Origin of the sequence: Streptomyces yunnanensis, from assembly GCF_029011865.1 — a bacterium.
In the GTDB taxonomy this organism is placed as follows: domain Bacteria; phylum Actinomycetota; class Actinomycetes; order Streptomycetales; family Streptomycetaceae; genus Streptomyces; species Streptomyces yunnanensis.
The window spans coordinates 2790079-3251451 of the sequence record NZ_CP095749.1 but is presented as its reverse complement, the minus strand read 5'-3'; the positions used below and the strand labels follow the sequence as shown (position 1 = coordinate 3251451).

Genomic DNA, 461373 nt, shown 5'->3' with positions numbered 1-461373 from the left:
GCTGTCGGCCTGGGCCGAGCGGATCGCCACCGAACTCGGCGGCGACGCCAAGGGCGCCGGCTACCACTTCCTGTGCGAGCTGAAGGTCGACGGCCTCGCGGTCAACCTCACCTACGAGCACGGCCGCCTCACCCGCGCCGCCACCCGGGGCGACGGCCGCACCGGCGAGGACATCACGCCCAACGTCCGCACCATCGCCGAGATCCCGCACCGCCTCCAGGGCGACCGGGTCCCCGAGCTGGTCGAGATCCGCGGGGAGGTCTACTTCCCGATGGAGAAGTTCCTGGAGCTCAACGAGCGCCTGGTGGCCGACGGCAAGCCGCCGTTCGCCAACCCCCGCAACGCCGCGGCCGGTTCGCTGCGCCAGAAGGACCCCAAGGTCACCGCCACCCGCCCGCTGCACATGGTGGTGCACGGCCTCGGCGCCCGCGACGGCCTGGCGATCGACCGCCTCTCCGAGGCGTACGACCTGCTCAAGGAGTGGGGCCTGCCCACCGCCACGCACAACCGCGTGGTGGACTCCCTCGCCGCGGTACGGGAGTTCATCGCCCACTACGGCGACCCCGAGACCCGCCGCACGGCCGTCGAGCACGAGATCGACGGCGTCGTGGTCAAGCTCGACGAGATCCGGCTCCAGGGCCGGCTGGGCGCCACCTCGCGGGCGCCGCGCTGGGCGATCGCCTGGAAGTACCCGCCGGAGGAGGTCAACACCAAGCTGGTGGACATCCGCGTCGGCGTCGGCCGCACCGGACGGGTCACGCCGTACGCGGTCGTCGAGCCGGTCACCGTGGCCGGTTCCGAGGTGGAGTTCGCCACCCTGCACAACCAGGACGTGGTCAAGGCCAAGGGCGTCCTGATCGGCGACACCATCGTCATCCGCAAGGCGGGCGACGTCATTCCGGAGATCCTCGGCCCGGTCGTCGACCTGCGGGACGGCACCGAGCGGGAGTTCGTGATGCCCGCCGAGTGCCCCGAGTGCGGCTCGGCGCTCCAGCCCGCCAAGGAAGGCGACATCGACCTGCGGTGCCCCAACGCCCGGTCCTGCCCCGCCCAGATCCGCGAGCGGCTGTTCTACCTCGCCGGCCGCAAGTGCCTGGACATCGAGAACTTCGGCTATGTCGCCGCCACCGCCCTCAGCCAGCCGCTGGAGCCCGCCGAGCCGCCGCTGACGGACGAGGGCGGCCTGTTCGACCTCTCCGTCGAGGAGCTGCTGCCCATCAAGTCCCATGTCCTCGACCCGGACACCGGCCTGCCCAAGCGCGACCCGAAGACCGGCGAGGAGAAGGTCGTCACCTTCTTCGCCAACCAGAAGGGCGAGCCGAAGAAGAACACCCTGGCCATGTTGGAGAACATCCAGGCGGCCAAGGAGCGCCCGCTGGCCCGGATCCTCACCGGGCTGTCGATCCGTCACGTGGGCCCGGTGGCGGCGCAGGCGCTGGCCCGGGAGTTCCGCTCGATCGACCGGATCAGGGAGGCGAGCGAGGAGGAACTGGCGGCCGTGGAGGGCGTCGGCGGCACCATCGCCGCCTCCCTCAAGCAGTGGTTCGCCGTGGACTGGCACCAGGAGATCATCGAGCGCTGGCGGGCCGCGGGCGTCCGTATGGAGGAGGAGCAGTCGGGTGAAACGGGCCCGCGTCCCCTGGAAGGCGTCACCGTCGTGGTAACGGGCACACTTCAGTCACACACCAGAGATGGCGCGAAAGAAGCGCTACAGGCTCTTGGTGCGAAGGTGACCGGATCCGTTTCCAAGAAGACCGGATTCGTAGTGGTGGGCGACAACCCCGGTTCGAAGTACGACAAAGCCATGCAGTTGAAGGTCCCCGTGTTGGACGACGACGGCTTCGCTGTGCTGCTGGAGCAGGGTCCCGAGGCGGCACGAGCGGTAGCTGTCACTCCGCCTGAGGAGGAGTGAGGTGTCACCCCATCGGCGCATACCAGATTGATCTGGGAGGCCGGGTCGCATTCGGGCAACCGCTGCGGATCGCTGCCCGCAGCGGCCTTCCGCGTCCTACTGTTGACGTGTGCGCCTGCCGTGGCGCGGGCACAGCCGGCTGTGAGAGGGATCGGAATGAAACCGACCGACAGCGCCGCTCCGGCGTCGCGGCTCCGCCGGCTTGTGGTGCCCGCGTTGCCCGCGGCCATCGTCATGGCGGCGGGCGTGGTGCTCGCCGCCGGTGTGCTCCACTCGCTCGGCGACGGCGAGCCGTTGTTCCCCGCCGGAGCCATCGGCTGGTCGCTGGCGGTCCTGACCGGCGTCATCGTCGGCCATCTGGTCGCCCTCGGCCGGGACCGGTGGTGGGGCGGCACCGGTTCCGGGGCGGCCCTCGCCCTCGCCGTGCTCCTGCTCTACGGCTGGGTGCCGGCCATCCTGGTCAGCCTCTCCGTCGTGGTCCTGGTCGGCGCCGCCCGACGGCAGCGCTGGCGACAGGCCGTGGTCCACGGGGCAGTTGACCTCCTCGGCATCGGCGCCGCGGCGCTCGGCCTGGTCGTCTGCGGGGTGCAGCCCAGCGTCCGTCGGCCCTGGACGCCCGATGCCTGGGACCTCTCCGTCCTGCCCGAGGTCCTCGTGATGGCGGGGAGCTATCTCCTCGTCAGCCGGGGGCTGCTGTGGTGCAGTCGGCTGCCGCTCGGTGGCGGCCTGCCCGCCATCGCCCGCCCTGCGGTGGTGCGGCAGGCCCTGGTCGGCATCGCCCTGGTCGGCATCTCCCCGCTGATCGCGGTGTGCGCGGTGGGCGCCCCGCTGCTGCTGCCGCTGTTCGCGGTCCCGCTGATCGCGCTGGACTCCACCCTGTGGATAGCCAGGGCCCGTGCCGAGGAGCAGCTGCGCGACCCGCTCACCGGCCTGCCCAACCGCCAGTGGTTGCTGGAGCGCACCTGGACGGCCCTGGACGAGGCCGAGCGGGCCGGCACCCGTGCCGCCCTCGTCCTCATCGACCTCGACCGCTTCCGCTCCGTCAACGACACCCTCGGGCACCTCGCCGGCGACCGCCTGCTGCTCCAGATCGCCGACCGGCTGCGGCACGCCCTCCCGCGCGGCGCCGAGGCCGCCCGGCTCGGCGGCGACGAGTTCGCCGTCCTGCTGCCCGCCACCGACTCCCTCACCAGCTCCCAGCGGGTCGCCCGCAACCTCGTCGCGGCCCTCAGCTCCCCGCTGGACCTCGACGGACTGACCCTCGTGCTCGAAGCCAGCGCGGGGGTCGCGGTCTTCCCCGAACACGCGCTGGACGCCGAAGGGCTGCTGCGCCGCGCCGACGTGGCGATGTACCAGGCCAAGCGGGACCGCAGCGGCGTCGAGCTCTACGAGGCCAAGCGGGACGGCAACACCCCCGACCGGCTCGGCCTGCTGGGCGATCTGCGGCGCGCCCTGGACGCCGGCGACGTCGAGCTGCACTACCAGCCCAAGGTCCGCTTCGACGGCCATGTCTCCGGACTGGAGGCGCTGGTCCGCTGGGTCCACCCGGACCGCGGCCGGGTCCCCCCGGACGAGTTCATCGCCATCGCCGAGTCCTCCGGCCTGATGCCCCGGCTCACCGAGTACGTCCTGGAGACCGCGCTCGCCCAGGTGGCCCGCTGGCGCGCGATGGGCCTGGAGGTCCCGGTCGCGGTGAACGTCTCACCGCGCGACGTGCACTCCCCGGGCTTCGCCGGCGCGGTCGCCGCCCGGCTCGCCCGACATCGCGTCCCACCCGGCGCCCTCCAGTTGGAGATAACCGAGCACGTCCTCCTGGAGGACCCGCAGCGGGCCGCCGACACCCTGGCCGGGCTCACCGCGCACGGCGTGAAGATGTCCCTGGACGACTTCGGCACCGGCTACAGCTCCCTGGTCCACCTGCGGCGCCTGCCGGTCAGCGAGCTCAAGATCGACCGCTCTTTCGTGGCCCGGCTGGCCGTCGACACCGAGGACGCCGAGATCGTCCGCTGCACCCTCGACCTGGCCCACTCGCTGGGCCTGCTGGTCGTCGCCGAGGGCGTCGAGGACGACGAGACCTGGGAGCGGCTGCGCGACCTGGGCTGTGACGCCGTCCAGGGCTGGCTGGTGGCCGCCGCCATGCCACCGGACGAGACCACGGCCTGGTTGCGGGCCCGTGGTGAGCACGGGTGGCGCCGTGCGTCGGAGACGTCCGCCCTCACGGCGGAGAAGGCAGCCGAGCGCCCTTCGGGACAGGTCCTGAACTGACCCGGCCACCGGCCGTCCCAACTCCCCGCTCCGACACCACCGCCCAAGCCCAGAGCCCGACCCAGGACCCGAAACCGGATCCTGACCCGGAACCAGACCCGGAGCCGAAACCGGACCAGCCCGCGCCGGACCAACCGGCATCGCACCAGCCGGCCCCGGCCGACTCCGCACCGGACCAGTCGGCCCCGGCCGACCCCGCACCCGAGCGACCCGCGCCGGACGCCCCCGGACCGGGCCTGCCGGCGCCGCGGGAACCGGGTGCGCCCGGCTCCAGAACAAACGATCCGCCAGCCGGTGCTCCGGGCGAGGCGGAGCCGCCGGACGCCCCCCGGCCCCCGGCGGCGGCCGGCTGACCGCCACCGCCACGGGGCCGTCGGGCGGTCCCGCCGGACCGTCCGACGGCCCCGCGGAACGCTCCGTTGCAGCGGTCCGGCGAAAGCGTTTCGCGGCGGCGTTCCCCTACGCCATAGGATTGGGCCGGAATACTCCTGCGGAGAATTCGCCTAGAAATCTCCTTCCGGAACACTCCGCCCAGAACACTCCACCGAAAACACCAGAGGATCGCTGCATGCCTGGCATCACGCGCGAGGAGGTCGCCCACCTCGCCCGGCTGGCACGTCTGGAGCTGAAGGACGAAGAGCTCGACCACTTCGCCGGACAGCTCGACGACATCATTGGCGCGGTCGCCCGCGTCTCCGAGGTCGCCGGTCAAGACGTTCCGCCGACCTCCCACCCGCTGCCGCTGACCAATGTCATGCGGTCGGACGAGGTCCGTCCGTCGCTCACCCCCGAGCAGGCGCTCTCCGGCGCCCCCGCTCAGGAGCAGCAGCGTTTCAAGGTGCCGCAGATCCTGGGGGAGGAGTGATCATGGCAGACCTGATCAAGCTCACCGCCGCAGAGATCGCGGCGAAGATCGCCGCCGGCGAGCTCACCGCCGTCGAGGTGACCGAGGCCCACCTGGCCCGCATCGAGGCCGTCGACGAGAAGGTGCACGCCTTCCTGCACGTGGACCGCGAGGGCGCGCTGGCCCAGGCCCGCGCCATCGACGAGAAGCGGGCCCGCGGCGAGAAGCTCGGCCCGCTGGCCGGTGTCCCGCTCGCGCTGAAGGACATCTTCACCACCCAGGACATGCCGACCACCGTCGGCTCGAAGATCCTCGAAGGGTGGATGGCGCCCTACGACGCCACGCTGACCAAGAAGCTCAAGGACGCCGACGTCGTCATCCTCGGCAAGACCAACATGGACGAGTTCGCCATGGGGTCGTCGACGGAGAACAGCGCCTACGGGCCGACCGGCAACCCCTGGGACCTCACCAAGATCCCCGGCGGCTCCGGCGGCGGTTCCTCCGCCGCCCTCGCCTCCTTCCAGGCCCCGCTGGCCATCGGCACGGACACCGGCGGGTCGATCCGTCAGCCCGCCGCCGTCACCGGCACCGTCGGCGTCAAGCCCACCTACGGCGGGGTCTCCCGCTACGGCATGGTGGCCTTCTCCAGCTCCCTGGACCAGGGCGGCCCGTGCGCCCGCACGGTGCTGGACGCGGCGCTGCTCCACGAGGCCATCGCCGGCCACGACCCGCTGGACTCCACCTCCATCGACGCCCCGGTCCCGCCGGTCGTCGAGGCGGCCCGCAACGGCAGCGTGGACGGGATGCGGGTCGGCGTCGTCAAGCAGTTCCGCGGCGAGGGCTACCAGCCCGGCGTGCTCCAGCGCTTCGACGAGACGGTCGCGCTGCTCACGGAGCTGGGCGCCGAGGTCGTCGAGCTGGACTGCCCGTCCTTCGACCTGGCACTGGCCGCGTACTACCTGATCGCGCCCTCCGAGTGCTCCTCCAACCTCGCCCGCTTCGACGCCATGCGCTACGGCCTGCGGGTCGGCGACGACGGCACGAAGTCCGCCGAGGAGGTCACCGCGCTGACCCGCGAGGCCGGCTTCGGCCCCGAGGTCAAGCGCCGCATCATGCTCGGCACGTACGCGCTCAGCTCCGGCTACTACGACGCGTACTACGGCAGCGCCCAGAAGGTCCGCACGCTGATCACCCGCGACTTCGAGCGGGCCTTCGAGCAGGTCGACGTGATCATCTCGCCGACCACGCCGACCACCGCGTTCCCGATCGGCGAGCGCACCGACGACCCGATGGCGATGTACCTCGCCGACGTGTGCACCATCCCCGCCAACCTGGCGGGCAACGCCGCCATGTCGCTGCCCTGCGGACTGGCTCCCGAGGACGGGTTGCCGGTGGGGCTGCAGATCATCGCCCCGGCCATGGCCGACGACCGGCTGTACAAGGTCGGCGCCGCGGTCGAGTCCGCGCTCACCGGGAAGTGGGGCCACCCGCTCATCGAGGAGGCCCCGGCCCTGTGAGCGGAGCTGTCAACGACCTGCTGGAGGAGACGCTGTGAGTGGAAAGCTGGCCAAGGCCAAGAACTTCAAGAAGTCCAAGCCCGGCACCTACCTGTCCATCGGCACCACGCTGTTCGGCGCGGTGAGCGTCGTCAAGCAGGCGAAGAAGGCCAAGGGGGAGCAGGACATGCTCCAGCTGGTCGACGCCGTCGTCTCCGCCGCCGCCATCGTCACCGGTGTCGCCCTGCTCGTCCGCGAACTGCGTCGTCTCAACGACGACGACGTCCTCGCGGGCTGAGCGGCGCCGGACCTGAGAGGTTAGTTTCACCGTGACTGTCACCGACCTGGTGCCGTACGAGGACGCGCTGGCCACCTACGACCCCGTGATGGGTCTGGAGGTGCACGTCGAACTCGGTACCAAGACCAAGATGTTCTGCGGGTGCGCAACCACCCTGGGCGCCGAGCCCAACGCGCAGACCTGCCCCACCTGCCTGGGCCTGCCCGGCTCCCTCCCGGTCGTCAACGCGACCGGCGTGGAGTCCGCGATCAAGATCGGCCTGGCACTGAACTGCTCCATCGCCGAGTGGTGCCGCTTCGCCCGGAAGAACTACTTCTATCCGGACATGCCGAAGAACTTCCAGACCTCCCAGTACGACGAGCCGATCGCCTTCGACGGCTACCTCGACGTGCAGCTGGAGGACGGCGAGGTCTTCCGCGTCCACATCGAGCGCGCCCACATGGAGGAGGACACCGGCAAGTCCACCCACATCGGTGGGGCGACCGGCCGGATCCACGGCGCGCGGCACTCGCTGCTGGACTACAACCGTGCCGGCATCCCGCTCATCGAGATCGTCACCAAGCCGATCGAGGGCGCCGGCGAGCGGGCCCCCGAGGTCGCCAAGGCGTACGTCGCCGAGCTGCGCGAGCTGATCCGGGCGCTGGGCGTCTCCGAGGCCCGCATGGAGATGGGCCAGATGCGCTGCGACGTGAACCTCTCGCTGCGCCCCAGGGGCACCGAGAAGTTCGGCACCCGCTCGGAGACCAAGAACGTTAACTCGCTGCGCTCCGTGGAGCGGGCCGCCCGGTACGAGATCCAGCGGCACGCCGCGGTGCTCTCCTCCGGCGGCACGATCATCCAGGAGACCCGGCACTTCCACGAGGACGACGGCTCCACCACCTCGGGCCGGGTCAAGGAGGAGGCGGAGGACTACCGCTACTTCCCCGAGCCCGACCTGGTGCCGGTGGCCCCGTCCCGTGAGTGGGTCGAGGAGCTGCGGGCCACCCTGCCCGAGCTGCCGCGGGTCCGCCGCAACCGGCTGCGCGAGGAGTGGGGCGTCTCCGAGCTCGACATGCAGTCGATCCTCAACGCCGGGGCGGTCGACCTGATCGTCGCCACCGCCGACGCCGGCGCGGACGCCGCCGCGGCCCGCAAGTGGTGGATGGGCGAGCTGGCCCGCCGCGCCAACGAGGACGGGGTGGAGCTGGCCGCGCTGCCGATCACCCCGGAGCAGGTCGCCCGGGTCGCCGCGCTGGTCGCCGACGGCTCGCTCAACGACAAGCTGGCCCGGCAGGCCATCGAGGGCGTGCTGGCCGGCGAGGGCGACCCGGACGCGGTCGTCGAGAAGCGCGGGCTGAAGGTCGTCTCCGACGAGGGTGCGCTCGGCACCGCCGTGGACGAGGCGATCGCCGCCAACGCCGCCATCGCCGACAAGATCCGCGGCGGCAAGGTCGCCGCGGCCGGTGCCCTGGTCGGCGCGGTCATGAAGGCCACCCGCGGCCAGGCGGACGCGGCCCGCGTGCGCGAGCTGATCCTGGAGAAGCTGGGCGTCGAGGGCTGATCCCGTGGAGCCCCGTAGGGGAGGGGCGAACGGATCCCGTAGGGGATGCGGGCGCCCCCTACGGGGCCACAACGGATCCACGGATCCCTGGATTCCCGAGCCCGCCACCAGTGGGTCGTGAGCGGCCGCCCTTCCACCTGGAGGGGCGGCCGCTTCCGCATACTGGCGCGAGGGTCCGAACTTCCTCCGTCACGGCGGAATGCCGCGCCCCTCCCCGGTGCTGTCACTGGAAAAGGATCAAGGGGAGCAACGCTCGCCGGAGAGTGGAGGAGTGAGCGATGGCGCAGCAGGACACCACCGCACCGGAGCCCCGGGAGGTCGCCGCGCGGCTCGGCCGGGTCGGGGTCTGGCACGGCGGGATCGGCCGGTTGTCGGCCGCGGCGGAACGGGAGTTCGCGGCGGAGGTGGAGCGGCTGGGGTACGGCGCGCTGTGGTTCGGTGAGGCGCAGGCCACCAAGGAGGCGTTCGCGCACGCCGGGCTGCTGCTGGCCGCCACCGAGCGGCTGACCGTCGCCACCGGCATCGCCAACATCTGGGTCCGGGACGCCACCGCGATGAACGCCGGCGCACACACCCTCGCCGAGGCGTACGACGGCCGGTTCCTGCTGGGCCTGGGCGCCAGTCACGCCCCGCAGGTCAACGGCCGCGGCCACACCTACGCCAAGCCGCTCGCCGCGATGCGCTCCTACCTGGAGGCGATGGACGAGGCCACGTACGAGGGCCCGGTGGCCACGCCGCCCGCCCGGGTGCTCGCCGCGCTGGGCCCCAAGATGGTGGAGCTGGCGGGGGAGCGGGCCGCGGGCGTGCACTCGTACTTCGTCACGCCCGAGCACACCGCCGGCGCCCGCGAGATCCTGGGCGGCACCCCGCTGCTCGCGCCCGAGCAGGCCGTCCTGCTGGAGACCGACCCGGCGACCGCCCGCGCCCTGATCCGCGAGCACCACCTCGGCTTCTACCTGGCGCTGCCCAACTACGTGAACAGCCTGCGACGGCTGGGCTTCGACGACGACGACTTCACCGGCGGCGGCAGCGACCGCCTGGTCGACGCGATCGTGGCCTGGGGCGACGTGGACGCGATCCGGCGGCGGGTGCGGGAGCACCACGACGCGGGCGCCGACCATGTGGCGCTCCAGCCGATCGTCGCCGACCGCGGCCTGGGCCTCGACCAACTCCGGGAACTGGCACCGGCGTTGCTGGATCAGTGACCGAGGGGTCGGTGGCCGAGGGGTCAGTGGCCGAGGCGGGCCAGGGCGGCGAGCGGATAGCGCTCGCCGGCCACCGCGCCGTCGGGCACCGCCGCCCGGAGCCGCTCCACCTGCTCCGGGCCGAGCACGAGGTCGGCCGCGGCCGCGTTCTCCTCCAGATAAGCCCGGCGCTTGGTACCGGGGATCGGCACGATGTCCTCGCCCTGGGCGAGCAGCCAGGCGAGGACGGCCTGCGCCGGTGTGCAGCCGAGGGACTCGGCGACGGCGCGGACGGCACGCACCAGCGCGAGGTTGTGCGCGAGGTTCTCGTCCGCGAACCGCGGCCACCGGCGCCGGGCGTCGTCGGCGGTGAGGTCGTCGAGGGAGGTCAGCGCGCCGGTCAGCATCCCGCGCCCGAGCGGTGAGTACGCGACGACGCCGATGCCCAACTCCCGGCAGGTGGCCAGCATGTCGCCCGCCAGCACTTCCCGGGTGAAGAGGGAGTGCTCCAGCTGTACGGCGCTGATGGGGTGGACGGCATGGGCCCGACGCAGCGTCTGAGGGCTCACCTCGCTCAGCCCGAGATGGCGCACCGAACCCTCCGCGACCAGCTCCGCCATGGCGCCGACCGTCTCCTCGATGGGGACGGCCGGGTCGCGGCGGTGCATGTAGTAGAGGTCGATCCGGTCCGTCCCCAGGCGGCGCAGCGAGGCGTGGCACGCCGTGCGCACCCAGGCGGCCGAGGTGTCGACCTCGTTCACCCGCCCCGTCGCCGCGTCGTGCCGCAGCCCGAACTTGGTCGCGACGACCAGCCCGTCCCGCACGGTGGCCGGCCGGCCACCCAACCACCGCCCGAGGAACTCCTCGTTGGCGCCCCGCCCGTACGCGTCCGCGGTGTCGAGCAGGGTCACCCCGAGCTCGACCGCCCGGTCGAGGGTACGGAGCGACTCGGCGTCGTCCGGCACGCCGTACGAGGTCGACATCCCCATGCAGCCGAGTCCGAGCGCGGAGACGGTTGGTCCGTGGGAGCCGAGCCGCCGCCGCTTCACGGCCGCGCCGCGACGTCGGCGAGGAACGCCCCCCACGCATCGGCGTCGAGCGTGAGCACGGGCCCGCCGGGGTTCTTGGAGTCGCGGATGTGGATGGTGAGGTGGGGGCCCGGAGAGGCGGCTACTGTGACGCAGTTGCCGCCTGCACTGCCGCTGTAACTGGACTTGCGCCAGTCGTAGGCGGCTTCGAGGCAGTTGCCGCCTTCGTCGCTGCTGTGGCTCGACTTGCGCCAGGCGCGGGCGACTTCCAGGCAGTTTCCACCCTCGTCGCCGCTGTAGCTGGACTTGCGCCAGTTGTAGGCGGCTTCGAGGCACGCGCCGCCCTGATCGCTGCTGTAGCTGGACTTGAACCAGGTCAGATCGTCCGAGGTGTGTGGAGCAGCTGCGCTGGTCATGACCCTCCTAGCAGATCGTCCAGCAGGCTCATGGTCTCCTCGGGTGTGAGAGCCTGCGAGCGCAGCATTCCATACTTTTGTTGGAGCTCACTGACCCGATCAGGGTCTTCGTGGAGGAAGCTGGTCAGCTGCCCTTCGACGTAGGCCAGGTGATCGTGATCGGGTGTCTCCAGCAGGATCATTGGTCCCGCAAGTCCAGCGTGATTTGCTCGACTTGTCGGCACGACCTGCAACCCGAGGAAGGGAAGCTCTGCGCATTGCCGCAGGTGTCGGATCTGGTCCCGCAGAACGTCGGCTCCTCCGACGGGTCGGTGCAGGATCACTTCCTCCAGGATGAAGTTCATCATCGGCGGGGGCTTGCGGGTCAGGGCCCTCTGCCGACTGAGTCGACCTGTCACCCATTCCTCAAGCTGCTCCGCGTCAATCGGTGGATAGAGGCAGTCGAAGACCGCGCGTACATACGCTTCGGTCTGCAACAGCCCAGGTACGACCTGGTTTTCGTACCACAGCAGTGTCAGCGCCTCCTCCTCGTACTCCAGATAGTCCTGTACGAATGCCGGCAGCTTCTCCCTAACCGGCACCTTCGCCACCGCAACCGCCAACGCCCCCTTCGTGTCGAGGATTTCGTCGAACGCCTCGGCCAGGTCGATCTTCAGCGCTCTGCGGCCCTGCTCGATTGAGCCGATGGTGTCCTCGTGGACGCCCGCCGCCTCGGCCAGTGCCGGTTGCGTCAACCGGGCCGCCCTGCGGAAGTGGCTCAACTGGGCGCCGATCACGTGCCATGACGTGATCCGCTTCGGTTTGTTCGGCTGGTGCATGCCGCTTGCCTTCCCCCCGTCGTGACCGACTGATGCGACGCGAAGTCGTACATCGCATCTGTACGAAATCACGCTGTGGTCCAGCGTAATCACGCCCAGTGACAGTGGGGTCATGCAAGAGGAGATTCAGGTCGTGCGGATCCGGACGGCGCGCTATCGGCGGGAGCGCCGTTCCGTGTCGCTGGCCAGGGAGTTCGCGCGCATGGCGCTCGCGGACTGGGACCGGAAGGACAGGGCGGACGACATCGTGCTCTGCGTGAGCGAACTGGCCACGAACGCGTTGCTGCACGGCGTACCGCCGGGGCGCGAGTACCGGCTGTGGCTGGCGCTGGGGGCGGTGGACGGCGTGCTGCGGGTCGAGGTGCACGACAGCGGGGGCGGCGAGCCGCGGGTGCCGGAGCGGGGTGGCGCGTGGACCGAGGAGTGCGGGCGCGGGCTGCTGCTGGTGGCCGCGCTCGCGGACGCCTGGGGCGTCGAGGGGCGGGTGCCCGGCAAGGTCGTGTGGTGCGAGTGGTGGCCGGAGGGGGCCGGGCGTCTCGCGTGACGGGAGACGGATCGCGAGCCGTTTCCAAAGTCGTCACCCCGATACCTATCGCATGTCATGGTCGCCCACTACCGTCCCGGTCGCACCATCTCAATGGGCTGACCGAAGACCATAGGAAGGCCATTGACTGTCGACTGGGAGGTCGGGCGTGGCACCGGAGGTATCTCGTAGGCGGGTACTGGGAGTTGGCGCGGCGGCGGCCGGCGCGGCGGTGGCCGGGTCGCTGCTGCCGCCGTCGCTCCAGCAGGCGCTGGCGCAGGACGCGGCCCACCCCGTGCGGCAGCGCGGGGGCGGGCTCCGCGAGATCGAGCACGTCGTCGTCCTGATGCAGGAGAACCGTTCCTTCGACCATTACTTCGGCATGCTGCGCGGGGTCCGCGGCTTCGGCGACCGCAACGCCGTCGAGCTGCCCGGCGGGCGGAGCGTCTTCGAGCAGCCGGGGCCGCTGGGCGTCCGGCACGTGCTGCCCTTCTCGGTGCGCGACGCGGCCGCCGCACAGAAGAAGGACCTCCAGTACATCGGGAATCTGGACCACAGCTGGGAGGGCGGCCACCGGGCCTGGAACGGCGGCTGGATGAACAACTGGATCGCCGCCAAGTCGTCCGCCACGATGGCGCACTACGACCGCCGGGACGTCCCGCTGCACTACGAGCTCGCCGACACCTTCACGGTCTGCGACGCGTACCACTCCTCGATCCACTCCTCCACCAGCCCCAACCGCAACCACCTGGTCAGCGGCTGGACCGGCTTCGAACCGGGCAACGGCAAGCGCGCGGTGGGCAACGACGCCTACGACGAGGACAAGCACACCGGCTATACCTGGACGACCTACCCCGAGCGCCTGGAGAAGGCCGGCCACAGCTGGCGGGTCTACCAGGAGTGGGACAACTTCACCGACAACAACCTGGAGTTCTACGCCTCCTTCAAGGCGGTCGCGCACAAGGCCCTGGCCAAGGTGGACGGGGTGCACAACATGACCGCCTACTACGGCAGGCTGGCCGGCGCGGGCGAGGCCGAGCGCACCCGGCTGGCGGGCCTCCTGGAAGAGGGCGTCAAGGCGCTGAGCCGGGCCGAGCGCAGTCTGTTCGAGCGGGCGTTGCGGCGCGGCGAGCCGCAGTCCACCGCCGCCGCGTTCGCCGCCGACGTGGCGAGCGGCAAGCTGCCCGAGGTGTCCTACATCGTCCCGTCCGCGGCCGACTCCGAGCACCCCGGCGCGTCCTCGCCCATCGAGAGCGCCACCCTCGTCTACAAGATCCTGGACGCGCTCGGCAGCCACCCGGAGGTCTGGCGGCACACCGCCCTCTTCCTGACGTACGACGAGAACGACGGGTTCTTCGACCACGTGCCGCCGCCGGTGCCGCCGGCCGGGACGGACGGGGAGTTCTGGGAGGGACAGCCGGTCGGGCTCGGGATGCGGGTGCCGATGCTGGTCATATCGCCCTGGACGGTGGGGGGTTACGCCTGCTCGCAGGTGTTCGACCACACCTCGATCACCCGCTTCCTGGAGCGCTGGACCGGGGTGCGGGAGCCCAACATCGGCGCCTGGCGGCGGACCGTCTGCGGCGACCTGACCGCCGCCTTCGACTTCTCGCGGCGCCGGAAGCAGCCGGCGGTCCACCGACCCGGCCCGATCCCCCCGTTCAGCGGCCGGTGGAAGCCGAATCCGCCACTCCACCAGGCGCTGCCCGAGCAGGAGACCGGCACCCGGCCGGCCCGGGCGCTGCCCTATCAGCCGGACGCCGACGGCGGCTTCGACCCGGGCGCCGGCACCTTCCGGCTGGCCGTCCGCAACGGCGGCCCCGCCGCGGCGCACCTGGCGCTCCACCCGTACGCCAAGGAGTTCGACGCGCCCCAGCACCGCGACGTGCGCCGGCCGGCGGAGTGGGCGGTGCCGGTCAAGGGCGGCGCCTACCGCTTCACGCTGACCGGGCCCAACGGCTTCCGGCGGGAGTTCGCCGGCAGCGCCGCGGGCGCCGCCGCGGCCGTCCGGATCAGCACCCGGATCGACGTCGCGCGGCGGGAGCTGCACCTCACCCTCGTCAACCCCGGCACCACCGACCTGACCGTCACCCTGACCCCGCTCGCCTATGCGCACACCGCGCCCCGGACGCTGACCGTGAAGGCCGGCGGCACCCGCACGGTCGCGCACACCGCGGACGAGGCGCACGGCTGGTACGACCTGGGGCTGAAGATCGCCGAGGACGACTCCTTCCACCGCCGGCTGATGGGGCACGTGGAGAACGGCGAGGAGTCGGTCACCGGCTGAGGGACCGGCTGATTGAGGAACCGGCTGAGGCGCGGGGGCCGCGAGGGCGGGGGAGCGGAGCGCGGGGGGCGGTGCGGAGCGGGGAGAAAGTCCGTTAAGGGGCTTTTGCCCGGGCATAACCGCCCGATAAACAGGCCGGGTTGCCTTCTGCGCCGCCTCTGTGGGGAAGTCCACAAAGAGGACAAAGGATCTTTCCGGGCTGGCACCCTGCACTCGGACGCGGGACCGTCGCGCTGGTAAGCGGCGCCGGGTGGCCCCGCGCCGCCCGTCCCGCACACCTCTGTCCGTCCGCGTTCGGCACCCCCCGCTCCCGGGAGCTTTCGGCGCACGACCCGACCCGGGAAGCAGCCTGTGACCGCTCTGGCCCGCTGGTGCCTCAGGCGCCGCCTCGTGGTGATCCTCCTCTGGCTGGCCGCGGTCACCGGGACGGCCGCCGCCGCGGGCCTGGCCGGATCCGCGTACTCCACCGACTACGGAGTCCCCGGCACCGAATCCGGGCGGGCCGGCGCCCTGCTGGCGAAGGCGTTCCCGGACCGCGCAGGGGACACCGACACCATCGTCTGGCACACCGCCACCGGGAGCGTCCGCTCCGCCGCGGTCCGCGCGACCATGGCGCACACCCTGGCCGAGGTCGCCGAGCTGCCCGGCGTCGCCGGCGTGCAGAGTCCCTACGGCCCCGGCGGCGGCCGGCAGATCAGCCACGACGGCCACACCGCCTACGCCTCGGTGAGCTTCCGCAGCGCGCCCGATGACCTGCCCGCGGCCCAGGCCCGCGCGGTCGTCAGCACCGCCCGGGCGGCGGCCGGCAACGGCCTCCAGGTCGAGCTGGGCGGTGCCGGGATCGCCGTCACCCAGGCGCCGCAGGAGCGGCTGCCGGAGCTCATCGGGCTGGTCGCGGCGGCCGTGGTGCTCTTCCTCGCCTTCGGGTCGCTCGCCGCGACCCTGCTGCCGATCGTCACCGCGTTGGCCGCGGTCGGCACCGCCGCCGCCGGCATCAGCCTGCTCGGCCACGTCATGACCGTCGCCGACTTCGCCCCGATGCTGGGCACGCTGATCGGCCTCGGCGTGGGCATCGACTACGCGCTCTTCATCGTCACCCGCCACCGCAAGGGACTGCGCGCCGGACTCTCCGTCCAGGAGTCCGCCGAACGCGCCGTGGCGGTATCCGGGCGCGCGGTGGTCTTCGCCGGTGCCACCGTCTGCATCGCCCTGCTCGGCATGCTCACCCTGCGGCTGGGCTTCCTCAACGGGGTCGCGCTGGCCGCCTCGCTCACCGTCGTGCTCACCGTGGCCGCCTCCGTCACCCTGCTGCCCGCGCTGCTCGGCGTGATCGGGACCCGGGCGCTGGGCCGGCGCGAGCGCCGCCGGCTGGCCGCCGAGGGGCCGCGGCCCGACCGGCGCACCGGCCCGGCCGCCCGCTGGGCCGGCTTCGTCGCCCGCCACCCCAAGCTCCTCGGCGCCGCCGCGTCCGCCGTGATGCTCACTCTGGCGCTGCCCACCCTCGGCCTCCACCTGGGCACCTCCGACCAGGGCAACGACCCGGCCACCGCCACCACCCGCAAGGCGTACGACCTGCTGGCGGACGGCTTCGGGCCCGGATTCAACGGGCCGCTGACGCTGGTCGGTTCGCTCGACGGCGCCACCGACCGGCTCGCCTTCGACAAGCTTCCGGGCACCCTCCGGGACACCCCCGGCGTCGCCCAGGTCAGCGGCCCGGAGTTCGGCGCCGGCCACGCCACCGGCGTGATCACCGTCGTCCCGGACAGCGCACCGCAGTCCCAACGGACCTCCGACCTGGTCGACCGGCTGCGCACCGACGTGCTGCCGGCCGCCACCGACGGCACCACGCTCCAGGTGCGGGTCGGCGGGGTCACCGCCGGCTACGACGACTTCGCCGACGTCATCGTCGGCAAACTGCCGCTCTTCCTGGGCGCCGTGATCGGCCTGGGCTCCGTCCTGCTGCTGCTCGCCTTCCGCAGCATCGGCATCCCGCTCAAGGCCGCGCTGATGAACCTCGCGGCCGTCGCCGGCGCCTTCGGGGTCGTCGTCGCGATCTTCCAGTGGGGGTGGGGGAGCGAGGCACTGGGGCTGGGCAGCGCGGGTCCCGTCGAGCCGTTCCTGCCGGTCATCATGATCTCGGTGCTGTTCGGGCTCTCCATGGACTACCAGGTCTTCCTGGTCAGCCGGATGTACGAGGAGTGGCGGCGGACGGGCGACAACCGGCGGGCGGTACGGGTCGGGCTCGCCGAGACCAGCAGGGTGATCAACTCGGCCGCGGTGATCATGATCGCGGTCTTCGGGGCCTTCGTGCTCAGCGGTGACCGGATCATCGCCATGTTCGGCATTGGCCTCGCCGCGGCCGTCGCCCTGGACGCCTTCGTCCTCCGCACGCTGCTGGTCCCCGCCCTGATGCACCTGCTGGGCGGCGCCAACTGGTGGCTGCCGGCCTGGCTGGACCGCCGGCTGCCGCGCCTGAGCATCGAACCGCCGCCGGAGCCCGCCGCGGCCGCCCCGCCGGCGGACGACCGGCCGCCGGTGGCGGTCTGACGCCCGCAGCCCGGGCCGGGCCGATTCTCATCGGTCTCTCAGACACGGCACCTACGGTCGCGCCCATGGGAACGACGACCGACAAGCGAACCGACGACGCGACGACCGACCAGCCGACCAAGGACGCCACGACCAAGGACGCCACGGCCGAGGAGACCGCGGCCGAGAAGCGGACCGACGAGCCGCCGGCCGAGGGCGGGACGACCGCCGCCGCTGACACCGCCGCCGCTGACGCCGCCACCGCGGACGCCGCCACCGACGACGCCGCCGCAACCGCCGACGACACCGCCGACGACGCCGACACCCCCGAGGAGCCCGCCGCCTCGGCCGCCGCCGGGGCCGGTGCCGTGGTCGCCGCCGGCCTCGGCCTGGCCTCCGTCACCGGCACCTGGCTCGGCACCCTGCTCGCCGAACGGCAGACGGTGCTGGGCCAGATCAAGCTCCAGTCCGGCAAGGTCACCGACCAGATAGGCGCCGTCTACGGCACCCCCTGGCACACCACCGCCCTGGTCAACGGGGTGTTCGCGGTGCTCGCCATGCTCGTCGCCGCGGTGGTGCTGACCGGGCGCCGCCCCACCTGGGTGCGGGCCGTCGCCTGGGGCGGACTGGCACTCGGCCTGCTCGGGCTGCTCATCTCGGCGGGCATGTACCTCGACCTGTTCGCGAGCCTGCCCAGCCTCCCTAAGGCACCCGGCGGCGGCGCCTGAGCCGCGCATAAGGGCAACGGCGGGCGCGCCTAAGAGGTCCTAACAGAAGTGGTTGATCATGTGACTGCTGGCCTATTTGCTCGTTGGTCTGGTCGTGGGGAAACGTCAGTCGCGGCCGTGGATCGTGTCGGATGAACTGTGGGCGTTGGTCGAGCCGTTGCTGCCCAAGCCGGGGCCGAAGCTGGTTGAGGGGCGGCCGAGGGTGCCGGACCGGCAGGCGTTGTGCGGGATCCTGTTCGTGCTGCACACCGGCATCCAGTGGGAGTACCTGCCGCAGGAGCTGGGCTTTGGTTCGGGTATGACCTGCTGGCGGCGGCTGGCCGCCTGGAATGCCGCCGGGGTGTGGGACCAGCTGCATGTGCTGCTGTTGAAGAAGCTGCGGTCGGCGAAGAAGCTGGACTGGTCCCGGGCGGTGATCGACTCTTCCCATGTGCGGGCGGCCCGTAGGGGCCCAAAAGCGGTCCCAGTCCGGTCGATCGCGCACGGCCGGGCAGCAAGCACCACGTCGTCACCGACGCTCGGGGCATCCCGCTCGCGGTGTCGCTGACCGGCGGCAACCGCAACGACGTCACCCAGCTCCTGCCTCTGCTCGACAAGATCCCCCCTGTCGCCGGGGTTGTCGGCCGGCCCCGTCACCGGCCCGACGCACTGTTCGCCGACCGTGGCTACGACCACGACAAGTACCGGCGTCTGCTGTGGCAGCGCGGCATCCGTCCCGTGATCGCGCGGCGAGGCGAGCCACACGGCTCCGGCCTGGGCGTCTTCCGATATGTCGTCGAACGAACCATCGCCTGGCTGCACGGCTTCCGTCGCCTGCGCATCCGATGGGAGCGACGGGACGACATCCATGAAGCCTTCCTCGGACTCGCTACATGTCTCATCACCTACAGACACGTCCAACGCCTTTGTTAGGACCTCTAAGGCCCCTGAGGCGGTCCTGAGCATTTCTCGGCCCGCAGCGGACCTGGACGCCGGTTTCTAAGGCCCGGGCCGCCCGCCGCCCCCGGATCACCAGCCCGGTGACCCTCCCAAGATCAGGCAGTCTCCCGATGTGGCGGACCCCCCTCGGCAACGAGAGTGGAGGCCATCGGCGCCGGCCAATCGGACCGGCGCCCCACCGCCTCACCCCAAGGGGAGACACCGTGTACGCCTCCGAACTGGAACTCTGGGTCCGCTACGAGGAACTGCGCCGCCAGGCCGATCGTCGCCGCCTGGTGCGCCAGGCCGTCGAGGGGGCGAAGGACACCGCCCGCTCCGGGAGCGAGGAACCCGAAGGGCGGGTGAGAGCGGCCCGGGCCCGGCGGGGGCGCGTGCGGCGCGCCGCCGCCTGACCCGCAAGCCCCTACGGACCAGCGGGAACCGCCATGGGTGTGCCCGAAACCACTGCCGGACCGTCGGATCCCTGTGCGATGCTCGGCAGCGTGGAGAGCAGAGCCATCAGTCCCGTTTTCGTCGGCCGCGCGGCCGAACTCGCCGAGCTGGGCGACGCGCTGGCGCGGGCCGCGGCGTCCCGCGAGCCCCAGGCCCTGCTGATCGGGGGCGAGGCCGGGGTCGGCAAGACCCGTCTCGTCGAGGAGTTCTGCGAGACGGCCCGCGTCCGCGGCGCACAGGTCGCGCTCGGCGGCTGCATCGAAATCGGCTCCGAGGGGCTGCCGTTCGCCCCCTTCTCCTCGATCCTGCACACCCTCAACGCCCACCTACGGGACGAGCTGGCCGCCGCGGTCCACGGCCAGGAGGAAGAACTGGCACGCATCCTCCCGGAGTTGGGCGAAACGGCCAGGGAGTCCCGGGACAAGGAGACCGGCCGGGCCCGACTCTTCGAACTGACCGCCCGCCTCCTGGAGCGGCTCGCCGCCCACCGCACCCTCGTCATCGTCATCGAGGACCTCCACTGGGCCGACCGCTCCACCCGCGAGCTGCTCGCCTACCTCCTGCGGGCCCTCCACGACGCCCACATCCTCCTGGTCGTCACCTACCGCTCCGACGACATCCACCGCCGCCACCCGCTGCGCCCGTTCCTCGCCGAGATCGACCGGATGCGCACCGTCCGCCGCATCGAGCTGGACCGCTTCAACCGCGACGAGGTCCGCTCCCAGATCGCCGGGATCCGGGGCAGCGAACCCGCGGAGGACACCGTCGACCGGGTCTTCAAGCGCTCCGAGGGCAACGCCTTCTTCGTCGAGGAGCTGGCCCGCAGCCTCGCCGACGGCTGCCTCTACGGCCTCAGCGACCCCCTGCGCGACCTGCTGCTGGTGCGCGTCGAGGCGCTCCCCGAGGACGCCCAGCGGGTGGTGCGGATCGCCGCCGAGGGCGGCTCCACCGTCGAGCACGAACTCCTCGCCGCCGTCTGCCGGATGCCCGAGGACGACCTCATCGAGGCGCTCCGGGCCGCCGTCGGCAGCAACACCCTCCTGCCCACCCAGGACGGCACCGGCTACCGCTTCCGGCACGCCCTGGTCCGCGAGGCCGTCGTCGACGACCTGCTGCCCGGCGAGCGCACCCGCCTCAACCGCCGCTACGCACAGGCCCTGGAGACCGACCCGTCGCTGGTCCGCTCCGAGGTCTGCGCCACCCGGCTCGCCAGCTACTGGTACAAGGCGCACGACGCCGCCAAGGCGCTGCCCGCCGTGCTCGCCGCCTCCGTCCAGGCCCGCCGCCGGCACGCCTACGCCGAGCAACTCCGGCTGCTGGACCGCGCCCTGGAGCTGTGGGACGACGCGCCCCCCGAGGTGCGCCAGAGCGTGCGCCCGGCCGACTACGCCGAGGCGTACCCGGCCTGCGGCTGCGACGACGACGCCCTCCGCTTCCTGGACCTGCTCGCCGAGATCGCGGTGGCCGCCCGGCTGTCCGGCGACAGCGAGCGGGCCTTCACGATCACCAAACGCGCCCTGCGCGCCCTGCGCACCGAGAGCGACCCTTCCTCAGGCTCTCCACACGGTTCGAGCAAGGGGGACCCCCTTCGCATGGCCTGGTTCCTGGTGCAGCGCTCCCGCCTGTGCCAGGGCACCGGCCGCGGCGACGGCTGGGAGGACCTGGGCAAGGCCCAGGAGCTGATGCGCGGGCTGCCGCCGTCCTCCGTGCACGCCACCGTCACGGCCGCCGTCGCCAGCTGGCAGATGCTCCACGAACCGGGCCCCGGCACCTTCACCACCGCCGAACGCGCCGTGGAGCTCGCCCGGTTGGTCGGCGACGAGGAGGCCGAGCTGAACTCCCGGGTGACGCTGGCCGGGCTGCGGGTGGACGCCGGCGACGTCGAGGGCGGCCTCGACGAGTTCCGCACCGTCCTCGACCGGGCCGTCGAGCGCGGCTACTTCGCCGTCATCGGCCGCGGCTACGTCAACCTCCCGGGCACCCTCGAAGGCGTCGGCCGGTCCCACGAGTCCGTGGCGGTCACCGAGCGCGGCGTCGAGCTGACCACCCGCTACGGCCTGAAGAACAGCACCAGCTGGGTGCTGAGCAACCGCGCCGAATCGCTCCAGTCGCTGGGCCGCTGGGCGGAGGCCGGCCGGGCCGCCGCCGACGCCCGCCGGTTCGCCATGGACCACCGGGCCATCGCCCTGGCCGCCAGCCGGCTCACCGACCTGGCCCTGGACGAGGGCGACCTCGCCGCCGCCGAGCGCGAACTGGCCGTCGCCCGGGAGCACTACGGCACCCACGACCCCCAGCCGCAACACGCCCTGCCCATGGCGCGGCACGCCCTGCGGCTCGCCGCCCGCCAGGGCCGGATCCTGGACGCCCGCGCCATCCTCGTCCAGGCCGCGCTGGACGCCGGCTTCGCCCCCGGCCTGCACCGCTTCGCCTGGCCGCTGCTGTGGTCGGCCACCGCCGCCGAGTCCGACGCCCGCGGCCTGCCCGCCGCCGGGCCCGACCGGCCCGCGATCCTCGCCCGCATCCGGGACGTCGCCAAGCGGCTGGCCCGGCTCTCCCCGGTGTGGGACGCCCACGGCGCGGCGGTCGAGGCCGAACTCCGCCGCGCCGAGGGCCGGGAGTCCCCCGACGCCTGGGCCGAGGCGGTCGCCGCCTTCGAACGGCTGGAGCGCCCGCACGAGCTGGCCTGGTGCTGCTGCCGCTGGGCCGAGTCGCTGCTGCACGGCACCGAGCGGGCCACCGTCGGACTCGACGGCCGGACCCCGCGGGAGGCCGCCGTGCTGCTGCTCGGCCAGGCGCACACCGCCGCCGTGGAGATGGGCGCCCGCCCGCTGATCGGCGAGCTCGAACTCCTCGCCCAGCGCGCCCGGATACCCCTGCCCGGACAGTCGGCCCCCGGTGCGGCCCGCACCGCGCCCGGCTCGCCGCCGCCGGCCGCGCCCGCCGAGTCGCTGGGCCTGACCCCCCGCGAGCGGGACGTGCTCCGCCTCGTCGCCGACGGCCGCAGCAACCGCCAGATCGCCGACGCGCTGTTCATCTCGCCGAAGACCGCCAGCGTGCACGTCTCCAACATCCTCGCCAAGCTGGGCGTCTCGGGCCGCGGCGAGGCCGGCGCGGTCGCCCACCGGCTGCGGCTGTTCGCCGAGCCGGCCCCGGACGAGGAGCCGGCCCCGGTCAAGTAGCCGTCGTCGGCGTCCAGCGGGCGGACGGACCCCGGGTTCCGTCCGCCCAGGGGATCAGCTCACCTCCAGGCGGAGAATCCGGTCGTCCCCCTTGTGAGGCGTGCCCCGGCCGTCCGTATTGCCGGTGACCAGCCACAGCGCCCCGTCGCCGGCCGCCACCACGGTCCGCAGCCGCCCGTACTCGCCGGTCAGGAACGCCTGCGGCGCGGCCACCGGCTTCGTCCCGTTCAGGGCGATCCGCCACAGCCGCTGCCCGCGCAGCGACGCCATCCACAGCGAGCCCTTGACGTACGCCAGCCCGCTGGGCGAGGCGTCCGCGGGCTTCCACACCAGCACCGGATCGGCGTACCCCGGGGGCACCGCACCGCCCTTCCGCTTCCCCTCGACCTGCGGCCAGCCGTAGTTCCGTCCCGGTTCGATCAGATTGAGCTCGTCCCAGGCGTCCTGCCCGAACTCCGAGGCCCACAGCCGCTTGTCGGCGTCCCAGGCGAGCCCCTGGACGTTGCGGTGCCCGTAGTCGTACACCACCGAGTCCGGCTCCGGGTTGCCGTGCGCCGGCTCGCCGTCCGGGGTCATCCGCAGGATCTTCCCGGCCGGGGACTTCTTGTCCTGGGCCAGCGGCTTGTCACCGGTCTCGCCGGTGCCCGCGTACAACATCCGGTCCGGGCCGAACGCGATCCGCCCGCCGTTGTGGAACCGGCCCTTGGGGATGCCCTTGAAGATGGTGTTGGGCGCGCCCAGCTGGTTGCCCGGTTGGCGCCGCTCGTCGTAGATCATGCGCGCGATGCGGTTGTCGGACGCGGTGGTGAAGTACGCGTACACCTGGTGGTCGGTGCCGAACGACGAGGAGACCGCGAGCCCCAGCAGCCCGCCCTCGCCTCCGGGGGCCACCCCCGGCACCGACCCCAGCCCGGTGACCTTCCCGCCGTGCGCGGCGACCCGGACAATCCGCCCGGTGTCCCGCTCGCCGACCAGCAGGTCCCCGCCGGGCAGCGGCGCCACGCCCCACGGCGACTTCAGCCCGGTGGCCACCGTCCCGGTGACCCGCACCGTGCCCTTGGCGGGCGGCACCACCACGGACGAGGACGGACTCGGCGACGCCGTCCCGGCACGCCCACCGGGCCCGGCGGACCCGCCACCACCCGCGGCCGGCCCCCCACCGGACGAGCACCCCGCCACTAGCAGCAGCGAAGCGGCGGCCAACACGGCGATCCGGGAACGGCGTTGCACGGCAGAAGTCCTCTCGTCGGCAGGCGGGACAAGGACACCACATCCCCCGCACCCACCCCCTCACCCGAGCTTCCACTCACCGCAATTCCACCCACTCACGGGAGGTGACGGGCCTGCGGGGCTGGGGTGTCCGGACGTAAAGCGCAGCAGTCCGGACACCCCCAGCCCCGCAGGCCCGTCACCGCACCCAACAACCCCCGCGCCGCAGGCGCACAAGTCAAACCCCCACGGCGGGCACGCCGACAACGTGGGAAACCCGCAAGCGCAGCGACAACGTGGGAAACCCGCCCAGCGCAGCGACAACGTGGGAGGCCAGCGAACCGCAGCGCCTCAGTACCAGGACTCCCGCGCCGGCGGCAGCGACGCGATCTCCCGCAGGTCCTCGGGGGCCAGCACCAGCTCCGCCGCCTTGGCGTTCTGCGCCGCCCAGCGCTCCTTCTTCGTGCCCGGGACGGGGACCACATGACGCCCCTGCGCCAGCACCCAGGCCAGCGCGACCTGACCGGGGGCGGCCCCGTACCGGGCGCCGACCCGACGCAGCCCGGCCACCACCGGCTGGTTGGCGGCCATCATCTCCGCGGTGAACCGCGGGTGCCGGGCCCGTATGTCCTCCGGTTCGAAGCCCTGCCCCGGGGTGAGGGTGCCGGTCAGGAAGCCGTTGCCCAGCGGCATCGCCGCCAGGAACCCCACCCCGCGCGACTCGCACCACGGCAGCAGCTCCGCCAGCGCCGCCGGCGACCACACCGACAGCTCCGCCTGCACGCTGCTCACCGGGAACACCTGCTGGACGCGCTCCAGTTGACGCAGCGTCCCGGCGTGCAGCCCCCCACCGGGCGGCCCGCCCCGTCCGCCCGGCGCCGCCCGGCCCGTCCGCAGGGTGCGCGGCGTCCGCGCCGCGCGCGCCCCCACCGCGCAGAGCCCCAGCGACCGCACCTTCCCCACGGCCACCAGCTCCGCCATCGCCCCCCAGGTCTCCTCGATGGGCACCTCGGGGTCCGCGCGGTGCAGTTGGTAGAGGTCGATGTGGTCGGTCTGCAGGCGCCGCAGCGAGGCGTCGCAGGCACGCTTGATGTAGCCGGGCCGCCCGTTGGCGACGATGTGCTGGTCGCCGGCGAGCAGCCCGCACTTGGTCGAGACGAAGGCGTCCCGGCGCCGCTCCTTGAGCACCCGTCCGACCAACAGCTCGTTGGTGAACGGGCCGTACATGTCCGCGGTGTCCAACAGGCTGCACCCCCGGTCGAGCGCGGCGTGCAGCGCCCGCAGCGACCCCTCCTTGCTGCGCTGCGACTCGCTGTACCCCCAGCTCATCGGCATGCAGCCGAGGCCGATCGCGCCCACCTCCAGGGCCGCCGCGCCGATTGTCCTGCGCTCCACCTGGTCGTGCCTCCGTCCCCTCGCCCCCGATCAAGGGCCAGACCAAACTAACGTCTGAACCAAACGTCTCTTCGCATAGCCTCGGGCCATGGCAACCGCAGACCCGCACCCGACCCCCGGCGACGTGTGGCTCCCGATCCCGCCCGGTGAGATCGACGGCCTTCCCGACGGCCTCAACTACGTCCACTGGGACGCCGGTCCCGACTACCCGGCCGACCCCGCCCGGTGCGTCTTCTACGCCGTCCCGTACATGAAGGCCGCCGACGTCTGTCTGCGCCCGCTGACGCGGATGCGCCGGGTGCGCGTGGTGCAGGCCCTCACGGCCGGGATCGATCACCTGCTCCCCGGGCTGGAGCACATGCCGCCGGGTGCGCAGTTGTGCAACGCCCGGGGGCTGCACGACGCCAGCACCGCCGAGTTGGCGCTCACCCTGACGCTGGCGTCGCTGCGCGGCGTGCCGGACTTCGTCCGGGCACAGGACGCGGGCGCGTGGCGGCCGGACTACCGTCCGGCACTTGCCGACAAGTCGGTCCTCATTGTGGGCTATGGTTCGATCGGCAGTGCCATCGAGGACCGGCTCACACCCTTCGAATGCGCGCGGGTCATGCGCATCGCGCGCACCGCCCGTGACACTGTGCGCGGTCCGGTGCATCCACTCTCCGAGCTGACCGCCCTCCTGCCCACCGCGGACGTCGTCATCCTCGCCACTCCGCTCACCGCGCAGACGCGTGGCCTGGTCGGACGCGATTTCCTGGCCCGGATGAAGGACGGCGCACTCCTGGTGAACGTCGCCCGGGGAGCGATCGTCGACACCGCCGCGCTGCTCTCCGAGGTCGAGTCGGGACGGCTCTGCGCGGCCCTCGACGTCACCGATCCGGAACCCCTGCCCGCCGACCATCCGCTGTGGCACGCTCCCGGCGTGCTCGTCACTCCACACGTCGGCGGCCCCAGCTCTGCCTTCCTGCCCCGTGCGAAGCGGCTACTGCGCGGTCAATTGGCGCTTTTCGCGGCCGGCGAGCCCGTCCGGAACGTCGTCGCCGCGGCACCGGAATCCACAGTGGATCGCTCTACGAGGCCGTAGGACTGCTCTCCGTGTCTATAAATCCCTAGGTTGTCACGCTCTGTAGAGGCACTATGTCCCTGAGTGACGGATCTGGTGTATCGTCCCGAGCGGGGATGCGCCGGGATCGTCACGGCGCGACACGAAAGATCCGGAACCGAGGGGGGCGACGGGCGATGTACTGCCGATGGATGATCCGCGAGACACGCGATCCACGAGCGCCCGCAGCAAGGCCGACGGGACCCCGGACGCACCGCTCCCGACGCGGCCCGGCCCGGAAGAACGGGAGAGCACGGTGAGCGCCCCGGGGGCGATGCTCTCCAGGTCGCCCGTGCAGACCGGCGGTGCGCCGAACCCGGTGCCCCAGGTCACGCTGGCCGTCGTCTGCGGCGGCTACGCGGTCGGCTCCGCGGTGGGCTGGGGATCACCGCGCATCGCCGCGATCATGGGGGACTTCGGGCTCAGCTTCGCCGCCCTCGTCGCCGCCGTCTCCTGCGGCCTGTACGCCCGCAGGTACTCCACGCCCTTCCGCCCGGCCTGGGTCCTGTTCGCCCTCTCGTCCGGGATGGCCGGCCTCGGCAACGGCGTCTGGGGCTGGTACGAGGTCTTCCAGGGGTCCGCCGTCCCCAGCCCCTCCCTGGCCGACTTCTGCTTCCTGCTGTTCGCGCCGCCGGCCATCGTCGGCCTGCTGGTGCTCGCCAAGCGGCCGGTGACCAAGGCGGGTTGGGTCTGCCTCGGGCTCGACGCCTGGCTGATCGCCGGCTCGCTGCTCACCCTCTCCTGGAGCCTCGCGCTCGCGCACACCGCGCACTTCCAGGGCCGCACGGTCGCCCAGAGCGCCCTCTCGCTGGCCTATCCGCTGCTGGACATCGTGCTCGTCAGCATGGTCCTGGCACTGCACTTCCGGCGCTCCTCGGTGCACCGCTCGGCGATCAACACCGCCATCGCCGCGCTGGCGCTGACGGTGCTGTGCGACGCGCTGTTCAGCTCCCCGCTGCTGCACGACCACTACCGCTCCGGCCAGATCCTGGACGCCGGCTGGTTCGCCGGCTCGATGCTCTTCGCCTACGCCCCGTGGGTGGGCCGCCGGTCCGGCGCGGAGAGCGAGGCCCCGGACCCGCGGCAGGCGGCCCGCCGTCCGCAGCCGCCCGGCAGCCGCCCGATCGCGGGCTCGCTGGCCGCCCTGACCCCGTATCTGGCCGCCGCCGTCTGCACCTTGGGCATCCTCACCAACGTCCTGGACGGGCGGCGCATCGACCGCGTGGTGCTCTTCACCGGCTGCACGGTCGTGCTCGCCCTCGTCGTCCGGCAGGGCATCATGCTGCTCGACAACATCACCCTCACCCAGGAACTGGCGCAGAAGGAGAACCACTTCCGCTCCCTGGTGCAGGGCTCCAGCGACGTCATCATGATCGCCGCGCCCACCGGCGTGCTGCGGTACGTCAGCCCCGCCGCCGCCGGGGTCTACGGCCGCGACGCCGAGGAACTGGTCGGCGCCGAACTCGCCTCGCTGATCCACCCCGAGGACCTGGGCCGGGTGGTCCACGAGGTCCGCCGGTTCCTCGCCGCCTCGCCCGAGGTCGAGCCGACCACCCGGATCGAGTGCCGCTTCCGGGCCGGCGGGCAGCGCGCCGGCGGAGGGGGCACCTCCCGCTCGAGCGAAGCCGAGAGTGGGGGAAGGTGGCTGAACGTCGAGTCCACGGTCAACCGCCACCACGGCGGCCTGATCTTCAACTCCCGCGACGTCACCGAGCGCGTCCGGCTCCAGGCCCAGCTCCAGCACAACGCCTCGCACGACGCGCTCACCGACCTGCCCAACCGCGCGCTGTTCACCGAGCGGGTCACCAAGGCCGTCACCGGCCGCCGGGCCAGCGACCACGACACCGCCGTGCTCTACATCGACCTCGACGGCTTCAAGCAGGTCAACGACACCATCGGCCACCAGGCGGGCGACGAGCTGCTGATCCAGGCGGCCCGCCGGCTCGCGGAATCGGTGCGGGCCGGCGACATAGCGGCCCGGCTCGGCGGCGACGAGTTCGCCGCGCTCATCACCGGCGACGGCACCCGCGACCGCGCGGCCCGGGAGTACCGCATCCTGGAGATCGCCGACCGGCTCCGGCTCCGGCTCTCCGAGCCCTACCGCATCGACGGCCGGGACGTCCGGGTCGCGGCCAGCATCGGCGTGGCCTTCGCCGAACCGGGCGTCAGCCCGGCGGGCCTGCTGCGCAACGCCGACCTGGCGATGTACCGCGCCAAGCAGGCCGGCAAGGGCCGGGTGGAGCTCTACGCCCCGCAGATGCAGGACGAGGTCGCGCACCGCGCCGAACTCGCCGGCAAGCTCCGCACCGCCCTCCAGGACGGCGAGTTCGCGCTGCTGAACCAGCCGGTGGTCGAGCTGGCGAGCGGCCGGATCACCGCGGTCGCCGCGCACGCCCGCTGGCGGTCCGCCGAGGGCATCCTCTTCACCCCGGCCGAGTTCCTCCGGGTCGGCGACCGCGGGCGGCTCACCGACGAGGGCGGCGAGCGCGCCGCCGAACTCGGCCGCTGGCAGCTGGAGGAGGCCGTGGAGCAGGCCGCCGCCCGGCAGCGCGCCGGCCACCAGGTCCCGGTCGCCGTCCGGCTCTCCGCCCGGCGCCTGCTGGACCGCGCGCTGACCCCCAAGGCCATCGAGGCACTGCTCGCCCGGCACGGCCTGCCCACGGGCGCGCTCGTCCTGGAATTGTCCGAAAGCGACCCCCGGGTCCCGCTGGACGACCTGGAGCGCCGGCTGGTCGCGCTGCGCCGGCTCGGCGTGCGGACCGCGCTGGACGGCTTCGGCAGCGGGTACGCCGCGATGAACGCGCTGCGCCGGCTCCCCATCGACGTCCTGCGGCTGGACCGCGGGCTGATCGACGGGGTGGTGGAGTCCCCCCGGCTGCACAAAATCACCGCCGGGCTGCTGCGGATCGCCTCCGACCTCGGCATGCAGTCGGTCGCGGAAGGCGTGGACCTGCCCGAACAGGTGTTGGCACTGCGCTCGATGGGGTGCACCCACGGCATGGGACTGGCCTTCTCCGGTCCGCTGGACGAGCATCGGCTGCGCCGCGCGCTGACCCGTGGCAGCTACCCGGTGCCGGACCTGACCGGCCCGGGGCGGGCGGTGGTGCTCAGCGGCAGCCGTCCCGTTCGGCACGGTGCCGCGGCCGGAGAGGCGGAGACATCCCCCGTTGCGCCCAAATAGTGAGACCTCCGTCCCACCCACTTGACACTCGGTGCACGGGAGGGGGAGGGTCAGTGCCATGCGCACCCGAATTCTCGTACTTGGAAAGCGCGTCGGCTGAAGCTGGGACCCTGACGAACCCGGCTGACCACACCGACGCGCTCCCCTCGCTTGCCTCACGGCACGAGGGGTTTTTTGTTGCATCGCAACCTCACAAATCCCGCCAAAACCCTCAGCTTCGAGAAGAGACGCAGATGACCGAGCAGGCCACCGGGGCCCACCATCCGCAGCCGCGGGCCCGTAACTCCGGCGGATCGCACCAGCCCGCGACCGTCGAGCACGTCACGGGCGCGCAGTCCCTCATCCGTTCGCTGGAGGAGGTCGGGGCCGACACCGTGTTCGGCATCCCCGGCGGTGCGATCCTCCCGGCGTACGACCCGATGATGGACTCCTCGAAGGTCCGGCACGTGCTGGTGCGGCACGAGCAGGGCGCGGGACACGCCGCCACCGGATACGCCCAGGCCACCGGCAAGGTCGGGGTCTGCATGGCGACGTCCGGGCCGGGCGCCACCAACCTCGTCACCCCGATCGCCGACGCGCACATGGACTCCGTGCCGCTGGTCGCGATCACCGGTCAGGTCTCGTCCAAGTCGATCGGCACGGACGCCTTCCAGGAGGCGGACATCTGCGGCATCACCATGCCGATCACCAAGCACAACTGGCTGGTCACCGACCCGGCCGACATCCCCAAGACGATCGCCGAGGCGTTCCACGTCGCCTCCACCGGCCGCCCCGGCCCGGTCCTGGTCGACATCGCCAAGGACGCCCTCCAGGCACAGACCACCTTCGTCTGGCCGCCGCAGACCGACCTGCCGGGCTACCGCCCCGTCACCAAGCCGCACGCCAAGCAGATCCGCGAGGCCGCCCGGCTGATCGCCGAGTCCAAGCGCCCGGTGCTCTACGTCGGCGGCGGCGTCCTGAAGGCCGGCGCCACGGCCGAGCTGAAGGTGCTCGCCGAGCTGACCGGCGCCCCGGTCACCACCACCCTGATGGCGCTGGGCGCCTTCCCCGACAGCCACCCGCAGCACCTCGGCATGCCGGGCATGCACGGCTCGGTCACCGCGGTCGCCGCGCTGCAGAAGGCCGACCTGCTGATCACCCTCGGCGCCCGCTTCGACGACCGGGTCACCGGCAAGCTGGACTCCTTCGCCCCGTACGCCAAGGTCGTGCACGCGGACATCGACCCGGCGGAGATCGGCAAGAACCGCGCCGCGGACGTGCCGATCGTCGGGGACGCCCGCGAGGTCATCGCCGACCTGATCGTCGCGGTCCAGGCCGAGCACGAGGCGGGCCACAAGGGCGACTATGCGGCCTGGTGGAAGGACCTCAACCGCTGGCGGGAGACCTACCCGCTGGGCTACGACCTGCCCGACGACGGCAGCCTCTCCCCGCAGCAGGTCATCGAGCGGATCGGCAAGCTCGCCCCGCCCGACACGATCTTCGCCGCGGGCGTCGGCCAGCACCAGATGTGGGCCGCCCACTTCATCCACTACGAGCGGCCCGCCACCTGGCTGAACTCCGGCGGCGCCGGCACCATGGGCTACGCCGTGCCCGCCGCGATGGGCGCCAAGGCCGGCAAGCCGGACCGCACCGTCTGGGCGATCGACGGCGACGGCTGCTTCCAGATGACCAATCAGGAACTGGTCACCTGCGCGCTGAACAACATCCCGATCAAGGTCGCGATCATCAACAACGGCGCGCTGGGCATGGTCCGTCAGTGGCAGACCCTCTTCTACAACCAGCGCTACTCCAACACCGTGCTGCACAGCGGCCCCGAGGACATCAACCCGCAGGCCAAGGGCACCCGTGTGCCGGACTTCGTCAAGCTGGCCGAGGCGATGGGCTGCGCCGCGCTGCGCTGCGAGGACCCGGCCGAGCTGGACAAGGTCATCGAAGAGGCCAACGCCATCAACGACCGCCCGGTGGTGGTCGACTTCATCGTCCACGAGGATGCCCAGGTGTGGCCGATGGTCGCCGCCGGCACCTCCAACGACGAGGTCATGGCCGCCCGGGGCGTGCGTCCCGACTTCGGCGACAACGAAGACGACTGACCCAGGACGTCACGGACGCACGGAAGAAGAGAGAAGACGACATGTCCAAGCACACGCTCTCCGTCCTGGTGGAGAACACCCCCGGCATCCTCGCCCGGATCGCCGCGCTGTTCTCCCGCCGCGGCTTCAACATCGACTCGCTGGCGGTGGGGGTCACCGAGCACCCCGACATCTCCCGCATCACCATCGTGGTCAGCGTCGAGAAGCTGCCGCTGGAGCAGGTCACCAAGCAGCTCAACAAGCTCGTCAACGTCCTGAAGATCGTCGAGCTGGAGCCGGGCTCGGCCATCCAGCGCGAACTGGTCCTGGTGAAGGTCCGCGCCGACAACGAGACCCGCTCCCAGATCGTCGAGATCGTCCAGCTCTTCCGCGCCAAGACCGTGGACGTCTCGCCGGACGCCGTGACGATCGAGGCCACCGGGTCCAGCGACAAGCTGGAGGCGATGCTCCGGATGCTGGAGCCCTTCGGCATCAAGGAACTGGTGCAGTCCGGCACCATCGCGATAGGCCGTGGCGCCCGGTCCATCACCGACCGCTCGCTGCGCGCGCTGGACCGTACGGCCTGATTCCGGCGGTCCGTTCGGACCGTATGCCGAGACCCCCCGACTTTTCCCTCCTCGCCCGACGTACTGTGTGGGCACCCCGCTAGATCCAAGGAGAAAACCGAAGTGGCTGCCGAGCTGTTCTACGACGACGACGCCGACCTGTCCATCATCCAGAACCGCAAGGTCGCGGTCATCGGTTACGGGAGCCAGGGGCACGCCCACGCGCTGTCCCTGCGCGACTCGGGCGTCGACGTGCGCGTCGGTCTGCACGAGGGCTCCAAGTCGAAGGCCAAGGCCGAGGAGCAGGGCCTGCGCGTGGTGACGCCGGCCGAGGCGGCGGCCGAGGCGGACGTCATCATGATCCTGGTGCCGGACCCGATCCAGGCCAAGGTCTACGAGGAGTCCATCAAGGAGCACCTCAAGGACGGCGACGCGCTGTTCTTCGGGCACGGCCTGAACATCCGCTACGGCTTCATCAAGGCCCCGGCCGGCGTGGACGTCTGCATGGTCGCCCCCAAGGGCCCCGGCCACCTGGTCCGCCGCCAGTACGAGGAGGGCCGCGGCGTGCCGTGCATCGCGGCCGTCGAGCAGGACGCCTCCGGCAAGGCGTTCGACCTGGCGCTCTCCTACGCCAAGGGCATCGGCGGCACCCGCGCCGGCGTCATCAAGACCACCTTCACCGAGGAGACCGAGACCGACCTGTTCGGTGAGCAGGCGGTGCTCTGCGGCGGCGCCTCGGCGCTGGTCAAGGCGGGCTTCGAGACCCTGGTCGAGGCGGGCTACCAGCCCGAGATCGCCTACTTCGAGTGCCTCCACGAGCTGAAGCTGATCGTGGACCTCATGTACGAGGGCGGCCTGGAGAAGATGCGCTGGTCGGTCTCCGAGACCGCCGAGTGGGGCGACTACGTCACCGGCCCGCGGATCATCACCGACGCCACCAAGGCCGAGATGAAGAAGGTGCTCACCGAGATCCAGGACGGCACCTTCGCCAACAACTGGATGGCGGAGTACAACGCCGGCCTGCCGAAGTACAACGAGTACAAGAAGGCCGACGAGAACCACCTGCTGGAGACCACCGGCAAGAAGCTGCGCAAGCTGATGAGCTGGGTGGACGACGAGGCGTAAGCCGTGGGACAAGGGGGTCGCGACACTGCTCGCGGCCCCCTCGTCCATATGTCGCCGCACCACCTTGTCCACCGCGTAGAACCACGCATGAGTGATCCTTACGCTTCGGCACAGACCGTGCCGTGCCCCGCCACTACACTGCTCGTCACAAGCGCGTCAGGCTCACAGCGTCGTGCGTCTTCCACGCGGCATTCCCCCCTACCGCCTTCGGCCGTCGGGACGGCCGTCGTCCCCCACTGCCCCCAGGGCATGGGCGGTACCTCCAGCGGACCAGATGAGGACTGAAGACCACGTGAGCACTGCCAACCCGGGTAAACCCGTTGTACTGATCGCCGAGGAGCTCTCGCCGGCCACCGTCGACGCCCTCGGCCCGGATTTCGAGATCCGGCACTGCAACGGCGCCGACCGCGCCGAACTGCTTCCCGCCATCGTCGACGTCGACGCCATCCTCGTGCGCAGCGCGACGAAGGTCGACGGCGAGGCGATCGCCGCCGCCAAGAAGCTGAAGGTCATCGCCCGGGCCGGCGTGGGCCTGGACAACGTCGACGTCTCCGCCGCCACCAAGGCCGGCGTGATGGTCGTGAACGCCCCGACCTCCAACATCGTCACCGCCGCCGAGCTGGCCTGCGGTCTGCTGGTCGCCACCGCCCGCAACATCCCGCAGGCGAACACCGCGCTGAAGAACGGCGAGTGGAAGCGCAGCAAGTACACCGGCGTCGAGCTCAGCGAGAAGACCCTCGGCGTGGTCGGCCTCGGCCGGATCGGCGTGCTGGTCGCCCAGCGGATGTCCGCGTTCGGCATGAAGGTCGTGGCCTACGACCCCTACGTCCAGCCGGCCCGCGCCGCGCAGATGGGCGTCAAGCTGCTGACCCTGGACGAGCTGCTGGAGGTCTCGGACTTCATCACCGTCCACCTCCCCAAGACCCCCGAGACCATCGGCCTGATCGGGGACGAGGCGCTGCACAAGGTCAAGCCGAGCGTCCGGATCGTCAACGCCGCCCGCGGCGGGATCGTCGACGAGGAGGCGCTGGCCGGCGCGCTCAAGGAGGGCCGGGTGGCCGGCGCGGGCCTCGACGTGTACGCCGTCGAGCCCTGCACCGACTCGCCGCTGTTCGCGTTCGACCAGGTCGTGTGCACCCCGCACCTGGGCGCCTCGACGGGCGAGGCACAGGAGAAGGCCGGTATCGCGGTCGCCAAGTCGGTGCGGCTGGCGCTCGCCGGCGAGCTGGTCCCGGACGCGGTCAACGTCCAGGGCGGCGTGATCGCCGAGGACGTCAAGCCCGGGCTGCCGCTGGCCGAGCGGCTGGGCCGGATCTTCACCGCGCTGGCCGGCGAGGTCGCCATGCGCCTCGACGTCGAGGTGTACGGCGAGATCACCCAGCACGATGTGAAGGTGCTCGAACTCTCCGCGCTCAAGGGCGTGTTCGAGGACGTCGTGGCGGAGACGGTGTCCTACGTCAACGCCCCGCTCTTCGCGCAGGAGCGTGGCGTCGAGGTGCGGCTGACCACCAGCAGCGAGTCGCCCGAGCACCGCAACGTGGTCACCGTGCGCGGCACCCTCGCCAGCGGCGAGGAGGTGTCGATCTCCGGCACGCTCGCCGGCCACAAGAACGTCCAGAAGGTCGTCGCGGTCGGTGACCACTCCATCGACCTGGCGCTCGCCGACCACATGGCGTTCCTGCGCTACACCGACCGCCCCGGCGTCGTCGGCACCGTCGGCCGGATCCTGGGCGAGGCGGGCATCAACATCGGCGGCATGCAGGTCGCCCGGGCCGACGTCGGCGGTGAGGCGCTGGTCGTGCTGACGGTCGACGACACCATCCCGGCGAACGTGCTGTCGGAGATCTCCGAGGAGATCGGCGCGACCTCGGTGCGCGCGGTGAACCTCACCCACTGAGCCTCCGGCTCTCGTGGTTCCACGGGCCCGGTCCCCGCTTCGGCGGGGGCCGGGCCCGCGGCCGTCGGGACGAAGTACGGGGCGCGTGCAGGGGGTGGCACCGGTGTCCGCGCGGGTCGACGACGCATACCGCGATTCACTCGAATGGGTTAGGGGTGGCCCGCCGGGGCCCGGTGCCGGCGGGTCCGCCGAGTCGCCGGGTCGGCGTGACCGGCGCGCAATGGGATCTGTGCGCGCGGGCAGCCGGTGCGCACGGAAGGAGGCGGGACGCCATGAACGCACCCGTGGGGGACACCCCGCAGAGCCTGACCGGACTGCACGTGGTGGACGCGGAGGGCGCCAAGCTCGGCCTCGTCCAGCAGGTGTACCGGGACGACGCGACCGACGAGCCCGAGTGGATCACCGTACGGACCGGGCTGTTCGGGCTGAAGGAGACCTTCGTGCCGCTGGCCGGGGCCCGGCGGGTCGGCGACGAACTGCACCTGCCGCACACCAAGCACACGATCAAGGAGACGCCGCGGATCGACGCCCACGGCCATCTCGACCCGTCCGAGGAGGACCGGCTCTACCGCCACTACGGGCTGATCGGCCCGGGGCCGAGCCGGGACACCGGGGCGCCGGGGGCGCCGGGCCCGTCTGAGACCGGTGGCACGGGCGGTGCCGCCGGTGCGGAGGGCGGCCCCGCGGGGTAGACCGGTCGGGTCCGCCGGGGCCGCCGCGGACGTCGGGACCGCCCGCGCCGGCCGGTACATCCGTGTAAGACGCTTGTCTGGTACGGGTGTACGGCCGGAGGTGGGGTGCCCGCATGGGACACCGCGAAGATCTGTTGGAGGGCGCCAAGCGGTGCCTCGTGGAGAAGGGGTACGCGCGCACCACCGCCCGCGACATCGTGGCCGCCTCCGGCGCCAACCTCGCCTCCATCGGCTACCACTACGGCTCCAAGGACGCCCTGATGCGCCAGGCGGTCATCGCGTCCAGCGAGGAGTGGGGCACCGGGATGGTCGCACTGGCCCCGGCCGACCGGGAAGCGTCGGCCGAGGACGCCGATCCGCTGGCGCGCTTCGCCGCCACCTGGGACACCGTGCTGCACCGCATCGCCACCGAGCGGGAGTTCATCGCCGCCCAGGTCGAGGTGCTCGGACTGCTGCCGCGCGACGAGGGACTGCGCGAGGCGATCGGCGAGGTGCTGCCGGAGGGCGGCGAGGGGCTGGTCGCGATCTTCGAGGGGGTGCCGGACACCGAGGTCGGCGCCACGGCCGCCCGGATCGTCGGCCCCTTCTACCAGGCGCTGCTCACCGGCCTGATGGTGCAGTCGCTGGTCCGGCCGGACGCGATGTCCACCGGCGCCGACCTGGCGGAGGCGGTGCGCCGGGTGACGAAGGGCGAGGTGCTCGGCCCGGACGGGCAGGAGCGCGGGGCGGCGCGGGCCGAGGACGGGGCGTAGCCCCGGCCCGCGCCGGCCGGCTCACTTCCCGGGGCGGGTCAGCAGCAGCTCGGTGTTGTGGTCGGCAGGGGTGCCGATCTTGGCGTCCGGCGTGGCGTACGGGTCGTTGTACGACAGCTCGCGGTAGAGGGCGGCGAGCCCGGCGTCGGAGGTGTCGGTGACGTCGGCGACGTACGGCGCGGCGGACTCGATCAGGGTGGTGAACAGGGACAGCGTGCCGTCGCCGTTGTCGGCCAGCTCGATGATCCGGGCGTGCTGCGGGAAGTCGACGTGGGAGGCGGTGTTGATCTCCCAGAAGGCGCGTTCGGGCACCGCGTGGCCGTGCGGGGTGATGCGGTTCTCGTGGGTGTGGCCGTTCACCCAGGCGACCACGTTCGGGTAGCGCTGGAGCAGGTCGACCAGGGCCTTGCCGTCGTGCCGGGCCTCGAAGGGCCGGTAGGGGTCGGGCAGCAGATTGCCCATGCTGGCGCTGGTGTGGTGGCTGAACAGGACGATCAGACAGTCGCCGCCGCTGCCGCGCACCGTGCGGCCGTCGGTGTCGTACCAGCGGCTGCTGTGCGACTGCAGGACCGACTCCAGCCAGTGCAGCTGGGCCGTGCCCAGCGAACCGTCCGCCCAGCCCGCGCGGTTGGTGGTGTCCAGGCTGACTCCCAGGACGCCCTCGGCGAGCGGGAAGGTGTAGTACAGCCGGCCGCTCTCCGCCGCGTCGGAGGTGAAGCCGTGGCCGACCGGGCCCGCGCCGGTGTAGGCCGGGTCCAGATGGGCCTTGGCGAACTCGGTCGGGGTGAACGGGTGGCGCCGCTCGTCCGGGGTGATCTTGCGGATCGCGCCGCCGCCGGACAGCAGCGAAGCGAGCAGCGTCGCGGCCTGCGCCGGGTCGTGCTTGAGGGCGTCCGAGAGTCGGGCAGCGGTGGCGTCGTCGCACCCCTCCAGCTTCCGGTCGCCGGTGTACAGCGAGCCCAGCAGGCCGAGGTCGGGCAGGGTGCCCTCGATGCTGTCGTCGTGGTTGCCGACCGTGGTGTACCAGGGGACGGACAGGCCGGGCGCGCTGAACGGGCGGGCCGCGCCGGACAGGAAGCCCGGTATCTGGGGCAACCCCTTGGCCTTGTAGGCGTCCTGGAGCGTGGACTCGGGGTTCCAGTACGCCGCGTTGCCGGAGTTCTGCACGCCTTCGTAGCGCCGCGGGTCGCCGCTGCCGGGGGTGATCCGGCCGCCGCTCATCACCGTCAGATACCAGTCGAGCTCGATCCGCTCGTGGTTGTCGGTGTTGTCGCCGGTGGCCATCACCGAGCCGAACGGCATCCCGGTGTACGGGCCTTGGCGCACCGCGTTGACCCGCTCGACCAGCGAGGAGGCGCCGCGCACGGTCAGCGCCTCCTGCGGGCGGTGCGCGCTGTCGTTGAACCGGGCCAGATACTCGAACCGGACCGGCGACTCGACGTCCGCCAGGTGCAGGTCGGTGAACTGCACGAAGGAGGCGAGCCCGGTCCGGCGGTCGTCCCGCCCCGCGCCCGCGCCGGCCAGGTCGCCGCGTACCACCAGCGGCCAGCCCGGACCGGCCACCAGCCTCTTGTACGCCCCGGTGCCGACCGGGCGGGCGGCCTGCTCCAGCGTGGTGCCCCGGGTCCGCACGGCCCGCGCCGCGGTGACCGCCAGCGCCCGGTCGTACGAGGCCGCCGACCACAGCGCGGCACCCGCCGCCACGGCGGACATTCTCGACACGAATTGTCGGCGGTTCATCCCGTGCATCAAATCCCCCTGGGGCAGCGGTACATGGCGGCAGGCAGGGGTGCCCCGAGAACCCGTCCGGCAGTCGGGCACCCTCGGACGGCGCACACGCTACTTGTCGGTAGCGGTCGTTAACAGGCCCTGTGCACAACGGGTTCATGGACATCAGGTGGCGTCCCGGTGCACTCCGGGGCATCCTGCGGCGCTTTCGCGGAGGCGCCGCCAACGCCCAACTCCCGGCGCCGAGTTCGCCGTGCTCCCCGCCCCACCCGGCCCTCGCCTGGCCGGTCCCGCTCTAGAGCCGCGCCGCCTTGAGTGCCATGTGGAGCAGCAGCCGGTCCGCGCCCTCGTCCAGGTCGAGGCCGGTCAGCTTCTCGACCCGGGCCAGGCGGTAGTAGAGCGTCTGGCGGTGGATGCCCAGCTGCTGGGCGGTGCGGCCGGCCTGGCCCGCGCAGTCCAGGAACGCCTCCGCGGTACGGGCGAGTTCGGCGTGCGCGGGGGCCAGCAGCGGGGCGACGGACGGGTCGGGCGCGGCGGCCGGGAGGGCGGTCAGCAGGCGGTAGGCACCGAGTCCGTCCCATGCGGCGACCGGGCCCAACCGGGGTTCGGCGCGGGCCGCGCGGGCCGCGTCCAGGGCCTGCTGCCAGCTCGCCGGCAGCTCGGCCAGCTCCCGGGTGGCGAGGCCGATCCCGGCGGCGCCCCGGGTGGGGCGGGTCCCGGCCGGGCCGCCGGCCGCCGGGCCGGCCGCCGCCCGCGGGGAGCGCAGCAGATGGTCGGCGGCCGTGTGGGCCGGGGCCGGCGAGCCGGTCTGGCGCAGCCGGACGAGCCCGGCCAGCGCGGACTCGGCGGCGCCGGGGCCCGGCCGGTCCGGGCGGCCGGCGTCCCCCGCGGGCAGCGGGCAGGCGGCCAGCAGCCCGGGCAGGCTCGGCAGCGGAGCGGTGTCGGTGGCGGCGGTGTCCCAGGGGAGGACCGCCACCAGGGTGAGCGGGGTGCCGGGGGTGAAGCGCAGGGTGTCCCGGAGGGCGTCCCGCAGCGCGGCCGCAGCGGCGGCCCGGCCGGCGGTCCGGGAGGTCAGCAACTCCCGCAGCACCTGGGCGAGTTCGGAGCCGGCCCGGGACTCGTCGGCCAGCAGGGCGCCGATCCGTGCGGCGGTCTCCATCGCCTGGGCCATCCGGGGGTCGGGCGGGGTGCCGGCGCCGCCCAGCGCCAGGTCGGTCAGATGGCCGTCGTCCAGCAGCCAGACGTAGCCGTGCACCACTCCCCGGTGCCGTACGGGCAGACAGATCCGGCCTTTGAACACCCCCGCCGCCGGGTCCGGGGGGATCCGCAGCGGGGACGTGGCGCGGGCGATCCCGAACGCCTCGAACCACGCCCGCACCGCGGCCGAGGACCGCCGCTGGAGGATCGAGCGGGTCCGTACCGGGTCCATGACCTCGTCGTCCTCGCCCTCGTGCGCGCCGAACGCGATCAGCCCGAAGTCCCGGTCCTCCAGTGTCGCCGGCGCCCCGAGCGCCGCCGAGATCTCGTCCACCAACTGCTGGTAGTCACCGCGCACCGCCGCCCGACCCCTCTCCCGTCACTGCCGTCACCTGCCTCCCATTCTCATACATCTGTCTGAGATGCCGGCCACGAAGGCGTGACAGCTGTCGATGGCCGGAAAGTGGCGAGATCCTTAAATTTCAGGTGGCTCATCTTGCCGCCGCGACCGCCCGATCGGCGCCCGCCGGCATTTGTCATCCTGAATCGTGGAGGTGCCCCATGCTGGGTCCCGTGCTCCTCGCCGCCGCGCGCAGCGACAGCATCCGCCGCGTCGTCGCGGCCGCTCCGGTCACCCGACCGGTGGTCGACCGGTTCGTCGCCGGCGAGCGCCTGGACGAGTCGATGACGGCGGTACGGAATCTGGCCGCCCGCGGCATGGAGGTCACCCTCGACCACCTCGGCGAGGACATCACCGACCCGGCCGAGGCGCTGCGCAACCGCGACGCCTACCTCCAGCTGGCCGCGGCGCTCAAGGAACTGGGACTGGGCGCCAAGGCCGAGATGTCGGTCAAGCTCTCCGCCTTCGGGCAGGCGCTGCCCGGCGGGCACGACCTCGCGCTGCGCAACGTCACCCCCGTGGTCGAGGCCGCCGCCGAAGCCGGCACGACCGTGACGCTGGACATGGAGGACCACACCACGGTCGACTCCACCCTCGCGATCCTCGGCACGCTGCGCGAGCGCTTCCCCCAGACGGGCGCGGTGCTCCAGTCGTACCTCTTCCGCACCGAGGACGACTGCCGGGCCCTGGCCGGGGAAGGCTCCCGGGTGCGGCTGGTCAAGGGCGCCTACAAGGAGCCCGCGGCGGTCGCGTTCCAGGACAAGCGGGAAGTCGACCGGGCCTACGTGCGCTGCCTGAAGATCCTGATGGCCGGGCAGGGCTACCCGATGATCGGGTCCCACGACCCGCGGATGGTCGCCATCGCCCAGGAGCTGGCACACCGCAACGGCCGCAAGCCCGCGGACTACGAGTTCCAGATGCTGTTCGGTATCCGCGAGGCGGAACAGCAGCGGCTGGTGGAGGAGGGCCACCGGATGCGGGTCTACATCCCCTACGGGACGGACTGGTACGGCTACTTCATGCGCCGCCTCGCCGAGCGCCCGGCCAACCTCGCGTTCTTCCTGAGGTCGCTCGCCACCCGCGGCTGACGGAACCGGGACTGCCCGCGGCGGATGTCCGCCGCGGGCACCCCGCTGACCGGCTCATTTGGGACGGGGTTTACCGTCTCTTTTGATGCTATATGGGTAGACCCTGGACAGGAGGATCCTCCCTGGACGGCGCCACCGGCAGCCGGCCACCCGCCGTGGCAGCGGCCTCGGCACGACCGACGTACACCGACGTACGACAACACACCGACATACGACAACGAAGTGATCGCATACCGGCGGTCACGAGCGTGACGATCGCAAGCGTAAGGAGACACGGCCACCATGGACGCTGTGACCCAGGTCCCCGTGCCGGTGAACGAGCCGGTGCACAGCTACGCCCCGGGCAGCCCGGAGCGCTTCCGCCTGGAGGCCAAGCTCAAGGAGCTGGCCGGCAACCCCATCGAGCTGCCCATGACCATCGGCGGCAAGCAGCGGATGGGCGGCGGCGAGCGCTTCGACGTCGTACAGCCGCACCACCACTCCGCCCGCCTGGGCACCTACGCCAACGCCACCGTCCAGGACGCCCAGGACGCGGTCGACGCCGCGCTGGCCGCCGCTCCCGCCTGGCGCGCGATGTCCTTCGACGACCGCGCCGCGATCATCCTCAAGGCCGCCGACCTGCTGGCCGGCCCCTGGCGCGAGACGATGGCCGCCGCCACCATGCTCGGCCAGTCCAAGACCGCCCAGCAGGCCGAGATCGACACCCCCTGCGAACTGGTCGACTTCTGGCGCTTCAACGTCCACTTCGCGCGCCAGATCCTGGCCGAGCAGCCCCCGGTGAACGCCCCCGGCGTGTGGAACCGCTCGGACCACCGCCCCCTGGAGGGCTTCGTCTACGCGATCACGCCCTTCAACTTCACCGCGATCGCCGGCAACCTCCCCACCGCCCCCGCCCTCATGGGCAACGTGGTGGTCTGGAAGCCGTCCCCGACCCAGACCCTCGCCGCGGTGCTGCTGATGCGCCTGCTGGAGGAGGCCGGCCTGCCGGCCGGCGTCATCAACCTCGTCACCGGCGACGGCAAGGACGTCTCCGAGGTGGCCCTGACCCACCCCGACCTGGCCGGCATCCACTTCACCGGCTCGACCAGGACCTTCCAGTACCTCTGGAAGACCGTCGGCACCAACATCGAGAAGTACCGGACCTACCCGCGGCTGGTCGGCGAGACCGGCGGCAAGGACTTCATCGTCGCCCACCCGTCGGCGGACCGGGCCGTGCTGAAGACCGCCATGACCCGCGGCGCCTTCGAGTTCCAGGGCCAGAAGTGCTCCGCGGCCTCCCGCGCCTACGTCCCGGCGTCCCTGTGGAACGCCGGCTTCAAGGAGGAGTTCGCCGCCGAGGTCGACGCCCTGACCATGGGCGACGTCACCGATCTGGCGCACTTCATGGGTGCCGTCATCGACGAGCGCTCCTTCGCCAAGAACAAGGCGGCGATCGACCGCGCCAAGGCCGACCCGACCGTCGAGGTCGTGGCCGGCGGCACCTACGACGACAGCGTCGGCTACTTCGTCCGCCCGACGGTCCTGGTCTCCACCGACCCGGAGAACGAGATCTTCAAGGACGAGTACTTCGGCCCGATCCTCGGCGTCCACGTCTACGACGACACGGTCGAGGGCGGCTACGAGGCCATGCTCGACCAGATGGAGTCCGCCTCGGCCTACGGCCTGACCGGCGCCGTCATCGCCCAGGACCGCGCCGCGGCCGCCACCACCTGCGAGAAGCTGCGCTTCGCGGCCGGCAACTTCTACATCAACGACAAGCCCACCGGCGCCGTGGTCGGCCAGCAGCCGTTCGGCGGCGGGCGCGCCTCCGGCACCAACGACAAGGCCGGCGCCAAGCAGAACCTGATGCGCTGGACCTCCACCCGCTCCATCAAGGAGACCCTGGTCCCGCCGACCGACTACCGCTACCCGCACATGGGCTGACGCCCCCTCGCACACCCGCGGCCCGGTACCCCTTGGGGGTGCCGGGCCGCGGCCGTCGTGGCACCGTCGATCCAGTCCAGGAAGCGCCCCGGAACCGCGCCCGGACCGCCCCGCGCGTGATCGCCGTCTCAAATAGTAGGAAGCCCAAGTAATTGTGCAGACAGCACGGCCCGGCTGTCCTAGCTTTGTAGGAGCCGAACGTATCGCTGCATCCAGCGAATGCGGATGAGGCCCGACGCGCCCGCGCAGGTGACCCCTGCGGCGCTTCAGGCCCCCGCCCCTCCGGCCGTTCTCGCACCACCCCGACCCCTCATTCTTCGACGCCCCCCGCTTTCCGTTCTCGGGGCTTTGGCATGGGAGACGCGCATCATGGCCGACACCACCGTCCGCAGGACCCGTCACTCCTCCCGTCAGACCAACGACGCCGACCGCCGCAACGCCGCGGCCGCCCTCCAGCGCGCACTCGACCGCCGCGACAACGGCGGCGCCAGCGGTCACTGAGCCCGCTCGACCCGCACATGCGCCGGGGGCGCCCGGGACGTGGTCCCGAGCGCCCCCGGCGCGGTGGTACCGGTCAGCCGCGGCGGCGGGAGCGGGTGACCTCGAAGTGGTCGACGCGCTCACCGGACTCCGCGAGGGCGGTGACCTTCATCCGGGGACGGCTGCCCGGGGTGACCTCGACGGCGATGAACGAGTAGCCCGTGTAGCGGACCCGGGACCACTCGACGGTCTCCTTGGCCTTCGCCTGGCCCTTGGTCCAGTGGTAGGTGTCCACATGGTCCAGGTCCTTCACATGACCCTCGTAGCTGTCCGGCACGGGGAAGTCGTAGAGGGACTTCCCGGCGCCGCCGGCCGTCACATAGACGATGCCCTCGTGCGCGGAGTCCACGGTCTCGCCGATCGGCACCTTCTTCGACACCCGGCCGCCCTTGATGGCGTCGGTGCGCTCGTAGACGTGGTTGTGGCCGTTGACCACCAGGTCCACCTGGTGCTTCTCGAACAGCGGCAGCCAGGCGTCGCGGACCCCGCCCTCCGAGGCGTGCGAGTTGGTGGTGGAGAACGCGCAGTGGTGGAAGAAGACGACGAGGAAGTCGATGCCCGCGGTGGCCCGCAGCTCACCCAGTCGGCGGTCCAGCCAGCGGGTCTGCCGGCCCTGCGTGTAGCCGGCGTTGGCCGGGATCTCGTAGGAGACGTCGTTGGCGTCCAGGGCGACGACGGCGACGTTGCCGTAGGTGAAGGAGTAGACGCCGGGGGCCCGCTCCGGGTCCGGGCCGTTGGTCGGCAGCGACCAACGGGCGGACTGGCCGCCGTAGCCGTTGGGGGAGTACCACGCCTCCATGTCGTGGTTGCCGGTGGTCACCATCCACGGCACCGACTTCGCCACCGTCTCGGTCTGGGCGAGGAACTGGTCCCAGGCCCGGGCGTCGTAGGTGTCGTGCTCGGAGCCCTGGCCGTCCGGGTCGGCGTAGCAGATGTCCCCCGCGTGCAGGTGGAAGGACGGGTTCTGGCCCAGGATCAACTGGTCGTTGGCGAGCGCGTGGTAGCTGACGCCCTGGTCGCCGAAGGCGGTGAAGACGAAGCTCTCGGCGCGCGCCGGAGCGGTGCGGAAGGTGCCGACGGTGGAGAAGTGACGCGGGTCGGCCGGGTCGAAGCCGTCGTGGCCGACGCCGTAGTAGTACGTGGTCCCCGGCCGCAGGCCGTCGAGGGCCGCGTGCAGGTAGTACTGGTCGACCGCCGGGAGCTTGGCGGTCAGCGCCGGGGTGTGCAGGTGGCGCACCTCGGCCTGGACCTTGCGACCCAGGTCCCACGGCTTCAGGCCGACCCGCAGATAGGGCCGCCTGACCGCGAAGGGCACCTGCCAGCCGACCCGCATCTGGGTCCGCGGGTCGGCGCCGAAGGCGAGGTGCCGGCCGAACGGGGCCACCAGGTGGCCGTCGACGGCGGTGGTGGCGGGCGCGGACAGCAGCGTCGGCCCGGCGGCCTGCGCGGCCGGGGCGGCCAACAGGCCGGCGCCGGCGACCATGCCGGCGGTGACCGCGGAGCTGCGCAGCAGCCCCCGGCGGGTCAGCTTGGTGCGGAGGTACTCGTGCTGCTCGGGCATGGTCATCCGGGCCGCGAGCTGCTCCGGTATGCCGACGCGGGGCGTGTGCGAGGGCAGGGGGCGCTCCCGCCGGGGGTGTGCAGTCATGTGGCCGAATCTGGCAGTTCGCGCCTACGGGCTCGGGGCGCCGGGGTGAACGGGGGATGGCCGGCGGTCGAGCGCCCGGCGGCCATGTCCGCATGTCGGACGATGCGTGTCAATCATTGGGACGAGGAGTAGGGTCCAGGCATGTCTCGCAGCATTCGCCTCGCAGTGATCCCCGGTGACGGAATCGGCCAGGAAGTCGTGGCGCAGGGCCTCAAGGTCCTGACCGCGGTCCTCCCCGAGGACGTCAAGCTGGAAACCAAGGAATACGACCTCGGGGCCAAGCGCTGGCACCGCACCGGCGAGACCCTGCCGGACGAGGAGCTCGCGTCGCTCAAGGAGCACGACGCGATCCTGCTCGGCGCGATCGGCGACCCGACGGTGCCGTCCGGCGTCCTGGAGCGCGGACTGCTGCTCAAACTCCGCTTCGCCTTCGACCACTTCGTCAACCTGCGCCCCTCGAAGCTCTTCCCGAACACCGCCACCCCGCTGGCGGGCCGCCCCGACATCGACTTCGTCGTCGTCCGCGAGGGCACCGAGGGCCCCTACACCGGCAACGGCGGCAGCCTGCGCACCGGCACCCCGGCCGAGGTCGCCACCGAGGTCAGCGTGAACACCGCCTACGGCGTGGAGCGGGTGGTCCGGGACGCCTACGAGCGCGCCAACGCCCGCCCGCGCAAGAAGCTGACCCTGGTCCACAAGAACAACGTGCTGGTCTACGCCGGCCACATGTGGAAGAACATCTTCGACACGGTCGGCCAGGAGTACCCCGAGGTCACCACCGACTACCTGCACGTCGACGCGGCGACGATCTTCCTCGTCACCCAGCCCGAACGGTTCGACGTGATCGTCACCGACAACCTCTTCGGCGACATCCTCACCGACCTCGCCGCCGCGGTCACCGGCGGCATCGGCCTGGCCGCCTCCGGCAACATCAACCCCACCGGAGCGTTCCCCTCGATGTTCGAGCCGGTGCACGGCTCCGCGCCGGACATCGCGGGCACCGGCAAGGCCGACCCGACCGCCACGATCCTCTCCGTCGCGCTGCTGCTGCGCCACCTCGGCCACGAGGAGCAGGCCGCCCGCATCGAGACGGAGGTCGCCGCCGACCTGGAGGCCCGCGGCGACGCGCCCCGCACCACCGACGAGATCGGCGACGCGCTCGCGGCACGCGTAGCGGGCTGACGCCCGACGCACCACGCAGCACCACCTCAGCGCCGGGCCGACCAGGGCCCGGCGCTGTCCGCATGGGCCCCGCTCCCGCCCCGGGCCCCGGCCCCCCTGTGCTACCGGCGGGTCGGGTGCCACCATCTGACGCGGGCGCGCACGCCGGTTCCGACGGCGGACGCCCACGAGCGATAATCGGACGAGGGGCCGCCGTCCGGCGGGAAACTCGGACGTCCCAGTAACGACCGGTACGACCGAGCCACCCGCAGTGCGCGCGGCCGCTCCCAACCGCACCGGTGCCGCGAGCGGGGACCCTCCCCGGCCCGAGGGCCGGGCCGGTGCCCTTTCCCCGGCTCGCGCGGGGAGAGACCCTCCGGCAACGCAGGCATCGGACCACGCAGTGAAGGACACGGATACATGACGACGCCCACGATCGAGCTCAAGCCTTCCTCGCACCCGCTGCCCGCGGCGGAGCGGGAGCAGATCCTGGCGGCCCCCGGCTTCGGCCGCCACTTCACCGACCACATGGTGACGATCAAGTGGACCGAGGGCCGCGGCTGGCACGACGGGCAGCTCGTGCCGTACGGTCCGCTCGCCCTCGACCCGGCGACCAACGTCCTGCACTACGCACAGGAGATCTTCGAGGGCCTCAAGGCGTACCGCCAGCCCGACGGCAGCGTCGCCACCTTCCGTCCGGACGCCAACGCCCGCCGCTTCCAGGCGTCCGCCCGCCGACTGGCCATGCCGGAGCTGCCGGTCGAGACCTTCGTCGAGGCATGCGACCTGCTGGTCCGGCAGGACAAGGACTGGGTGCCCGCGCACGGCGGCGAGGAGTCGCTCTACCTGCGGCCGTTCATGATCGCCACCGAGGTGGGGCTGGGCGTCAAGCCCGCCAACGAGTACCTCTTCGTCGTCATCGCCTCGCCGGCCGGCGCGTACTTCCCCGGCGGCGTCAAGCCGGTCTCCATCTGGCTGTCCGAGGACCGGGTCCGGGCCGTCCCCGGCGGCATGGGCGACGCCAAGACCGGCGGCAACTACGCCGCCTCGCTGCTGGCCCAGGCCGAGGCCGCGGCCCGCGGCTGCGACCAGGTCGCCTACCTCGACGCGGTGGAGCACACCTGGGTCGAGGAGCTCGGCGGGATGAACCTCTACTTCGTCTACGGCGCCGCGGACAACGAGAAGCCGGTGATCGTCACCCCGCAGCTGACCGGCTCGCTGCTCCCCGGCGTCACCCGCGACTCCCTGCTCTCCGTCGCCCGCGACCTGGGCTTCGAGTCCGAGGAGGGGCGGATCTCCATCGACCAGTGGCAGAACGACTCCGCGGCCGGCACGCTCACCGAGGTCTTCGCCTGCGGCACGGCCGCCGTGATCACCCCGGTCGGCACGGTCAAGCGCGAGGGCGCCGAGTGGACCCAGTCCGGCGGCGAGCCGGGCAAGGTCACGCTGAAGCTGCGCGAGGCGCTGCTGGACATCCAGCGCGGGGTGACCGCCGACGAGCACGGCTGGATGCACCGCATCGGCTGAGCTGAGCGGTGCCCCGCGGGCCCGCCCGTACGCACGACCGAGGCCGCCCCGGCAGGACGCCGGGGCGGCCTTTTCCGTCCCGCCCCTGGGGGGCGGCGGCTCAGCCGACCTCCACCGGCGTCTCCTGCGCGGCGGGGCCGTCGGCCGCGCGCAGCGGCGGGACCGGGCGCGGCTGCCGGGAGACCAGGGCCAGGTAGACCACGGCGGCGGTGGCGGCGGCGAGCAGGAAGCTCATGTCGATCCCGCCGGTGTACTTCAGCAGCGGGCCCTCGTAGGGGGAGCCCACGCCCAGCAGGCCGACCACGGAGCCCAGCGCCCAGGCGACGGTGGCCTGGACGTTCCAGCCCGACCTGAACCAGTACACGCCGCCGACCGTGCCGCGGTTGTAGACCTGGAGCGAGTCCGGGTCGTAGACGCCGCGGCAGCGGACGAACCCGATCACGGTGATGACCGCCCACGGGGTGCCGATGGCGGTCATCAGGAGGACGAAGGACGTCATCGCGTTCTGCGCGTCCCACAGGAAGTGGCCGACGTAGACCAGCGCGGTGGAGACCGCGGCGACGACGTAGGTGGCCTGGGTGCGGGTGGCGCGCGGCAGGATCGCGTCCAGGTCCAGGCCCATGCTGTAGAGCATCAGACCGGAGTTGCCTGCGGAGCCGGCCGAGGCGTTGAGCAGCAGGAAGATCAGGTACCACAGGGGCGCGCCGGCGACCAGCGGGCCGGCGTAGTCCGAGCCGGCGCCGACCGCGAGCGCGCTGAACGTCCCGAACAGCTGCGGCACCAGCAGCCCGAGGACCAGGCCCAGGTAGGTGGCGCCGAAGACCGCCCTGGAGCTGTGGCGGCGGGGGGAGATGTAGCGGCTGTAGTCGCCGAGCAGGGTGATGAAGGCGATCGGGCCGCTCAGGCCGGCCGAGACCGCGGAGAGCAGCCAGGTCTGCCAGTAGCCGCCCAGGGCGTAGTGGACGCCGGGGATCGGGGCGGTGGTGAAGTGGTGCGCGAAGGCGAAGACGCCGATCACCAGCAGGATCGTCAGGCCGATCGAGAGCACCTTGCTCAGCCGCAGCAGCACCTTGTAGCCGTAGACCGCGCCGATGGCGGTGGCGGCGGCCAGCACCGCGTACACCACCGTGTACGCCGCCCCGTCGGCGGGCAGCCCGACCAGGCGGTGGAGGCAGCCGACCATGGCGTCCCCGCCGACCCAGAGCGTCAGCGCGGTGTAGCCGAGCGAGAGCAGCAGGCCGATCACCGAGCCGACGAGCCGGCCGCGGACGCCGAAGAAGGCGCCGCTGCTGGTGGAGAGGTTGGTCGCGCTGCGCAGCGAGACCAGGGCGAGCGGCGCGGTCAGCAGCGCGCCGACCAGGGTGCCGGCCGCGAGGGAGGTGACCGAGCCCCAGAAGCCGAGGCCGAAGGAGACCGGCAACCAGCCGAAGATCACAACGCCGAGTGCGAGGTTCGAGCCGAGCAGGATGGAGACGAGGTCGCGAGGGCTGCTGCTGCGCTCCTCGTCCGGGATGGTGTCGACTCCGCGTTGTTCTATCGGCATGAGGGCTCCCCTGAGAGGCCGGAACAGGTGTGAGAAGCGGTGCTGGGCGCGGTGCTCCGTCGTGGACAAGGGCTTCGTTCGGCAGTGCCTACGAAGCGGGTGCTCGCTGCTGCGAGATCATTTGAGTGATGCTCTAAAAATGATCAGTTCAAGCCATGTTCTAGAGCGACGCTCAATATGAGGCACCCGTCCTGCCTAGGTCAATGGTTTCGGAATGATGAATTCCAAGTTAGAGTGATGCTCAATTCGAGCGGGAGGAAGTGACAGGATGCGGCTCACCCCCACGGAGCGCGACCGGTTGTTGCTGTTCGGTGCGGCCGAGCTGGCGCGGGCGCGTCGGGCTCGCGGCCTGAAGCTGAACGTTCCCGAGGCGACCGCGTTGATCGCGGACACAGTCTGCGAGGCGGCGCGGGACGGGCGTCGCCTCGCTGAGGCCATTGAGGCGGCGCGGAGTGCGTTGGGTCCTGAGGATGTGTTGCCGGGGGTGGCGGATGTGGTGACCGAGGTGCATGTGGAGGCCGTTTTTGATGACGGTTCCCGGCTTGCGGTGGTCACGGATCCGATCGGCAGCGAACCCACCGCGGCGCCCGGCGGGGCGACGCCGGCGCCCGGCGCCGTGCTGCCCGGCCCGGCCGACCCCGAGCCCGGGCCCGCCGTGGTGATCGCGGTGCGTAACACCGCGACCGTGCCGATCAGCGTCACCTCGCACTTCCACTTCTTCGAGGCCAATCCCCGGCTGGAGTTCGACCGCGCCGTCGCCTACGGCATGCGGCTGTGCGTCCCGGCCGGCTCGTCGGTGCGGTTCGACGTCGGCGGGTCCTCGGAGGTCGGCCTGGTGCCGATCGGCGGCGACCGGATCGCGATCGGCTTCGCCGGGCTGGTCGACGGCCCGCTCGACGCGCCGGGCGCCAAGAACGAAGCGCTGCGGCGGGCCGCCGCCTGTGGCTACCTGGGAGCTTAAGGAGCAGGCATGAGCCCGAGCATCGATCCTTACGAGTACGCCGCCGTGCACGGTCCGCGGGCCGGTGACCGGGTGGTCCTCGGTGACTCCGGGCTGGTGGTCCGGGTGGAGTCCGACTCGCAGAAGCCGGGCGAGGAGTTCCTGGCCGGCTTCGGCAAGACTGCCCGGGACGGGATGCACCTCAAGGCCGCGTCGCTGCGCGAGACCTGCGACGTGGTGATCAGCAACGTCCTGGTCATCGACGCGGTCCAGGGCATCCGCAAGACCTCCATCGGCATCCGCGAGGGGCGCATCCACGCCATCGGGCGCGCCGGCAACCCCGACACCCTCGACGGGGTGGACGTCGTCGTCGGCACCGGCACCTCCATCGTCTCCGGCGAGGGCATGATCGCCACCGCCGGTGCCGTGGACACCCACGTCCACCTGCTCTCCCCGCGGGTGATGGAAGCCTCGCTGGCCTCCGGCGTGACCACGATCATCGGGCAGGAGTTCGGTCCGGTCTGGGGCGTCGGCGTCAACTCTCCCTGGGCGCTGCGCCACGCGTTCAGCGCTTTCGATGCCTGGCCGGTCAACATCGGCTTCCTGGGCCGTGGTTCGTCCTCCGGTCAGGCGCCGCTGGTGGAGGCGCTGGCCGAGGGCGGTGCCCTGGGTTTCAAGGTGCACGAGGACATGGGTGCGCACGCCCGCGCGCTGGACACCGCGTTGCGGGTCGCCGAGGAGTACGACGTCCAAGTGGCCCTGCACTCCGACGGGCTGAACGAATGCCTGTCGGTCGAGGACACCCTGCGGGTCCTGGACGGCCGGACCATCCACGCCTTCCACATCGAGGGCTGCGGCGGTGGGCATGTCCCCAACGTGTTGAAGATGGCCGGTGTCCCCAACGTCATCGGTTCCTCGACCAACCCCACCCTGCCCTTTGGTCGGGATGCGGTCGCCGAGCACTACGGCATGATCGTCTCGGTGCACGATCTGAAGACCGATCTGCCCGGTGACGCGGCCATGGCCCGGGACCGTATCCGTGCCGGCACCATGGGCGCGGAGGACGTGCTGCACGACCTCGGGGCGATCGGCATCACCTCCTCCGACGCCCAGGGCATGGGCCGGGCCGGCGAGACCGTCCGCCGCACCTTCGCCATGGCCGGCAAGATGAAGGCCGAACTCGGGCCCCTGCTTGCCCGTGACGGGGAGGCCGGCGACGGCGCCTACGACGACAACGCTCGGGTACTGCGCTACATCGCCAAACTCACCATCAACCCCGCCATCGCCCACGGCCTCTCCCACGAGATCGGATCCATCGAAGTCGGCAAGATGGCCGACATCGTGCTGTGGAAACCCCAGTACTTCGGCGCCAAACCCCAACTCGTCCTCAAATCCGGCTTCCCCGCCTACGGCGTCACCGGCGACCCCAATGCCGCCACCGACACCTGCGAACCGCTCGTGCTCGGCCCGCAGTTCGGGGCGCACGGCGCGACCCCGGCGGAGATCTCGGTGGCCTTCGTCGCCGGCGCCGCGCTCGCGCAGGGCAACGACGGAATGCCCACCCGCCGACGCCGGGTCGCCGTCCGCGGCACCCGTGGCATCGGCCCCCGCAACCTGATCCACAACGCCCGGGTCGGCGACGTCCAGGTCGACGAACGCAGCGGACTGGTCACCCTCGACGGCGACCCGATGCGCTCCGAACCGGCCGACACCGTCTCACTGTCCAGGCTCTATTTCCTCTGACGAGACCCCGCTGACGAGACCCCTCCGGCGAGATGCTCGCCGGCGAAGATCCCTCCGACGACGCCCGGGCCGCCGCACCACCCGCTCCGTAACACCGTTACAGAAACACCGTTACAGACGCGACCGGTGCGGCGCCCACCCCGCCCTTCCTTCCGCTCCGCGACCCCGCGCGCACCCCGAGGACCGAGGACCCCGTATGAACACGCCCGCCGCCGACGGCTTCCGCATGCCCCCCGAGTGGGCCCCGCACGAGCGCACCTGGATGGCCTGGCCCGGCCCCAACTTCACCTTCGGCGCGGAGGGCGACGAGACGCTCGCCGAGGCCCGCCGTGCCTGGGCCGCGGTCGCCCGCGCGGTACGGCAGTACGAGCCGGTCACCGTGGTCGCCGGCCCCGGCCAGCTGGACGGCGCCCGCGCCCTGCTCGGCGAGGACGTCGAACTCGTCGAGCGCCCCCTCGACGACGCCTGGATGCGCGACATCGGCCCCACCTTCCTCACCAACGACCAGGGCGAACTGGCCGCCGTGGACTGGGTGTTCAACGGCTGGGGCGCCCAGGAATGGGCCGCCTGGGACCGCGACGCGAAGATGGCCGAACAGGTCGCCGGCCTCGCCGGGGCCCGCCGCTACGCCACCTCCCTGGTCAACGAGGGCGGCGGCATCCACGTCGACGGCGAGGGCACCGTGCTGCTCACCGACACCGTGCAGCTCGACCCCGGCCGCAACCCCGGCCGCACCAAGGAAGAGGTCGAGGCCGAGATCCACGCCCACCTCGGCACCACCAAGGCGATCTGGCTGCCGCGCGGCCTGTACGCCGACTACGGCCAGTTCGGCACCCGCGGCCACGTGGACATCGTCGCCGCCTTCGCCCGCCCCGGCGTGGTGATGGTCCACACCCAGCCCGACCCCGACCACCCCGACCACGCCATCTGCAACGAGATCGTCAAGGTGCTGCGCGCGTCCACCGACGCCCGGGGCCGCCGACTGGAGGTCGTGGAGATCCCGGCCCCCACCGTCATCGAGGCGGACGGCGAGCTGGTCGACTACTCCTACATCAACCACCTGCAGTGCAACGACGGCATCGTGCTGTGCGCCTTCGACGACCCGCGCGACGAGGAGGCGGCCGCGATCTTCCGCCGGCTGTTCCCCGGGCGCACCGTCACCCTGGTGGACGCCCGTACGATCTTCGCAGCGGGTGGCGGTATCCACTGCATCACCCAGCAGCAGCCGAAGGTCTGATGCACCCCTGAACGACCCAGCCCGAACCGACCCCGGAGGTCACCGTGTCCGGTCCCGTACGCCGCCCCCGACGGCGGCTCAGCCAGCCGCGCGAACAGGTGCTGGCCGCGGCGATGGCCACCATCGCCGCCGAGGGACTGGACCGGCTCACCATGGCCGGACTGGGCCGCGAGGTCGGCATGAGCAGCGGCCACATCCTCTACTACTTCGGTACCAAGGACGAGCTGCTGCTCCAGACCCTCCAGTGGAGCGAGGAGCAGCTCGGCGCCGAGCGCCGGGCCGCCCTCGCCCGCCGGGTCTCCGCCCGGGAGCGACTGGACGCCCTGATCGACCTCTACCTCCCCGAAGGCCACCGCGACCCGCGCTGGACGCTGTGGCTGGAGGTCTGGGTCCGCTCCCAGAACGCCGACGAAGAGACCCGCGAACGCCAGCTCGACCTGGAGCTGGCCTGGCACCGCGACCTCGTCGCCCTGCTCGTCGAGGGCGCCTCCAAGGGCGAGTTCCGGCCCGTCGACGCGGAGCGCTTCGCCACCCGCACCCGGGCCCTGCTCGACGGCTTCGGCACCCACCTCGTCGTCGGCCTCCCCGGCACCGACCGCGACCAGGCGCGCGACGAGGTCCGCCGCTTCCTGGACGAATCGCTCACCCCGACCGCGGACTGACGACCACCGCACCGGCCCCCGCGGACCCCACCGCACCGGCCCCGCGGACCCCACCCGCCGCCCGCCGCCCACGGCCGTGACCGCAACGCACGCAAGTACGCGCGATCGTTGCCGCCCCGGCCCTTGCCGACGGGCCCGCTCTCGGCGACCGTGATCGGCTATGGGACGAGAGCAATGGAAGAAGATCTGGGTCGGCTCGGCCGGCAACATGGTCGAGTGGTTCGACTGGTTCGTCTACGCCAGTTTCGCGGTGTACTTCGCCGACGCGTTCTTCCCCAAGGGGAACGACACCGCCAACCTCATGAACACCATGGGGATCTTCGCCGTCGGCTTCTTCATGCGCCCGGTCGGCGGCTGGCTGCTCGGCCGGGTCGGTGACCGCCGGGGCCGCAAGGCCGCGCTCACCCTGACCGTGACCCTGATGTCCGCCTCGGCCATCCTGATCGCCGTCGCCCCGACCTACGCCGTCGCCGGCTACGGCGGCATCGCCGTCCTGCTCGTCGCCCGCATGCTCCAGGGCCTGTCGGTCGGCGGCGAGTACGCGGCCAGCGCCACCTACCTCACCGAGGCGTCCGCACCCGAACGCCGCGGCTTCGCCTCCAGCTTCCAGTACGTGTCGATGACCGCCGGCCAACTGCTGGGCCTGGCACTGCAGATCATCCTCCAGCGCAGCATGTCCGAGCAGGCACTGCACAGCTGGGCCTGGCGGATCCCGTTCATCGTCGGCGCGCTCGGCGCGGGCATCGTCTTCTACCTGCGCCGCAACATGCTGGAGACCGACGTCTACGCCGAGGACGACACCCGGACCGACCCCGACCGCGGCACCATGAAGGCACTGTGGGCCCACAAGCGCGAGGCGTTCCTGGTCATCGCGCTCACCATGGGCGGCACGGTGGCGTACTACACGTACACCACCTACCTCACCAAGTACCTCTCCGGCACCGCCGGACTGTCCAAGCCCACCGCCTCCCTGGTGAGCTTCTGCGCACTGTTCCTCTTCATGTGCCTCCAGCCGCTGGCCGGCAGGCTGTCCGACCGGATCGGCCGCCGCCCGCTGCTGATCACCTTCGCCCTCGGCTCGACCTTCCTGACCGTGCCGATCATGACGCTGCTCCAGCACGCCGGCTCCTTCTGGCCGGCCCTGGGCCTGTCGCTGCTGGCACTGGTCGTGGTCACCGGCTACACCTCGATCAACGCCTGCGTGAAGGCCGAACTGTTCCCCACCGGCATCCGCGCGCTGGGCGTCGCCCTGCCGTACGCCATCGCCAACGCCCTCTTCGGCGGCACGGCCGAGTACGTCGCCCTGTGGTTCAAGAACGGCGGTATCGAGTCCGGCTATTACTGGTACGTCTCCGGCTGCGCGGCGGTCTCGCTGGTCGTCTACCTGACGATGCGGGAGACCCGGACGATCGACCTGCACCGGGTCGGCAAGGAGACCGACGACGGCACCGGCGAGCGGGTGCTCGCATCCTGAGACGGAGCAACGGCGGGGGCGGTCATGTGCCAGACTGCCCCCGTGCTCTCGTTCGCCATGATTATTGGCAGCAGGCGCGCCGGTCCGCAGTGACCGCCCGTACGACCCGAGTACGGCGCGGCCATCGTCGTCCCAGACCCGCGCGCAGACCTCTCGCACCCGCGAGAGGTTTTTTCGTTTCCGGCCCACCTGCTCGCCGGAGGCGGAGCGCGAGGGAACATGGAGGGACGGTGGAACCGGTTATTCCGGTAGACCGAGACCCGACAGGAGCCAGACCAGCATGACGGACGTTCCCGAAGCCGCCGTTCCCGACGCCTTCCACGTATTCGACACCACGCTGCGCGACGGCGCACAGCGCGAGGGCATCAACCTGACCGTCGCCGACAAGCTGACCATCGCCCGGCACCTGGACGACTACGGCGTCGGCTTCATCGAGGGCGGCTGGCCCGGCGCCAACCCACGGGACACCGAGTTCTTCCAGCGCGCCCGCGCGGAAATCGACTTCCAGCACGCCCAACTGGTCGCCTTCGGCGCCACCCGCAAGGCCGGCGTCCGCGTCGAGGACGACCCCCAGGTCGCCGCGCTCCTGGAGTCCGGCGCCCCGGTCATCACGCTGGTCGCCAAGTCCCACGTCCGCCACGTCGAACTGGCCCTGCGCACCACGCCCGAGGAGAACCTCGCGATGGTCCGGGACACCGTCGCCCACCTGCGCGCCCACGGCCGCCGCGTCTTCCTCGACTGCGAGCACTTCTTCGACGGCTACGCACTGGACCCGACCTACGCCAAGGAGGTCGTGCGCACCGCCAGTGACGCCGGCGCCGACGTCGTGGTGCTCTGCGATACCAACGGCGGGATGCTGCCGGCACAGGTGACCGCGGTGGTCCGCACCGTCCTCGCCGACACCGACGCCCGGCTCGGCATCCACGCCCAGGACGACACCGGCTGCGCGGTCGCCAACACCCTGGCAGCCGTGGACGCCGGCGCCACCCACGTCCAGTGCACCGCCAACGGCTACGGCGAACGGGTCGGCAACTCCAACCTCTTCCCGGTCGTCGCCGCCCTGGAACTCAAGTACGGCCGACAGGTCCTGCCGGCCGGCAAGCTCGCCGAGACCACCCGCATCTCGCACGCCGTCGCCGAGGTCGTCAACCTCACCCCCTCCACCCACCAGCCCTACGTCGGGGTCTCCGCGTTCGCCCACAAGGCCGGGCTGCACGCCTCCGCGATCAAGGTGGACCCGGACCTCTACCAGCACATGGACCCGGCGCTCGTCGGCAACACCATGCGGATGCTGGTCTCCGACATGGCCGGCCGGGCCTCGATCGAGCTCAAGGGCAAGGAACTCGGCATCGACCTGGGCGGCGACCGGGAACTGGTCGGACGGGTCGTCGAGCGGGTCAAGGAACGGGAGCTGGCCGGCTACACCTACGAGGCCGCCGACGCCAGCTTCGAACTGCTGCTGCGCGCGGAGGTGGACGGCAAGCCGCTGCGCTACTTCACCGTCGAGTCCTGGCGCGCCATCGTCGAGGACCGCCCCGACGGCACCCACGCCAACGAGGCGACCGTGAAGCTCTGGGCCAAGGGCGAGCGGATCGTGGCCACCGCCGAGGGCAACGGCCCGGTCAACGCGCTGGACCGCGCGCTGCGGGTGGCCCTGGAGCGGATCTACCCCCAGCTGGCCTCGATGGAGCTCGTGGACTACAAGGTCCGCATCCTGGAGGGCGCCCTGGGCACCGGCTCGATCACCCGGGTCCTGGTCTCCACCAGCGACGGCCGCGGCGAGTGGTCCACGGTCGGCGTCGCCGAGAACGTCATCGCCGCCTCCTGGCAGGCACTGGACGACGCCTACGCCTACGGCCTGCTGCGCGCGGGGGTCACGCCGCAGGCGTGAGCCCCGCGGCGCGTAACAGCGCCGCGGTTGTCCACGGTTGTCCACAGGCACCGGCGACGGTCGGTGCGGAGCGTTACCTTCACCGCATGCGTGGTGGAGGTGGGGGAGGGGCCTCGCCACGGGGTGGGGGAGGCTCCTTTGCCTTTCGGGGCCGGGGGTGGGGGAGTCCGTTGGGCGGGGACCACCTGGTTGGGGAGAGGGAGGGGCCCTGCCAGGAAAGCGGCGAGGGCCCCGGCGGCGTCTCTTGCCGGGGCCCTCCGCATAGCCGTTGCCAGGTGTCAGGCGGCCTTGACCGCCGAGATGTCGAAGGTCAGCTTGACCTTGTCGCTGACCATGACGCCGCCGGTCTCCAGGGCCGCGTTCCAGGTCAGGCCCCACTGGGAGCGGAGGATCTCGGCGCTGCCCTCGAAGCCGACGCGCTGGGCACCGTAGACGTCGGTGGCGGCGCCGTTGAACTCCAGGTCGATGGCGAGCGGGCGGGTGACGTCCTTGATCGTCAGGTCGCCGGTGACGCGGTACGTCTCGCTGTCGAGCTGCTCGACCGCGTGGGAGCGGAAGGTCATCAGGGGGAACTGCTCGGCGTCGAAGAAGTCGGCGCTCTTGAGGTGGCCGTCGCGGTCGGCGATACCGGTGTCGATGCTGGCGATCTTGACGTCGATGTGCGCGGTGGACGCGGCCGGGTTGCCGCCGTCCAGCTTCAGCACGCCCTCGTGCTCGCCGAAGGAGCCGCGGACGTTGGTGACCATGGCGTGCCGGACGGTGAAGCCGATGCTGCTGTGGGCCGGGTCGATGGTGTAGTCGCCGGTCAGGGCGGCCAGCGCGGGGTCCGCGTCCAGCACGGCGGCAGCGGCGGGAGCGGGAGCGGCGGTGGGGGCGGCGGTGCGCTTGCGGAACAGGGACATGACTTCTCCTCGGGGGACGGGGCGCGGGCGGGGCCTCGGCGGTCGAACGAACGACGTTGTTTAACGTTCAACGAGATTCACCGTAGCGGCATCTCGTTCAACTTTCAACCTTTCCGTTCCGGGATTCCTTCGAACGGGTGGCACTCGTGCCCCCGGCGCGCGGTCATTGCCGCCCTGCGCGGCCCCGTGCTAGACCATCGGGAACTCCCAAGTGCGCAGCGCCACACCCCAGTTGACGCCACGGAGAGGAGCGACCATGTCGCCCGCAGCCACCCCGTCCGCCTGGTCGCGCCGCGGCCTCCTGGCCGCCTCCGGTGCCGGCGCACTGACCCTCGCGCTCGGCACCGCCGCCGCACCGGCGTGCGCCGCACCGGCAGCCACCGCCCCCGCCGACCCGTACGCCACCCTCCGCCGCCGCTGGTGCGACCTCGCCCTCGGCACCGGCTACGACCCCACCGCCGCCCCCTACGCCACCGCGCTCAAGGAGACCGGCGACCTGGCCGGCACCTTCCACCGCACCATGCGTCCGGCCGCCGACTCCCTCTGGCCGGACAGCCCCTACGACCCGCCGTCCGGCATCACCCGCAGCTACAGCCGCCTCGCCACCATGGCGCTGGCCTGGGCGCAGCCCGGCACCGGCCGCACCGACGACCCCGACCTCGCCACCGCCGTCCGCACCGGCCTGGACCACCTCGACCGCACCGTCTACCACCCCGCCACCACCCCCTACGGCAACTGGTGGGAATGGCAGATCGGCACCCCCAGACTCCTGCTCGACACCCTCGCCGTCCTCGACGAGCACCTCCCCGACGGCGCCGGCGACGCCCTCCGCACCCGCTGCCTCGCCGCCGTCGACCACTTCGTCCCCGACCGCGCGCTCGGCGCCTACACCGGCACCAGCACCGGCGCCAACCGCGTCGACCTCTGCCGGGTCGTCGCCCTCCGCGGCGTCCTCGGCCGCGCCCCCGCCAAGATCGCCCTGGCCCGCGACGCCCTCTCCCCGGTCTTCCCCTACGTCACCCAGGGCGACGGCCTCTACGCCGACGGCTCGTTCGTCCAGCACACCTGGGTCGCCTACTCCGGCACCTACGGCGCGGTCCTCCTCGACGGCCTCGGCCGTCTCTTCACCCTGCTGCGCGGCTCCACCTGGGAGGTCACCGACCCCAACCGGCAGATCATCCTCGACAGTGTCGAGCACGCCTACGCCCCGCTGCTCCACGACGGCCTGGTCATGGACAGCGTCAACGGGCGCGCCGTCAGCCGCGGTTACCTGCGCGCCGACGAACGGCACCTCCTGCACAGCGACCACCGCCACGGCCACGCCCTGATCGCCGCCATCGCCCTCCTCGCGGACGCCGCCGCCCCCGCCGAACGCGACCGCTGGCACGCCATGATCAAGGGCTGGATCGCCCGCGACCGCACCCTGCCGATCCTCACCGACCGCCAGTACGCCGTCGCCGACCTCGCCCGCCTCGCCGCCGTCGACGCCGGCCCCGCCCCCGCCGCCCCCGAACCCGTCGGCCACCGCCTCTTCCCCGCCATGGACCGCGCCGTGCACCGCCGCCCCGGCTGGACCGCCGGCCTGGCCATGGCCTCCGACCGCATCACCCACTACGAGAACGGCAACGGCGAGAACCGGCACGGCTGGCACACCGGCTCCGGAATGCTCTACTGGTGGCCCGCGGGCCGGGCCGGCGACCAGTACACCGACGCCTTCTGGCCCACCGTCGACCCCTACCGGCTCCCCGGCACCACCGTCTCCACCCAGCAGCTCGCCGACAACGAGGGCGGCGGCTGGGGCGAGCCCAAACCCGCCGCCCGCTGGGTCGGCGGCACCACCGACGGCAGCTACGCCGCCCTCGGCCAGGACCTGCGCGGCCTGGCCTCCACCCTCACCGCCCGCAAGTCCTGGTTCGCCCTCGCCGACTGCGTGGTCTGCCTCGGCGCCGGCATCACCGCCCGCGACGGCGTCCCCGCCGAGACCGTCGTCGACAACCGCAACCTGGGGGAGCGGGGCACCGCCGCCCTCACCGTCGACGGCGTCCGCCGGCCCACCGCCCTCGGCCGCACCACCGTCCTGCCCCGCGCCCACTGGGCCCACCTCGCGGGCCACGGCGGCTGGGTCTTTCCCGGATCGCCCGGTGGCGCCCGCCTCCACGTCCTGCGCGAGGACCGCACCGGCCGCTGGTCCGACATCAACACCACCTCCACCACCGACCCGTACACCCGCCGCTACCTCACGCTCTGGCACGACCACGGCACCGACCCCACCGATGCCGGCTACGCCTACCTGCTGATGCCCGGAGCCACCCGGAGCGCCCTCGCCGCCCGCGCCGCCGACCGGCACTGGCTGACCGTCCTCGCCAACGACCCCGACCGCCAGGCGATCGCCGTGGACCCGCTCGGCGTAACCGCCGCCAACTTCTGGCGGGCCGGCACCGCGGGCCCGCTCGCCGCCGACGGCCCCGCCAGCGTGCTGATCCGCGAACGGCGCGCCCCTGGCCGGACCGGCCGCACCGCGACCCTGTGCGCCGCGGCCCCCACCCGCACCGGCGATCCCCTCCGGATCACCTGGTCCCGGCCGGTTCGCGCGGTCCTCCGGCACGACCCTTCCGTCGAGGTGCGGGGCACCGGCGACACCCTGCGGTTGCGGTTGACGCCCGGCACCGCCTGTGCCACGCATACCTGCACGGTGCTGCTGCACTGACCGCTCGCGGGCCGCGTCAAACCGTCGACCGGGCACAACATCACCCGGCTGGCGTTTGTCGGCACCGTACAGACGCTGGACACCGCGTCCACCCCGTCACAGCCCGGTCCTCGGGCCTCGGGCAGCGGGGTTCTGTACCGCCTGCCCACGAAATCGCGTCCGACGTTGTACGAAACCGACATCGGTGTAGGGGGCCTCGCCCACGTACCGTCGATACATGACCACTGTCGAAGATGTGCCCGCCGGCGCCAACGATGCCCGCGGGCGCGTCGCCGAACTGCACGCGATCCGTGAGCAGGTGCGGCGAGGCCCCAGCGAGCGAGCCACCGAAGCGCAGCGAGCCAAGGGCAAGCTGACGGCGCGCGAGCGGATCGACCTGCTGCTGGACGAGGGTTCCTTCAACGAGGTCGAGCCGCTGCGTCGGCACCGCGCCACCGGCTTCGGCCTGGAGGCCAAGAAGCCGTACACGGACGGTGTGATCACGGGTTGGGGCACGGTCCACGGCCGGACCGTCTTCGTCTACGCACACGACTTCCGGATCTTCGGCGGCGCGCTGGGCGAGGCCCACGCCACGAAGATCCACAAGATCATGGACATGGCCATCCAGGCCGGTGCCCCCCTGGTCTCCCTCAACGACGGCGCCGGTGCCCGCATCCAGGAGGGCGTCTCGGCGCTGGCCGGGTACGGCGGGATCTTCCAGCGCAACACCAAGGCGTCCGGCGTCATCCCGCAGATAAGCGTCATGCTCGGCCCGTGCGCCGGCGGCGCGGCCTACTCGCCGGCCCTGACCGACTTCGTGTTCATGGTCCGGGACACCTCGCAGATGTTCATCACCGGCCCCGACGTGGTCCGTGCGGTGACCGGCGAGGAGATCACCCAGAACGGTCTGGGCGGTGCGGACGTGCACGCCGAGACCTCCGGGGTGGCGCACTTCGCCTACGACGACGAGGTCACCTGCCTCGAAGAGGTCCGCTACCTGCTCTCCCTGCTGCCGGCCAACAACCGGGAGAACCCGCCGGTGGTGGCCTGCGAGGACCCCGCCGACCGCTCCGGGGACGCGCTGCTGGACCTGGTCCCGGCCGACGGCAACCGCCCGTATGACATGCGCAAGGTCATCGAGGAGATCGTCGACGACGGCGAGTACCTGGAGGTCCACGAGCGCTGGGCCACCAACATCATCTGCGCGTTGACCCGCTTCGACGGCCGGGTGGTGGGCATCATCGCCAACCAGCCGCAGTCGCTGGCCGGCGTCCTGGACATCGAGGCGTCCGAGAAGGCCGCCCGCTTCGTCCAGATGTGCGACGCGTTCAACATCCCGCTCGTCACGCTGCTGGACGTCCCCGGCTTCCTGCCCGGCGTCGACCAGGAGCACGGCGGCATCATCCGGCACGGCGCCAAGCTGCTGTACGCGTACTGCAACGCCACCGTGCCGCGCATCTCCATCGTGCTGCGCAAGGCGTACGGCGGCGCCTACATCGTCATGGACTCCCAGTCCATCGGTGCCGACCTGACGTATGCCTGGCCCACCAACGAGATCGCCGTGATGGGCGCCGAGGGCGCAGCCAACGTCATCTTCCGCAAGCAGATCGCCGAGGCCGACGACTCCGACGCCATGCGCACCCGCATGGTCAAGGAGTACAAGTCCGAGCTGATGCACCCCTACTACGCGGCCGAGCGCGGCCTGGTCGACGACGTCATCGACCCCGCCGAGACCCGCCACACCCTCATCCGCGCCCTGGAAATGCTGCGCACCAAGCACGCGGACCTCCCGGCCCGCAAGCACGGCAACCCGCCGCAGTAGTCCACCGCCACCCCCTCATCCGTCCACGGAGAATCGAGACCGCTGTGAATGCTGCCCAGCGCAGTGCCGCCGCCGCTCCCATCCGCGTCGAGAAGGGTCAGGCCAGCGAGGAGGAACTCGCCGCCCTGACCGCCGTCCTCCTGGCCCGCGCCGCCCACCGCCCCTCGGCGGCCACCACCGGCCCGCGCCCCACCGCCGCCCGCTGGCGCCGACTGGAGCGCCAGATGGGCTTCCACGGCGCTACCAGCTGGCAGCGCTGACCCGGTACGAACGTTCGCGCCGAGGCGGCGGCCCCACACCTCGGGTGGGAGCCGCCGCCTCGGCGCTCTACGACGCCCCGTGCGACACCCCGGCGTTCCGCAGCCTGCCCGGGGCGTACGCGGCCGGGAACGACGAACGGGCGGCGCAAGGCCCCAACACCCGCCCCGGCAACGGCATCTGACGCACGGCCCGATGCACCGGCCATGCGCAGCCCGACATGCGGACGACGTGCGGACCGACGTGCGGACCGACGCGCGGACCGACGTGCGGATCGATGCGCGGACTGGTGCGCAGCCCGGCGCGCGGGCGGTCGTGCCCGCCGGCCCGCCCACCGGTACGCCGGGCGGGAACGGACCCGTACGGGACGCCGCTCCGCAGCCCCTACGGGATGACACATCCCCCGGAGGGGGACTGCCCGTGACGGCGGCGCTGCATGCCGCGCTGGAGCTGGTCGCGGTCTCCCTCGCGCTGCTCCTGACCGCGATCGGCGGGAACCCTGCGCTGACCGCTGACCGCTGACCGCTGACCGCTGACCGCTGACCGCTGACCGCTGACCGCTGACCGCCGGCCACGACACGCATGCGAAGGCCCCCGCACCTGGCAGGTGTGCGGGGGCCTTTCGCGATGCGGCGCCGAGGCCGCGTGTCCGGCCGGGACCGGTACGGACCCGCGCCGGGAGGACGTCAGCGCAGCCGGGCCATCAGCGCGTGCTCCACGAGCGTGATCAGCGCGCTCTTGGCCTCGCTGCGGTGCCGCGCGTCGGTGGTGATGATCGGCGCGTCCGGGCCGATCTGGAGCGCCTCCCGGACCTCGTCCGGGGTGTAGGGCTGGTGCCCGTCGAAGCCGTTGAGGGCGATGACGAAGGGCAGGCCGCTGTTCTCGAAGTAGTCGACGGCCGGGAAGCAGTCGGCGAGCCGTCGGGTGTCGACGAGGACCACCGCGCCGATGGCGCCGCGGACCAGGTCGTCCCACATGAACCAGAAGCGGTCCTGGCCGGGCGTGCCGAACAGGTAGAGGATCAGGTCCTGGTCCAGGGTGATCCGGCCGAAGTCCATGGCCACGGTCGTGGTCGTCTTGTCCGGTGCGTGCGTGAGGTCGTCGATGCCCGCCGATGCGGAGGTCATCACGGCTTCGGTGCGCAGCGGGTTGATCTCTGAGACGGCCCCGACGAACGTGGTCTTGCCCACGCCGAAGCCGCCCGCCACCACGATCTTCGCCGAGGTGGTGGAGCGGGCTGCACCGCTAGAGCTTGCGAAGTCCACTGAGCACCCTTTCGAGCAGTGTCACATCTGGCTGTCCGCCGGCGGTCTCGTCCCCGCCGGGCTGATGGATGGCGACGAGTCCGGCCTCCGCCAGGTCGGCGACGAGGATCCGGGCGACGCCGAGGGGGATGGAGAGGAGGGCCGAGATCTCGGCCACTGATTTGATCTCACGGCAGAGGTGGCAGATGCGTTGGTGCTCCGGCAGCTGGCCCTGCAGCTTCGCGGGGTCGGCGGTCGTGCTGACCAGCGCCTCGATGGCGAGCTGGTAGCGCGGCCGGGTCCGGCCTCCGGTCATCGCGTACGGCCGCACGAGCGGGTTGTTCGCGCCCCCGGTGGGGGCGGTGGGCTCGGGCCTGGGCCGCGGCGGCTGCACCGGCTGGATGCGCGGCGCCTGCGGCTGGTCGTACGGCGAGGGCTCGGACGGCGGGGGCCCGTAGGGCCGGGAACCGTACGGGCCCTGCTGCTGAGCGGGACGCTGCGGCGGCTGCGGCGGCTGGGGCCGCTGCGGCCTGCGGCTGGGCGCAGACGGGAAGTTGAAGCGGTTGTGATGGGTCTCGCCCTGGGGACCGGACTGCTGTCCGGATCCATACGGGTAGCCGTTCGGGGGCGTTGCCACGTCTCCTCCTCCAACTTGCCTGTCTGACGCCGGTCGCGCCACCGAACCCTATGGTGCGGTGGCGGGAAACGCACTGCCTGTCTGCTAGTTGAGAAGGCTGCCCTGCAGTTCTGCGCGCAGATCGGGCGTCAGGACGGTGCCCGCACGGTCGACCAGCAGGGCCATCTCGTAGCCGACGAGGCCGATGTCGCACTCCGGGTGCGCCAGTACGGCCAGCGACGATCCGTCGGAGACGGACATGATGAAGAGGAAGCCGCGCTCCATCTCCACCACGGTCTGGTTGACGCTCCCGCCCTCGAAGATGCGGGACGCGCCGGAGGTCAGCGACGTCAGGCCGGAGGCCACCGCCGCCAGCTGATCGGCTCTGTCACGAGGGAATCCCTCGGACATCGCGAGGAGGAGACCGTCCGCGGAGACCACGACCGTGTGGGACACCCCGGGGGTGTTGTCCACGAAGTTGGTGATCAACCAGTTCAGATTCTGCGCCGCCTGGCTCATCGGGCTCACACTAACGCTCCTGATCGTAGGTGCTGCCGGGGCCGAAGCCCTGTTGGTCATTCTGGGGGACCCCCGAGGAGGGATCCGTGCCGGTGCCGGCGCTACGCCCCTGCTGGACACCGCGGCGCAGATTGCTCAGCCTGCCGCGGACATCCTCCGGAGCGCGGGAGACCTGGGGGCCGCCCTGCGCGCTCTGCTCCGCGGTGCCCTCGACCAAATTGGCCTTGGGCACCCGTCGGGGGAGGCCGGAAGCGGTGACCCCGCCCGCCGTCGGCTGGCGCAGTCGCCCCGCCCGCTGCCAGCGATCGTCGTTCTCGCTGCGCCAGACGGAGCCTTCGCCCTGGCCGGTCTCCGGTGCGGGCTCCTGCTGACCGTGCGGCGAGCTGGCTCCGCGGCGCGGAAGGCCAGCGTCGGTCAGCGAGTGGATCACGCTCTCGGTAGGGCCGGGACGCTCGAATGTTACGCGCTCAGACGCATCAGCGGGAGCGGCAGGTGGATTCCGGTCAGATTCCGCTTCGGTTCCGAAGTGGCCCTCGTGCGCAGGGGGTTCGGCCCAGCCGTCGAACCGGCCGCCGTCCTGCGGGGCGTAGGGGTACTGGCCGGTGGTCTCCGAGAGCGTCGGGTCGCCGAACGCCTCGCCGCCGAAGGAGCGGTCGTCGTACAGCGGCAGGCCGGGCTCCGCATAGGACGCGGGGTACTCGTGGTGGCCGTCGACGGGCAGCTCGTCGCGGAACAGCGGCCGGTTGTCGACCGGTTCGGGCGCGGGGTGCCCGGCGGCCGTCTGGGCCTCCAGGGCCGCCCGGCGCTCCTCGCGCAGCAGGGAGCGGCCCACCGGGTCCAGTCCGGCCGGGGCACCGGGGTGCCCGTGGAAGCCGTCGTCGAAGCCCAGTTCGGCGGCGGTGCGGTGACCGTCGTCGTACGTCGCCTGCTGGTGCTCGGGGACGATCCGGGAGACGGTGAAGGTGTCGTCGAACTGCTCGTCGCCGCCACCGCCGTGGGTGATCGCGTCCGGCAGCATGACCAGCGACGTGGTGCCGGCCTGCTCGCCCGAGGGGCGCAGCTGGACCCGGATCCCGTGCCGGTCGGCCAGCCGGCCGACCACGAACAGGCCCATCCGCTGCGAGATCGCGGCGTCCACGCTCGGCGGGTTGGCCAGCTTGTGGTTGATGTCCGCGAAGTCCTCGGAGGTCAGCCCGATGCCCTTGTCGTGGATCTCGATCATGATCCGGCCGTCGGGCAGCCGGGTAGCGGCCACCTTCACCTTGGTCTGCGGGGAGGAGAACGTGGTGGCGTTCTCCAGCAGCTCGGACAGCAGGTGGATGAGGTCGGTCACGGCGGTGCCGTGGATCTCGCTCTCCGGGACCCCGCTGAGCTCGACCCGCTCGTACGACTCGACCTCGGACGTCGCCGCCCGCAGCACGTCGATCAGCGGCACCGGCTGGTTCCACCGGCGGCCCGGCTCCTCGCCCGCGAGGATCAGGAGGTTCTCTCCGTTGCGGCGCATGCGCGTCGCGAGGTGGTCGAGCCGGAAGAGGTTCTCCAGCTGGTCCGGGTCGGCCTCGTTGTTCTCCAGGTGGGTGATCAGCTCCAACTGGCGCTCGATCAGGCCCTGGTTGCGGCTGGAGAGGTTGGTGAAGATCGCGTTGACGTTGCCCCGCAGCAGCGCCTGCTCGGCGGCCAGCCGGACCGCCTCGCGGTGCACCTGGTCGAAGGCGCGGGCGACCTCGCCGATCTCGTCGGTGGTGGCGATCGGGATCGGCGCCACGCGGGTGTCGACCCGGCCCGGGTCGGTGCGGGAGAGCTGGTCGACCAGCATCGGCAGCCGCTGCTCGGCGACGCCGAAGGCCGCGTTGCGCAGCTCCCGCATGTTGCGGCTCATCCGGCGGGCCATCAGCCCGGCCACCACGAACGCGATGATCAGCGCGGCCAGCACGATGGCGGCGTCCTGGAAGGTGGACCACTTGGCGTCCGAGGAGATCTGCGCGGCCTCGTTCACCGCCTTGTCGGCCAGGTCCTTCTCGATGCCCCGGTACATGTCGAACTTGCCGGTGGCGGCCTGGAAGAACGCGTCCGGGGTGACGCCCTTGAGGGCCAGCACGTCCGGCGAGGCGCCGGAGGCTATCAGGGCGCTCATCTGGTCCGGCGACGGCGGGGCGTGGAACGTCTGGCCGGCCGCCTGCGCCTGCGACTTCGCGCGGGCGATCTGCTGCTGCGCCGCCTGCTGGAGCTTGCCGGCGTCCGCCTTCAGCCGCGCCACGTCGTCGGGCGTACCGCCGGAGGTGTACTCGCCGATGGCGATGCCCTCCAGGTAGCGGTACGACGCGAACGCGGTCAGCTGGAGCTTGTGCTCCTTGCCGCCCTGCGGGGACGCCGGGTCGACCAGGAGGTGGGTGCCGATGGAGCGGGTCAGCGACTCGGCGGCCTTCGCCAGTGCGACCGCGTACACGGTGCGCCCGTAGGAGGTGATGTTGCCGGTGCCGAGACCGAGTTCGTTGGCGAACTCCATCAGCGGGTGCTGGATCTCGACGTAGCCCTCTTCGGTCTGCACGCCCGTGAGCTTGGAGGTGAAGGCGACCTGCCGCAGCTGCGCCAGCTTGGGCTCGGTCTTCTGGAACAGCGCCATCCGGCGCTTGAGGCCCGGCTCGTCCGGCATGCTCTTGGCGGCCTCGTGGAACGCCTGCGCGGCCGTGTCCGTCGCGTCCCGCGCCTCCTGGACGACCGGGTCGTCCTGCCGGCCCTTGAGGAGCGGGGCGGCGGTGCGGTCCCGCTCGTCGATGAGCGCGTTGCTGTAGGAAAGCGCGGCGCGCACGAGCTTCGCGGTGTTCTCGGCGTTCTGGGCGTCCTGCCAGGTGCCGAAGGAGTTGTCGACCCGCAGCCCACCGAAGACCAGGGCGACCAGGACCGGGATCAGCAGAATGGCGTTCAGGCGGGTGGCCACCCGCCAGTTGCGCGGGGAGTACTTGCCGCCGCTGACCGGAGGCTTCGCGACCGGACTCTCGGAAGCGTCGGAAGCCGGCGCGCCACTCTCGCGTGGTGGCGGCGTGAAGTTGCCCCGCCGCGGTTCCTGCGGCTCGGGGCTCGTCGTGCTTCGCCTCACTCGACCAACAACCTCTCGGCGACGGCACGGGATTGCAGTGCCGTTTCTTCTGGGCGTTACTACTCCGGAGTTCAGCGAATTTCAGCACGTCAGGGCTGTGCGTTCCAAACACCGGACAGAGCCGAAGCGGCTCTGGAAAAGCGCCAGATAAAAGGGGCGTTAAGGGCGAGGCGCGGCAAAAGGCGGGAGAAATGTGAGCGCAGCGAAGCCGGTCATGCGCGTGCGGTATCGAAAGCCGGCCGATTCACTGTCGAAACGTTATGAAGCCCTGGACGGGCGTGTCGAAGGACACAGATCACCGCCCGGGCAGCGGGAACCGCTCCAGGGCAGGGGTGATGACCCCCCGGTGACAACTGCCGTACGGCCCACGCCGGATAGCGGGCGGGCCGTCCGGCCGTCACTACTGCAGGCGGGCCATCAGCGCGTGCTCCACGAGCGTGATGAGCGCGCTCTTGGCCTCCGCGCGGTGCCGCGCGTCGGTGGTGACGATCGGGGTCCCCGGCCCGATCTGGAGCGCCTCCCGGACCTCGTCCGGGGTGTGGGGCTGCTGTCCCTCGAAGCCGTTGAGGGCGATGACGAAGGGCAGGCCGCTGTTCTCGAAGTAGTCGACGGCCGGGAAGCAGTCGGCCAGTCGCCGGGTGTCGACGAGGACCACCGCGCCGATGGCGCCGCGGACCAGGTCGTCCCACATGAACCAGAAGCGGTCCTGGCCCGGCGTACCGAACAGGTACAGGATCAGGTCCTCGTCCAGGGTGATCCGGCCGAAGTCCATCGCCACGGTCGTGGTCGTCTTGTCCTGGACGTGGCTGAGGTCGTCGATCCCCGCCGACGCGGAGGTCATCACGGCCTCCGTGCGCAGCGGGTTGATCTCCGAGACCGCGCCGACGAACGTGGTCTTGCCCACGCCGAAGCCGCCCGCCACCACGATCTTCGCCGAGGTGGTGGAGCGGGCCGGGCTCGGGGCGGTGCCGCCGTCAGAGCTTGCGAAGGCCACTGAGCACCCTCTCCAGCAGGGTCACGTCCGGCGTGCCGCCCGCCTCGCCGCTGCCGCCCGGCTGGTGGATCGCCACCATCCCGGCCTCCGCCAGGTCGGCCACCAGGATGCGCGCCACGCCGAGCGGGATGTGCAGCAGCGCGGAGACCTCGGCCACCGACTTCACCTCGCGGCACAGGTGGCAGATCCGCTGGTGCTCGGGGAGCAGGCCGGGCAGCTGGGACGGGTCGGCCGTGGTGCTGACCAGCGCCTCTATGGCGAGCTGGTAGCGCGGCCGGGTCCGGCCTCCGGTCATGGCGTACGGGCGCACCAGCGGTTGGTCACCTTCGCTCCCGTACGGCGCTGGGCTGTAGGCGCCGTACGGGCCGGAAGTATGGGGCGGCGGGGTCATGGGTCCTCCGGACGGGACAACTGACGTGTCGTCGGGTTGGGCCGGTGGGGGGTACGGCGTGGATGGATGAGGGGTTACCGGGTGCGGTGCGGCGCTGCGGACGCCGCGGGCACTCAGTTCAGCAGACTGCCCTGGAGTTCCGCACGGAGATCGGGCGTCAGGACGGTGCCCGCACGGTCGACCAGCAGGGCCATCTCGTAGCCGACGAGGCCGATGTCGCACTCCGGGTGCGCCAGTACGGCCAGCGACGATCCGTCGGAGACGGACATGATGAAGAGGAAGCCGCGCTCCATCTCCACCACGGTCTGGTTGACCGTCCCGCCCTCGAAGATGCGGGAGGCACCAGAGGTCAGCGACGTCAGGCCGGAGGCCACCGCCGCCAACTGGTCGGCGCGGTCACGAGGGAACCCCTCGGACATCGCGAGGAGCAGTCCGTCCGCGGAGACCACCACCGTGTGGGACACCCCGGGGGTGTTGTCCACGAAGTTGGTGATCAACCAGTTCAGATTCTGCGCCGCCTGGCTCATCGGACTCAACTAACGCTCCTGCTGGTGAGTGGGATCGACAATGCCGTGGTTGCCGGTGGACGACGTCCCGGCCTGCCGGCCCTGCTGGATGCCCCGGCGGAGATTGGTCAGCCGGCCGCGCACGTCGCTGGGCGCGCGGGAGACCTGCGGACCGCCCTGCGGGGCCTGCTGCTGCGCGGTGCCGGCGACGAGATTGGCGCGCGGCACCCGGCGGGGCAGCCCGGACGTGGTGACCCCGCCCGAGGCCGGCTGGCGGATCTGCTCCGCCTGCCGCCACGTCTCGTCGTTCGGCGAGGTCCGCCACTGTGCGCCGGCGTCGGCCGGGGCGCCCTCGCGGGCGGCACCGCCCGCCGGCGCACCGGCGGCCGGCACGCCGCCGGCGGGCGTGTCACCCGGCGCGGCGCCGTCCTGGCCACCGTCGCGGCGCGGCAGCGGCGGCACACCGGCGGCGGCCGCCGCCGGAGTGTTGAACCAGTTGGACTCGATGGTGTCGAAGATCGGCGTGCGGTCGTCGACGGGGCGGGCGTCCGTGGTGCCGAGCGGGTCGCCGCGGAGCGGACCGCTCAGCGGGTCGCCGAGCGGGTCCTCGTCCGCCGGGGCCCGTCCGACGTCCGGCTGCCGGACCTGCCCGGCCGGCTCCGCGCGCCCGTTCGCGGGCCGCGGGAACTGTCCGGTGGTCTCGAACTGTCCGGTGTCGGCGTCGGGCCGGGGGAACTGCCCGGTGGTCTCGAACTGTCCGGTGTCGGCGTCGGGCCGGGGGAACTGTCCGGTGGTCTCGAAGTGCCCGGTGTCGGCGTCCGGCTGCGGGAACTGCCCGGTGTCGCCGGGCCGGCCGGCCGCCCAGGTCGGCTCGCGGTCCGCGGCCGGGGCCGGGGCCGGGGCACCGTCCCGACCCGCGCCGGGCCGCGGCGCGCCGAAGTCGGGCCGGGCGAACGCGGCGGTGTCACCGGGGCCGGCGGCCGGCGCGGGCCGCCGGAAGGGGCCGGTGGTCTCCGGCTCCTCGTGGCCCCGCGGCCGGTCCTGCGCCTCGCGGGGCGTCATCGGCCAGTCGTCGTCGGCGCCGCGCTCCCGGCGCACGCCCAGGGGCGCGTCGCCCGTCTGCCCGGCGTCCGCGGGAGCCGCTCCGGCCCCGCCGCCCGGCAGTTCGGCCGCCGCGTTCCGGGTCGGCAGCTGCGGCCGCTCCTCGCGTCCGGGCAGGCCGGCGGGCGGCGCCACGGTCGGGGTGCGGCCGTCCTCGGCGCCGCGGCCCGCCTCCGCGCCACGGACCGGCAGTGCGGGCCGCGCCCCGGCGGCGTCACCGCCCAGACCCGGCGCGGACGGTGCGGTACGGCCGCCGGGAGCCGGCGAGCCGAAGGCGTTCGGGGCGCCGCCCGGGCCACCGCGGCCGGGCAGCGCGGCCCGCCCGCCGGGGCCGGAGCCGACCTGGCCGCGCGGCTGCAGCCCGGCCAGTCGGCTGCTGGGCGCGCCGCCGCCCTCCCCGGGGCTCTTGGCGGTGCTGGGCGCCGGCTTCTTGCCGCCCTGGGCGACGTCGACCGGCAGCATGACCAGCGCGGTGGTGCCGCCGGAGTCGGACGGCCGGAGCTGGATGCGGATGCCGTGCCGCAGGGACAGCCGGCCGACCACGAACAGACCCATCCGCCGGGACACCGAGACGTCCACGGTCGGCGGGCTGGCCAGCCGCTCGTTGATCGCCGACAGGTCCTCGGGGGAGAGGCCGATGCCGGTGTCGTGGATCTCGACCAGGACGCGGCCGTCGGGCAGCGCGTGGCCGGTCACCTTGACCTTGGTCTGCGGCGAGGAGAACGAGGTCGCGTTCTCCAGCAGCTCGGCGAGCAGGTGCACGAGGTCGTTGACGACCCGGCCGGCGACCTCGGTCTGCGGGACCGCGTTCAGCTCGATCCGCTCGTACTGCTCCACCTCGGAGGCGGCGGCCCGCAGGACGTCGACCAGCGGCACCGGACGGGTCCACCGGCGGCCCGGCTCCTCACCCGCGAGGACGAGGAGGTTCTCGCCGTTACGGCGCATGCGGGTGGCGAGGTGGTCGAGCTTGAAGAGCGAGGAGAGCTGGTCCGGGTCGGCCTCACGGGACTCCAGTTCGGAGATCAGCGAGAGCTGACGCTGGATCAGACCCTGGGAGCGGCGCGAGAGGTTGGTGAACATCGCGTTGACGTTGCCCCGCAGCAGCGCCTGCTCGGACGCCAGCCGGACCGCCTCGCGGTGCACGTCGTCGAAGGCCGCGGCCACCCGGCCGATCTCGTCCCGGCTGTGCACACCGACCGACTCCACGGAGGTGTCCACGTCCTGCGGGTCGGACTCGGACAGCTGCTTGACCAGCTCCGGCAGCCGGTCCTGGGCGACCTTCTGCGCGGTGTCCTGGAGCCGGCGCAGCGAGCGGACCATGGAGCGGGCCACGACGAACGCGCCGACCAGCGAGACGCCGAGGACCAGCAGGATCACCGCGCCGTTGAGGATCGCGTCCTGGGTCGCGGCGTTGCGCAGCTCGCGGGACTTCTGCTCCATCTCGGAGAGCAGCGAGGTCTCGATCCGCGACATCTCGTCGATCTTGACGGTGTCGGAGTCGTACCAGTCCAGGTACTTGTACTCCTGGCTGCGGATGCCGTTCGTGCTGGCGAAGGCCCGGTGCGCGAAGGCGTACGCGGCCTTGATCTCGTCGTTGTTGCCGTCCAGACCGCGGGTGAGGGCACCGGCGTTGCCGTTGTAGATCTGGGAGAAGCGGTCCCGGGCGGCCTTCTCGTTGTCCTCGGCGCTGCGGCCGGCCTGCCGGTCGTTGGCGGACAGCTGCGGGCCGCCCGAGTGCGCCAGACCGGCGCTGACCAGGGCACGCTGGATCGACGCGTACTCCTTGGCGGAGGAGAACGCCGCCAGGGCACGGGTGCTGCGGATCATCTCCGGGTTGCTGGTGGCCTGCGCCATGTCCTGCGAGAGGTCCAGCAGGGAGGCGATCAGCTGGTTGTAGTCGGTGACGGTCCGCGCGACGTTGTTGTCGTCCTTGTAGGCGTTGGCGCGGATCTCGTTGAGGGTGTTGAGCTGGCGGCCGATCTCCAGGACGGTCGCCCGGACGCCGGCCATGGTGGCGTCGTCGGGCTTGATGTCGCCGGTGGCCTGGTTGAAGGAGACCTTGGCGCGGTCGGTGGCCTCGCGCGGGGCCACCACGCTGGCGTCGTCCTTGACGTTGCCGGTGCCGGCCAGCGGGCCGGCCGACTTGTCGCGCTCGACCTGGAGGGCGTCGGCCAGCTCGGTGGCCTGCCGGGTCATCTCGGTGAGCAGCTGCATCTTGTCGAGCTGGTCGATGTTGTCCAGCTCGGTGTTGACGCGCAGGGCACCCAGGGTCGTCGCGGCGACGACGGGGAGCGCGAGCAGCGAGACGAGCCGGGTGCTGATGCGCCAGTTGCGCAGCGCTATTCGACTGCCGGGCCCGCTGGGGCTGTTCTTGGGCTTGCCGCCGTCCGCGGCGTCATCACCCGGAGTCTGGCCGCGGTCTGTCCCGCCGCGCAGCTCCGGGTCCGCCGCAGCGTTGCCATCCCTCTTGAAACGTCCCTGCACTAGCGTCGCAACCTCTGGACCAGGCGTCCCACCGCGCCAACGGCGGGACGGTGTCGAGTCGAAGGGGGACCGCGAAGTCCCCCGTGGCGGTCGTGATGACCGGCGGGCCATCCCCCTCTGGCCGAGAGAGCGGCACCACCGCGCGGCGCTCCTTCGCGCCTCTGCGCGCCGGCGAAAAGTGCGGCGGTCCGTGGAATTCCAGCACAGTGCCGGATCTCCAACAAGAGCGGAGCCGGTCACCGTGACATGGGTGACGCAATGTACGGAATGCGTTACGAACGGTAGAAGGCGGCCCGCACGATTTCGGACTTTTACCCGCGAGTCGACCACCCTCACCCCTTGTCCCAGGTGCGGTGATCAGGAGCGGAACATGCGGTTCAATCCGGCAATGTCCGTTTCGACCATGGATGTTGATCAAGGGAAATGCGGCATATGTCACACCCTTCGTGAGGAAACTCACAGGAAGATCGCCGACTTTCCCGCTGAACCGCAGGGAATAGCGCGCTTAGCCTGACGCTTTACACAGTTGCGTAAAACGACAACGCGCAGAAATGCAACGTTCGGCAACTCTTCCCGACCAGACGCGAGGCATACCGCAGTGAAGACGACGATGATGTTCCGCAACATAGCCAACCCGCGGCGCACCACCCTGGCCCATCTGGCGGACGCCGAGGAGCTCGGCACCCTGGAGGCCCCGGAGCACACCGTCGACCTGCCCCGCCAGACCGCCAATCCGCGCCGTACCGTCCTGAACGATCTCCCGAAGCAGGACGTCACGGCCTGAACGGACGGCGATGCGTACAGGCCCCCGCGATAGCCTGGAGTGTCAACTCCGGCCAATGATCATGAGGGGCAGCGGCAACCCGTGCGCATCGCCAGATTCTCCATCGACGGCAACGTCGGCTTCGGCGTCCTCGAAGGAGACGAACTCGACGTCATCAAGGGGCATCCGTTCGCGGAATTCGAGCGCTCGGGCCAAAAGGTCCCCCTCGACAAGGTGCGGCTGTTGCCGCCGGTCCTCCCCAACAAGGTCGTGGCGATCGGCCGCAACTACGCCGAACACGCCGCCGAACTGGGCAACGAGGTCCCGGACACGCCGGTCACCTTCTTCAAACCGTCGACGTCGGTGATCGGGTCCGGCGACCCCATCACCTACCCCTCCTTCTCCCAGGAGCTGCACCACGAAGCGGAGCTGGCCGTCGTCATCGGCCGGATGTGCCGCGAGGTGCCCCGCGAGCGGGTCAAGGACGTCATCCTCGGCTACACCTGCGCCAACGACGTCACCGCGCGCGACGTCCAGCGCCGCGAGAAGCAGTGGGCCCGGGCCAAGGGCTTCGACAGCTCCTGCCCCCTGGGCCCCTGGATCGAGACGGACCTCGACCCGAGCGACCTCACCATCCAGTGCACGGTCAACGGCGAACAGCGCCAGCTCGGCCGCACCAGCGAGATGGTCCGCCCGATCGAGGACCTGATCGTCCACATCACCGAGGCCATGACGCTGCTCCCCGGCGACGTCGTCCTCACGGGCACCCCGGCCGGGGTCGGCCCGCTCAACGTCGGCGACGTGGTCGCCGTCACCATCGAAGGCATCGGCACTCTCACCAACAAGGTGATCAAGCGTGGCTAACGCGACCCCCGGAACCCCCGTCCGCGTACGTTTCTGTCCCTCCCCGACCGGCAACCCGCACGTCGGCCTGGTCCGTACCGCCCTGTTCAACTGGGCCTACGCCCGGCACACCGGCGGCCAGCTGGTCTTCCGCATCGAGGACACCGACGCGGCCCGCGACTCCGAGGAGTCCTACAACCAGCTGCTGGACTCGTTCCACTGGCTCGGCTTCGACTGGGACGAGGGCCCCGAGGTCGGCGGCCCGCACGCCCCCTACCGCCAGTCGCAGCGGATGGACCGCTACAAGGACGTCGCCGAGAAGCTGCTCGCCGCCGGCCACGCCTACCACTGCTACTGCACCACCGAAGAGCTCGACGCCCGCCGCGAGGCCGCCCGCAAGGCCGGCAAGCCCTCCGGCTACGACGGCACCTGCCGCGAGCTGACCGCCGAGCAGAAGGCCGCCTACGAGGCCGAGGGCCGCGCCTCGATCGTCCGCTTCCGGATGCCCGACGCGCCCATCACCTTCACCGACCTGGTCCGCGGCGAACTGACCTTCACCCCGGAGAACGTCCCGGACTACGGCATCGTCCGCGCCAACGGGGCCCCGCTCTACACCCTCGTCAACCCGGTCGACGACGCCCTGATGGGCATCACCCACGTCCTGCGCGGCGAGGACCTGCTCTCCTCCACCCCCCGCCAGATCGCCCTCTACCGGGCCCTGATCGAGCTGGGCATCGCCTCGGCCGTCCCCGAGTTCGGCCACCTGCCCTACGTCATGGGCGAGGGCAACAAGAAGCTCTCCAAGCGCGACCCCCAGGCCAACCTCAACCTCTACCGGGAGCGCGGCTTCCTCCCCGAGGGCCTGCTGAACTACCTGTCCCTGCTGGGCTGGTCGTTCTCCGCGGACCAGGACATCTTCACCATCCCCGAGATGATCGAGAAGTTCGACATCGCGGACGTCAACGCCAACCCGGCCCGCTTCGACCTCAAGAAGGCCGAGGCGATCAACGCCGAGCACATCCGCCGGCTCGACGTGAAGGACTTCACCGCGGCCTGCGAGCCCTGGCTGAAGGCCCCCTTCGCCAACTGGGAGCCCGCGGACTTCGACCAGGCCGCGTGGCAGGCGATCGCCCCGCACGCCCAGACCCGCCTGACCGTCCTCTCCGAGATCACCGCCAACGTCGACTTCCTCTTCCGCACCGAGCCGGTCGACGACGAGGCGTCCTGGACCAAGGCGATGAAGGGCGACCCGGCGGCCCTGCTCACCACTGCCCGCGCCAACCTGGAGTCCGCCGACTGGACCGCCGGCCCCGAGCCCCTCAAGCAGGCCGTCCTCGCCGCCGGCGAGCAGCACGGCCTCAAGCTCGGCAAGGCCCAGGCCCCGGTCCGGGTGGCCGTCACCGGCCGCACCGTCGGTCTCCCCCTCTTCGAGTCCCTGGAGATCCTCGGCAAGGAGCGCACCCTCGCCCGCATCGACGCGGCCCTGGCCAAGCTGACCGCCTGACCTGACCGCACCCGAGGAACCCCGGGCCCGGAAGCGACCACGCTTCCGGGCCCGCCCCCGTTCCCGGCCACCCGGCAGCTTTCCCCCGCCCACCCGGCGCAGCTTTCCCCCGCCCACCCGGCCCGGCGTTCCCCTTGCCTCGCCCCGCCCACCGCCCGTTAGATTCCCGGCATGCCCCTCCGTGCCGTCCTCTGGGACATCGACGACACCCTCTTCGACTACACCGGGTCCGACCGCGCCGGCGTGCTGCGCCACCTGCGGGCCGAGGGGCTGCTGGCCGCGTACGGCGGCGAGGCGGCGGCGCTGGCCCGCTGGCGGCGCGCGATGGAGACCGAGTTCGCCCGCTTCCTCGCAGGCGAGCTGTGCTTCCTGGAGCACCGCAGGGCCCGCGCCCGGACGTTCCTGGGCGCCCCGCTGAGCGACACGGAGGCGGACGCCTGGTTCGCCCGCTACCTCGCCCACTACGAGGCGTCCTGGGAGCTCTTCCCGGACTCCGCGCCGGCCCTGGAGGCACTGGCCCCCCTGGTGCGCCAGGCGGTGCTCTCGAACTCCTCCACCGCCAACCAGGAGCGCAAGCTGACCACCCTGGGCATCCGCGAGCACTTCGAGGCCGTGCTGTGCGCCGACGGCCTGGGATACGCCAAGCCCGCCCCGGAGGCGTTCCGGGGAGCCTGCGCATCCCTCGGGCTGCCACCGGCCGAGGTGCTCTACGTGGGTGACCGTCTCGACGTCGACGGCCTGGGCGCCCGGGACGCCGGCCTGGCGGCCGTGTGGCTGGATCGCGCGGGTGCCGAGGAGCAGCCGCCGCCGGGGGTGCGCCGGATCCGAGGTCTGGCCGAGCTCCCCGAGTTGGTGCGCGGGGTTATCGGTTTTGGAGCACCCTCCGCGATCAGGTAATGTTCTTCCTGCGCCGCCCGAGAGGGCCGAAAGGCCCGGACCGGAAAGCGCAGATCAAGGCAAGGCCCCCCACCGGGGGTTGCACTTTGATGGCCTATGGTGTAATTGGCAGCACGACTGATTCTGGTTCAGTTAGTCTTGGTTCGAGTCCAGGTAGGCCAGCTCGCAGAGCTCATCTGCAAGGCCCCCGTTGTGTAGCGGCCTAGCACGCCGCCCTCTCAAGGCGGTAGCGCCGGTTCGAATCCGGTCGGGGGTACAGATCCTTCTCGGGGAGGCAGTCCGGGTCGCACCCACTGTCACTCACGCAGGATCGCTAGGGCCCCCGTTGTGTAGCGGCCTAGCACGCCGCCCTCTCAAGGCGGTAGCGCCGGTTCGAATCCGGTCGGGGGTACTGGTCTACACCACCATGGCCTATGGTGTAATTGGCAGCACGACTGATTCTGGTTCAGTTAGTCTTGGTTCGAGTCCAGGTAGGCCAGCTCGCAGAGCTCATCTGCAAGGCCCCCGTTGTGTAGCGGCCTAGCACGCCGCCCTCTCAAGGCGGTAGCGCCGGTTCGAATCCGGTCGGGGGTACGTCCAAGAAAGGCCCTCCGCGTCATGCGGAGGGCCTTTCTGCTGTTCCCGTATGGCAACTCTGGTCGGCGCCCAACGGCCTTGTGCGGCAGGGCGGTTGGCGCTCGGCGGGGGTGGCGGCCCGCGGCGGACGGGCAGTTGGGCGAGCGGGGCGGCGCGTCGGGGAGTGCGCCGGCCGGCCGCCGCGGGGGAGCGGAGCCGGCCGGCGGGGCTCAGCCGCCGTTGCGGCGCAGGCCCTCGGAGAGGCGGGCGGCGGCGTCGATGACGGCCTGGGCGTGCATCCGGCCGGGGTGGCGGGTCAGGCGCTCGATCGGACCGGAGACGGAGACGGCGGCCACCACGCGGTTGGAGGGGCCACGGACGGGCGCCGAGACCGAGGCCACGCCCGGCTCCCGCTCGCCGATCGACTGGGCCCAGCCGCGGCGCCGTACGCCGGACAGCGCGGTGGCGGTGAAGCGGGCGCCCTGGAGGCCCCGGTGCAGCCGCTCCGGCTCCTCCCAGGCCATCAGGATCTGGGCGGAGGAGCCGGCCTTCATGGTCAGTGTGGAGCCCACCGGGACGGTGTCCCGCAGTCCGGACAGCCGTTCCGCCGCCGCCACGCAGATCCGCATGTCGCCCTGGCGGCGATAGAGCTGGGCGCTCTCGCCCGTCACGTCGCGCAGGTGCGTGAGCACCGGTCCGGCCGTCGCCAGCAGGCGGTCCTCGCCGGCCGCCGCGGACAGCTCGGAGAGCCGTGGGCCCAGGATGAACCGGCCCTGCATGTCCCTCGCCACCATCCGGTGGTGTTCCAGTGCCACGGCCAGCCGGTGGGCCGTGGGTCGTGCGAGCCCGGTCGCCGCGACCAGCCCGGCGAGGGTGGCCGGACCGGACTCCAGAGCGCTCAAAACCAGAGCTGCCTTGTCGAGAACGCCGACGCCGCTAGAGTTGTCCATGCAACGATACTTGCGTCTCACAGTGTGAAACGCAAGTTCAATTTTCCATGGAAGTCGTCACTCTGTAGATGCGGCCCTCGACCAGGGTCCGGCGTCAGGCCCGCAGGGGATATGGAGCGGGTCACCGCGCACAGACGAGCAAGGCCGGCACAGTGGCCGGCCGGAGGGAAAGCGATGGGACGGACACTCGCGGAGAAGGTCTGGGACGACCACGTCGTCCGGCGCGCGGAAGGCGAGCCCGACCTCCTCTTCATCGATCTGCACCTGCTGCACGAGGTCACCAGCCCGCAGGCTTTCGACGGCCTCCGCAAGGCCGGCCGCCCGGTGCGGCGGACGGACCTGACCATCGCCACCGAAGACCACAACACCCCGACCCTCGACATCGACAAGCCGATCGCCGACCCGGTCTCGCGCACCCAGCTGGAGACCCTGCGCAAGAACTGCGCGGAGTTCGGCGTCCGGCTGCACCCGCTGGGCGACGTCGAGCAGGGTGTCGTCCACGTCGTGGGGCCGCAGTTGGGGCTGACCCAGCCCGGCACCACCGTCGTGTGCGGTGACAGCCACACCTCCACCCACGGCGCGTTCGGCGCGCTGGCGTTCGGCATCGGCACCAGCCAGGTCGAGCACGTCCTGGCCACCCAGACGCTGCCGATGGCGCCGTTTCGGACCATGGCGATCACCGTGGACGGCGAGCTGCCCGACGGCGTCACCGCCAAGGACCTGATCCTGGCGATCATCGCCAGGATCGGCACCGGCGGCGGCCAGGGCTATGTCATCGAGTACCGCGGCTCGGCCATCGAGAAGCTGTCGATGGAAGCCCGGATGACCATCTGCAACATGTCGATCGAGGCGGGCGCCCGGGCCGGCATGATCGCCCCCGACCAGACCACCTTCGACTACCTCCAGGGCCGCGACCACGCCCCCGAGGGCGAGGACTGGGACGCCGCCGTGGCGTACTGGAAGACGCTGCGCACCGACGACGACGCGGTCTTCGACGCCGAGGTCGTCATCGACGCCGCCTCGCTGGCGCCGTTCGTCACCTGGGGCACCAACCCCGGCCAGGGTGCGCCCCTTTCGGCGAACGTCCCCGACCCGGCTTCGTACGAGGACCCCTCGGAGCGGCACGCCGCCGAAAGAGCCCTGGAATACATGGGGTTGACGGCCGGTCAACCGCTGCGCGAGATCTCCGTGGACACCGTCTTCGTAGGTTCGTGCACCAACGGCCGCATCGAGGACCTGCGCTCGGCGGCCTCGATCCTGGAGGGCCGCAAGGTCGCGGACGGGGTGCGGGTGCTGATCGTCCCCGGCTCGGTGCGGGTCGCGCTGCAGGCCGTCGAGGAGGGGCTGGACAAGGTCTTCACCGCGGCCGGCGCCGAATGGCGGCACGCGGGCTGCTCGATGTGCCTGGGCATGAACCCCGACCAGCTGGCGCCCGGTGAGCGCTCCGCGTCCACCTCCAACCGCAACTTCGAGGGCCGGCAGGGCAAGGGCGGCCGCACTCACCTGGTCTCCCCGCAGGTCGCCGCCGCAACGGCGGTTCTCGGCCATCTGGCCTCACCGGCCGACCTGGCCGGCCAGTCCGACGTCGCTACGCCCGCGGGAGTCTGAACCATGGAAGCTTTCACCACCCACACCGGCCGGGCCGTCCCGCTGCGCCGCAGCAACGTCGACACCGACCAGATCATCCCTGCCCACTGGCTGAAGAAGGTCACCCGCGACGGCTTCGAGGACGGGCTGTTCGAGGCGTGGCGCAAGGACCCGGAGTTCGTCCTCAACCAGGAGGCGTACAAGGGCGCGACCGTCCTGGTCGCGGGGCCCGACTTCGGCACCGGCTCCTCGCGCGAGCACGCCGTCTGGGCGCTGCAGAACTACGGCTTCAAGGCCGTCGTCTCCTCGCGGTTCGCGGACATCTTCCGCGGCAACTCCCTCAAGAACGGCCTGCTGACGGTGGTCCTGCCGCAGGAGACCGTGGACCGGCTGCAGAAGCTGGTGGAGTCCGACCCGACCGCCGAGGTGACGGTCGACCTGGTCAACCGCGAGGTCCGTGCCGAGGGCGTCACCGCCGGCTTCGAGCTGGACGAGAACGCTCGTTGGCGGTTGCTGGAGGGTCTGGACGACATCAGCCTCACCCTTCGGGAGGAGTCCGCCATCGCCGCCTACGAGGCGAACAGGCCCTCGTTCAAACCGCGTACCATCGAGGTCTGACCTCGGGTTTTATGGCTCAAAGGCTTATTGCGTACGATGCGCCCCCTGTGCAGTTGGCAGGGGGCGCATCGGCTTGTGGAGCCGGGCGTTGAGGCCCCGTGAAGCGACAACTCGCCGCAGATGGCACAATTAGCGCATGGAACGCGACGACCAACTCAAGCTCTACGGTTTCGTCGCCGACCGACTCAAGGACGCACACGCAAGGGTGCGGACACTGCAAGTCCCGGAGGGCGTACGGATGGCGCTGACCCGGAAGCTGCTCGTCATCACGGCCGCGGCTAAACACGATCTTGCGGACGCGGCAAGGCGTCTGGAGTGGTTCATGAGCGACCTTGACGAAGGTCGTTATCCCGAAGATGTGCATGCCGATGGAAGTCCGTGAAGGTCGAGTCCGTTGCGGCACAAGGGTGATTAGCCCGTTTCGTGTTTGATTTGCGGTATATATCTGCCTAACGTGCGAAAAAGCTTGGAAACTTTCGTTCCAGCAATGTCTCCGAAGGGGAAGACGTGAACAAGGCGCAGCTCGTAGAAGCCATTGCCGACAAGCTCGGTGGCCGCCAGAACGCCGCGGACGCGGTGGACGCCGTACTGGACGCAGTCGTCCGTGCAGTTGTCGCGGGCGACCGCGTTTCGGTCACCGGTTTCGGCTCGTTCGAGAAGGTGGACCGCCCGGCCCGTTACGCGCGTAACCCGCAGACGGGTGAGCGGGTGCGGGTCAAGAAGACCTCGGTGCCCCGTTTCCGCGCCGGTCAGGGCTTCAAGGACCTGGTGAGCGGCTCGAAGAAGCTCCCCAAGGGTGGCGAGGTCGCCGTCAAGAAGGCGCCCAAGGGCAGCCTGACCGGCGGCGCGGCCATCAAGAAGGCCGCGGCGAAGAAGGCCGTCGCCAAGAAGGCCGCTGCCAAGAAGGCGGCGCCCGCGAAGAAGGCCGCGGCGAAGAAGGTCACCGCGAAGAAGGTCACCGCGAAGAAGACCACGGCGAAGAAGGCGGCGCCCGCGAAGAAGGCCGCCGCGGCGAAGAAGGCCACCGCGGCGAAGAAGACCACCGCGAAGAAGGCCACGGCGAAGAAGACCGCGCCGGCCAAGAAGGCCACGGCGAAGAAGGCCCCTGCCAAGAAGGCCACGGCGCGCAAGACCACCGCCAAGAAGACCACCGCCCGCAAGCGGTAATTCCACAGCGGCAACCCAACGCCAGGCGCCGGGCCGGTCTCCCTCCGGGGAGCCCGGCCCGCGGTGCGTGCCCACCAGGGTCGCCGTCTACCCTTGCCCCATGCAGGCCACCGCGTACACCTACGACGAGACGACCCGCTCCGGCAGCGTGCTGCTGGACGACGGGACCCCGCTGTCCTTCGACGCGGCGGCCTTCGACGCCGGCGGCCTGCTCCTGCTGCGCCCCGGTCAGCGGGTGCGCATCGAGGTCACCGGCGAGGGTGACGCCCGGCGGATCGTCCTCGTCACGCTCCAGACGCTCTGACCTGCGGCGGCACCACACCGCCCGGAGCGCCCGACAGATCCCCGGCGCCGAGGATGCCGACGCGGCCCGGCGCGCTCAGCACGGTCGCCCACTCCGCCCAGCCCGGCACCCGCGGGGCCTGCCGCGCGGTGTGCGGGCCGACCCCCAGGGCCAGCGCGGCCCGCAGGTCCTCCCCGGTGTCCACGTCCTGGCGCACCGACGGCACGTCCGGCGCGGCGATCTCACGCGCCCCGGAGGCCAGGTGACGGGCCCGGGAGGGGCCACCGAAAGCCGGGTCCAATTCCGTACCGGAAGTCGCCGACAGAAGTGTTGTCCCGATTTCCGCCGCATCCGCGAGAAATGCCCGCGGAAATAGCGCGGCGGAATGGAGCACCGTCGCCAGCTCGGCCGGGCGGAGCGCCGGGAGATCGGCGTTCAGCGCGGCGACCGGTGCACCGGGCCGCCGGGCCCTTACCACGGCCGCGCCATGGGCCAGTGCGGCATTCAGTCCGTTGGCCGGAGCGTCCGGCACGATGCGCGCCCCCAGTGCCGCCAAGTGCTCCCCGGCCACCGGATCGTCCGTGACAACCGCCACATCCCGCACGTCCGCGCAGGCCAGCGCGGCGGCCACGGTGTCCAGCGCGAATGCCAGTGCCAACTTCGGCCGGAACTCCTCGCCGGCGGCCACGGAGAGCCTGCTCTTGGCCCGCACCAGCGGTTTCAGCGGCACTACGAGGCTCCAGCCCACATCCGCTCCGTCTCTTCGCATCGGGATCATTCTCACCTGCCGCCGGAACCTTTCCGGAGTGGCGGGGTTACGGTGTTCTCGACATAGCGGGTACTCGGGGCGACACTTGTGCGGCTGCCGGCTCGCAGCAGCTTCGCAGGTCCCACAAGGAGGGTGTCCCAGTGTCCCGCCGCAGAATCGGCTTCTGGTACCGCTTGGCCGCGGTCATCTGCAAACCGCCGCTCTTGGTTCTGTTCAAGCGGGACTGGCGGGGAATGGAGCACATTCCGGTCGACGGCGGTTTTATTACCGCGGTCAACCACAACTCGTATCTTGATCCGCTCTCCTATGCGCACTATCAGTACAACACCGGGCGGGTCCCCCGATTCCTCGCCAAGGCCGGACTCTTCAAGAGCGGCTTTGTCGGCCTGATGATGCGCGGAACGGGACAGATCCCGGTCTACCGCGAAACCACCGACGCGGCCACCGCCTTCCGGGCCGCCGTGAACGCCATCGAGAAGGGCGAATGCGTCGCCTTCTACCCCGAGGGCACCCTCACCCGTGACCCCGCGCACTGGCCGATGCAGGGCAAGACCGGCGCCGCCCGGGTCGCCCTGCTGACCAAGGCCCCGGTCATCCCCGTCGCCCAGTGGGGCGCCAACGAGGCGATGCCGCCCTACGCCAAGGAGAAGAAGCTCCAGCTCTTCCCGCGCAAGACGCTGCGGGTCAAGGCCGGTCCGCCGGTCGACCTCAGCGAGTTCTACGGTCAGGAGCCCACCGCCGAGGTGCTGCGCGCCGTGACCGAGAAGATCATGGCCGCCATCACCGCGGAGCTGGCGGGCATCCGCGGCGAGACCGCGCCGGCCGAACCGTTCGACTACCGCAAGGAAATCGCCAGGGAGCGGCGGGCCGCCCGCGAGGCCGCCCGGGCAGCCGCTGCCGCCGAGGCGGCCCGGACCGGCGACGCCGTCCTGGAACCGGCCGAGTCGGCCGCACCGGCCGCCCCCTCGCAGCAGGTCCGAAGCAACTCGCAGGCACAGGAGGATGAAGGCAAGTGACGCGCTGCGCCGTCTTCGGCACGGGGTCCTGGGGCACCGCATTCGCGATGGTGCTCGCCGACGCGGGATGCGAGGTGACCCTGTGGGGGCGCAGAGCGACCCTCGTCGACGCCATCAACACCGGCCGCACCAACCCGGACTACCTGCCGGGCGTCGAGCTGCCCGCGGGCGTACGGGCCACCACCGACCCCGCCGAGGCCGCCCGGGGCGCGGACTTCACCGTCCTCGCCGTGCCCTCCCAGACGCTGCGCGCCAACCTCGCCGAGTGGGCGCCCCTGCTGCCCTCCGACACGGTCCTGGTCTCGCTGATGAAGGGCGTCGAACTGGGCACCGCCAAGCGCATGAGCGAGGTCATCGAGGAGGTCGCCAAGGTCCCCGCGGAACGCGTCGCGGTGCTGACCGGCCCCAACCTCGCCAAGGAGGTCGCCGCCCGGCAGCCCGCCGCGGCCGTCGTGGCCTGCGTCGACGAGTCCGTCGCCCAGCGCCTGCAGACCGCCTGTCACACCGCGTACTTCCGCCCGTACACCAACACCGACGTGGTGGGCTGCGAACTGGGCGGCGCGGTCAAGAACGTCATCGCGCTCGCGGTCGGCATCGCCACCGGCATGGGCCTGGGCGACAACGCCAAGGCGTCCCTGATCACCCGCGGGCTGGCCGAGACCACCCGGCTCGGCCTGGCGATGGGCGCCGACGCGCACACCTTCGCGGGCCTGGCCGGCATGGGCGACCTCGTCGCCACCTGCTCCTCGCCGCTCTCCCGCAACAACACCTTCGGCACCAACCTCGGCCGCGGCATGTCCCTGGCGGAGACCATCGCGGTCACCAAGCAGACCGCGGAGGGCGTCAAGTCCTGCGAGTCCGTGCTGGATCTGGCCCGCCGGCACGGCGTCGACATGCCACTCACCGAGACCGTGGTGGAGATCGTCCACGAGGGCAAGCCGCCGCTGGTGGCCCTCAAGGGGCTGATGTCCCGCAGCGCCAAGCCCGAGCGCCACTGACCGCCCGCTCGTCACCCCGCCCCCGCCCCGCCGGGCCACCGATGGCCGCCGCAGCACTGCCGCGGCCCCTACCAGCAGGTACCCTCAAGCCGATATGAGCAGCGAGACCTCCTCCCACAAGCCCCGCGTCGCCGTCGTGTTCGGCGGCCGCAGCTCCGAGCACGCCATCTCCGTGGTCACCGCCGGAGCCGTGCTGGCCGCCATCGACCGCGACAAGTACGACGTGCTGCCCATCGGCATCACGCCCGACGGACGCTGGGCGCTGACCGCCGACGACCCCGCGCGGATGGCGATCACGGACCGGACGCTGCCCAGCGTGGCCGACCTCGCCGAGGGCGGCGACGGCACGGTGGTGCTCTCCGCCGACCCCACCTCCCGTGAGGTCGTCTACAGCGAGCCGGGAGCGGTCCCCAAGGCGCTCGGCGAGGTCGACGTCGTCTTCCCCGTGCTGCACGGCCCGTACGGCGAGGACGGCACGCTCCAGGGCCTGCTGGAGCTGTCCGGGGTGCCCTACGTCGGCTCCGGCGTGCTCGCCTCGGCCGTCGGCCAGGACAAGGACTACATGAAGCGGGTGTTCGCCTCCTTCGGGCTGCCGGTCGGCCCGTACGAGGTCATCCGCCCGCGCGAGTGGGAGAACGACCCCGCGGCGGCCCGCAGGAAGATCGTGGACTTCGCCGGGGAGCACGGCTGGCCGCTGTTCGTGAAGCCCGCCCGGGCCGGCTCGTCGATGGGCATCAGCAAGGTCGACGACCTGGCCGGGCTCGACGAGGCGATCGAGGAGGCGCGGCGCCACGACCCCAAGATCATCGTGGAGTCGCTGCTGCGCGGCCGGGAGATCGAGTGCGGGGTGCTGGAGTTCGAGGACGGCCCGCGGGCCAGCGTCCCGGCCGAGATCCCGCCGGTCACCGCCCACGACTTCTACGACTTCGAGGCCAAGTACATCGACTCGGCCGCCGGCATAGTGCCGGCGCCGCTGACGCCCGGGCAGACCGCCGAGATCCAGGAGCTGGCGATCGCGGCCTTCGAGGCGGCGTCCTGCGAGGGCCTGGTCCGCGCGGACTTCTTCCTCCAGGACAACGGCGAGTTCGTGATCAACGAGATCAACACGCTGCCCGGCTTCACGCCCATCTCGATGTACCCGCGGATGTGGCAGGAGAGCGGCGTCAGCTACCCGGAACTCATCGACCGGCTGCTGCAGGCGGCCCTGAGCCGCTCCACGGGGCTGCGCTGAACGGCCCCCGGGGGGCGGGCGAACGGATCCCCTAGGGGACGGGTGCGCCCCTTGCGGGGCCCAACGCGGCCGGGGCGGGCGGTATTCCGGTGTGCGGCCGGGCGCGGCGACGGCAGTGGTCCGTGGCGGCGGCGGTCGGTACGCCGCCGGGCCGGACGGCCGCGCGGGCACCGCGGTACGGGCCCGCTGCGTACGCGCCGGCTAGATCCCGGCCGGAATGGCCTGCCCCACCGCGCTCGCGAGATCGGGCAGCACGTTGACCTCCGGGGCGTACTTCCCCGGCACGGTCACCTCGACGTAGACCTTCCGCAGCACCGTCGTGAAGCGGTAGCCGTCGTCCTGCTTCTCGAAGAGCCACTCGACGCCGTCGACTTCCGCCGAGTCGGGGTTGGGGTTGTAATGTTCACTCCCGTGCCTGAGCACCTCCGGCTTGGGCACCCCGCAGCGCAGCACCACGGCAGGATCGCCCCATATGGCAGTGAAGTCCGAGACCGGCTCGGCGGTACCCCGTTCCAGCCCGTCCACGGTCCGCGGCAGGTCCCGGTGGAGTGCCCGGCAGTGTTGTGCGGCCTCATCCGTCGGGGACGGCGCGGCCACCTCCGGGGCGGACGAGCAGCCCGCCACCGCGGACACCGTGGCGAGCAGGGGCAGGGCGGCCAGGTACCGGTGTCTCGCGCGTATCACCCGGCCGAGCATACGGGGGAGCTAGATATGGACCACCGGGCAGGTGAGCGTCCGCGTGATGCCTTCCACTTGCTGGACCTTCGCGACCACCATGCGGCCCAGCTCATCGACAGTGTCCGCCTGCGCGCGCACGATGACGTCATAGGGGCCGGTCACGTCCTCGGCCGTCAGGACGCCGGGGATCTTCGCGATCACCTCCGCCACCGCCGAGGCTCTGCCGACCTCGGTCTGGATCAGGATGTAAGCCTGTACCACGGAACCTCCAGGCGGCTACGAGGATCATGTGGGAAGAAGGGACGCTACGGTACCGCGTCACCGAGCGGAGCGGGGAGACCCGCGCGGTGAACAGGGCCAGCGCGGCGCAGTCGTCAGCCACGTACGGACCGTCCGTACACATGGGAAGGGCAACAGCATGAAGGGCACCGTGGGCGAGCTGGGGGAGTTCGGGCTTATCAGAGAGCTCACCTCCCGGCTCACCTCCACTCCCGCCGTACGGATCGGGCCGGGGGACGACGCCGCGGTGGTCACCGCGCCGGACCGCAGGGTCGTCGCCAGTACCGACATTCTCCTCGAAGGACGGCACTTCCGCCGCGACTGGTCCACCGCCTACGACGTGGGTCGCAAGGCCGCCGCGCAGAACCTCGCCGACATCGCGGCGATGGGCGCGGTGCCCACCGCGATCCTGCTCGGCCTGGTCGTCCCCGCCGAACTCCCCGCGACCTGGGCCACCGAGCTGATGGACGGGCTGCGCGACGAATGCCAGGTGGCCGGCGCCGCGGTGGTCGGCGGGGACGTCGTCCGGGGTGACACCATCACCGTCGCCATCACCGCCCTCGGCGACCTGCGCAACCAGGAGCCGGTGACCCGGGCCGGCGCCCAGCCCGGCGACGTGGTCGCGGTCACCGGCTGGCTCGGCTGGTCCGCCGCCGGCCACGCGGTGCTCACCCGCGGCTTCCGCTCCCCGCGCGCCTTCGTGGAGGCCCACCGCCGCCCCGAACCGCCCTACCACGCCGGCCCGGCCGCCGCGGGGCTCGGCGCCACCGCCATGACCGACGTCAGCGACGGCCTCGTCGCCGACCTCGGGCACATCGCCGAGGCCAGCAAGGTCCGCATCGACCTGCGCTCGGCCAGCATCGACATCCCCTCGCAGATGTCCGACATCGGCACGGCGGTCGGCGTGGACCCGATGCAGTGGGTGCTCAACGGCGGCGAGGACCACGCCATCGTGGCCACCTTCCCGCCCGACGTGAAGCTGCCCGCCCGCTGGAAGGTGATCGGCGAGGTCCTCAACCCCTCGGCGCTGCCCCAGGTGACGGTGGACGGCGCCCCCTGGGCGAAGGCCGGCTGGGACCACTTCGGCGACAACGGGGACGCCGAGTAGATTCGCGGCATGCAGACACCTCCCCGCGTGCTGACCGTCGCCGGCTCCGACTCCGGCGGCGGTGCGGGCATCCAGGCCGACCTGAAGACGATGCTGGCGCTGGGCACCCACGGCATGAGCGTGCTCACCGCCGTCACCGCCCAGAACTCCCTGGGCGTCCAGGGCGCGTGGGAACTGCCCGTCGAGGCGGTGCGCGCCCAGTTCCGCAGCGTCGTCGACGACATCGGCGTCCAGGCCGTGAAGACCGGGATGCTCTCCTCGGCCGCGCTCGTGGAAACCGTCGCGGAACTGCTCGCCGAGCTCACCGTCCCGGTCGTGATCGACCCCGTCGGCGTCTCCAAGCACGGCGACGCCCTGCTCGCCGCCTCCGCGCTGGACGCGGTCCGCAGCAAGCTGCTGCCCACCGCGACGGTCGCCACCCCCAACCTCGACGAGGTGACACAGCTCACCGGTATACGGGTGCACACCGCGGACGGGATGCGCCGGGCCGCCGACGCGATCCTGGCGTGCGGGCCGCGGTGGGTGCTCATCAAGGGCGGCCACCTGCCGTCCGACGCGGCGGACGCGGCCGGCGACGCGGTGGATCTGCTCACCGACGGCAGCCAGGAGCACTGGCTGCGCGCCCCCCGTCACGACAACCGGCACACCCACGGCACCGGATGCACCCTCGCCAGCGCCCTGGCCGCCCGGCTCGCCCAGGGGGACACCGTCCCGCAGGCCGCCGCGGCGGCGAAGGAGTACGTCACCGGCGCCATCGCGGCCGGCTTCCGGCTGGGCGCGGGCATCGGACCCGTCGACCACGGGTGGCGGCTGCACGGCGGGCACTGACCACGGGGCGGGCACCGACCGTGGTGCCCCCGGGGCTACCGGAGCAAGGGCGGTCTCCCGGAGCAACGGCAGAAGCCGGCCCACCGAGGTGGACCGGCTTCACAAGCAACCGGAGGGGCTGCGCTACGGCTAAGTCGTCAGCGCGAGACCTTGCCGGCCTTGATGCACGAGGTGCAGGCGTTCAGCTTCTTCGGCGTGCGCCCGATCACTGCACGCACCGTCTGGATGTTGGGGTTCCAACGACGGTTGGTACGGCGATGCGAGTGCGAGACACTCTTGCCGAAGCCCGGCCCCTTGCCGCAGACGTCGCAGTTGGCAGCCACGGGTCACTCCAAAGACTTCAGATGCACTTACGGTGAGAACCCATCGGGCCGAGTGCATGGCCGTGCCGGCGCCGACGGGAGAGGAATGGCCCGATTTTCATCGGGCAACCGGAGCAGCATACAACGGCCGCTCCCTCTGGACGAAACTATCACGCACCCTCCGGCCCCCGCCCCGGCCTCCCCACCGGACCGCGACTACTGTGCGGGTGCATCCCGCGACCCTCCAGGAGGACGACGTGCCCTACCCGCTCGACGCCGCCGCCGTCCGCACCTGGTGCGGGTTGGCCCTGGAGGCGCTCGGACGGGAACGGGAGCGGATCGACGCGATCAACGTCTACCCGGTCGCCGACGGCGACACCGGCACCAACCTCTACCTGACGCTGGAGTCGGCCGCCCGCGCGGTCGAGGCCGCCTTCGACGGCCACGGTTCCGCCGGCACCGCGCCCGCGCTCGCCGACGCCGTGGGCGCCATGGCGCACGGCGCCCTCATCGGGGCGCGCGGCAACTCCGGCACCATCCTGGCCCAGCTGCTGCGCGGCATGGCCCAGGTACTGGTCGCCGCCCCGGCCGGGGAGACGGGCGCCGCGGAGGCACTGCGGCGGGCGCTGCGCCGGGCCGCGACGGCGGCCTACGAGGCGGTCGCACACCCCGTGGAGGGCACCGTGCTGACCGTGGCGACCGCCGCGGCCGGCGCCGCCGAGCGGACCGCCGGCGGGGCCGCCGGGGTCGCGGAGGTCGCCCGGGCCGCCCACCGGGGCGCGGCCGAGGCGCTGGAGGCCACTCCCGGCCAACTCGCGGTGCTGGGAAAGGCGGGGGTGGTGGACGCCGGCGGCTGCGGGCTGGTGGCCCTGTTGGGCGCGCTCGCCGACGCCCTGTCCGGGGAGGTCACCGCCGTCCCCGTCGCCGTACGGGCCGGCGGCCCGCCGCCCGAGCCGTTCGGCTGCGCGGTGGCAGGCGCGGGGGACGCGGCGGCGGAGGGCTGCGCCGACCCGCATGCCGGCGGCCCCGCCTTCGAGGTGATCTACCTGCTGGAGGCCGGGGACGCCGAGGTGGACCGGCTGCGGGCCCGGCTCGACCGGCTCGGCGACTCGCTGGTGGTGGTCGGCGGGGACGGGCTGTGGAACGTCCATGTGCACGTCGACGACGCCGGGGCCGCGGTGGAGGCCGGCATCGAGGCCGGCCGGCCGTACCGGATCCGGATCACCCACTTCGGCGCGGGCCCGCGGGGCAAGGAGCCCGCGCTGGCGGCCCGGGCCGTCGTCGCGGTGGTGCCGGGCGCCGGGCTCGCCGGGCTCTGCGCCGAGGCCGGCGCGACGACGGTGACGGTGCGCCCCGGGGAGCCGCCGGCCAGCGGCGAACTGGTCCAGGCGATCCGGCAGGCCCGCGCCCGCGAGGTGATGCTGCTGCCCAACGACCCCGAGCTGCGGCACACCGCGGCGGCCGCCGCAGAACAGGCCCGGGCCGAGGGCGTACGGGTCGCCGTCATCCCCACCCGCTCCGCCGTCCAGGGCCTCGCCGCGCTGGCGGTGCACGAGCCGGGCCGCAGCTTCGACGAGGACGTGGTCGCGATGACCGCGGCGGCCGGCGCCACCCGCTACGCCGAGCTGGCCGTCGCCGAGCACCAGTCCTGGACGATGGCCGGGGTCTGCCAGGCCGGGGACGTGCTCGGCCTGATCGACGGCGATGTCGCGGTGATCGGGCCCGACCTGGCCCGTACCGCGATGACGGTGCTCGACCGGATGCTCTCCGCCGGCGGCGAACTGGTCACCCTGGTTCTCGGCGCGGACGTCCCCGAGGCGCTCGGCGAACGGCTGGAGCGGCATGTGCGCGCACGCCATCTGGCGGTGGACACCGTCGTCTACGAAGGCGGCGAATACGCGGCGCCGCTGTTGATCGGCGTGGAATAGCGCGCCGTACCGGGTATCGAGAAGGCCGCCCGGAATGCCGTCCGGTTCCGGAATTCCCGGCCGCGGAAAGCGGCGTCGGTGGCTCGTTGTCAGTGGCGTGGTGTGCAATGGAACGCGTGGCAGCGCTCGACGAACCCCTGAAGAAAATCCTCGGCGGCACCACCGCGAAGGTCCTGGCCGAACACCTCGGCCTGGAAACGGTCGGCGATCTGCTGCACCACTATCCGCGGCGCTATGCCGAGCGCGGTGAGCTGACCCGGCTCTCCGACCTGCCGCTGGACGAGCACGTCACGGTCGTCGCCCAGGTCGCCGACGCCCGCGTCCTCACCTTCAACCACGGCCGCGGACAGCGGCTGGAGGTGACCCTCACGGACGGCAGCGGCCGGCTCCAGCTGGTCTTCTTCGGCAAGGGCATCCACAAGCCGCACAAGGACCTGCTGCCCGGGAGGCGCGCGATGTTCGCGGGCAAGGTCTCGGTCTTCAACCGCAAACTCCAACTGGCCCACCCCGAATACGAACTCCTCGACCGGGACGCCGACAACGGCGTCGTCGACGCCTTCGCCCATCAGCTCATGCCGATCTATCCGGCGTGCCAGCAGATGGCCTCCTGGAAGATCGCCAAGGCGGTGGACGCGGTGCTGCCCAGCGCCCAGGACGCGGTGGACCCGCTGCCCCCGGGGCTGCGCGAGGGCCGCGCCCTGATCCCGCTCACCGAGGCGCTGCTGAAGATCCACCGTCCCGGCACCAAGGCCGACATCGCCGACGCCCGGGCCCGGCTGAAGTGGGACGAGGCGTTCGTCCTGCAGGTCGCGCTCGCCCGCCGCCGCTTCGCCGACTCCCAACTCCCCGCCGCACCAAGGAAGTTGACCCCGGGCGGCATCCTCGACGCGTTCGACGCCCGGCTGCCCTTCACGCTCACCGAGGGCCAGACGAAGGTCAGCCGGGAGATCTTCGACGACCTGGCGACCGAGCACCCGATGCACCGCCTCCTCCAGGGCGAGGTCGGCTCCGGCAAGGCCCAGCCGCTGGACGCCCTGGTGCTCACCCCGCGCGGCTTCCGCCCCATGGGAGAGATGGCGCTGGGCACCGAAGTGGTGGTGCCCAGCGGCGGGACCGCCCTGGTGGACGGGGTGTTCCCGCAGGGCGAGCGGGAGGTGTGGCGGCTGGTGCTGTCCGACGGCAGCACCGTCGAGTGCGACGACGAGCACCTGTGGATCGTCGCGTCCCGGGCCACGGGGGAGCGGGTGCTGACCACCCGCGCGCTGCGGGCCGACCTGCTGGACGACGACGGCCGGCCGCGCTGGTCGATCGCCCCGGCCACCCCGGTCGACCTCGACGACGGCGGCCCGCGCCCGCTCGACGCGTACGAGCTGGGCCGCACCGTGGGCGCGGGCGGCGCCGCGCCGGCCGGCCGCGCCGTCCCCGACGCCTACCGCAACGCCCCCGTCAAGGACCGCCGGGCGCTGCTCGCCGGCCTGTTGGACGCCGGCGGCGAGCCCCTCGGCACCGACGCTGCCGCCCGGGTCTTCCGCGCCGCCCCGGCCCCGTTGGCCGCCGACCTCGCCTGGCTGGCGCGCTCCCTGGGCGGCACGGCCCGCAGCGCCCCGGCGGCCGGCGGCGGTCACGACGTCACGGTCGCGGTCCCCGAGGAACCCGAGGAAGGCGCCGGCGGCGACGCCTTCCGGCGCACCGTCCTGGCCGTCGAGCACGTCGGCCGCAGGCCCGTCCAGTGCATCAGCGTCGCGCACCCCTCCCACGCCTATGTGACCGACCACTTCACGGTCACCCACAACACCATGGTCGCGCTGCGCGCCATGCTCGGCGTCGTCGACAGCGGTGGTCAGGCGGCGATGCTCGCCCCCACCGAGGTGCTGGCCCAGCAGCACCACCGCTCCGTCACCGAGATGATGGGCGACCTGGCCGAAGGAGGGATGCTGGGCGGCGCGGAGCGGGGCACCAAGGTGGTGCTGCTGACCGGTTCGATGGGCGCCGCGGCCCGCCGGCAGGCGCTGCTCGACCTGGTCACCGGCGAGGCCGGCGTCGTGATCGGGACGCACGCGCTGATCGAGGACGTGGTGCAGTTCCACGACCTGGGCCTGGTGGTCGTCGACGAGCAGCACCGCTTCGGTGTCGAGCAGCGCGACGCCCTGCGCTCCAAGGGCAAGCAACCGCCGCACCTGCTGGTGATGACCGCGACGCCGATCCCGCGGACGGTCGCCATGACCGTCTTCGGCGATCTGGAGACCTCGGTGCTGGACCAGCTCCCCGCCGGCCGCTCGCCGATCGCCAGCCATGTGGTGCCCGCCAAGGACAAGCCGCACTTCCTCGCCCGCGCCTGGGAGCGGGTCCGCGAGGAGGTGGCCGCCGGCCACCAGGCGTATGTGGTCTGCCCGCGGATCGGCGACGACGAGGAGCCCCCCGCGCCCAAGGGGAAGAAGGCCAAGGACCCGGCGGCGCAGCCGAGTTCACCGGAGGACCTGGCCGAGAAGCGCCCCCCGCTGGCCGTCCTCGACATCGCCGAGCAACTGGGCAAGGGCCCCCTCGCCGGCCTGCGGGTGGCGGTGCTGCACGGCCGGATGGCCCCGGACGACAAGGACGACGTGATGCGCCGGTTCGCCGCCGGCGAGTTGGACGTACTGGTCGCCACCACGGTCATCGAGGTCGGCGTCAACGTCCCCAACGCCACCGTCATGGTGATCATGGACGCGGACCGCTTCGGCGTCTCCCAGCTCCACCAGCTCCGCGGCCGGGTCGGCCGTGGCGCGGCACCCGGCCTGTGCCTACTGGTCAGCGAGATGCCCGAGGCGAGCCCGGCCCGCGCCCGGCTCGCCGCGGTCGCCGCCACCCTCGACGGCTTCGAACTCTCCCGCATCGACCTGGAACAGCGGCGCGAGGGCGACGTCCTGGGCCAGGCGCAGTCCGGCGTCCGCTCCTCGCTGCGGATGCTCGCGGTCATCGACGACGAGGAGGTGATCACGGCGGCCCGTGAGGAGGCCACCGCCCTGGTCGCCGCCGACCCGGAGCTGACCGGCTGTCCCGAACTGCGGACCGCGCTGTCGGCCCTGTTGGACGACGAACGGGAGAGCTATCTGGACAAGGGCTGAATCCGGACAAAGGTCGAGCCGTGGGCACCGGCCGACCGCACCCGGCCCGTGAGAACGATCACGGTCGGGCGGTGCCGGGGGCGGACCCGCCCCGCGGGGGACGGACATATCGTGGGAGAGCGGAGTCCACCGGGCCCCGCCCCTCTCCGACCACGCTCAACGTAAGGACGGGCCCATGACCCGCGTGATCGCCGGCAAGGCCGGCGGCCGCCGCCTCGCCGTACCACCGGGCAACGGCACCCGCCCGACCTCCGACCGCGCGCGCGAGGGCATGTTCTCCACCTGGGAGTCGCTCGACGGCCCGCTGGCCGGTGCCCGGGTGCTCGACCTCTACGGCGGTTCCGGCGCGGTCGGCCTGGAGGCGCTCTCCCGCGGCGCCGCGCACGTCCTGCTGGTCGAGGCCGATCCCCGCGCCGTCCGCACCATCCGGGAGAACGTCAAGGCGGTCGGCCTGCCCGGCGCGGAGGTCCGCCCCGGCAAGGCCGAGCAGACCGCCGCGACCCCGGCCCCCGGCGAGCCGTACGACGTCATCTTCCTGGACCCGCCGTACGCGGTCGGCGACGCCGAACTCCGCGAGATTCTGCTCACACTCCGTGGTCAGGGGTGGCTTGCCGCGGAGGCACTCGTCACCGTGGAGCGGAGCACCCGGGGCGGCACGTTCACCTGGCCGGACGGATTCGAAGCGATCAGGGCCCGTCGCTACGGCGAGGGGACGCTTTGGTACGGTCGCGCCGCTTCGGCTTCCGCCGAACCGACGTCAGCAACCCTGTCATGAACGGACCGGAGAGCGAGGAGACGAAGTTGCGCCGCGCCGTCTGTCCGGGGTCCTTCGACCCCATCACCAACGGGCACCTGGACATCATCGCCCGGGCCTCCAAGCTGTACGACGTCGTCCATGTCGCCGTCATGATCAACCAGTCCAAGCAGGGCCTGTTCACGGTCGAGGAGCGGATCGACCTGATCCGGCGGGCCACCGCCGATTACGGCAACGTCGAGGTCGAGGCGTTCCACGGCCTGCTCGTCGACTTCTGCAAGCAGCGCGACATCCCGGCCATCGTCAAGGGCCTGCGCGCGGTCAGCGACTTCGACTACGAACTCCAGATGGCCCAGATGAACAACGGCCTCTCCGGGGTGGAGACGCTCTTCGTGCCGACCAATCCCACCTACAGCTTCCTCTCCTCCAGCCTGGTCAAGGAGGTCGCGGCCTGGGGCGGCGACGTCTCCCACCTGGTCCCGCCGTTCGTCCTGGAGGCACTGACCGAACGGCTCCGCAAGAAGCCGTGACCCGGTACCCGGTGCGGTAGGACCGACCCTGTTCTGACGGATCGTCAGTAGGTGTCGGGACGGGGGCTCCTGGCCGTACAGTCGTCCCGTTCCGTCCTTACGATCCTGCAGAGAGTGGCGAGTCCAAGGTGGACGTCCAGAAGAAGCTCGACGACATCGTCGCAGCCGTCGGCAGCGCCCGGTCCGTGCCCATGTCGGCCTCGTGCGTGGTCAACCGCGCCGAGCTGCTCGCCATGCTGGAGGAAGTGCGCGGCGCGCTGCCCGGTTCCCTGGCCCAGGCGCAGGAACTCCTCGGCGGGCGCGAGCAGATGGTGGAGGAGGCCCGCGCCGAGGCCGAGCGGATCATCGAGTCCGCGCACAGCCAGCGCGGTTCGCTGATCTCGGACACCGAGGTGGTCCGACAGGCCCAGGACGAGGCGGACCGCGTCCTGGCCGAGGCCCGTCAGGAGGCCGAGGAGATCCGCATCCAGGCCGACGACTACGTCGACAGCAAGCTCGCCAACTTCGAGGTCGTGCTCACCAAGACCATCGGCGCTGTCGACCGCGGCCGGGAGAAGCTGCTCGGTCGCGGCCCCGGCCTCGACGAAATGGGCCACGAGGACGTCGAGGCCCCCGAGCGCAGCGCCGACCCGGAAACCCTCAAGCAGCGCGCCGACACCTATGTGGACGCCAAGTTCGGTGCCTTTCAGGCCGTCCTGACCAAGACCCTGGAGGCGGTCGGCCGCGGCCGGGACAAGCTCCAGGGCGCCCGCCCGATCGACGAGCTCGCCGACCACCTCGCCGCCCAGAGCGACCCGCACACCGCCGCCCCGCCGCAGGCCGACGCGGACTACCTCGCCGGCCTGGCGGGCGTCACCCCGCTCCAGGAGGCCCCGCAGGCGGTGCCCCAGGAGGCGATCCACGACCCGCAGCCCGGCTACTACGACGGCCAGGCCGTCGCCTACCAGCAGTCGGACGGCTACTCCTACCAGCAGCACACGGAGCAGGTCCCCTACGCCCAGCACCAGGACCTCTACGGCTACGACTGGCAGCAGTCGGCCGGCCAGGTGCCGCAGCAGGGCTATGACGCGGGCGTCGGCTACCAGCCGTCGCAGCTGCCCCAGCAGCCCCAGCACGTTCCCCAGGCCCCCGGCACCCAGCCCGCCGCCCTGGACGAGACCAGCCTCTTCGACACCAGCCTGATCAACCTCGACCAGCTGCGGCAGTACGAAGAGGGCCGTCACTAAGCACCGCCGGCCTCCGTGGCCGAGGGGCGACGGGGCGGATTGGGCCTATCGGGGGCCGTCCAGTATCCTGGCTGTTCGGTCGCGTGTATGCCCGCGATCACTGCTGCCCGCACGCCGGATACCGGCCGTGGGCGGCTGATACCGCAGTACAGAAAGCAGGAAAGCCATCAACGCCCGCCTCGACCACCGTTCCCCGCTCGTGTTCGACACACGCGAGCTGGGCCGTCGTCCCGGCACGCTCAAGCGGCTCTCCCGCTCCGTCGAGGCCCCCGCGGACCTCGGCAACGAGATCATCGGAGCGCCCGAGGGCGAGCCGATCGAGCTCGACCTCCGCCTGGAAGCGGTCATGGACGGGGTGCTTGTCACAGGTACCGCCCGTGCGACCGTGAAGGGGGAGTGCGTAAGGTGTCTGGAGCCGCTAGAGCGAGTGCTCGAAGCGGACTTCCAGGAGCTGTTCACCTACCCCGACGCCGACGTCCGGACTGCTGAGTCCGGCGACGACGCCGAGGACGAGGAGGACACGTTCTACATCGAGGACGATCTGTTCGACCTCGAACCCGTGCTGCGGGACGCGGTGGTGCTGGCACTGCCGCTGCAGCCGGTGTGCCGGGAGGACTGCCCGGGCCTGTGTTCCGATTGCGGAGCGCGGCTGGCGGACGACCCGGACCACCACCACGACGCCGTCGACATGCGCTGGGCGGCACTGCAGGAACTCGTCGGGTCCAACCAGGACCACGAGATGGACAATGAACCCCGCGACGGCGGGGATGAACCTCAGGAGAAGTAGCCGTGGCTGTTCCGAAGCGGAAGATGTCGCGCAGCAACACGCGCCACCGCCGGTCGCAGTGGAAGGCTGCGGTCCCCACCCTGGTTGCGTGCGAGCGCTGCCAGGAGCCGAAGCTGCAGCACATCGCGTGCCCGAGCTGCGGCACCTACAACAAGCGCCAGGTCATCGCGGTCTGAGCGGCTGGTGACAGGCACTGTGTCTAGCCCGAAGAAGGCAGAAGACAGCCCTTCCTCACCCCGCAAGCGCGGTGAGGAAACGGCACCGGCGGACACGGCCTCGTCCCTCTCGCTTCTGGAAGGGCGGCTCGGGTACACACTTGAGTCCGCCCTTCTGGTGCGTGCGCTGACGCATCGCTCGTACGCCTACGAGAACGGCGGTCTGCCCACCAACGAGCGGCTCGAATTCCTCGGGGATTCGGTCCTCGGCCTGGTGGTCACGGACACGCTGTACCGCATCCACCCCGACCTGCCGGAAGGCCAGCTGGCCAAGTTGCGGGCCGCGGTGGTCAACTCGCGGGCGCTCGCCGAGGTGGGCCGCGGCCTCGACCTCGGCGCCTTCATCCGCCTCGGACGGGGCGAAGAGGGTACGGGCGGCCGGGACAAGGCGTCCATCCTCGCCGACACCCTGGAAGCGGTGATCGGCGCGGTCTATCTCGACCAGGGCCTCGACGCGGCCGGCGAGCTGGTACACCGGCTCTTCGACCCGCTCATCGAGAAGTCCTCCAGCCTGGGCGCCGGCCTGGACTGGAAGACAAGTCTCCAGGAGCTCACCGCGACCGAGGGCCTCGGGGTCCCGGAATATCTGGTCACCGAGACCGGCCCGGACCACGAGAAGACCTTTACTGCTGCTGCCCGCGTCGGTGGTGTCTCGTACGGCACCGGCACCGGCCGCAGCAAGAAGGAAGCCGAGCAGCAGGCGGCCGAGTCCGCATGGCGCGCGATCCGCGCGGCGGCGGACGAGGCGGCAGGGAAGGCGCCGGAAGGCGACGACCCGGCTCAGGCTTCCGGCGACACCCCGTCGCCGACACACTGAACCACCGCTTCTGACCCCTCCCGGGTGGCCACACGGCCGCCCGGGAGGGGTCAGAGGTCTTTCCGGAGTCCCCTGACTCCGCCTTGTTTCCCCCCTTTCCGCGAGGACCGTGAGGAGCGCCCGTGCCCGAGCTGCCCGAGGTCGAAGTCGTCCGCCGCGGCCTTGCGCGCTGGGTCAGCGGCCGCACCATCGACACGGTCGAGGTCCGCCACCCGCGCGCCATCCGCCGGCACACCGCCGGCGCGGAGGACTTCGCCGCCCGGCTCACCGGGCTGCGGGTCGGCCCGGCCCGCCGCCGCGGCAAGTACCTCTGGCTCCCGGTGACCGGCGGCGGCCCGGCCGCCCAGAGCGCAGCCGAGGGCATCGCCCCGGTCGTCACCCCGTCCGTCACCCACGGACTGGCGATCCTCGCCCACCTCGGCATGAGCGGACAACTGCTGGTCCAGCCGCAGGACGCCCCCGACGAGAAGCACCTGCGGATCCGGATCCGCTTCACCGACGCCGACACCCCCGCCGAGGCCGCCGGCACCGAACTGCGCTTCGTCGACCAACGCACCTTCGGCGGCCTCTCGCTGCACGACACCGTGCCCGGCGACCCCGACCTGCTGCCCGACGTGATCGCGCACATCGCCCGGGACCCGCTCGACCCGGCCTTCGACGACGCCGCCTTCCACGACGCGCTGCGCCGCCGCCGGACCACGATCAAGCGTGCGCTGCTCGACCAGACCCTGATCAGCGGCGTCGGCAACATCTACGCCGACGAGGCGCTGTGGCGCTCCCGGCTCCACTACGACCGGCCGACCGCCACCTTCACCCGGCCCCGCACCGCCGAACTGCTCGGGCACGTCCGGGACGTGATGACCGCCGCGCTGGCCGTCGGCGGCACCAGCTTCGACAGCCTCTACGTCAACGTCAACGGCGAGTCCGGCTACTTCGAGCGGGCCCTGGACGCCTACGGCCGCGAGGACGAGCCCTGCCGCCGCTGCGGCACGCCCATCCGGCGCCGCCCCTGGATGAACCGGTCCAGCTACTTCTGCCCGCGCTGCCAGCGCCCGCCGCGGCCGCACTGAGCCGGCCCGGGGGCCGGCGGCACCCGGCTCAGAAGCCGAACTCCTGGGCCCACCACGGGCCGCCCGGACCGAAGTGGGCGCCGACCCCGAGGGCCTTGTACTCGCAGTTGAGGATGTTGGCGCGGTGCTCGGGGTCGTCCATCCAGGAGGCCATCACCGCCCGCGCGTCGGACTGGCCCCGGGCGATGTTCTCCCCGCCCAGGTCCGCTATGCCCTGGTCGCGGGCCCGGTCCCAGGGCGTGTGGCCGTCCGGATCGGTGTGGCCGAAGAACCCGCGCCGCGCCATGTCGTCGCTGAACCGCTCGGCCAGACCGGCCAGTTCGCGGCTGGCGGTGACCGGTGAGCAGCCGGCCCTGGCACGTTCCTGATTGACCAGCGAGACCACCTCGGCCTCGGCCGCGGCCTCGGTGCCGCCGCCGGCGGTCGGGGCGGCGGTCGGGCCGGCGGTGGGGGTCGCCGTCGGCCGAGGCGCGGTGGTGGTCGGTCCGCCGGTGGGTTGCGCGGACGGTCGCCCGCCGGTCACCGGGGACGGCGGTGTGGGCGTGGGCGCGGCGGTCCGGGACGCCGACGGCGTGGCGCCGGGCGAGGGCGGAGCCGTGGTGGAGGGGGCCCGTCCGGCGCCCCGGGACGCGCCGGTCCCCTCGCCCCGGCCCGCCACGTCCGTCGGTGCGGGCGCCGGTGCGGTGGAGCTCTCCTGCGGCCGGGCGTCCGGCAGCACATCGGCACGGACCCGGTCGGCGCGGCCGCCGCCCACCTCGAACCGGCCGCCGCCGGGGACGAGTCCGGACGCGACCGCCACCGCGCCCATCGCCACCGCGGCGGAGGCTCCGAGCAGTCCGGTGCGCACCGGTGCGGTCCGGCGGGCCGCGCGATGGCCGCGATGTCCGGCGGGCGCGGCCACATCCGTCGGTCCGTCAACAGGCCCCGTACGAGGGCGTTCCGGAGCGTGGGGAGCAGAGCGTCGATGGCGGCCCATCCGCACAAGTTCCTTCCGTGCAGCGTCACGTGCCTCACCCGAAAGGGTGAGTCCTCGCTGTCGGGGGACTGTACGCCATGACGTACGGGGCGGATGTGCTTGCTGAGCAATTGGCCGGTTAACGTGCACACATGGAAGAGGAAGTGCGGATGACCGCGTGGGTACGCGGGCGGGTCCAGGGAGTTGGGTTCCGCTGGTTCACCCGAGCGAACGCTTTGCGCATCGGCGGGCTCGCCGGTTTCGCGGTCAATCTCGGCGACGGACGGGTCCAGGTCGTCGCCGAGGGGGCGAAGGACCGCTGCGAGGCGTTGCTGGAGTGGCTCCGCACCGGGGACACGCCCGGGGACGTCGACGGTGTCACTGAGATTTGGGCCACGCCGCGGGGCGGCTACGACGGCTTCGAGATCCGCTGATCGCCCTGGAGAGCGCCGCCCGGACGGCCGCGCCGGGTGCTCCCGCGGGTGTGCCTTCGTGAGCTGCTTACAGGAGATAAGCGCTGGTGGTTGCCAACTCGGCCGACCCGTGCAAGGCTGCCGCTGTACGGATGATCTCCACGCCCCGCGGGACCTTTCTGGAGAGTGGGCGCCATGCCCTGGCGACCGCGCACTCTCAGGTGCCCGAGGATACGGGGCGTGATCGTGTTGACCCTCCATCCGTTTGGTGAGACTCTGGAATCCCCGCGCACCTTAGCTGTTTGGCATTGAGTACACCTGGAGAATGACAAGCACCGCGGGTGCGAATCCCTCACGACCCACACCGCTTCGGTCGGTCACTCATTGTGGAGGACCATCCATCATGGCAAAGGCGCTTCTCGGTTACGTCGGCGGCTCCGACCCCCGAGTCCTCGCCGAGATGCGACGGCTTCAGCAGCGCGTCCAGGACCTCGAATCCGAACTCATTCGGATGCAGGCCGAGAACGACATGCTCTCCGCTGCCGCGCGTCGCGACGATTCGGTGCTCGACATCGACGTACCCCAGGCGGAGCCCGCGCTCACCTGACCCCGACCAGGGTCGGACGGGCTGCACGCCAGCCGCTTGAGGCACCGCATGCTTCAAGATCTGCACGCTTCAAGATCTGCACTGCAAGATCTACAAGGGACGCTTCGGCGTCCCTTCGTCGTTCCCCCGTTCCGTGTGCCGTCCTCGGTGATTCTCCCGCCCCTGCGCCGCACGCTGTTTCCGCATGGGCCGGATGGCATGCCGCCCTCCGGTCACTTGCGTCCCGCGGTGTATCCCCAGCCCCTCGGTGCCGTCCTTACCGCATGATGTGCCCCTCCCTTTACCCGGTGAAACCGGCGGGTTGCATTGCCCGGTGAAGGGGAGGAGAACGGCGGTCGATACCCGGGGGTCGTACCGGGCCGTGGCGGTTGCCGGAATGTTGCGGAGAGGTGGCGGGGAGCGGCCGGTAGAGTTCAAAGGCGTGCATCTGAAGAGTCTGACCCTGCGAGGCTTCAAGTCCTTCGCCTCCGCCACGACGCTCCGTTTCGAACCGGGCATCACCTGCGTCGTGGGCCCCAACGGTTCCGGCAAGTCCAACGTCGTGGACGCGCTGTCGTGGGTCATGGGGGAGCAGGGTGCCAAGTCGCTGCGCGGCGGCAAGATGGAGGACGTCATCTTCGCCGGGACGACCGGGCGGCCGCCGCTCGGCCGCGCCGAGGTCTCCCTGACGATCGACAACTCCGACGGCGCGCTGCCCATCGAATACGCCGAAGTCACCCTCACCCGGATCATGTTCCGGAACGGCGGCAGCGAGTACCAGATCAATGGCGACACCTGCCGGTTGCTGGATATCCAGGAACTCCTCTCGGATTCCGGAATCGGCCGAGAGATGCATGTGATCGTCGGCCAGGGACAGCTCGATTCCGTGCTGCACGCCGATCCGATGGGCCGCCGGGCGTTCATCGAGGAGGCGGCCGGCGTGCTCAAGCACCGCAAGCGCAAGGAGAAGGCGCTGCGGAAGCTGGACGCGATGAAGGCCAATCTCGCCCGCGTCCAGGACCTGACCGACGAACTGCGGCGGCAGCTCAAACCGCTGGGGCGGCAGGCCGCGGTCGCCCGGCGCGCCGCCGTCATCCAGGCCGATCTGCGGGACGCCCGGCTGCGGCTGCTCGCCGACGACCTCGTTACGCTGCGCCGGGCGCTGGCCGCCGAGATCGCCGACGAGGCGGCGCTGAAGGAGCGCAAGGAGGCCGTCGAGGAGCGGCTGCGCGCCGCCCAGCAGCGGGAGGCGACGCTGGAGGCGGAGGCGCGGGCCCTGGCCCCGCGGGTGCAGCGGGCCCAGCAGACCTGGTACGCGCTGTCCCAGCTCGCCGAGCGGGTGCGCGGCACGGTCTCGCTGGCCGAGGCCCGGGTGCGCAGCGCCGCGGCGGCCCCGCCGGAGGAGCGGCGCGGCCGGGACCCCGAGGACATGGAGCGGGAGGCCGCCCGGATCCGCGAGCAGGAGGCGGAGTTGACCGCCGCGCTGGAGGCGGCGAGCCGGGCGCTGGAGGACACCGTCGAGCACCGGGCGGCGCTGGAGCGGCAGTTGGCGGACGAGGAGCGGCACCTGCGGGACGCCGCCCGCGCCCTGGCCGACCGGCGCGAGGGGCTGGCCCGGTTGACCGGGCAGGTCACCGCCGCCCGCGGCCGGGCCGGGTCGGCGCAGGCGGAGATCGGTCGGCTGGCCGAGGCCCGGGACGCCGCCCGGACCCGGGCGGTCGCGGCCCAGGAGGAGTACGAGCAGCTCAAGGCCGAGGTCGACGGGCTGGACGCGGACGACGAGGAGATCACCGGGCGGTACGAGGCGGCCCGACGGGAGCTGGCGGCTGCCGAGTCCGCGCTGACCGCCGCGCGGGAGGCGCTGACCGCGGCCGAGCGGGAGCGCGCCGCGACCGCCGCCCGGCACGACGCGCTCGCCCTCGGGCTGCGCCGCAAGGACGGCACCGGTGCGCTGCTGGCCGCCGCCGACCGGATCGGCGGGGTGCTCGGACCGGCCGCCGAACTGCTGACCGTCACCCCGGGCTTCGAGGTCCCGGTGGCGGCCGCGCTCGGCGCCGCGGCGGACGCGGTCGCGGTCACCGACCCGGCCGCCGCGGCGGAGGCGCTGCGGCTGCTGCGCAAGGAGGACGCGGGGCGGGCGGCGATGGTGCTGGGCGGCAGCCGGCCGACGCGGGTGCCGGCGCCGGCCCGGGCCATGGAGGCCGAGGAGGCCGTGCCGGTGGCGGCGGTGGAGGGCGTCGAGCGGGCCGGCGGGGAGCCGGTCGCCGGGGCCGGCGGGGCCGGGATGCCGGGGACGGCCGGCGGTCCCCGGCCCGCCCATGAACTCGTCCACGGGCCACGGGAGTTGACCGCCTCGGTGGCACGGCTGCTGCGCGACGTGGTGGTGGTCGGGATGCTGGCGGAGGCCGAGGAGCTGATCGCGGCGCGGCCGGAGCTGACCGCCGTCACCGCGGAGGGCGATCTGCTCGGGGCGCACTTCGCCCAGGGCGGTTCGGCGGGGGCGCCGAGCCTGCTGGAGGTCCAGGCGTCCGTCGACGAGGCGGCGGCCGAGCTCACGGAGCTGGCGGCCCGCTGCGACGCGCTGACCGAGGCGCGGCGCGCGGCGGAGCTGCGGCGTACCGAGTGCGCGGCGCTGGTCGAGGAGCTGGACGCCCGGCGGCGCGCGGCCGACCGGGAGAAGTCGAAGGTCGCCGGGGACCTGGGGCGGCTCGCCGGGCAGGCTCGGGCCGCCGCCGGGGAGGCGGAACGATCCGCCGCGGCCGCCGCCCGGGCCGAGGAGGCGCTGGCGCGGGCCACCGAGGAGGCGGAGGAACTGGCCGCGCGGCTCGCCGCGGCCGAGGAGGACCCGGGCGCGGACGACGAGGAGCCCGACACCTCCGTACGCGACCGGCTGGCCGCCGACGGGGCCAACGCCCGGCAGACGGAGATGGAGGCCCGGCTCCAGGCGCGGACGCACGAGGAGCGGGTCAAGGCGCTCGCCGGGCGGGCGGACTCGCTGGACCGGGCGGCGCGGGCGGAGCGCGAGGCGCGGGCGCGCGCCGAACGGCGGCGCGCCTGGCTGCGCCACGAGGCGGCGGTGGCCGGGGCGGTGGCCTCGGGCGCGCGGCAACTGCTGGCGCACGTCGAGGTGTCGGTGCTCCGGGCCGAGGAGGAACGGGCCGCCGCGGAACGGGCCAAGGACGCGCGGGAGCGGACGCTGGCGGCCGAGCGCGAGCAGGGCCGGGAGCTGACGACGGAGCTGGACAAGCTGACCGATTCGGTGCACCGCGGCGAGGTGCTCGGCGCGGAGAAGCGGCTGCGGATCGAGCAGTTGGAGGGCCGGGCGCTGGAGGAGCTGGGGGTGGAGCCGGCCGCGCTGGTGGCGGAGTACGGTCCCGATCAGCCGGTCCCCCCGGTGCAAGCACCGGCTCCACTGGAGCGGCTGACTCCGCGCGGCCTTGCTGCGCCGGCCGAGGGCGAGGCGCTGCCCGATGACCCCTTGCACCCGCGGAACCAGCCGGTGCCGTACGTCCGGGCCGCGCAGGAGAAGCGGCTCAAGGCAGCCGAGCGGGCGTACCAGCAGCTCGGCAAGGTGAACCCGCTCGCGCTGGAGGAATTCGCGGCGTTGGAGGAGCGGCATCAGTTCCTCAGCGAGCAGCTTGAAGACTTGAAGAAGACCCGGACCGACCTGCTGCGGGTGGTCAAGGAGGTCGACGAGCGGGTCGAGCAGGTCTTCACCGAGGCGTACCGCGACACCGCGCGGGAGTTCGAGGGGGTCTTCGCGCGCCTCTTCCCGGGCGGCGAGGGGCGGTTGGTGCTGACGAACCCGGACGACATGCTGGCGACCGGGGTGGACGTGGAGGCGCGGCCGCCGGGGAAGAAGGTCAAGCGGCTCTCGCTGCTGTCGGGCGGTGAGCGGTCGCTGACCGCGGTGGCGCTGCTGGTGTCGATCTTCAAGGCGCGGCCCAGCCCGTTCTATGTGATGGACGAGGTCGAGGCGGCGCTGGACGACACCAATCTGCAGCGACTGATCCGGATCATGGAGGAGCTCCAGGAGAGCTCCCAGCTGATCGTGATCACGCACCAGAAGCGGACGATGGAGGTCGCCGACGCGCTCTACGGCGTGTCGATGCAGGGCGACGGCGTCTCGAAGGTGATCAGCCAGCGGCTGCGCTGAGCCGTTCGGCGGCCCGTCGCGGCGGGTCCGTGAACCCGCCTTTCTGCACCCCCTGAAGATCAATTCAGAACTTGAATGAAGCATGCGGCGGTCGGGTGAGAAAGACGTCAGCTTTGGGGTATTGACTTCGAAACTTAAAGGCATAGTCTCTGCAACGTTGCTTTTACCTTCAAGTGGTGGGTACCTCCAACGTGTGCACCACTTGTAGGGCCAGCCCCCTACGCCCGGCAGCGCAGCCGGGCCACTGGAGTTCACGTTGACCAGCACCGCGCAGCCGACGGTCCCGGAAGGCCGCAAGGCCCAGCCGGACCACCTCGGCCATGTCATCTTCATCACCGCGGCTGCCGCGATGGGCGGCTTTCTCTTCGGCTACGACAGCTCCGTCATCAACGGCGCCGTCGAGGCGATCCGCAGCCGCTACGACGTCGGGTCCGCCGTCCTCGCGCAGGTGATCGCCATCGCCCTGATCGGCTGCGCCATCGGCGCCGCCACCGCCGGCCGGATCGCCGACCGGATCGGCCGGATCCGGGTCATGCAGATCGCCGCGGTGCTCTTCACCATCAGCGCCATCGGCTCCGCGCTGCCGTTCGCCCTGTGGGACCTGGCGATGTGGCGTGTCCTGGGCGGCATCGCGATCGGTATGGCCTCGGTCATCGGCCCGGCCTACATCGCCGAGGTCTCGCCGCCCGCCTACCGTGGTCGGCTCGGCTCCTTCCAGCAGGCCGCCATCGTCATCGGCATCGCCATCTCCCAGCTCGTGAACTGGGGCATCCTCAACCTGGCCAACGGTGAGCAGCGCGGCAAGATCGCCGGCCTGGAAGCCTGGCAGTGGATGCTCGGCGTGATGGTCATCCCCGCGATCCTCTACGGCCTGCTCTCCTTCGCGATCCCCGAGTCGCCGCGCTTCCTGATCTCCGCCGGCAAGCTCGACCGCGCCAAGGAGGTGCTCGGCGAGGTCGAGGGCCACACGGTGGACCTCGACGCCCGGGTCACCGAGATCCAGGACGCGATGCGCCGCGAGCACAAGTCGACCTTCAAGGACCTGCTCGGCGGCAAGGGCGGCTTCCTGCCGATCGTCTGGGTGGGCATCGGCCTCTCCGTCTTCCAGCAGCTGGTCGGCATCAACGTCGCCTTCTACTACTCCTCGACGCTGTGGCAGTCGGTCGGCATCAACCCGGAGGGCTCGTTCTTCTACAGCTTCACCACCTCGATCATCAACATCGTCGGTACCGTGATCGCGATGATCTTCGTCGACCGGATCGGCCGCCGCCCGCTGGCGCTGATCGGCTCGGCCGGTATGGCCGTCGCGCTCGCCCTGGAGGCGTGGGCCTTCTCCGCCAGGACCGCGGCCGGCACCCTGCCGTCCGCCGAGGGCACCGTGGCGCTGATCGCCGCGCACGGCTTCGTCCTCTTCTTCGCGCTCTCCTGGGGCGTCGTGGTCTGGGTCCTCCTCGGCGAGATGTTCCCCAACAAGATCCGTGCCGCCGCGCTGGGCGTCGCCGCCTCCGCGCAGTGGATCGCCAACTGGGCGATCACGGCCAGCTTCCCCAGCCTCTCGGACTGGAACCTGTCCGGCACCTACGTGATCTACGCGGTCTTCGCTCTGCTCTCGATCCCCTTCGTGCTCAAGTTCGTGAAGGAGACCAAGGGCAAGGCGTTGGAGGAGATGGGCTAACCCCCCCCGCCAGCCCTCTCCTCAGTTCTCGCTGCTGCCCCGGCTCACCCGAGCCGGGGCAGCGGTGGTTTTCGCGGCCGGACGCACCGGGGGCCCTAGGGCCTGTCGTCAAACTCCCGCCTGCCTCGCGGCGTCTGGCACGCACGCTCTCTGCGTTGTCGGGCTCATCCCGGTACGCCCGGTACCGGGATGACCCTCCGCCTTGAGATCGCACGCACCAGACGCCGCGAGGCCCGCCCTCCGGGCGAACGACGGGAGTTCGACGACAGGCCCTAGCCAAGGAGTCGGCTGCCGTCGGGTATCTCCACCCAGCGGCGGGGTGGGCCGGCCACCGGTGCCGGGTCCGTCACCCGCAGGCCGGCCGCCGCGGAGGCGTACCCCAACTCGCTCGCGCCGTACATGTCCTTCGGCCGGGACCAGCTCCAGAAGCGGTAGTGCCAGTGCCCCTCGGGCTCGTCCCCGTACGGCGGGAGGCCGATCTCCTCGGTCAGCGCGGTGCGGCCGTCGCGGGAGAGCGTGCCGAAGGTGCCGCCGGCGGGGTTGACGTACAGGCCGTAGGCGGCGGTGCCCACGGAGAGGGCGTCCAGCAGCCGGTCGGTGCCCAGCAGGTACGAGGACGGCTGGAGCAGCACACAGCCGCCGGGCACCCCCGTCACCCCCACCCGGCGGTGGGACTCCTCGGCGTCGTGCGCGTCGAAGCCGTAGGGGGCGGTGGTGCCGGGGTCCGCATCGGCGTCCGGGGCGAGCACCGGGCAGTCGCGCGGGTCCCGGCCCAGCCGCCGGACCGCCTCCGCCTCGTCGATCCCCGCCACGAACGCCACCGAGGCGCCGTCGGTGTGCACTCCCCGGAACACCGCCGCCTGCTCGTCCGCCGCCCGCTGCGCGGCGCGCTCCTCGGGCGTCAGTGGCACCGCTCCCGGCAGCCCGGCGAACAGCGGGGCCAGGGCGCAGGTCAGCGCCAGACGGCCGGGGGAGCGGCCGGCGACCTGCGGGCTCCAGGCGTCGGCGCCGGCCCGCAGCAGCAGCGCGGCGTTCTCCTCGGCGCCGTGGCAGACGGCGTGCCACAGCGGGGTGCAGCCCTGTGCGTCCGGCGCGTCCACCGCCGCGCCGCGGTCGAGGAGCGTGGCGACGGCCTTGGGGGAGCCGTGGGCCGCGACCAGGTGCAGCGGGGTCTCCTGGGGGTGGCCCGGCACGAGGGCCCGCGGATCGGCGCCGTTGGACAGCCGGGCCAGCACCAGCGCGGTGTCCCGCCAGTGGAACGGGGCCAGCAGCTCCCAGTCGCCGCGCGCGGGGTCCGGGGCGGGCGGGGACCACGGCCGCGGCGCGCACTCGGGCGGCGGGGCCAGGATCTCCGCCGGGCCCGGGCCGACGGTGAGGAACCCCCGCGATTCCTCACCCGTCGTCGGTGGGGCCGGCGGCGCGGCGTCCGGCCAGATCTCCAGCGCCTCGCCGGCCGCCGCCCGCAGCGGCCCGGTGTCGAAGACGGTGACCGTCTCGGGGACCTGCTCGTCCGGCCACTCGACCACGAGTTGGGTGGCGCCGGCGGGCGGCAACTGCGAGAGGTGCAGCTCCAGTTCGTAGTGGAAGGCGCCGCCGGAGCCGCCGCCCAGCCGCAGCGTCGGGTGCGGCGGCCCGGCCGTCGGCAGCGGCGCGCCGTCGAGCGTGGTGACCTTCCGCCCGTCGGCCAGCAGCAGTCCGCAGCGCAGCGCCCCGTCGCGCGTCCCGCCGTACGGCGAGGTCCGGCCGCCGGGTCGGATCCGTCGCAGGAAGACCGAGAGCCGCATCGTCACCGACCGCGGCCAGACCTCCCAGCCGGTGAGCACGATCCGCACGTCCGGGCCGGCGCCGGCCTCGGCGACCTGCGGGAGCCGCGCCGGGACGAACCAGTGCGAGGGCGCGAACTCCTCGTCCTCCACGGGCGCGTAGGCGCGCAACTCCAGGGTCTCGTCAGGGGGTTCAGGTGGGGGAGGGGATGCGGGCAGACCGTCGAAGAAGCTCATGCATCGATCGTGGCACCCGGCACTGACAATCGGCGTGCCCTGCGCGCCGCCCGGCGCGCGTCACTCCCTCAGCCGTGGCAGCACCTTCTGTGCGAACAGCCGCAGCGACCGCCATCCCTCCTCGACGGGCATCCCGCCGCACAGCGGATGCAGGATCAACGTGCCCCGGGCGCCGTCCTCTTGGGCCAGTTCGACGCAGTCGTCCGGCGTGACGATCCGGTACACGCCCTCCGCGCGCAGCGCCGCGGCGTCCCGCGCGGCGGAGCGCACCGCGGAGCGGCTCCCGGCGGACTGCCACGCCGCATACCTCTGTGCCTCGTACAGCAGGTGGTCGCCGTGCTCGGCCCAACTCCGGTCGGGATCCTCGGAGATGTGCAGCAGGAAGGTGCGCGGCGGCGGCTGGAGCACCCAGCCGTCGGTCCCGGCGGCGGCGCACTGCTCGTGGTAGTAGCGCTCCAGCTCTGGCAGGTGGGCGCTGGGGAAGAGCGGCAGTCCCAGACGGGCCGCGCGCCGGGCCGCGGGCCGCGAGGCGCCCCCGACGAGCAGCGGCGGATGCGGCCGGGAGTACGGGCGCGGGGTGACCTGGACCGTGCGCCCCTGGTAGGTGAACGGCTCGCCGGTCCAGGCGTTGAGCAGTGCTTGCAGCACCTCGTCCTGGAGGGCGCCGCGGTCACGCCACTCCTTGCCGTGTGCCGCGTACTCCTCGGGCCGGTAGCCGAGGCCGGCGACGGTGACCAGCCGGCCGCCGCCGAGCAGATCGAGCACCGCGATGTCCTCGGCCAGCCGCAGCGGGTCGTGCAGCGGGGTGATCAGGGCGGAGACGGTGACGCCGATCCGGCGGGTGGTGCCGAGGACGGCGCCCGCGAAGGCGAGCGGGGAGGGCATCCAGCCGTTGTCGGTGGCGTGGTGCTCCTCGGTCTGGATCATGCCCAGGCCGTGCTCGTCGGCGTACCGGGCCATCTCGACGGCGGCCCGGTAGCGGGCGGAGAGGTCCGCGGGCGCGGCCGGTGGTCCGGCGAGGTTGATGCGCAGGACCGTGGTGGGTGCGGTGGTGCCGGCAGACATGACAGGTCCCCTTCGCCAGAGCAGGTGGCGAAGGGGACCGTAGCTGACGATACGTCAGACCGCCAGGTTCATGGTCGGGAACCGGCCGCGGCTCAGCCGACCTCGACGGCCGCCGGCTCCTCGTCGGCCTCGGGGGCCGGCGCCGCGGCGGGGGTCTCCGGGGCGGCCGGCAGGACCGCGAAGATCACCGCGGCGATCAGGATGGTGGCCGCCCAGCCCAGGCCGTTCTCGCCGATCCAGGTGCCGGCCAGCGGGCCGGTGAACCACTGCACCTTGGTGAAACACAAGCCCGCGACCAGCGCGACCGCCCAGGCCGTCATGGCCTGCCAGCAGAAGCCGCCCTTGTACCAGTAGCGGCTGGTCCGGTCGATGTTCATCAGGCTCTCCGCGTGGTAGCGGACCGCCTTCTTGCGGCGGCGGAGCATGTCGATGCCGTAGACGCCGATCCAGGCGGAGAAGGAGACCGCGAGCAGCGTCAGGAAGGCGATGAACTGCCCCACGAAGTCCTTGGCCACCAGCATCATGAACAGCCCGCCGATCAGGCTGATCGCGGCGTTGATGCTGACCGCCAGGGCGCGCGGCAGCTTGACGCCCATGGTCTGCGCGGTGAAGCCCGCGGAGTACATCGACAGGCTGTTGATCAGCATCATGCCGATCAGCGCGGTGATCAGGTACGGGATCGCGATGGCCGACGGCAGCACCTGGCCCAGGAAGGACATCGGGTCGGTGTTCTGGTTGGCCAGCTCCGGGTTGGAGACGGCCATCACGCCGCCCATGACCACCATCGGGACCAGCACCAGGGCGGCACCCGAGACGGTGGTGCCGACGATCTTCTTGCCGGACGCGGAGTGCGGCAGGTAGCGCGCGAAGTCCGGACCGGTGGGCACCCAGCTGAGACCGCCGGCCGCGATGGTGCCGATGCCCGCGATCATCATGGCGCCGCTGCCCGGCGACTTGGCGAAGATGGCGCCCCACGGCATCTCGACGATCAGGTAGACCAGGACGACGACGCTGATGAGGCTGAAGAGGTACGTGGAGTACTTGTTGCAGACGTTGAGCGCCTTGCGGCCCATGCCGCTCACCAGGAAGGTGCAGGCGACGAAGCCCAGCAGGGTCACCACGACCAGCACGTTGTTGGTCTTGATGCCGAACACCAGGCGGAGCACGGTCAGGATCGCGTAGGCACCGCTTACCGCGTTGATCGTCTCCCAGCCGAAGCGGGCGACCCACAGGATCGCGCCCGGGAAGTAGTTGCCGCGCACGCCGAAGGCGGCCCGGGAGAGCATCGCGCCCGGCGCGCCGCCCCACTTCCCGGAGACCGACAGCAGGCCGACGATGCCGAACGAGATGGTCGACGCGATCGCGGCGACCACCAGCACCTGCCAGAAGTTCAGACCGTTGTTGATCACCAGTGAGGCGCCCATGGTGAGCAGCAGCACGCTGATGTTGGCGGCCACCCAGGTCGGGAAGAGCTCCCGGACCCGGCCCCGGCGTTCGTGGTCGGGAACCGGCTCGATTCCGCGGGTCTCGACGGCGCCGTCGACTTCCGGGGTGGACGTGGGTGCGGACGTGGTGCTGGTGCCCATGGGTGCGGCCGTCTCCGTGCGGGGGTCTGGGGGGCACCCCCGGGGAGGAGGTGCAGGCAGCGGCTGTGGTGCCTGGCCAGAAAGTGGTTGCCAGGACTCTACGCGCGTTGCGCAGCCGTCCACCATCGTACTTTGGTCCAACTTCCACTGGTCCGCCCCCTTGGACCCCTTGACGATGACACGGAATCGGCGATCCTGTCGATGAATCCAGTCACACCCCCCTGATCAGGACATACGAGACGTGATGGACTGCCTGGCAGGCGAACCGGAGACTCCTCTTCCGTACTTGCCGACGGTTCCGCACCCCGCACAGAGCCCGTCGGAGAGATGCATGTCTCGTTTGAGCGCCGCTGACCGGCCACCGTCCGGACGCCGAACGGCGGGATAACGACGCCCCGGGCATGAGGCACCGGAATTGGTGCAAGGTGATCCCGATGAACGACAGCGACCACCCGCAGGAGGCCGATGTGCCCGGCAAGACGTGCCAGTGGTGCCAGGGCACCGGCTATGTGTCCCAGGCCCTGGCCTACGCCCCCGGCGTCGATCCGTTCCGGGGCCCCTACGAGACCGTCCAGCGGGCCGGCGAGTGCCGGCACTGCCGGGGGTCGGGGACATACGACTCGCACCGCGACCCCACGCTGGAGCGCTGGCGCCCGGAGGAGCGCAGGGAGTCCTGAGGCGGAGCACCGAGGAGCCCCGGGAGCCGGGGCGGCCCCACCGGGACCCGGGGCGGAACCCCGCGCGCGCGGGGCCGTCCCCGGTGGGGCGTGGCTGATACTGGAGGGGTTATGGAAACCGTCATCCTTGCTGTAGTCATCGCCGTGGTCGTGCTCGGCGCGATCAGCGGGCTCGTCGTCAGCGGCCGCAAGAAGAAGCAGCTGCCGCCGCCCCCGCCGGCCACCACCAAGCCCTCCGTCACCGCGCCCCCCGCCGAACCGCAGGTCGGCGAGGAGGCCGAGACCCCACGCGACGAAGAACGTCGCACCATCGAAGAAGTCGAGCTGCCCGCCGCCGAGGCCCCCGCGGCCGAGGCCGAGGCACCCGTCGCCGAGCCGGAGGCGCCCGCGGCGCCCGCCGTCGAGGTCCCCGAGCCGACCGCCGGCCGCCTGGTCCGGCTGCGCGCCCGGCTCGCCCGCTCCCAGAACACCCTCGGCAAGGGCCTGCTGACCCTGCTGTCCCGCGAACACCTCGACGAGGACACCTGGGAGGAGATCGAGGACACCCTCCTCACCGCGGACGTCGGCGTCGCCCCCACCCAGGAACTGGTCGAGCGGCTCCGCGAGCGGGTCAAGGTGCTCGGCACCCGCACCCCCGAAGAACTGCGCCGGCTGCTCCGCGAGGAGCTGCTCGCGCTCATCGGCACCGACACCGACCGCACCGTGCACACCGCCAACGGCATCGGCAACGGCGGCGACGAGATCCCCGGCGTCGTGCTGGTCGTCGGCGTCAACGGCACCGGCAAGACCACCACCACCGGCAAGCTCGCCCGCGTCCTGGTCGCCGACGGCAAGTCCGTGGTGCTCGGCGCGGCCGACACCTTCCGTGCCGCCGCCGCCGACCAGCTCCAGACCTGGGGCGAGCGGGTCGGGGCCCGTACGGTCCGCGGCCCCGAGGGCGGCGACCCGGCGTCCATCGCCTTCGACGCGGTCAAGGAGGGCATCGCCGAGTCCGCCGATGTCGTCCTGATCGACACCGCCGGCCGGCTGCACACCAAGACCGGCCTGATGGACGAGCTGGGCAAGGTCAAGCGCGTCGTCGAGAAGCACGGCCCGGTCGGCGAGGTGCTGCTCGTCCTCGACGCCACCACCGGTCAGAACGGCCTGGTGCAGGCGCGGGTCTTCGCCGAGGTCGTGGATATCACCGGCGTGGTGCTCACCAAGCTCGACGGCACCGCCAAGGGCGGCATCATCATCGCCGTCCAGCGCGAACTGGGCGTTCCGGTCAAGCTGGTCGGCCTGGGCGAGGGCCCGGACGACCTGGCGCCGTTCGAGCCCGAGGCGTTCGTGGACGCGCTGATCGACTGACCCGGCCGGCTGAGCCAGCGGCACGGCATGACGGCGGCGGCCCCCGCCACCCGCGGACGACGGGTGACGGGGGCCGCCGCCGTTCCCCGGGGCCTGTCGCACCTTCCCGGCCGCCCCGGTCGGAGCGCCCGCAGCGCACGGATCAGGCCAAGCCGGTGGGCCGGCGCCACCCGTGCAGACATCCGGCCAATGCGGAACGGCGCCGCACCGGCCCCGCGCGGCAGGCGGTGGGCCGACGGCGAAACGATTTGCCCTCGTTCAGCGGACAGGCGGCCCGGCAGGGGCGACGGCCGCCCGGCCCGCCGCCCGGTTGCACACATACGCCAGCGCCCCCAGCAGCAGCCGGGCCTGCGGCGGCCGGCCGGCGGTGTCCAGGGTCGGCGGGCGCAGCCAGCGCATCGGCCCCAGACCGCCGAAGTCGGACGGCGGCGCGGTGATGTGGTCACCGGGGCCCAGCGGGCGAAGGTCCAGATCCGCGTCGTCCCACCCCATGCGGTAGAGGAGGTCGGGGAGCGCCGCGGCCGCCCCCGGGGCGACGAAGAACAGCGCGCGCCCGGTGGGCGCGGCGGCCACCGGTCCCAGCGGCAGGCCCATCCGCTCCAGCCGCACCAGCGCGCCCCGGCCCGCGTCCTCCGGCACGTCGAGGACGTCGAAGGTGCGGCCCACCGGGAGCAGCACCGCCGCGCCCGGCGTCTCGGCCCAGGCGGCCAGCGCCTTCTCCAGCGTCGCGCCGGCCGCCAGCTCCCGGCCGAAGGAGAGCGGATGGGCGCCCGGGGACGGGCAGTCCGGGACACCGCACGAACACTCCGTCCGGCCGCCGGCCCGGACCGCGCGGGCCCCCGGGACGACGTCCCACCCCCACAGCCCCGTGTACTCCGCCACCGCGGTGCCCCCGGCCGAGCGGATGCGGCGGCGCGACCCGGAACGGAGGTCCAGGATGCCGCCGATCGTGAAACCCATGCCCCCTCCAACGGGTGGTGCGTACGAGTGGTTACGAGTCGGGGAGTTGACGAGGAGACGGTTCTTCACGCTGGTGTTCACGCTCCGTCGGCGGTCCGCGGTGCCGGTGGTGTCGCGTCGTATGTCGGGTGGTGCGATGCGGTGTGCACGCCCTGGCGCGCTCCGTTCCGCCTCTCCCCGTACGACCTGTGTCAAGTCAATCGCGAGAGGCGGTCGGGGAGTTCCACCGAAGGGGTGGCGAATGGTGGCGTTTCCGCAATCGACCTCCCGACGGGCGTGATCGTAGGATTACTTTCGGTGCACGAACCCGGAGAGGCACCCTTCGCACTGGTATGCCGGTGGCAACGTCCGTGCGGGCGGCGGCCGGAGGTGTGGCCGGATTCCGCGGTCGGGTAGATGTAGCGCGGAACGGGCGCCGCAACAGGCGGCATCCTGTGGGGGATTCGCGGACGAGCGCTATCGGAAGGGGGGCATCCCTGTGGGCGGCATGGACGGCACCGCCGGCTCCACCAGCACGAGCGGCACGGACGCCGTCAAGCGGCCCAACGCACAGTTGGGCTCGTGGTTCATGCGCAGCGGCTGGTCCAAGGGCGAGCTGGCCCGGCAGGTCAACCGCCGGGCGCGCCAGATGGGCGCCCACCACATCAGCACCGACACCTCCCGGGTGCGTCGCTGGCTGGACGGCGAGCAGCCCAGGGAACCCATCCCGCGGATCCTCTCCGAACTCTTCTCCGAACGCTTCGGCTGCGTGGTCGGCGTCGAGGAGCTCGGGCTGCGCTCGGCGCACCAGTCCCCGTCCGTCTCCGGCGTGGACCTCCCCTGGGCCGGCCCCCAAACGGTCAACCTCATCAGCGAGTTCACCCGCAGCGACCTGATGCTGGCCCGCCGCGGCTTCCTGGGCACCTCCCTCGCGCTCGCCGCCGGCCCCACCCTCGTCGAGCCGATGCAGCGCTGGCTGGTGCCGGTGCCCGTCGCCCCGGGCGAGGTCCCCGCGCAGCTCGACCGGGCCCGCCGCCCGGCCCGGCTCTCCCGGCCCGAACTGGAGCTGCTGGAGGCCACCACCGCGATGTTCCGGCAGTGGGACGCCCAGTGCGGCGGCGGCCTGCGGCGCAAGGCGGTGGTCGGCCAGCTCCACGAGGTCACCGACCTCCTCCAGGAGCCCCAGTCGCCCGAGGTGTCCAAGCGGCTGTTCAAGGTCGCCGCCGAACTCGCCGAACTGGCCGGCTGGATGAGCTACGACATCGGCCTCCAGCCGACCGCCCAGAAGTACTTCGTGCTCGCGCTGCACGCCTCCAAGGAGGCCGGCGACCGCCCCCTGGGCTCGTACATCCTCTCCAGCATGAGCCGGCAGATGATCCACCTCGGCCGGCCCGACGACGCCCTGGAGCTGATCCACCTCGCCCAGTACGGCAGTCGGGAGACCGCCACCCCCCGCACCCAGGCGATGTTGTATGCGATGGAGGCCCGCGCCTACGCCGGCATGGGCCAGCCCAGCAAGGTCAAGCGGGCGGTGCGGATGGCCGAGGACACCTTCTCCGACATCGCCCCCGGCGAGACCGAGCCGGACTGGATCCGCTTCTTCTCCGAGGCCGAGCTGAACGCCGAGAACGCCCACTCCTACCGCGACCTCGCCTATGTGGCCGGCCGCAGCCCCACCTACGCCTCGCTCGCGGAACCGGTCATGCGGCGCGCCGTCGAACTGTTCGGCAAGGACCCCGAGCACCAGCGCTCCTACGCCCTCAACCTGATCGGCATGGCCACCGTCCACCTGCTCCAGAAGGAGCCGGAGGCGTGCGCCGTGATGGCCCAGCAGGCGATACCGTTCGCCCGCCAGGTCCGCTCCGAACGGGTCAACACCCGGCTCCGCAAGACGGTGGACACCGCGGTCCGGGAATTCGGGACCGTCAGCGAGGTGATCCAGCTCAGCGACGAGCTCTCCCGCCAGCTCCCGGAGACCGCCTTCGCCGGCTGACCCGACCGCTCGCCGGATCCCTGAGGATCTCGGAATTCATCGGCGCGTAACACGGAGGACCACTTCGTCACCCCGGTGAAACACCGGCAAGGTTTGGCCGAAACGGCGCCGCGACACTCTCATCGCGAAGCCGGCCCACCCCACACCCGCACGGGCCGCATCGACGACGAGGAGACGCCGATGCCCCCAGGCATCCTTACGCTCGCAGACGGCCTCGCGGAGAAAGCCACCCTCAGTCCCGCCAACACCGGGTTCATGCTCATCTGCTCCGCGCTGGTGATGCTCATGACGCCCGGCCTGGCGTTCTTCTACGGCGGCATGGTCCGGGTCAAAAGCGTCCTGAACATGCTGATGATGAGCTTCATCAGCCTGGGCATCGTCACGCTCCTGTGGGTGCTCTACGGCTTCGGGCTCGCCTTCGGCACCGACACCGGCGGCATCATCGGCTGGAGCAGCGACTTCGCCGGCCTCGGCCACATCGGCCTGACCCAGCTGTGGGGCACCACCACCATCCCCGTCTACGTCTTCGCCGTCTTCCAGCTGATGTTCGCGGTGATCACCCCCGCGCTGATCAGCGGAGCCCTCGCCGACCGGGTGAAGTTCACCGCCTGGGCGCTGTTCATCGCGCTGTGGGTGACCGTCGTCTACTTCCCCGTCGCCCACTGGGTGTGGGGCGACGGCGGCTGGCTGTTCAAACTGGGCGTCATCGACTTCGCCGGCGGCACCGCGGTGCACATCAACGCCGGTGCCGCGGCGCTCGGCGTGATCCTCGTCGTCGGCAGGCGCATCGGCTTCAAGAAGGACCCGATGCGGCCGCACAGCCTGCCGCTGGTGATGCTCGGCGCCGGTCTGCTGTGGTTCGGCTGGTTCGGCTTCAACGCCGGCTCCTGGCTCAACAACGACGACGGCGTGGCCGCGGTCGCCTTCGTCAACACCCAGGTCGCCACCGCCGCCGCGATGCTCGGCTGGCTCGCCTACGAAAAGCTCCGGCACGGCTCGTTCACCACCCTCGGCGCGGCCTCCGGCGCGGTCGCCGGACTGGTCGCCATCACCCCCGCCTGCGGCGCGGTCAGCCCGCTCGGCGCCATCGCGATCGGCGTGATCGCCGGGGTGCTGTGCGCCATGGCCGTCGGCCTCAAGTACAAGTTCGGCTACGACGACTCCCTGGACGTCATCGGAGTCCACCTCGTCGGCGGCATCGTCGGCTCGCTGCTGATCGGGCTGTTCGCCACCGGCGGCGTGCAGAGCGACGCCAAGGGCCTCTTCTACGGGGGCGGCTTCGGCCAGCTCGGCAAGCAGACCGTCGGCGTGGTGTGCGTCCTGCTGTACTCGCTGGTCGTCTCCTACGTCCTTGCCAAGGCCATCGACCTGGTGATGGGCTTCCGGGTCGGCGAGGACGAGGAGATCACCGGCGTCGACCAGGCCGCGCACGCCGAGACCGCGTACGACTTCGCCGGCGCGGGCGGCGGCACGACGGCCCGCAGGACCACGGCCCTGGGCGAAGCCCCGACCAAGAAGGTGGACGCGTGAAGCTCATCACGGCAGTAATCAAGCCGCACCGGCTCGACGAGGTGAAGGACGCCCTGCAGGCGTTCGGCGTGCACGGCCTGACCGTCACCGAGGCCAGCGGCTACGGACGGCAGCGCGGGCACACCGAGGTGTACCGGGGGGCCGAGTACACCGTCGACCTGGTGCCCAAGATCAGGATCGAGGTGCTCGTCGAGGACGCGGACGCCGAGGAGCTGGTGGAGGTCGTGGTCAAGGCCGCCCGCACCGGCAAGATCGGCGACGGGAAGGTGTGGAGCGTCCCCGTCGAGGAGGCCGTACGGGTGCGGACCGGGGAGCGCGGACCCGACGCGCTGTGAGCCGCAGGCCGAGGGCGGCGGGGTGCGGCGGAAGCGCCGCGGGGGACAACACGACCGAGGAGAGCCCGAGTTGACCGAGAGCGTCGAACCCACCGCACACCCCGCCGCCACGGCCCCGGTGGACGCACCCGGCGGCTACCCCGCCGCCCGGCTGCGCCTCCTCCGGGACGACGGCACCGCCGGCCCCGACCGCCGCGCCGCCCTCGCCCGGCTCACCGACGACTGGCTCGCCGCCCTGCTGGCCGAGGCGTCCGCCCCTGCCTCCAACGGCCGCGCCGCCCCCGGCCCTGCCGCTCCGGGCACCGCACTGGTCGCCGTCGGCGGCTACGGCCGCGGCGAACTGTCCCCCCGCAGCGACCTCGACCTCCTGCTGCTGCACGACGGCCGCGTCGCCCCCGGCGACCTCGCCGGCCTCGCCGACCGCCTCTGGTACCCCGTCTGGGACCTCGGCCTGGACCTCGACCACTCCGTCCGCACCCCCGCCGAGGCCCGCCGCGCCGCCCGCGACGACCTCAAGGTGCAACTGGGCCTGCTCGACGCCCGCCACATCGCCGGCGACCCCGCACTGACCGCCGCGCTCCGCACCGCCGCCTACGCCGACTGGCGGGAATGCGCCCCCCGGCGGCTCCCCGAACTCCGGGACCTCTGCCAACAGCGCGCCGCCCGCCAGGGCGAACTCCAGTACCTCCTCGAACCCGACCTCAAGGAGGCCCACGGCGGCCTGCGGGACGCCACCGCACTGCGGGCCATCGCCGCCTCCTGGCTCGCCGACGCCCCCCGCGGTGGACTGGAGGCCGCCCGCACCCGGCTCCTGGACACCCGGGACGCCCTCCACCTCACCACCGGGCGCGCCACCGACCGGCTCTCCCTCCAGGAGCAGGACCAGGTCGCCGGCGCCCTCGGCCTGCTCGACGCGGACGCCCTGCTCCGCCGGACCTACGAATCCGCCCGCACCATCGCCTACGCCGCCGACGTCACCTGGCGCGAGGTCGGCCGGGTGCTGCGCGCCCGATCCGTCAAACCGGTGCTGCGCGGGCTGCTGCACGGCCGCACCGCCGACCGCGGCGAACGCTCACCGCTCGCCGACGGCGTCGTCGAACTCGACGGCGAGGCGGTGCTGGCCCGCACCGCCCGCCCCGAACGCGACCCCGTCCTGCTGCTGCGCGCCGCCGCGGCCGCCGCCCAGGCCGGACTGCCGCTGGCCACCCACGCCATCCGCCGCTGCGCCGCAGCCCACGCCGCCGCACCGCTGCCGGTGCCCTGGCCGGCCGAGGCCCGCGAGCAACTGGTCACCCTGCTCGGCGCCGGCGCGCACACCGTCCCGGTATGGGAGGCCCTGGAGGCCGAGGGCGTCATCGCCCGCCTGCTGCCCGACTGGGAGCGCGTCCGCTGCCGCCCCCAGCGCAACCCCGTGCACACCTGGACCGTCGACCGCCACCTGGTCGAGACCGCGGTCCGCGCCGCCGCACTGACCCGCCGCGTCCACCGGCCCGACCTGCTGCTGGTCGCCGCCCTGCTGCACGACATCGGCAAGGGCTGGCCCGGCGACCACGCGGTGGCCGGCGAGACCATCGCCCGCGACGTGGCCGCCCGGCTCGGCTTCGGCCCCGGCGACACCGAGGTGATCGCCGCCCTCGTCCGGCACCACCTGCTGCTCATCGAGACCGCCACCCGACGCGACCTGGACGACCCGGAGACCGTCGGCGCGGTCGCCGACGCCGTCGGCAGCCCCGGCACCCTGGAACTCCTGCACGCCCTCACCGAGGCCGACGCGCTCGCCACCGGGCCCGCCGCCTGGAGCTCCTGGCGCGCCGGCCTCGTCTCCGGCCTCGTCCAGCGCGTCGCCGACCGGCTCGCCGGGGAGCCCGCGCCGGACCCGCGCGGCACCGACGCCCCCACCGCCGAACAGGAGCGCCTGGCCGTCGAGGCCGCGCGCACCGGCGGCCCCGTCCTGGCCCTGCACACCCGCCCGGAGACCGCACCGCCGGACGCCGCCCCGGCCGACGCCGACCCGGAACCGGTCGGCGTGGAACTCCTCATCGCCGTCCCTGACCAGCCCGGCGTGCTGCCCGCCGCGGCCGGCGTGCTGGCCCTGCACCGCCTCACCGTCCGCGCCGCCGACCTGCGCACCCTGGACCCCATCGGCCAGGGCCCGGTGCTGCTGCTCAGCTGGCGGGTGGCCGCCGAGTACGGCTCGCTGCCCGAGGCCGGCCGGCTCCGCGCCGACCTGGTCCGCGCCCTGGACGGCTCCCTGGACGTCCCCGGCCGCCTCGCCGAACGCGAACGCGCCTACGCCCGCCGCTCCCGCGCCGCCCTGGCCCCGCCGCCCCGCGTCACCATCGTCGCCGGCAGCTCCCGCACCGCCACCGTCATCGAGGTCCGGGCCCAGGACGCGCACGGACTGCTGCATCGGATCGGCCGGGCCCTGGACGCGGCGGGGGTCGCCGTGCGCAGCGCCCACATCAGCACGCTGGGCGCCAACGCCGTGGACGCCTTCTACGTCACGGGGCCGGACGGGACGCCGCTGCCCGACGCGGTGGCCCACAAGGTGGCCGAGGCGGTCGAGGCCGCGCTCCAGTGACACCGGGCGGGGTGCGCTCCGGGGCGCGCCCCACCGGCGGCCGGAGCACGGGGCGGGCGCGGGCCAGAGCGGGTTCGCTTGCGGGGCCCGATACCCTAGAACCCGACTGGACCTAAGCCCCCGACCCCGAGGATCGACGACCGCCGTGTTCGATACGCTTTCCGACCGCTTGGCGAGTACTTTCAAAAACCTCCGGGGCAAGGGCCGCCTGAGCGAGGCGGACATCGACGCCACCGCGCGGGAGATCCGGATCGCCCTGCTGGAAGCCGACGTCGCGCTGCCGGTCGTCCGCGCCTTCATCAAGCAGGTCAAGGAGCGCGGGCTCGGCTCCGAGGTCAGCCAGGCGCTGAACCCGGCCCAGCAGGTCATCAAGATCGTCAACGAGGAGCTCATCGGCATCCTCGGTGGCGAGACCCGGCGCCTCCGCTTCGCCAAGCAGCCGCCGACGGTGATCATGCTGGCCGGTCTGCAGGGTGCCGGTAAGACCACCCTCGCCGGCAAGCTCGGCCGCTGGCTCAAGAGCCAGGGGCACTCGCCGCTGCTGGTCGCCTGCGACCTCCAGCGCCCCAACGCCGTCAACCAGCTCCAGGTCGTCTCCGAGCGCGCCGGCGTCGGCTTCTACGGCCCCGAGCCGGGCAACGGCGTCGGCGACCCGATCCAGGTCGCCAAGGACTCGATCGAGTACGCCCGCACCAAGCAGTTCGACGTCGTGGTCGTCGACACCGCCGGCCGCCTCGGCATCGACGCCGAGATGATGCAGCAGGCCGCCGACATCCGCGACGCGGTCAGCCCCGACGAGGTCCTCTTCGTCGTCGACGCGATGATCGGTCAGGACGCGGTCAACACCGCCGAGGCGTTCCGCGACGGCGTCGGTTTCGACGGCGTGGTGCTCTCCAAGCTGGACGGCGACGCCCGCGGTGGTGCCGCGCTCTCCATCGCGCACGTCACCGGCAAGCAGATCATGTTCGCCTCCAACGGCGAGAAGCTGGACGACTTCGACGCGTTCCACCCGGACCGCATGGCGTCCCGCATCCTCGGCATGGGCGACATGCTCTCGCTCATCGAGAAGGCCGAGCAGACCTTCAGCCAGCAAGAAGCCGAGAAGATGGCGGCCAAGCTGGCGAAGGGCCCCAAGGAGTTCACCCTCGACGACTTCCTGGCCCAGATGGAGCAGGTCCGCAAGATGGGCTCCATCTCCAAGCTGCTCGGCATGCTGCCCGGCATGGCGCAGATGAAGGATCAGATCAACAACCTCGACGAGCGCGAGGTCGACCGCACGGCCGCCATCATCAAGTCGATGACCCCGGCCGAGCGCCAGGACCCGACGATCATCAACGGCTCGCGCCGGGCCCGCATCGCCCGCGGTTCCGGTGTCGACGTCAGCATGGTCAAGAACCTCGTCGAGCGGTTCTTCGACGCGCGCAAGATGATGTCGCGGATGGCCCAGGGCGGCGGCATGCCCGGCATGCCCGGCATCCCCGGCATGGGGGGCGGCGCCGCCCGGAAGAAGAAGCAGATCAAGCAGGCCAAGGGCAAGCGCAAGAGCGGCAACCCGATGAAGCGCAAGGCCGACGAGGAGGCCGCGGCGGCGCGCCGCGAGGCGGCCGCGACCGGCAACCCGCTCGGCCTGCCGCAGGCCGGCCAGGAACCGCAGAACTTCGAACTCCCCGAAGAGTTCAAGAAGTTCATGAACTGAGCGGCACCCGCACCACCCGACGAGCCCCCGGCCACTCCTCCGTGGCCGGGGGCTCGTCCGTCGCGTTCCGGGACAGGCCCTAGCGGGTCCGCGCGATCAGATACCGGAAGACGTTCGCCATCCAGAGCGTCCCGTCCCCCCGCTGATACGGATGGAGCGCCTCGACCAGTTCCTTCTCCACCTGCCGCGGCCCGGCCACCTCCAACGCCCCGTCGAACAGGCCCGTCGACAGCATCCCGCGCACCGCGCTCGCCATGTCCGCGTACCCGAACGGGCAGGCCACCCGCCCCGACCCGTCGGGCCGCAGCCCCGTCCGTTCCGCCAGCTCCTCCAGGTCGTCCCGGCCGGCCGGCCGCCAGCCCGCGCCGAAAGCCGGCGCCGGGGCGGCGAGCCGCTGCGCCACCCGCAGCACGCCGGCCGCCGCACACCGCTCCACCGGGCCCCAGCCGCCCAGCACCACCGCGCTGCCCCGCTCGGCCAGCGCGGTCGCCGCGGTCAGCGCCGCGGCCAGCTCCTGCGCACCGCCGCCGCAGCCCACCGGGTGGAACGCCGTGATCACGGTGAACGCCGCACCCTTGGGTGCCGCGTCCGCCAGCCCGCCGCTGACCAGCCGGGTGACCTCCGGCATGCCGTCCGGCGTGAGCCGCTCGCGCGCCAGCTCCAACCGGCGCTCGTCCGCGTCCACACCGCTGACCTGCGCCCCGCGCGCCGCCGCGAGCAGCAGCGCCAGCCCGGACCCGCAGCCCAGCCCCAGCAGCCGGGTGCCGGGCCCGATGCCCAGCCGGTCGTACGCGGCCTCGTAGAGGGGTACCAGCATCCGCTCCTGGATCTCCGCCCAGTCACGGGCGCGGGTGCCGGTCGGCGCGGCCGGGCCGTCATCGTGCACGGGCCCGGTGTTCGGAAGCTGGTGCCGCACGAGCGTGGGAGACATCGATAGCGCCCCTATTCGCCGAGAACCCGAAGCTGATCAGTACCGTCCGCCCCCGTGTTTCCGAGCGTTGTGCGCCCCCGCGATCCAGACAACTGCGCATCCGACCGGGCGTCCAGAGGGTGCGCCGGGGTTTGGCTCCCGCGCGCCCCTGTGTGCGCCGCCCACCGCACTCCCGGAGCGCCGTTCCAGGGTGCCCCGGGGAGTGCCGTCCCGCCACGGCAGCGGCGCCGCCCGTCGCCCCGGCCCTCGCCTCCCGCGTGTCGCCGCCGGATCCCGCTGTCCTACGGTGGACGGGTGGGGTCGGTGCCCACGGGGTTTCGTACCACCGGTAACATCACCGCGCGTCCGGCGCCCTGACATGCGGCGGGCTTACGCCATGTGGCGTACGCGGGGGTACGCGCCCTACGTACCGGCTTGCCGCCCCAGGGGCGCCTTCTCCGCAGATCGGCGTACCGGGCACGGGCCACGCCCCATGCCCGGAAACTGACCGGTACGTGCAAATTATTTGGGATGCCCCGGAATCGGAACACTGGGAGACCCCGGCTCGTTGTCACGACGTGAGCACGACACCGCCTGTTCTCGCCGCCGAGCTGGCGCTCGCGTGGGCCGACATTCAACGGCACCACCCCGAGCTGCCGGACCTGGCCGCGCCCGAATCCCTGATCGGAGAGTCGTCGTCCGCCTGTGGCGCCGAGCTCTCCTTCGAACGGCTGCTCCATGAGGCAGTCCACGGCATCGCCGCCGCCCGCGGCATCCGCGACACCTCCCGGGCAGGCCGCTACCACAACCGCCGGTTCCTGGCGATCGCCGAGGAGCTGGGCCTGGACCACACCGACGAGCCGCATCCCAGCAGCGGCTTCTCGCTGGTCACGCTCAACCCCGAGGCGAGACGGCGCTACCGCCCCACCATCGAGCGGCTCACCAGAGCCCTCAAGGCCCACAGCGCCGCCACCGCCACCGACACCACCCGCAGCTTCCGCGGACCGGCCGCCCGGCACGGCTCCTCCGGGGGCGGCGTCCGCGTCAAGGCCGTCTGCGACTGCGGGCGCAATGTGCGGGTCGTCCCCTCCGTACTGGCCCAGGCGCCGATCGTCTGCGGCGGCTGCGGCAAGCCCTTCCGGATCCCCGAGGTGGCCGCGGTCGGCTGACCCTCGGGCGTGTGGCACAATTGCCTGCTGTACTCGACAGTCGCACAGGACCCCTCTCTCCTCCGGCTGACGCGTCCATCGGGGCCCCGAGTACCGCAACCCCACGTGGCATCTCGTTGTGCCCCACCACGTCAAGACCAGGAGACACCACTCCAGTGGCAGTCAAGATCAAGCTGAAGCGTCTGGGCAAGATCCGCTCGCCTCACTACCGCATCGTCGTCGCCGACTCCCGCACCCGCCGGGACGGCCGCGCCATCGAGGAGATCGGCCTGTACCACCCGGTGCAGAACCCCTCCCGCATCGAGGTCGACGCCGAGCGCGTCGCCTACTGGCTGGGTGTCGGCGCGCAGCCGACCGAGCCCGTGCTGGCCATCCTCAAGGTCACCGGCGACTGGCAGAAGTTCAAGGGCCTGCCGGCCCCGGCGCCGATGAAGGTCGCCGAGCCGAAGGCCGACAAGCGCGCCCTCTTCGAGGCCGCCGCCAAGGCTTCCGGTGACGAGCCGAAGGGTGAGGCCATCACCCCGAAGGCGAAGAAGGCCGACAAGAAGGCGGACGAGGCCGCGGCCGAGTCCACCTCCGAGTCCACCGAGGACTGAGCGTGCTTGAGGAGGCCCTTGAGCACCTCGTCAAGGGCATCGTCGACAACCCCGACGACGTGCAGGTAGCCTCGCGCACCCTGCGCCGCGGGCGCGTGCTGGAGGTCCGGGTCCACCCCGACGACCTCGGCAAGGTGATCGGCCGCAACGGCCGGACCGCCCGCGCACTGCGGACCGTCGTCGGCGCCATCGGCGGCCGGGGCATCCGCGTCGACCTCGTCGATGTCGACCAAGTTCGCTGATCAAGTTGAACACCGGCTCGGGCCGGGGAGGGCCTTCGGGCCGTCCCCGGCCCGCGTCCGTATGTGAGGCTGGAACCACCGCGACCCCGTCGGATCCAGCACCGTCACCATCCATTGAGGAACCCCGACGTTCCTCGGCCACCTCCGCGAAAGCGGCGGCGGCCTAGCCGCAAAGAGGAGCACAGTGCAGCTGGTAGTCGCCCGGATCGGCCGCGCCCACGGCATCAAGGGCGAGGTCACCGTAGAGGTGCGCACCGACGAACCGGAACTCCGGCTCGCCCCGGGCGCCGTCCTCGCCACCGCCCCGTCCGCCGTCGGGCCGCTGACCATCGCCACCGGCCGGGTCCACAGCGGCCGGCTGCTGCTGCGCTTCGAGGGCGTCGCGGACCGCACCGCCGCCGAGGCGCTGCGCAACACCCTGCTGATCGCCGAGGTCGACCCCGAGGAACTCCCCGAGGATCCCGAGGAGTTCTACGACCACCAACTGATCGACCTCGACGTCGTCACCCGCGACGGCACCGCCGTCGGCCGGATCAGCGAGGTCTCCCACCTGCCCTACCAGGACCTGCTGATCGTGGCGCGCCCCGACGGCAGCGAGGTGATGATCCCGTTCGTCAGCGAGATCGTGCCCGAGATCGACCTGGAGGAGCAGCGCGCGGTCATCGACCCGCCGCCGGGACTCCTCGACGAGGCCCAGGCCGAGATCGCCTCCGCCCGCGAGGACAGCTGATGCGGCTCGACGTCGTCACGATCTTCCCGGAGTACCTCGAACCGTTGAACGTCTCGCTGGTCGGCAAGGCCCGCGCCCGCGGACAGCTCGACGTGCGCATCCACGACCTGCGGGAGTGCACCCACGACAAGCACCACACGGTCGACGACACCCCCTACGGCGGCGGCCCGGGCATGGTCATGAAGCCCGAGCCGTGGGGCGAGGCGCTGGACGGCATCCTGGCGTCCGGCGAGGGGGAACCCGTCCTCGTCGTCCCCACCCCCAGCGGTGTCCCGTTCACCCAGCAGCTCGCCGTAGAACTCTCCGCCAAGCCCTGGCTGGTGTTCACCCCGGCCCGCTACGAGGGCATCGACCGCCGCGTCATCGAGGAGTACGGCGACCGCCTGGACGTCCGCGAGGTGTCCATCGGCGACTACGTCCTGGCCGGCGGCGAGGCCCCGGTTCTGGTCATGGTCGAGGCGATCGCCCGGCTGCTGCCCGGCGTCCTCGGCAACGCCGCCTCCCACCAGGACGACTCCTTCGCCCCCGGGGCCATGGCCGACCTCCTGGAAGGCCCCGTCTACACCAAGCCCCCGGAGTGGCGCGACCGCACCATCCCCGAGGTGCTGCTCAGCGGCCACCACGGCAAGATCGCCCGCTGGCGCCGCGACGAGGCGTTCCGCCGCACCGATCGCAACCGCCCCGATCTGATCGAGCGCGCCGACCCCGCCGCCTTCGACAAGAAGGACCGGGAGATCCTCTCGATCCTGGGCTGGGCACCGGGCGAGGACGGCCGATTTGGGCGGACGAGTCAGTCCGTGGAAGAATGAGCCGCTGCTGTCTGCGCCCGGTGTGCGCCCCTGCCACAGGGGGAACGACGTCCGCCCGGCAGCTCGGCAGTACATCAACCTTTCCGAATGATTCCGCTGATGACCTGTGGCATCAGCGAAGAAAGCAGTAGGTCATGCACCTTCTCGACTCCGTCGACTCCGCCGCACTGCGCAGCGACATCCCGGCCTTCCGCCCGGGTGACACCGTCAACGTCCACGTCCGCGTCATCGAGGGCAACCGCTCCCGTGTGCAGCAGTTCAAGGGCGTCGTCATTCGCCGCCAGGGCTCCGGCGTGCGCGAGACCTTCACGGTCCGCAAGGTCAGCTTCTCGGTCGGCGTGGAGCGCACCTTCCCCGTGCACACCCCGATCGTCGAGAAGATCGAGGTCGTCACCCGCGGTGACGTCCGCCGCGCCAAGCTGTACTACCTCCGCGAGCTGCGCGGCAAGGCCGCCAAGATCAAGGAGAAGCGCGAGCGCTGAGCCGCGCCGCACCGGGCAGCGGAAATCCGCCCCGGTGCACCGCGAGGCCACGCTCGCGACCGGCGTCCGGGCCCGGCCGGATAGGCTCTGGGCCCCATGGACACCGACGCACAGCTCACGGAGCGCGACCCCGCTTCGGACCCCGCTCAGGGGCCGGAGCGACGGTCGCGCTTCGCGCGTTTCCGGTCCCGGGCGGCGCAGCTGCGGTACCGGCCGGTCACCCTCCTCGTGCTCTGCCTGGCCTTCCTGTTCCTGCTCAGCACCTTCGTCGCGCAGCCGTTCCTGATCCCCAGCACCTCCATGGAGAACACCCTGCGGGTCGGCGACCGGGTCCTGGTGAACAAGCTGGCGTACCGTTTCGGCGCCGGCCCGCAGCGCGGCGACGTCATCGTCTTCGACGGCACCGGATCTTTCGTTCACAGGGAGCAGGGGGAGAATCCCGTCACGGGACTGCTGCGCAGGGCAGGCGCGGCGCTGGGCCTGGCCCGCTCCGACGACACCGACTACGTCAAGCGCGTCATCGGCGTCGGTGGAGACCATGTGACCTGCTGTGACAAACGGGGGCGGATCGACGTGAACGGTGAGCCGGTGACCGAGGGCTATCTCCATCCCGGGGACACGCCCTCCGCCGTCCCCTTCGACATCGTGGTGCCGGCGGGCCGGCTCTGGGTCATGGGCGACCACCGCTCCCGGTCCAGCGACTCCCGCGACCACCTCGGCCAGCCCGGCGGCGGCACCGTCCCGGTCGACAAGGTGATCGGCCGCGCCGACCTGATCACCTGGCCGGTCGGCCGCTGGAGCACCATCGACACCCCGGGGTCCCTGGCCCGTATACCGGCCCCGGCAGGCCCCCATGGGTAACCGCGGACGCCCCCGCCACGGGCGCGAGGACGCCACCGAGGGCGCGATGCACGGCGGCACCGCAGAGGACGACCACGGGTCCGGCACCCGCCCGGTGACCGGCGGGCGGGCCGAGCGCCGCCGCCAGGCCAAGCGCATCAAGCGCCGCCGACGCCGCTCCTACCTCAAGGAGATCCCGATCCTGATCGGGGTGGCGCTGGCCATCGCGCTGGTCCTGAAGACGTTCCTGGTGCAGGCGTTCGTCATCCCGTCCGGCTCCATGGAGCAGACGATCAAGATCGGCGACCGGGTGCTGGTCGACAAGCTCACCCCGTGGTTCGGCGCCACGCCGCACCGCGGCGACGTCGTGGTCTTCAAGGACCCCGGCGGCTGGCTCAAGGGCGAGCAGAACCAGTCGGCCGGCAACCCCGGCCCGATCAACGGCCTGTTGACCTTCATCGGGCTGCTCCCGTCGGCCAACGAACAGGACCTGATCAAGCGCGCGGTCGCGGTCGGCGGCGACACCGTCCGCTGCTGCGACACCAAGGGCCGGGTGACGGTCAACGGCACCCCGCTCACCGAGCCCTACGTGCACCCGGGAAACCCGCCCTCCCAGCTGAAGTTCACGGTGACCGTCCCCACCGGGCGGATCTTCGTCATGGGCGACCACCGCTCCAACTCGGCGGACTCGCGGTACCACCTGGACGAGCCGTACCACGGCACGGTCTCGGTGGACAACGTCGTGGGCCGGGCCGTGGTCATCGCCTGGCCGTTCGGCCACTGGCGGTTCCTCGAAGAGCCCGACACCTTCGCCACCGTCCACGACGCGCCGGGCGCGAAGGCGGCGGCGGGGGACGCAGCGCATAGGGTGTCCTCCGAGAGTTTGACCGTACTCCCGACCCCTGCGGAACTCCCGCTCGTTATGGGAGTGGTGGGCCTGCACCGGTTGACGGGCAGGCGAGAGCGCGGAGTGAGGAGCAGATGTGGGGGACTTGGCGGTCGGCGCGCGGTCCGGAACCGAAGAGCCCGAAGAGCCGGCAGGTCGCGGTGAGTCCGCGCGGCAGGCGACGAGTTCCGTACATCAGCCACAGGCGCAGTCAGGCGGGTCCGCGTCGGGCCTGCCGCGCACGGATCCATCGAAGCAGTCGGACGCAGCGGCCGACGAGGAGGCGACCGGCAGCGTGACCAAAGGCAAGAAGCCGCGTGCCTTCTGGAAGGAGCTGCCGATCCTCATCGGCATCGCGCTGCTCCTCGCCCTGCTCATCAAGACGTTCCTGGTGCAGGCGTTCTCCATCCCGTCCGACTCCATGCAGGACACCCTCCAGCGTGGCGACCGGGTGCTGGTCGACAAGCTGACGCCGTGGTTCGGCTCCAAGCCGCAGCGCGGCGAGGTCGTCGTCTTCCACGACCCGGGCGGCTGGCTCAACGAGACGCCCACCCCGCAGCCCAACCCCGTCCAGAAGGTCCTCAGCTTCATCGGCCTGATGCCCTCGGCCGAGGAGAAGGACCTGATCAAGCGGGTCATCGCGGTCGGCGGGGACACCGTCGAGTGCCAGGGCGTCGGCCCCGTCAAGGTCAACGGCAAGGCCCTCAAGGAAGACTCCTACGTCTACCCCGGCGCCACCCCGTGCGGCGACCGTCCCTTCGGCCCGATCCACGTCCCCAAGGGCCGGATCTGGGTGATGGGCGACCACCGCGACGACTCCCTCGACTCCCGCTACCACCAGAACCTCCCGGGCAACGGCACGGTCTCCGAGAACGAGGTCGTCGGTCGCGCCTTCACCATCGCCTGGCCCATCAACCGCTGGGCAACCCTTCCGGTACCGGACACCTTCGACCAACCCGGGATCAACAAGGCAATGGGTGCGGCTCCGGCGGCCCTGGGCCTGGTCGGCGCGGTTCCGCTCGTGATCTGGCGTCGCCGGAGGCTGACCGCAGCGCGTAACCCCAGGTAAGGTGCCGTCCCGGATCTTCGACGCGGGCGTGTCCCGCGGGGCGGGAGCGCTGGGATGAGCAGCAGTACGGAACGTACGACGGACGGCCACGGCCGGACCACGGGCAGTGTGCTGTCCGGTCTGGCCGTGGCCGTCGGCTGTGTGCTGTTCCTGGGCGGCTTCGTCTGGGGGGCGCTGATCTACCGCCCGTACACGGTGCCGACGGACTCCATGACGCCCACCATCGCCGCCGGCGCCCGGGTCCTCGCCGAGAAGGTGAACGGCTCCGAGATACGCCGGGGCGACGTCGTCGTCTTCAAGGACGCCTCCTGGGGCGACCTGCCGATGGTCAAGCGGGTCGTCGGCGTCGGCGGCGACACGGTCGCCTGCTGCAGCAAGAAGGGCCTGCTGACGGTCAACGGAACCCCCGTCGAGGAGCCGTACCTGCAGGGCGACGGCCCCGCGTCGCCCACCCTTTTCCAGGCCATCGTCCCCACCGGCCAGCTCTTCCTCCTCGGCGACCACCGCAACGTCTCCCTCGACTCCCGCGTCCACCTCACCGACGGTGACCACGGCTCCGTGCCGCGCAGCGCCGTGGACGCCCGGGTCGACGCCCGCGCCTGGCCGCTCGGCAGTGTCGGCATGCTCCAGCGTCCCGAGAGCTTCGCCGCGCTCCCCGGGGGCACCTCCCAGCCGGGACCGCTCCGCCCCATCGTCCTGGCGGTCGTCGCCGGTGCCGTGCTCATCCTTGGTGGTGCGGCATACGGGCCGATCGCACGGCGGAAGGGACGCGGACGTGGATGAGCGGGAGCGGGAGCAGGACCGGGGGCAGGCGCCGGAACGGGACGGGGCGGCCGGCGGAGCCGCTGGGGAGTCCGGCCTGACCCGCGAGGTGGCTGGGGACTGTCGGACCGTCGAGGCCGATGAGGCCATCGAGTCCGCTGAGCCGCCTGCCGCCGTCGAGGGCACGAGGGCCGCTGAGGTCGGCGGGGCCGATCGGGCCACCGCCGTGCGCCAGGTCTCCCGCGTAGTGCTGCTCGACTCCCAGGACCGCATCCTGCTGCTCCACGGCTTCGAACCGGACCGTCCGACCGAGACCTGGTGGTTCACCCCCGGCGGCGGCCTGGAGGGCACGGAGACCCGCGCGGAGGCGGCCCTCCGCGAACTCGCCGAGGAGACCGGCATCACCGAGGCCGCCCTCGGGCCCCTCCTGTGGAAGCGTCGCTGCGCCTTCCCCTTCGACGGGCGACGCTGGGAGCAGGACGAGTGGTACTACCTGGCGCGGACCGACCGGACCGCCACCGACACCGCCGGCCACACGGACCTGGAACGACGCAGCGTGTCCGGACTGAAGTGGTGGACCTCGGAGGAACTGTCGGTGTCGCATGAGACGGTGTATCCGACCAGACTCGCCGAGCTGCTGCGCACACTGCTCGACGAAGGGCCCCCGAGTGCGCCGGTGCTCCTGGAGACCGAGAGGGTCTGACGCACAATAGGGGGACGCACGGCTGAAGGGGATCTGCCATGAGCGCCGAGGACCTCGAAAAGTACGAGACCGAGATGGAGCTGAAGCTCTACCGGGAGTACCGCGACGTCGTCGGGCTGTTCAAATACGTGATCGAGACCGAGCGTCGCTTCTACCTCACCAACGACTACGAGATGCAGGTGCACTCGGTCCAGGGTGAAGTGTTCTTCGAGGTCTCGATGGCCGACGCCTGGGTCTGGGACATGTACCGACCAGCCCGGTTCGTCAAGCAGGTGCGGGTACTCACGTTCAAGGACGTGAACATCGAAGAGCTGAACAAGAGCGATCTGGATCTTCCGGGGAGCTGAGCCCCTCGGCGGCACGGAGCCGAGCCTCCGGCGCGGGCCCGCTGGTTCGGCCGGCCCGGCGCCGGCCGCTGCAGGCTGCCCGGCCGCCGCCGCGCGTCGCCCTGACGGGTGAGGGAGTTATCCACAACCATGCGGTTATCCACCAAGATCCAATAGATCCGGGTGGAGGCGTCACAGTCGGTGCCGGAGGTGGTACCGCATGAACGCCACACAGGCCGGCCGCCAGGCCGTGGACACCGCACGCACCGCACCGCACACACCGGGGAACGCCGATCCGGCAGCCCACCACCGCGACCGCGGTGGCGGGACGGCGGCCGGGACCGGCGGGACCAGGGCGGGGACGCGCGGATCAGGCGCCGATCCCCACGGGCCAGGGGCCGCGTGCCGCACGTCCGGGACCCCGGGCCCGGGCCCCGGCGCGCGGCATCGCAAGCGGCGAAGGCACCCGGAAGACCGGTCCCCGACGACGGCCCGGGAACGGCCCCCGACAGCCGGGGAGAGGCCCTCGACGGCGACCGGGAAGCAGCCCGCGACGCCACGAACGACGGACACGGCGCAGACGGTGTCCGCACCGCAGACCGCGCGCCCGGCACAGCCCACGCGGCCGGCCCCACCGACCACGTCCCGCAGCGCCCTCGGCCGCTACGGCGAGGATCTGGCCGTCCGGCGGCTCACCGAAGCCGGCATGCGGATCCTCGCCCGCAACTGGCGCTGCCGCCACGGAGAGATCGACATCGTCGCCGTCGATGGTGACGCCCTGGTCATCTGCGAGGTCAAGACCCGCCGCGCCGGCTGGTACGAACACCCCATGGCAGCCGTCCGCCCCGAGAAGGCCACCCGGCTGCGCCTACTGGCCGAACGCTGGCTGGAACGGCACGGCGGCCCACCACCCGGCGGCGTACGCATCGACGTCATCGGCATCCTGCTGCCCGCCCGCGGCGCCCCCGTGGTCGAACACGTACGAGGGGTGGCGTGATGGGATTCGCCCGCACCTGCTCCGTCGCCCTCGTGGGCGTCGAAGGAGTCGTCGTCGAGGTCCAGGCCGACCTGGAGCCCGGCGTGGCCGCCTTCACCCTCGTCGGACTGCCTGACAAGAGCCTGGTCGAATCCCGGGATCGAGTCCGGGCAGCCGTCGTCAATTCCGGCGCCGAATGGCCGCAGAAGAAGCTCACCATCGGCCTCAGCCCCGCATCCGTCCCCAAGAGCGGCAGCGGCTTCGACCTCGCCGTGGCCTGCGCCGTCCTCGGCGCCGCCGAACGCCTCGACCCCCGCGAGCTCACCGACCTGATGATGATCGGCGAACTCGGCCTCGACGGCCGCGTCCGCCCCGTCCGCGGCGTGCTGCCCGCCGTCCTCGCCGCCGCCGACGCCGGATACCGCCAGGTCGTCGTGCCCGAACAGACCGTCGCCGAAGCCTCACTCGTCCCCGGCGTCTCCGTCCTCGGCATCCGCAGCCTGCGGCAACTCATCGCCGTCCTCGCCGACGAACCGGTCCCCGACGAGGAAAACCCCCTCGACGAAGGCCGCCCCGACCCGCTCCTGGCCGGCCTCGTCATGCCCGGCACCGGCGTCACCGCGGGACTGCCGCACGGCGACCACCTCCCCGACCTCTCCGACGTCGCGGGCCAGCACGACGCCCGACGCGCCCTGGAGGTGGCCGCCGCCGGACGCCACCACATCTTTCTGAAAGGCCCACCGGGCGCAGGCAAGACCATGCTCGCCGAACGCCTCCCCGGACTGCTGCCGCCCCTGACCCCCAAGGAATCCCTGGAGGTCACCGCCGTCCACTCGGTCGCCGGCACCCTCCCGCCGGGCCAGCCACTGGTCCACCGCCCGCCCTACTGCGCCCCGCACCACTCCGCGACCATGGCCTCCCTCGTCGGCGGCGGGACCGGCCTGCCCCGCCCAGGGGCCGTCTCGCTCGCCCACCACGGCGTGCTGTTCCTCGACGAGGCCGCCGAATGCAGCCCACGCGTCCTGGACGCACTCCGCCAACCGCTCGAATCCGGCCACATCGTCGTGGCCCGCGCCGGCGGCATGATGCGGATGCCCGCACGCTTCCTGCTCGCCCTCGCGGCCAATCCCTGTCCGTGCGGACGTCACGGCACCACCGCCGGCGGCTGCGAGTGCCGGCCCTCCTCGATCCGCCGCTACCGCGCCCGACTCTCCGGGCCGCTGATGGACCGGGTCGACCTACGGATCTCCGTGGAACCGGTCGCCCGGTCCGAACTCATCGCACTCGGCCGCGCCGCCGAATCCACCGCCGCCGTCGCCGAACGCATCCGCGCCGCCCGCGAGCGCGCCACGGCCCGCTTCGCCGGCACGCCCTGGCAGACCAACAGCGAGGTACCGGGCCACGAACTGCGCACCCGCTGGCCGGTCCACCCCGGCGCCCTCGCCCAAGCCGAACGCGACCTGGAATGCGGCCTCCTGACCGCCCGTGGCCTCGACCGCGTTCTGCGCGTCGCCTGGACCGCCGCCGACCTCGCCGGCCGCGACCGCCCGACGAAGGAGGACGTCAACTGGGCGCTGGAACTCCGCACGGGGGTACGACGCGGCGCGGTGACGACGGGACAGTCGACGACAGGAAGGGCGACGGGGGGAACGGCAGTGGGGACACGAGCGCACGACGGCGCAAGGGCCGGGGCCGGAGGGGGCCCGGGGGCGGCGACACGACCCAGCGACCGAGCGAGAGCCGCCGCACGGGAGAAAGCACGGACCGCACCGGCTCATACCGCTGAGGCGGGAGAGGAACCGGACACCGGGAGCAGGGGCTCGGAAACGGGCACGGCCGGCGCAGGAACGTCACCGGTGACAGCACCGGGGGAGAGGCTGCGAAAGACGCCGGACTCCCGCCCGCGGATCGCCCTCGCCCCCGCCCCGGACGGCCGAGGTGAACGATGAACACCATCGACGAATGGGGCTTCGTCACAGGTGAGGAGGAGCCGAAACCGGTAACCGACCCGCAACCGGTACCCAAGCCTCAGCCAGCGACGGGGACAGGACCGGGAACGGGGGCGGAGACCGGCGGACCCTGCCCCACACGCCGTGCACGCGCAGACGCCGACCGCGCCACGACCACGCCCATCGAGCGCCCGACGGCAAGGCCCACCACACCCCGAAAGCCCCGCGCACACCGCCCGGCACCCACCGCGCACGAATCCTACGAACCACAGCGAGCGGCCCGCGCCGCCCTCACCCGCATCCTCGAACCCGGTGACGAAACCGCCGGCCGCTGGCTGCGCGAGATGGGCCCGGTGGCCCTCTGGCACGCTCTCTCCCAGGATGACGTGCCCCCGCCCCTCGGCGCCAGCCTCACCAAGATCGTGGGCCTCCGGCTGCGCGCCGCGCGAGCCCGCCCCGCAGCCGACCTCGCCGCCGTCGCCGCGCTCGGCGGACGCTTCATCTGCCCCGGCGACGACGAGTGGCCCGGCCAACTGGACGACCTCGGAGACGCCCGCCCCATCGGCCTCTGGGTCCGCGGCACCGCCAACCTGCGGATCTGGGCGCTGCGCTCGGTCGCCGTGGTCGGAGCACGCGCCTGTACCGAATACGGCGCCCACCTCGCCACCAGCCTCGGCGCCGGACTCGCCGACCGCGGCTGGACCATCGTCTCCGGGGCCGCGTACGGGATCGACGGCGCCGCCCACCGCGGCGCGCTCGCCGCGGACGGGGCGACCGTCGCCGTGCTCGCCTCCGGCGTGGACCACCCTTATCCGCGCGGACACACCGAGTTGATCGACCGGATCGCCGAACAGGGCCTGCTCGTGGCCGAGTTGCCGCCCGGCGACCACCCCACCCGGAGCCGCTTCATCCAGCGCAACCGCGTCATCGCCGCCCTCACCCGCGGCACGGTCGTCGTGGAGGCCGAACTCCGCAGCGGCTCACTGGTCACCGCACGGCGCGCCCTGGCCCTCGGACGCTTCACGATGGGCATGCCGGGTCCGGTCACCAGCGGACTGTCCGCCGGGGTGCATCAACTCCTGCGCGGCGAGGCGGCGGTGGTCACCGACGCCGACGAGGTCATCGAGCTCGTCGGCAGCATCGGAGACCTCGCCCCCGAGCGCCGCGGCCCGACCCTCGCGCACGATCTGCTGGACCCGGTCGCCCGCCGCGTGCTCGAAGCGCTGCCCGCCCGCGGCGGTGCCGATACCGAACACGTCGCGCGGGAGTCGGGCACGCCCCGCGACCTCACCCGGGGCAAGCTCTTCGAGCTGCAGTCCTTCGGATTCGTTCAAAGGTGCGGTGAACGCTGGGAGTTGGCCCGTCGCGTCAACTCGACCGAAGGTTCCCGGCGAGGCGGTACTTGACCTGGCGCGAACGGGTGAAAGGGTGAGGGGAATGACCGCAGAATCCAGATTTGCCGTGGTTCGGCGCGTGCGGCCGACCCGTTGGAGCGCGACGGCACGGCACAACGTACGCACGGGTTCCCGCACGCCAGGCCGGCGCGTCCGCCCGCACCGCCCGCCAGGCGGGCGCCCCCGGCGGACGCGCCCCCGGGACTCCTTCCGGGTGCCGCCGTGTCGCGCGAAGTAACCCTGAGGTGCGGGCAGCGGAACGTATCTGCGCACACCCAACCCGCCTTCCTCGCACACCGCGACGCCGCGGTCACGCTACGCTCACGACAGTTCAAGCCTCATACATCCACCCACCCCCGTCTCGGCAGAACGGCTCAAGGCGACGAATGCCCCAGCACACCTCCGGGTCTGACCGCGCGGCAGTACCACCCGCCGCGCGCGGCAGCGTGCGCCCCGCCCCGCCCTCCTCGGTCGACGAGCTGTGGCGCTCCTACAAGGCATCAGGCGACGGACGCCTGCGGGAACAGCTGATCCTGCACTACTCGCCGCTGGTCAAATACGTCGCCGGCCGGGTCAGCGTCGGCCTGCCCCCCAACGTCGAGCAGGCCGACTTCGTCTCCTCCGGAGTCTTCGGACTGATCGACGCCATCGAGAAGTTCGAGCCCGAACGCTCCATCAAGTTCGAGACCTACGCCATCACCCGCATCCGCGGCGCGATGATCGACGAACTGCGTGCCCTGGACTGGATTCCCCGATCGGTGAGACAGAAGGCCCGTGCCGTGGAGCGCGCCTACGCGACCCTCGAAGCGCAGCTGCGCCGCACGCCGACCGAGGCCGAGGTCGCCGGCGAGATGGGCATCCCGCTGGAGGAACTCCACGGCGTCTTCAGTCAACTGTCCCTGGCGAACGTCGTCGCGCTCGAAGAACTGCTTCACGTCAGCGGCGAGGGCGGTGAGCGCCTCAGCCTGATGGACACCCTGGAGGACACCGCCGCCGAGAACCCCGTCGAGATCGCCGAGGACCGCGAACTGAGACGGCTGCTGGCGCGCGCCATCAACACCCTGCCCGACCGTGAGAAGACCGTGGTCACCCTCTACTACTACGAGGGCCTCACCCTCGCTGAGATCGGCAACGTCCTCGGCGTCACCGAGAGCAGGGTCAGTCAGATCCACACCAAGTCCGTCCTCCAGCTCCGCGCCAAGCTGGCGGACGTCGGACGCTGAGGGCCGGGCGCCCGGGACGCGAGCGTCGAGCCGAAGCCGGCGACGGCTGCGAGGGGGCTACGTGCGGGTGCTGTGCGGGGTGGCTTCCGGGCGACCGGGCTAGGGGGACGAACGGACTACCGGACTAGGGGCGACCGGACTACTGCTGGGGCACGGCGATTCTCGGGCCCATCGGACGGATCGGGCCTGGAGTGGTGGGTGGGGCAGCCCATGCGACCAGCGGGGGAGGGGAACGAGGTGCTGCTTGCCGCCCTTTGCATCCTTGATCGCCCCGCGGGTGACAGGCCGATGAGGAGTCGACGGCCGCACTGGCACCGATCTGTGTCGCGATGCGGAGTGCCACGGCGAGGATGCCATCCGTAGAGTGGTGACGTGCCCAGGATTCGAGCGGCCTCGGTGGCCGAGCACCGGACGATGCAGCGCGGCGCCCTCTTGGACGCCGCCCGCACCTTGTTGTCCGAGGGCGGAACGGAGGCGCTGACCTTCCCTGCCCTCGCCGAGCGCACGGGACTCGCGCGCTCCTCCGTATACGAGTACTTCCGCTCCCGAGCGGCTGTCGTCGAAGAACTGTGTGCAGTCGACTTCCCCGTATGGGCCGCGGAAGTCCAGGCGGCGATGGAGGGCGCCGAGACGCCTGAGGCGAAGGTCGAGGCGTATGTGCGCCGGCAACTGGCACTGGTCGGTGACCGACGGCACCGCGCCGTCGTCGCCATCTCCGCCGGAGAACTGGACGCCGGGGCGCGGGAGAAGATCCGCGCCGCGCACGGCGGACTGATCGCCATGATCGTCGAGGCGCTGGCCGCCCTCGGCCACGCCCAACCCCGCCTCGCCGCCATGCTGCTTCAGGGCGTCGTCGACGCCGCGGTCCGTCGTATCGAACTCGGAGCCGCCGAGAACCCGGAAGAGATCACCGAGGCAGCGGTGGCCATGGTCCTCAACGGGGTGCGCGGCTGAAGAGGGGACGCAGCTGAAGCCTGGCGCGGACTTGAGGGGCGGCCTGGGGGGCTGGGCCGGGTGCGTGTCGGTCCTAGGGGTGGCTTGTGGTGCGGGTGTTTCTCCGGGGGCGGGCGGCCTCTCTGCCCCAGGGGCCCCGCCCCCCCCGCCCCCTCCCCACCCACCCCGCTCCTCCTCCACCACCCCTGTCAGCCGGCAGCCAGCAACCAGTAGCTCGAAATGGTCTGCTAACGCGTATCGCGCACCGCATGGCGGGGCCCGTAGGGCACGGTAAACCGGGCCCTACGTTCGTACCGTTCGCATAGGCATCGCCCCGCTCTTCACCACCCTTCTTTACGCGCCGCTCTTCACCGCCGCCCTCGCGCCGCATCGCCTCCGCCGCCTTTGCCTGATCGCAGCCCAACGGCTGGGGCTGCGAAGTCGGGCTCGCCGGCTCCCCTCTGGTGGGCGACGGAGCCGCCCCAAGGCCCACAGCGCAGCGCCCGCGAGCGTGATCGCTCCGAGTAGGGCCGCGCCCGTGGTTCCTGCCGACACGTTCGTCGTTTCGTGGGCCGTTGGCGCAGGACGCTCACGATGCGGACGGGATGGTCCGACTGTCGGGACGCCTCTCGGTAAGGGGATACCGAAGATGGGGAGCAGTCGTGAGGGTCCGTTGCGGAACGCGGTTGGAGGCATGAGCGAGAGAGGGTCCAGGTAGGCCGTACCGCGGCGCAGGCCCCAGTGGAGGCAGGGAGCACGGCAGTGGTAGGGGCCGTCCTCCAGCATGCCGACCGGCTGGCCTGCGGCGACGCGTTGGCCTTTGCTGGCGGTGGCGCGGACCGGTTCGTACGTGGTGTGCAGGGGAGGGTGACCCGAGCCGGACACCTCGATGGTGAGGACACCGCGGCCGGCGACCGTGTCGACGAATGCGATCTGTCCGGGCGTGGCGGCCCTGACGACTGCGCCGTCGGATGCGGCCAGGTCTACGCCTCTGTGCCCCGCCGCCCATGGGGTTGGGGGAGGTTCCCAGCTGCGTAGCACCGCGGGTCGTGTGCCGGCAGGACCGTCGACGGGCCAGGAACGCTCTGGCGTCGGAGCCGTTGGTCCGGGGCCCAGCGCCGCTTCGGCATACGGCGCCGCAGCCTCGGCCACCCCCGTTGTCACTTCGATCGTGCCCGCCCCCACCGCGGGTACGACCACGACATGCAGGGCGCACATGGCGAGGGCAGGAAGCCAGCGCCGTCCGGCGGCGGCGCTGCCGTCACGAGCCACGGACGGTGCCCGTTTCGCCGTCGCCTGATCCGACGCCGACGCCGACGCCGACGCCGACGCCGACGCCGACGCCGACGCCGACGCCGACGCCGACGCTGGTCCTGGCCCTGGTCCTCTTCCCGTTCCTGTTTCGAATCCCGTTTCCGATCCTGGTGCCATCTCCTGCTCCTGCTCAGGCCCCCGTCCGGCGGCCGTCGGCCCAGGAGACGGGACTTCCGCAGGCGGGTCCGGTGATGGTGCCGACGCTCGGCCCGTGGGCGGTGGGCCCTGGCGGTCCCGTGGGTGCGGGTGCGGGTGCGAGGGCGGTTGACGGGGATGGGGCACGTGGGGCTGGCGGGGGCGTTGGTCAGGGGGTGGCTTCTGGCGGGTGTGCTGGTCGGGCTTGTGGGCGGAGCGTCGTGGGCGGAGCACGATCTGTCGTCGGGAGGGTGGGCGTGTGGTGAGGGGGCGCCGCCTTGCGGGGCCGGTGAGTCGTCGCATGTGTTGACCATGGCGGATGCGGGACCGGCGCGCGGATCTTGGTCAAAAGCTGTGGACGACGGGCCGATTGTGGATAACGGCGTCACCCCTGCAGGGCGCGAAATGGTGCGTGTCGCCCGGTGCATCGCCCGTCCCGTACACTTCTGATGGCGATCCGGGTCACCGGGTCGACTTCGCACGCCCCGCCACCAGTGCAGCAGTCCCATTCGGGCAGCACGTCGGCCGCGCTCTCGGTCCTCGGAAGGTTCCACCCGGTTCCTCCCTGGCAGGCGCGTCGGGGCGTCAGGCACTGCGACCGACCGGTCGTGGTGGAACCGAGAAAACAAGGAGTACGGCCATGGCCGTCGTCACGATGCGGGAGCTGCTGGAGAGCGGCGTCCACTTCGGGCACCAGACCCGCCGCTGGAACCCGAAGATGAAGCGCTTCATCTTCACCGAGCGCAACGGCATCTACATCATCGACCTGCTCCAGTCGCTGTCGTACATCGACCGCGCCTACGAGTTCGTCAAGGAGACCGTCGCCCACGGCGGCTCGGTGATGTTCGTCGGTACGAAGAAGCAGGCCCAGGAGGCCATTGCCGAGCAGGCGACCCGCGTGGGCATGCCCTACGTGAACCAGCGCTGGCTCGGCGGCATGCTGACCAACTTCTCGACCGTCTACAAGCGTCTGCAGCGCCTCAAGGAGCTCGAGCAGATCGACTTCGAGGACGTGGCCGCCTCCGGCCTCACCAAGAAGGAGCTCCTGGTCCTCTCCCGCGAGAAGGCCAAGCTGGAGAAGACCCTCGGTGGTATCCGCGAGATGCAGAAGGTGCCCAGCGCCGTCTGGATCGTGGACACCAAGAAGGAGCACATCGCCGTCGGCGAGGCGCGCAAGCTCAACATCCCGGTTGTCGCGATCCTCGACACCAACTGCGACCCGGACGAGGTCGACTACAAGATCCCGGGTAACGACGACGCGATCCGCTCCGTCACCCTGCTCACCCGCGTGATCGCCGACGCCGTCGCCGAGGGCCTGATCGCCCGCTCCGGCGCCGCCACCGGCGACCAGAAGCCGGGCGAGAAGGCCGGCGAGCCGCTCGCCGAGTGGGAGCGCGACCTGCTCGAGGGCGACAAGAAGTCCGACGACGAGGCCCCCAAGGCCGAGGCCCCGGCCGCCGAGGCCGAGAAGCCGGCCGAGCAGGGCTGACCTCAAGACCGGTTGATGACGGCGGGGGAGGGCGCCACAAGCGCCTCCCCCGCCGTCCACCCGTAGATCTTTCGACTTCCGCGATTCCGAGAAGAGATTCACAGACCATGGCGAACTACACCGCCGCTGACGTCAAGAAGCTCCGCGAGCTCACCGGCGCCGGCATGATGGACTGCAAGAAGGCCCTGGAAGAGGCCGAGGGCAACGTCGACAAGGCCGTCGAGGTCCTGCGCGTCAAGGGTCAGAAGGGCGTCGCCAAGCGCGAGGGCCGCTCCGCCGAGAACGGCGCTGTGGTCTCCCTGATCGCCGACGACAACACCTCCGGCATCATCCTCGAGCTGAAGTGCGAGACGGACTTCGTCGCCAAGGGCGAGAAGTTCCAGTCCGTCGCCAACGCCCTGGCCGCGCACGTCGCCAAGACCAACCCGGCCGACATCGAGGCTCTGCTCGCCTCCGAGATCGAGGCCGGCAAGACCGTCCAGGCGTTCGTCGACGAGGCCAACGCCAACCTCGGCGAGAAGATCGTCCTGGACCGCTTCGCGCAGTTCACCGGCGGTTACGTGGCGGTGTACATGCACCGCACCATGCCCGACCTGCCGCCGCAGATCGGTGTCCTTGTCGAGCTCGACAAGGAGAACGCCGAGGTCGCCAAGGGCATTGCGCAGCACATCGCCGCCTTCGCCCCGAAGTACCTCTCCAAGGAGGACGTCCCGGCCGAGGTCGTCGAGGCCGAGCGTCGCGTCGCCGAGGAGACCACCCGCGCCGAGGGCAAGCCCGAGGCCGCCCTGCCGAAGATCGTCGAGGGTCGCCTCAACGGCTTCTTCAAGGACGCGACGCTGCTCGGTCAGCCGTACGCGCTCGACAACAAGAAGTCCGTCGAGAAGGTCCTCCAGGAGGCCGGTGTCACCCTGAAGCGCTTCTCGCGCATCAAGGTCGGCATCTGAGCCTGCCGCGACGGCAGCGAATGACCTACGGCCCCGCTAGGGTCGTACGCAGTCGGCCGCTCATCGGTCGGCCGCAGATGTGACGAGGAGGCCATTGCCGGACAGGGATCTGACCAGACCCACGGCAATGGCCTTCTTCGTATGTGCACGAGGAGAGCTCAATGAATCACGGTGCCGACGGCGCGGACACACACAAAGCCGGGAACGGCGGCAGGCGCCGCTTCCTTCTGAAGCTGTCGGGCGAAGCCTTCGCCGGTGGCGGCGGACTGGGTGTCGACCCCGATGTCGTGCACGCCATCGCCCGCGAGATCGCCGCGGTGGTTCGTGACGGCTATGAGATCGCCATCGTGATCGGCGGCGGCAACTTCTTCCGCGGCGCCGAACTGCAGCAGCGCGGTATGGACCGGGCCCGTTCCGACTACATGGGCATGCTCGGTACGGTCATGAACTGCCTGGCCCTCCAGGACTTCCTGGAGAAGGAGGGCATCGACTCCCGCGTTCAGACGGCGATCACCATGGGCCAGGTCGCGGAGCCGTACATCCCGCTGCGCGCGGTGCGCCACCTGGAGAAGGGCCGGGTCGTCATCTTCGGCGCCGGTATGGGCATGCCGTACTTCTCCACCGACACCACCGCCGCCCAGCGCGCCCTGGAGATCGACGCCGAGGCGATGCTGATGGGCAAGAACGGTGTGGACGGGGTCTACGACTCCGACCCCAAGCAGAACCCGGACGCGGTCAAGTTCGACGCCCTCGAATACGGCGAGGTCATCACGCGCGACCTGAAGGTCGCCGACGCCACGGCCATCACGCTGTGCCGGGACAACAAGCTCCCGATCCTCGTGTTCGAGCTGCTCGCCGAGGGGAACATCGCGCGTGCGGTGAAGGGTGAGAAGATCGGCACGCTCGTCAGCGATCAGAACACCCGGGCCTGACGGCCTCAACTGCCGTGATTCCGTGCGGGCGTCGGCCCGTACGGGCGGCAACCCCCGGTCGTGGGAAGACCTCGGTACGGGGATGGACAACCGCCTGCCGGTCGGACACCGTGCAGGAGAAGACGCGCGGCAGGGGCGAGGCTCTGCTTCTTACCGAAAAGACCAGGAGCAAGTGGTGATCGAAGAGATCCTCCTCGAGGCCGAGGAGAAGATGGAGAAGGCCGTCGTGGTCGCCAAGGAGGACTTCGCCGCGATCCGCACCGGGCGTGCGCACCCGGCGATGTTCAACAAGATCGTGGCGGACTACTACGGTGCCATGACGCCCATCAACCAGCTGGCGTCGTTCTCGGTGCCGGAGCCGCGGATGGCCGTGGTGACCCCGTTCGACAAGAGCGCGCTGCGCAACATCGAGCAGGCGATCCGTGACTCGGACCTCGGCGTCAACCCGAGCAACGACGGCAACATCATCCGTGTGACGTTCCCGGAGCTCACCGAGGAGCGCCGTCGCGAGTTCATCAAGGTCGCCAAGAACAAGGCCGAGGACTCCAAGATCTCGATCCGCAGCGTGCGGCGCAAGGCCAAGGAGTCGCTCGACAAGCTGGTCAAGGACAAGGAGAGCGGCGAGGACGAGGTGCGCCGCGCCGAGAAGGAGCTCGACGACGTCACCGCGAAGTACGTCGCGCAGGTGGACGAGCTCCTCAAGCACAAGGAATCCGAGCTCCTAGAGGTCTGATGAACGAGTCATCCTGGGGGACCCCGCCCGGCGCCGGCCAGTGGGGACCGCCCGACCACGGATCGGCCGCCTCGCTGCGTGGGGCGGCGCCTCCCGTCCCGGCGGGTCCCGTGCACGACGGGGGCGGCGCGGCGCAGACTCGGCCCATGCCCATCGTGCCCGAGCCGGGCGGACACCAGGATGACCATCGGGACATCCGGGATGACCGGGACAACCCGGAGCACCGGGGGGCTGCTCGCCTGAGCGGCCCCCTGTTCCGCGACGACAGGCCGCAGGAGCCCATGCCCACCTCGCTCCCCGGGTCCGACAGTGACCCAGTGAAACCGCAGAAGAAGAGCGCGGGGCGCAATCTGCGCGCCGCCATAGGGGTCGGCGTCGGACTCGGCGCCGTCATCCTTGCGTCGCTCTTCGTCTACAAGCCGGTGTTCATCGGCGTCATAGCGATCGCTGTCGTCGTGGGCCTGTGGGAACTGACCTCGCGGCTGGCGGAGCGCAAGGACATCCGGGTGCCGTTGGTCCCGCTCGCGATCGGCGGCACCGCCATGGTGATCGCCGGATATGTGCGCGGCGCCGAGGGCGCATGGGTGGCCATGGCGCTCACCGCGCTCGCCGTCCTCGTCTGGCGGATGACCGAGGCGCCCCAGAACTACCTCCGGGATGTCACAGCCGCGGTCTTCTCGGCGTTCTACGTCCCGTTCCTGGCGACGTTCGTCGCCTTGATGCTGGCCGCCGCGGACGACGGGCCGCAGCGGGTGCTGACGTTCCTGCTGCTGACGGTCGTCAGCGACACCGGGGCCTACGCGATCGGCTGGCGCTTCGGGAGGAAGAAGCTCGCGCCGCGGATCAGCCCCGGCAAGACCCGTGAGGGGCTCGTCGGCGCGGTCCTCTTCGCGATGGTGGCCGGCGCGCTGTGCATGCAGTTCCTGATCAAGGACGGCGCCTGGTGGCAGGGGCTGCTGCTCGGCGTCGCCGTCGCGGTCAGCGCCACTCTCGGCGACCTCGGCGAATCCATGATCAAGCGGGATCTGGGCATCAAGGACATGGGCACCCTGCTGCCCGGTCACGGCGGCATCATGGACCGGCTGGACTCCCTGCTGCCCACCGCCCCGGTGGTCTGGCTGCTGTTCGTGATCTTCGTGGGATCGGGCTGAGCGCCGCCGGTTACCCTTGAGGGGCGCGTCGCTCGTTCGCGGCGCGCCCTTTCCGTCCCCGCGACCGCGGGGGTGATCCGTGAGGTCTCCTGGTTCCGGCCCCGTCCGGACCCTGGTTCCGCGTCGGCGGAAGCCGCCCGGCCTCGTTGCACAGAGGAGTTTCCGCCCATGGCACGCCCGGCCCCGGGAGAACTGACGTTTGTCGCCCCCCGCGGCGCCAAGAAGCCCCCTCGTCACCTCGCCGACCTCAGTCCGGCCGAGCGCCGGGAGGCGGTGGCCGCGATCGGTGAGAAGCCGTTCCGCGCCAAGCAGCTGTCGCAGCACTACTTCGCCCGCTACGCGCACGACCCGGCGGAGTGGACCGACATCCCCGCGGCGGCCCGCGAGAAGCTGGCGGCGGAGCTGCTGCCGGACCTGATGTCGGTGGTGCGGCACATCTCGTGCGACGACGACACCACCCGCAAGACCCTGTGGCGGCTGCACGACGGCACCCTCGTCGAGTCCGTCCTGATGCGGTACCCGGACCGGGTCACCATGTGCATCTCCTCGCAGGCCGGCTGCGGCATGAACTGCCCGTTCTGCGCCACCGGACAGGCCGGTCTGGACCGGAACCTCTCCACCGCCGAGATCGTGCACCAGATCGTCGACGGGATGCGGGCGCTGCGCGACGGCGAGGTCCCCGGCGGTCCGGCGCGGCTGTCCAACATCGTCTTCATGGGCATGGGGGAGCCGCTCGCCAACTACAAGCGGGTGGTCGGCGCCATCCGGCGGCTGACCGACCCCGAGCCGGACGGCCTGGGCCTCTCCCAGCGCGGCATCACCGTCTCCACCGTCGGGCTGGTCCCGGCGATGCTGCGGTTCGCCGACGAGGGCTTCAAGTGCCGCCTCGCGGTGTCGCTGCACGCGCCCGACGACGAGCTGCGGGACACCCTCGTACCGGTCAACACCCGCTGGAAGGTCCGCGAGGTGCTGGACGCGGCGTGGGAGTACGCCGAGAAGTCCGGCCGCCGGGTCTCGATCGAGTACGCCCTGATCCGCGACATCAACGACCATGCGTGGCGCGGTGACCTGCTGGGGCGGCTGCTCAAGGGCAAGCGGGTCCACGTCAACCTCATTCCGCTCAATCCGACGCCGGGCTCGAAGTGGACCGCCTCGCGGCCCGAGGACGAGCTGGCGTTCGTGCGGGCCATCGAGGCACACGGCGTGCCGGTGACCGTCCGGGACACCCGCGGCCAGGAGATCGACGGCGCCTGCGGGCAGCTCGCGGCCTCGGAGCGCTGAGCCACCCGCTGGTACGGTGTCGTCGAACACACGCACATTCCGACAGGGGAGCGCCACAGCGCTGAGAGTGCGGAGACGTCGTAGCCCTACGGCGCCCGCAGACCCTTGAACCTCGCCCGGGTCATTCCGGGTAGGAAGTTCGGTCGTCACTCATGCTGTTGCGCCCCGCCCACCGTCCGTTGCCGAACGTCACCGACGCAGAACGCAGCGGGCACCGGGCGGGGCCGCGTCTCTTCCTGGCCAGCCAGGAGGAAATCAGTGAGCACCACCAGCAGGATCACCGCGGCAGCGCTCGCCGCCGCGGCCGGCATGACCGCACTCGCCGGGTGCGGCAGCTCGGGAAACAGCGGCAGCGCGGACGCCAAGACCGTCACGCTCGTCAGCCATGACTCGTTCAACGCCTCCAAGTCCGTCCTGGCCGCCTTCGAGAAGGAGAGCGGCTACAAGGTCAAGATGATCAAGGGCGGCGACGCCGGCGAGGCCGTCAACAAGGCGATCCTGTCCAAGGACAATCCGCAGGGCGACGTCTTCTTCGGGATCGACAACGCGCTGCTCTCGCGCGGTCTGAACGCCGGCCTCTTCACCCCCTACAAGGCCCAGGGTCTCGACAGCGTCCCCGCCGACCTCCAGCTCGACAAGGACGCCCACCGGGTCACGCCCCTCGACTACGGCGACATCTGCGTCAACTACGACCGCGCCTACTTCACCGCGCACAAGCTCACGCCGCCGCAGAGCTTCGACGACCTGCTCAAGCCGCAGTACAAGGGGCTGCTCGTCACGGAGAACTCCGCCACCTCCTCTCCGGGGCTCGCCTTCCAGCTCGGCACCATCGCCACCCACGGCGGTGGGGGCACCTCCCGCTCGAGCGAAGCCGAGAGTGGGGGAAGCTGGTCGGACTACTGGAAGAAGCTCAAGGCCAACGGTGTCGAGGTCGTCAACAGCTGGGAGCAGGCGTACAACGAGCGCTTCTCGGGCTCCGCGGCCGGCAAGGGCAAGGGTGACAAGCCACTGGTGGTCTCCTATGCCTCCAGCCCGCCCGCCGAGGTGATGGGCAAGACGCCGGCACCCAAGGAGGCCCCGACCGGCGTCGCGACCGGCACCTGCTTCCGGCAGATCGAATTCGGCGGTCTGCTCAAGGGCGCCAAGAACGAGAAGGGCGGCAAGGCGCTGCTCGACTTCCTCCTGTCGAAGAAGTTCCAGGAGGACATGCCACTGCAGATGTTCGTCAACCCGGCACGCAAGGACGCCAAGGTGCCGGAGCTGTTCACCCGCTACGGCGCGAACATCGACAAGCCGGCGACGCTCGCACCGGAGACGATCAACAAGAACCGTGACCAGTGGATCAAGCAGTGGTCCTCGCTCGTTCTGAAGTAGCCCCCACCCACCGAAGGGGGCCCGCGCGCGGAACGGCGGCGCGGCTCGGCCTGATGGCCCTGCCGCTCGTCTTCTTCGGCCTGTTCTTCGCCTACCCCGTCGTCGAGATCGTCGGACGGGGGGTGAAGGACGGCGGACAGTGGCAGCTCGGCAGGTTCGGGACCGTCCTCAGCGACCCGGACATCCTCCACGTGCTGTGGTTCACCCTGTGGCAGGCCGCCGCCTCGACCGCGTTGACGCTGCTGGTCGCCCTGCCCGGCGCCTACGTCTTCGCGCGCTTCGACTTCCCCGGCAAACAACTGCTGCGGGCGGCGGTGGCGGTGCCGTTCGTGCTGCCGACCGTCGTCGTCGGCGCCGCCTTCCTTGCGCTGGTCGGCCGGGGCGGCCTGCTCGACGAGCTGTGGGGCGTGCGGCTGGACACCTCGGTGTGGGCGATCCTGTTGGCGCACGTCTTCTTCAACTACGCCGTCGTCGTGCGGACCGTCGGCGGGCTGTGGGCCCAGCTCGACCCGCGGCAGGAAGAGGCGGCCCGGGTCCTGGGAGCCGGACGGTTCGCCGCCTGGCGGAAGGTGACGCTGCCCGCGCTGGGACCGGCCGTGGCCGCCGCGGCGCTGATGGTGTTCCTCTTCACCTTCACCTCCTTCGGTGTCGTGCAGATCCTGGGCGGTCCCACCTTCTCCACCCTGGAGGTGGAGATCTACCGGCAGACCGCCGACTTCCTGGATCTGCCCACCGCAGCCGTACTGACCGTGATCCAGTTCGCCGCCGTACTGGGGCTGTTGGCGCTGCACGCCTGGACGGTACGGCGCCGCGAATCCACCCTGCGGCTCGTCGACGCCTCCCTGACCGCCCGCCGGCCGCACGGCCCCGGCCAGTGGGCGCTGTTGTGGGGCACGCTCGCGGTCATCGCCGTGCTGCTCGTCCTGCCGCTGGCCGTGCTCGTCGAGCGGTCCTTCGCCGGGCCCGACGGCTACGGCCTGGCCTTCTACGAGACGCTGCGGTCCGCGGCGTCCGCCGACAGCACCTTCGCCGTCGCCCCCCTCGACGCCCTCTGGAACTCCCTCGCCTACGGTGCCGCGGCCACCGGGATCGCGCTGCTGGTCGGCGGTCTGGCGGCGGCCGCGCTGACCCGCTCCAGGCCGGAGCCCGGGCCGTCCGGACGGACACCGGTGATCACCCGGCTCCTGCGCGGTTTCGACGGGCTGCTGATGCTGCCCCTCGGCGTGTCGGCCGTGACCGTCGGCTTCGGGTTTCTGATCAGCCTCGACAAGCCGCCGCTGGATCTGCGGTCCTCGTGGTGGCTGGTGCCGCTCGCCCAGGCCCTGGTGGGCGTGCCGTTCGTGGTCCGCACGATGCTGCCCGTGCTGCGTGCGGTCGACAGTCGACTGCGGGAGGCGGCGGCCGTCCTCGGCGCCTCGCCCTGGCAGGTCTGGCGCGAGGTGGACCTGCCGATGGTGCGGCGGGCGCTGCTCATCGCGGCGGGCTTCGCGTTCGCCGTGTCGCTCGGCGAGTTCGGCGCGACCGTCTTCATCGCACGGCCGGACCAGCCCACCCTGCCGGTGGCCGTGACACGGCTGCTCAGCCGCGCGGGGGAGTTCAACTACGGCCAGGCAATGGCCCTTTCGACCATCTTGATGGTGGTGTGCGCGGCCGCCCTGCTGGCCCTGGAGCGCCTTCCCATCGACCACTCCGGGGAGTTCTAGATGACGGCACAGGCCCCGACCGCGGCACCGCACATGCTGCGACTGGACGGCGTCACCGTCCGCTTCGGCATGCCCGGCACGGCCCCCGCCCTCGACGCGGTCGACCTCGGCGTCGCCGCGCACGAGATCGTCTGCGTCCTGGGCCCCAGCGGCAGCGGCAAGTCCACCCTGCTCCGGGTGGTGGCCGGGCTGCAGCACGCCGACGAGGGCACGGTCCTGCTGGAAGGGCGCGATCAGGCGGCGATCCCCACCCATCGGCGCGGCGTCGGTTTGATGTTCCAGGACCACCAGCTCTTCCCGCAGCGTGATGTCGCGGGCAATGTCGCCTTCGGGCTGCGGATGCGGCGAACCCCCCGCGCCGACCAGGAGCGCACCGTCACCGAACTTTTGGACCTCGTCGGGCTGCCGGGTGCCCAGCGCAGGGCCGTGGCCTCGCTGTCCGGCGGCGAGCAGCAGCGGGTCGCGCTGGCCCGCGCACTCGCCCCGAGCCCACGCCTGCTGATGCTGGACGAGCCGCTCGGGCAACTGGACCGAGGGCTGCGCGAGCGCCTCGTCGTCGAACTGCGGAGGCTCTTCCGCGAGTTGGGGACGACGGTGCTCGCCGTCACCCATGACCAGGGGGAGGCGTTCGCACTCGCCGACCGGGTCGTGGTGATGCGGGACGGTCGGATCGCGCAGAGCGGCACCCCGCTGGAGGTCTGGCAGCGGCCCGCCACTGCGTTCGTCGCCCGCTTCCTCGGCTTCGACAACGTGGTCGAGGCGACCGTGCAGGGCGAGGCCGCCGCCACCCCGTGGGGCAAGGTGCCGGTGCCGGCCGGCACTCCGGACGGCCCCTGCCGGCTGCTCGTGCGCCCGGCCGGCGTCCGGCTGACCTCGGCTGCGGACGGCCTGCCCTGCACGGTCGAGGCCCGGACGTTCCGCGGCACGCATGTCGCGCTGTTGCTCCAACCGTCGGGCGGGCCGCAGATGGACGCGGCGTGCCCACTCCATGAGGCACCGGAGACGGGAGACCGGGTGGGGATCTCGTTCGCCGCCGAGGACGTGGTGGTGCTGAAGGCCGCCGCGGACTAGCCGTGCCGCGTTGCGCCGCTGTGCCATGGATCGCTCCTGAAGGATCGGGCGCCATCGAGGTCTGTCGTCACTTTCCCGTCCGCCCCGCGCGACGACGGGAAGGTGACGACAGGCCCTAGGCGCGTGAGGGAGGGGCGGGGCGTCGGCCTTGCGGGACGACCAGCCCCAGTTCGTAGGCGAGGATCACCGCCTGAGCGCGGTCACGGAGGCCCATCTTTGTGAAGAGTCGGTTGATGTGGGTCTTGACGGTGTGATCGGTGATCGTCAGCCGGGTGGCGATCTCCGCGTTGGACAGTCCCTGGGCGATGTGGACGAGCACCTCCACCTCACGGCCGGTCAGCTCCTCCACCGTGCGTACGGGAACAGGTGCCGACCGCTGCTTGACGAACTCCGCGATCAACCGCTTGGTCAGCTCGGGAGCCAGCAGCGCATTGCCCTCCGCCACGACCCTTACGGCATGCAGCAGTTCGGGAAACGTGGTGTCCTTCAGCAGGAACCCGCTCGCCCCGGCCGCCAGCGCGTCGTACACATACTCGTCGAGCCCGAACGTCGTCAGCATCAGCGCCTTGGTGGCACCACCGGACGCCCGGGTGATCTCGCGGGCGGCCTCGATACCGTTCTTGTGCGGCATCCGGATGTCGAGCAGCGCGAGGTCCGGACGCTGCTCGGCGGCGATCCGGACCGCCTGGACACCGTCCTCGGCCTCGCCCACCACCTCGATGTCGTCCTGGGTGCCCAGGAGATTGACGAACCCGGTGCGGACGATGGCCTGGTCGTCGGCCACGATTGCTCTGATCACCACGGGAGTTCCGCCTCCACGAGAAAGCCGCCGTCCGGGCCGGGGCTGGCGGTGAGCTTCCCGCCGAGCAGCGCCGCCCGCTCCTGCATACCGGCCAGGCCATGACCGGAGTGGACGACGCCCGGCTGGCCCGGCCCGTCGTCCGCGATCCGCACCGCCAGCCGGTCCGGCCGGTAGTCGATCTCCACCACCGCCTGTGCCCCCGGGGCATGCCGGCGCACATTGGTCAGCCCCTCCTGCACGATGCGATACGCGGACAGCTCACAGGACGTCGGCAATTCGACCCGGTCTCCGCTGATCCGCAGTTCCACCTCGCCGCCCACCGACCGGTGCTGCGCTATCAGATCACCCAGCGCTTCCAGCGTCGGCTGCGGTGCCGTACCGGTGCGGTCCTGAGGGTCCGTCCGCAGCACACCCAGCAGCCGGCGCAGTTCGGTCATCGACGCGCGGGCGGACGCGGCGATCTGCTGGAAGCCCTCGCGAGCCTGCGGCGACAGGTCCGGCGTGGTGTAGGTGGCGCTCTCCGCCTGCACCGCGATCACCGAGACCGAGTGCGAGACGACGTCGTGCAACTCGCGGGCGATCGCCGCCCGTTCGGCCTCGGCGGCCTGCCGCCGCTCCATCGCGAGGACCCGGGCCTGCGCTGCCGCCCGCTCCCGCTGCGTCTCCTCGCGCGCGCGTACCGCGTCACCCATCGAGACAGCCGCCAGGATCGCGACGGTCAGCACGAACCACTCGGCGAGCAGATCGAGGGAGTACGACCTCGGGTGCCAGGAGACGATGTGCCAGACGTTCACCGCGAGGGAGAGCACCGAGCCGCCGCCGACGAGCAGCGCCGGATGCGCCACGCGGTGGCGGCCGAGGGTGTAGCACGCCATGAGGCCGCTGACGGTCGCCGCGATATAGAGGTCTGTCCCGGCGGCGAAACTGACCAGGGCCGCTGCGGCCGAGAGCGCAGCGGTGGCCGGATGGGAACGCCGCCACGCCAGCGCTGCCGCGGACAGCAGCACGCCGAGCGCGATCACCAGTGAGTGCCGCGGCACGACCAGCAGCTCCACGGCCGCGAACGCCGTGAGCGCCCCGCCGGAGGTCCAGGGATAGAACGGCGACGCGACCCAGGTGCGCAGCCGCTGCCGGAGAGAAGTGCTCATGCCGCTATTTTTTCGGCTCGCGGTGGCGGCCGCATCGCAGCACGGGTTGATCCACGATCGGCATGTCATGCCACGGGTTGACGCCGAAGTTAGGTTGCTCGTTTGACGCCCCGTGATCCGACCGTCCATAGCCTCGTGATCAAGGCGAGGACGGGAGCGTCATGAAGAGTCAACTTGCTTTTCGGAAAAGGGACTTGGCGTCGTGTCGTGCGTCGCTGCGGGCTGTGCGCGCACCGTGGCGTTCGGACGGTGGGAACCGCGGACACAGGAACCACGAGGTATGGGGATGGAGCGCGTGCGCGGTCGCCGCGCTCGGCCTCGGATTGCTCACCAGCCTTCCGCCGCACCGCACGTGGGGTCTCATCGCGGCGGCCGGTTACGGCTGCGCCGCGGTGGTCACGGCGCTCCGCGCGAGACGGTGGGGCACGCCGCGCGCCCCCACGATCAGCACTCGACTGCCCCTGGCGTTTGCCGTGGTGGGGACGGTGGGCCTGCCGCTTCTCCTTCTCGTACTGGCCGGCAGCGCACAGCTCGAAGTGGCGGTCGTCCAGCGCTCGGGCGACCTGCTGCTGCATTCCGGCAGTCCCTACATACCCGCGCCTGCCACCGTCGCCGACTACAACCCGTACCTGCCGGGCATGGCGGTCTTCGGCCTGCCGCACGCGCTGTTCGGTGACGGGCCGTTGACGGACGCCCGATGGTGGATGGCCGGAACGTTCTTCTTGTCGACGGCCGGCGCGGTGAACATGCTCGTCCGCAGCGCTCGGGCCGCCCCCGATCGCCGGACGGGGCCTCGCGGTGCATCCCGCCGAGACAGCGTGTCTGCCGCGCTGTGGCTGGCGGTCTGCCCTCTGGTGGCCCTGCCGCTGGTCGTCGGCGGCATCGACCTCCCGGTCATCGGCCTGATGTGTTGGGGACTGGCCACGGCCGGCCGCGGAAAGCCGGTGCGCGCGGGGCTCCTGCTGGGCATCGCGGCAGCGCTGAAGTGGACGGCCTGGCCTGCCGTGCCGGTCGCCCTTGCCCTCGTGGCCACCCGCTATGGCCGACGTCAGGCCCTGACCTGTGGCGCCACCGCCATGCTCGCGGTAGCGACAGCGGTGCTCCCCTTCCTGCTGATCGACCCCCGTGGCTTCGCCGAGAACGTCCTGGCGTTCCCACTGGGGTTGGGGACGACGGCATCACCTGCCGAAAGCCCGCTGCCCGGGCGACTCCTGGCCGCCTACGTCCCCGGCGGGACGCTCGTCGCGATGGTGCTGCTCGCGGTGGCGGCCCTCGGCGTCGCCGCGTCGCTGCTGATCCGGCCGCCGCGGACGGTGTCGGCGGCGGCCGATCGCCTGGCGATGGGGCTCGCGCTCGCCATGGCACTGATGCCGGCCACCCGCTTCGGGTACCTCGTCTATCCCCTGGTGCTCTGGGCATGGCCGCGCCTGGCGCATGCCACGGCCGGATCACGCACGCCGGCCGGTCACTGCTCGCCGTCCCGGCCCCTGGTGGACTCCGCAACGTGGGCCGCCCCACCCCGGCACTCCCGACCCGGCGCAGTTGCCCATCCGCACCAGTGTCGGACCGACGACCGTGAACGTCGCTGCGGCGAACGACCTTTGAGCGGCCCTGCACAGATCGCGGACGGGGCGGGCCGGAAGCGAGCCGACCCCGAACCTGGAGAGGAGACGGCTCCATGAGCCGCACGCTGATCGTCACCAACGACTTCCCGCCTCGCCAAGGCGGTATCGAAACCTTCGTCCATGCCATGGCCACCCGCTTCCCGCATGATGCGGTGGTCGTCTACACGTCGTCCGAACCCGGGGCGCCGGCCCATGACGCCGCATTGCCCTTCCCGGTGATCCGCGATCCGGCACCGATGCTGCTCCCCACGCCCCGCATCACGTCCCGTGCCGCTGCTCTCGCCCGCCGATACGCATGTGACAGCGTGTGGTTCGGGGCCGCGGCGCCGCTCGGACTGATGGCCGCGCGACTGCGGCGGGAAACGGGAGTGGCCAGGATCGTGGCCACCACACACGGCCACGAGGTCTGGTGGGCACGCACCCCTGGGGCTCGTTCGCTGCTCCGTAGGATCGGTGCGGCGACGGATGCGGTGACGTACCTCGGTGCGAGCACCCGGGTACCGATAGCGGCCGCAATCGGGCCCGCCGCCGCGGGCCGCATGGCGCGACTCGTCCCCGGAGTCGATTCCGAAGCATTCCGCCCCGGGCTCGACGGGCGTGCCGTGCGCGAGCGCTACGGCCTCGCCGGCCGGCGGGTGATCCTGTGCGCGGCCCGGCTCGTGCCGCGGAAGGGTCAGGACACATTGATCCGCGCGCTGACGCAGATTCGTCGCCGGGTGCCCGACGCGGTGGTGCTGCTCGTCGGCGGCGGCCCCTATGAACCGCGACTGCGCAGGCTCGTCACCGCTGAGGCCCTGGACGAGGGCGTGGTCTTCGCGGGCGCCCAGCCGCACTGGACCCTCCCGGCGTTCTACGTCGCGGCCGATGTCTTCGCGATGCCGTGCCGCACCCGGCGGCGCGGACTCGAGGTCGAGGGGTTGGGAATCGTCTTCCTGGAGGCGGCGGCCGCCGGACTCCCCGTACTGGTCGGCGATTCGGGAGGTGCACCCGATACCGTCCGCGACGGGGAGACGGGGCACGTCATCGACGGTCGAAGCCCGGATGCCGTGGCCGAGCGGCTGATAGCCCTGTTGACCAACCCGGAAGCCGCGCGGGCGATGGGAGAGAAGGGACGGGCCTGGGTGGCGGAAGAGTGGGGCTGGGACCGTTCCTACGAACGGCTGGCACAGTTGCTGGCCAGAGATCCGTGAGCGATCGCGGGGGCCGGGGACCCCGCCGTCCCACTCCGGCGCCGGCGACGCTGGAGAGGACCGTGCGCCCGACCGCGTACGACGGGCCGTGGCGAGGGGACTCACCCTCGGCGCCGGCAACGGCTCACACTGCCGCCTGACGCGCCCCCTCCGAAGAAGAGCCCTCGGCGCCGGCGGGCTTGCCGTCGTCCGGACCCATCCAGCTGGACTCCTGCCCCGACACGCTTTCCCGGTCCGCCCCCGATGCCGGATCGGCACCCGTATCCGTACCCGGTGCCGCCTTCCGTACCTGCTGATCCGCACCCTGTTCCGGGGCCGTCTCCGGCTCGCCGAACCAGGCGACAGCGACGGCCCCGGCCACAGCGACCACGAAACCGAGGATCGCCATCCAGGCGAAGCCCGGACGAGAGGAGTCCCCCAGCCACAGCACGCCGAGGATGCCGGGCACGACGGTCTCGCCCACCACCAGAGCCGCCGTGGCCCCGTTCACCGAACCGATCTGCAGGGCGACCGTGTGGAGATACATGCCGCCGATGCCCGCGACCAGGATCGCGTACAGCGCCGGATCGCCGAGGAGGGAGGGCAGATGGAACGGGTCCACACCGTTCAGCACGCGTACGCCGACGCCGAGCGCGCCGAAGCCCAGGCCGGACAGCAGACCCGCGAGGATCGCCGCCCGTCCACCGAGCAGCCGCACGATAAGGGTGCCTCCACCGATGATCACGACCGAGGCCACCAACAGCCACCAGTGGGTGCCGATCGGGGTATGGCCGCTGCCCTCCGGCCCGGCGGCGGTCGCCAGCAGCACCAGCGCCGAGCAGACCACGCCGATGGAGACCCATTCGTTACGGGTGAGCCGGATGTTGAGGAGCTTGATGCTGAGTACGGCCGTGATCACGAGGTTGGCGCTGATCACGGTCTGCGAAAGGAACAGCGGCAGCAGCCGCGCGGCGAGCGCACCCAGCCCGAAGCCTATGAAGTCCAGCACGGTGCCGACCATGAATTCCCAGGTCACGGCTGCCTTGGCGGTGGACGACAGGCTGGGGCCGCCGTGCTGGGTGACGGCGCCACCGGTTGCCTTCGCAGCCTCCCGGCGCGCGGACTTCCGCGAGCCCACCGCCTGAAGGACCGAACCGGTGCCGTAGCAGACGGACGCTGCTATGGCCGTGAGAAGGCCGATGATCACCGAGGGCTCCGTTCGCGTGCTGCATTACCTGTTCATTACCTGGCTTGGCAGACGCGCATTTCGGGATGTGAGTTGCCTCGGTGGGCGAAAAGTTCTCCAGCCGACGAGGGCCGGGGTACAGAACGCCCGACCGTGGCGGGCTCCGGACGAGGCTCCCCGTCGGCTCCCGGGGCTCCTGCGCGGCCGCCGGGAACGGCAACCGGGGAGCGACTTTCAGCGATGGTCGTCAGGGTCGGTCGCGGTAGAGGCGAGGTGGCTCAGCGCCTCCGGGACATCGTCGACGGAGTCGACCAAAGCGATCCGGGCCGTCATCGGGTGTCCGGTCGCCAGCGTCCGGAGCAGGGGCCAGGCAGGCAGCGTCTCCGTCCAGTACGCGCGGTCCACCAGCACCATGGGGGTCGGTCCACTGCCCGACCGGTAGTAGTTGAGGGTCGCGGCGTCGAAGACCTCCTGCACGGTCCCCGCCGCGCCGGGCAGGAACACCACGCCGGCGTTGGACCGAGCCAGCAGCCCCTCCTCGCGCAGCGCGTTCGCGAAGTACTTCGCGATGTGGGTGGCGAAGGCATTCGGAGGCTCGTGCCCATAGCACCAGGTGGGCATGGCGATGGACGATCCGCCGCCCGGCCGGTTCCGGAGCACTTCGTACGCGACGCTCGCCCATGCCGTGACCGAGGGCCTGAAGTGCGGGGTCGTGCAGAGGAGGTCCAGCGCTTCGTCGAGCATGGTGTCCTCGAACGGCGCCGCGTACGCCCCGAGGTTCGCCGCCTCCATCGCACCGGGGCCGCCGCCGGTCGCGATGGTCAGGCCCGTGCGGCCGAGCCGGCGCCCCAGCGTGGCTGCGCCCGCATAGGCAGCGGAGCCGCGCTCCATGGCGTGCCCGCCCAGGACCCCCACCACGCGTGCCCCGGCGAGATATTCGTCGAGGGCGTCGGAAACGGTGTCGTCATGAATGCTGCGCAGCATGCCGGCGACCACATCGCCGGTCGCCTTCGTCTCCTGATACCAGCGGTAGGTGCGCGCATCCGGGGTGGCGCCGTAGCCGGCGTCGAGCAGTCCCGCGAAGAGCTCGTCCGGGGTGTAGAGCGTGCCGCGATACGGGTCGAACGCCAGGCCCGGAGCCGGCGGGAAGACCAGGGCGCCACCGGCGCGCACCTTCACGGCGGCGTCCGGTTCCATCGCACACCCGAGGAAGACGGAATCCGTGGTGTCCGTGGCGAGCAGGGCGAACGTACGGTCCGTCAGGTCGAGGGAGCGGATGCGATATCCGGCGAGCCTGCCGGTCGCGGCGACCCGGTCGAACTCCGCGAGCGCGTTGATCTCGCGGCCGTGCTCCTGGGAACCGAGGGGCACCGGGGGCTCGGCGCTCGACTGCACATCCGCCATGCTAGGACCGCAGGGACTTCACCAGGGGGCCGAGCAGACCGTCTTCGGCGGCGGCGTCGAGGGCGGTGCGCAGAGCACTGTCGTACGTCGGGCGCGCCCTGCTCCGCATCTCGCGGCCCTCGTCGGTGATCACGCTGTAGACGCCGCGCCGATCGTCGGGGCACAGGTCCCGGCGGGTCAGGCCGGACGACTCCAGACGCGAGGCGAGTCGGCTGACCGAACTCTGGTTGAGGCCGATCAGATCGGCGAGTTCCTGCATTCGCAGTTCGCCGTCCTCCGAATCCGCGAGACGAGCCAGCGCGCGGTACTCGGAGAGGCCGAGTCGGTGGTGCTGTTGCAGGGCCTTCGCCAGCTCCTGCTCGATGCGTGTGTGCAGTGCTCCGAACCGGTCCCAGTGCTCCGCATCCATCGTTTCCGCTCTCTTCATGTTCTCTTCTGGTGTCTGGCCGATCCGGCGTTGCTCTCCGGCGTTCCGAGGCGTTTCCCACTGAGCTCTTGACAGCAGCGTACATGCGCCTGAAACTTATGTATGTGCATGCAAGAGAGTGCGCACATGGAAATGCGAGGGGGAGCGTTATGTCGTCGACGGATGTCACGGAAGCGGGAAGCGCCCAGGAGATCCAGCGGATCGCGACCACGCCGGACTGGTATGAGCCGTACAAGATTTCACAGGCCATCAAGGCCGGCGGGCTGATCCACGTATCCGGTCAGGCGGGGTTCGATGAGCAGGGGCGGACCGTCTCGGACGACTTCCTGGCCCAGGGGCGTCAGGCGTTCGCGAACGTCGAACGGGTCCTTGCCGAGGCCGGGTCGTCGCTCGCCGATGTGGTGAAGGTCGGCATCTTCGTCACGGACATGGCCGCCGACCTCGCCCATGTCATCACCCTGCGCGAGGAGTTCCTGTCCGAGCCCTATCCCGCGGACACCTTGCTCGAAGTCTCGTCGCTGGCCCAGCCGGAGTGGCGAATAGAGGTCGAGGTCACCGCCCTCGCCCGCTGACGGCCGGGCGCGCATCCCCGTCGGTCGCCGGTCGCCCCACACCGCGCTACGTGGCTCCGTCCCGGCCGGGCGCGCCCCGACCGACCGACGCCCTTCACTCGGCCCGGCACCGCGGCTCGACACCGGGAGAGGTCCCGGCGTCCGCTGTCGCCGACACCGAAGGAACCCGGACTGGCCGGGCCTCGCCGAGCCGCCAACCCAACGGCCCCACAGGCCCCAGTAACGGCACCTACCGCATCCGCCGCATCCACGGCATCCACCGCGTCGTGTCACAGCCTGCTCGAGCCGCCCTGCCCACCCACCGGACGGCCGCCTCAACGCCCGACTTCAACCCACCAGACCGAGCAGGCCCAGCAGGGCTCCTTCTACGTTTCCTCTGGCTGCTTCGCCGCCTTCTCCGGCCGGGTCGGCTCGCCCCCGCGGCCACACGAGCGCATCACCATGGTTTCCTGTCGCACCCCGTCACACCAGCAGGAGGCACCCGGCAAAACATCGAACGGCGCACGCACAGGGAGGAACGCACACGGAGAAACGCGCAGAGGGGAACACGCAGGGGGAACGGACAGACCCAGCACCGGACTTCGGCACATCACGTTCCGGCGGTCCCCGTTGTCCTGCCGTCCTTCACTACACGGCCTTTCGCGGAGCAGCCCTACGACACACAGACCCATGACACACAGCCCTATGCCGCGTCACAACTCGCAACATCGCCCTTCGATACTGCGGACCAGGTGGCACCGGGCATCACCACGTCCACGAATGCCGCCTCCACGAATGCCGCCTCCACGAATGCCGCCTCCACGAATGCCGCCTCGACAAATACCGCCTCGATAAATACCGCCTCAAAGAGGCACCGCTTCAAGGAACAGCGCCTCAAGGAATGTCGCCTGAAGGAGAACGTCGGCTGGAGGAACGTCGCTTCACGGGACACCGCCGCAGACATCAGCGGCTTGCGCACACTCCCCTGTGCCAGCAGCCGCCCAACCCAAGTGCAACGTACGGGAGCCGGCGCGCCCGAGCTCTGCACGCCGCGACTCAATGCACCAGCGGAAGCGTTGCCATCTCGGCGACGGTCCAGGTCAGGGGGCCGAGGACGAGCACGAGGGCCGTGGTGCGGAGGGCCGTGGCGCGGTGGAGGACGAAGGCGGATGCGCCCAGCCGTCGCAGGGCGGCCGTGCTGCGGGCGCGGGCCGCCCGGGATTCGAGGGCGGAGCTCAACGCGCTGACGGTGACGCAGGCAAGGACGACCGCCGCGCCGATCGCGGTGAACGGACCGAGAGGACGGGAAGGAGCGGCTTGGTGCAGCACGCCGGCGGCGTAGACGCCGGAGGCGACCGCGCAGAGGACGCCGAGAGGGCGGCCCAGCCGGTGCGACTCCTCCTGGAGGACGCGCCCGGACAGCAGGCGCAGTGCGCCGGGACGGCCTGCGCACAGCAGTTGGCCGGACAGATAGACCAGGCCGGGGCCGGCCAGTACGAGACCGATGGCGGCGAGGGCCCAGCCGGCCAGGACGCCCGGCGGGCTGCCGATCAGCCGACCGGAGAGGGGCAGCAGTCCGCCGGCGGCGGCGCCGGCGGGGCTGGTGTACGCCTCGGTGGCCAGACCCGCCGCGGCCAGGGCGACACCCCAGGGGAGACCTGAGGGGGCTTCGGTGGTCGAAGGAGTGTCGGTGTCGACGACGCCCGCTTCGGTGCGGGGCCGGAGCGAGAAGGCGGTGGCCACGGCTGCGGTCAGCGGGATGACGGAGATCAGCATGAGGGCGCCGATCCACGGCAGCGGGTGACCGGCGCCGAGCAATCCGGAGTCGATGGCGTGGGAGCCGGTGCCGGAGGCGGCGGTGCCCAGGTCGCCGCGGAGGGCCAGGAAGACGACGAGCGAGAGGAGGACGCCGAGGGCGCAGAAGAGGGCGGTGGAGGTTGCGGCGAGCAGGGTGAGCCGGAACGGGCCGAGGCCGGCGGCGGCCATGCCGCGCTGCAGCCGGGCGGCCGGGTCCGTACGGGCCACGGACACCGCGAGTTGCGCGGTGGCGGCGAGCGGGGCGGCGCACCACAGGAGCCGGGCCAGGGAGTCGCCGGCCGTGGCGGGGTGGGCGGCGGCGTGGCCCAGGGCGGCCAGCACCAGGAAGCCGGTGCCGGCCGCGGCGGCGGTGACGAGGAGACGGCGCAGCAGGACGAGGGGGTGGGTGCCGCGGGCTAGACGGAGAGCGAGCACGCTGCCCTGCTTTCCTCATCGGAGGCGCCGGCGGTCTCGGGAACGGCGCCCGAGCGGCGGCCGTCCAGCAGCGCGATGGTCCGGTCGGCGAGGGCGGCGACCTTGGGGTCGTAGGTCGCCAGGACCACGGTGATGTGGTGCGAGCGGGCCGCGGTGGTCAGGGTGCGCAGTACCTGGGTGCCGTCGGCGCTGTGCAGGGGAGCCGTGGGTTCGTCGGCGAAGAGCACCTGCGGGGTGGTGACCAGGGCGCGGGCGATGGCGACGCGCTGGCGCTGGGACTGGTCGAGTCGCCCGGGGCGGCGGCGGGCGCACATGCCCACGTCGAGGCGTTCCAGCCACTCGATGGCGGTGTGCTTGGCCGCGCGGTGGCCGGCGCCGCGCAGCAGGAGCGGGAGGGCGGCGTTCTCCCAGGCGCTGAGTTCGGGGACGAGGTGGGGTTCGGTGTCGATCCAGCCGAACCGGTCGAGACGCAGCCGTTCGCGGCTGGGAGAGGAGAGGGTGTGGACGGGGGAGCCGTTGAACCAGATCTCGCCCTCGGTCGGGACGAGCTGTCCGGACAGGCATTTGAGGAGCGTGGTCTTGCCGCTGCCGCGGGGGCCGGAGACGGCAAAGATCTCGCCTTCGCGGACATCGAGGGAGACATCGGCGAGGGCGACGGTGGCGCCGTGTGTGTGGTGCAGGCCGTGGGCCCGGAGAACGTCGTTGTCAGGCGGGGCCACCATCTGCACACCTCTCGCTTGTTTCGCTGCTCGCTTCCCCCGGCGGGGGGAACGACCACGGAGGGTATCGGTCACCAGCACGGTAAGGAATCGCATCCTCGGTCATTTGTGGCTCGGCAGCCACAACGGCCCAGATTCACTCGTATGGATGGGAACGAGCGAATCCAGGCCGTCGGATGTGCAGTTGTGCACTGGTGTTCAGTTGTTCAGCTATCCACTGGCGCACCAGGAGGTGACGCGATGATCAGAGCTTGGTCCACGCCTCGGTGAGGACGGAGCGCAGGATCTGCTCGATCTCGTCGAAGACCGGCTGGTCTGCGATCAGCGGCGGGGCCAGCTGGATGACCGGGTCGCCACGGTCGTCGGCGCGGCAGTAGAGGCCGTTGTCGTACAGGGCCTTGGAGAGGAAGCCGTAGAGGACGCGCTCGGTCTCCTCGTCGTTGAAGGACTCCTTGGTGGCCTTGTCCTTCACGAGCTCGATGCCGTAGAAGAAGCCGTTGCCGCGGACGTCGCCGACGATCGGCAGGTCGTGCAGCTTCTGCAGGGTGCTGAGGAAGTTGCCCTCGTTCTTGAGCACGTGCTGGTTGAGGCCCTCGCGCTCGAAGATGTCGAAGTTCGCGAGCGCCACGGCCGAGGAGACCGGGTGGCCACCGAAGGTGTAGCCGTGCAGGAAGGTGTTGTCACCCTTGTAGAACGGCTCGGCGAGGCGGTCGGAGATGATGCAGGCGCCGATCGGGGAGTAGCCCGAGGTCATGCCCTTGGCGCAGGTGATCATGTCCGGGACGTAGTCGAACTTGTCACAGGCGAACATCGTGCCGAGGCGGCCGAAGGCGCAGATGACCTCGTCGGAGACGAGCAGCACGTCGTACTGGTCGCAGATCTCGCGGACCCGACGGAAGTAGCCGGGGGGCGGCGGGAAGCAGCCACCGGCGTTCTGCACCGGCTCCAGGAAGACCGCGGCGACGGTCTCCGGGCCCTCGAAGAGGATCTGCTGCTCGATCTGGTCGGCGGCCCAGCGGCCGAAGGCCTCGGGGTCGTCGCCGTGGATCGGGGCGCGGTAGATGTTGGTGTTCGGGACCTTGTGCGCACCGGGGACCAGCGGCTCGAAGGGGGCCTTCAGGCCCGGCAGGCCGGTGATCGACAGGGCGCCCTGCGGGGTGCCGTGGTAGGCGACCGCGCGGGATATGACCTTGTGCTTCATCGGCTTGCCGGTGAGCTTGAAGTACTGCTTGGCGAGCTTCCAGGCGGTCTCGACCGCCTCGCCGCCACCGGTGGTGAAGAAGACCTTGTTCAGGTCGCCCGGGGCGTAGTTCGCCAGGCGCTCGGCAAGCTCCACGGCCTTGGGGTGGGCGTAGGACCACACGGGGAAGAAGGCCAGCTCCTGGGCCTGCTTGTAGGCGGTCTCGGCGAGCTCGACCCGGCCGTGGCCGGCGTTGACCACGAAGAGGCCGGCGAGGCCGTCGATGTAGCGCTTGCCCTTGTCGTCGTAGATGTTGGTGCCCTCGCCGCGCACGATCGTGGGCACGGGGGCGTTCTCGTACGACGACATGCGGGTGAAGTGCATCCACAGGTGGTCGTACGCCGTCTTGGAGAGGTCGGCGCTCATTGCTATCTCGTTCCCCAGGTGTAGGTCTGCTTCCGGAGCTTGAGGTACACGAAGCTCTCGGTGGATCGGACGCCGGGAAGCGTGCGGATCCGCTTGTTGATCATTTCCAGAAGGTGGTCGTCGTCCTCGCAGACGATCTCGATGATGAGATCGAAGGAGCCTGCCGTCATGACGACGTATTCGACCTCCTCCATGGTCGTCAGGGCGTCGGCCACGGGGTCGAGGTCGCCCTCGACGTTGATGCCGACCATTGCCTGCCGGCGGAGACCGACCGTGAGGGGGTCGGTGACCGCGACGATCTGCATCACGCCTTGGTCGAGCAGCTTCTGTACGCGCTGCCGCACCGCCGCCTCGGACAGGCCCACGGCCTTGCCGATCGCGGCGTACGGACGGCGCCCGTCCTCCTGGAGCTGCTCGATGATCGCCAGGGAGACGGAGTCGATCGACGGAGTGCCGTTTCTGTCACGAGTGGCCACGTCCTTCACTGTGCACGAGGTTCGACGGTATGGCAACCCCAAAGCGATGAAATCAGTTGTTGATCGAGGAAGATTTCACGGATTTCGTTGTTCGAGCCGTGTGGGTGTGTTGAAAACGTGGCTCCCGCGGATAGTGTGGGGTCGCAACCACCGGACATCTGACATTGAAGGGGGCGCACAGTGACCACCGCACTGCGTCGTCTGCGCAACTACATCGACGGGGAGTTCCGGGACGCCGCCGACGGGCGGACCACGAAGGTGGTCAACCCGGCCACGGGCGAGCCGTACGCCACCGCCCCGCTCTCCGGCGCCGCGGACGTGGACGCGGCCATGGCGGCCGCGGAAGCCGCGTTCCCCGCCTGGCGCGACCTGATCCCGGCCGAGCGCCAGAAGGTCCTGCTCAAGATCGCCGACCGCTTCGAGGAGCGCGCCGAGGAGCTGATCGCCGCCGAGTCCGAGAACTGCGGCAAGCCGATCGCCCTGGTCCGCTCCGAGGAGATCCCGCCGATGGTGGACCAGATCCGCTTCTTCGCGGGTGCCGCCCGGATGCTCGAAGGCCGCTCGGCCGGCGAGTACATGGACGGCTTCACCTCCATCATCCGTCGTGAGCCGGTGGGTGTCTGCGCGCAGGTCGCGCCCTGGAACTACCCGATGATGATGGCCGTGTGGAAGTTCGCCCCGGCGCTCGCCGCGGGCAACACCGTGGTCATCAAGCCCTCCGACACCACCCCCGCCTCGACGGTGCTGATCGCCGAGATCATCGGTGGTGTCCTGGACGAACTGGGCCACTCCCGCGGTGTGTTCAACGTCATCTGCGGCGACCGGGAGACCGGCCGCCTGATGGTCGAGCACAAGGTCCCGGCGATGGCCTCGATCACCGGCTCGGTGCGCGCCGGCATGCAGGTCGCCGAGTCCGCGTCCAAGGACCTCAAGCGGGTCCACCTGGAGCTCGGCGGCAAGGCCCCGGTCGTGGTCTTCGAGGACACCGACATCGCCAAGGCCGTCGAGGACATCGCCACCGCCGGCTACTTCAACGCCGGCCAGGACTGTACGGCCGCCACCCGTGTGCTCGTCCAGGAGTCCATCCACGACGAGTTCGTCGCCGCGCTGGCCAAGGCCGCCTCGGAGACCAAGACCGGTGCGATCGACGACGAGGACGTGCTCTACGGCCCGCTGAACAACGCCAACCAGCTGGCGCAGGTCAAGGGCTTCATCGAGCGGCTGCCCGCGCACGCCAAGATCGAGGCCGGCGGCGAACAGGTCGGCGAGAAGGGCTACTTCTTCGCCCCGACCGTCGTCTCGGGCCTGAAGCAGGACGACGAGATCGTCCAGAACGAGGTCTTCGGCCCGGTCATCACCGTGCAGTCCTTCGCCGACGAGAAGCAGGCGGTGGAGTGGGCCAACGGCGTCGAGTACGCCCTGGCCTCCTCGGTGTGGACCAAGGACCACGCCCGCGCGATGCGGATGTCCAAGGCCCTCGACTTCGGCTGCGTGTGGATCAACACCCACATCCCGCTGGTCGCCGAGATGCCGCACGGCGGCTTCAAGAAGTCCGGCTACGGCAAGGACCTGTCCGCCTACGGCTTCGACGACTACACCCGGATCAAGCACGTGATGACCTCGCTGGACGGCTGAGTCGACCGGCACCCACCGGGGGATCCCCACCGTCGAGCGGCACGGAACGCTCGACACACCGTCGCGGGCGGAGGCCCGGCAATGGACGCTCTGTCTCTTGCCGCCTCCGCCCGCGGCACGTGAGAGTGCTCGCCATGGCTGATCTTTCGCGGCGTTCGCTGCTTCGGGGCATGGGCGGAATCGGTGTGACCGGGGCGCTGGCCGCCATGACGGGATGCGGGGTGCCGCCGGCGTACGTCGAGGCCGCCGACCGCGAGGCCCCGGACCGCTCCGCCCGCGAGCGCAAGCTGGTCTTCGCCAACTGGCCGCTCTACATCGACGTCGACGACCGCGACCCGCAGCGCCGCCCCACGCTGGACGGGTTCCAGAAGCGCACCGGGATCTCCGTGACGTACACCGAGGAGATCAACGACAACGACGAGTTCTTCGGGAAGATCAGCCCCGCGCTGATGAACCACCAGGCCACCGGGCGCGACCTGGTCGTCATCAGCGACTGGATGTGCGCCCGGTACGTCCGGCTGGGCTGGGTCGAGACGATGGACCGCGGGGCCCAGCCGAACGTCGCCCGGTACCTCGATCCACTGCTGCGCGATCCGCACTTCGACCCCGGCCGCACGCACTCGGTGCCCTGGCAGTCGGGGATCACCGGCATCGCCTACAACCGCAAGAAGCTGGGCCGGGAGATCAAGCACACCTCCGACCTGTGGAAGGACGACCTGCGCGGCCGGGTCACCCTGCTGTCCGGGATGGACGAGGCGTTCGCCATGCTGCTCCAGGGCAACGGCGTGGACATCACCCGCTGGACCGCCGCCGACTTCCACCGGATGATCGACCAGGTGCGCGCCCTGGTCCACAAGGGCCACATCCGCCGGTTCACCGGCAACGACTACATCAAGGACCTGGACTCCGGCGATGTGCTCGCCGCGCAGGCGTACTCCGGCGATGTGATCCAGCTGAGGGCGGACAACCCGGACATCGAGTTCGTGGTCCCCGAGGAGGGCGCGGAGCTGTGGGCGGAGAGCATGATGATCCCCAACCTCGCGGCCCACAAGCGGAACGCCGAGCGGCTGATCGACTACTACTACCAGCCGGAGGTCGCCGCCGAACTGGCCGCGTGGGTCAACTACGTCTGCCCGGTGCCGGCCGCGCGTGAGGTGCTCGCCTCGTCCAAGGACAAGGAACAGGCCCAACTCGCCGCGGATCCGCTGATCTTCCCCGACGGGGCGATGCGCAAGCGGCTGGCCATCGCGCGGGACGTCACGGCCAAGGAGCGGCCCGAGTTCGCCAAGGCGTGGAACGGGATCGTGGGGCTGTAGCCGCTGGTGGGGGTCGTGGTCGGGGTGGGGGTGGGGCGGTGGTCGAGGTGATCAACTGGCCTGCCAGACTTGGCGGTTATGTCGATCTCTGCGATGCAGTCGAAGCTCCCGGAGCCGTCCGGGCTGTCCGGGCCGTGTGGGGCGTCCGAGTCGTGCGCGTCGTCCGGGGGCCGGATCTCGCCGGTCGTGACCCTGGGGCTGTTCGCCGCCTGGGCGTTGCACGACGCCGAGGAGGTGGCCTTCGGGCCGCGCTGGGTGCGGGAGAACGTACCGGCGCTGCGCAAGCGGTTCCCGCAGGTGCCCGAGCAGGTCTGGCGGGCCGTGGAGGGCGTCACCGAGCGGGAGTTCGCCGTGGCGGTGACGGTGATGGCGGGCATCGTGGCCGCGGCGTCGGCCAGCGGGTACCGCACCGGCGGCCGGTCCGCGTTCTTCCAGGCCACGCTGGACGGCTTCGGGCTGCACGGCCTGATGCACCTCGCGCAGGCCGCCGTGGTCCGCGGCTACACGCCCGGGGTCGCCACCTCGCCGGTGCTCGTCATCCCGTTCACGCTCTGGGCCCGCGGTCGGCTGCGGCGGGCCGGTCGGCTGCGGCCGACGACCCCGGGCAGCGTGGCACGGGGGATCGCCGCCGCGGCGGCCGCCACCGTCGTCTCGCACACCGTGGCGCGGCAACTGGTCAAGGAGTGAGGACGACCGGGGGTTCGGTCCGGCCCTCGGCGGGGCGGGTGCGCGGCTGAGTCCCCGTCGCCGCCGAACCTAGGCCGACCGCCGACCGCCGACCGCCGACCGGCACCCGCCAGCGGGCACTCGCCAACCGGCAAGTGGGAAGCGGGAGTTCCGATGCCGAGGCGGTACGTGCCGCGGGCGGCCGCCGCCCAGTCGCCACGGGCGTCGCCCAGCCGCTCCGGCTGCCGCCCGGAGGCCGGTCAGGCGTGCCGGCCCGCCGCGTAGGCGTCGATCTCGGCCGCCAGCCGCGCCTTGGCCGGGTCGTCCATGAACGACGCGGTGACCGCGTTCTTGGCGAGGGCGGCGACCCCCGCGGCGTCCAGGCCCAGCAGACGGGCGGCGACGGCGTATTCGGTGTTGAGGTCGGTGCCGAACATCGGGGGGTCGTCGCTGTTGATGGTGACCAGGACGCCGGCGTCCACCATCTCCTTGATCGGGTGCTCCTCCAGGGTGCGCACCGCGCGGGTGGCGATGTTGGAGGTCGGGCAGACCTCCAACGGGATGCGGTGCTCGGCGAGATGGGCCAGCAGCTTCGGGTCCTGGGTGGCGCTGGTGCCGTGGCCGATCCGCTCGGCGCGCAGGGAGGTCAGGGCGTCCCAGATGGTGCCGGGGCCGGTGGTCTCGCCGGCGTGCGGGACGGAGCGCAGCCCGGCGGCGATGGCCCGGTCGAAGTACGGCTTGAACTGGGGCCGCGGGACGCCGATCTCGGGGCCGCCCAGCCCGAACGAGACCAGGCCCTCGGGCTGCAGCTCGCAGGCGATCCGGGCGGTCTCCTCGGCGGCCTCCAGGCCCGCCTCGCCGGGGATGTCGAAGCACCAGCGCAGCACCACGCCCAACTCGGACTCGGCCGCCTTCCGGGCGTCCTCGATGGCCTCGACGAAGGCCGCGTCCGGGATGCCGCGGCGGACCGAGCTGAAGGGCGTGATGGTCAGCTCGGCGTAGCGGATCTGCTGGCGGGCCATGTCGCGGGCGACCTCGTACGTCAGCAGGCGGACGTCCTCGGCGTCGCGGATCAGGTCCACGACGGAGAGGTAGACCTCGATGAAGTGGGCGAAGTCGCGGAAGGTGAAGTAGTCGGCGAGCGCCTCGGGGTCGCTGGGCACCGTGGAGTCGGGGTGCCGGGCGGCCAGCGCGGAGACGATCCGCGGCGAGGCCGAGCCGACGTGGTGGACGTGCAGCTCCGCCTTGGGCAGGCCCGCGATGAAGGTGTCGAGGTCGGACAACGGTTCCTCCTGGGTGAGGGTGCGCGGGGGTGGGGTGCGCAGAGCGGACGATGCGGTGTGGTCATCGTAGGGCGGGGGCCCGGGCGGTCGTGGGGCCGGTGGGGGAGCCCCGTGCGGGGCGCTCGGCCGGCCGCGGCGACCGGTGCCGGCCCGCCGCCGTGCCTCACCCCTGGCCGGCCCGGCCGGCGTCCCCCTCCGACAGTCGCTGGCGGGCCTCCATCAGGGCGAAGCCCAGGAGGTTCAGTCCGCGCCAGCGCGCCGGATCCGCGGCGCGGTCGTCGTCGGCGGCGAGGCCGATGCCCCATATCCGGTCCACGGGGCTGGCCTCCACCAGGACGCGGGAACCGGTGCCCAGCAGGAACTCCCGCAGCTCCGGATCCTGGCCGAATTTGTGAAGGCTGCCCTCGACGATCAGGTCGAAGCGGCGCTGCCGCCAGACCTCCTCGTCGAAGCCGCGGACCGTGCGCCCGGCGTCCTTGGCCTGCTTGGGGTGGGTGGCGGCGAGGGCCCGGCGCTCGGCGTCCGCGTCGTCGAACAGCCGGGCCTTGCCGGCCATCATCCAGTGCTCGGCGGTGGCGTAGCGGACGCCGTCGACGGTGAAGGGGGAGGGCCACCACTGGCTGAAACAGCTCGCTCCGATGCCGCCGCCGCGGGGCGGGCGATGCCCCCAGAAGTGGACATACTTGACCCGCTGGCCGGTGGCGGTCAGTGCGATCAGCTCCGTCACCGAGCGCGGTCCGTCGGCGGTGCGAGCGGCGGTGGTCCCCGTGTCGTCGTGCATCATGCCGGGATTCTGTCAGCGGGCACTGACAACGTGTCGGGGGGCCGGGCCACTGAATTCGCAGAATTCGTTGCGTAACCAAAAGGCAACAACGGAATCACTTGTTGGTCGCCTTCTGCTCTGTCAGGATCGGCCATCGATTCCGGTAATAGCTACGCCTGGTAGTGCCCTGAGCGGCCCCGGCGCCCGGCGGAGGAGAGCACCATGGACCAGCGATCCGAAGTGACCGAACGATTCGCCGAGGGCGCGCAATTCATCGCCGGGAGTCTTCGGAGCGGCACCTCCGGCCGCACCCAGGACGTCGTCGACCCGGCCACCGGCGAGACCGTCCTGCGGTACGAACTCGCAGGTACCGGCGATGTGGACGCCGCGGTGGCGGCTGCCGCGCGGGCCTTCCCGGCCTGGGCCGGGGCGACGCCCGGCGAGCGTTCCGACACCCTGCACCGCTTCGCCGCTGCGCTCGCCGAGGACGCCGCGGACCTCGCCGCCGCCGAATCCCTGAACTGCGGAAAGCCCATCAAGCTCAGCGAAGAGTTCGACGTTCCCGGCACGATCGACAACGCCGCGTTCTTCGCCGGTGCCGCCCGCCATCTGGAGGGCAAGGCGGCCGCGGAATACAGCGGCGACCACACCTCGATGATCCGCCGGGAGCCGGTCGGCGTGGTCGGCTCCATCGCGCCCTGGAACTATCCGCTCCAGATGGCCGCCTGGAAGGTGCTGCCGGCCATCGCCGCGGGCAACACCATCGTCCTCAAGCCCGCCGAGATCACCCCGCTGACCTCGCTGCTGTTCGCGCAGGCCGCGCAGCGCGCCGGGCTCCCCGACGGCGTCCTCAACATCGTCTCCGGCGCCGGCCGGGACGCCGGTGAGCACCTGGTGGGCCACCCCGACGTCGCCATGACCTCCTTCACCGGCTCCACCGCCGTGGGCAAGCGGGTCGCCGAGATCGCCACCGGCACCGTCAAGCGGCTCCACCTGGAGCTCGGCGGCAAGGCCCCGTTCGTGGTCTTCGACGACGCCGACCTGGAGGCCGCGGTCCACGGGGCGGTCGCCGGCGCCCTGATCAATACGGGCCAGGACTGCACCGCGGCCACCCGCGCCTACGTCCAGCGCCCGCTCTACGACGCGTTCGTCAGCGGCGTGGCGGACCTGATGGCGACCGTGCGGCTGGGCGACCCGTTCGACCCGTCCACCGACCTCGGGCCGCTGATCTCGCACACCCAGCGGGACCGGGTGGCCGGGTTCGTCGAGCGGGCCCGCGGCTACGCCACCGTGGTCACCGGCGGCGAGGCGCCCCAGGGGGAGCTGGCCAAGGGCGCCTACTACCGGCCGACGCTGATCGCCGGCGCCGCCCAGGACAGCGAGATCGTCCAGTCCGAGATCTTCGGCCCGGTGCTGGTCGTGCTGCCCTTCGACAGCGACGACGAGGGCCTCGCGCTGGCCAACGACACCCCCTACGGGCTGGCCGCGTCCGCCTGGAGCCGGGACGTCTACCGCACCGGCCGGGCCACCCGCGAGCTCAACGCCGGCTGCGTGTGGATCAACGACCACATCCCGATCATCAGCGAGATGCCGCACGGCGGTGCCAAGGCGTCCGGCTTCGGCAAGGACATGTCGGCGTACTCCTTCGAGGAATACACGCAGGTCAAGCACGTGATGTATGACATCACCGGGGTCGCCAGGAAGGACTGGCACCGGACGATCTTCGGGGACCGCGGCTGACCCCGCCCTGGGGGCGCCCCTCCCACGGGCGTCCCACCCGCCCGCGGCCGGGGCCGCGCACCACCGCCACCACCGGCCGCACGCCGGGCACACCCCTGAAAGGCCACGCGCATGGAGCACCACGAGCAGCCCGCCCCCGCGGCACCATCGGCCCCGCACGCCCCCTTCTCGACGGCCGAGCTCACCGCCCTGCGCCGCAGCCTGACCACCGGCCGGCTCGCCATGACCCGCCGCTCGCTGCTCCGGGCCGGCGGGGCCCTGGCGGCCGTGGTCGGCGGCTCCGCGGCCCTGTCGGCCTGCGGCATCGCCCCCGCCGGCCGCACCGACGCGGCACTGACCGTGGACCACTCCACGGCGGAGAAGCGGCTGAACTTCTCCAACTGGACCGAGTACATGGACGTCAGCGACGACGGCAGGCGCCACCCCACGCTGGACGCCTTCCAGCGGCGCACCGGCATCGCCGTGACGTACACCGAGGACATCAACGACAACGACGAGTTCTTCGGCAAGATCCAGGCGCAGCTCGCCAACGGCCAGGACACCGGGCGCGACCTGATCGTCCTCACCGACTGGATGTGCGCCCGGATGATCTCGCTCGGCTGGATCCAGCCACTCGAAGCGGACCGCCTGCCGCACGCCCGGGCCAACCTCGCGGCGCAGTTCCGCAACCCCACCTGGGACCCGGGCCGCAAGCACTCCTACGTCTGGCAGAGCATCCCCGCGATCATCGCCTACAACGCCAGGGCCACCGGCGGCCGGAGCGTCGACTCGATCAGCCAGCTGCTGGAGGACCCGCAGCTCAAGGGGCGGGTCGGCTTCCTCTCGGAGATGCGCGACACCGTCGGGCTGACCCTGCTCGACATGGGCAAACGGCCCGAGGACGTCACCGCCGACGACTACGACGCCGCGCTCGCCCGCCTCCAGAAGGGCGTCGACACCCAGCAGATCCGCCGCTTCACCGGCAACGACTACACCAACGACCTGGACAAGGGCGACCTCGCCGCGTGCGTCGCCTGGTCCGGGGACGTCGTCCAACTGCAGAGCGACAACCCCGACATCCGCTACGCCGTCCCCAAGGCCGGCTACATGACCTCCACCGACAACCTGATGGTGCCCAGCAAAGCCCGCCACAAGGGGAACGCCGAACGGCTCATCGACTACTTCTACGAGCCGAAGGTGGCGGCCCGGCTCGCCGCGTACATCAACTACGCCTGCCCCGTCGACGGGGTGCGCGCGGAACTCGCAAAGATCGACCGGGAGTTGGCGGAGAACCCGCTGATCCTGCCGGACGAGGAGATGACCGCCCGGTCCCACTCCTTCCGCGCCCTGAACCCTGCGGAGAACAGGGTGTTCAACCAGAAGTTCTCCGACCTCACCGGTGCCTGAGCCGGTCCCGACGGCGCCCGGCCGCACACCGGGCTGGCCCGAGCCGTTCTGCCCCCTTACGACCCACGGGACGACCCATATGACCACCACCTCGACCCCCCAGAGCAGCGGCGGCGACGTCCGCCTGCACCGGATCAGCAAAACCTACGGCTCCTTCACCGCCGTCCACCCGCTCGACCTCACCATCCCCGCCGGGTCCTTCTTCGCGCTGCTGGGCGCCTCCGGCTGCGGCAAGACCACCACCCTGCGCATGATCGCCGGCCTGGAGGAGCCCACCACCGGGACGGTCGAACTCGCCGGTCAGGACGTCACCGCCCTGCCGCCCTACAAGCGCCAGGTCAACACCGTCTTCCAGAACTACGCGCTCTTCCCGCACCTGGACATCTACGAGAACGTCGCCTTCGGACTGCGCCGCCGCGGCATCAAGTCCGTCAAGAAGCAGGTCGAGGAGATGCTCGACCTGGTCCAGCTCGGCCCGATGGCGCGCCGCAAGCCGCAGCAGCTCTCCGGCGGCCAGCAGCAGCGGGTCGCGGTCGCCCGCGCGCTGATCAACCACCCCGAGGTGCTGCTGCTGGACGAACCGCTGGGCGCCCTCGACCTCAAGCTGCGCCGCCAGATGCAGCTGGAGCTCAAGCGCATCCAGACCGAGGTCGGCATCACCTTCGTGCACGTCACCCACGACCAGGAGGAGGCCATGACGATGGCCGACACCGTGGCCGTGATGAACGGCGGCCGGGTCGAACAGCTCGGCGCCCCCGCCGAGTTGTACGAGAACCCCGCCACCACCTTCGTCGCCAACTTCCTGGGCACCTCCAACCTCATCGAGGCCGAGGTCACCGAGGCCGGCGGCACGGAACTCGTCCTGACGGCCGGCGGCGCCACGCTCCGGCTGCCCACCCGGCGATGTAGCACCCCGGCCCGCAAGGGCGAGAAGGTGCTGGTCGGCTTCCGCCCGGAGAAGGTCGTCCTGGCGCACGCCGACGACGCCGCGGCGATACCCGAGGGCCACAACCGGATGGCCGGCCGCGTGAAGATCGCCAGCTTCATCGGCGTCTCCACCCAGTACGTCGTCGACGTCCCCGGCGTCGGCGAACTCTCCGTCTACGAGCAGAACATCGGGCGGGACGGCCGCCTGGTCCCCGGCGCCGACATCGTCCTGCACTGGGAGCCGGAGCACACCTTCGGCCTCGACGCCGACCAGTCCCTGCTCGCCGGGACCGTGGGCGACGCCGGCGCGGACCTCGACGAGGAGGCCGCATGAGTTTCCTGAGTCAACCTCTATGCCGCGACGGGTGTGTCGGCACTCGTGTTGATCTTCCCGTTGGCTTGGTGAGTGGCGGGGTCGTAGCAGGCTCCGTCGCGCCAGCAGGCCCAGATCACGCGGAGCCAGGCGCGGGCCAGGATGCGGATGGCGTGGGGGTGTCGCTTCTTGCGGGTCCTGGCGTCGGTGTAGATCTTCGCAGCCCAGTCGCTGCCGTGTCTGCTGTTGTCGGCGAACGTCGTGACGGCCAGGCGTGCGCGGCGGTTGGTCGCGTAGCGGAAGGCGACGGTGCGGGACTTGCCGGAGGCTTTCGTGACCGGGACGACTCCGGCTTCGGCGATGAACTGCTCGCAGGTCTGGGAGCGTTCGAGGATCGGGCCGAGTTCGCCGATGATCTGGGCGAGGTTGATTTTGCCGATCCGCGGCATGGTCGCGAACAGCGGTGCGTAGGGGTGGGCCTTGACGGCCTCGGTGATGGCCTTGTCCAGCGCGCGGAGGGTGGCACGGGTGCCCTGGACGAGCTGGACCTGGATGCGGATGAGCTGTTCGACGGCGGCCGGGCTGAGCCGGGACGCAGCCGAGGGTGCCGAACGCAGACGCTCGATGAGGAAGCTGCCGGGCTTGTTGCCGGAGTAGCCATGGCGTTTGCACCAGGCTTGAAGCCGTCCGGCGGTGAGCTTGGAGGCGGCGGCCGGGGTGGGGTAACGCTCCAGGAAGGCCAGGGCGATGTCGCTGTCGAGTTCGTAGAAGACGGCCTTTCCGCCGGGCCAGTGGGCGTCCAGCGACGCGGCGAGCTGGTTGACGGCGGCGACCTTGGCCTCGATGTGGTCGGCGCGCTGGCGGGTGAGCGCCTGCAGGTCCAGCGTGGCCTGGTCGGTGGGCTCCAGGCGGGGCAGGAAGTGCCCGTCGGTGCGCAGGTAGTCGGCGAGTTTCATGCTGTCGCCCGCGTCCGTCTTGGCCTTGGCGGCACCCCAGCGCGGCCGCATCGCGTGGAAGGCGTTCGGGTGCACCGGCACCACCGGGTGACCGGCGGCCAGCAGCCGGTCGACGACCAGGCCGCGGGTGGTCTCGATGGCCACCGGAAGATCCGCCGGAGCCCCGTATCGGGCCAGGCGGGCCAGCGTCTTGGTGATGCCTTCCTCGGTGTGTGCCAGTTCCCACCGGTCCACGCGGGCGCCGAGGTGGTCCATGACGGTCACGTCGTGGGTCTCGGTCGCCCAGTCCCATCCGATGAACACGAAAGAAGTACTCCAGTGTCGTGCGCGGAGCACCTGCTCGGTGATGAGGACGTCTGCCGGGAGCTCATTAATCGGCCCTCTGCGGGGCGTGTCCCTGAAGCCGATCAGACGGCCTCGGGCCCGGCAGGGCCGGCGGAACTCATGCTGGCCGTCCAACGGCTCGCACCACTGGCCGTACCCCGCCGGGACCGAGAGGTCACAACCCTACCCATGAGGGCTGCAGAAGGGATGGTCCTCTAATGAGCACCACCGAAGCCCCCGCGCCACCGGAGGCGCCCGCCGAGGACGCGGCGCTACCGATCCGCAAGACCCCCACCCGCAAGCGCCTGGTCCCCTACTGGCTGCTGCTCCCCGGCATCCTCTGGCTGGTCGTCTTCTTCGCCGCCCCGCTCGTCTACCAGGCGTCGACCTCCCTCCAGACCGGGTCCCTCGAAGAGGGCTTCAAGGTCACCTGGCACTTCGCCACCTACTGGGACGCGCTGGCCGAATACTGGCCGCAGTTCGTCCGCTCGGTCGGCTACGCGGCGATCGCCACCGTGCTCTGCCTGCTGCTCGGCTACCCCCTGGCGTATCTGATCGCCTTCAAGGCCGGCCGCTGGCGCAACCTCGTGATGATCCTCGTCATCGCCCCGTTCTTCACCAGCTTCCTGATCCGCACCCTGGCCTGGAAGACGATCCTGGCCGACGGCGGCCCGGTGGTCGGCGCGCTCAACGCGCTGCACCTCCTGGACGTCACCAGTGCCCTGGGCATCACCGAAGGGCACCGGGTGCTGGCCACCCCGCTGGCGGTGGTCTGCGGTCTGACCTACAACTTCCTGCCGTTCATGGTGCTGCCCCTGTACACCTCGCTGGAGCGCATCGACCCGCGGTTGCACGAGGCCGCCGGCGACCTCTACGCCCGCCCGGCCACCACCTTCCGCCGGGTCACCTTCCCGCTGTCCATGCCCGGCGTCGTCGCCGGCACCCTGCTGACCTTCATCCCGGCCGCCGGCGACTACATCAACGCCGAGTTGCTGGGCTCCACCGACCAGAAGATGATCGGCAACGTCATCCAGTCGCAGTTCCTGCGGGTCCTGGACTACCCGACCGCCGCCGCGCTCTCCTTCATCCTCATGGCGGCCATCCTCGCCATGGTCACGATCTACATCCGCAAGTCCGGGACGGAGGATCTGGTCTGATGGCGGCAACCGACACCCCCGCGAAGGACCCGGCCGCAACCACGGCCACCGCCCCGGCGCCCCGGCGCACCTCCGGCAAGGGCCTGCGCTGGCTGCGCCGCAACCTCGTCACCCTGGCGGGACTGGCCACGCTGGCCTATCTGGTCCTGCCCAACGTCGTGGTGATGGTCTTCTCCTTCAACAAGCCCAACGGGCGCTTCAACTACCAGTGGACGCGGTTCTCCACCGACGCCTGGACCGATCCGTGCGGCGTCGCCGACATGTGCGGCTCGCTCGGGCTGAGCCTGGAGATAGCCGTCTGGGCCACCGTCGGCGCGACCGCCCTCGGCACCATGATCGCGTTCGCGCTGGCCCGCTACCGCTTCCGGGCCCGCGCGGCCGTCAACACCCTGATCTTCCTGCCGATGGCGATGCCCGAGGTCGTCATGGCCGCCTCCCTGGCCACCCTCTTCCTCAACATGGGCATCCAGTTCGGCTTCTGGACGATCCTGATCGCGCACATCATGTTCTGCCTGAGCTTCGTCGTCACCGCCGTCAAGGCCCGCGTGATGAGCATGGACCCGCGGCTCGAACAGGCCGCCCAGGACCTCTACGCCACACCGGTGCAGACCTTCCTGCGGGTGACGCTGCCGATCGCCGCGCCCGGCATCGCCGCCGGCGCCCTGCTCTCCTTCGCGCTCTCCTTCGACGACTTCATCATCACGAACTTCAACGCCGGCTCCACCGTGACCTTCCCCATGTTCGTCTGGGGATCGGCACAGCGGGGCACACCCGTTCAAATCAATGTCATCGGTACGGCGATGTTCCTGGTCGCCGTGCTCTGCGTGTTCGCCGGCCAGATGGCCGGAAACCGACGTAAGCGCAGTAAACGCAGCTAGAGGAGCTGAGAACCATGGCACGAGCTGCCATGAAGACCTCGGGGGTCTCCCCCGTCCATGCGCTGGCCGACGCCGCCCTCACGCCGTTCTGGCTGGAGGACCCGGCCCGGCCGGACACCGAGCCCGCCCTCGTCGGCGACGAGCACTGCGACCTGCTGGTCGTCGGCGGCGGGTACTCAGGACTGTGGACCGCGCTGCTCGCCAAGGAGCGCGACCCGCAGCGTGACGTCGTCCTCATCGAGGGCCAGGAGGTCGGCTGGGCCGCCTCCGGCCGCAACGGCGGCTTCTGCGCCGCCTCCCTCACCCACGGGCTGGGCAACGGACTGGCCCGTTGGCCCGGCGAACTGACCAAGCTGGAGGAGTTGGGCGCCCGCAACCTCGACGCCATCGAGGACGCGGTCGCCCGCCACGGCATCGACTGCGACTTCGAGCGCACCGGCGAGATCGACGTCGCCACCGCCCCGCACCAGGTCGCCGAACTCCACGAGATGGCCCAGGAAGCCGAGCAACTGGGCCTGACCGGCTACGAGTTCCTCGACCGCGACGCGGTCCGCGCCGAGGTCGCCTCGCCCACCTTCCTGGCCGGCCTGTGGGACCGCACCGGCGTCGCCATGGTGCACCCGGCCAAGCTCGCCTGGGGCCTGAAGCGGGCCTGCCGCTCCCTGGGCGTGCGGATCTACGAGCACACCCCCGGTACCCGACTGTCCTCGCGCGGCGCGGGCGTCGCGGTCCGCACCCCCTACGGCCGGGTCTTCGCCCGGCACGCGGCGCTGGCCACCAACGCCTTCCCGTCGCTGGTCAAGCGGCTCCGCCCGTTCGTCGCGCCGGTCTACGACTACGCCCTGATGACCGAGCCGCTCACCGAGCAGCAGCTCGCCGCCATCGGCTGGAAGAACCGGCCCGGCCTGAGCGACAGCGCCAACCACTTCCACTACTTCCGCATCACCGCCGACCACCGCATCCTGTGGGGCGGCTACGACATCATCTACCACTACGGCGGCGGCGTCCGGGCCGAGTACGACCACCACCCGGACACCTACCGCAAGCTGGCCGAGCACTTCTTCACCTGCTTCCCCCAGCTGGAGGGCATCCGCTTCACGCACACCTGGGGCGGCGCGATCGACACCTGCTCCCGCTTCTCGGCCTTCTTCGGCACCGCCCACGGCGGCCGGACCGCGTACGCGCTCGGCTACACCGGGCTCGGCGTCGGCGCCACCCGCTTCGGCGCGGAGGTGATGCTGGACCTGCTGTCGGGGGAGCGCACCGAGCGGACCGAGCTGGAGATGGTGCGGAGCAAGCCGCTGCCGTTCCCGCCCGAGCCGGTGCGTTCGCTGGGCATCGGCATCACCCAGTGGTCCATGACCCGCGCCGACGAGAACGGCGGCCGGCGCAACCTGTGGCTCAAGGCGATGGACAAGGTCGGCCTGGGCTTCGACAGCTGATCCGCCGAGCCTGACGACGCCCGTCCGGGGCGGGCGGCCCGCGCGGTCGCCCGCCCTCGCCCGGATCGGATCGGTCCGGGCACGGACGGTGTTAGCCAACCGTTAGTGGATCAACAGTCGCCCCGGGCAGATTGGTGGTGCGGCGGAAGACCGCCCACCCGACCACGAGGGGGACACCCACCATGTCGCACCGCAGCACGCTCCGCCGGGGCCGCACCGCCGTCGTCGCCGGCCTGATCGCCACCGCCGCGCTCGGCCTCACCGCCTGCAACGGCACCGGCGGCTCCGACGCCGCCCCGGCCTCGTCCGTCTCCGCCGCGGACCCCGGCTCCCAGGGCGGCAGCACCGGCTCCCAGGGCTCCGGCGGCACCACCGGCGGGTCGGGCGGTGCGGCCACCGCCTCCGCGCACAGCAGCGGCGGCACGGGCGGCAGCGGCGGGCACGGCGGCCGCAAGGGCCAGTCCGGCGACCGGCTCGGCCACTGCACCACCGACGGGCTGCAGGCCGGCTGGGGCTCGGAGGGCGGCGGCGTGCCGGACATGAAGAGCGACCAGCAGCAGACCGCCGCGGTGTGGCTGAAGAACATCAGCGGCACCCCGTGCAGCATCTCCGGCTTCCCGGGCGTCCAGATCAAGGGCACCGACGGCACCACCTGGGATCTCCAACGCTCGGCCAAGAAGCCGGAGTCGAAGGTGCTGAAGCCGAACGCGCACACCACGTTCACCCTCACCCTGCTGCCCAGCACCCGCGCCGACGACAAGAAGGTCGAGCCCGGCCAGGTGCTGATCACCCCGCCGAACGAGAAGAAGCACTTCCAGCTCCAGTGGCCCTTCGGCGGCGCCATCCTGGACCAGTCCGGCGCCACCCACCCGGGCACCTTCGTCAACCCCGTCAACGTGCCGTAGCCGACGCGCGGCGATCGTCCGCGCGGTGAGTCGAGGCGCGGTGAGGCGAGGTGGCGATGCGTCAGGTGATCGTCCGGAGTGGGGTTGCGTCGCGTGCGGCGGGGCGCGGGGCGGGTGGTCGAGAGCCGTGCCCCTCGCCGGTCCCGGCGGTGTCAGCCGGCGCCGCCCCCGGACCCGTATTCCGGCCGCCGGTCCGGCCGCCGGCCTGGCCGCCGGTCGGTCCGCCCCACCGGTCGCACACCACGCACCACAGCGGCAGCAGCACTCCCGCCAGGCACCAGCCACCGAGCACGTCCAGCGGCCAGTGGTAGCCCTGCCGCACCAGTCCCAGCCCGACCCCCGCGTTGAGCAGCCCGGTCGCCACCGCGACCAGCCGCGCGGCGAGGGCCGCGGCATCGCGCCGACCGCTCCGCCGCCGCGCGGCCCGGTCGCCCCGCCGTCCCGCGTACGCCCGGATCAGCAGCAGGGCCACCAGCCCGTACGCCACCGCCGCCGTCGCACCGTGTCCGGACGGATAGAACCCCTCGTGCGCCCCGGCCATCCGGGGCGGTCCCGGCCGGTCCAGCCACACCTTGAACGGGACGACGAGCGCCGGCACCGCGGCCAGGGCCCCCAACGCGGCGACCGGCGGCAGCCACGCCCGCACCGGACCGCCCGGCCCGTTGCCCGCCCCGCGGCGCAGCCGCCACAGCACCCACCCCGCCGCCACCAACAGCACCGGCAGCGCCACCGTCGTATTGCCGAGATCGGCGAGGAACTGCGCGAGCGGCCCGGGAACGGCGCTCGCCGCCACCTCGCGGCCCAACCGCTCGTCGAGCCCGCGCACCGCCCCGTGGGCCGCCACCTGCCAGGTGACCAGCGCGAAGAGCAGCGCACTGCACAGCGCGACGAGCCCGCACCGCCGCGCCGACCACGCACCACGAGCGGGATCAGGGGAATCATCGGGACCGTCGGGATCACGGGAACGGCGTGCCCGACCGACGAGCCGCCCCCTCACAGAAGACACCCCACATCGTAAAAAGGCAGCCGCTCCGGAACAGGGGGGGTGGTTCCGGAGCGGCTGTGGGGACCGGTGTGCCGCGCGCCCCGGGGGGTCTGGGGCGGGCGGACATCCGATCGGTGAGGTTTCCCGGAGCCCCTCGTGCCACGGGTCCCGGTGGTGTGCGCGAGGGCACGGCCAGGTCGAAGCCGGGAAAGCGCCGACCGGGCATCACCCGCAGTCCCCTGCGGGCGGGGTGTTTCTCTCATCTGCAGAAACCGTACGGCACCGGAAGCGCGCCCCGTAAGCCGCATCACGTGCCCGCCATTGCCCCCGCACATCTTCTTCACGCCCTCCGTGCGCCCCCTGCAGCCCCGTCGCACGCCCGTCCGAGGGGGCGGCAGGTGAACGGGGCACGCGCGAACGGGACATGTGAACGGGGCGCGGCCCGGGACACGGCCTCCGCCGTGCCCCGGGCCGCGCCCGGAAGGTTCCCGCTCGGCTCACCGCCGCGCGGGGTCGCCCGCTCAGAGGGTGCCGAACGCCGCCTCGAGGATGTCCAGGCCCTCGTTCAGCAGGTCGTCGCCGATCACCAGCGGCGGCAGGAAGCGCAGCACGTTGCCGAACGTGCCGGTCGTCAGGACCAGCAGACCCTCCTGGTGGCACGCCTTGGCGAGCGCCCCGGTGACCTCCGGGTTCGGGTCCTTGGAACCGGACTTGACCAGCTCGATCGCGATCATCGCGCCGCGGCCGCGGACCTCGCCGATGATGTCGTACTTCTCCTGCATCGCGGTGAGGCGGCCCTTCATGACCTCCTCGATGTGCTTGGCCTTGGCGTTCAGGTCCAGCTCGCGCATGGTCTCGATCGAGCCGAGCGCGGCGGCGCAGGCCACCGGGTTGCCGCCGTAGGTGCCGCCCAGGCCGCCCGCGTGCGCGGCGTCCATGATCTCGGCGCGACCGGTGACGGCCGCCAGCGGCAGGCCGCCCGCGATGCCCTTGGCGGTCGTGATGAGGTCCGGCACGACGCCCTCGTCCTCACACGCGAACCACTGGCCCGTACGGCAGAAGCCGGACTGGATCTCGTCCGCGACGAAGACGATCCCGTTCTCCTTCGCGAAGTTCGCGATGGCCGGGAGGAAGCCCTTGGCCGGCTCGATGAAGCCGCCCTCGCCGAGCACCGGCTCGATGATGATCGCCGCGACGTTCTCCGCGCCGATCTGCTTGGTGATCTGCGTGATCACCTGGTCGGCGGCCTCCTGCGCGCAGTTCTCCGGGCCGGTCAGCCAGCGGTAGGGGTAGGCCAGCGGCACGCGGTAGACCTCGGGCGCGAACGGGCCGAAGCCGTGCTTGTACGGCATGTTCTTCGCGGTCAGCGCCATCGTCAGGTTCGTGCGGCCGTGGTAGCCGTGGTCGAACACGACGACCGCCTGGCGCTTGGTGTACGCACGGGCGATCTTGACGGCGTTCTCGACGGCCTCCGCGCCGGAGTTGAACAGCGCCGACTTCTTGGCGTGGTCGCCCGGCGTCAGCTCGGCCAGCTGCTCACAGACCTCGACGTAGGGCTCGTACGGCGTGACCATGGCACAGGTGTGGGTGAAGTCCGCGAGCTGCGCGGTGGCCCGGCGGACCACGGCCTCCGCGCTGTTGCCGACCGAGGTCACCGCGATACCGGAGCCGAAGTCGATCAGGGAGTTGCCGTCCACGTCCTCCAGGACACCGCCGCCCGCGCGCTTGACGAAGACGGGCAGCACGGCGCCGACACCGGCGGCCACCGTCTTCTGCTTGCGGGCCCACAGCTCCTGGGACTTGGGGCCGGGGATCGCGGTGACGACGCGACGCTCCTGGGGGAGGGCGGGCCCTCCGGACAGTTCGGTCATGGCAGTCTCCTGGGGGTGGAACACGGACGTACAGAGGTCTTGTTCTCGCAGGTTAGGGGCGGTGGGTCGGGTCTGGCATGTTCCGTTCGGGAGAAGTGCGCGTGTTGCGTTGTCCGCACCGGACATAGCGACGGGGCGCGGCCAGTAAATTGAGCGGCGGCACGCCCGGCGACGGCGCGCCCGCGCGGGCATGACAACGACAGGCCGGCGAACCGACGCGGCAGGCCACGTCTCAAGGGGGACAAGGGGCACCGGATGGACACCGAGGGCACGCAGGACGCACAGCACACCGCCGCAGCTCCGCCGTCCGGCGGAGCACACCGAATCGAACCCGCAGTGCCGCGTCCCGCGGTTCCGCGCACGCCGCCGTCACCCGCCGTTCCGCCGGGGGCACCGGCCATGCCCACTGCCCCGCCCGCCGTTGCCGGCCCCCCGGGAGGGCAGTCGGCGCTGCTCAGCTGGCTGCGCACGCCGCGGCCGTCCGCGCCGCCCGGGATCTGGACGTACGGACATCGGCCCCGAAGGGCGGAGGAACCCGACCGGGTGCCTGCCCGGCAACTGATCAGTGGGGCGATCATCTCGTTTTTGTGCGGGTGGCTGCTGTGGTCCTTGCTGTGGAACGGATATCTCGGCCCCTACTGGTACTGGCCTCTCCAACTCCTCCGGCCGGACTCCTGGGCCGCGGCGCGCACGTCCGGAGACCGCACGGCGTTCCTGGTGGCCAGCAACGCCTACTACGGGCTGTGGATCCTCGGGATCGCGTTCGTCTTCGGTCGTCTCGGTCGTTGGCCCGAGCTGATCCGCCGGTTCATCACGCCTCTGGTCCGCCGCCTCCGCGACCGTGCCCCCGCGGCCGCGCCCGAACCGGCCAGTGATCCGGCGCAGTGGCCCGAACTCCGGGCGCACGGCGCGCCGGACGCCGCCGACCGGCTCACCGCCGAGGCCCGCGGCGGCGCGATGAACGACGTGGACGTGGCGCGCATCGGCCGGGCGTGGCGTTCGGTGCGGGCCGGCCGGAACTCCCTGGCCTCCTTCACCGACACCGTTCTGCGGCACGGCGCCGCGGCCTGCGCCCATCCCTCGGGGCAGCGCGACCTGGCCCGTCGTACCGCCCGGCACGACCTGCTCGCGCACCAGGTCCGGATCGGCACCGCGGCCGACCACCCGCGCAATCCGTACCAACACCGGGGCTGCGGCTGCGCGCTGGAGCCCCGGGTGCTGGGCACCTCGCTGCTGGCCGTCGGGCCCGCCGGGAGCGGCAAGACCACCCGGCTGGTGCGTCCGGTCGTGGAGGCGATGTGCCTGCAGGCGCTGGCCGGGCAGTGCGCGGTCGTCGCGGTCGGCCCGGCCGGGTCCGCGCTCGGTCCCGACGACGCGTTCGACGTGGTGGTCCGGATCGGTCGCCCCGATCCGGACTGCGACCTGGACCTCTACGGCGGCACCACCGATCCCGACGAGGCGTCCGGCATCCTGGCCGAGGCGCTGGTCGGCGACCTCGCCGAGCAGCTGCCCGGCGGCGACAGCCGGCGCGCGGCGACCGCCCTGGCCCAGCTGCTCGGCCCGTTCCGCGCCGCCCACGGCCGCTTCCCGACCGTGCCCGAGCTGCGCGAACTGCTGGACGGTGCGCCGTCGGCGGTGACCGCCCTGCGCACCGCGCTGGAGGCGTCCGGCGATCAGACCCTGCTGCGCGAACTGGACGCCCGCGCCCGCCAGTCGGAGCGCCCCGGCGATGTCGCCCTCCTCCTCGCGGACCGGATCGCGCTCCTGGACCGCCCCGCCTTCGCCGCCTTCTTCGACCCCACAGGGTCCACCCGGCAGGTCTCGCTACGCGCCCTGGACCACCCGCTCCGGGTCCGCATCGAGCTGCCCGAGCGCGGCCACGCCGAGGCGTCCCGGATCCTCGCCCGGCTGGTCCTGGCCCAGTTCGCCGAGTGCGCGGTGGCCCGTGCCGACCGCTCCCTGTTCGCCTGCCTGGTCCTCGACGAGGCAGCGCACACCATCACCGCGGAGGCGCTGCGCGGCCTCCAGCGCCTCCGCTCGGCCAACGCCGGGGCCGTGCTGACCCTGCGGTCGCTGGACGACGTGCCCGAGGCGCTGCGCAGTGCGCTGCTCGGCTCGGTCGGCTGTCGGATGGCGTTCGCGGGCGTCACGCCCTGGGACGGGGCGCCGTTCGCCGAGGTGTGGGGCAAGGAATGGGTGGAGACACGTGATGTGACGGACCGTCAGATCATTGCGCACGGCGCCGGGATGAAGGCGTTCCACATCGTCCGTCAGCTGGTCACCGGCAAGGCGGCGACCTCCAAGGCCATCACCGTCCGCACCGTCGAGCGCGAGCGATGGTCCGCGTCCGACCTTGCGAACGCGCTGCCGGCCGGGCACGCGGTGCTGTCGGTGACCACGGTCGACGGGGAGCACGCCCCGCCCGTCCTCGTCGACCTCCGCTCCTGACCACCCCCGTCCCCTTCCCCGGGGCGAGGCGCGGCCCTCGGCCCGGAGGGGAAGGGGAGGAAAGGGAGGAAGGGGAGGGCGGAGGGGCCGCAGGGTGCTCCGTCATCCGTCGTGATCCGTCCGTCGTCGGGGAGTGTTCGCGAAACCGTCCGTTGAGGCAGAATCGGCAGCAGCCGTTCATACGGGGCGGCGTACACGCCAGCCGTTCATACGGGCGGCGCGGACGATCGGCGGGAGTCGGCAGGAGGCCGGCAGGGGTACTCGGCAGCCGGTCGCGGTCGTGCCGTCCGCCGGAGCCATCGAAGGTCCCATGCCGCACACCCTCGCCTCCCTGGTCAACCACACCGCGCTCAAGCTGACCGTGCTCGCGGGCCAGGACCAGCTGAACGTCCCGGTGCGCTGGGCGCACGCCAGCGAGCTGATCGACCCGGTGCCGTACATGGAGGGCGGGGAACTGCTGCTGATCACCGCGCTCAAGCTGGACGCGGAGGATCCGGAGACCGCGGACCGGTATGTGCGGCGGGTCGCCGAGGCCGGCGTGGTCGGGCTGGGCTTCGCGGTCGGGGTGAACTACGAGGGGGTGCCCGAGGCGCTGGTCGAGGCGGCGCGCCGGCACCACCTGCCGCTGCTCGCGGTGCCGCGCCGGACGCCCTTCATCGCGATCAGCAAGGCGGTGTCGGCGTCCGTGGCGGCCGACCAGTACCGCGCGGTGACCGCCGGTTTCGAGGCGCAGCGGGAGCTGACCCGGGCGGCCCTCAGCGCCGAGGGGCCGGCCGAGCTGCTGGCCCGGCTCGCGGCGCACCTGAACGGCTGGGCGGCGCTCTACGACGCGTCCGGAGCGGTGGTGGCGGCCGCCCCCGAGTGGGCGGCGCGGCGGGCGGCCCGGCTCGCCGAGGACGTGGCGCGGCTGCGCGAGCGCCCGGCACCGGCCAGCTCCGTCGTCAGCGACACCGACGGCGACGACCGGGTGGAGCTCCAGTCGCTGGGCACCGGGCGCCGGGCCCGCGGGGTGCTCGCCGTGGGGACCGGCGCGTCGCTGGGTACCGCCGAGCGGTACGCGGTGAACTCGGCGGTCGCGCTGCTGACGTTGACCACCGAGCGGTCCCGGGCGCTCCAGGACGCCGAACAGCGGCTGGGCGACGCGGTGCTGAAGATGCTGCTCGCGGGCGAACCCGACCACGCCAGGGCGGTGGCCGGGCGGCTCTACGGCGGGCTGCTGGACGCCCCGTTCCGGATGGTGGTGGCCGAGCCGGTGCCCGCCGACGACCAGCCGGCCTCCCCCAAGCTCCCGGCCTCGTTCGAGCCGGGGGGACCCCCCGCGCCGTCGGGCGCCGGCGCCGCGCCCGTCCTGGACGCGCTCGCCGACGCCATGGAGTCCGCCGCCGCCCGCACCGGCGAGGCGGTGCTCGCCGTACCGGACGGCGGCCGGCTGATCGTGCTGGTCACGGACGGCGGCGCGGCCGCGGACGCCTGCGCCGCGTTCGCCGCCGAGGCCGAGGCCCGCCTCGGCGCACAGCCGCGCCCGCGCGGCCGGAACTCCCGGCCCGGCACCGGCCGGGAGGGCGACGGCGTGGCCATCGGCCTCTCCGCCCCCACCGGTCCGATGGCCGCCGCCCATGCCTACCGCCAGGCCGAGCAGGCGCTCTCCGTCGCCCGCCGGCGCGGCCGCACCCTGGTGGAACACGAGGACGTGGCGGCCGGCTCGGTGCTGCCGCTGCTCGCCGACGACGCGGTACGGGCCTTCGCCGACGGCCTGCTGCGCGCGCTGCGCGAGCACGACGCGACCGGGCGCGGCGACCTGGTGGCGTCCCTGCGGGCCTGGCTCGCCCGGCACGGCCAGTGGGACGCGGCCGCCGCCGACCTGGGCGTCCACCGTCACACCCTGCGGTACCGGATGCGGCGGGTGGAGGAGATCCTGGGCCGCTCGCTGGACGACCCGGACGTCCGGATGGAGCTGTGGCTGGCGCTGAAGGCGACGTCGGAGCGGGCGGGGGAGTAGGACGCGCCGGTGACGGGCCGGCGCGGCGGCCCGGTCGCACCGCCAGGGGCCGTCCGGCCTGCGAAGTCGTGTCGCTGCGGGGTCCTGGACTCCACCACGGAGAGACGCCCCCGCGGATTACGCCGCTTCGGACAAGCGTCAGGAGGGCGTCGCACCCCTACGGTGGGCTGCAGAGTCCACGCCAAGCCGCTCCCAGAGCTGCGCGCGCACCACCCACCATCACTGAAGGGCCGGGATCCACTGTGCCGAACACTGCTGCAGCCCCCACCGCCTTCTGGCTCGCCGGCCGTGAGGCCACCGGCGAGACCACCTTCGATGTCACCTCCCCCTGGGACGGCCGCCTCGTCGGCACGGTGAGCGTGCCCACCGAGGCCCAGGTCGAGGAGGCCGTCGCCGCCTCCGTCGCGGTCCAGGACGAGCTGGCCGCGACCCCCGCCCACGTGCGGGCCGCTGCCCTGGACCACGTGGTGCGCGGGCTGGTGGAGCGCACCGAGGAGATCGCCCAGCTGATCTCCGCGGAGAACGGCAAGCCCATCAAGTGGGCGCGCGGCGAGGTCGGCCGGGCCGTCTCCGTGTTCCGCTTCGCGGCCGAGGAGGCCCGCCGCTTCAACGGCGGCGAGGCGCAGCGCCTGGACACCGACGCGGGCGGCGCCGGCCGGCTCGCGCTGACCCGCCGCTTCCCGCGCGGCACCGTCCTGGGCATCGCGCCGTTCAACTTCCCGCTGAACCTCTGCGCCCACAAGATCGCCCCGGCCATCGCCGCCGGCGTCCCGATCATCCTCAAGCCGGCCCCGGCCACCCCGCTCTCCGGCCTGATCATCGGTGAGCTGCTGGCCGGCACCGACCTGCCCGCCGGCTCCTGGTCGATCCTCCCGGTCCCCAACGACCGCATGGAGGCGCTGGTCCAGGACGAGCGGCTGCCGGTCATCTCCTTCACCGGCTCCGACACGGTCGGCTACGCCATCCTCGACTCGGTGCCGCGCAAGCACTGCACCCTGGAGCTGGGCGGCAACGGCGCGGCCGTCGTCCTGCCCGACTGGTCCTCCGAGCAGGACCTGGACTGGGCGGCGCAGCGCATCGCCACCTTCTCCAACTACCAGGGCGGCCAGTCCTGCATCTCGGTGCAGCGGGTCATCGCCGACGCCTCGGTCTACGACCGACTGGTGGCCAAGGTCGTGGAGCGGGTCGAGGCCCAGGTCACCGGCGACCCGACCGACCCGGCCACCGAGGTCGGCCCGCTGGTCAGCGAGGCCGCAGCCCAGCGCGTGGAGTCCTGGGTGGACGACGCCGTCGAGCGCGGCGCCAGGCTCCTCACCGGCGGCAAGCGCGACGGCGCCTCGTACGCGCCGACCGTGCTGGAGAACGTGCCGGCCGGCGCCACCCTCGCCACCGAGGAGGTCTTCGGCCCGGTGCTCACCCTCCAGAAGGTCGACGGGGTGGACGCGGCGTTCGCAGCCGTCAACGACTCCAAGTTCGGCCTCCAGGCCGGCGTGTTCACCCACGACGCCAGGACCGCCTTCCGCGCCCACCGCGCGCTGGAGGTCGGTGGCGTGGTCATCGGCGACGTGCCGTCCTACCGCGCCGACCAGATGCCCTACGGCGGCGTCAAGCAGTCCGGCGTCGGCCGCGAGGGCGTCCGCTACGCCATGGACGACTACACCTACGAGCGGGTCCTGATCCTCACCGGACTGGACCTGTAAGGCGCCGGGAAATCCCGGAACCGGGCGGGCCGGTCGCCCCGGCCCGCCCGCACCCCCTGTGATCCGGCCTGGTCCGGTGGACAGCGACGGCCATCCCTTGGGCCGTACCGCCCGCCAGGTCCCGGCCGGCGCACCCCCCGGCGCCGGCCCCCCTCGCGCGGCGCGCTCCGGCACCCTGTTTCCGGAGCGCGCCGCGTTCCCCGTTGCCGGCACTGCCCCCCGCCAGCCCGGACTTCAGACGCTACGGCCCCGTTCCGCCCCGGATCCTCCTGACCGAGGCGGATGCGGGGCCGTACCGGCGGGGGGAGGAGCCGCCCCGCGCGTACAACCAGCGCGGTATGCCGCACCCCCGCCGGAAGGCCGCCCGGCGCCGCGCGTCGCGCCCTTGGCGGGGACCCTCCCCCATGTCTTAAGGACATGGGGGGTACCCCCATCCCGGCCTCCGCTCCGCTGGTGCAACCCGCGCGGATCGGGTACTTGTCACAAGTAGCACTGCCCGGCGGCCGACCGGTCCGCCGGCAGAACTCCCGATCCGCGGCGAGGTGAGCTCCTGATGACCGCTCCGTCCATCCGCAACGTTTCCGAGCGCGAAGCCCGCCAGGTCGCCGAGGCGGCCCGTGAGCAGGACTGGCACAAGCCCAGCTTCGCCAAGGAGCTGTTCCTGGGGCGCTTCCGGCTCGACCTCATCCATCCGCACCCCACCCCCGCGGTGGACGACGTCCGGCGCGGCGAGAAGTTCCTGGCCACGCTGCGGGAGTTCTGCGAGACGGAGATCGACGGCGCCCGCATCGAACGGGAGGGCCGCATCCCGGACGAGACCGTCCGCGGCCTGAAGGAACTGGGCGCCCTCGGCATGAAGATCGACCCCAAGTACGGCGGTCTCGGGCTCACCCAGGTCTACTACAACCGCGCCCTCGCCCTGGTCGGCTCGGCCAGCCCGGCGATCGGTGCGCTGCTCTCCGCGCATCAGTCGATCGGCGTACCGCAGCCGCTGAAGCTCTTCGGCACCCAGGAGCAGAAGGAGACGTTCCTGCCGCGGCTGGCCCGTACGGACATCTCGGCGTTCCTGCTCACCGAGCCCGACGTGGGCTCCGACCCGGCCCGGCTGGCGACTGCCGCGGTCCCCGACGGGGAGGACTACGTCCTCGACGGCGTGAAGCTGTGGACCACCAACGGCGTGGTCGCCGACCTGCTGGTGGTGATGGCCCGGGTGCCCGCCTCCGAGGGGCACAAGGGCGGCATCACCGCCTTCGTCGTCGAGGCGGACTCGCCCGGTATCACCGTCGAGAACCGCAACGCCTTCATGGGCCTGCGCGGCCTGGAGAACGGCGTCACCCGCTTCCACCGGGTGCGGGTCCCGGCCGCCAACCGCATCGGCCCCGAGGGCGCCGGCCTGAAGATCGCCCTGACCACGCTCAACACCGGGCGGCTCTCGCTGCCCGCGATGTGCGCCGGCACCGGCAAGTGGTGCCTGAAGATCGCCCGCGAGTGGTCCGGCGCCCGCGAGCAGTGGGGCCGCCCGATCGCCAAACACGAGGCGGTCGGCGCCAAGATCTCCTTCATCGCGGCGACCACCTTCGCCCTGGAAGCCGTCGTGGACCTCGCCTCCCAGATGGCCGACGAGAACCGCAACGACATCCGCATCGAGGCCGCCCTCGCCAAGCTCTACGGCTCCGAGATGGGCTGGCGGATCGCCGACGAACTGGTCCAGATCCGCGGCGGCCGGGGCTTCGAGACCGCCGACTCGCTCGCCGCCCGCGGCGAACGCGCCGTCCCGGCCGAGCAGACGCTGCGGGACATGCGGATCAACCGGATCTTCGAGGGCTCCACGGAGATCATGCACCTGCTGATCGCCCGCGAGGCGGTGGACGCCCACCTGTCCGTCGCCGGCGACCTCATCGACCCCGACAAGTCGCTGGCCGACAAGGGCCGGGCGGCCGCCAAGGCCGGCGGTTTCTACGCCCGCTGGCTGCCCAAGCTCGTCGCCGGCCCCGGCCAACTCCCGCGCACCTACCAGGAGTTCGGTGAACTGGCGGGCCATCTGCGGTACGTCGAGCGGACCTCCCGCAAGCTCGCCCGGTCCACCTTCTACGCGATGTCCCGCTGGCAGGGGAAGATGGAGACCAAGCAGGGCTTCCTCGGCCGGATCGTCGACATCGGCGCGGAGCTGTTCGCGATGAGCGCGGCCTGCGTCCGGGCCGAGCACCTGCGGCTCACCGGCGCCCACGGCCAGGAGGCGTACCAGCTGGCGGACGCCTTCTGCCGGCAGGCCCGGATCCGCGTCGAGGAACTGTTCCACCGGCTGTGGACCAACACCGACGAACTGGACCGCAAGGTCGTCTCCGGCGTCCTCGGCGGTCGCTACACCTGGCTGGAGGAGGGCGTCGTCGACCCCAGCGGCGACGGTGCCTGGATCGCCGAGGCCGCCCCCGGCCGGAGCACCAAGGACAACGCCCGCCGGCCCTTCCGGTAAACCCGCACCGCTTCGTACGGGCGGCCCGCGCGTCGCCCGTACGGGGTGCGGGCGCCCTCGGTGGCCGGGGCACCGTGCCGACCGGCCACAATGGACCACATGACGGACAGCCTCGCCCACCCGCACCTGCGCTTCGAGCCGGCCGCCGGCCACCCGGCCGGCCCCCGGGAGATCGTGATCCTCGGCTCGACCGGCTCGATCGGCACCCAGGCCATCGACATCGTGCTGCGCAACCCCGACCGGTTCCGGGTCACCGCGCTCGCCGCGTCCGGTGGCCGGGTCGAGCTGCTGGCCGAGCAGGCGCACCGGCTGCGGGTCGCCGCCGTCGCGGTGGCGCGCGAGGAGGCCGTGCCCGCGCTCCGCGAGGCGCTGGCCGCGCGCTACGGCGCGGGCGAGGTGCTGCCGGAGATCCTCGCCGGTCCCGACGCGGCCACCGAGCTCGCCGCCGCCGGCCCCTCGGAGTGCCACACCGTCCTCAACGGCATCACCGGCTCCATCGGCCTCGCCCCCACCCTCGCCGCCCTGAAGGCCGGCCGGGTGCTGGCCCTCGCCAACAAGGAGTCGCTGATCGTCGGCGGCCCGCTGGTCAAGGCCGTCGCCAAGCCGGGCCAGATCATCCCCGTCGACTCCGAGCACTCCGCGCTCTTCCAGGCGCTGACCGGCGGCACCCGCGCCGAGGTCCGCAAGCTGGTGGTCACCGCCTCCGGCGGCCCGTTCCGCGGCCGCACCCGGCGCGAACTGGCCGGCGTCACGCCCGAGCAGGCGCTGGCCCACCCCACCTGGTCGATGGGTCCGGTCGTCACCATCAACTCCGCCACCCTGGTCAACAAGGGCCTGGAGGTCATCGAGGCGCACCTGCTCTTCGACGTCCCCTTCGACCGCATCGAGGTCGTCGTCCACCCGCAGTCCTACGTCCACTCGATGGTGGAATTCACCGACGGCTCCACCCTCGCCCAGGCCAGCCCGCCCGACATGCGGATGCCGATCGCGCTGGGCGTCGGCTGGCCCGACCGGGTCCCCGACGCGGCCCCCGGCATCGACTGGACGAAGGCCCGGACCTGGGAGTTCTTCCCGCTCGACGAGGAAGCCTTCCCGTCCGTGCCGCTGGCCTGCCGGGTCGGTGAACTGGGCGGTACCGCCCCGGCCGTCTTCAACGCCGCCAACGAGGAGTGCGTCGAGGCGTTCCTCACCGGCGGGCTGCCGTTCACAGGGATTGTGGATACGGTCGCCGCAGTGGTCGACGAGGGACTGGCATCCGGAGCGGTGATGAAGCAGCAGCACGACGGAGCCCGGCCCTCCGGCACGTCCGGCGGTGGAACCTCCCTCACCGTCGCGGACGTCCTGCAGGCCGAGACCTGGGCGCGCGCCCGCGCCCGCGAACTGGCCGCCGCGGCGGCACGCACCCCATCGGAGGCTCGCGCATGACGACCTGGATGACCATTCTCGGCATAGTCGTCTTCGTCGTCGGCCTGCTGTTCTCCATCGCCTGGCACGAGCTCGGCCACCTCACCACGGCCAAGATGTTCGGCATCCGCGTGCCGCAGTACATGGTGGGCTTCGGGCCGACGCTCTTCTCCCGGAAGAAGGGCGACACCGAGTACGGCGTCAAGGCGGTCCCACTGGGCGGCTACATCCGGATGATCGGCATGTTCCCGCCCGGTGACGACGGGAAGCTGCAGGCCCGCTCCACCTCCCCGTTCCGCGGCATGATCGAGGACGCCCGCTCGGCGGCCTTCGAGGAGCTCCAGCCCGGCGACGAGCACCGGCTGTTCTACACGCGCAAGCCGTGGAAGCGCGTCATCGTGATGTTCGCCGGGCCGTTCATGAACCTGGTCCTGGCCGTGGTGATCTTCATGAGCGTGCTGATGGGCTTCGGCATCAACACCCAGACCACCCAGGTCGGCTCGGTCTCCGACTGCGTCATCTCGGCCTCCGCCAAGACCGACAAGTGCCCGGCCGGCGCCAAGGACTCCCCGGCCAAGGCGGCCGGCCTGCGCGCCGGCGACAAGATCGTCACCTTCAACGGCCGCGCCGTCCCCGACTGGGGCACCCTCCAGGAGCAGATCCGCAGGACCACCGGACCGGCGACCCTCGGCGTCGAGCGGCACGGTGCCAAGGTGACCCTGCAGGCCGACCTCATCGAGAACAAGGTCGCCAGGACCGACGGCCACGGCGGCTACGTCCCCGGCGAGTACGTCACCGCCGGCTTCCTCGGCTTCACCCCGGCCAGCGGCATCGTCCAGCAGACCTTCGGCCAGTCCGTGGACCGGATGGGCAACATGGTCACGCAGGGCGTGCAGTCGCTGGTGCAGGTCCCCGGCAAGATCCCCGACCTGTGGAACGCGGTCTTCAACGGCGCCGAGCGCAAGCAGGACTCCCCGATGGGCGTGGTCGGCGCGGCCCGGGTCGGCGGCGAGGTCTTCTCCCTGCACATCCCGCCGGAGCAGCGGGTGGCGACCATGCTCTTCCTGGTCGCCGGCTTCAACCTCTCGCTGTTCCTGTTCAACATGCTGCCGCTGCTGCCGCTGGACGGCGGCCACATCGCCGGCGCCCTGTGGGAGTCGCTGCGGCGGGCCTTCGCCAAGGTCGTCCGGCGCCCCGACCCCGGCCCCTTCGACGTCGCCAAGCTGATGCCGATCGCCTACGTCGTCGCCGGGATCTTCATCTGCTTCACCCTGCTGGTGCTGGTCGCCGACGTGGTGAACCCGGTGAAGCTGACATAGCCCCGTCGTCCGTGAATCGTCCGGCCGGGCACGCTGCCACCGTATGGGCGTGCCCGGCCGCCCCCTTTCGAGGGGCGTCAGGGTTCGATGTGCTTCCGGCAACCCGGGTGCCGTAGGCTCGATGACCGGAGCCCGCCGAATCCGGGCCTTGATCCATACCTTGGGGTTGCTCGCCAGATGACTGCCATCGCACTGGGAATGCCGGACGTACCGACCAAGCTTGCCGACCGCCGGGTCAGCCGCAAGATCCAGGTCGGTACGGTCGCCGTGGGCGGAGACGCACCGGTCTCGGTGCAGTCGATGACGACCACCCGGACCTCCGACATCGGCGCCACGCTCCAGCAGATCGCCGAGCTGACGGCCTCCGGCTGCCAGATCGTCCGGGTCGCCTGCCCCACCCAGGACGACGCCGACGCGCTCTCGGTGATCGCGAAGAAGTCGCAGATCCCGGTGATCGCGGACATCCACTTCCAGCCCAAGTACGTCTTCGCCGCGATCGACGCCGGCTGCGCCGCGGTCCGGGTCAACCCCGGCAACATCAAGCAGTTCGACGACAAGGTCAAGGAGATCGCCAAGGCGGCCTCCGACGCCGGCACCCCGATCCGGATCGGCGTCAACGCCGGCTCCCTCGACCAGCGCCTGCTCAAGAAGTACGGCAAGGCCACCCCCGAGGCCCTGGTCGAGTCCGCCCTGTGGGAGGCGTCCCTCTTCGAGGAGCACGGCTTCCGCGACATCAAGATCTCGGTCAAGCACAACGACCCGGTCGTGATGGTCAACGCCTACCGCCAGCTCGCCGCCCAGTGCGACTACCCCCTCCACCTCGGCGTCACCGAGGCCGGCCCGGCCTTCCAGGGCACCATCAAGTCGGCGGTCGCCTTCGGCGCCCTGCTCAGCGAGGGCATCGGCGACACCATCCGGGTCTCGCTCTCCGCGCCGCCCGTCGAAGAGGTCAAGGTCGGCATCCAGATCCTGGAGTCCCTCAACCTCCGCCCCCGCCGCCTGGAGATCGTCTCCTGCCCGTCCTGCGGTCGCGCCCAGGTCGACGTCTACAAGCTCGCCGACGAGGTCACCGCGGGCCTGGAGGGCATGGAGGTCCCGCTCCGGGTCGCCGTCATGGGCTGCGTCGTCAACGGCCCCGGCGAGGCCCGCGAGGCCGACCTCGGCGTCGCCTCCGGCAACGGCAAGGGCCAGATCTTCGTCAAGGGCGAGGTCATCAAGACCGTCCCCGAGTCCAAGATCGTCGAGACCCTGATCGAAGAGGCTATGAAGATCGCCGCGCAGATGGAGGCCGACGGCGTCGCCTCCGGCGAGCCGGTCGTCACCGCCGCCGGCTGACCGCCGCCGCACCCGCCGCACACGAGCCCCGCCGCCCACCCCGGGCCGCGGGGCTCGCGCCCGTCCGCCCCAAGGGAGCCCGGGTGCCCCCGCGTCGGTGGAGGTACAGTGCCAGGACCTGCTCCCGCCTGGCCTCCCAGGCCCCACAACGGTGAGGCTTTCCGACACGTGCTGACGACCACCGCCCTCAAGGTCCTCGAACCGGGAGAGCTCGAAGCGGCCCTCGCGGTCCTGGACCGCGAGCCGGTGGCCAACGCCTTCGTCGCCGCCCGCGTCCAGGTCGCCGGCCTCGACCCCTGGCGGCTCGGCGGCGAGATGTGGGGCTGGTACGTCGGCGGCCGGCTGGAGTCCCTCTGCTACTCCGGCGCCAACCTCGTCCCCGTCTGCGCCACCCCCGAAGCCATCCGCGGCTTCGCGGACCGCGCCCGCCGCCAGGGCCGCCGCTGCTCCTCCATCGTCGGCCCCGCCGGCCCCACCGCCGAACTCTGGTCACTGCTGGAACCCCACTGGGGCCCGGCCCGCGAGATCCGCGCCCACCAGCCGCTGATGGTCACCCGCGCCCCGTCCACCGAGGTCGCGCCCGACCCCTACGTCCGGCGGATCCGCAAGGACGAACTCGACGTGATCATGCCCGCGTGCGTGGCGATGTTCACCGAGGAGGTCGGCATCTCCCCGCTCGCCGGCGACGGCGGACTGCTCTACCAGGCCCGGGTCGCCGAACTCGTCGGCGCCGGCCGCTCGTTCGCCCGCATCGAGGACGGCAGGGTGATCTTCAAGGCCGAGATCGGCGCCGCCACGCCGCTCGCCTGCCAGATCCAGGGCGTCTGGGTCGATCCCGCGTACCGCGGCCGGCGCCTGTCCGAACCCGGGATGGCCGCCGTGCTCCGCTACGCCCTCCACGACGTCGCCCCGGTCGTCAGCCTCTACGTCAACGACTACAACACCGCAGCCCGCGCCGCCTACCGCCGAGTGGGCTTCGAGGAAGTCGGCGCGTTCATGAGCGTACTTTTCTGAGGCCCGGCCTTGTACGCTCCGAGCATGGATGACGTCGCGGTCGGCCCCCTCGATCTCGCCGCTCGCGTGGACGACGCGTTGGCCGTGCAGGCCCTCGCATTCGGGCTCAGCGACGACGAGATCGCCGTCCGCCGCCACATCGTGCTGCGCCACCTCGGCTGCCGCGGCGCCCGCGCCCTCGGCGCCACCACCCCCGCCGGCCGGCTCATCGGCTTCGTCTACGGCATGCCCAACGACCGCGCCTACTGGTGGTCCACCGTCGTCGAGCCCTACCTGTGCAGCCAGGGCCTGGACCACTGGCTCGACGACTCCTTCGTCATCACCGAGCTGCACGTCCACCCCGCCTACCAGAACCACGGCATCGGCCGCACCCTGATCACCGCCATCACCGACGACGCCGCCGAACCCCGCAGCATCCTCTCCGCCATCGACACCGAGAGCCCCGCCCGCGGCCTCTACCGCTCACTCGGCTACCAGGACATCGCCCGCCGGGTCCTCTTCCCCAGCGCCCCCACCCCCTACGCCGTGATGGGCGCCCCCCTTCCCCTGCAACGCCGCTGATCGGACCACGGCGGGAGAGCCGGCAACGCGGCAGGCAGGCCCAGCGCAGCGGATACGTATTTCCTTGGGCCACACCCCTCCGGCTAACCTCCAGGGAGTCACCTTTCTTACGCAGGAGAAACTCCCATGGCCCACGCCGCACAGGTCCAGCGCATGTCCCGCTTGATGTTCAAGACATTGCGCGACGACCCGGCCGACGCCGAGGTGCTCAGCCACAAGCTCCTGGTGCGCGCGGGCTTCGTGCGCCGCACCGCCGCCGGTGTCTGGTCCTGGCTGCCGCTCGGCAAGAAGGTCCTCGCCAACATCGAGCGGATCGTGCGCGAGGAGATGGACGCCATCGGCGGCCAGGAGGTCCTGCTGCCCGCCCTGCTGCCGAAGGAGCCCTACGAGGCGACCGGCCGCTGGGAGGAGTACGGCGCCGAGCTGTTCCGCCTCAAGGACCGCAGGGGCGGCGACTACCTCCTCGGCCCGACCCACGAGGAGATCTTCACCCAGCTGGTGAAGGACCAGTGCACGTCCTACAAGGACCTGCCGGTGATCCTCTACCAGATCCAGACCAAGTACCGCGACGAGGCCCGCCCGCGCGCCGGCATCCTGCGCGGCCGCGAGTTCCAGATGAAGGACTCGTACTCCTTCGACACGGCTGACGAGGGCCTGGCCGAGTCCTACGCGCTGCACCGCGCCGCGTACCAGAGGATCTTCGAGCGGCTCGGCCTGGACTACCGCATCTGCGCCGCCATCGCCGGCGCCATGGGCGGCTCCAAGTCCGAGGAGTTCCTGGCCCCGGCCGCGGCCGGCGAGGACGTCTTCGCCGACTGCCCGAGCTGCGACTTCGCGGCCAACACCGAGGCGATCACCTACGAGCTCAAGCCGGTGGACGCCGCCGGCGCACCCGCGCTCGAAGAGATCCCCACCCCGGACACCCCCACCATCGAGACGCTCGCCGCGCACCTCGACGTGTCGGCCTCCGCCACCCTGAAGAACCTCCTCGTGAAGGTCAACGGAGAGATCGTCGCCGTGGGCGTGCCCGGCGACCGCGAGGTCGACATGGGCAAGGTCGAGGCGCACTTCGCCCCGGCCGTCGTGGAACTGGTCACCGCCGAGGACTTCGTGGGCCGCGACGACCTCGTGCGCGGCTACGTCGGCCCGCAGGGCCTGGAGAAGGTGACGTACCTGGCCGACCCGCGCGTCGCGCCCGGCACCGCCTGGATCACCGGCGCCAACAAGGAGGGCCTGCACGCCAAGAACGTCGTCGCCGGGCGCGACTTCGAGGTCGACGCGTACGTCGACGTCGTCGTGGTGCAGGAGGGCGACCCCTGCCCGAACTGCGGCACCGGCCTCAAGCTGGACCGCGCCATCGAGATCGGCCACATCTTCCAGCTGGGCCGCAAGTACGCCGACGCCTTCCAACTCGACGTGCTCGGCCAGAACGGCAAGCCGGTCCGGGTGACCATGGGCTCGTACGGCATCGGCGTCTCGCGCGCCGTCGCCGCGCTGGCCGAGCAGCACGCCGACGACAAGGGCCTGTGCTGGCCCCGCGAGGTGGCCCCCGCCGACGTGCACGTCGTCGCCGCGGGCAAGGCCAAGCAGACCGAACTCGCCCTGGACGTCGCCGACCAGCTCGGCGCCGCCGGCCTGCGCGTCCTGGTCGACGACCGGCCCGGCGTCTCGCCCGGCGTCAAGTTCACCGACGCGGAGCTGATCGGCGTGCCGACCATCGTGGTCGCCGGCCGCCGCGCCGGCGAGGGCGTCGTGGAGGTCAAGGACCGCCGCACCGGCGAGCGCGAGGAGCTGACGGTCGCCGAGGCCGTCGCCCGCCTCAGCGCCTGACCGCGCAACGGCAACGGGCCGGCCGGGGCACCCGCCCCGCCGGCCCGTTCCGCTGTCCGGCGTGCCCGGTCGGCGGCTACACGTAGGCCGCGAACTCCAGCAGCGACTCGCCGCGCCGCCGGTCACCCGACACCGACTCCCGCACCCCGGCGCGCACCGCCCGGTACAGCGTCCAGTCGCGCAGCCGCTCCCGGTCCACGTCCAGCGAGTCGGCCAGTTTGGCCACCCGCCGGCGGGCCACCGCGGCCGCCCCCGACCCGGCCAGCAGATCCTCGAACCGGTCCAGCACCAACCGCGCCAGGTCGTACGCCCGCTCGCCCACCAGCGGCGCCGGCCCGACCGCCAGCCACGGCGCCCGCTCCCCGGCCAGCACCTTGCCCTGCCGAAACGCGCCGTGCAGCACGAACTCCTCCGCCGCCCCGGCCGGCAGCGACCGCCCCAGCTCCAGGGCCTCGTCCACCAGCGGCCCGGCACCCGCCGAGTCCCCGGCGGCCCGGAGCCGCTCGGCGTCCGCCGCGACCCGCTCCGCCACCGTCGCGAACGGATGCCCCGCCGGCGGCGCCACCCACAGCCGGCGCACCGTGCCGGCCGCCTCCAGCAGCGCCTTGGCCTCCGGCAGCGACCGCAGCGACACCGACCCCTGCAACCGCTCCAACAGCAGCGCGCCGCTGGCCTCGTCGGACCGCAGCAGTCGCACCGCGCCCCAGCCGTCCCACACCCGCAGCGCCGCCGCCTCCTGCGCGGCGGCCCGCCCCGGCACCGGGAACTTCAGGGCCGCCGGCGTGCCGTCCTGCTGCCGCACGAACGCCACCAGACTGCTGCTACCACCCGGCGCGTGCACCCGATCCAGCGTCAACTCCCAGGAATCCAACCGCTGTTGGACCAGTTCCGGCAGCGCCGCCAGCCAGGCCCGGACGGGGCCCTCCGGATCGCCGCCGAGCGCGCTCACCAAGCGTTGCGGCGGTTCGATGGGTGCCGTTGCCATGCCTGAGCTGTCCTTATCGTGGGGGAGTCGCCGCGGTCGCGGCCGGTCGTTCAGAGCGCGTTTGCGTCGGGGCCCGCGGCGCCCGACGGGGTGGGCGCCGCGGCCCGCTCCACGAGCCCAGGGAAGGCTACGCCGCTGCCCCGCCAGCGCACCGCGCGCACCGCCGCCTCGCGCAGCGCCGCCGCCGCCTCCTTGCGGTGCGCCCCGCCGGCGGCCCGGACCAGGTCCGCGTAGACGGCCGCCACCCGGTCCTCCAGCTCCGCGGCCAGCCGCGCCGCGGCGGGCGCGTCCGGCACCGGGAACGGCAGCTCGTAGGCGGCGGCCGCGGCCTGCGGCGCGCCGCCGAGCTCCCGCACGGTGCGGCGCAGCGCGTCCCGCCGGGCCCGATGCGCGTCGTACGCGCCCTGTGCCTCCGTACGGCGCCCGGCCCCGATCCGCCCGCCGACCACGCCGTACCCGTACACCGCGGCGTGCTCGGCCGCCAGCGCGGCCTGCGTCGCGGCCAGTTCGTCCCGGTCGCGATCCCCGTCGCGCTGCGTGCGTGTCCTCGTCATGGCCCGTTCTTTCTCTCTGGTGCGGGGGTGCGTCGCGGTCGGCTCCGCGCCCTACGTTGCGGGCTGCTGCTGTCGCCGCGTGGCGGTGGTCGGGTGGCCCGGACGGCCCAGGAGGGTGTGCCTCCTGCGCGGCGCCGGTCCCGGCGGCTCCCGCCTCACTACGCCTCGGTCAGGAGGTACGCATGGGCCGCCCCGGCGGCCGCGACCGAGGCGAGCAGCCGGGCGAGTTCGGGCGGCGCGGACACCAGCGCCGCGGTGCGGGAATCCGCGAGCGTGCGTTCGGCGTCGGCCAGCGCCGCGCGGGCGCTCCGCTCGTCGGCCGGCACGCCGGGCGCGCTGTCGGAGGCGGCGGAAGCGGTCGACGCCGTGGACGCCGTGGACGCCGAGGGCGCCGCGGACGGCGCACCGGAGGTGAACGCCTCGATGTGGTGGGCGACTTCGTCCCGGAGCACCCGCAGCCGCGCCCCCAGCCCGGGATGCGCCGCGAGCGTCGCGTCGTACCGTGCGAGCAGTGCCCTGCTGTCCCGGGCCGCGTGCGTCCGCACCCGCTCCGCGGCGGCCGAGCGCTCGGCCGCCTCCGGGGCGGGCCGGGCCTCGTCGGCGCAGCCGGAGAGCAGCGCCGCACCTCCCAGGGCGGCGCCGGCCAGCAGGGTCGTTCTGCGTGTGAGCGCCACTTTCGGCACGTTGCACTTCCCGGGGTCTTCCGTAGTGATCACCGCAGGCGAGGGTATCCGTGACCCCCCACCGAATCGTCAGTACCCCGCCGGAACCGATAGGCTTTGACCCGACACGCGACCTAACCACAACAGCACACGCGGCCGAGGAGTCACCCGGATGAGCACCACCCAGAGCGAGAGGCTGCGCGGACTGCTTGAACCGCTCGTCGCCGCGCGAGACCTGGATCTGGAAGAGATCGAGGTGACACCGGCAGGCAAGAGCCGAGTGCTGAGGATCGTGGTCGATTCCGACGAGGGCGTCCAGCTGGACGAATGCGCCGAGCTGAGCCGCGAGGCGTCCAAGGTCCTGGACGACACCGACGCGATGGGCGGCGCCCCGTACACCCTTGAGGTGACCTCGCCGGGCGCCGACCGGCCGCTGACCTCGCCGCGGCACTACCGCCGCGCCGTCGGCCGCCTGATCAAGGCCCGCCTCCACGAGGGCGGCGACCTGGTCGCACGGATTATCGCCATGGACGACAGCGGACTGGACCTCGAGGTGCCGGGCGTCAAGGGCCGCAAGCCGACCGCCCGCCGGGTCGAGTTCGCGGAGATCGCCAAGGCGCGGGTCGAGCTGGAGTTCAACCCCAGGCCCGCGCGGCCCGCCCAGCGCGAGCAGAACGACGAGATCGACAAGAACGACGAGAACGACGAGAACGACGAGAACAAGGAGGAGGCGTAGCCGTGGACATCGACATGAGTGCCCTGCGGGGTCTGGTGCGGGAGAAGGAGATCTCGTTCGACCTGCTGGTCGAGGCGATCGAGTCGGCCCTCCTCATCGCGTACCACCGCACCGAGGGCAGCCGCCGCCGGGCGCGCGTGGAGCTGAACCGCAACACCGGCCACGTGACGGTGTGGGCGAAGGAGGACCCGGAGGACCTGGAGGAGGGTGCCGAGCCGCGCGAGTTCGACGACACCCCGTCCGGCTTCGGGCGGATCGCGGCGACCACCGCCAAGCAGGTCATCCTGCAGCGGCTGCGGGACGCCGAGGAGGAGATCACGTTCGGCGAGTACGCCGGGCGGGAGGGCGATGTCGTCACCGGCGTCGTCCAGCAGGGCAAGGACCCCAAGAACGTCCTGGTCGACATCGGCAAGCTGGAGGCCATCCTGCCGGTGCAGGAGCAGGTCCCGGGCGAGGAGTACACGCACGGCACGCGGCTGCGGTCGTACGTCGTGCGCGTCGTCAAGGGCGTCCGCGGCCCCTCGGTCACCCTGTCGCGCACCCACCCCAATCTGGTGAAGAAGCTGTTCGCCATGGAGGTGCCGGAGATCGCCGACGGTTCGGTGGAGATCTCCGCCATCGCGCGGGAGGCCGGCCACCGGACGAAGATCGCGGTGCGTTCGACGCGCTCCGGGCTGAACGCCAAGGGCGCGTGCATCGGCCCGATGGGCGGCCGGGTGCGGGCCGTGATGGCCGAGCTCAACGGCGAGAAGATCGACATCGTCGACTGGTCGGACGACCCGGCCGAGCTGGTGGCGCACGCGCTGTCGCCGGCCCGGGTCAGCAAGGTCGAGGTCGTGGACATGGCGGCCCGCTCCGCGCGGGTGACGGTTCCCGACTACCAGTTGTCGCTGGCCATCGGCAAGGAAGGGCAGAACGCCCGGCTCGCGGCGCGGCTCACGGGCTGGCGGATCGACATCCGTCCGGACACCGAGCACGCGCCGGCGCAGGGCTGAGCCACCGGCACAACGGGCCGCGGCGGACGAAAAGAAGTGGTGCCGCGGCGGCCCGCGCGGAATTCTTGAGCAGCGGATCGGGCTTTACCCCATCGGGGTGGAGCGGCCGTGGGGAGGTAGACTTAAGCAGTGTCTGGCCGGACGCATGCCCGCGCATGCCCTGAGCGCACGTGTCTGGGGTGCCGGGAGCGAGCGGCCAAGGGCGATTTGCTGCGCATCGTGGAGATCGAGGGCGAGTGTGTCCCCGATCCTCGCGGTACGCTGCCCGGCCGGGGTGCTTATGTGCACCGGACACAGGTCTGCCTCGACCTGGCGGTTCGCCGCCGGGCGTTTCCCCGGGCCTACCGGGGCCGCGGCCCGTTCGACACGGCGGAGTTGCGCCGGTTCATCGAAGGGGGCGCGGGTTGAGCAGCCGGCATGGCGATAACGCACAGCAAGAAACGCACAGCGCACGGAAAACCGTGCGGTCAGGTACCTCGCGAGTCGGAAGTAGGTCGAGATTGCGATGAGCACTCGATGAGTACGCGATGAGTACGCCCATGAAGTAGCGACGGTCCGGTGGACACCCGGACCTAGAAGGAGCGAAGTGGCTAAGGTCCGGGTTTACGAACTCGCCAAGGAGTTCGGTGTTGAGAGCAAGGTCGTCATGGCCAAGCTCCAAGAACTTGGTGAATTCGTCCGTTCGGCGTCCTCGACGATCGAGGCGCCGGTTGTTCGCAAGTTGACCGACGCTTTCCAGGCGGGCAGCGGCGGCGGCCGTTCCGCCGGCAAGCCCGCGGCGCCGCGCAAGTCGGCCCCCGCGAAGCCGTCCGCGCCCACTCCGGCGCAGGCGGCGCGTCCGGCTGCCCCGAAGCCGGGCGCCCCCAAGCCGGGCCCCGCGGCCCCGGCTGCCCCGGAGGCCCCGGCTGCTCCGGCAGCCCCGGAGGCCCCGGTGACCCCCGTGGCTTCCAAGCCTGCCGCCGGCCCCACCCCGGGTCCGCGGCCTGCCCCGGCCCGTCCGGCGGCGCCCAAGCCCGGCCCGGCCGCGCCCGCGCAGCCGGAGTTCCAGGCCCCGCCGTCGCCGGCCCCCGCAGCCCAGGGCCCCCGCCCGAGTGCTGCTCCGGGCCCGCGTCCCGGCGGCCGTCCCGCGCCCGGCCAGGGCCAGTCGCGCGGCAATGCCCCGCGTTCCGGTGGCCAGTCGGCGCGTCCCGGTGGGCCCCGTCCGGCCGGTCCGCGCCCGGGCAACAACCCCTTCACCTCCGGTGGCTCCACGGGCATGGCCCGTCCGCAGGCCCCGCGGCCCGGTGGCGCCCCGCGTCCCGGCCAGCCCGGTCCCCGTCCGCAGGGCGGCGGCCAGGGTGGTCCGCGTCCGCAGGGTGGCGGCCAGGGCGGCGCGCGTCCGACCCCCGGTGCCATGCCGCGTCCGCAGGGTGCGGCGCCCGGTGGTGCCCCGCGTCCCGGCGGCGGTAACCGCCCGAACCCGGGCATGATGCCGCAGCGTCCGGCTGCCGGCCCGCGTCCGGGCCCCGGCGGCGGCGGTCGCGGTCCCGGCGGTGCCGGTCGCCCCGGTGGCGGCGGCGGTCGTCCCGGTGGCGGCGGTGGCTTCGCCGGTCGTCCCGGTGGCGGCGGCGGTGGCGGTCGTCCGGGTGGCGGCGGCGGTTTCGCCGGTCGTCCCGGTGGCGGCGGTCCCGGTGGTGCCGGTGGTGGCGGCGGCTTCGGCGGTCGTCCCGGCTTCGGCGGTCGTCCGGGTGGTCCCGGTGGCCGTGGTGGCACGCAGGGTGCGTTCGGCCGTCCCGGCGGTCCGGCGCGTCGTGGCCGCAAGTCGAAGCGGCAGCGCCGCCAGGAGTACGAGGCCATGCAGGCCCCGTCCGTGGGCGGCATCATGCTGCCGCGCGGCAACGGCCAGACCGTTCGCCTCTCGCGCGGTGCCTCGCTGACGGACTTCGCGGAGAAGATCAACGCCAACCCGGCGTCGCTGGTCCAGGTCATGCTGAACCTGGGCGAGATGGTCACCGCGACCCAGTCCGTCTCCGACGAGACGCTGCAGCTCCTCGCCGGCGAGATGAACTACAACGTCGAGATCGTCAGCCCGGAGGAGGAGGACCGCGAGCTGCTCGAGTCCTTCGACATCGAGTTCGGCGAGAACGAGGGCGGCGAGGAGATGCTGGCCTCGCGTCCGCCGGTGGTGACCGTCATGGGTCACGTCGACCACGGTAAGACCCGCCTGCTGGACGCGATCCGCAAGACCAACGTGGTCGCGGGCGAGGCCGGTGGCATCACCCAGCACATCGGTGCCTACCAGGTCACGACCGAGGTCAACGACGAAGAGCGTCGCATCACCTTCATCGACACCCCGGGTCACGAGGCGTTCACCGCCATGCGTGCCCGCGGTGCGAAGTCGACCGACATCGCGATCCTCGTGGTGGCGGCCAACGACGGTGTCATGCCGCAGACGATCGAGGCCCTGAACCACGCCAAGGCGGCCGACGTGCCGATCGTGGTCGCGGTCAACAAGATCGACGTCGAGGGCGCCGACCCGACCAAGGTGCGCGGTCAGCTGACCGAGTTCGGCCTGGTGGCCGAGGAGTACGGCGGCGACACCATGTTCGTCGACATCTCCGCCCGCCAGGGCACCAACATCGAGCAGCTGCTCGAGGCCGTCGTCCTCACCGCGGACGCCGCCCTCGACCTGCGGGCCAACCCCGACCAGGACGCCCAGGGCATCGCGATCGAGGCCCACCTCGACCGCGGCCGCGGCGCCGTGGCGACCGTCCTGGTCCAGCGCGGTACCCTCCGCGTCGGCGAGACGATGGTCGTGGGCGACGCCTACGGCCGGGTCCGCGCGATGCTCGACGACAAGGGCAACCACGTCGAGGAAGCGGGTCCGTCGACCCCCGTCCTGGTCCTGGGTCTGACCAACGTCCCGGGCGCCGGCGACAACTTCCTGGTCGTCGACGAGGACCGTACGGCGCGCCAGATCGCCGAGAAGCGTGCGGCGCGCGAGCGCAACGCCGCGTTCGCCAAGCGCACCCGCCGGGTGTCCCTCGAGGACCTCGACAAGGTGCTCAAGGCGGGCGAGGTCCAGCAGCTCAACCTCATCATCAAGGGCGACGCGTCCGGTTCGGTCGAGGCCCTGGAGTCCTCGCTGCTCCAGCTCGACGTCGGCGAAGAGGTCGACATCCGGGTGCTGCACCGCGGCGTCGGTGCGGTCACGGAGTCCGACATCAACCTGGCGTCCGGCTCCGACGCGATCGTCATCGGCTTCAACGTGCGGGCCGAGGGCCGCGCCACGCAGATGGCCGAGCGCGAGGGCGTCGACGTCCGGTACTACTCGGTCATCTACCAGGCGATCGAGGAGATCGAGGCGGCCCTCAAGGGCATGCTCAAGCCGGAGTACGAAGAGGTCGAGCTCGGTACGGCAGAGATCCGCGAGGTCTTCAAGTCGTCCAAGCTGGGCAACATCGCGGGTGTGCTCATCCGCTCCGGCGAGGTCAAGCGGAACACCAAGGCGCGCCTCATCCGCGACGGCAAGGTGGTCGCGGAGAACCTCAACATCGACGGTCTGCGCCGCTTCAAGGACGACGTCACCGAGATCCGCGAAGGCTTCGAGGGCGGTATCAACCTCGGCAACTTCAACGACATCAAGGTCGACGACGTCATCGCGACGTACGAGATGCGGGAGAAGCCGCGCGGCTGATCTTGCAGTAGTCCGCCCGGTGTGCGGTCCACCAGGAACGGTGGCCGGGCGGCGGGCGGGCCGGGGCCGGTCGGCGGGAATATCCGTCGATCGGCCCCGGTCGTTCCGTGTACGGTTCGAACTGACACGCACGCCTCCGGCCGACGCCGGGAGGCACCCCGAAGGCCCCACGGGTGGCTTGACCCGTCTTGCATGTACGTAGGGACGTTGTCCTTCGACCTGCTTCTCGGCGACGTACGGTCGCTGAAGGAGAAGCGCTCCGTCGTCCGCCCGATCGTCGCCGAGCTGCACCGCAAGTACGCGGTGAGCGTCGCGGAGGTGGGAGACCAGGACCTGTACCGCAGGGCCCGTATCGGCCTGGCGGTGGTGTCCGGGGACGCCGGACACCTGACGGACGTCATGGACCGCTGCGAGCGCCTGGTCGCCGCACGGCCCGAAGTGGAGCTGCTGTCCGTACGCCGGCGGCTGCACGGCGACGACGACTGAACCGGGCGACCGGCGGGTCGTCGCCGGTGGAAGCACAATTGTGGAAAACAAGAAGGAGACGGACCAGTGGCCGACAATGCGCGGGCGAAGAAGCTGGCGGACCTCATCCGGGAGGTGGTCGCCCAGAAGTTGCAGCGCGGCGTCAAGGACCCGCGGCTCGGCACGCACGTGACCATCACCGACACCCGGGTCACCGGTGACCTTCGGGAGGCGACGGTCTTCTACACGGTCTACGGAGACGACGAGGACCGGGCCAGTGCCGCCGCCGGGCTGGAGAGCGCCAAGGGCGTGCTCCGCTCCGCGGTCGGTGCGGCGGCCGGCACCAAGTTCACGCCGACGCTGACGTTCGTCGCGGACGCCCTGCCGGAGAACGCCCAGACGATCGAGGACCTGCTCGACCGGGCCCGGGCCTCGGACGCCCAGGTGCGCCAGGCGTCGTCGGGCGCCAAGTACGCCGGTGAAGCGGACCCGTACCGCAAGCCGGGCGGCGACGAGGACGACGAGGACGCAGCGGCAGAATGAAGCGGCAGAGCAACAAGCCCATCGAGGAGGGCGAGCGCGCAGCGCTCTCTGGCAAGGGTGGTGGGCGACGGGCGGGCCTTGTCATCGTCGACAAGCCGTCCGGCTTCACTTCGCACGACGTCGTGGCGAAGATGCGCGGGATGGCCCGTACCCGACGGGTCGGGCACGCCGGCACCCTCGACCCGATGGCGACCGGTGTCCTGGTCCTCGGCCTGGAGCGGGCCACCAAGCTGCTGGGGCACCTCGCGCTGACGGAGAAGGAATACGTCGGGACGATCCGGCTGGGTCAGACCACGATCACCGACGACGCCGAGGGCGAGATCACCGCGTCCAAGGCGGCGCACGGCCTGGCCCGGGAGGACATCGACGCCGGGGTCGCCGAGCTCACCGGCGCGATCATGCAGGTGCCGTCCAAGGTCAGCGCCATCAAGATCGACGGCAAGCGCTCCTACAAGCGGGTGCGGGACGGCGAGGACGTGGAGATCCCGGCCCGGCCGGTCACCATCTCCTCGTTCGTGGTGCACTCCGTGCACGAGTCCGAGGCCGACGACGGCACCCCGGTGACCGACGTGCTGGTCTCCGTCGTCTGCTCCTCCGGCACCTACATCCGCGCCCTCGCCCGTGACCTGGGCGCCGGGCTCGGCGTGGGTGGCCATCTGACGGCGCTCCGCCGCACCCGGGTCGGCCCGTACAAGCTCGACCAGGCGCGGACGCTGGAGCAGCTCCAGGCGGCGGTGGACGACCCCGAGGGCGACGGTCTGCCGGTCATGCCCCTCGGGGACGCCGCGGCCGCCGCGTTCACCCGCTGGGACGTCCCCGAGGCGCAGTCCCGGCTGCTGCTGAACGGTGCGCGGGTCCCGATGCCGCTCTTCGAGGGCGACGGCCCGGTGGCGGCCTTCGGGCCGGACGGGACGTTCCTGGCGCTGGTGGAGAACCAGGGCGGGCGGGCCAAGAGCCTGGCGGTCTTCGCCTAGGTCGTGTCCGCGCCGTCCCGTCGTCCTTCCGGAGGGCGGGACGGGCGCCGGACCCGGGCGGGCCGCCCCGGCCCGACCTCCGCGTGCTTCGGGGGAGTGGTGGAACGCGGGCCGTGCGGATGGGCGCGGAGCGTTCGGCCCGCGCTCCACCATCCCCCTCGCCAAGACTCTGTCCAGCGCGTTCTCATGATTCACCCCACCGAGCAGGCGCTCGGAGTGAATCACGGCGCGGAAGGGGGCGCGTTCGCCGTGCGCCCTGTCGCGAAGATCACTGTCTGTCTACCGTCGTCGCCCATGAGCACGCACGGTAACGGGTGGGGAGGTTCGCGGATGGTGGTGCTGGACGCCGACACAGAGGCGTACGAGGACGTGTACGGGGGGCTCGACAGGGGCGCGTACGGAAGCGCGGGCGGGTGGCCCCGCGCAGGTGCTCACGGTGTGGCCGGTTCGGCCGGCGGTGACCGCGTGGAGGAGCAACTTCCCGTCGAGTGGCGGGAGTTGGTGGGGGCCGCGACCGGGGCGGCGGCCGGTGGCGCGGCGGCCGGCCGGCTGAGCGGGGTCCTGCTGGGGGTGCCGGACGCCACGCCGTATCTGGGCGTGCTGCGGCTGCTCGCCGACCGGATCACCGAGCGGGCGGCAGCGGCGGGCGGCTTCGCGGGCACCGGGCTGGAGGTCTTCGGGCCGGTGTTCTGGCGGTGCCTGGCGCTGGCCGCGGCGGACCGGCTGGAACTGCTGCGCCGACTGCTGCCGGCCGACGGGCCGCGTCCGGCCGCGCGGGCCGGGCGGCCGTCGCGGTCCTTCGCCCGGCCGCCGCGGGTCCGGGTGCACGCCGCCGACGCGGGGGCGGACGGGCGCGCGGACGACAGGTGGGTGGACGCCCGGCCAGGGGCCGACGGCGATCCCGCGGGGCCGCCCGAAGGGGGCGCAGAAGCGTTCCGCCCGGGCGCCGCGGAGCTCCGCCCCGGGCGGTTCCTGGACCTGGTGGCGGAACTGCTCAAGGCCGACCCCGAGCGGATCCAGCCGCTGCTGTGCGACTGGTTCGACGACACCCGCCCGCTCCGGACGGCACCCGCCGCGCCCCATGTGATCACCGTCGCGGACGCCGCGCAGGCCCTGTTGCACACCCATCGCGCCCGGGCGCTGGACGCCCTCGTCGAGACGCTCGCCCGGGCCGCCCACCCCCGGGCCGTGGAGCTGCTGGACGCGCTCGCCGAGGACGAGCCGGCGGCGCTGCGGCGGGCCGCGGCGGGCCGGGGGAGCGGTGCTCGGGGACCGGTGCCGGGCCCGCAGGGCACCGCGGCGGAAACCGGCCGATGGCCGGACGGCCCCGCGGCGTGGCCGATGCAACAGCGGCCAGGCCACCCTTCGCGCGAACCCGCGCTCCCGGCATGGCAGTCTTAGACCTGCGCCATGCCGAAATGGCGCAGTGGACGGACAAGAGTTCGGGCGAGGAGCGGGCACAGTGCAGCGCTGGCGTGGCTTGGAGGACATCCCCGAGGGTTGGGGACGCAGCGTCGTCACCATCGGCTCGTACGACGGAGTGCACCGCGGCCACCAATTGATCATCGGGCGGGCGGTGGCCCGTGCCCGTGAGCTGGGGATCCCCGCCGTGGTCGTCACCTTCGACCCGCACCCGAGCGAGGTGGTCCGCCCCGGCACCCATCCGCCGCTGCTGGCGCCGCACCACCGGCGGGCCGAGCTGATGGCCGACCTGGGCGTGGACGCGGTGCTGGTGCTCCCGTTCACCAAGGAGTTCTCCCAGCTGGCGCCCGCCGACTTCGTGGTGAAGGTGCTGGTCGACAAGCTGCACGCGCAGGTCGTCGTCGAGGGCCCGAACTTCCGCTTCGGCCACAAGGCCAAGGGCACCGTCGAGACCCTCGCCGAGCTGGGCCGGACCTACGACTACACGGTGGAGGTCATCGACCTCTTCGAGCGCGGCACCGCGGGCGACGGCGAGCCGTTCTCGTCCACGCTGGTCCGCCGTCTGGTCGCCGAGGGCGACGTGGCGGGCGCGCGCGAGGTCCTGGGCCGGCCGCACCGGGTCGAGGGCGTGGTCGTCCGCGGGGCGCAGCGCGGCCGCGAACTGGGCTTCCCCACCGCCAATGTGGAGACCCTGCCGCACACCGCCATCCCGGCCGACGGGGTCTACGCGGGGCTGCTGCACGTCGAGGGCGAGGCGATGCCGGCGGCCGTCTCGGTGGGCACCAACCCGCAGTTCGACGGCAAGGTGCGCACGGTGGAGGCGTACGCCATCGACCGGGTCGGGCTCGACCTGTACGGGCTGCACGTCGCCGTGGACTTCCTCTCCTACATCCGGGGCCAGGAGAAGTTCGACACCCTCGATGCGCTGCTGGAGCGGATGGCGGTCGACGTGAAGCAGGCCCGCGGGCTGATCGCCGATTCCGGACTGGTCTGACGCACCGGGCGCCCGCACACGGCGCACAAAGGGGCGGGGCCCGGCAGTCAACTGCCGGGCCCCGCCCCTTCGTTCATGCCGCGCTCACTGCGGCGGCGGCTGCTGCGTCCAGCCGCCCTGCTCCGGCAACGGCGCGTCCGGGGCGGGCTGTTGCTGCCAGCCGGCCGGCGGCTGCGCGGGGGGCTGCTGCTGCCAGCCACCCTGCTGCGGCGGGTAGCCGGCCGGCGGCTGCCCCTGCTGCGGGACCTGCTGCTGCGCCTGCTGGGCGTACTGCTGCTGGGCGTACGGGTCCTGGTGCTGCGCGTACGGGTCCTGCTGGGCCTGTTGGGCGTACGGGTCGCCGCCCATCTGCTGCTGGCCCATCTGCGCCTGGGCGTACATCCCCTGCGCCTGCTGCTGGCGCGCGAAGTCCTCGGCGACCAGGGCGGAGAGGTTGAAGTACGCCTCGCGGGTCTTCGGCCGCATCATGTCGAGGTCCACCTCGGCGCCGGCGGCGAGGTGCTCGTCGAAGGGCACCACGACGACGCCGCGGCAGCGGGTCTCGAAGTGCGACACGATGTCCTCGATCTTGATCATCTTGCCGGTCTCACGGACCCCGGAGATGACCGTGATGCCGCGCTGGACCAGGTCGGCGTAGCCGTGCGCGGAGAGCCAGTCCAGGGTGGTGCTGGCGCTGCTCGCACCGTCCACGGACGGGGTCGAGATGATGATCAACTGGTCGGCGAGGTCGAGGACGCCGCGCATCGCGCTGTAGAGCAGACCGGTGCCCGAGTCGGTGAGGATGACCGGGTACTGCTTGCCCAGGATGTCGATCGCGCGCCGGTAGTCCTCGTCGTTGAACGTCGTGGAGACGGCCGGGTCGACGTCGTTGGCGAGGATCTCCAGGCCCGAGGGGGCCTGCGAGGTGAACCGGCGGATGTCCATGTAGCTGTGCAGGTGCGGGATGGCCTGCACCAGGTCGCGGATGGTCGCCCCGGTCTCGCGGCGGACCCGTCGGCCGAGCGTGCCGGCGTCCGGGTTGGCGTCGATCGCCAGGATCTTGTCCTGCCGCTCGGAGGCCAGGGTGGCGCCCAGCGCGGTGGTCGTCGTGGTCTTGCCGACGCCGCCCTTGAGGCTGATCACCGCGATCCGGTAGCAGGAGAGCACCGGCGTACGGATCAGCTCCAGCTTGCGCTGGCGCTCCTCCATCTCCTTCTTCGCGCCCAACTTGAACTTGGACGGCTGGGCGTTGGCACCCGGCTTGCGCTTCTTGGGCTGGTTGCGCAGCAGGCGGTCGGAGGTCAGCTCGACCGCGGCGCTGTAGCCCAGCGGCGCACCCGGGGTGGCCCGCTGCGGCTGCTGCTGGCCCGGCTGGGAGTACTGGGCGTAGTTGGCCGCCGCGTTGGGGTCGCCGAACTGCTGGCCGGGGGGCTGCTGTTGCTGTCCCGGCTGGCCCTGGTGACCCTGCTGCACCGGCTGCCCCTGCTGGGGGTAGCCGGGCTGGGCCTGCTGCGGCTGCTGGGCTTGCTGGGGCTGCTGCGGGTAGCCCTGCTGCGGATAGCCGTAAGCGGGCTGCTGCGGCTGGGCGTTGGGCTGCGGCTGGGCCTGCTGCGGCTGCTGGGGCTGCGGCTGGGCCTGCTGGGGGTAGCCGTACGCGGGCTGCGGATAGCCGTAGCCGCCCTGCTGCTGCGGATAGCCGGCCTGCTGCGGCTGCTGCGGATAACCCTGCTGCTGCGGCGGCTGGGCCTGCTGAGGCTGGACCTGCGGCTGTGGCTGCTGCTGGGGATGCGCCTGCTGGGGCGCGGCCGGCGGCTGCTGACCGGCCTGCGCCTGCGCCATGCGCGGGTCGGCGGGCTGGAACTCCGGCGGCAGCGGCGGCAGTCCGCCCTGTGCCGGGGCGCCCTGACCGGGCACGCCCGGCTGCTGCCCGTCCGCACCGGCCCACGGCGCACCCTGCGCGGGAACGCCGTGCGGCGCCCCCTGCTGCGGCGGCATGGCCTGCGGGGCCTGCGGGGCCTGTGCGGCCTGCGGGGCGACGCCCTGCTGCGGCACACCCGCGACCGGGGCCTGCTGCTGCGGCGGCAGCGGCTGGGCCGGCGGCTGTCCCTGGACGGGCTGTGCAACCGGCTGGGCGGCCGCTGCGGCGGCTGCCGCGGCCGCGGCGGAGGCATCCGGCCCGGGAGCCGGCGCGGGCTGTCCCTCGGGCGCCGGGGCGGCGTCCACGGGGGCGGCCGGCGCGGCCTCCGGCTGCGGCTGCGGTGCCGCGGCGGCCTGCGTCTCGGGCGCCGCCGGCGCGTCGTCCTCGTCGTCGTCCCAGAGGGAGGCCGAGGGGTCCGGCCCGGTGCCGGAACGGACGTTGGCGTCGTCGTCGGCCGCGGCGGGGCCGGCGGCACCGGCGGCCACGGGAGCCGACGGACCGTCGGACGTAGCGGCCGGGGCGTCGGCGCCCGCGTCCTGCGGACGCAGCGTCGGGAAGCCGGGAGGCGCGGTCGGATCGGGCGCGGACTGCTGCGGCACGCCGGGGACCGGGGCGCCCTGGGCGGGCGGCCCGGACAGCGGCTGGCCGGTCGGCGGCGGGGTCGCGCTCTGAGCGCCCGCGGGCGGCGTCGCGGGGGAGACCGCGATGCCCGCACCACCACTGGTGTCGTTGCTGCCGTACCAGGCCGGAGCCGCGAAATCGATCTTGAACTCACCGGTCAGGTCGAACTCGGACTGGTCGTCGTCAGGATCGTTCCCGTCCGGGCGGAAAGCCTCCTGGTCTCTCACTGTGCCTCCTGGTCTACTGCAACGCACCTGAACGGCAGGACCGGATACAGGCGGATCGATCGGATGTATCGGAAGTCGGAGCACGCCACCCGGGGTTGCGCCACCACTGCTAAGTCTCCATCCCCGTATCGACTGCCGTCGTGCACTGCCGATGTGATGTGCTTCTGCGGCTCTCCCCACAGCCTAATCAACAGTCGGCCCATAACGGCAGTCGATGCCATGTCGTCTTCAAGCCCGGTCGCACGCCTACGGGCGCACCCGTGGGTGCGCCCGTAGCTCGTGTCCGGCGGCCGGTGGTGCAACGGGCGCACGCGGCGCCCGCGGACAACCGGCCGGTGTGGGCGGTCAGTCCATGCGGCGCGGGCCGCCCAGCAGGTTGGTCTCCGCCTCGGTCGGCTGGGTCATGACGAACTGGTGGTCGCCGTCCCGACGGCACCACAGCATGGCGTTGTCGCTCAGCGTCGGCAGCACCGCGCCGACGTTCTCCGGCAGCCGCATGATCCGCGTCACAACCTCCGCCTCTTCGGGCGAGAGCCGCTGCAGACCGACCAGGTCCGCCCGGCCGAGCATCTGCGGCGAGCGGGGGCCGAGGAACGGCAGCACCGTCAGCACGGTCTGCCAGGGGCTCGGCGCCAGCTGGTTGCGCGGCGGGCGCGCGCCCATGTCGCGGACGACCAGAACGGGGCTGGAAACCGACGGTCCCTGCGGTGCGATCTGGCGCACGTCGAAGACCGAGACGCACTGCTGACCGCCGCCGGCGGCCTGTGCCATCTGGCCCCAGGCCGGCGGCCGGGCGGTCTCCACCGCGACCCGGGCGCCGGTGGCGACCGTGCGCAGCGCCAGCACCTGCGCCATCCACATGCTGCCGACCAGCACGATCTCCATCGGCGCGGGACGCACCAGGCTCAGCACGGCGGGCTGGTTCTGCGGGTCGATGCCGATGATGACGCCGTCGTCGCCGACCGGCAGGGTCAGTGCCGCGAGCGACTCGGCGGTCAGCACGTGCGGGTTGCGCCGCGGGCCGCGCAGACCGTAGCCCGGCCGCGGCTTCGGCCCGGTCGGCCCGGACTGGTCCTCGTCCGGACGCGGCTGGTGCGAGGGCCGCCGCGCGCCGTCGGCGGGACCGCCGGTCGGAGGGTTGCGCCAGCCGCTGCCGCTGACGTTGACACGGGGCTGATACGTGGGAGTGCCCATCAGCGGGTACCTCCGAGGGGAAGCGTGGCCAGCAGGCCGGGGAGCTGCTCGCGGTCGAGGCGGACCAGCCCGACCTTGACCGAGCCGGAACGGCGCTCCAACTCGTCCTGCGCGGCGGAGAGTTCGTTGTCACTACGGGTCGACAGCCGGATGTAGCCGGAGATGGCCGGCAGTCGGCCGCCGCCGTGCGTCGCGGTCAGCGCGAAGGTGCTGGCCATCGCCCGGGTGCTGGTCAGCAGCTGGGTGATGGCGGCCAACGGCGCGCCGCCCAGGCCGAGTTGGGGCCACCGGCCGATCCAGTACGTGGTGTGCCAACGGTCGTCGCAGCGCATCGCGCGGGTGGTCTCCTGGGTGCGGCGGGCGGCCCGGCCGTCCCGGCCCATCGCGCCGTTCGCGGCCCGCGGGCTGACGCACACCGCGGTGCCGACCGCGGCCACCACCTCGCGCTCGTCGAGCACCTTGGCGCGCACGCCGAGCGAGGTGAGGCGGCTGACGAGCTGGTCGGCGGCGCGCAGCAGGGAGCGCTGGGCGCCGTCCATGCCGCCGCCGCGGGCCTCGATCGCCTCTGCGCACAGCTCCGGGTCCAGCTTCAGCGCGATCCAGGTCAGCTGGACCGCCGGGGTCTGCGACTGGGCCTGCAGCGGCGCGTAGGAGCGGGCCGCGACCGCCTGCTCGGGCAGGTGCGGCGCCGGGGCGGGCTGGGTGTACTGGACGAACTGCACCGACTCCAGGTGGATGTCCTCGACGTCCAGTGCGGTGTGCAGCACCTCCAGCGGGACCATGTGGCTGCCGCGCTGCGGCCGCAGCGGTTCGTCGCGGGCGTCCACCTGGACGATCGCGGTGAGGAACGTGCCGTCGCCGACGAAGCCGATGTTCCGCTGCTCGTTGTCGGTGTACTCGTAGGTGCGCAGCGCCGGTTCGCACTCCACCAGGGGGGCGAAGGCGGGGTCGACGCCCTGGGTGGCGGCGAGGTTGTCGCCGGCGTTCTTGCTGCGGCGGTTCATCGCGCGCACGGTGGTGATCCACTCGGGCAGCGGGATCTTCCGGCGCCGGCCCAGCGCGAAGACGACGAGGACGACCGCCAGCACACCGGCAACGGTCAGCGCCACCGCGTTGTGCATCGACAGGCCCACCAGCACCAGCGCCGCGGCGAGTTCGATGATGGCCAGCTGCTGGACCCGGACGCCGCCGATGGTTCCGGCCTGCTGACGAAGCCGGGGCGACACCGGCCCGGCCGCGGCCCGACCGCCACTTCCTGCATTGCCCGGAGCTGTACCGTTTTGGCCCCCATTTCCCGCGTTCTGCGGTGCAGCGGAAGGCTGTTGCTGCTGTTGCCGCCCATTGCGGCGTCGAGCCCTGGTGGCGCTGGACATCCCCCGGCCTGCTCCTCTACTGGTGGTGTGCCTTAGGCGAATCGGCTGCCGCTTCTCGGACTGGTGCGTTGGAAGGTGGCACCCGTACCGTACGGCTCGATCGATACACGGCATAGTAGAGGGCGCTACGGCGTGAGTGCCGGGGGCGGTCGATGTGGATCCAACAGGCGGGGAGAGAAAGCAACAATGGCATCACGTCGGGACGAGCTGAATGCGTATTCGTTCGCTCGAAAGCGCACGAATGCGGCATTTCTGAAGCCGCTGCCGAACGGCTCGATCGAAAGCGCGCCCAAGCCGCTGAAGGCGGTGTTGCCCAGCGTGGTGATGGGGGTCGTGATGCTCGTGGGATTCGGGGCCTGCGGCATCGTCAAGCCGGTTGCCCCGCCCGGATGGGACAAGGTGGGAGCAAATGTCCTCGTCGGTGATGAATCCACCACACGCTATGTCGTTCTGCCGAGCAAGGACGCAAACGGCCAAAAGCAGAATCTGCTGCACCCCGTTCTGAATCTCGCCTCGGCCAAGCTTCTTCTCGACCCGAAGAAGTTCCAGGTCGTCAAGGTCAAGGAATCGGAGCTGGACGGAAAGCTGGCGCACGGCCCGGCCGTCGGCATCCCGTACGCCCCGGACCGACTGCCCACCGCGAAGACGGTCGACCAACCGAAGACCTGGGCGGTGTGCGACCGCCCCGGCAGCGGCGAGAACAGCAAGAGCCAGCAGGCCGTCTTCGTCCTCGACGGCAAGGACAAGCTGGACATCGACAACACCAAGAAGGGCAAGCTCGACTTCCACCAGGCCCTGTACGTCGAGGACCCCGACGGGGTGCCGTGGCTGGTGGACAGCAACGGGTTCGCGTTCCAGATGATCGCCGACGTGGTTCAGGGGATGAGGGAGGCGAAAGCCGGCCTGAAGCACGCCGACGTCGAGGCGGACCGCACCCTGCGGCGGATCGTCTTCGGCTCCCAGGCGGAACCGCAGAAGGTCTCCGCCGAGTTCATGAACACGCTGATCAAGAGCCCGTTCCCGATCGGCATGCCGACCATGGACAACGCGGGTAAGCCGTACCCCTTCGACGACGTCCCGGCCGCGGCGCGCAAGGTCGGCTCGATCCTCCAGGACGGCAACGGTCAGAAGTACGTGGTCCAACTCAACGGAGTCTCACAGGTCAGCAACTTCGTGGCCAACCTCCTGGAGCAGGGCCCCAACGCGGCGGCCGTGAACGGCAGCAGCGGCAAGGCGCTGCAACCGATCAACGTCGCCACCGGAAGCATCACCCACCCCAGGCTGGGCACCGACAACCGCCCGTTCGTCTTCGCCGGCAAGATTCCGGGCACGGACCTGGACAACCCGTGGCCCAAGGAGACCGTCACCGCGGCCAACGACTTCACGCACGGCTCCCAGACCGGCGGCCTGGGCGCGCCCACGTCGAACGGTGTCTCCTGCAGCGTCTACAAGGGCACGAACAACAAGTACCCGGGCGTCGAACAGCTCGGCTACCCCAACGGGCTCCCGAGCATGGGCACCTGGGTCGGCAAGGACTACCCGGCCAAGATCGCCCCGGGTGCCTCGACCTACGTCACCCCCGGCAGCGGCCTGCTGTACGAGCAGGTCGCCAACCCCAAGGCGAACTCCGGCAGCCTCTTCCTGGTCACCGACACCGGCCTGCGCTACTCGATCCCGCGGAACAACGACTCCGCCTCCAAGGCCGGTAACGACAAGCAGGAGCAGGACCAGGCGCAGATCCACCTCGGCTACGGCGACGCGCACCCGCCGCTCATGCTGGAGGCGTGGTCGAAGCTGCTCTCCGCGGGGCCGCAGCTGGACGTCGCGAGCGCGAGCAAGCCGCAGGCGTCCTAGGGCCGGGGGGCCGCTGTCGGCCACTCTCGGACCGTATGAGGCCGCGCCGGGCACCCTTCACGGGGGCGCCGGGCGCGGCCTCTTTGCCGTCGCCCCCGTGTGCCGCACTGCGCCCCGCCGGGGCGGCCTGTCCACTGCCGGCGCGCAGGCCCCGCGACGCGCCCCCGGTGGCCGCCGACGCCACCGCGCGACCGCTCCCGGACGCCGTCACACCCTCCCGGAGCCGCCAACATCTCCCCGGAACCTTCACTACCGCCTGACCGAAACCACCCCATCTGCCCGTTTCCACCGAACGGCGGTTTCCTGCCGCCCAGTTGACATTGTTGTGATCCCGTCACAACAGCCGTCCCCCTGTTGGGAACAGACGTGTGGAGTAGGTAATGTGGCGGGAGGCGTCAGCAGGAGATGCCAACCGCGCACTGCCTCGCCGGCGCCGCGCGGCCGACGTACAAGTCTCATGGGGGACGTTGACCATGGCTGGTCAGTTCACAACCACGCACGAGGAGATGGTCGCGTTCAGCGGCAAGATCGACTCGGTCAACCAGTCGATCCGGGGGGAGATCCAGCGCCTGCAGACGGTCGTCGACTCCATCACCTCCGGCTGGAAGGGCCAGGCGGCCTCCTCGTACCACAACCTGCAGTCGCAGGTGAACGAGGACGCCAACCGGATCAACCAGCTGCTGGCTGAGATCAAGGAAGCGATCGACCAGACCACGGGCAACTACACCTCCTCCGAAGAGGAGCAGGCTCAGTCGATCTCGCACGTCACCGCCCAGGCTTCCCCGTTCGGATGATGAGGCCGCGCCGCTGACCCGGCGCACGTGCCCACCCCGCCGCGGCCTGGCAGATCGGTTCCGATTCCGGTCCGCCGCCACGGCATGTGAATCGACTAGACAGCTTCAACTCCTGAGGAGACCCCATGTCCGGCCAGATTCTGGTCAACTTCCAGACGATCAGCCAGGCGAGTTCCGACGTTCGTCAGACCGCCAACAATGTTCGCCAGCAGCTCGATGACCTCGAGGCCGGCGTCAAGCGGATCGCCTCCAGCTGGGAAGGTGCCGCGCAGGAGGGCTACCAGGCCCGCCAGCGTGAGTGGGACCAGCGTGCCCAGCACCTGCAGCAGACGCTCGAAGCCATCGCCAAGGCGCTGGACACGGCCGCTCAGAACTACCAGAGCACCGAAAGCAAGAACGCCAGCATCTGGAACGGCTGACCTCGCATCCCGCGAGGCCGCATGGCACAGACGGCACACGGCTGAGCAGCCCCCGACGGCTCGCACAGTGTCTATGAGGGCGAGCGCGCTGCACCAGTGCGCTCGCCCTTCTGCCGTCCGATGATGCCTCGGGGATGTCCCGGGGATGTCTCGGGTGACGCCTTCACAACCCTTCCTCCCATCGTCACCGATTCCTCACCCGCCGTTCCTCGATTCGGTCGCCTCCTCACCTCCTTTGTCCCTGTCGTCTCACCTCCTCCCTTCTCCTCCCATCTCCTGTCTTCCTGCAACCCCTCGTCTCGGCCCATCCAACCGCTATGGAGAGCAGAAAACCCGTGGGATCTCGCGCCATTGGTCTACGAACCGGGCATCGCCGCCGCGCGACGGGCGCCCTGGTCACGGCGGCGTGCATCGTCGGCCTGTCGAGTGCCGCCGCCGCACCGGCGGTAGCGGATACGAACACGCCGCTGCAGAGCGGTGAGTGCAAGTTCGGCACCGACGACATCAAGGAGACCCCCTGGTCTCTCCAGCGTCTGCTCACCAACCAGATGTGGGCGAGCGGCAAGGGCGAGGGCATCAAGGTCGCCGTCATCGACACCGGCGTGGACGCGGGCAACAAGCAGCTCCAGGACGCCATCGAGGGCCCCGGCAAGACGTACGTCGGCGGCAAGCCCACGCAGGACAAGGTCGGCCACGGCACCAAGGTCGCCGGCATCATCGCGGCCCGCCCCAGCGCGACCTCCGGTTTCTTCGGCCTCGCCCCCAAGGCCACGATCCTGCCGTTCCAGCAGACCAGCGACGAGAAGGCCGGCACCGCCGACACCCTCGCCAAGGCCATTGACGACGCGATCGCCGCCAAGGTCCAGGTCATCAACATCTCGCAGGGCGCCGACGCCAGCAGGGGCCAACTGGGTCTGCTTGAGCAGGCGGTGAAGAGGGCCCAGCAGGCCGGCATCCTGATCGTCGCCGCGGCCGGCAACAGCGGCGCCAGCGGCGAGGAGAAGAACATCTACCCGGCCGCGTACAGCAAGTACTACGACAACGTGCTCGCCGTCGCCGCCTCGGACCGCAACAACGAGCGCGCCGTGTTCTCCCAGCCCGGTTCCTTCGTCAGCATCGCCGCACCCGGCGTCGACATGGTCTCCACCGTCCCGCTCGGCGGCAACTGCGTCGACCAGGGCACCAGCTTCGCCGCCCCGTATGCCGCCGGAGCGGCCGCCCTCCTGATCGCCAAGCACCAGGACGACAAGGTCAAGTGGGGGCCGCGCGAGATCATCTGGCACCTTGAGCAGACCGCCGAGCGCGTCCGCCGGGGCCACGACGACTACATCGGTTGGGGCGTCATCGACCCGGTCGCCGCCCTCAACGACGACACCCGACCGACCGCCGCACCCACGCCGGACAAACCGTCCGATGTGGCCAACGGCTCCCAGATCCTGCCGGCCGTCGCCACCCTCGGCGAAACCACCGAGGAACGACGCGCCCGCATCTCCATCTTCATCGTCGGCGGCGGCCTTCTGGCCGTCGGCGCGGTCGTGGGCTCCTCGATCGCCCTGCGCGACTGGCGCCGCAAGACTGGATTGACATCACACGGGGAGGCCAAGCATGGCTGATCAATACGGCGTAAATCTGGACGCTCTCGACCAACTGGTGAAGGAGCTCAACCAGATCCTGAAGGACATGGGCGGTCCGAACGACAGGGCCAAGAACCAGACGTATCTGCCGGACAAAGCCCTGGGGAACTCATTCGGTGAGCAGAAGGACATGCACAAGGCTCATACCGAGATGCAGCAGTACATCCAGAACAACATCGTCAAGAAGATCACGGATCTGATCGACGAGTTCGGTCAGAAGTCCAAGAAGACGAAGGAAGCCTACGACGACGCCGAGCAGCGCAACACGACGCATCATTGACAGCGGCTCTGACGACGTTGACGGTTAGGTGAAGGAGAAGGGGGACGAGGGTGAGCGAAAACGCGGGCGGTGGGCCCACGGATCGGTACGTGGACACCAGGTTCTACACCAAGTTCAATCTGAACGATCTCGACGGACTGAAGAAGATGCTGGACGGCGCCAGCCATGAGACGGTCCGGGAGGTTGCACGTCACTGGCAGCTCCTGCATGACGAGTTGGTCGGCGAGGACGGCCAAGGCGGTCTTCAGAAGCGGTTCACCGACTCCGTGAACAAGGTGATGGAATCCTGGCACGGTGAAGCGGCCAACCGCTTCCAGAAGAAGGCTCAGGAAATCGTCCAGAACTTCCAGAACGGAGCGCCTTTCGCCGTTCACACGGCGAAGATGATGGCCGCGACGGCCGACGATCTCCAGAAGGCCATGGACAAGGTCACTCCGGTCCACGACGACTGGAACTGGAGCGATGATGTCTGGGGCGAGATGCCCTGGTCGGACCAGATCGACGATGACGATCTGAACGACATGCTGAAGAAGGGTGTCAGCACCAGCGGAGTCCTTGAGGCGAACAAGGACAACCTGTCGAGCCATCAGACGAAGCGGCTTGAGGCTGCGGTGGCCATGGAGACCCTCGGCACGGCTTACCGGACGCGGGCGTCGGGGTTGGCGAAGCCGGGGACCGGACCAGGGACAGGAATCGTCGACGACAAGCACAACGAACGCCCCGACCAGAAGGATCTGGGCGGCATTCCCATGCCCATGCCCACGGGCGGTGGGCTGGGAGGCGGCGGCGGGGCCGGGGGCGGCCTCAAGATCCCCACGCGGGGCATGAAGTCCGCGCCTCCCAAGATGCCCGAGATGCCCAAAACGCCGAACACGCCGGGCATCAGTGGCGGAATGGGGTCGGTGGGCTCGGTGAAGCCCAAGATGCCTGACGTGACGACCAACCTGGACGGTCTTCACGGTGGTGGCTCCGGCGGTCCCGGGGTCAAGATGCCTGGCGGCGGCGCAGGCGGCCTTCCCGGTGGCGGTGGTGGCGGTGGCCTCCACGCGCCTAGCGGCGGTGGTGTAGGCGGTATCGGTGGCGGTCTGCCTGGCGGCGGCATGGTCGGTGGAGCAGGTGCCGGCCGTGGAGCCGGCGGGCTGAAGGGCGGAGCGGGAGGCATCAAGGGCGGAGCCGGTGGCGCGGGTGCCGCTGGTGCCGGATCTCGCACCGGCCGTCCCGGTATGCCGGGTATGGGCGGTGCCCATGCCGGTGGCGCGGGCAAGGGTGCGGGCGCCAAGGGCGCCGGCGGCGCCGGTGGCCCCCAAGCTCGGCAGAAGGGCGGAATCATCGGGAAGACCGGTGGTAAAGCCAGCGGCGGAGCTCAGGGTGGCTCCGGTCTGCACCGCAGCCGCGGGGGAACCGCGGCCGGCGCCAACTCCGGCGGACGTCGCCCGGCAGGCATGATGGGCGGCGCCCATGGCGCCCACGGCGGCAAGGGCGAGGGCAAGGGGCAGGACGGAAGCCGTCCCGACTACCTTGTGGAGGACGAGGAGACCTGGACGCCGGAGCGTAATGTGGCTCCCCGGGTCATCGAGTAGGACCGGCCGGACAAGCAATCGGCAGACACGCTTGGGGCCCGCAGCTCTCGGGCTGCGGGCCCCACTCTGTGAGGAAGGTGTAATGGCATGAGCTTCACGCGGACGCTGCGTGCGGTGGGCGGCGCGGTAGTGGCGGGAGCGCTGCTCTTGGGCACCGCGCCGGTTGCTTCGGCAGACCAGATCAGAAACGAACAGTGGCCGTTGCAAAAGTTCGACGCTGAGTCGATCTGGAAGATCTCAACGGGCAAGGGGGTTACTGTCGCTGTCCTTGACACTCCTGTGGATGGGAGCCATCCGGACCTCACGGGCAGTGTTCTCCCGGGCAAGAACTTCGGCACGGGCAGCGGCCCTGCGAACCAGGGAACTGGCGACGACGCAGACCACGGCACGGCGATGGCATCGCTAATCGCTGGTCATGGGCACGGTGCGGGTGGAGCTGACGGCGTCAAGGGGCTCGCCCCAGATGCAAAGATCTTGCCCGTTGCCATCCCTGGCGTGAGTGACAAGTCTGGGCAAGAGATCGACTTCGCCCAGGAGCTGAGGTACGCCGTCGACCAAGGCGCCAAGGTGGTGAACATGTCGTTTGTCACTGGCCAATTGAGCGCTATTACTCCGGAAGAACAACAGGCCATTGATTACGCGCGTAAGCATGATGTGCTTCTAGTTGCTGGTTCAGGTAACGACGGCATCAGCACTCCCGCAATCCCAGCGGCGGCGCCAGGCGTTCTTGCAGTGGGGGCGGTGGACGACCACGGGGAGGTCTGGAAAAAGTCCAACTTCGGACCTCACGTCAAGCTGACTGCCCCAGGCGTGAACATCAGGTCGGCAACCCCCGTTGTGGATATCCACGGCAAGTACCGCCTGGCCGACGGAACGTCCGACTCCACCGCCTACGTCTCCGCTGCCGCCGCCCTTCTCCGGGCCAAGTTCCCGGACCTTTCTGCCGGCCAGATCGCGAACCGTCTGATCAAGACGGCCAGCCTCCCGGCGGACCAGCAAGGCATGACGCTGCCGGACCAGCACTACGGCTACGGCTCCATCAACCCTCTCAGCGCCCTGACCAAGGACATTCCTGCTGGCTCCAAGGACGGCCCGTTCCCCGCGGTGGGGGGTGGTTCGTCCGGCCCGTCTTCCGACCCCAGCAACGCTGCCGGTGACGATAACGGCAACCTGAAGATCCAGAGCCACAAGGGCCTGAGCACTCCCTTCATCATTCTCATTGCCGTCGTCGTGCTCGTCCTCCTGGTCATCGTCCTGATTGTGGTGATGGTGGCCAAGAAGAAGGGGCGTAATGGTCCGCCCCCCGGTGGTCCGGGTGGTTTCGGCGGGCCGGGTGGGCCCGGCGGTCCTGGCGGCTTTATGCCGAACCAGCAGCCGCCGTATCAGCAGCAGCCCGGTGCACCCGGCTCCTACCCGCAGGGGCCGCCCACGCAGCCGCCCGGCCGGTAAGGCTCTGGCGTAGAGCAAGCGGAGAAACAGCGGATATGGATTGGGGTCCGCGGCCTACGGGCTGCGGACCCCAATCCATTTGAGAGAAAGGCGCGTTCGGAACGCTGTGACTTGGGTGGGGCGGTGCTCTGCCCTCGTGTCGGAGGGGGCAAAGTACCCGCCGTCTCCCTCAGGTTGCCTGAACTATGGCGGAGCTGACGAATGCAGTCCAGGCGGCAGGGGACGCACTCAGCGCGCACCGTGTGAGGTCTTTCGAGTCGCGGATGTGCACGGCGGTGGCACGAGACGCTACCTCGATGCATTCGCCGCCGGAACCGGTGCTGTAGCTGCTCTTGAACCAGGCCGACTCGGGCACGGCCCGCGTAGTCTCTTCGATGTTCATGCTTCTCCCAGCAACTTCTCGACAAAAGCCAGCGAATCGCGGGGCGTGAGCGCCTGTGCCCTGAGGATCCCGTACTGTTCCTCAAGCTCCCGGACCATCTTCCGGTCCGTGTGCAGGCGGCTGTCCTTGTACCCCTCGACGTAGGCGATCCTCCGCCCTTCGCGCGTTTCGATCAAGGTGAAGGGGCCTTCCAGTCCAGCGTGCTCCTCGCGCTCGATCGGCATCACCTGGATCTCGACATTGCGGCGCTGGCTGTGCAACAGGACCTGTTCCAACTGCCCACGCATGACTGCCTTGCCGCCTAGGGGGCGACGGAGCACCGTCTCCTCGATGACGAAGCTGATCGTGGGCAGTGGTGGGCTACACGCGAAGATGTTCTGGCGGTCGAGTCGTCCCCTGATTCGCTGTTCGACGGTCTCTTCGTCCAGCAGAGGCCGCCACATGTTGAATACCGCCCTCGCGTACTCCTCGGTCTGCAACAACCCCGGCACTGCCTTCGTCCCGTAAACATGGAGCCCAACCGCCTTGGCCTCCAGCCGCGCCGCATCCCGGAAGAATGCCGGGTAGCGAGCCCGCGCCACCTCCTCCTTCATCTCGATGAGGACGCCGTGCGCTCCCAGGACCTCGTCCGCCTGGTCGATGAACTCGGGTGGCGGGATGCGCCGCCCCTGCTCGTACGAGGCGATGGTGGAGGGGGAGTAGCCCGTCCTCGCGCCGAATTCGGTGCGTTCCATGCCGGCCCATTCCCGCAGGCGCTTGAGCTGGCGTCCGAACACCTTCAGGATGCCCGACTCGGGCTCGTGCTCCCCGTGCTCGTTGTCGTCCGCCGTCTGGCCTTCGTCGTCCATGTCCGTTGCCTTCCCGGGGCTGATACCCGTCGCGTACCGGCGCTTCCCGGTACGTACAACGCACCGTGGTCAGCGCATCACTCCTCGTCAAAGGTATGTCGGTGACGGGAGGGTTGGGCCCATGAACAGCACAGTCCGCTCTTCCGGGGTATCTTCCCGAATCCGCGAAACCCACGCCGGAATCGGTGAGTTCGCCACGCGTTTCACTTCCACGCGGCGCGGTGCCCGGCTGGCCCGCCGGCTGACGTCGAACCGTCTCGACGAGTGGGGGTATCCCTACGACACCGAGATCAACGAGTCCGTTACCGCCATCGTCGGCGAACTCGCCGCCAACGCCGTACGGCACGGCCACGTCCCGGGACGGGATTTCGCACTGCGTCTGACGGTGTCCAGGACGGGCGGCACTCTGCGCTTCCGCGTCGAGGTGTCCGATACCCGTGGCGAGAGGCGGCCCACGGTCGCCTCGGGCGCAGCAACCGGGGCGGGGGCGGAGCAGGGCGGCGGGCTCGCGGAGAGCGGTCGCGGGCTACTGATCGTCGGGTGTCTCGCGACCGGATGGGGCGTGGTTCCGCGGCCGGGTGGCCCAGGGAAGATCGTGTGGGCGGAGTATGTCGTCGGGAGAGACGCGGCGAGGGGCTGAGGAGGACGACGGAAGTCGACAGCCTCCGGCTGGAGTTGGGCGGAAAGGCGACAGAGCCGCTGCGCTATCGGCCTGGGCGGTCGTAATGCAGCGGCTCTGGGGGGAGAGGCAGAGGATCAGCCGAAGACGTCCTCGATGCTGCCCTTGACCTTTTCCTTGACGGCGTCGGTGGCTCCCTGGTGACGGGTGGCGGCGCCGCCGGTGTGGGCGTCGGCCTGCTTCTGGGCTTGGTTCAGGCCGCGGTCGGTGAGGTCCTTCCGGGCGTGATCGATGTACGTCTTGGGATCGGTGAGTGAGTCCGCGCCCTCCTTGATGCCCTTGACGTATTCGCCGGCCTTCTCCTTGCCGATGTTGGCGGTTTCGTCCAGCTTGATGCCGTCGCGTTCGCCGAAGTGGGTCTCGATGCCCTGCTCGGCGACGTTCTGGGCCATCTCCTTGCCGGCTTCTTTGGCCTTCTCCTTGGCCGCGTCGACGACCTTTTCCTTGACGGTGTCCTTGACCGTTTCCTTGATCTGCTTCTTGGCGTAGTCCGTGACGACCTTGCGGGCCTCTTGGGAGACTGCCTTCTTCGCCAGCTTCTTGATGGCGTCCATGGTGGCGTGTTCCATGGCCTTGGTCGCCGCCTGCATGACCTCGTGCTTGATCTTGTCAAGGATCTGACGGACGATCAGGCGGGTCGCCTGAGTGGCGCCGGCCGCGGCGAGTTCGGACGTGCCGAAGGTGAAGGGGGCCGCAGCCTGCGCCGCGATGATTTCGGCGGCCAGCATGACGAGCTGGACGATGACCGCGATCTTGCCGGCGAGTACGGCGATGGCTGCCGCGTCAAAAGCGTCGGCGACGATCTCGGCGGCCATCGCGGCGTCGCGGAGATAGTGGTCCCCGGTGCTGCCGCCGGCGCCGCCGCCACCGTAGGCGCCCCACTCCTTGGTGAAGCCTTCGATGGCGTCACCGTTGTTGGCGGAGACGACCTGATTGGCTGCCAGAGAGCCCTGCTCTTGGGCCTGGTTCACCGATTCGGCGAAGTTGCGCCAGATCTGGGCGCATTCGTGGAGTTTGTCCTCGTCGGCGCCCGGCCAGTTGTAGCCGAGGAGGTTCAGCACCCAGCTGACCTCGCTTGGCAGTGTCAATGACACGGTGATCGTCCCCCGCGCGGTGGTAGTCGATTGCTGGTGATGGAGAGAGTGGAAGAGAAGGAAGCGGGGGTGTGTCAGATCTGCGGGCGGCCGACCGCGCTGATGGTGTGGATGCCCTGCTGGTCGGACTCGCTGTACGAACGGGCCATGGTCTCAAGCTTGTGACCGATGCCTTCGAGGCGCTCACCGAGGGAGTCCATCGACTTGAACATGCCGTCCCGGACGGGGACGTAGATCGTGTCGAAGAGATCGCCGAAGTCGCAGTCCTTCCAAGGGCTCTCCATGGACTTGAGGTCGTCCTGAAGCTTCTTCGACGCCTTGGAGAAATCGTTGCCGATGTGGACAAAGGCGTTTCCCTGTGTCCGCAGGACGTCCGGGTCTACGTCAAATTCCTGGCCGGCCATCATCGCCCCCGTCTTTCAGGTGCGCTCCGCACCTTGCTCGTCACGCCTAACGGTCTCACATTAGGCGATCCGTGTGCGGGCATGTCAAGGCGAGCGAACTGGCCGCCGTCCCAAGGGGCGTGGGGCACTGACGCCGGGATTTTGGTGAATTGGCCTGTCTAGGGCTTTGGTGAAAGCGCGTGGAATTCGCGAGTTTTGGGGTGATGGAGGTGGCGCGGCGTGGTTGGTACGTGAAGGCGGGGTGGACGGGGTGTGTGCCGGCGTCCGGTTATACGGTCCGGGACGGGCGGTGGTGGCGTCAACAGCGTTCGGCGTCAGCGTCGCGACAAGGGCTCCGTGCCGTCCGGTATTCCCGCCCATGGACATACCCGACGTGACCGAGAGCGATCATCCGGATCGGCGTGATCAGACACTCCCGAAGGGTGAGGGGCGTGGGAGTCGAACCGGGCCGACGTGACAGGGGAGTTGGGTGCTGGGTATCGGGCTGACGGCCGTGTCGGCGGCGAACGGGTTGCTGTTGCGCTGAGGGGCTGGAGTCGGGATGTGGATGAGAATGAGAGAAATGCCCCTGAATACCCGCCCCGCGCAGAGACGGAACTGTGGATCGTCGCGGTGGCGTCATCCTCTCCTGATACAAAGTTGAGAGCCGTGTGTCGAGATCCGAGGAGTTGCTGTGTGGTTCGGTAGGCGTCAGAAGGCGCAGGGGTTCGGAGTTCTGGTGCTTGCCGTGTCCTTCGCTCTGGCGGGATGCGGGACGGGAGTGAAGTCGACCGAGGGCATCCTGCCGCCGCGCGAGAACATGCCGACGGAGCTGAGTACGGTGACCAGCAAGCCGTCCACCGCAGCCCTGGCCCGTAAGAAGTGCAGCTCCACCCCGGACATGCCCTCGGGCTGGTGCAAGAGTGCTGTGGCTCAGGGGCATGTCGCGTACAGGAGCGGCGATGAGAGCAAAGGGGCTGTCTTCGATGTGGTCGCGTACGGCAGCGACAAGGCGGCCAGGGACGCCTTCCGGAAATGGACGCCCCCTTACCACCCGTCCAGACTTCGGAACTTGAACGCCGAGAAGTTCGGATCCGAGAGCGTGGCGTTCGTGGGTGTCGAGGGGGCGGCCCGGGGCGACCAGCAGGTCGTTGTCCACGAGGGGCACTACGTCGGCACGGTGAAGTACAGCGGGAGCGGCAAGCAGGACGCCCTCGACCCCACCTTGAGCAAGCTGTCGAAGATGTTCGCCGACCGGATGAAGCAGGAGGGTTAGCTCCGGGGCCGCCTTGCCCGGCGCCGGCAGTTCCCGCCCCCCGGACAGTTGCCAGGACCATCAGTTGCCCGGGTCTTCTAGAGACCAGGGGGCGAGGGCCGCGAGCCTTGGCGTCGCCAACGGCCGTGCCGGGGCCGGTGTGTTACTGCCAGCGGCGTTTGACGACCGCGGTGTTGGCGGCCCTGTCGTGCATGCACTGCCGGAACGGCTCGTTCCAGATGCAGGACAGTACGTTGATCAGGCCCAGGACCGGCACCATGCCGATGCCCAGATAGCACAGCCAGCGTCCCAGGGCGTGACCGAAGCCGAGCTTGTTGCCTGTTTCGACCTGGACGACGCGCAGGCCGCAGACGGCTTTGCCGATGGTGCCGCCCATCGCCGTCGTCAGCGGTTCGAAGAAGAGGATGACGAGCAGTTCCCAGGCGATGAGGATGAGCGCCACAGGCGTCCCGCGGGAGTCCTCGCCCTTGAGGCTGTACAACCAGGCACTCGTCGCAATCCAGACACCCAGGGTCAGCGTGCCGATGATCAGGGAGTCGATGAAGCGGGCGAGCAGGCGCATGCCGGGGACCGCGAGTGCCTGCGGGGGCGGGCCCTGAGGCCTGACCATCTGCGGCTGCAGGGGCTGCGGCGGGCCGTAAGGCGGCACTGGGGGCTGCGGCGGGCCGTAAGGCGGCATTGGCGACTGCGGCGGATACGGCTGAGAGGGTGCGCCCTGCGGCTGACCGTAGTGCGGTTGCGCGGGACCAAAGCCGGGACCGGACTGGTCAGATGGCGGCGGCGACTGGAAGGTACTCACGGAAGGCGATCCAAGCCGATGCCCCGGCACCACGACAACCTGGGATAGGTGAACTGGGCCGCGCCGACGGCCGATTGTCCCGTTTCCGTGATTTCTGGGCGATGTTGGGCTGCCATCCGCAGTGCCCGGAGCGTTGTTTCCTGAGAACGTCGACAGACGACTTCGGTGCAGCTTCCTCACGCAACGATCCGCCCTCCCCGAGCCGGACGCACCGGCCAGGCGAGAGCGGATCGTCTCCCCGATCCCGGCAGGGCGGCTCAGTGATGGCCGCGGCCGCCGCCGCGGCGGGGGCCGGTGACGAGGTTGAGGCTCGGGCCGTCGCGCTCGGCGCGCTCGCGGTCCTCCTCCTCGTCCTGCTTCTTCTGCCACTCGGCGAACTTCGCGCGGGACTCCTCGCGCTCGGCCGCCGTCTGGTTCTCGGCCGCGTGCCGGATCTGGTTCATCCGGTCGCCCAGCGCGTCCATGTAGCCGGGCGTCTCGATGGCTTCCTTCATGCCCATCCGGCCGGAGAGCACTTCCTGGGCCATCTCCTGGAGCTTGCCGCCCACCTTGGGGTTCTCCGCAAGCACCTTCAGCGCCTTCCGCAGACGGGCCGCCTGCTCATGGTCCTGGGCGACGTCCATCAGGTCCTCGTCCTGGATCTGCCGCTCATTGCTCATGTCTGCCCCCTTGTACGTGGTGGCACAGCAACCGCGCGTGCTGCACCGGCGTCATGAGTGTAATGACGGATGTGAACGAGGCGTCAAGGCGGGGTTGGCGGTATTGCCGGAAATTCCCCGCGCGCTGTTCCCGCTTCGCGCCGAAGCCACTCGCCAGGGGTCTTCCGGAAATTCGGGGAAAAGATGTCCGAGAAGTCCGGCTCAATACCGAGGTGCTGTACAAGCTGGATGACGGATGGCGTACGCGAGCGAGTCGCCGCCACCCGTCACCTCGCTACCGTGGCGGACCGGCGAAAGGGAGCGGACCCTGCGACGGCGCTGCCGCGTCCGCCTTCGCACGCTTCCTGGCAAGAACCCCTATCAGCACCGCGGAAACAACCATCAGCAGTCCGACCCCGGCCGTGGTGCAGCCGACGGCCAACATCCCCGTCTGCATCGGGGGATGGTGCTTCTTGGGAGTGCCGTCCGTCCCTATCGGGTACTCCTTGCCCGTGTACTTCGTTGCGGCGGATTTGTCGGCGGGAGGGCTCGACGCGCCCTGCACCGCCGCAGCGGCATTGATCTGCCCGGCCCCGACGAGGGGGTTGCGCCCGCCTGCGGGGTGATGGGCCGTTGTGGTCAGCAGCTCACGTACCTGAGTGGGCGTCAGTTTGTCGTTGTGCGAGAGCATCAGGGCCACGACGCCGGACGTGAGTGCCGCCGCGGGCGAGGTGCCGCTGACATTGGCGAAGCCGCCGGTGTTCTTCGCACTGGCGATGTCCACACCCGGAGCCGCGATGGCGTTGTACGACCGCACGGTGGAGAAGTCCGCGCGGTTGCCGTCCTTCTGGGTGGCGGCGACAGCGATCACTCCCGGATAACCGGCCGGGAATGAGGTGTCGTTGAACATGGCCCCGTCGTTGCCCGCGGAAGCGATGACCGGGATCCCCTTGTTCGCCGCGCGGGCCAGAGCGTTGACATCGTCATCGTCGTAATTGCCGAACTGGTCACCGCCCAGCGACAACGAAATGACGTTGGCGCCGTGATCAACAGCGTAATCAATGCCCTCGGCGAGGGGGTTGTTCTGCCGAGACGGCGGGTGTTCTTTGTTCTCGTCAAGTACCCGGACGGAAAGGATCTTCGCCTGCGGTGCGACCTTGAGTACATCGGAGGCCATCGCGGTGCCGTGCGCTCCCCAGTTGGGATTACCGGACTGGAGGCCGTCATGGAAGAAGTCGGGTCCCGTGGTCACTCGTCCTGCCAGCGCCGGGTGATCGGCTTCGACGCCACTGTCCAGGACCGCGACTGTGATGCCCTCACCCTGGGCGGTCTTCTGCGCCGCGGCGAGCCCGAGCGCCTGGTACTCCCAGCTGGTGGGTGTGGCGGCCGCCGCAGGCGCGGCCGCTGTGCCACATAGCAGCAGGCTGAGGCCGGCCGCCGCAATGGCCGTGCCGGTGCGGGGGGATCGTGTAGGCGAGGTCATTTCTTGGTCTCCTCAAACAGCAGCTCACCCAGATGCGTCTCCAGGGTCCTGATCAGACTCTGGGCCGCTCCGGTCCATGGCCTGCGGTCCTGGTTCCCGTCGTATTTGCCCCACTGGCCCGGTAGGTGACCCGCCTTGCGACCATCAACCGCACCGGCCGAGGCCGCGAAGGCGTAAGGGATGTAGAGAGTGTTCGAGGAGTCGCCGGCCGAGCCGTTGCGTTGTGCATCGCTCCAGTTGGCGGCGAGGGTACCCGGGACGGGATATGCCTGAACCAGGTCCTCCGAGGAGGCCTTGCCCTCGCGGTCGCTGAAGAATCCGTGCATGGGCTCGGACTTGGTGTCCTTTGGGAACGCGATGAGAGCGACCGTCGCCAGGGTGTTGCCTGTTGGGTCCACGTAGGTGGCGCGCAAGACACCCCGGCAACCAAGCTTCTTCACCTCGGTGACCAAGGCGCTGTTCAGGCCTTCGTCACACCCGGTCTTCTCTGATATGCCGAGACGGTGCCACTGAGCGCGCTTGGGGTCCGTACTGTCGGACCGGGCGTTCGGCTTGAACCCCAAGGCTTCGGGAAACAGCTTGTCGATGGGCTCATTACGCCACATCGTGGGGCCGAATCCGGTCGAGTTACTCATGGACTGGTTGTAATTTTGATAGGTGTGGACGGTCAACGCCCCGCCCGCCAGAAGCGCGAGCGCGCCGACCGCTCCCAGAAACGCCATGAGGCAGGAACGCGCCGTCTTCTTTTGCGGGGGCGGAGTGATACCGGGAATTCCTGGGACGGGCCCGGGAATTCCTGGGAAGGGTCCGGGCATTCCCGGGGCAGGGGGTGTCGCCGGCGCTCCCTGTGGGACCCAACCGGCCTGCGGGGCGTACCCGTTTTGCGGGGCGTAGCCGTTCTGCGGTGCGTTGCCGGGAGGGCCGGGCGGTGCGGACGGTCCCTGCGCGGGGAAGGGGGACTGAGCCATGCCCTGTCCCTGCAACGAGGAGCCGTGGTGGGGCCATTGCTCATACGGGCCGGCGTTGCCGGGACTTCCTGGCGGTTCTCGATGCGGCATAGTTCCCCTCTTAGGTCTGGGCGTCCAGCTGTGCGGTCGAGGTGCGGCGAGCGCAGGACGGCGGGGGAATGGCTCAGTCGTGGCGCACGCCCCCGCACGTGCAGAGAAACCTTATCTGGCGTTCATTTGGGGCGCGTGAGAGACCTCCTGTACCGACGCTCAAGTCAGCGGTCCGATGGCGGAATTCCGGTACGAATCGGACGGGAGGTAAGGCATGCCGCCTGTGATTTTGCAACCTTTTATGGACAGACCGTCGAAAACGGTTGTGGCTTCGTGGGTCTGTGAAACTCGCCTCCAAGCGTGGAGGCTATGGCCGCAAGCGAGTTGAGAGCCGGGGCGAGAAAGGCGCAAGTTTCCCGGCGCTCTCGGTCCTCGCCTGTCGGCCCTCCTTCCACGAGGAGGGCGGGAATATCTTCCTGAGCTTCCTGTGGGGCGCCTGGCCGGGGTTCTGGGGTGCCGTCGCCAGGTTCTGCGCGCTCGGCAGGTGGTCGAAGATGGCGGACGAGAGGGTGATGCCGGCTACCGTTGGCTGGGTCATCCCGAGCCGGTCCCCCCGCTCAGGACCGTTGACTCATAACTGCCGATTGCCTCGGGCTCAACCCGAAACCCGGAGTCCCCCATGTCAGGTACCCCGGAGTCCACATGTCAGGTACGCTTCATAGGCGATTGTGAGCCTCGCATCGTACTGAGGATTCGTTAAGACTGGGTGCCAGGGTGCGAGGCCCATCACACGCTCTGCACAAGCAGCCCCTCCCACGGGCGGTTGGGCAGTCGTACGGGGGAGGAACGGTGGGATACGGCCGTAACAACTGGCGCCAAGTGGCCGGTTTCGCCGCGGACTTCATTCCGGGCGGCGGCGCCGTGCTCGGCGCGGTCGACCTGGTGCGCGGCGTCAACGACAGCATCGGGCTGAGTCGGCTGAACTACGTCAAGGACGGCCACCCGTTGGTCGAACTCCCCTGGCAACCCCCGGGCCCGCCGCCGAACCCGCAGCGGGCCGAGGCCGTCGGAGGGCAGGCGTGGAACCTGCTGTTCGCCGACGAGACCCGCTACAACGCGCGCTCGCTGCTGGACCAGGTGGCCAACCTCCTGGTCCCGCTGCCGCCGACCGAGCTGGACATGGTGGTCCGCCGGTGGGGCCAGCAGGGCCTGGAGCGGTGGGACGACCTCACCCACGTCGAGGACGAGCACGGCGAACCGGCCTACGACTGGCGCCGACAGGCCGAACTGTTCAGCTGGCTGCTGCGCTCGGTGAGCCCGTACACGGCGATGCTGGTCGGCACCTGGATGGTGTGCAGCCAACCCGAGTACGACCCGGGGTGCGCCTGCGCGGACCACGGCTGGGTGCTGCCCGAGGGACCGTTCGCGCAGGTCGACGGCGCCTATTTCACCCAGGACTGGAAGCGGGTCTCCGGCTCGACGGAGGCGATGTCCTGGCAGGACATGGACCAGGGACGGTTCGGCACCTGCTGGTTCCTCACCAGCATCCAAGGGGTGATCCAGGCCAACCCCCAGCACGCCGCCCGCCATCTCCGACTTGAGGCCAACGGCACGGTCACCTGCACGCTCTACGTCCAGGGGCGGCCGGTCGACATCACGATGGTGCCCGACCTGCCCTACGGCCACAACATGCTGTGGTGCGCCAAGGGACACACGGACGACGCCCGCTACGCGGAGACCTGGCCCGGCTACTACGAGAAGGCCGTCGCGAAGCTGCGCGGCGGCTACGAACAGGTCACCGGCGGCTTCGTGAACGACGCGTTCGGCCTGCTCACCGGCCGGGAGCCGCAGCCCCTCGACTACCACTCGCCCTGGCTCTGTCACGAGATCGCCGACCGGCGGGCGCGTGGCCAGGCAGTCGCCGTCGGCACCTGGGGCAGGGGGAACGACCGCGAAAAGCTGGCCGGTGGACGACTGGCGACCAGCCACGCCTACTTCGTGAAGGACGTCGACGTGGCCGGCGGCCGGATCTGCCTCGGCAACCCCTGGGGCGACGGCGCCACACGCAAGATGTGGGAGTGCTGGCTCACCCTCGACGAGGTCCGGACCTACCTCAACAAGTGCTGGGCGGTGGAGACGTGGTGACGCCGCCGTCGACTCCCTGCCGGTCCGCTGTCGCTCCGCTCCGTCTCCGGCGCCATGTGCCACCGGTCTTCGCCGTAGCATTCCCGCTCATGGATGCAGCGGGGCGCAGTGGTGAGGCGACGGTCGAGCAGGGGCCGGTCGAGGACGAACAGGCGGGACACGGCCGGACCGAGGAAGGCCGGACCGAGCACGATCAGGCCGAGCACGACGAGGCCGAGCAGGACCGGGCCGACGACGGTCAGGACGACGCCGACCCGGCGGAGAGCCGGATGGGGCTGACGCCTCGCCAGGCACGGCGGGTGCGGGTCGTGCTGGCCTCGGTGATGATGGCCGCGATGGCGGTGCTGCTCGTGGTGCGACTGGCGACCCGCCACTCGGTCCTGGTGGTCGGGGTGTACGGGGCGGCACTCATACTCTGCGGGATCGTCATCGAACTCGCCCGCAACGGGCGTACCCGGCTGGGCACTTGGCTGCTGGGCCTGGGGCTCGCGGCGGCGATCGCCGCGGACTGGCTGCTGTTGCCCTGAGCGGCTCGGGCCGGGGCCTGTCGTCACATTCTCGTCGTCGCCCGGAGGGCGGCATCACGGCATCACGGCGTCTGGCACGTGCTCGCCTGTGAACCGACACCCCGGTCGCGCACTCACGACCGCTGACGAAGCGAGGTCAACGCTACGGAACGGGATCCTCGGGAGTCAGCGTGTGCGGGAAGGCATTGAGGAAGGCGTCGTCTCGGGGGATCAGGGCTGTCCCCCAGGAACCGTCGGTGAAGCCGATCTGAAATTCCTTGGCGCTCTGGGTGATGTGAATGGCACGGAAAACCTCGGCGTGGCGTTCGTCGGCGGGCAGTACCGCTCGTATGCGTCCCGCAAGGTCATGTGACTCATTCTGAGTACCTCTCAATTCACCCGAAAATCGAGTCCATTGGGGCGGCGCCGGTGGAGCGGGTGCACGGGGACGTCACCTCGGCTGTGAGCCGAACGGCGGATGCGTCGACGGATAGCGTGAACGAATGACCCACGCGTTGTCCGGAGGTGTCGACTTCCCACGCCCGCAAGGTGCCTCCCGCGTCCGTCGTCTCCGATTCCCAACCACTGGCGGAGAACTCCGCCGACACCCGCGACAGCGCTCCGCGAAGCTCACCGGCCGGCACGAGATCGATGTGCCACACGTGCTTCGCGGAACACGGGGTGCGCAGGCCCTTGGCCCAGCAGTCCGCGCAGGTGATCGTGGCAACGGAGTCCTGGCCACCCACGCGTCCGCGCAGGGCTATGGCGTCGAGCAGCCTACTGGAGTGCCAGTAGAGGGCCTTCTTGACGGCCTCGTCCGGCTCGGTCGAGGTCGATGCCGACGGTGCGCTCCGCATGGCGCGGTAGTCCGCAATCTCCTGGTCCGTGCCCCAGTCGACCGTGTTCAGGACTTCGCGGAAGAGTTCGGCGTGGAGATCCCAGCCTTCACCCGCCTGCGAGCTGAGTTCAAAGATCAGCATCTCTGTCGTGCCGGGCAGGGGGATGTAGGCCTGCATCTGCGACTGGGTAACCGGAAGCTCGCGACCTGACGCCGACCATTCCGCGTTGATGACGTACGAGGACATTCCGACGCGGACTAGGGCGGGCCCGCAGTTCAACTCCACGGATTCCCAGTCGTCGTCCGGGTACTTTCGTTCGAGTATCTCGCGTGTCTTGCGCAGAGCCTCGGACTCGTCCGCGCTGTCGTGCACCACCTGGCTGACGACTATGGTCGACAGGCTCGGCCGCCCCTCGACTTCGAGCGGGCAGAGTCCGGCGTAGATGACATCGGCCTCCACCATGGGTTCCAACTGCGCCGAAAGACCCAGCGCGAAGCGGTACTGGTAGTCCTGCGGATGATTCGGCAGGAGGTCCGTGACCAACTCGTACAGCTGCGTGGCTGCCGATTCGTCATCGATGGCGTCGACGGGGAGCTCGCGGACGAACGGCGGCATGATCCAGCCGATGCGCAGTTTGGTCGATTTCTGCTGCTGGGGTGGCATCGCCGTAGTCGTGCTATCGCTGGTGTCATCCGACATGTTCTGGTCCCTTCGCTGCGCACGCGGCAGGGGCGTGCGTCGAGGCGGGCGCGCTCAGCGGCACTTCCGCTCTACCTCCGATTCGCGCAACCCGAATAGCCGCGTGAAAGTTGTCTACCGTCCCTGCGCTGCGCCGGGCCCCTACTCGTCTTCCCCACCGGAGAGTTGCTTCGCGGCGCCATGGATGAACGACCCTGCCTTGATGGGCAATTGGATGCCGGCCTCCACGGTGCTCGGCACCTTCCCTTCGGGGAATTTACCTTTCAGGAGCATGTTGATGCCCTTCTGGCTGAGGGGGGATCGAATCCCTTCGTAGACTTTTTCGCCGAGTTGGTATCCCCTAGTCAGGCCCTGGGCTCCCGCGGCAACTTTTCCTAGTCCGCCGACCTCGGCTATGTTCGCGGCGCGTACGGCGATTTTGGCGCCCCCGACTGCCGACTTCGCGAGGCCGCCGACTCCGGGAATGACCCCGAGTGCATCGAGACCGATCTTCCATCCCGGTGTGCCGTTCCCGCGGGCATTGCCGATCCAGTGACCTGCCATGGCTCCGGCGGCGCAGACAGCGGAGGCGCCCGCGAGTACGCCACCCGCCACCGTGCCCACGACCGGGACGAACTCACAGGCGAGCGCTGCCGCTGCCAGACCCGAGGAGATGGTCGACAGCAGATCGGCGTGGTCCACCAGCCAGTCCGTGAATGCCCGGAAGCCGGACTTCAGGCCGTCGATGGCCTTGTTCCACCAGTGGATGTCCGGCGGGTGGTTCTCCGATGCCTTGAGAATCGCGCGTTCGGCCTCGCCGGCGCGGTCTTTCCACTGGGCGTGGATGCGCTCGGCCTCGCGTATGAGGTGTTCCAGCTTGTCCTTGGAAGTGTTGGCCGCGTCTTTGGCATCGCCCAGATTACTGATGAGTTGCTTGAACCCCGGATCGTTGGCATCCACCGTCGCCAGGTTGAGCGAGTTGTACTGCTTGGCCAGACCGTTGTAGTGGTCCTGGTCGGATTTCAGCTGCTTGCGGGCTGACGCCGCCTCCGCCTCGATCGTTCCGGCCTTGTCCTGGAATCCTTGCAGATGGGTGTGCCAGCCCCGTAGGGCCTTGGCGCAGTCGTGCATGGATTCGCTGCCCTGGCGCAGGTACTTGGGCAGTTCGCCGAGTTTCTTCGCGAAGGCCTGTGCTGCATCGCCTTCCCATGCGCCGTCGTTCTGGCCGATCGACTTGAGCATGTGGTCGAGTTCATCCAGCTCGTCGCCCACCGACTTCACATCCGAAGCGAGTGCCTGGATCTGGCCCAGATCTCCCTTGGCCGGATTGAAACCGACGCCGGGCCAGGCCGAGTCGTCCTCGATGAACATGCTGCGCCAAGACATGCGTCTCCCCCTGTGGTTGATCTGTTCTCTGCTGCCGGGCGGGTCGGCGTCGAACTGCGTTGATGGTTACTTCTTGCCCATCATCTTGGCGTTTTCTTCTTCGCCTGCCTTATAGGCGTCCAGCGTCAGCTTGAGCTTCTCGTGAATTTCATTTGAGGCTTTTGTGATTCGCTTGATGCCGTCGCCCCACTGGTCCTGGAACTCGTCACAGGCATCGTCGAGGCCGTCGGTGCCCAGGGTCTTCGGGCCCACTTTTTCGAGGCGGCGCTGTGCGTCCCGCATGCGATCGCCTGCCTCTGAGAGCTTGGACAGCATCTCCTGGATACGCCCGACATCGATTTTGAAGTCCGTCGCCATAATGCGATTCCCCCTTCGCCCGGCTATTTCGTTACGGTGATCCTGTCCGCGGTCTTACGAAAACGAGTTCCGCGCCAGTGGAGCAGGGTGCACCGACCGGCACGGCGATCGCGGTTCGGCGCATCTCGCCACCTTAACGCAGCTTTGCGGAAGAGAAAAAATTTGAATTTGACTCAAAACGGCGAGTGCGTCGTTGAGTGATGCGATGGGACATATGGCAGAGGTGCTGCATAAGCGGAAGGTGAGGCCATCTCGGGAATGTCCCGATATGGCAATGTCCTGCCCGAGTGCTTGCGGGGGGCTGGGGCATGAGTGCCGGTGTCCTTGGCTCTACGCGCCGTACAGCACGGCCTGTGCATGGATGAGGTTCATATCCAGTGCTTCGGCGTCCGCGCGGTATCGGCCGTTCTGGAAGTCGAGGGCGATCTTCCTCGGTCCGCCGCCTGCCCGCACGCGCCAGCGGGCGCGGTGGGGCTTGCTCCACAGTGAACGGCTCGGGTGCAGGTCGCCGTTGAGGAGGTAGACCACCGCCAAGAGGGCCCAGAACGGCGAGCATGCCCAATATGCCACCCAACCGCGGATGTTCCCCTTGTAGGCAACCGCGCTGCACTGCCTGTCCGCGTCCTCGATGCGCCATGCCTGGCGGATTCCCAGTGGGGAACGCCCCTGGGTGATCCGGCCGATGAACCGGCCGGATCCGTCATGCACCGCAAACACGGTCCGGGAGGGAGCGGCGTCGGCCTGGGGGGCGACGGTGCACAGGGTATGGGCGGGCTCCGTCGCCGCCGTGAGGGCGAAGGCCGGCTCGTGGTCGTCGCTTCCGCTGCGGCGGTGGACTCGGGCCAGGGGTGACGCGGCAGCGAACCTCCCCATTCCCGGTTGGAGGGCTCCCCATGCCGCACAGCCTGGCAGTGCCATGAACTGCTGGGCGGACTCGTCCTGCGAAAAGCAGAACTTTATCTCGGTCATGCGGGAAACTCCCTCTGTTTCGACTTGCCCCGTTCCACGGAGCTCGTACCCTCGCGTACCCGGATGACCATCCCATGGATCTTGGCGAGGCAAGGCGCGGCACATGGCGACGGCCGACCGGTGCGTCAGGCGGCGCGGCAGGTCGACGGCAGGGCGACCTGTACGGGCGCAGGCCAGTCGGAGCGTCAGAACAGGCCGTGCCACATCTGCTCGGTCACCAGGGACCACCAGTTGTCGGCGTCGTCCAGGGACCAGGGATCGAGGGCCACGAGCTGTTCCTGGAAGGCGGCGACCGCGGCGCCCGAGGCGTACGGGTCGAGGTGCGCCAGCTGCCGGCGCGTGGTGACCAGGAGGGCGAGCGAGCGCAGGTGGGCGGCGAGGGAACGGTTGACGAAGCGGGCGCCGCCGGTACCGGGTTGGACGGCCCACAGGGTGCCCAGCTGGCTCGGGTCGTCCTCCGGTGCGACGCACTGGACGGCGATGGTGTACAGGCCGTCGGTGCCGAGGCGGACGTATCCGGAGAGGATCTCCAGGATCTGCGGCTGGGCGTTCGTCCCGGTTTCCCGGAGGTGGGCGGCGACGTCGGCGAACAGGCCGCCGGCCGGCGGGGCGGCCGGGTCGTCGGCGGTGAAGAAGTAGGGCACCTGGGCGGGGAGGCCGGCCTCGGTCAGGGTGGTCCTGGTGTCCTCGGGAAGCCGGGTGGCGCCGAGCGCCGCGGCGTCGGGGCGCCGTACGCCGCCGGGGCCGAAGACCTCGGCGAGGTGGGCGCCGAGGTCCGCGGCGGGCAGCGGCGGCGCGGGGGCGACGGCCTGCGGAACGGGCGCCCGATGCGGCTGGGGCGGCGCCTGCCGGCCCGCGAGCTGGTGCATGGTCTCGATGTGCCGGAGCAGCCCGGCGATGCCCGCGGCGCGCTCCTCGGGGCGCGCGCCGTAGTCGGTGGTGCAGGAGAACGCGGCGTTGGGGAAGGCCCGGAGGACGAAGTCGCCGGTGTAGCCGCCGGGCAGCATCGCCGGCCGCAGGTCGGTGTGGACGGCGCGGACCGCGGCACCGTCCACGCCCTGCCGCCGCAACTCCTCGAACAGCTGGTACTCGGCGGGCGGCAGGCCGGGGCGGGAGACCTTGGCGAGGCTGGTCTCCTCGCCGGTGGACGGGTCGAGATAGGTCGCCACGGCGGTGTTGCCGGGGCCGACGACCGGCGGCTGGGCGGTGGGGTCTGCCTGCGCCTGGGTGTTCACGAGTGGTCTCCTTCGGGGCCGCGGGTGCGGCCGTGGGCGGCGGCGTCGGTGGACGGGACGGTGGTCGGCGCGGCGGCCTGGGCGGGGATGGCGGCCTCCGTTGCTCCAGTGGCGTGGGCGGCGTCGGTGGCGTCCGTCGGCTCGGCGTCCGGTGTCGGGGCAGGCGCCGCAGCGGGTGCCGGGGCAAGGATCTGGCGAGCCGTCACACCGCGTTCGGTGGCGACGAGGAGGATGCCGTCCGGGGTGAGGTCGGCGTCCCGGAACGGGGAGTCGGAGATCAGCGCGGTCACCACCTCTCCGCTCGCCCGGGCCCACACCCGTAGGTAGTCGGCGCCGCAGCTGAACCCGTACGGAGCCGCCGCCTGCTCCTGCTCCGACGGGCGCAGCACCCGCGCGGGGTCGGCGTCGACCGGGACCGGGCGGAGGAGGTCGTGGAGGAGGAGGGCGGTGGGCGCGGTCGCGGGGGCGGGAGCGGCGTCGGACGGAGGGGCCGCGGGCTCCGCCGCAGCCGTATCCGCAGCTGTATCCGTAGTCGTAGTCGTAGTCGTAGTCGTCGCCGTTGCCGTCGGCTCCTGGGCGTCCGCGGTCGGCAGTGGACGGGAGCCGGGCGTTCCCGCCGGGACCAGCAGCGCGGCGACGGGGCGCCGGGTGCCACCGGGCGCCGCCGGATCCGTGCCCTCCTGCGCCGGCAGGAACCCGGCCGTCACCGAGGCCACGCCCGGCAGCGGCAGGCTCCACAGGGTGCGCCACGGCAGGTCCAGGCCCAGCCCGTGCAGCGCCTCCGCGTACGGCAGCAGCCCGTCCTCGACGAACGCGGTCTCCAGGAGCGCCGCCCGCATGTCGAGCGGGGCCTCGGAGCGGGTGAGCAGGGGAGCGGTGCGCAGATACGTACGGGCCGGTGCGCCCAACTGGTCGAGCGGTACGGCCTCGACGGCGGTGCGCAGCCGGGTCGGGTCGGCGTGGGTGAACAGGCCCGGGTCGGTGAGGAGTTGCGGGAGCAGACCGGCTTCGAGGGTGTGCGCGGCGAGGTAGTCGCGGACGTAGGGGTCGGCCTGGGACCAGTCCTGCTGGGGCACCGCCTCCAGCAGCGCCATGGCGATCTTGGTCTGGGCGTCCCGGGGGTCCGCCGTGCCGGCGCGGAGCTCGGCGGCGAGGCCCGGGTGGGTCAGGCGGATCAGCGTGCGGGGGGCGTCACCGGAGGTCTTCGGGGCGCCGGAGGTGTGCTCATCCCCGGACGCCTCCGGGTGGCCCGCGGCAACGCCGTCCATCGCGCCCTCGTCGGCGTCCGCACCCTCGTCACCGCCGTCCGCGGGAAGCGTCACCGGCTCCACGAACGGGGCGGCGAGCAGCATCCCGTCGGCGATGACCCGGCCCATGTCGCGTCCGGCGACGGCGTTCGCCAACGGGTGCCACAGCTGCACCGGGAGCCCGTCGCCCTCGGCGAACGCCAGCGGCGCCAGCATCTGCCGGAGCGTCAGCGGATCGGCGCCCAGGCGGCGGGCGTGCAGGTCGAGGACGTCGCCGACGGTGCGGGGCAGCTGCGCCTCGTCGGCGGGATCGAACCCCTCGGGGTGGGTGAACAGCGACCGCACGGCCAGGTGGACCGTCAGCCGGCTGCCGTCGGCGCGCCGGGCCAGCGCCTCGGCGAGCGCCCGGCGCGCGTCCGGGTCGGTGGTGAACGGGAGGTCGGGGGCGCCGGCCTCCGGGGTGAGCGCGGTCTCGGCGTGCAGGACCAGGCCCTCGGGGTCGGCCCACTCGGGCGCGTCGAGGTCGATCACCTGCACCTGGCCGCGCGGCAGTGCACCGGCCAGCTCGGCGGCGAGTTCACGGGGCACGTCGGCCAGGAGGTGCACCGTCGGCGTCGCGGCGAGCGGTACCAGGACCTCGCGCACCAGGCGCACCGGCTCGTTGGCGGCGCGCACCGGACCGGCCAGGTTGACGTCCGGTACGACGACGGTCAGCGGCTCCTCGCGGGCGGCGAGTTCGGAGAAGACGTCCGCCGTGCGCCCGGCGGCGAGGCCGAGGTGGTCGGCGAGGAGCCACAGCACCTGCGCGGCCGTCAGGCCCCGGGGGCTCGGTACGGCCGGCGCCGGGAGGTCCGGGGGGACCGTCGCCGGGTCCAGGTCGTCCAGCGGGAGCTGCTTGCGGTAGTCGGGGTCGCACAGCATCAGGAAGCCCGCGACCAGGCGGGAACTCCCGCTGCCGGGGCTGCCGGTGAGAACGACCACCCGCGGTGCGCCGGGCCACCGCATGCGCCAGGCGGCGAGGGCACGGAGGGCGGTGGTGCGGCCCCCGACGTACGGGTGCGGCGCGTAGCGGGCCGCAGTGCCGGCCGCGTCGTCTGAGGCGTTCATGACTTCCTCGTCCCCCATCGATCCCGCCCTCCACTCCCGTGGATCCGTGCAAGTACTGGCTAGATCCTATGTTCCGGTCCGGAATCGGGGGACGGCCGCGGGGCGGCTGTTCCGGAACCGGCACACAGGGCGCCGCACCTGGGCGAGCAGGGGGAGGTCGGGGCGCAAGGGAAAGGTGGGCCTTATTCCCGTTTTGCAATTTCTGCGCGATGTCGCGCTCTTGTCTGGTGTGTGCTTTTCCGGTGCGTTCTTATCCCGTGTGCACTTGCCCGACTCGGGGTGGATCGGCGTGGTGTTGTCCGGCGTGATATTCCTCCGGATCTCCGTCGAGCGAGCCGTAAGGGACGAGTGTTGCCGAGCGATGGAGAACGCCGCCGCGCGATGCGGAACGCCGCCGGGCGCCGCGGAATGATGCCGAACGGAGATCAAAAGCCGGATGATCGGGGAGGGGGACCCGCGGAGGGTCCCGGCGGGACGCCGTCGAGAAGCCGTCGAGAAGCCGACGGGAAGTCGCCGCGAATCCCGTTAAAACGGGATCGAAAAGCCACCAAAAACCCCAACAATCACCGCGATCCGCCCGTATCATGCCGGGTCATCCGGCCCACGCGGGCGGATCGTCTCGTCTTCAGGGTGGGGGGCAGGGGTGCGGTTCAGCGGTGGCCGCGGCCGCCGCCGCGGCGGGGGCCGGTGACGAGGTTGAGGCTCGGGCCGTCGCGCTCGGCGCGCTCGCGGTCCTCCTCCTCGTCCTGCTTCTTCTGCCACTCGGCGAACTTCGCGCGGGACTCCTCGCGCTCGGCCGCCGTCTGGTTCTCGGCCGCGTGCCGGATCTGGTTCATCCGGTCGCCCAGCGCGTCCATGTAGCCGGGCGTCTCGATGGCTTCCTTCATGCCCATCCGGCCGGAGAGCACTTCCTGGGCCATCTCCTGGAGCTTGCCGCCCACCTTGGGGTTCTCCGCAAGCACCTTCAGCGCCTTCCGCAGACGGGCCGCCTGCTCATGGTCCTGGGCGACGTCCATCAGGTCCTCGTCCTGGATCTGCCGCTCATTGCTCATGTCTGCCCCCTTGTACGTGGTGGCACAGCAACCGCGCGTGCTGCACCGGCGTCATGAGTGTAATGACGGATGTGAACGGGTCGTCAAGGCAGGGGTTGTCGGTATTGCCGGATATTGCTCCGGAGCCGCTTCCGCGCTTCGTGCACAAGCGACTCCGCCAGGGGCTTCGGGCCTATTGCGGGTGTGCTAGACCTGAGGCGATGTACAGCAGGTCGCTGTCATTCAATTCGGGGAGAAATGATGTCCGATGAAGTCCGGCTCAGTACCGAGGAGCTGCACAAGCTCGGTACGACCTTCGAGATTCGAGCGGAAGAACTGAGCCGGCACTTGAGCGCATTCAGACGGCGTACGGACGCCGACGCGCTCAGGGACGGTTTCGGCAGCGATGAAGCGGCCCGGCCCTTCCGCGAGTTGTTCGAGGAGGCCGAGCGCGCCCTGGCACAGCTCCAACAGCGGCTGGCCGAGGTCGGCGGCGGCATCAAGGAGACCGCCGCGAACACCCAGGCCACGGAGGACGAGCTGGTCGAGATGATGCGGAGCGTCAAGTGACGGAACCACGACGCAATCCCCATGCGCTGCACGAGGCGGCGGCCGGCTGGCGGGACATGGGCAAGCACCTGGACGGGCTCGTCCGCGACCTCGACCGGCACGTCGGCGCCGCCGCCTCGGCCGACTGGCACGGCCCGGCGGGCGAGGCGTTCGCCGCCGAGTGGCACCAGCTGAAACGGTCCGTCGACGAGTCCCTGCCGGTCTTCGAACTGGCCGCGGCCGACCTGCAGAACGCCGCCGACAACCACCACGAGGACAGCACCGGCGGGGCCCACGACAGCGACTCGGCGAGCGCCGCACAGCCCGCCTCGCAGTCGTCGGGCCAGGGAATGGCCTACGGCCTCATGGCGCTGGGCCAGCTCGCCAACGGCCTCGGCGGCGCGTTCGGCAAGCGCGGAGGCCGGGGCGGTCAGAGCCAGGCCCCGCAGCTGCGGCACCAGTGGGACTCGTCCTCGGCGGCCCACGGGCCCGACCCGTTCGGCACGCCCCGGGACGGCGCGGCGGCGACGCGCGGCGGCGAGGGCATCGCCAAGGGCGTCCGGACGAACCCGGCCGAGGCGCAGCGCGCGGCGGAGGAGCAGGAGGCGAAGGCCGCCGCGCGGCAGAAGGCGGCGGAGAAGGCGGCGGAGAAGGCGGCCGACGGGAAGGCGCCGGCGAAGGGCGCCGCACCGGCCGGCGACAAGGCGGAGAAGGCCGCCGGCGCCGCGTCCGGTGAGGGCCGGGCCGCGGACGCGTCCGCCCCGCCCGGCCCGGACGTCACCCAGCACGGCGCCTTCGGCTGACCCGAAGGCGGCGCGCGGACAACGCGAACAACGCGAACAACGCGAACAACGCGAACAACCGAAGAGCGAAAACGGCGGTGGGGCGCCCCTCCTGAGAGGGACGCCCCACCGCCGTTGTACGGGCCGCCTGTTACTGGCCGCTGAGCGGCAGGAAGCCGGTCTGGACCAGCTGCGCACCGCGCTTGCGGGTGATGAACATGCCACGGCCGGGCGTGAGCTGCTGGCCCTTGATGTTGCCCATCAGCGGGCCCTCGCCCGGGTCGGCCGACAGGATCAGACCCTGCGCACCGAGTTCCTTGGAACGCTGCATGACCGGCTCGAACGAGGACCGGCCGGCACCCGAGGAGCTGCGCGCCAGGATCAGGCGCAGACCCAGGTCACGGGCGAACGGCAGGTACTCCAGCAGCGGCTGCAGCGGGTTGCCGCTGCTGGTCGCCACCAGGTCGTAGTCGTCGACGACCACGAACGCGTCCGGCAGGTCGTACCAGCTGCGGTTGCGCAGCTGCTCCGGCGTGACGTCCGGCCCCGGCATCCGTCGGCCCAGCGAACCGGCCAGTCCGCTGATGACCTCCTGGAGCTGCGGCCCCGCGGCACAGTACTTGTACACATGCGAGTCGGGCAGCTCGCCGAGCAGCGCGCGCCGGTAGTCGGAGACCACCAGGAGCGCCTTGTCCGCCGGGTACCGCTCGGCGATCTGCTTGGTCAGCAGGCGCAGCAGCGAGGACTTGCCGGACTCGCTGTCGCCGTAGATGACCAGCAGCGGGTCGGTCTCGAAGTCGATGAACGCCGGGGACAGCGTGGTCTCGTCGACACCGATCGCGATGCCGTGCTCCGGGTAGTCGCCGCCCCGGGGCAGGTCGCTGGCGTGCAGCATCGTCGGCAGCATCCGCACCTTGGGGGCGGGCTCGCCCTTCCAGTGCTCGTTGACGGTCTGCACCAGGTTGGCGACGCCGTCGCTGATGGTCTCCGGGTCGCTCATGCCGTCCAGGCGCGGCAGCGCGGCCAGGAAGTCCAGCTTCTCCGGGGAGAGGCCGCGGCCCGGCTTGCCCATCGGGACGTTCTCCGCGCGCTTGCGGTCGAACTCCGACTCCATCGGGTCGCCCAGGCGCAGCTCCACGCGGTTGAGGAGCTGGTCGCGCAGGGCGGGGCGCACCTCGGTGTAGCGGGAGGCCGCGAGGATCAGGTGGACACCAAAACCGAGACCCCGGCTGGCGATGTCCAGGATCACCGGGTCGAGCTGCTCGTAGTCGGTCTTGAACGTGCCCCAACCATCGATGATCAGGAAGACGTCGCCCCACTTCTGGTCGGGGAAGGCGCCCGCGGCCCGCCGCTGGCGGTACGTGCCGATCGAGTCGATGTTGTTGGAGCGGAAGAACTCCTCGCGCTCGTTGAGGATGCCGGTGACCTCGGCGACCGTACGGCGGACCTTCTCCGCGTCCAGACGCGAGGCGACACCGCCGACGTGCGCCAGGCCCTCCATGGACAGCATGCCGCCGCCACCGAAGTCGAGGCAGTAGAACTGCACTTCGGACGGGGTGTGGGTGAGCGCGAACGCTGCCATCGCGGAACGGATCAGCGTCGACTTGCCGGACTGCGGACCACCGACGACCAGACCGTGACCGGCACCGGCCGAGAAGTCCAGGTACATGACGTCACGCCGCTGCTCGAACGGCTTGTCCACCAGCGCGACCGGCACCACGAGCTTGCCCAGCGCGGTGTACTCCGGCGCGTGCACGCCCCGCTCGGGGGTGACCGCCAGGGCCGGCAGCAGCTGGTTGACCGTGGGCGGCTCCTCCAGCGGCGGCAGCCACACCTGGTGGGCCGGCGGGCCCTGGCCCTGCATCCGCTGGACCATGACGTCCAGGACGGTGTCGGCCAGCGCGTCGTCGATCTCGGGGGTGTCCGGCTCGATCGGGGTCGGGTCCTCGATGATCTGCTCGACGACCGGTGCGGCCGTGAAGGGCACCGGGAGTCGGTTGGCCCGACCGCCGCCGCTGCCGCCGCGACCGCCGCCGCCCGGACCGCGGTAGGTGCCCGAGACGTACGCGGCCTTGAACTGGACCATCGTCTCGGTGTCGTACTTCAGGATGCCGGAACCGGGAACGTTCGGCAGGTGGTAGGCGTCCGGCACACCGATCGCGGTCCGCGACTCGGCGGCGGAGAAGGTCCGCAGACCGAGTCGGTAGGACAGGAAGGTGTCCAGACCGCGCAGTTTGCCCTCTTCCAGACGCTGCGAGGCGAGCAGCATGTGCACACCCATGGAACGGCCGATACGGCCGATCTGGATGAACATCTCGATGAAGTCGGGCTTGGCGGCGAGCAGCTCGGAGAACTCGTCGATGATCATCACCAGCGACGGCAGCGGGTCCAGCGGAGCGCCGGCGGCACGCGCCTTCTCGTAGTCGGTGATGTTCGCGTAGTTGCCCGCCGAGCGCAGCAGTTCCTGACGGCGCTGGAGCTCACCGGTGATCGAGTCGCGCATGCGGTCGATCAGCGTGACGTCCTCACCGAGGTTGGTGATGACCGCCGCGACGTGCGGCATCTCCGCCATACCCGTGAAGGTGGCGCCACCCTTGAAGTCGGCGAGGATGAAGTTGAGCGTCTCCGAGGAGTGCGTCACCGCGAGCGCGAGCACCAGGGTGCGCAGCACCTCGGACTTACCGGAACCGGTCGCACCGACACACAGGCCGTGCGGGCCCATGCCCTGCTGCGAGGCTTCCTTGATGTCCAGCATGACCGGCTGGCCGTCCTTGTCGACACCGAGCGGCACGCGCAGTCGCTCGGACAGCGTCCGGGGCCGCCAGGTCTTGGAGACGTCCAGCGCACCGGCGTCACCGATGTTGAGCAGGTCGGTGAAGTCCAGCGCGGACAGCAGCGGTTCCTCGCCGTCGGCACCCGAACCGGCCCGCAGCGGCGCCAGCTGACGGGCCAGCGCCTCCGCCTCGGCGATCGACAGGGTGTCGCACACGCCGTTGTAGACCGCGCCGCTCGCCGACTCCAGCACCAGCTTGCCCGGCCACACCTGGACGGCCAGACCACCGCGGATCTCGTCCAGGTCGCCCGGCACGATCTCCAGGATGGAGACGCCCTGCAGGCCCTCGGCCCCGGCGATCACCGAGTCCATCGGGACCTCGCCGCCGTCCAGCACGACGAGGACGTGCGGGGTGTCGGTCACCGGAGGGCCCTGCGGGTTGAACCGCCCGCGGCCGTCCAGCTCGTCCGCCAGCAACTCCTCGATCTCACCGAGGTCGCCGACGACCAGCCGGCGGGTACCGGCGCCGTCGGTGGTCTTGTCCTGGACCTGCGGCAGCCACTTGGTCCACTCCCACTCGGCCTGCGCACCCGGCGCGGCCACCACGGCCACCACCAGGTCCTCGGGCGAGTGCAGCGTGCACAGCTGGGCGACGAGGGCGCGCGAGGCGCCGTAGACGGTGTCCGGGTCACCGGACACGGTCAGGTGGTAGAAGGCGCGCAGCGACACCGCCAGCGGGAGGTTCTCCAGATGGCCGTGCTTGTCGAGGAATTCCTTCATCGCGTGCGCGGTCAGCGGCTCCAGCTCGTCGACCGGAGCGGTCTCCGGCGCGCGCAGCGGAGTGGACAACTGCTGGGGCCCCAGCCCCAGGCGCACCTGGGCGAAGTCCGGGTCGTTCGCCCGGCGCTCCCACACCCGCTTGCCCTCGGCCACGACGGACCACAGCTGGCTCGGGTCGGGATGGGTGAACAGCTGCGCGTCCCGCTGCCTGCGCGCGGTACGCCGCACCTCTTTCCGCTTCTGGGCGAGGTACTTGAGGTAGTCCTGGCGCTCCTGGAGCATCTGTCCGGAAGGCCCCTGGCGGGCCTTGACGATCTGCATGATCGCCATCGCCAGTGTGGAGGCGACCATGAATCCGCCCATGATCATCATGAACGGCTGCTTCCCCATGAACAGGAAGCCCGCCGAGGACGCCATGCCCATCATGGGCAGGAAGGTCATCAGCAGGTTCTCCGGCTCGCCCTCGCGGGGAAGCTCCGGAGGTGCCTCAAGTACCACCTCCTCCGAGGGGACTTCAGGTGGAAGCGACCGGGGCGGGCGCTTGACGATGACAACGCTCACCGAGGCATCAGTCCTTCATGCATCTCGCAGTCTCGGACCGCCCCCGTTGGATTCGACGGTCCCCCGAGCCAAGTCCTTGGCCCGACGCAGGCGTTGATCCTACTGTTACGCGTCAAGTCAAGGGGTGGGTGGGGCAGTGCCCCGTTCGGACGGTACGCTGACGCACCGCGAGCGCGCCACAGCCCCGTCAGGACGGCCTTATATATAGGGCGCGCGACGCGACAAAACGCCCAACGGATAGGGGGAACCGCCAGGTGAGCACGAGCACTGGCACCGGCTTCTGCCGGGTCACAGTCGCCGCGCCGGACGCACGGATCGACGTGGCACTGCCGGAGGACGTGGCACTCGTCGATATCTATCCGGAGATCCTGCGGCTCTCCGGGCAGTCCCAGGCCGAGGGCGCCCCGACCGGATATCACCTCGTACGCCGCGACGGAACGGTGCTCGACGCCGGGCAGTCGCTGGCCCAGCAGCAGATCCTCGACGGTGACCTGCTGCTGCTCAAGCCGTTCGCCGAGTCGTTGCCGCTGCCGGTCTTCGACGACGTCTCGGACGCCATCGCCTCCGCGGTCAAGCAGAACCGCAGCCGCTGGAGCGACGACCTGATGCGCGTCGTCGGCCTCACCGCCGGCGTGCTGCTGCTGGTGATGATGGCCTTCGCGCTGTGGTTCTCCAACCCGGTCAACCGCGACATGCACCGCCTCCCCGGCATCATCGCCGGCGTGGTGGGCGTCGTCCTGGTGGCCCTGGCCGGTGTCCGCGCCCGGGTCTACGACGACCACGCCTCGTCGATCGCCCTGGGCCTGTCGGCGCTGCCGCACCTGCTCATCGCGGGCTCCGGCATCTTCCCCGTGGAAACCGGCGGCGGCCCGGGCCGGCTCCACCTGCTCGTCGGCTGCGTGACGGTGCTGATCGCCTCGGTGCTGCTGGTGGTGCTGCTCCCGCGCGGTGACGCGCCCTTCGTCGCGGCCGCCTTCCTCTCCGCCGTCGGCACCGTCGCGGTCTTCGGCGCGATCCTCACCGATGCCGCCCCGATCGAGGTCGCCGCGGTCACCGCCGTCGTCTCCATCGCCATGGTCGCCTGGCTGCCCAGCCTCTCCGCCCGGTTCGCCCGCCTGCCCATCGGCTACCGCTCGCCCGACCAGATCGTCAAGGGCGCCCTGGAGTCCGGCTCCGAGACCGAGTCCGTCGACTTCGTGAAGATCGGCAACCAGGCCAAGCGCGGCCACGAGCTCCTGCTCGGCCTGGTCGCCGGCTGCTCCGCCCTGGTCGTCGGCTCCGCCGGTATCGTCCTCGGCTTCTCCGACAACGTCTGGGCCCAGGTGCTGGCCATGACCGCGGGCATCACGATCATGCTGCGCGCCCGGCTCTTCGACTACACCACCCAGGTCGCCTGCCTGACCATCGCCGGCATCTTCACCATCGTGCTGCTCATCCTGGGCATCGCGCTGCACCCGCCGATGGACATCTTCGTCACCCTGGAGCGCTTCCAGGACTCCGGTCCGCTGAACATCCGCACGGTCTGGTTCTCCACCAGCATCGCGGCGGGCGCGGCGATCCTCGTCGGCGTCGGCCTGGTCGTCCCGAAGAAGGGCGTCACCCCCTTCTGGGGCCGGATCCTCGACATCTTCGACGGCCTAGCCCTGCTGTCCCTGGTGCCGCTGTGCCTGGCGGTCCTCGACGTGTACGGCACCGTGCGCGGCCTCACCAGCAGCTAGCGCGCGGCACCGCCCGCAGGACGGCCCCCCGACCACCCGGTCGGGGGGCCGTTTCCAGCTGGTACGCTGTGTGACGGTCCATTCGAGTCATCCAAGATTCCCTGTGCCGTAAATCCAGGGACGCTCATGGATCACAACCCAAAGGAGTACGCGTGTCGCTCGACGCCGCCACGAAGAAGCAGATCATGGCCGAGTTCGCCACCAAGGAGGGTGACACCGGCTCCCCCGAGGTCCAGGTCGCGCTGCTCTCCCGCCGCATCTCGGACCTGACCGAGCACCTCAAGACCCACAAGCACGACCACCACTCCCGCCGTGGTCTGCTGCTGCTGGTCGGCCAGCGCCGCCGCCTGCTCCAGTACCTGGCGAAGAAGGACATCATGCGCTTCCGCCAGCTCGTGGAGCGCCTGGGCATCCGCCGCGGCGCGGCGGGCGCCAAGTAAGACGCCACAAAGGGAGCGGTTCCCACCGGGGGCCGCTCCCTTTGCCGTACGCACCTGACAGCCGTACCGCCGCGCGGTGGACGGAACCTTTGTAGTCTGGTGCCATATCGCAAAAGCGAACGCGGTAGGAGCGCCTCCTGGCCGCCGGTCCTCGGTAGTGGCCCCCGGACGGCGCATGGTCACTCCATGCGGCACCACTCCGGGTGCTTCGATCGAAGACCGGCCCGCACCGGCGCTCCACCGAAGACGGTCCCCTGCCACACGGGCAGCGGACGCAGACGAGGAGATATTCCTGGTGGAGAACGAGACCCACTACGCCGAAGCCGTGATCGACAACGGCTCCTTCGGCACCCGCACCATCCGCTTCGAGACGGGCCGCCTGGCCAAGCAGGCCGCCGGCTCCGCCGTGGCGTACCTGGACGACGACACCATGGTGCTGTCGGCCACCACCGCTTCCAAGAACCCGAAGGACCAGCTGGACTTCTTCCCGCTGACCGTCGACGTCGAGGAGCGGATGTACGCAGCCGGGAAGATCCCCGGCTCCTTCTTCCGCCGTGAGGGCCGCCCCAGCGAGGACGCGATCCTCACCTGCCGCCTGATCGACCGGCCGCTGCGCCCGTCCTTCAAGAAGGGCCTGCGCAACGAGATCCAGATCGTCGAGACGATCATGGCGCTCAACCCCGACCACCTCTACGACGTGGTCGCCATCAACGCCGCCTCCTGCTCCACGCAGCTGGCCGGCCTGCCCTTCTCCGGCCCGATCGGCGGCACCCGCGTCGCCCTGATCAACGGCCAGTGGGTGGCGTTCCCGACCCACACCGAGCTGGAGGACGCGGTCTTCGACATGGTCGTGGCCGGCCGGGTGCTGCCCGACGGCGACGTCGCGATCATGATGGTCGAGGCCGAGGCCACCGAGAAGACCATCGAGCTCGTCAAGGGCGGCGCCGAGGCCCCGACCGAGGAGGTCGTCGCCGCCGGTCTCGAGGCCGCGAAGCCCTTCATCAAGGTCCTGTGCAAGGCCCAGTCGGACCTCGCCGCCAAGGCCGCCAAGCCGACCGGCGAGTTCCCGGTCTTCCTCGACTACCAGGACGACGTCCTGGAGGCGCTGACCGCCGCGGTCAAGCCCGAGCTGGCCCAGGCGCTCACCATCGCCGGCAAGCAGGACCGCGAGTCCGAGCTGGACCGCGTCAAGGCGCTGGCCGCCGAGAAGCTCCTCCCGGAGTTCGAGGGCCGCGAGAAGGAGATCTCCGCCGCGTACCGCTCGCTGACCAAGACCCTGGTCCGTGAGCGCGTCATCAAGGAGAAGACGCGCATCGACGGCCGTGGCGTGACGGACATCCGTACGCTCGCCGCCGAGGTCGAGGCGATCCCGCGGGTGCACGGTTCCGCGCTGTTCGAGCGTGGCGAGACCCAGATCCTGGGCGTCACCACCCTCAACATGCTCCGCATGGAGCAGCAGCTGGACACCCTCTCCCCGGTGACCCGCAAGCGCTACATGCACAACTACAACTTCCCGCCGTACTCCGTCGGTGAGACCGGCCGCGTGGGCTCCCCCAAGCGCCGCGAGATCGGCCACGGTGCGCTCGCCGAGCGCGCCATCGCGCCGGTGCTGCCGACGCGCGAGGAGTTCCCCTACGCGATCCGCCAGGTCTCCGAGGCGCTGGGCTCCAACGGCTCGACGTCCATGGGCTCGGTCTGCGCCTCCACGATGTCGCTGATGAACGCCGGTGTGCCGCTCAAGGCCCCGGTCGCCGGCATCGCGATGGGCCTGATCTCCCAGGAGATCGACGGCCAGACCCACTACGTCGCCCTCACCGACATCCTCGGTGCGGAGGACGCCTTCGGTGACATGGACTTCAAGGTCGCCGGCACCAAGCAGTTCGTGACCGCGCTCCAGCTCGACACCAAGCTCGACGGCATCCCCGCCTCGGTCCTGGCCGCCGCGCTGAAGCAGGCCCGCGACGCGCGCCTGCACATCCTCGACGTGATGAACGAGGCCATCGACGTCCCGGACGAGATGTCCCCGAACGCGCCGCGGATCATCACCGTCAAGATCCCGGTGGACAAGATCGGCGAGGTCATCGGCCCCAAGGGCAAGATGATCAACCAGATCCAGGAGGACACCGGCGCCGACATCACGATCGAGGACGACGGCACCATCTACATCGGTGCCGCCGACGGCCCGGCCGCCGAGGCCGCCCGCGCCACGATCAACGGCATCGCCAACCCGACCATGCCGGAGGTCGGCGAGCGCTACCTGGGCACGGTCGTCAAGACGACCACCTTCGGTGCGTTCGTGTCCCTGCTCCCGGGCAAGGACGGCCTGCTGCACATCTCGCAGATCCGCAAGCTGGCCGGCGGCAAGCGCGTCGAGAACGTCGAGGACGTGCTCGGCGTGGGCGCCAAGGTCCAGGTCGAGATCGCCGAGATCGACCAGCGCGGCAAGCTCTCCCTGATCCCCGTGATCGAGGACGAGGACGCCGCCAAGGACGACACGAAGGACGACGCCGCCAAGTGACGTCCCGCACGCACGCGACGACGGCCCGCACCTCCACGGAGGGGCGGGCCGTCGCCCGTACCCAAACGCTTCTGCAGGGCGCCGCGGGCGCCGGCACGGTCCGCCGCACCACCCTGCCCGGCGGGCTGCGCGTGGTCACCGAGACGCTGCCCACCGTCCGCTCCGTCACCTTCGGGATCTGGGCACACGTCGGCTCCCGCGACGAGACCCCGGCCCTGAACGGAGCTACCCACTACCTGGAGCACCTGCTCTTCAAGGGCACCCAGCGGCGCTCCGCCCTGGACATCTCCGCCGCCATCGACGCGGTCGGCGGCGAGATGAACGCCTTCACGGCGAAGGAATACACCTGCTACTACGCGCGGGTGCTCGACACCGACCTGCCGCTCGCCATAGACGTGGTGTGCGACATGCTCACCGGCTCGCTGATCGAGGCCGAGGACGTCGACGCCGAGCGCGGGGTGATCCTCGAAGAGATCGCGATGACCGAGGACGACCCGGGCGACTGCGTGCACGACCTGTTCGCGCACACCATGCTCGGCGACACCCCGCTGGGCCGCCCCGTCCTGGGCACCGTGGACACCGTCAACGCGCTCACCGCCGACCGCATCCGCCGCTTCTACAAGAAGCACTACGACCCCACCCACCTGGTCGTCACCGCGGCCGGCAACGTCGACCACGCCAAGGTCGTCCGCCTGGTGCGGCGCGCCTTCGAGCAGGCCGGCGCGCTGCGCCGGCAGGACGCCGCCCCGGTCGCCCCGCGCGCCGGCAGCCGGACCCTGCGCACCGCCGGCCGGTTCGAGCTCCTGGGTCGCAAGACCGAGCAGGCCCACGTGGTCCTCGGCATGCCCGGGATGTCCCGCAACGACGACCGGCGCTGGGCGATGGGCGTGCTGAACACCGCCCTGGGCGGCGGGATGAGCTCCCGCCTCTTCCAGGAGGTCCGCGAGAAGCGCGGCCTGGCGTACAGCGTGTACTCCTTCACCTCGGGCTTCGCCGACTGCGGGCTGTTCGGCGTCTACGCCGGCTGCCGCCCCAACCAGGTGCACGACGTCCTGAAGATCTGCCGCGACGAGCTCGACACGGTGGCGGCCGAGGGCCTCACCGACGACGAGATCCGCCGCGCCATCGGCCAGCTGCGGGGCTCCACGGTCCTCGGTCTGGAGGACACCGGAGCGCTGATGCACCGGCTCGGCAAGAGCGAGCTGTGCTGGGGCGAGCACATGTCGGTCGACGAGGTGCTGTCGCGGATATCGGCGGTGACCCCGGACGAGGTCCGCGCGGTGGCCCGTGATGTCCTGGGCGCACGCCCCTCGCTGTCTGTCATCGGCCCCCTGAAGGACCGGCAGGCGGCCCGTCTGGAGGACGCTGTCGCCTAGCCGACAGCGCCGGCGCCCCACCACGAGAGAGAGCGGAAAACGATGAGCAAGCTGCGCGTGGCCGTCCTGGGAGCCAAGGGCCGTATCGGCTCCGAGGCCGTCCGGGCCGTCGAGGCCGCCGACGACCTGGAGCTGGTCGCGGCCCTCGGCCGCGGCGACAAGCTGGAGACGCTGGTCGAGGCCGGTGCCCAGGTCGTGGTGGAACTGACCACCCCCGACGCGGTCATGGAGAACCTCGACTTCTGTCTGCGGCACGGCATCCACGGTGTGGTCGGCACGACCGGCTGGACCGACGAGCGCCTCGCGCAGCTGCGCACCTGGCTCGACGCCGCCCCCGGCGCGGGCGTGCTGATCGCCCCGAACTTCTCGATCGGCGCCGTGCTCACCATGCGCTTCGCGCAGCAGGCGGCCCGGTTCTTCGAGTCCGCCGAGATCATCGAGCTGCACCACCCGAACAAGGCGGACGCGCCCTCCGGCACCGCCGCCCGCACCGCCCAGCTGATCGCCGAGGCCCGCGCGGAGGCCGGCTGCCCGCCCCAGCCGGACGCCACCCGGACCGCCCTGGACGGCGCCCGCGGCGCGGACGTGGACGGCGTCCCGGTGCACTCGGTGCGGCTGCGCGGCCTGCTGGCACACCAGGAGGTGCTGCTCGGCGGCGTGGGGGAGACCCTCACCATCCGCCACGACTCACTGCACCACAGCAGCTTCATGCCGGGCATCCTGCTCGGCGTGCGGCGCGTGGTGGACACCCCGGGCCTGACGGTGGGCCTGGAGAACTTCCTCGATCTGGGCTGACGGCAATGGGTGGAAAGATCACGTACATCTTCCTCGCCACCGTGCTGGTGCTGGTCTTCGGCGTGGTGGCCATGGAAGGCGTGCTGCTCCTGATGACCGGGGAGCCGGCGGCGATGGGCATGGGCGCGGTGGCCTTCGTACTGCCGTGCCTGGGCGGCTGGTTCCTGTGGGCCAACACCCGCTTCGCCCGCGACGCGAACCGGCTGGCCCGCGCGCTGGAGGCGGAGGGCGGCCTGCCGCTCGACGACATCGCGCGCACCCCCGGCGGCCGGATCGACCGGGACGCGGCCGACGCGGTCTTCGCCCGGCGGCAGGCCGAGACCGAGGAGGCGCCCGGAGACTGGCGCACATGGTTCCGGCTCGCCGTCGCCTACCGGGACGCCCGGGACACCCCGCGGGCCCGCAAGGCCATGCAGCGCGCCATCGCCCTGCACGACGGCAGGCCGGTCCCCGGCGACCCCGAGCCCGCCCGGACCGCCTGAGTCCCGCACACGACGACCGCCCGGGTCCGTACGGCTGTTCCGTACGGACCCGGGCGGTCGTCGTGTTCAGCGCGCGCGGTACTCCGCCGCCCACGCCTCCAGCACATCGGCGGCCCGCTCGAACGTCCTCGGGCGGCCCAGGAAGTCCGCGTTGTGATCCGTCAGCAGGGTCCGCAGCGGCTCCGTGCGCACCCGCTCGACGTGCAGGGCCTGGCCCTGCACCGTCCGCGGCCAGCCCAGCCAGCGCACCGGCTGCTGGACCGTGCGGACCGTCGCGACCGCGGACCACGGCAGGGTCGTGGTGCGCAGCAACTGCACCTGGCGCAGCCCCTGGGCGCTGACCCAGATGCCCACCCGCACCAGCCGCAGTGCCAGCGCGATCACCACCAGCCCCACCGCCGCGCAGACCGCCGCCCCGGCCGGCGACCCGGCCAGCGCGATGATCAGCGCGGAGAACAGGACGAACGAGGCGAGCAGCAAGAACACCGCCGCCGTCCCCACGCGCCACGGTCCGGGGCGGTAGGGACGGCGCCAGTGGTCGGGCCCGTGAGACGGCGGGGGGACGGGATCCGCACGGCCGTCGGCCTGGAGGGCACGGTCGGCCGTCAGGAAGGGCAGGGGCACGGCTGGGTCCTCACTCAGGGCTGGTCAGCACGGACGTCATGCCGACGGAAGCTGTGAGCGGTGAGGCTATCGGGACTGGCGGAGCGGAACCACCCGGGCGGAACCCCGGTGGCCCGCTCCACCGCCGGCTCAGCGGTGCGCTGCCTCGGACTGGTGCACCCCGGTCGAACCGGAGGTGTCCTGCTGGAGGGCCGGCAGGCCGAACAGCAGCGCGCCCGTCAGACCACCCACCACGGTGAGGGTGATCAGGGACTGGCCGACGAGCTGCGCACGCGACGGACGCGGGCGCGGCGGGGGAGTGATATTGCTGCGGAACCGGTCTGCCTCGGCAACGAAGGCGAACGGGACGGGCTCTCGCCGGCGGAACATGAGGGGGCTCTCCTTGGAACCTCGAAGTGGGCACTGTCACAGGGAAAGACGACTGAGGCGTCCTTTTGGTGCCCGTTTTCCGTTACTTCTGTGAAAAATATCAACCACCGCCCGTCGACTCGCAGGCAGGGCCTCCTTTTTCCGTTTTGTTACGGATTCATCGCTAACGCGGCATCAGCTGCCGTTTCCCGGCCTGTCGGTGGCGGGCCGTAGGCTGGACGCGCACGAGGATCGAATGGAAGGAACCGCCGGTGTCCCACACCCCCGACAGCGCCGAAAGCGCACCCGTCAGCTTCCGCAGCGAGGTGACGGTCGAGCTGGTCAAGCACAGCGCAGCGGACAGCGACGTGCTGTGGGCGGCCCGGGTCTCGACGGCCGGCGAGCAGTCCCTGGAGGAGCTGCAGAAGGACCCGGAGCGCTCCAAGGGCCTGATCAACTACCTGATGCGGGACCGGCACGGCAGCCCGTTCGAGCACAACTCCATGACGTTCTTCATCAGCGCCCCGATCTTCGTCTTCCGCGAGTTCATGCGGCACCGCGTCGGCTGGTCGTACAACGAGGAGTCCGGTCGCTACCGCCAGCTGGAGCCGGTCTTCTACGTCCCCGGTGAGTCCCGCAAGCTCGTCCAGCAGGGCCGCCCCGGCAAGTACGAGTTCGTCGAGGGCACCCCCGCGCAGCACGAGCTCACCGGCCGCGCCATGGAGGACTCCTACCGCCAGGCGTACGGCGCCTACCAGGAGATGCTCGCCGCCGGCGTGGCCCGCGAGGTCGCCCGCGCGGTGCTCCCCGTCGGCCTCTACTCCTCGATGTACGCCACCTGCAACGCCCGCTCCCTGATGCACTTCCTCGGCCTGCGCACGCAGCACGAGCAGGCGAAGGTCCCCTCGTTCCCGCAGCGCGAGATCGAGATGGTCGGCGAGCAGATGGAGGCCCACTGGGCCAAGCTGATGCCCCTCACCTACGCCGCCTTCAACGCGAACGGTCGTATCGCTCCGTAACGCTCCGCGCGCGCACGGCGCCGTACCTTCCGGGCCGGCGAGCGGGCTGCCCCGCCGCCGGAAAGCTCGTCCGAAGTGTCCGGATTGCGGCACTTTGAGAAGTTCATTTACGCTGAACAAACGGACCCGGCACTGCTTGAACCCCCGAGCAGGCAGTGCCGGAGTCCACATCCCTGCTCCCCAGCGGCACACCCCGCGGCGCCCTACGAGTAGCGTGGGACCCATGGCTCCGACTTCCACACCGCAGACCCCCTTCGGGCGGGTGCTGACCGCCATGGTCACGCCGTTCACGGCGGATGGCGCTCTCGATCTTGACGGCGCGCAGCGGCTCGCCGCACATCTGGTGGACGCCGGCAACGACGGTCTTGTCGTCAACGGCACCACTGGAGAGTCCCCGACCACCAGCGATGCGGAGAAAGCCCAGCTGGTCCGTGCCGTGGTCGAAGCCGTCGGCGACCGTGCCTTCGTCGTCGCCGGAGCCGGCACCAACGACACCCGGCACAGCCTGGAGCTGGCCCGCGCCGCGCAGGACGCCGGCGCACACGGCCTGCTCGCGGTCACGCCGTACTACAGCAAGCCCCCGCAGGAGGGCCTGCTGCGGCACTTCACCGCCATCGCGGACGCCACCGACCTGCCCGTGATGCTCTACGACATCCCCGGCCGCAGCGGCGTCCCGATCAACACCGAGACCATGGTCCGGCTCGCCGAGCACCCCCGGATCGTCGCCAACAAGGACGCCAAGGGCGACCTCGGCCGCGCCAGCTGGGCCATCGCCCGCTCCGGCCTCGCCTGGTACAGCGGCGACGACATGCTCAACCTCCCGCTGCTCTCGGTCGGCGCGGTCGGCTTCGTCTCGGTCGTGGGCCACGTCGTCACCCCGGAACTGCGCGCCCTCCTCGACGCCCACCTCACCGGTGACGTCACCAAGGCGACGGAGATCCACCAGAAGCTGCTCCCCGTGTTCACCGGCATGTTCCGCACCCAGGGCGTGATCACGACCAAGGCCGCCCTCGACCTGCAGGGCCTGCCCGCGGGCCCGCTGCGGCTGCCCCTGGTGGAGCTCTCCCCCGAGGAGACCGAGCAGCTCAAGCGCGATCTCGCCGCCGGCGGGGTACAGCTTTAGAACACAGACTTCATAACTGCATACGGAACAACAACCGCCACATAGCAAGTGCACGAATGTCATGCGCGCCACGTGCCTCGACGGCAGCGTGGCGCGCATGGTGAGGAGAGTCTTTTGAGTCATCCGCACCCTGAGCTCGGCGCTCCGCCGAAGCTTCCCGAAGGTGGCCTGCGCGTCACCCCGCTCGGCGGCCTGGGCGAGATCGGCCGCAACATGACGGTCTTCGAATACGGCGGCCGGCTGCTGATCGTCGACTGCGGAGTGCTCTTCCCCGAGGAGGAGCAGCCCGGAATCGACCTGATCCTGCCCGACTTCACGTCCGTCAGGGACCGCCTCGACGACATCGACGGCATCGTGCTCACGCACGGCCACGAGGACCACATCGGCGGCGTCCCCTACCTCCTCCGGGAGAAGCCGGACATCCCGCTGATCGGCTCCAAGCTGACCCTGGCGCTCATCGAGGCCAAGCTCCAGGAGCACCGGATCCGCCCCTACACGCTGGAGGTCGCCGAGGGCGACCGCGAGCGTCTGGGCCCCTTCGAGTGCCAGTTCGTCGCCGTCAACCACTCCATCCCCGACGCGCTCGCGGTCGCCATCCGCACCCCCGCGGGCATGGTCGTCCACACCGGCGACTTCAAGATGGACCAGCTCCCGCTGGACCGTCGGCTGACCGACCTCCCGGCCTTCGCCAAGCTCGGCGAGGAGGGCATCGACCTTCTCCTCTCCGACTCCACGAACGCCGAGGTCCCCGGCTTCGTCCCGCCGGAGCGCGACATCTCCAACGTGCTGCGCCAGGTGTTCGCCAGCGCGCAGAAGCGCATCATCGTCGCCAGCTTCGCCAGCCATGTGCACCGCATCCAGCAGATCCTCGACGCGGCGCACGAGTACGGCCGCAGGGTCGCCTTCGTCGGCCGCTCCATGGTCCGCAACATGGGCATCGCCCGCGAACTGGGCTACCTGAACGTGCCCGCGGGCCTGGTCGTCGACGTCAAGACCCTCGACGACCTGCCGGACGACGAAGTGGTGCTGGTCTGCACCGGCTCCCAGGGCGAGCCGATGGCCGCCCTCTCCCGGATGGCCAACCGCGACCACCAGATCCGCATCGTCCAGGGCGACACGGTCATCCTGGCCTCGTCGCTCATCCCGGGTAACGAGAACGCGGTCTACCGCGTGATCAACGGCCTCAGCCGTTGGGGCGCCAACGTGGTCCACAAGGGCAACGCCAAGGTCCACGTCTCGGGCCACGCCTCGGCCGGCGAGCTGCTGTACTTCTACAACATCTGCAAGCCGAAGAACCTCATGCCGGTTCACGGCGAATGGCGCCACCTCCGTGCCAACGCCGAACTGGGCGCGCTGACGGGCATCCCCAAGGACCGCATCGTCATCGCGGAGGACGGCGTCGTCGTCGACCTGGTCAACGGCATCGCCAAGATCGCCGGCAAGGTCCAGGCCGGCTACGTCTACGTCGACGGCCTCTCGGTCGGCGATGTCACCGAGGCCCACCTCAAGGACCGCCGCATCCTGGGCGACGAGGGCATCATCTCGATCTTCGTGGTCGTGGACAGCAGCACCGGCAAGACCGTCGGCGGCCCCAACGTCCACGCCCGTGGCTCGGGCATCGACGACAAGGACTTCAGCGCAGTCGTCCCCAAGATCGACGAGGCACTGGCCAAGGCGGCCCAGGACGGCATCGCCGAGCCCCACCAGCTCCAGCAGCTGATCCGCCGCGCGGTCGGCAAGTGGGTGTCGGACAACTACCGTCGCCGCCCGATGATCCTCCCCGTGGTCGTCGAGGTCTGACGGACCGTCCGTACGAAGGTCCTCAAGTAGGAGCGGGGTGCCTGGATTTGCATCCAGGCGCCCCGCTCCAGTACGTTTACGGCTCCGCCAGAACGGGAAGCGCCGCACGCTGCGCGTACGGACCGCCTCCCACGGACCGCGGAATTCCGACCCAGAGCAATCTGATAAAGTCGGAATCAGCCGAAAGGCAAAATCCTCCGACGAAAATCGGAACCGAATTCGAAGCTGGTAGCGCCCCTCGGGAAGCGGCCCGGAAACGAAAAAGGATCTGATAAAGTCGGAACCGCGAGGAAGCCGAAAGGCCGAATCGCACCGGCGAAAATCGGAGCCGAAAGGATCTGATAGAGTCGGAGACGCAAGACCGAAGGGAGGCGCCCGGAGGAAGCCCGAGAGGGTGGCCGAAGGAAGCGTCCGTTCCTTGAGAACTCAACAGCGTGCCAAAAGTCAACGCCAGATATGTTGATACCCCGTCTCCGTCATGGAGATGAGGTTCCTTTGAAAAGTCCTTCCAATAGCTTTGGGAGGCGCACAGCGAGGACGCTGTGAACCGCGAGGATTATTCCTCCTTGTGGTTCCGCTCAACGCGAGTGTTGATACCGGCAGTTTTTAATTAAACGCAGGCCGGTAAGCATTCACGGAGAGTTTGATCCTGGCTCAGGACGAACGCTGGCGGCGTGCTTAACACATGCAAGTCGAACGATGAACCGGCTTCGGTCGGGGATTAGTGGCGAACGGGTGAGTAACACGTGGGCAATCTGCCCTTCACTCTGGGACAAGCCCTGGAAACGGGGTCTAATACCGGATATGACACGGGGTCGCATGATCTCCGTGTGGAAAGCTCCGGCGGTGAAGGATGAGCCCGCGGCCTATCAGCTTGTTGGTGAGGTAGTGGCTCACCAAGGCGACGACGGGTAGCCGGCCTGAGAGGGCGACCGGCCACACTGGGACTGAGACACGGCCCAGACTCCTACGGGAGGCAGCAGTGGGGAATATTGCACAATGGGCGAAAGCCTGATGCAGCGACGCCGCGTGAGGGATGACGGCCTTCGGGTTGTAAACCTCTTTCAGCAGGGAAGAAGCGAGAGTGACGGTACCTGCAGAAGAAGCGCCGGCTAACTACGTGCCAGCAGCCGCGGTAATACGTAGGGCGCGAGCGTTGTCCGGAATTATTGGGCGTAAAGAGCTCGTAGGCGGCTTGTCACGTCGGATGTGAAAGCCCGGGGCTTAACCCCGGGTCTGCATTCGATACGGGCAGGCTAGAGTTCGGTAGGGGAGATCGGAATTCCTGGTGTAGCGGTGAAATGCGCAGATATCAGGAGGAACACCGGTGGCGAAGGCGGATCTCTGGGCCGATACTGACGCTGAGGAGCGAAAGCGTGGGGAGCGAACAGGATTAGATACCCTGGTAGTCCACGCCGTAAACGTTGGGAACTAGGTGTGGGCGACATTCCACGTCGTCCGTGCCGCAGCTAACGCATTAAGTTCCCCGCCTGGGGAGTACGGCCGCAAGGCTAAAACTCAAAGGAATTGACGGGGGCCCGCACAAGCAGCGGAGCATGTGGCTTAATTCGACGCAACGCGAAGAACCTTACCAAGGCTTGACATACACCGGAAAACCGTGGAGACACGGTCCCCCTTGTGGTCGGTGTACAGGTGGTGCATGGCTGTCGTCAGCTCGTGTCGTGAGATGTTGGGTTAAGTCCCGCAACGAGCGCAACCCTTGTTCTGTGTTGCCAGCATGCCTTTCGGGGTGATGGGGACTCACAGGAGACTGCCGGGGTCAACTCGGAGGAAGGTGGGGACGACGTCAAGTCATCATGCCCCTTATGTCTTGGGCTGCACACGTGCTACAATGGCCGGTACAATGAGCTGCGATACCGCGAGGTGGAGCGAATCTCAAAAAGCCGGTCTCAGTTCGGATTGGGGTCTGCAACTCGACCCCATGAAGTCGGAGTTGCTAGTAATCGCAGATCAGCATTGCTGCGGTGAATACGTTCCCGGGCCTTGTACACACCGCCCGTCACGTCACGAAAGTCGGTAACACCCGAAGCCGGTGGCCCAACCCCTTGTGGGAGGGAATCGTCGAAGGTGGGACTGGCGATTGGGACGAAGTCGTAACAAGGTAGCCGTACCGGAAGGTGCGGCTGGATCACCTCCTTTCTAAGGAGCATCTAGACAGTCGCAAGATTGTCCAGAGCCACTACGTCGGCGAATGTTCGACGGTGGTTAGCTCATGGGTGGAACGTTGACTACTCGGCACACAGAGATCGATCGAGACGCTAGTACTGCCTTTGGGCGTGGAACGCGGATCGGGTCGGGTCTGGGTGTCGGGCACGCTGTTGGGTGTCTGAGGGTGCGGACTATGGTCTGAGCCTTCGCGATGCCGGCCCCGGTGAAGCGCCTCTTGTGGGTGTGTGACGGGTGGCTGGTCGTTGTTTGAGAACTGCACAGTGGACGCGAGCATCTGTGGCCAAGTTTTTAAGGGCGCACGGTGGATGCCTTGGCACCAGGAACCGATGAAGGACGTGGGAGGCCGCGATAGGCCCCGGGGAGCTGTCAACCGAGCTTTGATCCGGGGGTGTCCGAATGGGGAAACCCGGCAGTCGTCATGGGCTGTCACCCGCTGCTGAACACATAGGCAGTGTGGAGGGAACGCGGGGAAGTGAAACATCTCAGTACCCGCAGGAAGAGAAAACAACCGTGATTCCGGGAGTAGTGGCGAGCGAAACTGGATGAGGCTAAACCAGTCACGTGTGATACCCGGCAGGGGTTGCGTGGTTGGGGTTGTGGGAGCTTTCTTGATCGGTCTGCCGGCCGGTCGGTGAGTCAGAAACCGTTGATGTAGGCGAAGGACATGCGAAAGGTCCGGCGTAGAGGGTAAGACCCCCGTAGCTGAAACGTCAGCGGCTTGCTTGAGAGCCACCCAAGTAGCACGGGGCCCGAGAAATCCCGTGTGAATCTGGCGGGACCACCCGTTAAGCCTAAATATTCCCTGGTGACCGATAGCGGATAGTACCGTGAGGGAATGGTGAAAAGTACCGCGGGAGCGGAGTGAAATAGTACCTGAAACCGTGTGCCTACAAGCCGTGGGAGCGTCGCGCAGAGACTTGTTCTTTGCGTCGTGACTGCGTGCCTTTTGAAGAATGAGCCTGCGAGTTTGCGGTATGTTGCGAGGTTAACCCGTGTGGGGAAGCCGTAGCGAAAGCGAGTCCGAATAGGGCGTTGGAGTAGCATGCTCAAGACCCGAAGCGGAGTGATCTAGCCATGGGCAGGTTGAAGCGGAGGTAAGACTTCGTGGAGGACCGAACCCACCAGGGTTGAAAACCTGGGGGATGACCTGTGGTTAGGGGTGAAAGGCCAATCAAACTCCGTGATAGCTGGTTCTCCCCGAAATGCATTTAGGTGCAGCGTCGTGTGTTTCTTGCCGGAGGTAGAGCACTGGATAGGCGATGGGCCCTACCGGGTTACTGACCTTAGCCAAACTCCGAATGCCGGTAAGTGAGAGCGCGGCAGTGAGACTGTGGGGGATAAGCTCCATGGTCGAGAGGGAAACAGCCCAGAGCATCGACTAAGGCCCCTAAGCGTGTGCTAAGTGGGAAAGGATGTGGAGTCGCAGAGACAACCAGGAGGTTGGCTTAGAAGCAGCCACCCTTGAAAGAGTGCGTAATAGCTCACTGGTCAAGTGATTCCGCGCCGACAATGTAGCGGGGCTCAAGTACACCGCCGAAGTCGTGTCATTGCAGCATGAGGGCTAACGCCTGTTGTGATGGGTAGGGGAGCGTCGTGTGCCGGGTGAAGCAGCCGTGGAAACGAGTTGTGGACGGTTCACGAGTGAGAATGCAGGCATGAGTAGCGATACAAGAGTGGGAAACTCTTGCGCCGATTGACTAAGGGTTCCTGGGTCAAGCTGATCTGCCCAGGGTAAGTCGGGACCTAAGGCGAGGCCGACAGGCGTAGTCGATGGACAACCGGTTGATATTCCGGTACCCGCTTTGAAGCGCCCAATACTGAATCAGGCGATGCTAAGTCCGTGAAGCCGTCCTGGATCCTTCGGGTGAAGGGGAGTGGTGGAGCCGACGGACCAGACTTGTAGTAGGTAAGCGATGGGGTGACGCAGGAAGGTAGTCCAGCCCGGGCGGTGGTTGTCCCGGGGTAAGGGTGTAGCCCGAGAGATAGGCAAATCCGTCTCTCATGCAGGGTGAGACCTGATGCCGAGCCGATTGTGGTGAAGTGGATGATCCTATGCTGTCGAGAAAAGCCTCTAGTGAGTTTCAAGGCGGCCCGTACCCTAAACCGACTCAGGTGGTCAGGTAGAGAATACCGAGGCGTTCGGGTGAACTATGGTTAAGGAACTCGGCAAAATGCCCCCGTAACTTCGGGAGAAGGGGGGCCATTTCTGGTGATGACATTTGCTGTCTGAGCTGGGGGTGGCCGCAGAGACCAGCGAGAAGCGACTGTTTACTAAAAACACAGGTCCGTGCGAAGCCGTAAGGCGATGTATACGGACTGACGCCTGCCCGGTGCTGGAACGTTAAGGGGACCGGTTAGCTCCATTTCGGTGGGGCGAAGCTGAGAACTTAAGCGCCAGTAAACGGCGGTGGTAACTATAACCATCCTAAGGTAGCGAAATTCCTTGTCGGGTAAGTTCCGACCTGCACGAATGGCGTAACGACTTCTCGACTGTCTCAACCATAGGCCCGGTGAAATTGCATTACGAGTAAAGATGCTCGTTTCGCGCAGCAGGACGGAAAGACCCCGGGACCTTTACTATAGCTTGATATTGGTGTTCGGTTCGGCTTGTGTAGGATAGGTGGGAGACTTTGAAGCGCCAACGCCAGTTGGTGTGGAGTCGTTGTTGAAATACCACTCTGGTCGTGCTGGATGTCTAACCTGGGTCCGTGATCCGGATCAGGGACAGTGTCTGGTGGGTAGTTTAACTGGGGCGGTTGCCTCCTAAAGGGTAACGGAGGCGCCCAAAGGTTCCCTCAGCCTGGTTGGTAATCAGGTGTTGAGTGTAAGTGCACAAGGGAGCTTGACTGTGAGACTGACGGGTCGAGCAGGTACGAAAGTAGGGACTAGTGATCCGGCGGTGGCTTGTGGAAGCGCCGTCGCTCAACGGATAAAAGGTACCCCGGGGATAACAGGCTGATCTTCCCCAAGAGTCCATATCGACGGGATGGTTTGGCACCTCGATGTCGGCTCGTCGCATCCTGGGGCTGGAGTCGGTCCCAAGGGTTGGGCTGTTCGCCCATTAAAGCGGTACGCGAGCTGGGTTTAGAACGTCGTGAGACAGTTCGGTCCCTATCCGCTGCGCGCGTAGGAGTCTTGAGAAGGGCTGTCCCTAGTACGAGAGGACCGGGACGGACGGACCTCTGGTGTGCCAGTTGTTCTGCCAAGGGCATGGCTGGTTGGCTACGTTCGGAAAGGATAACCGCTGAAAGCATCTAAGCGGGAAGCCTGCTTCGAGATGAGGGCTCCCACCCACTTGATGGGGTAAGGCTCCCAGTAGATGACTGGGTTGATAGGCCAGATATGGAAGCGCCGTAAGGTGTGGAGTTGACTGGTACTAATAGGCCGAGGGCTTGTCCTCAGTTGCTCGCGTCCACTGTGTTGGTTCTGAAGCCACGAACAGACCAACGGTTGTTTAGTGTTTCATAGTGTTTCGGTGGTTATAGCGTTAGGGAAACGCCCGGTTACATTCCGAACCCGGAAGCTAAGCCTTTCAGCGCCGATGGTACTGCAGGGGGGACCCTGTGGGAGAGTAGGACGCCGCCGAACTATCATTCAGCTCCGGTCCCTGAACCTTCTGGTTCAGGGACCGGAGCTTTTTTGTTAGGGGTTTGCAGTCTTGGACGTAACGTGACGTTCAACTGTCCTGGACATGCTCCGCGGCATGGGGACAGTGGGAACGCTCAGGTCGGCCGGTGTCCGTGCTGGTGACGAGGTGGTGGTGCCGGCCTACGGCAGTGCCGAAGTCGCCCGGGCCGTCATGGAGTTGGGGGCCGTGCCGGTGTTCGCCGATGTGGATGCCGAGAGCTACTGCCTGGATCCGGCGGCGGTGGCGGATGTGGTGACCCGGCAGACCGCCGCGGTGGTGGCGGTGCACCGGTTCGGGCGGCCGGCGGACGTGGCGTGGATGCGTGAAGTCGGCCAGCGACACGGGCTGTTGGTGCTGGTCGAGGACGAGCCCGGGGTGCGGCCGGAGGAGGCGGAGCTGCGGCGCGAACACGCCAGGTATCTGGACGGACGGTTGAGCGGGGTGCGGACGCCGACGCCCGCGGCCGGGCACGGCTATGAGCGGTATGTGGTGCGGGTGCCGGGGAACGGGCGGCCGGACCGCGACGCGTTCGCACGGGCCTTGCGGGCCAAGGGAGTTGGCTGCAAGGTGCCGGTGCAGACGCCGGTGTATCGGATGCCGGGGCTGCGGCGGGATGTCTTTCTGCCGGAGACCGAGCGGGCGGTCGACGAGACGTTGGCGCTGCCGGTGGATGCCGGAATGACGCGGCGTGAGGTGCAGCGGATGGCGGCGGCCTGCAATGCTCTGGGGGGATTGCTGCAACCGGCTTTCTAGGGCGGCGGGGCCGGTTCGGAAACAGTGCGGGAGTGGGGTAGTATTTATCTCGTTGCCGGCCCCAATAGCTCAGTCGGCAGAGCGTCTCCATGGTAAGGAGAAGGTCTACGGTTCGATTCCGTATTGGGGCTCAGATAAGGGAAAGTCCCCCGCCGGTTGGTGGGGGACTTTTTCATTTGTGGGGCGTGTAGGGCGGGGGTTACCCCGCCGCCCGGCCCGACTGGGGCTAGGCGGCGGGGATTTCGGGGACGCGCAGGGCGAGAATGGCCATGTCGTCGGAGGCCGGTTCGGCGGCGAAACGTTCGACGGCGCGCAGGACGCGGGCGGCGACGGCGCCGGCGGTGAGGCCCGTACACGTCGTCAGGACGTCGGTGAGGCCGTCGTCGCCGAGCATGCGGGTGCCCTCGCGGCGTTCGGTGACGCCGTCGGTGACGCACAGCAGGACGTCGCCCGGCGCGAGGGTGACGGTCTGTTCGTAGAGTTCGAGGTCGTCCATGACGCCCAGGAGGGGCTGGGGCTCGGCGGCCGGCTCGACCGAACCGTCCTGGCGGAGGCGGAGCGGCAGCGGGTGGCCGGCGCACACCACCTTCAGGAGCGCGCTGCCGTCGTCCTGCGGCCACAGTTCGCCGTAAAGGAGCGTCAGGAAGCGGCTGCGGGCACCCTCGTCGAGGATGGCGGCGTTGAGCCGCTCCAGGACGGCGGGGCCGCCGAAGCCCTCGCGGGCGAGGAGGCGGAGGGCGTGGCGGGCCAGGCCGGTGACGGCGGCGGCCTCCGGGCCGGTGCCGCAGACGTCGCCGATGGCGAAGCCGTAAGCGCCGTCGCGGATCGGGAAGAGGTCGTAGAAGTCGCCGCCGACCTCGTTGCCCTCGCCGGCCGCGCGGTAGATGACCTCGGCCTCGACGCCGGGGATGTCGGGGAGCTCCGGGGGCAGCAGGCTGCGCTGGAGCGACTGGCTGATGGCGGTGCGCTCGCTGTAGAGGCGGGCGTTGTCCAGGGCCAGGGCGGCGCGGCGGGAGAGGTCCTCGGCGAGTTCGAGGATCTCCTGGCGGAAGTGCTCCTCGGTGGGCTTGCCGAGGGTGAGCATGCCGATGACGCGGTTGCGGGCGACGAGGGGGAGGACGACGGTCTCGCCGCCGACCGCGGAGGCGGTGGCGAGGGTCGCGCCGGGCCCCTTGGAGGGGCGGGCGGACTCCTCCAGGCCGAGGCTGCGCAGGGAGGTGCGCAGCGCCGCGTCGTGGGCGGCGTCGGCGGGGGCGGTCCAGACGCGGGCGCCGGGGGTGGGGACCGGCTCGGGCGGGTCGACCTTCTTCAGCAGGGTCTTGAGGCCGTCGATGCGGTCCTCGTCCTCGTGGAGGACGTAGGAGAGTTCCGGCTCCGAGGTCTGGTCGGCGACGGTGTAGACGGCGCACCAGGTGGCGAGGGTGGGGACCGTCATCTGGGCCATCAGTGCCAGGGTCTGGTCGCGGTCGAGGGTGCCGGCCAGCAGGTCGGACGCCTCGACGAGGAAGGAGAGGGAGCCGCGGCGGAGCTTCTCCAGCTCGGTGAGGCGGGCCCGTTCGACGGCGAGGGCGATGCGGTCGGCGGCGAACTGGAGGCGCAGGGCCTCTTCGTTGGTGTAGCGGGAGGCGCTCTCGGCGGCGACGCCCAGCGAGCCGGTGAGCCGGCCCTCGACCTTGAGCGGGACGGTGACGACCGAACGCATGCCCGTGCCGGCGAGCAGCGGGACGGCACCGGGGACGGCGGTGAGGTCCTCGTGGACGGCGGGCATCCGGGCGGAGCCGTAGCGCCCGGAGCCGGCCTCGACGGGGACGCGGGCGAACCGCTGGCGGGCGGAGGGCAGGCCCGTCGAGGCGCGCACCTCCAGCTCGGTCTCGTCGTCGGTGGCCAGCAGGAGGTAGGCGGCGTCGCCGTCGAGCATGTCGCGGGCCCGTTCGACGGTGCGCTGGAGCAGGCCGTCGAGGTCGTCGGGGGCGGGGGAGCCGATGAAGACCTCGAAGGGGTCGGTGGGCCGACCCTCGGGCGCGGAGGTGCCGTCGGCGGAGGGAGGACGCTGCGGGCTCTGCAGGATCGCGCGCTCGTGGTCGCGGACCAGGAGACAGACCGTGGACGCCTCGCCGTCGGTGTCGCGGACCCGCAGATGGGAGGCGTAGACGGGAACGACCCGGCCGTCGGCGCCCCTTATGCCGTAGGAGCCCTCCCAGCGGGAGAGCTGGAGCGCCTCGGCGATGCCGGTCCCGGTGCCGGGGGTGTGCGGCCAGGCGGCGAAGTCGGTGAGGGGCTTGCCGATGATCTGTTCGGGGTCGTAGCCGAAGAGGTCCTGGGCGTCCTCGTTCCAGAACGTGACGCAGCCGCCGCGGTCGATCTGGACGACCGCGACCCGGACCCGGGTCTCGGCGACCGGCAGGGCGTCCACGGGGAGGGCGGGGCCGGCGGAACGGGTGCCGGCCGGGCGCTCGGGGAGGTCGAGGTGGAACCAGACGTGTTTCTGGGCGGCGGTGTACTCCACGCCCCAGCGGGCGGCCAGCGCGCCGCACAGCAGCAGGCCGCGGCCGCCCTCGCGGTCGGGGTGGACCACGGTCTGGCCGGTGTTCTGGAGGGGGATCTCGCGCTCGGGGTAGCGGTCGGCGACGGAGATCCGGATGCCGCCGTCGGTGCGCAGGCACAGCACGTCGGCGGCGGTGCCGGCGTGCACCACGGCATTGGTGACCAGTTCGCTGGTGAGGACCACGGCGTCGTCGACGACGTCGGCGTAGCCCCAACCCTGGAGGGTGTCGCGGACGAAGGCACGGGCAGTGGCGACCGAGCGCCCGACCGGCTCGAAGGTGGCGGCGGCCCGCGCGGTGATCACTGGTCTCCTCATGCGTGTGTCGGTGATCTGCTCCCCCATGGTCGTGGTGCCCCTCCGAATACCTGTCGTGCTCGCACCACCGCCCGCAGGGAAATACCGGGGCGGATGGAAAGCCGTATGCCAGGTTACTTACCTTCGCCGGGCCCGGGGATGCCGGTCACGTGTCTTTCGCCCCAATCGTGCATCGGGACGGTGTGCGATGCTGCCGAACTGTTATGGCCTGGTTGAGGCATGGTGAAACACTGGGCAAGCATGAAGGCAGAGCCCGGAGAGAACAGTCGACCCTGCAGGAGGGACACGGTGGAGTCTGGCGCAGCGGCGCGGGGCGCAAGCACGCGCGCAAAAGGCGGACGATCCCGGACGAATGGGACGACTGAGGTCGATGCGGCGGCATTGAATCGGCTGCTCGCCGCGCTCGTCGCCATGCGGGACGGGAACTTCCGCAAGCGGCTCACGGTTTCCGGCGAAGGCGTCATGTCGGAGATCGCGGCGGTCTTCAACGAGGTCGCCGACCGCAACCTCCATCTGACCGGTGAGCTGGCGCGGGTGCGCCGGGTCGTCGGACGTGAGGGAAAGCTCACGGAGCGGCTGGAGGTCGGCGCGGCCGAGGGCTCCTGGGCCGCGGCCATCGAGGCGTCCAACGCCCTGGTCGACGACCTGGTGCGGCCGGTCTCCGAGGTGGGGCGGGTGCTCTCCGCGGTCTCCGAGGGCGACCTGGAGCAGCGGATGGACCTGCGGTCGCGGAGTTCGGACAGCTCTTCGGAGCATCCCCTGCGGGGTGAATTCCTGAAAGTCGGCCGGACCGTCAACGGCCTGGTGGACCAGCTCTCCGCCTTCACCGACGAGGTCACCCGGGTGGCCAGCGAGGTCGGCACCGAGGGCAAGCTCGGCGGCCAGGCGCGGGTGCGCGGAATGTCCGGTTCGTGGAAGGACCTCACGGATTCCGTCAACACCATGGCGTCCCGGCTGACCGCGCAGGTGCGTGACATCGCTCTCGTCACCACGGCCGTCGCCAAGGGCGATCTGTCGCGGAAGGTGACCGTCCATGTCGCCGGCGAGATGCTGGAGCTGAAGAACACCGTCAACACGATGGTGGACCAGCTGTCCTCGTTCGCCTCCGAGGTGACCCGGGTCGCACGCGAGGTGGGCACGGAGGGCGAGCTGGGCGGCCAGGCCCAGGTGCCCGGCGTGGCCGGGGTGTGGAAGGACCTGACCGACTCCGTCAACCTCATGGCGGGCAATCTCACCGCGCAGGTGCGCGGGATCGCGCAGGTCACCACCGCGGTCGCCAACGGCGACCTCTCGCAGAAGGTCACGGTCAGCGCGCGCGGCGAGGTCGCGCAGCTGGCCGACACCATCAACACGATGACCGAGACCCTGCGCACCTTCGCCGACGAGGTGACGCGGGTCGCGAACGAGGTCGGGGCCGAGGGCCAGCTCGGCGGGCAGGCGCAGGTGCCGGGCGCCGCCGGCACGTGGAAGGACCTCACCGACTCCGTCAACAACGCCTTCCGCAACCTCACCGGGCAGGTCCGGGACATCGCGCAGGTGACGACGGCGGTGGCCAACGGCGACCTGTCGCAGAAGGTCACCGTCGATGTGGCCGGCGAGATGCTGGAGTTGAAGAACACCGTCAACACGATGGTGGACCAGCTCTCGGCGTTCGGCTCCGAAGTGACCCGGGTGGCGCGGGAGATCGGCGTCGAGGGCGAACTGGGCGGGCAGGCCGCCGTGCCGGGCGCGGCCGGCACCTGGAAGGACCTCACCGACTCCGTCAACACGGCCTTCCGCAACCTCACCGGGCAGGTGCGCAACATCGCGCAGGTGACGACGGCGGTGGCCAACGGCGACCTGTCGCAGAAGGTCACCGTCGACGTCTCCGGCGAGATGCTCCAGCTGAAGAACACCGTGAACACCATGGTGGACCAGCTGTCGTCGTTCGCGGACCAGGTCACCCGCATGGCCCGGGACGTGGGCACGGAGGGCCGGCTGGGCGGTCAGGCGCGGGTGGACGGCGTCAGCGGCACCTGGAAGGAACTGACCGACTCCGTCAACTTCATGGCGGGGAACCTCACCTCGCAGGTGCGGCAGATCGCCCAGGTGACGACGGCCGTGGCGCGCGGCGACCTGTCGCAGAAGATCGACGTCGATGCACGCGGCGAGATCCTGGAACTCAAGAACACCATCAACACGATGGTCGATCAGCTCTCCGCCTTCGCTGAGCAGGTGACCCGGGTCGCCCGGGAGGTCGGCACCGAGGGCCGGCTCGGCGGGCAGGCGCAGGTGCCGGGCGTCGCCGGCGTCTGGCGCGACCTGACCGACTCGGTGAACGGCATGGCCGGCAACCTCACCGCGCAGGTCCGCAACATCGCGCAGGTCGCGACGGCGGTCGCGCGCGGTGACCTGTCGCAGAAGATCGACGTGGACGCCCGCGGCGAGATCCTGGAACTGAAGAACACCCTCAACACGATGGTGGACCAGCTCTCCTCGTTCGCGGAGGAGGTCACCCGGGTCGCCCGCGAGGTCGGCACCGAGGGCATCCTGGGCGGCCAGGCCGAGGTCCAGGGCGTCAGCGGGACGTGGAAGGACCTCACCCAGTCCGTCAACTTCATGGCGAACAACCTGACGTCGCAGGTGCGCAACATCGCCGAGGTGACCACGGCGGTGGCACGCGGCGACCTGTCCAAGAAGATCACCGTCGACGCCAAGGGCGAGATCCTCGAACTGGTCACCACCGTCAACACCATGGTCGACCAGCTGTCCTCGTTCGCCGAGCAGGTCACGAGGGTGGCCCGCGAGGTCGGTACGGAAGGCCAACTCGGCGGTCAGGCGCGGGTTCCGGGCGTCACCGGCATCTGGAAGGACCTCAGCGACAACGTCAACCTGATGGCCAACAACCTGACCATCCAGGTGCGGAACATCTCGCAGGTCTCGGCGGCGGTCGCCAACGGCGACCTGACGAAGAAGGTGACGGTCGAGGCGCGCGGCGAGGTCGCGCAGCTGGCCGACACCGTCAACACCATGGTGACCACGCTCTCGTCGTTCGCCGACGAGGTGACCCGGGTCGCCCGTGAGGTGGGCACCGACGGCATCCTGGGCGGTCAGGCCCGGGTGCCCGGCGTCGCCGGCACGTGGAAGGACCTCACCGAGTCGGTGAACTCCATGGCCAACAACCTGACCGGTCAGGTCCGCAACATCGCCATGGTCACCACCGCCATCGCCAAGGGCGATCTGACCAAGAAGATCGACATCGACGCGCGGGGCGAGATCCTGGCGCTGAAGACGACCATCAACACGATGGTCGACCAGCTGTCGTCGTTCGCCGAGCAGGTCACCAGGGTGGCCCGCGAGGTGGGCACGGAGGGCCAGCTGGGCGGTCAGGCGCAGGTGCGCGGCGTGGCCGGCACCTGGAAGGACCTGACGGAGTCGGTGAACGAGATGGCCGGGAACCTCACCCGGCAGGTGCGGGCCATCGCCGCGGTCGCCGCCGCGGTGACCCTCGGCGACCACAACGTCCGCATCGACGTGGACGCGGCCGGCGAGATCCTGGAGCTCCAGGACAACATCAACACCATGATCTCCACGCTCCGGGAGACCACCCTAGCCAACGAGGAACAGGACTGGCTCAAGGGCAACCTCGCCCGGATCTCCGGTCTGATGCAGGGTCGGCGCGACCTCAAGGACGTGGCCACGCTCATCATGAGCGAGCTCTCGCCCGCGGTCTCCGCGCAGCACGGCGCGTTCTTCCTCGCCGCGCGGCCCGACGTGCAGGAGATCGGCACCGACGGCGACGGCCTGTACGAGCTGCGGCTGATGGGCTCGTACGGCTACTCCATGGGCGAGATGCCGACGACGTTCAGGCCGGGGGAGACGCTGATCGGGACGGCGGCTGAGGAGGGTCGCACGATCCTGGTGGAGAACGTGCCCTCCGGCTACCTCAAGATCGCCTCGGGGCTGGGGGAGGCGCCGCCGGCCAACATCATCGTGCTGCCGGTGCTCTTCGAGGACAAGGTGCTCGGCGTGATCGAGCTGGCATCCTTCCAGCCCTTCACCCAGATCCAGAAGGACTTCCTCAGCCAGATCGCCGAGATGATCGCGACGAGCGTCAACACCATCTCGGTGAACACCAAGACCGAGGTGCTGCTGGGCCAGTCGCAGGAGCTGACCGAGCAACTGCGCGAGCGCTCGGCGGAGTTGGAGAGCCGGCAGAAGGCGCTGGAGCTGTCCAACTCCGAACTGGAGGAGAAGGCCGAGCAGCTGCGGGCCCAGAACCGCGACATCGAGGTGAAGAACACCGAGATCGAGGAGGCGCGGCAGGTCCTGGAGGAGCGCGCCGAGCAGCTCGCGGTCTCCATGCGCTACAAGTCGGAGTTCCTGGCGAACATGTCGCACGAGCTGCGCACGCCGCTGAACTCGCTGCTGATCCTCGCCAAGCTGCTGGCCGACAACGCCGAGGGGAACCTCTCCCCGAAGCAGGTGGAGTTCTCCGAGACCATCCACGGCGCCGGCTCCGACCTGCTCCAGCTGATCAACGACATCCTCGACCTGTCGAAGGTCGAGGCCGGCAAGATGGACGTCAGCCCGACCCGGATCGCGCTGGTCCAGCTCGTCGACTACGTCGAGGCCACCTTCCGGCCGTTGACCGCCGAAAAGGGGCTCGACTTCTCGGTGCGGGTCTCGCCGGAGCTGCCGGCGACGCTGCACACCGACGAGCAGCGGCTCCTGCAGGTGCTGCGCAACCTGCTCTCCAACGCGGTGAAGTTCACCGACAGCGGCGCCGTCGAGCTGGTGATCCGGCCGGCCGGCGAGGACGTCCCGGTGGCCATCCGCGAGCAGTTGCTGGAGCACGGCTCGCTGCGCGACCCGGACGCGGCCATGATCGCCTTCTCGGTGACCGACACCGGCATCGGCATCGCGTCGAGCAAGATGCGGGTCATCTTCGAGGCGTTCAAGCAGGCCGACGGCACCACCAGCCGCAAGTACGGCGGCACCGGTCTGGGTCTGTCCATCAGCCGGGAGATCGCCCGCCTGTTGGGCGGCGAGATCCACGCCCAGAGCGAGCCCAACCGCGGCTCGACGTTCACCCTGTACCTGCCGCACAACCCGGGCGGACTGCCGCCGCAGGGCTACCCGCAGCTGGTCGCCGGCGGGCTGGCGCTGGACGCCGAGGCGCGCGAGGTCGAGGACGGCGGACAGGAGAGCGAGGAGCCGCAGCGCGAGCCGGGCGGCGGGAGCCTCAACCGGCGCCGCCGGCGGGCGGTTTCGGGCGGTGCGCGGCGGTTCGCGCTGCCGGGCCAGCCGGCCGTCGGTGCGGTCGGCGCGATCGGTGCGCCGCACCCGTCCCCGTCGATGGGGCAGTCGATGGGTCAGCAGTCCGGCCACCAGGTGGACGAGTCCTGGCTCGGCAACGGTCAGGACCTGGTCGACCCGGGCTTCGAGGGCGGGTTCCACGGCGAGAAGGTGCTGATCGTCGACGACGACATCCGCAACGTCTTCGCGCTCACCAGCGTGCTGGAGCAACACGGCCTGTCGGTGCTGTACGCGGAGAACGGCCGGGAAGGCATCGAGGTGCTGGAGCAGCACGACGATATCGTGCTGGTCCTGATGGACATCATGATGCCGGAGATGGACGGTTACGCGACCACCGCGGCGATCCGGCGGATGCCGCAGTTCGCCGGGCTGCCCATCATCGCGCTCACCGCGAAGGCCATGAAGGGCGACCGGGAGAAGAGCATCGACTCCGGGGCGTCGGACTACGTGACCAAGCCGGTGGACACCGATCATCTGTTGTCGGTCATGGAGCACTGGATGCGCCAGAGGTGACGGGCCGTCCCTCGGGCGTCCAGTATGGGAGCCGGAAGAGGATCATCGCGTGCTGACTGAGTGTGGCCGTGGACGTGTGGAAGCGCGGGATTCGGGGAACCTTCTCGTCTCTCGCTGCGTTTCTGCTACGTGCACAGTGACATCGCGGTGACAGGGTGTGGCGACAGGCGGGGTGCAGCTACCATGACCGGCACAAGGACGGGCGGCGTGACGGAGTCGTCCCCTGGGGCGGCGTCCGGTTCGATGCCGGGGCGAGGAGGACGGGCCATGGTGCAGAAGGCCAAGATCCTCCTGGTCGATGACCGGCCGGAGAATCTGCTGGCGCTGGAGGCGATCCTCTCCGCGCTCGATCAGACACTGGTGCGGGCATCGTCCGGGGAGGAAGCGCTCAAAGCACTGCTCACCGACGACTTCGCGGTGATTCTGCTCGATGTGCAGATGCCGGGGATGGACGGCTTCGAGACCGCCGCGCACATCAAGCGGCGGGAGCGCACCCGCGACATCCCGATCATCTTCCTCACCGCGATCAACCACGGCCCGCACCACACCTTCCGCGGCTACGCGGCCGGCGCGGTCGACTACATCTCCAAGCCGTTCGACCCGTGGGTGCTGCGCGCCAAGGTCTCGGTCTTCGTCGACCTGTACATGAAGAACTGCCAACTGCGCGAGCAGGCCGCGCTGCTGAGGCTGCAACTGGACGGCGGCCGGCAGAGCGTCGGCGAGACCAAGGAGTCCGCCGGGCTGCTCGCCGAGCTCTCCGCGCGGCTGGCCGCGGTCGAGGAGCAGGCCGAGGCGCTCTCCAAACAGCTCGACGAGTCCGCGGACGCCGCGGCGGTGGCCACCGCCGCGCACCTGGAGCGCAAGCTGACCGGCCTGCGACGGGCGCTGGACGCCCTGGAGCCCGGTGCCGGGGCGCCGACCGGCTGACGGGGCGTAAGAGGCCGTCTGACGGCCCTTCATGAGTCCGACGCGCGACACGAATGGGTGAAGCGCCGTGCGCTCGTGCCACGCACGCCGGCGCCTGTAATCTCGTCGGCATGGCCTCACGTACGTCCGGCAAGGGAACCCAGCGCACGGCGGGCCCCTCGAAGCCGCGCGCCGGACAGTCCGGGGGCGCCGCGAAGAAGACCGCCGCCAAGAAGGCGCCCGCGAAGCGGCCGCCGGCCAAGAAGGCCCCGGCCGCCAAGAAGGCCACGGCGAAGCGGGCGCCGGCCAGGAAGGCCGCGCCGAAGCCGGCGCCGTCGCCGACCGGCGGCGTCTACCGCCTCGCCCGGGCCTGCTGGCTCGGTACCGCGCACGCCATCGGGGCGGTGTTCCGCGGCTTCGGCCGCGGCGCCAAGAACCTCGACCCGGCGCACCGCAAGGACGGGCTGGCGCTGCTGCTCCTGGGCCTGGCGCTGGTCATCGCGGCCGGCACCTGGTCCAACCTCTCCGGTCCGGTCGGCAACCTCGTCGAGCTGCTGGTCACCGGCGCGTTCGGGCGGCTCGACCTGGTCGTCCCGATACTGCTCGGCGGCATCGCGGTCCGGCTCATCCGGCATCCGGAGCGGCCGGAGGCCAACGGACGGATCATCATCGGGCTCTCGGCGCTGGTGGTCGGCGTCCTCGGACAGGTGGCGATGGCCTGCGGATCCCCGGGGCGGGGTGACGGGCTGGCCGCCATACAGGACGCCGGTGGCTACGTCGGCTGGGCGGTGTCCAAGCCGCTGATCTTCACCGTCGGGCAGACCCTGGCGGTGGCGCTGCTGGTGCTGCTGACCGTCTTCGGGCTGCTGGTGGTGACCGCGACGCCGGTGAACGCCATCCCGCAGCGGCTCCGGGCGCTCGGCACCCGGCTCGGCCTGCTGGAGGCGTCGGACGATGCCGCCGGAGCGGTCTACGAGGACGACGAGACCGGGTACGCGGCGGAGTGGCGCGAGCAGCCGGCCCGCAGGGCGCGGCGCGGCGCCCCGGTGGACAACGATCCGGACGTGCTGGAGGAGGCCGCGCTGGCCAAGCGGCGTCGGCCGCGGCGCGCGGCGCAGCCCGCCGACCGGCCGATGGACGCCGTGGACGTGGCCGCCGCGGCCGCCGCCGCGCTGGACGGCGCGGTGCTGCACGGCGTCCAGCCCTCGCCGCTGGTCGCCGAGCTCAGCGGCGGCATCTCCGGGGAGCGGCGGGAGCGCGGCGCGGACACCGGGGAGCAGAGCGGTGCGGTGCCGCCGGCCCGCGGTGCGGAGCCGCCCGCGGCGACGCCGGCCCCCGAGGCCCGGCGCTCCTCGGTGCCCGATCTCACCAAGACGTCGGTGCCGGACCTCACCAAGGCCGCGCCGGAGGCGTCCGGCGACCTGCCGCCGCGCGCCGAGCAGCTCCAGCTCGCCGGCGACATCACCTATGCCCTGCCGTCGCTCGACCTGCTCACCCGCGGCGGCCCCGGCAAGTCCCGCAGCGCCGCCAACGACGCCATAGTGGACGCGCTGACGAACGTCTTCACCGAGTTCAAGGTCGACGCCGCGGTCACCGGCTTCACCCGCGGCCCGACGGTCACCCGCTACGAGGTCGAGCTCGGCCCCGCAGTGAAGGTCGAGAAGATCACGGCCCTGGCCAAGAACATCGCCTACGCCGTGGCCTCCCCGGACGTGCGGATCATCTCGCCGATCCCCGGCAAGTCCGCGGTCGGCATCGAGATCCCGAACACCGACCGCGAGATGGTCAACGTCGGCGACGTGCTGCGCCTCGCGGACGCCGCCGGGGACGACCATCCGATGCTGGTCGCGCTCGGCAAGGACGTCGAGGGCGGCTATGTGATGGCGAACATCGCGAAGATGCCGCACGTGCTGGTCGCCGGTGCGACCGGTTCGGGCAAGTCGTCCTGCATCAACTGCCTGATCACCTCGATCATGATGCGGGCCACCCCCGAGGACGTCCGCATGGTGCTGGTGGACCCCAAGCGGGTGGAGCTGACGGCCTACGAGGGCATCCCGCACCTGATCACGCCGATCATCACCAACCCCAAGCGGGCCGCCGAGGCGCTGCAGTGGGTGGTGCGGGAGATGGACCTGCGCTACGACGACCTCGCGGCGTTCGGCTACCGGCACATCGACGACTTCAACGAGGCCATCCGGTCCGGCAAGCTCAAGACGCCCGAGGGCAGCGAGCGGGAGCTGTCGCCGTATCCGTACCTGCTGGTGATCGTGGACGAGCTGGCGGACCTGATGATGGTCGCGCCGCGGGACGTCGAGGACGCCATCGTCCGGATCACGCAGCTGGCCCGCGCGGCCGGCATCCACCTGGTGCTGGCCACCCAGCGGCCGTCGGTCGACGTCGTCACCGGCCTGATCAAGGCCAATGTGCCGTCCCGGTTGGCGTTCGCGACCTCCTCGCTGGCCGACAGCCGGGTCATCCTGGACCAGCCGGGTGCCGAGAAGCTGATCGGCAAGGGCGACGGGCTGTTCCTGCCGATGGGCGCGAACAAGCCGGTCCGGATGCAGGGCGCGTTCGTCACCGAGGAGGAGGTGGCCGCCGTCGTCCAGCACTGCAAGGACCAGATGACGCCCGTCTTCCGGGACGACGTCACGGTGGGCACCAAGCAGAAGAAGGAGATCGACGAGGACATCGGCGACGACCTCGACTTGCTGTGCCAGGCGGCGGAGCTGGTGGTGTCCACCCAGTTCGGATCGACGTCGATGCTCCAGCGCAAGCTGCGGGTGGGATTCGCCAAGGCGGGGCGACTGATGGACCTCATGGAGTCCCGGAACATCGTCGGGCCGAGCGAGGGCTCCAAGGCGCGCGACGTGTTGGTCAAGCCCGATGAATTGGACGGAGTGCTGGCGGTCATCCGGGGGGAGGCTATCCAGTAGCACGTACGTGCGGACCGCGTTGTCCGTGCGCGGAGGCAACCGTTTTCCTTGGCCGTACGTCAAGTTGAGGGAGGCGGAGGAGGCCCCTGCGGTCTCCGGCCCCGAGGCAGCGCCGCGGGGCGTTCTGATGGCGTACAAACCCGGCTCTCCCGCTTGCCCGACCCTTTCGCAACACCCCTAGACTGAACTTCCAGCAGGTGGCTACACGCTCGAAAGGCGCCCCCGTGTCCATCGGCAACTCCCCCAACTCCCCTGAAGAGGACCGGCCTTCCGCCGGTCCCGACCGGCCGTCGGTCGGTCGTGTCCTCCAGCAGGCCCGCATCGGCGCGGGACTGACCGTCGAAGAGGTCAGTACGGCGACGCGGGTGCGGATTCCCATCGTGCAGTCGATCGAGCAGGACGACTTCTCGCGCTGTGGCGGTGACGTCTATGCGCGCGGACACATCCGCACGCTCGCCCGTGCCGTCTCCCTGGACCCCCAACCCCTGATCGAACGCTACGACGCCGAGCACGGCGGCCGGCCCTCCCCGACCGTCGCCGCCCCGCTCTTCGAGGCGGAGCGGATCCGATCGGAACCCCGTCGCCCCAACTGGACCGCCGCGATGGTCGCGGCCATCGTCGCCGTCATCGGCTTCGCCGGCTTCACGTTCTTCAGCAGCGGCAGCAAGCACGAGGGCACCCCGATCGCCTCCGACACCGCCAAGGCCGACAAGCCGGGCCCGGCCCGCACCATCCACCCCCGAGCCCCCCAGCCGGCCCAGCCGGCGCCCTCCGACAGCGCCATCGCCGGACTGCCCAAGGACCAGGTCACGATCAAGGTGACCGCCAAGGACGGGCAGAGCTGGGTCTCCGCCAAGGACGCCGACGGCAAACTCCTGCAGGACGGGCTGCTCAAGCAGGGGGAGTCGAAGACGTTCACCGACAAGAAGCGGATCGACCTCGTCGTCGGCAACGCCGGCGCCGTACAGCTGTACGTCAACGGCAAGGAGGTCAAGAAGGTCGGCGACGAGGGCTCCGTGGAGCGGCTGAGCTACACGCCGGGAGACCCGCAGGCCGGCTGAGGAGCCGTGGCCGGAGGGTCTCCGCCGCCCGTCCCGCGCCCCGGGGACGGGCGGCGGAGACCTGCGCGCCATGGGGGTGTCCGGGACGAAGTAGGCTGAGCACCATGCCCGAACGCCGCACCGTCGCCCTTGTCACCCTTGGCTGCGCCCGTAACGAGGTGGACTCGGAGGAGCTCGCAGGCCGCTTGGCAGCGGACGGCTGGGAGCTCGTCGAGGACGCCACCGACGCGGACGTCGCCGTCGTCAACACCTGCGGCTTCGTCGAGGCCGCCAAGAAGGACTCCGTCGACGCCCTGCTGGAGGCCAACGATCTGAAGGATCATGGCCGGACCCAGGCCGTCGTCGCCGTCGGCTGCATGGCCGAGCGCTACGGCAAGGAGCTCGCCGAGGCGCTGCCCGAGGCGGACGGAGTGCTCGGGTTCGACGACTACGCCGACATCTCCGACCGGCTCCAGACCATCCTCAGCGGCGGCGTCCACGCCTCGCACACCCCGCGCGACCGCCGCAAGCTGCTGCCGATCAGCCCGGCCGAGCGCCAGGACGCCGCCGGCGTCGCGCTGCCCGGCCACTCCCAGTCCGATGCCGACGAGCCGGCGGCCCCGCCCCAGGACCTGCCCGCGGGCGTCGCGCCGGCCTCCGGGCCGCGGGCGCCGCTCCGCCGCCGGCTGGGCAACGACCCGGTGGCCTCGGTGAAGCTGGCCTCGGGCTGCGACCGGCGCTGCTCGTTCTGCGCGATCCCGTCCTTCCGCGGCTCGTTCATCTCCCGCCGTCCCTCCGACGTGCTGGGCGAGACGCGCTGGCTGGCCGAGCAGGGCGTGAAGGAGGTCATGCTGGTCTCCGAGAACAACACGTCCTACGGCAAGGACCTGGGCGACATCCGGCTGCTGGAGACGCTGCTGCCGGAGCTTGCGGCGGTCGACGGCATCGAGCGGATCCGGGTCAGCTACCTGCAGCCCGCCGAGATGCGGCCCGGCCTGATCGACGTGCTGACCGGCACCGACAAGGTGGCCCCCTACTTCGACCTGTCGTTCCAGCACTCCGCGCCGGGTGTGCTGCGCGCGATGCGGCGGTTCGGCGACACCGACCGCTTCCTGGAGCTGCTGGAGACCATCCGCGGCAAGGCGCCCCAGGCCGGTGCCCGCTCCAACTTCATCGTCGGCTTCCCCGGCGAGACGGAGAGCGACCTGGCGGAGCTGGAGCGCTTCCTGAGCGAGGCCCGGCTGGATGCCATCGGCGTCTTCGGCTACTCCGACGAGGACGGCACCGAGGCCGCCGGCTACGACGACAAGGTCGACCCCGAGGTGGTCGCCGAGCGCCTGGCGCGGGTGTCCCGGCTCGCCGAGGAGCTGACCGCGCAGCGGGCGGCCGAGCGGGTCGGGGAGACCGTCCGGGTGCTGGTGGACCGGGTCGACGACGAGGACGACGGGATCGTCGGGCGGGCCGCGCACCAGGCACCGGAGACCGACGGGGTCACGCTGCTCACGACCGACCAGGACCTGCGTCCCGGCCGTATGGTCGAAGCAAAGGTGGTCGCGAGCGAGGGCGTGGATCTCGTGGCGGAGGTGCTGTCGGTGGACGGTACGGGGTGTAGCGAGGAGGCGGGCAGATGAGCGGAGCCTCGGCTTCCGCCGCCGGGGGGCCGCGCACCGCGCCGGCCGTCCGGCAGGCCGGGCTGTGGAACATCGCCAATGTCCTGACGATGCTGCGGCTGGTGCTGGTGCCGGCGTTCGTGCTGCTGCTGGTGCACGACGGCGGGACGAGCCCGGCCTGGCGGTCGTTCGCCTGGGCGGCCTTCGCCATCGCCATGATCACCGATGTCTTCGACGGGCATCTGGCGCGCGCGTACAACCTGGTCACGGACTTCGGCAAGATCGCCGACCCGATCGCGGACAAGGCGATCATGGGGGCCGCGCTGATCTGTCTGTCGGGGCTGGGGGACCTGTCCTGGTGGGTCACCGGCGTGATCCTCTTCCGGGAGCTCGGCATCACGCTGATGCGGTTCTGGGTGATCAAGCACGGAGTGATTCCGGCCAGTCGGGGCGGCAAGATCAAGACATTGGCGCAGGGCACCGCCGTGGGCATGTACGTCCTGGTGCTGAGCGGGCCGCTGGCCACCTTCCGCTGGTGGGTGATGGCGGTGGCGGTGGTGCTGACCGTGGTGACCGGGCTCGACTACGTCCGGCAGGCGGTGGTGCTGCGGCGGGCCGGGCTGGCCCGGGAGCGCGCCGAGCGGGCCGGTACCGCCGAGAGGACCGACGCCCGGTGAGCGCGCCGGGCTCTGCGGCGGCCGGGGCACTGGAGGTGCTCGCCGGGCGCGGGCAGAGCCTGGCGGTGGCCGAGTCGCTGACCGGCGGACTGGTGGCCGGCGAGCTGACCGCCGTCCCCGGGGCCTCACGGGTGGTGCGCGGGGCGGTCACGGCGTACGCCACGGACGTCAAGCGGGAGCTGCTCGGCGTGGACGGCGCGCTGCTGGCCGCGCGCGGGGCGGTGGACGGCGAGGTCGCGCGGCAGATGGCGCGCGGGGTGCGGCGGGTGCTCGGCGCGGACTGGGGCATCGCCACCACCGGCGTGGCCGGGCCCGATCCGCAGGACGGGCAGCCGGTGGGCACCGTCTACGTGGCCGTCCAGGGCCCGGACGGCCAGGAATCAGTACGACGGCTGGCGCTGGCGGGGGATCGTGACCGGATCCGTCGTGACAGCGTTCAGGCCGTGCTCGCGCTGCTGTTGAGCGAACTCACAGAAAATGCGCGGGCACAGGATACGGAACAACACGGGGGGAATGGATGTTTGCAGCCCTGAGTGAACACGTACTTGCTCCCGGCACGGCTGCGGCCCGAGGCGGTACGGTGGGGCGAGAAGGATCCGCATCCGAGGTCCGAGGAGGGAGCCAGCGATGATTCTGCTTCGTCGCCTGCTGGGTGACGTGCTGCGCCGACAGCGTCAGCGCCAAGGCCGCACCCTGCGCGAGGTCTCGTCCTCCGCCCGGGTGTCGCTCGGCTACTTGTCCGAGGTCGAGAGGGGGCAGAAGGAGGCGTCCTCCGAGCTGCTCTCGGCGATCTGCGACGCGCTGGATGTCCGCATGTCCGAGCTGATGCGAGAGGTCAGCGACGAGCTGGCGCTCGCCGAGCTGGCCGCCTCCGCGGCGGCGACCGACACGGTGCCGGCACCGGTGCGGCCGAAGCTCAATTCGGTGTCCGTCGCGTCCCTGGCCGGTATGCCCGAGGAGCGCGTGACCATCAAGCCCCCGGCCGACGTCGTGGATGTCGTCGCGGCCTGACACCGCAGACAACGCAGAGCCTTCAGCCCCGGCGGGCAGCAGCCCGCCGGGGCTTGCTCCATGCCCGTGCGGCGTCGGGGCGGATGCCCGGCCGGACCGGCTGGGCTGCTCGGGGCGGAGCCTCGGCCCGTACCATGGGGCTGAATCGGATTATTCGCCCAAATACCAGCAATGCGCCTGAAGTGGAGTATCTGGATGTCTGTGGTCACCAGCACGCTCTCCGATCAAGCCCGCACCGTCGTCGGCAACGCCCTCCAGGGCGCCCTGGTCGATCTGGTGGATCTCTCCCTGGTCGCCAAGCAGGTGCACTGGAACGTCGTCGGTCCGCGCTTCCGCTCCGTCCACCTCCAGCTCGACGAGGTCGTCGCCGTCGCACGGCAGCACGCCGACACGGTGGCCGAGCGGGCCTCGGCGATCGGGGTCACGCCGGACGGCCGGTCCGCGACGGTCGCCAAGACCAGCGGCATCAGCGAGGCGCCGGACGGCTGGGTCAAGGACGGCGACGTCGTCCGGACGATGGTGGACGCGCTCGGCGCGGTCATCGGGCGGATGCGGGAACGGATCGCCGCCACCGACGAACCCGACCCGGTCAGCCAGGACATCCTCATCGGTCTCACCGCCGACCTGGAGAAGCACCACTGGATGTTCCAGGCCGAGGCCCACTGACCGAGGCCCACTGACGGCGGCCCCTCGACCGCGGAGCGCTGACCGGGCGCCGGCCCGCTCCGCCGCCCGGGGGCCCCGGAGCGCACCGCGCGCGCCGGGCGTGCGTCGGTGCGCCCCTGCCGCCGGGTGGTGGGACCGGTCTAGCGTCGGCCCGAGGAGGCAGGCATGGCGAGGCGTGCGAGGCCCCTGCCGGGGCGGTGGATATGCGCGGCGCTCGTCGGGGGCCTGTGGTGCTGGGCGGTGTGCCGGCTGGTCCTGTGGCCGGGGTCGACGGGGCCGGTGGAGGGCGCGGTGGCCACGGCCGGCTGGGGGCTCAGCCTGCTGCCGGTGCACTGCGTTCCGTGGAGCGGGCGGCGTCAGGGGGCGCGGGCCGACCGTACGGGGCGCGGGGGAGTGGCGGCGGCCGTCGAGGAACGGCTCGCCGAGGTGTGGCGGCGCAGTGGGCTGGGACGGCTGGTCGAGGCGTGGCGGCGCACCGGGGTGGGGCGGCGCCTGGAGGCGTGGCGTCGTCGTGCGGCGGAGGATCCGGCCGGTCGTGAGTGACGTGGCGGGCGGTGCCGGCCGTGCCGCGGGAGCCGGGTGTTCCCGGGGGGACGTCAGAGGGTCGGGGGTGCCGGGGGTGCGGACGGCTGGCAGGTGGGGCACCAGTAGGTGACGCGTTCCTCGGCGGCGGGGTCCTGGTCGGCGGTGCGGATCGGGGTGCCGCAGCGCAGGCAGGGGCGGCCGGCGCGGCCGTAGACCCACAGCCGGCGGTCGGGGCGGGCTCCCCCACCGCCCTGGAACGGGCGTGGGCGGTACCCCCACGGGGTGGTGACGCGGGCCGGGCGCTGCTTGTTGGCCTCCAGGAGCTTCTTGGCCAGGGCCGGGGCGCGCTCGGGGGAGGCCAGGCCGCCGACCGGGAGCCAGGGCGAGGCGCCGAGCAGGAAGCACAGCTCGGACTTGTAGACATTGCCGATGCCGGCGAGGTTGCGCTGGTCGAGCAGGGCCTCGCCGAGAGGCCGGTCGGGGGCGGCCAGCAACCGGCGCAGGGCCTCGGTCGGGTCCCAGTCCGGGCCCAGCAGGTCGGGGCCGAGATGGCCGGTGACCCGGGACTCGTCGGCGGTGCGCAGCAGCTCCAGGACGGGGAGACGGTAGCCGACGGCGGTGTGCGCCGCGGTGCCGAGGACCGCCCGGATCTGGTGCGCGGGGCCGCCGCGCCACCGCTCGGCCGGGGCGTAGATCTTCCAGGCGCCGTCCATCCGCAGATGGGAGTGGAGGGTGAGGCCGCCCTCGAAGCGGGTGAGCAGGTGCTTGCCGCGGGGCACCACCGCCAGCACCTCGCGGCCGGTCAGGTCCACCGTGGCGAGGCGGGGGACGCGCAGGTCGCAGCGGGTCAGCGGGCTGCCGGCCAACGCCTGGTGGAGACGGTGCGCCAGCTGCCAGACGGTGTCGCCTTCGGGCATGGGGCCATCATGCACCGCCGGGCGGGGGACCGGGCGCCCCCGTCCGGGCCCGGTGCCCCCGCCCGGCGGGCTCAGCCGCGCAGCCGCAGCCCCCGCGGCGTCGGGTGGAAGCCCGCGGTCTCCAGGACGGGCGCGAACGGGGAGGTGAGGGCGGCGGTGCCGTTGATGCGCTCGGTGGTCAGGGTGCCGACGGCGCCGGCCCGGGCCGCCTCGACGAGAGCCTCGACGGCCGGCCGGAGCCGGGGGTCGGCGGCGGCCTCGGCCGGGTCGGTGCCCAGTGGCCATATCAGCAGGGTCTTGCCGCCGCGCTCCATGTAGAGCGCCAGCTCGCCGTCGACCAGGACGACCAGCGAACCGGCCTTGCGGCCCGGTTTGTGGGTCGCGCCCTCGGGGGGCTCGGGCCAGGACAGGGCGGCGCCGTACGCGTTGGCAGGGTCGGCGGCGGCGAGGACCAGGGCGCGGCGGGGCTGCCCCAGGCCGCCGTCGGGGAAGGGGGCGTCGGCGCCCTCCCGTTGGTTGCTGATCGCCCGCAGCCGGTCCACCGCGCCGTCCATCGCGAACTGGGCGGCGCCCAGCCCCTCGACGACATAGCCGCGGCGGGCCTGCCCGGACTCCTCGAAGACGGACAGCACGCGATAGGCGGCGGAGAAGCCGCCGGCGACCCCTTCGGCGGCGACCGCGCCGCGGGTGACGATGCCGTGCCGGTCCAGGAGCGTACGGGCCAGGGCGTGGGCGCGGCGGGTCGGATCCGGCTCGGGGGCGGGCAGCAGCGACCAGCGGCCGCCGACCGTCGGCGGGCCGGAGCGGGAGGCGGTGGGGCGCGCGGCGGCGTTCAGCGGCCCTCCCCCGAACTCCGCTCGGAGGTGCCCCCACCTGCCGCGGGGGACGGTGCGCCGGGCGCGGTGGGCCGTGGAGCCGGCCGTGCGGCCCGAGCCGAGCAGGGCGCGCAGCGGCGCCAGGGTGTCGTTGGTGAGCCGGCCGGACCAGGCCAGCTCCCACAGCGCGTCGGCGAGCTGCGGATCGGTGGCGTCCGGATGCGTGGTGGCGCGGACCTGGTCGGCGATCTGCCGGAAGAACAGGCCGTAACCGGGGGCGAGGGCGGTCAGCACGGACTCGTGCAGTGCGGTCGGTTCCAGGGGCAGTGGGGGCTGGAGGAGCAGGGGCGCGGTGTCGGCGAGGTGGAGGGAGAGCCAGCCGTCCTTGCCGGGCAGGGCGCCGGCGCCGGCCCACAGCACCTCGCCGGTGGCGGTGAGCTCGTCCAGCAGGGCGGGGGTGTAGCCGCCGACCCGGGACGGCAGGATCAGCTTCTCCAGTGCGGAGGCCGGCACCGGCGCGCCCTGGAGCTGCTCGATCGCCCGGACCAGGCCGTCGATGCCGCGCAGCCCGTACCCGGAGGTGGTGGCGGCGACCGGTGGTGCGGGTGCCCCGGAGGCGGGTGCCGGGCGCGGGACGCCGACGTGCTGCCACTGGGGCAGGAAGGCGGCCAGCGCGGCGGGCGGCACCGGCTCCAGCTCCTCGCGCAGCGCGGCCAGCGAGCGGCGCCGGAGCCGGCGCAGCACCTGGGCGTCGCACCACTCCTGGCCGATGCCCTCGGGATGGAACTCGCCCTGGACCAGGCGGCCGGTGGCGGCCAGGCGGTGCAGGGCGCCGTCGGTGACGGCGGTGCCGAGGCCGAAGCGGGTGGCCGCCTGCTCGGACGTGAACGGGCCGTGGGTGCGGGCATAACGGGACAGCAGATCGCCCAAAGGGTCCTTGACCGGCTCGGTGAACGACTCGGGGACGCCGACCGGCAACGCGGTGCCCAGGGCGTCCCGGAGCCGGCCGGCGTCCTCGACGGCGGCCCAGTGCTCGGCGCCGGCGATCCGCACCCGGATGGCGCGCCGGGCCCGGGCCAGCTCCTCGGCCCAGGCCGGCTCCGCGCCGCGCTCGGTCAACTCGGCGTCGGTCAGCGGCCCGAGCACCCGCAGGGCGTCGGCGACGCCCTCGACGTCCTTGACGCGGCGGTCCTCGGTGCGCCATTGCAGCTCGGCCTCCAGCTCGGCCAGCACATGCGCGTCCAGCAGCTCGCGCAGCTCGGCCCGGCCCAGGAGTTCGGCCAGCAGCCGGGAGTCCAGGGAGAGCGCGGCGGCCCGGCGCTCGGCCAGCGGGGAGTCGCCCTCGTAGAGGAACTGGGCGACGTAGCCGAACAGCAGCGAGCGGGCGAACGGGGACGGCTCCGGCGTCGTGACCTCCACCAGGCGGACCCGGCGGGACTCGATGTCGGTCATCAGCTCCGTCAGACCCGGGACGTCGAAGACGTCCTGGAGGCATTCGCGGACCGCCTCCAGCACGATCGGGAACGAGCCGAACTCGCTCGCGACCTGGAGGAGTTGGGCGGCGCGCTGGCGCTGCTGCCACAGCGGGGTGCGCTTGCCGGGGCTGCGGCGGGGCAGCAGCAGGGCGCGCGCCGCGCACTCCCGGAACCGGGAGGCGAACAGCGCGGAGCCGCCGACCTGGTCGGTGACGAGCTGATCGACCTCGCCGTGCTCGAAGACCACATCGGCGGCGCCCACCGGGGACTGCTCGGGGTCGTACTCCGCGCGGCCTGCGGCGCCGAAGCCGCCGTCGCCGTCGAGGAGGTCCAGGCCCATCAGGTCGGCGTCCGGCAGCCGCAGCACGATGCCGTCGTCGGCGTGCATCACCTGGGCGTCCAGGCCGTAGCGCTCGGCGAGTCGGGCGCCCAGGGCCAGGGCCCAGGGGGCGTGCACCTGCGCCCCGAAGGGGGAGTGGATGACGATCCGCCAGTCGCCCAGCTCGTCGCGGAAGCGCTCGACGACGATGGTGCGGTCGTCCGGGACATGGCCGCAGGACTGGCGCTGTTCGGAGAGATAGGCCAGGACGTTGGCGACCGCCCGGTCGTCGAGCCCGGCGGCGGACAGCCGGGCGGCCGCCTCCTCGGGGGAGAGCGAGCCGATCTCCCGGAGGAACGCGCCCAGCGCACGGCCCAGTTCGAGCGGGCGGCCGAGTTGGTCGCCCTTCCAGAACGGCAGTCGGCCGGGCACCCCGGGGGCGGGCGTGACCAGCACCCGGTCGCGGGTGATGTCCTCGATGCGCCAGGAGGTGGTGCCGAGGGTGAAGACGTCGCCCACCCGGGATTCGTAGACCATCTCCTCGTCGAGCTCGCCCACCCGTCTCCCACCGCCCTTGGCGGAGCTGTCGCCGGCGAGGAAGACGCCGAACAGGCCGCGGTCGGGGATCGTGCCGCCGGACGTCACGGCCAGCCGCTGGGCACCGGGGCGGCCGGTGACGGTCTGTGCGACGCGGTCCCAGACCAGCCGGGGGCGCAACTCGGCGAAGGCGTCGGACGGATAGCGCCCGGCGAGCATGTCCAGCACCGAGGTGAACGCGGACTCCGGGAGCGCGGCGAACGGGGCCGCCCTGCGGACCACGGCCAGCAGCTCCTCGACGTCCCAGGTGTCCATCGCCGCCATCGCGACCAGCTGTTGGGCCAGCACGTCCAGCGGATTGGCGGGCACCCGCAGCGCCTCGATGGCGCCCGAGCGCATCCGCTCGGTGACCACCGCCGCCTGCACCAGATCGCCGCGGTACTTGGGGAAGACGATGCCCTTGGAGACCGCGCCGACCTGGTGGCCGGCCCGGCCCACCCGCTGGAGTCCGGAGGCCACCGACGGCGGCGACTCCACCTGGACGACCAGGTCGACCGCACCCATGTCGATGCCCAGCTCCAGGCTGGACGTGGCGACCACCGCGGGCAGCCGGCCCGCCTTGAGGTCCTCCTCGACCAGGGCGCGCTGCTCCTTGGAGACCGAGCCGTGGTGGGCGCGGGCCAGCAGCGGCGGCGCGCCCTTGGCGGCACCGGACTCGGCCATCAGCTCGGCGGGGCTGTGGTGCTCGGGCAGGGCCGTGCCCATGGTGCGCTCGTAGGCGATCTCGTTGAGGCGGTTGCACAGCCGCTCCGCGAGGCGGCGGGAGTTGGCGAAGACGATCGTGGAGCGGTGGGCCTGGACGAGGTCGGCGATCCGCTCCTCGACCTGCGGCCAGATGGACGGCTTCTCGCCCGTCTCGCCCTCCTGGACGGGGGCGCTGCCGAGCTCTCCCATGTCCTCCACCGGGACGACCACCGAGAGGTCGAACCGCTTGCCGGACGGCGGCTGGACGATCTCCACCCGGCGCCGCGGCGACAGATAGCGGGCCACCTCCTCCACCGGGCGGACCGTCGCGGACAGCCCGATCCGGCGCGCCGGGCGGTCGAGCAGCTCGTCCAGTCGCTCCAGGGACAGCGCCAGATGGGCGCCGCGCTTGGTGCCGGCGACCGCGTGCACCTCGTCCAGGATGACCGTCTCGACGCCGGCCAGCGCCTCCCGGGCCGCGGACGTCAGCATCAGGAACAGCGATTCGGGCGTCGTGATCAGGATGTCCGGCGGGCGGGTGGCCAGCGCACGGCGCTCGGCGGCCGGGGTGTCGCCGGAGCGGATGCCGACCCGGATGTCCGGCTCCGGCAGCCCGAGGCGGATCGCCTCCTGCCGGATCCCCGTCAGCGGACTGCGCAGATTCCGCTCCACATCGACGGCGAGGGCCTTCAGAGGCGAGACGTACAGCACCCGGCAGCGCTTCTTCGGCTCGGCGGGCGGCGGGGCGCTCGCCAGTGCGTCCAGCGACGCCAGGAACGCGGCCAGCGTCTTGCCGGAGCCCGTCGGCGCCACCACCAGGACATCGGATCCCTCGGCGATCGCCCGCCAGGCGCCCTCCTGCGCGGCGGTGGGCGCGCTGAACGCCCCGGCGAACCAGCCGCGGGTCGCGGGCGAGAACGAATCGAGCGCTGCCTCGGTCATGTTCCCCATCGTGCACCGGACCACTGACAATCCGGTCCGCCGCGGCGCCGTCGCCGCGCGGCGTCCACGGTGCGGACACCCTGTCGCCCGGCCGCCGGGAATCCGCACAATGAGGGCATGGGCATGATCAGTACGGAGGGTGAGCCCACCGCGCCGCGGGCCCCTGACGAGTGGGCGCGCCACTGGCGCTACCCCGGGCTGCCCGGCCTCGACCTGCTGCGCGCCCGCTACGTCCGGCACTCCTTCCCCCGGCACGCCCACGACGGGTATGTGCTCTGCGCGGTCACCTCCGGGATCGAGGCGGTCGGCCTGCGCGACGGCGTCGTCCGCGCCGGACCCGGCTCCGTCGTGATGATCAATCCGGAGGCGCCGCACACCGCGCGGGCCGGCGCCCCCGAGGGCTGGGCCTACGCCACGCTCTACCCCTCGGCGGACCTCGTCGCCGGGATCGCCCATGAGACCACCGGGCTGCGCGGCACCGCGGGCTTCGTCCGGACCGTCGCCGACGAGCCCGGCCTCGGCCGGCTGATCGCCGGCGTCCACCGGGCCGCCGAGGCCGGCAACGCGCTGGCCGCCGACAGCCTGCTGCGGATCGTGGTGGCCCGGCTGCTGCGCGGCCACGGGGGACCGCTGCCCGCCCGCGCGTCCCGGGCGGCCGGCGCCCGTACCGCCGCCCGGGCCCGCGCCGTCCTGGAGGAGCGGATGCCCGATCCGCCCACCCTGGAGGAACTCGCCCGGGAACTGGGGACCAGCCCGTTCGCGCTGCTGCGGGCCTTCCGGGCCGCGTACGGCATGCCGCCGCACACCTGGCTCACCGACGCCCGGGTGCGGCGCGCCCGCCGGCTGCTGGAGGCCGGCACCCCGCCCGCCGAGACGGCCGTGGCGGTCGGCTTCACCGACCAGCCGCACCTGAACCGGCACTTCACCCGGATCGTCGGAGTGCCGCCGGGCGCCTACCGCCGGGAGCGCGCGGCGGCGGGCGCAAGAACGTACAAGACCGCGGGGGACGCGCCCTCCTAGGGTCCGGGGCGTGGCTGAACAGACAGATCGCGCAGTACCGGCGGAGATACGCACCGCCCAGGTCCGCGGCCCGGGGAGCCCCGCCACCGGGGCGCACGACGAGCCGCCGTCCGTACCGGAGCGGCCCGACGCGGCCGTCGTCAGGGACGCGTTGGGGGTCGGCGTCGCCGTCGGGCTCTCCGGCTTCGCCTTCGGCGTGACCTCCGCCGGTGCCGGGCTCAGCGTCTGGCAGACCTGCGCCCTGAGCCTCCTGGTCTTCACCGGGGCCTCGCAGTTCGCCCTGGTGGGCGCGCTCGCCGCGGGCGGCAACCCGTTCACCGCCGCGGCCGGGGCCTTCTTCCTGGGCGTCCGCAACGCCTTCTACGGGCTGCGGCTCTCCGCCGTTCTCGGCTACCGCGGCGCGGTCCGGCCGCTGGCCGCCCACTGGATCATCGACGAGACCGCGGCCGTCACCCTGGCCCAGACCGGGCGGCGCAGCGCACGACTGGGCTTCACCGTCACCGGGCTGTCGCTGTACGTCCTGTGGAACCTCACCACCCTCGGCGGTGCCCTGGGAGCCCGGGCGCTCGGCGACACCGCCGCCTGGGGCCTGGACGCGGCCGGCCCCGCGGTGTTCGTGGCGCTGCTCGCGCCGATGCTGCGGTCCGCCGTGGAGCGGTGCACCGCCGGCCTCGCCGTGCTGCTGCTCCTGGTGACGCTGCCGGTCCTGCCCGCCGGCGTGCCGGTGCTGCTCTCGGCGCTCGCCGCGCCCGCCGTCCTCGCCGTCCAGGGACGGTGGCGGCGCAGGCTCGCCCCACAGGAGCGGGCCGGCGCGGACCACGACACCGTCGAGGAGGACCGGACATGAACGTCTGGATCGCGATCGGCGCCACCGCCGTCGGCTGCTACCTGGTCAAGTTCCTCGGCCTGTCGGCGCCCGCCGGCGTCCTGGAACGCCCCCTGGTCAAGCGGTTGGCCGCGCTGCTCCCGGTGGCCCTGCTGGCCGCGCTGACCGCCCAGCAGACCTTCGGCGACGGCGGGCACCTGGTGCTCGACGCCAGGGCCGCCGGGGTCGCCGCGGCCGTCGTCGCCCTGCTGCTGCGCGCCCCGTTCCTGCTGATCGTCGCGGCCGCGGTGGCGGTCACCGCCGGGGTGCGCGCCCTGGGCGGGTGACCGCGCCGCCGGGCCGTCGAAGGGCCCGGCGGGCGGCCGCCCGGCCGCTCAGCCCAGTGGCCGCCCGTACGCCCGGAGCGTGAGCAGCGCCTCCAGGGTCACCAGCGGGCGGCCCTCCACCTCCGTACCGGGCGCCCACAGGCGCCAGTTGACGGGCCAGCCGCCGTCCTCCCCCTGGAGCGCGACGAGGTGGTCCAGGGCCCGGTCCATCTCCTGGTCGGTGAACCAGCCGCGGGCCAGCGAATCGGGAGCGGCGGCGAAGTCGTACGCGAAGTGGTGCTCCCCGGGGGCGTACCCCTCCGCCACCGGGACGTCGGCCGCCCGCTCCGGATCCAGCACGACCAGGTCCTGCTCCCGTACCAGCCGGCCCAGTCGCCGGGCCGCCGCGGCCGCCCGCGGCCGGTCCGGGGCGCCGTCCAGGAACGCCACCGCCGCCGCGACCTCGTAGGGATGGGTCTTCTCCAGGGACTCCACGGTCGCCCAGCAGTAGTCGGTGGCCCGGAACAGCCAGGCGTGCCACACCTGATTGCGGTGCAGCAGCCCCACCACCGGGCCGGTCGCCAGCAGCGAGCTCGGCGGGTCGTCCACCACGGGAATCCACGGCGCGGCCGGATAGCCGCGCAACGAGGGGTGCACCGCCGGCAGCGCCCCCTCGGGCGTGGAGATCCGCGTCAGGTAGCGGCAGATCCGCTCCACCCGGCGGCCGTCGCACCGCCCGATCCGGTTCAGGACCTTCAGCGCGTGCGCGGTGTGCAGCGGTTGGCTGACCGGGCCGCGCAGGTCGGGTTCCAGGGCGTGGCCGTAGCCGTCGTCGTCGTTGCGGTACGCGGTGAGCGCGGTCTCGACCGGATCCGCGCCGCCGCCGAGGAAGTGGTGCGCGAAGAGCCGCTGCTCCAGCACCCGGGCGGTCAGCCAGACGAAGCGCTCGGCACGCGCCAGAGGGGGCGCTGGGGGACTTACGTTTTCGGCCATGGCCCGACCGTAGGGGCGAAAGCCCGCGCCGGCACGGGCTCGCGGCCCGCTGCCCTCCGAGGGCGGGACCCTGGAGGCATCCGGTTGACGATCTCCGCCGTGGGCGCGGGGCGTCTCCAGGGGCGGGACGGGGATTGCGGGTTCGCGGTGCGCGTGCTGCAATGCCGCGCGTGATGGGTCAACTCCCGCTGCACCGGCGCCTCTTCCTGGACCTCGCGCGGCTCGCCTCCGCGGCGTGTCGTCCGGCGGGGCGCTGACCCCGTCCCGCGCGCCCCGTGCGCACGCCGCCGTCCCGGGCGTCAGCCGCGCCCGACGGCAGCCCGCCAGCGGACTGCCCCGTCCACGTCACCCGCGCGGGACCGGCCGCCCCGGATACCCGCGGTGCGCGCGCCGGTCCCACCGGACAGAGCGTCAACCCGCCGTCCCGGTAGACCGGTTGACGAGGCACCCGTCCCGCACCGTCGCCGCCGCCGAGCGGCCAGCGGATGCGCCGTCCCGCCCGCGCCCCGCGCGCCGACCCCGGTGCGCGCGCCCTCCCGTTCCCCGATCCTGGAGCCGATCCGTGCCCACTCGCAGCAAGAAGACCCGCACTCTGGCGCTCGTCGCCGCGCTGGCCGCCGTCCTCGGTACGGCCGGGCCCGCGCGGGCCGCGGCCCCGCCCGCCAACCCCCACCTCGCCGCGGGCGGGGCGGGGGCCATGCACGGCGACACCGCCTCGTCGGATACCACGCCCCGACCGGGCCCGGGGACCGGCCGGGTCGCCGCCCACCGCACGGCGCTGCAGTCCGCCTGCCCGACCGTGCTGGCCGGCTCGGACGGCTACCCGGTCGCCGTCTGCACCGGCATCTTCGACCGGGCGCCGCACGTCCATCTGCTGGACCCGGCCACCGGCGCCTCGCTGACCGAGCTCAAGCTCGCCAAGTCCGGCGTGCTGGGCGGCATATACAGCTATCTGGACGAGCGGGACCGGCTGGTCGTCGCCGACGGCTCCGGCGATCTGCTGCGGATCGCCCACGTCCGGACGGCGGGCGGCGGCTGGGAGTTGAAGGTCGTCGAGCGGACGCCGCTGACCGGCGCCGTCGCCGCGGGGGACAGCGTGGTCGGGCTCTCCCCGGACTGGCGGGGGCGGGTGTGGTTCGCGACCGCGCACGGCCTCGTCGGCACGGTGGACACCACGACGAAGGCGGTGCGCACGGCGGACCTCGGCGAAGCGGTGGCCAACTCCCTGTCCACCGCGCCCGAGGGCGCCGCGGTGGCCACCGACCACGCGCTGTACCTGCTGCGCGCGGGCGCGGACGGAACGCCCCGGGTGGTGTGGCGACGGGCGTACGACCGCGGGCCGGCCCGCAAGCCGGGGCAGCTCAGCCACGGGACGGGGGCCACTCCGACGTTCTTCGGGCCGCGCACCGGTTCGGAGTACCTCGCGATCACCGACAACGCCGCGCCCCAGGAGAACCTGATCGTGGTGGCCACCAAGGACAACCGCACGGTGTGCCGGATCCCGGTCCTCGACCCCAACGGGAGCGGCACCGAGAACTCGCCCGTCGGGGCCGGCAACAGCGTGTACGTGGCGAGCACCTACGGCTATCCGTACCCGGCGGTGCCGGACGGCGCGGGGCCCGCCGAGCCCGCGAGCGCGCCGTTCGGCGGCGGGCTGACCCGGGTCGACCTCGACCGGGACGGCAGCGGCTGCACCGTCCGCTGGGACGCCCGGATCCGCTCGGCGGCGGTGCCCAAGCTGTCCGTCGCGGACGGCATGCTCTACACGGTGGAGCGCACCGGAGTCCTGGACCCGGCCCGGACCGGCATCCTGGACCGCTACGACTTCCTGGCGGTGGACGCGGAGACCGGCCGGGTGGCGAACCGCAGCCGCCTGGGGACCGGCTTCCTCTTCGACACGCTCCAGATGGCGGGCAACGCCACGCCCGGAAGGGTGTGGTGGCAGGGCACCGTCACCGGGGTGGTGCGGATCGCGCCCCAGTAGCCGGACGCCGTCGGCGCCCGGCCGTCCGTCAGGGGACGCGGCCGGGCGCCGAGGGGGTCATGCCGTGCGACGGGGCATCAGTACTCGTCGCCCTCGTAGTAGTTGTTGACGACCACCTCGGGCTCGTCGTCGGAGAACGCCTCGTTCAGCAGCGCGCCGCCGACCAGGCCGGCGGCACCGGCGCCGATCAGCGCGCCGGTGCCGAAGCGCCGGCCGCCGCCCTGGTGCTGCTCCGGCTGCTGCGGGTAGCCCTGCTGGGGGTAGCCCGGCTGCGCCTGCTGCGGGTAGCCCTGCTGGACGGGCTGCGGGTAGCCGGCCTGGGCCGGGGTGTAGAACGGCGGCGTGGTGGTCTGCACCCGCTGCGCGCATCCGCCGCAGGTCTGGACCTGGCGTGGCACGCCCCACTGCGGGGACCACATCACGGGCGTCATTCCGGGGCCGTGGCTGGGGTCGAAGAAGCAGGTCATGTCGGAACTTCCTGTCGGTTGCGGTGATGTGGCGGGGGTGGAGCCCGCTCCGGACGGCGCCACTCCGGCGGCGGCGGCCACGGCCACGGACGTCGCCGTGGGCGTGGGCGCCGCCGGCGGGGCTGCGGGGGCTGTGGGGGCGGCGGCCGGCTCCGGGCGCAGCACCTCGACGCCGTAGTCCTGCGCGATCCCGGCGAGCCCGGAGGCGTAGCCCTGGCCGATCGCGCGGAACTTCCAGTCCGTGCCGTGGCGGTACAACTCGCCGAAGACCATGGCGGTCTCGGTGGCGGCCTGGCCGGAGAGGTCGAAACGGGCCAGCTCGGCGCCGCCGGTCTGATCGACCACGCGGATGTAGGCGCTGCTCAGCTGGCCGAAATTCTGCCGGCGCTGCTCGGCCTCGTAGATCGAGACCGGGAAGACGATCTTTGCGACCTCGGGCGGGACCGCGCCGAGGTCCACCTCGATCTGTTCCTTGTCCTCGCCGGTGGGGCGGCTGCCGGAGTGCCGCACCGCGCCGTCGGGGCTGGTGAGGTTGTTGAAGAACACGAAGTGCTGGTCGGAGAGGACCTTCCCGGACTCGCCGCACAGCAGCGCGCTGGCGTCCAGGTCGTGGCCGGTCCCGGTGGTGGTTCCCACCTGCCAGCCCAGCCCCACCCTGACGGCGGTCAGACCCGGGGCCTGCTTGCTGAGCGACACATTGCCGCCCTTGGTCAGGGCCACGCCCATGAGCTTCCTCCATACGTTCCCGGCATCAGGCGTCCGTCGGCTACAACGCCAAGGAAATCGGCAAGGTTCCCTATCTTGCGCAATGCTTGAAGTATGCGACTGAGAAGTCGTCAGGACGGTCCCGCCACCGCGTCCTGACGCCTTTCTGTCGCGGTGCCGTCACCGCGCGACGGTCCGGTCACCGTGCGACGGCCCGCCCGGCCTGCGCCCAGTTCGCGTGCAGCCGGTCCAGGTAGGACCGGGCCTGGGCGCCCGGCGCGGTGCCGTGGGCGAAGGCGAGCATGTTGCCGGCGCCGGCGTTGTAGCCCAGCGCCAGCAGGTCGTCGCGGGAGTAGCCGGCCGGTCGTTGCGCGGGCAGTCGGCGGTCCAGGTCGTGCAGGTACCAGGCGGCCGCCTCGACGGCGAGTTTCCGGTCGTCGGGCAACTCCTCCCACTTCCGGTCGGCGAAGTCCCGGCCGCGTTTGACCTCGTCGAAGGCGGCCCGGTGCATGTTGGCGATGCCGAACGCGGCATCGGGCTTGTAGCGCTGCCAGGCCCGCTCCAGCGCCGGATCGTGCGGCTTGTACGCCTCGTTGTAGAGGATCGCCATCAGCAGGTGGGGGTGGACGCCGGCCGCCGCCGCGTACGTGCGCACCGCTGCGGCGCAGTCGGCCGGGTCGTACGCCCCGTCGGGCCGGGGGGCCGCGGGGTCGCCGCCGGGCGTCGCGGAGGGGGTGACGTCCGGTGCGGTGGACGTCGTGCCGGCCGGTCGGGGCGCGGCGTCGGGGGCGGGGCCGTGGCCCGTGTGCACCAGTGCCCAGACCGCCACGGCGGCGCCGGGCAGCACCCACCAACGCCACCGCGCCCGGGCTGTCGCCATGTCCCGCTCCCTCCGGAAGCCGCCGCTCCGGCGTCGGACGGACCGTCCCGCCCGACCCGCCGGCCGACGCGCCGCTCAGCCGACGTTGACCCCGAAGTCCTGGGCGATGCCGCGCAGTCCCGAGGCGTAGCCCTGGCCGATGGCCCGGAACTTCCACTCCGCGCCGTGCCGGTAGACCTCGCCGAAGACCATGGCGGTCTCGGTGGAGGCGTCCTCCGTGAGGTCGTAGCGGGCGATCTCCCGGCCGTCGGCCTGATTGACCACGCGGATGAACGCGTCGCGGACCTGGCCGAAGCTCTGGCCGCGCTGCTCGGCCTCGTAGATGGAGACCGGGAAGACGATTTTGGCGACCTGTGCGGGGACGGTGGCCAGGTCGACCTGGATCTGTTCGTCGTCGCCGTGGCTACCGCCGGTGAGGTTGTCCCCGGAGTGCACCACGGAACCGTCCGGGCTGGTGAGGTTGTTGAAGAACACGAAGTGCTGGTCGGAGACGACCTTGCCGGACTGTGCGCACAGCAGCGCGGAGGCGTCCAGGTCGTAGTCGGCGCCGGTGGTGGTGCGGACGGCCCAGCCCAGCCCGATGGTCACCGCGCTGAGGCCGGGGGCCTCCTTGCTGAGCGAGACGTTGCCGCCCTTGGCCAGGGTCACACCCATGAAAAACCCTCCAGCGTTCCTTGGAGCCGGTCTGTGCTGTCGTCCTGGACAACGCGGGGAACCTCATCTTGGTTCCATGATTGCGCAATATCTAAAACGTCTGGGGCGTCGGGGAGCGTGGACGGGTCCGGGTCGGCCCTCAGCCGCCCAGGCGGCGGAGCCGGGGTTGCGCGGCGTGCGCGTCGCGGGCGGCGAGTTGGACGACGAGGGTGCGCATCACGGCGACGGTGTCGGGGTCGTCGACGAAGTAGACGACCCGGCGGCCCTCGCGGCGGGAGCGCACCAGTCCGGCGAGTTTGAGCTTGGACAGGTGCTGGCTGATCGCGGGCAGGGCGCCGCCGACCCGTTCGGCCAGTCCGCTGACGTCGCTCTCGCCCTGGGCCAGTGCCCAGACGATGTGCAGCCGTGGGGGAGAGGCCAGCAACCCGAACACCGCGGCCGCCTCGGCCAGTACCTCGGCGGACGGATCGGCCATCGCGGCCGTCTCCCGGCCCGCTCCCTCGATGCTCTTCACCACTGCGGCTCTCCCCGTTTCTCGCCCCGGTCGGCCCAGTCTAGGCGGCGCGCCCCCGGCCCGTACGGCCGCCGGTGCCGGCGGTGCCCCGGTGACGGGCGGGGAGTTCGGGGGCCACCGGGGTCACCGGTGGCCCGCCGGGCGTCAGTTGACGCAGGGGATGCCGCCCTCCTTGACGGAGTCGCCGGCGAAGGCGTCGGAGGGGACGGGCGAGGGGGCGCTGTCCTTCGTGCCGGGGTCGGCGGACTTCTCCGGGGTCGTCGCCCCGGTGGCGGGCGGGGCCGTGAAGTCGCCACCGAGGACGACCTGGACGTGTCCGGCGGGCACCGAGGCGGAGGAGACCGGCGCTGCGGTGCTCAGCCGGTCGCTGATCTGCCGGGCGGCCTCCTGCGCGCCGGCGCCGTAGAGGACGGTGGTGCGCTGCCGGGGGGCGGCGTTCTCGGTGCGGCCCGCGGTGTAGCCGAGCGCGGTCAGCGCCTTGAGCTCGTCTGCCGCGGCGCCCTTCTTCCCGGAGCCGTTGAGGACGTCGACGGTGGCCGGGGCGGCCTTCACGGACGCGGACGGCGACGGTGCCCCGTCGCCCGGCCGGTCCGAGGAACCGGGGTTCTCGCCGATCAGGGACTGCACGATGGACCGGATCTTGGGCACGTCCACGAGATTGACGGACTCGCGGTTGCGGGTGGCGAAGCCGGCGATGGGCAGGGTGTGGAACACCACGTTCCCGCCGGTCAGGTTGGTGGCCTGCTGGGCGAAGTCCAGCACGTCGAACTTGCTGTCGATGACCAGGTCCTTCTTCACCACGTCGAACAGCCCCTGCAGCTTGCCCAGGTCGGTGAAGACCCCCTGGCTCTTCAGCTTGTGGGTGACCGACGAGATGAACGCCTGCTGGCGGTGGGTGCGGTCCAGGTCACCGCCGTCGAGGCCGTGCCGCTGCCGCACGAACGCGAGCGCCTGCTTGGGGTTGAGCTGCTGGTGCCCCGCGCCGAAGTCGGCACCGGAGTACCGGTCCTTGACCGGGTGCTTCAGGCAGACCTCGATCGGCTGGAGCACCTTGGCGATGTCGTAGAAGCCCAGCAGGTTGACCTCGGCGAAGTGGTCGATCGGCACCTGGAGGAAGTTCTGCACCGTCGCCAGCGTCGCCTCCCGGCCGGCCTCCCGGCTCCGGCTCTCCAGGTCGGCGCCCTTGACCCCCTGGGCGGAGAACTTGTCGTGGGCGCCCGTATAGGCGTTGGCGTACGCCTCCTTGATCTTGAAGTGCCCCTGGGAGGTGCCGTCCCCGTTGAAGGTCTGCACATAGTCGTCGCGCGGGACGGAGAACGCGGTGACCTTCCCGCCGTCCGCCGGGATGTGCATCAGGATCAGGGTGTTGGTGTTGTAGTAGCCGATGTCGCTGGACCCGGCGTGCAGCTGGTCCTTGACGAACTCCCGCGGCAGGTCGTTGCCGTTCATGTCCTTGCGCGAATCCAGGCCGATCAGCAGCAGGTTGACCGAATTGTCCAGGTGCTTGGGTGCGCCCTTGCCGCCGATGGCGTTGAGCGCGTCGGAGGTGTTCAGCCCGCTGCTGACCCAGCTGTACGCCGCCCAGGACACCCCGCTGGCCAGGAGGACCAGCGCCGAGGAGAGGGCGAGCGCGGTCCGTCCGGCGACGACCAGGGGGGAGCGCCGCCGTCCGCCGCGCCCGTCGGCCGGCCGCCGGCGTGCGGCCCGCCCGCCGGTCCCCCCGGCCTCCCGGCCGTCCGGTCCGTACGGACTCCGCCCGTAGGGGCTGTGGTCGTCATGCACCGCTGTTCCTCCTGCTCCGCTTCCGGCCGCCGCGCCGGCCGGCCCGTATGCCCCGGACCGTCAGCACCACGATCAGCACCGCCTCGGCCGCCGCCATGGCCGGGAACCCGTCCACGGCCCAGCGCACCGCTGCCGTCGTCAGTCCCTTGCCCTGGACGGTGGTGGTGCCCGCCACCTGCTCGCACGCCACGGTGACGACCGCCACCACCAGGGGCGGCGCGGATATCAGCCACCAGGCGCCGGCCCGGGTGCAGGTCCTGCCGGTCAGTGCCGCGCCGAGCGCCGCGGCCACCGCGAACGCCCAGCCCGGCCGCCCGCCGAGCGCCACGTCCACCGCGGCACCCGCAGCCGTCACCGCCAGCGCCACCACGGCGGCCCGGAGCGCCGGGCGCCCGCGCCCCGCCCGGTCCGCCCGTGCACCGGCCCGCCCGGGGGCCGGCCCGATGCCGGCCGCTCCCGGGTGCCGGTCCCCGCGGCGGCGCGGGCCCGGGACCCGGCGTGAGACCTGTGCCGGGTCCCGGGCCAGGTCGTCGTACCCGTTCGGGGCTTCGGTGCGCTGACCTGTCATTCGCATCCTTCGGACGGCTGGACCGGCGAGGCGGTCGCGGGGGCATGCCGCGGGGCGGCAAGGGGTGGTTCCGGCCGAGAAGACGACGATTGCGCCGAGCCGGTTTCACATTTGACTGCTCGATTGCGCAATCTAGCAAGTGTGAGAGGGGTGATCGGACCGGTCACCCGGGCCACGCCGCGACAAACCGGGGCGGGCGCGACCCGGCCGCGGCGGGGCGGCGGCGCCGGCCACGGCACCGGGAGTCCCCGGCCCCCGTCGATCTTCGCTGGCCTTTCATCCGGCCGCGGCGGTATGAAGGGGGCTGGGCCCGGATGCCCTCCCGGGCACTCGCGTGGGGAGGCGGGAAACCGGGGAACGTGCAGGCCGGAGTGGGTACGAGGCGGGATTCATGCGGTTGACGGTGTTCTGGGAGCGGATGGCGGACCACTTCGGTGCGGGCTACGCCGACTCGTTCGCGCGCGATCACGTGATGGCGGAGCTCGGCGGTCGCACCATCCACGAGGCGCTGGCGGCGGGATGGAGCGCCAAGGAGGTCTGGCGGGTGGTCTGCGCGGTGATGGACGTGCCGCAGAGCAAGCGCTGAGCGGGCCGCGACCGGGTGTCGGTGCGGTAGGCGACACTTGGCAGCGTGTCCGTGACAGATGAGACCAGCAGCCACGACGGCCCCCGCCCCGACGACCCGCCGCAGGACCGGTCCGGCGACCGGCGCGAGGCGAGGATGCCGCGCTGGCTGCCGCGCGCCATGGTGCTCGCCCTCGCGCTGGTGGCCTGCTTCCAGCTCGCCACCTGGGGCTTCCACCAGCTGATCGGCCTGCTGCTGAACGTCCTCATCGCGTTCTTCCTGGCGCTGGCCATCGAGCCGGCCGTCGACTGGATGGCCGGTCGGGGCATGCGCCGCGGGCTCGCCACGGGCCTGGTGTTCCTCGCGATCGTCGTCGCCACGGTCGGCTTCTTCGCGCTGCTGGGGTCCATGCTGGCCGGCCAGATCGCCACCATGGTCGAGGAGTTCCCGCAGTACCTGGACTCCGTCATCAGCTGGATCAACAGCACCTTCCACACCCACCTCTCCCGGGTTCAGGTGCAGAACAACCTGCTGAACTCCGACTGGCTGCAGAAGTACGTCCAGGACAGCGCCAACAACGTCCTGGCGGTCTCCGCGCAGGTGCTGGGCGGGCTGTTCAACCTCCTCACGATCGCGCTGTTCTCGTTCTACTTCGCCGCCGACGGCCCCCGGCTGCGGCGGGCGCTGTGCTCGGTGCTGCCGCCCCGGCGTCAGGCCGAGGTGCTGCGCGCCTGGGAGATCGCGGTCGCCAAGACCGGCGGATACCTCTACTCCCGCGGGCTGATGGCGCTGATATCGGGCATCGCGCACTACGTCCTGCTGGAGATCCTGGGTGTGCCCTACGCCCCGGCGCTCGGCATGTGGGTCGGCCTGATCTCGCAGTTCATCCCGACGATCGGCACGTACATGGCGGGTGCGCTGCCCATCCTGATCGCGTTCACCGTCGACCCCTGGTACGCGCTGTGGGTCTTCGGCTTCGTCGTGGTCTACCAGCAGTTCGAGAACTACCTGCTCCAGCCCCGGATCACCGCCAAGACCGTGGACATCCACCCCGCGGTCGCCTTCGGATCGGTGATCGCCGGCACGGCGCTGATGGGCGCGGTCGGCGCGCTGATCGCGATCCCGGCCACCGCGACGCTCCAGGCGTTCCTGGGCGCGTACGTCAAGCGGTACGAGGTCACCCCGGACCCCCGGGTCCGCCGCTGGTCGCGGCGGCGCGGCGCGGCGCCGGAGGGCGCTGGGGACGCCGGGACGACCGGCCCGGACCCGGTCCCGGTTCCCGTCCGGGGCGGCGGGCCGGGCGCGGCGCGGCGGGACGCGGAGTGACTCCGGCGCCGCGGCGGTGCGGCGAGCGGCGCGCTTGACACCAAAATCGAACATCCATTCTTATGGGGAATCCGGCCGCCTGACGCGGCTCCGGCCCAGGGGAATCCAGGGCCGTCCGCGGAGTTATCCACAGGCCGGAGCCGGGGTCCGGGCGCATTGTCAGTGGCAGGGGTTAGCGTCATGGACGTGAAGCGATCGACTCAAGCAAACCGGGTGGAACCCATGGCAGGCACCGACCGCGAGAAGGCGCTGGACGCCGCGCTCGCACAGATTGAACGGCAATTCGGCAAGGGCGCGGTCATGCGCATGGGCGAGCGGTCGAAGGAGCCCATCGAGATCATCCCGACCGGCTCGACCGCCCTCGACGTCGCCCTCGGCGTCGGCGGCCTGCCCCGCGGCCGGGTCGTGGAGATCTACGGACCGGAGTCCTCCGGTAAGACCACCCTGACCCTGCACGCGGTGGCGAACGCACAGAAGGCCGGCGGTCAGGTCGCGTTCGTGGACGCCGAGCACGCCCTCGACCCCGAGTACGCGCAGAAGCTCGGCGTCGACATCGACAACCTCATCCTGTCCCAGCCGGACAACGGCGAGCAGGCCCTGGAGATCGTCGACATGCTGGTCCGCTCCGGGGCCCTGGACCTCATCGTGATCGACTCGGTCGCCGCCCTGGTGCCGCGGGCCGAGATCGAGGGCGAGATGGGCGACTCGCACGTCGGCCTCCAGGCCCGTCTGATGAGCCAGGCCCTGCGCAAGATCACCAGCGCGCTCAACCAGTCCAAGACCACCGCGATCTTCATCAACCAGCTCCGCGAGAAGATCGGCGTGATGTTCGGCTCTCCGGAGACCACGACCGGTGGCCGCGCGCTGAAGTTCTACGCCTCCGTCCGGATCGACATCCGCCGGATCGAGACCCTGAAGGACGGCACCGAGGCGGTCGGCAACCGCACCCGCTGCAAGGTCGTCAAGAACAAGGTCGCGCCGCCCTTCAAGCAGGCCGAGTTCGACATCCTCTACGGCCAGGGCATCAGCCGCGAGGGCGGCCTGATCGACATGGGCGTCGAGCACGGCTTCATCCGCAAGTCCGGCGCCTGGTACACCTACGAGGGCGACCAGCTCGGCCAGGGCAAGGAGAACGCCCGCAACTTCCTCAAGGACAACCCCGATCTCGCCAACGAGGTCGAGAAGAAGATCAAGGAGAAGCTGGGCATCGGCGTGAGGTCGGCGGACGCCGCGGCGGAGCCCGGCGCGGACGCCGCCGGCCCGGCGGCGGAGGCGCCGGCCAAGGCCGCGCCGGCGGCGGCCGCCAAGACCGCCAAGGGCACCAAGGCCGCGGCGACCAAGAGCTGACCCGCCATGACACGGCGAACGGAATGGCCCGACAGCGCCGGCTACGGCGCTGTCGGCGACGCCGAGAACCGTAGTGGCCGCGCGGGCGGCGCCGCTCCCGAAGGTGGCGCCGCAGCCGAGGACGGCGGTGGTCCCCTCCCGTCGAGGGCCGGGTCGGGACCGCCGCGTACGCCCGAGGAGCAGGCGCGGGCGATCTGCCTGCGCCTGCTCACCGGGAGTCCGCGGACCCGTCGGCAGCTCGCCGACGCCCTACGGGAGCGGGGCATCCCCGAGGAGGCCGCGGAGGAGGTGCTCGCCCGCTTCGAGGACGTCGGGCTGATCGACGACGCGGCGTTCGCCGGCGCCTGGGTGGAGTCCCGGCACCACGGCCGGGGCCTGGCCCGCCGTGCCCTGGCCCGGGAGCTCCGTACCAAGGGGGTGGACTCCGCCCTGATCGACGAGGCCGTCGGCCGCCTCGACCCGGAGCAGGAGGAGACCACCGCCCGCGCGTTGGTCGACCGCAAGCTGCGGGCGACCCGCGGCCTGGACCGCGACAAGCGGCTGCGCCGGCTGGCCGGCATGCTGGCCCGCAAGGGCTATCCGGAGGGTCTCGCCCTCCGCGTCGTCCGCCGGGCCCTGGAGGAGGAGGAGGGCGAGGACCCGGAGATGCTGGACCACCACCTGCCGGACGCCTGAAGCGTCCCGGCCGGTGGCTTCCCGGTCGCCCTGCGCCCTCGAACTCCCGGCCCCTGCACGGGCCTTGGCGTCACGCTCCCGCCCACCCTCCGGGCGGACGACGGGAGATTGACGACAGGGCCTAGCCGTCCACCGGCAGGCCCGCCGCGCGCCATGCCTGGAAGCCGCCGATCAGGTCGGTGGCGCGGTGCAGGCCCAGTGCGTGCAGGGAGACCGCGGCGAGGCTGGAGGCGTAGCCCTCGTTGCAGATCACGACGACCGGCAGAGCGTGGTGGGTCGCCTCGGGAGCGCGGTGCGCGCCCGTCGGATCGAGCCGCCATTCCAGCTCGTTGCGCTCGACGATCAGCGCCCCGGGGATGGTCCCGTCGCGCTCCCGCAGCTCCGCGTAGCGGATGTCCACCAGCAGACCGCCGGTCGCCTGGAGCGCCGCGGCCTGTTCCGGATCCACCCGGGTCAGCGCGCGCCGGGCCCGGGCCAGCAGTTCGTCGATCCCGCTCATGCCGCGAACCCCCGTCGCCCGCCCCCGCGTGCGCCGGTCGCACGCCCCACCGTCGTGTGCCCGCTCCGCTCGCTCATGTCCACTCCCCCGGGCGTTCGATCTCCTCGATCCCGCTCATGCCGCGAACCCCCGTCGCCCGCCCCCGCGTGCGCCGGTCGCACGCCCCACCGTCGTGTGCCCGCTCCGCTCGCTCATGTCCACTCCCCCGGGCGTTCGATCTCCTCCAGCCGCAGCACCGCTCCGCTGCGGCTGTACCGCCGCATCAGCGGCAGCGGCGGGTAGTAGGCGTGCACGGACACCGCATGGGTGTCGGGGGAGAGGTTGAGCACCTGATGGACGTGGTGCGGACCGAAGGCCCGCCCCCGCCCGTCGCTCAGCCGGCGCTCCCGGTCGACGCCGTCGGCGAGCTCCAGGGTCTTCCAGCCCTCGGTGGGGATCGCGGCGGCGAGCGACTGCTCGGTCAACTCCCCGGCGGCCGCCGCGAAGGCGCCGCGCGAACCGCCGTGGTCGTGCCAGCCGGTGCCGGTGCCGGGCGGCCAGCCGATCAGCCAGGCTTCGCTGCCGCCCGGCCCGTCGAGCCGGATCCAGGTGCGGCCTTCCGGATCGAGCGGCAGGGACGCGACCAGCGCGCGGTCGGCGGCGGTACGGCGGGCGAAGTCGAGGAGTTCGGCGGCGCCGGGGCCGCCGTCATGGGCGCGGGCACGCGGGCGCGCGGGGGACTGTACATCGGGCACGGAAACCGTCCTGAGTGATCGTGAGGGGCGCGGCCGTCGCACCACGACGCACTGCCGCGCAGAGGAGGCCGCCGCGGCACCGGCCACGGCGGAGGAGATCAACAGGACGGACGACACCTGCAGCCCGCATAGCGGACCAGGTCCACATGGACCCTCCGCCAGAATCGCGAGCCGTGATCAGTCACTCTCGGAGTGAAGCACGGAGCTTCCCGGAGGGTCAACCGGCGCCGCGTCCCCCGACGGCTCCGCCGGAGCGCCGTCCGGCCGGTCACCGGACTCCCCGGCGGTCCCGTCCGCGGCCGGCCGCCGGACCCCGTCCCCGGGCGCCCCGCCGCGCACCGCGTCCGCACAGGCGGCCAGTTCGTCCGGGCGGACCCCGGACAGCGCGGCGACCACATGGCCGTCGGGCCGCACCACCAGCACGGTGTGCGCCGCGGCCCCCGGATACGCCTCGGTGACGAGGACCTCCGCGCGCATCGGCAGCGCGGCGACCGCCTCCGACAGACGGGGCATCAGCCCCGCCGACTGCCAGTGCCGCCGGTCCCACACGCCGGTACCGGGCGCCACCAGCACCACCAGCAGCCCCCTCCCGAGCCGGTCGCGCAGCCCCACCGACGAGCCGTCGGAGGCGGTGACCGGCACCTCCACCACCGGCGCCCCCGGGAGGGTGCCGACGGTCGCCTCGCCGGGCAGCCCGGCGGGCGCCGCCAGGGGCGTCCCCGCGTAGGAGGGCGCCCCGCCGAGGGGACCGCGGCCCAGGTGGCCGTCGGTCAGCAGGGTGCTGCGCCCGCGCGCCGCGCCCGGCAGCACCGTCCGCCAGCGCACCGCGCCGCCGTCCCGCAGCAGCGGCAGCGCCGAGTCGGTGGCCCGCAGCCGGGCGGCGACCGCGCCCCGCCGCTCGACCTGATAGCTGTCCAGCAACGTCTCGGTGGCGCCGTGGTGCCAGGCCAGGCCCAGCTTCCAGGCGAGGTTCTCGGCGTCCCGCAGGCCCTCGTCCAGGCCCTGGGTGCCCAGCGCGCCCAGCAGATGGGCGGCGTCGCCGGCGAGGAAGGCGCGGCCCCGCCGCCAGGTGCGGGCGAGCCTGTGGTGGACGGTGTGGACACCGGTGTCGAGGAGTTCGTAGGGCGGGACCAGGCCGGTGTGGCCGCGTCCGCCGGGCGTGCCGCCCTCGTCGCCGGGCCCGTCCGCGGCCTCCGTCGCCCAGCCGGCCAGCGAGTCGCGGATCCGGGCCACCAGCGCGTCCGGGGTCACCAGATCGCGCCCCGGGGGCAGCAGCCAGTCCAGCCGCCAGACCCCGCCGGGCAGCGGGCGGGCCGACACCTCGCTGACCCGTCCGCCGCCGTGCCGGGCCGGCGAGCGGTGCAGCAGCGCCTCGCCGGGCCAGGGGAGTTCGGTGCGCAGCGTGGCCACCGCGTGCCGCTCGACGGCGGTGCGCCCGGGGAAGCGGACGTCCAGCAGCTTGCGCACGGTGGACCGCGGGCCGTCGCAGCCGACCAGGTAACTCCCGCGCCACCACGTTCCGTTGTCGCCGCGGGTCTGGGCGCTGACGCCCTTGGCGTCCTGTTCGACGGCGGCCAGCCGGCTGCCGGAGACGACCTGGGCGAGCGGTTCGCCGGTCAGCGCGGTGCGCAGTGCGCGGGTCAGCGCGTGCTGGGGGAGGTGCAGGGGGGACGCGTCGTCGCCGAACGCGACCCGTTCCAGCAGCCGGCGGCGGCGCATGGTGCGCCACGCCGACCAGCGGGCGCCGGTGCCCGACAGGGCGTCCGCGCAGCCGAGCCGGGCGGCGAACGCCGCGGTGTCCGGGCGGAGTACGACGGTGCGGGCGGGCCGGGGCTCCTCCTGGCCGTCGGTCTCGTCGAGGACGACGACGGGTACCGCGTGCCGGGTCAGCGCGAGGGCGAGGGCGAGTCCGACCGGGCCGGCCCCGACGACGATCACCGGCTCCACGGCGCGGCCCCCTGGATCCGGCGGTACGTACGGGACGTGCGGGAACTGGCAGTGGGGGCCCGGTGCGTGATCACACAGCGTATGCAACCCATTGCGACCGCCGCCGTCAAGTGACGGAGGCGGTGGCGCCGTTGCCACCGCCTCCGGACGGTCGGTACCGGCCGCGGTGGGCCGGACCTTCCGTCAGTCCTTCGTGCCGGCCGGGGCCTCGGCACTCTCCGCGGCGTCCGCGGCCGCCACCGGCTCGGCCGCCGCGCCGACCCGGATGCCGGTCCGGGCCCGGCGCCCGCGCCGCTCGATCCAGGTGGCCAGGGCGGACAGCGCCAGGCACATCGCCACGTAGATGCTGCCGATGACGATGATCACCGGGATGTAGGTGTCGTTCCCGTTGACGATGATGTTGGTGCTCATCAGGCGGGCGGTGTAGAGGAGTTCCTCGAAGGTGATGATGTAACCGAGCGAGGTGTCCTTCAGGGTCACCACCAGCTGGCTGATGATCGTGGGCAGCATCGCCCGGACCGCCTGCGGGATCAGCACGGTCGTCATGACCTGGGTCTTGCTCAGGCCGAGCGCGTACGCGGCCTCCTTCTGGCCCTTGGGCACGGCGTTGATGCCGGCCCGCAGCACCTCGGCCTGCACCGAACCGTTGTAGACCGTCAGGCCCGCGACCAGCGCCCAGAACTGCGGCTGGCTACCGGTCAGGCCCAGCGCGTCCCGGTTGGTGAGGAGGATGACCCACAGTGCGTAGATCGTGATCAGCAGCGGGACCGCGCGGAACAGCTCGATGAAGCCGGTGGCCAGCCAGCGGACCGGCTTGTGGTCGGAGAGCCGGGCCACCGTCAGCAGCAGGCCCAGCGCCAGCGACAGCACCGCCGCCACCGCAAAGACCTGAAGGGTCGTCAGGACACCGTCGCGGATGCTGGTACGCACCCCGGCGTAGTTGAAGATCCGCCAGACCTCGGGGTCCAGTTGGCCCTTGGCGTCCAGCCGCAGGAACGCGAAGGCGATCAGCCCCAGCACCGCCAGCGCGCCGATGACGCTGTAGACGCGGTTGCGGGCCTTCGCCTTCGGCCCCGGCACGTCGTAGAGAACGCTCGCGCCACTCATGCCCTTACCTCGCTTCGTCCCGTCCCGCCGGTGCGCGGCGACGGCGCCCGTCCGTACATGTCGTTCCTGGTGTCACGGCTGCCGGTTGCACTCATCGGGCGACCCCCAACCGGCGCTCCAGCAGCCGGAACAGGCCGCTGACCGCGAAGGTGATGACGAGGTAGGCCAGCGCCGTCCACAGGAAGATCCAGGCGATCGGGTAGCCCCTGTCGTTGAGCAGCTTGGAGACGTTGAACAGCTCGCCGTAGCCGAACGCGCCGGCGATCGCGGAGTTCTTGGTGAGCGCGATGATGATGCTGCTCAGCGGCGGGATCACGGTGCGGGTCGCCTGCGGGAGCACGACCAGCCGCAGCGTCTGGGGGAAGCTCATGCCCAGGCTGCGGGCCGCCTCCGCCTGGCCCAGCGGCACGGTGGTGATGCCGGACCGCACCGCCTCGCACACGAACGAGGACGTGTAGAAGCCGAGCGCCAGCGTGGCCAGGACGTACGGGCTGGCACCCTGGAAGAGGATCTGCGGCACGACGAAGAAGGCGACCAGGAAGAGCAGCGTCAGCGGCGTGTTGCGCAGCACCGTCACCCAGGCCGTGCCGAAGGCGCGCAGCGGCGGGACCGGAGAGACCCGGAAACCGGCTATGAGCACGCCGAGCACCAGCGCGAGCAGCGCGGCGGACGCGGTGATCGCCAGGGTTCCGAGGAACCCGTCCCGGAACTCGGGCAGATAATCGAGGAGTACGTTCATGGGGTCTCCGCGGTAGCGGTCGGGTCGGCGGCGGGTAACGGCGGGGTACTACGGGCAACTGCGCGACGCCGCCCGCGGGGCGGTGGGGGTGCGCGGAAGACAGCGCGCCCCGTACACCCGTCGCGGCGGGCGTACGGGGCGGCGCGGTCCGGTGCGTGCGCGGGCCGTCAGTAGCGCGGCAGCGGCGTCTCCGGGGCGACGTAGGCGGAGCCGGACTTGCCGAGCGTGCCCTCGTACGCCTTCTTGTAGTCGCCGTTCTTGATGTGGTTCTCCAGTGCGGTGGTGATCGCGTCGCGCAGCGCCTTGTCGTCCTTGGCCAGGCCGACGCCGTAGGGCTCCTTGGTGAAGGGCTTCCCGACGACGCGGAGCTTGCCCGGGCGCTGGGCGGCGTAGCCCTTGAGGATCGCGTCGTCGGTGGTGACCGCGTCGACCGTGCCGTCGAGCAGGTACTTCACGCAGTCCGAGTACTTCGCCTGCTCGTTGGTGACCGCGCCGTACTTCTTCTTCTTGATCTCCTGGAGCGGGGTGGAGCCGACGATCGAGCAGACCTTCTTGCCCTGGAGGGTGTCCGGCCCGGTGATCGCCTTGTCGTCCTGGCGCACCAGGAGGTCGGCGCCGGCGGTGTAGTACGGGCCCGCGAAGCTGACCTGCTTCTTGCGCTCGTCGTTGATGGTGTACGTACCGACGTAGTAGTCGACCTGGCCCTTGGAGATGGCGGTCTCACGGACGTTGGAGTCGACGGTCTGGAAGTTGATCTGCTTCGCCGAGAAGCCCAGGTCGGCGGCGATCATCTTGGCGATCTCGATGTCGAAGCCGGAGTAGGTGTTGGTCGCCGGGTCCTTGAAGCCGAGGAACGGCTGGTCGGCCTTGACACCGATGGTGATCTTGCCGGCCTTCTGGGCCTTCTGCAGCGTCGGGGAGTCGACCTTGATGTCCTTGGCGACCGTGTAGTCGGCGCTGTAGACGTCGCTTCCGGGCTGCTTGTCGCCTGCCGATCCGGACTGGCCGCCGCACGCGGTCGCCGTCGCCGCCAGCGCGAGCACCATCGCGCCCGCCGCAGCCGTCTTACGCATCCTCATGGTGAACATCCTTTGGTTCAACAGGTGTTGGCAATCATGGTGGCCCGACTACGGCCTCAGTGGTGGAGGATCTTCGACAGGAAGTCCTTCGCCCGGTCGCTGCGCGGGTTGTTGAAGAACTGGTTCGGCTCGGCCTCTTCGATGATCTTGCCGTCCGCCATGAAGACCACCCGGTTCGCCGCGGAGCGCGCGAACCCCATCTCGTGGGTGACCACGACCATCGTCATGCCGTCCCGGGCGAGCTGCTGCATGACCTCCAGCACCTCGTTGATCATCTCCGGGTCCAGCGCCGAGGTCGGCTCGTCGAAGAGCATCACCTTCGGGTCCATCGCCAGGGCGCGGGCGATCGCCACCCGCTGCTGCTGGCCGCCGGAGAGCTGGGCGGGGTACTTCTCCGCCTGGGCGCCGACGCCGACCCGGTCGAGCAGCGTCCTGGCCTTCTTCTCCGCGGTGACCTTGTCCGTCTTGCGGACCTTGGTCTGGCCCAGCATCACGTTTTCCAGCACGGTCTTGTGCGCGAAGAGGTTGAAGGACTGGAACACCATGCCGACGTCGGCACGCAGCCGGGCCAGTTCACGCCCCTCCTGGGGCAGCGGCTTGCCGTCGATGCCGATGCTGCCGGTGTCGATGGTCTCCAGGCGGTTGATCGTGCGGCAGAGGGTGGACTTGCCGGACCCGGAGGGCCCGATCACCACGACCACCTCGCCGCGCCGGATCGTCAGGTTGATGTCCTGGAGCACGTGCAGCGCGCCGAAGTGCTTGTTCACGTTGTCCAGCACGACCAACGGTTCTCCCGTGGGCGCAGGGCCCCCGGCGTTCTTGGCCACCGGTACTTCGCTCATCGGCGTACAGCTCCGTCCTCCTCGGTTGGGAGGACCCTAATGACGGGCTGCGACCAGCGTCATTACATCTGAGCGAGAATTGAGCATAACGATCCGGCCGCAAACGGACACCTAGCGTGAACGGGCAGGCGGGCGGGGCGGCGAGCGAATACTGACGGTACGTCCCCGGGGGGTACCGGGTGGGTAACGGATGGCGGACCGGAGGTGGCGGCCTCTTGACGGGTGGGCCACCCATCGCCGTAGATGCCCTGTGGCCCGTACGCGTACCGAGAGGAGGGCCCGATGAGACTGCTGCTCGTCGAGGACGACGACCATGTCGCCGCGGCCCTGTCCGCGGTGCTGTCCCGGCACGGCCTGACCGTGGTGCACGCCCGCAGCGGCGGGGAGGCGCTGCAGGCGCTGCTGCCCGACGACGCCGAGCCGTTCGCCGTGGTGCTGCTCGACCTCGGGCTGCCCGACCAGGACGGCTTCGAGGTGTGCGGCCGGATCCGCAAGGTCTCCGCGACCCCGGTCATCATGGTCACCGCGCGCTCCGACGTCCGCTCCCGGATACACGGCCTCAACCTCGGCGCCGACGACTACGTCGTCAAGCCCTACGACACCGGCGAACTGCTGGCCCGCATCCACGCGGTGAGCCGGCGCACCGGCGCGGCAGGGACCGGCGGCGACCAGCAGGTCGAGGAGAGCGTCCCCCGGGAGCCGCTGCGGCTCGGGTCGCTCGCCGTCGAACTCCCCACCCGCCAGGTGTCCGTGGACGGCACGGTCGTCCCGCTCACCCGCAAGGAGTTCGACCTGCTGGCCCTGCTCGCGCAGCGCCCCGGGGTGGTCTTCCGCCGGGAGCAGATCATCAGCGAGGTCTGGCGGACGAGTTGGGAGGGCACCGGCCGCACGCTGGAGGTGCACATCGCCTCGCTCCGCGCCAAACTCCGCATGCCGGCGCTGATCGAGACGATCCGCGGCGTCGGCTACCGCCTGGTCGCCCCGGCCGCCGGCCCCGCGCCGGACGGCCGGCCGCCGGCCCCCTGACGGCTGCCCGGCCCCGTGCGCACCCGACTCCTCCCGCTCCTCATCGTGCTGATGGCCGGCGTGCTGCTCGCGCTCGGCGTGCCGCTCGGCGTGATCACCGCCGGGGTGGAGCAGCAGAAGGTGGTCGTCGACCGGATCGACGACGCCGCCCGGTTCGCCTCCCTCGCCCAGTTCGTCACCGCCCGCCCCAGCGCCGACGCCGGCAGCAAGACCCCCGAGGAGGACGAGCGGCTGGCCACCCTCCGGGCCGAACTCACCCGCTATGAGGAGCTCTACGGGATCCGGGCCGGCGTCTTCTACCGCGACCGCACCCCGATGGCCGCCGCCCCGCAGGACCTGACGGTGCCCACCGGCGGCGAGGGCGCCCAGGCGTTCAGCGAGGCGCTGGCCGGCCGCCGCAGCCACGACCCGCACCAGATCTGGCCCTGGGACGACGCCGGCCGGATCCCGGTCGCCTCGCCGGTCATCCGGGACGGCGACGTGGTCGCCGTGGTCGTCACCGACTCGCCCACCGGCCGGATGCGGGCGCGCATCCTGCACGGCTGGCTGCTGATCGCGGCCGGGGAGTGCGCGGCCATGCTGGTCGCCGTCGCCGCGGCGTTCCGGCTCACCGGCTGGGTGCTGCGCCCGGTCCGGGTGCTCGACGCGGCCAGCCACGACATCGCCACCGGCCGGATGAACGCCCGGGTCGCCGCCACCGCCGGGCCGCCCGAACTCCGCCGGCTGGCCCGCTCGTTCAACGAGATGGCCGACCACGTCGAGGACGTCCTGGAACAGCAGCGCGCCTTCGTCGCCGACGCCTCCCACCAGCTGCGCAACCCGCTGTCGGCGCTGCTGCTGCGGATCGAGCTGCTGGCCCTCGAACTCCCCGAGGGCAACGAGGAGATCGCCTCCGTCCGCACCGAGGGCAAACGGCTCGCCCGGGTCCTGGACGACCTCCTCGACCTGGCGCTCGCCGAGCACGCCGCCGCCGACCTCCAGCTCACCGACGTCGCGGCGCTGGCCGCCGAACGCGTCGACGCCTGGCGCCCGCTGGCCGAGGACAAGGGCGTCCGCCTCGCCTACGAGGGGCGCCCCGCGGTCACCGGATGGGCCGACCCGGTCGCCCTCTCCAGCGCCCTGGACGCGGTCGTCGACAACGCCCTGAAGTTCACCCCGGCCGGTGAACCGGTCGCGGTGGCGGTGACCCCCGACGGCGAACGCGTCACGATCACCGTCGCCGACCGCGGACCCGGGTTGGCCGAGGACGAACTGGCCCGGATCGGCGACCGGTTCTGGCGCAGCGGCCGGCACCAGAACGTCTCCGGCTCCGGCCTCGGCCTGTCGATCACCCGCACGTTGCTCGCCGCCGGCGGCGCGACCATCGCCTACGCGCCGCACCCGCCGCACGGCCTGACGGTCACCGTCTCCGTGCCGCGCAGCGCGCCCTGACCGGTCCGCGGCATCGCGCACCCCGCATCGCGCGACCTCTGGCGCGGCTCATTGCGCCGCTCATTGCACCGAGGCAATCACGGCATTGCACCGTGCACGCACCGACCCGCTCGCCGCACACCGGGCGACGCCCCCGCCGCTCCCGGCCGTTCCCGCCGCTCCGCTCACTGCTTGACCGAGACGTAGTAGTCCCGGGCCCCGGTGTGCAGCGGCAGCGGATCGGTGAACACCGCCGTGCGCAGGTCCACGTTCTGCGCCGCGTGCACCTCGTGGCCGATCGCGTCCCGGCTGTTGATGACGGTCCGGGTGATCCCGAACGTCAGCGCCGCGTCCTCCCGGTCCGTGGTCACCAGCAGGTTCGCCACCGCGATCGTCTTCACCGCCTGCCCGTTCTGGACCCGGGGATAGGCGTCGGCCGGCATCACCGCCGCACGGTAGTAACGGGTCCGCTCGCCCTGCCGGTGCAACGCCGGGATCAGGTCCCCCAGCTGCACCAGCCGCACCGGGTACCGCTGCGTCAGACGCTGCACCGCCAGCGTCGGCAGCCCGCCCGACCAGAAGAACGCGTCCAGCTCGCCGTGCTCCAACATGCCCGGCATCCGGTCGATGCCCACCCGTACCGGGACGATGTCCGTCCCGAAGTCCAGGCCGGCCGCCTCCAACAGCCGCCGGGTGATCAGCTGGACGCCCGACCCGTCCGCGCCGACCCCCACCCGCAGCCCCCGCAGGTCGCGGGCCGAGCGCACCGCGGACCCCCGGGCCACCACCAGCTGCATGTAGTCGTCGTAGAGCCGGGCGCAGGCCCGCAGCCGGTCCGCGCCGGGCTCCCGCCGGTCGCGGTAGGCCGCCACCGCGTCCGCCGTGGCGATGGTGAACCCGGCCCGCCCGGTGGCCAGTTGGCGCAGATTGTCGATCGATCCCTCGCTCCGCTCCAGGCGCAGGTCCACCTCCGGCAGGTCCCGCGCGAGATCGTCCTTCAGCAGCTCCCCGTAGCGCGCGTACACCCCGGTCGGCACGCCGGTGGCCAGCGTCACCCGGCCCCGGGGCGTGGCGGATCCGCCCGGCTGCACGCACCACAGCACCAGCCCGAGGAGGGCCAGGGCCGCGGACGCCGCGGTCAGCGCCCGGCGGCGGCCGGGGCGGGGGAGGATCGCCATGGGCCGGATCCTGCCAGTCCGCACGCCCCTACGGGAGGGGCCGGAAGGTCACGTCTCGGCCGCCGTCCGGTCACCGGGCCGGGGCGCCGTCCCCAAGGCCCCCCGCAGCCGCTCCAGCAGCGCCCGGGCCGCCGGCCCGGCCGGCCCGTCCGCCCGCCAGGCCAGCGCGATCCGGCCCCGCGGACGGGCTCCGCGGAACTCCAGCGTCCGCAGCCCGCCGGCGCCCGCCGCGGCGCCGGCCGGCACGACCGCCACGCCCAGGCCGCGCGCCGCGAGCCCGGCCAGCAGCTTCGGCGCCGCCGCCTCGAAGGCGATCCGCGGCCGGAACCCCGCGTCGGCGCAGACACGTTCCAGCGCCGCGCGGCTCCCGGTGCCGCGCGGCAGGCTGATCAGCGGCAGGCCGCGCAGCGCGGTCAGCGGGATCCGCCCGCCGTCCGCGTCCGCCAACAGCGGATCGTCCGGGGCGACCGCCGCGACCAGCGGTTGGTCCACGACGATCTGGAACGCCAGCCCCGGCGGCGGCTCCGCGTCAGCGGTCCCGAGCAGCGCCAGGTCCAACTCCCCGCACTGCAGCGCGGCGAGCATCCGCTCCGAACTGTCCTCGGTGAGCGCGATGTCCACCTGCGGATGGGCGTCGTGGAAGTCCGCCAGCAGCGACACCGCCTCGGCCTCCCGCACCGCGTCGGCCCCCGACACCAGCCCGAGGGTGACCTGGCCGCGCAGCAGCCCGGTGAACTCCGCCACGGTCTCCCGCACGCCCTCGACGGCGGCCAGCGCGGCCCGCGCGTACGGCAGCACGGCCGCGCCCACCTCGGTCAGCGTCACCGACCGGCCGGAGCGGTCCAACAGCGGCTGCCCCAGCTCCCGTTCGAGCTGCCGGACCTGGGCGCTGACGCCCGGCTGGGCCAGGTGCAGACGGGCCGCGGCCCGGGTGAAGTTGGCCTCCTCCGCCACCGCGACGAAGTACTGGAGCTGTCGAAGTTCCATAACCAGGAATTCTAGGTGCGAGAAGATCAAACTCTTGGACTTATGGTCGCGCCGCCAAGATCCTGGAAACCGACCGGCCCACCGCATACCAGGCCGGACCCGGACCCGGGGAGCAACCATGGACATCCGCGCCGCGATCGCCGCCGAACGCCGCGAGCTTGCCGACCTGCTGGACGCCCTCTCGCCCGAGCAGTGGGACGCGCCCTCACTGTGCGCGGGCTGGCGGGTCCGCGAGGTGGCGGCCCACATGTCGCTGGGCTTCCGCTACTCCTTCCCCAAGATCGCCGCCGAGCTCCTCAAGGCCCGCGGCAGCCTGCACCGGATGACCGACCGCTGCGCCCGCAAGGACGCCGCCACCCTCTCGCCGGCCGCCCTCACCGCGGCCCTGCGGGACAACGCGCACCACCCCTGGACCCCACCGGTCGGTGGCTTCGAGTCGGCCCTGGGCCACGACGTCGTGCACGGCCTCGACATCGCCGTCCCGCTCGGCCTGGACCGCCGCGTCCCCGAGGACCGGCTGCGGGTCCTGCTCGCCGGCATCACCCCGCGCGGCGCGAAGTTCTTCGGCGCCGACCTCGACGGCGTCGCCCTGCGCGCCGACGACCTGGACTGGTCCTACGGCACCGGGACCCCGCTCCGCGGCGCCGCCCAGGACCTCCTGATGGTCGCCTTCGGCCGGAAGCTCCCACCGGGCCGGCTGCACGGCGAGGCGCGGTCCCGTTTCGCCACGGCCTGAGCGCGTGCCGCCCCCGTGGTCGCGCCCCGCGACCACGGCCGCAGAGCACCCCGGCGGGAGCCCGTACCCTGGACGGGTGAGCGGTAACGACGTGGCCGGTGGAGCAGGGGCCGAAGTGAAAACGTACGAGGTGCGCACCTACGGGTGCCAGATGAACGTCCATGACTCCGAGCGGCTCTCGGGCCTGTTGGAGGACGCGGGCTACGTACGGGCCCCGGAGGGCACCGACGAGGGCGACGCCGACGTCGTCGTCTTCAATACCTGCGCGGTGCGCGAGAACGCCGACAACCGGCTGTACGGCAACCTCGGCCGGCTCGCGCCGGCCAAGGCCCGGCGGCCCGGCATGCAGATCGCGGTCGGCGGCTGCCTGGCCCAGAAGGACCGCGACACCATCGTCAAGAAGGCGCCCTGGGTGGACGTCGTCTTCGGCACGCACAACATCGGCAAGCTGCCGGTCCTCCTGGAGCGCGCCCGCGTCCAGGAAGAGGCGCAGGTCGAGATCGCCGAGTCGCTGGAGGCGTTCCCCTCGACGCTGCCGACCCGCCGGGAGAGCGCCTACGCGGCCTGGGTCTCCATCTCCGTCGGCTGCAACAACACCTGCACCTTCTGCATCGTCCCGGCGCTGCGCGGCAAGGAGAAGGACCGCCGCCCCGGCGACATCCTCGCCGAGGTCGAGGCGCTGGTCGCCGAGGGCGTCTCCGAGATCACCCTGCTCGGCCAGAACGTCAACGCCTACGGCTCCGACATCGGCGACCGCGAGGCGTTCAGCAAGCTGCTGCGGGCCTGCGGGAAGGTCGAGGGGCTGGAGCGGATCCGCTTCACCTCCCCGCACCCGCGCGACTTCACCGACGACGTGATCGCGGCGATGGCCGAGACGCCCAACGTCATGCCGCAGCTGCACATGCCGCTGCAGTCCGGCTCCGACACCGTCCTGAAGGCGATGCGCCGCTCCTACCGCCAGGAGCGCTACCTCGGGATCATCGAGAAGGTGCGCGCCGCCATCCCGCACGCGGCGATCACCACCGACATCATCGTCGGCTTCCCCGGCGAGACCGAGGAGGACTTCGAGCAGACCCTGCACGTCGTCCGCGAGGCCCGGTTCGCCCAGGCGTTCACCTTCCAGTACTCCAAGCGCCCCGGCACCCCCGCCGCCGAGATGGCCGACCAGATCCCCAAGAAGGTCGTGCAGGCCCGCTACGAGCGCCTGGTCGCCCTCCAGGAGGAGATCTCCTGGGACGAGAACAAGAAGCAGGTCGGCCGCACCCTGGAGCTGATGGTCGCGGAGGGCGAGGGCCGCAAGGACGACGCCACCCACCGGCTCTCCGGCCGCGCCGCCGACAGCCGCCTGGTGCACTTCACCAAGCCGGACGAGCCGGTGCGCCCCGGCGACGTGGTCACCGTCGAGGTCACCTACGCCGCCCCGCACCACCTCCTCGCCGAGGGCCCGGTCCTGGACGTGCGCCGCACCCGCGCCGGCGACGCCTGGGAGAAGCGGCAGGCCACCGAGGCCGCCAAGCCGGCCGGGGTGCTGCTGGGCCTGCCGAAGGTCGGCGTCCCCGCGCCGCTGCCGGCAGCCGCGCCCGGCTGCGGCTGCGACTGACCCCGGCCGCTCCCGGCCGACCGGCGGCCCTGCGCGGCGGCCCGGGCGTTACGCTGCGTGCATGCTCGTTGCCGCCGCCATCTGCCCCTGTCCGCCGCTGCTCGTCCCCGACGTCGCCGCCGGTGCCGCACCGGAGCTGGACCCGGTGCGCGCCGCCTGCCTGGACGCCGTCGGGGTGCTCGCCGCGGCCCGGCCCGACCGGCTGGTCGTGCTGGGCCCGGCCGCCGACGAGAGCGGCGAGGGACGGTATCCGCAGGGCGCCCCCGGCTCGTTCCGCGGCTTCGGGGTGGACCTCGACGTGACGCTGGCCGCCGCCGACGGCGCGGCGCCGGTGCCCGGGCCGCAGCTGCCGCCGTCGCTGGCCGTCGGCGCCTGGCTGCTGTCCCGTACGGCCTGGTCCGACGCGCCCGTGGAGGCGCTGGGGGTGGCCGAGCGGCTGCCCGGCGACCGCTGCCGCCCACTGGGCCGGGAACTCGCCGGGTCCGCGTCCCGGGTGGCGCTCCTGGTGCTCGGCGACGGCAGCGCCCGCCGCTCGATCAAGGCGCCGGGCTACTTCGACGAGCGGGCCGAGGCGTTCGACGCCGACGCGGCCCGCGCCCTGGGAACCGCCGACACCACCGCGCTGGCCGCCCTGGACGACCGGCTGGCCGCCGACCTGCTCGCGTCCGGACGGTCCTGCTGGCAGGTCCTGGCGGGCGCCGCCGAGGGCGCCGGGCTGCGCGGCCAACTGCTGCGCGAGGAGGCCCCGTACGGCGTCGGCTACATGGTGGCGGCCTGGACGTGATCCCGCGCGGCCGGGCGGTCTAGCGGCTCGGGCGTACCGGCGTCGTTCGCTGCGTGTCCGGCGGTTCGTGCCTTTCCGGCCGCGCACGCCGCGGCGCGGCGGACCCGGGGGAGCCGGAGCGCCCCGCGTCCGCCGCGCCGCGGCTGTCGACGGTCGGCTACTTCCGCGTGCCGCCGCCCGCCTCGCTGTCCACCGCGGGCTCCGCGGCCTGCTGCCGCGGGATCCCGGCGGCACCGTCTGCGGCGCCCGTCCCGGCGGACGCCGGCTCCGCGCCGTCCGCCGCCGTGTCGTCCGGCTTCGCGGCGGCCTGCTCCGCCCCCTCCTCGGTGCCCCCGGCGCCCTGCGCCGCGTCCTCCTCCGCCGTGTCGTCCGCCTCCTCGGGCGGCTCCACCGCGCCGTCCGCCGCCGGGTCCCCCGCGGCGTCCTCCGGTGCCTCCGCCGCCTCCGTTGCCGTCTCCGCCGGCGCCTGCGCCGCGGTCTCGGCCGGTTCCGGGTCGGCGGCCCCGTCCGCCCCCGATGTCTCCTCCGCCGCAGCCTCCGCCACCGCGGCACCCTCCTCCGCCGCGTCGGACTTGCGCCGGCGGAACCGCGAAAACACGCCCATAACTGCTCCTACGCTCCTCATGTGGGCGAAATCCCTCATCGCCCGGAGCGTCCCCTTGCGCCGCCCGACGGGCCCCGGCAGCGCACCGGCGTTCGGGATCTCGCTTCAGGCAACGATGCCGTCCGTGCCCCGTCACGTCGCTCGTTCGAGATGGCACCGGGAGGTTTGCGAGACTGACGGGGTGAACACCGTCGCCCCCGCTCCGCGGGTCATCGCCGTCGTCGGCCCCACCGCGGCCGGAAAGTCCGATCTGGGCGTCGCGCTCGCCCGGCACCTCGGCGGTGAGGTGATCAACGCCGACTCGATGCAGCTCTACCGCGGCATGGACATCGGCACCGCCAAACTCACCCCCGAGGAGCGCGGGGGCGTTCCGCACCACCTCCTCGACATCTGGGACGTCACCCGCGCGGCCAACGTCGCCGAGTACCAGCGGCTGGCGCGCGCCGAGATCGACCGGCTGCTGGCCGAGGGGCGCACCCCGGTCCTGGTCGGCGGCTCCGGCCTCTACGTCCGCGGTGCCCTGGACGTTCTGGATTTCCCCGGCACCGACCCCGCCGTGCGCGCCCGCCTGGAGGCCGAGCTCGCCGAGCAGGGCAGCGGTGCCCTGCACGCCCGGCTCGCCGCCGCCGACCCGGAGGCGGCCCGCGCCATCCTGGCCGGCAACGGCCGCCGGATCGTGCGCGCCCTGGAGGTCATCGAGCTCACCGGCCGCCCGTTCACCGCCAACCTCCCGCGCCACGAAGCGGTCTACGACACCCTGCAGATCGGCGTGGACGTCGAGCGCCCCGAGCTCGACGAGCGGATCGCCACGCGGGTCGACCGGATGTGGGAGGCCGGCCTGGTCGACGAGGTGCGCGGACTGGAGGCCGAGGGGCTGCGCGAGGGCCTCACCGCCTCGCGGGCGCTCGGCTACCAGCAGGTCCTGGCGTACCTGGCGGGGGAGTGCACCGAGCAGGCGGCGCGCGATGAGACGGTGCGCGCCACCAAGCGCTTCGCGCGCCGTCAGGACTCGTGGTTCCGCCGGGACCCGCGGGTCCACTGGCTCAGCGGCGCCGCCGACCGACGGGCCGACCTCCCGTCCCTGGCACTGGCGTTGCTCGAACGACCGGTCACAGCCTGATCACGTCATGGCATCGGGACGCTCCGGCCGTCATCCGGGCCCCTGAGGGCGTGTCATCATCGACCATCGATCGAGGCGTGCAAGCTGGCAGTGGGGAGGGCGCGTGGCAATGGAGGCCGGCCCTCGCAACCGAGCCCAACAACCGGACCGGGACGGTGCCGGGGCGGCGGCGCAGGCCGAGGACGACCCGGCCGTGCACGACGCCCGCCCCGAGCCGGACGACCGCCTCCACACGCCCGAAGACGGCATCCCCGACGGCCACCCGGCCACCCTCGACGCCTCGGACGGCCCCGACGCGGAGCCCGGCCAGGCCCCCGAGGGCGGCGAGTCCTTCCGCGACCTGCGCCCGCCCCGGCGGCTGCGGCTGTGGCAGCTCGCCCCGATAGTGGCGCTGGCCGCCGTCGGCTCGCTGATGTTCGCCTTCCCGCTGGCCTTCGAGTTCGGCGGCGACGGCGGCGCGGTGATCGCCATGCTCGGCCTGCTGCTGTGCTGCTGCGCCGCCGGCGCGGGCATGATGGCGGCCCGCCGGGTCGGCCACACCTGGCCCGGCCTCCCGGTCCGCGGCTCCGGGCGCCGCGCCAGCTGGCGGGTGGTCCTCCTGTACGCGGCCGTGGTCGCCGTCCTCGCCGCGCTGGCGATCTGGCGGGTGGCCCGCCTCCGCTGAGGCCCCGCTCCCCGGCCCGGCGCCCGCCGCGGCCCGGCGTCCGCCGCGGCCCGGCCCCGACCGGCCGATGCTCCGCCCTCCCCGTAGGATTCAGGGGTGACCAGCACGCAGCGCATCGCCTTCCTCAAGGGCCACGGCACCGAGAACGACTTCGTGATCGTCCCGGATCCGGACGGCCGGATCGACCTGCCCGCGACCGCCGTCGCCCGGCTCTGCGACCGCCGCGCCGGGGTGGGCGGCGACGGGCTGCTGCACGTGGTGCGGTCCGCCGCGCACCCGGAGGCGCGGGCGATGGCCGACGACGCCGAGTGGTTCATGGACTACCGCAACGGCGACGGCACGATCGCCGAGATGTGCGGCAACGGCCTCCGGGTCTTCGCCCGCTACCTCCTGCACGCCGGGCTGGTCGAGGCCGGCGACCTCGCGATCGCCACCCGCGCCGGGGTGCTCCGGGTGCACCTCGCCAAGACCGGCGACGTGACCGTCTCCATGGGGCGCGCCGTGCTCCCCGAGGACGGCGTGGTGGTCGAGGTCGGCGGGCGCAGCTGGCCGGCCCGCAACGTCAACATGGGCAACCCGCACGCCGTCGCGTTCGTCGAGGACCTGGCGCACGCCGGTGAGCTGCGGGAACAGCCGGAGTTCGGCCCGGCCGCGGTGTATCCGGACGGTGTGAACATCGAGTTCGTCGTGGACCGCGGCCCGCGCCACGTGGCGATGCGGGTGCACGAGCGGGGCGCCGGCGAGACCCGTTCCTGCGGCACCGGCGCCTGCGCGGTGGCCGTCGCCACGGCCCGCCGGGACGGCCTGGACCCGGCCGCGACCGGCACCCCGGTGACGTACGTCGTCGATGTGCTGGGCGGCAGCCTGACCATCACCGAGCTGCCGGACGGCACGGTCGAGATGACCGGTCCGGCCGTGATCGTGGCCGAGGGCACCTTCGCGCCGGAGTGGCTGGCGGGCGCGCTCGCCGGCTGACGGGCGCCGGAGCACGCCCCTCGCCCAGGGGAAGCGGTTTCGGCGAGGAGAAACGATTCCGGCCAGAAAGTTCCCTCGAATGGGTGATCCGTTTCACGCTGAGCGAGAGGCGGACAGCACTGCGTGATGGGCTCGGTAGCATCAAGCACCGGCCCAGGCGCCCGAACTGACGGCGTCCCACCGCCGGTCGACGCCGCCGGAGGTGCCCATGAGCGCAGAGGCCACGAACCCTGGTAACCCTGAAGCAGCGGACCGCCGGCGCGGCCGCCCCGGGCCGGCGCTCCGGGGGCTCCGCCGCATCGGTCGCGCCGCACTCCTCGGCCCCGCCCCCCGCGACGGGCTGCCGGACGCCCTGGAACACGTCGCCAAGGTGCACCGCCACCACCACCCCGACGCCGACCTGGACACCCTCAGCAGGGCGTACCAACTCGCCGAGTCCTCGCACCGCGGCCAAATGCGCAAGAGCGGCGAGCCGTACATCACCCACCCGCTCGCGGTCACCCTGATCCTCGCCGAACTGGGCGCGGAAACCACGACGTTGACCGCCTCCCTGCTCCACGACACCGTCGAGGACACGGAGGTGACGCTGGATCAGGTGCGGGCCGAGTTCGGCACCGAGGTCTGCTACCTGGTCGACGGCGTCACCAAACTGGAGAAGGTCGACTACGGCACGGCGGCCGAGCCGGAGACCTTCCGCAAGATGCTCGTCGCCACCGGAAACGACGTCCGGGTGATGTCCATCAAGCTCGCCGACCGGCTGCACAACATGCGCACCCTCGGCGTGATGCGCCCGGAGAAGCAGGCCCGGATCGCCGGGGTCACCCGCGACGTGCTGATCCCGCTCGCCGAACGCCTCGGCGTCCAGGCGCTCAAGACCGAGCTGGAGGACCTGGTCTTCGCGATCCTGCACCCCGAGGAGTACGCCGAGACCCGGCACCTGGTGGAGAAGTACGGCGGCCACCCCGACCCGCTGACCGCGATCGCCGTCCGGGCCCGGACGATCCTGGCCGACGCCGGCATCGACGCCCAAGTCCTCGTCCGGCCACGGCACTTCGTCTCGGTGCACCGGGTCCTGCTGGCGCGCGGCCGGATCTCCGGCGCGGACCTGGGGCGGCTGCTGGTCCTGGTGGCCGAGGACGCCGACTGCTACGCCGTCCTCGGGGAGCTGCACACCTGCTTCACCCCGGTGGTCTCGGAGTTCAAGGACTTCATCGCGGCCCCCAAGTTCAACCTCTACCAGTCGCTGCACACCGCCGTCGGCGGCGCGACCGGCGAGATCGCCGAGACCCTGATCCGCACCCACCGGATGCACCGGGTCGCCGAGGCCGGGGTGATCGCGCTGGGCAACCCCTACGCCCCCACCGACGGCGCGGACGCACCCGAGGGCGAACGGGCCGACCCCACCCGCCCCGGCTGGCTCGACCGGCTCCTGGAATGGCAGCGCACCACCCCCGACCCCGACACCTTCTGGACCTCGCTCCGCGACGACCTCGCCCAGGACCGCGAGATCACCGTCTTCTGCACCGACGCCGCCGCGGACGGCCCGGCCGGCACCATCGGGCTGCCCGCCGGGGCGAGCTGCGTGGACGCGGCGTACGCCAAGCACGGCGAGGCCGCGCACGGTTGCATCGGCGCCCGGGTCAACGGCCGCCTCGCCACGCTCGGCACCGTCCTGCACGACGGCGACAACCTCCACCTGCTGATGGCCCAGGACTCCGCCGGACCCTCGCCGGAGTGGCTCGACCACACCCGCACCCCCGCCGCCCGACTCGCCATCTCCCGCTGGCTGGCCCGGTCCCAGGGCACCGGCGAACCGCCCGCCGCGCCCGCCGGGAGGCACGGCGAACGCCGCCGGGTGCCGGCCCACCGCCCGGCCGGCCCGGACCGCGCCGGGGCCGCCTCCGGCCTGGTGCTGGCCGACCTGCCCGGCGCCACCGTCCGGCTGGCCGGCTGCTGCACCCCGGTGCCGCCGGACACCGTCACCGGCTTCGCGGTCCGCGGCGGCACGGTCACCGTGCACCGCGCCCTGTGTCCGGCGGTGGCCCGGATGGCGGCGATGGGCCGGCAGCCGGTCGGGGTGCGCTGGCGGGGCGCGGCCAAGGGCGGCCACGGCTGCCGGGTGACGCTGCTGGCCGAGGCGTTCAGCCGGCCGCACCTGCTGCCCGACCTCACCGAGGCGATCGCCGCCCAGGGCGCCGCGGTGGTCTCCGCCGCCGTCGAACCCCCGCACGAGCAACTGGTCCGGCACACCTACACCCTCCACCTGCCCAACGCCGCCGGACTGCCCTCCCTGATGCGCGCGATGCGCCAGGTACCCGGCGTCTTCGACGTGGTCCGGGCCGCCGCGGCGGTGCGCACGGGGAACTGCTGACCCGCTCCCGGAACCCGCCCGTCCGACGGCAGAACGCGCGCGCGAGCGCAAGCGGACGGGCGAGCAGCCGCTCGTTCGGGTGCCGTCCAGCCGTGCCGTCCACGGGCGGGCGGGCCGCGCTGATACCGGTAGCCCATGTCCCTTCCCTTGCGCCGTCCGTCCGGCGAGCCCGACGGGCCAGCCGCCGACCGTTCCGCCCTCGACCGGGACCGTCCCCGCGCGCGCCGCGGCCGGATCCCCCGCCGGGCCGCCGCCCTCGGCCTCGCCGTCGCCGCCACGATCGCCGCGGCCGCGCCGCAGCCCGCCGAGCCGCTGGGAATCGGCGACCGCCTCTTCCCGATGCTCGGCAACCCCGGCTACCACGTCACCTCGTACGACATCTCCCTGGACTACTCGGGCCACAACGACCGTCCGATGGACGTGGTCACCGTGATCAAGGCCCGGGCCACCGCCAACCTCGACCGGCTCAACCTCGACTTCGCCGACGGAACCGTGCGTTCCGTCCTCGTCGACGGGCAGCCCGCCCGACACGAGCAGGCCGGCGAGGACCTGGTCCTCACCCCCGCCTCGCACATCCACCCCGGGCAGGACCTGCGGATCGTCGTCCAGCACACCAGCGACCCGCGCGGCCGGGGCGACGGCGGCTGGATCCGCACCACCGACGGACTGGCGATGGCCAACCAGGCGGACGCCGCGCACCGGGTCTTCCCGTGCAACGACCACCCCTCCGACAAGGCCGAGTTCACGTTCCACATCACCACGCCCGAGGGCCTGGTGGCGGTCGCCAACGGGCTGCCGGTCGGCGAGGGCGCCCGCGGCGCGCGCCGCACCTGGACGTACCGCACCGCCCACCCCATGGCCACCGAGCTGGCGCAGATCTCCATCGGGCGGTCCAGCGTCGTGAACCACCGCGGCCCGCACGGGCTGCCGCTGCGCGACGTCGTCCCCTCCTCGGCCCGGCTCCCGCTGGCCCGCTGGCTCGCCAAGACGCCGGATCAGATGGCCTGGATGGAGAGCAAGGTCGGACCGTTCCCGTTCGAGGCGTACGGGGTGCTGATCGCCGACGCCAGCACCGGCTTCGAGCTGGAGACCCAGACTCTCTCGCTCTTCGAGAAGCGCCTGTTCACCACCGTCCAGCTGCCCGACTGGTACGTGGAGTCGGTGATGGTGCACGAGCTGTCCCACCAGTGGTTCGGCGACAGCGTCAGCCCCCGCCGGTGGTCCGACGTCTGGCTCAACGAGGCCCACGCCACCTGGTACGAGGCCCTCTACGCCGACGAGAAGGGCGACCACCGCGCCTCCCTGGAGACCCGGATGCGACACGCCTACGAGGCGTCCGACGGCTGGCGCGCGGAGGGCGGCCCGCCCGCCCTGCCCAAGGTCCCCGACAAGGGCAGGAAGACCGGCATCTTCCGCCCGGTGATCTACGACGGCAGCGCCCTGGTCCTGTACGCCCTGCGGCACAAGATGGGGAAGGCCGGCTTCGAGCGCCTGGAGAGGGAGTGGGTGGCCAAGCACCGCGACGGGGTGGCCGGCACCGCCGACTTCATCGACCTCGCCTCCCAGGTCTACGGCCACAACCTCTCCGGCTTCTTCTGGGACTGGCTGTACGGCGCCAAGACCCCGCCGATGCCCGGCCACCCGGATTGGAAGCAGCAGCAGGTCAAGAAGGTCCCGGCGGACGGCGGCAAGCAGCAGTCCGCGGAGCGGCACGTGGCGACCACGCCCGGTGCGCCGCACCTGCACAAGGGGTGACCGTCGCCCGGAGCGGACGGCACGCGGGCTCTACGGGCGGCACCGGCCCGCACGGCGCACCCGGCGCACACCGGAAACCCGCGTGACGTCCGTCTCCGGGCCGTGCGACCATCAACGGGCCGACGCCGGCCGCACCGGGAATCTCCGGGGCGGCCCGGGCGTTGAGCAGATCGAACGGCAGAGCCACACCAGTCCCGACGGGACCGCCCGGTCCCCGGGGGCTTCCTACGACGCAAAGGATCAAATGACCTCCTCTTCTTCCCTTCCGCAGGACCGGCAGCGCCTCCCCGAGAGCCTTCGGGCCGACGCCCTGATGGAAGAGGACGTCGCCTGGAGCCACGAGATCGACGGGGAGCGCGACGGCGACCAGTACGACCGCTCCGACCGTGCGTCGCTGCGCCGCGTCGCCGGACTCTCCACCGAGCTCGAGGACGTCACCGAGGTCGAGTACCGCCAGCTGCGCCTGGAGCGCGTGGTGCTCGTCGGCGTCTGGACGTCCGGAACGGTGCAGGACGCGGAGAACTCCCTCGCCGAGCTGGCCGCGCTGGCCGAGACCGCCGGTGCCCTGGTGCTCGACGGCGTCGTCCAGCGTCGCGACAAGCCGGACCCGGCCACCTACATCGGCTCGGGCAAGGCCCTGGAGCTGCGGGACATCGTGCTCGAATCCGGGGCCGACACCGTGGTGTGCGACGGTGAGCTCTCCCCGGGCCAGCTGATCCACCTGGAGGACGTCGTCAAGGTCAAGGTGGTCGACCGGACCGCCCTGATCCTCGACATCTTCGCCCAGCACGCCAAGTCCCGGGAGGGCAAGGCGCAGGTCTCGCTGGCGCAGATGCAGTACATGCTCCCCAGGCTCCGCGGCTGGGGCCAGTCGCTGTCCCGGCAGATGGGTGGCGGTGGCTCCGGTTCGACGGGCGGCGGCATGGCCACCCGTGGTCCCGGTGAGACCAAGATCGAGACGGACCGGCGGCGGATCCGCGAGAAGATGGCGAAGATGCGCCGGGAGATCGCGGAGATGAAGACCGGCCGGGACGTCAAGCGCCAGGAGCGCCGGCGCAACAAGATCCCCTCGGTCGCCATCGCCGGCTACACCAACGCCGGCAAGTCCTCCCTGCTCAACCGCCTCACCGGCGCCGGTGTCCTGGTGGAGAACGCCCTGTTCGCCACCCTGGACCCGACGGTCCGGCGGGCCGAGACCCCCAGCGGGCGGCTGTACACCCTCGCCGACACCGTCGGCTTCGTCCGCCACCTGCCGCACCACCTCGTCGAGGCGTTCCGCTCCACGATGGAGGAGGTCGCCGACGCCGACATCATCCTGCACGTGGTGGACGGCTCGCACCCGGTGCCGGAGGAGCAGCTGGCGGCGGTCCGCGAGGTGATCCGCGACGTGGGCGCCACCGAGGTGCCCGAGATCGTGATCGTCAACAAGGCCGACGCGGCCGATCCGTTGACCCTCCAGCGGCTGCTGCGCCAGGAGAAGCGCGCCCTGGTGGTCTCCGCCCGCACGGGCGAGGGCATCGCGGAGCTGCGGGACCTGCTCGACGCGGAACTCCCGCGCCCCCAGGTCGAGATCGAGGTGCTGGTGCCCTACACCAAGGGCGCCCTGGTCTCGCGGGCGCACGCCGAGGGCGAGGTCATCTCCGAGGAGCACACCGGCGAGGGCACGGTCCTCAAGGCCCGGGTCCACGAGGAACTGGCCGCCGAGTTCCGCCCGTTCCTCCCGGCCGCCTGACGGCCCGGACCCACGCGCGCGCAGGACGCGGCGAAGGCCCGTCCCCGGTTTCCCGGGGGCGGGCCTTCGCCGTGGTCGTGGGTGCGCTCACGGGCGGGCGGCGCCGTCGTCCGGCGCCGCCCGCTCACGTCGTTGCTACTGGTTCGCCCACTTCTTGCTCATCGCGTCGAAGATGGACTTGGCCTCGGTGCCCAGGTGCGGACCGGCCAGCCACTGGGCCGGACGCGGCCCCATCGACGTGTTGGAGACCAGCACCGGCTTGCCGTCCGCGCCCTTGATGAACCAGGGGCCACCGGACGAACCACCGGTCATGGTGCAGCCGATCCGGTACATGGTCGGCTTCTTGGCGTCCAGCGTCAGCCGGGTCGGCTTGTCGGTGCAGGACTGCTGCGTCGCGCCGTCGAACGGCGGCTCGGCCGGGTAGCCCTGCGCCGTCAGGCTGGAGATCTTCGTCATCGCCGGGGCGCCGAAGTCCACCGCGTAGGCGCTGCCGGCCATCTCCTCCAGCGACTTGCCGCCGGTGCTCTCCTCCGGCTTCACGTGCATCAGCGCGAAGTCGTACGGCGCCATCGGCACGCCCGGGACGGCGCCGCCGTCGGCGATCCACTCCTTGGTCGTCGCCATGTCGTCCGCCCACCACTTGCCGGACGGGACGCGGTCCTCGAACGGGGTGGTCTTCATCTGGGCGGCCGACGCGCCGGTCCGGTTGAAGTTCGGCACGAACATCATGTTGCGGTACCAGCCGCCGTCCTTGCCGGCGTGCACGCAGTGCGCCGCGGTCCAGACGAGGTTGGACTTGCCCGGGTGCGCCGGGTCCTTGACGACGGTGGCCGAGCAGCGCGACTCGCCCTTCGGCGTGCTGAACAGCAGCAGGCCCACGCCGGGCGCGGTGGAGGTGTAGGGCGTCTTCACCGCGCGCGCGGGGACCGCGGTCGGCTCGGGGTCGGTCTTGCCCTGGTCCTCGGTGATGTCCGAGGGCTTGCTCGGGTCCTGGGGCGGCTTGACCTTATTGATCTTGTCCGGGTCCCAGAAGTTCTTGATGACCGGGTTGATGAACTCGCCGGCTTCGCGAAGCCACTTGTCCTTGTCCCAGTTCTTCCACTCCCCGTTCTTCCACTTGTCCAGGTCGACGCCGTGTTCCTTCAGCTTGTCCTGGAGCTCCTTGGGGATCTTGATCGCACCCCCGCCCGTGGTGTCCTGGGACGACGCGGTCGGCTTGGCATCCGCGTTGTCGCCCGACGGCCCGCAGCCGGTCGCGGTCAGCGCCACGACGGCGGTGAGGGCGGCGGCGGCCAGCACTGGCCGACGTATCGATCGCATGGGTGGTTCTCCCCCTGTGTCAAACGGACTGAGCCGGAGCGGCTCATGAGCGGAGCCCCCGGTCCGGTTCTTGTCATGAACCGCAAGACCCGGGTGCAGCCCCCACTATGCCGGTGTCCGGGGGGACGGCGGTACTCGGGTCCGCGGTTCCCGGCCGTCAAGGATCTTGACGTGGCCCGTGTTCCCGCGCGGGTGGCGTCGTTGGTACGTACGGGGGACGGCCGGGCTGCCTGCCGGGCCCGCGCGGTATCCAGCAGTTCACCAGCAGGAGGACACAACTGCCGTGGCGTTGACCGAAACCGTGCCGGCGGCCGCGCCGCCGGCCCACGAGGGGATCCTGCGCCGCCAGGCCCTGCGTGAGTCCGCCGCCCGTACGTATGCGCGCTCGCTGCCGATCGTCCCGGTGCGCGCCCGCGGGCTGACCATCGAGGGCGCCGACGGCCGGCGCTACCTCGACTGCCTCTCCGGTGCCGGCACCCTGGCGCTGGGCCACAACCACCCCGTGGTCCTGGAAGCCATCCGTACCGTCCTCGACTCCGGCGCGCCGCTGCACGTCCTCGACCTCGCCACCCCGGTCAAGGACGCCTTCACCACGGAACTCTTCGCCTCCCTGCCCGAGGAGTTGGCCGAAAAGGGCAGGATCCAGTTCTGCGGCCCGGCCGGCACCGACGCCGTCGAGGCCGCCTTCACCCTCGTCCGCACCGCCACCGGACGGGAGGGCCTGGCGGCCTTCTCCGGCGCCTACCACGGCATGACCGCGGACGCCCTGGCCGCCTCCGGGGGCGCCCGGCACCCCGGCGTGACCCGGCTGCCCTACCCCTACGCCTACCGCTGCCCCTTCGGCGTCGGCGGCGAGCGCGGCGCCGAACTCTCCGCGCGCTGGACCGAGAACCTCCTCGACGACCCCAAGGGCGGGGTGCCCCGGCCCGCCGGGATGATCCTCGAACCGGTCCAGGGCGAGGGCGGCGTGATCCCCGCCCCGGCCGGTTGGCTGCGCCGGATGCGGGAGCTCACCGCCGCCCGCGGCATCCCGCTCATCGTCGACGAGGTGCAGACCGGCGTCGGCCGCACCGGCACCTTCTGGGCCGTCGAACAGAGCGGCATCGTCCCCGACGTCCTCGTCCTGTCCAAGGCGATCGGCGGCAGCCTCCCGCTCGCGGTCATCGTCTACCGCGAGGAGCTGGACGCCTGGCGCCCCGGCGCGCACGCCGGCACCTTCCGCGGCAACCAACTCGCCATGGCCGCCGGCACCGCCACCCTCGCCTACGTCCGCCGCAACGGCCTCGCCGGCCGCGCCGCGGAGCTCGGCGCCACGATGCTCGCCCGGCTCCGCGAGCTCGCCGCCGCCCACGACTGCGTCGGCGACGTCCGCGGCCGCGGCCTGATGCTCGGCATCGAGATCGTCGACCGGGACGCCGACGCCGACCCGCTGGGTGCCCGCCCCGCCGACCCGGCGCTGGCCGCCGCCGTCCAACGGGCGTGCCTGGACCGCGGCCTGATCGTCGAACTCGGTGGCCGGCACTCCGCCGTCGTCCGGCTGCTGCCGCCCCTGACCCTCACCGACGAACAGGCGGACGCGGTCCTCGACCGCCTCGCCGACGCCATCGCGGCGGCCGTCCGCACCGCCCCCGGGCCCACGGGCTCGTCCCCCACGACACTGCGAGGCACCCCCGCATGAACGAACGCCCCGGCCCCGACGCCGCCCACGCGGCCGAACGGCTCCCCCTCCCGCACCAGGGGGCCGGCCTCATCGAGCCGTCCGTCCCGCGCCAGCAGCGCCGCCCCGGCGACGACACCTGCCACCAGCAGACCCCGGCCGCCGGCCGCCGCGTCCCCGGCGCGCACGACCCCGTGCGCCACCCCGACGCCGACCCCCTGGACCACCCGGACCCGGCCGTCGCCGCCGACGCCGCCGGCATCGAGAACCTCCTCCGCTGCTGGCTGCGCGAGCACGGAACCGCCCGCCCGGCCGGCGGCCGGCTGCGCCTCCCGCTGCACGCCAGCGCCACCGCCCTGCACATCCCGGTCCGCTACTGGTCACCCACCGGCTGGCACCGCCTGGGCGCCCCCACCCTGGAGGGCACCCCGCCCGGCTCGGCCCCGCTGGACGCCGTCACCCTCGCCGCCCTGCTGCGCCGCGAGGCCGCGCACGGCGGCGACCGGCGCGCCTCGGACGGCGGCGAACACCGGGTCGCCGACGGCGACGAACCGCCCGCAGCGGACGACGCCCCGCAGGCCCCGGACGGCGACGGCGCCGAACTCGTCGGCCGGGTCGCCAACTCCGTGCGCACCACCGCCCTGTTCATCGCCGACCGGCGCGCCCGCCCCGCCGAGGAACAGGGCTCCCGTTTCCTCGAAGCCGAGCAGTCGCTCCTCCTGGGCCACCCCCTGCACCCCACGCCCAAGAGCCGCGAGGGCCTCACCGACGCCGAGACCGTCGCCTACTCGCCCGAACTCCGCGGCGCCTTCCCGCTGCACTGGATGGCCGTCCACCCCGACGCGGTCGCCGCCGACTCCGCCTGGACCGAGCGCGGCCGCACGGTGCCGGCCGGGCAACTCACCGCCGAACTGGCCGGCGACGGCCTGCCGCTCCCCGACGGCACGGTGCCCCTGCCGCTCCACCCCTGGCAGGCCCGGGACCTCGCCGCCCGCCCGGAGACCGCCGCGCTGCGCGACGCCGGACTGCTGCACGACCTCGGCCCGCACGGCCCCCGCTGGTACCCCACCTCCTCTGTCCGCACGGTCTGCCGCCCCGGGGCGCCCGCCATGCTCAAGCTCTCCCTGGGCCTGCGCATCACCAACTCCCGCCGGGAGAACCTCCGCAAGGAGCTGATCCGCGGCGTCGAGGTCCACCGGCTGCTGCGCACCGGCCTGGCCGCGCAGTGGCGGGCCGCCTTCCCCGGCACCCCCGGCTTCGACATCGTCCGCGACCCCGCCTACCTCGCCGTCGACGGGCCGGACGGCACCCCCGTCCGGGGCCTCGACGTGGTCGTCCGCCACCAGCCCTTCGGCCCCGCCGACGACGCCGTCTGCATCGCCGGACTCACCGCGCCCCGCCCCTGGCCCGGCCACGGCGCGATGCGCTCCCGCCTGGAGAGCGTCGTCGGTGGGCTCAGCGCCCGCACCGGGCGGCCGGCCGGCGCGGTGGCCACGGAGTGGTTCCTGCGCTACCTCGAAGCGGTGGTCCGGCCCGTCCTGTGGCTCGACGGGACGGCCGGCGTCGCCCTGGAGGCCCACCAGCAGAACACCCTCGTCCTGCTGGACGCCGACGGCTGGCCGGCCGGCGGCCGCTACCGCGACAACCAGGGCTACTACTTCCGGACCTCCCGCCGCGCCGAACTGGAGAGCCGGCTGCCCGGCATCGGCACCGCCAGCGACACCTTCGTCGCCGACGACGTCACCGACGAGCGGTTCGCCTACTACCTCGGCATCAACAACGTCCTCGGCCTCATCGGGGCGTTCGGCGCGGCCCGCCTGATCCGCGAGGAGGTGCTGCTCGCCGCCTTCCGACGGTTCCTCGTCGATGCCGCCGCCGCGCCCCGGGCGCACCGCTCCACCCTGCCGGAGCGACTGCTCTCCGCCCGCACCCTGCGCTGCAAGGCCAACCTCGCGACCAGGCTGCACGGCCTGGACGAACTGGTCGGCCCGGTCGACACCCAGTCCGTCTACGTCACCCTGTCCAATCCGCTCGCGCTCTAGGCCCTGTTGTCCCCCAGCCCCACAGGAGAGCGTCACGTGCCACCCACCGATTCCGGCCCCACCACCGCGCCGGACGACACCTTCGGCGACCGGCCGGCGCCCCACCCCGGCGCGGCGCCGCCCGCGGCCCCCACCCCGGCCGCGGGCCCGTTGCTGGACGACCTGGCCGGCTGGCCACCGGCCGACACCCCCGCCGGGACGTTCGCCCTCGTCCCGGTGGACCTCGACCGCGACCTGGACCGCATCGTCGCCTGGATGAACGATCCGGCCGTCGCCGCCTTCTGGGAACTGGCCGGCCCCCCGGAGACCACCGCCACCCATCTGCGCCCCCAACTGGACGGCGACGGCCGCAGCGTGCCGTGCCTGGGCGTGCTGGACGGCGTCCCGATGAGCTACTGGGAGATCTACCGCGCCGATCTGGACCGGATCGCCCGCTACTACCGGGCCCGCCCCCACGACACCGGCATCCACCTACTCATCGGCGGCACCGGCGACCGCGGCCGCGGCCTCGGCACGACGCTGCTGCGCGCCACCGCCGACCTCGTCCTCGACCACCGCCCGCGGTGCGGGCGCGTCCTCGCCGAACCGGACCTGTGCAACACCGGCTCCGTGGCGGCGTTCCTGAGCGCCGGCTTCCGCTACGCCGAGGAGATCGAACTCCCCGAGAAACGCGCGGCGTTGATGATCCGCGACCGCGCCCACCGCCACCTGCTCTGACCCCGGGGCCGTCCGTCGACGGCCCCGGCCCGGTCCGCCATCCGTCCCGCCGGCCCGGTTGTCCCCCGCACGTGCCGGTCCGGTCCCGTCCCGAGGAGTCCCACCTTGTCTCCTGCGCCCCGTCCCTCCGCTCCCGCCGCCTCCGCTCCCGCCGACCGCCGCGCCCCGTCCGCCACGACCGGGCACACCCCGTCGCGCGACGCCTGGCAGCGCGCCGCCCGCCGGCTCTTCGCCAAGACCCTCGCGGAATTCGCCTACGAGGAGATCCTCGTCCCCGAACCCGACGGCACCGCCCCCGACGGCAGCCCCCGCTACCGCCTACGGGTCACCGACGACCTCACCTACCGCTTCACCGCCCGCAGAAGCGCCTACGGGCACTGGCGCGTCGACCCCCACTCGATCGCCCCGCACGCCGATCCGCTGCGCTTCCTCACCCACGCCCACGACACCGTCCTGAGCCTGTCCGGCGACACCACCGGCCACCTCATCCGCGAGCTGACCGCCACCCTCGCCGCCGACACCCGCCTGGACGCCACCGCACTCAGCGCCGCGGAACTCGCCGACCTGGACTACGCCGCCCTCGAAGGCCACCAGACCGGCCACCCCTGGCTCGTCGCCAACAAGGGCCGACTCGGCTTCTCCGCCGCCGACGCCGAGACCTGGGCCCCCGAGGCCCGCACCCCGCAGCGGCTGCCCTGGCTCGCCGCGCACCGCCGTCTCGCCCACTACCGCGGCGTCCCCGCCCTGGCCACCCCCGACCGCCTCTACGGCGAGGAACTCGCCCCGGCCACCCGGCGCGCCTTCGCCGCCACCCTGGCCGACGCCGGCCGTGACCCGGCCGACTACCTCTACCTCCCCGTGCACCCCTGGCAGTGGGACGAGACCATCGCCCCGCTCTTCGCCCCGCAACTCGCCGACGGATCCCTCGTCCCGCTGCCCAGCGACAACGACCTGCGGCTCCCGCAGCAGTCGATCCGCACCTTCCTCAACCTCACCCGCCCCCGGGCGCGCACCGTCAAGCTGCCGCTGTCCATCCTCAACACCCTGGTCTGGCGCGGCCTGCCCACCGAGCGCACCCTGGCCGCCCCCGCCGTCACCGCCTGGGTGCACGGCCTGCGCGACGGCGATACGTATCTGCGCGACGAGACCCGGGTGATCCTGCTCGGTGAGACCGCCTCGGTCACCGTCGAGCACCCCCTCTACGACCGGCTGCCCGGCGTCCCCTACCAGTACAAGGAACTGCTCGGCTGCATCTGGCGGGAGCCGCTCGCCGGCCGGCTCGACCCGGGGGAGCGGGCCCGCACCCTGGCCTCCCTGCTGCAGACCGACCCCGCCGGCCGCGCCCTGGCCGCGGAGCTGGTGCACCGCTCCGGCCTGTCCCCGCGGGACTGGCTGGCCCGGCTGTTCGGCGCGCTGCTGCCGCCCCTGCTGCACTTCCTCTACCAGTACGGCACGGTTTTCTCCCCGCACGGCGAGAACGCCATCGTGGTCTTCGACGAGGACGACGTCCCCACCCGGCTGGCCATGAAGGACTTCGTCGACGACGTCAACACCAGCGCCCAGCCGCTGCCCGAGCAGGACGCCATGCCGGACGACGTCCGGGCGGTGCTGCTGACCGAACCCCCGGCGTTTCTCACCCAGTTCATCCACTCCGGCCTGTTCGTCGGCGTCTTCCGCTATCTGGCGCCGCTGTGCGAGGAGCAACTCGGCGTCCCCGAAGGAGAGTTCTGGTCACTCGTCCGGGCGGAGATCCTGCGCCACCACGAGCGGTTCCCGCACCTCAAGGAGCGGCAGGAGACCTTCGACCTGCTCACCCCGAAGATCGAGCGGCTCTGTCTGAACCGCAACCGGCTGCATGTGGACGGTTACCGCGACCGTCGCGACCGCCCGCACGCCGCCGTGCACGGCACCGTCCCCAACCCCCTGTACGCACCGTGATCGCTGCCCGGCCGGTGATCGCCCCGCGCTGTCGGTGGTCCCGAGTAGGCTTGCAAGCGCTATGACGAAGCCCTCTCTCCCCGATCTGCTCCACGCCGCCGTCTCCGCCGTCGGCGGCACCGAGCGGCCCGGCCAGGTGGCCATGGCCGAGGCCGTCGCCGAGGCTGTGGACGACCAGGCCCATCTGCTGGTGCAGGCCGGCACCGGCACCGGAAAGTCCCTCGGCTATCTGGTGCCGGCGCTGGCCCACGGCGAGAGGGTGGTGGTCGCCACGGCCACCCTCGCCCTGCAGCGCCAGCTCGTCGAGCGCGATCTGCCGCGGACGGTCGAGGCCCTGCATCCGCAGCTGCGCCGCCGGCCGCAGTTCGCGATGCTCAAGGGCCGCTCCAATTACCTCTGCCTGCACCGCCTCCACGAGGGCGCCCCGCAGGACGAGGAGGACGGCCTCTTCGACGTCTTCGAGCAGGCGACGCCGACCAGCAAGCTCGGCAAGGACCTGCTGCGGCTGCGCGACTGGGCGGACGAGACCGAGACCGGCGACCGCGACGATCTTTCCCCCGGCGTCTCGGACCGCGCCTGGGGCCAGGTCTCGGTCTCCTCGCGCGAGTGCCTGGGCGCCTCGAAGTGCGCGTACGGCGCGGAGTGCTTCGCCGAGGCGGCCCGGGAGCGGGCCAAGCTCGCCGATGTGGTGATCACCAACCACGCGCTGCTGGCGATCGACGCCATCGAGGGCGCCCCGGTCCTGCCGCAGCACGAGGTCCTGATCATCGACGAGGGCCATGAGCTGGTCTCCCGGGTCACCGGCGTGGCCACCGGCGAGCTCACCCCCGGCCAGGTCAACCGCGCCGTGCGGCGCGCCGCCAAGCTGGTCGACGAGAAGGCCGCCGATCAGCTCCAGACCGCCGCCGAGACGTTCGAGCGGCTGATGGAGCTGGCGCTGCCCGGCCGCCTGGAGGAGATCCCCGAGGAGCTGGCGTACTGCCTGATGGCGCTGCGGGACGCGGCCCGCACGGTGATCGTCGCGCTCGGCTCGACCCGCGACAAGTCCGTCCAGGACGAGGACGCGGTCCGCAAGCAGGCCCTGGCCGCGGTCGAGAACGTCCACGACGTCGCCGAGCGGATCGCGAACGGCTCCGAGTACGACGTGGTCTGGTACGAGCGCCATGAGCCCCGCGGCGGAGCCGTACCCCGCTTCAGCGGGGCGTCGCTGCGGGTGGCGCCGCTGTCGGTCTCCGGTCTGCTGCGGGAGAAGCTCTTCACCGACCGCTCCGTGGTGCTGACCTCCGCCACCCTCAAGCTGGGCGGCGACTTCAACGGCGTGGCCGCCTCGCTGGGCCTGGGCCCGGAGGGCACCGCGGGCGAGGACGAGCCGGTCTGGAAGGGCCTGGACGTCGGCTCGCCGTTCGACTACGGCAAGCAGGGCATCCTCTACGTCGCCAAGCACCTCGCCCAGCCGGGTCGGGAGGGCAGCCGCACCGACATGCTCGACGAGCTGGCGGAGCTCATCGAGGCGGCCGGTGGCCGGACGCTGGGGCTGTTCTCGTCGATGCGGGGCGCCCAGGCCGCGGCGGAGGCGATGCGCGGCCGGCTCGACATGCCGGTCCTGCTCCAGGGCGAGGAGACCCTCGGCGAGCTGATCCGGACGTTCGCCGCGGACGCCCGGACGTGCCTGTTCGGCACCCTGTCGCTGTGGCAGGGCGTGGACGTCCCGGGCCCGAACTGTCAGCTGGTGGTCATGGACCGGGTGCCCTTCCCGCGGCCGGACGATCCGCTGATGAGCGCCCGGCAGAAGGCCGTGGAGGAGGCCGGCGGCAACGGCTTTATGGCGGTCGCGGCGACCCATGCCGCGCTGCTGATGGCGCAGGGGGCGGGCCGTCTGGTCCGGGCCACCGGCGACCGCGGCGTGGTCGCGGTGCTGGACCCGCGCGTGGAGCGGGCCCGCTACGGCTCCTTCCTCCGCAAGTCCATGCCGGACTTCTGGTACACCACCGACCGCAATCAGGTCCGCCGCTCGTTGGCCGCCATCGACAAGGCGGCCAGGGAGGCGGCGGGGGAGTAGCCGGGGAGCGGGGCCCGCCGGGACAGCGCAGAGCCCCGGGACGGAACCGGCGCAGTGGTTCCGTCCCGGGGCTCGGTCGTGGGGGCGCGGTCAGACCCGGCGCAGCACCGCCACCACCTTGCCGAGGATGGTCGCCTCGTCGCCGGGGATGGGCTGGTACGCGGCGTTGTGCGGCAGCAGCCATACATGGCCGTCCTCGCGCTTGAAGCGCTTGACGGTCGCCTCGCCGTCGAGCATGGCGGCGACGATGTCGCCGTTCTCGGCGACCGGCTGGCGGCGGACGGTGACCCAGTCGCCGTCACAGATCGCCGCCTCGATCATGGAGTCGCCCACGACCTTCAGCACGAACAGCTCGCCGTCGCCGACCAGCTGACGGGGCAGGGGGAAGACGTCCTCGACGGACTCCTCGGCAAGGATCGGGCCGCCGGCCGCGATCCGGCCGACCAGCGGGACGTAGGACGCGGCGGGCTTGCCGGCGGTCTCCGTCGCCGCGCTCGTCGGCTGGTCCGAGGCACGGACCTCGTACGCCCGCGGGCGGTGCGGGTCGCGGCGCAGGAAGCCCTTCCGCTCCAGGGCCATCAGCTGGTGGGCGACGGAGGAGGTGCTGGAGAGCCCGACGGCCTGGCCGATCTCCCGCATGGACGGGGGATATCCGCGCCGCTGCACCGAATCCCGGATCACTTCGATCACTCGGCGCTGGCGGTCGGTGAGCCCGGAACTGTCGGCGCGAATGCCCGGGGGGCGCCCCGGCAGCGAACGGGTCGGCTTGTGCTCTTCGGAGTCCGACGTGGTGTCTTCCATCGGCCGCGGTGCCCTTTGCGGTTGCTCGAATCGGCTCTGGGAGTGGCTTTGTGCGGTGATGGTCGCGCTGTCTGCGGTGGTGGTCACGTCGGCCCCTCTCGAAATGTTCTCCCTAGTTAGCCAACGGTAGTTGCTTTCGAAAGGTTGCGCCAAACACACGTTCGAGTGAAAAATTCCGCGATTGGCTGACCTGATCAAGTGCCGCGGTGTATGGCCGAATGGCAATTCGGGCCTCCGGGACGTCCTGCCCCGGATTCCCGTCCGGATTCCTGTCCGAAATGCCGGCCGGAACCCGTCCCGAAAAGCGTGGGACGGTGCCGCGGGGGAGGTTCGCCGCGACGTGGCCGATTGTGTCATCCCCGCCCCTCCGGCCCCCGCGCCGGGTGGCTTCCCGTACCCTCTTGGACGGCCCGCCGGCCCGCGGCCACCGCGACACGCGGTAGGCAGATATAAGCACCCCGACACCACATCTAGTGCTTAGATGCCTTCGGCCGCCTACAAGTTGTGGTGCCGGGTCAGTCGGACCCCACGGATCGCCTATGCTTGTGGCTGCTCCGAAGGGCCCGTACGGACCGGCCGGAGGTTCCGTCGCCGTACGCCGGTTCCCTTGGCGTGCGTCCGTTTTCGAGGGTGAGGAGGGTGGAGCCATGCACTGCCCCTTCTGCAGGCACCCGGACAGTCGGGTCGTCGACAGCCGCACCACGGACGACGGGACGTCGATCCGCCGGCGCCGCCAGTGCCCCGACTGCTCCCGCCGCTTCACCACCGTCGAAACGGCGTCACTCATGGTGATCAAGCGGAGCGGGGTCACCGAGCCCTTCAGTCGCACCAAGGTCATCGCGGGGGTGCGCAAGGCGTGCCAGGGGCGTCCGGTCACCGAGGACGCCCTCGCCAAGCTCGGCCAGCGGGTCGAGGAGGCGGTGCGCGCCACCGGCAGCGCCGAGCTGACCACCCATGACGTCGGGCTCGCCATACTGGGCCCGCTGCAGGAACTCGACCTCGTCGCGTACCTGCGCTTCGCGTCCGTCTATCGGGCGTTCGACTCACTTGAGGACTTCGAGGCGGCCATCGCCGAGCTGCGGGAGCAGCGCGAGCAGGGGCCGCCCGCGCACGGCGGGAGCAACGAGGAGGCCGGCGAGCCGGCCGTTCCCGTGCCCGCCACCGCCGCCGACTGAGTTCGGCGCGCACTTCCAGACCCGGGTCGGGGCGAGAGCAGGGCGCCCCGGTGCGGGAAGACATACACCGTGCCACGGAATTTGTGTGCACATATGGGCGTTTGCCCGTACAGGGAGGCGGAATGACAGAGACGACGAGCGGCCCGGCACGAGGCTCCCGCGCCAAGGGCAGCAAGGCGAGCAAGGGTCTGCGTATCGAGCGCATCCACACCACCCCCGGCGTGCATCCGTACGACGAGGTCCAGTGGGCGCGCCGTGACGTCGTCATGACCAACTGGCGCGACGGCTCGGTCAACTTCGAGCAGCGTGGCGTCGAGTTCCCCGACTCCTGGTCGGTGAACGCGGTCAACATCGTCACGAGCAAGTACTTCCGCGGCGCGGTGGGCTCCCCGGCCCGCGAGTCGAGCCTCAAGCAGCTCATCGACCGCGTGGTCAAGACGTACCGCAAGAGCGGCGAGGAGAACGGTTACTTCGCCTCCCCGGCGGACGCCGAGATCTTCGAGCACGAGCTGGCCTACGCCCTGCTCCACCAGGTCTTCAGCTTCAACTCCCCGGTGTGGTTCAACGTCGGCACCCAGCAGCCGCAGCAGGTCAGCGCCTGCTTCATCCTCTCCGTGGACGACTCCATGGAGTCGATCCTGGACTGGTACAAGGAAGAGGGGATGATCTTCAAGGGCGGCTCCGGCGCCGGCCTGAACCTCTCCCGCATCCGCTCCTCCAAGGAGCTGCTCTCCTCCGGCGGCAACGCCTCCGGCCCGGTCTCCTTCATGCGCGGCGCCGACGCCTCCGCCGGCACCATCAAGTCGGGTGGCGCCACCCGCCGCGCGGCCAAGATGGTCGTCCTGGACGTCGACCACCCCGACGTCGAGGCGTTCATCGAGACCAAGGTCAAGGAAGAGGAGAAGATCCGCGCGCTGCGCGACGCGGGCTTCGACATGGACCTGGGCGGCGACGACATCACGTCCGTCCAGTACCAGAACGCCAACAACTCGGTCCGCGTGAACGACGAGTTCATGAAGGCCGTGGAGTCCGGCGCGAAGTTCGGCCTGCGCGGCCGGCTGAACGGCGAGATCATCGAGGAGGTCGACGCCAAGGGCCTGTTCCGCAAGATGGCCGAGGCCGCCTGGGCCTGCGCCGACCCCGGCATCCAGTACGACGACACCATCAACCACTGGCACACCTCGCCGGAGACCGGTCGCATCACCGCGTCCAACCCGTGCAGCGAGTACATGCACCTGGACAACTCCTCGTGCAACCTCGCCTCGCTCAACCTCCTGAAGTTCCTCAACGACGACGACCAGGGCAACCAGTCCTTCGACGCCGTGCGGTTCGCCAAGGTCGTCGAGCTGGTCATCACGGCCATGGACATCTCGATCTGCTTCGCGGACTTCCCCACCGAGAAGATCGGCGAGACCACCCGCGCCTTCCGCCAGCTGGGCATCGGCTACGCCAACCTCGGCGCGCTGCTGATGGCCACCGGCCACGCCTACGACTCCGACGGCGGCCGCGCCCTGGCCGGTGCCATCACCTCGCTGATGACCGGCACCTCCTACAAGCGCTCCGCCGAGCTGGCCGCGGTCGTCGGCCCGTACGACGGCTACGCCCGCAACGCCGACGCCCACAAGCGCGTCATGAAGCAGCACTCCGACGCCAACGGCAGCGCGGTGCGCATGGACGACCTGGACACCCCGGTGTGGGCCGCGGCCACCGAAGCCTGGCAGGACGTGCTGCGCCTCGGCGAGAAGAACGGCTTCCGCAACGCCCAGGCGTCGGTGCTGGCCCCGACCGGCACCATCGGCCTGATGATGGACTGCGACACCACCGGCGTCGAGCCGGACCTGGCGCTCGTGAAGTTCAAGAAGCTGGTCGGCGGCGGCTCCATGCAGATCGTGAACAACACGGTCCCCAAGGCGCTCAAGCGGCTCGGCTACCAGCCCGAGCAGGTCGAGGCGATCGTCGCCCACATCGCCGACCACGGCAATGTCGTCGACGCCCCCGGCCTCAAGCCGGAGCACTACGAGGTCTTCGACTGCGCCATGGGCGAGCGCGCCATCTCCCCGATGGGCCACGTCCGCATGATGGCCGCGGCCCAGCCGTTCCTCTCCGGCGCGATCTCCAAGACGGTCAACGTCCCGGAGTCGGCCACCGTCGAGGAGATCGAGGACGTCTACTTCCAGGGCTGGAAGCTCGGCCTGAAGGCGCTCGCGATCTACCGCGACAACTGCAAGGTCGGTCAGCCGCTCTCCGCCAAGAAGAAGGAGGAGGAGAAGAAGCCCGAGGCCGCCGCGAAGACCGCGGAGAAGAAGGTCGTCGAGTACCGCCCGGTCCGCAAGCGTCTGCCCAAGGGCCGCCCGGGGATCACCACCTCCTTCACCGTCGGCGGCGCCGAGGGCTACATGACCGCCAACTCCTACCCGGACGACGGTCTCGGCGAGGTCTTCCTGAAGATGTCCAAGCAGGGCTCGACCCTCGCGGGCATGATGGACGCCTTCTCCATCGCGGTGTCGGTCGGCCTCCAGTACGGCGTGCCGCTGGAGACCTACGTCTCGAAGTTCGTCAACATGCGCTTCGAGCCGGCCGGTATGACCGACGACCCGGACGTGCGGATGGCGCAGTCGATCGTCGACTACATCTTCCGCCGCCTGGCGCTGGACTTCCTGCCGTTCGAGACCCGCTCGGCCCTCGGCATCCACTCCGTCGAGGAGCGCCAGCGCCACCTGGAGACCGGCTCCTACGAGCTGCCCGAGGACGAGGTCGACGTGGAGGGCCTGGCCCAGTCCGCGCCCCGGCAGACCGACACGGTCAAGGACCCGGCCCCGGCGATCAAGGCCGTCGAGGAGACCGCCGCGCCGGCTCCCAAGCAGGCGCACACCAACGCCGAGCTGGTGGAGATGCAGCTGGGCATCAACGCCGACGCGCCGCTGTGCTTCTCCTGCGGCACCAAGATGCAGCGGGCCGGCAGCTGCTACCTCTGCGAGGGCTGCGGTTCGACCAGCGGTTGCAGCTGAGCCCGGCGCCCCGAGGGGGCGACGGCCGGTGATCGGCCGGTGGGCCTGAGCTGACCAGGGCGGTGGAGTACGGGGAGACCCGGCTCCACCGCCCTGTCGCGTCGGGGGGCGGACACGACCTAGGGGAGGAAGTCCCCGACGGTCCGGGTGAAACCCTCCGGGTCGTCCAGCCACGGGAAGTGGCCGGCGCCCGGCTGGACGGTCAGCGTGGCGCCGGGCAGCAGCGCGGCGATCTTTGCGGCGACCCGGGGCAGCGGGCCGCCGTCCCGTTCGCCGGCGAGCAGCAGTACCGGCGCATCCAGCGAGGCCAGTGCGGCCCGCGCCGCGGCCGGGTCGAAGGCACCGGCGGACGCGTACCGCTCCGCGGCCTCTTCGTTGGTCTGCGCGACCTCCGACGCGGCGTGCTCCATGGCCGCCGCGTCCCAACGGCCGTAGAAGAACGGGGCGATGGCGTCCCAGTCGGCATCCGTGGCGGTGCCGGCCCAGACCGCCTCGTAGGAGCGGTACGCGTCCGGGAACCACGGTTCGGCGGACCGCAGGGCGGCCGCTTCCCGCCGATGCGCCTCGGTGAAGTCGATGCCCAGGGCACGGGCCCGACCGGCGACCAGGGTGAGGCTGCGGATGCGCGCCGGAAAACGGGCCGCGTAGAGCAGGGCGAGATCGCCGGCCGCGAAGTGCGCGAGAACGTCGACATATTCGAGGCCGAGGTGGGCCCGGAGCGCCTCGACGTCGTCCACCTGCCGGTCACAGCGGTAGGTCGCCGGATCGGTGGGGATGCCCGATTCACCGGTGCCGCGGAGATCGAGTTGGATCAATTGCCGGTGGGCCGCCATTCCGCCCAGATCGCCGAAGTAGGCGGAGGCGCGCATCGGGCCACCGGGAAGGCAGAGCAGCGGCTCGCCTTTCCCGACGAGGTGATAGGCGAGCGGGGTTCCGTCGGGCGCGGTGAGAACAGGCATGGCGGTAATCCTGGGCACGAGTGCGTAGTGCGGCAAGTGGTTATGCCGGGGTCCCTGGGGAGCGTGGGAGAAGAGGACGGGAAGAGGACGGGAAGAGGCGTGGGGCGGGGGAGCGGGGAGAGCGGGGGAAGCCGGTGGGAAGTGGGTGGGAAACCCTGGGGCGCGGTATTTCGGCATGGCGATATTCCGGTGGGCCCGCTCCACGGGCCGCTGCCGTGATCTTCACTCCTGCTCCCATGGTGAAGATCTGGGCCCGTATGTCCGCCGGAGCGTGATCGGCCCGGATGCTGAGCGCGTACGGTCGCGTCCCCTGGGGCGCGTGCGCGGCGGTGGAACGTCGGAGGGGAGGCGGCTCGTCGCCGCCTCCCCTCCACATCTGCCGCAGGTGACCGTCAGGCGCCCATCAGCCGGGTGAACTCATCCGGGTCGGTGTCGAACCCGCGTAGTACGGGCTGGAACCGCCATTCACCCGAGGCGTCCCGCGCGAACTCGGCGCAGGCCGCCGCGGTCGCGTCCGGAACGCCGGCGAAGTCGTTGCGGGCCAGCCTGGTGTATCCCTCGCGTACCTCGACGAGGGTGTTGGCGACCTCGCCGAAGACCTTGCGGCCGTGCGCCTGCTGGATCACCACGCCCACCACGACGCGGGCGTAGCGCTCGGACAGTCGCTCCAACTCCAGCGTCATGACCTCGTCGTCGCCGAATCCCTGGCCGGTCCGGCTGTCCCGGTTGAGCGTGATGGTCCCGTCGGGCGATCGGCTGTCGAAGTGCACCAGGTAGGCCGGCTCTCCGTGCGGCGCGTCCGCCGGGTACGTCGCCGCGATGAGGTCCAGGTCGATGTCCGGCTCACCGATGGGGCTGGGATCCCATCCGAGTGCCACCACGACCTTCTCAATCCCCTTGTTGAACGTGCTCACCGGGTCCCCTTCCGTCAGCTCCCGTGGCCCAGCCCGTCTGCGATTCCGCGGACAACTCCCCGGGTTTTCCCCGTGTTCGACCATCGTGCCACGCGGTCGCGGGAGTCGGCCCGGTAAGTCCGTGACCAGCCATGGGTGTTCGTGGCTTCGACGCAAAGGGCCCACTGTTTTCGGTGCAATGTGACGCCATGTGTCGGTGCAATGGAGCGCATTGCCTTCGGTGCGGTGAGTCTATTGCTCTGAGGGTGCTCCGAGGGTGCCGCGGGGGTGGCAAGGCGGCTTGCTTCCGGGGGTGTTCGTGTCGTCGTCTCGTCCCGGAGATGGGTGGCGAGGGCGTCGGTGAGGGCGAGGGAGCGCGGGCGGGGTGTTCGGGGGTGGTGAACGCTCTCCGGTGGCGTGCGGATGGCCGGGCGCGCCTGTCGGGAGGGCCGGTGGCGGACCGTCGTCGAGGAGGTGGGGCGCCGGGTGGGCGTGACGGCCTCCAGCGACGCGCGCCCGTAAGGGAGTTCGGGGCGGCAGGAAGCAGGCGGGCAGCGGTTCCGGTCGTCACCGGGCCTTACGATGGCGCGGTGCTGGTCAAGTGGATTCGCCTCACCGTCGTGGACCGCCGAGGGTTCGAGCGGGGGCAGCGGAAATGGGCCGGGCTCCTGGGAGAGCCCGGCTTCCGGGGACAGGCCGGGGGGTGGAGCCGTTCCCGTCCCGGCGTGGCCCACCTGGTCGGCTTCTGGGAGAGCCGGGCGTTCTACGACTCCTTCATGGCGCGCTCGCACGACCGGTTGGCCGCCGCCCAGACCGGCACCTACAAGGACCCGCAAGTCCGGCTGTTCGAGCACGAATTCGACGTGAAGGTGGGGTTCCGTCCGGCCTTCGGCGACGCGGACGTGCTGCGGTTGGCGCACTGCCAGGTGCGCGAGGACCGGGTGGATCACTTCGTGCTCATGCAGGAGAAGGTGTGGAACCCGGCGATGGCCGGGTCGCCCGGCATGCTCCGGGGGATGGTCGGGCGGGCGCCGGGCGAGGAGTTCCTGGTCCTGTCGATGTGGCAGTCGGCGGCCGAGCGCGGCAAGTACCGTCCGGAGCGGGTGGAACGGCTGGCGCTGCGGGCCCAGATAGCCGCCGACGTGCGGGCGATCGCGGGCGACGTGGTGCAGCTCGAACCCTCCTGGACGGTGTGAGCGCCGCGGTCAGACCCCCTGTCGCGGCGGGGCGGAGGCGTCGCCGGTCGGGCGGCCGGGGGTGACGCGGCCGGGGGTGAAGGCGCCCGCGCGGGCCGCGGCCAGTGCCGCCGCGGCGGCCTGGTCGGCGAGCGCCTCGTCGACCGGCTCCCGGGTGATGAACAGCCGGCAGAGCAGCGGGGCGGGCACCGCCCGCACCAGTGCCCCGGCGTCGACGGCGGCCCCCTCCGGGCCGGCCGGTAGTTCCCCGCGCGCGACGGCGCGCTCCACGATGGCCTCGCAGCGCGCGAACCGCTCGGCATAGTAGGCGCTCAGCGCCGCCGCGGCCCGCTCCGACTGGAAGCCGGCCGCGATCATCACGGAACCGGACGCGCCCGTCGCGGGCTCGGTGAACGAGGTGACGACCTCGCGGGCGAGCGCCCGCAGATCGCCCTCCAGCGACCCGGTGTCGGGTGGCAGCCAGCTGTCCTCGCCCGCCAGGTCCAGGGCGTCGGCCACCAGGCCCTCCACGTCGCCCCAGCGGCGGTAGAGCGTGGTCTTGTGCACCCCGGAGCGGGCGGCGACGTACTCGACCGTCAGCCCGGGGTAGCCGAGTTCGCCGAGGCCGGCCAGGACGGCGTCGCGGACGACGGCCCGGGTGCGGGCCGTTCGCCCGCCGGGGCGCCGGGTGCCGGGGGTGGGGGAGGACGCCGGACCGTCGCTCTCGGACTGCTTCTTCTCGCCCTCGCCGGACAATTGCAACTCCTGTTGCGTTAGTGGTGTGGGTGTGTCATCCTCATCGTAACGCGACAGGAGTTGCGTTTGCTGGTCGGCGGGGGTGCTGTCCGGCGTGCCCGCGGCAACACCCGGAGGATCACGTGCCCACTCAGATCTCGCTGCACGACGTCAGCAAGTCCCACGCCGACCGCCCTCTCCTCGACCGCGTCTCCCTGGCCGTGCGCCCCGGCGAGCGCCTCGGGATCGTCGGGGAGAACGGCGCCGGAAAGTCCACCCTGCTGCGCCTCATCGCCGGCTTGGAGCCGCCCGACGAGGGCCGCGTCCTGCTCACCGCCGACGGCGGCACCGGCTACCTGGGCCAGACCCCCGACCTCCCCCCGGACCGCACCGTCCAGGACGCCGTCGACGCCGCCCTGGCCGAACTCCGGGACATCGAGCGCCGGCTGCGGTCCCTGGAGGCGACCCTCGGGGACGCCGCCCCGGCGCAGCTCGACGCGTACGGCGACCTGCTCACCCGCTTCGAGCTGCGCGGCGGATACGAGGCCGACGCCCGCGTCGACCGCGCGCTGCACGGCCTGGGCCTGGACGGTCTGGACCGCGGCCGGCTCCTCGGCAGCCTCTCCGGAGGCGAACAGGCCCGCCTCGGCCTGGCCTGCCTGATCTCCGCGGCGCCCGAGGTCATGCTCCTCGACGAACCGACCAACCACCTCGACGCCACCGCCCTGGACTGGCTGGAGGAGGCCCTGCTCGCCCACCGCGGCACGGTCCTCGCGGTCTCCCACGACCGGCTCTTCCTGCAGCGCATCGCCACCGCCGTCGTCGAGGTCGACGCCGACCGCCGCGCCCTGGTCCGCTACGGCGAGGGCTACGGCACCTTCCTCGCCGCCAAGGCCGCCGCCCGCCGCCGCTGGGAGCAGGAGCACGCCCAGTGGTGCGACGAGATCGCCCGGCTCACCGCACACGCCGCCGGCGCCGCACGCGGCGTCGCCCAGGACCGCGGCATGAAGGACAACAACAAGATGGCCTACGACCGCGACCGCGGGCGGGTCCAGGCATCCGTCTCCAGCCGGGTGCGCAACGCCCAGGAACGGCTCCGCCGGCTCCGGGCCGAGCCGGTGCCCCGGCCGCCCGAGCCGCTCCGCTTCCGGGCCGCCCCCGACTCCGGCGACACCGCCGGCACCCTGGTCCGCCTCGACGACGTCCGGGTCGGCGACCGCCTCGCCGTGGACGCCCTCACCGTCCGCGCCGGCGAGCGGATCCTCGTCCACGGTGCCAACGGCGCGGGCAAGACCACCCTCCTGCGGGTCATGGCGGGCGCCACCGCGCCCGACCGCGGCACGGTCGTCCGCCGGGGCCGGATCGGCTTCCTCGCCCAGGAGATACCGGTCTCCCGCCCCGCCGCGCCGCTGCTGGCCGCCTTCGGCCGGGGCCTGGCCGGCGACCCCGACGCGCTGGCCGCCCTGCTGCTGTCCTTCGGCCTGTTCCGGGAGCGCGACCTCCACGTCCCCGTCGGATCGCTCTCGGCCGGCCAGCGCCGCCGGCTGGCCCTGGCCCGCCTGCTCGCCCGCCCCGCCGACCTGCTGCTGCTCGACGAACCCACCAACCATCTGGCGCTCGCCCTCGTCGAGGAACTGGAGGAGGCGCTCGCGGCCTGGCCCGGCGCCCTGGTCGTGGTCTCCCACGACCGGCTGCTGCGGCGCCGCTTCGCCGGCCGGCCCTACGAGCTGCGCGACGGCCGCCCGGCCCTCGTCGCCTGCTGAGGCCCCTGCGCGGGCCGGTGCCCCGCCCCCGGTGCCCCTCCGCCGCACCCGGCATGTACAGGGCAGGCGTTCTAGGCTGGCGGCATGGCCCGGCCCCGACGCATCGTCCTGCTCCGCCACGGCGAGTCCGTGGGGAACGTCGACGACACCGTCTACGAGCGCGAGCCGGACCACGCGCTCGCCCTGACGGCGACCGGGCTGCGCCAGGCGGAGGAGGCCGGTCGCGCGCTGCGCGCGATGTTCGGCCACGAGCGGGTCTCCGCCTATGTGTCGCCCTACCGCCGCACCCACCAGACCTTCCGGTGCCTGGACCTGGATCCCGACCGGGTGCGGGTCCGCGAGGAGCCCCGGCTGCGGGAGCAGGACTGGGGCAACTGGCAGGACCGCGACGACGTGCAGCGCCAGAAGGTGTACCGCGACGCCTACGGCCACTTCTTCTACCGCTTCGCCCAGGGCGAGTCCGGCGCCGACGTCTACGACCGGGTCGGGGCCTTCCTGGAGAGCCTCTGGCGCAGCTTCGAGGACCCGCACCACCCGCCCAACGTCCTGATCGTCACGCACGGCCTCACCATGCGGCTGTTCTGCATGCGGTGGTTCCACTGGTCGGTCGCCGAGTTCGAGTCGCTGTCCAACCCCGGCAACGCCGATTGGCGCGCCCTGCTCCTCGGTCCGGACGGCCGCTACACCCTCGACCGCCCTTTCGACCGCTGGTGTGAACCCGAGCCTTATGGCGTCACCGGTTAAAGTGCACAGCGATGACGACCCCTGATCCTCGTGACGCCGAGCGTTGTGCGCGGGCCCTGGCGAGCCTGCGCGGCCTCTCCGTGGGCGACGCCCTCGGATCGCAGTTCTTCGTCCCCGCCCACTACCCCGCCCTCAAGCGCCGCGAGCTGCCGCCCGCGCCCTGGCGGTGGACCGACGACACCGAGATGGCCTGCTCCGTCCTGGCCGTCCTCACCACCCACCACCGCGTCGACCAGGACGCCCTGGCCCGCTCCTTCGCCGACCGCCACGACGACGGCCGCGACTACGGCCCGGCCGTCGACCGCCTCCTCCGCCTGATCCGCGAGGGCGGCGACTGGCGCGAACTGTCCGCCGCGCTCTTCAACGGCCACGGCTCCTGGGGCAACGGCGCCGCCATGCGCATCGCCCCGCTCGGTGCCTGGTACGCCGACGACCCCGAGCAGGCCACCCACCAGGCGGAGATCTCCGCCTACCCCACCCACCAGCACCGCGAGGCCGTCGTCGGCGCCATGGCGGTGGCCGCCGCGGCCGCCCTGGTCGCCGACCCGTCCCGCACTCCCGGCCCCGCGGAACTGATCGACGGCGTACTGTCCCTGATCCCGCGCAGCGCCGTACAGGCCGGCCTGCGCCGGGCCCGCGACATGCTCGACTACGGCGACCCCGGCACCGTCGCCGCCGTCCTGGGTTGCGGACGCCGCACCACCGCCCACGACACCGTGCCCTTCACCCTCTGGGCCGCCGCCCGCAACCTCGGCGACTTCGAGCGGGCGTTCTGGACCACCGTCCGGGCCGGCGGCGACGTCGACACCACCTGCGGGATCGTCGGCGGCATCGTCGCCGCGGGTCCCGGCGGCACCCCGCCCCAGGAATGGCTCGACCGCACCGAACCGCTGCCCGCCTGGGCCCCCACGCTCTGACCGGCACCCCGGGACCGCTTGGCCCCGGAGCGCAACGGTCCCTGCCGGCAGGCGACTTCACGCCCGATGGGTGCTCTCCGCGCGCCCGTCCGCGGGCTTGCGCGGCGCCGCCGGCAGTCGCCGCGGAGCGCCGCGTGCGGCCCTCCGCCGGCGCCCGTGCGCCGCTGCTCGGGATCCGATGCGGACGACGGCGCCGAATAGGCGTAACCTGGCTGGCGCCATGCCGTACGAGCCTCCCACCCATACCGTCGAGCGATCACTGCGCGCCACCACCGGCGCCAAGATCGTCGCAGGGATCGACGAGGTCGGACGCGGGGCCTGGGCCGGCCCGGTCAGCGTCTGCGCAGCCGTCACCGGCCTCCGTAGGCCACCGGACGGACTCACCGATTCCAAGTTGCTGACCCCCAAGCGCCGCACCGAACTCTGCGACGTGCTCGCGGACTGGGTCACCTCGTACGGTCTGGGGCACTCCTCCCCGGAGGAGATCGACGCCCTGGGCATGACCGCGGCACTGCGGCTCGCCGCCGTACGCGCCCTGGAGGCGCTTCCGGTCCGGCCGGACGCGGTCATCCTCGACGGCAAGCACGACTACCTGGGCGCGCCGTGGCGGGTCCGTACGGTCATCAAGGGCGACCAGTCCTGCATCGCGGTCGCCGCGGCGTCCGTGATCGCCAAGGTGCGACGGGACGCCATGATGGCCGAACTCGGTCTGGAATACGCCGACTTCGACTTCGCGACCAACGCCGGCTATCCCTCGCCGACCCACCGCACCGCCCTGGAGGAGCACGGTCCCACGCCGTACCACCGGGTGTCCTGGTCCTACATGGACGCCCTGCCCCGGTGGCGGCACCTGAAGAAGGTGCGCGTCACCCCCGAAGCAGCCGCTCTGGAAGCCGGTGGCCAACTCGGCTTCGACTTCTGAGCGGAGCGGGGCGGGAATTCGGTACCCACTGACATGTCCCGCACCTACGTTTGATAGACATCCCTTTATGCCTCTCATCCCCGAGGAGCCTCAGATTCACGAGAGTGTCCCGGGTCCCCGCGCAACTCCGGCCGCCGGCCGCACCGCGCCGACCCCCCGTCCCGTCCCTGGTCCCGGTCCCCGCCCCGCCCCGCCGCGAGGCGCCCCCGCGTCCAGTGCCCGTCCGGGCAAGCCCGGACCTGCCGCTCCGCCCCGAGGGTCCGTCCCGGCCCCGCCGGCGCAGCGCACCGGTTCCCCGCAGCCTCCGGCCGCCACGGCCGAAGCCGTCGTGGGCACCCAGCTCCAGCTGATCCCGGCTCCCGCCGACGGAGCCGTCGACGCCGCCGACGAGGCCGTCGACCTGCTCCTGGACTCCGGCCGCGCGCCGGGCGAGGTCCTGGTGCTGACCACCGGCGAGAACCACCCGTGGGCGGCCCACGAACTGTCCTTCGGCGAGGGGTCCTACTGGGCCCAGCACGACGCCGGTGACGACGTGTTCTACGCGGACGCCGGCGCCGAACGCCTCGGCGGACGGCCGGTCGTGGTCGTCGCCGTCAACGGTGGCGACGACGCGGTCACCGCGCGGGCACTGCCGGCCGCCATGGCCCGTGCCGGAGCGCTGCTGATCGTCTGCGGCGACCCGGAGCGGATCAACGCCGTGCTCGGCGCGAACGCCTGACCCCCGCTGGTCGGGCGCGGCCCGCCGGCCCTGTGGCCGGTCGGGCTCGTTCGCGCGCCCGCGCACGGGGCGAACGACGGGAGTTCGACGACAGGCCCTAGCGTGCCGCCGGGTGACGGCGGATTTCGGGCGTGCCGCCGGCGGCGCGCCGGGGCGTTCCCCGGCCGCTGCCGCGCGGCTGCTCGCCCGGCGTCGCGGTCCGTTCCGGTGGGACGCGCTGCGGGGCCACCGGTCCCTGGTCGGCCGGTCCGTCCGGGAGGCCGGCCGGTCGCTCCGCGGTCCGCGGGCCCGGCGGGGGCGCGGCGGCTCCGGGCACGACGTCCTCCGGGGCGGGCGGGCCGGTGGTGCCGGCGGCCGGGGCGTCGACCGTCCCGTTCCCCGTGTCGCGGCCGGCCCGTGCCGTATCCGGCCCGCGTCCGGACTTCGTGGGGACGGCCGTCCTGGGGCGTCGCCCGCCCCGCTCTTCGCCCAGAACTTGCCAGCGGTCCCGGGTCAGCGCGATGAACGCCCCGCAGCGGAGGCCGTGCAACGTACAGGCATCGCGCAGGCCCCACATCCACGCCCCGTCCACCTCCGTCCAACGGGGCTCGCCCTCCCGGCAGAGCAGCAGCACCGCCGTCCGGACCGGCACCCGCAGCCGCAGGTCGTGCGGGATGATCCGACGCAGCTGGGTCAGCAGCGCGTTGCGGTACTCCCAGCCGTCGGGCGTCGCCGTCGGGCCGGTGAACGACGCGCTGGCGACGATCCGTTCCTGGGCGTCCAGCACCGCCACGATCACCGTGGACGGGCCGGGGAGATGGCGGCCGTGCAGCTCGCCGACGACCTCGCGGGGACTGCGCAGCAGCGGGATCCCCGCCGACGCCCACTCCGCGGGCTCCAGCAGCCGCCCCAACCGGGCGGCGGGGCCGTCCGCATCGGGCGGTGGGTCCTGCGGGGGCCGGGCGAATCCGAAGGTCATCGTCCTCCCTTCGTCTACGCGTCCGTGCCGCGGGCCATGGCCGGGTGCGCCGGTGCACCACGGCATGACCCGGTCGGACCGCGAACGGCCGGATACCGGGAAGCACTTCCCATTCTCGCGGCTCGTACAGGCTTGCGGCAACGAGCAATTCCCCGCGCACGGCCGGAAACACCCGGTGTGCCCTCGCTATCCCTGCCCGCCGCGCTCGCCGCCGATGCCCGGGCTCCCCTCCCTTCTCCCAGGGCACCGGCGTCGGCGACGGCCACCCCGCCCGCCGGCCCCGGCCCAACCCCCGGCCGGTAGCGGCCGGTTCACGCCTGCGGGGTGAACGGCCCTCGGCGGCGACGCCCGGGGGGGCGGCGGGCGACGTCCGCAGCGGTCCGCCCCCCTGGGCCGGCGGCGACCGTGCGCCGGCGTGCTCGGCCGGCGGCCCGGGGACCGTTCGCGAGGTACCCGTCACAGGGGGTGAGCTGGCTGACAGCCCCGACCATCGGGTTGCATGGGGGCATGGACGAACCGGAGCTCCGTACCGAAGCCGATGCCATCCTCGCCGAGCTGGTCGGCGACCCGGGAGGGTCGGCGCGCCTGCGGGAGGACCAGTGGCAGGCGGTGGCGGCACTGGTGGCGGAGCGCCGGCGGGCCCTGGTGGTGCAGCGCACCGGCTGGGGCAAGTCGGCGGTGTACTTCGTCGCCACCGCGCTGCTGCGCCGACGCGGCTCCGGCCCCACGGTGATCGTCTCGCCGCTGCTGGCGCTGATGCGCAACCAGGTGGAGGCGGCGGCGCGGGCCGGGATCCGGGCGCGCACCATCAACTCGGCCAACCCGGAGGAGTGGGACTCCATCTACGGGGAGGTGGAGCGGGGGGAGACCGACGTCCTCCTGGTCAGCCCGGAACGCCTCAACTCCGTGGACTTCCGTGATCAGGTGCTCCCCAAGCTGGCGGCCACGACCGGCCTGCTGGTGGTGGACGAGGCGCACTGCATCTCCGACTGGGGCCACGACTTCCGCCCCGACTACCGCCGGCTGCGCGCGATGCTCGCCGAGCTCGCCCCCGGCGTCCCGGTGCTGGCCACCACCGCGACCGCCAACGCCCGGGTGACCGCGGACGTGGCCGACCAGCTGGGGACCGGCGGCGGCGAGGCCCTGGTGCTGCGCGGCCCGCTGGAGCGGGAGAGCCTGCGGCTGGGGGTGGTCCGGCTGCCGGACGCCGCGCACCGCCTGGCCTGGCTCGCCGAGCACCTGGACGAGCTGCCGGGCTCCGGCATCGTCTACGCACTGACCGTGGCCGCGGCCGAGGAGGCCACCGCCTACCTCCGGCAGCGCGGGTTCCCGGTGTCCTCCTACACGGGGCGCACGGAGAACGCCGACCGGCTCCAGGCCGAGGCCGACCTGTTGGAGAACCGGGTCAAGGCGCTGGTCGCGACGTCGGCGCTGGGCATGGGCTTCGACAAGCCGGACCTGGGCTTCGTGCTCCACCTCGGCTCGCCGTCCTCGCCGATCGCCTACTACCAGCAGGTCGGGCGCGCGGGGCGCGGTGTGGCGCACGCCGATGTGCTGCTGTTGCCGGGCAAGGAGGACGAGGCCATCTGGCGCTACTTCGCCGACACCGCCTTCCCGCCCGAGGCGCAGGTCCGGCAGACCCTCGCGGTGCTCGCGGAGGCCGGTCGGCCGCTGTCCGTGCCGGCGCTGGAGGCGGCGGTGGACCTGCGGCGCAGCCGGCTGGAGACCATGCTCAAGGTGCTGGACGTCGACGGCGCGGTCAAGCGGGTCAAGGGCGGCTGGACCGCCACCGGGGCCGCGTGGGTGTACGACGCCGAGCGCTATGCCTGGGTGGCTCGGCAGCGGGCCGCCGAGCAGCAGGCCATGCGCGACTACGTGGGCACGACCGGGTGCCGGATGGAGTTCCTGCGCCGGCAGTTGGACGACGAGGGGGCGGCCCCGTGCGGCCGTTGCGACAACTGCGCGGGGCCCTGGGCCGATTCCGCCGTGTCGGCGGAGACGCTGACGGCGGCGGTGAAGGAGCTGGACCGCCCGGGGGTGGAGATCGAGCCGCGCCGCATGTGGCCGACGGGGATGCCCGCGCTGGGCATCGACCTCAAGGGGCGCATCCCGGCCGGCGAACAGTGCGCCACCGGGCGCGCCCTGGGGCGGCTGTCGGACATCGGCTGGGGCAACCGCCTGCGCCCGCTGCTGGCGGAGCAGGCGCCCGACGGGCCGGTGCCGGACGACGTCCTGCGGGCCGCGGTGGCGGTCCTGGCCGACTGGGCGCGTTCCCCGGGCGGCTGGGCGTCCCAGGCCCCGGACGCCGCCGGCCGGCCGGTGGGGATCGTCGCGGTGCCGTCCTCGACCCGCCCGCAGCTGGTGGGGTCGCTCGCCCAGGGGATCGCGACCATCGGCCGGCTCCCCTTCCTCGGCTCGCTGTCGTACACCGAAGCGGGCGGCGGGCAGGCCCCGCGCCGCAGCAACTCCGCGCAGCGCCTCAGGGCGCTGTCCGGCGCGTTCGCCGTCTCCGAGGAGCTGGCCGGTGCCCTGGCCCGCGCGCAGGGCCCCGTCCTGCTCGTGGACGACTGCACCGACTCCGGCTGGACGCTCGCCGTCGCCGCCCGTCTGCTCCGCCGGGCGGGCAGCGGGCCGGTGCTGCCGCTGGTGCTCGCCGCGGCGGGCTGAGCCGTCCGGCCCCGGCTCGTGGTCCGGCGACGGACCCACCGGCCCGATTCGGCCCCGTCGGCCGAATTTCGCGCCCTGTCGCGAAAATTCCTCGGTCGTAATGTCTGGGCAATGCCCCGTCTCGCGATGTGGACGGGGTAAGCCCCCAGGGGTTAGGGTGCGGCCGAATGTCATCGGTGCGGGATACCTCGGGCGGCGTCCGCGGCGGGCCGGGCCGATACGAAGGCGACGCGTCGGTGTTACGGCGCCGAAACACTCTTCGGCGGCCCGGTCGACACGCAAGTCTTTAGCGGGCCGCGATATGCGGTCGATAGCGGTGGTTGCTCGATGAGGTGTGAGGGATTCGTGAAGTGATTCATGGATCACTACGAATATTCGTGTTCTTTTCTCGCCAAGGCATGGCCGAAATTGCGTCATGGAGGTGTCCCGGCGGTTCTCGACGGCCCCGGAGTGCATTCCGTAAGCGGGTGATGTGCCATTAAACAGGCGCTCCCGACCAACGGGTGCAGCCGGGACAAGCGGCCCCTGTACTGGGTAAACGGGAGCAACAGCGAGATCCTGAAGGTCCCGTCGACCGTTTTGGCACGGTTCCGGATCATGCGGTATTTGCGCTGGTGAGCTCCGACACGCCGGAGCGGGAGAGGGTGCTCGCACTACGGCCTTGGGTGAGCTAACTGTACCTGTGACCCACTTGAGAACCCCCTGTTCCGGGTCGCTCACCATCGGTATGTTGGGCGCAGCTGATACGCCAGTCAGGCGCGGCGGCGGATCATTTCGCCGCGGTATAGGAGAAGGCATCGATGAGCTACGTGAAGTCGGGCGAATTTGTCGACCGCGCCCCCGACGTCGTCACGCTCGACAATGTATCGAAAGTCTATGAATCGGCCCCGGGCGCGGTGCACGCGTTGCGCAATGTGTACCTCGGGGTAACGGTCGGGAGCTTCCTCGCCGTAATGGGCAAGGAAAAGTCGGGAAAGACCACGCTGCTGAAGTGCCTGTCCGGGGAGACCCGGCCGTCGTCCGGTTCGCTGCGCCGCCGGGCCGGGGCCCAGGGCGGCGTCACGGTCAGCTGGCCCACGGCCGAGGAGGGCGCCTCGTCGCTGGAGGCCGCGCTGGCCCGCCGCCCCGAGCTGCTGCTCGCCGACGACGCGTCGGAGGAGTGCGGGGCGGCGCTGCGGCGGGCCGTGGACGAGCGGGGCGTCGCGGTGGTCATGGCCACGACGGCACCGGCCGCGGCGGCGCAGGCCGATGCCGTCGTGTTCCTGGACGACGGGGCGGTGGTCGACATGATCGCCGACGCCGGCCCGCAGGCGATCCGGGAGTGCCTGGAGCGGGCCGGCGGCCTCGGCGCCGGCCGCTGAGCCGCCGCCGGGCGGACGGCGGGGAGGTGACGACCGGCCCTAGGCCAGCGTCCGACCGACGATCTCCAGCAGCGGTGCGGCCTCCCGCAGGAAGAAGTGATCGCCCGTCAGCTCGTGCGAGGTGAAGCGACCGCCGACGTGGTGGGCCCAGTCCTGGACCTGGCGGTGGGTGGCCTCCGGGTCGGCGGATCCGGCGAAGGCCGTGACGTCGACGGGGATCACGGCGTCCGGCGCCGGCACACAGCTCTCCGACAGTGCGAAGTCGGCGCGCAGCATGGGCAGCAGCAGCTCGATCAGCTCGGGGTTCTCCAGGAACTCCGGCGGGGCGCCGTTCATCTTCCGTATCTCCGCGAGCAGTTCCCCCTCCGGCAGGGTGTGCCGCAGGAGCGGGCTGGGGTGCGGGACGCAGCCGGAGACGAAGACGTGCGCGGGACGGTGCCGGCCCGCCCGGCACAGGTGATGGGCCAGGGAGAAGGCGATCTCGCCGCCCATGCTGTGGCCGAAGAACGCGAAGGGCCGGTCGAACCAGCTCGCCAGGTTCTCGGCCAGCTGCGGGACGAGCTCTTCGACGCGGGTCTGCGGCGTTTCGCCGAAGCGCTCCTCACGGCCCGGCAGCAGTACGGGGCAGACCTCGACGGACTCGGGCAGGAAGCGGCTCCACGAGGTGAAGATGCTGGAGCCGCCGCCGGCGTAGGGGAAGCAGAACAGCCGGACGGCCGCCGTGGGGCGCGCCGGGCGGGCGACCGCCCAGCGGGGCGAGCGGGGTGGGACGGGCATGGGTCACCTTTCCAGGGGTTCGGAGGTTGCGGAGGTCGGCTCGGGACCGGCGGCGTTGGCCGGGTCGGCGGCGGAAGGAACCGAGGACGGCGAGGGGGACGGCGTCCCGTCCTCGTCCGGTGTGCCGTGCACGGAGGTGAAGGCGCGCAGGGCGGGGCTGACGCCCGCCGCGAGCGCGGCCAGCAGGAGGACGCCGGCGCAGGTCAGAACGGCCTGGGCGGGGCCGCCCGCGTCGACCAGGACGCCGCCGAGGAGCGGGCCCGCGGCGCCCGCGACGCCGCCGGCCAGTCCCAGGGCCGCGCTGACCCGACCGCGCAGCCGGTCGGGGGTGAGCGCCATCTGGTAGGTCACCACGGCGGTCTGCACGGTGGGCGCCAGGAAGGCGATGGCGGCCAGCACGGCACCGAAGAGATAGCCGCTGGTCCGCACCAGCAGCAGCGGGGTCAGGCCGGCGCCCAGCCACCCCAGGAGGATGATCGCGGCGCGGGGCGTGAGGAGCCGGTGCATGCGGGGCGCGAGCAGCGCGCCGGCCAGACCGCCCGCGCCGACCAGCACACCGATGGCGCCGATCTCGGCGGCGGGGATCTTCGCGCGCTGTGCGAGCGTCAGCACGATGAGGTACAGCGCGTTGAAGCAGACGCTCACCCCGACCGCGACCGCCATGCTCGCCCGGATGACGGGACGCCGCCAGATCCACCCGATGCCCTCGCCGATCTCGCCGACCAGGGAGCGCCGCGCGCCGGCGGTGCCCGCCGCGCCCGGCCCGCCCGGTCCCGTCAGCCGCAGGAAGAGGAGCATCACGAACGAGCCCGCGTAGGTCACCCCGTTCACCAGGAACGGCAGCGCCTTGTGGGCGGTGAACAGGAATCCGCCGATGCCGGGGCCCGCCAGGGTGGCGAGGTAGCTGCGGGCCGCGCTCACCGAGACGGCCGTCGGCAGCTGCTCCTTGGTGACGACCTGGGGGAGGGCGGCCTCCTCGGCGGGCGCGAACATCGCGGCGGCCGCGCCGTCGACGACCGCGACGGCCAGGATGTAGCCGAACGCGACGCCGTCGCCGAGCAGCATCAGCGCCAGGCCGACCATCATCGGCACCCGCGCCAGCTCGCACAGCAGCATGATCCGCTTGCGGTGCCAGCGGTCGATCAGCGCACCGGCCGGGACGAGCACCACCAGCCGGGTCAGGGCGCTGACGGCGCCGGCCGCGCCCGCGTCGACCGCCGAGTCGGTCAGCATCAGGACCAGCAGCGGCAGCGCGAACACCGAGATCTGCGCGCCGAGTTCGGAGAGCGCCTGGCTGCCCCACAGCAGGTGGTAGTTGGTGTTGCGGCGCAGGGGGAGCGTCATGGGCGCATGCTGTCATCGCCCCGCCGGGCGCGGCAGGTGTTTAAGGGTGGGCGGAACTCCCCTGGTGGGAAGGGGGATCGGGGGCCGTGCCCACGTGCTGAACCCGCGATGGTGGTGCAGGCTCCACCCCGGTTCGGGGGCGCGGTGTACTGACCGGTCGACGGTCGCTCGGACAGCATGGAGGCAGACAGCGCGGCTCGGGCCGTGCGAGCCGACGGGTACGACTGGAGACTTCTCATGGCACGTACGCACCGCGAGCGCGGCGCCCATTGGATCGTTCCCCCGCTGTTCGTCTTCTTCGCGGGCGCCATGCTGACGTCGGTGATCTCCCATGTGGTCACCGGGGACACGCACACCACCGTCATGATCGCGGGCTTCACCCTGGACGCGATCGCACTGCTCTGGGGCGTGGTGCGCTGGCAGCGGGCCGGAACCGCCGATGACTGAGCACTACGGACCCTCCGAACCCTCCGAGGAGAGCAGCACCATGCATGCGTCCGTGACCCGTGAGGGCCCCTTGCGCGGAAAGTGGCGGTCCGTCACCAGGGCGGCGGTCGCTCTCGCCCTGGTGGTCCCGGCGGCATTCTCCATGGCGGCCTGCGAGAACTCACCGCAGAAGGCCCTCGACCGCGGGGACACCTGTCTGAAGATCCTGGACGTGGCGCTGTTCGACCCCCACCCCAAGGACGCGGCGGCTGCGGAGAAGGACGTCCAGGACCGGGCCGACAGGCTGGACGAGCTGGCGATGCAGACGGACGACGCCAAGCTCCGCAAGGCCGCGCAGGACACCGCGAAGGAACTGCGCGGGACGACGCTCAAGGAGCGGACGCCCGGCTCGGTCACCGAGTACCTCGCCGGCCAGAACAAGCGGCTCAAGAAGCTCCGCGGTACGTGCACTTCCGTGGGCGACTACCTGTAGCGGGAGTCCGGCCGGGCCGGCCGCGCGAAAGCCGCCCCACAGACCGGGAATTCCCCAGCGGTCGGCCCGTCCTCCGTCGAGGCCGCGCGGAATTCCCCCACCCGGGTGTTCGGAGTCCCCCGTCTCCGGACACCCGGGTTCTCCGCTTCCCGGGTGCCGCTGACGGGTGCCGTGCGCACCGCTCAGACCGCGGGGCTCTCCGGTGCGCTGTTCCCCAGGAACGCCAGCACGGCCAGCACCCGGCGGTGCACGCTGCCGCCTTCCGGCGGCAGGCCCAGCTTGTCGAAGACGCCGCGGATGTGCTTGCTCACCGCGCGCTCGGTGATGACGAGTTTCTCCGCGATGGCGGCATTGGCCAGCCCCTGCGCCATCATCTCCAGCACCTCGTGCTCGCGCGGGGTCAGCGCCTGCAGCGGGCGGGCGGCGGCCTTCTGGCTGACGATCTCCGTGATGACCTCGGGGTCGAGCGCGGTGCCGCCGCCGACGATGCGCTCCAGCGCCTCCAGGAACTGCTCGACCCGGCCGACCCGGTCCTTGAGCAGATAGCCGATCCCGCGGGCGCCCTGCGCCAACAGCTCTGCCGCATACGCCTGTTCCACGTACTGCGAGAGCACGAGGATCGGCAGGTCGGGGAGTTCCTTGCGGGCCTGCACGGCGGCGCGCAGGCCCTCGTCGCGGAAGCTGGGCGGCAGCCGGACGTCCAGGACCGCGGCGTCGGGGCGGTGTTCGCGCAGTGCGGGCATCACCTCGGGGCCGGCCGCGCAGGTGGCCACCACCTCATGGCCGTTGCTGGTCAGCAGCAGGACCATGCCCTCCCGCAGCAGCGCGTTGTCCTCGGCGATCACGATCCGCACGGCAGCTCCACTTTCAGCTTGGTCGGCCCGCCCTCGGGGCTGGTGAGGCTGGTCGTGCCGTCGAGCGCGGCGACCCGCCGGCGGATGCCGACCAGGCCGCTGCCGCCCACTTCGTCGGCGCCGCCGCGGCCGTCGTCGGTCACGGTCACCTTCAACACGCCGTTGCCCCGGGTGAATCGTACCGATGCCTGGGTGGCCCCGGAGTGCTTGCGGATGTTGGTCAGCCCCTCGGCCACCACGAAATACGCCGCGGCCTCGACCGACGCGGGCAGCCGGTGGCCGTTCTCCACCGAATTCAGACTCATTTCCACCGGGATGTCGGAGGAGGCGGCCAACGCCCGTACCGCACCGGCCAGCCCCCGGTCGGTCAGCACCGGCGGATGGACCGTGCGGACCACCTGCCGCAGATCGGCCAGTGCGCCCTCGACGCCCGCCTGCGCCTCGTCCAGGCGGGCCAGGGCGGCGTCCGGATTGCTGCGGAGCTGCTGCTTGGCCAGCCCGATGCGCAGCGACAGCGCGACGAGCTGCGCCTGCACCCCGTCGTGCAGATCCCGTTCGATACGGCGCAGTTCGGCGCTGTGCGCCTCCACCGCGCCGGCCCGGCTCTCGGACAGCTCGGCGACCCGCTCGGCCAGCCGGGCCGAGGCGGACGGGCGCAGCAGCGCCGCGGTCCACCGGGCCTGGAGGTCGGCCAGGGCCACGATGTGGCGCAGCACCAGCGAACGGCGCGGGGTCGCCGGCACGCCGTACTCCGACTCGCGGCGCCGGGCGAGCCGGCCGCCCAGCCCCATCCCCAGACCGTCCACCAACAGGCCCACCAGCCACAGCGGCACCGTCAGCACGCTGAAGACGACGAACGTCACGGTGGCCATCGGCAGCCACAGGGTGTCGCGCCAGGTGCCGGGGTCGGTGAGCGCCAGCCGCACCCGGTCGGCGGGGGCGCCGTCGAGGGGGAGGTACTCCTCGGGGACCGGGGCGCCCAGCCAACCTCCGGCGCGCACCCGCTCGTAGCCGGCCAGTCGGCGCAGCAGCCGGACGATCTCCGGCATCGCCGGGGCGCCGATCACGAACACCGTGAACAGCAGGCCGATCGGCACCAGGAAGGCGGTCAGGAAGCACAACCAGGCGAGCGGAATGCCGAAGTAGAGGTAGTAGCCGGCATGCCAACTGGCGCGTAACTGTCTGGCGAAGTCGTCCATCGTGGGCTCCCTCCGGTGCGGGACACACCTGCGGTCCCGGCGCGTGGTGAGGATACGGATCACCGTATGCCGAACGGGTGCGGATGCGCGGTGCGCCGGTCACCCCGGGCGATGGTGGGGCTGGCTGTACCCCGGGACGGGTGTGCGCTCTCTCGTGCCCCGCGGCCGTGATCCATAGCGTTCACAGCAGACAGGACGACTGGCGGAACAGCCGTCCTCGGACGAGCCCGGAGGACGCACATGGTCAGGCTTCGCACGGCGAAACGCGCCGCGGCGGCGGCCGCTTCACAGGAGGCCGGACCGACGGCCGCGCTGGCCCTGGAGTCGGTCACCCGGCGCTACCGCCGCGGCGGCCGCGACGTGAACGCGCTGGACGACGTCAGCCTCACCCTGCGGCGCGGCCGGTTCCTGGCCGTCATGGGCCGCTCCGGCTCCGGCAAGACCACGTTCCTGCAGTGCGCCGCCGGGCTCGACCGCCCCACCTCGGGCACCGTGCGGATCGGCGAGACGGATCTGTCGCGGCTCGGCGAGGCGGGGCTGACCCGGCTGCGCCGGGACCGGATCGGCTTCGTCTTCCAGGCGCTGAACCTGGTGCCGTCGCTGACCGTGGCGGAGAACACCGCGCTGCCGCTGCTGCTGGGCGGCGACCGGCCCGAGGACCCGGCCGTGCGGGAGCGGGCGCTGGCCGTCCTGGCGGCGGTGGGGCTCGCGGACCGGGCCGACGACTCGCCGCTGACGCTCTCCGGCGGCCAGCAGCAGCGGGTGGCGATCGCCCGCGCGCTGGTCACCGACCCCGCCGTGATCTTCGCGGACGAGCCGACCGGCGCCCTCGACCCGGTCACCGCCCGCGACGTGCTCACCCTGCTGCGCGACGCGGTGGACCGCGAGGGGCACACCGTGGTGATGGTCACCCACGACCCGGTGGCCGCGTCCTGGACGGACGAGGCGGTGTTCATCGAGGCCGGCCGGATCGTCAACCGGATGGACCGCCCCGAACCGGACGCGGTCGCCCGGACGTTCGCCGCACTCGGGGAGCGGTGAGCGCGATGTCTGTTGCCACCGGACCCCGGACCGGCCCCGCGGAGGTGCGGCCGGTGCGCGCCGACTCCCCGGCCCGCACCCTGCGCACCGCCCGCTTCCTGGCCGGCCGTTCACTGCGGCGGCACCGCAAGGCATGGGCCGCGGTGTTCGCCGCGCTGGTGCTGACCTCGCTGCTGCTGGGCAGCTTCGCGCTGGCGACCCTGTCGGCGTTCGTCGGCCACGCCCGGGTGGAGCGCTACGCCGCCACCACCGCGGTGGTCACCGGCGACCAGACCACCCGCTACACCGCCAAGCCCTGGGGCGATCCGCCCATGACGGAGACCCAGTCGCTCACCGAGCGGGTGCGGGTACCACGCGCGGTGCGCGCGCGGCTCGCGGCCGTCCCGGGGGTCGAGGCGGCCGTCGCCGACGACGCCGTCCCCGTCGCGCTCGCCGCCAAGGACGGCGGCGCGGTGGCCGGTCCGCGCAGCGACTCCGGCAACTCCCCGATCTTCGGCCACCCCTGGTCGGCCGCCGCGCTGGCCCCCTTCACCCTGCGGGCCGGGCACGCCCCGACCGGGCCCCGGCAGGTCGTCCTGGACGGCGACCTGGCGGCCCGCGCCGGCGTCCGCACGGGCGAGCACCTCACGCTCCAGACGCTGGCCGCCCCCACCCCGTACGAGGTCGTGGGCATCGCCGCGCCCGCGGCACGGGGCGACGCCACCGGGCTCGGCCACCAGGGCGCCGTGTTCTTCGACGACGAGACGGCCCGTCGGCTCGCCGGGCACCCCGCCACCACCGACGCCATCGGGATCCTCGCCGACCCCGGGGTGGACGTCCGCCAGCTCTACCCCCGGCTGCGCCAGGCGCTGGACGGCGCGCACCCGGCCCGTGACGCCTCGGCCGGCACCCGCTACAAGGAGGACGCCACGGCACTGCGGGTGCTGACCGGCAACGGCCGCGGCGAACCGGAGTTCCTGGAGTCGGCGCCCAGCCGGATGAGCCTGTTGATGCTGCTCGCGACGGTCTGCGTCACCGTGTTGATGATCGCCGTCCTGGTGGTCTCCAGCACCGTGGCCCAGGCGGTCCACCAGCGCTCCCGCGAGATGGCGCTGCTGCGCGCGGTCGGCGCCACGCCCCGGCAACTGCGGGTGACCGTCGCCCGCGAGATCAACGTGGTCGCGGTGGCCGCCGCGCTGCTCGGCGCGATCGGCGCGGTGCCGGTCTTCCTCCAGCTGATCGCGATGCTCCAGGAGCGCGGCGCGGTGCCGATGGGTCTCGAACTGCCCACCCCGGTCTGGATGTTCGCGGTGCCGGTGCTGACCGCCGGGCTGACCCTGCTGGTGGCCCGGCTGTCCGCCGCGCTCGCCTGCGGCCGGATGGCCAAGCTCCGTCCCGCGCAGGCGATGGGCGAGGCGCAGCGCGAGCCGGCACAGCCGGGCCGCGGACGGACCGTCACCGGGCTGGTGGTGCTCTTCCTCGGCATGAGTTCGGCCGGCACCGCGGCGCTGCAGTACGGGGAGTTGGCCGCGGCGGCCGCCAGTACGGCGGCGCTGGCGCTGGTCATCGCCTGCGCCCTGCTCGGGCCCTGGATCGCCCGCGGGGCGATGCGGCTGCTGGCCGTCCCCGCGCGGCGACTGGGCGGGGCGGGCGGCTACCTCGCGGCCGCCTCCTCGCACGCCAACTCCCGCCGCCTGGGCGCCGCGATCACCCCCATCGTGCTGGTGGTGGCGTTCGTCGGGGTGCAGCTCTCGGCCGGCGCCACCCTCGACCGGCAGGGCGGCGCCCAGGCCGCCCAGGCCCTGCGCGCGCAGCTCGCGGTCACCACGGACGGGCCCGGCATCCCCGACGAGGCGGTCCGCCGCGCCGGGGAGGTGCCCGGCGTGGCCGCGGCCACCGGCGTCCTGCACAGCACCGTCGTGCTGGCCCGCCGCGAGACCGGCGAGCCCAAGCTCGACCGGCTGCCGGTCATGGGCGTCGACCCCGCGGCGCTGTCCGCCACCCTCGACCCCGCCGTCCTCTCCGGGACGCTCGCGCACCTGGGCCGCGGCACGGTCGCGGTCGGCAAGGACCGGGCCCGCTCGCTGGACCTGAAGCCCGGCTCGACGGTCACCCTCCGCTACGGCGACGGCGCCGCCGTCCCGCTGAAGGTCGCCGCGGTCTACCAGAACTCCCTGGCGCTCGGCGACTTCCTCTTCGCCGCCCAGGAGCTGGCCCCGCACCTGGCCGCCCCGCTCAACTCCCGCATCCTGCTGGGCCTGAAGCCGGGCGCCGACCCCGCCGCCGTGCGCAAGGAGCTGGCCGGCGCCCTGACGACCGCCGCCCTGCACACCGAGGTGACCGACCGGCCCACGACCGAACACCTGCAGGCCGAGGACCGGGGCATCGGCCAGGTGATCACCGTGGTCGCGGTCGGCGTGATCGGCGGCTTCACCGCCATCGCGGTGCTCAGCACGCTGACCCTGATCATGGTGGGTCGCCGGGGCGAACTGGTCCTGCTGCGCCTGGTCGGCGCGAGCCGTGGACAGCTGCGGCGGATGCTGGGCGTCGAGGCGGCCATCGTCGTCACGGTCGGGGTGGTGGTCGGTGCGCTGGCCGCGGCGATCCCGCTGACCGCGTTCAGCCTCGCGTTGACCGGTTCGGCGCCCTACATCCCGCCCGCGCAGGCAGGATTGATCGTCCTGACGGTGGTGGTCACCTCGGCGGCCGGGTATCTGCTGCCCGCCCGCTCGGCGCTGCGCACCCGACATCCGGCCGACCTGGCCCGCCGCTGACCACGAGAGACGAGACGAGGAGAGCCCACACCATGGCCCGACGACTGACGGTGACGGCGTTACTGGCCCTCATCGGGGCGGCCGCGCTCGTACTGAGCGCCTTCCAACCCTGGTACCAGGGGCGCGATCCCCGGTCCGTGCCCGTCGCGGAGCTGTTCACGGGACTGACCGACAAGGGCGGCGCCGCGACCGCCACCTCGATGCTGCTGCCGCTCGCGGCGGCCGGAGCGCTCGCGCTCCTCGCGCTCGCGGTCCGCTCCAAGGCGGCGATGGCGCTGGCCGCACTCGTGGGGCTGGCCACCTGCGTGCTGTGGGTGGTCCAGCAGATCCGCGCACTCGCGCCGATCGCCTTCGACTGGACCGCCATCGAGCCGGGCCTGCGCAACGCCGCCGGGGGCGTGCTGCTGCTGTTGATCGCCGTCGCGGTCCTCCCCACCAGGGAGCGCTGAGCCGGCCCGCCGATCCCGTTTTTGCCCCTCTGACGTGCATCTTTCCCACTGCACTTAAAGCCCTGTTCGAACCTTTCGCCCTCCTGAAGACTTCCGTTCGAACGGCCGTCCGCGACCTTGTGCCGCGGCCGGCCGCCCCGGTCGCATCCCGCGGCCGGGGCACGACCGGAAGCGGGGGAGGGCGTTCGCGGTGCACGGGGACTCAGCGGATCCAGCGGGGTACGGCGCCGGTGCCGGCTCCCCCCTCGACCTCGACCTGGACCGTCTCGCCCGTGACTGCGACGTGGCCGGCGGGCAGCTGGCCGTCCACCACCACGGCGCGCTGGAGACCTGGGAGTTCGGCGAGGAGGAGCCCGGCGCCGGACGGCCGGTGCACTCCGCGACGGCCTTCCCCTACGGGTCGACGACCAAGGTGTTCACCGCCACCTCCGTCCTGCAACTGGTCGGCGACGGTGACCTGGACCTCGACCGGCCGGTACGGGAATGGCTCCCCGAGGCCGGGACCGTCCCCGAAGCGCGGAAGGACCACCCGGCCCTCGCCGCCACCCTCCGCCAACTCCTCAGCCACACCGCCGGACTGCCCTCCGACCACGACGACGCGGACGCCTCCTCGCTGCGCCGCTGGCTGACCGGCTTCCTGGCCGCACCGGCCGACGCCCGGCCCGCCCCGGGCACCTTCTCCTACTCCAACGTCGGCTACGGCATCGCGGGCCGCGTCGTGGAGTCCGTCACCGGACTGCCCTGGTACGAGGCGGTACGGGACTACCTCCTGCGCCCGCTGGGCACCGCCGTCACCGCGCTGCCCGCCGAACCCGGCTCGCTGCCCGCCGGCGGGCTCGCGGGCAGCGCCGCCGACCTGGTGCGGCTGGGCCTGCTCCACCTCGCGGAGCCGGGCCGCCCGGACCTGGCCGACCCGGCGGCCCTGGGGGAGGCGACCCGGCCCACGGCCGGCGCCGACCCGTTCGGGCTGGCCGACGGCTGGGGCCCGGGCCTGGGCCACTTCGGCCCCGCGGACAACCGCTGGCTCGGCCACGACGGCACGCTGGACGGCGCCACCTGCCACCTGCGGATCCACCCCCGGCGCGGCACCGTCGTCGCGCTGACCACCAACTCCCCGACCGGGCAGGCCCTGTGGGACGCCGTGGTCGGCGCACTGCGGGACGCGGGCGTCGACGTCGGCGTGTACCGCCCCGTACCCCCGCCCTCCCTCGCGCAGGCAGGCGCCCCCGCCGGCGCGGCGGCCTTCGCGGACTGCACGGGCACCTACCGCAACGGCGAGCTGGCCGTGACGGTCGGCCTCGACGGCCCGCACCTCGTACTGGAACTCCCGGGCGGGGCACGGGAACTGGCCGAGCCGCTGGCCCGGCGGACCTTCGCCGCCCGGGGGGCCGGGGCCTTCCTCGGGCGCTTCGCCGTCGATGCGCGCACCGGCGCGGTCCACGCCCTCCAGTACAGCGGCCGCACCCTCCTGCGGGACACGCCCTGACCCCGACGGCGGTCAGCACACCTCACCCACACCAACGGCGCTCTATGGGGTCTCGGCATGAACTTGGACAACCGCTCCCTCACCCACGGCCGTCCCGCGGCCCACGGCACGACCCTGCACGGGCTCTTCGAGGCCCAGGCCGCCCGCCGGCCCGCCCACTCGGCCGTCACCTGCGGGCCGCTGCGGCTCGGCTACGGCGAGGTGGACCGGCGGGCCAACCGGCTCGCGCACCGGCTCGCCGCGCGGGGCGTGGGGCCCGAGACCCGGGTGGGCGTCTGCCTGCGGCGCGGCCCCGAACTGATCGTCGCCCTGCTGGCCGTCCTCAAGGCCGGCGGCGCCTATGTGCCGCTGGACCCCAACTACCCCGCCGAACGGCTGGCGTTCATGGTGGACGACGCCGGGATCGCCCTGGTGATCAGCGCGTCGGACCTCGACACCCGCCCGTCCAACGCGCCCGCCACCCTGCTGCTGGACGCCCCCGACGAGGACGCCCCCGACACCCCGCCCGTCCCCGCCCTGCATCTCGACAACACCGCCTACGTCCTGTTCACCTCCGGCTCCACCGGCACCCCCAAGGGCGTGGCCGTCACCCACCGGGGCATCGAGGTGCTGGGCGCCGCGCACGCCACCGCCCTCGACATCGACGAGGACAGCCGGGTGCTCCAGTTCGCCTCGCCCAACTTCGACGTGTCCATCGCCGACCTGGTGCAGACCTGGTATGCGGGCGCGACGCTGGTGCTGCCCGACGGGCCCACCCAGGCCGTCGGCGAGGAGCTGGCCGCTCTGCTCGCCGGCGAGGCCGTCACCCACGCCATGATCCCCCCGTCGGTGCTGGCGACCGTCCCCCCGGTCGAGCTGCCGCACCTGCGGGGCCTGGCCACCGGCGGCGAAACCTGCCCGCCCGAGCTGGTCGCCCGCTGGGCCCGGGGCCGCCGGATGTTCAACGCGTACGGGCCGACCGAGGCCACCGTCACCGTCACCCTGAACGGGCCGCTGCCGGCCGACCCGGACGGCGCGCCGCACATCGGCCGGGGCATCGCCGGGGTCCGGGTGACCGCGCTGGACGAGCTGCTGCGCCCGGTGCCGGAGGGCGGCGTCGGCGAACTGTGCATCGCCGGCCCCGGCCTGGCCCGCGGCTACCAGGGCCGCGCCGCCCTCACCGCCGAGCGCTTCGTCGCCGACCCGCACGGCCCCGCCGGATCCCGGATGTACCGCACCGGCGACCTGGTGCGGCGACTGTCCGACGGCGCCTACGCATTCCTCGGCCGGGCCGACCACCAGGTCAAGATCCGCGGTCTGCGGGTGGAGCTCGGCGAGATCGAGACCGCGCTGACCGCACACGAGCAGGTGCTCCAGTCCGTCGTCACCCTCGACGCCGGCAACGGCACCCCGCGGCTCTTCGCGCACTACGTCCCGCTGCGTGCAGAGTCCGCCCCCGACGCCGCCGGCCTGCGCGCCCACCTGTCGGAGCGGCTGCCCGCCCACATGGTCCCCACCGCCTTCGTCGCCATGGACCGGATGCCGCTCACCCCCAACGGCAAGGTCGACCGCGCGGCGCTGCCCGAACCCACCGCCACCGAGCGGGCCGCCTACGTCGCCCCCCGCACCGACCTGGAGGGGGCGCTCGCGGAGATCTGGGCCGAGGTGCTGGGCGTGGACCGCGTCGGCGTCGAGGACGACTTCTTCCTGGCCGGCGGCGACTCCATCGCCGCCCTGCGGATGGCCTTCCAGGTGACCGGCCGGATCGGGCTGACACCCGCCACCACCGCGCTGTTCGACCACCCGACGATCGCGCGGTTCGCCGCCCACCTCACCGAGTCCGGGCGCGCGGACGCCACCGAGCCGCTGGTGCCGGTGAACCGGCACGCCGCGCTGGCCGCCTCCTCCGCCCAACGGCGACTGTGGTTCCTGGACGCCTACGAGCCCGGCGCCGCCTACAACTGCGCCACCGGCCTGCGGCTCACCGGCGCGCTGGACCACCTCGCGCTCGCCGCCGCGCTCACCGCCCTGGTCGCCCGGCACGAACCGCTGCGCACCACCTTCACCGAGGCGGACGGCCGGGTCCTGCAGGTCATCGGCGAGCCCACCGAGGTCCCGCTGCCGCGCACCGACCTCACCGGTCACACCGACCCGGCCACGGCCCGCGACCGGCTGGACGCGGCACTGCGCGCCGCGGTCTCGGCCCCCTTCGACCTGCGCACCGGCCCCGTCCTGCGCGCCCTGCTGCTGCGCACCGCCCCCGACGAGCACCTGCTGGTGCTCACCGCGCACCACATCGCCGCCGACGCCTGGTCGATGGACCTCCTGACCCGCGAGCTGGGCGCCCTGTACGCCGCCGCTTCGGCCGCCCCCGACGCCGGGCCCGAGCACCTCCCGGCCGCCGCGGGCCTGCCCCCGCTCCCGGTCCAGTACGCCGACTTCGCCGCCTGGCACCACGACCGGCTGCAGGCGCCGGACATCGACGCCCAACTCGCCTACTGGAAGGACACGTTGGCGGGCGTCGCGCCCCTGGAGCTGCCCACCGACCGGCCCCGCCCGGCCGTGCGGACCTCCGCCGGCGCCCGCCACCTGTTCGACCTGCCCGCCGACACCGTCCGGGCGCTCACCGCGCTCGGCCACGAACAGGGCGGCACCCTCTTCGCGCCGCTCGCCGCCGCCGTGCAACTGCTGCTCGCCCGCTGGTCCGGGCAGCGGGACATCGCGCTGGGCACCGTCGACACCGGCCGGGACCGCGCCGAGATCGCCGACCTCGTCGGCTTCTTCGTCGACACCCTGGTGCTCCGCGCCGACGTCGACGAGACCCAGACCTTCCGGCGGTTCACCGCCCGCACCCGCGAGCGGGTGCGCGAGGCGCTCGACCACGCGGCCGTCCCCTTCGACCGCGTCGTGGACGCCGTGCTGCCCGAACGCGACCCCAGCCGCCCGCCGCTCGTCCAGGCCGTGCTGGTCCTGCAGAACGCCCCCGTGGGCCTGCCGCGGCTGCCCGGCATCGACACCGCCGAACTCGAACTGCCGCGTGAGGCCGCGCTCTTCGACCTCACCATGGAGTTCTGGCAGCGCCCCGACGGCACCCTGCGCGGCTCCCTCGAATACAGCACCGACCTCTTCGACGCCGCCACCATGGAGCGGTTCGCCGGTCATCTGCGCACCCTGCTCGGCGCGCTGGCCACCGCCCCCGACCGCCCCATGGCCGAGGCCGGCATGCTCGGCGCCGACGAGACCCACCGCGTCCTTGCGGAGTACAACGCCACCGGGCGCGGCATCGCCCCCGCGACCCTGACCGCCCTCTTCGCCGACCAGGCCGCCCGGACCCCCGACGCGGTCGCCCTGCTGCACACCGACACCCGCCTGACCTACGCCCGACTCGACGCCCGCAGCAACCAGGTGGCGCACCACCTGGCCGCCCGCGGGGTGCGGTCCGGCGACCGCGTGGGCGTCTGCCTGGAGCGCGGCCCCGAGCTGATCTGCGCCCTGCTCGGCATCCTCAAGGCCGGTGCGGCGTACGTGCCGCTGGACCCGAAGTACCCCGCCGCCCGCCGCGCGTTCATGAGCGCGGACGCGGGCATCGCGCTGCTGGTCACCGACCGGACGCAGCACGGGGCGGACGACGGCACCGGCCACGTCCCCCGCCTCCTGATGGACGACGACCGGGCCGCCCTCGACGCCGAGCCGACGCACCCGCTCGCCGTCACCGTCACCCCCGACAGCGGCGCCTACGTCATCTACACCTCCGGCTCCACCGGCACCCCCAAGGGCACCCTCACCCCCCACCGGGCCGTCGACCGCGTGGTGCGCCACACCCCCTACCTGTCCCTCACCGAGGGCGACGTGGTCGCCCAGCTGGCCTCGGTTTCCTTCGACGCCGCCACCTTCGAGATCTGGGGCGCCCTGCTCAACGGCGCCACCCTCGCCATCGCCCCGCCCGGCGTGCTCGCCGCCCCCGAACTGGGCGCGTTCCTCTCCTCGTACGGCGTGACCACGCTGTGGCTGACCGCCGGACTCTTCCACGAGGTCGTGGACGCCGACGTCGAGGTGCTCGCCGGACTGCGACACCTGCTGGCCGGCGGCGACGCCCTCTCCGCCCGCCACTGCCGCACCGTCCTCACCCGCCTGCCCGAACTCGCCCTCATCAACGGCTACGGACCCACCGAGACCACCACCTTCGCCGCCGCCGCACGGCTGCTGCCCGCACACCTCGCGCACGACACCGTTCCCATCGGCCGCCCGATCGCCGACACCCGCCTGTACGTCCTCGACGGCCGGCTGCGCCCGGTGGGCCAGGGCATCGTGGGCGAGCTGTACATCGCCGGCGAGGGGCTGGCCCAGGGCTACGCCAACCGGCCGGACCTGACCGCGGAACGGTTCCTCGCCGACCCCTTCGGCGACGCCGGCACCCGCATGTACCGCACCGGCGACCTGGTGCGCTGGACCGCCGACGGCATGCTGGAGTTCCTCGGGCGCGGCGACGACCAGGTCAAGGTGCGCGGCTTCCGGATCGAACTCGGCGAGGTCGAGGCGGCGCTCGCCGCCCACCCGGACGTGGCGCGCGCCGTCGTGGTCGCCGCCGCGGCGGGCCGGGGCGGCGCCAAGCGGCTCGTCGGCTACGCCGTACCGCGCCCCGGCGCCACCCTGGAGCCGGCCGCCCTGCGCGCCCACCTCGCCGCGACCCTGCCCGACCACATGGTCCCGCCCCTCTACGCGGTCCTCGACGCGTTGCCGCTCACGCCGAACGGCAAGGTCGACCGTCGTGCGCTGCCGGCTCCGGAGGCGGTGTCGGGCGATGTGGCGCGGTTGGCCCCGCGGACTCCGGTGGAGGAGACCCTGGCGGGGATCTGGGCTGAGGTGCTGGGTCTGGAGGCGGTCGGGGTCGAGGACAACTTCTTCGACCTGGGCGGCGACTCCATCCTCAGCATCCAGGTCGTCTCCCGCGCCCGCCGGGCCGGCCTGGTGCTCGCCTCGCAGGACATCTTCGTACGGCAGACCGTCGCGGAACTCGCCGCCGGGCTGCAGAGCGCGGCCGACGACGACACCGACGTCCTCGACGAGCCCCCCGTGGAGGGACCCGTGGTACTGACCCCCATCCAGCGCTGGTTCTTCCGGACCCACCGCGAGGCGCCGCACCACTTCAACCAGGCGCTCCAGCTCGAACTGGCCCCCGGCACCGACCCGGAGGCACTGGCCGGCGCGGTGGCCGCGGTGGTCGCGCACCACGACGCACTGCGGCTGCGCTACGAGCGCACCGGCGCGGGCTGGCGGCAGCGCAACCTCGCCGAGGACAAGACCGTCGCCCTGGACCGGCACGACCTGTCCGGCCTGGACGCGGCGGCCCGCCGCACCGCCATGACCGAGATCACCGACGCCCTCCAGACCGGCTTCGACCTCTCCGCGGGCCCGCTGATCCGCTTCGCCCTCTTCGAACTCGGCGACCAGCAATCCGAGTTGGCGGTGGTCGCCCATCACTTGGTGGTGGACGGGGTGTCGTGGCGGGTGTTGTTGGAGGACGTGGAGGTGGCGTACGGGCAGGTGGTGTCGGGTGCGTCGGTGGATTTGGGGGGGAAGTCGACGTCGTTCCAGGAGTGGGCGTCGCGGTTGCGGGGGCTTGTCGAGGCCGGTGGTTTTGATGGGGAGTTGGCGTACTGGTCGGGTGTGGGTGCCGGTGTGTCGACGGTGTTGCCGGGTGTGCGGGATGTGGTGCCGGGTGGGTTGAGGGTGCGGTCGGCGGAGTTGTCGGTGGAGGCGACGCGTGGGTTGTTGCAGCGTGTTCCGGGGGTGTATCGGACGCGGGTGAACGAGGTGTTGTTGGCGGTTCTGGGTCGGGTGTTGGGGGAGTGGTCGGGTCAGGACCGGGTGGTGGTGGATGTGGAGGGGCACGGTCGGGAGGAGGTTTTCGAGGGGGTGGATCTGTCGCGGACGGTGGGGTGGTTCACGACGGTCTTCCCGGTGGAGTTGGCCACGGGTGAGCCGTGGGGTGCGCTGGTCAAGTCGGTGAAGGAGACGTTGCGGGGGGTTCCGCATCGTGGTCTGGGGTATGGCGCGCTGCGGTATCTGGGGGATCCGGACTCCGCGGCGGGCGAGTTGGGTCGGACGGTCCGGCCGCAGGTCAGCTTCAACTACCTCGGCCAGTTCGACGGCATGACCGCCGACAGCTCCCTCTACCGGGCCATGCTGCCCAACCCCCGCGGCGAGCACAGCCCGCTGGACGCCCGGCCCTACGCGCTGGACGTGGTCGGCCGGGTCGTCGACGGCCGGCTGGTGATGGAGTGGGCCTGGTCGGACGGCGTTTTCGAGGACGCGACCATGGACCGGCTGGCCACCGGCTTCAACGCGGCGCTGGAGGAGTTCCTCGCGCACTGCGCGGAGCCGGGCGCCGGCGGCTGCACGCCGTCGGACTTCCCGCTGTCCGGCCTGGACCAGGCCGGCGTGGACCGGGTGGTGGGCGACGGCCGGGGCGTCGAGGACGTCCTGCCGCTGCTGCCCATGCAGTCCGGAATGCTCTTCCACGCCCTGATGGAATCCGCCTCCCTCGCCTACTTCGAGCAGCTGATGTTCGTCGTCGACGGCGTCACCGATGCCACCGCCTTCGGCGCGGCCTGGCAGCGCGTGGTCGACGAGGTGCAGGCGCTGCGGGTCGGCGTGGTCTGGGAGGGCGTCGCCGAGCCGGTGCAGGTGGTGCACCGCGAGGTGACGCTGCCCGTGGAGATCGCGGACTGGCGCGGCGCCGACGAGGAGGAGCAGTCCGCCCGTTGGGAGGCGTGGGTCGGCGCGGACCGTGCGCGGGGACTGGATCTGCGGCAGGTGCCGCTGGCCAGACTGTCCCTGGCCCGGCTGACCGACGACCGGATCCGGGTGCTGTTCACCTTTCACCACATCCTGCTGGACGGCTGGAGCCTGGCCCGGGTGCTGTCGGCGGTCTTCGACGGCTACGCGGGAGTCGGCACGGCCGCGGTCCCCGGCGGACGGCGCCTGGCCGACCACGCGCGGTGGCTGGCCGACCGCGACCTGCCCGCCGCCGAGGAGTTCTGGCGCGGCGTCCTCGACGGGTTCGACACCCCGGTGGCCCTGCCGCACGACCGCCCGGCGGTCCGCGGCCAGTCCCGCTCCTCCGCCCGGGCGGCCATCAAGCTCCCCACCGAACTCACCGAGCAGCTCTACGCCTTCGCGCGCCGCCACCGGCTGACCGTCAACGCCGTGGTCCAGGGCCTGTGGGCGCTGATGCTCGCCGGGCGCAGCGGCCAGCACGACGTGGTGTTCGGCGCGACCACCTCCGGCCGCCCCACCGACCTGACCGGCGCCGACGAGATGATCGGCCTGTTCATCAACTCCCTGCCGGTGCGCACCCGACTGGCACCGGAGCTGGGCGTGGTCGAGTGGCTCCAGCGCCTCCAGGCCGAACAGGTCGAGGCCCGCCGCCACGACCACCTCCCGCTGACCCGCATCCAGGCGCTGGCGGACCTCCCCGCCGACCAGGCACTGTTCGACTCGCTGGTCGTCTTCGAGAACTACCCGGTCGACACCGACGCCGCCGCCGAACACGGCCTGAAGGTCGGCGAGATCAGCGCCGTCGAGGCCACCAACTACCCCCTCAACCTGCTCGCCTACGGCGGCGACCGGCTGGAGTTCGTCCTCGCCTACGACCCCGAGGTCCTCGACCACGCGACGGCGCGGGGACTGTGCGACGAACTCGCCCGGTACGCCCGCGCCGTGGCCGGCGCCACCGGCCGCAAGCTGGGCGACCTGGAGCTGGTCGACGCCGGCCAGCGGCGGCGGCTCCTGGAGGAGTGGGGCCGCGACGAGCGGCACGTCGCACAGCGCACCCTCGGCGAGATCTTCCGCGACCAGGCGGCCCGTACGCCGGCCCTGCCGGCCGCCGTCTGCGGCGGGACCACCCTCAGCTACGCCGAACTCGACGCCCGGATCGGGCGGATGGCGCACCACCTCGGCTCCCTGGGCGTGCGCGCCGGCGACCGGATCGGGGTCGCCCTGCAGCGCGGCATCGACTGGCTGGTCGCCCTGCGCGCGGTCCTCCACATCGGCGCCGTCTACGTCCCCATCGATCCGACGTACCCGGCCGAGCGGATCACCCACATGGTCACCGACTCGGGCGTGACGCTGCTGCTGACCGAACAGCGCCTGGACGGCACGCTGCCCGCGCTCGGCACCGTCCCGGTCGTGGCCGTGGACACCCTCGGCGCCGAGCTGGCGGCCCTGCCGGACACCCTCCCGGACGTCCACGACGACCCGCAGGCGCCGGCCTACATCATCTACACCTCCGGCTCCACCGGAGTCCCCAAGGGCGTCGAGGTCCCGCACACCGGGTTCGCCGCGCTGCTCACCACCGTCGTGAGGGACCTCGCGGTGGCCGAGGGCTGCCGGGTGCTGCAACTGGCGTCCCCCAGCTTCGACGCCTCCGTGATCGAGGTGCTGATGTCGCTCGGCGTCGGCGGCACGCTCGTCCTCCCGCCGGCGGAGACGCTCTCCGCCGAGCAGCTGGTGGAACTGCTCCAGCACCACCGGATCAGCCACGCCATGATCCTGCCCGCCATGCTCGCCACCCTGCCGGCCGTGCAACTGCCCGACCTGCGGATGCTGTTGGTCGGCGCGGAGGCGGTCAGCGCCGATCTCGTCGACCGCTGGGCGGACGGCCGGCGGATGGTCAACGGGTACGGCCCGACCGAGGCGACCATCGCCACCAGCTTCAGCCACCCGCTGGTCGCCGGGCGCGCGGGCGCCCCGCCGATCGGCCACCCGTGCGTCGACGTCCGCACCTACGTCCTCGACCCCTGGCTGCGGCTGGTCGCGCCGGGCGTCGCCGGTGAGCTGTACATCGGCGGCGAGAGCGTCACCCGCGGCTATGTGAACCGGCCCGGGCTCACCGCCGAGCGCTTCGTCGCCGACCCCTACGGCGCGCCGGGCGCCCGGATGTACCGGTCCGGCGACGTGGTGCGCTGGGGCGACGACGGTCAACTGCACTTCGTGGGACGGGTCGACGCCCAGGTCAAGGTGCGCGGCCACCGCGTGGAGCTGGGCGAGGTGGAGACCGCGCTGGCCGGCCACCCGGCCGTCGGCCAGGTGGCGGTGCTCTTCCGCACGGACGGGCCGGGCGCCCGCCTGGTCGGCTACGTCTCGCCCGCGGCCGGGGTCGAACCGGACGCCCTGGACCCGGCCGCCCTGCGCGCGTACCTCGCCGACGGACTGCCGGACTACATGGTGCCCTCGGTGTTCGTCACGCTCGACGCGTTGCCGCTCACGCCGAACGGCAAGGTCGACCGCCGTGCGCTGCCGGCGCCGGAGGCGGTGTCGGGCGATGCGGTGCGGTCGGCCCCGCGGACTCCGGTGGAGGAGACCCTGGCGGGGATCTGGGCGGAGGTGCTGGGTCTGGAGGCGGTCGGGGTCGAGGACAACTTCTTCGACCTGGGCGGCGACTCCATCCTCAGCATCCAGGTCGTCTCCCGCGCCCGGGCCGCGGGCCTGTCGATCGCCCCGAAGGACGTCTTCGACCAGCAGACGGTACGGGCCCTGGCCGAGCGCATCGCGGAGACCGCGCAGGCGGCACCCGCACCGGCCCGGCCGACCGTGACCGGGCCGGTGGGGACGACGCCCATCCAGGAGTGGTTCTTCACCTCCCACACCGAGGCCCCGCACCACTTCGACATGTCGATGGCGGTGACCCTCGGGAAGGACGTGGACCGCGCGGCGCTGGCGGCCGCGGTGGCCGCGGTGGTGGCCCATCACGACGCGCTGCGGCTGCGCTTCGCCCGCGGCGCGGACGGCGCCTGGACCCAGTCCGTGGCCGACGCCGCCGACGCCCCCGTCGCCGTGGACCACACGGACCTCGCCCACCTGCCCTCCGCCCTCTCCCGCCGGGCCGAACGGGACCGCCTGGTCGCACAGGCCCAGAGCGGCCTGGACCTCACCGAAGGCCCGCTGCTGCGCGCCCTGACCTTCGCCTCGGACGCCCAGGACGACATCGAACTGGTACTGGTCGCCCATCACTTGGTGGTGGACGGGGTGTCGTGGCGGGTGTTGTTGGAGGACGTGGAGGTGGCGTACGGGCAGGTGGTGTCGGGTGCGTCGGTGGATTTGGGGGTGAAGTCGACGTCGTTCCAGGAGTGGGCGTCGCGGTTGCGGGGGCTTGTCGAGGCCGGTGGTTTTGATGGGGAGTTGGCGTACTGGTCGGGTGTGGGTGCCGGTGTGTCGACGGTGTTGCCGGGTGTGCGGGATGTGGTGCCGGGTGGGTTGAGGGTGCGGTCGGCGGAGTTGTCGGTGGAGGCGACGCGTGGGTTGTTGCAGCGTGTTCCGGGGGTGTATCGGACGCGGGTGAACGAGGTGTTGTTGGCGGTTCTGGGTCGGGTGTTGGGGGAGTGGTCGGGTCAGGACCGGGTGGTGGTGGATGTGGAGGGGCACGGTCGGGAGGAGGTTTTCGAGGGGGTGGATCTGTCGCGGACGGTGGGGTGGTTCACGACGGTCTTCCCGGTGGAGTTGGCGACGGGTGAGGGGTGGGGTGGGCTGGTCAAGTCGGTGAAGGAGACGTTGCGGGGGGTTCCGCATCGTGGTCTGGGGTATGGCGCGCTGCGGTATCTGGGGGATCCGGATTCGGCGGCGGGCGAGCTGGGTCGGACGGTCCGGCCGCAGGTCAGCTTCAACTACCTCGGCCAGTTCGACACCGCGGCCACCCCGTCCGGCGAGGCCCTCATCCGCGCGTCCGACTTCGTCCAGGACGGCGACACCAGCCCGCTGGACGCCCGGCCGTACGCGCTGGACGTGGTCGGCCGGGTGGCCGACGGCCGGCTGCTGATGGAGTGGGGCTGGTCCGACGGCGTCTTCGAGGACGCGACGGTGGACCGGCTGGTGTCCCGCTTCATGGCCGCCCTGGAGGAGTTCCTCGCGCACTGCGCGGAGCCGGGTGCCGGTGGCTGCACGCCGTCCGACTTCCCGCTGTCCGGGCTCGACCAGGCCGGCGTGGACCGGGTGGTGGGCGACGGCCGCGGCGTCGAGGACGTCCTGCCGCTGCTGCCCATGCAGTCCGGAATGCTCTTCCACGCCCTGATGGAATCCGCCTCGCCCGCCTACTTCGAGCAGCTGATGTTCGTCGTCGACGGGGTCCCCGACCCGGCCGAGTTCGCCGCGTCGTGGCAGCACGTGGTCGACGAGGTGCAGGCGCTGCGGGTCGGCGTGGTCTGGGAGGGCGTCGCCGAGCCGGTGCAGGTGGTGCACCGCGAGGTGACGCTGCCCGTGGAGATCGTGGACTGGCGGGGCGCCGACGAGGAGGAGCAGTCCGCCCGTTGGGACGCGTGCGTCGGCGCGGACCGTGCGCGGGGGCTCGATCTGCGGCAGGTGCCGCTGGCCAGACTGCGCGTCGCCCGGCTGACCGACGACCGGATCCGGGTGCTGTTCACCTTCCACCACATCCTGCTGGACGGCTGGAGCCTGGCCCGCGTCCTGAGCCTCGTCTTCGACGACTACACCGCGCGCCGGGACCGCCGACCGCTGCCCGCCATCGCCGGCGGCCGGCGTCTGGCCGACCAGGCCCGCTGGATGCGGGAGCGGGACGTCCCGGAGGCCGAGGAGTTCTGGCGCGGCGTGCTCGACGGGTTCGACACCCCGGTGGCCCTGCCGTACGACCGCCCGACGGACCGCGCCGGCCAGTCCCGGTCCTCCGCGCGGGTGGGAGTGGAGCTGTCGCCGGAGCTGACCGAGCGCCTCTACGCCTTCGCGCGCCGCCACCGGCTGACCGTCAACGCCGTGGTCCAGGGCCTGTGGGCGCTGATGCTCGCCGGGCGCAGCGGCCAGCACGACGTGGTGTTCGGCGCGACCACCTCCGGCCGCCCCACCGAGCTGACCGGCGCCGACGACATGCTCGGGCTGTTCATCAACTCCCTGCCGGTGCGCACCCGACTGGCACCGGAGCTGGGCGTGGTCGAGTGGCTCCAGCGCCTCCAGGCCGAACAGGTCGAGGCCCGCCGCCACGACCACCTCCCGCTGACCCGCATCCAGGGACTCGGACAACTCCCCGCCGACCAGGCGCTGTTCGACTCCCTGGTCGTCTTCGCCAACTACCCGGTGGACACCGACGCCGCCGCCGAGAACGGCCTGAAGCTCGGCGAGATCAGCGCCGTCGAGGCCACCAACTACCCCCTCAACCTCGCCGCCTACACCGGCGACGGGCTCACCCTCACGCTCCTGTACGACCCCGAGGTCTTCGACCGCTCCACCATCGAGGCGCTGCGCGACGACCTGACCCTCCACGCCGAGACGGTGGCCGCCCCCGGCGGGGCCGACCGCACCCTGGGCACGCTCGACCTGGTCGACGCCGAGCGGCGGCACCGCATCCTGGAGGAGTGGGGCCGCGGCGCCCCCGGCGAGCGCGGCACCACCCTCACCGAGGTGTTCGCGCAGCAGGTGGCCCGCGCCCCGGGCAACACCGCGCTGCTCGTCGACGGGCGGGAGCTGAGCTACGCCGAGGTGGACGCCCGGGCCAACCGGCTCGCCCACCGGCTGATCGACCTCGGAGTGCGCCCCGACACCCGCGTCGGGGTGTGCCTGGGGCGGCACGCCGAGCTGTTCGTGGCCCTGCTGGCCGTGCTCAAGGCCGGCGGCGCCTACGTACCGCTGGACCCGGAATACCCGGCCGACCGGCTGGCGTTCATGGTCACCGACTCCGGCGCGGAGCTGGTCGTCACCGACACCGCCTCGGCGGCTGCGCTGCCGCCCGGCGACGCCCGGCGGGTGCTGCTCGACGCGCCGGACGACGAGGCGGCCGACCGGTACCCGGACACCGCGCCCGAGGTGCCGCTGCACCCCGACAACCTCGCCCACGTCATCTACACCTCGGGCTCCACCGGCCGCCCCAAGGGCGCGGTGCTGCCGCACCGCGGAGTGCTGCGGGTGGCCCGCGACCCCAAGCTGGCGATGAGCGAGCGGGACGTGGTGGGCCAGTTGGCCACGGTGTCGTTCGACGCCGGGACGCTGGAGATCTGGAGCGCCTGGCTCAACGGCGCGGCGCTGGCCGTCAGCCCGTCCCGGGTGATGTCGGCGGCCGAGACCGGGGAGTTCCTGCACACGCGCAAGGTGACCGCGATCTGGATCACCGCGGGGCTGTTCCACGAGATGGTCGACAGCGACGTGCGGATCTTCTCCGGGCTGCGGCTGATCATGTCCGGCGGCGACACCCTCTCGCCGGCACACGCCACCAAGGTCGTCGCCCAACTGCCCGGCGTCCGCATGATCAACGGATACGGGCCGACCGAGGGCACCGTCTTCACCTCGCTCCACCTCGTGGGCGGTGGGGGAGGAGCCGAGAGCTCGGGGCCCGCGGACGCCGGCCCGCTGCCCATCGGCACCCCGATCGCCGGCACCCGCGTCTACGTCCTGGACCCCGCACTGCGGCCGGTGCCGCCGGGCGTGCCGGGCGAGCTGTACCTGACCGGCGACGGCATGGCCCGCGGCTACGTCAACCGGCCCGGCATCACCGCCGAGCGGTTCGTCGCCGACCCGTTCGGCGAGCCCGGCGCGCGGATGTACCGCTCGGGGGACCTGGTGCGCTGGCTGCCCGACGGCAACCTCGACTTCGTCTCCCGCACGGACTTCCAGGTCAAGATCCGCGGCCTGCGGATCGAGCTGGGGGAGATCGAGGCCGCGGCCGCCGCCCACCCCGGCGTCGCCCAGGTCCTGGTGCTGGCCCGCGAGGACATCCCGGGCAGCAGGCGCCTGGTGGCCTACGCCGTGCCGGTGCCGGAGCAGGCCCCCGCGCCCGACGAGCTGAAGGAGTTCATGGCCCGCTCGCTGCCCGCCTACATGGTCCCGGCGGCGGTGATCGTCCTGGACGCCTTCCCGCTCACCCCGAACGGCAAGGTCGACCGGCGGGCACTGCCCTCGCCCGAGGAGGCGGCGGGAGAGCGCGCCGAGCACGTCGCGCCGCGCACCCCCGGCGAGGAGATCCTCGCCGGCATCTGGGGCGAGGTGCTGGGCCTTGCGAAGGTGAGCGTCGAGGACAACTTCTTCGACCTCGGCGGCGACTCCATCCTCAGCATCCAGGTCATCTCCCGCGTCCGCGAGGTCTTCGTGACCGATCTGCCGGCCCGCGCCCTGTTCGACAACCCGACGGTGGCCGCCCTGTCGGCGGCGGTCGAGGAACAGCTGCTGGCCGAACTGGAGCAGGAGCAGCCGCGCGACTAGCCCGGCCGGCAGCCCTCCGAGAACCCCCTCACCCGTAGTACGCACGTAAGGAGACACGCATGGACGCCGCGGCATCCCGCGAGAGCTGGATACAGTCCCTTCCCGAGCACCTCCGGGACCGGATGCGCTCCCGCCTCGCCGGCGACGCCGGGGACGGGCGGGTGGGCCGGATCGTGCCGGTGGGCCGGGACCGGGACCTCCCGCTCTCCTTCGCCCAGCAACGCCTGTGGTTCCTGGACGAGTTCGAGCCCGGCAGCGCCGAGTACAACTCCTGCACCTCGCTGCGGCTCACCGGCGAGCTGTACGTCCCGGCGCTGGAACTGGCCCTCTCCGCGCTGGTGGCGCGCCACGAGTCGCTGCGCACCACCTTCGACGCGGTGGACGGGCAGGGCAGGCAGATCGTGGGCGGGCCCTTCCCGGTGGTGGTGCCGGTCGCACAGGTCCCGCGGGCACCCCGGGAGGACCGGGACGCGATCGTCCGGAGCCTGCTGCGCGCGGAGGTGGCCCGCCCCTTCGACCTGCGCACCGGCCCGCTGCTGCGCGGCCTGCTGCTCCGGCTGGAGGAGCGGGAGCACATCCTCGCCCTGACCCTGCACCACATCGTCACCGACGGCTGGTCGATGGGGATCATCGGCAGGGAGCTGAGCGCCCTGTACGACGCGGCGCTGCGGCCCGGCGAGGCCACCGTCCCGGCGGTCCTGGAACGGGCCGGCCTGGCTCCGCTGCCCCTCCAGTACGCCGACTTCGCCGTCTGGCAGCGCGAGCGGCTCTCCGGCGCGGAGCTGGACCGCCAGCTCGCCTACTGGACCGGCAAGCTGGACGGGGTCGCCCCGCTGGAGCTGCCCACCGACCGGCCGCGCCCGGCGGTGCGCACCTCCGCCGGCGCCCAGCACCTCTTCTCGCTGTCGCCCGGGACCACCGAGCGGCTCGCCAAGGTGGCCAGGGACCGGGGCGCGACCCTGTTCATGGCCGTCACCGCACTCAGCCAACTGGTCCTCGCCCGCTACTCGGGACAGCACGACATCGCCGTGGGCACCTCCGTCTCCGGGCGGGACCGCGGCGAGGTGGAGGGGCTGGTGGGCTTCTTCGTCAACACCCTGGTGCTGCGCGCGGAGGTCGACGAGGCCCGGTCCTTCGGCGACTTCCTGGACTCCGTGCGGGAGACCGTGCTGGAGGCGTTCGCGCACGCCGAGGTGCCGTTCGAGCGGGTGGTGGACGCGGTGGTCACCGACCGCGACCTGAGCCGTCCGCCGCTCGTCCAGGCCATGGTCTCCCTCCAGAACACCCCCGCCGAACCGCTGCGGCTGTCCGGGCTGACGCTGGAGGAGTACATCTTCGCCCGCGAACAGTCCCTCTTCGACATCGACTTCGACTTCTGGGAGCGCGACGGCGGCCTCCTGGGCGCCGTCCAGTACAACCCCGACCTCTTCGACGCGGCCACCGTCGAGCGGCTCTGCGCGCACCTGCGGACCCTCGCCGAGCGGCTGACCGCCGAGCCCGGCCGCCCCATGGACCGCGTCCCGATGGTCACCGAAGAGGAGGAGCACCGGCTGCTGGTGGACTGGAGCGGTGCCCGGCGCGAGCTGCCCGCCACCACCCTGCCCGCGGTGTACGAGGAGCAGGCCGCCCGCACCCCCGACGCCACCGCCCTGGTCTGCAACGCCGTCGCGCTGACCTTCCGCGAGCTGGAGGAGCGCGCCAACCGGCTGGCGCACCACCTCCTCTCCCGCTCCGTCGGCCCCGAGGACCTCGTCGCCCTGGCGCTGCCCCGCACCGAGGACATGGTCATCGGCATCCTGGCGGTCCTCAAGGCGGGCGCGGCCTATGTGCCCGTCGACCCCGACCTGCCCCGCGACCGGGTGGAGTTCATGCTGGCGGACGCCGCGCCGGCGCTGGTCGTGGTCGCCGGCGAGGACACCGCGGCCCGGCTCGGGGTGCCGCCGTCCGTCCCCGCCCTGGACCTGACGGGCGCGTCCGCCCGCGCGCTGCTGGCCGCCTGCCCGGTGACCGCCCCCACGGACGCCGACCGCCGCACCCCGCTGCGCCCGGCCCACCCCGCGCACCTCATCTACACCTCCGGCTCCACCGGCCGCCCCAAGGGCGTGCTGACCGACCACGCCGGGCTGCTCAACCTCTACCGCAACCACGAGGCCGAGTTCATCCGCCCCGCGTCCCGGGCCGCCGGCGGACGGCGCTTCAAGGCCGCGCTGACCGCGGTGTTCTCCTTCGACACCTCGTGGGAGGGCCTGCTGTGGATGGTCGCGGGCCACCAGCTGCACGTCATCGACGACGAGGTGCGGCGCGACCCCGAGGCGATCGTCGGATACGTCCGCAAGGAACGCATCGACCTGCTCGACCTCACCCCGACCTACGCCGAACAGGTCCTCGCCGCCGGGCTGCTGACCGGCGACGACCACCGGCCCGCGGTGCTGATGCTCGGCGGCGAGGCGGTCGGCGAGGCGCTGTGGCAGCAGCTGCGGGACGCCCCCGACACCGTCGGCTACAACTTCTACGGGCCGACCGAGGCGACCGTCGACACCCTGTGGTGCGCACTCGCCGACAGCCCCCGCCCGGTCGTGGGCCGCCCCGTCCACAACACCGGCATCCGCGTGCTGGACCGCCGGCTGCGCCCGGTCCCGGTGGGCGTCGCCGGCGAACTGCACCTGACCGGCCCGCAGTTGGCCCGCGGCTACCTGGGGCGCGCGGCGCTGACCGCCGAGCGGTTCGTCGCCGACCCCTACGGCGAGCCCGGCACGCGCATGTACCGCACCGGCGACCTGGTGCGCTGGACCGCCGACGGCGTCATCGAGTACCTCGGCCGCACCGACGACCAGGTCAAGGTGCGCGGCTTCCGCATCGAACTGGGCGAGATCGAGGCCGCGCTGGCCGCGCACGAGGACGTCGCGCAGTCGGTGGTGGTGGCGCGGGAGGGCCGCGCGGGCGGCAAGCAGCTGATCGGCTATGTCGTGCCGGACCCGGGCGCCACCGCCCCGGACACCGCCGAGCTGCGCGAACTGCTCTCCCGCACCCTGCCCGACTACATGGTGCCCACCGTCGTCGTTGCCCTCGACGCGCTGCCGATGACCAGCAGCCGCAAGGTCGACCGCAAGGCCCTGCCCGCCTCCGACCCCGCCCTCTTCGCCTCCGCCGCCGCCCGCGTCGCCCCCCGCAACACCCTGGAGGAGACGCTGGCCGGCATCTGGATGCAGGTGCTCAGGCTCGACGGCGTCGGCGTGACGGACAACTTCTTCGAGCTGGGCGGCAACTCCATCCTCAGCATCCAGGTGATCTCCCGGGTGCGGAAGACCTTCGGCATCGAGCTGTCCGCCCGCGCCCTCTTCGACCGGCCGACGATCGCCGGCTTCGCCGAACAGGTCGCCGCGGGCCGGGCCGCCGCCCGCACCGGCCGGATCACCCCGGCCGACCGGGACCGCGCGCTGCCGCTGTCCTTCGCGCAGGCCCGGATGTGGTTCCTGGACGAGTTCGAGCCCGGCAACGCCGCCTACAACGCCGGCGGCGTCCTGCGGCTCACCGGCCCCCTGGACACCGGGGCCCTGGCCGCCGCGCTCTCCGCCCTCGTGCGCCGCCACGAGGTGCTGCGGACCACCTTCGACACCGTCGACGGCGAGGCCGTACAGCGCATCGGCGAGCCCTACGACGTCGCCGTCCCGCTCGCCGAGCTGACCGCCACCGACCCCGCCGCCCGCGAGGCGGAACTCCAGGACACCCTGCGCGCCGAGATCGCCGTCCCGTTCGACCTGCGCACCGGCCCCCTGCTGCGGGCGCTGCTCGTCCGGGCCGCCGACGACGCGCACGCCCTCGCCGTCACCCTGCACCACATCGTCACCGACGGCTGGTCGATGGGCGTGGTCGCCCGCGAGCTGGGCGCGCTCTACGACGCGGCGCTGGAGTGCGGCTCCCGGGACGCCGCCGAGGTGCTGCGGCACGCCGGCCTCGCCCCGCTGGCCGTCCAGTACGCGGACTACGCCGTCTGGCAGCGCGACCACCTGACCGGAGCCGAGCTGACCCGCCAACTCGGCTTCTGGAAGGGGAAGCTGGACGGGGTGGCGCCGCTGGAGCTGCCCACCGACCGGCCCCGCCCGCCGGTGCGCGGCTACGCGGGCGCCCTGCGCGGATTCGCGCTGTCGCCCGCCGCGACGGCCGGGCTCGCCCGCGCCGCCCAGGAGCACGGCGCCTCGCTCTTCATGGCCGTCACCGCGCTCAGCCAACTGGTCCTCGCCCGCTGGACCGGACAGCGCGACATCGCCGTGGGCACCCTCAACTCCGGCCGCGACCGGGGCGAGGTGGAGGACCTGATCGGCTTCTTCGTCAACACCCTGGTGCTGCGCGAGGACGTCGACGAGCAGCTGCCGTTCGGGGAGTTCCTGGACTCCGTACGCGAGACCGTGCTCGCGGCCTTCGCGCACGGCGAGGTGCCCTTCGAGCGGGTGGTGGACGCGGTGGTCGCCGAGCGCGATCTGAGCCGCCCGCCGCTGGTCCAGGCGCTGATCGCGTTCCAGAACACGCCCGCCGAGCCGATGCGGCTGCACGGCCTGCGGCTGTCCGAGCAGCCGCTCGCCCGCGACTTCTCGCTCTTCGACCTGACCCTGAACTACTGGGAGGAGGACGGCGCGCTGCGCGGCTCCGTCGAATACAGCACCGACCTCTTCGACGAGCCCACCATCGCCCGTCTCACCGGCCACCTCGCCACCCTCGCCGAGGCGCTGACCGCACCCGCCGCGGCCGAACGGCCCATGGCCGCCCTGCCGATGCTCACCGCCCCGGAGCGGGCACGCGTCGCCGCGGACCGGACCGGCGACCGCCACCCGCTGCCGGACGCCACCGTCATGGACCTCTTCGAGAACCAGGCGGCCCGCACCCCCGACGCCCCCGCGGTGGTCTCCGCCGACGCGGCCCTCACCTACGCCGCGCTCAACGAGCGCGCCAACCGCCTGGCCCGCCACCTGGTGAGCCTGGGCATCGGGCCCGAGGACGTCGTCGCGGTCGCCATGCCCCGGTCGGCCGGCCTCCTGGTGGCGCTGTACGCGGTCCTCAAGGCCGGCGCCGCCTATCTCCCGGTCGACCCCGACTACCCGGCCGAACGCATCGCCGCGCTGCTCGCCGACGCCCGCCCGGCCTGTGTGCTCGCCGCCGGACCCGCAGCCCCGCCGGCGGGAGCGGGCGCCCCGTGCCTGGTCCTGGACGACCCCGCCGTCCTGGCGGCGCTGGCCGGACAGCCGGGCACCGACCTCTGCGACTGCGACCGGCGCGCGCCGCTGCGCCCCGGCAACGCCGCCTACGTCATCTACACCTCCGGCTCCACCGGCCGCCCCAAGGGCGTGGTCGTGCCGCACCGGGGGTTCGTCAACTACCTGCGCTGGTGCGAGGGTTCCTACCCCGGCATCCGCGGCGGCGCCGTGCTGCACTCCTCGGTCTCCTTCGACCTCACCGTCACCACCCTCTTCGGCCCGCTGATCGCCGGCGGCACGGTCTACGTCAGCGACCTGGAGGACCTCGACCCCGCGCTGTGGGGCGCCGGGGGCCGGCCGGTGCCGACGTTCCTCAAGGCCACCCCGAGCCATGTCGGGCTGCTGGAGTCGCTGCCCGCCGAGGTGCTCGCCCACGGCGACCTCGTCGTCGGCGGCGAACAGCTCCTGGGCGAGGCGCTCGACGCCTGGCGCGGCGGCCACCGGGGGGCGACCGTCGTCAACGAATACGGGCCGACCGAGGCGACCGTGGGCTGCGTGGTGCACCGCCTGACCCCCGAGGACCCGGTGCCGTCCGGCCCGGTGCTCATCGGCGGCCCGTCGTGGAACATGCGCGCCCACGTCCTGGACGCCCTGCTGCGGCCGGTCCCGGTCGGCGTGCCCGGTGAGCTGTACGTCGCCGGCGCCCAGCTCGCCCGCGGCTATCTGGGACGTCCGGGGCTGACCGCCGAGCGGTTCGTGGCCGATCCGTTCGGGGAAGTGGGGGAGCGGATGTACCGCACCGGGGACCTGGTGCGGTGGACCGCCGGCGGCGGCCTGGAGTACCAGGGCCGCACCGACGACCAGGTCAAGATCCGGGCGCACCGGATCGAACTGGGCGAGGTGGAGGCGGCGTTGGCCGCGGCCCCCGGCGTCGGCCAGGTCTGTGTCGTCGCGGCCGAGGGGCCCGGCGGGCTGCGGCTGGTCGGCTATGTGGCGCCGCGGCCCGACGGTCCGGCGCCCGACGCCGCGGCGCTCAAGGAGTTCGCGGCCCGCGGCTTGCCTGAGTACATGGTCCCCTCGGCGCTGGTCGTGCTGCCCGAACTGCCGCTGACCATCAACGGGAAGGTCGACCGCGCGGCGCTGCCCGCACCGGAGGCCGCCGCCGCGGCCCCGGCCCCCGCCGAGGAGCCCACCACCGACACCCAGCGGCTGCTCGCCGGAGTCTTCGCCGAGCTGCTCGGCCTGGACCACATCGGCCTGGACGACGGCTTCTTCGACCTGGGCGGCGACTCCATCCTCAGCATCCAACTGGTCGCCCGGATCCGCCGCGCCGGCCTGCCGCTCACCTCGAAGGACGTCTTCCGCAGCAACACCGTGCGGGCACTGGCGGAGCTGATCGACACCGGGCGGGACGCGGCCCGGACGGCGGACGAGGCCCGGCCCGGGGCGCCGGCGCCCACCGGGCCCGCGCCGCTCACCCCGATACAGCACTGGTTCCTCGACACCTACCGCACCGCGCCGGGGCACTACAACATGTCCGTGCTGCTGGAGCTCGCCCCGGACGCCGACCACGCCGCACTGACCTCGGCGGTCCGGGCCGTGACGGCACGGCACGAGGCGCTGCGGATGCGGTTCCCCGAGGGCCGGGAGCGGACCCAGCGGCCCGCGCCGGACACCGTGCCGGTGCCGTTCGACCGGGAGGACGTCTCCGGCGTCGCCGCGGACGCGCTGGCCGCGACGCTCGACCGCGCGGTGGCGGCGGTCCAGTCCTCCCTGGACCTCGCCCGGGGGCCGGTGGCCAGGGCGGTGCTCTTCGACGGCGGTGCGGCGCACGCCTCCCGGCTCCTGCTGGTCGCCCACCACCTGGTCACCGACGCGGTCTCGCTGCGCATCCTGCTGTCCGACGTCGAGGCCGCCTACGCCCAGGCGCGCACCGGCGAGCCGATCCGGGTGGCGCCCGTACCGACGTCCTTCGCCCAGTGGGCGACGCGGCTGCGCGACCACGCCACCACCCTCGACGGCGAACTCCCCTACTGGGAAGGAATACTGGAGAAGACCGCGCGGAATTCCGCGGCCCTTCCGGTGGATGCCGACGGCGCGCATACGGTATCGTCCGAGGCGGAATTCACGGTCGAACTGACCGAAAAGGAAACCGAAGCGCTGCTGCGGACCGCGCCCGGCGCCCATCGGGTCCGTACCGAAGATCTTCTGCTGACCGCCCTCGGTGCAACGCTTTCCGCATGGACCGGCGGCGACGGCATTACGGTCGACCTCGAAGGCCACGGCCGCGACGAGATATTCGACGACCTGGACCTCTCCCGCACCGTCGGCTGGTTCACCACCCTCTACCCGGTCCATCTGCCCCGGTCCGCCGGCGACGGCCCGCGCGCCAGGGCCAAGGCGGTGGCACGCCTGCTGCGGGCCGTCCCCGGCCGCGGCCGGGGCTACGGCGTGCTGCGACACCTCGCCAAGGCACCCACGCTGACCTCGGCGAACACCCCGCAGGTGGTCTTCAACTACCTCGGCCGCTTCGACCAGACCCCCGGCGGCGACCGGGCGGCGGGGCCCTTCGCCGCCGTCCTGCCGGCCGCCGCGCAGCAGAGCGACCGGGGCGAGCGGCCCCATCTGCTCGACCTCGCGGGAGCGGTGCACGGCGGGCGGTTCCGCCTCACCCTGCGCTATTCCCGTGCCGTGCACCACGAAAAGACCATCGCCGCGCTCGGTGAAGATTTCCTGCGCGAACTGCGCACCCTCCTCGGCTAATCTCCGAAATTCCGGACGCAACGAAAGGAAAATGCCATGTCCGCCAACCCCTTCGAGAATGACGAAGCCTTCTACCTGGTGCTCCGCAACACCGAGGGACAGCACTCCCTGTGGCCCAGCTTCGCCGAGGTCCCCCAGGGCTGGGAGGTCGCCTTCGGCCCGCAACTGCGCCAGGAATGCCTGGAATTCGTCAACGAGAACTGGACCGACATGCGCCCCAAGTCCCTGATCGAGGCCATGGGTGCCTGAGCAAGAGAGGCGGAAAAGCACCATGGTTGAGGAACTGCCCGAGCACCTGACCCTCCTCGGCGGCCGGCCCGGCCGCCTGGAGGGCACGGCACACACCAAAGTCGTCGTCTACGAGGGCTTCCGGGCCGACGCCCCCGGCGCGACCGCGGACATCGCCCGCTGGGCCGCCGAACAGCGCCCGCACCTCATGGAGGCCCTCGACACCCACGGCGCGGTGCTGGTGCGCGGCGTGGTCGACAACGCCGCGCTGCTCAACGACGTCGCGGCCCGGATCGGCGGCGAACTGCTCAGCTACACCGAGCGCTCCACGCCCCGCAGCCAGGTCGACGGCAACGTCTACACCTCCACCGAGTACCCGGCGAACCAGACCATCGTCCAGCACAACGAGAGCGCGTACGCGCACAGTTACCCGCGCTGGCTGTTCTTCGCCTCGATCGTCGCCGCCGAGACCGGCGGCGAGACCCCCCTCGCCGACACCCGCGCGCTGCTGGAGCACCTGCCCGCCGACCTGGTGGCCCGCTTCCGCGACCAGGGCGTGCTCTACACCCGCGCCTACCGCGAGGGCATGGGCCTGACCTGGCAGGAGTCGTACCAGACCGAGGACCGCGCCGAGGTCGAGCGCTACTGCAAGCAGCACGGCATCGAGTTCACCTGGACCGAGGACGGCCTGCGGACCCGGCACCGCCGGCCCGCCCTGGTCACCGACCCGGTCAGCGGCCGCGAGTCGTGGTTCAACCAGGCCCACCTCTTCCACACCTCCAACCTGCCCCCGGCCGCCCGGGAGGCGCTGGCCGAGATGTTCGACGAGGAGGACATGCCGCGCGCCGCCTACTTCGGCGACGGCACGCCCATCACCGACGAGGAGATGGACACCGTCCGGGACGCGTTCGAGACGTGCCTGTACGCCTTCCCCTGGGTCCGCGGCGACCTGCTGATCGTCAACAACCTGCTGGTCTCGCACGGCCGCCGCCCCTACACCGGCGAGCGGCAGACCCTGGTCGCCATGGCGGGCGCGGGAGGTGGCGACGGTGCGCACTGACACAACGGACCCGGCCCACGAGGCCCGGGCGGCCAAGGTGCGGGAGTACTACCGCCTGGTGGACGCCGCCGACGTGCCCGGCCTGATCGCGCTGTTCACCGAGGACGCCGTCTACCGGCGCCCCGGCTATCCGCCGATGCGCGGCCACCAGGGCCTGCGCGCCTTCTACACCGGCGAGCGGGTCATCGCGCGCGGCCGGCACACGGTCACCTCGCTCCTGGTCGAGGGCGAGCGCAGCGCGGTCACCGGCGTCTTCGAGGGCGTCCTGAAGGACGGCAGCGAAGTCTCCCTGGAATTCGCCGACTTCTTCGTGCACCGCGACGACGACCAGTGCTTCCGCCAGCGGGACACCTACTTCTTCGCCCCGCTGGTCTGACGCCCCGACCGCCCGATCCGCACGACCCGCCACAGGAGGCCGGAGTGCACCTCGTGTCCAAACCCGTCGCCCGCCCGCTGACCCCGTCGCAGCGCGCGGAACGCACCACCTCGACCGCCTTCGGCTCCGCCTTCACCGAGCACCTGGTCTCCGTCCGATGGAGCGAGGAACGGGGCTGGCACGAGGCGGAGCTGCGCCCCTACGAACCGCTGGTGCTGGACCCCGCCACGGTCGGCCTGCACTACGGGCAGGTCGTCTTCGAGGGGCTCAAGGCGTTCCGCTCGCACACCGGCTCGGTCGGCGTCTTCCGGCCGGACGCGCACGCCCGCCGGATGCGCGCCTCCGCCCGCCGGCTGATGATGCCCGAACCGCCCGAGGAGCTGTTCCTCGCCGCGGTGGACGCCCTGGTCGCCCAGGACCAGCAGTGGATACCCGACGACCCCGCCATGAGCCTGTACCTGCGGCCGCTGCTGTTCGCCAGCGAACGCACCCTCGCGCTGCGCCCGGCCCGCGAGTACCGCTTCCTGCTGATGGCCTTCGTCACCGAGGGCTACTTCGGCCCCGCCCAGCGCCCGGTACGGGTCCAGGTCACCGAGACCTACTCCCGGGCCGCGGCCGGCGGGACCGGCGCCGCCAAGTGCGCCGGCAACTACGCCGGCAGCCTGCTGCCCCAGGCCGAGGCCCAGGAACAGGGCTTCGACCAGGTCGTCTGGCTCGACCCGGTGGAGCGCCGCTGGGTGGAGGAACTGGGCGGGATGAACCTCTTCTTCGTCTACGGCTCGGGCCGCGACGCCCGTCTGGTCACCCCGCCGCTGTCCGGCAGCCTGCTGGCCGGGGTGACCCGGGACGCGCTGCTGCGACTCGCCCCCGCCCTGGGAGTGCCCGCCGCCGAGGAGCCGATGAGCCTGGAGGAGTGGCGCCGCGGCTGCGCCGGCGGCGAGCTGACCGAGGTGTTCGCCTGCGGCACCGCCGCCCGGATCACCCCCGTGGGCGAGGTCGGCACCGCCGACGGCACCTGGACGATCGGCGACGGCACCACCGGCGAGGTCACCACCCGGCTCTCCGACGCCCTCTTCGGCATCCAGCGCGGGGAACTGCCCGACCGCTGGTCCTGGATGCGGCCCGTCGCCCCGGCGCCGCAGCCGGCCGGCACATGACCACGCGGCCGACCCCGGACGCCGGGCAGGGTCAACGCCCGGCATCCGCACGACTGTTGGGGCTCCTGGACGCGGTCGGTGCCCGTTACCGGCTGCTCCCGCACCCGCCCGAAGGGAACACCGCACGGGCCAGCGAGCTGCGCGGGCACCCCCTCTCCGCGGCGGCGAAGTGCATGATCGTCACCGTGCCGGACGCGCTGCCCGCCGCGCGGCAGGTCCTCGCGGTCATCCCCGGCGACCGGCGGGTGGCCCTCCCTCGGGTGGCCGCCCAGTGCGGCGCCCGCCGGGCCAAGCTGGCCGACCGCGCGCTCGCCGAGCGCCTGGGCGGCTGCGCCAGCGGCAGCATCATCCCCTTCTCGTTCCACCACGAGCTCACCGTCCTGGCCGACCCGGCGCTGCTGGACGAGCCCGTCCTGTATTTCAACGCGGCCCGCCTGGACCTCTCGGTGGCGCTGGCCACCGAGGACTACCGCGCGCTGGCCGATCCCAAGATCGTCCCGATCGCCGAATGACGGCGCCGGCGACACCCTGCGCCGACTTCGCCAAGTGGCCTGAAATGCGCCCTGAGATGCGTCTTTTCAACAGCGCTTAAGAGCCTGTTACTCCGTCGCGGCCTGCTGAAAGCTGAGCGCCAACTCGACGCATTTCCCGCCCGGCACCACCATCTCCGGAGGAATTTTCGTGCTTTCCAGCGTAGTTATTGTCGGCGGCGGTACATCGGGCTGGATGACGGCCTCGTATTTGCGGGCCGCGCTCGGTGAGAGCATCAATGTCACCGTCATCGAGTCCAAGCGGATCAAAACGATCGGCGTCGGCGAGGCCACGTTCTCCACCGTGCGGCACTTCTTCGACTACCTCGGCCTCTCGGAGAACGACTGGATGCCGAAGTGCAACGCCACCTACAAGCTCGGCATCCGCTTCGAGAACTGGCGCGCCAAGGGCCACTACTTCTACCACCCCTTCGAGCGGCTGCGGGTCGTCGACGGCTTCCCGCTCACCGAGTGGTGGCTGAACAAGAAGCCCAGCGACCGCTTCGACCAGGACGTCTTCCTGATGTCCGAGATCTGCGACACCATGCGCTCGCCGCGCTACCTGGACGGCACCCTCTTCGAGCAGGACTTCGTCGAGCGCGGCGGCTCCATGGACCTGGAGCGCTCCACCCTCGCCGAACAGGCCACCCAGTTCCCCTACGCCTACCAGTTCGACGCGTCGCTGCTCGCCGACTTCCTCACCGGGTACGCCACCGCGCGCGGCGCCCGGCACATCGAGGACGACGTGGTGGAGGTCGTCCGCGACGAGCGCGGCTGGATCAGTCACCTCAAGACCCGCGAACACGGCGAGCTGGCCGGCGACCTGTTCATCGACTGCACCGGCTTCGCCGGTCTGCTGCTCAACAAGACGCTGGGCGAACCGTTCGTCTCGTACCAGAACACCCTGCCCAACGACAGCGCGGTGGCGCTGCGCGTCCCGCACGACGCCGAGCACACCCGGCTGCGCCCGTGCACCACCGCCACCGCGCAGGAGGCCGGCTGGATCTGGACGATCCCGCTCTTCGAGCGCATCGGCACCGGCTACGTCTACGCCAGCGACTACACCACCCCCGAAGAGGCCGAGCGCACCCTGCGTGCATTCGTCGGCCCGCAGGCCGCGGACGTCGAGGCCAATCACATCCGCATGCGGATCGGCCGCAGCCGGCAGTCCTGGGTCAACAACTGCGTGGCCATCGGCCTTTCCAGCGGATTCGTCGAGCCGCTGGAATCGACCGGCATCTTCTTCATCCAGCAGGGCATCGAGGAACTCGTCAAGCATTTCCCGGACGCGAAGTGGGACCCGAAGCTCCGCGATTCCTACAACCGCACCGTGGCCAATGCCATGGACGGCGTACGGGAATTCCTGGTGCTGCACTACCGGACCGCGGCCCGCAACGACAACGCCTATTGGCGGGACGCCAAGACCCGCGAGCTCCCCGACGGGCTGGCCGCCCGCCTGGAGGCGTGGCAGTCCAAGCTGCCCACCGAAGAGACGATCTTCCCGCACTACCACGGCTTCGAGCCCTACTCCTACCACGCGATGCTGCTCGGCCTCGGCGGCTTCGAGGCCAAGGCCGCGCCCGTCCTCGCCTACATGGACGACTCGCGCGCCGCGCAGGAGATCCAGCGGCTCAAGGACCAGGCCCGCGACATCGCCAAGCGGCTGCCCAGCCAGTACGAGTACCTCGCCCAGATGCACTGACCGTCGGCCCCCAGCAGGACGAAGGAGAGACCGTGGACGCACTGACCCTCGCCCAACCGGTGCTGGTTCTGGGGGCGATCGTCCCCACCGCGCTGCTGGGCCGCTGGGCGGCCCGTCGCCTCGGCCAGCCCGAGGTGGTCGGCGAGATCTCGGTCTGCCTGCTGCTGGGAGTGCTGCTGGTCACGCGGTTCGGCTGGGGCGGTGCGCACTCCCCGGGCAAGGACGTGCTGGCGGAGCTGGGCCACCTCGGGCTGGCGCTGTTCCTGGTGGGAGCCGCGCACGAGATCCGCGGCGGCGCGTCCCGGCTCAGCGGCCGGGCGGTCGCCTGGCTGACGGTCGGCTCCGCGCTGCTGCCGATGGCCGCCGGCGCACTGCTGGCCGTATGGGTCCTGCGCTACGGCGGACCCCGGTTGCGCGGCGGGGCCGACACCCCGGCGCTGGTACTGCTGTTGATCGTCTCGCTGGCCGTCACCGCCGTCCCGGTACTGGCCGGCATCCTCAAGGACCGGCGGATGCAGCACACCGAGACCGGGCGGCTGGCGATGGCCAGCGCGGTCACCATCGACGCGGTCACCTGGGTGCTGCTCGCGCTGTCCGTGGCGCTGGCCACCGGCGACGGCGGCGTCGGGAGGGCCGGCGCCGTCCTCGCCGGCGGCGCGCTCGGCGCCTACGCGGTGCGCCGGCTGGCCGCCGCCGCCCCGGTGCGGACCGCGGCCGCCGCCCACCCCACGGCGGTACTGGTCCTGGTCGCCGCGGCGGCCTTCGGCGCGGCCACCGCCACCGGCCAACTCGGCCTGACCGAGGTCTTCGGCGCGGCGCTGATGGGCCTGGCGCTGCCCGCCGACGGCGAGCGCGGCCCGTTCACCCGGGCCGCCGACACCCTCGGCAGGGCCGGCCGGGTGGCCCTGCCGCTCCTCTTCACGATCACCGGCACCTCGCTCGCCGTCGGCCCGGACGCGGTGTTCTCCTGGCCGGCGGTGGCGCTGGGCACCGGGCTGGCCATCGCCGGGAAGCTGATCGGCAGCTATCTGGGCGCGCGGGCCGGCGCCCGGTCGCACCGCGAAGGGCTGCGCCTGGCCGCCCTGATGAACACCCGCGGCCTGACCGAGATCGTCGTCCTGCAGACCGGCTACAGCGCGGGCATCCTCACCTCCGGCCTCTATCTGGCGCTGATCATCATGGCGCTGGTCACCACCGCACTCAGCGGCCCGCTGCTGTGGGTCGCCGACCGCCGCACCCGCCCCGTCCCCGTGGGCGCGGAGCCCACCCTTCTACCAGCCGAGCGGTGAGTACCTTGGACCTCGCAACGACACCTGCCGACGCGACCGCGACCGCCCGCGAAGCGACCGGTCCGGACCGGTTCCGGGCACTGATGTCCGGCTTCCCCAGCGGCGTCGCGATCATCACCGCCGTGGACGAAGACCACCGCCCCTGGGGCATGACCTGCTCGGCGCTGTGCAGCGTCACGGTCGACCCGCCGACGCTGCTCGTCGGGATGCGGAGCCAGAGCCCCACCCTGGCGGCCGCCCTGCACACCGGCACCTTCGCGGTCAACCTGCTGCACGCCAAGGGCCGGGAGACCGCCGAACTGTTCGCCTCCGGCGACCCGGACCGCTTCGCCGTCACCGCCTGGGACACGCCCGCCGGCGGCGCCGGCCCCCATCTGACCGAGGCGTCCCGGGCGGTCGCCGACTGCCGGATCACCGAGACCGTACGCGTCGGCGGCCAGCGCATGGTCTTCGGCGAGGTCTACGGGATCCGTGAACTGGCCGACACCGAGCCCCTGTTGTACGGCCTGCGGTCCTACCGCGCCTGGCCGTCCCCGGCCTGAGCCCCACCGCACCGCCCGTCCGAGCCCCCCACACCCACGTGAACTGGAGCATCATGAGCGAGTCCGCGTCCCGTGCCCACCGCCGTGCCCGTACCGCCCGGCCCCGGCGCTACCTGATGTGCCGCCCCACCCACTTCGAGGTCAGCTACTCCATCAACCCCTGGATGGACCCCGCCAAGCCCGTCGACGCCGAACTGGCCGTCGCCCAGTGGGAGCGGCTGCGCGCCCTGTACGGCGACCTCGGCCACCAGGTGGAGCTCATAGACCCGATCCCGGGCCTGCCGGACATGGTCTACGCCGCCAACGGCGCCACCGTCATCGACGGCAGGGTCCTCGGCGCCCGCTTCCGCAACGCCCAGCGCACCGCCGAGGGCCCCGCCTACCTGGACTGGTTCCGCGCCGCCGGCCACCCGACGCTGCACGACCCGCAGCACATCAACGAGGGCGAGGGCGACTTCCTGGTCACCGGCAGCTGGATCCTGGCCGGCCGCGGCTTCCGCAGCGCCCCCGAAGGACACGCCGAGGCCCAGGAGTTCTTCGGCCGCCCGGTCATCGGCCTGGAGCTGACCGACCCCCGCTACTACCACCTCGACACCGCGCTGGCCGTCCTCGACCACGACGAGGTCATGTACAACCCCGAGGCGTTCACGCCCGGCAGCCTCACCGTGCTGCGGCGCCTGTTCCCCGACGCGGTCCTCGCCGACCCCGCCGACGCCGCCGTCTTCGGCCTCAACGCGGTCAGCGACGGCCGCCACGTGGTGTTGCCCGAAGCGGCCACCGGGCTCGCCGCGCAGCTTCGCGCGCGCGGCTTCGAACCCCTCGGCGTCGACCTGTCCGAACTGCTCAAGGGCGGCGGCAGCGTCAAGTGCTGCACCCTCGAACTGCGCGCGGCGGCCGGCCCGGAGACCACCGCAAGACCGCACGAAAGAGCCTGACGGCTCGCCACCCACGGCGAACGGTGCCGCGCGGCAACCGCTCCGCGGCGCGGCGCCCCGCCCTTCCGCACTGTCCTACGGGAGGACCCTCATGGAGGACAGCACCGTCCACGCACGGCACACCGCACCCCTCCTGCCGCACACCGGCGTGCAGCGCCCCAGCCGCATGCCGACCGGCAAGTACCACCCCTACCGGCCCCTCGGACTCCCCGACCGCACATGGCCGGACCGGGTGGCCCGGCAAGCTCCCCTGTGGTGCAGCGTCGACCTGCGCGACGGCAACCAGGCGCTGATCGAACCGATGGACGTCGAGCGCAAACGCCGGATGTTCGACCTCCTGGTGTCCATGGGCTTCAAGGAGATCGAGGTCGGCTACCCGACGGCCTCCGGGGACGACCACGCCTTCGTCCGCCACCTCATCGAGGACGACGCCATCCCCGAGGACGTCGTCATCCAGGTGATGTCCCCCATCCGCCAGGACTTCATCGAGCGGACGGTCCGCAGCCTGCGCGGCGCCCGGCGCGCCTGCCTACAGGTCTTCAACCCCACCTCCGAGGCGCAGCGGCGGCTGGTGCTGCGCGCCGACCGGCAGGCCACCCTCGCCCTCGCCCTCGACGGCGCCCGCCAGGCCCTGCGCCTGCAGGACTCCCTCCCCGGCACCGAGCTCTACCTCCAGTACGCCCCCGAGTCCTACACCCAGACCGAGCCCGACTACGCGCTGGAGATCTGCAACGCCGTACTGGACTTCTGGGCACCCCGCGCCGACCACACCCTGCGCATCAACCTCCCCGCCACCGTCGAGGTCTTCCCGCCCCAGGAGTTCGCCGACCGGATCGAGTACGTCAGCCGGCACCTCGCCCACCGCGACCGCACCCTGCTCTCCGTGCACCCGCACAACGACCGCGGCAGCGGCGTCGCGGCCGCCGAGATGGCCGTGCTGGCCGGCGCGCAGCGCGTCGAGGGCACCCTCTTCGGCAACGGGGAACGCACCGGCAACGTCTGCCTGGTCACCCTCGCCATGAACCTCTTCTCGCAGGGCGTCGACCCGATGCTGGACCTCGGCGCCATCGACCGCATCCGGCGCATCGTCGAGGACTGCAACCAGATGCCGGTACCGGCCCGACACCCCTGGGCGGGCGACTTCGTCTACACCTCGTTCGCCGGCACCCACCAGGACGCCATCAGCAAGGGCCTGCTCGCCCGGCAGAAGGCCGGTGACCGCGGCGTGTGGGACGTGCCCTACCTCCCCGTCGACCCGCGCGACATCGGACGCGACTACCAGGCCCTGATCCGGATCAACACCCAGTCCGGCAAGGGCGGCATCGCCCACCTCCTGCGCAGTGAATACGGCCTCGAACTGCCCCGGCGCCTGCAGATCGACTTCGCCGCGGTGATGCAGCAGCGCTGCGAACGCGCCGGGGGCGAGGCGTCCGCCCCGCAGCTGTGGCTGGCCTTCGAGGAGACCTACGCCCTGCCGCGCGCCGCGGACGCCCCCTCGCGCCCGCCGGTCCCCCCGATCGCGGAACCGACCGGCGCCGCCGCCGACCGCTGGCACGCCCCCGCACAGGACCTGCTCGGCGCGCTGGGCGCGACCGGCCAGGTGCGCCACCTCCAGGTCGACCGGGTCTCCGGCCGCCTCAACGGCATCGTCGCCTACCTGGAGGTGGTGGTGGGCGCCCGCGCCTTCTGGGCCGTCGGCCGGCACCCCGAGGAGAGCGAGGCGGTGCGCCGCGCGGTGCGCTCCGCGGCCCGGCGCGCCGCCCTGCCGCGCACCCCGGTGGCGCCGTGATGCCACCGAGAACACCGACAACGCCGGGAACACCGACAACGCCGACGGTGCTCGACCGGATCGTGACGGGAGTACGCGAGGACCTCGCCGTCCGCCGACGCGCCGTGCCCGAGGCCGCGTTGCGGGACCGGGTGGCCGCGCTGCCGCCGGCCCGCGACGTGGTGGCGGCGCTGCGCCGGCCCACCGGCGTCCAGGTCGTCGCGGAGGTGAAACGGGCCAGCCCCTCCAAGGGAGCGCTGGCCCCGATCGCCGATCCCGCCGCACTGGCCGGCGCGTACGGGGACGGGGGCGCCGCGGCCGTCAGCGTGCTCACCGAGGAGCGCCGCTTCCGCGGCTCGCTCGACGACCTCGACGCGGTCCGGGCCCGGGTCGAACTCCCCGTGCTGCGCAAGGACTTCATCGTCACGCACTACCAGCTGTGGGAGGCGCGGGCGCACGGCGCCGACCTGGCACTGCTGATCGTGGCCGCGCTGCCGCAGCCGGAGCTGGTCGCGCTGATGGCGACCGCCGCCGAACTGGGCCTGACCGCCCTGGTGGAGGTGCACGACGAGGCGGAGACCGAGCGGGCGCTGGCCGCCGGGGCGAGGGTCGTCGGGGTCAACGCCCGGGACCTGCGGACCCTGGAGATCGACCGGTCCGTCTTCGGCCGGCTGGCGGCACTGCTCCCCGAGGACGTGGTCCGGATCGCCGAGTCGGGGATCCGGGGCCCGGCGGACGTCGCCGCGGTGGCGGCCCGCGGCGCGGACGCCGTACTGGTGGGGGAGGCCCTGGTCACCGGCGCCGACGGCCCGCGGCGGACGCTGGCCGCGCTGCGCGCCGCGGGACGGCGCTGACGCGGCACGGTGCGGCGGCCCCCGGTGCGGCGCCGGGGGCCGCCGCCCTACCGCCCGCCCCCGGCCGCCAACTTGGCGGAGACCCGCACCCACCGCTGGAGCACCTCCGCCGCCGCCCCCGAGTCGATCGCCCGCGCGCCCCGCGCCATCCCGGCCGCCAGGCGCACCGCGAGCGGCTCGTCCGTCGGCGCGAGCGCCGCCAGTCCGGCGGCGGTGTTCAGCAGCACGGCGTCGCGCACCGGCCCCCGGGCACCCGCCACCAGGTCCCGCACCACCTCGGCGTTCCGCGCGGCATCCCCGCCCCGCAGCGCCTCCGGCGGGGCGTGACCGACGCCGACCTCCCGCGGGTCGAATACCTCCTCGCGCACCGCCCCGTCCCGCACCGACCAGACCGTGGAGGTCGTGGTGACCGTCAGCTCGTCGAGCCCGTCATCACCGCGGAAGACCAGCGCGGACGCGCCGCGCCGGGCCAGCACCCCGGCCAGCAGAGGCGCCAGCCGGGCGTCCGCGACGCCCACCGCCTGCGCGGTGGGGCGCGCCGGATTGGTCAGCGGGCCCAGCGCGTTGAAGACCGTCGGGATGCCCAACTCCCGCCGCGGGGCGGCGGCGTGCCGCATCGAGGGATGGAACATCGGCGCGAAGGCGAAGGTGATGCCGACCTCCGTGGCCAGGGCCGCGACGTCCGCCGCGGGCAGGTCCAGCGCCACCCCCAGCCGCTCCAGCACGTCGGCCGACCCGGAGGCGGACGACGCCGAGCGGTTGCCGTGCTTGACCACCCGCGCGCCGGCGCCCGCCGCGACGATCGCCGACATCGTGGAGATGTTGACGCTGTGCGACCGGTCGCCGCCGGTGCCGACGATGTCCAGCGTCGGCCCGGGCACCGCCAGCGGCACCGCGTGCGCGTACATGGCCCGGACGAACCCCTCGACCTCGTCGACGGTCTCGCCCTTGGCCCGCAGCGCCACCACGAGCCCCGCCAGCTGCGCGGGGGTCGCCCCGCCCCGCATCACCCGGTCCATCGCCCGGGCGGTGTCCTCGGCGGTGAGGTCCTCGCCCGCCAGCAGCGCCGTCAGGAGCGCGGCCCAGGACACCTCCCGGTCCGCCGCATGTCGAGCCGTCGCATGCCGATCCGTATCGGTCACCGGTGGCCCCCTTTCCTCACGGCAATTCTGAGGTCCGCGGTAAACCGGCCGACAGACCAATTCACCCCAGCAATTCCGGTCCACTTTCCGCCCACCGACGGGGAGAAGAAGGGGAAGAAGAAATGTCCTGGCACGCCCTCATCGACGTGTCCCGAAACTCCGCATTACCGCTCACCGCGCAGATCGAATCCACCCTGCGCCGCGACATCGCCGCCGGAGTGCTGCACCCCGGCACCCCGCTGCCCTCCAGCCGCCAACTCGCCGAGGACCTCGGCGTCTCGCGCAGCGTGGTGGTCGAGGCGTACGGCCGACTGATCGCCGAGGGCTACCTGGAGGCCGTCCGCGGCTCGGGCACCCGCGTCGCCCCGCACACGGCGCCGCCCGCGCCGCCGACCCGGCCCACGCTGCTGGACGACGGCCTGGTCCCACCGGCCCGTTGGGACCTGCGCACCGGCACCGCCGGCCCGACCGGCTTCCCGCACCGCGAATGGCTCGCCTCCTACCAGCGCGCCCTGGGCGGCGCCGGCCCGCAGGACCTGGACTATCCGCCGCTGTCCGGCGTCGGCGCGCTGCGCGAGGAACTCGCCCAGTACCTCGGGCGGGCCCGCGGGGTGCTCACCACCCCCGGCCAGGTGATGGTGATGTCCGGCTTCGCCCAGGCGCTCGGCCTGCTGTGCTCCGTCCTGTCCGACCAGGGCGTCGACCGCATCGCCATGGAGGACCCCTGCCACCACCGGCAGCGGCAGTTCCTCCAGGAGGTGGGGCAGCGGCCGGTGCCGGTCCCGGTGGACGCCGAGGGCATCGACGTCGACGCGCTGGCCCGCACCGGCGCACGGGCCGTCCTGGTCACCCCCGCCCACCAGTTCCCCACCGGCGCCACCCTCACCACCGCCCGCCGGGAGGCCCTGATCCGCTGGGCCCGGGACGTCGACGCCTGGGTGATCGAGGACGACTACGACGGCGACCTGTGGCTGGAGCGCGGCGCCCGCCCGCCCGCGCTCCAACGGCTGGCCCCCGAACGCGTCGTCTACGGCGGCACCGCCAGCAAATCCCTCGCCCCCGGCCTGCGCTTCGGCTGGCTGGCGGCCCCCGCCCGGCTGCTGGCCCCGCTGGAGACGATGCGCTCCCACCGCGACCTGGGCTCCGACGTCTTCACCCAGCTCGCCTTCGCCGAGTTCCTGCGCTCGGGCCACTTCGACCGGCATCTGCGCCGCCGCCGCGCCGGCTACCGCATCCGCCGCGAGACCCTGGTCCAGTCCGTGCTCCGCCATCTGCCCGGCGCCCGGATCGAGGGCGCGGCGGCCGGACTGCACACCTATGTGCGGCTGCCGCCCCGCACCGACGAGGCCGCCCTCGTCGAGCGGGCGCTGCGCCGCTCGGTACTGGTGCGCGGCGGCCGCCTCTACCACGCCCGACCCGAACGCGCCGCGCCCGCCCTGGTGTTGGGCTACGCGACGGTGCCCGGTACCGGCATCGCGGAGGCCGTGCAGGCGCTGGGGGCGGCATACCGGGCGGAGGAGGGCCCGGTCCCGGTCCCGGCGCCGGCGAGGAAGTTCCCGAACAGCTGCATCCCGCCCTCCGTCATGATGCTCTCGGGATGAAACTGCACGCCCTCCACGGCCAGTTCGCGGTGGCGCAGCCCCATCACATAGCCGTCGTCCTCGGACGTCGCGGTCTCCACCAGCGCGTCCGGCAGCGGCCGGGAGACGATCAGCGAGTGATAGCGGGTGGCCACCGTGCCCGACCCCAACCCGGCGAACACCCCGGCCCCGTCGTGCCGCACGGAGCTGGTGCGCCCGTGCAGCAGATGCTCGGCCACCGTCACCCGCCCGCCGAAGGCCAGCGCGATCGCCTGATGCCCCAGACACACCCCCAGCACCGGCACCGTCCCCGCGAAACGCCGGACCAGCTCCACGTGCCCGGAGTCGGCCGGATGCCCCGGACCGGGCCCCAGCACCACCGCGTCCGGCCGCCCGGCCGCCAGCTCCTCCGGGTCGCGGGTCCGCGACCGCACCACCTCGGTGTCGGCCCCCAACGCCCGCAGATACTGGGCGATGATGTGCACGAAGCTGTCATACGCATCCACCAGCAGCACCCGCATCACGCCAGCTCCTTCCCGGTCAGCGCCCAATAGGCGGCGCCCATCTTCGCCAGGGTCTCCTGCCACTCCGCCTCGGGCGTCGACTCGGCCACGATGCCCGCCGAACTCTGCGTGGAGTAGGTGCCGGTGCGCCCGTCGTGCACCACGGTGCGGATGCACAGCGCCAGCTCGCTCCAGCCCCGCACGTCGATCAGCCCGACCGCGCCCGCGTACATCCCGCGCGGCTCCCGCTCCAGCCCGTCGATGATCTCCATCGCGCGCAGCTTCGGCGCGCCGGTCATCGTCCCCGCCGGGAAGGTCGCGCACAGCGACCGCCAGACGTCGGCATCCGGCTCCAGGTCCCCGGTGACCGTCGAGACCATGTGGAAGACGTGCGAGTACGCCTCGACGACCATCAGGTCGTCCACCGCCAGCGAGCCCGGCCGGCACACCCGCCCGATGTCGTTGCGGCACAGATCGACCAGCATCACGTGCTCGGCCTGCTCCTTGGTGCTGGCCAGCATCTCCTTCACCCGCAGCTGGTTCTCCTCCTCCGAGGCCACCAGCCGCGTCGTGCCGGCGATCGGCCGCATCGCGATCGAGCCGCCCTCGGTACGGAAGAACAGCTCCGGACTGGCGCCGATCAGGGTGTCCCCGGCGCGCGGCGCCAGATACATGTACGGCGAGGGGTTGCGGTGCCGCAGCCGCCGGTACACCTCGACGGGCGTCAGATCCGTGGCGACGTCCACCCGGTGCCCGATCTGGATCTGGTAGATGTCCCCGACCTGGATGTGTTCCAGGCACCGCCGCGCCCAGCCGAGGAACGTCCCCCGGTCCACGCTGTCGCGCACGGAACGCGGCGCGGGCGCCTCGGGGCAGTCGGTGAGGTCCTCCGCCGGGCGCGCCAGGAGCGCCGCGACGTCCGGCACCGCCGCCGCATCAGGGAACGCCGCGGACCGGGCGCTCAACAGCCGCACCCGGCCCTCCCGCCGGTCGTACCAGACGGTCTCCCGGTAGAGCGTGAACGTCATGTCGGGCCCGCCGACCGCACCGCTGCGCTCCGGCAACGCGTCCATGTGCCAGGCCGCCTCGTACCCCAGGGCGGCCAGGAACCCGAACGCGTAGGAGTCGTCCGGCAGTTCCCCGGGGCCCTCGCCCGACACCGCGAACAGCGCCTGCGCCCGGCGCAACAACTCCCACACCTGCTCGGGACGCCGGAACCTCCCCTCGGCCATCCCCGCCGCCCGGGCCGCCGCGGCGAGGTGCGCGCGCAGCGGCGCCGCGCCCTCGATCTCCACCCGCCCGGCGAACACCCGCACCTCGGCCAGCCGGCCGTGCCCGACCACCGCCCAGCGGCGGCCCCGCTCCGGCCCCGAAAGGCTCTCGAAGAGAAAAACCTCGCCGCGACCCGATTCCCGTTCCAGGGCCGCATAAAGCCGCAACGGATCGTGCGGCGCCAGTTCCCGCACCGACACCCGCACGCCAATTGGCGGGGCGGCGGCTCCACTTCTGCATTCCATTCCGCAAGCCAAGCATTTCGCCGAGGACGGCGACCAGACCAATTGGGCGATGCCGCAGCAGTCCACTCCGAGGGCGCTTGACCGCGTTCCGCGGGACGGGTTGGAATCCTTTCGGCAGTGGCGCCCACCGCAGCGAATCCAGGCGCATTCCGTCGGTTCCCACCCCTAGCGAAGGCCCGCGATGACGACGCACCACCCGCCCCCACCCACCACCCCCGACGCCTGGCGCGGCCGCCCGGCCGCCCAGCAACCCCACTGGCCCGACCGGGAGTTGCTGCGCGAGGTCACCGACGGGCTCTCCCGCGCCCCCGCACTGGTCTTCCCGGAGGAGTGCGACCGACTGCGCGCACGGATGGCCGCGGTCGCCCGCGGCGAGGCGTTCCTGCTCCAGGGCGGCGACTGCGCCGAGACCTTCGCCGCGGTCACCGCCGACGCCATCAACCGCACACTGCGCACCCTCCTCCAGATGGCCGTGGTGCTGACCTACGGGGCCGCCGTCCCCGTCGTCAAGGTCGGCCGGATCGCCGGCCAGTACGCCAAACCCCGCTCCCGGCCGACCGAGACCCAGGGCGACGTCACCCTCCCCGCCTACCGCGGCGACGCCGTCAACGGCCTGGCCTTCACGGCCGCCGACCGCCGCCCCGACCCCCGCCGACTGCGCCGGACGTACGAGGCGTCGGCCGCCACCCTCAACCTCGTCCGCGCCTTCGCCACCGGCGGCTACGCCGACCTCCACCGGGCCCACACCTGGAACCGCGGCTTCGTCTCCGACGCGCCCGCCGGCCGCCGCTACGAGGAGCTGACCGACGCGATCGAACGCTCGCTGCGCTTCATGGCGGCCTGCGGCGTCGCCCCCCGGGAACTACGGGCCGTCGAGTTCTTCGCCGGCCACGAGGGCCTCCTGCTCGACTACGAGGCCGCGCTGACCCGCACGGACCCCCGCACCGGCCTCCCGTACGCCGGCAGCGGCCACCTCCTGTGGATCGGCGAGCGCACCCGCGACCTGGACGGCGCCCACGTCGCGTACTTCTCCCGCATCCGCAACCCCATCGCCGTCAAACTCGGCCCGAACGCCACGGCCGACCAGGCCCTGGCCTACAGCGAGAAACTCAACCCCACCGCCGAACCGGGCCGGTTGACCTTCGTCGTCCGGATGGGCGCCGCCGCGGTCCGCGACCGGCTGCCCACCCTCGTGGAGAAGGTCACCGCGCAGGCCGCCCCCGTCGCCTGGGTCTGCGACCCCATGCACGGCAACACCTTCGAGGCCCCCAGCGGCCACAAGACCCGCCGCTTCGACGACATCCTCAGCGAGGTCGAGGGCTTCTTCGCGGTGCACCGCGCCCTGGGCACCCACGCCGGCGGCCTCCACGTCGAACTCACCGGCGACGACGTCACCGAGTGCATCGGCGGCGGCGACGAGGTCCTGGTCGCCGACCTCCCCCGCCGCTACGAAACGGCCTGCGACCCCCGGCTCAACCACCGCCAGTCCCTCGAACTGGCCTTCCTGGTGGCCCAGATGCTCCGCGACTGACTCCCCGCGCCGGGCCGCGCGCCGGGCCGCGCGGTCACCATCCGGCGACCGTGTAGAGCGCGAACCCGGTGGCGAGCAGCGCGGCGGCGGCTCGCCGCCCCCTGGTCGCCCCGGTCCAGGGGGCCTCGAAGCGCCGCGCGTACCACCCGATCAGGAGCAGCGCCGCCGCGAAGACGGGCAACCACGCCAGCCGGGCCACGAGCCACGGCAGACCGACGGGCGCCGTGGTCAGCCCCGGCACCGCGCCGAAGAAGGAGCCCGGCACGGCCGCGGCGAGCATCGCCGTCTGGTGCCAGCAGAAGAGGGTCATCGCCGAGAGGTTGATCAGGACGACCGGCGCCCACAGGGCCGGGCGGCGCAGCAGCCGGCCGAGGCGGTCGCGCAGCAGCACGGCGGCACCGGACTGGGCGGCGGCCAGCGCCAGGACGAGGAGCGACGGCGGATGGGAGTTGGTGCGGTCCCGGCCGGGGACGCCGACCATGCTCGCGGGGTAGTGGAAGACGAGGAGCAGCAGCGCGAACAGCGCGGCGCCACCGGCCAGCAGCACCCACCCGGCCCGTTTCCCCAGCCGCTTCTCGCCCCAGCTCACGCCGAGTTGATAGGCGAACAGCCAGCCGGGGAGGAGGTTGAGCAGGCCCAGCCAACCGGGCATCGCCGCCGCGAACGGCCCGTAGCGCAGCAGATCGACCATGGCGACGCAGCCGAGCAGCGGCGCCGCCGCCCAGCCGCCCAGCCGCCGCGCGGCCCGCGCGCAGTACGGGGTCAGCGCCGTCACTCCCGCATAGACGCCGACGAACCACAGCGGCTGGACGACCAGCGTCGCCCCGGTGCGCAGCGTGGCGGCCGGCACCCCCAGCACGGACAGCAGCGGCAACAGCGCGGCCCATACCGCCGTCACCCCGAGCACCGGACGGCCCAGTCGCGCCAGCCGCCCGCGCAGCCACCGGGCCGTGGACGTGCCGCGCGCGGCGGCCCGCCGGTACGAGAGCACCGACGCATGGCCGCCGACCAGGAAGAAGACCCCGAGCATCTGCAGCACCCAGCTCAGCGGCGCGAGGAAACCGAGGACGGTCAGCGGGCTGGCGTTGTGCAGGGCGCCGTCCGCGTCGCGGGTGAAGCCGCCGAGCAGCCAGTGGCCGGTCGGTACGGACAGCAGGGCGAGGGCCCGCAGACCGTCCAGGGCGCGGTCCCGGCCGGCCGGCGTGCGGGCGTCCACCGCCGCGACCGCACGGCGCACCGGGGCCAGCAGATCAACCGAGGTCATGGCGGCACTCCTGCCGATCGGCGGCGCAGCGGACGGCGCGGTACGCGCCGAGGGTGATGTCGGCGAAGTTGGCCAGGGAATCGGTGCCGGGGGCGAAATAGCCGGTGTGGCCCCGGGCGCGGTCGGCGGAGACGCGACGCGCACCGTAGGCGGGATCGGTGGGGTCCGGGCCGTGGCCCAGATCCAGCAGGCGGGTGTGCGGGGCGTCGCCGATCCAGTCGGTGGCGTCCCGGGCCGCCCAGACGCGGGCGGTGCTGCGCAGACCGGCGGCGGTGTCCGCGCGGGTGCCGGGGCTGCCGAGGAAGACCAGGTCGGCGACGGCGCCCGGGGCCGTGGCCGGTGCCGCCACCCCGCACACGACCGAGCCGTAGCTGTGGCAGAACACGCTGGGCGCGGGCCGGCCGAGGGCCTGCAGACCGGCCAGGAGGCGGTTCAGCCGGGGCGCGCCGGCCTCGGCCAGGCGGCCGGTGGCGGCATCCGGGCCCAGGCCGACCGGGGTCGTGTACCCCGCCCAGGCGATCACCGCCGTCGGCGTGCCAGGGGTGTTTTCGGCCATCTTGGCGCGCAACGCCCGCGCCATACCGGACGGCGTGCCGTACGGATCCTCGGCCCGCTCGAACGACCCGAGATCGATATCGGAACCGGGCACGACGACGGCCGTCCGCCGCGCCGCCGCCACATCACCGTAGACCTCGGCGAGCTGGCCGCGCCCGCGCGGATCGAAGGCGAGAATCCGCCGCCCGGGCCGGAGGAAAGCGGCGTACCGCGCGGCGCTCCGCCCGTCCCCCCGCCTTTCCGCTTTCTCCTCCTCGGCCCTTATCGCCAGGGAATTGGCCCGATAGCGCAGGGAAAGCGGAGCCCCGTCGAGATTTCCCACGACCAGCGGGTGGCGCGCCGCCAACTCCTCCCGCCGCACACCGTCCAACCGCGCGAAGAAAGCCGCCACCTCCCGCGGTGCGGCGCCCGCCGGATCGGGCAGCGCCCGGCCCAGGGAACGGTCCGCGCGCCAGGCGGCGGTGCCCGGCGGCGGGCCCGTGACGGCCTGCTGCGCACTGCCCGCGACCCAGCCGCCGGTACCCACGACGGAGAGGAGAACCAGCCCGATCACACGTGTCAGCCGCCTCTTGCCGAGCATGTCGGTCACGTCCCCTCTCCGCCCGGACGCGCACGGCCCGGCCGCCCTTCATGCTGGCCGTGAGAAGCCGGGAACACAGTGACGTCAGCAGGCCAACCACCGTGGGGTCAGCTGTACTTGGTGCACCGGGGGCTACCCCCACCCCGGGTGGGGCCACCTGGAACATTCGGCCTCGGCTTAATGCCCTGGCCGGTGCCGGGGCCCGATGAAAGCCTTCGGGAAATTCGTCTGCCGTTCGCCCACCGGCCGAACGGACCGGAAGCTGGGCCGGGGGAATCCGATGAGCATCCCGAGAACGACCGCCGAACGATCCGGCACCACCGCCCCGGGGAAGAGCACCGCACCGGAAGCGCCCGCCGCACCGGAAACCGCAGCCGAACCGAGAACGCTCGCCGAGAAACTGTGGGAAAGCCATGTCGTCCACCGGGCGCCGGGCGAGCCCGATCTGCTCTACGTCGATCTGCACCTCACGCACGAGGCCACCTCCCCCCAGGCGTTCGACGGACTCCGCCTCGCCGGCCGCGGTGTGCGCCGCCCCGAGCTGACCCTCGCGCTGGAGGACCACAACGTCCCGACCGACACCCACGAGGTCCACGACCCCGTCAGCCGCACCCAGCTCGACACCCTGCGCGCCAACTGCGCGGCCCACGGCGTCGAGCTCTACCCGATGGGCCACCACCGCCAGGGCATCGTCCACGTCGTCGGACCCCAACTGGGCCTGGTCCAACCGGGGATGACGGTGGTCTGCGGCGACAGCCACACCTCCACCCACGGCGCGTTCGGCGCCCTCGCCTTCGGCATCGGCACCAGCGACGTCGAGCACGTGCTGGCCACCCAGTGCCTGGCGATCGACCGCCCCCGCACCATGGCAGTCGAGTTCACCGGGACGCTGCCGCCCGAGGTCGGGGCCAAGGACCTGATCCTCGCGCTGATCGCCCGGATCGGCACCAACGGCGGCCGCGGCCACATGATCGAATACCGGGGCGAGATCGTCCGCGGGCTGTCCATGGAGGCCCGGATGACGCTGTGCAACATGACCATCGAGGCCGGCGCCCGCGCGGGCCTGATCGCCCCCGACCGGACCACCTTCGCCTACCTGGCGGGGCGCCCGCACGCCCCCGAGGGCGCCCGGCGGGACGCCGCGCTGGCCCATTGGCGCACCCTGCACACCGACCCCGGTGCCACCTTCGACCGCACGGTCACCGTGGACGTCTCCGCCCTCACCCCGCTGGTCACCTGGGGCACCAACCCCGCCCAGGTCGCCCCGGTGGCGGGCGTCGTCCCGGACCCCGAGGAACTGGCCGACCCCCAGGCCCGCCAGGCCGCCCACCGCGCCCTGGACTACATGGGCCTCACGCCCGGCACCGCCCTGCGCGAACTGGCCATCGACGTGGTCTTCCTCGGCTCCTGCACCAACGGCCGGATCGAGGACCTGCGGGCCGCCGCCGGCGTGCTGCGGGGCCGCCGGGTCGCCGACGGCACCCGACTGATCGTGGTCCCGGGTTCCGCGCAGGTGCGCGCCCAGGCCGAGCGGGAGGGCCTGGACGAGGTGATCACCGCCGCCGGCGGCGAATGGCGGCTGCCCGGCTGCTCGATGTGCCTGGGCATGAACGCCGACCGGCTGCGCGGCGCCCAGCGCTGTGCCTCCACCTCGAACCGCAACTACGAGGGCCGCCAGGGCGGGCAGGCCCGCACCCACCTCGTCTCGCCGTCCGTGGCCGCCGCGACCGCCGTGGTCGGCCGTCTCGCCGCACCGGCCGACCTGGTCCCGTAGCGCCCCGAGGACCGGCCCCCGTAGGACGAAAGGAACGGAGTCCCGTTGACCGCCTCGCCCCCCTCTTCGCACCCGATGCCGGAACGGACGCCGGAGCCCTCCCCGGAAAACCACCCACCGGCCGGCCCGACGCCTTTTCAGGTCTACACCGCGCGGGCGGTCGCCCTGCGCCGGGACAATATCGACACCGATCAGATCGTGCCCGCCGAATTCTGCAAGAGGGTAACGAAAAGCGGTTATGCGGACGCGCTGTTCGCCCGTTGGCGAAAGGAACCCGACTTCATTGTGGACCGCCCCGAGCACCGGGGCGCCGGAGTGCTCCTGGCGGGCCGCAACTTCGGAATCGGCAGCTCCCGGGAACACGCCGTATGGGCGCTGAAAGACGGTGGGTTCCGGGTCGTGATCGCCACCGGTTTCGGTGACATCTTCCAGCGCAACGCGATGAACAACGGATTGCTGCCGGTGGACCAACCGCTGTCGGTCGTGGAACTCCTGATGGCCGGGGTGGAGCGGGACCCGGAGCGGGAAATCACCGTCGACCTGGTGAATTGCCGGCTGACGACGGGACGTCACGAGGGGGCGGACGGCTGGGACTTCACCGTGAACGAACGGGCCCGGCAACTCCTCCTCAAGGGCCAGGATGCCATTTCGGCCACTCTGCAGCGCGACGCCTCGATCGCGCGGTATGAGGCGGGCCGCCCCGACTGGCTGCCCACGTTGCGCCCGACTGGCTGACACCACCGTCAAGGTGCAGTCAGCTGAACCCTCATGGTTGTGCCAACTGCCGGATACCCCAAGGCCACACGGGTTTCTGAGAGTTGTCGAATGCCAACCGGTTTGGCTCGTGATAGCGTCGAATGGACTTGCGAGTTGGACGGTGGTGGAGCGGCTAGTCGCCGGTGAAACCAAGACCGGGTCGACGATGCGCACGGATCCTGCGGGGGAGTATGCGTCGCATATACTTTACGTCAGAAAGCTTGTCAAGGACCAGAGTTTCACCCGAGGTCAGCCAGTTACGGGAGGCCCTCTTCGCGCTGGAAATGCTCAGCGTGGGCGGGGGTGGTCCCGTTTTCAAGCCATGGCGCAAGCGGATAGGAAGTACGGCGAATATCCGCGCATTGGTGAAACTTGCACAGGTCATACGGCCGTTACCGGATATGGATCAGGTCCTGCGGCGCGACGGCAACGAGTCGCCGACCGGCGCCGACCACGCCGATCGACCCGTTCGGCCACAAGTCGTCCGCGATCTGGAGGAGTTCCACGCCCATGCGGTCGCGCCCTACTGGGCCGCGATCGCCCGGGCACTGCACGCCGACCGCACCGCCCGTGGCCAGATCATGCTCAGCGACGGCGTCGGCAAACTGCTCGGCACCCTCCACCCGGCCATTCGCTGGACGCCGCCGGTCCTGGAAATACCAGGCACCGGCGACGACGTGAAGCTGGAGTCGGACGGGCTGGTCCTGGCCCCCTCCCTCTTCCTGGCCGGCCGCCCGCCCACGCTCCTGGGCGACGGCGACGACGCCTGCCAGGTGACCCTGGTCTACCCCACTCCCGCGCACAGCGACTGGGCGGAGACCCTCTGGGAACCCAAGGAGTGCGCCGACCACGCCCTGCACGCCCTGGTGGGCCGCACCCGGGCGGCCGTCCTCGAAAGCCTGACCCGCAGCCGTACGACCACCGAGGTCGGCGAGAGCGTCGGGATCTCCTCCGCCGCGGCCAGCCAGCACACCTCGGTCCTGCGCGCGGCCGGCCTGATCACCACCGTGCGCACCTTCAACAAGGTCCAGCACACCCTCACCCCCCTCGGCGGCGCACTCCTCCACGGGGACCTGAGCGGCCGGCCCGCCGCACGACGGTCGGCCGGCTCCCCGCAACGATGAACCCTCCGTAAGGCGCACGCCCCCTTGCGGACGGATGCGAACGGGCCCGGAGTCAGACGCCGGTTCGGACTCCGGAGCCCTCCCGACCACCCGCCCCGCCCCGCGCGGCACGCCGGCCCTCGGCACGGCGGAAGACGGCGGAGCACCGCCTCGCCCACGAGTTATCCACAGGGGTCGCGGAGCGCCGCACGACCGCGGGATCTTCGCACCATGAATCCGCACAGCGAACCACACGAGCCCGGCATCGACGACACCCATCCGCACGGGGCGCGGCCCACCCGCGCCCCGCGCAACGACCCCGACCCCCACACCGTCGGGACGGGCCACGGGCCCACCGCCACCGACGGCGATCCCGCACCCCCGCCCCCGGCCCGCCCGAGCCCACCCGCCCCCTCGACACCCCACGACCAGCCGCCCACCCCCTACGACCCTCCGAGCCCCGCCCTCTCCTGCAGCGCCCACCCCCCGCCCGCCGAGGCCGGGAGCCCCACCGACGCCGCCGACCCCACCGCCCCGGCCGCGGGCCCGCCCGCCGAGCCCCAGGTCACCCTGCGCGGCCCGGCCGAACTCGCCGACGCCCTGCCGTACCTCCTCGGCTTCTATCCGGACGACAGCATCGTCATGGTCGCCGTGCACGGCGAGCGCGCCCGGTTCGGCGGCCGGCTCCGGCTCGGCATCCCCACCGACCCGTCGCACTGGCCCGACGTCGGCGACCAACTCGCCGACTGCCTGATCTCCGGCGCCCGCAAGCGCGCCGACCGCCTCGTCGGCGTTCTCGTCTTCCTCTGCCGGGAACCGGCGCCCGGCCAGAGCGGCCAGGACGTCAAGGAGCGCCTCCGCCCCCTGGCCCAGCGGCTGCGCACCGCCTGCGGCGCCCTGGACGTACCGGTCCTGGAAGCCCTGTGCCTCTCCAACGGCCGCTACTGGTCCTACTGTTGCCCCGACTACCGCTGTTGCCCCGCCGACGGCACCCCCCTGTTCCTGCCCGGCACGTCCGTCATGGCCGCGGCCGCCGCCTACGCCGGAATGCAGGTGCGCGGCTCGCTCAAGGAGATGGAGGCGCGGCTCGCGCCCCGCACCGGACGGCGCGGCGCCGACCAGGAAAAGGCGCTGGACGAAGCAGCCGCCGAACTCCTGCCGCGGATGCTCCGCCCGGACGGCGCCACCGCCGTCCAACGCGCCACCCTCGAACGCACCGCCGCGATGATCCACCGGTTCCGTCAGGACACCCCCTCCGGCAGCAACCGCGCCCGCGACGCCTGCGACGACGCGCTGATCACCGACACCGAGGCCGCCACCCTCATCCTGGGCCTCCAGGACCGCACCACCCGCGACCGCGCCGCGGAATGGATGGACGGCCCCGACGCCGCGGCGGCCCTCAGGCTCTGGCGCGCCCTCGCCCGCCGCTGCACCGGCGGCTACGGCGAACACGCGGCGGCGCCCCTGACCCTCGCCGGCTGGGTCTGCTGGTCCACCGCGGACGGCCCCGCCGCCCGCGTCGCCCTCAGCCGCGCCCTGACCGCCGACCCCGACTGCCTCTTCGCCCAACTGCTGCACCGCGCCATCAACGAGGGCCTGGACCCCGAGCCGCTGCGCCGCTGCCTGCGCCGGCAGCGCGAGGAGGCGAATGAGCCCGACGAGCCCGACGAGATCGAAGCGACCGACGAGACCGAAGAGACCGAGGCGACCGAAGCGATCGAGGAGGCCCGGACCGCCGAGACCGCCGCCGACGGCACCGCCGCGCCCCCGGCGGGCCGACGACAACCCGCGCAGCGCCCGACCCCACCGCGCCCGGGGGACTCCGCCCGGACCCGCGGCCCACGGGGCGGCACCGGCCCCGGCTCCCGCACGACCGGAGCATCGGGCGACCGCCGGACCGGAAGGGACGGTGACCGAAGCCGGCGGTGACCGCGCGGAGCCGGACGCGGCCGGCGTGACCTGGGCGCCGGCCGCACCGTTCACCTGAGTGGCGTAGTCCGAAAGGACCCCCACCTCACCATGGAGCGCAGAGCGTGCCAGGGATCGTCCCCACCACCCAGCCGACCCACCGGCCCGTCGGAGAGCGGCGCACCGCGCCGGCCCGGCCGCCGCAGCCCCAGCCCGTGCACGCGGCACTGGTCTGCGTGGCCCTTCCCTCGCTCGCCGTGTCGTCCCCCACGGGGCAGCTGACCGGCCGGGGCCTGGACGGCTGCTACCGCGACGGCCGACGGATCCTCTCCCGCTGCGAGGTACGCGCCGCTGGCAGCGAACCCCTCGTCGTCCAGGGGCGGTTGACCGGCGCGGACCGCGCCCGGTTCACCGGCGTGATCCGCAGAGCGGGCGAGCGCGGACCGGACCCGGAGATCCGGATGGAGCGGCTGCGGTCCGCCGACGGCACCGAGCAGATCACCTTCCACAGCAGCGCCGCCCGACCCGTCCGGCTGCCGGTCGAGATCCACCTGGGCACCGACCTGGCGGACCTGGGCGCCGTCGCCGTCGGCCTCCCCGGCCCCGAACTCCGCGCCGCCGTCCACGGATCCGGCCTCCGCTGGTCCGGTCGCGGGGCCCACGCGACGGTCACCGCCACCCCCGCACCACAGGACGCCCTGGCCTCCGCGGGCCTGCTCCGCTGGGAACTGGAGCTGCCCCCCGGCGGCCGGCGCACCATCGAGCTCCACCCCCGCCTGGAATACGGCCCGGGCGGACAACCGGCCCCGGCCGGGCGGGTCGGCCGGATCCCGGTCCCCGGCCCGCGCACCGCACCCACCGGCCCCCGCGCCCGCAGCGAACGGCCCCCGCGCTCCTGGTCCGCCGCCCGCCTGGAGTGCGACGACCCCCGCGCCGACGCCCTCATGGCGGGCAGCCTCGACGATCTGCACGGCCTGCTGATGCGCGACCCGGCCCTGCCCACGGACGTCTTCGTCGCCGGCGGCTTCCCCTGGCGCTGCGGCCTCGCCCCCGCCGAGGCCCTGTGGACCGCCCGGATGCTGCTCCCCCTCGGCACCCGGCTCGCCGCCGCCACCCTGCGCACCCTGGCTCGCACCCAACAAGCCACCCCAGGAGCGGATTTCGGCCGAATTCCCGGCCCCCTCCGGGACTCCGGACCCCACGCCCCGCCCGGCTGCACCGGCATCAAAGCCACCCTCCTCTTCCCGGCGGTCCTGGCCGAGGCCCGCCGCTGGGGCCTGCCCGACCACGAGACCGAGCGGCTGCTGCCCGCCGCCGAACGCTGCCTGCAGTGGCTGCGCACGGCCACCGACCCGCGCGGCGCGGACCGCGGCGGCTACCTCCCCGACCCCGCACCCGACGGCCCCTACCGCTGCGAGACCCAGGCCCACGCCCACCGCGCCGCCCTCCTCGGCGCCGATCTCCTGGACGCCTGCGGATCCCCCGGCGCCCCCGCGCTCCGCGACTGGGCGGCCGACCTGCGCGCCCGCTTCCGCACGGACTTCTGGGTGGAGGACCGTACCGGCGGCCGCCCGGCCGCCCTGCTCACCGCCGACGGCCGCCCCGTCCCGCACCTCGGCGCCACCGCCGCCCACCTCCTCGACACCGGCCTGCTCGGCGGCGGAACCTTCGCCCCCGGCCTGCTGGACGCCGCCCGGACCGACCAACTGGCCCGACTGCTCCGCGCCCCTGTCATGGACTCCGGATGGGGTCTGCGCGGACTCGGCGCCAAGGAGAGCGGCTACAACCCGTTCGGCCACCGCAGCGGAGCGGTCCGCGTCCACGAAACCGCCGTCGCCGTCGCCGGACTCGCGGCGGCCGGTCACGAGGCCGCCGCCGCCACCCTGACCAGGGGCATCCTCGACGCCGCCGAGAGCTTCGGCCACCGCCTGCCCGAGATGTTCGCGGGGGAGCAGCGCACCGCAGGCGGCGTCCCCTCCCCGCACCCGGCGGCCTGCCGCCCCGCGGCCGTCGCGGCGGCCGGCGCGGTGCAGATCCTCCTCGCCCTCGCCGGACTGCGCCCCGACGTCCCGGCCGGGACGGTCGCCGTGCGCCCGCTCGGCAACCCCCCGCTCGGCGCGATGCAACTGACCGGACTGACCCTCGCCGAGCAGCCCTTCGCCGTACGGATCAGCCGGCTCGGCATGGGCATGGTCGAGGAAGCCGCGGACGGTCTGCAACTGGGCTCCTGAAGCCCGCATGACCTGTTTATCGTCAGGCGGACGACTATGATCACGGCATGCCTCCCTACGACCCGTCGGCCTTCCCGCCCTTCGCCGTCACCGTCGACCTGGTCGTGCTCACCGTGCGCCGCCACGCCCTGTGCGCGCTGGCCGTGCGCCGCGGTGAGCCGCCGTTCCAGGGCCGCTGGGCCCTGCCCGGTGGATTCGTCCGCGCCGACGAGGACCTGGCGGAGGCGGCGGCCCGGGAACTCGTCGAGGAGACCGGCCTGCACGCCTACCCGCCGGAGGGCAGCCCGCCGCCCGCTTACGGCGCGCACCTCGAACAACTCGCCACCTACGGCGACCCCAAGCGTGACCCCCGCATGCGCGTGGTCAGCGTCGCGCACCTCGTCCTCGCCCCCGATCTGCCCGCGCCCCGGGCCGGCGGCGACGCCCACAGCGCCCGCTGGGCCCCCGTCGAATCCCTCCTGGACCAGGAGGGCAGTGCCCACACCCGCGAAGGCGACCTGACCGCCCCGCTCGCCTTCGACCACGCGCGCATCCTCGCCGACGGCGTGGAACGCGCCCGCTCGAAGATCGAATACTCCTCGCTCGCCACGGCCTTCTGCCCGCAGGAGTTCACCGTCGGCGAACTGCGCCGCGTCTACGAGGCGGTCTGGGGCGTCGCCCTGGACCCCCGCAACTTCCACCGCAAGGTGACCGGTACCCCCGGCTTCCTGGTCCCCACCGGCGGCACCACCACCCGCCAGGGCGGCCGCCCCGCCCAGCTCTTCCGCGCCGGCGGCGCGACCCTCCTCAACCCGCCGATGCTGCGCCCGGAGGTCTGACCCGCTCCGCGCCGTCCCCACGGTGGCCGGCCTCGCACCGGCCGCCGCCGCGCGCCACCCGCCTGCCTGCGTACACACCTCCCCGCGCCGTCAAGAAGCCGCCGCCGAACTCACCGTCCCCGGTGACTCCGCGCCCCGCCCGGCAGCGGCCGCCCGGGCAACCCACCCACCACGGCGACTTCGCCTCATGTGATCGCCGGGCACCCCTCTCCCGCGCAACGCCCCGACGAACTCCGCCACGCGCCCCACGACCCCCGCGGAAGTCCCCGCCGACGTCCGCCAACTCCCGCTCGCCCCAGAGCGACTGGCCGCCGCGCACCACGACGCGCACGACCGCGCTCGACGCCGCCCCCACACTCCGCCCGAGGCGCTCCGACCACCTTCCGGAACCGATCGAGGTCTTCCGCACATGGCGCCGCTGGTGCCCCAACCCGCAGTCTGCGCAGGGGTGTTGCCCTCGCCGCCCTGGTCTGCGCTTATGTGTTCACCGTGCTAACGGGCCGGAGGCGCCGATCGGCCAAAACGTCCGCTTCCAGGCCCCGTTGTTGCGCCCGCTGTCCACAACTCACCGACGAAAGCGCATTTCTTTCCGATAAAGCGTCAATTGCGAGATAACGGGCGATCACCCTTTCGTGTGCTTTTCACCAAAGACCTCAAGGCCGTTCAGGGTGTCGCCGACAAAGGATGCGTGAGTACCCTTGCGCACACCATGATGACCGCGGCTCGCCCCGGCGACACCGGCCTCGCAGGCCCCGGCGAGCTTGACCGCTACCCCTACGCCAACGCCGCCAACGCGGCCGGCCAGGACCGCACCGAGCGCGTCTCGCCGGTCTGGGAAGGCTCCGAGACAGACATCGGCCGGGTCGGCCGGCGCGCGGCGGGCAGCCGCGGCCGCGGCCTCCACGGCCAACTCGTCCAGCAGCTCGGCCAGATGATCGTCTCCGGCGACCTCGGCGCCGACCGCCCGCTCGTCCCCGAGGAGATCGGTCAGCGCTTCGAGGTCTCCCGCACCGTCGTCCGCGAGTCCCTGCGCGTCCTCGAGGCCAAGGGCCTGGTGAGCGCGCGCCCGAACGTGGGGACCCGAGTACGCCCGGTCAGCGACTGGAACCTCCTCGACCCCGACATCATCGAATGGCGCGCCTACGGGCCGCAGCGCGACGACCAGCGCCGCGAGCTGTGCGAGCTGCGCTGGACGATCGAGCCGCTGGCCGCCCGGCTCGCCGCCGGCCACGGCCGCGAGGACATCCAGCAGCGGCTCGCCGACATGGTCGAGATCATGGGCCACTCGGCGGCCCAGGGCGACACCATGACCTTCGCCCGCGCCGACGCCGAGTTCCACACCCTGCTCCTCCAGCTCGCCGGCAACCGCATGCTCGAGCACCTCGCGGGCATCGTCACCTCCGCCCTGCACGTCTCCGGTGGACCCGGCAGCGGCTGTGAGCGGCCGGTCGAGACGTCCGTGGGTCAGCACATGAGGGTCGTCGACGCGATCGGCTCCGGCGACGCCTCCGCCGCCGAGACCGCGATGCGCCAGCTCCTCGCCGCCCATGGCGAGGTCGGCGGCCAGGGTGCCGGGACGCCCGTGGACCACGTCGTCCCCGCGCCGCGCGAGCACTGAAGCCCCGTACCCGACCACGTGCGGACCGTGAGCACCGCGCGGACTCGCGCCCCGTGCGCCCCTGCCGAGGACGCGCGACACGTACCGAAGGAGCACAAGATCGCCGGATCCGGGGCGTCGTCCGGATCCGGCGGAAGACTTTGAGAGGATTGCACTGCATATGACTGGGAATGGGTCGTTATGGGGTGTGACTCGGGCCACGCAGATTGGGCGTAACGCTCTCCGGGGAAGCGCGATGACGTAAGAGGTGATAGCCGAGGAGGGAATACGAGCGGCGTTCGTGGCGCTGTTCAACTCCCCGGTTGCCCCTGCGCCGTCGGTCCATCCCCACCGGCGGTCGTCGGCTCCGATCCACAGTGGACGGGGTCGGAAGCCGTTTCCAACGTTCCGAGAGGTTGTTCGTGTCGGCCAGCACATCCCGTACGCTCCCGCCGGAGATCGCCGAGTCCGAGTCTGTGATGGCGCTCATCGAGCGGGGAAAGGCAGATGGGCAGATCGCCGGCGATGACGTGCGTCGGGCCTTCGAGGCTGACCAGATTCCGCCAACCCAGTGGAAGAACGTTCTGCGCAGCCTCAACCAGATCCTCGACGAGGAGGGTGTGACGCTGATGGTCAGTGCCGCAGAGGCGCCCAAGCGCACCCGCAAGAGCGTCGCAGCGAAGAGTCCGGCGAAGCGCACCGCCACCAAGACCGTCGCGGCCAAGACCGCGACGGTGAAGAAGACCACCACCGCCTCGGCCGCCGCCTCGATGGCGGATCCGGCCCTCGGTGAGTCCGAGTCCGCGCCTGCGAAGAAGGCCGCGGCGAAGAAGACGGCCGCCAAGAAGACGGTCGCGAAGAAGACCACGGCCAAGAAGGCCACCGCGAAGAAGACCGGGTCCAAGAAGGACGTCGACGATCTGCTCGAGGACGAGCTGACCGAGGAGACCCCGGCGCCCGGCAAGGGTGAGCCCACCGACGCCGAGACCGCCGAGAACGCCGGTTTCGTGCTGTCGGACGAGGACGAGGACGACGCGCCCGCCCAGCAGGTCGCCGCGGCCGGCGCCACCGCCGACCCGGTCAAGGACTACCTCAAGCAGATCGGCAAGGTCCCGCTTCTCAACGCCGAGCAGGAGGTGGAGCTCGCCAAGCGCATCGAGGCGGGTCTGTTCGCGGAGGACAAGCTCGCCAACAGCGACAAGCTCGCGCCCAAGCTGAAGCGCGAGCTGGAGATCATCGCCGAGGACGGCCGCCGGGCGAAGAACCACCTCCTGGAGGCCAACCTCCGACTGGTCGTCTCCCTGGCCAAGCGGTACACCGGCCGCGGCATGCTCTTCCTGGACCTGATCCAGGAGGGCAACCTCGGTCTGATCCGTGCGGTCGAGAAGTTCGACTACACCAAGGGCTACAAGTTCTCGACCTACGCGACGTGGTGGATCCGCCAGGCCATCACCCGTGCCATGGCCGACCAGGCCCGCACGATCCGTATCCCCGTCCACATGGTCGAGGTCATCAACAAGCTGGCCCGCGTCCAGCGCCAGATGCTCCAGGACCTGGGCCGCGAGCCCACCCCGGAGGAGCTGGCCAAGGAACTCGACATGACCCCCGAGAAGGTCATCGAGGTCCAGAAGTACGGGCGCGAGCCGATCTCCCTGCACACCCCGCTGGGCGAGGACGGCGACAGCGAGTTCGGTGACCTCATCGAGGACTCCGAGGCGGTCGTCCCGGCCGACGCGGTCAGCTTCACGCTCCTCCAGGAGCAGCTGCACTCGGTGCTGGACACCCTCTCCGAGCGCGAGGCCGGCGTGGTGTCCATGCGCTTCGGCCTCACGGACGGCCAGCCCAAGACCCTCGACGAGATCGGCAAGGTCTACGGCGTCACCCGTGAGCGGATCCGCCAGATCGAGTCCAAGACCATGTCGAAGCTGCGCCACCCGTCGCGCTCCCAGGTGCTGCGGGACTACCTCGACTAGTCGAGACGGCTCCGATCGTGCCGCGAGCCCGGCCCTCCACCTCCGTGGAGCGCCGGGCTCGCGGCCGTCCGGGTGCGGGGCGCGCCCGTTTGGGTCACTCTGGGTAGGCGACCACTTTCCCAGAGTCGGGAGTCCGTATGCGCCCCACCGTACGCGCCACCCTCGGGGCGCTTGCCCTGATCCTCGCCGTGCCGGCCTCAGCGGCCGCAGATGACCTGGTGGTCGGGGGGAAGCCCGTCCGCCTCTCTCAGAGCCCCTGGGCGGTCGCCCTGGCCTCGCACCAGCGGTTCGGGAACCGGCGCTCCGGTCAGTTCTGCGGCGGTGTGCTGGTCGGGCACGCGACGGTGGTGACGGCCGCGCACTGCCTGGGCCGGGAAGTCCTGGGACTGCCCTGGCAGGAGGTGAAGGACCTGCGCGTCGTCGTGGGTCGCAACAACCTCACCAGCAAGGGCGGCCAGGAGATAAAGATCGCCAACGTGTGGGTCAATCCGCACTACAACAGCTGGACCAACGAGGGCGACATGGCTGTCATAACCCTCCAGAAGAGAGTCCCGAACCAACCCATTCAAATAGCGCGCCCCAACGACAGCGTCTACGACCCTGGCGCCGCCGCCAGGGTCTACGGGTGGGGCGACATGACGGGCGACGGCAGCTACGCATCACGGCTGCGGTCGGCCAAGGTGAACGTGCTCCGCGACGCCGTGTGCACGCAGGCTTACCCGGGCAGCGCCGACGGCACGTACAAGGCCACCTCGATGCTGTGCGCGGGGGAACTGAAGGGCGGGCGTGACGCCTGCCAGGGGGACAGCGGCGGGCCGCTGGTTGTGCGCGGCCAGCTGGTGGGGCTGGTGTCGTGGGGGACCGGCTGCGGGCGCGTGGGCAGCCCCGGTGTCTACACCCGGGCGTCCGCGCTGCTCCCGGCCGTACTCGAGCACGGCGCCGACTGAACGGCGCCGACTGGGCGACGCCGACTCAAAGACGCCGGCCACGCGGGCAGGCCGCAGCGAGCACGAGTGCGGGCGGCCTCCCCGGTCGTGCCGGAAAGTCCGCCCGCCGCACGGCATTGAGCCGCTACTCGCTCGTCGTGGTTGCGATGTGTCAGCGTTCCTCTTCGGACGCAGACCTTGGAGTGGCCGTGAGCCGCTCCGTCTCGTCCTGTATTTCCGCGGCGATCTTCTTGAGTTCTGGCTCGAACTTGCGGCCGTGGTGGGCGCAGAAGAGCAGTTCTCCGCCGGACATCAGGACGACGCGCAGGTATGCCTGGGCGCCGCAGCGGTCGCACCGGTCAGCGGCCGTCAGCGGGCTCGCGGGTGTCAGAACAGTAGTCACGTCGCCTCTTCTCTAGCTCGACGAGCTGTCGTACCAGGGTCAACATCCAACCAGGCCGAAAACGTTCCCGCTCGTGCCTTTTCCTCGAAAAATTTCTTCCGAGGGGCCGGGTGCTGCCGGGTGGCGGCGAATGAGCCGTAGTGCGTGGTGGTCTGATTCACGTTAGTTGCTGAAGTCTGCCCTCCCGGCTGGCTTGCCGGTTGTTGATGAGGACGTGCCCGGAGCCTAAATGGTTCATGCCTCGAAGGGAACGTGATGTGCACGTCACTAGGACGTCACCCTATCGAGCGATCGAACGTACGAGCGAAATTCTACTACCATGGTCACGCTCACGGGTGGCGTCACATCGGCTCTACTGGGCCTCGGTACCCTCTCACCGGCGACACCGCCACAACCGAGTCCGCGGAATGCGGACTGTCAGAAATTCAGCGAGGAGCGAACCGCGTGACCGCCGAGATGTCCGTGCCGTCCACCGCAGTGCTGACCGGGGCAGACCGGGACGGTTCCAACTACACCGCGCGGCATCTGCTCGTCCTTGAGGGTCTGGAAGCCGTCCGGAAGCGCCCGGGCATGTACATCGGCTCGACGGACAGTCGCGGCCTGATGCACTGTCTGTGGGAGATCATCGACAATTCCGTCGACGAGGCGCTCGGCGGCTACTGTGACCACATCGAGGTGATCCTCCACGACGACGGGTCCGTGGAGGTCCAGGACAACGGCCGAGGGATCCCCGTCGACGTCGAGCCCAAGACCGGGCTCAGCGGCGTCGAGGTCGTGATGACCAAGCTGCACGCCGGCGGAAAGTTCGGCGGTGGCTCCTACGCCGCCTCCGGCGGTCTGCACGGCGTCGGCGCTTCGGTGGTCAACGCGCTCTCCGCGCGGCTGGACGTCGAGGTCGACCGCAACAGCAAGACGCACGCGATCAGTTTCCGCCGCGGCGTCCCCGGTGCCTTCACCCAATCCGGACCGGACGCCCCGTTCGAGCCCGCCAACGGGCTGCACAAGGGCAAGCGCATCCCGAAGACCAAGACCGGCACCCGGGTGCGCTACTGGGCGGACCGGCAGATCTTCCTCAAGGACGCCAAGCTCTCCCTGGAGACGCTGCACGCCCGTGCCCGCCAGACCGCCTTCCTGGTGCCCGGCCTGACCATCGTGGTCCGGGACGAGCGCGGCATCGACGGCGCCGGGAAGACGGAAGAGACGTTCCGCTACGACGGCGGGATCAGCGAGTTCTGCGAGTACCTCGCCCAGGACAAGGCCGTCTGCGACGTCCTGCGGCTGACCGGTCAGGGCACCTTCAAGGAGACCGTGCCGGTGCTCGACGAGCGCGGCCACATGACACCCACCGAAGTCACCCGTGAACTGGGCGTCGACATCGCCCTGCGCTGGGGCACCGGTTACGACTCGACGATCAAGTCGTTCGTCAACATCATCGCGACCCCCAAGGGCGGCACCCACGTCGCCGGGTTCGAGCGTTCGGTGGCCAAGACCGTCAACGAGGTGCTGCGGGCCAGCAAGCTGCTGCGCGTCGCCGAGGACGACGTCGTCAAGGACGACGCCGTGGAGGGCCTCACCGCCGTCGTCACGGTGCGGCTCGCGGAGCCCCAGTTCGAGGGCCAGACCAAGGAGGTGCTCGGCACCTCCGCCGCGTCGCGGATCGTCGCCCAGGTGGTCAGCAGGGAACTCAAGGCGTTCCTGACCTCCACCAAGAGGGACGCCAAGCAGCAGGCCCGCTCCGTACTGGAGAAGATCGTCGCCGCGGCCCGTACGCGCATCGCCGCTCGCCAGCACAAGGAGGCCCAGCGGCGGAAGACGGCACTGGAGTCCTCGTCCCTGCCCGCCAAGCTGGCGGACTGCCGCAGCGACGACGTCGACCGCAGCGAGCTGTTCATCGTCGAGGGCGACTCGGCGCTGGGCACCGCAAAGTTGGCGCGGAACTCGGAGTTCCAGGCGCTGCTGCCGATCCGCGGCAAGATCCTCAACGTCCAGAAGTCGTCGGTCTCGGACATGCTGAAGAACGCCGAGTGCGGCGCCATCATCCAGGTCATAGGGGCCGGCTCGGGGCGCACCTTCGACATCGACGCCGCCCGCTACGGCAAGGTCATCTTCCTCGCCGACGCGGACGTCGACGGTGCGCACATCCGCTGCCTGCTGCTGACGCTCTTCCAGCGCTACATGCGGCCGATGGTGGAACAGGGCCGGGTCTTCTCCGCCGTCCCGCCGCTGCACCGTGTCGAGCTGGTCAGCCCCAAGAAGGGCCAGGACAAGTACATCTACACGTACTCGGACAACGAGCTGCGACAGACCCTCCTGGAGCTCCAGCGCAAGAACGTCCGCTACAAGGACAGCATCCAGCGCTACAAGGGTCTCGGTGAGATGGACGCCGACCAGCTCGCCGAGACGACCATGGACCCGCGCCACCGCACCCTGCGGCGGATCAACATCAGCGATCTCGAAGCCGCGGAGAAGGCATTCGACCTCCTGATGGGCAACGAAGTCGCTCCCCGCAAGGAGTTCATCACCAACTCCGCCGCCACTCTGGACCGTTCACGCATCGACACCTGAGCCGGTCACAGCGCGGTACGGGCGCCTCTCCACCCACGGGTGGAGAGGCGCCCGTCGCCCTTTCCACCCATGTCCCACCCTGGCTCCGATCCGGGCCACGGGGCTCTCTCCGTAGCGTCGGGAGCGTCGAAATTCCCCGTCCCACGGAGGCTTCAGGCCATGAGCGGCTTGCTCAACATCGCTGTGCTCGTCGCGATCGTCGCGATCGTCTTTGCACGGCAGTTCACGGCGCAGCGCGTCACGTCGGAGGGCAGGAAGTGGTGGCTGATGCCGGTCATCCTGGTCTTCCTGGCGCTGCGGCAGCCCGGCCTCCTGGACCCCGCCCATCGCGCCGCCTCCGTAGCGCTGCTGCTCGCGACGCTCTTGATCGGACTGGCCAGTGGAGCGGCCTGGGCGTGGACCACACGCCTGTGGACGGACGAGAACGGCGCGGTGTGGACCAAGGGAACCTGGGCGGCGGCGGGCGTATGGCTCGGTGGTATCGCGCTGCGCTTGGGACTCATGGGTGTAGCCGCCGTCCTGGGGGTCCACCAGAGCAGCCAGTCGACCCTGCTGTCCGTAGCCGCGATGCTGCTCACCCGTGCAGGTGTGACCGCCTGGCGGGCCCAGGGGCTCCAGCGGACGTACGGTGTCCCTGTCGCGGGCTGAGGCCCTGCGCCGCGCACCGAAAGGACCCGAAGTGCCGCCGAATGCCTGGACGCGATGGCCGTTGCGGGAGGCACTCTCGAAGGAGGGCCTCAGCGAGACTCGTCTGTGGATCGGCCGCGGCATCCGCGTCATCGCGCTTGTCGGCCTGCTCTGGGCCACCTTCGGGGGAGGGGCCTTCAGCGGTTGGGGACTGGCCGCGGCGGGTGCCGGAGTCGTCATCGCCGTGCTGGCGTTCCGAGGCTTCTTCCGGATGACACTGGAGCGGCGGATCTGGCCCTCCATCGTGCTGTTCGCCCTACTGGAGGCCACCGCCTTCGGCTTCTTTCTGGTCGGCGCCCGTTTGCCGGCGATCGTCGTGTGGTGCGCCTGCGCCATGACGGCGATGGAGCGACTGCCGCTCAGCGCCGCGGTGCCGTGTTCCGCCCTCGCACTCGGTGCGTTCGCCGTGGTGAACAGCGACAACTGGCTGACCACCGCCGTGACCGCCACGGGCCTGGCGCTGGCCGGCTACGTCGTACGCCTGGACGCCGAGGCGCGCGGCAGTACGCAGCGGCTGCTGGTCCAGGAGCGCGCGGCCCGCAAAGCCGAGGCGGAGACTGCGGCCCTTGCCGAACGGGGGCGGATCGCTCGTGAGATCCACGATGTCCTCGCGCACAGCCTGAGCGCCCAGTTGGTGCATCTGGAGGCGGCTCGGCAACTGATCCAGCGCAGCAGCGATCTGGAGGCGGATCGCGAACAGCTGCTGGAGCAGGTGGCGGCCTGCCGGGGGATGGCGCGAGAAGGGCTTGACGGCACGCGTGAGGCCCTTTCAGCCCTCCGCGGCGAGATGGCCCCGGTCGAGGACTTCCTACGCCGTCTGGCGGCCGCTGAGGGCGCGCAGTTGGACGTCGTGGGCGAGCCGCGCGCACTCTCCGCGGAAGCGGGACTCGCGATCCGGAGGGTCGCCCAGGAGGCACTGACGAACGTGCGCAAGCACGCACCGGGAGCCCGGGTGCGGATGCGGCTGGAGTACGAAGAGGGCAACGTGGGCCTGGTGGTGCGGGACTTCGGCGGTCGCGGCAAACCGGGTGAGCTCGCGAAGAGCGGTTCCGGGTACGGTCTCCTCGGGATGCGGGAGCGCGCCGAACTCCTCGGTGGAACGCTGGAATCCGGCCCCGACGAGGAGGGTTTTGTGGTGCGGTTGAAGGTGCCCGCATGACGGCGTGTACAACGACGCGTGTGGTCGTGGCCGATGACCAGACGGTGGTACGCGAGGGCATCGTGATGCTGCTGGGGCTGCTGCCGGGCATCGAGGTTGTCGGTTCGGCGGCCGATGGCGACGAGGCCGTCCGCCTCGTTGCCGAACTCGCCCCCGACGTCGTCCTGATGGATCTGCGAATGCCGCGCTGCGATGGTGTCGAGGCCACTCGCCGCATCCGCACGGACCATCCCGGAACCCAGGTCGTCGTGCTCACCACGTATGCCGATGACGACTCGCTCTTTCCTGCCCTGCAGGCCGGCGCTCGTGGGTACCTCACCAAGGACGCGGACGGGGACGAGATCGTCCGCGCCATCGACGACGTGCTCTCGGGCGACGCGGGGCTGTCACCGAAGATCCAACGTCGCCTGCTGGAGCGCATCGCCGAGCCCGCACCGAGCCGTCCCGAACCACCCGCAGAGCCGCCGGACGGGCTCACCGCCAGGGAGGTGGAGGTGCTGCGTCTCGTGGCGGGGGGCCAGACCAATCCGGAGATCGCCCGTACCCTGCACGTCTCCACGGCGACGGTGAAGACGCACATCAACAACCTGTTCGCCAAGGCGGGACTACGCGACCGGGCGCAGGCGATCCACTATGCCTACCGGCACGGCCTCGCGGAGCCTCCGGGGGCGTCCGCACGGTGAGTCGACGCGGAGAGACGCTGGCCGGTCCCGTCGGCACAGTGCTGGTGGCGCCGGCGACCGTTGCCCTTGCCGCGGGCGTCGTGAGGGCCGGATGGCGCTCCGCGGCCATGGGCAGGGAGCGGTTCCCCGCGCTGCGAGGGCTCACGCCGGGACGACTTGAGCGCACGGCGAAGTCCGGGCCGGGGCCGACGCGGAGTTATCCACAGCCGGTGCGGTTGCGGATTGTGCGTGCGTAGCCTCGCAGTGTCAGGTCCGAGGCCGGTGGTCCGTCCCATGTCGCTCGGTGGCTGCCAGGCAGCGCCGTGTTGAGCGGGTGAATGCACCGGCCGGGGTGCGCGCGGGGACAGCGCGCGGAGGGGAGCAGACATGTGGGCTGCAGGCGCTGGCGCGGGGCCGTCGGATGCGGGGGTGCGGGGCAACCGGAGTATGGCAACCGTGCTGCGGTCGATGGGGCCGATGTTGAGCCTGGGGTTCGCCGCGACACTGGGACTGGCGTTGGGGCTTGCGCTGGCCCGTGCTGTGGAGACCGGCGCGGGACCGGTCGACACGGCACGGAACCCCCGTCGAGGCGGCGAAGCGGCGGAGCCGGATCCACCGCCGGAATCAGAACGGCGGAAGCGCGGGCGAGCGGGACTGCCCCGCAGCAACGCCGTCCGCGAGCGCGGTGATGGAGGCGACCGCCATACGCGTCGGTGGACCGAGCGGCGCACCACAGCTGGCGGGCGCAGGAGCACCATCGGCCCGCTGATCGACCACGACTCTCCAGCCTCGCCCGTCCGTGTGCGCAACGGTAACGGCCCAACTGTCAACGGCGTTCGCCATCGGTCCGTCTCCGGGCGTCGGACCGTGGCCACTCCCCGGTCCGGCCGGTTCGGGCCGCACCGGATCGGTCCGTACGACGTCGAGTGCGTCCGCGCGGCGCTCCCGGATCAGCTCGCGGACCGCGAGGTCGGCGGCCTGGGCCGGCCGGTCCCACGTCGAACGGCCCCGGCACTGGTCGAGCGTGACGAGACCACCTCGCGCAGCTTCCACGACATCCTTGACCAGCTGAGTCGAGACGCGTCCGTAGGCGTAGCCGTAGGGGAGGACGAACAGCGTGGGGGAGAAACGGTGACCTCCGATGTGCGTCACCTCCCACGTCGCGCCGCCCCCGGCGGCCAGCTCGGCGGCCAGCGGGCGGCCGAGGAGCGCACAGCAGCGATCCCGCTTGCCGTTGGTGCACACAAGCACCACAGGTTCGCCGGTGTACGGCTCCCAGAGATCGAGATGGTCTCCGGCTCCCGCGGCGGCGAAATCCAGCCCGAGCGCGGCTCGCGGGTCGGTGACGATGGTGGTGCGGATCCAGGAACGGCCGGGAGCGGTGTGCGCGAGGAACAGCCGACGCCGGGGGATGCCGTGAAGGTCGGCATGGCGCCCGGGCCGACGGATGAGAGCAACGCGCACGCCAGTACCTTCTGCCGCGGCTTCCAGGGCCCGGCCGACGTGCGGGTCGAGGTGGCTGTCCGCCAGCGCCTTGGCTCCCCATGGCCCGGTCTGCTCGATCAGCAGCCAGGTCTGGGCGGTGGCTGCTGTTCCGGCGAGAGGTTCGGACGCTTCGAGGGAAGCGGTAGCGCATGTGCTCACAAAGGTGAGCCTAACCCGGAGGGCCATGCCCGGAATGCCGGGAGGACCGCGAGGCATGCCACGACGAGTGGCGGTGGTCTGTCGTGCCTCCGGTACAGCGGAATCGGGCACGGAGGCCGACGGCTGCGACGCCGCCCGGCGCGGCCGAAACGCAGGAGGCCGACGCCGAAGGCACCCCATGAGGGTCGGCGGAGGCGGTGACGTCGGTGCGCAGGTGTCGCAGGCTCCAGACGGGCGGCGGTGCGGACCTCGGCCACCGGTAGGGCCGGAACTTCGAGAGCATCCGTGGAGTGGCCTGAGGAGTGGATGCGCCTCATACGGCACGGTCGCTGTTCACGACCGCCGCGGTTCGTTTGATCCCGGGCGGTCTCCGGGCCGGACGGGTAGCAGGACGGGGCCCTTGGCATGGGCGGTCCGTTACGATCGACAGCTCGTCCGCCGCCGGGCCGTGCGGCCCGCCACCCGCACCATGGAGGCGCTCCCCTTGGCCACGCAACAGATCCCGGTCGTCGTGCTCGCGGGCTTCCTGGGGTCAGGCAAGACCACCCTCCTCAATCACCTGCTGCGTGCCGGCGACGGCATCCGTATCGGTGCGATCGTCAACGATTTCGGCAGCATCGAGATCGACGCCATGACGGTCGCCGGGCAGGTCGACTCGATGGTCTCGCTCGGCAACGGGTGCCTGTGCTGTGCCGTCGACACCAGTGAGCTGGACACCTACCTGGAGCGGTTGGCCCGTCCCGCGGCCCGTATCGACGTGATCGTGATCGAGGCCAGTGGGCTGGCCGAGCCGCAGGAACTCATCCGCATGATCCTGGCGAGCGACAACGACCGGATCGTCTACGGCGGACTGATCGAGGTGGTCGACGCAGCGGAGTTTGCGGACTCTCGCGTTCGGCACCCTGAACTGGACCGGCACGTGGGCATCGCCGACCTCGTGGTGCTCAACAAGGCCGACAGGATCGGGGACGACGCGCGTCAGAAGCTCGTCGGCACGCTCGGGGATCTCGCTCCCGGGAGGCCGGTGATCTGCACGGCGTACGGGCGGATCGATCCGGAGATCTTCTTCGACCGTGGGCCTGGGGAGGACCGCGACGCGGCTGTGCGCCAACTGTCCTTCGAGGACCTGCTGCGCGAGGCTTCCGCCAACGGAGCCCCGGGCCAGGCGGTCGATGGCGATGGCGACCACGACCACCAGAGTTGCCGTGACTGCGAGCATGGCCACGCCGGGCACCTGCACGCCGCCTACGAGAGCGTGGAGTTCACGTCCGCCGAGCCGATGCATCCGCGCCGCCTGATGGAGTTCCTCGACAGCCGACCCTGCGGCCTCTACCGCATCAAGGGGTTCGTCCACTTCGACGTTGCGGAGAACCGTCAGAAGTTCATGTTGCACGCTGTCGGCAACTTCCTGCGTTTCTACCCCGAGCCGTGGCCGAAGGGGGAGGAGCGGTGCACCCAGCTGGTGATGATCGGCAGCGGTATCGATGCTCCGGCGCTGCGCAAGGAACTGGAGAACTGCCGCCAGACCGTGCCGGCGGAGGCCGATGAGAACAGCATGTGGGGCGTGCTGCGGTACGTGCCCGAGCAAGAGGCGTGAGCGCGACGGCCGAGTGCCGGGTGCCGTCGGCCTGCCACGGAGAGGCACCGTCACGGGGAGCGCCTCCCGAGGCCGGGAGTTGATGTCGTAGGCGCCGCTACAGGCGGCAACGCTGTCCACGCCGGTTCCCGGGGGTACAACCGACGCCGCCGGGGTGGTCGTTTACCACCCCGGCGGCGTCGTGTGTGCAGGCCGTCGTGGTTACACGGGACCGGCCAGTGCTGCCACCGGCTTGTCCAGCGCCACTCCGGAGCCGTCCCGGCGGGGATCCGGCTCCGGCAGGGGTACCGGCGCCCCCTTGGCGTCAGCGGCCCGTACCGGCGCCGGGCCGGCCCAGGCCATCGTCAGGCAGTCCTCGCCCTTCAGGAACCGCTGGCAGCGCACACCGCCGGTCGCCCGGCCCTTGCGCGGGTACTGGTCGAACGGCGTGAGCTTGGCCGTCGCCACCGAGTCGTCCAGCGTGCCGTGCGACCCGGCGACCGTGAACACCACGGCGTCCACGGCCGGATCGACCGCCGCGAAGGCGATCACCTTCGCGCCCTCGCCCAGCTTGATGCCGGCCATACCGCCCGCCGGCCGGCCCTGCGGCCGCACCTGTGCTGCCGGATACCGCAACAGCTGCGCCTCGTCGGTGATGAAGACCAGGTCCTCCTCGCCCGTACGCAGCTCCATCGCGTCCACGATGCGGTCGCCCTCCTTGAGGGTGATGACCTCCAACTCGTCCTTGTTGGACGGGTAGTCGGGCACCACCCGCTTCACGACGCCCTGCTCCGTACCGAGCGCAAGACCCGGCGAGGACTCGTCCAGCGTCGTCAGGCACACCAGCCGCTCGTCGTCCTGCAGGCTCAAGAACTCCGAGATCGGCGCGCCGCCGGAGAGGCTGGGCGTCATGGTGTCCGGAAGCTGCGGCAGATCGATCACCGCCAGCCGCAGCAGCCGCCCGAAGGACGTCACCGCGCCCACCTCGCCGCGCGCGGTCGTCGACACCGCCGAGACGATCACGTCGTGCTTGCCGCGCTTGGCGTCGGCGTCGAACGACGTCTCCGCCGTGGTGGTGCGCGCCAGCAGGCCCGTGGAGGACAGCAGCACACGGCACGGGTCGTTGGAGACCTCCAGCGGCACCGCGGCGATCGAGGCGCCCGCCGACTCCTGCAGAACCGTGCGGCGCGCCGTGGCGTACTTCTTGGCGACCACGGCCAGCTCGCCCGAGACCAGCTTGCGCAGCTCGGCGTCCGATTCCAGGACCCGGGTCAGGTCCGCGATCTCGGACTCCAGCCGGTCGCGCTCCGCCTCTAGCTCGATCCGGTCGAACTTGGTCAGCCGCCGCAGCGGGGTGTCCAGGATGTACTGGGTCTGCACGTCGCTCAGCGAGAACCGCTCGATCAGGCGCTCCTTGGCCTGGGCGCTGTTCTCACTGGAGCGGATCAGGCGGATGACCTCGTCGATGTCCACCAGAGCGGTTAGCAGGCCCTCGACCAGGTGGAGCCGGTCGCGCCGCTTGGTGCGGCGGAACTCGCTGCGCCGACGCACCACGTCGAAGCGGTGGTCGACGTAGACCTCCAGCAGCTCCTTCAGGCCCAGCGTCAGCGGCTGGCCGTCGACCAGCGCCACGTTGTTGATGCCGAAGGACTCCTCCATCGGCGTGAGCTTGTAGAGCTGCTCCAGCACGGCCTCGGGGTTGAAGCCGTTCTTGACCTCGATCACCAGTCGCAGGCCGTGTTCGCGGTCGGTGAGGTCCTTCACGTCCGCGATGCCCTGGAGCTTCTTGGCCCCCACCAGATCCTTGATCTTGGAGACGACCTTCTCCGGGCCGACCGTGAAGGGGAGTTCGGTGACGACCAGCCCCTTGCGGCGGGCCGTGACGTCCTCCACCGTGACCGTGGCGCGGATCTTGAACGTGCCGCGGCCCTTCTCATACGCGTCCCGTACACCGCCCAGACCCACGATCCGACCGCCCGTCGGCAGGTCCGGACCCGGTACGAAGCGCATCAGGGTGTCGAGGTCGGAGTTCGGGTGCTTGATCAGGTGGCGGGCCGCGGCGATCACCTCGCCGAGGTTGTGCGGCGGCATGTTCGTCGCCATACCGACGGCGATCCCGGACGACCCGTTGACGAGGAGGTTCGGGTACGCGGCGGGGAGGGCGACCGGCTCCTGCTCCTGGCCGTCGTAGTTGGGTGTGAAATCGACGGTGTCCTCGTCGATGGACTCCGTCATCAGGGACGTCGCCGACGCCATCCGGCACTCGGTGTACCGCATCGCGGCGGGCGGGTCGTCATTGCCCAGGGAACCGAAGTTGCCGTGCCCGTCCACCAGGGGCAGCCGCATGGAGAACGGCTGCGCCATGCGCACCAGGGCGTCGTAGATCGACGCGTCGCCGTGCGGGTGGAGCTTACCCATCACCTCGCCGACGACCCGGGCGCACTTCACATAGCCGCGGTCGGGCCGCAGGCTCATTTCGTTCATCTGGTAGAGGATGCGGCGGTGTACGGGCTTGAGGCCGTCGCGGGCGTCCGGCAGGGCGCGCGAGTAGATGACCGAGTACGCGTATTCAAGGAAGGAACCCTGCATCTCATCGACGACGTCGATGTCGAGGATCCTCTCCTCGAAGTCGTCCGGCGGCGGGGTCTTCGTGCTGCGGCGGGCCATCGCGGCTGCGGCTCCTTTTGCTGCGTCTACTGCCGATGTGTGATCAACGCTGTTGGGTCAACGCTTCGGACCCACGCTGGGATCAACGTTGACCGGCCGGCCGGCGGACCGACCGGCGAGTCCGATGAGTCTGACGCGGACCATTGTGGACCGCCCCACTGACAACGCTCACCACGACTCCCCCATTGACGCCCCGCGGGCGGCGACGGCGCACGTTCGGGGCCTTCCGCACGGGAACTTCGCCAGATGCCGACGCGGTTGCATACAGTGACAGAACTTCCTCGCAAGCGGATCGAAGGGACGTACATGCCCATGGGTCACACGGCCACAGAACAAGCCGGCTCCGGCGGCCTGACAGCGACCGAGCACCGGCTGGCCAACGGCCTGCGCGTGGTGCTCTCCGAAGACCATCTGACACCGGTGGCAGCCGTCTGCCTCTGGTACGACGTCGGCTCGCGCCACGAGGTCAAGGGCCGTACGGGCCTGGCTCACCTCTTCGAGCACCTGATGTTCCAGGGATCCGCGCAGGTGAAGGGCAACGGCCACTTCGAGCTCGTCCAGGGCGCCGGTGGCTCGCTCAACGGGACCACCAGTTTCGAGCGCACCAACTACTTCGAGACCATGCCCGCCCACGAGCTGGAGCTCGCCCTCTGGCTGGAGGCGGACCGGATGGGCTCGCTGCTGGTCGCACTCGACGACGAGTCCCTGGAGAACCAGCGGGACGTCGTCAAGAACGAGCGCCGCCAGCGCTACGACAACGTCCCCTACGGCACGGCCTTCGAGAAGCTGACGGCCATGTCCTACCCGGAGGGTCACCCGTACCACCACACCCCCATCGGGTCGATGGCCGACCTCGACGCCGCCTCCCTGGAGGACGCGCGGGCCTTCTTCCGCACCTACTACGCGCCCAACAACGCGGTCCTGTCCATCGTGGGCGACATCGACCCCGAGCAGACGCTGGCCTGGGTGGAGAAGTACTTCGGCTCGATCCCTTCGCACGACGGCAAGCAGCCGCCCCGCGACGGCGGTCTGCCCGACACCATCGGCGACCAGATCCGCACGGTCGTGGAGGAGGACGTCCCCTCCCGTGCCCTGATGGCCGCCTACCGCCTCCCGCACGACGGCACCCGTGAGGCCGACGCCGCGGACCTCGCGCTCACCATCCTGGGCGGCGGCGAGTCCTCCCGCCTGTACAACCGCCTGGTGCGCCGCGACCGGAGCGCGGTTGCCGCCGGCTTCGGCCTGCTGCGGCTGGCCGGCGCGCCCTCGTTGGGCTGGCTGGACGTCAAGGCGTCCGGTGGCGTGGAGGTGCCCGCCATCGAGGCCGCGGTCGACGAGGAGCTGGCCCGCTTCGCCGAAGAGGGGCCGACCCCGGAGGAGATGGAGCGGGCGCAGGCCCAACTGGAGCGCGAATGGCTGGACCGGCTTGCCACGGTCAGTGGGCGCGCCGACGAACTGTGCCGCTTCGCCGTCCTGTTCGGCGACCCGCAGCTCGCGCTCACCGCCGTCCAGCGCGTCCTGGAGATCAGCCCGCTGGAGGTGCAGACGATCGCCAAGGCCCGCCTGCGCCCCGACAACCGCGCCGTGCTCGTCTACGAGCCCACCGCGCAGACCGACGCCGCCGGCACCGAGGAAGAGGAGGCGGCCAAGTGACCGACGCCACCACCCCCGCAGACGCCCCCGTGAGCACCATGGAGTTCCACCCGCAGCCCCGGGGCGGCACCCCCAAGCCGTGGGCCTTCCCGGCCCCCGAGCGCAGCCGGCTGGCCAACGGGCTGACCCTCCTGACCAGCCACCGCCCCGGCCAGCAGGTCGTCGCCGTGGAGGTCAACCTCGTCGCCCCTCTGGAGACCGAGCCCGAGGGTCTCGACGGCGTTGCCACGATCATGGCCCGCGCCCTGTCCGAGGGCACCGACAAGCACACCGCGGAGGAGTTCGCCGCCGAGCTAGAGCGCTGCGGCGCCACTCTGGACGCGCACGCCGACCACCCCGGTGTGCGGGTCTCCCTGGAGGTCCCCGCCTCCCGGCTGCCGCGCGCCCTCGGGCTGCTCGCCGACGCGCTGCGCGCCCCCGCCTTCCCCGACAGCGAGATCGAGCGGCTCGTCGGCAACCGCCTCGACGAGATCCCGCACGAGCTGGCCAACCCGGCCCGGCGTGCCGCGATGGCGCTGTCGAAGGAACTGTTCCCGGCCACCTCCCGGATGTCCCGGCCCCGCCAGGGCACCGAGGAGACCGTCGCGCGGATCGACGCGGCCGCCGTCCGCGCCTTCTACGACACGCATGTCCGGCCCGCCACCGGCACCGCCGTCATCGTCGGCGACTTCACCGGCGTCGACCTGGACGCGGCGCTGGCCGGCACCCTGGGCGCCTGGACGGGTTCCACCGCCGAGCCCCCGAAGCCCTCCGCGGTCGTGGCCGACGACGCCGGGCGCGTGGTGATCGTCGACCGCCCGGGCGCCGTCCAGACGCAGCTGCTCATCGGGCGGGTCGGCGCCGACCGGCACGACCAGGTGTGGCCCGCCCAGGTGCTCGGCACCTACTGCCTGGGCGGCACCCTCACGTCCCGGCTGGACCGTGTGCTGCGCGAGGAGAAGGGCTACACCTACGGGGTGCGCGCCTTCGGGCAGGTGCTGCGCTCCTCCGCCCCGTCCTCGCCGGAGGGGGCCACCGGCGCCGCCCTGCTCGCCATCAGCGGGTCGGTGGACACCGCGTCCACCGGGCCGGCCCTCCAGGACCTGTGGACGGTGCTGCGCACCCTCGCGGCGGAGGGGCTCACGGACGCCGAGCGTGACGTCGCGGTGCAGAACCTCGTCGGTGTCGCGCCGCTGAAGTACGAGACCGCCGCGGCCGTCGCGGGGACGCTGGCCGACCAGGTGGAGCAGCAGCTCCCGGACGACTACCAGGCGCAGTTGTACGCCCGGCTCGCCAAGACCGGCACCGTCGAGGCGACCGCGGCGGTCGTGAGCGCCTTCCCGGTGGACCGGCTGGTGACGATCCTGGTCGGTGACGCGGCGCAGATCGCCGAGCCCGTCAAGGCGTTGGGCATCGGCGAGGTGACGGTCGTCAGCGGCTGATCCCGTCGGTGACGGCGGTCAGCAGACGGCTCGTCACTTATCGACAAAGCGGCTCCCGTGGTGGTCAGTTGCCACGGGAGCCGCTGCGTGTGCGCGCCGGGTCCGTGACTTCCGAGGCGCACACGGCTCCGCGGGATCACGCGCGGCGGGCGGTCGGAGATGCCCGGCCGGTTGTGCCGGTTGCCCGTTTCGCGTGTGGCGTGGCGCACAAAAATCCGGTTCTGTTTGCCGATTGAAAGTTGTCCCGATTAGCGTCGGTCCGGCTGTTCGTCACAAGTCCGCCACAACAGTGGCACCGGGCAGCCATCGCCGAGTCCCCGTACGGCGCGAGCCAGGGGAGCCGGGGACCCACATGTCCCTTGGGGTGAATCGGGCGCCTCTCCGGAGGAACCCGTAGGAGACCTTCCTGCTCCGAACCCGTCAGCTAACCCGGTAGGCGAGAAGGAAGGAAAGGACCAGCCAGTACATGGCGTTCACCCGTGCCACCGGGAAGCACCGCCGCGCGACCCGCACCGCTCGTACCACCCGCAACCTCGCCGGCATAGCCACCCTCGCCGCCTCCGGTGTCGTCGCCTCCGTGGCGTCGCCCGCGCTGGCCGCCACGAGCGAGGCGGCCCACCACGACACCGGCCTCCAGCAGGCCGTCGTGATGGGTGACGAGCTCGCCGTCCGGATCGAGGCCCAGGCCGACGCGCAGCAGGCGGCCGCCGAGGCCACCGCGGCCCGGGCGAAGGCCGAGGCGGAGGCCCTGCGGCTGGCCGAGGTGGCGAAGAAGAAGGCCGACGAGGAGCGCGCGGCCAAGGTGCGCGCCGCCCGCGAGGCCGAGCGCAAGCGCCTCAACACCTTCGTCGCCCCCGTCACCGGCTCCTACGTCTCCACCGCGTACAAGGCGTCCAGCGGCCTGTGGTCCTCCGGCAGCCACACCGGCATCGACTTCCACGCCGCCTCCGGCACGTCCGTCCACGCCGTGGGCTCGGGCACCGTCGTCGAGGCCGGCTGGGGCGGCGCGTACGGCAACAACATCGTGATCAAGATGAACGACGGCACGTACACCCAATACGGTCACCTGTCGTCGATCGGGGTGACGGTCGGCCAGACGGTGACCCCCGGGCAGCAGATCGCCCTCTCCGGCAACACCGGCAACACCACCGGCCCGCACCTCCACTTCGAGGCGCGGACGGGCCCCGACTACGGCTCGGACATCGACCCCGTCGCCTACCTCCGCGCGCACGGCGTCACCGTCTGACCTCACCCGGATCTCTCCGCCGCAGCACCGTCCCCCGGAGCCCCGGCCCGCCACCCTGGTGGGCCGGGGCTCCGTCGTCCCCCGGGGCCGCCGGCGCACCGCCCGCCCGGAGGCCGTGCGCACCGGCCGAAAAGCGTCGGTGAATTCACGACATGCTGAGGGAAAACCCTCCGCGTTCGAATAGAGTCGGAGAAAGTCGCCGACGGGGCGGCACTTTTTCGGAGATTACGGCGGAGGCACGGACGATGCGAGGCCATATTTCCGCGCATGCGGTGTGCACAGCGATTCGCGACGACATCGTCTCCGGCGTACTCGCGCCGGGGAGTCGGCTGATCGAGGACATTCTCGCCGCGCGCTACGGCGTTTCCAGGGTCCCCGTGCGGGAAGCGCTGCGCACCCTCCAGTCCGAGGGATTCGTCACCACCCGCCACCACGCGGGCGCCTGCGTCGCCGAACTCGACGAACAGGAGGCCGCCGACCTTCTCGACATCCGTGCCCTCCTGGAGCCGCTGGGCGCCGCCCGCGCGGCCGCCCGCCGCAGCTCCGCCCACCTGAAGGTGTTGCGCGGCCTGGTACGGCTCGGCCGGGAGCGGGCCCGCCACGGCCACCCCGCCGACCTGCGCCAACTGGACAGCTGGTTCCACGAGACGCTCGCCCAGGCGACCGGCAGCCCCAGCCTCACGGCACTGCTCACCCAGCTGCGGCGCAAGATCGAGTGGATGTACGTCGTGGAACCGCCGACCCGAGTCACCGACTCGTGGGACGAACACGGTGCCGTGCTTGACGCGATCGCCCGGGGGGACGCGGAACGCGCCCGTGCCCTCATGGCGGCCCACATCGAGCGGTCGCTTCCCGTGTACCGGCTGCGGCGCGCCGCTCCCGTGGTGAGGGAGCCGAAACGAGCCGTCAACACGGCACGCGCCCGCACTTAACACTCGCCCCGTATACAAAGAGATGGCGTAGCGGAATTGCCGCCATGGGGAAGGAAGGCGGATGGGGCGGGAGGGGTGGAGCGGGATAGGGTGGAGAGTTCGTGCTCCGCACTCCGCAACCCCTGATTCGGGATTCCGTTTTCGGGAATCCTGCCGCGATCGAGAATTCGGCAGGCTGAAGGAAAGAACTCCGACCGGGGACGGGTATTTCTTGACGCCCTGAGCAATACATGGCGGGGCGGAGGATTCGCGAAGCCCTGTCCGGCGTGCTCACGGCCCGCCTCCCGCCTTCCCCGGCCGCTCGTTTCCGGCCCGGCCGCGTGACGCCGGCCGTCGAATCCGCCTCCCGTCGCGGCCCCGGGCGACGTGACATGCGACGGCCCCGGCGCCCCTCGCCGCAAGAAGGCGCGCCTCCGTGCCGCCGCCCAAGCAAACGACCCCGCCGCAGTACCCGGTTGTCCCGGTCACCGCGGCGGGGCCGCACCAGCAGAAGGGGGAGTCGGGACGCGGGGCCCCGGTGCTCCTCAGACGGTCTCGGGGAGCTCCTCGAGGCCCTCCGCGACCAGCTTCGCCAGACGGTCGAGCGCAGCCTCGGCGCCATCGGCTTCGGAGGCCAGGACGATCTCCTCGCCACCCTGGGCACCCAGGCCCAGAACCGCGAGCATGGAGGCGGCGTTGACGGGGTTGCCGTCCGCCTTGGAGATCGTTATCGCGACACCGGAGGCGGTGGCCGCTCGGACGAAGATCGACGCGGGGCGGGCGTGCAGGCCCTCGGCCCAACCGACATTGACGCGGCGCTCAGCCATGGTGTTGCCCTTCAAAGTCGTGACTGTTGTCTAGACCATTCTCGCACGGTGCCGGGAGTGGTCCCGTAGCACTTCGCCCCGGCCTTCCGTCCGGGCTGTTCGGCTCTCTTCCGGGCCGTCGGTCCCGCTGCGGCAGGGACCGGGAAATCGAGCGTACGCACGTCGAGCTCGTTGTCGGCGGCCCGCCGTACGCTGTCCGCATGCAGATGCCGCCGGATCATGCGTACCCGACCCACTGGGAAGCCGACGTGGTGCTGCGCGACGGCGGCACGGCACGCATCCGGCCCATCACGCCCGACGACGCCGAGCGGTTGGTCTCCTTCTACGAGCAGGTCTCGGACGAATCGAAGTACTACCGCTTCTTCGCCCCGTATCCCCGCCTGTCCGACCGCGACGTCCACCGGTTCACCCACCACGACTACATCGACCGGGTCGGCCTGGCCGCCACGGTGGGCGGCGAGTTCATCGCCACCGTCCGCTACGACCGGATCGACGAGCGCGGGCTGCCCGCCAAGAACCCCGACGACGACCAGGCCGAGGTCGCCTTCCTCGTCCAGGACGCCCACCAGGGCCGCGGCGTCGCCTCCGCCCTCCTGGAGCACATCGCCGCGGTCGCCCGCGAGCGCGGCATCCGTCGGTTCGCCGCCGAGGTCCTGCCCGCCAACACCAAGATGATCAAGGTGTTCACGGACGCCGGCTACACCCAGAAGCGCACCTTCGAGGACGGCGTCGTCCGCCTGGAGCTCGACCTCGAACCGACCGAGCAGTCCATGGCCGTGATGCGCGGCCGCGAACAGCGCGCCGAGGCCCGCTCCGTCCAGCGGCTGCTCGCCCCCGGCTCGGTCGCCGTCATCGGCACCGGCCGCGCCCCCGGCGGCCTCGGCCGCACCGCGCTGCGCAACATCCTCGATGCCGGCTTCACCGGCCGCGTGCACGCCGTCAACCACGCCTTCCCCGAGGGCGTCCGGCACCTGGAGCCCGAGGGCGTCCCCGCCGCCCGCACGCTGCGCGAGATCCCCGAGCCGGTCGACCTGGCGGTCATCGCCGTGCCCGCGGCCGGCGTCCCCGACGTCGTCAGGGACTGCGGCGAACACGGCGTCCAAGGGGTGCTGGTCCTCTCCTCCGGATACGCCGAGGCCGGCGTCGAAGGTCGCGAGCGACAGCGCGCCCTGCTCCGCCAGGTCCGCTCGTACGGCATGCGCCTCATCGGCCCCAACGCCTTCGGTCTGCTCAACACCGCCCCGGACGTCCGGTTGAACGCCTCCCTCGCCCCCCGGATGCCCGGCGCCGGCCGGATCGGCCTGTTCACCCAGTCCGGAGCGATCGGCATCGCCCTGCTCAGCGGACTGCACACGCGCGGCCCCGGCGACGGCGGCATCGCCGGCATCTCCACCTTCGCCTCGACCGGCAACCGCGCCGACGTCTCCGGCAACGACCTCCTGCAGTTCTGGTACGACGACCCGCACACCGACGTCGCGATCCTCTATCTGGAATCCATCGGCAACCCCCGGAAGTTCGCCCGGCTCGCCCGCCGCACCGCCGCCGTCAAACCCGTGGTGGTCGCCAAGGGGGCCCGCCATCACGGCACCGCCCCCCTGGGCCACGCCGTGCCCACCGTCCGGGTCCCCGACAGCACCGTCGCCGCCCTGATGCGCCAGGCCGGCGTGATCCGCGTCGACACCGTCACCGAGCTGATCGACGCCGGGCTGCTGCTGGCCTCCCAACCACTGCCGGCCGGCCCGCGCGTCGCCATCCTGGGCAACTCCGAATCGCTGGCCCTCCTGGCCTACGACGCCTGCCTCACCGAAGGGCTGCGCCCGCAGCGCCCCCACGTCCTGCCCTCCGCGGCGACCCCGGAGGACTTCCGCGCCGCCCTCGCCGAGGCGCTCACCGGGGACGGCTGGGACGCCGTCGTCGTCACCGCCATCCCGTGGGTGGGGGAGGAAGGCGCCGCCTCCCTGGGCGGGAGCGAGGGCGCCGCGCTCGCCGACGCCCTGCGCGCCGCGGTCGCCGCCGACCCGGGCAAGCCGGTCACCGTCGTCCACCTCGCCATGGACGACCTGGCCGAAACGCTCGCGGCCCCGCCCGGGCCCGACGCCCCGCACGCACCCCAGGAGCCGACCACCCCGGCGCAGCGCCCCCCCTCCGGCAGCCAGGAGCAGCCCCCCGCCCCACCCCGCCCGCCGGCCCCCGGGTACGCCCCGGAGCGGGCACCCGCCCCGGAGGCCCGCCAGGCCGCCACCCCCGAGACCCCGGCCCGCCCCCGTCCCGTCCACATCCCCGCCTACCCTGCCGCCGAGCGCGCCGTCCGCGCCCTCGCCGAAGCCGTCCGGTACGCCGCGTGGCGCCGGTCCGCCGCCGAGCCGGGCCGGGTTCCCGAGTACGACGACATCCAGGAGGCGGCGGCCGGCGTCGACATCGAGCGGCTGCTCGACCGGCTCACCGGGGACGTCGCCCCCGGCCGCTCCGTCGCGCTGCCACCCGCCGACGCCGAGGCACTGCTGGCCCGCTACGGCATCCACACCCGCCCCTCGCTCCCGGCACCCGACCCGGACGCCGCCGTCCGCGCCGCCGCCCGGCTCGGCTACCCGGTCGCCCTCAAGACCACCGCCCCCCACCTGCGGCACCGCGCCGACCTCGGCGGCGTCCGCCTGGACATCGCGAGCGAGGCCGAACTCCGCCGCACCTACGCGGAACTGACCGACTTCCTGGGCTCTCCCCAAGAGCTCCGGCCGGTCGTCCAGTCGATGGTGCCGCGCGGCGTCGATACCGTCGTCCGCGCCGCCATCGACCCTGCCGCCGGCGCGGTCCTCTCCTTCGGGCTGGCCGGTGCCCCCTCCCAGTTGCTGGGCGACATCGCCCACCGTCTGATTCCGGCCACCGACCGCGAGGTCACCGAGCAGATCCGGTCGATCCGCAGCGCCCCGCTCCTGTTCGGCTGGCGCGGTTCCCAGCCCGTGGACACCGCCGCCCTGGAGGAACTGCTGCTGCGGGTGTCCCGGCTCGTCGACGACCACCCCGAGGTGGTCGCCGTGGACCTCGAACCGGTCGTCGTCGCCCCACACGGCCTGGCCGTCCTGAGCGCCTCGGTCCGGCTCGCCAGACCGCCCGCGACCACCGACCTGGGCCCTCGCCGGCTGCCCGTCTACTGAGGGTCTCGCGGCCCGGTGCGCCCCGTAAGATGGACCCCATGGCTAAGACCGGTACGACGACCCAGGGGCTGCGCGCGGCGATCGAGCGCAGTGGCTATTACCCGACGCTCGTGGCCGAGGCGGTGCAGGCCGCGGTCGGCGGCGAGCCGGTCGTGTCGTACCTCGTCCACCAGGAGACGACCTTCGACGCCAACGAGGTCCGTCGCCACGTCACGGTCCTGGTCCTGACCGGCACCCGCTTCATCGTCAGCCACACCGACGAGCAGGCCGCCGACGCCACCTCCCCGTCCCCGTACGCCACCACGTCCACGGAGTCCGTCAAGCTCGGCCGGATCTCGTCCGTGGTGCTCAGCCGCGTCGTCGCCAACCCCGAGTCCTACACTCCCGGCCAGCTGCCCCGCGAGGTCGTCCTCACCATCGGCTGGGGCGCCGTCGCGCGCCTCGACCTGGAGCCCGCCAGCTGCGGCGACCCCAACTGCGACGCGGACCACGGCTACACCGGTTCCTCCACCGCCGACGACCTCTCCCTCCGGGTCAGCGAGGCCGGCGACGGCCCGGACTCGGTGCGCGAGACCCTCGCCTTCGCCCAGGCGCTCTCCGAGGCCACCGCGGCCACCAGCGCCCGCTGATGGCCCACACCGCCCCCTTCTGGCCGGAACCGGAACCGCTCGACCCGCTGACCGCCCCGGTGCCCCGCTACGGCACCGGCTCGCTCGCCGACCTGCTGCCCGCCGTCGTCGCCGGCCAGGGCCTGCCCGGCGTCACCACGGACATGGAGCTGGCCCCCGCCGACCGCGCCTGCGTCTTCCTGATCGACGGGCTCGGTTGGGAGCTGCTGCGCGCCCACCCGGAGGAGGCCCCGTTCCTCACCTCCCTCCTGGGCACCTCGCTCAACGGCACCGGCCAGCCGCTCACCGCCGGCTTCCCGGCCACCACCGCCACCTCCCTCGCCTCGGTCGGCACCGGCCTGCCACCGGGCGCCCACGGCCTGCCCGGATACACCTGCGAGGACCCCGCCACCGGCGCGCTGATGAACCAGCTGCGCTGGCGGCCGTGGACCGATCCACACGTCTGGCAGCCCTACCCGACGGTCTTCCAGCTCGCCGACGCCGCCGGCATCCACACCTGCCAGGTCTCCGCACCGGACTTCGCGCAGACCCCCCTCACCCGGATCGCGCTCAGCGGCGGCACCTTCCACGGCCGGCTCTCTGGCGAGGAGCGGATGGACCTCGCCGCCGAACAACTCGCCGCCGGCGACCGCTCCCTGGTCTACACGTACTACTCCGAGGTCGACGGCAAGGGCCACCGCTACGGCGTCGACTCCGACGCCTGGCGCGGCCAACTGCTCTACGTGGACCGGCTCGCCCAACGGCTCGCCGAGCAACTCCCGCCGCGCAGCGCCCTGTACATCACCGCCGACCACGGCATGATCGACATCCCCTTCGACCCCGACTCCCGGATCGACTTCGACGAGGACTGGGAACTGCGCGCCGGCGTACGCCTGTTGGGCGGCGAGGGCCGGGCGCGGCACGTCTACGCCCACCCGGGGGCCGCGGCCGACGTGCTCACCGTCTGGCGCGAGGTGGTCGGCGACCAGATGTGGGTCGCCAGCCGCGAGGAGGCCATCGCCGCGGGCTGGTTCGGGCCGCACGTCGACGACCGGGTCCGCGCCCGGATCGGCGACGTGGTGGCCGCCGCCCACGCCGACATGGCGATCATCGCGAGTGAACGGGAGCCGGGGGAGTCGCAGATGGTCGGCCTGCACGGCTCCATGACCCCGGTGGAGCAGCTGGTGCCGCTTCTCGAAGTCCGCACCTGACCCGTCACCGCGCCAGGTCGGCGCGGCCCCGTATTGCCCGACCCGCACCGTCCCTTCCGTACGAGCCCGAAAGGCCCGCCACCCCCCATGCCCGAGCTGGTGTTCTTCTCCGGAACGATGGACTGCGGAAAGTCGACACTGGCGCTGCAGATCGAGCACAACCGCTCGGCCCGTGGCCTACAGGGCATGATCTACAGCCGCAACGACCGGGCCGGCCGCGGCAAGCTCTCCTCCCGCCTGGGCCTGGTCACCGAGGCCGTCGAGGCGGCGGACGACCTGGACTTCTACGCCCACGTCGTGGACCACCTCAGTTCCGGCGGCCGGGTGGACTACATCATCGCCGACGAGGCGCAGTTCCTCGCCCCCGAGCAGATCGACCAGCTCGCCCGGGTCGTCGACGACCTCGGGCTGGACGTCTTCGCGTTCGGCATCACCACCGACTTCCGCAGCAAGCTCTTCCCCGGTTCCCAGCGGCTGGTCGAACTCGCCGACCGCATAGAGGTGCTGAAGGTCGAGGCGCTGTGCTGGTGCGGCGCCCGGGCCACCCACAACGCCCGCACGGTCGACGGCCGGATGGTCGTCGAGGGCGCGCAGGTCGTCGTCGGCGACGTGCGCGGCGAAACCGGTGGCGAGGGGGCGGAGCGGCCGGCCGAGGTCGGCTACGAAGTGCTGTGCCGGCGCCACCACCGCCGCCTGCAGACCGCGGCGACCGCGCATGCGGCGGCGCTCTCGCCGGACGTCCTGCCGGTCGACGCCCAGCGCTAGTCGCACCGGGCCGCGGGGCGGCTCAGCGCCGCTGGATGATCGTGAAGACCGCGCCGTCGTTGTCGGTGACGGTCGCCAGCCGGCCGTGCGCCGAGTCCCGCGCCGGCCGCAGCACATGGCCGCCCAGCTCGACGACCCGACGGGCGGCGGCGTCGGTGTCCGAGACGGCGAAGTACGTCATCCAGTGCGGCCCCCGGTCGCGCGGCAGCGCGTTGCCGACACCGTGGATGCCGGCGACCGGCTTTCCCTTGATGTGCAGCGTCAGATAGTCGAAGTCGGCGGAGACCACGGCCTCCGACTCGAACCCGAAGACATGCTCGTAGAACGGGGCGACGGAGTCCGTCTCCTGGGTGACCAGTTCGTTCCATACGGGGGTGCCCGGCTCGCCGCTGACCGCGGTGCCCAGCATCGCCCTGCCCTGCCACACGCCGAAGATGGCGCCCTGCGGGTCGGAGGCGATCGCCATCCGGCCGGCGTCGTCGGCGTCCAGCGGGCCCACGCCCACCGTGCCGCCGCAGGAACGGATCTGCTCGGCGGTCACGTCCGCGTCGTCACTGGCCAGGTAGGTGGTCCAGGCGACCGGGAGGTGCCGGTCGGCCGCCAGCTCACCGACCCCGGCCACCTCCAGGCCGTCGAGGAAGGCACGGGCGTACGGACCGAAATGCTGCGGCCCCGGGCGGAACTCCCAGCCGAAGAGCGCGCCGTAGAACTCCTGCGTCGCGGGCAGGCTGTGTGCCAGGAGGCTCACCCAGCAGGGCGCGCCGGGCATCCGCCGGGCTGCTGCCTCGGTCGTCATCGTCACTCTCTCCTCGGAGCATCAGGGTGCTGGCCATGTGCGGTACGGGCGCGGGTCCCGAGCAGATGCTCGCACCCTGTCACCGGGTGTGCGCCCCGGCCGCGCCGTCCACGGCGCGTTCACGAGGGAGAATGCCCGTTTTGACGTTCCTCTTCCGTTTCGGCGGCGTTACGGCGCCGACGAACTCCGTCATACGGAGGGTGGGCACCCGCCTTCTGTACGTAGTCACTGCTACGCAAGGATGAGTCCCATGAATGCCATCATCACCGCTACCGAACTCGCGAGCGAGTTGGCGGGCCCCGACGCTCCGCTCCTCCTGGACGTGCGCTACCAGCTCGGCGGCCCGCCCGGCCGCCCCGAGTACGAGGCCGGCCACCTGCCCGGCGCGGTCTACGTCGACCTCGACGGCGAACTGGCCGGCCCGCCCGGCGCGGCGGGCCGGCACCCGCTGCCCGACCTCGCCGCCTTCGCCGCCGCGATGCGGGCCGCCGGTGTCAGTGCCGACCGACCGGTGGTCACCTATGACGGCGGCCAGGGCTGGGCCGCGGCCCGTGCGTGGTGGCTGCTGCGCTGGGCGGGCCACCCGGACGTGCGCGTCCTCGACGGTGGACTCGCCGCCTGGCGGGCGTCCGACGGCCCCTTGAGTGTCGACAAAGTGACTCCGGAGCCGGGTGACTTCACCCCTGCGCCCGCTGCGGTGCCGCTGCTCACCGCGGACGACGCGGCCGCACTGGCCCGCCGCGGCGTCCTCCTGGACGCGCGGGCAGGGGAGCGCTACCGGGGTGAGACCGAACCCATCGACCCGGTGGCCGGTCACATCCCCGGCGCGGTGTCCGCCCCCACGGTCGAGAACGTCGCCGATGGCAGCACGGTCTTCCGCCCCGCCGCCGAACTCGCGAAGCGGTTCGCGGCGCTGGGCGCCACGCCCGGCACCGAGGTCGGCGTCTACTGCGGCTCCGGCGTCTCGGCCGCCCACCAGGTCCTCGCCCTCGCCGTAGCCGGGATCCCCGCGGCCCTGTACGTCGGCTCCTGGAGCGAATGGTGCGCCGACCCCTCCCGCCCCGTCGCCACCGGCCCCCAGCCCGGCTGAGCGGCCACTGAGGCCCGCGACGGGCCCACGCAACGACTTCGCCCACCCCCTATGTGCAGGGGGCGGGCGAAGTCGTCACGCACAACACGGCCGGAACCCGGCCGTTACGGCCTATTCCGGCTTCTTCCTCCGGGTGCCGAAGACGATCTCGTCCCAGCTGGGCACCGCGGCCCGGCGCCCGGGGCGCACCCCGTCCGCCTCGGCCTGCCGGTCCGTCGTCCCGGTCAGCCGGTCGCGGTGGCCGGCGACCGCCCGCGGCATCAGCACATCGGCATACGCGGAACCCGCGCCCGCGCTCGCCGCCGGGGCCGGCGGCTCCTCGACCTCGGCCTGCTCCGTCTCTTCCTTCTGCGGCGCCTTGGCGCTGTCCGGCACGACCATGTCGCCCCGGAAACTGGGCACCGCCTCCAGCAGGCTGGTCAGCGAATCCCGCTCCCGCTCCCGCTCGCCGGTGGCCTCCTCGGCCCGCGCCTCTCGTTCCCGCTCCCGGTCCTCGCCGGGCCGCTCCGGCATCTGACGGTCCAGGGCGCGGTCCAGCGGCCGGTCGCGCGGCAGCCGCGCGATACGGGGCACGAACGGGAAGCTCGGCTCGGGGGTGTCGTCGCTCTCGCCGATCAGCGCCCGCGCCTCGTCGTCCACGGCCTGCACCAGTCGGCGTGGCGGGTCGTACGTCCAGGTCGCCGACCGCGGCTCACCCGCGACCCGGTAGACGAGCAGCACCTCCCACGTGCCGTCGTCCCGGCGCCAGGAGTCCCACTGGGCACTGTCCTTGTCGGCGCCGCGCAGCAGCAGCCGCTCCGAGACGGCCTCACCCAGCTGCGGGCCGGTGTTCTCGCCCGGGCGACGCACAGGGGTTTTGCGGGCCCGCTCGGCCATGAACGCCCGCTCGGCGAGCACCGGTCCCTCGAAGCGGCGCACCCGGTCGACGGGGATGCCGGCGAGCTGCGCGACCTCCTCAGCGGAGGCACCGGCTCGTATCCGCGCCTGGATGTCCCGCGGGCGCAGGTGGCTCTCGACCTCGATCTCGATCTGGCCCAGCCGCGCTCTGTCGTTCCGGATGGCGGCGCGCAGCCGCTCGTCGATCGGAAGCGTGTACTCGGTGCTGTCCGCAGCCTTGAGCACCAGCCGTGTGCCGTCGTTGGAGACGGCCACGACACGCAGTTCGGGCATGGGGACCTCCCGGGTGGTGCCTGCCGACGTCACGTGCGTCGCTGCTTCCGCTAGTCGAGTGTGGCCTGCCCGGGTGCAGCCTGCCACAACATTGCCGAGTTGCCCGGCGTGTCAGGGCTTGGCCCGGCAACGCCGTTATGACACGGTTACCAGTTCGCAACGCTCGGTGACCATGCCGCTTGCCCTGTCACCGACCACCCGTGCCGAGCGACGGCGCCCCAAGGAGAGTGTCACCTTCAGTGCCCCCTCCCGCGGGTCCGGGCAGCCGGACGGGAACCGGGGCCAGGGCTCGCCACAGTACTCCATTCGGGCCACCGAAGTGGACCGCCGCGCCGTGGAAGTTCTTGGCGGGCGGTCCGGGCAAGTCACCTTGTCGACCTCTCTACCTGCGACAAGGGTGGCGAGGTTCACAGATTCCACAGATTCGGAACTATTGACTCCGCCATTTGGTCACTTCTCCATGCAAGATGGATCGAAGGGGCGATCAAAGGTAGGAGATGGACGAAAAAACCGAAGCCGACACGAAGCAGAAGGAGAAGCGGATCGACCTGAGCGTCGCCCAGGTCGCCAGCAGCGCACTCGCCGCGGCCGTCGCCGCGTACCTCGCGGGTCAGCTCGGTGTGTACGGAACCATCATCGGCGCAGGCGTCGTCAGTGTCGTCGCCACGACCGGCGGCTCCCTGTTCCAACACCTGTTCCGGCGCACCGGTGAGCAGATCAAGGAAGCGGCGGTCACCACCCGACCCAAGCCGCACCGCGTCTCCATCACCCGAACCCGATCCACCAACCAACCCCAGCCCACCACCGAACCCCCGGCGCCCGCCGGTCCCACGCGGGTGCTGCCCACCTTCGACAAGCAGGGCACGGAGGACCCCGTCACCTCCGTCGCGGCCCGCGACCCCGGCCCCGCCACCGCCCGCACCCAGCTCATCCCGCGCGCCCAGCAGCAGCCACCCGTCCAGGACCCGGAGGCGACGCAGCTGATGGCGCGGCCCGCCGAGCGGACCATGGCACTGGGCCGGGCGGCCCTCAGGGGCGACGACGCGACCGCCGTCCTCCCGCAGGCCGGCGCGCCCGGTGCCGCTCTCCCCGGGACCGAGGAGACCAGCGCCACCTACGGCACCCGTCTGCGCGGCTGGAAGCGGCCCGCGCTCGGTGCGCTCACCGTCTTCGTGCTCGCCATGGGCGTGGTCACCGCCACCGAGCTGATCACCCAGGAGACGCCGAGCGGCACCAAGGGCACCACCGTCGGCAACTTCCTCACCGGCAACGTCGCCCCGCACCGGCCCAGTACCCCGCAGACTCCGGACCCCGGCCACTCCACCGGCAACGACACCGGTCGCGACGGCAGTACTCCGTCACCCGGTCCCAGCCACTCCGGCGGCAGCGGCACCGGCGGCACCGGTAGCGGCCACAGCGGGCAGAGCCCGAAGCCGACCCCGAGCGACGACGCCACCGGCTCCCCGAGTCCGGACACGTCCTCGTCGCCCGACACGTCGTCGAGCCCGTCCACCGGGAGCGACGGCGGCAAGGGCGACGGCACCGGCTCGACCGGCGGCGGTGCCACCCCGGGGCACCAGCAGGGCGAGCAGAACCCCGGCGGCCGCCAGAGCCCTGACCCCAACGCCCCCTGAACCCTCTGACGAAGGATCGCCCCCAACGGGCGGACCGCCCTACCGGCGGACCACCCACGACCGCGGCCCGGTGCACCCCCCACGGGGCACCGGGCCGCGGCGCATCATGGACCGGCCGGTCGTCCCTCAGTCACCGAGGACCTGCCGCAGGTACCCGTTGGCGAACCGGCGCTCCGGATCCAGCCGGTCGCGCAACGCGGTGAACTCGCCGAACCGCGGATAGACCTCCGCGAGGTACCCGGCGTCACGCGTGTGCAGCTTCCCCCAGTGGGGCCGCCCCTCGTGCGCCGCCATGATCCGCTCGGTGGCACCGAAGTACGCCTGGAACGGCGTCCCGCGGTACATGTGCACCGCGATGTACACGGTCTCCCGGCCCGACGCCGTGGAAAGTGCGATGTCGTCGGCCGGCGCGGTCCGCACCTCCACCGGGAAGCTGACTTTGAAGTCCGACCGCTCCACCAACGCCTTCAGTTCACCCAGCGCCTCGATCGCCGCCGCCCTGGGGAGCGCGTACTCCATCTCCACGAACCGCACCCGCCGCGGCGAGGTGAACACCTTGTAGGGGATGTCGGTGTACGTACGGGCCGACAGTGCCCGGCTGGAAATCTTCGCGATGCCCGGTATCGCGGCCGGGACCGCCCGCCCCACGGCGCACGCCACCTGGAACACCCCGTTGGACAGCAGTTCGTCCTCGAACCAGCCGCTCACCCTCCCGGGTGGCGCCGCCGGACCCTGGCTACGGTTGTTGCGCTTGGTGTTGCAGTTGCCGGTGTGGGGGAACCAGTAGAACTCGAAGTGCTCGTTCTCTGCGGCCAGTTCGTCGAAGCGGCTGGTCACCTCGTCAAACGGCATCGGCTCCTCACGGGCGGTCAGCAGGAACTCCGGCTCCACCGCGAACGTCAGCTCGCTCACCACGCCCAGCGCGCCCAGACCCAGCCGCGCCCCCGCGAACACCTCGGGGTTCTCCTCGGCGGAACAGCGCAGCACCGAACCGTCGGCGGTGACCAACTCCAGGGCGGTGATCTGCGCCGCGATCGACGCGGAGTCCCGGCCGGTGCCGTGGGTTCCGGTACTGGTGGCCCCCGAGACGGTCTGTTCCATGATGTCGCCCATGTTGGCGAGCGACAGCCCGTGCGCGGACAGCGTCCGGTTGAGGAGCTTGAGGGGCGTGCCGGCGGCCACGGTCACCGTCCCCGCCGCGCGGTCGATCCGACGGATCCCGGTGAGCCGCTCGGGGCGGATCAGCAGCCCGTCGGTGGCGGCGGCCGGGGTGAACGAGTGCCCGGTGCCGGCCGCCTTGACCGTCAACCCGTCCGCGGCGGCAGTCCGGACGGCGGCCGCCAGTTCCTCGGTGCTCGCCGGCGCCACCGTCCGGGCGGGGCGGGCGGTCACGTTGCCCGCCCAGTTCCGCCAGGAGCCTCCCGAACCGCGCCCTCTCGAGCCGCCGATGACGTTCGTGACTGCCATGGTGACGATGCCTCCCCTCGGCGCGGGCCGGTCGCATTCGACCGCCGTTGGTCAGCGCATGATGCCAGCCGCCGACGCCACTTCCAGGCGGGGTGACGGGAATCACACACACGAGAAAACGGGTGCAATCGCACGGCTCCCGGACATGTCGTACCGCCGGTAACAAGGAAATCCGGAGAAGCATGCTTCGGCCACCCGCCCACCGGGTGCGGACCCCGGTCACGAACCGGGCGCAGAGTCAACGCCGTGCCTCTGAAGTCACCTGTACCGGTAGGTGGGGCAGTGGGTCGGTGGGACGTTGGGCGTCGTGACGAGGGGTGCGCGCTCAGGGGGGAGGGCTCTGCATTCCGGCGGTGCAGACGGGAGCGGTGGCCCTATTGGTGGTGTGGACGGACGGGCGGTCCCCTCGGCGGTGCAGACGGGACGGAGGGTCCTGTCGCGTTGATGCGGGCGGGACGGGGAGGACTCTCCCGCAGCGACCCGTGGTGACTCGCAGCGCGTCGGCTGTCCCAACGGCCGGCGCCGGGTGCCCCGTTGGCGTCGACCGTCGTTGGTGTCGTCCCGTTTACCGTCGCGCCGCGATGCCCCGGGTCAGCCGGCGCGGGTCTCGTCGTGGCGTTCGGTGGCCGGGAGTTCCGCCGGGGCGGGGATGCTGCCGGCCGTGGGCGAGGACGGTGGCCGGGCGGTGCGCGGGCGGAGCCAGCGATAGCCGGCGAGTGCCACCAGGGCGGCCAGGACGCCCGCCGCGAGCGGCACCACGTAACCGTGGGCGGCACCCGCCGCGTCCACCACCCAGCCGGCCGCCGACGAGCCGAGCGCCACGCCCACCGCGAGCCCGGTGCTCGTCCACGTCATGCCCTCGGTCAGCTGCGTCCGCGGCACATGCTCCTCGACCAACGCCATCGTGGTGACCATCGTCGGCGCGATCGACAGCCCGGCGAGGAACAACGCGACGGCCAGCAGCACCAGCGATCCGGTGAACGACGCGGCCAACTGGAGCGGCACCATGCTCACCGCCATCGCGGCCACCCCCACCAGCCACCGGCGGGACGGCGGCCCCGCCAGGTGCAGCAGCCCGAAGACCGCACCGGCCACACACGACCCCAGCGCATACACCGCCAACACCAGACTCGCCGCGGCCTTGTGGCCCTCCTCCTGGGCGAACGCCACGGTCACCACGTCGATCGCCCCGAAGATCGCTCCGGTCGCCACGAACGTCCCCACCAGCACCCGCAGGCCCGGCGACCGCAGCGCCGATCCCTTCGCCCGCTGCTCCGGGGAATGCGGCACCGGCTCCGTCGCGCGCTGCGCCGTCAGCCAGAACACCCCCGCCGCCAGGAAGGCCCCGGCCAGCAGCGGCCCGGCCTCCGGGAACCATGCCGTCGACAGCCCGATCGAGAGGATCGGGCCGAGGATGAAGCACATCTCGTCGACGATCGACTCCCACGAATACGCGGTGTGCAGCTCACGCGGCGACCCCCGGTAGAGCTCAGCCCAACGCGCCCGCACCATCGAGCCCACGCTCGGCACACAGCCCGCACAGGCCGCGAAAGCGAACAGCGTCCAGTCCGGCCACCGCTGCTGCGCGCTCAGCAGCAGCCCGGCGACCGCCCCCAGCGACACCAGCGTGGCCGGCCGCAGCACCCGCCGCTGGCCATGCCGGTCCACCAGCCGGGAGATCTGCGGCCCGAGGACCGCCGCGGACAGCGCGAGCGTCGCGGACAGCGCCCCGGCCAGCCCGTACCGACCGGTCAGCTGGGACACCATCGTGACGATGCCGATGCCCATCATCGACAGCGGCATCCGCCCCAGCAGCCCGGCGGCGGAGAACGACTTGGTGCCGGGGCGGCCGAATATGGCGCGGTAAGGACTGGGCAACGGGGTGCTCCGCCGGGTGAGGAAGTCGGTAAGGAATGTCGGTGGCCGATACAGCTTACGGGTCGCGCGGCCCCCTGCGCCCCCCAGTTTTCGCGCCCGTTTCCCTCACCCCTACCGGGGCCTGACCCCTCGCCGCCGGGCCGGGAGTGGGAGGATCGGAGGCATGCCCGAACAGCGCGACCCCCGCCCCTATGACGCCCTGCTGCTGCTGTCCTTCGGAGGCCCCGAAGGCCCCGACGACGTCGTGCCGTTCCTGGAGAACGTCACCCGTGGACGCGGCATCCCCCGCGAGCGCCTCAAGGAGGTGGGCCAGCACTACTTCCTGTTCGGTGGCGTCAGCCCCATCAACGCCCAGAACCGGGAACTCCTCGACGCCCTCCGCAAGGACTTCGCCGAACACGGCCTCGACCTGCCCGTCTACTGGGGCAACCGCAACTGGGCGCCCTACCTGACCGACACCCTGCGCACCATGGTCACCGACGGACACCGCCGCATCGCCGTCCTCGCCACGAGTGCCTACGCCTCGTACTCCGGCTGCCGCCAGTACCGCGAGAACCTCGCCGACGCGCTCGCCACCCTCCGGACCGAGGGCCTGCCCGTCCCCCGGGTCGACAAGCTGCGCCACTACTTCAACCACCCGGGCTTCGTGCGCCCCATGGCCGACGGCGTCCTCGCGGCCCTCGCGGAGCTTCCCGAGGAGACCCGCGCCGGCGCCCACATCGCCTTCACCACGCACTCCATCCCCACCGCCGCCGCCGACACCTCCGGCACCCCCGACGACCACACCGAGGACGGTACGGGCGGCGCCTACGTCGCCCAGCACCTGGACGTCGCCCGGAGCATCGCCGACGCCGTGCGCGCCGAGACCGGCGTCGACCACCCCTGGCAGCTCGTCTACCAGTCCCGCAGCGGCGCCCCGCACATCCCCTGGCTGGAGCCTGACATCTGCGACCACCTGGAGCGGCTGCACGGCGCCGGCGTCCCGGCCATCGTCATGGCCCCCATCGGCTTCGTCTCGGACCACATGGAGGTCAAGTACGACCTCGACACCGAGGCCACCGCCAAGGCCGCCGAACTGGGCCTGCCGGTCGCCCGCTCGGCCACCGTCGGCGCCGACCCCCGGTTCGCCGCCGCCGTCCGCGACCTCCTCCTGGAGCGCGCCGCCACCGAACGGGGCACCACCCCCGAGCGCTGCGCCCTGGGCGCCCTCGGTCCCTCGCACGACCTCTGCCCCGTCGGCTGCTGCCCCGCCCGTACACCCCGCCCGGCCGCCGCCGGCGCCGACTGGACCGGCCCCACGGCCGAGGCCCCCGCGTAACCCGCCCCGCCGGCCTCGTACACCCCGCCGCCCGCCCGAGCCCCCGACCACCGCTCGTCCGAGCAAGGAGCACCGTGCCCGACCCCCAGTACACCGCCCCGCCGCACACCGACCCCTTCCACGACGAACTCCTGGAGCTGGCCCTGGAGGCCGCCGGCCGCGCCGCGACCCTGCTGCGCGACGGCCGCCCCGCCGACCTGGGGGTGGCCGCCACCAAGACCAGCCCCATCGACGTCGTCACCGAGATGGACCTCGCCTCCGAGAAGCTGATCACCGACTTCATCGGCGAGCACCGCCCCACCGACGGCTTCCTCGGCGAGGAGGGCGCCGGCAGCACCGGCACCAGCGGCGTGCGCTGGGTCATCGACCCCGTGGACGGCACCGTCAACTACCTGTACGGGCTGCCCTCCTGGGCCGTGTCCATCGCCGCCGAGAAGGACGGCGAGACGGTTGTCGGGGTGGTCACCGCCCCCATGCGAGGCGAGACCTTCCAGGCCGTCCGCGGCCGCGGCGCCCACCTCAACGGCGAGCCGATCCACCACCGCCCCGCCCCACCGCTCTCCCAGGCCCTGGTCGGCACCGGCTTCGGCTACCTCACCGAGCGGCGCGCCGCCCAGGCAGAGGTGGTCCGCACCCTGCTCCCGCAGGTCCGCGACATCCGCCGCGGCGGCTCGGCCGCCATCGACCTGTGCGACGTGGCCTGCGGCCGGCTCGACGGCTACTACGAGCGCGGCCTCAACCCCTGGGACCTGGCGGCCGGCGTCCTGATCGCCTCCGAGGCCGGCGCGCTCACCGGCGGCCGCCCCGGCCAGGCCCCCTCCCACGAGCTGACCCTCGCCGCCTCCCCGGGCGTCTTCGCCGAGCTCCAGCCGCTCCTCGACGACCTCGGCGCCTGGCACGACTGACCGTCCCCCGGACCGACGGTCCGCACACGGACACGGCTGCGCCCCGGCACCATCCCTCGGTGCCGGGGCGCAGCCGCTGTCCTACGAGGCCGGGAATCAGGCGTTGACGCTGTAGCGAACGCCGTGCTCGGTCGCCAGGCGCTTCAGGTCCTCAAGCTCCGCCAGCTCGACCTCGGCGAGGAACTCGTCACCCGACTCGCGGGCCCGGACCAGATCGGCTTCGGTGTTCCGTATGCGCTGCAAAATACCTGCGGTGAACGCGTCCATGGTGCGCCCCCTCGTCGTGGGTCGGTGGCACGGGGGTGTGCCGACGGGTGGGTCGATCACGGCGTGGTCCCTGCGATGGATACCGAGCGTGGCAAGACGCCGGTACAGGGCGTGATCGCGGGTGTGCAGTCGTCCTCCCCACGCGCACTCTCAGGGAAACCTCAAACGGCCCGGAAATCCGGGGCCGCACCGGCCCCGTCCCACTGCCCCAGCCCCCTCCACACCCCCCTTACCGCCGGTTTATGACTCTTCGGGGCAGGATGGAAGGGCTCTGAACGTTGTTGTGCCCTGCTCATCAAGGGCCGTAAGGAAGGACTGCGACGTGCGTGTTCTCGTCGTCGAGGACGAGCAGCTGCTCGCCGATGCTGTGGCCACCGGACTACGCCGGGAGGCCATGGCCGTCGACGTGGTCTACGACGGCGCCGCCGCGCTGGAGCGGATCGCGGTCAACGACTACGACGTCGTCGTCCTCGACCGCGACCTCCCGCTCGTCCACGGCGACGACGTCTGCCGCAAGCTCGTCGAGCTGGGCATGCCCACCCGCGTCCTGATGCTCACCGCCTCCGGCGACGTCAGCGACCGCGTCGAGGGCCTGGAGATCGGCGCCGACGACTACCTCCCCAAGCCGTTCGCGTTCACCGAGCTGACCGCCCGGGTCCGCGCCCTCGGCCGCCGCACCACGGTCGCCCTGCCGCCGGTCCTGGAGCGCGCCGGGATCAAGCTCGACCCCAACCGCCGCGAGGTCTTCCGCGACGGCCGGGAGGTCCAGCTCGCCCCCAAGGAGTTCGCGGTCCTGGAAGTCCTCATGCGCAGCGAGGGCACGGTCGTCTCGGCCGAGCAGCTCCTGGAGAAGGCGTGGGACGAGAACACCGACCCGTTCACCAACGTCGTCCGGGTCACGGTCATGACGCTGCGCCGCAAGCTCGGCGAGCCCGCGGTGATCGTCACCGTCCCCGGCTCGGGATACCGGATCTGACCGGCGATGCCTTCCCTGCCCTCGTTCTCCAGCTCCAAGTCGGCACCACCGCCCCCACCGGTGCCCCCCAAGCCAGCTTGGGACCCAAAACCGGTCAACGTCCGGCCTTTCCCCTGGCTGCGGCCCACCATCCGGATACGGCTCACGCTGCTGTACGGCGGCATGTTCCTGATGGCCGGAATCGTGCTGCTCACGATCATCTACATGCTCGCCGCGGCCGCCCTGCACGACGGCAGCGCGCTGCCGCTGAAGATTCTCGGCGGAAAGTTCCAGTCCACCAGCGACATCTGCGACCTGCCCACGGAGACCTCCGGGGCGCTGCTCCAGGAGGCCGTCAACAACTGCCTGATGCACCAGCGGGCGGTCGCCCTGAACAACCTCCTCAACCGTTCGTTGTTGGCGTTGTTGGGGTTGACGATCGTGGCGTTCGCGTTCGGTTATGCGATGGCGGGGCGGGTGTTGTCGCCGTTGGGGCGGATCACGCGGACCGCGCAGCGGGTGGCGGGGTCGGATCTGCATCGGCGGATCGAGTTGGGTGGTCCGGATGACGAGCTGAAGGAGTTGGCGGACACCTTCGACGAGATGTTGGACCGGTTGGACCGGGCGTTTGAGTCGCAGCGGCGGTTCGTGTCGAACGCGTCGCATGAGTTGCGGACGCCGTTGGCGATCAATCGGACGTTGTTGGAGGTGCAGCTGGCGGATCCGCAGGCGTCGCCGGAGGTGCAGCAGCTGGGGAAGACGCTGTTGGCGACGAATGAGCGCAGTGAGCAGTTGGTGGAGGGGTTGCTGCTGTTGGCGCGCAGTGAGAACAAGATCGTGGACAAGCGTCCGGTGGATCTGTCGGAGGTGGCCTCGCAGGCGGTGGATCAGACGCGTGAGGAGGCGCAGGCCAAGGGGGTGCAGCTGCGCGGGGTGCGGC

Annotated in this window: 357 protein-coding genes, 6 tRNA genes, 3 rRNA genes, 4 pseudogenes and 1 riboswitch (2 of these 371 cut by a window edge); of the genes and pseudogenes, 256 read left to right on the top strand and 114 right to left on the bottom strand. The window is 71.9% G+C overall.

What is annotated here, in order from left to right:
* The 7 genes from ligA to MOV08_RS13985 form a co-directional block, all read left to right on the top strand.
* Positions 1-1912 carry the 3' portion of an NAD-dependent DNA ligase LigA gene (gene ligA, locus MOV08_RS14015; RefSeq protein ID WP_275307657.1) on the top strand. Its footprint begins 305 nt before the window's first position, so 1912 of the gene's 2217 nt are visible here — the last part of the coding sequence; the start codon falls outside the window, past its left edge; its stop codon occupies positions 1910-1912.
* 156 nt (positions 1913-2068) lie between these two features.
* Complete coding sequence (locus tag MOV08_RS14010; protein ID WP_275307656.1) at positions 2069-4177, top strand: putative bifunctional diguanylate cyclase/phosphodiesterase; 2109 nt, start codon at positions 2069-2071, stop codon at positions 4175-4177.
* 568 nt (positions 4178-4745) lie between these two features.
* Complete coding sequence (gene gatC, locus MOV08_RS14005; protein ID WP_039632565.1) at positions 4746-5042, top strand: Asp-tRNA(Asn)/Glu-tRNA(Gln) amidotransferase subunit GatC; 297 nt, start codon at positions 4746-4748, stop codon at positions 5040-5042.
* Between the two features lie 2 nt (positions 5043-5044).
* Complete coding sequence (gatA, locus tag MOV08_RS14000) at positions 5045-6538, top strand: Asp-tRNA(Asn)/Glu-tRNA(Gln) amidotransferase subunit GatA (protein WP_039632563.1); 1494 nt, start codon at positions 5045-5047, stop codon at positions 6536-6538.
* 34 nt (positions 6539-6572) lie between these two features.
* A complete protein-coding gene (locus tag MOV08_RS13995) occupies positions 6573-6815 on the top strand; it encodes a hypothetical protein (RefSeq protein ID WP_039632561.1) in 243 nt (80 codons plus the stop codon).
* 31 nt (positions 6816-6846) lie between these two features.
* On the top strand, positions 6847-8355 hold the full coding sequence (gene gatB / locus MOV08_RS13990) for an Asp-tRNA(Asn)/Glu-tRNA(Gln) amidotransferase subunit GatB (protein WP_039632559.1): 1509 nt from the start codon (positions 6847-6849) through the stop codon (positions 8353-8355).
* Between the two features lie 278 nt (positions 8356-8633).
* Positions 8634-9560, top strand: coding sequence for an LLM class F420-dependent oxidoreductase (locus tag MOV08_RS13985; RefSeq protein WP_039632557.1), 927 nt, complete (start codon positions 8634-8636; stop codon positions 9558-9560).
* Positions 9561-9583: 23 nt separating this feature from the next.
* Here the strand turns inward: MOV08_RS13985 and MOV08_RS13980 are convergent, their stop codons facing one another.
* From MOV08_RS13980 to MOV08_RS13970, 3 genes are read right to left on the bottom strand one after another with little or no spacing between them, the layout of a single operon-like run.
* Positions 9584-10588 (bottom strand): aldo/keto reductase, encoded by a 1005-nt coding sequence (locus MOV08_RS13980; RefSeq protein ID WP_275307655.1) that lies wholly within the window; start codon positions 10586-10588, stop codon positions 9584-9586.
* Complete coding sequence (locus MOV08_RS13975; RefSeq protein WP_275307654.1) at positions 10585-10983, bottom strand: DUF397 domain-containing protein; 399 nt, start codon at positions 10981-10983, stop codon at positions 10585-10587. Before MOV08_RS13975 ends, MOV08_RS13980 begins: the two co-directional genes overlap by 4 nt.
* A complete protein-coding gene (locus tag MOV08_RS13970; RefSeq protein ID WP_275307653.1) occupies positions 10980-11801 on the bottom strand; it encodes a helix-turn-helix domain-containing protein in 822 nt (273 codons plus the stop codon). Before MOV08_RS13970 ends, MOV08_RS13975 begins: the two co-directional genes overlap by 4 nt.
* A gap of 112 nt (positions 11802-11913) precedes the next feature.
* On the opposite strand from MOV08_RS13970, the gene MOV08_RS13965 reads away from it, so the two are divergent.
* From MOV08_RS13965 to MOV08_RS13935, 7 genes are all read left to right on the top strand, one after another.
* On the top strand, positions 11914-12345 hold the full coding sequence (locus tag MOV08_RS13965) for an ATP-binding protein (RefSeq protein WP_275307652.1): 432 nt from the start codon (positions 11914-11916) through the stop codon (positions 12343-12345).
* A 148-nt stretch (positions 12346-12493) separates the two neighbouring features.
* Complete coding sequence (locus tag MOV08_RS13960) at positions 12494-14611, top strand: phosphocholine-specific phospholipase C (protein ID WP_275307651.1); 2118 nt, start codon at positions 12494-12496, stop codon at positions 14609-14611.
* A gap of 351 nt (positions 14612-14962) precedes the next feature.
* Positions 14963-17158, top strand: a complete 2196-nt coding sequence (locus MOV08_RS13955) for an MMPL family transporter (RefSeq protein WP_275307650.1) — start codon at positions 14963-14965, stop codon at positions 17156-17158.
* Between the two features lie 65 nt (positions 17159-17223).
* A complete protein-coding gene (locus MOV08_RS13950; protein ID WP_275307649.1) occupies positions 17224-17865 on the top strand; it encodes a hypothetical protein in 642 nt (213 codons plus the stop codon).
* A 94-nt stretch (positions 17866-17959) separates the two neighbouring features.
* A protein-coding gene (locus tag MOV08_RS13945) for an IS5 family transposase (RefSeq protein WP_420834154.1) occupies positions 17960-18777 on the top strand; the annotation gives its coding sequence in 2 pieces (ribosomal slippage) (positions 17960-18311 and positions 18311-18777; 819 coding nt in all).
* Positions 18778-19007: 230 nt separating this feature from the next.
* A complete protein-coding gene (locus tag MOV08_RS13940; protein ID WP_275307648.1) occupies positions 19008-19196 on the top strand; it encodes a hypothetical protein in 189 nt (62 codons plus the stop codon).
* 78 nt (positions 19197-19274) lie between these two features.
* Entirely contained in the window at positions 19275-22415 is a 3141-nt protein-coding gene (locus tag MOV08_RS13935) for a helix-turn-helix transcriptional regulator (protein WP_338057394.1), read from the top strand.
* Positions 22416-22469: 54 nt separating this feature from the next.
* Here MOV08_RS13935 and MOV08_RS13930 read toward each other — a convergent pair whose 3' ends face one another.
* Positions 22470-23645 (bottom strand): PQQ-dependent sugar dehydrogenase, encoded by a 1176-nt coding sequence (locus MOV08_RS13930; protein WP_275307646.1) that lies wholly within the window; start codon positions 23643-23645, stop codon positions 22470-22472.
* Between the two features lie 330 nt (positions 23646-23975).
* Entirely contained in the window at positions 23976-25019 is a 1044-nt protein-coding gene (locus MOV08_RS13925) for an aldo/keto reductase (protein WP_039632538.1), read from the bottom strand.
* 88 nt (positions 25020-25107) lie between these two features.
* Between MOV08_RS13925 and MOV08_RS13920 the strand changes: the two genes are divergently transcribed.
* The 8 genes from MOV08_RS13920 (at position 25108) to MOV08_RS13885 (ending at position 36400) form a co-directional block, all read left to right on the top strand.
* Entirely contained in the window at positions 25108-26100 is a 993-nt protein-coding gene (locus MOV08_RS13920) for a 2-hydroxyacid dehydrogenase (protein WP_039632537.1), read from the top strand.
* A gap of 274 nt (positions 26101-26374) precedes the next feature.
* A complete protein-coding gene (locus tag MOV08_RS13915; RefSeq protein ID WP_420834153.1) occupies positions 26375-29299 on the top strand; it encodes a putative bifunctional diguanylate cyclase/phosphodiesterase in 2925 nt (974 codons plus the stop codon).
* Between the two features lie 233 nt (positions 29300-29532).
* Entirely contained in the window at positions 29533-31389 is a 1857-nt protein-coding gene (locus MOV08_RS13910) for an acetolactate synthase large subunit (RefSeq protein WP_275307645.1), read from the top strand.
* A gap of 41 nt (positions 31390-31430) precedes the next feature.
* Complete coding sequence (gene ilvN, locus MOV08_RS13905) at positions 31431-31955, top strand: acetolactate synthase small subunit (protein ID WP_039632533.1); 525 nt, start codon at positions 31431-31433, stop codon at positions 31953-31955.
* Positions 31956-32057: 102 nt separating this feature from the next.
* Positions 32058-33059, top strand: coding sequence for a ketol-acid reductoisomerase (gene ilvC / locus MOV08_RS13900; RefSeq protein ID WP_039632531.1), 1002 nt, complete (start codon positions 32058-32060; stop codon positions 33057-33059).
* A 274-nt stretch (positions 33060-33333) separates the two neighbouring features.
* Positions 33334-34956 carry a phosphoglycerate dehydrogenase gene (serA, locus tag MOV08_RS13895; protein WP_052286733.1) on the top strand — a complete coding sequence of 541 codons (1623 nt, stop codon included), beginning with the start codon at positions 33334-33336 and terminating at the stop codon, positions 34954-34956.
* 272 nt (positions 34957-35228) lie between these two features.
* A complete protein-coding gene (locus tag MOV08_RS13890; RefSeq protein WP_338057160.1) occupies positions 35229-35648 on the top strand; it encodes a PRC-barrel domain-containing protein in 420 nt (139 codons plus the stop codon).
* A gap of 113 nt (positions 35649-35761) precedes the next feature.
* Positions 35762-36400 carry a TetR/AcrR family transcriptional regulator gene (locus tag MOV08_RS13885; protein WP_275307644.1) on the top strand — a complete coding sequence of 213 codons (639 nt, stop codon included), beginning with the start codon at positions 35762-35764 and terminating at the stop codon, positions 36398-36400.
* A gap of 21 nt (positions 36401-36421) precedes the next feature.
* Here the strand turns inward: MOV08_RS13885 and MOV08_RS13880 are convergent, their stop codons facing one another.
* Positions 36422-38149, bottom strand: coding sequence for a TIGR03767 family metallophosphoesterase (locus MOV08_RS13880; RefSeq protein ID WP_275307643.1), 1728 nt, complete (start codon positions 38147-38149; stop codon positions 36422-36424).
* Between the two features lie 274 nt (positions 38150-38423).
* Entirely contained in the window at positions 38424-39683 is a 1260-nt protein-coding gene (locus tag MOV08_RS13875) for a PucR family transcriptional regulator (protein WP_275307642.1), read from the bottom strand.
* A gap of 203 nt (positions 39684-39886) precedes the next feature.
* Here MOV08_RS13875 and MOV08_RS13870 point away from each other — a divergent pair, with 203 nt between their 5' ends.
* The 3 genes from MOV08_RS13870 to MOV08_RS13860 all read left to right on the top strand — a co-directional run bounded on the left by MOV08_RS13870 (position 39887) and on the right by MOV08_RS13860 (position 43237).
* Positions 39887-40813: a proline dehydrogenase family protein gene (locus MOV08_RS13870; protein ID WP_039632524.1), complete on the top strand. Its 927-nt coding sequence runs from the start codon at positions 39887-39889 to the stop codon at positions 40811-40813.
* Positions 40814-41095: 282 nt separating this feature from the next.
* A complete protein-coding gene (gene pruA / locus MOV08_RS13865) occupies positions 41096-42736 on the top strand; it encodes an L-glutamate gamma-semialdehyde dehydrogenase (protein ID WP_039632522.1) in 1641 nt (546 codons plus the stop codon).
* Positions 42737-43105: 369 nt separating this feature from the next.
* The gene (locus MOV08_RS13860) at positions 43106-43237 is read left to right on the top strand and encodes a hypothetical protein (RefSeq protein WP_099055687.1); all 132 of its coding nucleotides are present in this window, start codon (positions 43106-43108) and stop codon (positions 43235-43237) included.
* A gap of 73 nt (positions 43238-43310) precedes the next feature.
* Here the strand turns inward: MOV08_RS13860 and MOV08_RS13855 are convergent, their stop codons facing one another.
* Complete coding sequence (locus MOV08_RS13855; protein WP_275307641.1) at positions 43311-44924, bottom strand: purple acid phosphatase family protein; 1614 nt, start codon at positions 44922-44924, stop codon at positions 43311-43313.
* Positions 44925-45065: 141 nt separating this feature from the next.
* On the opposite strand from MOV08_RS13855, the gene MOV08_RS13850 reads away from it, so the two are divergent.
* Positions 45066-46106, top strand: coding sequence for a 3-isopropylmalate dehydrogenase (locus MOV08_RS13850; protein WP_275307640.1), 1041 nt, complete (start codon positions 45066-45068; stop codon positions 46104-46106).
* Between the two features lie 399 nt (positions 46107-46505).
* Positions 46506-47612: a branched-chain amino acid aminotransferase gene (locus MOV08_RS13845; RefSeq protein ID WP_275307639.1), complete on the top strand. Its 1107-nt coding sequence runs from the start codon at positions 46506-46508 to the stop codon at positions 47610-47612.
* 100 nt (positions 47613-47712) lie between these two features.
* Here the strand turns inward: MOV08_RS13845 and MOV08_RS13840 are convergent, their stop codons facing one another.
* The gene (locus MOV08_RS13840; RefSeq protein WP_039632517.1) at positions 47713-49155 is read right to left on the bottom strand and encodes a cytosine permease; all 1443 of its coding nucleotides are present in this window, start codon (positions 49153-49155) and stop codon (positions 47713-47715) included.
* A gap of 268 nt (positions 49156-49423) precedes the next feature.
* On the opposite strand from MOV08_RS13840, the gene ureA reads away from it, so the two are divergent.
* From ureA to cimA, 6 genes are all read left to right on the top strand, one after another.
* On the top strand, positions 49424-50116 hold the full coding sequence (ureA, locus tag MOV08_RS13835; RefSeq protein WP_275307638.1) for an urease subunit gamma: 693 nt from the start codon (positions 49424-49426) through the stop codon (positions 50114-50116).
* Positions 50117-50125: 9 nt separating this feature from the next.
* A complete protein-coding gene (locus MOV08_RS13830) occupies positions 50126-51838 on the top strand; it encodes an urease subunit alpha (protein WP_275307637.1) in 1713 nt (570 codons plus the stop codon).
* Positions 51839-52034: 196 nt separating this feature from the next.
* Complete coding sequence (locus tag MOV08_RS13825) at positions 52035-53075, top strand: agmatine deiminase family protein (RefSeq protein WP_275307636.1); 1041 nt, start codon at positions 52035-52037, stop codon at positions 53073-53075.
* Between the two features lie 44 nt (positions 53076-53119).
* Entirely contained in the window at positions 53120-53737 is a 618-nt protein-coding gene (locus MOV08_RS13820) for a TetR/AcrR family transcriptional regulator (protein ID WP_039632510.1), read from the top strand.
* A gap of 160 nt (positions 53738-53897) precedes the next feature.
* On the top strand, positions 53898-55211 hold the full coding sequence (locus MOV08_RS13815) for an MFS transporter (RefSeq protein WP_275307635.1): 1314 nt from the start codon (positions 53898-53900) through the stop codon (positions 55209-55211).
* A 280-nt stretch (positions 55212-55491) separates the two neighbouring features.
* A complete protein-coding gene (cimA, locus tag MOV08_RS13810) occupies positions 55492-57102 on the top strand; it encodes a citramalate synthase (RefSeq protein WP_275307634.1) in 1611 nt (536 codons plus the stop codon).
* A 278-nt stretch (positions 57103-57380) separates the two neighbouring features.
* On the opposite strand, the gene MOV08_RS13805 is transcribed toward cimA, so the two are convergent.
* Entirely contained in the window at positions 57381-58004 is a 624-nt protein-coding gene (locus tag MOV08_RS13805) for a YceI family protein (protein WP_275307633.1), read from the bottom strand.
* A 256-nt stretch (positions 58005-58260) separates the two neighbouring features.
* On the opposite strand from MOV08_RS13805, the gene MOV08_RS13800 reads away from it, so the two are divergent.
* The 5 genes from MOV08_RS13800 to MOV08_RS13780 all read left to right on the top strand — a co-directional run bounded on the left by MOV08_RS13800 (position 58261) and on the right by MOV08_RS13780 (position 63292).
* Positions 58261-60711, top strand: coding sequence for a polysaccharide lyase 8 family protein (locus tag MOV08_RS13800; protein ID WP_275307632.1), 2451 nt, complete (start codon positions 58261-58263; stop codon positions 60709-60711).
* Between the two features lie 217 nt (positions 60712-60928).
* Positions 60929-62512 (top strand): acyl-CoA carboxylase subunit beta, encoded by a 1584-nt coding sequence (locus tag MOV08_RS13795; protein WP_039632500.1) that lies wholly within the window; start codon positions 60929-60931, stop codon positions 62510-62512.
* A 44-nt stretch (positions 62513-62556) separates the two neighbouring features.
* Complete coding sequence (locus MOV08_RS13790; protein WP_052286730.1) at positions 62557-62772, top strand: acyl-CoA carboxylase epsilon subunit; 216 nt, start codon at positions 62557-62559, stop codon at positions 62770-62772.
* A 44-nt stretch (positions 62773-62816) separates the two neighbouring features.
* Positions 62817-62954 carry a hypothetical protein gene (locus MOV08_RS13785; protein WP_275307631.1) on the top strand — a complete coding sequence of 46 codons (138 nt, stop codon included), beginning with the start codon at positions 62817-62819 and terminating at the stop codon, positions 62952-62954.
* Positions 62955-63001: 47 nt separating this feature from the next.
* Positions 63002-63292 carry a hypothetical protein gene (locus MOV08_RS13780; RefSeq protein ID WP_275307630.1) on the top strand — a complete coding sequence of 97 codons (291 nt, stop codon included), beginning with the start codon at positions 63002-63004 and terminating at the stop codon, positions 63290-63292.
* A gap of 164 nt (positions 63293-63456) precedes the next feature.
* Here MOV08_RS13780 and MOV08_RS13775 read toward each other — a convergent pair whose 3' ends face one another.
* From MOV08_RS13775 to MOV08_RS13740, 8 genes are all read right to left on the bottom strand, one after another.
* Positions 63457-64035: a GTP-binding protein gene (locus MOV08_RS13775; RefSeq protein WP_073447656.1), complete on the bottom strand. Its 579-nt coding sequence runs from the start codon at positions 64033-64035 to the stop codon at positions 63457-63459.
* On the bottom strand, positions 64016-64651 hold the full coding sequence (locus MOV08_RS13770) for a DUF742 domain-containing protein (protein WP_039632495.1): 636 nt from the start codon (positions 64649-64651) through the stop codon (positions 64016-64018). The genes MOV08_RS13775 and MOV08_RS13770 overlap by 20 nt, the downstream gene beginning before the upstream one ends.
* An 84-nt stretch (positions 64652-64735) precedes the next feature.
* Positions 64736-65149 (bottom strand): roadblock/LC7 domain-containing protein, encoded by a 414-nt coding sequence (locus MOV08_RS13765; RefSeq protein WP_018087204.1) that lies wholly within the window; start codon positions 65147-65149, stop codon positions 64736-64738.
* A gap of 10 nt (positions 65150-65159) precedes the next feature.
* A complete protein-coding gene (locus tag MOV08_RS13760; protein WP_275307629.1) occupies positions 65160-68246 on the bottom strand; it encodes a sensor histidine kinase in 3087 nt (1028 codons plus the stop codon).
* A 400-nt stretch (positions 68247-68646) separates the two neighbouring features.
* Positions 68647-69240 (bottom strand): GTP-binding protein, encoded by a 594-nt coding sequence (locus MOV08_RS13755; protein WP_039632491.1) that lies wholly within the window; start codon positions 69238-69240, stop codon positions 68647-68649.
* Complete coding sequence (locus MOV08_RS13750; RefSeq protein WP_039632488.1) at positions 69221-69631, bottom strand: DUF742 domain-containing protein; 411 nt, start codon at positions 69629-69631, stop codon at positions 69221-69223. Before MOV08_RS13750 ends, MOV08_RS13755 begins: the two co-directional genes overlap by 20 nt.
* Positions 69632-69744: 113 nt before the next feature.
* Positions 69745-70158, bottom strand: coding sequence for a roadblock/LC7 domain-containing protein (locus tag MOV08_RS13745; RefSeq protein ID WP_039632486.1), 414 nt, complete (start codon positions 70156-70158; stop codon positions 69745-69747).
* Positions 70159-70167: 9 nt separating this feature from the next.
* Complete coding sequence (locus MOV08_RS13740; protein ID WP_275307628.1) at positions 70168-73722, bottom strand: sensor histidine kinase; 3555 nt, start codon at positions 73720-73722, stop codon at positions 70168-70170.
* A gap of 598 nt (positions 73723-74320) precedes the next feature.
* Here MOV08_RS13740 and MOV08_RS13735 point away from each other — a divergent pair.
* From MOV08_RS13735 to MOV08_RS13695, 9 genes are all read left to right on the top strand, one after another.
* Positions 74321-74506: a hypothetical protein gene (locus MOV08_RS13735; RefSeq protein WP_039632482.1), complete on the top strand. Its 186-nt coding sequence runs from the start codon at positions 74321-74323 to the stop codon at positions 74504-74506.
* An 81-nt stretch (positions 74507-74587) separates the two neighbouring features.
* A complete protein-coding gene (locus MOV08_RS13730; protein WP_039632480.1) occupies positions 74588-75349 on the top strand; it encodes a fumarylacetoacetate hydrolase family protein in 762 nt (253 codons plus the stop codon).
* Complete coding sequence (gltX, locus tag MOV08_RS13725) at positions 75342-76832, top strand: glutamate--tRNA ligase (RefSeq protein ID WP_039632478.1); 1491 nt, start codon at positions 75342-75344, stop codon at positions 76830-76832. The genes MOV08_RS13730 and gltX overlap by 8 nt, the downstream gene beginning before the upstream one ends.
* A gap of 171 nt (positions 76833-77003) precedes the next feature.
* Entirely contained in the window at positions 77004-77729 is a 726-nt protein-coding gene (locus MOV08_RS13720) for an HAD family hydrolase (RefSeq protein ID WP_275307627.1), read from the top strand.
* 90 nt (positions 77730-77819) lie between these two features.
* A tRNA-Gln gene (locus MOV08_RS13715) sits at positions 77820-77891 on the top strand.
* 21 nt (positions 77892-77912) lie between these two features.
* Positions 77913-77985: transfer RNA gene (locus tag MOV08_RS13710), tRNA-Glu, on the top strand.
* 62 nt (positions 77986-78047) lie between these two features.
* Positions 78048-78120 (top strand) — tRNA-Glu (locus tag MOV08_RS13705).
* A gap of 16 nt (positions 78121-78136) precedes the next feature.
* Positions 78137-78208 (top strand) — tRNA-Gln (locus MOV08_RS13700).
* Between the two features lie 21 nt (positions 78209-78229).
* Positions 78230-78302, top strand: a tRNA-Glu gene (locus MOV08_RS13695).
* Between the two features lie 212 nt (positions 78303-78514).
* Here MOV08_RS13695 and ndgR read toward each other — a convergent pair.
* Positions 78515-79234, bottom strand: a complete 720-nt coding sequence (ndgR, locus tag MOV08_RS13690; RefSeq protein WP_039632474.1) for an IclR family transcriptional regulator NdgR — start codon at positions 79232-79234, stop codon at positions 78515-78517.
* 174 nt (positions 79235-79408) lie between these two features.
* Between ndgR and leuC (MOV08_RS13685) the strand changes: the two genes are divergently transcribed.
* The 5 genes from leuC (MOV08_RS13685) to MOV08_RS13665 all read left to right on the top strand — a co-directional run bounded on the left by leuC (MOV08_RS13685) (position 79409) and on the right by MOV08_RS13665 (position 82910).
* On the top strand, positions 79409-80842 hold the full coding sequence (leuC, locus tag MOV08_RS13685; protein ID WP_039632472.1) for a 3-isopropylmalate dehydratase large subunit: 1434 nt from the start codon (positions 79409-79411) through the stop codon (positions 80840-80842).
* A 3-nt stretch (positions 80843-80845) separates the two neighbouring features.
* The gene (gene leuD / locus MOV08_RS13680; protein ID WP_039632470.1) at positions 80846-81439 is read left to right on the top strand and encodes a 3-isopropylmalate dehydratase small subunit; all 594 of its coding nucleotides are present in this window, start codon (positions 80846-80848) and stop codon (positions 81437-81439) included.
* 136 nt (positions 81440-81575) lie between these two features.
* Positions 81576-81821, top strand: a complete 246-nt coding sequence (locus MOV08_RS13675; RefSeq protein ID WP_039632468.1) for an SCO5555 family protein — start codon at positions 81576-81578, stop codon at positions 81819-81821.
* 125 nt (positions 81822-81946) lie between these two features.
* Positions 81947-82606, top strand: a complete 660-nt coding sequence (locus tag MOV08_RS13670) for an HU family DNA-binding protein (RefSeq protein ID WP_039632466.1) — start codon at positions 81947-81949, stop codon at positions 82604-82606.
* Positions 82607-82706: 100 nt separating this feature from the next.
* Complete coding sequence (locus MOV08_RS13665) at positions 82707-82910, top strand: hypothetical protein (RefSeq protein WP_039632464.1); 204 nt, start codon at positions 82707-82709, stop codon at positions 82908-82910.
* On the opposite strand, the gene cofC is transcribed toward MOV08_RS13665, so the two are convergent.
* Entirely contained in the window at positions 82891-83658 is a 768-nt protein-coding gene (gene cofC, locus MOV08_RS13660; RefSeq protein ID WP_275307626.1) for a 2-phospho-L-lactate guanylyltransferase, read from the bottom strand. The genes MOV08_RS13665 and cofC overlap by 20 nt on opposite strands.
* 140 nt (positions 83659-83798) lie before the next feature.
* Between cofC and MOV08_RS13655 the strand changes: the two genes are divergently transcribed.
* The 3 genes from MOV08_RS13655 (at position 83799) to MOV08_RS13645 (ending at position 86903) form a co-directional block, all read left to right on the top strand.
* Positions 83799-84674: a lysophospholipid acyltransferase family protein gene (locus MOV08_RS13655; RefSeq protein WP_039632462.1), complete on the top strand. Its 876-nt coding sequence runs from the start codon at positions 83799-83801 to the stop codon at positions 84672-84674.
* Complete coding sequence (locus MOV08_RS13650) at positions 84671-85672, top strand: NAD(P)H-dependent glycerol-3-phosphate dehydrogenase (protein WP_039632459.1); 1002 nt, start codon at positions 84671-84673, stop codon at positions 85670-85672. Before MOV08_RS13655 ends, MOV08_RS13650 begins: the two co-directional genes overlap by 4 nt.
* A gap of 94 nt (positions 85673-85766) precedes the next feature.
* Positions 85767-86903, top strand: coding sequence for a D-alanine--D-alanine ligase family protein (locus MOV08_RS13645; protein WP_275307625.1), 1137 nt, complete (start codon positions 85767-85769; stop codon positions 86901-86903).
* A gap of 201 nt (positions 86904-87104) precedes the next feature.
* Here the strand turns inward: MOV08_RS13645 and MOV08_RS13640 are convergent, their stop codons facing one another.
* Both MOV08_RS13640 and MOV08_RS13635 read right to left on the bottom strand, forming a co-directional pair.
* Positions 87105-87599, bottom strand: a complete 495-nt coding sequence (locus MOV08_RS13640; RefSeq protein WP_275307624.1) for a DUF3515 domain-containing protein — start codon at positions 87597-87599, stop codon at positions 87105-87107.
* 9 nt (positions 87600-87608) lie between these two features.
* Positions 87609-87842 (bottom strand): Lrp/AsnC family transcriptional regulator, encoded by a 234-nt coding sequence (locus tag MOV08_RS13635; RefSeq protein ID WP_039632455.1) that lies wholly within the window; start codon positions 87840-87842, stop codon positions 87609-87611.
* Between the two features lie 157 nt (positions 87843-87999).
* Here MOV08_RS13635 and MOV08_RS13630 point away from each other — a divergent pair, with 157 nt between their 5' ends.
* Positions 88000-88968 carry a thiamine-phosphate kinase gene (locus MOV08_RS13630; RefSeq protein ID WP_039632453.1) on the top strand — a complete coding sequence of 323 codons (969 nt, stop codon included), beginning with the start codon at positions 88000-88002 and terminating at the stop codon, positions 88966-88968.
* A gap of 9 nt (positions 88969-88977) precedes the next feature.
* Positions 88978-89796: a bifunctional hydroxymethylpyrimidine kinase/phosphomethylpyrimidine kinase gene (gene thiD / locus MOV08_RS13625; RefSeq protein ID WP_078875734.1), complete on the top strand. Its 819-nt coding sequence runs from the start codon at positions 88978-88980 to the stop codon at positions 89794-89796.
* A 137-nt stretch (positions 89797-89933) separates the two neighbouring features.
* Here the strand turns inward: thiD and rpmB are convergent, their stop codons facing one another.
* Complete coding sequence (rpmB, locus tag MOV08_RS13620; RefSeq protein ID WP_006602870.1) at positions 89934-90119, bottom strand: 50S ribosomal protein L28; 186 nt, start codon at positions 90117-90119, stop codon at positions 89934-89936.
* Positions 90120-90325: 206 nt separating this feature from the next.
* Between rpmB and MOV08_RS13615 the strand changes: the two genes are divergently transcribed.
* The 9 genes from MOV08_RS13615 (at position 90326) to mutM (ending at position 100529) form a co-directional block, all read left to right on the top strand.
* A complete protein-coding gene (locus tag MOV08_RS13615) occupies positions 90326-92026 on the top strand; it encodes a DAK2 domain-containing protein (RefSeq protein ID WP_420834152.1) in 1701 nt (566 codons plus the stop codon).
* Positions 92027-92133: 107 nt separating this feature from the next.
* On the top strand, positions 92134-95130 hold the full coding sequence (locus MOV08_RS13610; RefSeq protein WP_275307623.1) for a helicase-related protein: 2997 nt from the start codon (positions 92134-92136) through the stop codon (positions 95128-95130).
* 175 nt (positions 95131-95305) lie between these two features.
* Positions 95306-95905: a 16S rRNA (guanine(966)-N(2))-methyltransferase RsmD gene (gene rsmD, locus MOV08_RS13605; protein ID WP_275307622.1), complete on the top strand. Its 600-nt coding sequence runs from the start codon at positions 95306-95308 to the stop codon at positions 95903-95905.
* Positions 95902-96414 (top strand): pantetheine-phosphate adenylyltransferase, encoded by a 513-nt coding sequence (coaD, locus tag MOV08_RS13600; protein ID WP_039632444.1) that lies wholly within the window; start codon positions 95902-95904, stop codon positions 96412-96414. Before rsmD ends, coaD begins: the two co-directional genes overlap by 4 nt.
* 128 nt (positions 96415-96542) lie before the next feature.
* Positions 96543-97640, top strand: coding sequence for a cell division initiation protein (locus MOV08_RS13595; protein WP_275307621.1), 1098 nt, complete (start codon positions 96543-96545; stop codon positions 97638-97640).
* Between the two features lie 199 nt (positions 97641-97839).
* Entirely contained in the window at positions 97840-98427 is a 588-nt protein-coding gene (locus MOV08_RS13590) for a YceD family protein (RefSeq protein ID WP_039632440.1), read from the top strand.
* A 2-nt stretch (positions 98428-98429) separates the two neighbouring features.
* Positions 98430-98603 (top strand): 50S ribosomal protein L32, encoded by a 174-nt coding sequence (gene rpmF, locus MOV08_RS13585; protein WP_039632438.1) that lies wholly within the window; start codon positions 98430-98432, stop codon positions 98601-98603.
* Between the two features lie 7 nt (positions 98604-98610).
* Positions 98611-99459: a ribonuclease III gene (gene rnc, locus MOV08_RS13580; RefSeq protein WP_203232550.1), complete on the top strand. Its 849-nt coding sequence runs from the start codon at positions 98611-98613 to the stop codon at positions 99457-99459.
* Positions 99460-99581: 122 nt separating this feature from the next.
* Positions 99582-100529: a bifunctional DNA-formamidopyrimidine glycosylase/DNA-(apurinic or apyrimidinic site) lyase gene (gene mutM, locus MOV08_RS13575; RefSeq protein WP_039632434.1), complete on the top strand. Its 948-nt coding sequence runs from the start codon at positions 99582-99584 to the stop codon at positions 100527-100529.
* A 28-nt stretch (positions 100530-100557) separates the two neighbouring features.
* Here the strand turns inward: mutM and MOV08_RS13570 are convergent, their stop codons facing one another.
* Positions 100558-101505 (bottom strand): CAP domain-containing protein, encoded by a 948-nt coding sequence (locus MOV08_RS13570; RefSeq protein WP_420834151.1) that lies wholly within the window; start codon positions 101503-101505, stop codon positions 100558-100560.
* Between the two features lie 131 nt (positions 101506-101636).
* Between MOV08_RS13570 and MOV08_RS13565 the strand changes: the two genes are divergently transcribed.
* The 4 genes from MOV08_RS13565 to MOV08_RS13550 all read left to right on the top strand — a co-directional run bounded on the left by MOV08_RS13565 (position 101637) and on the right by MOV08_RS13550 (position 108314).
* Entirely contained in the window at positions 101637-101918 is a 282-nt protein-coding gene (locus MOV08_RS13565) for an acylphosphatase (protein WP_039632430.1), read from the top strand.
* Between the two features lie 382 nt (positions 101919-102300).
* A complete protein-coding gene (locus MOV08_RS13560; RefSeq protein ID WP_039632428.1) occupies positions 102301-102504 on the top strand; it encodes a hypothetical protein in 204 nt (67 codons plus the stop codon).
* 421 nt (positions 102505-102925) lie between these two features.
* Positions 102926-106639, top strand: a complete 3714-nt coding sequence (locus tag MOV08_RS13555; RefSeq protein ID WP_275307619.1) for an AAA family ATPase — start codon at positions 102926-102928, stop codon at positions 106637-106639.
* Positions 106640-106895: 256 nt separating this feature from the next.
* Positions 106896-108314 carry a sugar porter family MFS transporter gene (locus MOV08_RS13550; RefSeq protein WP_039632424.1) on the top strand — a complete coding sequence of 473 codons (1419 nt, stop codon included), beginning with the start codon at positions 106896-106898 and terminating at the stop codon, positions 108312-108314.
* A gap of 272 nt (positions 108315-108586) precedes the next feature.
* Here MOV08_RS13550 and MOV08_RS13545 read toward each other — a convergent pair whose 3' ends face one another.
* The 3 genes from MOV08_RS13545 to MOV08_RS13535 form a co-directional block, all read right to left on the bottom strand.
* On the bottom strand, positions 108587-110314 hold the full coding sequence (locus MOV08_RS13545; RefSeq protein ID WP_275307618.1) for an ankyrin repeat domain-containing protein: 1728 nt from the start codon (positions 110312-110314) through the stop codon (positions 108587-108589).
* Positions 110315-110374: 60 nt separating this feature from the next.
* A complete protein-coding gene (locus tag MOV08_RS13540; RefSeq protein ID WP_275307617.1) occupies positions 110375-111379 on the bottom strand; it encodes an LLM class flavin-dependent oxidoreductase in 1005 nt (334 codons plus the stop codon).
* A 92-nt stretch (positions 111380-111471) separates the two neighbouring features.
* Positions 111472-112965: a purine-cytosine permease family protein gene (locus tag MOV08_RS13535; protein WP_275307616.1), complete on the bottom strand. Its 1494-nt coding sequence runs from the start codon at positions 112963-112965 to the stop codon at positions 111472-111474.
* A 434-nt stretch (positions 112966-113399) separates the two neighbouring features.
* On the opposite strand from MOV08_RS13535, the gene MOV08_RS13530 reads away from it, so the two are divergent.
* Complete coding sequence (locus tag MOV08_RS13530; RefSeq protein ID WP_039640784.1) at positions 113400-113642, top strand: hypothetical protein; 243 nt, start codon at positions 113400-113402, stop codon at positions 113640-113642.
* A gap of 111 nt (positions 113643-113753) precedes the next feature.
* On the top strand, positions 113754-114989 hold the full coding sequence (ftsY, locus tag MOV08_RS13525; protein WP_039632415.1) for a signal recognition particle-docking protein FtsY: 1236 nt from the start codon (positions 113754-113756) through the stop codon (positions 114987-114989).
* A 258-nt stretch (positions 114990-115247) separates the two neighbouring features.
* Here ftsY and MOV08_RS13520 read toward each other — a convergent pair whose 3' ends face one another.
* Positions 115248-115949 carry a bifunctional DNA primase/polymerase gene (locus MOV08_RS13520; protein WP_039632413.1) on the bottom strand — a complete coding sequence of 234 codons (702 nt, stop codon included), beginning with the start codon at positions 115947-115949 and terminating at the stop codon, positions 115248-115250.
* A 487-nt stretch (positions 115950-116436) separates the two neighbouring features.
* On the opposite strand from MOV08_RS13520, the gene nsdA reads away from it, so the two are divergent.
* The 5 genes from nsdA (at position 116437) to ffh (ending at position 124063) form a co-directional block, all read left to right on the top strand.
* On the top strand, positions 116437-117921 hold the full coding sequence (gene nsdA / locus MOV08_RS13515; protein ID WP_067358238.1) for a transcriptional repressor NsdA: 1485 nt from the start codon (positions 116437-116439) through the stop codon (positions 117919-117921).
* Positions 117922-118101: 180 nt separating this feature from the next.
* Positions 118102-119451 (top strand): ammonium transporter, encoded by a 1350-nt coding sequence (locus MOV08_RS13510; RefSeq protein ID WP_039632409.1) that lies wholly within the window; start codon positions 118102-118104, stop codon positions 119449-119451.
* Positions 119448-119786 (top strand): P-II family nitrogen regulator, encoded by a 339-nt coding sequence (locus MOV08_RS13505; protein WP_039632407.1) that lies wholly within the window; start codon positions 119448-119450, stop codon positions 119784-119786. Before MOV08_RS13510 ends, MOV08_RS13505 begins: the two co-directional genes overlap by 4 nt.
* A gap of 70 nt (positions 119787-119856) precedes the next feature.
* Complete coding sequence (locus tag MOV08_RS13500; RefSeq protein WP_275307615.1) at positions 119857-122367, top strand: [protein-PII] uridylyltransferase; 2511 nt, start codon at positions 119857-119859, stop codon at positions 122365-122367.
* A 145-nt stretch (positions 122368-122512) separates the two neighbouring features.
* Positions 122513-124063 carry a signal recognition particle protein gene (gene ffh, locus MOV08_RS13495; protein WP_039632406.1) on the top strand — a complete coding sequence of 517 codons (1551 nt, stop codon included), beginning with the start codon at positions 122513-122515 and terminating at the stop codon, positions 124061-124063.
* 79 nt (positions 124064-124142) lie between these two features.
* Here the strand turns inward: ffh and MOV08_RS13490 are convergent, their stop codons facing one another.
* Positions 124143-124994, bottom strand: coding sequence for a methyltransferase domain-containing protein (locus MOV08_RS13490; RefSeq protein ID WP_275307614.1), 852 nt, complete (start codon positions 124992-124994; stop codon positions 124143-124145).
* 557 nt (positions 124995-125551) lie between these two features.
* On the opposite strand from MOV08_RS13490, the gene MOV08_RS13485 reads away from it, so the two are divergent.
* From MOV08_RS13485 to MOV08_RS13405, 17 genes and pseudogenes are all read left to right on the top strand, one after another.
* Entirely contained in the window at positions 125552-126142 is a 591-nt protein-coding gene (locus MOV08_RS13485; protein WP_039632402.1) for a hypothetical protein, read from the top strand.
* Positions 126143-126297: 155 nt separating this feature from the next.
* Entirely contained in the window at positions 126298-126738 is a 441-nt protein-coding gene (rpsP, locus tag MOV08_RS13480) for a 30S ribosomal protein S16 (protein WP_039632400.1), read from the top strand.
* Between the two features lie 2 nt (positions 126739-126740).
* Positions 126741-126980: an RNA-binding protein gene (locus MOV08_RS13475; RefSeq protein WP_003980229.1), complete on the top strand. Its 240-nt coding sequence runs from the start codon at positions 126741-126743 to the stop codon at positions 126978-126980.
* Between the two features lie 184 nt (positions 126981-127164).
* Positions 127165-127710 carry a ribosome maturation factor RimM gene (rimM, locus tag MOV08_RS13470; RefSeq protein ID WP_039632397.1) on the top strand — a complete coding sequence of 182 codons (546 nt, stop codon included), beginning with the start codon at positions 127165-127167 and terminating at the stop codon, positions 127708-127710.
* The gene (trmD, locus tag MOV08_RS13465; RefSeq protein WP_275307613.1) at positions 127710-128519 is read left to right on the top strand and encodes a tRNA (guanosine(37)-N1)-methyltransferase TrmD; all 810 of its coding nucleotides are present in this window, start codon (positions 127710-127712) and stop codon (positions 128517-128519) included. The genes rimM and trmD overlap by 1 nt, the downstream gene beginning before the upstream one ends.
* A 134-nt stretch (positions 128520-128653) precedes the next feature.
* On the top strand, positions 128654-129001 hold the full coding sequence (rplS, locus tag MOV08_RS13460; protein WP_039632393.1) for a 50S ribosomal protein L19: 348 nt from the start codon (positions 128654-128656) through the stop codon (positions 128999-129001).
* Positions 129002-129097: 96 nt separating this feature from the next.
* On the top strand, positions 129098-129862 hold the full coding sequence (gene lepB / locus MOV08_RS13455; RefSeq protein ID WP_275307612.1) for a signal peptidase I: 765 nt from the start codon (positions 129098-129100) through the stop codon (positions 129860-129862).
* Positions 129855-130892: a signal peptidase I gene (gene lepB, locus MOV08_RS13450; RefSeq protein WP_275307611.1), complete on the top strand. Its 1038-nt coding sequence runs from the start codon at positions 129855-129857 to the stop codon at positions 130890-130892. The genes lepB (MOV08_RS13455) and lepB (MOV08_RS13450) overlap by 8 nt, the downstream gene beginning before the upstream one ends.
* A 130-nt stretch (positions 130893-131022) precedes the next feature.
* Positions 131023-131796: a signal peptidase I gene (gene lepB / locus MOV08_RS13445; RefSeq protein WP_039632387.1), complete on the top strand. Its 774-nt coding sequence runs from the start codon at positions 131023-131025 to the stop codon at positions 131794-131796.
* Positions 131797-131850: 54 nt separating this feature from the next.
* Positions 131851-132579, top strand: a complete 729-nt coding sequence (gene lepB, locus MOV08_RS13440) for a signal peptidase I (protein ID WP_275307610.1) — start codon at positions 131851-131853, stop codon at positions 132577-132579.
* Between the two features lie 205 nt (positions 132580-132784).
* The gene (locus tag MOV08_RS13435) at positions 132785-133261 is read left to right on the top strand and encodes an NUDIX hydrolase (protein ID WP_275311773.1); all 477 of its coding nucleotides are present in this window, start codon (positions 132785-132787) and stop codon (positions 133259-133261) included.
* Between the two features lie 38 nt (positions 133262-133299).
* Positions 133300-133608, top strand: coding sequence for a DUF2469 domain-containing protein (locus MOV08_RS13430; RefSeq protein WP_003980220.1), 309 nt, complete (start codon positions 133300-133302; stop codon positions 133606-133608).
* Positions 133609-134170: 562 nt separating this feature from the next.
* Positions 134171-134584: a YraN family protein gene (locus MOV08_RS13425; protein ID WP_275307609.1), complete on the top strand. Its 414-nt coding sequence runs from the start codon at positions 134171-134173 to the stop codon at positions 134582-134584.
* Positions 134584-136177, top strand: a pseudogene (locus tag MOV08_RS13420) (YifB family Mg chelatase-like AAA ATPase); the annotation flags it as partial. The gene MOV08_RS13425 and the pseudogene MOV08_RS13420, both read left to right, overlap by 1 nt.
* Before the next feature lie 331 nt (positions 136178-136508).
* On the top strand, positions 136509-137918 hold the full coding sequence (gene dprA / locus MOV08_RS13415) for a DNA-processing protein DprA (protein WP_275307608.1): 1410 nt from the start codon (positions 136509-136511) through the stop codon (positions 137916-137918).
* A 374-nt stretch (positions 137919-138292) separates the two neighbouring features.
* Positions 138293-139129 (top strand): RNA polymerase sigma factor WhiG, encoded by an 837-nt coding sequence (gene whiG, locus MOV08_RS13410; protein WP_039632377.1) that lies wholly within the window; start codon positions 138293-138295, stop codon positions 139127-139129.
* 414 nt (positions 139130-139543) lie between these two features.
* Positions 139544-140083 (top strand): TetR/AcrR family transcriptional regulator, encoded by a 540-nt coding sequence (locus tag MOV08_RS13405; RefSeq protein WP_275311772.1) that lies wholly within the window; start codon positions 139544-139546, stop codon positions 140081-140083.
* A gap of 333 nt (positions 140084-140416) precedes the next feature.
* Here MOV08_RS13405 and MOV08_RS13400 read toward each other — a convergent pair whose 3' ends face one another.
* Positions 140417-141280, bottom strand: coding sequence for a murein hydrolase activator EnvC family protein (locus MOV08_RS13400; protein ID WP_338057392.1), 864 nt, complete (start codon positions 141278-141280; stop codon positions 140417-140419).
* A gap of 871 nt (positions 141281-142151) precedes the next feature.
* Between MOV08_RS13400 and rpsB the strand changes: the two genes are divergently transcribed.
* From rpsB to MOV08_RS13355, 9 genes are all read left to right on the top strand, one after another.
* A complete protein-coding gene (gene rpsB / locus MOV08_RS13395; protein ID WP_039632376.1) occupies positions 142152-143000 on the top strand; it encodes a 30S ribosomal protein S2 in 849 nt (282 codons plus the stop codon).
* Between the two features lie 107 nt (positions 143001-143107).
* Positions 143108-143944, top strand: a complete 837-nt coding sequence (gene tsf, locus MOV08_RS13390; protein ID WP_039632374.1) for a translation elongation factor Ts — start codon at positions 143108-143110, stop codon at positions 143942-143944.
* Between the two features lie 161 nt (positions 143945-144105).
* Positions 144106-144876 (top strand): UMP kinase, encoded by a 771-nt coding sequence (pyrH, locus tag MOV08_RS13385; RefSeq protein WP_039632372.1) that lies wholly within the window; start codon positions 144106-144108, stop codon positions 144874-144876.
* A gap of 175 nt (positions 144877-145051) precedes the next feature.
* The gene (gene frr, locus MOV08_RS13380) at positions 145052-145609 is read left to right on the top strand and encodes a ribosome recycling factor (protein WP_016572240.1); all 558 of its coding nucleotides are present in this window, start codon (positions 145052-145054) and stop codon (positions 145607-145609) included.
* Entirely contained in the window at positions 145609-146760 is a 1152-nt protein-coding gene (locus tag MOV08_RS13375) for a phosphatidate cytidylyltransferase (protein ID WP_039632370.1), read from the top strand. Before frr ends, MOV08_RS13375 begins: the two co-directional genes overlap by 1 nt.
* 168 nt (positions 146761-146928) lie before the next feature.
* Positions 146929-148041 carry a dual-specificity RNA methyltransferase RlmN gene (gene rlmN, locus MOV08_RS13370; RefSeq protein WP_067346601.1) on the top strand — a complete coding sequence of 371 codons (1113 nt, stop codon included), beginning with the start codon at positions 146929-146931 and terminating at the stop codon, positions 148039-148041.
* Positions 148042-148299: 258 nt separating this feature from the next.
* The gene (locus MOV08_RS13365; protein WP_275307607.1) at positions 148300-149415 is read left to right on the top strand and encodes a thiamine ABC transporter substrate-binding protein; all 1116 of its coding nucleotides are present in this window, start codon (positions 148300-148302) and stop codon (positions 149413-149415) included.
* Between the two features lie 53 nt (positions 149416-149468).
* Positions 149469-151118 carry an ABC transporter permease gene (locus tag MOV08_RS13360; RefSeq protein WP_275307606.1) on the top strand — a complete coding sequence of 550 codons (1650 nt, stop codon included), beginning with the start codon at positions 149469-149471 and terminating at the stop codon, positions 151116-151118.
* Positions 151119-152189, top strand: a complete 1071-nt coding sequence (locus tag MOV08_RS13355; protein WP_275307605.1) for an ABC transporter ATP-binding protein — start codon at positions 151119-151121, stop codon at positions 152187-152189.
* A 115-nt stretch (positions 152190-152304) separates the two neighbouring features.
* On the opposite strand, the gene MOV08_RS13350 is transcribed toward MOV08_RS13355, so the two are convergent.
* Positions 152305-152991: a response regulator gene (locus MOV08_RS13350; RefSeq protein ID WP_275307604.1), complete on the bottom strand. Its 687-nt coding sequence runs from the start codon at positions 152989-152991 to the stop codon at positions 152305-152307.
* A complete protein-coding gene (locus tag MOV08_RS13345; protein ID WP_275307603.1) occupies positions 152985-154139 on the bottom strand; it encodes a sensor histidine kinase in 1155 nt (384 codons plus the stop codon). The genes MOV08_RS13350 and MOV08_RS13345 overlap by 7 nt, the downstream gene beginning before the upstream one ends.
* Before the next feature lie 485 nt (positions 154140-154624).
* Here MOV08_RS13345 and MOV08_RS13340 point away from each other — a divergent pair, with 485 nt between their 5' ends.
* Together MOV08_RS13340 and MOV08_RS13335 are read left to right on the top strand one after the other, a co-directional pair.
* Entirely contained in the window at positions 154625-155821 is a 1197-nt protein-coding gene (locus MOV08_RS13340) for a glycosyltransferase 87 family protein (protein ID WP_239010044.1), read from the top strand.
* Positions 155818-156954 (top strand): glycosyltransferase family 4 protein, encoded by a 1137-nt coding sequence (locus tag MOV08_RS13335; protein ID WP_275307602.1) that lies wholly within the window; start codon positions 155818-155820, stop codon positions 156952-156954. The genes MOV08_RS13340 and MOV08_RS13335 overlap by 4 nt, the downstream gene beginning before the upstream one ends.
* A 124-nt stretch (positions 156955-157078) precedes the next feature.
* Here MOV08_RS13335 and MOV08_RS13330 read toward each other — a convergent pair whose 3' ends face one another.
* The 3 genes from MOV08_RS13330 to MOV08_RS13320 all read right to left on the bottom strand — a co-directional run bounded on the left by MOV08_RS13330 (position 157079) and on the right by MOV08_RS13320 (position 159932).
* Complete coding sequence (locus MOV08_RS13330) at positions 157079-158140, bottom strand: DMT family protein (protein WP_275307601.1); 1062 nt, start codon at positions 158138-158140, stop codon at positions 157079-157081.
* A 213-nt stretch (positions 158141-158353) separates the two neighbouring features.
* On the bottom strand, positions 158354-159523 hold the full coding sequence (locus MOV08_RS13325) for an LOG family protein (RefSeq protein WP_275307600.1): 1170 nt from the start codon (positions 159521-159523) through the stop codon (positions 158354-158356).
* Position 159524: 1 nt separating this feature from the next.
* On the bottom strand, positions 159525-159932 hold the full coding sequence (locus tag MOV08_RS13320; protein ID WP_039632353.1) for a MarR family winged helix-turn-helix transcriptional regulator: 408 nt from the start codon (positions 159930-159932) through the stop codon (positions 159525-159527).
* 167 nt (positions 159933-160099) lie between these two features.
* Here MOV08_RS13320 and MOV08_RS13315 point away from each other — a divergent pair, with 167 nt between their 5' ends.
* Positions 160100-160522, top strand: coding sequence for a RidA family protein (locus MOV08_RS13315; protein ID WP_039632350.1), 423 nt, complete (start codon positions 160100-160102; stop codon positions 160520-160522).
* A 682-nt stretch (positions 160523-161204) separates the two neighbouring features.
* Here the strand turns inward: MOV08_RS13315 and MOV08_RS13310 are convergent.
* From MOV08_RS13310 to MOV08_RS13290, 5 genes are all read right to left on the bottom strand, one after another.
* On the bottom strand, positions 161205-161480 hold the full coding sequence (locus tag MOV08_RS13310; RefSeq protein ID WP_275307599.1) for a hypothetical protein: 276 nt from the start codon (positions 161478-161480) through the stop codon (positions 161205-161207).
* Positions 161481-161557: 77 nt separating this feature from the next.
* Positions 161558-162733 carry a hypothetical protein gene (locus MOV08_RS13305; RefSeq protein ID WP_275307598.1) on the bottom strand — a complete coding sequence of 392 codons (1176 nt, stop codon included), beginning with the start codon at positions 162731-162733 and terminating at the stop codon, positions 161558-161560.
* On the bottom strand, positions 162715-163455 hold the full coding sequence (locus MOV08_RS13300; protein ID WP_275307597.1) for an ABC transporter ATP-binding protein: 741 nt from the start codon (positions 163453-163455) through the stop codon (positions 162715-162717). The genes MOV08_RS13305 and MOV08_RS13300 overlap by 19 nt, the downstream gene beginning before the upstream one ends.
* Before the next feature lie 241 nt (positions 163456-163696).
* The gene (locus MOV08_RS13295) at positions 163697-165058 is read right to left on the bottom strand and encodes an aspartate aminotransferase family protein (protein ID WP_039632344.1); all 1362 of its coding nucleotides are present in this window, start codon (positions 165056-165058) and stop codon (positions 163697-163699) included.
* Positions 165059-165060: 2 nt separating this feature from the next.
* Complete coding sequence (locus MOV08_RS13290) at positions 165061-165534, bottom strand: Lrp/AsnC family transcriptional regulator (protein WP_039640768.1); 474 nt, start codon at positions 165532-165534, stop codon at positions 165061-165063.
* 180 nt (positions 165535-165714) lie between these two features.
* Between MOV08_RS13290 and MOV08_RS13285 the strand changes: the two genes are divergently transcribed.
* The 3 genes from MOV08_RS13285 (at position 165715) to MOV08_RS13275 (ending at position 169172) form a co-directional block, all read left to right on the top strand.
* Positions 165715-167169 (top strand): gamma-aminobutyraldehyde dehydrogenase, encoded by a 1455-nt coding sequence (locus tag MOV08_RS13285; protein ID WP_039632342.1) that lies wholly within the window; start codon positions 165715-165717, stop codon positions 167167-167169.
* Positions 167170-167303: 134 nt separating this feature from the next.
* Positions 167304-168485 carry a polyamine ABC transporter substrate-binding protein gene (locus tag MOV08_RS13280; RefSeq protein ID WP_039632341.1) on the top strand — a complete coding sequence of 394 codons (1182 nt, stop codon included), beginning with the start codon at positions 167304-167306 and terminating at the stop codon, positions 168483-168485.
* A 78-nt stretch (positions 168486-168563) separates the two neighbouring features.
* A complete protein-coding gene (locus MOV08_RS13275) occupies positions 168564-169172 on the top strand; it encodes an HXXEE domain-containing protein (RefSeq protein ID WP_275307596.1) in 609 nt (202 codons plus the stop codon).
* 239 nt (positions 169173-169411) lie between these two features.
* Here the strand turns inward: MOV08_RS13275 and MOV08_RS13270 are convergent, their stop codons facing one another.
* Both MOV08_RS13270 and MOV08_RS13265 read right to left on the bottom strand, forming a co-directional pair.
* Entirely contained in the window at positions 169412-170476 is a 1065-nt protein-coding gene (locus MOV08_RS13270; RefSeq protein WP_420834291.1) for an adenosine deaminase, read from the bottom strand.
* 121 nt (positions 170477-170597) lie between these two features.
* Positions 170598-171218 carry an NADAR family protein gene (locus tag MOV08_RS13265; RefSeq protein WP_275307594.1) on the bottom strand — a complete coding sequence of 207 codons (621 nt, stop codon included), beginning with the start codon at positions 171216-171218 and terminating at the stop codon, positions 170598-170600.
* A 201-nt stretch (positions 171219-171419) separates the two neighbouring features.
* Here MOV08_RS13265 and MOV08_RS13260 point away from each other — a divergent pair, with 201 nt between their 5' ends.
* The 3 genes from MOV08_RS13260 to MOV08_RS13250 all read left to right on the top strand — a co-directional run bounded on the left by MOV08_RS13260 (position 171420) and on the right by MOV08_RS13250 (position 175584).
* Positions 171420-172937 (top strand): gamma-aminobutyraldehyde dehydrogenase, encoded by a 1518-nt coding sequence (locus tag MOV08_RS13260; RefSeq protein WP_039632335.1) that lies wholly within the window; start codon positions 171420-171422, stop codon positions 172935-172937.
* 111 nt (positions 172938-173048) lie between these two features.
* Complete coding sequence (locus MOV08_RS13255; protein ID WP_275307593.1) at positions 173049-174323, top strand: ABC transporter substrate-binding protein; 1275 nt, start codon at positions 173049-173051, stop codon at positions 174321-174323.
* A gap of 79 nt (positions 174324-174402) precedes the next feature.
* Positions 174403-175584: an ABC transporter ATP-binding protein gene (locus MOV08_RS13250; RefSeq protein ID WP_275307592.1), complete on the top strand. Its 1182-nt coding sequence runs from the start codon at positions 174403-174405 to the stop codon at positions 175582-175584.
* 17 nt (positions 175585-175601) lie between these two features.
* Here the strand turns inward: MOV08_RS13250 and MOV08_RS13245 are convergent, their stop codons facing one another.
* A complete protein-coding gene (locus tag MOV08_RS13245; protein WP_052286520.1) occupies positions 175602-176822 on the bottom strand; it encodes an IS110 family RNA-guided transposase in 1221 nt (406 codons plus the stop codon).
* 239 nt (positions 176823-177061) lie between these two features.
* Between MOV08_RS13245 and MOV08_RS13240 the strand changes: the two genes are divergently transcribed.
* From MOV08_RS13240 to MOV08_RS13225, 4 genes are all read left to right on the top strand, one after another.
* Positions 177062-178000, top strand: coding sequence for an ABC transporter permease (locus MOV08_RS13240; RefSeq protein WP_275307591.1), 939 nt, complete (start codon positions 177062-177064; stop codon positions 177998-178000).
* Complete coding sequence (locus tag MOV08_RS13235; protein ID WP_039632326.1) at positions 178000-178878, top strand: ABC transporter permease; 879 nt, start codon at positions 178000-178002, stop codon at positions 178876-178878. The genes MOV08_RS13240 and MOV08_RS13235 overlap by 1 nt, the downstream gene beginning before the upstream one ends.
* A gap of 14 nt (positions 178879-178892) precedes the next feature.
* The gene (locus MOV08_RS13230; RefSeq protein ID WP_275307590.1) at positions 178893-180320 is read left to right on the top strand and encodes an NAD(P)/FAD-dependent oxidoreductase; all 1428 of its coding nucleotides are present in this window, start codon (positions 178893-178895) and stop codon (positions 180318-180320) included.
* 182 nt (positions 180321-180502) lie between these two features.
* Positions 180503-181225, top strand: coding sequence for a DUF4232 domain-containing protein (locus tag MOV08_RS13225; protein WP_275307589.1), 723 nt, complete (start codon positions 180503-180505; stop codon positions 181223-181225).
* 61 nt (positions 181226-181286) lie between these two features.
* Here MOV08_RS13225 and MOV08_RS13220 read toward each other — a convergent pair whose 3' ends face one another.
* A complete protein-coding gene (locus tag MOV08_RS13220) occupies positions 181287-182231 on the bottom strand; it encodes a phosphatase PAP2 family protein (protein ID WP_275307588.1) in 945 nt (314 codons plus the stop codon).
* 500 nt (positions 182232-182731) lie between these two features.
* Entirely contained in the window at positions 182732-184081 is a 1350-nt protein-coding gene (gabT, locus tag MOV08_RS13215; protein ID WP_275307587.1) for a 4-aminobutyrate--2-oxoglutarate transaminase, read from the bottom strand.
* A 255-nt stretch (positions 184082-184336) separates the two neighbouring features.
* On the opposite strand from gabT, the gene MOV08_RS13210 reads away from it, so the two are divergent.
* The 10 genes from MOV08_RS13210 (at position 184337) to MOV08_RS13165 (ending at position 200164) form a co-directional block, all read left to right on the top strand.
* Positions 184337-186529 carry a type IV secretory system conjugative DNA transfer family protein gene (locus MOV08_RS13210; protein ID WP_275307586.1) on the top strand — a complete coding sequence of 731 codons (2193 nt, stop codon included), beginning with the start codon at positions 184337-184339 and terminating at the stop codon, positions 186527-186529.
* A gap of 310 nt (positions 186530-186839) precedes the next feature.
* Positions 186840-188528: a PucR family transcriptional regulator gene (locus MOV08_RS13205; protein WP_275307585.1), complete on the top strand. Its 1689-nt coding sequence runs from the start codon at positions 186840-186842 to the stop codon at positions 188526-188528.
* Between the two features lie 242 nt (positions 188529-188770).
* A complete protein-coding gene (locus MOV08_RS13200; RefSeq protein ID WP_039632315.1) occupies positions 188771-190228 on the top strand; it encodes an aldehyde dehydrogenase family protein in 1458 nt (485 codons plus the stop codon).
* Between the two features lie 553 nt (positions 190229-190781).
* A complete protein-coding gene (locus MOV08_RS13195; protein WP_039632313.1) occupies positions 190782-192701 on the top strand; it encodes an acyl-CoA dehydrogenase family protein in 1920 nt (639 codons plus the stop codon).
* A gap of 99 nt (positions 192702-192800) precedes the next feature.
* Positions 192801-194126 (top strand): 1-deoxy-D-xylulose-5-phosphate reductoisomerase, encoded by a 1326-nt coding sequence (gene dxr / locus MOV08_RS13190; protein ID WP_275307584.1) that lies wholly within the window; start codon positions 192801-192803, stop codon positions 194124-194126.
* Positions 194123-195424, top strand: coding sequence for a M50 family metallopeptidase (locus MOV08_RS13185; RefSeq protein ID WP_275307583.1), 1302 nt, complete (start codon positions 194123-194125; stop codon positions 195422-195424). Before dxr ends, MOV08_RS13185 begins: the two co-directional genes overlap by 4 nt.
* Positions 195425-195601: 177 nt before the next feature.
* Entirely contained in the window at positions 195602-196759 is a 1158-nt protein-coding gene (gene ispG / locus MOV08_RS13180; protein WP_039632309.1) for a flavodoxin-dependent (E)-4-hydroxy-3-methylbut-2-enyl-diphosphate synthase, read from the top strand.
* Positions 196760-196927: 168 nt separating this feature from the next.
* Positions 196928-197773 carry a GNAT family N-acetyltransferase gene (locus MOV08_RS13175; RefSeq protein WP_275307582.1) on the top strand — a complete coding sequence of 282 codons (846 nt, stop codon included), beginning with the start codon at positions 196928-196930 and terminating at the stop codon, positions 197771-197773.
* Between the two features lie 24 nt (positions 197774-197797).
* A complete protein-coding gene (locus MOV08_RS13170) occupies positions 197798-198334 on the top strand; it encodes a GNAT family N-acetyltransferase (protein WP_039632305.1) in 537 nt (178 codons plus the stop codon).
* Positions 198335-198460: 126 nt separating this feature from the next.
* Positions 198461-200164 (top strand): proline--tRNA ligase, encoded by a 1704-nt coding sequence (locus MOV08_RS13165; protein WP_275307581.1) that lies wholly within the window; start codon positions 198461-198463, stop codon positions 200162-200164.
* Between the two features lie 76 nt (positions 200165-200240).
* Here the strand turns inward: MOV08_RS13165 and MOV08_RS13160 are convergent, their stop codons facing one another.
* From MOV08_RS13160 to MOV08_RS13150, 3 genes are all read right to left on the bottom strand, one after another.
* Entirely contained in the window at positions 200241-201149 is a 909-nt protein-coding gene (locus MOV08_RS13160; protein ID WP_039632301.1) for an aminoglycoside phosphotransferase family protein, read from the bottom strand.
* Between the two features lie 50 nt (positions 201150-201199).
* Positions 201200-201703 carry a ferritin-like domain-containing protein gene (locus tag MOV08_RS13155; RefSeq protein ID WP_275307580.1) on the bottom strand — a complete coding sequence of 168 codons (504 nt, stop codon included), beginning with the start codon at positions 201701-201703 and terminating at the stop codon, positions 201200-201202.
* Positions 201704-201861: 158 nt separating this feature from the next.
* Positions 201862-202377, bottom strand: a complete 516-nt coding sequence (locus MOV08_RS13150) for a hypothetical protein (protein ID WP_275307579.1) — start codon at positions 202375-202377, stop codon at positions 201862-201864.
* Between the two features lie 160 nt (positions 202378-202537).
* On the opposite strand from MOV08_RS13150, the gene rimP reads away from it, so the two are divergent.
* The 9 genes from rimP (at position 202538) to MOV08_RS13105 (ending at position 212170) form a co-directional block, all read left to right on the top strand.
* A complete protein-coding gene (gene rimP, locus MOV08_RS13145) occupies positions 202538-203101 on the top strand; it encodes a ribosome maturation factor RimP (protein ID WP_275307578.1) in 564 nt (187 codons plus the stop codon).
* Positions 203102-203103: 2 nt separating this feature from the next.
* The gene (gene nusA, locus MOV08_RS13140; RefSeq protein ID WP_067346538.1) at positions 203104-204096 is read left to right on the top strand and encodes a transcription termination factor NusA; all 993 of its coding nucleotides are present in this window, start codon (positions 203104-203106) and stop codon (positions 204094-204096) included.
* 129 nt (positions 204097-204225) lie between these two features.
* Positions 204226-204504, top strand: a complete 279-nt coding sequence (locus tag MOV08_RS13135; protein ID WP_275307577.1) for a YlxR family protein — start codon at positions 204226-204228, stop codon at positions 204502-204504.
* Between the two features lie 178 nt (positions 204505-204682).
* Positions 204683-207772 (top strand): translation initiation factor IF-2, encoded by a 3090-nt coding sequence (gene infB / locus MOV08_RS13130; RefSeq protein ID WP_275307576.1) that lies wholly within the window; start codon positions 204683-204685, stop codon positions 207770-207772.
* Between the two features lie 192 nt (positions 207773-207964).
* Complete coding sequence (locus MOV08_RS13125) at positions 207965-208258, top strand: DUF503 domain-containing protein (protein ID WP_039632291.1); 294 nt, start codon at positions 207965-207967, stop codon at positions 208256-208258.
* 66 nt (positions 208259-208324) lie between these two features.
* The gene (gene rbfA / locus MOV08_RS13120; RefSeq protein ID WP_016571772.1) at positions 208325-208780 is read left to right on the top strand and encodes a 30S ribosome-binding factor RbfA; all 456 of its coding nucleotides are present in this window, start codon (positions 208325-208327) and stop codon (positions 208778-208780) included.
* Positions 208777-209754, top strand: coding sequence for a tRNA pseudouridine(55) synthase TruB (truB, locus tag MOV08_RS13115; RefSeq protein ID WP_275307575.1), 978 nt, complete (start codon positions 208777-208779; stop codon positions 209752-209754). The genes rbfA and truB overlap by 4 nt, the downstream gene beginning before the upstream one ends.
* Before the next feature lie 294 nt (positions 209755-210048).
* On the top strand, positions 210049-211155 hold the full coding sequence (locus MOV08_RS43830) for a hypothetical protein (RefSeq protein WP_338057158.1): 1107 nt from the start codon (positions 210049-210051) through the stop codon (positions 211153-211155).
* 61 nt (positions 211156-211216) lie between these two features.
* The gene (locus MOV08_RS13105; protein WP_039632283.1) at positions 211217-212170 is read left to right on the top strand and encodes a bifunctional riboflavin kinase/FAD synthetase; all 954 of its coding nucleotides are present in this window, start codon (positions 211217-211219) and stop codon (positions 212168-212170) included.
* Between the two features lie 84 nt (positions 212171-212254).
* Here the strand turns inward: MOV08_RS13105 and MOV08_RS13100 are convergent, their stop codons facing one another.
* From MOV08_RS13100 to eccE, 3 genes are all read right to left on the bottom strand, one after another.
* Positions 212255-214915 (bottom strand): SCO5717 family growth-regulating ATPase, encoded by a 2661-nt coding sequence (locus MOV08_RS13100; RefSeq protein WP_275307574.1) that lies wholly within the window; start codon positions 214913-214915, stop codon positions 212255-212257.
* 345 nt (positions 214916-215260) lie between these two features.
* Complete coding sequence (locus tag MOV08_RS13095; RefSeq protein WP_067346524.1) at positions 215261-216109, bottom strand: hypothetical protein; 849 nt, start codon at positions 216107-216109, stop codon at positions 215261-215263.
* Entirely contained in the window at positions 216109-217335 is a 1227-nt protein-coding gene (gene eccE / locus MOV08_RS13090; protein WP_275307573.1) for a type VII secretion protein EccE, read from the bottom strand. Before eccE ends, MOV08_RS13095 begins: the two co-directional genes overlap by 1 nt.
* Before the next feature lie 333 nt (positions 217336-217668).
* Between eccE and MOV08_RS13085 the strand changes: the two genes are divergently transcribed.
* The 7 genes from MOV08_RS13085 (at position 217669) to MOV08_RS13055 (ending at position 225492) form a co-directional block, all read left to right on the top strand.
* Positions 217669-219336, top strand: a complete 1668-nt coding sequence (locus MOV08_RS13085; RefSeq protein ID WP_275307572.1) for a type VII secretion protein EccB — start codon at positions 217669-217671, stop codon at positions 219334-219336.
* Between the two features lie 473 nt (positions 219337-219809).
* Entirely contained in the window at positions 219810-220130 is a 321-nt protein-coding gene (locus MOV08_RS13080; protein WP_039632274.1) for a WXG100 family type VII secretion target, read from the top strand.
* A 125-nt stretch (positions 220131-220255) separates the two neighbouring features.
* Positions 220256-220549 carry a WXG100 family type VII secretion target gene (locus MOV08_RS13075; protein WP_039632272.1) on the top strand — a complete coding sequence of 98 codons (294 nt, stop codon included), beginning with the start codon at positions 220256-220258 and terminating at the stop codon, positions 220547-220549.
* A gap of 335 nt (positions 220550-220884) precedes the next feature.
* A complete protein-coding gene (mycP, locus tag MOV08_RS13070) occupies positions 220885-222162 on the top strand; it encodes a type VII secretion-associated serine protease mycosin (RefSeq protein WP_275307571.1) in 1278 nt (425 codons plus the stop codon).
* Positions 222155-222463, top strand: a complete 309-nt coding sequence (locus MOV08_RS13065; RefSeq protein WP_275307570.1) for a hypothetical protein — start codon at positions 222155-222157, stop codon at positions 222461-222463. Before mycP ends, MOV08_RS13065 begins: the two co-directional genes overlap by 8 nt.
* An 89-nt stretch (positions 222464-222552) precedes the next feature.
* The gene (locus tag MOV08_RS13060) at positions 222553-224043 is read left to right on the top strand and encodes a hypothetical protein (RefSeq protein ID WP_275307569.1); all 1491 of its coding nucleotides are present in this window, start codon (positions 222553-222555) and stop codon (positions 224041-224043) included.
* 87 nt (positions 224044-224130) lie between these two features.
* Positions 224131-225492, top strand: a complete 1362-nt coding sequence (locus tag MOV08_RS13055; protein ID WP_275307568.1) for a S8 family serine peptidase — start codon at positions 224131-224133, stop codon at positions 225490-225492.
* 169 nt (positions 225493-225661) lie between these two features.
* On the opposite strand, the gene MOV08_RS13050 is transcribed toward MOV08_RS13055, so the two are convergent.
* Positions 225662-225874 (bottom strand): DUF397 domain-containing protein, encoded by a 213-nt coding sequence (locus tag MOV08_RS13050; RefSeq protein ID WP_205366887.1) that lies wholly within the window; start codon positions 225872-225874, stop codon positions 225662-225664.
* On the bottom strand, positions 225871-226722 hold the full coding sequence (locus tag MOV08_RS13045; protein WP_205366888.1) for a helix-turn-helix domain-containing protein: 852 nt from the start codon (positions 226720-226722) through the stop codon (positions 225871-225873). The genes MOV08_RS13050 and MOV08_RS13045 overlap by 4 nt, the downstream gene beginning before the upstream one ends.
* 121 nt (positions 226723-226843) lie before the next feature.
* Between MOV08_RS13045 and MOV08_RS13040 the strand changes: the two genes are divergently transcribed.
* On the top strand, positions 226844-227362 hold the full coding sequence (locus tag MOV08_RS13040) for an ATP-binding protein (RefSeq protein ID WP_275307567.1): 519 nt from the start codon (positions 226844-226846) through the stop codon (positions 227360-227362).
* A gap of 116 nt (positions 227363-227478) precedes the next feature.
* Here the strand turns inward: MOV08_RS13040 and MOV08_RS13035 are convergent, their stop codons facing one another.
* A complete protein-coding gene (locus MOV08_RS13035) occupies positions 227479-228495 on the bottom strand; it encodes a WXG100-like domain-containing protein (RefSeq protein ID WP_275307566.1) in 1017 nt (338 codons plus the stop codon).
* A gap of 74 nt (positions 228496-228569) precedes the next feature.
* On the bottom strand, positions 228570-228899 hold the full coding sequence (locus tag MOV08_RS13030) for a WXG100 family type VII secretion target (RefSeq protein ID WP_275307565.1): 330 nt from the start codon (positions 228897-228899) through the stop codon (positions 228570-228572).
* A gap of 760 nt (positions 228900-229659) precedes the next feature.
* On the opposite strand from MOV08_RS13030, the gene MOV08_RS13025 reads away from it, so the two are divergent.
* The gene (locus MOV08_RS13025) at positions 229660-230154 is read left to right on the top strand and encodes a hypothetical protein (protein WP_275307564.1); all 495 of its coding nucleotides are present in this window, start codon (positions 229660-229662) and stop codon (positions 230152-230154) included.
* Positions 230155-230296: 142 nt separating this feature from the next.
* Here the strand turns inward: MOV08_RS13025 and MOV08_RS13020 are convergent, their stop codons facing one another.
* The 4 genes from MOV08_RS13020 to MOV08_RS13005 form a co-directional block, all read right to left on the bottom strand.
* Positions 230297-230764 carry an RDD family protein gene (locus MOV08_RS13020; protein ID WP_275307563.1) on the bottom strand — a complete coding sequence of 156 codons (468 nt, stop codon included), beginning with the start codon at positions 230762-230764 and terminating at the stop codon, positions 230297-230299.
* Between the two features lie 446 nt (positions 230765-231210).
* Positions 231211-231612, bottom strand: a complete 402-nt coding sequence (locus MOV08_RS13015; RefSeq protein ID WP_275307562.1) for a hypothetical protein — start codon at positions 231610-231612, stop codon at positions 231211-231213.
* Positions 231613-231886: 274 nt separating this feature from the next.
* Entirely contained in the window at positions 231887-233074 is a 1188-nt protein-coding gene (locus MOV08_RS13010; RefSeq protein WP_275307561.1) for a S8 family peptidase, read from the bottom strand.
* Complete coding sequence (locus MOV08_RS13005) at positions 233071-233796, bottom strand: hypothetical protein (RefSeq protein WP_275307560.1); 726 nt, start codon at positions 233794-233796, stop codon at positions 233071-233073. Before MOV08_RS13005 ends, MOV08_RS13010 begins: the two co-directional genes overlap by 4 nt.
* Positions 233797-234921: 1125 nt before the next feature.
* On the opposite strand from MOV08_RS13005, the gene MOV08_RS13000 reads away from it, so the two are divergent.
* From MOV08_RS13000 to MOV08_RS12990, 3 genes are all read left to right on the top strand, one after another.
* A complete protein-coding gene (locus tag MOV08_RS13000) occupies positions 234922-236217 on the top strand; it encodes a C2 family cysteine protease (protein ID WP_052286721.1) in 1296 nt (431 codons plus the stop codon).
* An 89-nt stretch (positions 236218-236306) separates the two neighbouring features.
* Positions 236307-236744, top strand: a complete 438-nt coding sequence (locus tag MOV08_RS12995; protein WP_275307559.1) for a hypothetical protein — start codon at positions 236307-236309, stop codon at positions 236742-236744.
* A 172-nt stretch (positions 236745-236916) separates the two neighbouring features.
* Complete coding sequence (locus MOV08_RS12990) at positions 236917-237096, top strand: hypothetical protein (protein WP_275307558.1); 180 nt, start codon at positions 236917-236919, stop codon at positions 237094-237096.
* A 22-nt stretch (positions 237097-237118) separates the two neighbouring features.
* On the opposite strand, the gene MOV08_RS12985 is transcribed toward MOV08_RS12990, so the two are convergent.
* From MOV08_RS12985 to MOV08_RS12955, 7 genes are all read right to left on the bottom strand, one after another.
* Entirely contained in the window at positions 237119-238261 is a 1143-nt protein-coding gene (locus tag MOV08_RS12985; protein ID WP_275307557.1) for a hypothetical protein, read from the bottom strand.
* A 141-nt stretch (positions 238262-238402) separates the two neighbouring features.
* Positions 238403-239611 carry a putative T7SS-secreted protein gene (locus tag MOV08_RS12980; protein ID WP_275307556.1) on the bottom strand — a complete coding sequence of 403 codons (1209 nt, stop codon included), beginning with the start codon at positions 239609-239611 and terminating at the stop codon, positions 238403-238405.
* 81 nt (positions 239612-239692) lie between these two features.
* Positions 239693-239983, bottom strand: coding sequence for a WXG100 family type VII secretion target (locus MOV08_RS12975; RefSeq protein ID WP_235094530.1), 291 nt, complete (start codon positions 239981-239983; stop codon positions 239693-239695).
* Between the two features lie 330 nt (positions 239984-240313).
* Entirely contained in the window at positions 240314-240952 is a 639-nt protein-coding gene (locus MOV08_RS12970; protein WP_275307555.1) for a hypothetical protein, read from the bottom strand.
* Between the two features lie 185 nt (positions 240953-241137).
* Entirely contained in the window at positions 241138-242187 is a 1050-nt protein-coding gene (locus tag MOV08_RS12965) for an SUKH-4 family immunity protein (protein WP_275307554.1), read from the bottom strand.
* Positions 242184-244541 carry an ATP-binding protein gene (locus MOV08_RS12960; RefSeq protein WP_275307553.1) on the bottom strand — a complete coding sequence of 786 codons (2358 nt, stop codon included), beginning with the start codon at positions 244539-244541 and terminating at the stop codon, positions 242184-242186. Before MOV08_RS12960 ends, MOV08_RS12965 begins: the two co-directional genes overlap by 4 nt.
* A gap of 650 nt (positions 244542-245191) precedes the next feature.
* Positions 245192-245593, bottom strand: a complete 402-nt coding sequence (locus MOV08_RS12955; RefSeq protein WP_039632237.1) for a hypothetical protein — start codon at positions 245591-245593, stop codon at positions 245192-245194.
* A 240-nt stretch (positions 245594-245833) separates the two neighbouring features.
* Between MOV08_RS12955 and MOV08_RS12950 the strand changes: the two genes are divergently transcribed.
* Together MOV08_RS12950 and MOV08_RS12945 are read left to right on the top strand one after the other, a co-directional pair.
* Complete coding sequence (locus MOV08_RS12950; protein WP_039632235.1) at positions 245834-246142, top strand: WXG100 family type VII secretion target; 309 nt, start codon at positions 245834-245836, stop codon at positions 246140-246142.
* The gene (locus MOV08_RS12945; protein WP_275307552.1) at positions 246139-246924 is read left to right on the top strand and encodes a WXG100 family type VII secretion target; all 786 of its coding nucleotides are present in this window, start codon (positions 246139-246141) and stop codon (positions 246922-246924) included. Before MOV08_RS12950 ends, MOV08_RS12945 begins: the two co-directional genes overlap by 4 nt.
* Positions 246925-247054: 130 nt before the next feature.
* On the opposite strand, the gene MOV08_RS12940 is transcribed toward MOV08_RS12945, so the two are convergent.
* Positions 247055-251017: a type VII secretion protein EccC gene (locus MOV08_RS12940; RefSeq protein ID WP_039632231.1), complete on the bottom strand. Its 3963-nt coding sequence runs from the start codon at positions 251015-251017 to the stop codon at positions 247055-247057.
* Positions 251018-251271: 254 nt separating this feature from the next.
* Here MOV08_RS12940 and eccD point away from each other — a divergent pair, with 254 nt between their 5' ends.
* From eccD to MOV08_RS12910, 6 genes are all read left to right on the top strand, one after another.
* Positions 251272-252735, top strand: a complete 1464-nt coding sequence (gene eccD / locus MOV08_RS12935) for a type VII secretion integral membrane protein EccD (RefSeq protein WP_275307551.1) — start codon at positions 251272-251274, stop codon at positions 252733-252735.
* 152 nt (positions 252736-252887) lie between these two features.
* Positions 252888-253175, top strand: a complete 288-nt coding sequence (gene rpsO, locus MOV08_RS12930) for a 30S ribosomal protein S15 (protein ID WP_039632228.1) — start codon at positions 252888-252890, stop codon at positions 253173-253175.
* Between the two features lie 295 nt (positions 253176-253470).
* Positions 253471-255693, top strand: coding sequence for a polyribonucleotide nucleotidyltransferase (locus MOV08_RS12925; protein ID WP_039632226.1), 2223 nt, complete (start codon positions 253471-253473; stop codon positions 255691-255693).
* Positions 255690-257069, top strand: coding sequence for a M16 family metallopeptidase (locus MOV08_RS12920; RefSeq protein ID WP_039632224.1), 1380 nt, complete (start codon positions 255690-255692; stop codon positions 257067-257069). The genes MOV08_RS12925 and MOV08_RS12920 overlap by 4 nt, the downstream gene beginning before the upstream one ends.
* 42 nt (positions 257070-257111) lie before the next feature.
* Entirely contained in the window at positions 257112-257864 is a 753-nt protein-coding gene (gene dapB, locus MOV08_RS12915; RefSeq protein ID WP_275307550.1) for a 4-hydroxy-tetrahydrodipicolinate reductase, read from the top strand.
* Positions 257865-257869: 5 nt separating this feature from the next.
* Entirely contained in the window at positions 257870-258346 is a 477-nt protein-coding gene (locus MOV08_RS12910) for a tetratricopeptide repeat protein (protein ID WP_039632220.1), read from the top strand.
* A gap of 66 nt (positions 258347-258412) precedes the next feature.
* On the opposite strand, the gene MOV08_RS12905 is transcribed toward MOV08_RS12910, so the two are convergent.
* Both MOV08_RS12905 and MOV08_RS12900 read right to left on the bottom strand, forming a co-directional pair.
* A complete protein-coding gene (locus MOV08_RS12905) occupies positions 258413-258970 on the bottom strand; it encodes a PH domain-containing protein (RefSeq protein WP_275307549.1) in 558 nt (185 codons plus the stop codon).
* 129 nt (positions 258971-259099) lie between these two features.
* Positions 259100-259339 carry a hypothetical protein gene (locus tag MOV08_RS12900; protein WP_039632216.1) on the bottom strand — a complete coding sequence of 80 codons (240 nt, stop codon included), beginning with the start codon at positions 259337-259339 and terminating at the stop codon, positions 259100-259102.
* A 251-nt stretch (positions 259340-259590) separates the two neighbouring features.
* On the opposite strand from MOV08_RS12900, the gene thyX reads away from it, so the two are divergent.
* The 8 genes from thyX (at position 259591) to MOV08_RS12860 (ending at position 269962) form a co-directional block, all read left to right on the top strand.
* Positions 259591-260337 carry an FAD-dependent thymidylate synthase gene (thyX, locus tag MOV08_RS12895; protein ID WP_205366910.1) on the top strand — a complete coding sequence of 249 codons (747 nt, stop codon included), beginning with the start codon at positions 259591-259593 and terminating at the stop codon, positions 260335-260337.
* 223 nt (positions 260338-260560) lie between these two features.
* Positions 260561-261460 carry a 4-hydroxy-tetrahydrodipicolinate synthase gene (gene dapA, locus MOV08_RS12890; protein WP_039632212.1) on the top strand — a complete coding sequence of 300 codons (900 nt, stop codon included), beginning with the start codon at positions 260561-260563 and terminating at the stop codon, positions 261458-261460.
* Between the two features lie 114 nt (positions 261461-261574).
* Positions 261575-263260 carry a ribonuclease J gene (locus MOV08_RS12885; protein WP_039632210.1) on the top strand — a complete coding sequence of 562 codons (1686 nt, stop codon included), beginning with the start codon at positions 261575-261577 and terminating at the stop codon, positions 263258-263260.
* Positions 263261-263891: 631 nt separating this feature from the next.
* Positions 263892-265420 (top strand): 16S ribosomal RNA (locus tag MOV08_RS12880).
* Positions 265421-265728: 308 nt separating this feature from the next.
* A 23S ribosomal RNA gene (locus tag MOV08_RS12875) occupies positions 265729-268850 on the top strand.
* Positions 268851-268921: 71 nt separating this feature from the next.
* Positions 268922-269038, top strand: a 5S ribosomal RNA gene (gene rrf / locus MOV08_RS12870).
* The 16S, 23S and 5S rRNA genes sit together here, the layout of an rRNA operon.
* A 115-nt stretch (positions 269039-269153) precedes the next feature.
* A complete protein-coding gene (locus MOV08_RS12865) occupies positions 269154-269831 on the top strand; it encodes a DegT/DnrJ/EryC1/StrS family aminotransferase (RefSeq protein WP_039640744.1) in 678 nt (225 codons plus the stop codon).
* 58 nt (positions 269832-269889) lie between these two features.
* A tRNA-Thr gene (locus MOV08_RS12860) sits at positions 269890-269962 on the top strand.
* 95 nt (positions 269963-270057) lie between these two features.
* Here MOV08_RS12860 and MOV08_RS12855 read toward each other — a convergent pair.
* Entirely contained in the window at positions 270058-272718 is a 2661-nt protein-coding gene (locus MOV08_RS12855) for a SpoIIE family protein phosphatase (protein ID WP_420834150.1), read from the bottom strand.
* 261 nt (positions 272719-272979) lie between these two features.
* Here MOV08_RS12855 and MOV08_RS12850 point away from each other — a divergent pair, with 261 nt between their 5' ends.
* From MOV08_RS12850 to MOV08_RS12805, 10 genes are all read left to right on the top strand, one after another.
* The gene (locus MOV08_RS12850) at positions 272980-278502 is read left to right on the top strand and encodes a HAMP domain-containing protein (protein ID WP_078875723.1); all 5523 of its coding nucleotides are present in this window, start codon (positions 272980-272982) and stop codon (positions 278500-278502) included.
* Positions 278503-278769: 267 nt separating this feature from the next.
* Positions 278770-279429 carry a response regulator gene (locus MOV08_RS12845; RefSeq protein ID WP_039632206.1) on the top strand — a complete coding sequence of 220 codons (660 nt, stop codon included), beginning with the start codon at positions 278770-278772 and terminating at the stop codon, positions 279427-279429.
* Positions 279430-279539: 110 nt separating this feature from the next.
* Positions 279540-282341: a DNA translocase FtsK gene (locus MOV08_RS12840; protein WP_275307547.1), complete on the top strand. Its 2802-nt coding sequence runs from the start codon at positions 279540-279542 to the stop codon at positions 282339-282341.
* A gap of 224 nt (positions 282342-282565) precedes the next feature.
* Positions 282566-283402: a helix-turn-helix domain-containing protein gene (locus MOV08_RS12835; RefSeq protein ID WP_039632201.1), complete on the top strand. Its 837-nt coding sequence runs from the start codon at positions 282566-282568 to the stop codon at positions 283400-283402.
* Between the two features lie 104 nt (positions 283403-283506).
* Positions 283507-285012 (top strand): 30S ribosomal protein S12 methylthiotransferase RimO, encoded by a 1506-nt coding sequence (gene rimO / locus MOV08_RS12830; protein ID WP_039632199.1) that lies wholly within the window; start codon positions 283507-283509, stop codon positions 285010-285012.
* The gene (gene pgsA / locus MOV08_RS12825; protein WP_039632197.1) at positions 285009-285668 is read left to right on the top strand and encodes a CDP-diacylglycerol--glycerol-3-phosphate 3-phosphatidyltransferase; all 660 of its coding nucleotides are present in this window, start codon (positions 285009-285011) and stop codon (positions 285666-285668) included. The genes rimO and pgsA overlap by 4 nt, the downstream gene beginning before the upstream one ends.
* Positions 285665-286201 (top strand): CinA family protein, encoded by a 537-nt coding sequence (locus MOV08_RS12820; protein ID WP_073449265.1) that lies wholly within the window; start codon positions 285665-285667, stop codon positions 286199-286201. Before pgsA ends, MOV08_RS12820 begins: the two co-directional genes overlap by 4 nt.
* A 94-nt stretch (positions 286202-286295) precedes the next feature.
* The gene (locus MOV08_RS12815) at positions 286296-286679 is read left to right on the top strand and encodes a helix-turn-helix domain-containing protein (RefSeq protein WP_039632193.1); all 384 of its coding nucleotides are present in this window, start codon (positions 286296-286298) and stop codon (positions 286677-286679) included.
* Positions 286680-286874: 195 nt separating this feature from the next.
* The gene (locus tag MOV08_RS12810; protein ID WP_039632191.1) at positions 286875-287345 is read left to right on the top strand and encodes a Dps family protein; all 471 of its coding nucleotides are present in this window, start codon (positions 286875-286877) and stop codon (positions 287343-287345) included.
* 165 nt (positions 287346-287510) lie between these two features.
* Positions 287511-287888 carry a hypothetical protein gene (locus MOV08_RS12805; protein WP_039632189.1) on the top strand — a complete coding sequence of 126 codons (378 nt, stop codon included), beginning with the start codon at positions 287511-287513 and terminating at the stop codon, positions 287886-287888.
* Between the two features lie 53 nt (positions 287889-287941).
* Here the strand turns inward: MOV08_RS12805 and MOV08_RS12800 are convergent, their stop codons facing one another.
* On the bottom strand, positions 287942-288787 hold the full coding sequence (locus MOV08_RS12800) for an Fpg/Nei family DNA glycosylase (RefSeq protein WP_275307546.1): 846 nt from the start codon (positions 288785-288787) through the stop codon (positions 287942-287944).
* Between the two features lie 71 nt (positions 288788-288858).
* Positions 288859-293619 (bottom strand): ATP-dependent helicase, encoded by a 4761-nt coding sequence (locus MOV08_RS12795; protein ID WP_275307545.1) that lies wholly within the window; start codon positions 293617-293619, stop codon positions 288859-288861.
* Positions 293620-293736: 117 nt separating this feature from the next.
* Between MOV08_RS12795 and MOV08_RS12790 the strand changes: the two genes are divergently transcribed.
* Genes MOV08_RS12790 through MOV08_RS12780 form a run of 3 tightly spaced genes read left to right on the top strand, consistent with a single transcriptional unit; the run spans position 293737 to position 295791 of the window.
* Positions 293737-294639 carry an AraC family transcriptional regulator gene (locus tag MOV08_RS12790; protein WP_275307544.1) on the top strand — a complete coding sequence of 301 codons (903 nt, stop codon included), beginning with the start codon at positions 293737-293739 and terminating at the stop codon, positions 294637-294639.
* A gap of 10 nt (positions 294640-294649) precedes the next feature.
* Positions 294650-295486: an AzlC family ABC transporter permease gene (locus tag MOV08_RS12785; protein ID WP_420834149.1), complete on the top strand. Its 837-nt coding sequence runs from the start codon at positions 294650-294652 to the stop codon at positions 295484-295486.
* A complete protein-coding gene (locus MOV08_RS12780) occupies positions 295483-295791 on the top strand; it encodes an AzlD domain-containing protein (protein ID WP_039632180.1) in 309 nt (102 codons plus the stop codon). Before MOV08_RS12785 ends, MOV08_RS12780 begins: the two co-directional genes overlap by 4 nt.
* A 48-nt stretch (positions 295792-295839) precedes the next feature.
* Here MOV08_RS12780 and MOV08_RS12775 read toward each other — a convergent pair whose 3' ends face one another.
* On the bottom strand, positions 295840-296763 hold the full coding sequence (locus tag MOV08_RS12775) for a hypothetical protein (RefSeq protein WP_275307543.1): 924 nt from the start codon (positions 296761-296763) through the stop codon (positions 295840-295842).
* Positions 296764-297325: 562 nt separating this feature from the next.
* On the opposite strand from MOV08_RS12775, the gene MOV08_RS12770 reads away from it, so the two are divergent.
* A complete protein-coding gene (locus MOV08_RS12770) occupies positions 297326-298747 on the top strand; it encodes a hypothetical protein (protein WP_275307542.1) in 1422 nt (473 codons plus the stop codon).
* A gap of 629 nt (positions 298748-299376) precedes the next feature.
* On the opposite strand, the pseudogene MOV08_RS43825 reads toward MOV08_RS12770, so the two are convergent.
* The 6 genes and pseudogenes from MOV08_RS43825 to MOV08_RS12740 all read right to left on the bottom strand — a co-directional run.
* Positions 299377-299940 (bottom strand): annotated as a pseudogene (locus tag MOV08_RS43825) (TerD family protein); the annotation flags it as partial.
* A gap of 178 nt (positions 299941-300118) precedes the next feature.
* Complete coding sequence (locus MOV08_RS12760; RefSeq protein WP_275307540.1) at positions 300119-300799, bottom strand: lytic transglycosylase domain-containing protein; 681 nt, start codon at positions 300797-300799, stop codon at positions 300119-300121.
* 75 nt (positions 300800-300874) lie between these two features.
* Positions 300875-301453, bottom strand: coding sequence for a TerD family protein (locus tag MOV08_RS12755; protein ID WP_039632170.1), 579 nt, complete (start codon positions 301451-301453; stop codon positions 300875-300877).
* Positions 301454-301592: 139 nt separating this feature from the next.
* Positions 301593-301928, bottom strand: coding sequence for an ArsR/SmtB family transcription factor (locus tag MOV08_RS12750; RefSeq protein WP_039640739.1), 336 nt, complete (start codon positions 301926-301928; stop codon positions 301593-301595).
* 183 nt (positions 301929-302111) lie between these two features.
* Positions 302112-303749, bottom strand: a complete 1638-nt coding sequence (locus MOV08_RS12745) for an LCP family protein (RefSeq protein ID WP_275307539.1) — start codon at positions 303747-303749, stop codon at positions 302112-302114.
* Entirely contained in the window at positions 303742-304317 is a 576-nt protein-coding gene (locus MOV08_RS12740) for a DUF6542 domain-containing protein (RefSeq protein ID WP_039632168.1), read from the bottom strand. Before MOV08_RS12740 ends, MOV08_RS12745 begins: the two co-directional genes overlap by 8 nt.
* A gap of 391 nt (positions 304318-304708) precedes the next feature.
* Between MOV08_RS12740 and MOV08_RS12735 the strand changes: the two genes are divergently transcribed.
* The 4 genes from MOV08_RS12735 (at position 304709) to recX (ending at position 308230) form a co-directional block, all read left to right on the top strand.
* The gene (locus tag MOV08_RS12735; RefSeq protein WP_039632166.1) at positions 304709-304903 is read left to right on the top strand and encodes a DUF3046 domain-containing protein; all 195 of its coding nucleotides are present in this window, start codon (positions 304709-304711) and stop codon (positions 304901-304903) included.
* A gap of 135 nt (positions 304904-305038) precedes the next feature.
* Positions 305039-306208 carry an AI-2E family transporter gene (locus tag MOV08_RS12730; protein WP_338057391.1) on the top strand — a complete coding sequence of 390 codons (1170 nt, stop codon included), beginning with the start codon at positions 305039-305041 and terminating at the stop codon, positions 306206-306208.
* Positions 306209-306430: 222 nt separating this feature from the next.
* Positions 306431-307555 (top strand): recombinase RecA, encoded by a 1125-nt coding sequence (gene recA / locus MOV08_RS12725; protein WP_039632163.1) that lies wholly within the window; start codon positions 306431-306433, stop codon positions 307553-307555.
* Positions 307556-307561: 6 nt separating this feature from the next.
* Positions 307562-308230 (top strand): recombination regulator RecX, encoded by a 669-nt coding sequence (gene recX, locus MOV08_RS12720; RefSeq protein WP_275307537.1) that lies wholly within the window; start codon positions 307562-307564, stop codon positions 308228-308230.
* A 121-nt stretch (positions 308231-308351) separates the two neighbouring features.
* Here recX and MOV08_RS12715 read toward each other — a convergent pair whose 3' ends face one another.
* From MOV08_RS12715 to MOV08_RS12685, 8 genes are all read right to left on the bottom strand, one after another.
* Positions 308352-308729, bottom strand: coding sequence for a rhodanese-like domain-containing protein (locus tag MOV08_RS12715; protein WP_275307536.1), 378 nt, complete (start codon positions 308727-308729; stop codon positions 308352-308354).
* Positions 308730-308920: 191 nt separating this feature from the next.
* The gene (locus MOV08_RS12710) at positions 308921-309463 is read right to left on the bottom strand and encodes a cupin domain-containing protein (protein ID WP_039632156.1); all 543 of its coding nucleotides are present in this window, start codon (positions 309461-309463) and stop codon (positions 308921-308923) included.
* 98 nt (positions 309464-309561) lie between these two features.
* The gene (locus MOV08_RS43820; RefSeq protein WP_312635946.1) at positions 309562-309648 is read right to left on the bottom strand and encodes a putative leader peptide; all 87 of its coding nucleotides are present in this window, start codon (positions 309646-309648) and stop codon (positions 309562-309564) included.
* Positions 309641-311410 (bottom strand): FAD-dependent monooxygenase, encoded by a 1770-nt coding sequence (locus MOV08_RS12705; protein ID WP_275307535.1) that lies wholly within the window; start codon positions 311408-311410, stop codon positions 309641-309643. Before MOV08_RS12705 ends, MOV08_RS43820 begins: the two co-directional genes overlap by 8 nt.
* A gap of 183 nt (positions 311411-311593) precedes the next feature.
* A complete protein-coding gene (locus tag MOV08_RS12700; RefSeq protein ID WP_039632151.1) occupies positions 311594-312517 on the bottom strand; it encodes an amino acid ABC transporter permease in 924 nt (307 codons plus the stop codon).
* Positions 312518-312608: 91 nt separating this feature from the next.
* Positions 312609-313256, bottom strand: coding sequence for an amino acid ABC transporter permease (locus MOV08_RS12695; RefSeq protein WP_039632149.1), 648 nt, complete (start codon positions 313254-313256; stop codon positions 312609-312611).
* A gap of 167 nt (positions 313257-313423) precedes the next feature.
* The gene (locus MOV08_RS12690) at positions 313424-314335 is read right to left on the bottom strand and encodes a glutamate ABC transporter substrate-binding protein (protein ID WP_039640734.1); all 912 of its coding nucleotides are present in this window, start codon (positions 314333-314335) and stop codon (positions 313424-313426) included.
* Between the two features lie 56 nt (positions 314336-314391).
* Positions 314392-315177, bottom strand: coding sequence for an amino acid ABC transporter ATP-binding protein (locus tag MOV08_RS12685; protein ID WP_275307534.1), 786 nt, complete (start codon positions 315175-315177; stop codon positions 314392-314394).
* A 282-nt stretch (positions 315178-315459) separates the two neighbouring features.
* On the opposite strand from MOV08_RS12685, the gene MOV08_RS12680 reads away from it, so the two are divergent.
* Both MOV08_RS12680 and MOV08_RS12675 read left to right on the top strand, forming a co-directional pair.
* Positions 315460-316203, top strand: a complete 744-nt coding sequence (locus MOV08_RS12680) for a response regulator transcription factor (RefSeq protein WP_039632144.1) — start codon at positions 315460-315462, stop codon at positions 316201-316203.
* 15 nt (positions 316204-316218) lie between these two features.
* The gene (locus MOV08_RS12675; protein WP_275307533.1) at positions 316219-317634 is read left to right on the top strand and encodes a sensor histidine kinase; all 1416 of its coding nucleotides are present in this window, start codon (positions 316219-316221) and stop codon (positions 317632-317634) included.
* Positions 317635-317798: 164 nt separating this feature from the next.
* Here the strand turns inward: MOV08_RS12675 and MOV08_RS12670 are convergent, their stop codons facing one another.
* On the bottom strand, positions 317799-318791 hold the full coding sequence (locus MOV08_RS12670; RefSeq protein WP_275307532.1) for a TAXI family TRAP transporter solute-binding subunit: 993 nt from the start codon (positions 318789-318791) through the stop codon (positions 317799-317801).
* Between the two features lie 48 nt (positions 318792-318839).
* Positions 318840-319778: a LysR family transcriptional regulator gene (locus MOV08_RS12665; protein ID WP_039632139.1), complete on the bottom strand. Its 939-nt coding sequence runs from the start codon at positions 319776-319778 to the stop codon at positions 318840-318842.
* Between the two features lie 118 nt (positions 319779-319896).
* Between MOV08_RS12665 and MOV08_RS12660 the strand changes: the two genes are divergently transcribed.
* The 3 genes from MOV08_RS12660 (at position 319897) to MOV08_RS12650 (ending at position 322898) form a co-directional block, all read left to right on the top strand.
* Complete coding sequence (locus MOV08_RS12660) at positions 319897-320514, top strand: maleylpyruvate isomerase family mycothiol-dependent enzyme (protein WP_275307531.1); 618 nt, start codon at positions 319897-319899, stop codon at positions 320512-320514.
* A gap of 91 nt (positions 320515-320605) precedes the next feature.
* Entirely contained in the window at positions 320606-322114 is a 1509-nt protein-coding gene (gene miaB / locus MOV08_RS12655; protein WP_039632135.1) for a tRNA (N6-isopentenyl adenosine(37)-C2)-methylthiotransferase MiaB, read from the top strand.
* A gap of 61 nt (positions 322115-322175) precedes the next feature.
* On the top strand, positions 322176-322898 hold the full coding sequence (locus MOV08_RS12650) for a class III extradiol dioxygenase subunit B-like domain-containing protein (RefSeq protein WP_039632133.1): 723 nt from the start codon (positions 322176-322178) through the stop codon (positions 322896-322898).
* Positions 322899-323055: 157 nt separating this feature from the next.
* Here the strand turns inward: MOV08_RS12650 and MOV08_RS12645 are convergent, their stop codons facing one another.
* Positions 323056-323502: a hypothetical protein gene (locus MOV08_RS12645; RefSeq protein WP_275307530.1), complete on the bottom strand. Its 447-nt coding sequence runs from the start codon at positions 323500-323502 to the stop codon at positions 323056-323058.
* 181 nt (positions 323503-323683) lie between these two features.
* On the opposite strand from MOV08_RS12645, the gene miaA reads away from it, so the two are divergent.
* The 6 genes from miaA to hflX all read left to right on the top strand — a co-directional run bounded on the left by miaA (position 323684) and on the right by hflX (position 332119).
* On the top strand, positions 323684-324622 hold the full coding sequence (gene miaA / locus MOV08_RS12640; RefSeq protein ID WP_039632131.1) for a tRNA (adenosine(37)-N6)-dimethylallyltransferase MiaA: 939 nt from the start codon (positions 323684-323686) through the stop codon (positions 324620-324622).
* Positions 324623-324731: 109 nt separating this feature from the next.
* Positions 324732-325286, top strand: a complete 555-nt coding sequence (locus tag MOV08_RS12635; protein WP_039632129.1) for a hypothetical protein — start codon at positions 324732-324734, stop codon at positions 325284-325286.
* 96 nt (positions 325287-325382) lie between these two features.
* Positions 325383-326261 (top strand): diaminopimelate epimerase, encoded by an 879-nt coding sequence (gene dapF, locus MOV08_RS12630; RefSeq protein WP_275307529.1) that lies wholly within the window; start codon positions 325383-325385, stop codon positions 326259-326261.
* Positions 326262-326469: 208 nt separating this feature from the next.
* Entirely contained in the window at positions 326470-328632 is a 2163-nt protein-coding gene (locus MOV08_RS12625; protein ID WP_275307528.1) for a RelA/SpoT family protein, read from the top strand.
* Positions 328633-328767: 135 nt separating this feature from the next.
* Positions 328768-330387 (top strand): M1 family metallopeptidase, encoded by a 1620-nt coding sequence (locus MOV08_RS12620; RefSeq protein ID WP_039632120.1) that lies wholly within the window; start codon positions 328768-328770, stop codon positions 330385-330387.
* A 244-nt stretch (positions 330388-330631) separates the two neighbouring features.
* Entirely contained in the window at positions 330632-332119 is a 1488-nt protein-coding gene (hflX, locus tag MOV08_RS12615; RefSeq protein ID WP_039632117.1) for a GTPase HflX, read from the top strand.
* 135 nt (positions 332120-332254) lie between these two features.
* On the opposite strand, the gene MOV08_RS12610 is transcribed toward hflX, so the two are convergent.
* Positions 332255-333439: a trypsin-like serine peptidase gene (locus MOV08_RS12610; RefSeq protein WP_203232548.1), complete on the bottom strand. Its 1185-nt coding sequence runs from the start codon at positions 333437-333439 to the stop codon at positions 332255-332257.
* A gap of 283 nt (positions 333440-333722) precedes the next feature.
* Here MOV08_RS12610 and MOV08_RS12605 point away from each other — a divergent pair, with 283 nt between their 5' ends.
* From MOV08_RS12605 to MOV08_RS12585, 5 genes are all read left to right on the top strand, one after another.
* On the top strand, positions 333723-335117 hold the full coding sequence (locus tag MOV08_RS12605; protein WP_275307527.1) for a diaminobutyrate--2-oxoglutarate transaminase family protein: 1395 nt from the start codon (positions 333723-333725) through the stop codon (positions 335115-335117).
* Complete coding sequence (locus MOV08_RS12600; protein WP_275307526.1) at positions 335114-337138, top strand: IucA/IucC family protein; 2025 nt, start codon at positions 335114-335116, stop codon at positions 337136-337138. The genes MOV08_RS12605 and MOV08_RS12600 overlap by 4 nt, the downstream gene beginning before the upstream one ends.
* Before the next feature lie 36 nt (positions 337139-337174).
* Entirely contained in the window at positions 337175-337855 is a 681-nt protein-coding gene (locus MOV08_RS12595) for a GNAT family N-acetyltransferase (protein ID WP_039632111.1), read from the top strand.
* A 105-nt stretch (positions 337856-337960) separates the two neighbouring features.
* Positions 337961-339793, top strand: coding sequence for an IucA/IucC family protein (locus MOV08_RS12590; RefSeq protein ID WP_275307525.1), 1833 nt, complete (start codon positions 337961-337963; stop codon positions 339791-339793).
* A gap of 61 nt (positions 339794-339854) precedes the next feature.
* Positions 339855-341852 carry an ATP-dependent DNA helicase gene (locus MOV08_RS12585; protein WP_275307524.1) on the top strand — a complete coding sequence of 666 codons (1998 nt, stop codon included), beginning with the start codon at positions 339855-339857 and terminating at the stop codon, positions 341850-341852.
* Positions 341853-341942: 90 nt separating this feature from the next.
* Here the strand turns inward: MOV08_RS12585 and lexA are convergent, their stop codons facing one another.
* Positions 341943-342740: a transcriptional repressor LexA gene (gene lexA, locus MOV08_RS12580; RefSeq protein ID WP_039632107.1), complete on the bottom strand. Its 798-nt coding sequence runs from the start codon at positions 342738-342740 to the stop codon at positions 341943-341945.
* A gap of 560 nt (positions 342741-343300) precedes the next feature.
* Here lexA and nrdR point away from each other — a divergent pair.
* Positions 343301-343828 (top strand): transcriptional regulator NrdR, encoded by a 528-nt coding sequence (nrdR, locus tag MOV08_RS12575; protein WP_039632105.1) that lies wholly within the window; start codon positions 343301-343303, stop codon positions 343826-343828.
* A gap of 122 nt (positions 343829-343950) precedes the next feature.
* Positions 343951-346836 (top strand): vitamin B12-dependent ribonucleotide reductase, encoded by a 2886-nt coding sequence (locus MOV08_RS12570; RefSeq protein WP_039632103.1) that lies wholly within the window; start codon positions 343951-343953, stop codon positions 346834-346836.
* A gap of 119 nt (positions 346837-346955) precedes the next feature.
* Here MOV08_RS12570 and MOV08_RS12565 read toward each other — a convergent pair whose 3' ends face one another.
* Positions 346956-347795 carry an alpha/beta fold hydrolase gene (locus tag MOV08_RS12565; protein ID WP_275307523.1) on the bottom strand — a complete coding sequence of 280 codons (840 nt, stop codon included), beginning with the start codon at positions 347793-347795 and terminating at the stop codon, positions 346956-346958.
* Between the two features lie 392 nt (positions 347796-348187).
* Positions 348188-348709 carry a TerD family protein gene (locus MOV08_RS12560; protein WP_039632099.1) on the bottom strand — a complete coding sequence of 174 codons (522 nt, stop codon included), beginning with the start codon at positions 348707-348709 and terminating at the stop codon, positions 348188-348190.
* A gap of 569 nt (positions 348710-349278) precedes the next feature.
* On the opposite strand from MOV08_RS12560, the gene MOV08_RS12555 reads away from it, so the two are divergent.
* Positions 349279-349884 (top strand): YdbC family protein, encoded by a 606-nt coding sequence (locus tag MOV08_RS12555; RefSeq protein ID WP_078875720.1) that lies wholly within the window; start codon positions 349279-349281, stop codon positions 349882-349884.
* 9 nt (positions 349885-349893) lie between these two features.
* On the opposite strand, the gene MOV08_RS12550 is transcribed toward MOV08_RS12555, so the two are convergent.
* Positions 349894-350619 carry a TetR-like C-terminal domain-containing protein gene (locus MOV08_RS12550; protein ID WP_275307522.1) on the bottom strand — a complete coding sequence of 242 codons (726 nt, stop codon included), beginning with the start codon at positions 350617-350619 and terminating at the stop codon, positions 349894-349896.
* A gap of 122 nt (positions 350620-350741) precedes the next feature.
* On the opposite strand from MOV08_RS12550, the gene MOV08_RS12545 reads away from it, so the two are divergent.
* The 5 genes from MOV08_RS12545 to MOV08_RS12525 all read left to right on the top strand — a co-directional run bounded on the left by MOV08_RS12545 (position 350742) and on the right by MOV08_RS12525 (position 355662).
* A complete protein-coding gene (locus tag MOV08_RS12545; protein ID WP_275307521.1) occupies positions 350742-352361 on the top strand; it encodes an ABC-F family ATP-binding cassette domain-containing protein in 1620 nt (539 codons plus the stop codon).
* Between the two features lie 84 nt (positions 352362-352445).
* Positions 352446-353105 carry a histidine phosphatase family protein gene (locus MOV08_RS12540; protein WP_039632091.1) on the top strand — a complete coding sequence of 220 codons (660 nt, stop codon included), beginning with the start codon at positions 352446-352448 and terminating at the stop codon, positions 353103-353105.
* An 11-nt stretch (positions 353106-353116) separates the two neighbouring features.
* Positions 353117-354022, top strand: a complete 906-nt coding sequence (locus tag MOV08_RS12535; protein ID WP_039632089.1) for an ADP-ribosylglycohydrolase family protein — start codon at positions 353117-353119, stop codon at positions 354020-354022.
* A gap of 220 nt (positions 354023-354242) precedes the next feature.
* Positions 354243-354944: a ribonuclease HII gene (locus tag MOV08_RS12530; protein ID WP_039632087.1), complete on the top strand. Its 702-nt coding sequence runs from the start codon at positions 354243-354245 to the stop codon at positions 354942-354944.
* Positions 354945-355011: 67 nt separating this feature from the next.
* The gene (locus tag MOV08_RS12525) at positions 355012-355662 is read left to right on the top strand and encodes a hypothetical protein (protein ID WP_039632085.1); all 651 of its coding nucleotides are present in this window, start codon (positions 355012-355014) and stop codon (positions 355660-355662) included.
* A gap of 427 nt (positions 355663-356089) precedes the next feature.
* On the opposite strand, the pseudogene MOV08_RS12520 reads toward MOV08_RS12525, so the two are convergent.
* Positions 356090-356620: pseudogene (locus MOV08_RS12520) on the bottom strand (hypothetical protein); the annotation flags it as partial.
* A gap of 507 nt (positions 356621-357127) precedes the next feature.
* Here MOV08_RS12520 and MOV08_RS12515 point away from each other — a divergent pair.
* A complete protein-coding gene (locus tag MOV08_RS12515) occupies positions 357128-359287 on the top strand; it encodes a RecQ family ATP-dependent DNA helicase (protein ID WP_039632080.1) in 2160 nt (719 codons plus the stop codon).
* Between the two features lie 800 nt (positions 359288-360087).
* The gene (locus MOV08_RS12510; protein ID WP_052286716.1) at positions 360088-360648 is read left to right on the top strand and encodes an ATP-binding cassette domain-containing protein; all 561 of its coding nucleotides are present in this window, start codon (positions 360088-360090) and stop codon (positions 360646-360648) included.
* A gap of 39 nt (positions 360649-360687) precedes the next feature.
* On the opposite strand, the gene MOV08_RS12505 is transcribed toward MOV08_RS12510, so the two are convergent.
* Both MOV08_RS12505 and MOV08_RS12500 read right to left on the bottom strand, forming a co-directional pair.
* A complete protein-coding gene (locus MOV08_RS12505) occupies positions 360688-361425 on the bottom strand; it encodes a thioesterase II family protein (RefSeq protein WP_052286715.1) in 738 nt (245 codons plus the stop codon).
* A 3-nt stretch (positions 361426-361428) separates the two neighbouring features.
* On the bottom strand, positions 361429-362769 hold the full coding sequence (locus MOV08_RS12500; protein WP_275307520.1) for an MFS transporter: 1341 nt from the start codon (positions 362767-362769) through the stop codon (positions 361429-361431).
* Between the two features lie 237 nt (positions 362770-363006).
* On the opposite strand from MOV08_RS12500, the gene MOV08_RS12495 reads away from it, so the two are divergent.
* Together MOV08_RS12495 and MOV08_RS12490 are read left to right on the top strand one after the other, a co-directional pair.
* Positions 363007-363216 (top strand): hypothetical protein, encoded by a 210-nt coding sequence (locus MOV08_RS12495; RefSeq protein ID WP_039632078.1) that lies wholly within the window; start codon positions 363007-363009, stop codon positions 363214-363216.
* Positions 363209-363688 carry a hypothetical protein gene (locus MOV08_RS12490; protein ID WP_275307519.1) on the top strand — a complete coding sequence of 160 codons (480 nt, stop codon included), beginning with the start codon at positions 363209-363211 and terminating at the stop codon, positions 363686-363688. The genes MOV08_RS12495 and MOV08_RS12490 overlap by 8 nt, the downstream gene beginning before the upstream one ends.
* Positions 363689-363870: 182 nt before the next feature.
* Here MOV08_RS12490 and MOV08_RS12485 read toward each other — a convergent pair whose 3' ends face one another.
* Complete coding sequence (locus MOV08_RS12485) at positions 363871-364542, bottom strand: response regulator transcription factor (protein ID WP_039632076.1); 672 nt, start codon at positions 364540-364542, stop codon at positions 363871-363873.
* The gene (locus tag MOV08_RS12480; RefSeq protein WP_039632074.1) at positions 364530-365741 is read right to left on the bottom strand and encodes a sensor histidine kinase; all 1212 of its coding nucleotides are present in this window, start codon (positions 365739-365741) and stop codon (positions 364530-364532) included. Before MOV08_RS12480 ends, MOV08_RS12485 begins: the two co-directional genes overlap by 13 nt.
* Positions 365742-365981: 240 nt before the next feature.
* On the opposite strand from MOV08_RS12480, the gene MOV08_RS12475 reads away from it, so the two are divergent.
* The 17 genes from MOV08_RS12475 to trpC all read left to right on the top strand — a co-directional run bounded on the left by MOV08_RS12475 (position 365982) and on the right by trpC (position 404038).
* Positions 365982-366782, top strand: a complete 801-nt coding sequence (locus tag MOV08_RS12475; protein WP_275307518.1) for an ABC transporter ATP-binding protein — start codon at positions 365982-365984, stop codon at positions 366780-366782.
* A gap of 5 nt (positions 366783-366787) precedes the next feature.
* Positions 366788-369535: an ABC transporter permease gene (locus tag MOV08_RS12470; protein ID WP_063777445.1), complete on the top strand. Its 2748-nt coding sequence runs from the start codon at positions 366788-366790 to the stop codon at positions 369533-369535.
* Between the two features lie 32 nt (positions 369536-369567).
* On the top strand, positions 369568-369984 hold the full coding sequence (locus tag MOV08_RS12465) for a hypothetical protein (protein WP_275307517.1): 417 nt from the start codon (positions 369568-369570) through the stop codon (positions 369982-369984).
* A 190-nt stretch (positions 369985-370174) separates the two neighbouring features.
* Positions 370175-371470 (top strand): serine hydrolase domain-containing protein, encoded by a 1296-nt coding sequence (locus tag MOV08_RS12460; RefSeq protein WP_275307516.1) that lies wholly within the window; start codon positions 370175-370177, stop codon positions 371468-371470.
* Positions 371471-371527: 57 nt separating this feature from the next.
* Entirely contained in the window at positions 371528-385645 is a 14118-nt protein-coding gene (locus tag MOV08_RS12455) for a non-ribosomal peptide synthetase (RefSeq protein ID WP_275307515.1), read from the top strand.
* Positions 385646-385704: 59 nt separating this feature from the next.
* Complete coding sequence (locus tag MOV08_RS12450; protein ID WP_275307514.1) at positions 385705-393597, top strand: non-ribosomal peptide synthetase; 7893 nt, start codon at positions 385705-385707, stop codon at positions 393595-393597.
* A 36-nt stretch (positions 393598-393633) separates the two neighbouring features.
* Positions 393634-393846, top strand: a complete 213-nt coding sequence (locus tag MOV08_RS12445) for an MbtH family protein (protein WP_039632070.1) — start codon at positions 393634-393636, stop codon at positions 393844-393846.
* Positions 393847-393868: 22 nt separating this feature from the next.
* The gene (locus MOV08_RS12440) at positions 393869-394885 is read left to right on the top strand and encodes a TauD/TfdA family dioxygenase (protein ID WP_275307513.1); all 1017 of its coding nucleotides are present in this window, start codon (positions 393869-393871) and stop codon (positions 394883-394885) included.
* Positions 394875-395261 (top strand): nuclear transport factor 2 family protein, encoded by a 387-nt coding sequence (locus tag MOV08_RS12435; RefSeq protein ID WP_275307512.1) that lies wholly within the window; start codon positions 394875-394877, stop codon positions 395259-395261. Before MOV08_RS12440 ends, MOV08_RS12435 begins: the two co-directional genes overlap by 11 nt.
* A 44-nt stretch (positions 395262-395305) precedes the next feature.
* The gene (locus MOV08_RS12430; RefSeq protein ID WP_039632066.1) at positions 395306-396418 is read left to right on the top strand and encodes a branched-chain amino acid aminotransferase; all 1113 of its coding nucleotides are present in this window, start codon (positions 395306-395308) and stop codon (positions 396416-396418) included.
* On the top strand, positions 396415-396930 hold the full coding sequence (locus tag MOV08_RS12425) for a YbaK/EbsC family protein (protein WP_275307511.1): 516 nt from the start codon (positions 396415-396417) through the stop codon (positions 396928-396930). The genes MOV08_RS12430 and MOV08_RS12425 overlap by 4 nt, the downstream gene beginning before the upstream one ends.
* Positions 396931-397099: 169 nt before the next feature.
* Positions 397100-398650: a tryptophan halogenase family protein gene (locus tag MOV08_RS12420; RefSeq protein WP_078875718.1), complete on the top strand. Its 1551-nt coding sequence runs from the start codon at positions 397100-397102 to the stop codon at positions 398648-398650.
* Between the two features lie 32 nt (positions 398651-398682).
* On the top strand, positions 398683-399939 hold the full coding sequence (locus MOV08_RS12415) for a cation:proton antiporter (protein ID WP_275307510.1): 1257 nt from the start codon (positions 398683-398685) through the stop codon (positions 399937-399939).
* Complete coding sequence (locus MOV08_RS12410) at positions 399936-400481, top strand: flavin reductase family protein (RefSeq protein WP_239010036.1); 546 nt, start codon at positions 399936-399938, stop codon at positions 400479-400481. The genes MOV08_RS12415 and MOV08_RS12410 overlap by 4 nt, the downstream gene beginning before the upstream one ends.
* Positions 400482-400534: 53 nt before the next feature.
* Entirely contained in the window at positions 400535-401416 is an 882-nt protein-coding gene (gene ddaH / locus MOV08_RS12405; RefSeq protein WP_275307509.1) for a dimethylargininase, read from the top strand.
* 91 nt (positions 401417-401507) lie between these two features.
* On the top strand, positions 401508-403205 hold the full coding sequence (locus tag MOV08_RS12400) for a 2-isopropylmalate synthase (RefSeq protein WP_275307508.1): 1698 nt from the start codon (positions 401508-401510) through the stop codon (positions 403203-403205).
* Positions 403205-404038, top strand: coding sequence for an indole-3-glycerol phosphate synthase TrpC (gene trpC, locus MOV08_RS12395; protein ID WP_275307507.1), 834 nt, complete (start codon positions 403205-403207; stop codon positions 404036-404038). Before MOV08_RS12400 ends, trpC begins: the two co-directional genes overlap by 1 nt.
* A 47-nt stretch (positions 404039-404085) precedes the next feature.
* Here the strand turns inward: trpC and trpD are convergent, their stop codons facing one another.
* A complete protein-coding gene (gene trpD, locus MOV08_RS12390) occupies positions 404086-405180 on the bottom strand; it encodes an anthranilate phosphoribosyltransferase (RefSeq protein WP_239010035.1) in 1095 nt (364 codons plus the stop codon).
* A 122-nt stretch (positions 405181-405302) separates the two neighbouring features.
* Between trpD and pdxR the strand changes: the two are divergent.
* Positions 405303-406616: pseudogene (pdxR, locus tag MOV08_RS12385) on the top strand (MocR-like pyridoxine biosynthesis transcription factor PdxR); the annotation flags it as partial.
* A gap of 11 nt (positions 406617-406627) precedes the next feature.
* Here the strand turns inward: pdxR and MOV08_RS12380 are convergent.
* On the bottom strand, positions 406628-407281 hold the full coding sequence (locus tag MOV08_RS12380) for an anthranilate synthase component II (protein ID WP_275307506.1): 654 nt from the start codon (positions 407279-407281) through the stop codon (positions 406628-406630).
* The gene (locus tag MOV08_RS12375) at positions 407281-408780 is read right to left on the bottom strand and encodes an anthranilate synthase component I family protein (RefSeq protein ID WP_275307505.1); all 1500 of its coding nucleotides are present in this window, start codon (positions 408778-408780) and stop codon (positions 407281-407283) included. The genes MOV08_RS12380 and MOV08_RS12375 overlap by 1 nt, the downstream gene beginning before the upstream one ends.
* Before the next feature lie 181 nt (positions 408781-408961).
* Here MOV08_RS12375 and MOV08_RS12370 point away from each other — a divergent pair, with 181 nt between their 5' ends.
* Positions 408962-410311, top strand: coding sequence for a class II 3-deoxy-7-phosphoheptulonate synthase (locus tag MOV08_RS12370; RefSeq protein ID WP_275307504.1), 1350 nt, complete (start codon positions 408962-408964; stop codon positions 410309-410311).
* Between the two features lie 34 nt (positions 410312-410345).
* Here the strand turns inward: MOV08_RS12370 and MOV08_RS12365 are convergent, their stop codons facing one another.
* Both MOV08_RS12365 and MOV08_RS12360 read right to left on the bottom strand, forming a co-directional pair.
* Positions 410346-411575, bottom strand: coding sequence for an acyltransferase family protein (locus tag MOV08_RS12365; protein WP_275307503.1), 1230 nt, complete (start codon positions 411573-411575; stop codon positions 410346-410348).
* On the bottom strand, positions 411562-412710 hold the full coding sequence (locus MOV08_RS12360) for an alpha/beta hydrolase (protein WP_275311770.1): 1149 nt from the start codon (positions 412708-412710) through the stop codon (positions 411562-411564). The genes MOV08_RS12365 and MOV08_RS12360 overlap by 14 nt, the downstream gene beginning before the upstream one ends.
* A gap of 280 nt (positions 412711-412990) precedes the next feature.
* Here MOV08_RS12360 and leuC (MOV08_RS12355) point away from each other — a divergent pair, with 280 nt between their 5' ends.
* The 9 genes from leuC (MOV08_RS12355) (at position 412991) to MOV08_RS12315 (ending at position 425817) form a co-directional block, all read left to right on the top strand.
* On the top strand, positions 412991-414484 hold the full coding sequence (gene leuC / locus MOV08_RS12355; RefSeq protein ID WP_078875716.1) for a 3-isopropylmalate dehydratase large subunit: 1494 nt from the start codon (positions 412991-412993) through the stop codon (positions 414482-414484).
* A 45-nt stretch (positions 414485-414529) separates the two neighbouring features.
* The gene (gene leuD, locus MOV08_RS12350; RefSeq protein WP_275307502.1) at positions 414530-415219 is read left to right on the top strand and encodes a 3-isopropylmalate dehydratase small subunit; all 690 of its coding nucleotides are present in this window, start codon (positions 414530-414532) and stop codon (positions 415217-415219) included.
* A 422-nt stretch (positions 415220-415641) separates the two neighbouring features.
* Positions 415642-416364 (top strand): ArsR/SmtB family transcription factor, encoded by a 723-nt coding sequence (locus MOV08_RS12345; protein WP_275307501.1) that lies wholly within the window; start codon positions 415642-415644, stop codon positions 416362-416364.
* 210 nt (positions 416365-416574) lie between these two features.
* Positions 416575-418272, top strand: a complete 1698-nt coding sequence (locus MOV08_RS12340; RefSeq protein WP_275307500.1) for a DUF4192 domain-containing protein — start codon at positions 416575-416577, stop codon at positions 418270-418272.
* A 215-nt stretch (positions 418273-418487) separates the two neighbouring features.
* Complete coding sequence (locus MOV08_RS12335; RefSeq protein WP_078876201.1) at positions 418488-420482, top strand: glycogen debranching N-terminal domain-containing protein; 1995 nt, start codon at positions 418488-418490, stop codon at positions 420480-420482.
* A 47-nt stretch (positions 420483-420529) separates the two neighbouring features.
* The gene (locus tag MOV08_RS12330; RefSeq protein ID WP_039632051.1) at positions 420530-421300 is read left to right on the top strand and encodes an NUDIX hydrolase; all 771 of its coding nucleotides are present in this window, start codon (positions 420530-420532) and stop codon (positions 421298-421300) included.
* 634 nt (positions 421301-421934) lie between these two features.
* On the top strand, positions 421935-422918 hold the full coding sequence (locus tag MOV08_RS12325) for a FadR/GntR family transcriptional regulator (RefSeq protein WP_078875715.1): 984 nt from the start codon (positions 421935-421937) through the stop codon (positions 422916-422918).
* A gap of 395 nt (positions 422919-423313) precedes the next feature.
* Entirely contained in the window at positions 423314-424870 is a 1557-nt protein-coding gene (locus MOV08_RS12320) for an RNA polymerase sigma factor (protein ID WP_275307499.1), read from the top strand.
* A 137-nt stretch (positions 424871-425007) separates the two neighbouring features.
* Positions 425008-425817 (top strand): serine protease, encoded by an 810-nt coding sequence (locus MOV08_RS12315; protein WP_039632045.1) that lies wholly within the window; start codon positions 425008-425010, stop codon positions 425815-425817.
* 151 nt (positions 425818-425968) lie between these two features.
* On the opposite strand, the gene MOV08_RS12310 is transcribed toward MOV08_RS12315, so the two are convergent.
* A complete protein-coding gene (locus MOV08_RS12310) occupies positions 425969-426199 on the bottom strand; it encodes a DUF7455 domain-containing protein (protein ID WP_039632042.1) in 231 nt (76 codons plus the stop codon).
* 444 nt (positions 426200-426643) lie between these two features.
* Here MOV08_RS12310 and MOV08_RS12305 point away from each other — a divergent pair, with 444 nt between their 5' ends.
* The 4 genes from MOV08_RS12305 (at position 426644) to MOV08_RS12290 (ending at position 431293) form a co-directional block, all read left to right on the top strand.
* Entirely contained in the window at positions 426644-428764 is a 2121-nt protein-coding gene (locus MOV08_RS12305) for a DNA gyrase/topoisomerase IV subunit B (RefSeq protein ID WP_275307498.1), read from the top strand.
* Positions 428765-428923: 159 nt separating this feature from the next.
* Complete coding sequence (locus MOV08_RS12300) at positions 428924-429412, top strand: DUF1453 family protein (RefSeq protein ID WP_039632038.1); 489 nt, start codon at positions 428924-428926, stop codon at positions 429410-429412.
* Between the two features lie 31 nt (positions 429413-429443).
* Positions 429444-430610, top strand: coding sequence for a sensor histidine kinase (locus MOV08_RS12295; RefSeq protein ID WP_275307497.1), 1167 nt, complete (start codon positions 429444-429446; stop codon positions 430608-430610).
* On the top strand, positions 430607-431293 hold the full coding sequence (locus MOV08_RS12290) for a response regulator transcription factor (RefSeq protein WP_275307496.1): 687 nt from the start codon (positions 430607-430609) through the stop codon (positions 431291-431293). Before MOV08_RS12295 ends, MOV08_RS12290 begins: the two co-directional genes overlap by 4 nt.
* Positions 431294-431896: 603 nt before the next feature.
* Here the strand turns inward: MOV08_RS12290 and MOV08_RS12285 are convergent.
* Entirely contained in the window at positions 431897-432916 is a 1020-nt protein-coding gene (locus MOV08_RS12285) for a sucrase ferredoxin (RefSeq protein ID WP_275307495.1), read from the bottom strand.
* Positions 432917-433400: 484 nt separating this feature from the next.
* On the opposite strand from MOV08_RS12285, the gene MOV08_RS12280 reads away from it, so the two are divergent.
* Positions 433401-434513 (top strand): CobW family GTP-binding protein, encoded by a 1113-nt coding sequence (locus MOV08_RS12280; RefSeq protein WP_275311769.1) that lies wholly within the window; start codon positions 433401-433403, stop codon positions 434511-434513.
* Between the two features lie 201 nt (positions 434514-434714).
* Here MOV08_RS12280 and MOV08_RS12275 read toward each other — a convergent pair whose 3' ends face one another.
* On the bottom strand, positions 434715-437159 hold the full coding sequence (locus MOV08_RS12275) for a DNA gyrase/topoisomerase IV subunit A (protein WP_039632029.1): 2445 nt from the start codon (positions 437157-437159) through the stop codon (positions 434715-434717).
* Positions 437160-437471: 312 nt separating this feature from the next.
* Here MOV08_RS12275 and MOV08_RS12270 point away from each other — a divergent pair, with 312 nt between their 5' ends.
* From MOV08_RS12270 to MOV08_RS12255, 4 genes are all read left to right on the top strand, one after another.
* Positions 437472-438812 (top strand): M16 family metallopeptidase, encoded by a 1341-nt coding sequence (locus tag MOV08_RS12270; protein WP_067358171.1) that lies wholly within the window; start codon positions 437472-437474, stop codon positions 438810-438812.
* A gap of 38 nt (positions 438813-438850) precedes the next feature.
* Positions 438851-440233 carry a M16 family metallopeptidase gene (locus MOV08_RS12265; RefSeq protein WP_275311768.1) on the top strand — a complete coding sequence of 461 codons (1383 nt, stop codon included), beginning with the start codon at positions 438851-438853 and terminating at the stop codon, positions 440231-440233.
* Positions 440234-440530: 297 nt separating this feature from the next.
* Positions 440531-440686, top strand: a riboswitch (cyclic di-AMP (ydaO/yuaA leader).
* A 13-nt stretch (positions 440687-440699) separates the two neighbouring features.
* Positions 440700-441479 (top strand): M23 family metallopeptidase, encoded by a 780-nt coding sequence (locus tag MOV08_RS12260; RefSeq protein ID WP_275307494.1) that lies wholly within the window; start codon positions 440700-440702, stop codon positions 441477-441479.
* A 245-nt stretch (positions 441480-441724) separates the two neighbouring features.
* A complete protein-coding gene (locus tag MOV08_RS12255) occupies positions 441725-442411 on the top strand; it encodes a GntR family transcriptional regulator (RefSeq protein WP_275307493.1) in 687 nt (228 codons plus the stop codon).
* A 524-nt stretch (positions 442412-442935) separates the two neighbouring features.
* On the opposite strand, the gene MOV08_RS12250 is transcribed toward MOV08_RS12255, so the two are convergent.
* Positions 442936-443217, bottom strand: a complete 282-nt coding sequence (locus tag MOV08_RS12250) for an HPr family phosphocarrier protein (RefSeq protein ID WP_039640687.1) — start codon at positions 443215-443217, stop codon at positions 442936-442938.
* Positions 443218-443417: 200 nt separating this feature from the next.
* Here MOV08_RS12250 and MOV08_RS12245 point away from each other — a divergent pair, with 200 nt between their 5' ends.
* The 4 genes from MOV08_RS12245 (at position 443418) to MOV08_RS12230 (ending at position 448953) form a co-directional block, all read left to right on the top strand.
* On the top strand, positions 443418-446369 hold the full coding sequence (locus MOV08_RS12245; RefSeq protein WP_275307492.1) for a bifunctional acetate--CoA ligase family protein/GNAT family N-acetyltransferase: 2952 nt from the start codon (positions 443418-443420) through the stop codon (positions 446367-446369).
* Between the two features lie 38 nt (positions 446370-446407).
* A complete protein-coding gene (locus MOV08_RS12240) occupies positions 446408-446998 on the top strand; it encodes a DUF5998 family protein (RefSeq protein ID WP_039640685.1) in 591 nt (196 codons plus the stop codon).
* Positions 446998-448188: an alkaline phosphatase family protein gene (locus MOV08_RS12235; RefSeq protein ID WP_039632018.1), complete on the top strand. Its 1191-nt coding sequence runs from the start codon at positions 446998-447000 to the stop codon at positions 448186-448188. The genes MOV08_RS12240 and MOV08_RS12235 overlap by 1 nt, the downstream gene beginning before the upstream one ends.
* Positions 448189-448275: 87 nt before the next feature.
* Positions 448276-448953, top strand: coding sequence for a thymidine kinase (locus tag MOV08_RS12230; RefSeq protein WP_039632017.1), 678 nt, complete (start codon positions 448276-448278; stop codon positions 448951-448953).
* 22 nt (positions 448954-448975) lie between these two features.
* On the opposite strand, the gene MOV08_RS12225 is transcribed toward MOV08_RS12230, so the two are convergent.
* Complete coding sequence (locus tag MOV08_RS12225) at positions 448976-449749, bottom strand: VOC family protein (protein WP_039632015.1); 774 nt, start codon at positions 449747-449749, stop codon at positions 448976-448978.
* 250 nt (positions 449750-449999) lie between these two features.
* On the opposite strand from MOV08_RS12225, the gene MOV08_RS12220 reads away from it, so the two are divergent.
* Positions 450000-450839 (top strand): sulfurtransferase, encoded by an 840-nt coding sequence (locus MOV08_RS12220; RefSeq protein ID WP_275307491.1) that lies wholly within the window; start codon positions 450000-450002, stop codon positions 450837-450839.
* Between the two features lie 111 nt (positions 450840-450950).
* Here the strand turns inward: MOV08_RS12220 and sepH are convergent, their stop codons facing one another.
* Positions 450951-452009 (bottom strand): septation protein SepH, encoded by a 1059-nt coding sequence (gene sepH, locus MOV08_RS12215; RefSeq protein WP_275307490.1) that lies wholly within the window; start codon positions 452007-452009, stop codon positions 450951-450953.
* Between the two features lie 497 nt (positions 452010-452506).
* On the opposite strand from sepH, the gene MOV08_RS12210 reads away from it, so the two are divergent.
* Positions 452507-453643 (top strand): hypothetical protein, encoded by a 1137-nt coding sequence (locus tag MOV08_RS12210; RefSeq protein WP_275307489.1) that lies wholly within the window; start codon positions 452507-452509, stop codon positions 453641-453643.
* 126 nt (positions 453644-453769) lie between these two features.
* Here MOV08_RS12210 and MOV08_RS12205 read toward each other — a convergent pair whose 3' ends face one another.
* Positions 453770-455110 carry a D-arabinono-1,4-lactone oxidase gene (locus MOV08_RS12205; RefSeq protein WP_275307488.1) on the bottom strand — a complete coding sequence of 447 codons (1341 nt, stop codon included), beginning with the start codon at positions 455108-455110 and terminating at the stop codon, positions 453770-453772.
* Between the two features lie 591 nt (positions 455111-455701).
* Positions 455702-456988 carry an MFS transporter gene (locus tag MOV08_RS12200; protein WP_039632003.1) on the bottom strand — a complete coding sequence of 429 codons (1287 nt, stop codon included), beginning with the start codon at positions 456986-456988 and terminating at the stop codon, positions 455702-455704.
* Between the two features lie 163 nt (positions 456989-457151).
* Here MOV08_RS12200 and MOV08_RS12195 point away from each other — a divergent pair, with 163 nt between their 5' ends.
* Both MOV08_RS12195 and MOV08_RS12190 read left to right on the top strand, forming a co-directional pair.
* The gene (locus MOV08_RS12195) at positions 457152-458306 is read left to right on the top strand and encodes a ferrochelatase (RefSeq protein ID WP_275307487.1); all 1155 of its coding nucleotides are present in this window, start codon (positions 457152-457154) and stop codon (positions 458304-458306) included.
* 74 nt (positions 458307-458380) lie between these two features.
* Entirely contained in the window at positions 458381-459211 is an 831-nt protein-coding gene (locus tag MOV08_RS12190; RefSeq protein WP_275307486.1) for an inositol monophosphatase family protein, read from the top strand.
* Between the two features lie 96 nt (positions 459212-459307).
* Here the strand turns inward: MOV08_RS12190 and MOV08_RS12185 are convergent, their stop codons facing one another.
* Positions 459308-459478 (bottom strand): hypothetical protein, encoded by a 171-nt coding sequence (locus MOV08_RS12185; RefSeq protein ID WP_167390903.1) that lies wholly within the window; start codon positions 459476-459478, stop codon positions 459308-459310.
* Positions 459479-459800: 322 nt separating this feature from the next.
* Between MOV08_RS12185 and MOV08_RS12180 the strand changes: the two genes are divergently transcribed.
* Both MOV08_RS12180 and MOV08_RS12175 read left to right on the top strand, forming a co-directional pair.
* On the top strand, positions 459801-460454 hold the full coding sequence (locus MOV08_RS12180) for a response regulator transcription factor (RefSeq protein ID WP_016576171.1): 654 nt from the start codon (positions 459801-459803) through the stop codon (positions 460452-460454).
* 6 nt (positions 460455-460460) lie between these two features.
* Positions 460461-461373, top strand: partial view of a sensor histidine kinase gene (locus MOV08_RS12175; protein ID WP_039631997.1) — the 5' portion only. The gene runs 356 nt beyond the window's last position; 913 of the gene's 1269 nt are visible here — the first part of the coding sequence; it begins with the start codon at positions 460461-460463; the stop codon falls past the right edge of the window.

Excerpts from the sequence above, each read along its gene's own strand:
- MOV08_RS14010 (WP_275307656.1), top strand. The coding sequence starts at position 2,069 with ATGAAACCGACCGACAGCGCCGCTCCGGCGTCGCGGCTCCGCCGGCTT.
- gatC (WP_039632565.1), top strand. The coding sequence starts at position 4,746 with ATGCCTGGCATCACGCGCGAGGAGGTCGCCCACCTCGCCCGGCTGGCA.
- gatA (WP_039632563.1), top strand. The coding sequence starts at position 5,045 with ATGGCAGACCTGATCAAGCTCACCGCCGCAGAGATCGCGGCGAAGATC.
- MOV08_RS13985 (WP_039632557.1), top strand. The coding sequence starts at position 8,634 with ATGGCGCAGCAGGACACCACCGCACCGGAGCCCCGGGAGGTCGCCGCG.
- MOV08_RS13975 (WP_275307654.1), bottom strand. The coding sequence starts at position 10,983 with ATGACCAGCGCAGCTGCTCCACACACCTCGGACGATCTGACCTGGTTC.
- MOV08_RS13970 (WP_275307653.1), bottom strand. The coding sequence starts at position 11,801 with ATGCACCAGCCGAACAAACCGAAGCGGATCACGTCATGGCACGTGATC.
- MOV08_RS13965 (WP_275307652.1), top strand. The coding sequence starts at position 11,914 with ATGCAAGAGGAGATTCAGGTCGTGCGGATCCGGACGGCGCGCTATCGG.
- MOV08_RS13950 (WP_275307649.1), top strand. The coding sequence starts at position 17,224 with ATGGGAACGACGACCGACAAGCGAACCGACGACGCGACGACCGACCAG.
- MOV08_RS13935 (WP_338057394.1), top strand. The coding sequence starts at position 19,275 with ATGCTCGGCAGCGTGGAGAGCAGAGCCATCAGTCCCGTTTTCGTCGGC.
- MOV08_RS13920 (WP_039632537.1), top strand. The coding sequence starts at position 25,108 with ATGGCAACCGCAGACCCGCACCCGACCCCCGGCGACGTGTGGCTCCCG.
- MOV08_RS13910 (WP_275307645.1), top strand. The coding sequence starts at position 29,533 with ATGACCGAGCAGGCCACCGGGGCCCACCATCCGCAGCCGCGGGCCCGT.
- ilvN (WP_039632533.1), top strand. The coding sequence starts at position 31,431 with ATGTCCAAGCACACGCTCTCCGTCCTGGTGGAGAACACCCCCGGCATC.
- serA (WP_052286733.1), top strand. The coding sequence starts at position 33,334 with ATGAGGACTGAAGACCACGTGAGCACTGCCAACCCGGGTAAACCCGTT.
- MOV08_RS13890 (WP_338057160.1), top strand. The coding sequence starts at position 35,229 with ATGAACGCACCCGTGGGGGACACCCCGCAGAGCCTGACCGGACTGCAC.
- MOV08_RS13885 (WP_275307644.1), top strand. The coding sequence starts at position 35,762 with ATGGGACACCGCGAAGATCTGTTGGAGGGCGCCAAGCGGTGCCTCGTG.
- MOV08_RS13880 (WP_275307643.1), bottom strand. The coding sequence starts at position 38,149 with ATGCACGGGATGAACCGCCGACAATTCGTGTCGAGAATGTCCGCCGTG.
- MOV08_RS13870 (WP_039632524.1), top strand. The coding sequence starts at position 39,887 with ATGCTGGGTCCCGTGCTCCTCGCCGCCGCGCGCAGCGACAGCATCCGC.
- pruA (WP_039632522.1), top strand. The coding sequence starts at position 41,096 with ATGGACGCTGTGACCCAGGTCCCCGTGCCGGTGAACGAGCCGGTGCAC.
- MOV08_RS13860 (WP_099055687.1), top strand. The coding sequence starts at position 43,106 with ATGGCCGACACCACCGTCCGCAGGACCCGTCACTCCTCCCGTCAGACC.
- MOV08_RS13855 (WP_275307641.1), bottom strand. The coding sequence starts at position 44,924 with ATGACTGCACACCCCCGGCGGGAGCGCCCCCTGCCCTCGCACACGCCC.
- MOV08_RS13850 (WP_275307640.1), top strand. The coding sequence starts at position 45,066 with ATGTCTCGCAGCATTCGCCTCGCAGTGATCCCCGGTGACGGAATCGGC.
- MOV08_RS13845 (WP_275307639.1), top strand. The coding sequence starts at position 46,506 with ATGACGACGCCCACGATCGAGCTCAAGCCTTCCTCGCACCCGCTGCCC.
- MOV08_RS13840 (WP_039632517.1), bottom strand. The coding sequence starts at position 49,155 with ATGCCGATAGAACAACGCGGAGTCGACACCATCCCGGACGAGGAGCGC.
- ureA (WP_275307638.1), top strand. The coding sequence starts at position 49,424 with ATGCGGCTCACCCCCACGGAGCGCGACCGGTTGTTGCTGTTCGGTGCG.
- MOV08_RS13830 (WP_275307637.1), top strand. The coding sequence starts at position 50,126 with ATGAGCCCGAGCATCGATCCTTACGAGTACGCCGCCGTGCACGGTCCG.
- MOV08_RS13825 (WP_275307636.1), top strand. The coding sequence starts at position 52,035 with ATGAACACGCCCGCCGCCGACGGCTTCCGCATGCCCCCCGAGTGGGCC.
- MOV08_RS13815 (WP_275307635.1), top strand. The coding sequence starts at position 53,898 with ATGGGACGAGAGCAATGGAAGAAGATCTGGGTCGGCTCGGCCGGCAAC.
- cimA (WP_275307634.1), top strand. The coding sequence starts at position 55,492 with ATGACGGACGTTCCCGAAGCCGCCGTTCCCGACGCCTTCCACGTATTC.
- MOV08_RS13805 (WP_275307633.1), bottom strand. The coding sequence starts at position 58,004 with ATGTCCCTGTTCCGCAAGCGCACCGCCGCCCCCACCGCCGCTCCCGCT.
- MOV08_RS13800 (WP_275307632.1), top strand. The coding sequence starts at position 58,261 with ATGTCGCCCGCAGCCACCCCGTCCGCCTGGTCGCGCCGCGGCCTCCTG.
- MOV08_RS13795 (WP_039632500.1), top strand. The coding sequence starts at position 60,929 with ATGACCACTGTCGAAGATGTGCCCGCCGGCGCCAACGATGCCCGCGGG.
- MOV08_RS13765 (WP_018087204.1), bottom strand. The coding sequence starts at position 65,149 with ATGAGCCAGGCGGCGCAGAATCTGAACTGGTTGATCACCAACTTCGTG.
- MOV08_RS13750 (WP_039632488.1), bottom strand. The coding sequence starts at position 69,631 with ATGACCCCGCCGCCCCATACTTCCGGCCCGTACGGCGCCTACAGCCCA.
- MOV08_RS13745 (WP_039632486.1), bottom strand. The coding sequence starts at position 70,158 with ATGAGCCAGGCGGCGCAGAATCTGAACTGGTTGATCACCAACTTCGTG.
- MOV08_RS13720 (WP_275307627.1), top strand. The coding sequence starts at position 77,004 with ATGCCCCTCCGTGCCGTCCTCTGGGACATCGACGACACCCTCTTCGAC.
- ndgR (WP_039632474.1), bottom strand. The coding sequence starts at position 79,234 with ATGGACAACTCTAGCGGCGTCGGCGTTCTCGACAAGGCAGCTCTGGTT.
- leuC (WP_039632472.1), top strand. The coding sequence starts at position 79,409 with ATGGGACGGACACTCGCGGAGAAGGTCTGGGACGACCACGTCGTCCGG.
- leuD (WP_039632470.1), top strand. The coding sequence starts at position 80,846 with ATGGAAGCTTTCACCACCCACACCGGCCGGGCCGTCCCGCTGCGCCGC.
- MOV08_RS13675 (WP_039632468.1), top strand. The coding sequence starts at position 81,576 with ATGGAACGCGACGACCAACTCAAGCTCTACGGTTTCGTCGCCGACCGA.
- MOV08_RS13665 (WP_039632464.1), top strand. The coding sequence starts at position 82,707 with ATGCAGGCCACCGCGTACACCTACGACGAGACGACCCGCTCCGGCAGC.
- cofC (WP_275307626.1), bottom strand. The coding sequence starts at position 83,658 with ATGCGAAGAGACGGAGCGGATGTGGGCTGGAGCCTCGTAGTGCCGCTG.
- MOV08_RS13645 (WP_275307625.1), top strand. The coding sequence starts at position 85,767 with ATGAGCAGCGAGACCTCCTCCCACAAGCCCCGCGTCGCCGTCGTGTTC.
- MOV08_RS13640 (WP_275307624.1), bottom strand. The coding sequence starts at position 87,599 with ATGCTCGGCCGGGTGATACGCGCGAGACACCGGTACCTGGCCGCCCTG.
- MOV08_RS13630 (WP_039632453.1), top strand. The coding sequence starts at position 88,000 with ATGAAGGGCACCGTGGGCGAGCTGGGGGAGTTCGGGCTTATCAGAGAG.
- thiD (WP_078875734.1), top strand. The coding sequence starts at position 88,978 with ATGCAGACACCTCCCCGCGTGCTGACCGTCGCCGGCTCCGACTCCGGC.
- MOV08_RS13610 (WP_275307623.1), top strand. The coding sequence starts at position 92,134 with ATGGAACGCGTGGCAGCGCTCGACGAACCCCTGAAGAAAATCCTCGGC.
- rsmD (WP_275307622.1), top strand. The coding sequence starts at position 95,306 with ATGACCCGCGTGATCGCCGGCAAGGCCGGCGGCCGCCGCCTCGCCGTA.
- coaD (WP_039632444.1), top strand. The coding sequence starts at position 95,902 with ATGAACGGACCGGAGAGCGAGGAGACGAAGTTGCGCCGCGCCGTCTGT.
- MOV08_RS13570 (WP_420834151.1), bottom strand. The coding sequence starts at position 101,505 with ATGGGCCGCCATCGACGCTCTGCTCCCCACGCTCCGGAACGCCCTCGT.
- MOV08_RS13565 (WP_039632430.1), top strand. The coding sequence starts at position 101,637 with ATGGAAGAGGAAGTGCGGATGACCGCGTGGGTACGCGGGCGGGTCCAG.
- MOV08_RS13560 (WP_039632428.1), top strand. The coding sequence starts at position 102,301 with ATGGCAAAGGCGCTTCTCGGTTACGTCGGCGGCTCCGACCCCCGAGTC.
- MOV08_RS13545 (WP_275307618.1), bottom strand. The coding sequence starts at position 110,314 with ATGAGCTTCTTCGACGGTCTGCCCGCATCCCCTCCCCCACCTGAACCC.
- MOV08_RS13540 (WP_275307617.1), bottom strand. The coding sequence starts at position 111,379 with ATGTCTGCCGGCACCACCGCACCCACCACGGTCCTGCGCATCAACCTC.
- MOV08_RS13535 (WP_275307616.1), bottom strand. The coding sequence starts at position 112,965 with ATGGGCACCAGCACCACGTCCGCACCCACGTCCACCCCGGAAGTCGAC.
- MOV08_RS13530 (WP_039640784.1), top strand. The coding sequence starts at position 113,400 with ATGAACGACAGCGACCACCCGCAGGAGGCCGATGTGCCCGGCAAGACG.
- ftsY (WP_039632415.1), top strand. The coding sequence starts at position 113,754 with ATGGAAACCGTCATCCTTGCTGTAGTCATCGCCGTGGTCGTGCTCGGC.
- MOV08_RS13520 (WP_039632413.1), bottom strand. The coding sequence starts at position 115,949 with ATGGGTTTCACGATCGGCGGCATCCTGGACCTCCGTTCCGGGTCGCGC.
- nsdA (WP_067358238.1), top strand. The coding sequence starts at position 116,437 with ATGGACGGCACCGCCGGCTCCACCAGCACGAGCGGCACGGACGCCGTC.
- MOV08_RS13510 (WP_039632409.1), top strand. The coding sequence starts at position 118,102 with ATGCCCCCAGGCATCCTTACGCTCGCAGACGGCCTCGCGGAGAAAGCC.
- MOV08_RS13490 (WP_275307614.1), bottom strand. The coding sequence starts at position 124,994 with ATGTCTCCCACGCTCGTGCGGCACCAGCTTCCGAACACCGGGCCCGTG.
- trmD (WP_275307613.1), top strand. The coding sequence starts at position 127,710 with ATGCGGCTCGACGTCGTCACGATCTTCCCGGAGTACCTCGAACCGTTG.
- rplS (WP_039632393.1), top strand. The coding sequence starts at position 128,654 with ATGCACCTTCTCGACTCCGTCGACTCCGCCGCACTGCGCAGCGACATC.
- lepB (WP_275307612.1), top strand. The coding sequence starts at position 129,098 with ATGGACACCGACGCACAGCTCACGGAGCGCGACCCCGCTTCGGACCCC.
- lepB (WP_275307611.1), top strand. The coding sequence starts at position 129,855 with ATGGGTAACCGCGGACGCCCCCGCCACGGGCGCGAGGACGCCACCGAG.
- lepB (WP_275307610.1), top strand. The coding sequence starts at position 131,851 with ATGAGCAGCAGTACGGAACGTACGACGGACGGCCACGGCCGGACCACG.
- MOV08_RS13430 (WP_003980220.1), top strand. The coding sequence starts at position 133,300 with ATGAGCGCCGAGGACCTCGAAAAGTACGAGACCGAGATGGAGCTGAAG.
- dprA (WP_275307608.1), top strand. The coding sequence starts at position 136,509 with ATGAACACCATCGACGAATGGGGCTTCGTCACAGGTGAGGAGGAGCCG.
- whiG (WP_039632377.1), top strand. The coding sequence starts at position 138,293 with ATGCCCCAGCACACCTCCGGGTCTGACCGCGCGGCAGTACCACCCGCC.
- MOV08_RS13405 (WP_275311772.1), top strand. The coding sequence starts at position 139,544 with ATGCAGCGCGGCGCCCTCTTGGACGCCGCCCGCACCTTGTTGTCCGAG.
- MOV08_RS13400 (WP_338057392.1), bottom strand. The coding sequence starts at position 141,280 with ATGTGCGCCCTGCATGTCGTGGTCGTACCCGCGGTGGGGGCGGGCACG.
- rpsB (WP_039632376.1), top strand. The coding sequence starts at position 142,152 with ATGGCCGTCGTCACGATGCGGGAGCTGCTGGAGAGCGGCGTCCACTTC.
- tsf (WP_039632374.1), top strand. The coding sequence starts at position 143,108 with ATGGCGAACTACACCGCCGCTGACGTCAAGAAGCTCCGCGAGCTCACC.
- pyrH (WP_039632372.1), top strand. The coding sequence starts at position 144,106 with ATGAATCACGGTGCCGACGGCGCGGACACACACAAAGCCGGGAACGGC.
- MOV08_RS13375 (WP_039632370.1), top strand. The coding sequence starts at position 145,609 with ATGAACGAGTCATCCTGGGGGACCCCGCCCGGCGCCGGCCAGTGGGGA.
- rlmN (WP_067346601.1), top strand. The coding sequence starts at position 146,929 with ATGGCACGCCCGGCCCCGGGAGAACTGACGTTTGTCGCCCCCCGCGGC.
- MOV08_RS13360 (WP_275307606.1), top strand. The coding sequence starts at position 149,469 with ATGGCCCTGCCGCTCGTCTTCTTCGGCCTGTTCTTCGCCTACCCCGTC.
- MOV08_RS13355 (WP_275307605.1), top strand. The coding sequence starts at position 151,119 with ATGACGGCACAGGCCCCGACCGCGGCACCGCACATGCTGCGACTGGAC.
- MOV08_RS13345 (WP_275307603.1), bottom strand. The coding sequence starts at position 154,139 with ATGAGCACTTCTCTCCGGCAGCGGCTGCGCACCTGGGTCGCGTCGCCG.
- MOV08_RS13335 (WP_275307602.1), top strand. The coding sequence starts at position 155,818 with ATGAGCCGCACGCTGATCGTCACCAACGACTTCCCGCCTCGCCAAGGC.
- MOV08_RS13325 (WP_275307600.1), bottom strand. The coding sequence starts at position 159,523 with ATGGCGGATGTGCAGTCGAGCGCCGAGCCCCCGGTGCCCCTCGGTTCC.
- MOV08_RS13320 (WP_039632353.1), bottom strand. The coding sequence starts at position 159,932 with ATGGATGCGGAGCACTGGGACCGGTTCGGAGCACTGCACACACGCATC.
- MOV08_RS13315 (WP_039632350.1), top strand. The coding sequence starts at position 160,100 with ATGTCGTCGACGGATGTCACGGAAGCGGGAAGCGCCCAGGAGATCCAG.
- MOV08_RS13300 (WP_275307597.1), bottom strand. The coding sequence starts at position 163,455 with ATGGTGGCCCCGCCTGACAACGACGTTCTCCGGGCCCACGGCCTGCAC.
- MOV08_RS13295 (WP_039632344.1), bottom strand. The coding sequence starts at position 165,058 with ATGAGCGCCGACCTCTCCAAGACGGCGTACGACCACCTGTGGATGCAC.
- MOV08_RS13280 (WP_039632341.1), top strand. The coding sequence starts at position 167,304 with ATGGCTGATCTTTCGCGGCGTTCGCTGCTTCGGGGCATGGGCGGAATC.
- MOV08_RS13275 (WP_275307596.1), top strand. The coding sequence starts at position 168,564 with ATGTCGATCTCTGCGATGCAGTCGAAGCTCCCGGAGCCGTCCGGGCTG.
- MOV08_RS13265 (WP_275307594.1), bottom strand. The coding sequence starts at position 171,218 with ATGATGCACGACGACACGGGGACCACCGCCGCTCGCACCGCCGACGGA.
- MOV08_RS13260 (WP_039632335.1), top strand. The coding sequence starts at position 171,420 with ATGGACCAGCGATCCGAAGTGACCGAACGATTCGCCGAGGGCGCGCAA.
- MOV08_RS13255 (WP_275307593.1), top strand. The coding sequence starts at position 173,049 with ATGGAGCACCACGAGCAGCCCGCCCCCGCGGCACCATCGGCCCCGCAC.
- MOV08_RS13250 (WP_275307592.1), top strand. The coding sequence starts at position 174,403 with ATGACCACCACCTCGACCCCCCAGAGCAGCGGCGGCGACGTCCGCCTG.
- MOV08_RS13240 (WP_275307591.1), top strand. The coding sequence starts at position 177,062 with ATGAGCACCACCGAAGCCCCCGCGCCACCGGAGGCGCCCGCCGAGGAC.
- MOV08_RS13235 (WP_039632326.1), top strand. The coding sequence starts at position 178,000 with ATGGCGGCAACCGACACCCCCGCGAAGGACCCGGCCGCAACCACGGCC.
- MOV08_RS13230 (WP_275307590.1), top strand. The coding sequence starts at position 178,893 with ATGGCACGAGCTGCCATGAAGACCTCGGGGGTCTCCCCCGTCCATGCG.
- MOV08_RS13225 (WP_275307589.1), top strand. The coding sequence starts at position 180,503 with ATGTCGCACCGCAGCACGCTCCGCCGGGGCCGCACCGCCGTCGTCGCC.
- gabT (WP_275307587.1), bottom strand. The coding sequence starts at position 184,081 with ATGACCGAACTGTCCGGAGGGCCCGCCCTCCCCCAGGAGCGTCGCGTC.
- MOV08_RS13210 (WP_275307586.1), top strand. The coding sequence starts at position 184,337 with ATGGACACCGAGGGCACGCAGGACGCACAGCACACCGCCGCAGCTCCG.
- MOV08_RS13205 (WP_275307585.1), top strand. The coding sequence starts at position 186,840 with ATGCCGCACACCCTCGCCTCCCTGGTCAACCACACCGCGCTCAAGCTG.
- MOV08_RS13195 (WP_039632313.1), top strand. The coding sequence starts at position 190,782 with ATGACCGCTCCGTCCATCCGCAACGTTTCCGAGCGCGAAGCCCGCCAG.
- dxr (WP_275307584.1), top strand. The coding sequence starts at position 192,801 with ATGACGGACAGCCTCGCCCACCCGCACCTGCGCTTCGAGCCGGCCGCC.
- MOV08_RS13185 (WP_275307583.1), top strand. The coding sequence starts at position 194,123 with ATGACGACCTGGATGACCATTCTCGGCATAGTCGTCTTCGTCGTCGGC.
- ispG (WP_039632309.1), top strand. The coding sequence starts at position 195,602 with ATGACTGCCATCGCACTGGGAATGCCGGACGTACCGACCAAGCTTGCC.
- MOV08_RS13170 (WP_039632305.1), top strand. The coding sequence starts at position 197,798 with ATGGATGACGTCGCGGTCGGCCCCCTCGATCTCGCCGCTCGCGTGGAC.
- MOV08_RS13165 (WP_275307581.1), top strand. The coding sequence starts at position 198,461 with ATGGCCCACGCCGCACAGGTCCAGCGCATGTCCCGCTTGATGTTCAAG.
- MOV08_RS13160 (WP_039632301.1), bottom strand. The coding sequence starts at position 201,149 with ATGGCAACGGCACCCATCGAACCGCCGCAACGCTTGGTGAGCGCGCTC.
- MOV08_RS13155 (WP_275307580.1), bottom strand. The coding sequence starts at position 201,703 with ATGACGAGGACACGCACGCAGCGCGACGGGGATCGCGACCGGGACGAA.
- rimP (WP_275307578.1), top strand. The coding sequence starts at position 202,538 with ATGAGCACCACCCAGAGCGAGAGGCTGCGCGGACTGCTTGAACCGCTC.
- MOV08_RS13125 (WP_039632291.1), top strand. The coding sequence starts at position 207,965 with ATGTACGTAGGGACGTTGTCCTTCGACCTGCTTCTCGGCGACGTACGG.
- truB (WP_275307575.1), top strand. The coding sequence starts at position 208,777 with ATGAAGCGGCAGAGCAACAAGCCCATCGAGGAGGGCGAGCGCGCAGCG.
- MOV08_RS43830 (WP_338057158.1), top strand. The coding sequence starts at position 210,049 with ATGAGCACGCACGGTAACGGGTGGGGAGGTTCGCGGATGGTGGTGCTG.
- MOV08_RS13095 (WP_067346524.1), bottom strand. The coding sequence starts at position 216,109 with ATGGGCACTCCCACGTATCAGCCCCGTGTCAACGTCAGCGGCAGCGGC.
- MOV08_RS13085 (WP_275307572.1), top strand. The coding sequence starts at position 217,669 with ATGGCATCACGTCGGGACGAGCTGAATGCGTATTCGTTCGCTCGAAAG.
- MOV08_RS13080 (WP_039632274.1), top strand. The coding sequence starts at position 219,810 with ATGGCTGGTCAGTTCACAACCACGCACGAGGAGATGGTCGCGTTCAGC.
- MOV08_RS13075 (WP_039632272.1), top strand. The coding sequence starts at position 220,256 with ATGTCCGGCCAGATTCTGGTCAACTTCCAGACGATCAGCCAGGCGAGT.
- MOV08_RS13065 (WP_275307570.1), top strand. The coding sequence starts at position 222,155 with ATGGCTGATCAATACGGCGTAAATCTGGACGCTCTCGACCAACTGGTG.
- MOV08_RS13055 (WP_275307568.1), top strand. The coding sequence starts at position 224,131 with ATGAGCTTCACGCGGACGCTGCGTGCGGTGGGCGGCGCGGTAGTGGCG.
- MOV08_RS13050 (WP_205366887.1), bottom strand. The coding sequence starts at position 225,874 with ATGAACATCGAAGAGACTACGCGGGCCGTGCCCGAGTCGGCCTGGTTC.
- MOV08_RS13045 (WP_205366888.1), bottom strand. The coding sequence starts at position 226,722 with ATGGACGACGAAGGCCAGACGGCGGACGACAACGAGCACGGGGAGCAC.
- MOV08_RS13040 (WP_275307567.1), top strand. The coding sequence starts at position 226,844 with ATGAACAGCACAGTCCGCTCTTCCGGGGTATCTTCCCGAATCCGCGAA.
- MOV08_RS13030 (WP_275307565.1), bottom strand. The coding sequence starts at position 228,899 with ATGGCCGGCCAGGAATTTGACGTAGACCCGGACGTCCTGCGGACACAG.
- MOV08_RS13020 (WP_275307563.1), bottom strand. The coding sequence starts at position 230,764 with ATGGTCAGGCCTCAGGGCCCGCCCCCGCAGGCACTCGCGGTCCCCGGC.
- MOV08_RS13015 (WP_275307562.1), bottom strand. The coding sequence starts at position 231,612 with ATGAGCAATGAGCGGCAGATCCAGGACGAGGACCTGATGGACGTCGCC.
- MOV08_RS13010 (WP_275307561.1), bottom strand. The coding sequence starts at position 233,074 with ATGACCTCGCCTACACGATCCCCCCGCACCGGCACGGCCATTGCGGCG.
- MOV08_RS13005 (WP_275307560.1), bottom strand. The coding sequence starts at position 233,796 with ATGGCGTTTCTGGGAGCGGTCGGCGCGCTCGCGCTTCTGGCGGGCGGG.
- MOV08_RS12995 (WP_275307559.1), top strand. The coding sequence starts at position 236,307 with ATGGATGCAGCGGGGCGCAGTGGTGAGGCGACGGTCGAGCAGGGGCCG.
- MOV08_RS12985 (WP_275307557.1), bottom strand. The coding sequence starts at position 238,261 with ATGTCGGATGACACCAGCGATAGCACGACTACGGCGATGCCACCCCAG.
- MOV08_RS12980 (WP_275307556.1), bottom strand. The coding sequence starts at position 239,611 with ATGTTCATCGAGGACGACTCGGCCTGGCCCGGCGTCGGTTTCAATCCG.
- MOV08_RS12975 (WP_235094530.1), bottom strand. The coding sequence starts at position 239,983 with ATGGCGACGGACTTCAAAATCGATGTCGGGCGTATCCAGGAGATGCTG.
- MOV08_RS12970 (WP_275307555.1), bottom strand. The coding sequence starts at position 240,952 with ATGACCGAGATAAAGTTCTGCTTTTCGCAGGACGAGTCCGCCCAGCAG.
- MOV08_RS12960 (WP_275307553.1), bottom strand. The coding sequence starts at position 244,541 with ATGAACGCCTCAGACGACGCGGCCGGCACTGCGGCCCGCTACGCGCCG.
- MOV08_RS12955 (WP_039632237.1), bottom strand. The coding sequence starts at position 245,593 with ATGAGCAATGAGCGGCAGATCCAGGACGAGGACCTGATGGACGTCGCC.
- MOV08_RS12950 (WP_039632235.1), top strand. The coding sequence starts at position 245,834 with ATGTCCGATGAAGTCCGGCTCAGTACCGAGGAGCTGCACAAGCTCGGT.
- dapB (WP_275307550.1), top strand. The coding sequence starts at position 257,112 with ATGAGCAAGCTGCGCGTGGCCGTCCTGGGAGCCAAGGGCCGTATCGGC.
- MOV08_RS12910 (WP_039632220.1), top strand. The coding sequence starts at position 257,870 with ATGGGTGGAAAGATCACGTACATCTTCCTCGCCACCGTGCTGGTGCTG.
- MOV08_RS12900 (WP_039632216.1), bottom strand. The coding sequence starts at position 259,339 with ATGTTCCGCCGGCGAGAGCCCGTCCCGTTCGCCTTCGTTGCCGAGGCA.
- dapA (WP_039632212.1), top strand. The coding sequence starts at position 260,561 with ATGGCTCCGACTTCCACACCGCAGACCCCCTTCGGGCGGGTGCTGACC.
- MOV08_RS12865 (WP_039640744.1), top strand. The coding sequence starts at position 269,154 with ATGGGGACAGTGGGAACGCTCAGGTCGGCCGGTGTCCGTGCTGGTGAC.
- MOV08_RS12855 (WP_420834150.1), bottom strand. The coding sequence starts at position 272,718 with ATGGGGGAGCAGATCACCGACACACGCATGAGGAGACCAGTGATCACC.
- MOV08_RS12845 (WP_039632206.1), top strand. The coding sequence starts at position 278,770 with ATGGTGCAGAAGGCCAAGATCCTCCTGGTCGATGACCGGCCGGAGAAT.
- MOV08_RS12840 (WP_275307547.1), top strand. The coding sequence starts at position 279,540 with ATGGCCTCACGTACGTCCGGCAAGGGAACCCAGCGCACGGCGGGCCCC.
- rimO (WP_039632199.1), top strand. The coding sequence starts at position 283,507 with ATGCCCGAACGCCGCACCGTCGCCCTTGTCACCCTTGGCTGCGCCCGT.
- pgsA (WP_039632197.1), top strand. The coding sequence starts at position 285,009 with ATGAGCGGAGCCTCGGCTTCCGCCGCCGGGGGGCCGCGCACCGCGCCG.
- MOV08_RS12815 (WP_039632193.1), top strand. The coding sequence starts at position 286,296 with ATGATTCTGCTTCGTCGCCTGCTGGGTGACGTGCTGCGCCGACAGCGT.
- MOV08_RS12810 (WP_039632191.1), top strand. The coding sequence starts at position 286,875 with ATGTCTGTGGTCACCAGCACGCTCTCCGATCAAGCCCGCACCGTCGTC.
- MOV08_RS12805 (WP_039632189.1), top strand. The coding sequence starts at position 287,511 with ATGGCGAGGCGTGCGAGGCCCCTGCCGGGGCGGTGGATATGCGCGGCG.
- MOV08_RS12800 (WP_275307546.1), bottom strand. The coding sequence starts at position 288,787 with ATGCCCGAAGGCGACACCGTCTGGCAGCTGGCGCACCGTCTCCACCAG.
- MOV08_RS12795 (WP_275307545.1), bottom strand. The coding sequence starts at position 293,619 with ATGACCGAGGCAGCGCTCGATTCGTTCTCGCCCGCGACCCGCGGCTGG.
- MOV08_RS12790 (WP_275307544.1), top strand. The coding sequence starts at position 293,737 with ATGGGCATGATCAGTACGGAGGGTGAGCCCACCGCGCCGCGGGCCCCT.
- MOV08_RS12780 (WP_039632180.1), top strand. The coding sequence starts at position 295,483 with ATGAACGTCTGGATCGCGATCGGCGCCACCGCCGTCGGCTGCTACCTG.
- MOV08_RS12775 (WP_275307543.1), bottom strand. The coding sequence starts at position 296,763 with ATGGCCGAAAACGTAAGTCCCCCAGCGCCCCCTCTGGCGCGTGCCGAG.
- MOV08_RS12760 (WP_275307540.1), bottom strand. The coding sequence starts at position 300,799 with ATGGCGACAGCCCGGGCGCGGTGGCGTTGGTGGGTGCTGCCCGGCGCC.
- MOV08_RS12755 (WP_039632170.1), bottom strand. The coding sequence starts at position 301,453 with ATGGGTGTGACCCTGGCCAAGGGCGGCAACGTCTCGCTCAGCAAGGAG.
- MOV08_RS12750 (WP_039640739.1), bottom strand. The coding sequence starts at position 301,928 with ATGGCCGATCCGTCCGCCGAGGTACTGGCCGAGGCGGCCGCGGTGTTC.
- MOV08_RS12740 (WP_039632168.1), bottom strand. The coding sequence starts at position 304,317 with ATGACAGGTCAGCGCACCGAAGCCCCGAACGGGTACGACGACCTGGCC.
- MOV08_RS12735 (WP_039632166.1), top strand. The coding sequence starts at position 304,709 with ATGCGGTTGACGGTGTTCTGGGAGCGGATGGCGGACCACTTCGGTGCG.
- MOV08_RS12730 (WP_338057391.1), top strand. The coding sequence starts at position 305,039 with ATGCCGCGCTGGCTGCCGCGCGCCATGGTGCTCGCCCTCGCGCTGGTG.
- recA (WP_039632163.1), top strand. The coding sequence starts at position 306,431 with ATGGCAGGCACCGACCGCGAGAAGGCGCTGGACGCCGCGCTCGCACAG.
- recX (WP_275307537.1), top strand. The coding sequence starts at position 307,562 with ATGACACGGCGAACGGAATGGCCCGACAGCGCCGGCTACGGCGCTGTC.
- MOV08_RS12715 (WP_275307536.1), bottom strand. The coding sequence starts at position 308,729 with ATGAGCGGGATCGACGAACTGCTGGCCCGGGCCCGGCGCGCGCTGACC.
- MOV08_RS12700 (WP_039632151.1), bottom strand. The coding sequence starts at position 312,517 with ATGAGTGGCGCGAGCGTTCTCTACGACGTGCCGGGGCCGAAGGCGAAG.
- MOV08_RS12695 (WP_039632149.1), bottom strand. The coding sequence starts at position 313,256 with ATGAACGTACTCCTCGATTATCTGCCCGAGTTCCGGGACGGGTTCCTC.
- MOV08_RS12690 (WP_039640734.1), bottom strand. The coding sequence starts at position 314,335 with ATGAGGATGCGTAAGACGGCTGCGGCGGGCGCGATGGTGCTCGCGCTG.
- MOV08_RS12685 (WP_275307534.1), bottom strand. The coding sequence starts at position 315,177 with ATGAGCGAAGTACCGGTGGCCAAGAACGCCGGGGGCCCTGCGCCCACG.
- MOV08_RS12680 (WP_039632144.1), top strand. The coding sequence starts at position 315,460 with ATGAGACTGCTGCTCGTCGAGGACGACGACCATGTCGCCGCGGCCCTG.
- MOV08_RS12670 (WP_275307532.1), bottom strand. The coding sequence starts at position 318,791 with ATGGCGATCCTCCCCCGCCCCGGCCGCCGCCGGGCGCTGACCGCGGCG.
- MOV08_RS12665 (WP_039632139.1), bottom strand. The coding sequence starts at position 319,778 with ATGGAACTTCGACAGCTCCAGTACTTCGTCGCGGTGGCGGAGGAGGCC.
- MOV08_RS12660 (WP_275307531.1), top strand. The coding sequence starts at position 319,897 with ATGGACATCCGCGCCGCGATCGCCGCCGAACGCCGCGAGCTTGCCGAC.
- MOV08_RS12650 (WP_039632133.1), top strand. The coding sequence starts at position 322,176 with ATGCTCGTTGCCGCCGCCATCTGCCCCTGTCCGCCGCTGCTCGTCCCC.
- MOV08_RS12645 (WP_275307530.1), bottom strand. The coding sequence starts at position 323,502 with ATGGGCGTGTTTTCGCGGTTCCGCCGGCGCAAGTCCGACGCGGCGGAG.
- MOV08_RS12635 (WP_039632129.1), top strand. The coding sequence starts at position 324,732 with ATGGAGGCCGGCCCTCGCAACCGAGCCCAACAACCGGACCGGGACGGT.
- MOV08_RS12625 (WP_275307528.1), top strand. The coding sequence starts at position 326,470 with ATGAGCGCAGAGGCCACGAACCCTGGTAACCCTGAAGCAGCGGACCGC.
- MOV08_RS12620 (WP_039632120.1), top strand. The coding sequence starts at position 328,768 with ATGTCCCTTCCCTTGCGCCGTCCGTCCGGCGAGCCCGACGGGCCAGCC.
- hflX (WP_039632117.1), top strand. The coding sequence starts at position 330,632 with ATGACCTCCTCTTCTTCCCTTCCGCAGGACCGGCAGCGCCTCCCCGAG.
- MOV08_RS12610 (WP_203232548.1), bottom strand. The coding sequence starts at position 333,439 with ATGCGATCGATACGTCGGCCAGTGCTGGCCGCCGCCGCCCTCACCGCC.
- MOV08_RS12600 (WP_275307526.1), top strand. The coding sequence starts at position 335,114 with ATGAACGAACGCCCCGGCCCCGACGCCGCCCACGCGGCCGAACGGCTC.
- MOV08_RS12585 (WP_275307524.1), top strand. The coding sequence starts at position 339,855 with ATGACGAAGCCCTCTCTCCCCGATCTGCTCCACGCCGCCGTCTCCGCC.
- nrdR (WP_039632105.1), top strand. The coding sequence starts at position 343,301 with ATGCACTGCCCCTTCTGCAGGCACCCGGACAGTCGGGTCGTCGACAGC.
- MOV08_RS12570 (WP_039632103.1), top strand. The coding sequence starts at position 343,951 with ATGACAGAGACGACGAGCGGCCCGGCACGAGGCTCCCGCGCCAAGGGC.
- MOV08_RS12565 (WP_275307523.1), bottom strand. The coding sequence starts at position 347,795 with ATGCCTGTTCTCACCGCGCCCGACGGAACCCCGCTCGCCTATCACCTC.
- MOV08_RS12540 (WP_039632091.1), top strand. The coding sequence starts at position 352,446 with ATGGCCCGGCCCCGACGCATCGTCCTGCTCCGCCACGGCGAGTCCGTG.
- MOV08_RS12535 (WP_039632089.1), top strand. The coding sequence starts at position 353,117 with ATGACGACCCCTGATCCTCGTGACGCCGAGCGTTGTGCGCGGGCCCTG.
- MOV08_RS12530 (WP_039632087.1), top strand. The coding sequence starts at position 354,243 with ATGCCGTACGAGCCTCCCACCCATACCGTCGAGCGATCACTGCGCGCC.
- MOV08_RS12525 (WP_039632085.1), top strand. The coding sequence starts at position 355,012 with ATGCCTCTCATCCCCGAGGAGCCTCAGATTCACGAGAGTGTCCCGGGT.
- MOV08_RS12515 (WP_039632080.1), top strand. The coding sequence starts at position 357,128 with ATGGACGAACCGGAGCTCCGTACCGAAGCCGATGCCATCCTCGCCGAG.
- MOV08_RS12510 (WP_052286716.1), top strand. The coding sequence starts at position 360,088 with ATGAGCTACGTGAAGTCGGGCGAATTTGTCGACCGCGCCCCCGACGTC.
- MOV08_RS12505 (WP_052286715.1), bottom strand. The coding sequence starts at position 361,425 with ATGCCCGTCCCACCCCGCTCGCCCCGCTGGGCGGTCGCCCGCCCGGCG.
- MOV08_RS12500 (WP_275307520.1), bottom strand. The coding sequence starts at position 362,769 with ATGACGCTCCCCCTGCGCCGCAACACCAACTACCACCTGCTGTGGGGC.
- MOV08_RS12495 (WP_039632078.1), top strand. The coding sequence starts at position 363,007 with ATGGCACGTACGCACCGCGAGCGCGGCGCCCATTGGATCGTTCCCCCG.
- MOV08_RS12490 (WP_275307519.1), top strand. The coding sequence starts at position 363,209 with ATGACTGAGCACTACGGACCCTCCGAACCCTCCGAGGAGAGCAGCACC.
- MOV08_RS12480 (WP_039632074.1), bottom strand. The coding sequence starts at position 365,741 with ATGGACGACTTCGCCAGACAGTTACGCGCCAGTTGGCATGCCGGCTAC.
- MOV08_RS12475 (WP_275307518.1), top strand. The coding sequence starts at position 365,982 with ATGGTCAGGCTTCGCACGGCGAAACGCGCCGCGGCGGCGGCCGCTTCA.
- MOV08_RS12470 (WP_063777445.1), top strand. The coding sequence starts at position 366,788 with ATGTCTGTTGCCACCGGACCCCGGACCGGCCCCGCGGAGGTGCGGCCG.
- MOV08_RS12465 (WP_275307517.1), top strand. The coding sequence starts at position 369,568 with ATGGCCCGACGACTGACGGTGACGGCGTTACTGGCCCTCATCGGGGCG.
- MOV08_RS12455 (WP_275307515.1), top strand. The coding sequence starts at position 371,528 with ATGAACTTGGACAACCGCTCCCTCACCCACGGCCGTCCCGCGGCCCAC.
- MOV08_RS12450 (WP_275307514.1), top strand. The coding sequence starts at position 385,705 with ATGGACGCCGCGGCATCCCGCGAGAGCTGGATACAGTCCCTTCCCGAG.
- MOV08_RS12445 (WP_039632070.1), top strand. The coding sequence starts at position 393,634 with ATGTCCGCCAACCCCTTCGAGAATGACGAAGCCTTCTACCTGGTGCTC.
- MOV08_RS12440 (WP_275307513.1), top strand. The coding sequence starts at position 393,869 with ATGGTTGAGGAACTGCCCGAGCACCTGACCCTCCTCGGCGGCCGGCCC.
- MOV08_RS12425 (WP_275307511.1), top strand. The coding sequence starts at position 396,415 with ATGACCACGCGGCCGACCCCGGACGCCGGGCAGGGTCAACGCCCGGCA.
- ddaH (WP_275307509.1), top strand. The coding sequence starts at position 400,535 with ATGAGCGAGTCCGCGTCCCGTGCCCACCGCCGTGCCCGTACCGCCCGG.
- MOV08_RS12400 (WP_275307508.1), top strand. The coding sequence starts at position 401,508 with ATGGAGGACAGCACCGTCCACGCACGGCACACCGCACCCCTCCTGCCG.
- trpC (WP_275307507.1), top strand. The coding sequence starts at position 403,205 with ATGCCACCGAGAACACCGACAACGCCGGGAACACCGACAACGCCGACG.
- MOV08_RS12380 (WP_275307506.1), bottom strand. The coding sequence starts at position 407,281 with ATGCGGGTGCTGCTGGTGGATGCGTATGACAGCTTCGTGCACATCATC.
- MOV08_RS12375 (WP_275307505.1), bottom strand. The coding sequence starts at position 408,780 with ATGGAATGCAGAAGTGGAGCCGCCGCCCCGCCAATTGGCGTGCGGGTG.
- MOV08_RS12370 (WP_275307504.1), top strand. The coding sequence starts at position 408,962 with ATGACGACGCACCACCCGCCCCCACCCACCACCCCCGACGCCTGGCGC.
- MOV08_RS12365 (WP_275307503.1), bottom strand. The coding sequence starts at position 411,575 with ATGACCTCGGTTGATCTGCTGGCCCCGGTGCGCCGTGCGGTCGCGGCG.
- MOV08_RS12360 (WP_275311770.1), bottom strand. The coding sequence starts at position 412,710 with ATGCTCGGCAAGAGGCGGCTGACACGTGTGATCGGGCTGGTTCTCCTC.
- leuC (WP_078875716.1), top strand. The coding sequence starts at position 412,991 with ATGAGCATCCCGAGAACGACCGCCGAACGATCCGGCACCACCGCCCCG.
- MOV08_RS12345 (WP_275307501.1), top strand. The coding sequence starts at position 415,642 with ATGGATCAGGTCCTGCGGCGCGACGGCAACGAGTCGCCGACCGGCGCC.
- MOV08_RS12340 (WP_275307500.1), top strand. The coding sequence starts at position 416,575 with ATGAATCCGCACAGCGAACCACACGAGCCCGGCATCGACGACACCCAT.
- MOV08_RS12330 (WP_039632051.1), top strand. The coding sequence starts at position 420,530 with ATGCCTCCCTACGACCCGTCGGCCTTCCCGCCCTTCGCCGTCACCGTC.
- MOV08_RS12315 (WP_039632045.1), top strand. The coding sequence starts at position 425,008 with ATGCGCCCCACCGTACGCGCCACCCTCGGGGCGCTTGCCCTGATCCTC.
- MOV08_RS12300 (WP_039632038.1), top strand. The coding sequence starts at position 428,924 with ATGAGCGGCTTGCTCAACATCGCTGTGCTCGTCGCGATCGTCGCGATC.
- MOV08_RS12290 (WP_275307496.1), top strand. The coding sequence starts at position 430,607 with ATGACGGCGTGTACAACGACGCGTGTGGTCGTGGCCGATGACCAGACG.
- MOV08_RS12275 (WP_039632029.1), bottom strand. The coding sequence starts at position 437,159 with ATGGCCCGCCGCAGCACGAAGACCCCGCCGCCGGACGACTTCGAGGAG.
- MOV08_RS12270 (WP_067358171.1), top strand. The coding sequence starts at position 437,472 with ATGGGTCACACGGCCACAGAACAAGCCGGCTCCGGCGGCCTGACAGCG.
- MOV08_RS12265 (WP_275311768.1), top strand. The coding sequence starts at position 438,851 with ATGGAGTTCCACCCGCAGCCCCGGGGCGGCACCCCCAAGCCGTGGGCC.
- MOV08_RS12260 (WP_275307494.1), top strand. The coding sequence starts at position 440,700 with ATGGCGTTCACCCGTGCCACCGGGAAGCACCGCCGCGCGACCCGCACC.
- MOV08_RS12255 (WP_275307493.1), top strand. The coding sequence starts at position 441,725 with ATGCGAGGCCATATTTCCGCGCATGCGGTGTGCACAGCGATTCGCGAC.
- MOV08_RS12250 (WP_039640687.1), bottom strand. The coding sequence starts at position 443,217 with ATGGCTGAGCGCCGCGTCAATGTCGGTTGGGCCGAGGGCCTGCACGCC.
- MOV08_RS12245 (WP_275307492.1), top strand. The coding sequence starts at position 443,418 with ATGCAGATGCCGCCGGATCATGCGTACCCGACCCACTGGGAAGCCGAC.
- MOV08_RS12240 (WP_039640685.1), top strand. The coding sequence starts at position 446,408 with ATGGCTAAGACCGGTACGACGACCCAGGGGCTGCGCGCGGCGATCGAG.
- MOV08_RS12235 (WP_039632018.1), top strand. The coding sequence starts at position 446,998 with ATGGCCCACACCGCCCCCTTCTGGCCGGAACCGGAACCGCTCGACCCG.
- MOV08_RS12230 (WP_039632017.1), top strand. The coding sequence starts at position 448,276 with ATGCCCGAGCTGGTGTTCTTCTCCGGAACGATGGACTGCGGAAAGTCG.
- MOV08_RS12225 (WP_039632015.1), bottom strand. The coding sequence starts at position 449,749 with ATGACGACCGAGGCAGCAGCCCGGCGGATGCCCGGCGCGCCCTGCTGG.
- MOV08_RS12220 (WP_275307491.1), top strand. The coding sequence starts at position 450,000 with ATGAATGCCATCATCACCGCTACCGAACTCGCGAGCGAGTTGGCGGGC.
- sepH (WP_275307490.1), bottom strand. The coding sequence starts at position 452,009 with ATGCCCGAACTGCGTGTCGTGGCCGTCTCCAACGACGGCACACGGCTG.
- MOV08_RS12210 (WP_275307489.1), top strand. The coding sequence starts at position 452,507 with ATGGACGAAAAAACCGAAGCCGACACGAAGCAGAAGGAGAAGCGGATC.
- MOV08_RS12205 (WP_275307488.1), bottom strand. The coding sequence starts at position 455,110 with ATGGCAGTCACGAACGTCATCGGCGGCTCGAGAGGGCGCGGTTCGGGA.
- MOV08_RS12195 (WP_275307487.1), top strand. The coding sequence starts at position 457,152 with ATGCCCGAACAGCGCGACCCCCGCCCCTATGACGCCCTGCTGCTGCTG.
- MOV08_RS12185 (WP_167390903.1), bottom strand. The coding sequence starts at position 459,478 with ATGGACGCGTTCACCGCAGGTATTTTGCAGCGCATACGGAACACCGAA.